This window comes from Allobosea sp. UC22_33 (genome assembly GCF_042700715.1).
Lineage (GTDB): Bacteria > Pseudomonadota > Alphaproteobacteria > Rhizobiales > Beijerinckiaceae > Allobosea.
The window spans coordinates 3251951-3689883 of the sequence record NZ_CP170556.1 but is presented as its reverse complement, the minus strand read 5'-3'; the positions used below and the strand labels follow the sequence as shown (position 1 = coordinate 3689883).

Below are 437933 nucleotides of genomic sequence, written 5' to 3'. Positions count from 1 at the left end.
CACGATGGCGATGATCCAGGCGCTGGCCTCCCAGACCTTGCGCAGCGCCGGCACGCTGGAGGCGGCGCGCGAGACCTTCAGCGCCCGGCTCGCGGCGCTGGCCCGCGCGCATGACCTGCTGGTGGACGGCCGGCGGGCCGATGCCACGGTCCAGGATATCGCACAGAGCATCATCGCGCTCCAGGGCGATGCGGGGCGCTTCCGGATTCAGGGCGAGACGGTCGTGCTGGGGCCGAAGACCGCGTTGGCGCTGACCCTCATCCTGCACGAGCTCACCACGAATGCCGTGAAATACGGCGCGCTCTCCAACGATGCGGGCGTCGTCTCGCTGAGCTGGAGTGTCGGCGAGATCGAGGGCGTCCAGCAATTCCGATTGCGCTGGCGCGAGAGCGGCGGGCCGCCGGTCCAGCCGCCGACGCGGAAGGGTTTCGGCTCGCGCCTGATCGAGCGTTCCTTCCCGGCGGCGCGCACCGGCACGGCGAGCGCCTATCTTCCCGAAGGGCTCGTCTTCACGCTGGACGCGCCCTTCGATGCACTGGCCGGCGCCTGAGTCCAGGCGCCGCGAGCCGGTCAGCCGGCGAGATGGGCGTTCTGCGGGAACAGGAATTTGCGGGCTTCGGCGTCGAAATCCGTCTTGAAGGCGAACTGGTCCTTGAGGGCGACGGCGCGCTGCGCGGCCGGGCGGGCCGAGATCTCGTCGAGATGGCGCTTCACATGCGGGAACATCTCGGGCCAGGTCTCGCCGACGGCGAAGGAGAGCCGCGTCGCCCAGCCCCAGATCGACATGTCGACCAGGGTGTAGCGATCGCCGAGCATGTAGCGTCGCTTGGCGAGCAGGTCGTTGACGATGCCCCAGTGCCGCTCCGCCTCGCGGGCATAGCGGTTGATGGCATAAGGGATCTTCTCCGGCGCGAAGCGGCTGAAATGCACGGCCTGGCCGCAATAGGGGCCGATGCCGGTCGCGACGAACATCAGCCAGGACAGCATCTCGCCGCGGGCCTTCGGCGTGTCTTCGGGCAGGAACTTCCCGGTCTTCTCGGCGAGGTAGAGCAGGATCGCGTTGGAATCGAAGACGGTGACGTCGCCATCGGTCAGGGCCGGGGTCTTGGCGTTGGGATTGATGGCGAGGAATTCCGGCTTGAACTGCTCGCCCTTGCGGGTGTCGACCGGCACCATCTCGTAGGGCAGGCCGGCTTCCTCCAGGAAGAGCGCGATCTTCGCCGGGTTGGGCGAGGGGTGGTAGTAGAGCTTGATCATCGGGGTCTCCACGCGAGGCGCGTCAGGCCTGTCTCAGTCCGGCGACATAGGAGACGAGATCGGTCAGCGCGGCAATGGTCGCATCGGCCTGGAAGCCGAGCTGCTCCGGCTGCATCCTGAGCGCCTTGAACATCAAGGCGGGGTCGATCGTCGCGGCCGCGGCAAGCTCGTTGCGCAGCTTGCCGGAGGATACGCGCTCGATGCGGGCGACATGGAAGCCGTGCGCCTTGGCGCCGGCGATGTCGAAGCCGTTGGAGGAGACGAAGAGGATTTCGGCGCGCGCAAGACCGAGCCGCTTCTCGACATGGGCATAGCCGCGCGGATCGGGCTTGTAGACGCCTATCTCGTCGACGCTGATCACGGTTTCCATGAGGTCGGTGATCCCGGCATTGGCGACGAGCCGCTTCAGCATGTCCGGGCTGCCGTTGGAGAAGATGGCGAGGCGATGGGAGGCGAGGCCTTCGAGCGCCGTGCGGGCCTCGGGGTAGAGCAGCAGGGCGTCATAGGCGGCTGCGATCCGGGCGACGAGCTCGGGCGAGGAGGCGAGGCCGAGCGTCCTGAGCGTGAAATCCAGGGAGTCGCGGGTGACCGTCCAGAAATCCTCGTAGCGATCCATCAGGGCGCGCAGCCAGGTGTATTCGAGCTGCTTCAGCCGCCATATCTGCGTGATCGTCGCGCCATGGCCGGGAAAGGCGGCGTCGGTGACGGCGGCGACCGACTGGACGTCGAAAAGCGTGCCATAGGCATCGAAAACCAGCGCCTTGATCGACATATGTCTCCTCCGTAGCGGCTGCGTCGGAACCTTAGCCCTCATCCTGAGGAGCCGCGATAGCGGCGTCTCGAAGGATGCTCCAGATGGTTCCGGAACCTCCTGAAACATCCTTCGAGACGCGCCTGAAGGCGCTCCTCAGGATGAGGGCTCGAATTTCAGAGTAGACTCTTAACACTCGCATCGACGGCGTGACGCATGGTATCCGCACAAGCAGATTTCACCCTTGCCGACAGGTCAAGCCGATGCCGCCTCGCCCCGTGATGCTGATGATCCTCGATGGCTGGGGCTGGCGCGAGGAGAGCGAGAACAACGCCGTCAAGCTGGCGAATACCCCGCATTTCGACCGGCTCTGGGCCGCGAACCCGCATGCCTTCCTGCACACCTCCGGTCTCGATGTCGGCCTGCCGCCGGGGCAGATGGGCAATTCCGAGGTGGGCCATCTCAATCTCGGCGCGGGCCGGGTGGTGATGCAGGACCTGCCGCGCATCAACCAGGCGATCGCCGACGGCTCGATCGCGCAATCCCTCGAAGCGAGCGGCCTCGTCGCCGGGCTGAAGGCAAGCGGCGGCGCCTGCCATCTCATTGGCCTCGTTTCGCCGGGCGGCGTCCATGCCCATCAGGACCATGCGGTGGCACTCGCCCGCGTCCTGACCGCGCAGGGCATCACAGTGCATGTCCATGTCTTCACGGACGGGCGCGATACGCCGCCGCAATCGGCCGCCGACTACGTGAAAACCTTCGCGGCGGCGCTGCCGGTGGGCGCTTCCATCGCCAGCGTTTCCGGGCGCTATTACGCTATGGACCGCGACAATCGCTGGGAGCGGGTCGAGAAGGCCTGGCGCGCGATGGTGCTGGGGGAGGGCGGGCGCTTCCCGGATGCCCAGGCCGCAATCGCCGCGGCTTACGCGAAGAACGTCACCGACGAGTTCATCCTGCCGGCCGCGATCGGCGCCTATGCCGGGATGAAGGACGGCGACGGGCTGCTCAGCTTCAATTTCCGCTCGGACCGCATTCGCGAGATTTTGGCCGCCGTGCTGGAGCCGGATTTCGCCGGCTTCGTCCGGCTGCGCACGCCGGTGCTGGTCAAGGCGGTCAGCATGACCTCCTACAGCGCCGAGCTCGACAAGGTCATGCCGACGCTGTTCGCACCGCAGACGCTGGCCAATGGGCTCGGCGAGACCGTCGCCAAGGCCGGGTTGAAGCAGGTGCGCATGGCGGAGACCGAAAAGTATCCGCACGTCACCTATTTCTTCAATGGCGGCGAGGAGACGCCCTATCCGGGCGAGGACCGGATCATGGTGCCCTCGCCGAAGGTGGCGACCTACGACCTGCAGCCGGAGATGTCGGCGCCGGAACTGGCCGCCAAGGCAGTCGAGGCGATCGATTCCGGGCGCTACGATCTCGTCGCGCTCAACTTCGCCAACCCCGACATGGTCGGCCATACCGGCGTGCTCGCCGCCGCGATCAAGGCTGTCGAGACGGTGGATGCGGGGCTTGGCGCCATTGCCGACGCGATCGGGCGGCAGGGCGGGGCGCTGCTGGTCACCGCCGACCATGGCAATGCCGAGCTGATGGTCGATTCGGTGACGGGCAAGCCGCATACGGCCCACACCACTAATCCGGTGCCGCTGATGCTGGTCGGCGGGCAGGGCAAGGGTCTCGCCGACGGGCGCCTCGCCGATATCGCGCCGACGCTGCTCGCGCTGATGGGGCTGGAGCAGCCGGCCGAGATGACCGGGCAGTCGCTGCTGCGCTGACAAAGCAAAACGGCGCGGAGTGATCCGCGCCGTTTGGTGTTTCGATCCGCTGGGGATCAGTACTTGCGCACCACCGGCGGCGGGGCGTAGGCGACCGGCTCGCGCTCGACCGGGCCGCAGCAGTTCGGATCGCCGAAGTTCCAGCGCATGCCGATGCGGAAATCGTGGCTCTCGATGTCCTTCGCCTTGAGCGGGGCGTAGACTTGGCTGAATGCGGTGTTGTTGATGCGGCCGGACTGCGCGTCGCCGAGATTGAGGTAGCGATAGCCCGCTTCAATCGTCAGGTTCTTGTTCACCTCGTAACCGACGCCGGCCATCAGAGCCCATGCGACCCCGGATTTGGTGCTGGTGCTGGCGATGCCCAAAGTCGAGGCCGGGCCAACGATACCCTCGTCGGTGAAGCCGGAGATTCGGTTCGAGGCGTAGCCGATGCCGGCTCCGAGGTAAGGCGTGAGGCAGTTCCAGGTGCCGAGATCGATATAGCCGTTGAACAGAGCGACCATTGATGTCAGGTCGCCCTTGTAGGTGTTGTTCTGGTAGACGCCGGCGAACGGATTGAAGACGGTGTCCGTCACCTGGATCGTGCCCGCGCCGCGGTACTCAAATGTGCCGTCCAGTCGGAACCAGTTGTTGATACGATAACCGATGCCGACGCCGCCGAAATAGGCATTATCCGCCTTCTTTCCAGCGAACGTACCGCCGAACTGTGCGACGTCGTCCTGATGGTATTTTCCGACGTTCTGGATGCCGACGCCGATATCGCCGCGCAGATAGATGCCGCTTGAGATCGTGCCCTTGAGGCCGAGAGGCTCTGGCGGAGGAGGCGGTGCGTAGGCGAGATCGGCGGCTTGCGCTGCGGCGGATGCGCCGAGGACCAGGCTGCCCGCCAGCGCAAGAGTTTTCAGGCTGCCCATGGCAGTGTCCTTCGCATTTGCGCGGCGCAAAGAACGCAGCCCGCGCGAGTTACCCACGACAGGACCATGGCAGTTATTTCTTAAACGACACTTAACCCTAAAAGCTAACCTTACCGGGGACTGAACGGCGGCGGAAAGATAGGCGGAGCTCTAGCGGATGCTTAGGGGCTGGCCGTCATAGGGCAGATTCTTACGCAGGTGATTTTTCGGGAGGCGACGCCGCGAGCTTGCGGGCCTTGGCCGCCAATGCCTCGAACTCGTTGCGAATGGCCTCCAGCTTGTCCTCGTCCAGCTCCTCGAGATCGAGCAGCTCCTCGCGGGCGCCCTCCAGCTTGCAGATCAATTCGTCGAGCTTGATCTGCATCGCGGCCGTGTCGCGGTTCTGGCTGTTCTGGATGATGAAGACCATCAGGAAGGTGACGATGGTCGTCGAGGTGTTCACCACAAGCTGCCAGGTGTCGTTATAGCCGAAGAACGGGCCCGAGAGCGCCCAGATGACGATCAGCGCCGCCGCGCCCATGAAGGTCTGCGGCCTGCCGGCCCAATGCGCTACGGCTTGCGACAGGCGGGTGAAGAGCGAGCGGTCGCTCTGCGGCATGCGGCGCTTGGCCATGGAACGTTCCCCCGAGGCCGGTTGAGGCTTTGTGCTCAACGCGGCCGGGGAGGCGGGCGTTCCCGCGCTGGGAGCATTACGCCATCAGGCGCTCGGCATGCCAGGCGATGTGCTGGGCCATGAAGGTCGAGATGAAGTTGTAGGAATGGTCGTAGCCGTCGCGCATCGTGAGCTGTAGCGGGATGCCGGCGGCGGCGCAGGCGATGTCGAGAAGCTGCGGGCGCAGGCCTTCCTCCAGGAAACCGTCGGCCGTGCCCTGATCGATGAGGAGGTCGCGGACGCGATGGCCGTCGGCGATCAGCAGGGTCGAGTCATAGGCGCGCCATTTGGTCTCGTCCGGCCCCAGATATTTCTCGAAGGCCGGGCGCGACCAGCCGGCGGTCGAGGGCTGGGCGATCGGCGCGAAGGCCGAGACCGAGCGGTAGCGGTCGGGGTTCTTGAGGGCGAGCGTGATCGCGCCATGGCCGCCCATGGAATGGCCGAAGATGCCCTGCCGGTTCATGTCTACGGGGAAATGCCGCCCAATCAGCTCCGGCAGCTCGTCGCGGATATAGGTCTCCATGCGGTAGTTCTTCGCATAGGGCTCTTGCGTCGCGTCGAGATAGAAGCCGGCGCCGGAGCCGAACTGCCAGTTATCCGGCTCGTCCGGCACGCCTTCGCCGCGCGGGCTGGTATCCGGGCAGACGATCGCGATGCCGTTGGCGGCGGCCGCGGCGCGGTACTCGCCCTTGTCCATGACGTTCTGGTGCGTGCAGGTCAGGCCCGAGAGATACCAGAGCAGCGGAACCGGACCGTCCTCGATCTGATGCGGCAGGTAGATCGCGAAGCTCATTGGGCAGGCGCAGGCGGCGCTGTCATGCCGGTAGACGCGCTGCGAGCCGCCGAAGGCCTTGGAGGAGGAGATCAGTTCCATGGGGCGGTTCCTTCAAAGTCTTGGCACAACGCTTGTCATTCCGGGGCGGCCAGAGGCCGAATCCGGAACCTACGACCGGGCGAGCCCTTGCCCGGTCGGCTTATTCAAGCGTCGTACCCGGTCGTGGGTTCCGGGTGCAGCACTTCGCGCTGCCCCGGAATGACAAAGAGGTGGTGCTTCAGTGCCTGCCGAATGAGGCGGTGGAACGGCTGCTCAATAGACCACCACGCTGCGGATCGACTTGCCCTCATGCATCAGGTCGAAGCCGGTATTGATCTCGTCGAGCGTGAGCTTGTGGGTGATCAGGTCGTCGATGTTGATCTTGCCCTCCATGTACCAGTCGACGATCTTCGGCACGTCGGTGCGCCCGCGCGCGCCGCCGAAGGCGGTGCCCTTCCAGACGCGGCCGGTGACGAGCTGGAACGGACGGGTCGCGATCTCCTTGCCGGCCTCGGCCACGCCGATGACGATCGATTCACCCCAGCCGCGATGGCAGCATTCCAGAGCCTGGCGCATCACGTTGGTGTTGCCGGTGGCGTCGAAGGAGAAATCGGCGCCGCCGCCGGTCAGGTCGACGACCGCCTGCACAACCTTGTCGTTGCCGATCTCGGCGGGGTTGATGAAGTCGGTCATGCCGAACTTGCGCGCCATCTCCTGCTTGGCCGGATTGATGTCGACGCCGATGATCTTGTCGGCCCCGACCATGCGGGCACCCTGGATGACGTTGAGGCCGATGCCGCCGAGGCCGAAGACCACGACGTTCGCGCCCGGCCAGACCTTGGCCGTGTAGATGACGGCGCCGATGCCGGTGGTCACGCCGCAGCCGATATAGCAGATCTTGTCGAAGGGAGCGTCCTCGCGGACCTTGGCGAGCGCGATCTCGGGCAGCACCGTGAAGTTCGCGAAGGTCGAGCAGCCCATGTAGTGGAACACTTCGCCGCCATCGCAGGAGAAGCGCGAGGTGCCGTCCGGCATCACGCCCTGGCCTTGGGTGGCGCGGATCGAGGTGCAGAGATTGGTCCGGCGGGACAGGCAGGACTTACAGCTGCGGCATTCCGGCGTGTAGAGCGGGATGACGTGGTCGCCGGGCTTCAGCGAGGTCACGCCGGCGCCGACCTCACGCACGATGCCGGCGCCCTCATGGCCGAGGATCGCGGGGAACTTGCCCTCCGAATCCAGCCCGGAGAGCGTGTAGGCATCGGTGTGGCAGATGCCGGTCGCCATAACCTCGACGAGGACCTCGCCGGCCTTGGGGCCGCCGATCTCGATTGTCTCGATGGTGAGGGGCTTGCCGGCTTCCCAGGCGACGGCGGCGCGGGTCTTCATCGGGTGTTTCCTTCCTTGCGGATGTTCATTTCAGATAGGGGCGGATGACCCGCATGATCGCGGCGATCTCGTCATTGTCTTCGGCTTGTGCCTGCGTTGCCTCGACCGGGCGGGCCATGGTCTCGCGCAGATGGCTTTCGAGCACTTCGGCCATCAGCCCGGTCGCGGCACCGCGCAACGCTGCGAGCTGCTGCAGGAGGGCGCCACATTCCTCGCCGCGCTCGACAGCGGTAATCAGGGCGTCGGTCTGCCCCTTGATGCGGCGCAGCCGCGTGACCGCGCGCTTCTTCTCTTCGGGCGTGTGAGGCATGGGCACGGAGGCTCCGGTTGCCGCGACGCTATGGTACTGAGGGGGAGTATGTCAACGCGCAAGGCGAACTAAAACGAAAAGAGCGGCAGCGTCGCCGCTGCCGCTCTTTCATCGATGTGTTGTCAGGATTGGTTCAGAAGCTGTAGCCGAGCTTCACCTTGACGAGATGCTGGCTGAAATTGGTGAGGTCGAGATTGCCCGGCTCGCCCTTGGCCTTGCCGGAGACCTGGACGTTGTAGGCGGCGGACAACGCGAGCTGCTTCGTCGCCTGCCAAAACACGCCCGGGCCAACGAAGGTGGCGTAGCCCGCTTCGTTGCCGAAACCGAGCTCGTTATGGGCGCGCATGTGGCGCACCTCGCCACTGAGATAGAGGCCGTCCCGCACCTGCCAGGCGAGCGCGCCGCCGACGGTGAACGTGGACGAGCGCTGATACGGCGAGGGGCCGGTCCAGGTCAGGTCGTGCGAGATGTTCAAACCGGCATAGAGCGTGTTCGGGATCAGCGTCTTGTCGGCGAAGATGCGGATGCCGGTATTATAGGTGGTGAAGCGGCCGGCGCCGTCCGGATCGGCGCGGTTCAGGCTGGGGTCGATGACCAGTGTGAGGCCGAGCCCATGCATGTCACGGCCGAGCAGCTTGTACTTCATCTCGACGCCGGCGCCGAAGGCGCGCGAAGTCGGCGCTGACGCCGCCGGCCGAGGCGCTGGTGATGTTGCCCAGGACGTAAGGGCCGATCTCGAAGCAGGGGAAGAGGCCGTAGGAGCCCTGCAGGGTCAGGCCGTGGCTGTTCGAGCTGCCGCCACGCGTGCCGAAGCCGCCGCCATAGGTCAGGCTGGTCCCGAAGGAGCCGGTATCGGCGACATCGGAGCCGGTGGTGAAGCCGAAGGCGTCGGTCGGGATGCCCTCGCTCTCCGTACAGGCGAATGCGGCGGGAGGCGGGGCGGAGGCCGCCTTGCGGGACGAGAGATCGGCGGCGATGGCGGGGGCCGAGAGGGCCGCGGCGATCAGGGCGAGAGCGATGGCTTTCGAAGACATAGGGGGGCTCCGGGGAGGTCTCGGATTGATACGCTAATGCAAATCAATTGCAATAACTATTTCATCCTCAACTGAACCATGTCGGGAGCCTGATCCCGTCGCGATAAAAGAGCCATAGTCGTTTCCGCAATCCGTGCCGCTGTTGTTGCGTTGCAACAGTCAGGGTTTCGGCAGGTTGGACAACCGTTCCAGAGCGCGCGGTGCGATCCCGGCCAGTGCGCCGATCGGCTTCCAGGCGGCGGCATGGACCTCCTCGACCTGCGCGACGAGCGGCAGGGCCGGGTCGGCGAGGAAGAGATACTGCAGGTCGTGATGGATATGGGCGGGCTCGCCGCGGGACGGCTTGCCGGGCACGTCGTGGCTGTCGATCGTAAAGGGCAGGTCGCCGCCTTGATGCCAGGGATGCAGGACAAGGCCCTGCACGCCGGTTTCCTCGACCGCCTCGCGCGCGGCCGAGAGATGGAATTGCTCGGCCTCCTCCCAATGGCCGCCGGGCTGGAGCCAGCGGCCGATCACGACATGGTCGATCAGCAGCACCTGCGCATGGTCGGGCGAGAGCACGAAGGCACTGGTCGTGAGGTGGCCGGGGAAGGTGTCGCGCCGGTCGAGCGCGTGGCCCTCGGCCATCTGCCAGCGCAGCAAGGCGAGGTGCTCGTAGGGATCGGCGACCTCGGCGCGATAGCGTTCGACGGCGCGGGAGAGATCGTTGCGGAAATTCATGGGTCAGCGAGGCTCGATCGGCAGGCGATAGGATTCGAAATGACCGTTCTTCGGACCGTCATAGCCGATGAGGACCGCGAGGCCCTTGCTGTCCGGCGCGAGCACGGTCAGGGATTCCGCCTTGTCGCCGCCACGACCGGGCAGATCGCCAAGCGGCGTTGCCGCGCCGGGCTTGGCGGGGTCGACCAGCAGCAGGGAATAGGGCAGGGCCTGTTCCTGCGCCGGGCCGAGCAGGGCGAGCAGGCGGCCGTCAGGCAGGGGCGCGAGGTCGCGGATGCCGCGATTGCTGCCGGCCGGCAGTTCGAAGACCCGCGGCGTCTCCGTCGCGGGCGCATGGCCCGGCGCGAACAGGGCCTTGAGCGAGGCGCCGACGAGGAAGGCGCGATTGCCGAGCGAAGGCGCGCGCAGGCCGGCCCAAAGCGTGTCGCCGGTGACCGCGATGCCCTCGATGTTCAGGCCGTTATCGTCCATCAGGCCCCGGCCGAAGAAGGGGGCTGCGGGGCCGGCGGCGCGCAGCATGTCGCTGAGGCGATAGGTGAGCTCGACCTTGCCGGTGGCGGTGCCTTCGGCATCGACCTTGATCCGGGCGAGGTGGAAGGCCGAGAGGCGAAACTCGCCCTTCTTGCGCGAGCAGCCATGCGAGCCTGAGACGTAGAAGGCGCCGTCGGCATAGGCCACGGCCTCGCCGTCGAGCTCGGCGAAGCGGCCGGGCATCTTGCAGATGCCCTGTGGCGGCTGGCCCAGCGTATCGGAAGAGGCCTCTCCGCCGATGATCGGCAGCGTTGCATCCGGGGTGATGCGGTTCTCGGCGATGCGGGCGAATTGGGCGAAGGAGCCCTCGTCATTGATCAGCAGGCAGCGCTGTACGCCGTTTGCGGCGGGCATGCAGGCGAGCCCGCTGACATCCCGCGCCGGCTTGCCCGCCTTCTTGCCGGAGAAATCCGCGAGCGTTCTGAAGCGCTGTTCCGGTGCCAGCGTCGCTGCCTCAGTGAAAGCGGTCCCGAGAAGGCTGGCTGCGACGAGCGTGGCGAGGAGGCGGTAGCGCATCGGGCGAATCCGGAGGAAGGGGCGCGGATTGAGCGCGTCCGGCTGGCGGATGTCAAAGCACGGCGGGTGCGACCCCTATGGGATCTTGATGACACTGCCCATCGCCTCGTCTCGAACCCCTATGGCGGCGTCCCTAGCTTGTCGGGGCGGCCCTTGGAGGCCGTTCGGGAAACAGGATGATGTTCAGTATCCCTCGTAGATCCTTCGGCGGCCCGCTCCAGTTCCTGGTCGGGCGCGACGCGGAAGGCCACTGGCTCGCCGTCGAGACGCATGGGCGCGGCGGCGGCATCTTCTGCGATCGAAGCGCCGCGCTCCGCTATGCCGTGTTCGAGACCGGGCATCGGGCGCGTGCGGTCCGGGTGACCGCCAAGACGCTCTCGCTGCTCTGAGGCCAAGTCATGAACCACTGGCTTCACGGCATGTTCACCGCACTGGTCACGCCCTTCGATGACGATGCGATCGATTACGGCGCGCTGGAACGGCTGATTCTCTGGCAGATCGCGCAGGGCGCCGACGGCATCGTCGTCGGCACCGCCACGGGCGAGAGCCCGACGCTGAGCGGAGCCGAGCGGGAGGCGCTCTGCGCCGCCGCCCGCCGCATCGCCCGCCGGCATTACCCGGTGATCGCCGCCGTCGGCAGCTATTCGACGGCCGGAACCGTTGCGGAAATCGTCGCAGCCGAGAAGGCCGGCGCCTCGGCCCTGCTGTTGCGCATGCCCTATTACAACCGGCCGACGCAGGCGGGGCTCGCGGCCCATGCGCTGGCGGCGGCGCAGGCGACCGGGCTCGAGATCATCCTCGACAACGATCCGGATCGCTGCGGCGTCGAGATCGCGCTGGAGACGCTGCAGATGCTGGAAGGGGCGCCGAACATCGTCGGCATCCTGGAGCGGCGGGGCGATCTCGTCCGCTGCGACCGGATCGTCCGCGCGCGCGACCGCCGTTTCATGCGCCTGACCGGCGCGGCCGAGACGATTCCGTCCTATCTGCTCGCCGGCGGCTGCGGCGCGATCACCAGCGTCGGCAATCTCGCGCCGCATTGGCTGGCGCGGCTGGACAGCGCGGCGCGCTCCGAATTCTACGGGCAGGCGCAGATCCTGCAGCGGCGGCTCGTTCCGTTGCTCGATCTGCTCGCGCGCGAGCCTGATCCGGTCCTGATCAAGCTCGCGCTATCGATGCTGCATCCGGAGGTCGGCGCGGCCTGCCGTGCGCCGCTCGCACCGCCGCGCCCGGAATGCGTGCCCCTGCTTTGCGACGCCATAGAGGACCTGCCGCATCCGCTTGTCGGCATGGCGACGAAGCCGGCGGGCAACGGCATGGCGGCAGCCCGCAGACTTTGAATCCACAGCGGGCGCCGCAGCGCACGCCGCGAACCGGATGGAGGTTTTCATGACCGCAATCGGAACCTATCGCCGCCGCCGGGAGGCGATCTATCGCTCCGTTCCGCGGACATCGGCCGGCGGCTGGAAGGCCGACCTGCTGCACCTGTTCGGCTCGGTCGTCCTGCTCGCCATTCTCATCGGCGCGCGGGTCTGGTGGCATCTGCACTGAGCCGTGCAAATGAAAAGGGCGCCGCGATGCCGCGGCGCCCTTCGAAACATCGATCCAACCTGGATCAGTTCAGCTTGGCGTAGGCGGGAACGGTGAGGAAGTCCTCGAAATTGGGCGCGAGCGAGAGCGTCTCGAACAGCGCGATCGCCTCGGGGAAGCGGCCCTTGGCATAGTTCTCCGCGCCGAGTTCGCCCTTCACGCGCTCCATCTCTTCCGGCAGGCAGCGCTTGAACAGCGCGGCATCGGCCTTGATGCCGCCTTCGAGTTCGACGCCGTACTGGCAGAACTGCCAGATCTGAGCGCGGCTGATCTCGGCTGTCGCCGCATCCTCCATCATGTTGTAGATCGGCACCGCGCCGCGGCCGCGCAGCCAGGCCTCGATATACTGGACGCCGACGCGGATGTTCTCGCGGAAGCCTTCCTCGGTGCGCGTGCCCTGGTGGACCTCCAGCAGGTCCTTGGCGCCGATCGAGACGTCGTCGCGCTTCTTGCCGAGCTGGTTGGCCTGCGGCATCAGCCGGTCGAACACCTCCATCGCGACCGGGACGAGGTCGGGATGCGCGACCCAGGTGCCGTCATGGCCGTCACCGGCCTCGCGCTCCTTGTCGGCCTTGACCTTGGCGAAGGCGGCGGCATTGGCCTCGGGGTTGTTCTTGACCGGAATCTGCGCCGCCATGCCGCCCATCGCGAAGGCGCCGCGCTTGTGGCAGGTCTTGATCAGCAGCAGCGAATAGGCGCGCAGGAAGGCCTTCGACATCACGACCTGCGAACGATCCGGCAGGACATAGGCCTTGTTGCGGGCGAGCTTCTTGATGAAGGAGAAGATGTAGTCCCAGCGGCCGCAATTGAGGCCGGCCATGTGCTCGCGCAGTTCGTAGAGGATCTCGTCCATCTCGAAGGCGGCGGGCAGGGTCTCGATCAGGACGGTCGCCTTGATCGTGCCGTTCTTCAGGCCGAGCGCCGACTGGGCGGCGACGAAGACGTCGTTCCAGAGCCGCGCCTCGAGATGGCTCTCCAGCTTCGGCAGGTAGAAATACGGGCCGGAGCCGGCGGCCAGAGCCGCCTTGGCGTTGTGGAAGACATAGAGACCGAAATCCACCAGCGATCCCGAGGCTTCGTCGCCGTCGATCTCGATATGGCGCTCCGGCAGATGCCAGCCGCGCGGGCGGATGATCAGGACGGCCGGCTCGGCCTTGAGCTTGTAATCCTTGCCGTTGGTGGGATCGGTGAAGTCGATCTTGTTCGCCCAGCGGTCCCGGAGGTTGATCTGGCCTTCGATCATGTTGGCCCAGACCGGCGAGGAGGCGTCCTCGAAATCGGCCATGAAGACCTTCGCCCCGGAGTTCAGCGCGTTGACGATCATCTTGCGATCGACCGGGCCGGTGATCTCGACGCGGCGGTCTGTGAGGTCGGCCGGGATCGGCGCGACGGTCCAGTCGCCTTCGCGGATATGTCTGGTCTCGGCCAGGAAGTCCGGCGTCTCGCCGGCGTCGAAGCGCTTCTGGCGCTCGGCCCGGAGCGCGAGCAGGCGCTTGCGGGTCTCGTTGAAGCGGCGGTGCAGGTCGGCGACGAAGCCGAGCGCCTCGCGGGTCAGGATCTGCTCGAAGCCGGGCTGCAGGGCGCCCTTCACGGTGACGCCGGCCGGCAGGGCGAGGGTGGGGGTGTCCGACATGGATGGTCCTCCGATCACGTTGCAGCCATCATTCCGCGAAAGCGCGCTTTGCAAAATCCGGAAAAAATGACGATCACTTGTTCAATATCGGAAACATTCCCTTTTTCGGGCGGGACGTCAGGTTTACAATCAATGGTTGTATCGTCCGCGATGATAAAACGCAGGATGACGCAACGGCAGAGTCTTTCGATTCAAAATGTGCAGATAGGCCAGACTTCCGCAAATCGGTTTCAGCAATTCGTAAGCTCCGGCCGCCAACGCTTCCAGGGTCGAATGCGGCAATCTGGCCCTGGACGAGGCACATGATGAAGATCGGTTCCCTGCCTGAGATGATCCGGCGCTTTCGTCGCGATGAGGGCGGCAACTTCCTGATGCTGTTCGGGCTCGTGCTCGTCCCGCTGATCGGCGTCGCGGGAATCGCGATCGACTATTCCCGCGCCAGCAATACCCGGCAAGCGCTCAACTCGGCGATCGATTCCGCGGCGCTGATGGCGGCGCGCGACGCCCAGAAGCTGACCGACGGGCAGATCAGGAGCCGCATCGACGCCTGGATCCGCGACAACCTGCCTGCCAATGTGAAGAGCGAGTTCAGCAATGCCGAGATAACGATCGACCGTACGGCGCGGACGATCAAGATCGATGCGAAGGCCACTGTGCCGACGACGGTTTCTGCCGTGCTCGGCATGAGCCAGATCCCCGTGGCCACCAACAGTCAGTCGACCTGGGGAACCAACAAGATCGAGCTCGCGCTCGTGCTCGATAACACCGGGTCGATGTCCCAAGACAGCAAGATGACGAATCTGAAGACGGCTTCGAAAAGCCTGCTGAAGATCATGAAGGAGGCTGCGATCGACGCCGATCAAATTCGCGTTTCGATTGTGCCGTTCAACACTCAGGTGCGTATCAACCGGGCTTTGAAGGACGAGCCGTGGATTCGCTACGGCATGACCCGTTCGGTGACGATGACTTGCGATAGAAACGGAAAGAACTGCACGGCGCCCAGTGGTGCGGCTCAGTCAGATGCGACGATCTCGGGCTGCAGCACCAATAATAAGGGTGTGATGACGTGCACCGAGACCCTGACCAAGGCGAACTGGGCCAAGAGCGAAGGCTGTATCGCCGACAGGGATCAGAATTACGACGTGGCCGACGGTACGTCCTATACCGCCAATGCCCAAATGTACCCGGCGACGTGGTGCGGCCAAAGCTCTCTCGTCGAAGCGATGGGATTGACATCTGACTGGACCGCTTTGTCGACCAAGATCGACACGATGACGCCGGTCGGCAACACCAATGTCACGATTGGGGCGGCATGGGGTTGGGCGACGCTTTCGCCGAGTGCGCCTTTCACCGAAGCGAAGCCGTCAACCGAGCCGCAACTCAAGAAGTACATGATCCTGCTGACGGACGGCGACAACACCCAGAACAGGTTCACGACTACTCAGTCAGCGATCGATGCCCGGACGGCGCTTGCTTGCACGGGGGTCAAGAATGCCGGCATAAGTCTCTACACGATCCGTGTCATCGACGGTAATGCGACGCTTCTGCGCAACTGCGCTTCCAACACGAACATGTATTATGAGGTGTCGGCGGCTTCGCAGCTGGACCCGATCTTCAAGGCGATCGCCAAAGAGATCAGCGCGGTGCGCCTGACGCAGTGAGGCCGAGCGCGGTGAAGCGCGCTAGGAAGCGCGCCTGCGCCGCCTCGGTGTCGAGCGGATCGAGCCAGGCCAGGACTTCGACCGGCAGGGCCTGCGGCCGGCCGAAGAATTTCAGGGCCTCCTCGCGGCCGAAGCCGGCCAGCCGCGTCGCCTCGAAGAATGCGGCAATGGTGTCGGCTTCCTTGATCTTCCGCTTCAGGGCGGCCGGCGTCGCGGCCGGCAGGCCGAAGCGCAGATGGATCGCCGCCAGCAGGCGCAGCTCCACGCTCTTGTAGGCGTCGCCCATCACCACCTTGAACGGCGAGATCATGTCGCCGATGACGTATTCCGGCGCATCGTGGAGCAGTGCCATCAGGCGCCAGTTCTCGCTCCAGTCCGGATTGAGATGGGCGGCGATCGCCTCGACCAGCAGCGAATGCTGCGCCACCGAGAAGGAATGGGCGCCGCGCGTCTGTCCGTTCCAGCGGGCGACGCGGGCGAGACCATGAGCGATGTCCTCTATCTCGATATCGAGCGGGGAGGGATCGAGCAGGTCGAGCCTTCGGCCCGAGAGCATGCGCTGCCAGGCGCGCGGCGGTTCGGGCTTGCGGGCCATCAGGCGGCGGGGCGCGAGTCGCGCGCCAGCGCGGCGCATTCGCTCCAGCGGAAGCAGCCGGTCAGGTGGTCGTTGACCAGTCCGCAGGCCTCCATGAAGGCGTAGACGATGGTCGGGCCGCAGAAGGTGAAGCCGGCCTTCTTCAGCTCCTTGGAGATCGTCTCCGACAGCTTGGTCTGGGTCGGCACATCGCCTTGCGTCCGGTAGCTGTTCTGCAGCACGCGGCCGTCGAGATGCTTCCAGAGGAAATCGGCGAAGGGCTCGCGCTCGCTGATCCTGAGATAGGCCTGCGCGCTCCTGATCGTGCCCTCGATCTTGCCACGATGGCGGATGATGCCGGGATCGGCGAGCAGGCGCTGGACATCGGCCTCGGTGAAGCGGGCGACCGTTTCCGGCTCGAAACCGGCGAAGCCGGCGCGGAAGGCGTCGCGCTTCCTGAGGATGGTGATCCAGGACAGGCCGGCCTGGAAGCCGTCGAGGATCAGCTTTTCCCAGAGGGCGCGGGAGTCGTATTCCGGCACGCCCCATTCGGTGTCGTGATAGGCGAGGTAAAGCGGTTCGGTGCCCGGCCAGCGGCAGCGGAACTTGCCGTCCGCCCCCCGGATCGCGATGCGTTCTTCGCTGACGATGACGGCGTCGCTCATAGGGCAGCTCCTGCGGCGGCGCCGAAGCCCGCTTCGCCGGGGAAGGGAAAGCGGATGAAGCCGGGCTTCTCCGCGAGATGGAAGGGCATCCCGCCGCCGAGCGGAGGCGTGCCTGCAGCAAGCGCATCGGCCAGCCGGTCGAGCCGGAGCATGGCAAGTGCCCGGCCGTTGGCGCCAGAGCCGATGCTGCCGAGCGGCTTGCCGCCGGCCGTCGCATCCGCGCCGGTTTCGGCCGCGATGCCCTCGTCGAAGACGATCGGTACGACGCGGGTGCGCGCCGTGCCGCGATGCTGCATGCGGGAGACAACCTCCTGCCCGATATAGCAGCCCTTCTTGAAGGAGACGCCGCCGAGCTGGTCGAGCAGCGCCTCATGCGGGAAGGTGTCGCCATAGGCGAAGTCGCGCCCGCCAGCGGGCACGCCGAGCGCGATGCGGCGGGCGTGATAGGCCTCCGGCTCTGCGGTGACGAGCGCCTCGATGCCTTCGATATCGGCGATGGCGCGCTGGCCGAGCGCCGGCAGGCGCGGGTCGTCATAGACCAAGCCGGTATCCGCGGGCAGCGGCGCGCCATCCGCCGAGGCCATGACGGCGCTCTTCTCGGTGAGGTCTTCAAGCGCCACCTTGGCGCGCAGCTTGTAGAGCTTCAGGCGTTTCATCAGGTCGGCGGTCTGGAGCAGGGGCGAGTCGATGAGGAAGCCGCCGCCATCCTCCGGCGCCAGCGCGAGGATGAAGAAATCGCAGATCATCTTGCCTTGCGGCGTCAGCAGCGCGCCGTAGCCGGCCTGTCCGGGCAGGACCGGATCGAGATCGTTGGTCACGAGGTTCTGCAGGAAGTCGCGCGCGTCGTCGCCGCTGATGCGGATGACGCCGCGATCGATCAATCGTGTGGCGGGCATGGGCAGCCGTTCCAGTTCTGATGTCGGGCCGAGGCTCGTCAGCCGAATGGGGATGATGGCGCCACCCGAAAACTGTTTGGGCTTCCGGGACGGCGCGTTGGCCGATAGGTAGGCTGCATCCAGTCTTTGCTCAACCTCCCGGAGACACGCCATGCCCCAGACCTACGACGTCATCCTCAAGGGCGGCACGGTGGTGAACCAGGATGGCCGCGTCGCGCGCGATGTCGGCGTGACCGGCGGCAAGATCATGGCGCTCGGCGATCTCTCGCAGGCTTCGGCCGGCGAGGTGGTCGATTGCACCGGCCTGCATATCCTGCCCGGCGTGATCGACAGCCAGGTGCATTTCCGCGAGCCGGGGCTCGACCATAAGGAAGATCTGGAGAGCGGCTCGCGCTCGGCCGCGCTCGGCGGCGTGACGTGCGTCTTCGAGATGCCGAACACGATCCCGCAGACGACGACGCCGGAGGCTTTGGCCGACAAGATCAGGCGCGGGCGCCATCGCATGCATTGCGACTTCGCCTTCTGGGTCGGCGGCACGCATGAGAACGCCAACGACGTGCCGGAGCTGGAGCGGCTGCCGGGCGCGGCCGGCATCAAGGTGTTCATGGGTTCCTCGACCGGCGACCTGCTGGTCGAGGATGACAAGGGCGTCGCCGAAATCCTGAAGCGCACGCGCCGGCGCGCCGCCTTCCATTCCGAAGACGAGATGATGCTGCGCGAGCGCATGCCGCTGCGCGTCGAGGGCGATCCGTCGAGCCATCCGGTCTGGCGCTCGCCTGAGGTGGCGCTGACCTGCACGAAGCGATTGGTGCGGATCGCGCGCGAGACCGGCGCGCGCGTCCATATCCTGCATATCTCTACGGCTGAGGAGATGGTCTTCCTGAAAGACCACAAGGATGTCGCGACGGTGGAGGTTCTCCCGAACCACCTGACGCTGGTGGCGCCGGATTGCTACGAGCGCCTCGGCACCTATGCCCAGATGAACCCGCCGATCCGCGACGACAGCCATCGCCAGCGCATCTGGTGGGGCGTCGAACAGGGCATCGTCGACGTGCTCGGCTCCGACCATGCGCCCCATACCCATGAGGAAAAGCACCATGCCTATCCGGCGAGCCATTCCGGCATGCCGGGCGTGCAGACGCTGGTGCCGATCATGCTCGACCATGTGAATGCCGGCCGGCTGACGCTGGAGCGCTTCGTCGATCTCTCTAGCGCCGGCCCGCAACGCATCTTCGGGCTGGAAGGCAAGGGCCGGATCGCGGTCGGCTACGATGCGGATTTCACCATCGTCGACCTGAAGCGCCGCGAGACGATCACCAAGGAGTGGAGCGCCTCGAAATGCGGCTGGACGCCCTATGACGGCGTCACCGTCACCGGCTGGCCGGTCGGCACCTTCGTGCGCGGCCTCAAGGTGATGTGGGAGGGCGAATTGACGACGCCGTCGCAGGGCGAGCCGGCCCGCTTCCTGGAGGCGCTCCCGCGCAGCGCCTGAAACGGATCGGCGCCGCCCGCGTTTGGCTCCAGATAAGCGCGCGGGCGGCTCCGCAAAAAAAAATCGAAAAAAGATTCCCGGCGCTGTCGATTCCCGCCGCGCCCGTTCGACGTGCAGTCAGAGAACGGGTTTCGGCGGTTCGCGCCGAAGCCGCCCGGTTCTCCCAAACCCGAGGAGAAGACCGATGCGTGTGATGGTTCTGGTCAAGGCGAGCAAGGACAGCGAAGCCGGCGTGATGCCGGATCCGGAGGTCTTCGCGAAGATGGGCGTCTACAACGAGGAACTGATCAAGGCCGGCATCCTGCTCGCTGCGGAAGGCCTGCAGCCGACCTCCAAGGGGCTGCGCATGCGTTTCTCGGGCAGCGAGCGGGCGATCACCGACGGCCCCTTCGCCGAGACCAAGGAACTGCTGGCCGGTTTCTGGCTCTGGCAGGTGAAGTCCTTCGACGAGGCGGTCGAGTGGCTGAAGCGCGCGCCCTTCGACGGCGGCACCGAGATCGAGCTCAGGCCCGTCTTCGAGATGGAGGATTTCGGAGACATGGTGACGCCGGAGCGCAGCGAACGGAAGGAAAACCTGCGCGCCGCATTCGAGAAGCGCCCCGGCTGAGCCGGCCCGGTTTCCCAGATCCAACTCAACGGACGGTGCAGCCGATGCCTCCGTCCCTCCAAAGGAGAAAACCGATGCGTTTCATGGTGATGGTCAAGGCGACGAAGGACAGCGAAGCCGGCGCTCCGCCGAGCCAGGAGCTGCTCGAGGCGATGATGGCCTATAACGAAGAGCTGGTGAAAGCCGGCATCATGAGGGGCGGCGACGGCCTGCAGCCCAGCTCGAAGGGGGCCCGCGTCCAGTTCGACGGCACCAAGCGCACCGTCGTCGACGGGCCCTTCGCCGAGACCAAGGAACTGGTCGCCGGCTATTGGCTGTGGGAATGCGCCTCGCTCGACGAGGCGATCGCCTGGGTCAAGCGCTGCCCCAATCCGATGCCCGGCCCGTCCGAGATCGAGATCCGCCCGCTGTTCGAGCTGGCCGATTTCGGCGAGATCGTCACGCCGGAGACGGCGGCGCAGTGGGACCGGCTCAAGGCCGAGTCCGAGAGCCAGGGCTGATCGACCGACGCCTTGCCTGCGCCCCTTGCCAGCCGACGGGCTGATGGTGTGTATCGCTTCCCATGTCAGGCAGCGATGCACACCGCACCATCGAGACGGTCTGGCGCATGGAAGCGCCCCGGCTGATCGCCGGGCTCGCGCGGCTGACCCGCGATGTCGGCCGGGCCGAGGAGCTGGCGCAGGACGCGCTGGTCGCGGCGCTCAGGCAATGGCCCGAAGAGGGCGTGCCGCGCAATCCGGCGGCCTGGCTGATGCAGGTCGCCAAGCACCGCGCGCTCGACACTGCCCGCCACGAAATCATGGCCCGGCGCAAGCAGGACGAGATCGGCCGCGATATCGACAATGAAGGGCCGGCGATGCCGGATATCGACGAGGCGCTCGACGACGAGGTCGGTGACGACCTGCTGCGCCTGATCTTCACCGCCTGTCATCCGGTTTTGCCGAAGGAGGCGCGGATTGCGCTGACGCTGCGCCTCCTGGGCGGCCTGACGACGGAGGAGATCGCGCGGGCCTTCCTCGTGCCGGAGCCGACGATGGCGCAGCGCATCGTGCGGGCGAAGAAGACGCTGAGCGAGGCGAAGGTGCCTTACGAAGTGCCGGCCGGCGCCGAGCTCGGCGAGCGCCTCGCCTCGGTGCTTGAGGTCGTCTACCTGATCTTCAACGAGGGCTATTCGGCCACGGCCGGCGAGGACTGGATCAGGCCTGGCCTGTGCGAGGAGGCGCTGCGGCTCGGGCGCATCCTGGCGGCGCGGGCGCCTGACGAGCCCGAGGTCCATGGCCTTGTGGCGCTGATGGAACTGCAGGCCTCGCGGCTCCGGGCTCGCGTCGGCGCCGATGGGGAGCCGATCCTGCTGCTCGACCAGAACCGCGCCCGCTGGGATCGATTGCTGATCGGGCGTGGGCTTGCCGGGCTGGAGCAGGCGCAACGGCTCGCCGGCACGGCGCCAGGGCCTTACCTGTTGCAGGCAGCGCTCGCCGCCTGCCATGCCCGCGCCCGCACGGCCGAGGAGACCGACTGGCAGCGGATCGTCGCGCTCTACACCGTGCTCGGGCAGGTGACGCCGTCGCCGATCGTCGAGCTCAACCGCGCGGTGGCGGTCAGCATGGCGGATGGGCCGGAGGCCGGGCTCGCCCTGGTCGAGGCGCTGGCCGGCGAGCCGGCTCTCAAGCGCTATCACCTGCTGCCGGGCGTGCGCGGCGATCTGCTCGCCAAGCTCGGCCGCCATCGGGAGGCGGCTGATGCCTTCGACAGCGCCGTGGCACTGACGCAGAACGCGAGGGAGCGGGCTTTGATGCAGGACAGGGCCGCCAAGGAACGCGCAGCCGGCGCGTGATCTGCGCCCAGTGCCGCGTCCCTGTCGCATTCCGTTGCAACTCTGTTCATGCCGGCGTCTATAAGGGATGTCGCATCCTGACTTGCCTGGAATGAGAGCCTACATGAGCGATACCGTGAGTCCCCTGGCCGGCAAGCGGCTCGAGCCCGGCCAACTCGTCGACGTGGCGGCCCTCACCAAGGCCTATTACGAGCAGCCCGATCCCTCCCAGCGTTCGCAGCAGGTCGCCTTCGGCACCTCCGGCCATCGCGGCTCGGCGCTGCTGCGCTCGTTCAACGAGGCGCATATCCTGGCGATCGCGCAGGCGCTCTGCCTCTATCGCCGCGAGCAGGGGATCGACGGGCCGCTCTTCCTCGGCATCGACACGCATGCGCTCTCGCGCAATGCCTTCGAGACGGTGCTGGAGGTCTTCGCGGCCAATGGCGTCGCGACGATCATCGACGAGAAGCTCGGCTTCACGCCGACCCCGGTGATCTCGCACGCGATCATCACGCATAATCGCGGCCGGACCGCCGGGCTCGCCGACGGCGTCGTGATCTCGCCCTCGCATAACCCGCCGGCCGATGGCGGCCTGAAATACAATCCCCCGCATGGCGGGCCGGCCGATACCGACGCCACAGGCTGGATCGAGAAGCGCGCCAACGCTCTCCTCACTGATAAGCTCGCCGGCATCCTGCGCATGCCCTACGACAAGGCGCTGAAGAGCGAGCATGTCCACCGGCACGACTACATCACCGGTTATGTCTCGGACCTCGCCAGCGTCGTCGACATGGAGGCGATCCGGCAGGCCGGTGTCGTGATCGGCATCGATCCGTTGGGCGGCGCCGGGCTCGACTACTACCAGCCGATCATCGATCGCTACGGGTTGAACGCGACGATCGTCAGCCAGGAGGTCGATCCGGCCTTCGGCTTCATGACGGCCGACTGGGACGGCAAGATCCGGATGGACTGCTCGTCGCCCTATGCGATGGCGAGCCTGATCGGCATGCGCGACCGCTTCGACGTCGCCTTCGCCAACGACACCGATGCCGACCGGCACGGCATCGTGACGCGCAGCAGCGGGCTGATGAACCCGAACCATTATCTCGCGGCGGCGAGCGCCTATCTCTTCGCCAACCGGCCGGGCTGGCGCGCGGATGCGGCGATCGGCAAGACGGCGGTGTCGAGCGCGATCATCGACCGCGTCGCGGCGAAGCTCGGGCGCAAGCTCGTCGAGGTTCCCGTCGGCTTCAAATGGTTTGTCGACGGGCTGATCTCGGGCAGCTTCGGCTTCGCCGGCGAGGAGAGCGCCGGAGCCTCCTTCCTGCGCATGGACGGCTCGGCCTGGACCACTGACAAGGACGGCATCATCCTCGGCCTGCTCGCCGCCGAGATCACCGCCAAGACCGGCAACGACCCGGGCGTGCTCTATGGCAAGCTGACGGCGGAACTCGGCGAACCCCGCTACGCCCGCGTCGATGCGCCGGCGAGTGCGAGCCAGAAGGCCGTGCTCAAGAACCTGTCGGCCGAACAGATCGCGACGAAGGAGCTGGCCGGGCAGCCGATCACGGCGATCCTGAGCAAGGCGCCGGGCAACGACGCGCCGATCGGCGGCGTCAAGGTTACGGCGGCGGATGGTTGGTTCGCGGCGCGTCCGTCGGGCACCGAGGAGGTCTACAAGATCTATGCCGAAAGCTTCCGGGACGAGGCGCATCTCGCTGCTATCCAGGAGGATGCGCGGCGCATCGTCGGGCAGGCCTTCGCGGCGGCCGGGGCGTCCTGACTATCAGCGGGCCGGCGCGGGGATGACCGCCGCCGGCCTGTCGCGCCGGTGCGCGTGGCGGATGTGCCGCCTATCCCCAACTCTCCAGGAAGCTCTAGTTGTCGATGGCCGGAGCGCGCTCGACCAGCTCAAGAAAGATGGCGGCGCAAGCCAGCCAGACGATCATCGACCAATACAGCATAACCCCTCCCAAAGCTTTGCTTTACTCCAGCATAGCTGAGGATTCGAGCGTGGCAAGCGCGTCGATTCTGCATCATATTCAATATGTTGAGCGAATCCAGGGCGTTGAACTGGGACGTTCCCGACGCTCGGAGGCGCCGGCCTGATTCGCGCTTCCACCCTTCGGGTCGGCTCGCGGGCTGAGCCTCAGGCGGGAAGCGGCCTGCGAGCACCGCCATCGAGCAAGCCCGCTCGTCGGCGGGCTTGCTGTACCATGTGAATTCAGCAGCGCGCCGCTTCGGCGGTGTGGGTATGGTCAGGCCTCGATGGCGCAACCGAGCCGCGTCAGCGTCGCGTCGATCCAGCCGCGATCGTCCCGGCCTTCCAGGATCGCCTGCATCTTCTTCTCTTCCATCGCATGCTTTTTGTGCGCGGCGGCATAGATCGTCTCGACCTGGTCGAAGGGCACGCAGAGGATGCCGTCATCGTCGCCGATGACGAGATCGCCGGGCTCGATCACCATGCCCTCGATCGCGATCGGGACGTTGATCTCGCCGGGACCGTCCTTGTAGGGGCCGCGATGGCTGATGCCGGCGGCATAGATCGGCAGGTCGATCTCGCGGATCCAGGCTGAATCGCGCACGGCGCCATGGAGCACGATGCCGGCGATGCCGCGCGTGCGGGCATGGGCGATCATCAATTCGCCGATCAGGGCATTGGTGAGGTCGCCGCCGCCATCGACGACGACGACGTCGCCGGGGGCTGCGAGGTCGAGCGCCTTGTGGATCATCAGGTTATCGCCCGGCCGCGTCTTCACGGTGAGGGCCGGGCCGGCCATCACGCCGCCGCGATGCAGCGGGCGCAGCGAGGCGCCGCCGGCGGTCATGCGCGACATCGAATCGCTGACATTGGCGACCGGTACCGTGCGGAAGCGCTCGACGAGGCCGGCATCGACCTGGCGGCGGCGCTTGAGGATGCGAAATCCGATCATGGGACGTCCTTGGTTGTCATGGCTGGCCGGCGCGGCGAACCGGGCGGCGCAGCGGCTGGGAGAGAGGGGGTCGGCGAAGGGGCGGAGCGTGCCGGCGCGCTCAGGTCGCGCCGGCCTCCTCCTCCTGATCGACACGGGCCTTGCCGCGGCGGATGGCAGGCAGGGCCATGCTGACCAGGAGCAGCAGCGAGAGCGAGAGGAAGGTCAGGCTGATCGGGCTCTTCACGAAGATCGAGAGATCGCCTTCCGACAGCAGCAGCGCCCGGCGGATGTTCTCTTCCATCATCGGGCCGAGCACATAGCCGAGCACCAGCGGCGCCGGCGGGCATTTCAGCTTGGCCAAGACATAGCCGAGCACGCCGATCGCCGCGCAGAGATAGACGTCGATCGCGCTGTTGTTGAGGCTGTAATTGCCGAGCGCGCAGAACATCACGATCGCCGGGAACAGCCAGCGATAGGGGATGCTGAGCAGGCGCACCCAGAGGCCGACTAGCGGCAGGTTCAGCGCGACGAGCAGGGCGTTGCCGATGAACATGCTGGCGATGACGCCCCAGAACAGTTCGGGATTGCGCGCCATCACGGTCGGGCCGGGCTGGACACCGTTCATGATCAGCGCGCCGAGGATCAGCGCCATGGTCGCGCTGCCGGGGATGCCGAGCGTCAGCGTCGGGATGAAGGCGGTCTGCGCGGCTGCGTTGTTGGCCGCTTCCGGCGCGGCGACGCCCTCGATCGCACCCTGGCCGAAGCGGGACGGGTCCTTCGCCAGCTTCTTCTCGAGCATGTAGGCGGAGAAGGAGGAGATCGACGGGCCGGTGCCGGGCAGGATGCCGAAGAAGGAGCCGATGGCCGTGCCGCGCAAGGTCGGCAGGAACGAGGCCTTCAAGTCCTCCCAGCGCGGCATCAGGCCGCCGACATTCTTCGTGAAGACCTCGCGGGCCTCCTTCTGCTCCAGGTTGATGACGACCTCTGAGATCGCAAACATGCCGACGGCGAGCACGGTGAAGCCGATGCCGTCGGCGAGTTCCGGCAGGCCGAAGGTGTAGCGCTCGACGCCCGAGTTCACGTCGGTGCCGACAAGCCCGATCAGCAGACCGACCACGACCATGGCGAGCGCCTTGACCATGTCGCCATGGCTGAGCACCGAGGCCGCGACGAGGCCGAGCACCATCAGGGCGAAATAGTCCTCGGCGCCGAAGCGCAGCGCCCAGGAGGCGAGCGGCACGCCGAGCGCGACGATCAAGAGCGTGCCGATGCAGCCGGCGACGAAGGAGGAGAGGGCGGCGATCGCAAGTGCGGCGCCGGCCCGGCCGCGGCGGGCCATCTGGTAGCCGTCGAGGCAGGTGACGGCCGACGAGGTCTCGCCGGGCAGGTTGACCAGGATCGCCGTGGTCGAGCCGCCATATTGCGCGCCGTAATAGATGCCCGAGAGCATGATGACGGCCGAGACCGGTGGCAGCCCGAAGGTGATCGGCAGCAGCATCGAGATCGTCACCAGCGGGCCTACGCCCGGCAGCACGCCGATCAGGGTGCCGAGCAGCACGCCGAGGAAGCAATAGGCCAGGTTCTGCAGCGACAGGGCGACGCCGAAACCGAGCACGAAGTGATCGATGATCTCCATGTCTCAGAAATTCCAGGCGAAGAGGGCGTAGGGCAGCTTCAGGCCCCAGACGAAGACGGCGGCGGCGAAGACCGACATCACCGCTGTCAGGACGAGCACCTCCAGCGCCTTGAATTCGTGGCCGGCACGGGCCGAGACGAAGAACAGGGCGGCGAGCGCCGGCACGAGGCCCAGGCGTTCGAGGAGGAAGCCGAAAAGCAGGAGCGCGGCGCTCAGCAGGAAGAGCGGCAGCCAGGCCCAGCCGCCCTCGACCGGCATGCAATGGCGCAGCCCCTTGAGGAAGGTGACGATGCCGAAGCCGATCAGGACGAGGCTGAGGATGCGCGGGAAATAGCCCGGTCCCATGTCGATCGTGGTGCCGAACTTGTAGCCGAGCGCGATCGCGAAGCCGAGCGCGCCGAGCCCGATGAACAGCAGGCCGGCGAGGGCGTCCTGGTTCTTGAAGATGCTGGTTTTCATGGCCGATATCCGACGTGATGCCGGGCGGCGCAGCTCGGGCGCCGCCGGGACTCAGGCTTTCAGGATGGGCATGCGCCGTACCGGGAAACCGCCGCCCGACGGCGCGGCTTCCCGGCCCGCGTCAACGGCTCAGTCGGCGACCTTCACGTCGGCCGCCTTGATGACCGCCGTCCATTTCGGCACGTCGGACTTGATCAGCGCGCCGAATTCCTCGCTGCTGCCGCCGAGCGCCTCGGCACCGGCCGAGCGCAGCTTGGCCTGCGTGTCGGGCTGCTTCAGCACCTTGCCGAGCTCGGTATTGATGCGGGCGACGATCGGAGCCGGCACGCCCGCGGGCGCCGCCAGGCCCCACCAGGTCACGGCCTCGGAGTTCTTCAGGCCCTTCTCCTCGAAGGTCGGGACATCCGGCAGGTCTGCATCGCGCTTGGTCGCGAAGACCGCGATCGGGCGCAGCACGCCTTCCTTGATCTGCACCATCGCGGAGGGAACCGAGGAGATGTAGATCTCGACGCGCCCGCCGAGCAGGTCCGGCAGGGCCTGGGCCGAGCCCTTGTAGGGAACGTGGCGGAACTTGACGCCGGCGATCTGCTGGATGAGCTCGCCAGCCAGATGCGAGCTGGTGCCGACGCCCGGAGAGGCGAAGGTCAGCTTGCCGTCCTTGGCCTTGGCGGCGGCCAGCAGGTCCTCGACCGTCTTGATCGGCGAATCCTTGGCGACGACGAGGACCTGCGGCGCCGAGGCGACGAGGCCGATCGGCGCGAAATCCTTGATCGGGTCGTAATTGGCCTTGCCGAGGATCGGGTTGATGACGAGGTTGGCGTTCTGCGCGAGGACGATGGTGTAGCCGTCCGGAGCGGCCTTGCCGGCGAGGCTCAGGCCGACGCTGCCGCCGCTGCCGGGCTTGTTGTCGGCCACCAGCGTCCAGCCCGTGCTCTCGCCGAGTTTCTGGGCGATGACGCGCGCGACGACGTCGGTGCCGCCGCCGGGCGGGAACGGAATGACCAGCCGGATCGGCTTCTCAGGATATTGCTGCGCCGAGGCCGTGGTCGCGAGCGCGGACAGGGCTAGCGCGGCGAGTGCCTTGTAGACGATCTTCATGGTCTTCCTCCCGTTGGTTTATGGTCGTCCGGTATCTGGTCCGGATCTTAGGCAGCGAGTTCGGTCAACCTCGCGAGGCTGGCCGCATCCGGCTCTTCGCCGTCGAGCACGGCGATGACGTGCCGGGCGGCGATCTCGGCCATGGTCTTGGCCGATCCCGCGGTCACGCCGGCGATATGCGGGGTGGCGATCAGGTTGGGCAGGGCCCAGAGCGGGCTGTCCGGAGCCGGGGGCTCGACCGCGAAGCTGTCGAGCCCCGCGCCGGCGATCCGGCCCTCCAGCAGCGCGGCACAAAGGGCGGCCTCGTTGATCAGGGCGCCGCGCGCCGTGTTCACGACGAGCGAGGTCGGCTTCATCAGCCCGAAGCGGCGGGTATCCAGCAGATCGCGCGTGGCATTCGTCAGCGGGCAATGCAGGCTGACGATGTCGGCCTCCGCGACAAGGCTGTCCAGATCGCGTTCGCAATCCCCACCGAACTGCGCGATCGCCGCGCGGGCATGGGGATCGTGCAGCAGGACGGTCATGCCGAGCCCCTGCGCCATCCGGGCGACATGCTGGCCGATCGAGCCGAAGCCGACGAGGCCGATCACGGTACCGATGATATCGCGCCCAATGAAGCTCGGCTTCGGCCAGGTGCCGGCCTTCACGGCTGCGTCCAGGCGCGGGATGTCCTTCAACAGGGTCAGGGCGAGCGCGATGGTGTGCTCGGCGACGGCGCGCGAGTTCGAGCCCATGGCGCGGATGACCGGGATGTCGCGCGAAGCGGCCGCCTGCAGGTCGATATTGTCGACGCCGACGCCGTGCTTGGCGATGACCTTCAGGCGCGGGGAGGCGGCGATGATCGCCTCGTCGACGCGGCCCTGGCGGACGATCAGGGCATCGATCTGCAATTCGGCCGCACGCTGGGCGACCTGCTCGCTCGGCGCATAGGCCGGCGAGAAGAAGACGTCGACGTCATGCGCGTTGAGAAGCTCGATGGCGTTCTCGGCCAAACGGTCATGCGTGACGAGCACGCGCCTGCCGCGAGTGCGGGCACTGGTATCGGTCATCTCTGCGCTTCCTCACGGCTGCCTCGCATCCCGCATCGCAGCGGTTGGGCGCCTTTCGGGAACACTATTGACCAAGGCGGCTATGCTCGTATGCTGAAATAATGACATATATCAATGATCTTTTGTCATGAAACATCCGATCGACGGCATCGAGGCCTTCATCCAGATCGCGGAGCTCGGAAGCTTCAACAAGGCGGCCGAGAAGCTGCATGTCACGCAGACCGGCCTGACGCGGCGCATTCAGCGGCTGGAGGCCCATGTCGGGCTCAAGCTGATCGACCGGACGACACGAACCGTCGCGCTGACGAGCATCGGCCGCGAGTTCCTGCCGGAAGCCCAGCGCATGCTCGATGCTGTCGATCGCTCGTTCGAGCGGCTGAAGACAATGTCGCGCTTCTCGACCGGCGACATCACGATCGCCTCGGTGCCGTCGCTGATGTATGGCCGCTTGCCGCGCATCCTGCGCAAATACGCCACGCGCCATCCCAATAACCGCGTCGAAATCCTCGACCGGACCAGCACGCTCGTGATCGAGGCGGTGCGGCGGCGCCAGGCCGAGTTCGGCCTGCATGTCCAGCCGCCGAACCAGCAGGACCTGCACAACGAGATCCTCGTCCGCGACCCCTTCGTCGTCTATTGCCGCAACGACCATCCGCTCGCCGGGCGCGAGACCATCGCCTGGGCAGACCTCGCTGGCCAGGACCTGATCACGCTCGGCGGCAGCAGCGGCAACCGTCTGCTGATGGAAGCGCAGCTCTCGCGCTCCGGCATCGAGGTGAAGACCAAATTCGTGGTCGAGTATTTCTCCAGTGCGATCGGGCTGGCTTCGGAAGGGCTGGGCATCGCCATCCTGGTGGAGTCGCTGGTCGAGAACCTGCGCCCCGATCTCGCGCAGATTCCGCTGGTCGATCCGATCGTCGACCGGCCGGTCTCGCTGATCCGGCGGCGCGGGGAGACGCTGACCCCGGCCGCCCAGGCGCTCTACAACCTGATCGTGCGCGATCTCGGGCCGCTCTAGGCTGCCGTCGCGGCTGATCTCTCGCGCAGCTCAGCCGCTGGTCAGTTGCCGAGCGCTTCCCGATGGGCTCTGGCGAGATCGGCCATGCTGTTGAAGCGGAAATCGTATCTCGGCATGTCGCCCGGATGCATGGTTGCGCCGAAGCCGTCCTTGTCGTGGCGGCGATAGATCCAGCAGGAAGCCAGGCCGTGCCGGTTCGCCGGGCCATGGTCGTGGAACATGCTCTCGGCGGTGTGCAGGATCTCGCCCTTGCGGATGCCGAGTGTCTCCAGGTTCTGCAGCATGTAATCGAAATTGCGATCCGACGGCTTGTAGGAGCCGATATCCTCGGCCGTGTAGATCGCGTCGAAAGCAACCTTGAGCTTCGCATTGCTGGCGGCGAAGCTCTCGTTGTCGACATTCGACAGGATCACGAGCTTGTAGTGGCGCTTGAGATACTGGAGCGCTTCGGCGGAATCCGGAAAGGCCGGCCAGTTCTTGACGGATTGCCCATAGGCCACGCACTCATCCCAGGTGACGGGCAGGCGCCATTCCTCGGCGAGGCGCTTGTAGACGATCGCCAGCAGGTCCCGGTAGAGCCGCGCCGGCGTCTGCAATTGCTGCGCCGATTCATGGCGCGCATGCGCTTCCAGAACCTGATCGCGCGTCGGCGGCGTGGCGAGCCGGCCGGTGAGCGGCTTCAGCCCCTCGAACATGCCGGTCTCCCAGTCGATCAGCGTGCCGTAGCAGTCGAAGGTCAGGGCTTTGAAATCGGTGAGTTTCATCGGTCTGTTCCTGTCTTCGGGAGAAGCTAGGCGAACTCAACGCCTAATCCTATAGGTATCGGACACTTAAGTGTTCGGGTGGGCGGTGGGCGGGGGAGATTGCCGATGGATGTGGATTACCGACTGGCTTTCGAGAATGCCCCGGTCGGGCTCGTCATCGGCCGCAGCCGCATCCTCCTCGCCTGCAACCACGTCTTCGCCAGGATGTTTCGCGGAGCGATGGGTGATCTGGTCGGCCATTCGTTCGAGCGGCTCTACCCGACGCAATCCGATTACGAGGAGACCGGGAAGCGGGTCGGCATGCGCCTGGCCGCCGAGCGCAGCTATACCGACGACCGCGTGATGCGACGTCTCGACGGCGACCTGTTCTGGGTTCGGGTCAGCGGGTTCACCTATACGCCCGACGATGCCCATGAGCACACGCTCTGGGTGTTCTCCGAACTCGGAAAGGCCGAGGCCGACGGCCAATCGCTGCGGACGTCGCTGACCCCGCGCGAACGCGACGTCGCCGCGTTGCTGATCGACGGCAAGACGGGCAAGGAGGTCGCAAAAGCCCTGAACATCAGCCCGCGCACCGTCGATATCTATCGCGCCCGGCTGCTGCGGAAATACGACGTCAACAGCACCAAGCGATTGATCGAGCTGCTGCTGAGCGGCTGATCCTGCGAACTCGGCCGGCAGGTCCTATCGCAGCAGGAAGCCGTGCCGCAGCGGGTCGTCGCGGTCGATGAACCAGGTCGCCTGGCCGCAGAGATGCGCGCTGCCGGAGACTTCCGGGATGATCGCGTCGATCGCTCCGAGCTTCGTCTCGTGCAGCACTCGCCCGGTCATGATCGAACCGACGATGGACTCGTTGACCAGAAGCTCGCCGGGCTTCAGCAACCCCTTGGCGTGGAGCAGGGCGGTCCGTCCCGCCGTACCGGAGCCGGTCGGCGAGCGGTCGAGCTGCCGGTCGGCGAAGATGCAGCAATTGGCCTGCGTCGCCTTGGGGTCGAGCGGGTCGCCGTCAATGATCGTGCCGTAGATATGGTTCAGCTCCGGGATATCCGGGTGCGCGACCGGGAAGGCCTTGTTGGCGGCGATCTTCACCTCGGCGCCGAAACGGATCAGCGCCTCGGCATTCTCGCGCCGGATCGCGAGGCCGAAGGGGCGGCCATCGGTGTAGAAATAGAAGGCGCCGCCGAAGGCGATGTCGCCGGTGACGCGCCCATAGGTCGGCGTTTCCACGCTGACGTCGCGATGGACGAGATAGGAGGGCACGTTGACGAAGCGCACGCTCGCGGCGCGCTTCCCGTCCCAGGTCACGAAGGCCTCGATGAAGCCGCAGGGCGCGTCGATGCCGACGCGCGTTTCCGGCTCCGTGCGCTTGACCCAGCCCAGTTCGACGGCAGCGGTGGCCAGCGCGATGACGCCATGGCCGCAATGGTCGCTATAGCCCTCGTTATGCACGAAGATCACGCCGAAATCGGCATGGGCTGAGACCGGCTCGGTCAGATAGCCCGCATACATGTCGGCATGGCCGCGCGGCTCGAAGATCAATGCCTGCCGGATCTCGTCGATATTCTTCTTTACCCAGTCGCGCCGCTGGACGATCGTCTTGCCGGGCAGGCGCGGCAAACCGCTGGTCACGATTCGGAACGGCTCGCCGCCGGTATGGGTTTCGACGGTCTGGATGACGCGATCGGCCTGCATCGTTCCCCCTGATGCTGTGTTTCGGCAAAGCCTTGAGCAGGTTCAGGCGCCGTCCGCAAGGCAGCGCCTGAACGAGCGTTCTTCGCCTCAGCCGATCGTCATCAGGCTGGCATTGCCGCCGGCCGCCGTGGTGTTGATCGAGGTCGAGACCTCCTCCAGCAGCCAGTTCAGGCAATAGGCGTCGGGATCGCGCTTCAGCTCCTCCGTGCTCGCCGCCTGGACCAGCACGAGCGGGCCGGACAACCCCGCGATGCGGCGGTTCACCTCGCCGATCCGCTTGGTGTCGCCCTCGACCAGCGCCCCGGAGAACGGGCCGTCGGCTTCCCAGTCGGAGGTCCAGCCGACGCGGGCTTCGACCGCAGCCGGCAGGCCCGACAGCGCGTCCTTCAGATCGGAGGCCGCATCGATGACGAGCTGGTTGCCCGTCGCCAGCGCCGCCGCGACCTGTCGGTAGAGGCCCGCTTCCGTCTGCGGCGCGAGGAGGATGCGGCCGCGCGGATGCAGCGCGTAGAGATTGCGCTCGCCGACCGGCCCGGCGAGCTCGACATGGAGACCGAGCGCCGAATGGCCGCCGATCTCGCGGGCGGTGTTCGCTTCAGTGTTCAGCCCCTTGCCGGAGAGCCAGGCGGCATATTCGAGCAGCGCCGGATCGGTATGGATCGAGCTGTGCTGCGGCGGGATCGGCGCCTTGCGCACGAGCCGGCCGATATAGAGCGGCCCGCCCGCCTTCGGCCCGGTGCCGGACAACCCGCGCCCGCCGAAGGGCTGCACCCCGACCACCGCGCCGATGATGTTGCGGTTCACGTAGAGATTGCCCGCCTTGATGCGGCTGGTGACATGGGCGATCGTCTCGTCGAGCCGCGTATGCAGGCCGAAGGTCAGGCCGTAGCCGGAGCCGTTGACCTCGTCGATCAGCTTGTCGAGATCGTCGCGCTGATAGCGGATGACGTGGAGCACGGGGCCGAAGACCTCGCGCTTCAGATCGGTGAGGCTCTTCAATTCGACGATGGTCGGCGGCACGAAGGTGCCCTTCGCCGCGGCCTCCGGCAGCGGGAGCTGCTCGACCTTGCGGCCGAGGCCGCGCATGCGTGCGACATGGTCGTCGATCTCAGCTTTAGCGCCCTCACTGATCACCGGGCCGATATCGACATTGAGCCTGTCGGTCCGGCCGATCGTCAGTTCCTTCAGCGCGCCCTGCAGCATGTGCAGCGTGCGATCGGCGATGTCCTGCTGCAGGCAGAGCACGCGCAAGGCCGAGCAGCGCTGGCCGGCGCTGTCGAAGGCTGAGGCGATGACGTCGGCGACGACCTGTTCGGCCAGCGCCGAGGAATCGACGATCATGCCGTTCTGGCCACCGGTTTCTGCGATCAGCGGGATCGGTTTGCCCTCGGCCGAGAGACGCTCCACCAACTGGGCCTGGATGCCGCGCGCGACCTCGGTCGAGCCGGTGAACATCACGCCGGCCGTCTCGGCCGCGCCGACCAGCGCCGCGCCGAGGCGCCCGCTGCCGGGCGTGAACTGCAGCGCGCCACGCGGGACGCCGGCCTCGAGCAGGATCTTTACGCTCTCATGGGCGATGATCGGCGTGACGCCGGCGGGCTTGGCCATCACCGCATTGCCGGCGACGAGCGCCGCAGCGACTTGGCCCGTGAAGATCGCCAGCGGGAAGTTCCACGGGCTGATGCAAACGATCGGCCCGAGCGGCGCATGCGCCGGCCCGAGTGTCTTGCGCGCCTGGTCGGCATAGTAGCGCAGGAAGTCGATGGCCTCGCGCACCTCGCTGATCGCATTGGCGGCCGACTTGCCGGCCTCGCGCATGGCGATGCCCATCAGCGTCTCGATACGGGCCTGCATGATGTCGGCGGCACGATCGAGACAGGCGGCGCGCTCGGCCGGGGGCACGGCGGCCCAGGCCTTGCCGCCCTCGGCAGCGAGACGCGCGATCTTGGCGGCGTCCTCGACCGCAAGCTCGGTGACCTGTCCGACCACGTCCGAATGATCGGCCGGGTTCAGGATCGGGCGCGTCGTGCCCGAGATGGAGTTGTCGGCTAGCAGCGGCACGGCATGCCAGCTCTGACCGACCGTCGCCGCGAGATTGCCGGCAAGCTCGGCCAGAGCCGCCTCGTTGGAGAGGTCGATGCCCTTCGAATTGGCGCGGTCGGCGCCATAGAGGTCGGCCGGCAGCGCGATCTGGTCGTGCAGCATGCCGATGACCGGCATCGCCTCGACGACATCGACGGGATCGGCCACGAGCGAGTCGATCGTCACCTTCGGATCGGAGATGCGGTTCACGAAGGAGGAATTCGCACCGTTCTCGAGCAGGCGCCGTACGAGGTAGGCGAGCAGCGTCTCATGCGTGCCGACCGGCGCATAGATGCGGCAGGGCCGGTCGAGATTGTCTTGGCCGACGACCTCGTCATAAAGCGGCTCGCCCATGCCGTGCAGGCACTGGAACTCATATTTCCCGACGGCGAAGTCGTTGCCGGCGAGATGATAGATCGTCGCCAGCGTCTGGGCGTTATGCGTGGCGAATTGCGGGAAGATCGCGTCGGGTGCCGCCAGCAATTTGCGAGCGCAAGCGACATAGGCGACGTCGGTATGGACCTTGCGGGTATAGACCGGGAAATCCGCGAGCCCGTCGACCTGGGCGCGCTTGATCTCGGCATCCCAATAAGCGCCCTTGACCAGGCGCACCATCATGCGCCGGCCGGTGCGGCGAGCGAGATCGATGATCCAGTCGAGCACGAAGGGGCAGCGCTTGCCATAGGCCTGCACCACGAAGCCGAGACCGTTCCAGCCTTGCAGCGCATTGTCGAAGCTCAACGCCTCCAGCAGGTCGAGCGAGAGCTCCAGCCGGTCTGCTTCCTCGGCGTCGATATTGAGGCCGATATCGTAGGATTTAGCGATCAGCGCGAGCTCGCGCACCTGCGGCAGCAGCTCGCTCATGACGCGGCCGGCCTGCGCGCGGCTATAGCGCGGATGCAGCGCCGAAAGCTTGATCGAGATGCCCGGACCTTCATAGACACCGCGCCCGTTCGCGGCCCGGCCGATGGCGTGGATCGCGTTCTCGTAATCGCGGTAGTAGCGGGCGGCATCTGCAGCGGTCGTCGCGGCCTCGCCGAGCATGTCGTAGGAATAGCGAAAGCCCCGCGCCTCCAGCGGCCGGGCGCGCTTCAGCGCCTCGTCGATCGTCTCGCCGGTGACGAACTGCTCGCCCATCATCCGCATCGCCATGTCGACGCCGCGGCGGATCACCGGCTCGCCGGCGCGCGCGATCAGGCGGGTCAGGGCAGCGGCGAGGCTGCGGTCATTGACGGTGGAGGTCAGCTTGCCGGTGACGACGAGGCCCCAGGTCGCGGCATTGACGAAGAGCGACTTGCCGCCGCCGACATGGGACTTCCAGTCGCCATCCGCGATCTTGTCGCGGATCAGCGCATCGCGCGTCGCCGTATCCGGGATGCGCAGCAGCGCCTCGGCAAGGCACATCAGCGCGACGCCCTCCTGGCTGGAGAGCGAGTATTCCTGAACCAGGCCTTCGACGCCGGTGCCCTTGTGCTTGGCCCGCAGCGCCTCGATCAACTTGCGTCCCGTGCGCGCGATGTCCTGCTTGCTTGCCGGAGCCAGCTTCGCGGCGGCCAGCAAGGGCGGCAGGCATTCGGTTTCCGGCCGGCGATAGGCAGCGGTGATCGCCTGACGCAGCGCTGACTGCTCACGGATCGGCGGCGCGAAGCCCTCGAAGGGCGCCGGGCTGGTGGCGGTCTCGAGTGCGGCAGCGGTGGCTTGGCTCATGGCGGTTCCCGGCGGGTTCGAACTGGACGGGCCGGGGGCGAGAACCCTCTCCCGTTCTTTGCGCGGGAGCTTATCACGGGCGCGATTCTCACGCGGTCCAAATTTTGCTATCCTGCAGTCCATTCGGACTTCAGATGCGAGATTAATAAATGAAAAAGGCCAAGGAAATGCCAATCGAAGGCGATCTGGACGCGCTTGATCGCAAGATCCTCGACGTCCTCAGGGAGGACGGCCGGATCTCGATCGCCGAACTCGGGGCGCGGATCGGCCTGTCGAAGACCCCGTGCCAGATCCGGTTCCGCCGGCTGGTCGACGACGGCTATATCGAAGGCTTCCGGGCGACGCTGAATCCGGCCAAGCTCAAGCTCGATCACATCGCCTTCGCCGAGGTGAAGCTGTCCGACACCACGGAAAAGGCGCTGATGAAATTCAACGAAGAGGTCAAGAAGATCAGGGAGGTGGAGGAGTGCCACATGATCGCCGGGCGTTTCGACTATCTCCTGAAGATCCGCACACCGGACATCCGGCGCTACCGGGCCGTGCTGGGCGAGAAGATCTCAAACCTGCCCCATGTCGCGAACACCTCGACCAATGTCGCCATGGAGACGGTCAAGGAAACCTGGTGAGGCCCCGTTCTCCCGGAGGGGCCGGCGCCGGCCTGTCGTTCAGGCCTCCAGCCCGGCCTTGCGGCTTTCAAGCGCCGAGATCACGCGGAAGCCGATCGAGCGGAAGGGCTCGGGCGCGATCCAGCTTGCCTCGCCCATGATCGCCTCGACTTCGCCGGCATTGCCGACACCGCGGATCAGCTCGGCGAGCCGGCGGCCGAGCATCGTGCCCTTGGCGAGGCCGCTGCCATTGCAGCCGCCGGAGGCATAGAGCCCGTCCTCGAGCTTGCCCCACCAGGGCGCGCCATTCATGGTGAAGGCGGTCGTTCCGCCCCAGACATACTCGAAATCGACATGCTGCAGCGCCGGCCAGCGGCGCTGGAAGCGGTCGCGCAATTCGCTGATGGCGGTGGCCTGCGCGATCTCGGCGTCATGGGCGTAGAGCGAGCGGACCATCAGCCGGTCGCGGCCGATGCGGCGCAAGGTGGTGCCCAGCCGGTGCGAGGGCAGCAGGCCCCAGGCCGGGGACTGGCCGAGATGCTCGATATCGGCGCCCTTCACCGCTTCGGTGACCGCGGCATAGGTGAAGATCGTCGCCATGCGCGACTTCAGGTAGCCGAGCCGGGGGATGAAGCCGTTATTGGCCAGCACGACCGTCCGGCAGCGAACGCTGCCGCCCTCGGTGGCGAGCCGCCAGCCGGGGCCCTCCCGCCGCATCTCGCGGACCGGGCTCTGCTCGTAGAGCGTGATGTTCGCGGGGAGCGCGTCAATGAGGCCGCGGATCAGGGCCGCCGGCTGCAACAGCCAGGTGTCGTGCATGTGGAGGCCGTAGCGGTAGTAGTCGGCGCCGATGCGCTCGCGGATGCCGGCACGGTCGAGGATCGTATGCTGGAGGTTGTTAGCCTTGGCGACCTCCGCGACCTTGCGCAAGGTGGCCTCGCCCTCTTCGGTCGCGGCGGCGCGGATCGAGCCGACCTTCTGCATGTCGCAGGCGATGTCGTTGTCGCGGATGATACCGGTGAGCCAGTTGAAAGCTTCGGTGAAGAGCCGCGTCTGGTTGCGGGCCTTCTCGGCCATTTCCATCGAGGCGGTGCGCGGCAGCACGTCGGGTGTGGTGAAGCCGGAATTGCGCGCCGAGGAGCCTTCGCCGACCGTCGTCGCCTCGATCAGGGCGATGCGCGCCTGCGGATCGAGCTCGTGCAGGCGCCGGGCGGCGGCGACGCCGGTATAGCCCGCGCCGATGACGGCATAGTCGACGGTGACATCTTCGCTCAGCGCGGCGCGCGGCGTGCGCTCCGGAAGCATCGCGTTCCAGCCGCAGAGATTGGCGTATTTCGGATAGGTCAGCTTGGACATGGCTTTGTCTGGGATGGAGGAGGGCCGCGCCCCAAAGGGCGCGGCCGGAAGGTGGTTTCAGTCGACGAAATGGGTCTGCTCAGTGACGAGCGGCCCGAGCGACATCGAGCCCTTGAGGTCGAAACCCCAGTTGAGCTTCTCGCGGCGGGCCCAGACCTGCCCGGTCTCGGTGATCGGGATGACGCAGACATGGGTGATGATCAGCTTCTGCGCCTCCTGCCAGAGCGCGATCTGCTTCTTGGCGTCGGTCTCGCCGCGGGCGGCTTCGATCTGCTTGTCGGCGACGTCGCAATGGCTGAAATTCACGACTTGGCCGGGTTGGCCGATGGCGCTCTTCGAATGGTAGAACTGCGTCAGGTAATTGTCGGCGATCGGGAAGCGCGCGGCGCCGTACATGACGAGCGGGCTCAGGTCCTTGCGGATCATCTGGTGCCAGGTAGCGTGCTCGACCGGCTGAAGGTTGAGCGTGATGCCGGCTTCGGCGGCCTGGCCCTGGATGATCTGCGCCGTCGATTCCAGGCTCGGCAACTGGCTGGAGAGCATGGTCACGGTCAGCCCGTTGGGGAAGCCGGCTTCCGCCAAGAGCTTCTTGGCCTTGACCGGGTCCGGCGGCAGCACGCCCGCATTCTCGTCGAAGCCGAGATTGTTCGAGGGGATCGCCGACTTGCCGGCACGCGTGAAGCGCGGGCCGCGATACTGGGCGATCTTGCCCGCGTCTATCGCGTGGGCGAGGGCCTGGCGCACCTTGATATTGTCGAAGGGCGGCTTGGTGACATTGATGCTTAGCGTCGTCAGCTCGGCCGGATCGAAGCTGTCGACGACGACGCCGGGATTGGCGAGCGTGCGCTGCAGCCAGCGCTGGTCGGCGAGACCTGTCGCGGTATCGACCTCGCCGGCAACGAAGGCGAGGTCGCGCGCGGCGTTGTTGTTGAGGAAGCGATAGGTGATCTTGGTGAGCTTGGGCTTGCCGCGGAAATAGGCGTCGTTCGCCTTGAAGGTCACGGCCTGGCCGGGTGTGATCGCGTCGAGCGCGAACGGCCCGAAGCCGACCGGGCTGCGCCGGAAGTTCTCGCCGCGCTCCTCGAAGGCCTTCTTGGAGATGATGAAGCCGCCGGCATAGTTGGTGAGGAGGCCGAGAAGGCTGGGCACGCGGCTGGACAGCGTGATGCGGACCGTCCCGGAATCGACCGCCTCGACCTTCTGGAAGGCGGCATAGTCGCTGGCGAAGGCCGAGCGCTTCGGGTCGCGCGCCTTGTCGAGGCTGAACACCACGTCCTCGGCGGTAACGTCGCCATAGCCTTGCTGCCATTTCACGCCGGGGCGCAGCTGGAAGGTCCAGACGAGGCGGTCGTCGCTCGCCTGCCAGCTCTCGGCGAGATCGGCCTCGATCGTGGCCGGATCGGTCGAGCCAGGGGCGAAGCGGACGAGCCCGCCGAAGATCCAGGCCGAGAGAATGCGGTCCGAGGTGCTGCTGGCATAATGCGGATCGAGCGTCCCGACATCGACGGCGGCGGCGCCCAAGGTCAGTTCGGTCTTCGCGGCGAAGGCCGGCATGGATGCCAGGAGGCCGAAGCCGAGAACGCCGGCGAGAAGTCCGGCTTTGGTCGAAGCGGTGCTTTTCATTGTTAGCCTTCCCCTGTTGAAACCAGTCGCAGCCGCGCCGGCTGCGTGCCGAGCGCGGCGAAAAGTGGCCGGAAGCCGGCCTGTGTCAGCCCATCGAGCGCGGTCAGGATCGTGTCCTGCCAGTCGGGCGCGACGCTCGCCGCGCCGATGCGCCGGAATTTCTCGGTGACCTGCGCGCGGTTCATCGGATTGGCGACATCGCCGAGCGGGTAGGGCACCGTCAGGCTGCGCGGGCCCTCGCCCTGGTCGAGGATGACACGGCAGGGCGTACTCTTCGGGAAGGCGGCGGCGAAATCGTCATGGGCTGAGAGCTCGATCCGGCCGGCGAGTTCGAGCACCTGCGGATCGTGGAGATGGGCGGGATCGACCGGCTGCAGGGCGGCAGCGCCATGGATCGCTGCGAGCGCGCAACTGAAATAATAGCTGTACTGGCCGCCTTCGAGCGTCTGCGGCGCGCGCTCGTTGGCTAGGCCGAGCCCGCGCGGGAAGGTCTCGATGCGCAGCGAGACGATCGGCTTGCCCGGCTCGCGCAGCGCCAGGATGGCATCGATCGCGGCATGCATGTACCGGCAGCAGGCATAGGGCTTGAGGTAGCAATCCTCCAGCCACCAGCGCGCGCCGAGCCCGCCGGTCAGGACGCTGCGGGTGAAGCGGTCGTCGCGGTCGAGCAGGTCGCGCGGGCCGGTGGCGTCGGCGCGGGCCCGGTAGGCGCCGGTCAGGCCGGCAACGACGGCCGGCGGGATGACCTCCTTCACCGTGCTGCCCTGGTATTTCGAGGAGCCCATCGGAAAGCTGATCGGCCCCTCGGCTCCGGCGATCGCCATGGCGTGGGCGAGTGCCGGTGCGTCGAGCCCGAGCAGGCGCCCGGCTGCGGCGGCGACGCCGTAATTGACCCAGCGGCCGCTGCTATAGGTCTCGATCGTCGGCGTCGGCCGCGATGTCCCGACCCTGAGCGCGACATCGTAGCCGAGTGCGATCGCGTCGAAGATGCGTTCGTCGGAGGCGTCGAGCGCCTGGCCGACGGCGAAGGCTGCCGGGATGATGCCGGCCCCGGCATGGCCGGCCGCGCCGCGATGGCCGTCATCGATATCGAGCGCGCTTGCCGCCGCCGCATTCGCCATGGCGGCGCCGGCAACGCCGAGCTTGGTGCCGGTCAGCCAGATGCCGGCCGGGCCGGAGCCGTAGAGTTGTTCGGCCGCGGTGCGGGCAGCGCTGGCGAGCCGCGAGTCCAGACCGGCTGCGGTGGCCCCGATCAGGTCGGCGACCAGGAGCGAGGCGCTCTCCCGCGCCTCTGCCGGCAGGGCGCCCTCAGGGTGGTCAGCGACGAAGGCGGCGAGTTCCTCGATGGCGTGCATGGTTCGCGTTCCGGCTCCTGAGTGATTAGCTCGCCCGGCGGATGAAATGGCCATCGGCCATCATCTCCCAGCGCGGCGGCGGCGGGCGGTAGCCGACGGGTTTCATCGGGCTGCGCGGCGGCGTGGCGTCGACACGCTGCGGCGGCCGGCTGCTGCGCTGGTCCGGATGGGTGATCGGGATCGCCGACAGGAGCCGCTGCGTATAGCCGTGGCCGGGCCGGCCGATGACGTCGTCGCGCGCACCGATCTCGACGATCTCGCCGAAATACATCACCGCGACGCGGTCGCAGATCCGTTCGATCGCCGCCATGTCGTGGCTGATGAAGAGATAGGAGACCTCGAATTCCTTCTGCAGGTCGATCATCAGGTCGATGATCTGCGCCTTGATCGCGACGTCGAGCGCCGAGACCGCCTCGTCGGCGATGAGCAGCTTGGGTGTCATCGCGAGCGCCCGGGCGATGCAGATGCGCTGGCGCTGCCCGCCGGAGAATTCATGCGGCAGGCTAGTGGCGCGGGCCGGATCGAGACCGACGCGCTCCAGGAGCCATTCCATCCTGGAGCGGGCTTCCTTGCCGGAGGCGATGCCATGGACCTGCATCGGCTCGATGATTGCCGAGCCGATGCTCTGGCGGGTGTCGAGCGAGCCGAACGGGTCCTGGAAGATCATCTGCACGTCGCGGCGCAAGGTGGCGAGGCTGCGCGGATCGGCATAGTCGATGCCGCGGCCGGCGACGGTGATCTCACCGGAATGGCGTGGGGCCAGATCGATGATCGCCTTGCCGATGGTCGACTTGCCCGAGCCGGATTCACCGACGAGGCCGAGCGTCTCGCCCTTGCCGATGGCGAAGGAGACCTGCTCGACCGCATGGACCTCGCCCTTGAGCCGCCCGAACAGGCCGCCGCGCGAGGGGAAGCGGACCGAGAGGTCGCGCACTTCCAGAACGGGCACGTCGCCGCGGAAGGTGAGCGGTACGCCTTCGACGCCGCGCGCGGGAATAGTGCCGTCCGCGAGCTTGCCGACGAGGCTCGGTGCCGCCGCGATCAGGCTGCGGGTATAGGCGTCGCGCGGGTTGGAGAAGACCTCGTGGACCGTGCCCTGCTCGATGGCGCGGCCACGGCGCATGACGAGGACGTGGTCGGCGATCTCCGCGACCACGCCCATGTCATGGGTGATGAACAGGATCGCCGTGCCGGTCTCGCGCTGGAGGTCCTTGAGCAGTGCCAGCGTCTGCGCCTGCACGGTGACGTCGAGCGCGGTGGTCGGTTCGTCGGCGATGATCAGTGCCGGGTTGCAGGCCAGCGCCATCGCGATCATGACGCGCTGGCGCATGCCGCCGGAGAAGGTGTGCGGGTAGTTGTCGATGCGCTCCTCGGGATCGGGGATACGCACCTTGCGCAGCATCTCCAGCACCGCCTCGCGCAGCGCGGCGCCCTTGAGGCCGCGGTGGATGCGGATCGCTTCGCCGATTTGGTCGCCGATGCGCTGGACCGGGTTCAGCGAGGTCATCGGCTCCTGGAAGATCATGCTGACCTGGCCGCCGCGCACCCCGCGCATCTCGGACTCACTGAGGGTCAGCAATTCGCGGTCGCCGAGTTTGACCGAGCCGCTTGCCCGCCCGATCCGCTCGGGCAGGAGGCCCATGATGGCAAGCGAGGTCACGCTCTTGCCCGAGCCGGATTCGCCAACCACGGCAAGCGTTTCACCGGCAGCGATCTCGAAGCCGAGATCGTGCACGACGGTGGTCGAGCCGAAGGCGATCGTCAGGCCGCTGACCGACAGGACAGGCTTGTCGCTCGTGTTCTTGCCGACCATCACGAGGCGTCCTTGAGGCGGGGATCGATCGCGTCGCGCAGGCCGTCGCCGATCAGGTTGAAGGCGAGCACGAGGATCAGGATCGCGAGGCTCGGGAAGAGCGCGAGATGGAACGAGCTCAGGATGTTCTCGAAGCCCTCGCGCACCATGCCGCCCCAGGTCGGCGTCGGCGGCGCGAGGCCAAGCCCGATGAAGGCAAGCGAGGCTTCGGTGCGCACGGCGGTCGCCATCCAGAGCGAGGTCATCACCATCACCTCCGGCAGGATCGCCGGCAGGATATGGCGGAACAGGATGCGCCCTCCCGAGAAGCCCATGGCGCGGCAGGCCTGGACATATTCGCGGTCGCGCTGGGCGATGACGGCGGCGCGGGCGATCCGGGCGAAGGCGGGCGTCGCGGTGAAGGCGATGGCGATGACGATGTTGGTCATCGTCGCGCCCATCAGCGCGACGAGCGCGAGGCCGAGGATCAGCGAGGGAAAGGCGAGGATGACGTCCATCACCTGCATGAGCAGGATGTCGGTTCGCCCGCCGCGATAGCCCGCTGTCATCCCGATCAGCGAGCCGATCACCAGCGCCGTCAGGATCGCGAAAAGGCCGATGGTGAGGGAGTAGCGCGCGCCGAAGAGCAGCCTCGACCAGATGTCGCGGCCGAACTGGTCGGCGCCGAGCAGGTACGCGCCGCCGGGAGGCGCGAGTTGCTCCATGATGTTCTGCTTCGCCGGCGGATGGGTCGCGAGCCAGGGGGCGAAGATCGCGGCGAGCACCAGCAGCACGACGATGGCGACGCCGATCCAGGTCGTGAGGTTGAGCCGGCCGAGCACGCCGCGAAAGGCGCTCTGGCGGGCGACGGGACGGGCGGCTTCCGAGGCGATCTCGCTCATTTGTACTGCACCCTCGGATCGAGAAAGCCGTAGGTCAGGTCGGTCAGCAGGTTCACGACGACGACCATCAGCGTGTAGACCACGATCATCCCCTGCAGCAGCGTGTAGTCGCGCTGGCTGAGCGCGGTCAGGATCAGCTTGCCGAGGCCGGGGCGCGAGAACACGATCTCGGTCAGCACCGAATTGCCGATCAGGATGCCGAGATAGAGCCCGATGACGGTGGTGATCGGGATCAGGCAGTTGCCGAGCGCATGCGACCAGATCACCGCCGAGGCGGAGGCGCCCTTGGCCCGCGCCGTACGGACGAAATCCTGGCTGAGCACCTCCAGCATCGCCGAACGCGTCACGCGGGTGATGTAGGCCATCATGATCAGCGCCAGCGCCAGCGTCGGCAGCGCCATCTGCCGCAGGCGCTCGGTCAGTGTGTCGGCGCCGCCGGCGCTTATCACCGGGAACCAGCGGAACTGGATGGCGAAGACCATCAGCAGGATGATCGCCGCGACGAAGGCCGGCAGCGACAGGCCGATGAGCGAGAGCAGGCGCAGCACATAGTCGGGAAGGCGATTACGCCGGACCGCGGCCCAGACGCCGGCGGGGATGCCGAGCGCGGCGCCCAGGATCAGGGCCGCGATGGTCAGTTCGAGCGTATAGGGCAGGACCGCGAGGATCTCCTGCGTCACCGGCCGGCCGGAGATCATCGAGGTGCCGAGGTCGCCGCGCAGGGCCTGGAGCAGGAAGTGCCCGTACTGGACGGGGAGCGACTGGTCGAGGCCGAGGCGCTGGCGCAGCGCGATGACGCTGGCCGGGCTCGCCTGGTCGCCGAGGATCACCAGGACGGGATCGCCCGGCAGGATCCGGACAATCAGGAAGACCAGCGTCAGGACGCTGAACAATGTGACGACGGCGAAGCCCAGACGCCTCGCCAGGAATGACACCATCCGGTTCGCCCCCGCATTGTCCGACCAGCGATGGGGCTGGTGCGGCTGCCTTTGGCTGCCGGACGGCGAGGCGCTCCTAGACGTCTCGACGCTCCGGCAGCAGCCCTAGCGGAACGGAGAAGCCGGCCCTTGTCAACAAATTCCTGTATTCGGTATGATATGCTGTGATTTGTTCTGATAATCGGAATTATAGCTGTGACGAAGCCCCTCAGTTCCTCGTCCAATGCCGAGCGCGCCCTGGATATCGTCCTGGCGCTCGGCGAGGTCGGGCCTGAAGGATTGAGCCTGGCGGAGATCGCCGAGCGCATGGGCTGCGCCAAGTCGGTGGCGCATCGCAGCCTTGTCGCCCTCTTGCAGAAGGGCTTTGCCGAGCCGACGGGGCGCTATGGCCATTACCGGCTCGGTTCGGCCGTGCCGATGCTGGCGCGGCGGCAGGAGCGGCTCGAGCCGCAGGTCGAGAAGGTCCGCCCCGGCATGACCGAGTTCGCGCGCCTGACCGGTTTCACCGTCTACCTGATCGTGCAGTCCGGGGTCGATGCGGTCTGCGCCGAGATGATCAGCCGCTCGACGCGGCGCCAGTTCTCGATGGGGGTGGGCTACCGCGTGCCGATGGGCGTGGGTGCCGGCAGCCTCGCGCTGATGTCGCTCCTACCGGAGGCCGCGATCCGGCAGATCCTCGCGGCGAATGCCGAGCGCTACCTGAAGCATCCCTCGGGGCGCCATGTCGACGGCGATGTCATTCTCGGGCAGGTCACCGATGCCCAGCGCCGCGGTTATGCGCTCAACATGGGGTATTATTTCCCGGGACAGGGCGGCATCGGCCTGCCCCGTCCGAGCCAGGCCCCGCACGACGTCAACATGGCGGTCTCATTCAATGCGCCGCTGGAGATGATGACGGACGAGTGGGTCGAGGACCAGATCCGGATCTTGCGGGACTGCCTGGCTTGAGCGGGAGGCACCGCTGCCACGCAATGAAGCAAAGAGAAATGACCTAGCGATCGCGCTCCCTGCCCGGTGCACCCGGCCGGCAGGCCCCTTTGCAGATCGCCATCGGAGGCTACTACCGCCGGAGCAGCCATCAGCGCTGCCAGAGTGACCAGAGCGGTGCGAGCGAGGCAGACGCGCCGCGCGCGCCCGCCTCCTTCAGCCATCGTCACTTGGCGGGCTGGAGCTTGGTGACGGTGAGCTGGCCGTTGACGCGGTCGGCGTCGAACTTGACCTTGGTTCCGGCCTTCAGCCCCTTGAGCATGGCCGGGTCGCCGGCGCGGAACACCATGGTCATGGCGTCCATGTCGAGGTTCTTGATCGGGCCGTGATTGATGGTGAGCTTGCCCTGGGCCTCGTCGATCTTGGTGACGGTGCCGTTGACCGACTGGGCGGCGGCCGGCAGCGCGGCGACGAGGAAGGCGAGGGCAGCGGCGGTCTTCAGCATGGCAGGTTCCTTTCGGCTGAGAGTGTTCACTTGACGATGATCCTGCCGGTCATGCCGGCTTCCCGGTGACCGGGGATCAGGCAGGAGAAATCGAACTCGCCCGCCTTGGTGAAGGCCCAGACGATCTCGCCGGTCTTCTTCGGCGCGAGCCGCTTTGCGTTCGGGTCGTCATGCTCCATGTCGGGGTTCTTCTGCATCTCGACGGCGTGCTTGAGGTTCTCCGCCAGCGTCGCCAGCACGAGCTCATGGTCGAGCTCGCCGTTGTTGCGGAGCTGGAAGCGGATCTGCTCGCCGCGGCGGATTTCGATCCGGTCCGGGATGAACGACATCTTGCCGTCCCGTTCGGCCATCACGACCTGGACGATCCGGGCCGGCTTCTTCGGGTCGCCGGCCTTGCCATAGGCGGTCTCGTCGCCATGGCCGTGTCCGGCGGCGCCGGGGCCCGCGAGCGCTACCCCGGCAGAGAGGAAGACCGCGATCGCGGCGAGCTTGAATGCTGCTGTGCTCATGAGATTCTCCTGATCCCGGAACGGCATGTCAGTGGTTGGAATGCGGTTTCTTGGTCGCGGGGCGGGGCTTGCCGTCCGGCCCGAGGTTCGGCTTGCGCGGGTCCTTAGCGCGCCATTCGGCTGCCTTGACGCCGCTCTCGGGCGGTGCCGCGCGCGGCGCTTCGCCGAGTTTCGTGCCCTTGAGCTCGTAGGCGACGGTTCCCTCTGGATGCTTGAACCAGCCGGGGTCCTTGTAGTCAGTCTTCGCCAGGCCATCGCGGACCTTCACCACTGAGAACATGCCGCCCATCTCGACCGGGCCGAACTGGGCGAAGCCGGTCATCATCGGCAGGGTATTGTCCGGGAGCGGCATCTCCATCGCGCCCATCTCGCCCATGCCGTTCGAGCCCATCGGCATGTAGCCGGGCGCGATCCTGGCGATGCGCTTGGCCAGGTCCTTCTTGTCGACGCCGATGTAGTTTTTCACCGAGTGGCCCATGGCATTCATGGTGTGGTGCGACTTGTGGCAGTGGATCGCCCAGTCGCCCGGCTCGTCGGCGACGAAGTCGAAGGCGCGCATCTGGCCGACGGCGACGTCGACCGAGACCTCGTCCCAGGCCGCCGCCGGGTCGACCCAGCCGCCATCGGTGCAGGAGACCTTGAATTCGTAGCCGTGCATGTGGATCGGGTGATTGGTCATGGTCAGGTTGCCGAAGCGGATCCGGACCTTGTCGTTCAGGCCGACGACGAAGGGGTCGATGCCCGGAAACACGCGGCTGTTCCAGCACCACATGTTGAACTCGGTCATCTCGGCGACGCGCGGCACATAGGAGCCGGGCTCGATATCGAAGGCGTTGAGCAGGAAGACGAAGTCGCGGTCGACGCGGCGGAAGGCCGGGTCCTTCGGGTGGACCACGAAGAAGCCCATCATGCCCATCGCCATCTGGACCATCTCGTCCGAATGCGGATGGTACATGAAGGTGCCGGAGCGCCGCAGCAGGAACTCGTAGACGAAGGTCTTGCCGGAGGGGATATGCGGCTGCGTCAGCCCCCCGACGCCGTCCATGCCGTTGGGCAGGCGCTGGCCGTGCCAGTGCACGGCCGTGCTCTCGGGCAGCTTGTTGGTGACATAGATGCGAACCTTGTCGCCCTCGACCGCCTCGATCGTCGGCCCCGGCGACTGGCCGTTATAGCCCCAGAGATAGGCCTTCATGCCGGGCGCCAGCTCGCGCACCACCGGCTCGGCGACGAGATGGAACTCCTTCCAGTCGCCGTTCATCCGCCAGGGCAGCGACCAGCCGTTGAGCGTGGCGACCGGCTGGTAGTCCGGCCCCGTGGTCGGCACGAGCGGGGCCTGCGTTGCAGCCTCGGTCATGGTCGGCGCCTCCGGCACGGCGGCGAAGGCGGTGCGGCCCGAGACCGCCGCGGCGCCGGCCAGAGCCAGCCCGGACGAGCCGATGAAGCCTCTGCGGGAAAGGGATGTCATATCCGTCAGCTCCTTCAGTGGCCGGCGCCGCCGGCTTCGCCGCCGCCGCCCGCAGCCACGGTGGCCGACCCGTCACCTCCGCTGCCGCCGCCGATCAGCGCGTGCTTGAAATCGGTATGGGCGATCCAGAAATCGCGGCGGGCATTGATCGCGGCCACGTTGGAGAGGATGCGGCCGCGGGCATCCGCGATCAGGTCGGTCACGTCGTTGAGCATGCCGCTGTACTGCAGCAGCGACTGCTCCTGGATGATCTTGCGCAGCGGCAGGACGTTGGTCTGGTACTGGCGCGTGATGTCGTAATGGGCGCGGTAGGCGGTATAGGCCTCGCGGGCTTCCGAGCGGATGTTGACCGCCTTCTCCGCCAGCCTGTTGGCGGCCTGCATGTAGGTCTGCTCGGCGAGCGCGACCTTGGACTGGCCGAAATCGTAGATCGGGATGTCGATCTCGAGTTCCAGCGTCCGGCTGCGGCTGGCTTCGCGCTCGACATGGCCGTGGTCGTTGATGCTGCGGCTGCGGTCATAGGTGCGCCGGCCGAGCAGGTCGATGTCGTTGACGAAGCGCGTCGCCTGGGTGAGGCCGAGCGATTTGGCGAGCGTGTCGAGTTCGGCCCGCGCGATCCGGAGATCGACGCGCTTGCGCAAGGCCTCGGCCTCGATCGCCTTGACCGATTGCAGGCGCGGCAAGGGCGGGAGGCTGCCGACGCGGAATGTCAGGTCGTCGCCCCAGAGGCCGAGCTGGCGAATGAGCCGCTCGCGCTCCTGGCGCTGCTGCTGGCGGGCCTGCGCGAGCTGCACGGTGAGTTCGGCCTCGAAGGCGAATTCGCGGGCCTGGTCGATCTTGTTGACGCCGCCGGATTCGCCGAGCCGCTTGAGCAGTTCGGATGCCGCATCGGCGGAGCTTTTGGCCTCCTGATAGAACGCGACCTGCGCGTTGGCGGCGGCTGCGCGATAGTACTGGCGGCGGGTATCGGCCGCGAGCTTCAGCACCGCCTCGGCTGTCCGCATCTGCGCCGTCTGGAAGCGGTCGCGGGCAATCGCGGCCCGTGCCGGCAGGGTCGCGAGCGCCAGCAGGCTGCCGACGATCTGGCGCTCGATCTCGGCCTCGAAGCGGCCGGAGAGCTTGGAGATGCCGAGGCGCGGATTGGGCGGCAGGCTCGCCGCAACCATCTGCGCCTCCGCCATGCCAAGCTCGTTGAAGGCGGCCTGCAAACCGCGATTGTTGAGCAGCGCGACCTGCACCGCCGCATCCGCGGTCAACGGCTTGCGCAGGAGCTGGTCGACGCGCGCCTTGGCGGTCAGAGCCGTCTGGTCGTCACCGATCTTGGTCACGTCCTTGCCGATATCGGCATAGGTTGCGTTCTGGATCGCGCCCATGCCGGCATCAGTGGAGAACCCGGCGCAGCCACCCAGCAATGCGGTGGCGCCGGCAAGAAGCCAGAGGCGCAGAAATCGGCCGGTGCGGCTCATGGTGGGAGCAGTCGAAGCCGGTCTTTCAAGAGAGGCAGGCAAGGGCGAGGCAGGGCGATGGAATGGCTTGGTCATGATTTCGGCCCGACCCGGCGGTTGAGTTCGCGCCAGTCCTTGGGCTCAGCCGGACGGTAGGTGGCGGCGCCGGCCGTGACGCTGCCATAGGTGACGGCAGGGACACGGGCATTCGGATCAGCCGGCCGGGCCAGATGGTCTGGAAGGGCGGAGACCGTGCAGGCACCGAGTGCCAGACCGATCGCCCCCAGGAACGGCAGCTTCACCAAGCTCACGACTCACGGCTCCCCTGTTGCGGTGGAGCAGGGGTAGCAACGCCGATCCGCGGGCGTCCGTTACAAATTGTTTCAAAGCGATGCGGGCCGCCGGGTCGCGGGCGCGCTATGGTTCGGTTCGCACAGAAGAGGAGAGCCGGCGCTCGCACGGCATCATGATGTCAGGGAACGCAGCACACGAGACGGATCAGGCGCCTGTCGCGCCGACCAACGACGATCACGGCCATATCCTGGTGGTGGATGACGATCCGCAGATCAGGCTTCTGGTCGCGCGCTTCCTGCAGCGGCACGGCTATCAGGTGACCGGCGCGCCGGATGGCCGGGCCATGATGGAGGCGCTGGCGCATAGCGCCATCGACCTGATCGTCCTCGACCTGATGCTGCCCGGCCGCTCGGGCGTCGAGCTCTGCCGCGATCTGCGCGCGACCTCCCATGTTCCGATCGTGATGCTGACCGCGCGCAGCGAGGAGAGCGACCGTATCGTCGGTCTCGAAGGCGGGGCGGACGACTATGTCACCAAGCCGTTCAGCCCGCGCGAATTGCTCGCACGCATCCGGGCCCTGCTGCGTCGGGCGCGGGCGGGGCAGGGCGCGGTGGTCTCGCAGGCGAGCGCGCTCGTAACCTTCGACGGCTGGCGCATGGACCTCAGGCGCCGGGAGTTGCAATCGCCGGCCGGGACCTTGATCGATCTCTCGACCGGTGAGTTCGACCTGCTCGTCGCCTTCGTCGAGCATGCCAACCGGGTATTGTCGCGTGAGGCGCTGATGCAGTTCGCCAAGGCGCGGATGAGCGACGATCCGTTCGACCGGACGATCGACGTCCAGATCAGCCGCCTGCGCCGCAAGCTCGAGGCCGATGCCAGCGGCGGCCAATTGATCAAGACGGTGCGGGGCGCGGGCTACCTGTTCGCTTCCACGGTCGGACATCACGAAGGACTGACCGCTTGACGAGGCTGCCCGGACGCTTCTGGCCCGATACGGTGGCAAGTCGCGCGATCCTGATCCTGGTCGCGGCGCTGCTCGCCTTCCATCTGCTCGGCTACTGGGCCTTCCGCGTCGGCGTGGAAAGCTTCGCTTCGGCCGGGCGCGACGGCAGCCTCGCCGAGCGCATCGTCTCGATCAAGCGCGCCATCGCCAGCATCCCGGACGGGACGGAGCGGGACCGCGTCGCGCATGACCTGTCGAGCGCGAGCCTCGAAGTCCACTGGAGCAAGGTCAGCCTCATCCTCGGCAACGTGCCGGCGACGGAGCGGACGCGCCAGATGGAAGCGCACTTGCAGCAATTCGCGCCCGATCTCGCGGCCGAGTCCTTTCGCGTCGGGCTCGCCGATGACGGCGGGGCCGCAACCGACCGGCACCTGCTGCTGGTCTCGATCCGGCTCGAGGATGGCAGCTGGGTCAATTTCTCGTCGTCGGCACTCGGCGCCGCCCAGCATCTCGACTGGAACCTGACCGCGATCATGATCTGCTTCGCCGTCGGGATCGTCGTCGTCGCGCTGCTGCTGCTGCGTTGGGCGACCCGGCCGCTGCGCGACCTCGCACTCGCCGCGGAGCGCTTCAGCCTCGATCAGGTGCCACAGCCCCTGCCGGAAGATGGCCCGGCCGAGGTCCGCCGTGCCGCGCGGGCCTTCAACACCATGCGCGAGCGCATCCAGCGCCTCGTCGCCGAGCGCATGCAGGCGATGGCCGCGGTGTCGCATGATCTGCGCACGCCGATCACCCGCCTGCGATTGCGCTCCGAACTGCTCGACGACGACGCGACGCGGCGCCTGATCGATGCCGATCTCGGCGAGATGGAGGAGATGATCGATTCGACGCTGGAATATCTGCGCGGCGGCGTCTCGAGCGAGGCGGTTCGGCCAATCGATCTCGCCTCGGTCGTCGAGACCATCGTCGACGAGCATCTCGACCAGGGGCACAAGGTCAACCTGTCGGGCCTGAATTCGGCCCCGATCCTCGGCCGCGTCCTGCCGCTGAAGCGGGCCTTCTCGAACGTCATCGGCAATGCGGTGAAATACGGGGGATCGGCCGCGGTCGGCATCGCCGCGGTCGATGGTCAGGTCGTGGTGACGATCGAGGACGAGGGACCGGGAATAGCGCCGGACGACAGGGAGCGCGTCTTCCTCCCCTTCGTGCGGCTGGAGGAATCGCGCGGCCGCGAGACCGGGGGCTCCGGGCTCGGCCTCACCATCGCCCGGGCCGTCGTCAGGTCGCATGAGGGCAGCGTCACGCTGGAGAACCGGGCAGAAGGCGGGCTTCGCGTCACGATCTCCCTGCCGCGGCTCGATCGACCGGCGGCGGAAAGAAGTGCTGGCGGGGAGGGCTGATCCGCTATTGGATCATCTCATCGGCCGGCGACCCGGCACCGACCATCGCGAGAACTCCGATCGATGAAGATCCGGCAGATCGAAATCTTCCGTGCCGTCATGGGCGGCGGTTCCACCACCGCCGGCGCCGTCACGCTCGGCCTGTCGCAATCGGCGGTCAGCCGGCAGCTGACGCAGCTTGAGGAGGAGCTCGGTTTCGAGCTGTTCGAGCGCAGCAATGGCCGCCTGCTGCCGCGGCCGGAAGCCTTCGCGCTGATGGACGAGGTCGGAGAGCTCGCCTCGCTCGTCGCGCGATTGAAACGCTACACCGAGGACCTGCGGGCCGGGACCGTCGGCCAGCGTTTCCTCAAGGTGGCCGTGCCGCATTCCTTCATCGCGACGGTGATGCCGGAAGTGATCGAGACCTATCTGGCGGAGCGCCATGACGCCTCGGTCGAGCTGATCGGGGGGCATTACGACGCGATCGAGCAGATGGTGCTGGCGCGCGTCGCCGATCTCGGCTTCGTCAGCCTGCCGCCGCGCAACAAGGGTTTCGAGGCCCGCGAGATCGTGCGCTCGGAGTCGGTCTGCATCATGCCGGCCGGCCATCCGCTGGCTGACCGGCCCAATCTCGTACCGCGCGACCTGTCGGGACATCAGCTGATCATGCTGGGTCGCCAGCGGCCGGCGCGCCTCGCCTTCGAGCGGCAGCTGCGGCGGGCGGGCGTCTTCCCGATCGTGCGCATCGAGGTCCATTCGGTCGAGGCCACCTGCGGGCTCGTCGCCCGCGGTCTTGGCGTCGCCGTGGTGCCCGAGCTCATCGCCGGGCTCTACCGGCACCTGCCAATCGCGCAGCGCCCGTTCAGCCCCTGCATCCACGGCGCCTACGGCATCGTCACGCTCAAGGGCGCGCCGATGTCGCGCTCGGCGGAAGCCTTCACCGAGATCCTGAAGACCCGGCTGGAGGCGCAGGCCAGCACATAGCCCGATGCGCTTTGCGCATAAGGTTGCGGAGGCTTCCGGTGCCGCTCATGGTCGGCATGACAGGTGAACGGCGATCACGCCGCCCTGCCAATGCCGGGAGCCATCGATGACCGTCTTCGTCATTCGACGATTGATGCAGAGCCTGCTGGTGCTGGCGGCGACCGCCGTCATCGTCTTCGTCGGGGTCTATGCCATCGGCGACCCCGCGGAGATGCTGATCGCGCCCGACGCCACCCCGGCCGAACGGGCGCAGGTCGAAGCCTCGCTCGGCCTCGACAAGCCGTTGCCGGTGCAGTTCCTCGCCTTCCTCGGGAATGCGCTCAAGGGCGATCTCGGCCGCTCCTTCGTCTTCAACCAGCCCTCGATCTCGCTGATCCTGGAGCGCCTGCCGGCGACGCTGGAACTCGCGCTGGTCGCGATCCTGATCTCGCTCGTCATCGGCATCCCGCTCGGCCTGATCGCCGGCCTGAAGCCGCGCTCCGTTGTGGACGAGACCATCATGACCGGCTCGATCCTGGGCTTCAGCCTGCCGAATTTCTGGCAGGGCATGATGCTGGTGATGATCTTCTCGGTCTGGCTCGGCTGGCTGCCCTCCAGCGGGCGCGGGCCGACCGGGCAGATCTTCGGCATCGAGACCAGCTTCGCCTCCTGGGAGGGCATCCGCCACCTGATCCTCCCGGCGACCAACCTCGCTTTGTTCAAGCTCTCGCTCGTCATCCGGCTGACGCGGACCGGCGTGCGCGAGACCATGCCGCTCGATTTCGTCAGGTTCGCCCGCGCCAAGGGCTTGACCGAGCGCCGGGTCGTGCTGGTGCATGTGCTGAAGACGATCATGATCCCGCTCGTCACCGTGATCGGCATGGAGATCGGCTCGCTGATCGCCTTCGGCGTCGTTACCGAAACGATCTTCGCCTGGCCCGGCATCGGCAAGCTCCTGATCGACTCGATCATGCGGCTCGACCGGCCGGTGGTGGTCGCCTACCTGCTCGTCGTCGTCAGCCTGTTCATCGTGCTCAACTTCGCGGTCGACGTGCTCTACTCGATCCTCGATCCACGCATCCGGCTGGGGCGCAACTGATGGCTCTCGCGAAACCAGCCTTGTTCGCGGCCTTGCGCCCCGATGCCGACAGCCTGCTGGCGCGCTCGCTCGCCGGCATCCTGAAGAGCCCGAAGGCGACGATCGCCGCCGTCGTCTGCATCCTGCTCATCCTGACCGCGATGTTCGGCCCGGCGCTGGCTCCGCAGGACCCTTACGACCTCTCGACGCTCGACATCATGGACTCCAAGCTGCCGCCGGGCGCGGAGAGCATGAGCGGCGCCCGCTACTGGTTCGGCACCGACGTGCAGGGCCGCGACATGCTCTCGGCCATGATCTACGGCCTCAGGACCTCGCTCTTCGTCGGCGTCCTCGCCGGCCTCGTCGCGCTCGTCGTCGGCACCGTGCTCGGCCTCTCGGCTGCCTATTTCGGCGGGCGCGTCGACAGCGTGATCATGCGGCTGGTCGACCTGATGCTGGGTTTCCCGACCCTGCTCGTCGCCTTGATGCTGCTCGCCATCCTCGGGCAGGGCGTCGGCAAGGTCATCTTCGCGCTGGTGCTGGTGCAATGGGCGATGTTCGCCCGCGCCGTCCGCGCCGCAGCCCTGGTCGAGAAGGGCAAGGACTATATCGAGGCGGCCAGGATGCTCGGCCTGTCGCGACCGCGCATGCTCTTCGGCCATCTCCTGCCGAACTGCCTCTCGCCCTTGATCGTCATCGGCACGCTCCAGGTCGCGAACGCGATCTCGGCCGAGGCGACGCTGTCCTTCCTCGGCATCGGCCTGCCGATCACCCAGCCCTCGCTCGGCCTGCTGATCGCCAATGGCTATCAGGTCCTGCTCGCCGGCCAGTACTGGATCAGCGTCTATCCCGGACTCCTGCTGCTCACCCTCGTCTTCAGCATCAACATCGTCGGCGACCGGCTGCGCGAAGTGCTGAACCCCCGTCTCGCGGAGCGCTGAGCCATGGCCCCGGTGCTCTCCGTCGAGAATCTCGAAACCCAGTTCGCCAGTTCCGCGGGCCTCGTCCGCGCCGTGGACGGTGTCTCCTTCAGCGTCGACCGCGGCGAAATCCTCGGGCTTGTCGGCGAGTCCGGCTCGGGCAAATCGATCACCGGCTTCTCGATCCTGGGGCTGATCGAGCCGCCCGGACGGGTCGCGGGCGGGCGCATCCTGTTCCAGGGCGAGGACCTCGTCGGGCTCCCGACCGAGCGGCTCAGGCGCCTGCGCGGCAAGAAGATCGCGATGATCTTCCAGGACCCGATGATGACGCTCAATCCGGTGCTCTCGATCGAGACGCAGATGGTCGAGGCCGTGCTCGCCCATGACGCGGTCTCGCGGGAGGAGGCGCGCAAGCGCTCCCGCGACGCGCTCGGTCTCGTCGGCATTCCCTCGCCGGAGGAGCGTCTCAAGGCCTATCCGCACCAGTTCTCGGGCGGCATGCGCCAGCGCGTCGCCATCGCGATCGCGCTGCTGCACCGGCCCGACCTGATCATCGCCGACGAGCCGACGACCGCGCTCGACGTCACCATCCAGGGGCAGATCCTGTTCGAGGTGCGGCGGCTGGCGAGCGAGTTCGGCATGGCGCTGATCTGGATCAGCCATGATCTCGGCGTCGTCGCGAGCCTCGCCGACCGGATCGCCGTGATGTATGCCGGCCGCATCGTCGAGACCGGCGCCACCGATGACGTGCTCGACCGGCCGGCCCATCCCTATACGCGCGGCCTGATGGAGGCGCTGCCCGCCAATGCGGCGCGCGGCGAGCGGCTGCATCCGATCCCCGGCCTCTCGCCTTCGCCCTTGGCACGGCCCGCCGGATGCGCCTTCCGGACGCGCTGCTTCGCGGCGAGCGAAATCTGCCGGGAGGAGCCCGTCCTTCAGGGCGCGAGTCACAGCTTCCGCTGCCACCACCCCCTTCTGCCCGGAGTCGCAGCATGACCGGAGCCCTGATCGAAGGACGCGGCCTGGTCCGACGCTTTTCCCGCGGGCTCGATGCCGCGGAGAAACTCGCCCGCGCGCTTGGCGCGAACATCTCCGAGGAAACCGTCCATGCCGTCGAAGGCGTCGACATCGCCATCCGGCAGGGCGAGGTGCTTGGCCTCGTCGGCGAATCCGGCTGCGGCAAGTCCACGCTCGGCCGGCTGCTCGCGGGTTTGCTGCCGCTGACGGAGGGCACCTTGCTTTGGCAGGGCAAGGATGTCGCCTCGCTCTCGCGTAGCGAGGCGCTGGAGATGCGCCTTGCCGTGCAGGTGATCTTCCAGGACCCGATGTCCTCGCTCAATCCGCGCAAGCGCGTCGTCGATCTCGTCGGCGAGGCGCCGCGGGTGCATGGCCTCGTCCGGGCCGGGGAGGTCGACGACTATGTGGCGGAATTGCTCGAGAAGGTCGGGCTCGATCCCTCCTATCGCAAGCGCTACCCGCATCAGTTCTCCGGGGGCCAGCGCCAGCGCATCGGCATCGCCCGGGCGCTCGCGGTCAAGCCGCGATTGATCGTCTGCGACGAGTCGGTCTCGGCGTTGGACGTCTCGATCCAGGCTCAGGTCATCAACCTGTTCATGGATCTGCGCGAGGAGCTCGGCCTGACCTATCTCTTCATCAGCCACGATCTCAGCGTGGTGAAGCATATCAGCGACCGGGTCGCGATCATGTATCTCGGCCGCGTGGTCGAGACCGCGCCGGCCGATGCCTTCTTCGCCGCGCCGAACCACCCCTATACCGCGGCCCTGCTGCGCGAATTGCCCTCGGTGAAGGAGCGCCGGCGCGCCTTCACGCCGATCCGCGGCGAAATTCCCTCGCCGCTGCATCCGCCCTCCGGCTGCGCCTTCCATCCGCGCTGCCCGCGCATCTTCACGCCCTGCGCCCAGGCACGGCCAGTTCTCGAACCGATCGCTGAGGGGCATCTCAGCGCCTGCCACCTGAACCAGAATGCCGCCGTGCCGCTCCCGGTCGGCACGAGCGCCTGAAGAGGAGACATCGCATGACCTCCAAGCTTCGCACGACCGCCAAGCCCCGCCTCACCGCGCTCCTGCCCCTGCTCGCCAGCGTCACCTGGCTCGGCAGCGCGGGCTTCGCCCAGGCCGCCGATCTCATCATCGGCACGGCGAGCGAGCCCTCGGCGATGGACCCGCTGTTCTCCCGCACCGGGCCGAACCAGAACATCGCCATGCAGATCTTCGACCGGCTGGTCGAGACCGACGCGCATCTGCGCATGCAGCCCGCCCTCGCCGAGAGCTGGTCGGCGGTCGAGCCGACGACATGGCGGATCAACCTGCGCAAGGATGCCCGTTTCCAGAACGGCAAGCCGGTCACCGCCGACGATGTCGCCTTCTCGCTGGAGCGCGCCCGCAACGTTCCGAACAGCCCGGCGCCGTTCTCCAACAACGTCTCGGGCGTGACCTCGGCGAAGGCGATCGACGCGACGACGCTGGAGGTGAAGACCGAGGTGCCGACGCCCGACCTGATGGAGCGGGTCGGCTTCGTCTACATCCTCGAGCGCGCCTCCGCCGAGGGCAAGTCGCTGCAGGACTACAACAAGGGCGACGGGCTCGTCGGCTCCGGCCCCTACAAGTTCAAGGAATGGGTGCCGGGCGACCGCGTCATCCTCACGCGCAACGAGGGCTATTGGGGGCCGAAGCCCGCCTTCGAGACGGTGACGATCCGCTTCATCGCTAATGACGCCGCCCGCGTCGCGGCGCTGCGCTCGGGCGCGGTCGACCTGATCGACGGCGTGCCGCCGGCCGACCTGCCGGTGCTGGAGAAGACGGCGGGGCTCAAGGTCCATGTCATCCCTTCGGCCCGGCTGATCTATCTCGCGCTCGACACGGCACGCGAGGAGAGCCCCTTCGTCACCGACAAGGACGGCAAGCCGCTGAAGCCCAATCCGCTGCAGGACCTGCGGGTGCGGCAGGCGCTGGCCAAGCTGATCAACGTGCCGGCGATCGTCGAGCGGCTGCTCAACGGTGCCGGCGTGCCGGCCGGCCAGCTCGTGCCCGAGGGCGTCGCCGGCTTCGATCCCTCGCTGAAGCCCGTCGCCAACGATCTCGCCGGCGCCAAGGCCCTGCTGCAGCAGGCCGGGCTGAAGGACGGTTTCGGCATCACCATCCATTCCTCGAACGACCGTTTCGCCGGCGACAAGGATATCGCGCAGGCGATCGGCCAGATGTTCTCGCGCGGCGGCATCAAGGTGAACGGCGTGATGACGCAGCCCTATAACGTCTATGCCAGCGCCGCGAGCCGGCAGAGCTTCTCCGCCTTCATCTTCTCGCTGGGCACGACGACGCCGACCGCGGGGCCGGGCATGCGCAACCTGTTCATGACCGCCGATTCCAAGGCCGGCACCGGCGGCTTTAACCGTGCGCGCTATTCCAACCCGGCCTTCGACAAGGCGCTGGCCGAGGCGCTGACGCAGTTCGACGAGGCCAAGCGCATCGCCGGCATCCAGGCGGCGTCGAAGATGGTCTTCGGCGACCTGCCGGTGATCCCGCTCTACTGGCAGAAGATCGCCTGGGCCTCGAAGGCCAACATCACCTACGAGGCGAACATGGCCGAGGACACCACGGCGGCGCGGGCGGGGCTGGCCAAGTGAACGCGCCATCGATGAAGACCACTGCCCCGGAGGGCAGCGATGACGTCGTCACGCTGAAGGACGTCATGGTGACGATGCGCGACGGCGTGCGGCTCGCCACGGATATCTATCTGCCCGCACGGGACGGGCAGGCCCTTCCCGGTCCCTTCCCCGTCGTGATGGAGCGCACGCCCTATGGCAAGGCGGAGCTCTCTCGCTCCGAGATCGGCCGCGGCGAGGCCAAGCCGATGGCCCGCACCCAGGTCGCGGCTCATTTCGTTCGGGCCGGCTATGCCGTGGTGTATCAGGATTGCCGCGGCCGCTACGGCTCGGAGGGCGAATTCGTCAAATACGTCTCCGATGCCGAGGATGGCTACGACACCTGCGCCTGGATCGTCGCGCAGCCCTGGTGCAACGGCCGGATCGGCACGATGGGCCTGTCCTATGCCGCCCATACCCAGGCGGCGCTGGCCTCGCTGACGCCGCCCGGCCTCGCCTGCATGATCCTCGATTCCGGCGGCTTCTCGAACGCCTTCTCGTGCGGCATCCGTCAGGGCGGTGCCTTCGAGCTCAAGCAGGCGACCTGGGCCTATAACCGGGCGCAGGAAAGCCCGGATGCTGTCGCCGACCCCGTCGTCGCGGCCGGGCTCGCCGCGGAGGACCTGCATGCTTGGTTCCGCGTCATGCCGTGGAGCGAGGGACGCTCGCCGGTGCGCTGGGTGCCGGAATACGAGACCTATCTGCTCGACCAGTGGCGCGCCGGCACCTTCGGCCCGGAATGGAAACGGCCGGGCCTGTGGCTGGAGGGCTTCTACGACGCCGTGCCGGACATCCCGATCCTGTTGATGTCGAGCTGGTACGACGTCTACGTGAAGACGACCTTCGACAATTTCGCAGGACTCGGCGCTTCGGGCCGGCGGCATCTCAACGTCATCATGGGGGCCGGCCTGCACGGCAACCGCCAGTCAACCTTCGCCGGCGACACGTCCTTCGGCGAGGCCGCGCCCTTCGACGGCAATGTCGGCACGAGCTGGCTCGATTTCCGCAAGCGCTGGTTCGATCGCTGGCTCAGGGACGAGCCCAACGGGCTTGAAGCCGATCCGACTCTGCGCCTGTTCCTGATGGGCGGCGGCTCGGGCGAGAAGGATGCCGATGGGCGCCTCGTCCAGGGCGGACGCTGGATCGAGACCTCGCACTGGCCGCTGCCCGGCACGGATCAGCAAGCCTGGTATATTCACGCCAATGGTCGGCTCTCGCGCGATGCGCCGGCTCCCGACGCTGCGCCGCTGACCTATGATTTCGACCCGGCCGACCCGGTGCCCACCATCGGCGGCGCGCTGACCAGCGGCCAGCCGATTTTCGAGGGCGGCGGCTTCGACCAGCGCGAGGGACCGCGCTTCTTCGGTTCGCGCGATGCCGGCATGCCCCTGATCGCGCGGCGCGACGTGCTCGCCTTCGAAAGCCTGCCGCTGGAAGAGGACATGGCGGTGATCGGGCCGATCACGGTCGAGCTCTGGGTCGCCTCCGATGCGCCCGACACGGATTTCACCGCCAAGCTGGTCGACATGCATCCTCCGTCCGCGGACTATCCCACGGGCTTCGCGCTCAACCTGACGGATGGCATCTTCCGCTGCCGCTATCGCAAGTCCTGGGAGAAGCCGGAGCCGATCGAGCCGGAGGTGCCGTTCCGGATCACGATCGAGCCCTTCGCGACGGCGACGCTGTTCAAGGCCGGGCACCGGATCAGGCTCGACATCTCGTCGTCGAACTTTCCGAAATTCGACGTGAACCCCAATACGTTCGATCCGGAAGGGCAGGGGCGTACGCGGCAGGTCGCGCGCAACACGGTGTTCTGCGACGGCGCGCGCGCGTCCCGGATCGTCATTCCGGTCGTGCCGCTGGCTTCGCTGTCGGGTTTGGCAAGCTGCGCGGGCTGACCCGGTCCCGCCCCTCCTCCTGCATCTCAATGGCCCGCCGCGTCGCCGAACCGGCGGGCCATTTGCACTCTGTCAGAGGCGGCAGAACGGAGCGGGTCGATGATCCGCAAGAGTGGCCGCGGTCCGCGAATGCGTCTGCGGCGCCAGCGAGCGCCGCAGGCAATGCGTCTCACACGATCTGGGGCGTGCAATGATCCGCCGTGGCGAAGAACTTGCGGCCTTCGGCCAGCAATTGCGGGTCGGTGACCTCCGCCAGGGTCTCGACTCCTGCGACGCGTGAGAAGACGCCCGGCGCGTGCTCTTTCAGATAGGCCACGAATTCAGCCTTGGCGGTAGAAGGGCCGGTGAGCAGGATGACCGTCGCCCCTTCGCATGCCTTCGCGACGTCACGATAGAATGCCGGGTCTGTCCGGATATGCGTTCCTGACGCGCTGCCGGCCTTCACGTGGAGGTGGCGCGGTCCGTGATCGGGATGAACCGTCTTCGTCTCCGCTTCCATGCTGTTGAAGTGGATGATGCGCGCCTGCGCATGATCGAGCCAGACGACGGCATGATAATGGGATGTCATGGTTTGGTCCTCTTGGTCGGCGGGGAGTTCAGACCGAGATCCTCGCTCCCCTCCGGTCGAATGCGTTTCGGCTCTTTGGCGTGTCAGTGCGACAGCAGAGCGCAGCATTCCGGGTGGTGAAGCAGGGTGCGCGTAACGCCGCCGAAAGCCCATTCCCGGACACGGCTGTGACCATAAGCGCCTGCCACCAGCACGCCGGCGCCCTTGTCTCGGACGATATCGCCCAGGCGCGTCGCATCGTCTTCTTTCGTCGCTTCGGCAAGGGCCGCGGCCGTGATGCCGTGCCGCTCGAGCCAACGGGTAACCTCGGCGAGGCGGTCGCGCGCCGTCGGCAGATCAGCCGTTGCAGCCAATTCGACGACGGTGACGCGGCCTGCCTTCTTCAATAGCGGAAGGGCATCGCTGATGGCGCGCCGCGATTCCCGTGTATCCTTCCAGCCGACCACCACATGGTCCAAATTGATGCCGACGACGGAGGCGGGAACGACCAGGACCGGTCGCCCCGCCGACATGACGAGATCGGCGATGCTGACCTGGCGCGATCCGTCGAGCATCGAGCCGGCCTGCTCGGGTGCTGTGATGATCAGGTCCGCTGCGCGCGATTGCTCTGCGATATAATCGGCGGGCCAGGCGAACCCGACGGACGAACGCCAGGTCAGATGCGGTGCGCGTCCTTCCAGGGTTTTGCGGAATTCCGCCTCCGCGTCCGTCGTCTCCTGTTCCAGTTCATCGCGGCACTCTTGGATCAGCGCGCCTGACGTGTAGCCGTCGCCATATGGGATCGTCGCCGGCTCGCAGGCACTGACGCCGACAACATCGGCTTTGAACAGCTCGGCGAAGTCGGCCGCAGCCTTCAGGAGAGCCGCGTTCGAGACGCCGACCTGCAGATGAAGCAGCATGGTTGAGTAGGTCATGAGCGGTCCTCGTAAGCGAGAGGGTCTTTGCGGAGCGATGGCCGAGCATCATCGCAGCGTTGACGGATGCGTGGGCTAAGCCGGAGGGAATGCCAGTCAGCAGCCCCAGACGTCGCAGCCGCCTCGTAGATAAGGCGGCGGGCTGCCATAAAAGCCCGTGTCATAGGGGGAGCCCCGGGGCGCGTAGTACCCGGACCCGCCATAGTATCCGCGCTGGTCATAGCGGGCGGACCCCTCATCGGCGACGATCGCGGCGCCTACCAGTCCTGCGGTCGCGGCGGCCAGCGCGGGCGATGGAGGCCCGCAGAATAGCGCTGCCTGCGCCGAGTGGTTGTGATCCAGGGCAGAAGCCAAGCTAGCTCCGCACGACGTCGCGCCGTCAGGGGTGGATTCTACCTAATCGCGCGTGAAACCTCTGACGCCTTGCGCCTTGTGCCGTGCGCCAGACGATGGACGCGGCTCTCCGAAAATGCGGTTGCGATTGTATCACGACCGGACTGATCTCAATCGCCAGTACACAGATACCCTAAAAGCCGCTGGAGCTGCCGGTAATTGCAGAGACAGATTTCCAGAGTAGCTCTGCAGCGTTTCCATAATTCAATTCCGGGCCAACTATGGAAGCGTAAGCAGTCGTGGATCAATCAGGACCGCCAAGCGCCGACGGCGAGCTAGCGCCAGAAGCAGAAGTTGCGACCCTGCCCGGAGGCGGACATTCTCGATCGAGGCTTGGCTCGCGCGCTATCGGCCCCTAGCCGACGTCGGCCAGTTGAGAGGCTGGGCCAAGCCGATAATCGCATTGGTTGAGTAACGGGAGGCGGGAGGAATCACTGGCGCCGGTTCTTGGCGTAGAAGTTGCCGTAAGATAGAGTCTTGCCATGCTCCGGCCCTTCTACCTCGACCACCCGGATATGCTTCATATCGAGGCAATTGTGCTTGACGCGCAGCCTGGTGCTGTCCTCATCAAACGCTCACCGGTGTTTCCTGGCGGTGGTGGCCAGCTTGCCGATCGCGCCATGCTGACGTGGTCGGGCGGCACGGCGCCCATCCTCGGCACGTCCTCCGGTCCAACTGGCGTGTGGCATCGCTTCGATGGGGACGCCGCGCCGTACGGCCTTATCCGGATCGATGTCGACCGGTCGTTCCGCAACCTCATGTGCGAACTGCACACGCTCGCGCATATGCTCAATGCTCTCGTCTACACCCGCTTTGGTGGTGCGCTCCTGACGGGCGCACAGCTCAGCGCCGACGGCTCGTTCCGCGTCGACTTTGACCTGCCCGGTGCTGATAGCGAGAGGCTGCGGGCGCTTGAAGGAGCCCTAAACGACGTCATCGCTTCAGATCTCCCGGTGATGGCCGGCTTCATGCTCTATGAGAAGGCCAAGGAGATCGATGGCATGTTTCGCAGCAAGAGCGTTGCACCGCCTCCGAGCGAGGATGGCACCGTGCGCATCGTTGAGATTGCTGGCCTCGATCGGCAGGCTTGTGGTGGAACGCATCTCGCTTCGACTGGCCAGGCGCGCCCTGCGCGTATCGTCAAGATAGACAACAAGGGACGCCAGAACCGACGCATCAAGGTGGCCGTGTGACCCCACCGAGGCCGAAGCGGCTCCTGGCCTTACGGTTTGTGTGGACAGGGTCATTCACGTGCCGACACTGCATCACGGCTTCGGCGTCGCCACCGTCATCGGCAACTCAAGCAAGCTCTCGGCGGTGTGGGCCAGAAGCGCCATGAGCCGACATTCAGGCCTTGACGAAAACCGGACATTCGTCGGGCTTTGTTGGCTACGCTCCCTTCACCGCCGGTTTGTCCTGGCCGCCCACTGTAATGCCAATGAGCACGTCAAAGGCACCTAGAACGGCGACAGCAGTCAACCAGGAGCCCCTGGTGGCGGACGCGGCGACCGCGGTAGTAGGGGCGCTATCGAACGACATCGGCTAGGTAGCCATGAATCTGGGCTACCACTGCTGCTCCCTCTCCGACGGCGGCGGCGACGCGCTTAGTCGATCCTGCCCTCACGTCGCCGATTGCAAAGACACCAGCCTTGTCGGTTTCCAGCGTTCGCAGGACTTCTCCGGCTATCGCGGTATCCCGAGTCAGGCCCGTTCCCGTCTTCACGAAGCCACCATGATCGACGCCGACGCAGTTCGCCAGCCAGTCGGTGTTTGGTTCGGCCCCAATGAACAAGAATAGGTGTCGCAGCGTGCGATGATGTGTGGCTTGAGTCGTGCGGTTACCGAATGTGGCGCCCGTCAGACCAAGCTGTTTGCTTCCCTCGAGAGAAAGCACTTCCGTCTCCGGGTGGATCTCGACATTTGGTAACGCTGCAATCCGATCGATCAGATACCGCGACATTGTCGCTTCGAGATCGCGACGGCGGATCACCAGGTGAAGGCGTTTCACCTTGGGGGCCAAGTATACCACCGCCTGCCCGGCAGAGTTCCCACCGCCGACCAACGCAACCTCTTCACCTTCGCAAAGGCGCGCTTCGACAGGCGAGGCCCAGTAGGAGACGCCATTTCCTTCGAACGCGTCGAGGTTTGCGATGTCCGGCCGGCGATACCTCGCGCCCGCAGCTATCACAACTGTCCTGGCCTGGATGCCAATGCCGTTCGAGAGGGACAGTCGTTTGATCTCGCTGTCGTGGCAATCGAGCTCGGTTACGGCCAGGGGAATAGCGATCTCGGCGCCAAATTTCTGAGCTTGATTATAGGCACGTCCGGCAAGGGCCTGGCCTGATATGCCGGTCGGAAAGCCTAGGTAGTTCTCGATCCGTGCCGAGGCGCCAGCTTGGCCCCCAAAGGCGCGCTGATCGAGCACTAGAACGCTCAAGCCCTCCGATGCCGCATAGACGGCCGCGGCCAACCCGGCCGGCCCGGCCCCGACGATGGCAGTGTCGTAGATCTTGGTCGGATCGAGCTCGGGCGTCATTCCGAGGCAGACCCCGGCTTCCGCATTGCTGGGGTGCTTCAAGACAGTGCCGATGGGGCAGATCATCAGGGGAAGATCGTCTGAATGCAGCCCCAGCCGCTCTACGATGACGTGCCTGTCGCCGCCGTCTTCCGCGTCGATCGTGGTGTAGGGATAGCCGTTGCGGGACAGGAACCCCTGCAAGCGCACGAGCTCGCTCTCCCCCGTTCGTCCGATCAGCACCGATCCGGCCGAACCCCCTTCGATCAGCCCAACCCGGCGCAGGATGAGCGCGCGCATGACGATTTCGCCGAGATCGGCCGAACCGATGATCAGAGCCCGTAGGTGCGCCGCATCCAGTGGCAGCGCCAGACACCCCTCTGCCCCCGCCTTGCCTGCGGCCAATGAGCCACGCCCCGCAAGCTGGCTGACTTCACCCGTAAATTGTCCGATGCCGTGAACAGTGATGGGATTCTCGCGCCCGAGGCCATTGCGGCGCACGACTTCGATCGCGCCGTCCAGAACCATCCATACCGGTGCATGGTGGTCGCCGACGTCAAAGATCAATTCGTACGGTTGAAACCGGCGCGCGGGCCCGCTGGCAAACCTCCTGAACGTTGCAATCTGTTCCGCAACGAGCACCGGGAACATCTGGTGGCCGCGTGTCTCGATCAGGCTCATCTTAAATTCCGATCGATCATGTGAGGAATGCAGGCCGGCGTCGACATGTAGGCCGACAAGACTTGCGCTCAGTGTGGGATGGAACCAGACAGTATGAAGCGCGCCCGATGCGGAAGCGTCATTGCAACATCACGAGGCAAACCGAGATTCGTTGCAAGCACGTCAACCGGGTTGGCGGCGAGCCAGGCTGAGAGGTCGTTCGCCTTATAATGCCCATTGTTGAACCCTACGAGGACGCGCAACACAGTCGATCCGGTGTTGCGGATGTAATGCCCGGCGCCCATTGGAGCATAGCCAATGTCGCCAGCCTCGAACTGCTCGGTCACGACCTGTCCTTCGGCGAGGAAGACCGCCATCTCGGCGTTGCCCTCAAGGTAATACTGCCATTCGTCCGCGTTCGGATGCCAGTGCAGCTCCCGCATCGCGCCCGGCTCGATCTCGAGGATGGAGCCGGCCATGCCCTTCGAGATCGGAAACTCCTCGACGGTGACGGTGCGCTGCGTCCCGCCGCCCGGCACGCGCCTTGGTTGCTGGGCCAGCAGCGGGTAGCGATGCGGCGTCGTCAAAGCAGCCGTCGCGCGCGGCTCGGCGTCGGTCGAACGGTCGTCGGGCACGGGTCCTTGGGCAAAATAGGCCTCGCCGGCCGGGAGCTGGGCGATCTGTTCGCGGCTCAGACCGAGATTCTGCGCCAGCACCTCCGGCGATGTGCGGGAAAGCCAGTCGGTGACGCTGAAGGTATGATCCTCGGAGAAGTCGCCATTGTCGAAGATCAGAATGAAATGGCATTCGCCGGGACCGAGACCCTGGATGGAGTGGCCCCAGCCGCGTGGAAAATACCAGACGTCGCCGGGGCCGAACGTGTCGGTCGCCGACGAGCCGTCCGGGTGCAAGACCGTGGTGCGGCATTGGCCGGATACGACATAGGCCCATTCGGCGGCATTGGCATGCCAGTGCAGTTCGCGCATCGAGCCCGGTGCGAGCCTCATCGAAACGCCTGCGATGCCGACGCTGGCCGGGAACTGCTTCACGGAGGCGCCGCGCGTGATGCCGCCTGAGCCGGTGCGGGGTGTGGCCTGTTCGAGCCGGTAGCGGAAGGACATCGTGGAATCGGTCATGGTCGTCTCCATTGGCCGGGTGGCAAGGGGGCTTAGCGATGCGTTGCGGCGCGCGGGCGGATGGCGTCCCGGGCGGCTTGCTTCAGGGCGGAGACGAGGCTGTCGACATCGCGCTCGCCATCGTACCGAAGCCCGTTGATGAACAGGCTAGGCGTCCCGTTCACGCCGCTGCGAATGCCGCCCGTGAAATCCTCCTTGACCTTCCGGTCGAAGCGGCCATCGAGGCCTTGCGTGACGACGTCGGTATCGAGACCGAGGCGAAGGCCATAGGCGTAGAGGTCGGCGTCGCGCAAAGCGGTCTGGTTCTCGTAGAGCATGTCATGTGCCTGCCAGAACTTGCCGAGCCCGGCGGCGGTCTCCGCGAATTCGGCGGCGCGCAGTGCATGGGGATGCATTTCGGCGAGCGGGAAGTTGCGGAAGACGAAGCGCAGCTGGTCGCCCATGGCGCGCTGCACCGCCTTGAGGATCGGATAGGCCTCGCCGCAATAGGGGCATTCGTAGTCGCCATATTCGACGAGGGTGACGACGGCCTGCGCCTGGCCCTGGACATGGTCCTGGCTGCCGACGGGGATCGCGAGACGGGTCATGACGCAGTTCCTTCGGAGGGCGCCGCGGCGCCGAGATTGTCGAGTGCCTCGAGGATGCCGTCGGCGCCGGGGTTGATGCCGAGCGGCGAGACGAAGCTCCAGCGGATGATGCCCGCCCCGTCGATGACGAAGAGGGCGCGCTCGCTGATGCCCTCCTTGTCGCGGTAGACGCCGAAGCTGCGGGCGACCGCACCCTTCGGCTCGAAATCGGAGAGCAGCGGAAAGTGCAGCTTGCGCTCGCCGGCAAAGGCCGCGTGGCACCACACGCCGTCCACCGAGACGCCGACGAGTTGGGCGCCGGCCTTGTGGAATTCGGGCAGGATCTCGTTGTAGAGCGCCATCTGGTCGCCGCAGACCGGGCTCCAGTCGGCCGGGTAGAAGGCGAGGATCACCGGCTTGCCGCGCAGGTCATCGAGCGAGACCGTCTGGTCAGGCGTCGCCGGCAGCGTGAAGGCCGGGGCGGCCCTGCCCGCAGGCAGGGCCGTCGGCGAATGCGTTTCGGACATGGTCATTCTCCTCCGATCGGAACAGGTTTGAGCGCGCTCAGCGCTCTTGCCGTGTCGTTTCGTAGAGAAACCAGCTCCGCCGCTCGGCATCATCGATCCAGACCTCGATCAGGCTGGTCGAGGCGACGTCGTTATGGGCCTCGCAGACACCGTGAGCCGCGCGCAGGAAGCCGGTCAGGCTGCGGTTGTCGTCGGCAAGCTCCGCCAGCATGTCCTGGGGGGTGACATAGTCCGCGTCATTGTCGAGCAAACGCTGGATTCGGCCGATATGGCCGATCGAGCGGAGCGTCGAGCCGCCGACCTTGCGGACGCGCTCGGCCAGCGCATCGGTGGTAGCGAAGATCTGATCGCCCTGCTCGTCGAGCATCAGGTGATAGTCGCGGAAATGCGGGCCGGACATGTGCCAGTGGAAGTTCTTGGTCTTGAGATAGAGCGCGAACATGTCGGCGAGAACGCCGGTCAGCGCGGCAGCGATGTCGGTCGTGGCGTTCGCGCCGAGATCGGTCGGGGTGCGCAAGGCGGCGTCGCGCTTGGCATGGATGGACAGGTCGTTCATGGCAGCTCTCCGGGTTGGCTTCGAGGAGCCTGTCTCCCCGATGTCCTGACCCTAGGTCGCCGCCGCCCCCGCCTGAATCGGACGAAGGCATGTCGGGCTCATACCTAGGTTTATGTGCGCCAGCGAAGGCCGCGCCCAGCGGACCTAAACCCCTGTATGATTTCATCGCCGGCCGCTTTCGCGAAAGTGATGCCGCGGATCGAGGCATCCGCACCGATCGCGGGGGACGAGGCAGATGAGCTATGCTAGCGCGTTGTCAGCTCTCGCGACCGGAATCGGCTGCCTCTCATGTCCTCCCGCTTCTCCGCCGCTCGGCACAGCGCCTCTCGATCCGCCCCGCCGGACACCGCTCTCCCCCAGCGCTCCTTCTTCTCTCCGGCCATGAACACGACGGCACTTCGCATCGCCGCGGGTCTGCTCGCGCTCTGCATCTTCCTGTTCGATACGCTCTCGCCGCTGGAGGGCGCGGTGGCTGTGCTCTACGTTCTGGTTGTCTTGCTCGAAGCGGGCACCGGACGGCGGGGCGACATCCTCGTGGCGGCGGTGACAAGCCTGATCCTGACCGTCGTGGCTTATGTCGATACACATGGCCTGAGCCTGGCCGGCGCTCCGACTTTGCGCGCGCTGGTCAGCGTGGCGGCGATCACGATCGCGACGTTGCTCTCCCTGAAGAACCAGGCGGCCACGGCGACGCTTGCGGCCCAAGCCCGGCTGCTCAATCTGTCGCACGACATGATCTTCGTGCGAGACACTTTCGGACAGATCACATTCTGGAATCGCGCCTCGGAAGAGACCTATGGCTGGTCTGCCGCCGAGGCGACGGGCCGGATCGCCGACGAGTTGCTGGAGACGCGATATGCGCTGCCGCGCGACGCAGCCGACCGCGTGCTTCACGACACGGGACGGTGGGACGGCACGCTGGAGCACCGAACCAAGGCCGGCGCGCGGATCACCGTGGAAAGTCGCTGGGCCCTCCAACACGATGCCAGGGGACGCATCGTCGGCGTGTTCGAGACGAATACGGATGTCACCGAACGCGAGGCGGCCCACGCAGCGCTGGTTCAGAGCGAGAGACGCTACCGGCGCATGTTCGACGCGACCCGGGTCGGCGTCGTCCAGGAGGACTGGAGCGCGGCGCGTCGCGAACTTGCTGCGCTCGGTCTTGCGGATGGCGAGTCACTGGCCGCTCATCTGACAGCACATCCGGAGCTTGTCGCGCGCCTGCGCAGGCTGACGAAGATCGTCGACGTCAATCCGGCCTTTCTCGCCATGATCGGAGCTGAGAGTAATTCTCATCTCCATCAGACGGTCGACGATGTGCTGAGCGAGAGCGATCCGACCTTCGGGCCGGCGCTGGCGGCTTTTGCTCGCGGCGACGGCTTCCATGAAGGCGAGACGGAAATCGTCAGGGCAGATGGCAGTCGCGTGCCGGTGATCTTCGCCATTACCTTTCCGACAGTCGATGACGGCGATGGCAACGTGTTGGTCTTCGTCGTCGACATCACCGAACGCCGGCAGGCGCAGGACGCGGTGCTGCACGCGCAAGCGGAGCTCGCCCATGCCGCCCGCGTGGCGACATTGGGTGAGCTCACCGCTTCGATCGCCCATGAAGTCAACCAGCCTTTGATGGCGGTCGTGACCAACGGCGAGGCGGCGCTGCGCTGGCTGCGCCGTGACAAGCCTGACCTGCAGGAGGTCGACAGCGCCATCGGGCGCGTCGTTTCCGAAGGGCGGCGCGCCAGCGAGATCGTCAAGCGGATCCGGGCCTTCCTGACCAAGACGCCAACCCGCTCGCATGCGCTGGATGTCGCGGCGCTGATCGAGGAGGCCGCTCAGCTCGTGCAGCGGGAACTCGCGCGCGCCGAGGTCGAATTGCGCGTCGAAGTGCCGGCAGACTTGCCGCCTGTCATCGGCGACCGGATCCAGCTCCAGCAAGTCCTGGTCAACCTGATGGTCAATGCCGGGCAGGCCATGGCGGAGCATGACGGCCGGCGCCTGCTGACGATCACCGCCGATCAGGCCCACTGCCAAGTGGAAGGCGGTCGTATCGAGATCGCTCTACGCGACACTGGTCCCGGCATCTCGCCCGAGAACGTCGAGCGCCTGTTCGATCCCTTCTTCACGACCAAGCCGGAGGGGATGGGCATGGGTCTTGCGATCTGCCGCACGACCGCCGAAGCTCACGGCGGAAAGCTTTCGGTCGAGAACCCTCCAGACGGCGGAGCGACATTCCGCCTGACGCTTCCTATTTCCCAATATGGTACCGCGGTATGATCAGGCAGTCGTCCGTCAAGCCGGCCCCGGCTTCACCGAGCCCGCCACTTGTCGTGATCGTCGACGACGATCCGGCGGTGCGTGAATCCCTCGACAGCCTGATCCGGTCGGTCGGACTGGCGACACGGCTCTTCGGCGCGCCGGCGGAGCTGTTGCAGGGCGCCTTGCCCGACGTGCTGGGCTGCATCATCCTCGACGTGCGCCTGCCCGGCATCAGCGGCCTCGATTTCCAGGACCAGCTCGCCCGGCAGGGGATCTCGCTGCCGATCGTCTTCATGACCGGACATGGGGACATACCCATGACTGTGCGGGCGATGAAGGCTGGCGCGGTCGATTTCCTATCGAAGCCTTTCCGCGATCAGGAAATGCTCGACGCGGTGACAGCCGCGATCGAGCGCGACCGGCAGCGCCGCAGCGCGGCCGCGGCGCTGGACGATCAGCGTTCAGCCTATGCGACGCTGACAGCCAGGGAGCGCGAGGTGATGACGCATGTCGTTGCCGGTCTGATGAACAAGCAGGTCGCCGGCGTGCTCGGCCTGAGCGAGATCACGGTGAAGATCCATCGTGGCAACGTCATGAGAAAGATGGGGGTGCGCACCTTGGCCGACCTCGTCCGGACGGCGGAGGCGCTGGGGGTTCACAAGCCGTGAGCCTGCGGGGTGCAAACCTGCGTATGATGGCCGCACGACGGATGATCCTTCATAACAAGGCCAGGCCGCGCACCGGAGTCCCCCTTTTGTGCGACCATCGGCACAAAGAAGCGTGGACATGCATCACATACCGACAGTCGCGATCGTCGATGACGACGACGGCGTTCGCAATTCGCTGGCCAGCCTGATCCGCTCACTGGGCTACGAAGCCCGCAGCTATGGCTCGGCACCGGAATTCCTCGCAGATTGCGAGACAGGCGATCCCGACTGCATGATCTCCGATATCCAGATGCCCGAAATGAGCGGGGACCAGCTCCAGGCCGAACTGCTGGCGACCGGACGGAGCTTCCCGATGATCTTCATGACGGCTTTTCCGACAGCCGCCACGCGCGAGCGCGTCATGGCCGCCGGCGCTTGCGCCTTCCTCGACAAGCCAGCCGAACCCGACACGATTGCGCATCATCTTGCCGCGGCGCTGGCGCATCGCCGCGGCTGAGCTGCACACCCCACACCTTCGTATGAGACGCTGATCCAAGCGTAGGATTCCGGCCCCGGCTGCCCCCGCCTAACCTGTCTTCGTCAGCTACCCAATGCGGAGACAAGGCCATGTCCGACGTCAGTTTCATCGTCACCCGGCGGGCCGCGATGGCCGGTATGGCCGCCGCTTCTGCAGCGAGCCTGATCCCTGCGGCAGCATCCGCACAACCGTCACGACCCATTCGGAACACGACAGGAGCCACGACCATGAGCAGCGGTTACGTCAAGACCAAGGACGGCATCGAGATCTTCTACAAGGATTGGGGGCCCAAAAGCGCCCAGCCGATCATGTTCCATCACGGCTGGCCGCTGTCCTCTGACGACTGGGACGCGCAGATGCTGTTCTTCCTCGCGAACGGCTACCGCGTCGTGGCCCATGACCGTCGCGGTCATGGCCGCTCTTCGCAGGCCGATACCGGCAACGACATGGATCACTACGCCGCTGACGCCTTCGCCGTGGTCGAGCATCTCGACCTCAAGAACGCCGTCCATATCGGCCACTCGACCGGCGGGGGCGAGGTCGCCCGCTATGTCGCGAAGTTCGGCCAGCCCCATGGCCGCGTCGCGAAGGCAGTGCTGGTCAGCGCCGTGCCGCCGCTGATGCTGAAGACCCCAAGCAATCCGGGCGGAACGCCGATCGAAGTCTTCGACGGCTTCCGCAAGGCGCTGGCCGCCAATCGCGCGCAGTTCTATCTCGATGTCGCCTCTGGCCCCTTCTACGGCTTCAACCGCGAAGGCGCGAAGGTTTCGCAAGGCGTGATCCAGAATTGGTGGCGCCAGGGCATGATCGGCGGAGCGCTGGCCCATTACGAGGGCATCAAGGCCTTCTCCGAGACCGACCAGACCGAGGACCTGAAGGCGATCACCGTGCCGACGCTGGCGATGCAGGGCGATGACGACCAGATCGTGCCCTACAAGGACGCGGCGCTTCTGCAAGCCAAGCTCTTGAAGCATGGCACGCTGAAGATCTACGAGGGCTTCCCCCACGGCATGCTGACCACCCATGCCGAGGTGATCAATCCGGATCTGCTGGCCTTCGTGAAGGGCTGACGCATAACCCACGCGCGACAATGACAAAGGGAGGGTGGATCATCTCCGCCCTCCCTTTCGTTTGGCCGCAGCCGGAGGCTGAAAACGCCGCGAGCCGATCAGTGGAAAGGCCGGAAGGATCGCGATCCCCGCGATAAGGTGCGGGAGCCGGGACCGCGAGGCGCCGGCTGGCGTCGTTCGATCGGCTCGGGTCAGCGCGGCAGCAGGTTCTGCTTGGCGAGGTCGAGCACCTCGTCGCCGCGCCCGCTCATCACGGCCCGCAGCATCCAAAGGCCGAAGCCCTTCGCCTGCTCCACAGCGATGGTCGGCGGCATCGAGAGTTCCTGCGTCGCGGTCACCACGTCGAGCACGGCTGGCCCGTCATGGCCAAGCACGTCTGCGACCGCGCCCGGAAGATCGCCGGGATCCTCGACCCTGACGCCATGAATGCCCATGGCGCGCGCCATCGCTGCGAAATCGGGATTCTCAAGATCGGTTCCGAGTTCCAGGAAGCCCGCAGCCTTCATTTCGAGAGCGACGAAGCCGAGCACGCCATTGTTGAAAATGACGATCTTCACCGGCAGCTTCTGCTGCTTGAGCGTGATCAGATCGCCCATCAGCATGGTGAAGCCGCCATCGCCGGAGAGCGAGATCACCTGCCGCCCGGGCTGCGCCGCCTGGATGCCGATGGCTTGCGGCATGGCGTTGGCCATCGAGCCATGCACCAGCGAACCGACCAACCGGCGCTTGCCGTTCATCTTGAGATAGCGTGCCGCCCAGATCGTCGGCGTGCCGACATCGAAGGTGAAGGCTGCGTCCTCCGCGGCGACGTCGCTCAGGACCTTCGCCAGATATTGCGGATGGATCGGCCTGCGGCCTGGCGTGCCGCGCGCCAGCGCGTCGAGCCCTTCCCGGGAGCGCCGGTAGCGGTCGAGGCTGTCGTCGAGATGCGTCCGGTCCTGTTTGGCCGCGAGACGGGGCAGTAGGGCCTCGATCGTCGCGCCGGCATCGCCGACGATGCCGAGATCGAGCTTGCAGCGGCGGCCGAGCTGCGATGCGCGGATGTCGACCTGCGCGATCGTGATGCCGCTCGGGAGGAACTGCTTGTAGGGAAAATCGGTGCCCAGCATCAGCAGCAGATCGCATGCGTGCATCGCCTCATAGCCTGAGGCGAAGCCGATGAAGCCGGTCATGCCGACATCATAGGGGTTGTCGTATTCGACATGCTCCTTGCCGCCGAGCGCGTGGACGATCGGGCTTTTCAGCATCTCGGCGAGTTTCATCAGCTGGGGATGCGCACCGGCACAGCCACGGCCGCAGAACAGCGTCACGCGTTGCGCTTCGTTGAGCAGGGCAGCGAGGGCCTCGACTTGCGCCTCGGCAGGCGTGACGACGGGCATCGGCGGCAACAACCCTGCGGCGGGGGCGACATCACGCGCCGGCGCCGGCTTCAGCGCCACGTCGCCGGGGACCACGATGACAGCGACACCGCGCTCTCCGACGGCAGCGCGGATCGCATTCTCCAGCACATAAGGCATCTGGCTGGGGTCGGAGACCATCTCGCAATAGACGCTGCATTCGCGAAACAAGTTCTGCGGATGCGTTTCCTGGAAATAGCCACCGCCGATCTCCGCCGACGGAATCTGCGCGGCGACGGCCAGCACGGGCGTGCGGCTGCGCTGGGCGTCGTAGAGGCCGTTGATGAGGTGCAGATTGCCCGGGCCGCAGGAGCCGGCACAGACTGCGAGCTTGCCCGTGATCTGGGATTCGCCTGCGGCGGCGAAGGCAGCCACCTCTTCATGCCGGACATGCACCCAGTCGATCTTGCCGGTCTGGCGCAGCGCCTCGGTCAGCCCGTTCAGGCTATCGCCGACGACGCCGTAGATGCGCTCGACTCCCGCACGATCCAGGGTTTCGACGATCAGATCGGCAACATTGCGTTTCGACATGAGCTTGGCCTCTCTCGCTGTCCTCGAAGGATTTCGGTGTCACATGGCCGGCTTGTCCGCCGGAGCTTACAGCGCGGTCGCACCAAGGCGTCGGCCCAGGGCTGCGATCTCGCGACCGACCGGCAGGCGCTCGCCTTGGTAGCGCGCGAGAGCCGTTTCCAGGTCAGCCTCCGCGGCCAGATGCTTGCGCAATGACATCACGTCGCCGGCCGCCTTGCCGACCCCCATGGCGGTGTGCGGCCTGACCACGAAGGCGGCATCGCCGATCAGAGCGATACGCCCTCCCACCATGGCGGGCGTCTCATAGTCGTAGATTCCCTGGATCGAGGGCGTCTCTTCCGCCGCGACGGCAAGCGAGAAGGGCGGCGGCAGGTGGATGCGGGCATCATGGCGCAGCGCGTCGCGCCGCTCCGATGACAGCCCGCCGCGCGGCAGCGAGATCGGATGGGTATGGCCATCGCGATCGGTGAAGATCGCCCGCAAATCATGCTCCGCCACCCGCCGGTACCAGACCCAGTTATAGCGCCGCTTGCCTGGCGCGGTCTCGCCGTTCGGGCCAGGTACGAGGTAGCCCAGCGCGTGGTCGCCCGGCGCGAGATAGAAGGCGAAGCGGTCCAACAGCAGCGAAGCCCTCGCAGGCAGCGCCGTCTCCGGGATCAATCCGCGCCAGGCGACATAGCCGGCATAGCGGTTTGCCGCGTGATCGGGAGAGAGTGCTTGGCGCACGACCGAGCCGATGCCGTCGGCGCCAATCACCAGATCGGCCTCGTCGCGCGAGCCGTCGGCGAAGCTGAGCGCCGCGGGACCATCGCCTTGAGCTTCGATCCGCACGAGCTGGCTGCCGAGCCGGTAATCGGCTGGCGCGATGCGTGCCGCGACCTGCTCGTAGAGCACGTCCCAGGAGAGCTGGGTCTGCGCTTCCCTGATCGTCTGCACGATCTCTCCAGCCTGATCGAGGAAGATGCGCTCCTGCGCGATCACGCCGATATCGGCGAGATGCTCGATGCCGATCGCCCGCAGGATCTGGAAAACCTCTCGTTGAGGGACCAGGCCGGCGCCACGACCCGCGAGGCCTTGGCGGGAGCGCTCATGGACCCTGACATCATGACCGTCGCGCTTCAGCAGGACGCCGGCGAACAGGCCTGCGAGAGATCCGCCGATGATGCTGATGCGAAGTGGTTTCATGGCGCGCCTCTCGCGGATACCGGAGGACCCTGAGCGTGTCCGTCACCGGGCCTGTTCCCTTCATTGAGACAACGCGGCGGCCCGATCCGGCAATCATACGCAGGTGTGTGCCGGACATCCGCAAGCGCTACAGAATGCGCCAGCGCCAGCGCGTAGATTCGAGGCCATCAGAGCCGGATCGACCGCTAACCCGGTCGCGCCGGCCGCTAGCGGAGCACAGACTATGGACAAGCCCGTCAGGCCGGATGCAATCCCGCCTCGCAGCGGCAGCATGTTGATTTATGCGATGTCAGCCGCAGCCGGCATCGCAGTCGCCAACATCTACTACAACCAGCCGATGCTCGGCCTGATCGAGGCGGAACTGCCCGGCTCGCTGTCAGGGCTGATTCCAACGGCGACGCAGCTCGGATACGCCGCAGGAACTCTTCCTGTTGGTGCCGCTCGGCGACATCGTCGAACGCAGGCGTCTCATCGTCATTCAGTTCGGGGTGCTGGCGGTGGCGCTTGTTCTGGCAGCTGTGGCGCCGGGCGCGGCCCTGCTGGTGCTCGCCTCGCTCCTCGTCGGCCTCGCTGCGACGGTCGCCCAGCAGATCGTGCCGCTGGCCGCCCATCTCTCGGCGCCGGAGCGGCGCGGCGCCACGGTCGGCACGATCCTCGCGGGAATCCTGACCGGCATCCTGCTCAGCCGCACGCTGGCCGGCTTCGTGGCGACGCATGGCGGCTGGCGCGAGATGTTCTGGCTCGGCGTGCCGATGGCGCTGGGAGCCGGGGCCCTGATGATGCTGACGCTCCCGCACAGCAGACCGGATTCCAAGCTCGGCTATGGTCGCCTGCTGCATTCGATGCTGCATCTGTGGCGCGAATTCCCAGCCCTGCGACTGGCGGCGCTGACGCAGGCTCTGCTCTTTGCGGCCTTCACGGCCTTCTGGACCGTCCTTGCGTTCCGCCTGCAGGCGCCACCCTTCGGCCTCGGCGCCGATATCGCGGGCCTGTTCGGGATCGTCGGCGCGGTCGGAATCCTCGCGGCGCCGCTCGCCGGCCGTGTCGCGGACTCCAAGGGGGCTGCTCCCGTGGTTGCGCTGGGCGCCGTCGTGACGTTGTCGTCCTGGCTGGTCTTCGGGTTATGGACGTCGATTGCCGGGCTCGTAGTCGGCGTCATGTTGCTTGATTTCGGCATGCAGTCCGCATTGGTCTCCAACCAGCACATCGTCTTTGCGCTGCGGCCGGAAGCGCGGGCGCGCCTGAACACCATCCTGATGGGTGCGATGTTCCTCGGCGGCGCCTTCGGGTCGGCGACTGCGAGCTATGCCTGGCAGGCTGCCGGCTGGCCCGGCGTGGTCGCGCTCGGGATCGTCTTGAGTGCCGCCGCCGTCGCCTTGCAGGGCGCTAACCAAGTCCGCGCGCGCCGTGTGCAGCGCGCCTCTGCACCCTCCGCAGATGCGCCGACGTCCTAAAGAAATTTCTTGCGGAGAGAATGTAAGCTGCGGTCTTCAACCGGAAGAACGTGGGCACGCATCGAGCCTCGAGCGCTGGGAACACCTATCCAGCATCTAGGCACCACCACCCTCATCCTCCGGATGAAATGCGCCCCAACCCGACATTAGCGCCTTGCCCGGAAGCGGACACTGGTGGCTTGGAGCAAGACGTCGACTCCTGCCCCACCACCGACCGTGTAGAATTTCCGGCGGCAGCCGCTATCTCTCCTCATAGGCCGAGAGATGCACGTGTTCGGCGTCAAATTTCGCCACTGGTTCGAATGCTTCCGGAAGGACAGTTCCTACGCTTCGACCAAGGAGAAGCTGACCCTCGATATCATCCGGCCACGCCGGCGAGCATGCGCCCACCGTTCCACCGACCGCGGCGATGGCCGAGGTCGCAAGGTTTGGAATGATGCTCCAAGCCACCGTGGCGCAGATTTCGATGAGGCGGAGAGCGGTACGGGTCGCAACTGCTGCACCGAGGCGGTTTTCCCGTAGCTTGGACCATGGAGCCGCAGCCTGAACATAGGCGTTCGCAGCCGACCAGAGCGCGCGGGTCTCCGCTGCTGCGTGTCGAAACTCCCTCGCCTCGTGATGGGCGCGGATCGCCGCCACACGCTCCTTGACTGTCGCGGCGAGCGCGCGCTCGGCCCCACCCAGCTCGCCACCTTCGGGTACGCGTCCGTCGAAGGCTTTCTGCGTGAAGCGCGTCACTCGCTGGACAAGGTTGCCGAACACATCGGCGAGGTCCTTGTTTACGTCCGCCGCGAACCGCGTCGCCCGGAAGTCGACATCTGCGCTTTCGGGCGCGTTCGCGATCAGCCACCAGCGCCATAAGTCGGAAGGAAGAGCGTTGAGCGCCGCCTCGCAGGACAGGCCGCGCCCTTGGCTCGTCGAGAATTTGCCGCCCTCATGCGTGAGCCAATGGAACCCCTTAACCACGTCGACCGTGCGCCAGGGCTCTCCGGAGCCGAGCAAGGTGCCCGGGAAACTGACGGTGTGGAACGGCACGTTGTCCTTGCCGAGGAACTGAATGTAGCGACTTGCGCATGCGGCATCACCCCACCACCATTCCCGCCAGTCGCGGCCTCGGGTGTCGGCCCAGTCCTGCGTGGCGGCAATGTATGCGATCGGTGCGTCGAACCAGACGTAAAAGACCTTGCCCTCGAAGCCCGGCCGCGGCACCGGGACGCCCCAGGCGAGATCGCGGGTGATACAGCGGTCCTTCAGGTCAGCGGTCAGCCAGCTTCGGGCGAGGGAAACGACGAAGGGCGGCCAGCCCGAACGCGTATCCAGCCAACCGTTCAGCCGATCGACGAGCGCCGACTGGCGCAAGAACAGATGGCGGCTCTCACGTAGCTCTAGCCGGGCGTCGCCGGAGAGGGCCGAGCGTGGCCCGATCAGGTCGACCGGGTCGAGTAAGGTGCCGCAGGTGTCACACTGATCGCCTCGAGCCTCGGCCGCGCCGCAGTGAGGACAGGTGCCCAGCACGTAGCGGTCGGGCAAGTAACGCCCGTCCGTGGGCGACCAGACTTGCGGCACGATCCGCTCGTCGATCAGCCCAGCCGCATCGAGCTGGCGGTAGAAATGCTGAGTGAGCGCATGGTTGCTGTGGGAAGACGAGCGGCCGAAATAGTCAAAGCTCAGCCCGAAACGGCGATATACGTCGGCCTGACGGTCGTGCTCGCGATCGCAGAAATCGCGGGGGCCGACACCGGCTCGGGCGGCTGCGATCTCGGTGGGGGGTACCGTGCTCGTCGGTCGCGCAGATGAAGAGCACCTCGCTGCCGATCTGGCGGTGGAAGCGAGCGTGAACGTCGGCAGGCAGGAGGGAGCCGATGAGATTGCCGAGGTGTTTGGCGCCGCTGACATAGGGCAGCGCACTGGTAATGAGGATGCGGCGTGACATGGGGAGCGTCCACTTCGAGAGGATGCACCGAACCCGCTAATGAAAAAGCCCTCCCGCGCGGCACGGAAGGGCTGGGTTCGGCGCTCTTGCCTCTATCGCGCTGACGCGCGTCACCCTCTCCGGCCGGACCTCGTGCGGTCGGGCCTGGTCATTCGCGGGATGTGGGCGAAAACCGGACGCATCAGGAATGATTATCGTGCTCGCTCCCAGCGATCAAGGGAGCTCCGCGTTCGCTAGAGGCCCTGTCCGCTTTCAGTCCCGTTGCGGAGTCCCCCTCATCTCGCTACGCCCTGAACCGAGCGGATGTTGCGACCGAGCGAACCAAATGCGGGCGGCGAACGTGATCGACCTCGACGGTGTCAAAGCGGTTGCGCAGCGGGCTGCGATCGATGCTGGCCGTGCAGTTGTAGGGCATTGGGGTTCTTATCGAACGGATGTGCGCGACAAGGGGGTATCCGATGTCGTCAGCGCTGCCGACCTTGCGTCAGATCGCATTATTTCGGCAACGATACGCGCCGCATTTCCCGATCACCGCATTCTTTCTGAAGAAGACGCCCAAACTGGCACCTGCGACTACTCTGGACCGCTATGGATCGTTGATCCAATCGACGGGACTGCAAATTACGTCAGGGGCCACCCTTATTTCGGCATCTCCGTTGCGTTTGCGCTTGATGGTGTCGTGATGGCGGGATGCGTACATGCGCCGGCATTGGCTGAAACCTTCGTGGCGACAAAGGACGGCGGCGCAACCCTAAATGGCGCGCCAATCAGGACGTCGGCGCCGAATGGTCTCATCCGGTCTGTGGTGAGCACGGGCTTTCCGCATGACACGTCCGACATCGAGAGGCCCTTGCGACGGATGAGGACTCTTTTGCAATGCTGCCAGGATGTTCGACGGTCCGCCTCGCCCGTGCTCGACATCGCCTATGTCGCCATGGGACGTCTCGATGCTCATACGGAAACGCTGTTTCCCTGGGACGTAGCGGCAGCGGGCCTCATCGCGAAAGAAGCCGGAGCTCAACGGGGCAACCTTGAGGTCGTTCCGACCACCATTCCCCCCGATCTCTTTGGCGGTGAAGTCATGTTCAGCGCCCCTTCGATCTTTCGAGAGCTTATGGCCGTATTGGCGTGAACGTCATCGGGTGCGAGGCCAGCGTCAGCCCGACCTCGTCCTTCCATCACGGCGTGCAGCATCATCTCGCCCGGTACTCGCCGACGGAGCAATTTCGCCACATCGGCACCGATGGCAGCTACGAGACCAGTAAGCCTGCTCCAGATCTCTATTTGCTGACGTCAGAACGGCTGACACTTGCGTCGAAACATTGCCTTGCATTGAAACGCGGCCAAAAGGGCGCCCGTTCGGCGGCGGCTGGAATGATGGCGATCATGATTCCGGATATCTCGCCGCTGCCGAGCGCGAGCACGAGCGCGTCTATCGCGCCTATGTGAAGGGCCTGATCGAGGAGGACGCGCTTGAGCGCGAGCTGCCGCCTCTGAAAGCCGAGCGCGACCGGCTGCGCGCCGAGCTTGCGGCCGCCGAACAGCCGCCGCAGATCGTGACGCTGCACCCGGCGACGGTGAGGCACTACCTCGCGTCGATCGAGCGCCTCGAGGTGGCTGTCGCGGCAGGCGAGGAGCAGGGCGGCGAAGCCAAGGCCGCGCTGCGCGACCTGATCAGGACCGTAACGATCCAGCCCGCGCCGACTGGCGAAGCGCCGCAGATCGATGTGCTTGGCGAATTGTCGGCACTCATCGGAGGTGCCCACTTCCCGACGAAACGGTCGGGGGGGCGATGGTAGCGGGAGAGGGACTTTGAAATTTGGCATAAGTAGCTGAAATAAAAGCGGTGTCCTTTGATGTTTTCCATTCGAGGCCATCAGAAAGGCCAACTTTTCTCGCGCCTGCCCGTGAACGCTACTGAACGATCCTGCGGCGATATGGACAGATTGTCGCAGCTACAGCAATTCGTTGATAGCGTCGGCGTCGGCCTCCTCGCGCAGCCCTTTGAAGGAAGCGTGCCGCAACTTGCCGTCCTCGGTCCAGACGCGAAACACGACCTCGGCCACCAGAGGGGGCTTGATCCATCCGGCCTCTTTGCGGCTCGGTAGCGCCCGCTGAAAAAATCGGCCTATGCCGCTTCGATCAAAACGGGAATGCCTTTGCGGAGCGAGTTGCTGACCATGCAGCTTTCCTTCGCCTTTTCGATGAGCAGGCGAGGATCGGTTCCGTCAGTCAGCTCGCAAGCTACCGACATTGACGCGGAAGTCGTGAGCAGGGGCGCGCCCTCCAGGGACACCGTCACCGAGACAGCTAGGCTGCGAATGCTGACGCCCAACTCCTGAGCCACATATCGCAGGTCATTGCAGAAGCACCCCCCGAGGGCGAGCGCAAGCATCTGCGCACCGTTGAAGCCGAAACCCATGCCACCGGCCTTTCCCTCTGGCCGATCTATTATGACGGTGTGGTTGCCGGCCCAGCCCAGCGCAGCCTCAGTCCCCGCGACGTTGCGAAGTTCAACGGTGACGGTTCCCATCGTCCGAAAACCTCTAGCGACAGTCGTAAAGGAGGGATGCGCTATGAAACCCGGAATACCAAGGCCGCGTCCGCATCTTCCGCAGTCCCTGGAACGAAGCATGCCGCAGTTTGCTGGCTGTCCCAAGTGGGAGCGTTGGGCTTTACACCCAACCCTCATCGTCGTCGTGCCGGGCTTCCCACTTTTCGATAGCTTCGATGAGGCTGATCATCTCGATCTCCTCAGGTGAGCCCGCTGCTGGGATGCCGAGTTCAGTCACACGCTGGGCTGCTCTCTCATAGTCGTCGACGCATCGAACGATGGCGCGCCGGGGATCCGCGTCGGTTGCACGGCTGGGCGAGAGGAATGAAAACACCAGTCCCTCCTATTTTTCGACAGGCGCGGTCAGACTCGTTTCGTAGGCCACCATTGCAGCGGATATATCGAGGAAGGCGGCTTTGTCGCGTTCGTCGTCAGGCACATCGGCGAGCGACTTCAACCGCGCGACAGCTTGCTGATACCGGTCCTCATCCTCGATCATCATGAAATGCTCCATTTTTCGGATCGAACGCTTCCGCTAAAGCAGCATTCCGCTGGAACGAGCGGCGGTTTCAAACGCCGACCGTGCGGCAGCAGTTGACCCTTGCCCCTTCATCGCGGCCATGCACGAGAGCACCGCGCTTTGCCACGCGTGATCCCCGCCATGACCTTTCCACGACAAGAGAAATTCCGCCGCTCGCTCGACGTTGAACACGGCGAAGCATTCGCCGGCCTTCGGCGTGGCGACATAGACCGGCGATGAGAACCAATGCAGCGGCATAATGCCAATACGCCGCAGGCTGCAGAATCGTTCCGACTGAAGTTCAAAGCGCAAACTATCGGAAACCTTTTGCGGACGATGGGCGTTCTCGCTCCGCCGAGCGCGGAGCCTTTCATGTTCCATACTTCCCCTGACTTTTCGGTCGTCACCACGAACTGGCGCACGCGTCCACCTACAGGGCCTGAGCTGCAGAGAGCGCTGGCCAGGCTCCTGCCGCATGGCGATTTCCAAGACATGCTCTCTCACGAAATGAATCGCTCTGCGACTTATGTGGAGTGGTGCTTGAAAAGCGAAGCTATCGTGCCAGCATGCCTGCTCGCGGCGGCCCTTCGCCTCATCAACCATCGACAAGCGCAGCCTGTGGATCGCTCAATGCGAAGGGCAGCAGGGCTTATATAACGCCCTCGATCAGGCCTAGTTTTTGAGCCTCGTTTGCTTCGATATACCAATTTTCAGGTGCTAACCGCAGCACCTGTTCCATAGTGACGGACGAGCCCGCGATGAGGTTCTGAAAGCCCTCGTTCTGGATCTGAATGGAGTGCTCGATCTCGTTCAGTTTCGCTTTGAGATTCGCGATGCACATGGTTAGCGGTCCGTCTAGGAGGACATTGGCCTGCAACTTGCGCTCGTGGATCATGAGGCGGGTGCCCCGTGTTAGGTAGCGGTTTGGTCGAGCGAAAAAGCTCATGAAGGTCGCGCCGGCAGAGTAGATCGCCGCCTTGCCGAGGAAGACGAAACGACGGTTCGGCTCTTGCTCGCTGTGGAACCGAATGTCCTCTCCCATCATGCGCGCGACTTCGGGGTCGCCGCCGAGAGTACTGAGCTCGATTACGACGATGCCTTCCAGTGGAGCCGTCATCAGTCGATCGCGGAAGAACGCATACATGACGTTATCCACGGTGCCCGCCAGCAGGATCGGCGGGTTCATGAAATCATGGGGCTGCAATGGCCGGAAGAGATGGGACTGAGCTTCGTTCGAGTTCGATGGCAGGCTCATAGAGGGACCTTAAATGCTTAGGGTGCCTGGAAACTCGATTGCTCGTGCGTCTGTTCCGCTGGGTGGGTTGAGCAGCGCCAGCGGGACTAGCGGCTAACACGGAACACTCGAAAGGCAGCGTTCGCTTCGATCCCATGGTCGGGCGGCCGGCAGGCCGCCTGCCGCAGACAACTGGGAGCCTGCCATTGAACAGTGAGAAGCTCCGTTAGACAATTATTGATGAGCGCGATGCTCAGCGTTTCGTTTCCGAGTTTCCGCTGCCTTCTTCGCGGATGCGGAGCGCTCAACTGCCGTCCTGGACCCGGACGCCTCACCGCCCTTTTCTCCACCCTTATGCGCTGCTGGATGGCCCGTGCTCTTACCTCGGCCAGAGCCGCCGGCCTTCTTGCCTCCGCCATCGTCCTTGTTGACCGTAGCCCAAGCGCGCCGCTCAGCCTCCTTTTCTGAGACGCCCCGCTTTTCGTAGCCCTCGGCGATATGGTCCGCCTTGCGCTCTTGCTTGTCGGTATATTTCGATTTGTCACCGCGAGGCATTGGATAACTCCTTTCATTCACCCAGCCGGCCTAAGCGCATAAGCCCGAAACCTCGATCTGCTCGCTGAGTTCCTCGGCTACCAGCAGCGTATGCCCGAGCAGGCTGGCCGGTCAGAAGCCGGGCGGCAAAAATCAGGCGGAACTGACAGCCAAGCACCCCGTTCAACCAAACGGGGGCAGCAATGGAGGTTCCGATGCGTGATGGACAGGGCAATAAGCTTTCCCCCGAAGAGCAGCAGAAGGTTCGATCAATCCAAGGTGCGCCCGATCAGGATTCGTTAAGCGGCGTCTCGATCGACCCCAACGCCGGTAAGGACACTGGTGACGCTGACAAGTCGCCGCCGCCAGTGAAGCCGGGTGAGAAGCCCGCTGCGGGGCCCGGCGAATGACAAGGAGGCTCCCTTGAGCATTGCCAGCGATAATTAGTATCAAGCCGCCGTCCATCGGGCAGCCGCACCTGAGCGACGCTCTAACCTATTCTGAGCGAGGAACATCAGCGCCTAGTCGGCGAAATCAGAGAATGGGATGAGACGGCTCATAGCCGATGATGGCGAAGCTCTCCGACTGGATGCATTTGATCTTGAGCCAGTCGCCGCCCCGGCCTGATCGGTGGGAGTCGATCGGCGCTTGGCGATGATGCCTTCCACTCCTAGCTCGCAGGCGTGCTTCAGAAACGCGGAGCCCTCGGCGTCGATCTCCTCGCTCAGGCAGATCGACGCATGCGGTTGCACCGCCAGCACAACGCAACTCCACAACGCAACACTTTGCGAACGGATGGGGGGCTAGAGGGTTCCGAGAACGTTTTCGATCGACTCCGGGCCACCGCATCCGAAGCCATCGCGATTTCAGGCAGGAAGGGAAATGTACGAGCTTCTCGCGAAATCAGAAATTGTGCTGATAGAGGCCCTGAATGCCGCTTGCACGGCCGCCCGCGAGCGCTGGAGAGCGGACCCGTCGGAAGACAACTTGCGGAAGTATCGACGGACACTTGCAAGCCTGACGGACTTTATGAAGCGCACGAAGCGTATCGCCTGAGCGCAGCTACCGGTTAAAACCGACGACGCGGCAGCTCCAGCCGGCAAAGGCTAATCGAATGCGATGCCGATAGAAGTGTCGTCGCGCCATTTCACCTGCGCAGGCACTTGGTGGCCAATAATTTTCGCACTGACCAGCACGCGGCCACAAATTTCCGCGCCTGCCGGAACTCGCAACATAGCGCCACCTTGGGAGACGTCTCGGATTATGCAGCTATAGACAGCACCGGCTTCTGTGGTCAGCTTGGCCATTTCGACCATCCGTTGACGACTATGGGCACGTGACCATGGGTTCAATATAAGCCAATCTATCTCAGGTTAGCGCACGGCAATCCGATACAGCTCTATTGGTGCGGTAGGAGGGTTAGGCCATGCCTGCGCGCGAAGATTTGTGTATTTGGCTCTTCCTTATTGGGATGGTCGCCATGGTGGTGTTTATCACTCTCATATCGCCAGCCGGTAATAGCCCCGTGCTGCGCTCATCCCAGCGCGTCTCAACGGTCGAAAAACCGGTGAAGCAACCGTTCCGCTAGCGGATCGTCCGCCCCCTCGCGGAAGGCAAGCCACAGGGCATTATATACGAGCCTAGCGTGTTCCGATGGCTGTTCATCCGGCGCGATCAGCCGAGCCACCCGTCCCCAAACATAGTCAACCGCAGCCTGCAGCTCGGCTCGAACATTAGAATCTGAGAGAAGCGAGATAGGCATAGCGATTGAGACGCCTTCTCGGGCCAATCCTCTGTAAAAAAGGTGAACCAGAAGCATTCATTTTTAGCTTCCGCTCGCTTTGGGGATAACTAGGCGATGTTGCGGGGGGGCGTCGGCGGGGTCTTCGAAGCAAAGGTCCACCATACTTCGGTTGCCGGCTTGCCCGTCAGGTCAACCCACGCAACGAAACGAGTCGCCAACGGACTGTGGCCGGAATCGTTCCGCCAAGCCCGGTTGAGGGATGCTGGTTTAGCTGCGAGGCTGCACCGCCTGCGAACGGAGGGAAAGATGCGGATCGATCTAGCGACCATCTCTGAAGTGATAGTTCGGGAGGATGTCGGCGGCGGTCTGGTCATTGGCCAAACGCGGCGGGGGGAGGAGTTCGAGATTTTCCTGGGCGAGAGCGCGCTAGAGGAGCTGGAGAGCTTGTTGGCTGCCGTAAGGATGCCATCAGGCTGCCCCTCAAGGACCAACTAGGTAGGGCAGGAACCGCGAGTGCTCTCGGGCAGTTGGCTGCGAATTAAGGGAGACGCAGCCATGCCATTCGAACACGTTACGACGCCTCTGAAGCCGCGCGGCTCGCGGGAACGAAGTGCCTATCGTATCGCCACGCTTGACGAGTACGACGCAGCGACCGAGCGCGTTCGTGAGCTGGCGGATTATCCCGAGGGAACACCACAAGCCGATGAACTGGCGAGGCTCGTCCGGGCCATCATGGAGTGGGACGAGGCTCACGATGACGCTACCTCATGGCAATAGCGCTAGGGAGGCCGACATGCCCTTGTATCGCTTTATCACCAGCAACACCGGTGACCATGCCGTCGAGATTGAATGCCCTGATGACAAGGCCGCGCGGCAGGAAGCGAGAAAAGCCTTAGCAGAAGCCGCCCACGATGCGCTGGTGGATGCGGATGCATCTGAGATGTCGATGACCGTGGAAACGGAGGGTCGGGTTATTTACCAGGCCAGATTTTCATTTGCTGCAAGCGAAGTGAACTGAAACCTCCGCCGCCACGTATGGGGCGACGGAGGCCGGAAGGCTTTACTGCAGGCGTTGATGGCATGGCACTAAAAGTCGGACACCCCAACGAGCATATAGCGCCCTGGCGCGGTTTTCTGCCGTCTCGCTGAGGAGACGCAATGGCACAGATCTTGACGGTTGGTAGGATCGGTTCCGGATGGGGCTTTCGTGATGTCACAGGCGCGGAATATGCTCATTCAGAAGACATCGTTTTCGTTGTAGAAGCAGCCGAACGGATGGGCCGCCGTCTCGGCGGGCGCGTCTCACTCACGCCCGAGGCCGAGAAACATTATAAGTTAGCGAAGGCAACGCAGGCCGCTCAGGCAGACATGCAACGTCCGCCGCAGTTTGGCTTTCGGGGGCTAGCTTGGCGCCTTGCTCGATGGCGGAAGCGCTAGTGGAAAGCAAGATGGGCGCGCGGGGACTACGCGCCTTGCTGCTCGCAACGCCATCCGTCAAATGCTGACGCGCTGACAGTCAGCCTGTCGCTAAATCTCGGAGCTTCTGTATCGAGCAACAGCGCGTCGGGTCAGGTCGTCTTCGTCTTCCGCGACGGCGACGAGGGGCGCGATGATATAGGCAAGCCGCGCACGGGCTTGTTCCGGATCGCAATCCGGTAGTGTCGACTTGATTTCCGTCCAAGCCGCATCCAACGCAGCCTGTGCCCGCGCAAGCTCAACGGGGTCCGTGAGCGATGAGAATGGCATATCGCCCTCCTTTGAGCGCCAAAAACCGCCTAAAATCTAAGCGATCCGCTCGAAGTGACAAGAGCAGCGGGAAAACAAAAAGGCCCCACCAACCGGAGCTGACGGGCCAAGTATTCCGTGTTTGCCGGAGGAGTAACGCGACGGTTCGACAGCGTTTCCCTTCCGTAGGGGGGCGGCGCGACCGCGCATCTTGCACCGGCTTAGATAGGGCTGATATTGTCTAAGAACCCTCTATCAATGCGATTAAGGACGCATGCCGACCGACGACCGAGGCGAACGCCTTCAGATAATGCTCTCCCAAGATGAGCTGCGCGCAATTGAGAACTGGCGTTTCGCCAAACGCATGCCAAGTCGCGCGGCTGCCGTGCGGGAACTCCTGCGGCGGGGGTTGACGGCCGAGGGCTTCGACCTCGCGGGAGAGGGGGTCCAATCCAGGCAGTTCGGCATCGTCGACACAGGCGGCTCTGACGCCTCGTCCGACGAAAGCCTGCTTAAAGGGTGACGGTTTCGACGCTTGCGGTCCGAGAACGAAGGTCTGCTACCTGTTCACGCCTAGTGCGTTTCGATGCGCTGCCAGCGGGACAATCAAGGCGCCGACGACAGTCGCCCACTGCGGCACGTACAGATCGTGGGCCGGAATGTCAGCTATAGACTGTTGCCGACATTCTAGCGAGACGAAAAAGCCCGCCAGCCTAGGCTGACGGGGCAGGCTGAGGATTTCTGTTTGGCAAGAATGGCCAATGGAACGCGCATACTTTTTAGCGGTTCCCCGGTCTTCGTCCTGCCTAGTGTCCCGAAGCGGGAGGATCGCCACCACAGGAGCTGAATGGGTCGTCAGCGCTTAACTCCACAACTGAACGAGTCCCGCACGGGCCGTGTCCAGAATCGTTCCGGCTTCATTCGAACTGATGAATGGGAGCCAAGCGGAACAACCTAAGCTCAAGGTCGTTCGAGATTCGAAGTGGAACTCCATAAAATGACGCAAGTGCTCACCGTGCACCAGGCCGGAAAGGAATGGGTCGCACGCGATGTGACCGGTGCAGGCTACGGTCAATCAACAGACTTGTTCGACACAATCGAGGCCGCCGAGCGCATGGCGCGGAAATTAGGCGCTACCGTCAACTTGAGCCGCGAAGCGCAAAATCATCTATTCATCCTTGGAGCCCGAAAATCCCCATCCCCCTGAGCCAAAAGTGAGAAGGGCCCAACCCCGATCGCGCTCAGCGTTGCTGAACCCTTCCGGGGCTGTGACAAGACCGATCGTGCGCCCTCTGCAACGGCCCGTCTCAGTGCATGAGGTCGAGGAGACGTGCGCTGCCCTACCTGCCACCCAATTCCTGCCGCGATCACCATTCCCGTGCTGACGAAGGCGCAGAGAAGAACAAATTCCACAGGGAGGCTCCGGCAAGGCATCGTGGATCTCCAACGCCTGCGACTGAGCTTGGTTCTGATGGAACGCTGTTCTTTGCACACGGTTGAATGCTCAGTGAGTGCGTAGCGTGAGGTGTCGCCATGGTTGCGATCTGGAGAGCCCCCCAGCCCGCTCGGAGGCCAAGACCCGTTAAGCGGGCCCTCTACACCGAGAAATGTCAGGACGAGGACGGCAATCTCGTGAATATCATAGTCTGGCGGGATTGGCCGGGGTCATCGCTTACATCGTATACGCTGGAAGACGGCTCGCCGGTCCATTACGAGGACGAGTGCCACTTCGCCACGACCAGCGGGAAGATGCTGACGCGGTTCGAGGAATAACCGGAACCCAGAGGCCTGCTGACAATTAAGGCGGCCGACGTTCCCTCGGCCCTGTTGCTCGGGCTCTCAGGGCGGTAGCGGTGCATTCGTAGATTATGCTTCGGACTGCAAGCCTGCGCCTCTCTTGCGGTTGCGCCGCTCGATAGAGGCGGTTCCAAACTGAATCGATCTTATCGACGTAGCAGTCGCAAAATTCTTTCGGAGGAACTTCCGGTTGAAGCAATGGCATTGCCTCACACTGAGAGGCGGTCTTAGTGCGGCTTTGCCCTTGCAGCACCAGCCAGCTGCCAATCGACCCCGCGCCCGCGAGCAGGATCACCGCCAACATTTTGAGTATCCAATGCACAGCCTAACCCGGATGATCGCCTGCAGATCAGATTGTAGACATCCAAACGTTGCAACCTAGCGTACGTTCCCGAACAAGTCGCGCAATATGGGACCGGAAGCAGAGCTTCACCGCTGCCAATAGCGCTCTAGCCTTTCTCGATCAGATCCTCCTCGTTGAGCGCTCGAGCTGCTGGTCACACTCTTGGACCAGTGCTCAATGCTTCGCCAGCTCATTTGGAACGACGAAGGCGACATAATGGGCTCGGCACCCCGACCGTAGGCGCAATGAAAAAAGCCCCGCCAGCGGCGCTGACGGGGCTATCTGCGAAGGCGGGCTACTGAATAACCTGTACGATGCGCCTGGTGGTGGGCTCGACGACCACGGGCGTTCCATTAACGACCGTGTACCGATACGTCCCCGCCCCGAACTCGGTCGGGACTGCCCGATATGTGACGCCGCTTTCGGGCAAGATAGCGCCGACGCGAGCGCTCTCGCCGTAGGTGTAGGACGGGACCTCGTTCGTCATAACATAGGTGCGGAAACGCGGCATCATCTCCGCGGAGATGGCGCTTGCATCGCCGCCGCCGCTGGATACCGACGTTCCTCCGTCGCTGGCAGCCGGCCCTCCGCTACCGGAAGAGCCGCCGACGGCTCCACCCGCCGAGCTACCGGCGGCCCCGCCGGCCGCTCCGCCCCCAGCACCGCCGGATCCTGAACCACCCGCACCTTGCGCATAGGCGAGGGCCGGAAGCATCGCGACGGCAGCAACAAGAATGATCTTACGCATCGGTCGATCTCCTGATTGACCCCAGTTGAGAGTAAAACTGAAGCGAGCCGAGCAGTGTTCCTTCGAATGCCGGAGTGGGCGGCAGGCTTCAGTCGCCGGCTTAACGTCGCCGGACTACCAGCACAGGCACGATGAGAGTTTCCGTCTGGCACATTCGGCCGCATTGATGCGACGCTGTCAGTAACCCAAACCCGCACAGATTTTATCCGCGACGCCGTTGAGCGGGAACTAAAACGTCGGGAGCGCCTCGCCAGTGCGAGGGCGAAGCTCAACAGTAGTCGATACTCAGAAGGTCTAACTCAGCCTCCGGAGGCTCGCTCCGGTCGCCCTGACGGGCCGCGGATGGAGGGGGAACGAAAAGCCCCGCTAGCTCAGGCCAATGGGGCAGTCCGAGGACTTCTGTCTGGCAAGACAGGCCGATGAAACTACCGGTATCGAACAACGTTTCAGGTACTAAATCTGGGATGGATCGATCCGCAGGTTCTCGTCGCGATGCTCGCCGCCGAGCGTTGCCGCCCAAGCCGCCGCAGCCGCTCCCACTAGCAGTGCAGCCGCGGTCAGGAAGGCGGTCAGGACTGCTATCTTGCGTGCACGCTCGGCCGCCTGCTTGGCGGTTTCCTTGGCCTGCGAGAGGCGGGCATAAGCGTCGTCGATACGCTTCTGCGCATCCTGTTCGCTGATGCCGGACCGCGCGGCGAGCCGGGAGGCCAGATAATCCCGGTCGGTCTGCTCGATCTTACCATTCTTTAACGCGCTAACGAAGATCCGGGAGGCTTCGTCACGCTCCTGGGCGGTTGGCGGCTGCTGACCGCTGGCGCGCATGACATTGTCGAGCGCCATCGCGAGCGGATCGACATTCTGCGAAACGAGCGAGGCCACGCCCGAGCTTGCATTGGCGACGCCGCTGACCGCGGTCTTGGCTGCGCCGAACAGCGACGATGTCGCGACGACGGTGATCAGAAGTGCCCCGGTCGCCCATACGAGCAAGCCATGGGTAGCGTCGCGCACCTTGCGCTCCTCGCCATTCGCATCGAAGCTCGGCTGGCGCATCCGCCCAGCGAGATAGCCGCCGGCCATGGTCGCCGAGGCCATGACCCAGAGCGCCCAAAGCCCAGCGGAGACGGCCAACGCCGTTGCGCTGGAGCTCTTCTCGAAATCGGCGGAGACCATGGACAGGCCGATCGCCGAGCCGAAGACCGTCATGATGGTCGAGATGGCCGTCGCGATGACCGCGCCGCCGAGGATTGGGCCCCAATGCACATAGGAGCGGTTCTCCTTGTTGACAGTCACGGGAGCGACGACGACGTCTGTTCCAGACATGGACATGGCGAATTCCTATCGAAGACCGAGGAACGACAGGATGGCCAGGACCACCACGATTAAGCCGACGATATAAATGACACCGTTCATGGTCGCCTCCTTGATACAGCTCTGTTGCAACTGTCTGTCGCGGACAGTTTCCGGGTCCGTCATGATACAAAATGCTCCGCCGATCCCCGGCGGCGGAGCGGTCGATCACCAGCGATGGTGGCGATATCGGCGATGCCGGCGGCGATAGTAACCGGGCGGAGGCCCGCGCCGGTGACGCCAATAGTGTCTAGGGCCTCGCCCGTGGGCATGTGGCGGCGGGCCGCGGCGCACCGGCCTGTGACCATGGTATTGCGAGAATTCAGCGTCAGCTGAATCGATCACCTCGACGACATCCGGCGCCAGCGTCGCAGAGCTTGCGGGCTGAATGGCGAGAGCGCTGCCGCTAGCGGCAGCAATGGACGCTCCGAATAACGTCAGAATGAATGATCTGCGATCCATAATTCAATCCTTTGGCGAGAGGCAGCGCCTAGCGCGGCACCTTTGCCTAAATAAAGAAGCCGGGGCTGAGCCCGGCTTCGATTGCGTCGATCACTCGATGATCTGAATGATCTTCCGGCTGGAAGGCTCGACCAGCACGACGTGGTTGTCGGTATAGACGTAGCTGTATTTGCTGACGCTCGTGCCCCAATCGGCGGGTGCCGTACGAAGCTCAACGTCGGCGGGAAGGGTAGCGCCGACCGTGACCTTCTCCTTGATCATGACCGGCTTCACCTTTTCCTTGACCACGTATTCCCTAATCTTGGTTCGTTCGGGCTGGCTGATCGTGACGGTCGTGCTCTGAGCAAACGCAGCCGAGCTCGCGACGAGAGCGGACGCAGCGACCATTCCGAGAATAGTACGGTTCATGTTGGTTCCTCCGCTTGCGCACACGATTGTGCGATGAGTCTGAAACTCATCCGCCGAGGTGCCTGTTCCAAATTCTTCTAATTAAAGGAAGCGCTGTATTCCAGCGGCTATAGCGTTGAAAGGATTCGCGTAATTTGCGGGAACTGCTACGCTTTTAGAAGCTTTCTAATATCTGAGGCATGGCACCGCCTTAGCGTCGCTCAGAATGGGCCGGCTCGATCGAAACTCGCACTTCGGTCGAGCCATTTTTTTGAGATGGCGCAGCCCAGGGATTGTGCCTGTCGTCAGCTCATCGGCCGTTTGGCGCGCTTGCCCCGATATGGCACCTCATGTCGGTCTTCAAATGGTGGCTGTGACATTAGCTACGCTGCGATTTCAGCGGCGGATTTGCCGTTCCTGAAAGCGACGGATCGCTCTATGCGCGAGTTCGGTCGGGTCGCCCGATCGCTCAATTGCAAGCGACACGACCACATACACCATCCGCCTGCGTTGCCGTTCTCGCTCCGCAGAGGGAATGCCGCCTTCGACGTAACTCCAGGCAATTTCCGTCGCCCTCTCTGCTCGTGCAATTTCCTTCGGGTCCTCAAGGATGGCAAACGGGTTGGGTTTGGTCATCGTTCGCCCTTCGGTTCGCAGAACTCGCGCATTCTGGACGCGCTGCAACAGCAAGGTTCCCGTCCGCAGAAATGGGGGCCGCGCGCGACTAGCAGGTCGGCAACAAGTCCTAACAGGCTCGTGCCGCAATAAAATATGACTGGTTGGGCATTGCGTTGTGGGCTGGATCGGCCTGCTGGAACTCGGTCACTCCGAGACGGTTTGACGGCCATCACCAACTGGAGGATGTGCAATGGTCGCACAAGAAAAGACGCTCGATGATCTGTTCCTGGATACGCTGAAGGACATTTACTACGCAGAGAAGCAGATCCTCAGGACCCTGCCGAAGATGGCCAAGGCGGCCCAGTCGCCCGAGCTCAAAAAGGCCTTCGAGACGCATCGCGACGAGACCGAAGGTCATGTGGAGCGTCTCACAGAGGTCTTCGAACTCATCGGCAAGGCGCCGCGCGGGAAAACCTGCGACGCAATCCTGGGCATCATCGAAGAAGGCAAGGGCATCATCGAGGAGTTCGAGGGCAGCCCGGCGCTCGATGCCGGCCTTGTCGCCGCAGCGCAGGCTGTCGAGCATTACGAGATGGCGCGCTACGGCACGCTTAAGGCTTGGGCACAGCAGCTCGGCCATCAAGAAGCAGTGGCGCTGCTGGATCAGACGCTCGGCGAGGAAACCAAAACCGACAAGCTGCTTTCGCAGCTCGGCCTCACTGCGACCAACAAGAAGGCGGCCTGACTATCACTTGGCGTCGCGCGAGAGCGTGGCGCCATACCGCTGAAGAAAGCAGTCATAGCTATGAGTTACGAGCACATCGTTCATAAAGGCAGCAAGGCGTCCCTGTTCACACGAATGGCGCAGGCGGTATCGACCTGGACGGGCAAGCCGGTCACCTTCGTCGCGGCCGTAGCGCTAATTCTTCTTTGGGGCGTCTCCGGTCCGATTTTCGCGTTCAATGACACGTGGCAGCTGGTCATCAACACGTCGACCACGATCATCACTTTTTTGATGGTCTTCATTATCCAGAATAGCCAGAACCGCGATACGGCTGCGATGCAAATCAAGCTCGACGAGCTGATCACTAAGGTGGATGGTGCTCGGCAAGAGCTTCTGGATCTGGAGGAGTTGGACGAGAGCCAGCTCGAAAAGATTCGGGAGGAGTTTTGCGCACGCGCATCAAAGGCGCGGGGCAACCCTCCTGAGTGCTCCTGATCTGGCGTTGATCTACGGCGGATCATCGATATGTCAGATAACACCAGCATCGATCGGCTAAATCTGGCTCAGCTCGAACGTGCCCAGGTACTGGCCGAGCGCTTGGTCTCGATCTGCCTCGCACGGCAGGAGCGCATCGTTACGGCCGAGTCGTGCACTGCGGGGTTGCTGGGGCAAACACTATCGTGCTGCTTCGGAGCCGCTAGGGCCTTCGAAGGCGGCTTTCTGACTTACACGAAGCAAGCCAAATCGAAGATGTTAGGTGTTTCGGCTGATCTCTTGAGGACCCATACCGCCGTTCATCGCCGAGTGGCCCAGGCTATGGCAGAAGGCGCCTTAGAGCGAGTTCCAGGCACCATTTCACTCGCGGTTACCGGCGTGACCGGCGATGCTGCGGATGAAGACAGGAACCCAATTGGCCGCGTGATTATGGCCTGTTCGACCAAACTAGGGTCACGCACGCTGCACTGCGAGTTTGGGCGCCTGCCCCCTCCAACGCTGGATCAGTTAGCAGTGTCGGTAACGCTCGCCTTGGCGCTGCAGCAGTTGGGCGACGAAAGCGCCGGAAGGCTGTTCGGAGATTAGGTCCTGTCTCAGTGGGCATTACTTGCAGCAAAATGGCCTCGGTTTCCCGAGGCCATAATGTATTAGTGGGGGTCAAACGACCGGCGGACGATAAGGCCCCGCGTTCTCGTCAAATCGACTCCAACCCTCAGCACGATACTCAGCCTCCCGCGCGGTACGATCGACCGGCGTTGCTCCATCGAGGATGGCCTGAACCGTCGCCTCATGCTCAGGCGCGCTGCGGACGGACACGACCGATCCGCCTCGGCGAACCGTCTCGGCATAGTAGTGGGCCTCGTCTTCGTCGTGGCCTTCCTTCACGAAGGAGCCTACAAGTCCCCCGGCGGCCGCACCGGCAATGGCGCCAGCGGCGGTCGAGGCGAGCCAGCCTGCGGCGACGACCGGACCGATTCCTGGGATGGCGAGCAAGCCAATTCCGGCGAGCAGGCCGGCGGCGCCGCCGATACCAGCGCCAATTCCGGCACCTTCACCCGCGTTGGTCTCGCCGGTCTCGCCGTCACGGCCGACGACGCTTATGTCGTTGCTCGACACGCCTGCCGCTTCAAGCTGCTCCACGACGGAGCGGGCGGTTGCATAGCTGTCGTAGGAACGGGTGATGGTGCGGGTCATTTCGTTCTCCATTTTTCGAGGCGCAAGCGGCCCGGTTCAGTTGCGTGTGATGTTGCCGCGGTAATCCACGGATACGTTGACCTGTTTGCCCGAGTGCGTGGCCTTGCCCTTCCAGACGCCATTGTCGTCCTTCGCCAGGGCGCTAACGTTCGAATAGCCATTTTCTTCGAGGCGGCTCTTGGCCTGGCCTTCGGTGAAGCTGTTGGCACCGGGGAGCGGGGCATTCTTGTCAGCGTCAGCCTTGGGAGCCGGAATCGGCGAGGTCGTGCTCGTCTGAGCGAGAGCGCCGAAGGACATCGAAGCCGCAATTAGCGAAACGAGAATTGTTTTTTTCATTATCCGACACTCCTGATTAGGTGCGGCGTGAGCCGCGAAGTAGGTGTCGAACTTGGAAGAGTACGATCTGTTCCGATTGAGCTCGCTCACCCTTGGAACGCTCTCGTGCCGCAGTCGTTTTGTCAGTCTCGGCCGTTTTGTCAGTCTCGGCCGCGGAGGGACGATGGAACCGGAACGCGTTGACAAGATTGGATCTGGCGACCTTGATCGTGCAGAGATCGAGCTAGTGGACCGCTTGCTCGAAATCATTGCCGCTGAAGGGCTTGTCAAACCGGAGCTTTTAGAGCCTCACGCTACGGTCGATGATATCGGCTTCACGATCGATGACCTCACGCTGATCGGTAATGCAATCGAGCGTGAATACGATTGTGACATGATGCCGGACGAGGCGATGCAGCGCTGCAAAACCGTCCGTGAACTTGTTGAGCTCATGGGCCGCCGAATACAGGGCGCAGCCTCAGGCGAGTGACGCCAATGGGAACCCAAAGCTTTCCGGCCGATTGTATCGCCGCGAAGGAGGCTACCATGGCAGACGACAAGACGAACCGGGGCGCCCAGGACCGCTCGCGCATCAATCTCAGCGAAGACTACGAGGTCCGCTATTGGGCCGACAAGTTCGGGGTTTCGAAAGCGCAGCTCGAAGAGGCCGTTCGCGAGGGTGGCACGTCGGTCGATTCCATGGAAGCCGAGCTTCGGCGCGAAACGCTAAGCAGCGGCGACAAAGGATGAGCGCCGTGCGGATCGAGAGTTTCGAAGACCTTGCTTCGGCACTCAAACGTTTCGAGGAGCTTTTTGGCTCGCTGGACGGCTCAAAGGAAGCGCAGGAATTCCACGAGTTGGCCGAAACCCTGCGAACATTCGAAGACAGGGTGGCGGCCAACCTCAGGGCTCAGCGCTTGAATGCGCGAGGCCTGCTGCCTTTTTTCCCGGTGACATGTCCACAGCCCGCAAACCTGGCATAGCAAAGTGAGTGTGGCGCTAAGGAGACTGCCGGCGTCACGCCTCTTTCTTTAATCTAGCTATCAGCTCGTCCAGCAGTACAACCATAATTTCGAATCGCTCAGCGACCGCTTCCGAGCGGAGCGTTTCTAATTTAGCGATGAGCTGTTCGACCTGGCTGTGTACCCTTGGCTTGTCGGTTGCGCTCATCAATCGCTGTCTCAATGGCTTAGAACAACGGAACATCAGGTGCTCGGTGCAGTTCTCCGAGTCTGCGGCTGGGGTCCCCTCAAATCTGGAGGCTCCCAATGGGATGGTTCACCAAAGACATCGAAACGATGGACGATCTGTTCGTTCACACGCTTCAGGATATATATTACGCGGAAAATCAGATCCGGAAATCGCTGCCCGACATGATCGAGAAGGCGACCGACCCTCAACTCAAAAGCGGGTTTGAGGAGCATCTTCGTCAGACGGAAGGTCATATCCAGCGCCTGAAGCAAGTTTTCAAGCAGCATGGCGCGGAGGAGAAGGGCGTCACCTGCCCCGCGATCGACGGCATTCTTTCTGAAGCAAGTGATATTGCCGGCGACGTAGCCGACAAAAAGGTGCTGGATGCAGCGCTCATCGCTGCCGCACAGGCCGTCGAGCACTATGAGATAACGCGCTATGGGACGCTTGTTGCATGGGCGAAGCAGCTTGGGCGTGAAGACTGCGCTGCGCTCCTGAAGCAGAACCTCGATGAGGAGGCTGCTACGGACGAAAAGCTTACCAAGCTCGCCACCACCGTCATCAACCGCAAAGCGGCTTGAATAGCTTTCGCTACCCGAGCGCTCATTCTCCAGGAGATCAGCAATGGCCATCACCACTCACGCGGATTATCGCGCTGCCGTGGAACGGGCAGCAGCTATAAGCGATGCAGCAGAGCGCTCGGACGAAGCACGTGAGCGGGATCGGTTAGTTTTTGAGATTCGGCAGTGGGACGAAGCTCATAAGGGCGAAAACGCTAACGGGCCTGAGGAGGACCAGAGCCTTCTCAGGCCGGATGATCTTCCGTTTTCAGGACTTCCGGGAAACCTTGGAAAGCTTCACCAGGACTGAATCGGCCAGCGAGGCATATTATGAACCCGGCAGAACCCATGATAACAGGCCGAGAACTTGCCCTCCGCATGAACGCCGCTTTCCCAGGCCTAGACTGGGTGGCGATGCTCATGGAGCAGTCAGGAAGTGCGAGGGATTTTGTCGAGTGGCATCTACAAGAGGAAATGGTGCCGCCAGAAGCGGTGCTCGCGGCCGCTGGGAAGCTGCTCTCCGAAGCCAGCGCACAGCATCGCTAGAGGCTCACCACAATCCAAACGTATGAGGAGCTCGTCCTAGAGGTTATCCGGCCGTCATGAGATGTCGGGCCAGCCTCGCCCCGTCTCGCTTCGCCTGCGCCGCTCCATCGGCGTAGGAAGCGCCGGCCGGCAGGTCGAGCGCCACGCAGGTTCCCACCGGCATTTCGACTTGATCTTCGTTGAGAGCGAGGCAAAGGCGATTTAGCGCTACGATCAGCATTCCCGGAGAAGCCGTTTTGAACGTCGCGTGAGGGTTGACCAAGGCGCGAAAGCCTTCGCGCATCGCTTCTCGATCATTGGCCGCGATGGCGTTAGTGATGTCTCTGAACTTCATTCGCAAACCTGCCATCCATATTGCGTGCCGCTAAGCTGCTCGGCCCGCCCGTCCTCATCGCCTAGCCCGTTGTCGTCGCGCTCGCCCTCGTCCTCGCACTGGGCTCCCTCGTCCTCGCAGACGGCTTCCTGATCGGCGCCGTTTTCAAGGTCGCAATCGCCATCCAGCGCGTCGAGCACAGCAACTAGAGCCTCCACTACAGCGCCAAGCCGGCGCCGCATGCTCAGCATCGCCTGCGTCCGCTCGGCCAGGGTCTGCGCAACCTGCGTCAGGATCGAACTGACTTCATCGCGCTCGGCAGCCGAAAGGTCGAATGGCTCCGGGCCAAATGGCCCATCGAATGCCATATGGCAATCAATTGCCTTCATTCCAACAGTTTGGCATGCAGCGGCAATGACGAAATGGCGCAGGTCTACAACGTTCATCGCATGCCCCCCAACATCCGCTTGGCATGGCTGAAAATGGCAATCATGCCGCGTTCTGCGTCATCCATATCCCTCGGCTCATCGGGTTCGATAAGGTCGAGATGGTCCCCGTCCGCCTCAAGCATGACAGCCATGATGGCCAGCAGCCCGGCCGGGGTGGTCGGTTCCGTTCGATAGACATCTCCCAGTGCGGTCATGGCCGGGAGATAGACCAGATCGACGGCGGCGTCGGACGCCTCGCCATCCTCAATATCGCAGGCTGCCAGGTAGGCATCCCACAGCGGGCGCCAACGCTCGATCGCGGCGAAGACAGGATCGGGGTGCGTCATCATCGGCGCGGCTCCAGCGGAATCGCGCAGCGCCTGATGACCAATTCACCGTCCACATAGACGACCGGCAGATGGCCATAGAACGAGAAGGGAGGGAGGCTGACGGGCTTCACGCCATACGAGCGCTTCGGCTTGCCCTTGCCGCGCTGGCGGTTGATGCGGATCGGGCTCATTGGCTAGCTCTCCTCAGATATCGGATGCAGGCTTCGTTGATGGATTCGAGCGCGTAGAGGTCGGGTTCGTCCTTCGCGAGAAGCAGCGCAGCGAGGACGCCCGCCGGGCTGTTTGGCTCGGGCGTGTGATGCCAGAGCAGGTCCAAGGGCGGCCCGTAGGTCTCCGCCGTCAGAGCCGTCCAGTCCTCGTGAGGCGCGCGCTTCGTAAACTCCACGTTCTGGCGGCGGTACTCTGCAATCAGTTCGGCAAGCGGGTCTGCCGCTGCGCTCTCTTTTTGAGGCTCGGGCATGCGAGAGCACTCCTCTAAGAAGGGAGGGGTTTCGGGTTCAGCGAATGGCAGGGGCGTGGCGTTCGGCAGCGGAAGCTTCGGCCGCAAGAACGGCGATGTCCGAAAGGGATTCGGACAGGTAGGCGGCATGGGACACGATCAGCCAACCGCGCCAGTTGGCCTCGGTGCGGTTTGCCGGGTGGCGCGTCTCGGCCGCATCTCGTGCATCGCGGGCGAGTGAAACCAGCGTTCCGGTGATTTCGCCCAGCAAGCCGGAGTATCGGCTGTAAGCCATCAGGTCGGCGGCGGCGCGGAGAATGGCCGCAATCTCGAAAAGCTCTGAATGGCTCCTCAGGGCCAAATCGCCCTTGGTCAGTAGATGCTCGGAAAGGTCGATTTCGGGCAAGCCTTCGGCGTTTGCCTGAGCGGTGGCGCTCGACATTGGATCTTCTCCAGCGATGTTGAAGGCGATGGGGTTAGGCGGCTTTCGCGATGCCGAAGACGCCTTCCGAAAGACGTTCGGCAAAGTCGCGAGCAAGGATGGCCAGCGCGTCGATGCGTTGGGTTGAAGCTACTTGCTGGGCCGTCATCCCGGCTCGGTCCAGGTTGCAACCTTCCTCGACGATGATGGCCAGCAACTCGGCCACGGTGGCGGCGTCGCGGTCTGCGTCGTGGCCGCTACCATCATAGCGGTTGGGCTTAGCTCCCTTCGTCATAGGTCATTCCTTCCCAGCGTCGATAAGCTCTAACGCTTGCTCGGCCGCGTCCATGTCCTCGGTATCGAAGAGGGTCGCTTCATCCTGTAAAAGCAGGTGCAAGCGCTGGCGGCGCTCGTCCTCACACTTCGTCGGCGTGAGCCTGACATGACGGGCAATTTGATCGCCCAGCACGCCCATATCGCGGGCAAACTGAAAGAGGGCGCCGCCGGCAGTGGTGTGGTTGCTGCCTTCCATGAACCAAGGCTGAAAGGCTAAGCCGTCGATGACGGCGGTGGCGACGCGCAGCGCGTTGAATAGCAAGCGCAGGTCTTCATGCGGCACTGCCGCCAAGTGCCTGTGCCGTTCCGAGAATACGGGCTCAGCCATGGGCCTTCACCGCCCTCGACTGCCTCAGCAACTCGCTGATGCAGCGGTGCATGTCGCGCAGCCGATCAGCTACGGCGTCTATGGCGGTTCCGAGCGCGTTCCGATGGGCATCGCACTCGATGGCATGCGTCGCCATCGATGCGGCCTCGGCCCGGAAGATGGTTTCGTGAAGGTGGTTCGTTGCTTCGAGCAGCGTGGAGGGAAGGCGGGACATCTTGGGTTCCCTGTTGATATTAAAATTTACTAGTTAACTATGATCCATGATGGGCCTTGCCGTCAATAGCCTTCTATGAAAAAATCCTAGCGTACTGGAAAAGAGGATGGCTATGCTCACAACGGGCAATCAGTTGCGCGCCGCTCGATCACTGGTCGACATGGGGCAAGGCGCCCTGGCGGAGGCGGCAGGCGTGAATATCAACACCATCAGCAGCATGGAGAAGCGCGGTGCCAACACGCTCTCTAGCGGGTTGGATGTCATCCGTAAGGTTCAGGCTGCTCTAGAGGCGGCCGGCGTAGAGTTCCTGAACCATGGCCAGCCAGGCGTCAGGCTGGCGAAGCCGGCCGACACCTCGCGCGCGATGCGCGATCAGATCGAGGCCAGCGCTACCGAAGCGCGCTCACAAGCGGCCAGTGCCGCCGACGAAGCCATGAGCGATATGGACGCGACCAAGCAGGAAAAGGCTGATCGCCGCGGCGCGCTGACAGGCGAACCGGCAATGGTGGAGAAGGCGCGCGACAAAGGACGCCCCCGAAAGTGAACCAGCTTCTCATGAGGATTGAATGAGCAACGATCGAACTACCCGCCGCCCAACCAGCGCGCGCGACAAGGCGGAAGCTCTGTTCAAAGCGAAAGCGCCGACAGTGGCAGCGCCAGCGGAGAAGCGGACGGTTCTGCCTGGCGCTAAGGAGATGGTGACGCTCCGGATCGACAGCGAAGCTCTCGCTTACTTCCAGGACGGTGGCCCTGGCTGGCAGGACCGTACCAACGCTGCTCTCCGCAAGGCATTGCCTGCCCCAGTAGATAAGGGTCTCAGGCCTGACAAACTCAATTCGTCGAACGACGGTTGAACGATATCGTCGGGCACGGCCTATGGTCATAAGCCGGCCATCGAACGGCCGGCCGCGAAACGCAAGCGACGCCGCGCTTGAGAATGGGGAGCGAATTGAGCGAAGCCGCAAAATTCGCGGTTGGCAGCTCACCAAAAGGCGCCGCTAGCGCTGCACGCTCGAAGGCCAAGTACAACATTTAGATGAGAATAAAGAAGCAGCGAACGCCCGCGAACGTCAGTGAACAGTTCTACTAACTATCTGATTTTATTGTATTTTACGTCTGTTGCGGTATGATATTCGGCATGTCGAGGCGCCGCGCCTCGCGGAGCCGAAGCCATGTTCCCAGAGTATGTAGCTTTAAAAACTGAGAAAGGTTTGCCCGAGGCTATCGCCCAGGCAGCGGAAAGCCAGCGCACGACCGCAAGTGAGTTCATGCGGCAAGCAATCCGCAAGGCCATCGTGGCAAACGGCATCAGCCTTCCGCCTTACCCCGATCAGCGCATCGGCCGGAAGACACGCTGATGGCGACGGGCAACATCATCAGCGGGCCGGAGGTGGTCGAGTTCGTCTCTGCTCGGACGGGGGTTGCCCATCCCTATCCGCTTTCGTCTCTCGGCTTTGAGCGCGACGGCAAGCTGACGGCGGGGTTCGTCTTCTCGTTCTTCACCGGCCCCGATGTCCATGTCTCGGTGGCGGCCAATGGGGAATTGCCGCGGTCCCTAATGCGAGTGGCGGGACAATATGTCTTCAACCAGCTCGGCTGCATCCGCGTCACCTTCAAGACGGAACAGCCTCGCGTAGTCGCGATGGCGAAGCGGCTTGGCGGTCAGCTTGAAGCCCGCTGCCGCAACCTCTTTGGCGAGGGCCGCGACGGCTACGTTATCGGCATCCTGAAAGACGAGTGGAAGCACCCCGCGCCCGCTCAGGAAGGCAAGGGGGAATAGTCCATGGTCTCCAGCCCGAAAACTCCGCCGCCGCCCGATCCAGTCGCTACCGCCGCCGCTCAAGGCGGCGCGAACCGCGACACGGCCATCACCCAGCAGGCGATGAACTTCGTCAATCAGGTCGGTCCCGATGGGAGCCTGACCTATGACAAGATCGGGGAAGACACCTTCACGGACAGCTTGACCGGGAAGGCTTATACAATCCCTCGGTATCAATCGACGCAAACGCTCTCGGAGAGTGGACAGCGCCTCAAGGGCATCAACGATCAGACGCAGGAAAACATCGCGACGATTGGGCGCGACCAGTCCTCGCGCATCGGAACGCTGCTCAGCAACCCCGTCAACCTGAACAATGATGCGGTCGAAGGTCGGCTCAATGAGCTAGCGTCCAAGCGCCTCGATCCTCAGTTCGCGAGGGACGAGGAGGCCTTGCGGACGCGCTTGGCTAATCAGGGCATCGGCATTGGATCGGCCGCCTACAATAGCGAGATGGAGCGCCTCTCGCAGGCGAGGACTGATGCTCGCAACCAACTCTTGCTGAGCGGCCGGGGGCAGGCGATCCAGGAAATCCTCACGGAGCGAAACCAGCCCCTGAACGAGATAACCGCGCTCCTTTCGGGTTCGCAGGTTTCGCAGCCGAACTTCGTCAACACGCCCCAGACGCAGCTTGCCGGCACGGATTACCAGGGCGCGGTCTATAACTCGTACCAAGGCGCGCTCAAGTCTGCCGAGATGAAGCAGCAAAGCCAGAACGCGATGCTCGGGGGGCTTTTCGGCCTCGCTGGCACGCTCGGCGGTTCCTACCTCCGCGGACCTTTCTCGCAGTCGGATAGGCGCTCGAAAACGGATATCGAGCCGGTCGACAGGCTGGATAACGGCCTCACGGTCTATCGCTACCGTTTCAAGATCGGCGGCCCATTCCAGATCGGCCTCATGGCGGATGAAGTTGAGGAGGTTAAGCCCCACGCGGTCGCGACCTTGCCCAACGGATTCGATGGCGTCGACTATCTGGAGGCGACCCGATGAGCGTCGAGCCGGTTATGTCGGATCAGGCGTTTTACGAGATGCCTGGGCACATCGCGGATGAGGTTGCCGCCCAGCCGTGGGTGCAGGGCCGGGAGCTTCGCTTCTACAGCAAGGGCGATACTGAATTTGTCCGGCGTGTTCTCCGCGAGGAATACGGGGTTCCGGTCTATGAGCAGGTGTTCCGGTTCATTCACCGGCTCGACAATACGCGGGCTGGTTGGATCGCCTTGCAGAATGTCACTCCGACCGGAGAAGCCGAACTAGTCGCGCTGATGGATCGCGGCCTTTGGCATCGCTCGCTGGTGATGTTCATCGCGCACTGGATCTTCTGTGACCTGAAGGTGCGCCGGCTCGTGCTCCGCATTCCAGAGCATGACGGCAAGTCTCAAGATTACGCCCGGCGCCTGGGCTTTCGATACGAAGGCCGCGCTCGCGAGTATTTCCCCAACGGCCAGGACGCTTCGGTGTGGATCATGTTCGCACGCGATTGCCGTTGGCTGCCCCATGGAGGGCCGAACTGATGGCCGAGATCACCCAGCCTTTCTTTGTTGGGGCGAATGGCGAGCGCCTTTCGGAAGACGCGATCAAACAGCGCCGCCGGATGGCTGAAGCGCTGATGAAGTCGGGCTCGGATTACAGTCCCGTCCAACATTGGGCGCAGGGCCTAGCTCGCGTCGCTGACGCGCTTGTCGGTGGCTATGAGATGGGCCAGCTCGACAAGGCCGATCGAGCAGGGCGGGTTGAGCAGACCGGGCGCAATGCCATCCTCATGGGCGGCGATATCGCCAGCCCCACGACCACGCCCGCGCCAGGCGCCATCCTCGGGACGGCTTCCCCGAATGCGGACACAGGAAGCGCCCTTCCGACCTCCCTCAATGCGACGGAGAGCGGCGGCAACTGGCAGGCCCAGAATGACGCGGTTGGTGCAGGCGGTGCGGTCGGTCACTTCGGCCGCGCTCAATTTGGACAAGCTCGCTTGCAGGAAGCCGCCAACGCAGGCGCGATCCCGCAGGGGACGACGCCGCAGATGTTCATGAAATCTCCAGAGCTGCAAAAGGCCGCGGAGAACTGGCACTTCGGGGATATTGACCAGACCATTCGCGCCAACGGCTTTGACAAGATGATAGGGCAGCCCATCAACGGTGTGCCGATCACGCTGGGCGGCATGCGAGCGGTGGCGCACCTGGGCGGCAATCGCGGCCTTCAGCGCTTCATCGAGACGGGCGGCCGATACAATCCGGCTGATCGCAACGGCACGTCGCTGATGGACTATTTCACCACACACGGCGGCAACATGCGGACGGCCCAGGCGGACATGCCGGCACCGGGCGCGGTCCCCGTCGAGCTTGCAACCGGACAGGCCGGCTTCGCTATCCCGCCAGGGGGCGAAGACCCGGCCAGCCTTCGCGCGCAGGCCCGCGATCTGCAAATGTCGGATTGGGCGGGAGCCAAGCGCCTCATGGATCGCGCGGCGGCGCTGGAGGCTTCGCCGCCGTCGAGCGTCCCCTTCGCCGCCAATGAGGCGGAGGTTCAGCGCCTAGAGGCACAGATGCAGCCGCGGGTTGATGCCCAAGTGGCTGCACAGAACCCGGTTGATCTCCCGACAGGGGCAGAGGTCCAGCCACTGGCCCCGGTCTTCCAATCGGAAGGCGCGAGCCAGCCTTGGATGGGCTCGGCTTTGCCTCCGTCTGCTTCACCTCGCGAAGCCATCTCTCGCGCCCTTGCGAAGACGCAGACGCTCCCGCCTGCTCGTCCGACTGATCTTGCGATGCCACAAGCGGACCTGCCCGCTCCCGGCGCCGTCCAGGCTATGGGGCAGTCGCCGCAGGCTTATCCGCTCGCTAACACCGCAGACCCGACCTTGGACAATGCCGGCATCCTCTCTGGCCTTGTTGCCAGCGAGGAGCATCGGAAAGGCCTGCCGAGTGGCGCCGGCATCATGAACCCATTTTCCGCCATCGCTTCGGCTCTGATGGCAAATGGCGGCACGGTTGCGCCGGCCGCGAGCCCAGGCGTCCAGAACGTTGCCCGAGCGCTGACGCAGAGCCGGGCGCCCGCTGCATCGGAAGCGGTCGCGCAGGCCGCCAGCGCACCGGGCAATGTCCCTACAGGCGCCCCCGCTGCCGTCGCGCCGCAGGCGGTTGCCCAGCAGGGGATGAGCCCGCGTCTCCAGGCTGCCTATGCAACGATGAACTCGCCATATGCGAGCCAGGGCGAAAAGACGATTGCGAGCATCGTCATTCAGCAGTCCGTGAAAGGGACGGACTTCGAAACCGTCACCCGGCCTGATGGCTCGGTCTATCGCGTGCCGAAGACGGGCAGCGGCGCGCCGACGCAGGTTTTCGGGCCGCAGTCCAAGCCGGAGGAGCGAACCGGCAACGCCAAGGAATATGACATCTACACGCGCCAGGAGGAGGCGGCCGGCCGCAAGCCGGACACGTTCACGAATTGGGAGCGCGCGAACAAGCGGGCCGGCGCAGCCTCGGTCAACGTGGGTGGCGGGTCGGATAAGCAAATCTTCGACACGTTCTCTTACAACACGAAGGAAGCTCGCGCAGCCGCAGACGGTCTGGCGGCCATTCGCGAGGCACGCGGCGCGCTGAACGGGGTTGGCGGCGCCATCACCGGAGCAGGCGCGGAGGCCAAGCTTGGCCTTCAGAAGATCGGCGCAGCCCTGGGCGTCGCCAACTCGGAATCCATCGTCAACACGGAGACCTTCCGAGCTGCAATCCAGCCGCAGGTTGCCGCGGTGCTGAAGGCGACAGTCGGGAGCGCCAATATCTCGAACTCGGATCGCGAGTTCGCGGAAAGGGCTTCGGGCGGGTCCATCACGCTCGATGAAAAGTCCATCCGGCGCTTGCTCGATATCATGGAGCGCGCTGGCGAAGCCCGAGTGCAGCTCCACCAGGAACAGTTGGATTCAGTCTACCCGGATGCTGAGCAGCACCGGAAAGAGCGGGCGCTGTTCGGCGTGAAGATGCCGCCTCGCGCAGCCGCTCCGCAGGCTCAGCCGGGCCAGCCCGCGAAGCCGGCCAGCAAGGCGGACTTTGACGCCCTACCTTCCGGGACTCGCTTCATCGACCCGAACGGCCATCCGAGGATCAAGCCATGAGCGATAAGTGGTGGGAAGCCGCCCCGCTGGCCTCACAGGCGCCCGAGCAGTCGGGCGGAGGAGACTGGTGGAGCGCCGCGCCGCTCGCTGACGCGCCGGCCACGGAAGCCCAACCGCAGGCGGTCGCACAAGCGCCGGTCGCGATGGTTCCCGAGTATGACGCCATGGGAAACCCGACTGGCGGCATGGTCGCGGCGCCGTCCCCCGTCACGATGGCCTATGGCGAGCAGATGGGGAAGATTGGCAGCATTGTGGACAAAGGTGTCCGAATGGCAGCCAACGGCCTCACGTTGGGCATGGCCGATCGGTTCGCGGGTGGCATGGACGCTCTAACCGGGCAGGCGCCCAGTTACAGCGCAGGCGTAGATGCGCAGAACGCGCGCACCCAAGCCGTGCGACAGGAGGCGCCAATCCTCGCTGGCGTCGCGGAAGCGGCTGGCGGGCTGGCCGGCGGCGTCGGGCTCATCAAGAACGGCGTCACGTTGGCGGGGCGCGCGGCGAACGCCGGGCTGCTTCCTCGCATCGGTCTCTTCGGGCTGGAAGGCGGCCTCTACGGTGCGGCATCCGGGGCGGGCAATACTTACACCGGAAATGCCAAGGACTACGCTATCAACGCCTTACATGGGGCAGAGCTGGGCGGCGCTATCGGGGCGGGCTTACCCATGGTGGGAACCGCTTCGTCGGGCATCTACAAGGTCGCTCGGGCGCTGATGGGCGACAATGTCGAAGGGGTGGGGCGAGCCGGCTCGGCCGCTTTAAGGGCTGCCGCACAAGCGGATGAAGCCGGCTTGCGCAATTTGCCGAACCTAGGGCCGGAAGCGATGCTGCCCGATGCCGGACCTTCAATGTTAGGCCTTGCGCAGGGCGCCGCAACTGGCAACGGGCCAGGCAAGTCCGCCCTCGTCAATGCGCTCCGTGATCGTGACGCTGACACAAGCCGAAGGTTGGCGACCACAATCGACGGTGCCCTCGGGCCAGCGCCAGTTCCTTCGCAAGTCGAAGCGACAATTGCGGCGCGGAAGGCGGCGCTGTCGCCTGAGTATGAAATCCATCTCACGAACGGCATGGCCGTTGATACGCGCCGCGTGGCCGATCGGTTGGATGAAATGGCGATCAATTTGCGGGGCGACGCGCAGAAGAACGCCTTACGTATCCGCGGCATGCTCAACGTCCATGGCACGCAAGAGCTGGACCCTAATCCGCGAACACTGCTCGAAGTCCGCAAGGCCATCGATGACATGTTCACGGACAACCTCGGCCTCAATGCAAAGCGCGCACTTACTGAGATCCGGCAAGGCGTGAATGATGCGTTGACGCGTAGCGTGCCGGGCATCGGCCATGTCGACGACAGGTTCGCTGAACTGGCGAGACAGTCCGATGCACTGACACGGGGAGGGCAGGTTCTGGATAGCGGCAAGACGGCAATTCGCCCGATCGAGCTAGCACAGGAACTCGAGGGGATGTCGCCCGGTCAGCGCTCGCGCCTGCAACAGGGTACTCGCGCGGAGATCGATCGTCTCCAAGGCGTGCACGTCAACGACTTGAATGCGCTGGAGAAGACGCTAGCGACGCCACGCGATTGGAATAACCAGAAAGCCCGCATCGTCTTCGGAGATGCGGCGGTCGAGAAAGTTATGGAGGCCCTCGCTACGAACCGCACCTTCCGCAACACCATGCAGAAAGTCGTCGAAGGCTCCCGCACCGCTCCGACATCAGCGGCAGCCAAATCCCTGGAGGCCAGCGACGGACCCGGCCTCGAGGTCACGATGACTGGCTTGGCAACTTCGGGGCTCAGGGCCGTAGCCAAGGCGCTTATAGGCGCGGGATCAGAAGCGACGAAGGAACAGGTCACACGGCTGATGGCAAACCCTGCCTATGAGCGGATTGCGACGGCCTTGATAGACGGGGCGCAGCGCACCAACCAAGGCGCCTCGGCGCTCAGTCGAGCAATCGGTCAGCCCGCATATCTCGGCGCTTCCGCGCCTGCCAGCGGTCGTAGATGAAGCCGTAGGCCAGACAGACGGCAATCCAGATCGCGAAAGCGACATGGCGGTTTTCAAATAGGCCGAACCACAGATGAACCAGCCAGGTCGTCACCAAGCCAAGCACCGTGACGGCGACGAATTGAAGGAATGGGCTCATGACGGAGGAATCTGCGGCGAAACGGCTCCAGCGTCAATGTGACTTGACGTGCATGGCTATGAGCTCCGCCGCCGTTGCGTGGGCAATGAGACAAAGGTTGGTTGGATGACTGTCACTGAAAATGCAGTGCCGAAGCAGCGAGGTGCGCCGTTCAAGCCTGGGCAGTCGGGCAACCCGGCCGGCAAACCCAAGGGGGCGCGCAACAAGACCACGCTCGCCATGGAGGCCATCTTGGAAGCCGACGCCGAAGGGCTGACGAGGAAGCTGCTCGCGCTCGCCAATGGTGGCGACATGACCGCGATGCGCATCTGCATGGATAGGCTCTATCCGGCGCGCCGCGACCGTGCCGTGACCTTTGCCCTTCCGAAGATCGACAAAGCGGAAGACCTGACGAAGGCCACTCAGGCAATCATGGAAGCCGTTTCGACCGGAGAGCTAACGCCGTTGGAGGCTGACGCGGTGAGCCGCACGGTCGAAGCTCATGTGAAGGCGATCGAGGTGACGGACCTCGTGCGCCGGATCGAGGCATTGGAAGTAAAGCCATGAGCATTTTGGCGGGGGGATTAAAACCGACTTCGCCCGCATTTCCATGGGCTTGCTGATACAGTACGAAGGGGCGGGAACATGAACCTGCGGACACGCATCGCAAAGCTGGAAAGCGCGTTCCGTCATTCCTGGCAACCGATCATCGCCTTTGCCTCATCGCAAGAGGAAGCCCAACAGATCGTTGACGAGGAGCGGAGGCGGCGGGGGCTTTCGGGCGCCCAGCTTGTCCCAACCATCTGCGTGACAGGGAGCATCAGCCGATGAGCATCGCCGCACGACTTGCAAAGCTTGAGCAGCGATTCAGCCCCGCCCGCAGTCATGTCCTGTTCGGGCATAGCCGGGACGAAGTGCATGCCCAGCGGAAAGCCATGATCGATGCGGGCAAGGCATCGGAGCACGATGACTTCGTGATGTTCGTCACCATCCTAGAGGCGCGTCCGCAATGAGCACCGCAGGAATCCGCCAGCGCGTCGCAAAGCTGGAGAGCATGAAGGATGCCGGCGCGGCCCGTCAGCATGTCATCGAGGCCCGATCCGAGGATGAGGCGGATCGCAAGCAGGCGGAGCTGATCGCATCTGGCACAGCGCGTCCGAATGACCTCTTTGTGGTGATCCGCCGCTTCGCCCTTACGGACCTCGCAGCATGAAGCACCGCGACCTCACGAGACGCATTGAAGCGTTGGAGGAAAAGGCTGCGGCCAAGGCGCCTTACCGCCAGCCGGAAACGCACGTCATCCACGGCGACTCGCGACAGGATCGAGAGCTTGCGGCTCAACGCATGATCGATCGTGGCGAGGCCCATCCGGGCGATATCTTCTTCATGGTGATTTCTAGCGGGGAAAAGCTCTCCTAAACGCAAAAGTTGGTTGTATTGTTGGGCTTGTCTCGACAAGGCGATTGGCCTGGGCCGAACTCATAGGACTGCGCGCTCGATACCGCAGGGCAGAACAGGAGAACGGCTGCGCCAAAAAGGAAATTTCGAGAACTGTTCAGAGGGGCAACCGCTGCGGTCGTTATCTAGCTCCGCTTGGAATGACTACGGGGGGGCGCGCTCTTTAACTTGCGGAAGTCCAGATAGCGGCCTTTTACAACCTGAGCCGTAAAAAATGCGCTCGCCAGATCAATAGGCAATGGCGCGCTCCTCGGCGCCGGGACGGGTGCTGAGACTTCTCGCTTTTGGTATTTTGTCGGGTCGTTTTTGATCTTGCTCATCAGTTTGATTTGAGAGTTCCCTCAATCTCCCGTCTCGTCATCCGAGCCTTACATAGGTCGCGCTTTCGCCGAGCCGCGCCGCCCAGCGCCGTAGTTGTAAACTCGGTAGAGCCGTCAGAGTTCACAACGAAGCGTTTCTCCGTTCCGTTTTCGTTCTTTATCCAAATCTTGTTAACAGGGTCTTCAACCGGCCGCCAGTCCAAACATTCGTCAATCGCCGCGAGGGCGTTAGCTACCGCAAGAGCCGATGGATAACGATCAAGCGGGTTCGGCTCCAGACACTTTGCCACCACCCGGCGCAGCTTGACCTGAACGTGCTCGCCAAAGGCTTGCCGATCGGGAAAGGCCCCAGCAGTGATTGCTGCCGCTAGCGCGGGCCGGTCTATGTTTCCGAGGGCGTCATAGAAAGGAGCAAACTGCCGATAGAACTCGTCATTTCCATTGATCATGCGATATAGCGTCAGGCCGATTTGGTAAATGTCGAACCGCAAATCATACGGCGGCCCGCCAACGGCCTCTGGGGGTGCCATCTTCAGATAGAAGCCATTAGGTTGAGCAAAGCCGAGCTGCATTTGTTTCGCTAGCCCGAAATCAGAAAGCAGAGCCTCGCTCCGCTTAGAAAGTAATACATTGTCCGGTTTTATATCGAAATGTATCAGCCCTTTCGAATGTATATTATGAACACCGCAAAGCAATTGGCATCCGAGTCTGATGATTTCCCGCACGGTTAGTCTGCTGGCCGCCATCAGCCCCTTGACCGACCCGCGAATGTAAAATGGCATGGCGATATATACGCTGTCGGCATCCTCGCAGGCGTAATGTATTTGTACCACGTTTTGATGAGCCGTCGCGTAGAGATGCTTGGCCTCGTCAAAGAATTCTGCAGGATCGATAAGATCGGCTTTTGCGATTGTCTTCATGACAATCTCGGCACCCAGTTGGGCGTCGCGAACCAGATGAGTTTTCGAATTTCTGCCGTCGGCGCCTATCTCTCGAATCTCAGCAAAATTTAGCTCCGCCCTTTTGTACGGCCTAAGCATTAACTGCTCCCTTTGCGCACAAAACAGCCTCCCGCTGTTCTTTATTCATCCGGTCCCAGTTTTCTATGCCGGGATCGCTCTCCCCATCAATCATTGGCTTGAGTGCGGCTCGGTCGATACCGAGACGCGATGCGATCGATGAGATATGACCTACATAAAAGGCTTCGAGGTCGCTACTTGCAAAAGCCTCCTTCAGTACGCCTTCTATTTCTATGCGTGGGATAGAAGGATTTTGCGCCGAAGGTTCCGTAGCGCGGATGCCTGCACGAGTGACTTTGTACTCCCTGAGTACGTCAAGCAGGTTGCTCCTAATGTATTTAAGCGCGTCGGGAGTTTCGAATGCCGCTGGTATGACTATCTGCTCGACGTTCACAACGGCCTGAGCCGCGGCGTCATACACAGCAAACGTCACGGCGCTGGGCGCCACTCTGATACCAATTGTTCGCATGATCCCCCCGAAGCACCAATTGATGCTCGCCTCATTGGTACAAAGGATCAAGGCGCAATCTGTGGCTGACGGGATTTTGGAGGGGGACCTACGAAGCGCCGAGAGGTCTGCACTGCCGGCGACTGCCTCAAACCGTCGAACTTCCCCCATGAACCAGAACTTCACCTGGCAGATCTCGGCCATCCCGGATCAAGCGTGACGGACGCGCCATCGGGAGCGTACACCGTGATCCCATTTTGGCCGCCGAAGAACCGCAGGCCGCCGCGGCTACGCTGTGAGCGATGCCGTCGGCGGTGCCATACTCACCCTCGGGACGGAGCCAGAAACTGAAGGCGAGCGATGCCTTGCTGTTGCACTCGATGCGCTTGACCTTCGCCAGTGCTGCCGTACCCCACATGAGGCCGAGCATGGATCTCATTCGGGAGTGAACTGGACGTCAAAGCGCAGGTGGCGTTTTCAGAGTCGTGGGCCGCATTCGTGCGGGCTCGGCTACCACCCCCAATCGTGGCCTCATCAGGGCCAGCCAGCGCCAGCCACTGAGTCATGGCGGGGCTATCTATTCTCCGGAGTGGGCTTCCTGCGCGTAGCCGCAGCCAGAAATTCATCGGAGGATTCCAGCGCGGCCTCAACGATGGGCCGAACGAAGGCGCGCAAATCACGCCGCCACTCCTCCGACGATTGCTCCCAGGTGAACTGGCGCTTTTCACGAGCGCTCTCATGCATGGCCTTGGCTCCTGCCTCGATTGCCAGGTCGATACGCGTTTCTGCCATTGGTGTCCTCCTCTCCGGCTTCCATAGTGTCGGAAATGTCGCGATAGACGCTGGGGGGCGAGCTTGCCACAGACGTGCACCCGAAGAGAGCTCTACGACCTGGTGTGGGCCGAACCGCTTTGGAAGCTGTGCGAGCGGTTCGGCATTTCAGACGTTGCCTTGAAGAAGGCATGCAAGAAATTCGATGTGCCGACGCCACCGCAGGGACATTGGAACAAGGTGCAGGCCGGGAAGAGGACCGTAAAAATTGCGCTGCCCCAAAGAGACCTGGGAAAACCGGAAGTCCTTGTCATCGGCGACTATCAATGGCGGCTGTGGAATGACGAGCCCGACGATTTCGTTCCCGAACTTCCAGATTTCGACGAGGACGAGACCGCCGTGCGCAACCGGGCGCACGCGCTCGTGGGAACAGTCAATATTCCGGATCGCATCACGAGAGCTCATGCCCAAATCGCGACGCTGATTTCTGAAGAACAGAAATTGGTGGAGCAGCAACGGGCGACCGGATTCTCCTGGCCGCGCCCGCGCTTTCAAAGTCCTCTCGACCGAAGGCGCCTGAGAATCGCAAACGGGCTCTTGCTGGCGGGGGAGAGGGCTGGTGCGAAATGGCGCCGCGGCGACAAAGACAAACTGGAATTTGAGGCCACTGTCGGTGAAAAGCGGATCGGGCTCTCGGTACGCAAGGTCACCAAACACTCTTACAAGACGATATCCGGTCGACGCGAGCGAGAGGAGCGCGAAGAGGTCGAGGTCGTGCTTGGGCCATTTCGAGATGAGCGAGAATCGGGCGGTCGGGTCTGGTCCGACACCGAGAGCGGCAAGCTGGAAGCATCGGCCGCGGAAATCCTTACGGAGCTATTTCTTGATGCAGAACTCAGTTACCGCCAAGGGTTGGCAGATCTAAGGGACTGGCGCATCCAACGGCGGGACCTCGCGATAGAGCGAGACCGTCAAGAGCGAGAGCGTATCGAGCGCGAAACCACGGAGCAGCAAGTGGCTCTGGAGCAAGCGCGGGTCAAACGGCTGCTCGATGACGCAGACAATCTCCGAAAGGCATCTGCTATTCGGTCCTATGTTGATCGAGCGGTGCGTGAGTGGGAAAAGCAGCCCGGTAATATCGCTCGCGAGAAGCTGGATGAATGGCGAAGGTGGGCAATTTCCCAGGCTGATCGCATTGATCCGGTCGCCAACGGAAGCTTCGTCCTTTTCGACGAAGACGGTTCCAAATGATGGGGCCGGGCGTGACGCACAAAAACTGCGGTATTGAGCCGAATTTTCGTGCGTCACATTTGCGGTATTGAGCCCCTAAAACGGGGTGCACAAAAACTGAGGTATTGAGCCTATTTTCCGACACCGCCGCTGCTCAAGATGGACACTGGGCTTGGAGCTTCTTCCGCCAGGTGGACACAGTCTGCGGGCTCACTCCGGCGGGCCGCCCGATCTCCCGGTCTGACAAATGCGGGGCCTCGTTCAGCAGTGAAATGACGTCGTGCTGCTTATCGGCGTTGGTGCGCCGATTGGTGCTCGTCGATTTGGCGCAGGCCTCATCCTGTCCATTTTGAGCGGGGGCCTCGTAACGTCGGCGGAGCATCTCGAAATCGCGGCGAAGAGTCATCACGAGCCCGTCTTCCTTCTCCTCGGTCGGGTCGATCCACTGCCGCTCGAACTTATGCTTCTCCCAAGCGAAGCGGGATTCCACGTCGTCCCAAGATTCTGCAGGGCGATTGTGCAGGTCGCGCTCCAGCAGCTCCATTCGCGCGAAGACTTCGAGGTGGTGACGATACTCGCCCTCGACAAACGCGCTTCGGTCATCGTGCAGCTTGTCCCACATCAACGCCTCGGCAAGCAGGCCGGGCAATGTCTGCGGCATCGGCCAGCCCTCGCGAATTGCAGCAACCGCCGCGGGGTCAGCCTTGCTGAGAAAATCCAGCTCGCCAGCGCCCCCCAAATTGCAGGTGAACGCGAACTTCTGCGTACCGCACCAGTCCATGTTGATTTTGCGCTTTGCAAACGGCGCGGCGGCGACGAACAACGCCCGCTCGATTTCCGTCAAAGCGAAAACGGCTGACACATTCCCAAATCGCTCCAGAAGCGCACGACGCCGGTCGGCCCGCCGTTCCTCGCGGGCGGTATTCTTCTCCGCCTGGCTCGCTTGGTAGCCTGGGTGCTTCTCCTCCATCCAATCGTCCATACCGCGAAAAATATCGCGCCAGTCGGACGATGCTGCCGCGGCTGGTTGCGGCTTCGGGGCGCTGTCCATCTTGGACAGAGCTTGGTTGAGCGTCATCCCGGCGCGCTGGGCAATAGCCTCAGCACGAGCGCGGGCGGCAGTCCTCTCGCCCTCGGTTGCACCCGCCGTTATCAGGCGGTGGACCTTGGCGAATTTGTCCATATCCAATTTGGACGCCTGTGCGTGAATCGTCATCGTGCGTCCTCTCAGGCCGAGCGGCGGTTATTGTTGGCGGCGGATGTTTCCTGGCCCTGAGCACGGTAGCTCCCAGCCTGAGCATCGAAACGGCGGGAATCCGTCATGAACCAGAACTTCACTTGGCCCGGATGCCCACAGATCGGCTGCCGCCTGATCTTCTTGGCGATGACCATCGTGCAGCGCTCTTCGAAATCGCGATAAACGACGATTCCGGCATCGGACTTGTTGCGCCAATGAGCCGAGCCCGAAATGTCATAGAGGCCTGGCACAGGCTCTTTGCCGCCGGCCGGATTTGAAATCTTCGTCGGGTGCGCGACCATGAACACGGTGACGCCGTACACCTTCGCGAAGCGCTTGCACTTGCTGATGAGCTGCGAGACGAACTCGGTTTCGGTCATGCCAGCGGGCCGGCCTGCCTCCAGTTCGTTGTAGGGGTCCACGATCAGGCCATTGATGCCCTTGCGCAGGACGGCGGCCTTCGCGCGCTCCAGCACCCAATCAATCGAGGGCGTATGCTCGCCCGAGTCGATGAACACGAATCGGTCGTTAATCCAGCGCATCGCCGTGTGAAGCTGTTCCTCGTCCATGCGGAAGGTCGGACCGTCATGGAAAGGCAGTCCCGTCTTGATCTCGCACAGGTCGATGATGTGGCTTTCGCTTCCGGTCTCCGGGGAGAACACGGCCCAGCGCCAGCCGTGCAGGTCCGACATGGTCGCGGCAGCCTGATCCAACCACCGACTCTTGCCGTGGTTCGGAATGCCGGTCACGACCACGAACTGGCCGGGCAACACCTTAAAGGCCTGATCCAAGTCCCGGCCCATCCCGAGCGAGAAGGGCTTAGGCCCGTCGCCGCGGTAGGTGGCCAACACTTCATCTGAAAAGGTATCGGCGCCATACAGGCCATCAATCGGCCAGGCCTCGGCATTCTCCACGCGAGCCCGGAGCACCTTGGCGCCGTGCGCCATCAGGCATTCGTTGGCGTCCTTCGTCTGCGTCGTCTCATCGGCAGGGAAGGTGACGCGCCAGCATCGATCCTTGCCCAGCCGGCGGGCCAGCTCTTGCGCGAGCAGTTCGCCGGGGCCGTCCATGTCGGTAGCAATCAGGATGCGTCCAGCAGCCTCCAGTTCGGCCGCGTGCGTCGCCAGCGGATCATAGCGCTTGTCCGAGTGCTCGGGCCGGTCGGGAGCGCCGTTCGGGAGGCTGACCACATTGGACAGCCCTGCCTCGATCAAGGCGAGTACGTCCATCTCGCCCTCGACGAAAATCAGATCCTCGCCGGGCTTGATCGCATCGGCGTTGTAAAGCACCGGCTCCGGGTTCTTCTCCTGGCGAAAGTGTTTCTCGTTGTCCCGGTACTTCACATTCCGAAGCGCGCCGGCCCATTCGTATGGGAAGGCGATGCAGGTAGCTTCCGCCTCAATCTGCGGAAACCACTGGCGGGTGAGATAGACGCCCATACGCTCAACGGTCGCGGCGGAGATACCGCGACCAGCGAACCACGCCAGCATCTTGTCGGGGCGTTCGGGGTTCTCGATCCGAACAGGACGATTGAACATGCGGACCTCGCGGACGGGATTGCGCCTGAAGTCGTCGCCCCCGGCGCCGCCGGTCCAGCCGCAGTGGTGGCACTGCCAGCGGACGCGATCAGCGAACACGGTGACGGACAGGCAAGGGTCGGTTTTCTTTTTGCGGAGATGCGAGCAGCGGGGGCAGGTGGCCTTGTGGTTGCCCTGCGCCCATGAGCGGAGCCGGATACCTTCGGCCTTGGCGGTTTCGAGGAAGTCCATGCTCAGCCCCTCCCCATGGTGAACTGGAGGGAATCCGAGCGCTGGGCCGGACGAGCCTTCAGAGCGGCCTCGATCCAGGCGACAGGTTCGGCCGCGTTCTGCTCCTGCGCGTCCTCGATCGTACGCAGCACCTTGCGGGCGTCATCCTTGGCGTCACGCAGCCACTTGCCGATCAGCGTCCGCGCCGGACCAATCGGCTTGCCGGTCATCTCCGTCACGGAAGCGAGCCCTTGCCGGAAGAGCCTCTCCCGCCAATCGGGGAGGGCAGTAACTGCCGTAGGCGAAGCCGGGGCGCTTGCGCCTCTACCGTTAGGTAGAGACTCTTCCGTCTCCGTCTCCGTCTCCGTCTCCGTCTCCATCTGAGAGCGACTTCCCGAACGTGTTTCTACCCTGTTCGGGACACGTTCGGGCTCTGCCCCGGAAATGCCTTCTTCTGCGTCAAAGCGCTTACGGCCGGTCGTCGCATCAGGGCGGCTGCCGTCCTCATTAAAACCGGCATAGCTGCGAAGCTCATCCGGCAGAGGATGGTATTCGCGAGGCCGCTTAGGGCGCTGGTGCCGCACGAAGTTGCGGATGACCCCGTAGGGTCGTCCATCTATGTCGAAGCGGCGAACGCAGTTAGCTGCGGCCAGCTCTTCGAGGAGGCCTGCAACATCCTCCTTTGCCGTTGGCGTGAGGCGCATGTGCAGGCTTAGGGGCTTCCAGCCGAAGACGCCCTGATCGTCCGCCTCGCACCACAGTCCGATCCAGAGCAGCCGGGCGGGATGGCCAAGAGTGACGAATGTTTCATCCGTGAAGATAGCCGGGTGGATTGAGCGGATGCGAGCCATTAGCGCCGCGCCTCCTCAATCATCTCGTCGGTCACGTTTTCCGCGCACCACGAGCACCATTCCGCATGCACAATTAGCGGCACGTCATAGCGGTTGATGGTCATGGTGGTGCCGCGGAACGGCCCCGCCACTTCCTCTGCCCGGCGCTCGATCAGCCCGCGCGAAACCAACGTTTCGAGGATGCGGGGGTGATGGCCGGCAAGGTCGTTGCCAATGGCAATTTGTTCGAAGACCTCAAGGGCGCGCTTACTCAATCTTGCGCACGGATGAGGCTGGCGAGCAGCTTTGGTGCTGGTCATAGTCCTGCCTCGCTGGAGATGAAGCGCAGCCCATCACGCTCGGCCATTTGGCGGGCAAGAGCGGCGGCGGCTTCGGCTGTGTTCGGGGTGGCGGAGTGGCGCCTGACAAGGCGCCCTCCCTGGCTGGTCGCGGCGCACCAGAGGCCCATATCCATGACGACCTCGACGGCGTCGGGAACGCGCTTAGGGGCTCGCACGGCGCGACGGGGAAAGGGAACCACGCTAGTCATCGTGGCTGCCCTCGTCGTCGAGCTGGCGCATCGCCTCGGGCAAGGTGTCCAGCGCCGCCTTGGCAAAGGCCGCGAACTTCCTGACAGAGCGCATCAGGGCCGGCGCGTCACCCATGACGAGATGGTCGCACGCATGATCGAGATGCAGACTGGCATAGGCCAGCGCACCGCCCATGAAGGCGCGGGGGTTGGTCGCGCTATTGATGTCCGCGACTGGAGGAGGCGGCAGGGGGGTGATGCTCGCGCTCATGCCGCCCTCCGCTCGATCACGGTGACAGGCACGCTCAGGACGTAGCGGGCATGGGTTCCGGCATATGGGCCGGCGTGCTCCTCATCGTGGGTTACGACGCCAACACCGCCGCGGCGGAGCTTGAAAACGTAGTGGCTCCAGCGTGGCCCCGGATGGTCGATCGGCGTGCAGCCTTTCGTTCCGGCATTGATGAGGTTGTCCAAGGCCCAGGCGTCGCGCCCCTTGAAAGTCTTGGGCGTGGGATCGCCTTCGATGGCGACGGTGATGCTTTTCAGGTTTGCCATTAGCGTCGGCCCTCCTGCGGCCCGATCGAGGCGAGGCGGAGAACCGTGGCGGCGTGCAGCTCGGAAATGCCGAAACGACGCTGGAGACGATTGACGAGAATTTCGGGGATGGTATCTTCGGAAGGCATTCCGGCCAGGAATGAAGCCTTCGCGAGCCCGGCGCTTCCCCCGCGCCGGGTTTTGCTTTCTAGCTGCATCGATTCACGCCGCCTCCCTCTCGGGGAACTCGTGGCCCGGCAGGGCGTTGATCCAGGCTTGCAGCTCCGTGACCGGAACCAGCGTGCGGCGGCCGAAGCGCTTGGCCTTGATCTTGCCGGCGGCCATCTCAGCGTAAAGCTTGGTTACGCCGATGCCGAGAACCTGCGCGGCCTGCCGGGGGTGGTAGGCTACAGGAACTAGGTGTTTCGGTTGCTCTGGCATTTCATCCTCAGCGGTGATGTTCAGGAGCGGTCACCCGAACGGTGCTGAGAGATTGCCGACGCCGTACGCTGGTCGCACGGCCACTAAATCGCTGAATTAGTGGGCGCTTACTTTTTGGCGTCTCGTTTTTCTAATCTCGCGGCTATCTTCTTGGCCAAGTCGCTGATGATCTCGCGTTCGGCCTCGTCGCGGTGCCGGTTGACAAGCTTCCGCAGAACATCGGTGTCAATGCCATCCTTGCCGGCCAGCTTTACAACGAGAGGGTCAGCCGCCACCTCGTCCCACGTCTTGGCGGCAGACTGGAGCGCGGCCTTTACGAGCGCCATATTTCGTTCGTTCTGTGGTCCGCTTTTCGGCCTGCCGCGCTGTCTGGTCAGACCGAACGCGCCATCAAGGCTTGGGCTTTCCCCCGAAAGAAAGGCTCCCATAGCTTGCGACAGGAATGAAGCGTCTGTCTCGGTGAGATAAACGAACCCACGATCAACATCGCTAAGCCCGTCCTCCAGGCGTTGCGCGATATCGGCCAGCATTTGGCGCGGGGCTTCATTCATCAGGCGGTCTTCGCCTTGATCGGCAGAACAATGGCGCCGCTGCGAAGCACGTCGAGCCGATCGGCCCACCACTGCGCCATTTGCACGCGCTCATCCCAATGCTTGCCGCGGGCATAGGCGCGGCGCACGGCGTCTTGGTCCTGATGGGCTAGCGCGCGCTCGATCGCATCGGATGACCACAGGCCCGATTCGTTCAACAGGGTGGAAGCGCTGGCGCGAAAGCCATGAGGCGTCATCTCGTCTTTGGCATAGCCGATGCGGCGCAGCGCCGCGTTCATCGTGACCTCGGACATCGGCCGGGAGGCCGAGCGAAGGGAAGGGAACAGAAGCGGGCTTCGATCCTGAAATTCTCGCAGCTCTTTGATAATGGCGACGGCCTGCGTCGGTAGCGGCACATGATGTTCGCGCCGCATCTTCATCCGCTTGGCCGGGATGATCCAGACGGCTTCCTCCAGGTCAAACTCGGTCCATTCCGCAAAGCGCAGTTCTCCTGGCCGCTGGAACAGGAGCGCCATGAGCTGGAGCGCGGCGCGCGTGCCGGGCTGGCCCTCGTATGCGTCGATCGCGCGGAGCAGTCCGCCAAGCGCCTTCGCGTCGGTGATGGCGGCTCGGCTTGTTGGCTTAGGAGCAGCAAGGGCGCCGCGCAGGGCCAACGTGGGATCGTTCGCGACCTTGCCGGCGGCAATGGCATATCGAAAGACTTGGCCGATCACAGAGCGGAGCCGCTTCGCCGTTTCGAGGCGGCCCCGCTTTTCGACCTTGCGGAGAACAGCGAGGATTTCGGCAGCGGATATTTCACCGATAGGGCGTCTGCCCAGGTCGTCATTGGCGAAGCCTAGCAGCCAGTCGAATTTTTCCAGTGTGCCATCCGCTTTGCCCTCGCGCGCTTTCTTCTCCCGCAGTTCGGTCGCCAAACTGGCGAAGGTCGCAGCGCGGCTCTCCTGCTTCGCGACCTTGTCGAGGCGCTTCTGTTCGGATGGATCTCGACTGGAGCGTAGATGTTCCTTGGCGGCCTCGCGTGCAGCGCGGGCGGCTTTCAGGTCGACGCCAGGATAAGGCCCGATCGCCAGCTTCTTTTGCTTCCCGTCGAAGCGATAGGCCATGCGCCAGAGCTTGGCGCCGTTCGGCATGATCCACAGTTGCAGGCCGCCGCCGTCCGAAAGCTTCGCCACTTTCGCCTGGGCTTTCGCGTTCTTAATCGCCGTGTCTGTCAGCGGCATGTTGGCCTCGCATCTGATGGCCTCGGGCTCAGGCCAACAGGGAGGCCAACAAATCGGCCGGCTGTCAATGAACGCTGGTGAACGCTACTGACGCCTAAAGACAGCAAAACCGGCCTTTGCGGGGCCGGTCTCGGTCGTCAGTGAACGTCTATGAAAGGGAGTTTGGTAGCGGGAGAGGGACTTGAACCCCCGACACGCGGATTATGATTCCGCTGCTCTAACCAGCTGAGCTACCCCGCCACAGGGTCGAAGCCGGCAAGCCGGCTCGTCTTCGAGGCGCGATATAGGCGTCGTGGCAGGGGTGCGTCAAGCCTTGGATTGCGCGTTATCGGCAGAAGCGTGCTTGCGCAGGCGAACGACCTTGAAATAGCCGCGCCCGACATGGACCGTCTCGTAGCGGTCCGTCGCCTTCGCCCAGTCGGTCAGGCGGCTGACCTTGAAGTCGGAGCTCCAGCCGACTGCCTTCGAGAGCGGCGCGACCGCGCTCCAGAACCGCGCCAGCAGGCCGCCATCGTCGACGAGGCGGCTGGAGATGATGATCTCGCCGCCGGGCTTCAGGACGCGGTCCATCTCGGCCAGGGCCTGCTCTGGATTCGGCACCAGGGTGATGACGAATTGCGCGGTGACGGCGTCGAAGCGCTCATTGCCGAAGCCGAGCCGACAGGCATCCATCACCATCAGCCCGCGGACATGGTCGAGATTCTGGCTCACGACCTTGCGATGAGCGACCTTGAGCATGTCGAGCGAGAGGTCTGCCCCAAGCACGCGCGAGTCCGGCGTGAAATAGGGCAGGGTGAGCCCGGTGCCGACGCCGATCTCGAGGATGTCCGGCCCGCAGGCGCAGGCCGCTTCGACCGCCTCGCGCTGCGGGCGGGCCAGCATGCGCTGATAGATCCGGTCGTAGAATTTAGCCCAGGTCGCGTAGACGCGCTTCTGGCCGTCGAGGTCGTAGGTCACCGGCATGGTCTGGGGTCCGAGCGGAAGAGCGGGCCTGAGCGATCAGGACAGGGCGAGGGCGGCCGGCGCAGGCGCGGCCGGCAGGGCGAGCGGGCGCCGCAGGATGGTGCCGCCGCCGAGAACGCGGGAGCCGGGGCCGGCATCGGCATAGATCACGCAGGCCTGGCCGGGCGAGACGCCCTCCTCGTCGCTGGCGAGCTCGATGCGCAGGCCGTCGGCGTCGCGGAAGAGCCGGGCCTCGCGCGGCGCGCGGGTCGAGCGGACGCGAACGGCGACGTCGAGGCCCTCCGGCGGCAGGGCATCGAGCGAGATCTCGCCGATCCAGTTGAGATCGCGCAGGCGGACCTCGCCCACGCTCAGGGCTTCGCGCGGGCCGACGATGACGCGGGCGTCGTCGGCGTCGAGGCGCAGCACATAGAGCGGCTCGCTTGCGCTGATGCCCAGCCCCTTGCGCTGGCCGACGGTGTAATGGAGCACGCCGTCATGATGGCCGAGGATGCGGCCGTCGAGATGGACGATGTCGCCGGGGCGGGCGGCGCCGGGCTTCAGGCGCTCGATGACATCGGCATAGCGGCCGTTCGGCACGAAGCAGATATCCTGGCTGTCGGGCTTGTCGGCGATGGCGAGGCCGAGCTCGGCTGCGAGCGCGCGGGTCTGCGCCTTGTCGATATGGCCGAGCGGGAAGCGCAGCAGGTCGAGCTGCTCCTGCGTCGTCGCATAGAGGAAATAGCTCTGGTCGCGGCTGGCGTCGGCGGCGCGGAACAGGCCGCGATGACCGTTGCCGAGATCGCGGCTGAGCACGTAATGGCCGGTCGCCAGCGCATCGGCGCCGAGCTCCTTGGCGAGATCGAGCAGGTCGCGGAACTTCACGGTCCTGTTGCACTCGACGCACGGGATCGGCGTCTCGCCGGCAAGGTAGCTCTCGGCGAAGCGCTCGATCACCGCGTCGCGGAAGCGGCTCTCGTAGTCGAGCACGTAATGGGGAATGCCGATCGTCTCGGCGACGCGGCGGGCGTCATGGATGTCCTGCCCGGCGCAGCAGGCGCCGGCGCGGTGAACGGCGGCGCCGTGATCGTAGAGCTGGAGCGTGACGCCGATGACGTCATAGCCCTCGCGCTTGAGCAGGGCCGCGACCACCGAGGAATCGACGCCGCCGGACATCGCCGCGACGACGCGCGTGGCCGCGGGCGGCTTGGCGATGTCGAGGGAATTGCGGAAGGGCGCGGTCATTCTCGGCTGTGTCGTGGCTGGCTCGGGAGGTTCGAAAGGCGGCGTCGGCGCGTCTGCCGGCTCTATACCGGCTTTGCTCCGATGCCGCCAGCCGGATCGGCAAATCCTGCCGGCTTGGGCTTGTGGAGCCGGGCTCGATATTGCCCTCTCCCCGATTGAAGTGGTGCTAAGGCCTTGATTCAGCAAGGGCCGTTTCTGGCTCGCAACTTGCTGGACCGGGTCGGGCGCGTTGTTGCCCGCGTCACGGGACCGTTCATGCCGATCCAGTCTGCGTTCACAAGTCAGGCCACTGCCGAAGCGCCGGTTACCCGGTCGCGCGCCGGTCAAACCGAGCCGCGCGAGGGCGGCGAAGTCTTTGCGTTGCCCGAGACAAAGGCGGCTGCCGCCGGAGAGGCGAAGGCCGGCACGGCAGGGAAGACGGCAGCCTCCTCGGAAGCCGCTGCGGCCAAGGATGCGACGGGCGCGGAGCAGGTCGTCGATCCGGCCAAGGCGAAGGCGCAGCTGGATGTTGCGAAGACAGTGGTCTCGCCGGCTGTGCCGACCTCTTCACCTGTCCAGTCCGGTGCGGCCATGCCGCAGGAACCAAAGACCGACGCGAGCGGGATCGCATTCCTGATCGCGATGGCTGCCGCCCAGACGGGCGCGCAGGCCAAGCCTGCCGGCGAAGGCGAGGCGACTGAAATCGGTGAAGCTGTCGGCGAGACGCAGGACGGTTCGAAGAAGGAGAGCAAGACCGCAGGGGAAGGCGAGGCTGCGGTCGCGGCTCCCGTTCCTGTAGCGGCAACCCAGACCCCAGCTGTGTCGGTCCCGGTCGCGGTTCTGCCTGCGCTGCTGCCGCAGGGCCCGCTCCTGGCTGTCGATGCCGCGGAGGGCGAGGCCGTCGAGTCGATGTCGACCGAGGGGGGCGCGAAGAAGGATATCACACGGGCGCAACTCGCTGCCGCAGCCTCGGGATTGCCTGTCGTCGCCATGCCCGCGACGGAACAGGCGTCGGCCGCAGGCGTCGTCGCCCAGGACGGCAAGACCGCGCCGGGCGTGCATGCGGCCGGAACGGCCGGGCAGGGCGTGAAAGAGCTTGCGGACATCCTGGCCAAGGCCGACCAGCCTGTGGCCGCGAATGGCGCGCCGGCACCCGCCGAGGCCAAGGCACTCGATTCTCTTCAGCAGCAACCGGCAACGCCTTTCGATTTCTCGACCCTGTTGCAGCAGGCGTCCGGAAAAGCCGGGCATGACCGCCTTGTTCAGCCGTTCGATCCCAATGCGGCGTCGGGCACGGCGCCCGGAGCGCCGGGGCAGGGCACGGCGAGCGGCCAGCCGACGCCGATCCATGTCGTGCCGATCGAGATCGGCCTGCGCGCGATGTCGGGCGCGCGGCAGTTCGATATCCGGCTCGATCCCGACGAACTCGGTCGCGTCGACGTCAACCTCTCGATCTCCGACAAGGGCGAGGTCAGCGCGAAGCTGGTCGTCGACCGGGTCGAGACTCTTCACCTCCTGCAGCGCGATGCGCGCACGCTGGAACGCGCCTTCGAGCAGGCGGGCCTGAAGCCGTCCGATGGCGGTGTCGACATCAGCCTGCGCGACCCGTCCGACCAGTCGGCCTTCCGCCAGAACCGCCAGCAGGACGAGGCGCCGCAGCGCCCGCGGCAACCAGGCGGCACTGATCTGGCCGAGGACGCCCCCCTTTCGATCGATCCCGCCCCGCAGCGCCGGCTCATCCGGCTCGGCGGCGTCGATCTCAGCATCTGAACGAGGAATAGCGCCATGGCGGTCTCCGGCACATCAGGCACTTCCGGCTCATCGGGCACCAGCAACAGCACGGTGACCGGCTCCACGAGCGGCATCGCCAACAACTTCGACCAGTTCCTGACGCTGCTGACGACGCAGCTCAAGAACCAGTCGCCGCTGGACCCGCTCGACACCAACCAGTTCACGGCCCAGCTTGTGCAGTTCGCCGGCGTCGAACAGCAGCTCAGGACCAACGAGACACTCGCCTCCCTGCTCAGCCTCAGCGCAGCGGGAACGGCGACGAACGCGGTCGGCTTCATCGGGTCCACGGTGACAGCGGACGGTGCCACGGCACGGCTGCTCGACAGCAAGGCCGATTGGAAGGTCACCATGCCCGCCGCCGGCACGGCGACGATCACGGTCAAGGATTCCAAGGGAAGCGTGGTCCAGACGGAAACCAGGTCGTTCAACGCCGGCGACCAGACCTATAGCTGGAACGGCACGACCTCCACGGGCAGCAAGGCCGCGGATGGCGAATACACCATCACCATCGATGCCAAGAGCGTGGCTGGCGATGCCATCACCGCCAAGACGCAGATCAGCGGCGTGGTCGACGGCGTTGATTTCACCTCGTCGATCCCGATGCTCAAGATCGGGGGGATCAGCATCCCGATCGACAAGGTCAAGAGCGTGGTCCGCGGCGAGTGAGCGGCGGCGAATCAGTCGTGGACATCCGAGGCGATCGTTTTAGCCAATTCTTAAAGCCGCCCGCCTATGCTGCCCTCAGTAGCTCTGTTGAGTTGTGTGAGAGTACCATGACCGAGCCATTGCGACCGCGGGTGAAATACGTGATCGGACCGGACGGAAGTCCGCTGACGATCGCGGATCTCCCGCCGATGAATACCAGGCGCTGGGTCATCCGGCGGAAGGCCGAGGTGGTGGCCGCCGTGCGCGGCGGGCTGCTCAGCCTCGAAGAGGCGTGCCAGCGCTATACGCTGACCGTCGACGAGTTCCTGAGCTGGCAGATGTCGATCGATCAGCATGGCCTCGCCGGCCTGCGGACGACCCGCATCCAGCACTACCGCCAGTAAGAAGCAGAATTTCCGTTTCTTTACAAAGGCGTCGGCCCGAAAGGGCCGGCGCCTTTCGTATTTGCACGGTTCGACTATCCGGAAAGTTTAACGACCCGCTTCCAAAAATTAACCGCCCGCTAACCATGCACTGGGAAAAACTTGCCTAGTGGGTCGGAGCAGGTGCGCCGTCCCTGCGATTCTGTGGGACGGATGACGGCGTGAGCGGCCTGATCGAGCAGTTTGCCAAATTCGGCGCGGCGCGCCTGGCGGCCATGCTGGCCGTCACGCTGGTGCTCGTCGGCTTTTTCGGCTTCGTCATGCTCAAGATGTCCCAGCCGACGATGAGCGTACTGTTCTCGGAACTGGGGAGCCAGGACGTCAGCGCCATCCTCAAGGACCTCGACGCGCGCGGCATCAAGTACGAACTGCGCGGCGACGGCCAGACCGTGCTGGTGCCCAAGGCCGACGTGCCGCGCCTGCGCCTCGACCTTGCCAGCAAGGGCATCCCGGCCGGCGGCGGCGTCGGCTACGAGATCTTCGACAAGGGCGACGCCTTCTCCTCGACCAGCTTCGTCCAGAACATCAACCACCTTCGCGCGCTCGAAGGCGAACTCTCCCGCACCATCCGTTCGATCGGCCGCGTGCAGGCGGCGCGCGTCCATCTCGTCATCCCGGAGCGCCGCCTGTTCGAGCGCGACCGCGAGCCGCCGCGCGCCTCGATCGCGCTCAAGCTCGCGGGCGATCTCGACGCCGCGCAGGTCCGGGCCGTGCGCCATCTCGTCGCCTCGGCCGTCGACGGCCTGAAGCCGGAGCGCGTCTCGATCGTCGACGAGCGCGGCCGGCTGCTCGCCGACGGCGCCCAGACCGACCAGGGCCTGATCGGGCTCGGCATCGAGGAGCGCCAGACCGCGATCGAGAAGCGCATCAAGGGCCAGGTCGAGGATATCGTCGCCAGCGTCGTCGGCCACGGCCGGGCGCGGGTGCAGGTCTCGGCCGCGCTCGACGCCAACCGGGTCGAGAGCCGTTCCGAGAGCTACGATCCGGAAAGCCGGGTGCTGCGCTCCAGCCAGAACCGCACCGAGGCTTCGACCACGACCGAGGGCGGCAACGGCGCGGTCACTGTCGGCAATGAATTGCCGGGCGCGCAGCAGACGCAAGGCGCGCAGCAGAACCAGCGCGAGAATTCCTCGAAGAACGAGGAAGTCGCCAATTACGAGATCTCGCGCACGACCCGCACCGAGGTGCTGGAGGGCGGGCGGGTCAAGAAGCTCTCGGTCGCCGTCCTCGTCGACGGCAACTACACGCGCAGCCCGGCGGGGGAGATGTCCTACCAGCCGCGCAACAACGAGGAGCTGGAACGCATCGGCGAGCTGGTGCGCACCGCCGTCGGCTTCGACCAGGGCCGCGGCGACAAGGTCGAGGTCGTCAACCTGCGCTTCGCCGAGGCTCCGCCGCCCCCGTCCGACCTCACCGAGCAGACGCTGATGCAGCAGCTCACCTCCTTCACCAAGGAGGACCTGATCCGCTTCGCCGAGCTTGCCGTCATCTCGCTGCTCACCGTGATCGTGCTGATGACGGTGGTGCGCCCGCTGCTGAAGCAGGTGCTGGCCGCCGACAACAGCAATGTCCGGGCTATTCCTTCCTTCATGCGCAATGGGGGCATGGCGCTCGCCGGCGCGACCGGCGACCCGGCCGGAAGCGGACGGGCTGTGACGGTCGGTCCCGACGGCGATGCGCTCGCCGGGGACATGGAGCCGGCCCCCTCGGAGCGGATGCTGGCGATCGCCCAGGTCAAGGGGCAGCTCAAGGCGCAGTCCGTGGAAAAGATCGGGGCTCTGGTCTCGCAGAATCCGGCCGACTCGGTCGCGGTGCTGCGGAGCTGGATCCACGAGAAGTCTGCAGCGTGACGGGGCGCTGAGACATGGCCGAGACCCGATCCCTCGCAACGCGGAATACTGGCCTCCAAGACGCCGTCGAAGGCGGCGGCTTCGGTGTGACGACCATTGCCGAGATGACGGGCCCGCAGCGCGCCGCGGTCATTCTGCTGGTGCTGGGCGAGGAGCACGGTCGCGCGATCTGGCAGGAATTCGACGACGACGAGATCCGCATCATCACCCGCGCCATGGCTGAGCTCGGCACGGTCGACGCGGACGAGGTCGAACGACTGATGCTCGATTTCGTCGGCAAGCTTTCCAGCGCCGGCGCGGTGACGGGCTCCTTCGATCGGACGATCTCGCTCTTGGAGAAGATCCTTCCGACCGATCAGGTGGCGCTGATCATGGAGGAGATCCGCGGTCCGGCCGGCCGCAACATGTGGCAGAAGCTCGGCAACATCGATGCGGTGGTGCTCGCGAACTTCCTCAAGAACGAATATCCGCAGACCATCGCGGTGATCCTGTCGAAAATCCGGGCGGAGCATTCCGCAAACGTGCTGCGCAACCTGCCGAACGATCTCTCGATCGAAGTCGTCGGCCGCATGCTGCGGCTGGAATCGATCCAGAAGGAAGCGCTCGACCACATCGAGAACACGCTGCGCACCGAATTCGTCTCAACCCTGACGCAGACCCGCCGCCGCGATCCGCACGAGATGATGGCCGAGATCTTCAACGGCTTCGACCGGCAGACCGAGCTGCGCTTCCTCTCGGCACTGGACGCCTCGAACCAGGAAGCGGCCGAGCGCATCCGCGCCCTGATGTTCACCTTCGATGACCTCGCCAAGCTCGATCCCGCCGGATTGCAGACGCTGGTGAGCCAGGCGGACAAGAGCGTACTGTCGCGCGCGCTCAAGGGCGCCAGCCAGCCGATGCGCGACTTCTTCTTCGGCGCGATGTCGCAGCGTGCCGCCAAGAACATGCAGGACGACATGGCGAGCCTGGGCCCCTTGCGTCTCAAGGAGGTCGACGAGGCTCAGACGACGCTCGTCCAGATGACCAAGGAACTCGCCGAAAAGGGCGAGATCGTGCTGTCCAAGGGCGGTTCCGACGACGAGCTGGTGTATTGAGATGAGTTCCGCGAAGAAATTCATGTTCGGCACGGATTTTCGCGAAGGCAGCCGCAAGGCTGCCGGCGAGGCCGAGCTTGCGGCTGCCCGCGCCGAAGGCTTCCATGCCGGGCAGGAGCAGGCACACCGCGAGGCGCAGTCGCAGATCGCCGGCCTGACGGGGCAGTTCGCGCGCTCGGCCGAACGGCTTTTCGCGCAGGAGGCGGCACGTACCGCCGCAATCGAGGAGCATGCGGCCCATGTCGCGATCGTGACGGCCAAGGCGCTGGCCGGGGCGGCGTTGGCGGAAAAGCCGCTGGCCTCGCTGGCGGGAGCCATCCGCGAATGTCTGAGCCATGCCCGCACGGCGCCGCATCTCGTGCTGCGCGTGCATGAGAGCGTGGTCGAGGCGGCCGAGGAACTGGTTCGCAAGCTCGCAGCCGAACATGGCTTCGCCGGCAAGCTGATCGTGCTCGGGCAATCCGACATCATGCCCGGCGACGGGCGCATCGAATGGGCTGAGGGCGGCTTCGTCCTCGACAGCCAGCAACTCACGGCTCTGGTCGAGCAGGCGGTCGCCCGCGTGTTCGATCCTGGCCATGCCGAACCATGAAGGTCTGAGCTATGAGCACGGAGAACGATCTCAACCTGCCGCCGCTGAACCAGGCCGACCTGTCCTTTGATCAGGGCGAGATGTCGGTCGCGCGTTCGGGCCCGGTTCCGGTCAAGACGGCGGAGGATCTCGAACAGGTCTTCGACGTGCCGGTCACGGTGTCCGCCGTGCTCGGCTCCTCGAAGGTTGCGGTCGGCGACCTGCTCCAGATCGTGCCGGGCGCCGTGATCGAACTCGACCGACGCGTCGGCGAAGCCATCGACATCTTCGTCAACGAGCGGCTCGTCGCGCGCGGGGAGGTCGTCGTGGTCGAGGACCGGCTCGGCGTGACCATGACGGAAATCATCAAGGCGGACCGGTGAGAGCCGGCCCCGCCATCGCGACAAAGAACAGAAGGACCTGAGCCATGCGCCTCATTATCGCCGGCGGTCTCAAGGGACAGATCATCGCAGCCGCCAAGATCGCCATGTCCCGCGGCGCGGCCGTGACGCATACCGAAAGCCTGGACCAGACGCTCGCCGTGCTGCGGGCCAAGGGCGCCGATCTCCTCATGATCGATGTCGTCCAGCCGATCGCGGCCTATGTCGCGGCGCTGGAGGCCGAGCGCATCCGCACGCCGATCGTCGCCTGCGGCACCTCGACCGATACGCGCGCCGCCGTCGCCGCGATCCAGGCCGGTGCCAGGGAATATGTGCCGCTGCCGCCCGACCCGGATCTGATCGCAGCGGTGCTCGAGGCGGTCGCCGCCGACCAGTCCAACCTGATCTGGCGCGACCCGGCGATGGAGCGCGTCGTGCAGCTCGCCACGCAGATCGCGCGTTCCGAAGCTCCGGTGCTGGTCACCGGCGAGAGCGGCACCGGCAAGGAGGTGATCGCGCGGCATCTGCACCAGAAATCCGGCCGCAAGGATCGTCCCTTCGTCGCGGTGAATTGCGCGGCGATCCCCGACAACCTGCTCGAATCCGAGTTGTTCGGCCATGAGAAGGGCGCCTTCACCGGCGCCATCGCGCGGCGCATCGGCAAGTTCGAGGAGGCCAATGGCGGCACGCTGCTGCTCGACGAAATCTCGGAGATGGATGTCCGCCTGCAGGCGAAGCTCCTGCGCGCGCTGCAGGAGCGCATGATCGACCGCGTCGGCGGCACGCAGCCGGTCAAGGTCGATATCCGCATCATCGCGACCTCGAACCGCAACCTCACCGAGGCCGTGCGCGAGGGCTCTTTCCGCGAAGACCTGTTCTATCGGCTCAATGTCGTGCATCTGCGCCTGCCGGCGCTGCGCGAGCGGCCAGCCGACATCCTGGTGCTGGCCGATCATTTCGCCAGGAAATATGCGGATTTGAACGGGTTGCCGCCGCGGCCGATCGCGGCCGATGCGCGCAAGCTGCTGCTCGCCAACGCCTGGCGCGGCAATGTCCGCGAACTGGAAAACACGATGCACCGGGCGGTGCTGCTGGCAAGCGGGCCGGAGATCGCCGCCACGGCGGTGCTCAGCCCGGAAGGCGAGGCACTATCACCCGCGCCCTCGCGCGACCCCGCGGCACGGGCGGCCCAGACCGCCGAGGCGATGACGCGTTCGCTGGTCGGGCACACGGTCGCCGATGTCGAGCGTGAGCTGATCCTCGATACGCTCGATCACTGCCTCGGCAACCGGACGCATGCGGCCAAGATTCTGGGAATCTCGATCCGCACGCTGCGCAACAAGCTCAGCGAGTACACCTCGTCCGGCATCACCGTGGCCGAGCCGGGTCAGACCCGCATCAGCGCGGCCTGACCCCCGCACCCGTCAATAATAGCGCCTGCGGTAGTAGCGCGGGCGGGCGTAATAGCGCGGCCGGTAGTAGTAGCGCGGACGCGCATAATAGCGGGGGCGCGCATAGTAGCGCGGCCGGCGGTAGTAATAGTACTGGCTGAATTCGGCGTCGGTCTTGTCCAGCGCCTCCTTCATCTCGGCGGTCACGGCTTCCTCGCCCTTGTTGGGCTCGGCGTCCGGCACCGGTACCAGCTTGGGCTGGGCCGCTTCGGCGGCGGCGATGCCGCCCATGCCGGCAGCGGCAAAACCACCGACCAGTGTCATCAGGAATGAGCGTCTGTCCACGACGGCCTCCAGGCTGTTGTCACCACATCTCCGACGGCATTCCTAGGCGAGGAATGCCAGCATGGAATAATGCATTTAGATGATGCTTTGTTCCATCCGGGCGGATTTCGCGCGCTATGGTTACGCGCGCCTCCCGTTCAATCGACCGCGTTGAGCGGCCGTGCCACGCTTTCCAACGGCTGACGCTCGGAGCGGATCGCGAAACGTGCCGCGATGATCGCAGCCGCCAGCATCAGGAATGCCCCCAGCACGTAGCCGCCGAAGACGCTGCCGCGCGAGCCGGTGTCGATCAGGATACCGAAGAGCCAGGGGCCGGCAATGCCGCCCGCGCCGGTGCCGACCGCGTAGAACATCGCGATGGCGAGCGCCCGCATCTCGACCGGAAAGGTTTCGGAGACGGTGAGATAGGCCGAGCTCGCCGCGGCCGAGGCGAAGAAGAACACGACGCTCCAGCACAAGGTGAGCTGCGAGGCGGTGAGCCAGTCCTTCCAGAAGAGATAGCCGGTCCCGGTCAGCAGCAGGCCCGACAGGGCATAGGTCGCGGCGATCATGACGCGCCGGCCGAGCGTATCGAACAACCGGCCGATCAGGAGGGGCCCGAGGAAATTGCCGGCGGCGAAGGGCAGGATGAACCAGCCGATGTTCTGCGAGGGCACGGCGTAGAAATCGGTCAGGATCAGCGCGTAGGTGAAGAAGATCGCGTTGTAGAAGAAGGCCTGCGACAGCATCAGCGCCAAGCCCACCAGCGCGCGCTCGCGATGGGCGACGAAGAGCACGTGGAAGACCTCGCCGAGCGGCGTCGCGGCGCGCGGCCGCAGGCGGGTCACGGGCAGGACCTCGTCGGCCGGCGGGACGAAACCGGCGCGGCGCTCGATATCGGCGACGATGGCGGCGGCGCGCTCGGGCTGGCCGTGGCTGATCAGCCAGCGCGGGCTCTCCGGAATCCATTGCCGCATGAACAGGATGATCGGTCCGAGCGCGGCGCCGATGAAGAAGGCGAGGCGCCAGCCGTATTCCGGATCGATTCGGGCGGGATCGAGCAGGACGATCGAGCCGAGCGCGCCGAGCGCCGCGCCGATCCAGAACGAGCCGTTGATGACGAGATCGGTCCAGCCGCGCACGCGGGCCGGGACGAGTTCCTGGATGGTCGAATTGATCGCGGTGTATTCGCCGCCGATGCCCATGCCCGTGAGGAAGCGGAAGAGGATGAAACTCGCAACGTTCCAGGAGAAGGCGGTGGCGGCCGCGGCGGTGAGATAGACGAGCACCGTGATCGTGAAGAGCTTCTTGCGCCCGAGCCGATCGGTGAGCCAGCCGAAGAAGACCGCGCCCAGCACCGCGCCGGCGATATAGGCCGCACCCGCGAGTCCGATTTCGGTATTGGTGAATTTGAGGGCCGGGCTTTGCTTGAGGGCGCCCGAGACGGAGCCGGCAAGCGTGACCTCCAGCCCGTCGAGAATCCAGGTGATGCCGAGCGCGACGACCACGAGCGTGTGGAAGCGCGACCAGGGCAGGCGGTCGAGCCGGGCGGGCACGTCGGTTTCGATCGTGCCGTTCTGCTGGTTGCCCGGCGCTGTCATGCCGGAGGTCCCCCGATTGCGGATGGCGAATGAAAAGGCCGGCACCGCGAGGTGCCGGCCCGGAACAGGTCAGCGGACCCAGTAGACCCGGCCGTTGCGGACCACGCGCCGCGGGCGGCGATGATAGACGCGCGGCGGGGGCGGACGGCGGTGGCGCGGGTGGCCGCGGTAGTACTGGGTAAATTCGGCATTGGTTTCGTCGAGGCCGGCCTTGAGCGCGGGATCGATGTCCCCCGTCTTGGGTTCGACAGGCACAGGGGCCGTTTCGATCAGGCTCTTGGCCATGGCGGCGCCGCCGATTCCGGCAACCGCGAGGCCGCCGACAAGGCTCGTCAGGAAGGAACGTCGATTCAAGATGACCTCCAATATCGTCGGGATCCGGCCAAATTCAGCCATCCCTGTGCCGAGTGAGGCCGCCGAATGCGGCCATAACGCGGCGTTTTGACAACCAGCCGTTCATCGGATGGTTCCGGGAGGGTATTAATCCGCTTCTTAACAATTCGTTCACCATACGCCCGGCAAGAATTGCCGAGCTGCGCCCTAGTTCGGGGCGCGCAGGCGTGGGGCGGAACGGTCGATGACCGATGTAACGGCAGGGCAGGGCAAAGGGTTCGCCATCCCCGATCGCGGGGCGCTCGGAAAGCTGCTCAACCGTCCGGACCTGTTCCTCGCCATCGGCGTCATGGGCATCCTTGTGGTGCTCGTCTTCCCGATGCCGGCGATCCTGCTCGACCTGTTGCTGGCGCTGTCGATCATCGTATCGGTGCTGGTGCTGATGACCGCGCTCTTCATCGAGGAGCCGTTGGAATTCTCGGCCTTCCCGACCGTGCTGCTGATCGTCACCATGTTCCGGCTGGCGCTGAACCTCGCCTCGACGCGCCTGATCCTCGCCCATGGCCATGAGGGCACCGCGGCGGCCGGCCATGTCATCGAGGCCTTCGCCGGCTTCGTAATGAGCGGCAATTTCGTGATCGGCGTGATCGTCTTCACGATCCTGATCATCGTGAACTTCGTCGTCATCACAAAGGGCTCGGGCCGTATCGCCGAAGTGGCGGCACGCTTCAGCCTCGATGCCATGCCGGGCAAGCAGATGGCGATCGACGCCGACCTGTCCGCCGGCCTGATCGACCAGGAGACCGCCAAGGTCCGCCGCAGGGCGTTGGAGGACGAGTCCTCCTTCTTCGGTTCGATGGACGGTGCCTCGAAATTCGTGCGCGGCGACGCCATCGCGGGCCTGCTGATCACCTTCATCAACGTGCTCGGCGGCATCGTCATCGGCGTTGCGCAGCAGGGCTTGAGCTTCGGCCAGGCGGCGACGAACTACACGCTGCTCACCGTGGGCGACGGCCTCGTCAGCCAGGTTCCGGCGCTGATCGTCTCGACCGCGGCCGGCCTGCTCGTCTCGAAATCCGGCGTGCGCGGCGCGGCTGACAAGGCGCTCGGCCAGCAGCTCTCGGGCTATCCCAAGGCGCTCGGCATGTCGGCGGCGGTGATGCTGCTGATCGCGCTGCTGCCGGGCATCCCGATGCTGCCCTTCCTGCTGCTGGCAGGCGGCGCCGGCTACCTCGCCTATCGTTTCGGCAAGGCTGCCAAGGCCCGTGAGGCTGAAGCGGGTGCGCTCGATCCGGCGCAGGCGGGCGGCGCGCTCTCGGCGGACGGCACGCCGCGCGAGGAGACGCTGAACGACCTCCTCAAGATGGACGAGCTCAAGATCGAGATCGGTTACGGACTCTTGCCGCTGGTCAATGCGCCGAGCGGCCAGGATCGCCTGACCGACCAGGTCCGGGCGCTGCGCCGCCAGCTCGCGGCCGAGCTCGGCTTCGTGATGCCGGCGGTGCGCATCGTCGACAACGTCCAGCTCGAGGCGAACCACTATTTCATCAAGATCAAGGAGATCGATGCCGGGCAGGGCATCGTCTATGCCGGCCAGTACATGGCGATGGACCCGATGGGCGGGGCGGTCAACCTGCCGGGCCACAACGTGCTGGAGCCGACCTTCGGCCTGCCGGCGACCTGGATCGACGCGGCGCTGCAGGACGAGGCGCAGCTGCGCGGCTACACCGTGGTCGATGCCGCGACCGTGATCTCGACGCATCTCACCGAGGTGCTGAAATCGAACATGCCGGAGTTGCTCTCGCATTCCGAGGTGCAGAAGCTGTTGCGCGAACTGCCGAAGGACCATGCCGATCTCGTCAAGGAGATCGTGCCGAGCCAGATCTCGACCACCGGCATCCAGCGCGTGCTGCAGCTCCTGCTCTCCGAGCGCATCTCGATCCGCGACCTGCCGACGATCATCGAAGGGATCGCCGAGGTCTCGGCGAGCGTGCGCAGCCCGCGCGAGATCGCCGAGCATGTCCGCGCCCGGCTCGCCCGCCAGATCTGCGCGCAGTTCTCGAACATGCAGGGCGTGCTGCCGATCATTACGCTGTCGCCGGCCTGGGAGAGCGTCTTCGCCGAGTCGATCATCGGCCAGGGCGAGGACCGCCACCTCGCCATGCAGCCCTCGCGGCTGCAGGAATTCGTGCATCACGTCCGCGACAAGTTCGAGGATGCGGCGCGCATCGGCGAGATGCCGGCGCTGGTCACCTCGGCGATGGCGCGGCCCTTCGCCCGCCAGATCATCGAACGCTTCCGCCGGGAGACACCGGTGCTGTCGCAGGCGGAGATCCATCCGCGCGTGCGCCTCAAGACGGTGGGAAGCGTCTGAGGCCGCCTTGCCTCCGGTTTCCACGGGGGCGCGATGCCTGCGGCGCAATGGTCAGCGTCACAGGCTGCGGCTAAGCCGACATCATGTCGCGCAATGCCGCCCTCTTCGCCGTGATGTGCCTCGCCTGGGGCCTGACCTGGATGCCGATGAAAATCGGCTCGATGCATGTGCCGCCGGTCTTCCTGGCGGCGGCGCGTTTCTCGATCGCCGGCGTGCTGATGCTGCTCTGGGCCGGGCGCGACGTGTTCAAGGTGCCGAGCGGGGCCTGGCCGCGCCTGATCGGCACGGCGCTTCTGCTCAATACCGCCAATTACACGCTGCTGTTCTGGGGCACGGCGCATGCGCCGACCGGCCTGGCGGCCATCGTCAATTTCGCGACGATTCCGATCTACACGCTGTTGGCAAGCCGGGCGATCGAGGGCGTGCGCATCGACGGACGCAAGCTCGTGGCGATTGCGCTGGGCACCGTGGGCCTGGGTTTCCTGTTCGCGACGCGGGCTATGGGAGGGCTCTCGGCTGCGCAAGGCGACCCGATGGAGATGGCTGGGCTCGCGGCGGTGGCGGCCGGTACGCTGTTCTACTGCGTCGGCGCGGTGCTTTCCCGGCCGATCGCGGGGACAATGCCGACGCTGGCGCTGGCCGGCTGGCAGACGCTGATCGGCGGCATTGGATTGACGGTCGTATCGCTTGCGCTGGAGCCGGTCGGCTTGGCCGATCTCCGCAAGCTGGCGAGCTGGCCGGTGCTGCCGGCGGTGGCGTTCCTGATCGTCGGCGGCTCGCTGATGGGCTTCACCATCTATATGCGGCTGCTGCGCGACTGGGGCGCGTTCCGGGCAGGGCTCTATGCTTTCGTCAGCCCGGCCATCGCGGTCACGGTCGGCGTCGTCGCGCTCAGTGAGCCCTTCGGCTGGTCGGAAGCCATCGGCGCGCTGCTGATGTTCGGCGCGGCGGCGATCGCGCTCAAGCGTTAGCGCGTTATTGCCGAGCTGACCCGGGAATTTCGATCAGGATGGAGCGCCGGAGCCTCTCTCGTCATGAGATGCTCGGGGCAAGCCCGAACATGACGAAGCGTTCCTACGGCGGCGGGGCGATGCGGGTGCTGCGCTTGAGCTGCGCCCGCTCGAAGGCGAGCACGATCGGCAGCGAGAAGACCAGCGGCAGGATGAGATAGAACATCCGCCAGACCAGCAGCGCGGCGAAGACCGCCGGCGCCGGAACGCCCGGCATCACCGCGAGGAAGACAGCCTCCATCACGCCGACGCCGCCCGGGACCTGGCTGAGCAGACCGGCTGAGAACGAGAGCAGGAAGGCGCCGAGCACGATCAGGAAGCCCGGATTGCCCTGGTCCGGCAGCGCGAAATAGATGATGCCGGCCGCGCCCGCGAGCTCCAGCGGCGCCGCGAGATACTGCCTGATGACGATCGGCAGCCGCGGATAGATGATCTCGAACTTGCCGATCTTGAGGGGCTTGAAGCGCAGCCACGAGCCGATCGTGTAGAGCGCCACGAAGGCGAGCATGCCCACGCCGATCCAGCGGGCGGTGCTGTCGGTGATCGCGAACCATTTCGACATCCGCTCGAGCGGATGCAGGATCTGCGGCTCGTAGATGAGCACGAGCCCCATCAGGAAGATCGTGCCGAAGGCGAAGGTGAAGGAGCAGAGCGCGACGAGGACCGCGACCTCGGCCGCTGTCAAACCCTTCGCCGTATAGGCCCGGTAGCGCACCATGCCGCCAGAGAAGACCGAGGCGCCGATATTATGGGAGAGCGCATAGGTCACGAAGGAGCAAAGCGAGATGTAGAGCCAGGAAATGCCCTTCTGCTTGCCGAGATGGATCAGCGCGATGCGGTCGTACCAGGCGAGCGCGGCATAGGCGACCAGCGTCGCGAGCGCTGCATGGAAGAAGGCCTCGGGCGGGATCACCGCGATCTTGTGGCCGATGCGGTGGGCGATGATCTTGATGCTCTGCCAGAGCCCGGCATCGGCGAGCAGCGCCTCGATCGTAGCGTCCGAGCCGGCCTCGGCCTTGAGCTTGTCCCAGAGCAGTTCGACGGACCAGATGACCGCGACGAGCCCGATGATCGGCCAGAGATAGTCGAGATAGCGTTTCATGAAAGGCCGCGGGCTCGAAACAAGATGGTGACGGTCGGGGGCCCACGTCGTCACCGCTGCGGCGCGAACCTTTCCCCTCTGTGCCAGTGGGGACGGGCGAGGGCAAGCGCCTGAGCTTGCTCGCCCTCGCCCAAGGTCAGGGGCGTGAAGTGGCGGTCACTTGCCGTTCTTCTTCAGCCAGTCCCGCATCATCGCGACTTCCTTCTCCTGGTCGCGGATGACGTCCTCGGCGAGCTTGCGGATTTCCGGGTCCTTGCCGTGGGCGAGGACGATTCTGGCCATGTCGATCGCGCCCTGATGGTGCGGGATCATGCCACGGACGAAATCGGCATCGGCATCGCCGGAATAGGGGATGTCCATGTCCTTGTGCATCTTCGTATTGGCGTCGCGATAGGCCTTGGTCGAGGCGCTGTCGCCGGGCTTGGCGGCTGCAGCGGCACCGTGGCCGGCATGACCGCCATGGGATTGCTGAGCCTGGGCCGCGCCGGCAAGCAGGCCGGCGGCGAGAAGGGTCGCCAGGGCGATGGCGGTGCGTTTCATGTCGTCTCGTCCTCGATCGGGCGTGAAGGCGGATCGCGCCTGCGCCGGCGCTTCGATCCATCGTGATGTCCGGCCGGGGAGGCGGGACGGGGCGCGATGCCGTGACGCCGGGCATGCATCGGCATGCGGTGATCTTTCGACCCCGATCATGTCATGATCGCGGCAGATTCCCCACGAGCCGCCGAACAGCCCTTCATGACCCAGAGCCTGACCATCACCCTGACCGGAACGACCGACCTGCCGCCCGGCAAGATCGCGACGATCGTGACCTCGCTGGAGATGTTCGAACGGCCGCCGGAGCGGCCCGACACGGCCGGGACCGAAGGCTTCTCGCTCGACGCGATCGGCCGCTCCGATGTCGAGCGCTATCTTGCCGTCTACCGGCTGCTCGGCGAGCGCTGGATGTGGTTCAGCCGCCTGATCAAGCCGCGGGCCGAAATCGAGGCGATCCTCGCGAACCCGGCGGTGGATTTCTACGCGGTTCGCTTCGACGGGCGCGATGTCGGCCTGCTCGAACTGGATTTCCGCGTGACGGGCGAAGGCGAGCTCGCCTTCTTCGGGCTGGACGAGGCCGTGGTCGGGAAGGGCGCCGGCCGCTGGCTGATGAACCGGGCGCTTGCGCTCGCCTGGGCCAAGCCGATCGCGCGCTTCTGGGTGCATACCTGCACGCTCGACCACCCCGCCGCGCTCGCCTTCTACCAGCGCTCGGGCTTCACGGTGTTCAAGCGCGGGGTCGAGGTCGATGACGATCCGCGCCTCACCGGCAAGCTGCGGCGCGACTCCGTCGAGCACCATCCCGTCATCGCATGAAAAAGGGCGGCGCCCTGAGGACGCCGCCCTTTTGTCTGAACTCTTGAAACCGGCTCAGGCGCGCGAGCGCAGCCCGATCGCGTCCATGGTGGCCTGGTCGCGGGCGGCTTCCGCCGCGCGCTCCGATGCACGCTCGCGATCGTCGAGAATCTCGACCTTCTTCATGTCCTCGAAGGCTTCCTGCAATTCGGCCTTGGCCTCGTCGAGCTGGCCCTTTAGGTTGTCGGCCGACTGGCGCAGGTTGTCGCGGCGGCCGAGCGCGGCCTTGGCATAGGTCGGATAGGCGAAATGGGCGGGGTCCGCGATGCCGGCACGGGATTCCTCGGCCTGGATCTCGCGATCGAGATCTCCAGCCATCCGGTGAAAATCGGCGATCATCATCTCGATCTGGCTTACCCGGCGACGCTTTTCGTCAACCTGGAAGCGCTTGAGCCGAAGAAGCGTCTCTCGCGACTTCATGTCGTTTTCAACTCCTGATTACGCATCGGCGCTGCCGACCCCTCGGCGCGCGCCAGAACTCCATCCGCGAGACGAGGAGCAACATGGCGCAAGGAGGTTGACCTTTCCTTACCGGGACGGGCTGCCTTTGACGCATGATCCGCCCGCGTCACGGCTGCTGCCATCGGCTGTCGGGATGATCTAGTGAGTGAGGGTGCACGGCCGTTTGGCCGATTTGCCCCTGCGGATGTCCTGTCTTGGCTGCCTCTTCTCGTTTCGGCGGGCACGGCCCCCTGCTTTGCGGCCTTGCGCTGACCCGCATCATCGGCTGGGGCTCGACCTTCTATTCGCCTTCGGTGCTGGTCGGTGCGCTCGACCGCGAGATCGGGCTCAATGCCGAGATCGTCTTCGGCGGCATCACCATCCTGCTGATCACAGGCGCGCTGGTCGCCCCCGCGATCGGGCGCATCCTCGACCGCGAGGGCACGCGCCGTTCGATGTGCATCGGCGCAGTGATCTGTGCGCTCGGGCTCGGCGTGCTGTCGCTGGCGCAGGGGCCGGTGAGCTATCTCGCGAGCTGGTTCGTGATCGGGCTCGGCCACGCGATGTCGCTGGCCAATACCGGCAATGTCACGATCTCGCAGTTGATGGGCGAGCGGACGCGGCGCGTGATCGGCCTGATGATGCTTGTCACGGGGCTCGCCTCCAGCGTGTTCTGGCCCCTGACCGCGGTGTTGATGAACGCCTTCGGCTGGCGGGCGACATTGCTCGTCTTCGCGGCGATGCAGCTCGTCATCGTGCTGCCGATCTATGCGGCGATCCCGCGCTACCGCCGCGCTGCCGCGCCGGCGGCCGCTTCGGCGACCGTTCAGGGGGCTGCATCAGCAGGCGAGCATGGCAGCGTGCCGGTGCAGGCGCGGCGGGCGGCGTTCTGGCTGGTGGCGCTTGCCTTCTCAGCCAGCGGACTCGTCTCCTGGGGATTGCCGCTGCATCTGATCAGCCTGTTCCAGGAGGCCGGACTGACACAGGCCCAGGCGGTCTGGATCGCGACGCTGAGCGGCCCGGCGACGCTCGCGGCGCGCGCCATCGACGCGACGCTCGGCGAGCGCCTGCCGGCCGAGAAGGTCGCGCTGTTCGGCCTGCTGCTGGGGCCGGTCCTGTGCCTGGCGCTGCCCTTCGTCACGATGACGGTCACGGCGGCGGCGATCTTCATCGTGCTGTTCAGCGCGGCGCTCGGCGTGATCTCGATCGCGCGGGCGACGCTGCCGCTGGCGCTCTTCGGGCGCAATGGCTTCGCGACCATGCTCGGCAAGCTCACCGTGCCGCAGAACATGACCTTCGCCGCCGCGCCGCTGCTCTTCGCGGTGATGGTCGAGCGGCTCGGCGCCAGCCCGACGCTGATGATCTCGGCTGCGATTCAGGCGATCGGCTTCGCGGCGATGTTCGCGCTGGTGCGGATGGTGGCGCGGGGCTGAGACCCGTCAGATCCGGGCGAGCAGCGCCGCGATGGCGAGCGCGGCGGGCAGGGCCTGGATATAGAGAAATCTTGCCGGCTGGCCGTCGCCGCGCCAAAGAGTCCGGCGACGAGGACGCAAGCCAGGAAGAACAGCTTGATCGCGAAGCCGCCCTCGCCAAGCCAGAGCCCCCAGGCGAGGCCCGCGACGAGGAAGCCGTTATAGAGCCCCTGATTGGCGGCGAGCACCTTCGAACGCGCGGCGAATTCCGGCGTGAGCCCGAAGGCCTTGTGGCCGCGCGGGGTGTCCCACCAGACCATCTCCAGAATGACGATGTAGACGTGGATGAGGGCGACGAGGCCGATCAGGAGTGCTGCGATCATCGGTCGGACATCCTGCGGTGCGAGGTATCGGCGAACATCAGACGGTCCCGCTCATGATGGCGGCCAGGCGCGCGTAGCATTCATGGAGCGGCGTCGCGTCGTCCTTGGCCTGCTTGAGGAAGGCTTCGAGCGCGGGATGGAGACGGATCGCCTCGTCGACCTCGGCCGAGGCGCCTTGGCGATAGGCGCCGAGCCGAATCAATTCCTCCATGTCGGCATAGGTCGCCAGCGTCGAGCGCGCCTTCTGCACCACCGGGTAATAGGCCGGGTCGCAGGAGCGCGGCATGGTTCGCGAAACCGATTTCAGGATGTTGACGGCGGGATAGCGCCCGCGTTCGGCGATCGAGCGCTCCATCACGATATGGCCGTCGAGGATGCCGCGCACCGCGTCGGCGACGGGCTCGTCATGGTCGCCGCCATCGACCAGCACGGTGAAGAGGCCGGTGATCGCGCCGTCGCCGGTGCCGGGGCCGGCGCGTTCGAGCAGGCGCGGCAGTTCGGCGAAGACAGTCGGGGTGTAGCCCTTGGTGGTCGGCGGCTCGCCGGCGGCGAGCCCGATCTCGCGCATCGCCATGGCGAAGCGGGTCACCGAATCCATCAGGCACATCACCTGCAGGCCGCGATCGCGGAAATATTCGGCTAGCGTCAGCGTGGTCAGCGCCGCCTGCTTGCGCATCAGCGCCGGCTCGTCGGAGGTCGCGACGACGACGATCGAGCGGGCGAGACCCTGCGGCCCGAGGTCTTCCTGGAGAAACTCCTGCACCTCGCGGCCGCGCTCGCCGACGAGGCCGATGATGTTGACGTCGGCCTGCGCATAGCGGGCCAGCATCGAGAGCAGCACGGACTTGCCGACGCCGGAGCCGGCGAAGATGCCCATGCGCTGGCCGATGCAGCAGGTCAGGAACGTATTCAGCGCGCGCACGCCGAGATCGAGCGGTCGGCCGACGCGGCGGCGCTTGTGGGCGTTTGGGGGATCGTTGCGATAGGCGAAGAGCGTGTCGCCCTGCGGCAAGGGCGGGCCGCCATCGACGGGGCGGCCGAGCGCATCGACGACGCGGCCGAGCCAGGCCGGCGTGGGGCGCAGGCCCGGCTGGGCCCGGTCGACATGGACGGGGCAGCCCCGGCGGACGCCGTCCAGTCCGCCGAAGGGCATGACCAGCGCCTTGTCGCCGGAGAAGCCGACGACCTCGCAGGGAACGCGTGTGCCGGGCGCGATCTCGATGCCGACGCGCCCGCCCAGGCTCATCGTGCCGATCGGCCCGGCGACCTCGACGAGCAGGCCGCGCACGCCGATGACGCGGCCATAGATCGTCACGCCCTCGATATGCTCGATGGCGGTCGCCAAAGCGGAAAGGCGGTCATGGCCGTGGGAGGGGGAATTCATCGCGATGATTCAACTTCGCCGGCGGCATGAGGGCAACCGAATTCGCGGCCGGCCGGACCTGTGGATGATTTGGTAAGGGTTCCTAACAAATTGCGCTCATTTACCAGCTGTTAAGCTCTGTGATTAACACTACGGATTGAGGCTGCCGCGTGTCGCAGAGCCATTACGGCTCTGTTTCCCGATGCAAGCCTTCGCGAAAGGCGCTTTCGCGGCCGAGAAGTTCATCGATCCGTGTCAAATTCGACTCACCTCGACAAGGATCGTTCACTTTCTCCGAGGAAGCGCTTGCGCTCGGGAATCACGGTTTGTTAACCAGTTTCCTCGTAGCGTGTCGCGTGGCGTTTCATTGGGCAAGTGCGTCGTCGTCCGGGGCCGAACGGTCCGGGCGGAAACAACGGTCAAACCTGCCCTGCGGGCGAAATTGGGGACGTGGACATGCGGGTTCTGCTGATCGAGGACGATAGCGCGACCGCTCAAAGCATCGAGCTCATGCTCAAATCGGAGAGCTTCAACGTCTATACGACGGACCTCGGCGAAGAGGGCGTCGATCTCGGCAAGCTCTACGATTACGACATCATCCTGCTCGACCTGAACCTCCCCGACATGTCGGGTTACGAGGTTCTGCGCTCACTGCGCGTCGCCAAGGTCAAGACGCCGATCCTGATCCTCTCCGGCCTCGCCGGCATCGAGGACAAGGTGAAGGGCCTCGGCTTCGGCGCCGACGATTATCTCACCAAGCCGTTCCACAAGGACGAGCTGGTCGCCCGCATCCATGCGATCGTGCGTCGCTCGAAGGGCCACGCCCAGTCGGTCATCACCACCGGCGACCTCGTCGTCAATCTCGATACCAAGACGGTCGAGGTCGATGCCGCCCGCGTGCACCTGACCGGCAAGGAATACCAGATGCTGGAGCTGCTCTCGCTCCGCAAGGGCACGACGCTCACCAAGGAGATGTTCCTCAACCATCTCTATGGCGGCATGGATGAACCCGAGCTCAAGATCATCGACGTCTTCATCTGCAAGCTGCGCAAGAAGCTCGCCAATGCGTCGGACGGCAAGAACTACATCGAGACCGTCTGGGGCCGCGGCTATGTGCTGCGCGAGCCGTCCGATGTCGAGGAACGCATCCCGGCCTGACGCATTTCCGTCGCCCGCCCGTCATCGGGCGGTCATGAAGCGACGCCATACCAGTTCTTGACCTGATCGTCGGATGTACACGACAGGTCGACGGGGACCCCGCCGAGAGGTGGGGTTTTTGTTTGTGCGTTGATCTTTGCCGACGGCCGGGCCGCGGGCGTTGCGTCGAAGCGGGGCCGGATCAGCCCCGCATCCCCGCGGCGATGCCGGGGCGCGGCCGGAGGCCGGACGCAGGGGAGGCGGTGAGCGGGGCCGCCATCGCGGCGTGTCGGTAGAGGCCGCGGTGCTGCGGATCGCAGATCAGCTTCGTCGCCAGTCCGAGCACCGTTTCAGCGGCGCCGAGCACGAAGGCGCCGTCGGGCACCAGGCGCGGCGTCAGCAGGTCCAACACTTTCACCTTGGTCGGCACGTCGAAATAAATCAGGACGTTGCGGCAGAAGATCACGTCGAAGCGGCTGAACTGATCGTTGCGCTCCAGCAGGTTGTGCTGCTTGAACGTGACCATCGAGCGGATGCGCTGCGAGACCTGCCACTTGTCGCCGACCTGCTGGAAATGCTTCAGCAGCATCTGGATCGGCAGGCCGCGCTGGATTTCGAACTGGCTGTAGATGCCGGCGCGGGCCTTCTCCAGGATTTCCGCGGAGATGTCGGTTCCCAGGATCTCGATCTTCCAGCCGGCGAGCCGCTCGCCGAGTTCATCGAGCAGCATGGCAAGCGAATAGGCTTCCTGGCCGCTGGAGACGGCTGCGCACCAGATCCGCAGCGAGCGGCTGCCGGCGTTGGCGGCGAGCCGCTCGGGCAGGATGACGTCGCGGAACAGGTTGAACGGCGTCTGGTCGCGGAAGAACAGCGTCTCGTTGGTGGTCATGGCATCGACCACGGCGTTTTCCAGGGCCGCGTCGCGGGAGAGCCTGAGCTGGCGGACGAGCGCTTCGAGATCGGCGATGCCGCGCCGGCGGCAGAGGATGCCGAGCCGGCTTTCGGCGAGATAGCGCTTATCGGCGGTCAGCGACAGGCCGGAACGCTGCTGCAGCAGCAGGCGCAGGAAGGAGAAATCGGCCTCGGTCATGCCGTTTGCACCCCGCGCACGAGGCAGCGGATCGAGGCGCCGATCTCGTCGAGCGCGATGACGGTGCTGGCATTGCGCGCGCGCACGACCGAGCCGGGCATGCCCCAGATCGTGCTGCTCGGCTCGTCCTGGGCGATGACCGCGGCGCCGGCCTTGCGCAGGGCGCCTGCGCCATCGGTGCCGTCGCTGCCCATGCCGGTGAGGACGAGGCCGATCGCGGCCGCACCGAGATGGCGGGCGGCATCGCCGAACAGCACGTCGACGGCCGGGCGGCAGAAATTGACCGGGGGCTCGTCGCCGATGCGCGCGACGATATGACCGAGCCGGCGGTCGATGCCGAGATGGCGGCCGCCGGGCGCGATATAGACGGTGCCACGCATCAGGCGCTCGCCGTCGAAGGGCTCGCGTGCGGGAACACCGATATGGTTGGCGACCTGCTCGGCGAAGGAGGCGGTGAAAAGCGGCGGCATGTGCTGGACGACGATCGTCGTGAGGTCGTTGAGGCCCTCGCCGATGTCGAACAGCACCTTGGCGACGGCGCGGGGCCCGCCGGTCGAGGCGCCGATCACGAGATAGCGCGGCATCACCGAGACGAGCGGGCGCAGGTTCGCCGGCCCGGCATGCGGCAGGTCGGTGTCGATCTCGGGCGGCAGCGCGCCGGGCTTGACCGGCGTCTGGACGATATTGCCGAGCTTGAGCAGGAATTCGCTGCGGAAATCGAGCGACAGGGTCATGCCGCTGCGGCTGTCCGGCTTGGAGACCACGTCCATCGCGCCGCGCGTCATGCATTCCAGCGCGATGCGGGTATTGCGCTCGTTCAGGGTCGCGGCGAGCAGGACGCCCGTGTTCGGGCTTTCCCTGAGAATCTGGGGCAGGGCGGCGGCGCCATCCACGCCGGGCATGTCGAGGTCGAGCACCATCACGTCGGGCTTGAAGCGCGTGGCGTGGGCGACCGCGGTCTCGCCGTCGCCGGCGACCGCGACCACGTGGAAATTGCCGGCCTCGCCGAGCCAGCGCGCGAAGAGCCCGCGCACGACGACGGAATCATCGGCGATCACCACGGTCTTGTGCCGCGCTGCGGAGCTTGCGGGAATCGCGCGAGGAGACAACATCGGTCTGTTTCTCACTGGGCCGGCGGTAGGGGTGAAGGCACCCCGAAAAAGAGTCCTCCGATGCGCAGACGCACCGGAGGGCACGCGCTCAGAGCAGTCCGACCTGATGGAATTTCGAAGCCACGATCTCCTTGTCGAAGGGCTTCATGATGTATTCGTCGGCGCCGGCATGCATGGCGCGCGCGATATGGGCGATGTCGTTCTCGGTGGTGCAGAACACGACCTTCGGGCGCTTGCCGCCCGGCATCTGGCGCAGCGTGCGCAGGAATTCGTAGCCGTCCATGATCGGCATGTTCCAGTCGAGCAGGACGGCGTCCGGCATCTCGCCCTTGCAGGCGTCGATGGCGCGCGCGCCGTCCTCGGCCTCGGCGATGCGGAACTGCAATCCTTCGAGGATGCGGCGGGCGACCTTGCGGATCACCGCTGAGTCGTCGACGACGAGGCAGTATTTCATGACTTTGTCTCCAGAACTGTGGCGCCGCCGTCAGGCCGCGCTGCGAAGGTCGAGATCGAGAACGGCGTCGAGGTCGAGGACGACGAGCAATTCGTCGGCCAGGCGGTGGATGCCCGTCGCCAAGGCCGTCCAGACGCGATCGAGATGGACAGGAAGCGGCTCGAAGGTGGAGCGGTCGAGCCGGATCACCTCGCCGACCGCGTCGACGATGAGCGCATAGGCCTCGCCGTCATGGTCGATGCCGATCGCCGTCAATTCCTGGCGGCCCTGGCCGTCGAGCTTGAATTCGACCGGGCGCCCGAGCCGCTTGCGCAGGCAGATCGCGGTGACGATGCGGCCGCGCAGGTTGATCAGCCCGACGATCTCGTCGGGCGCGCGCGGGACGACGGTGATGCGGTTGGTGATGAACACGTCCTGGACGCGGCCGATCGGCAGGCCGAGGAGCTGCTCGCCGACGCGGATGGTCACATAGTCGAGCGAGTCGCCGAAACCGGGCGCGGCGGGGACCTGTGGTTCGCTCGATGTCATGCCGCATGCCTCAGATCGGCGCCAGCCGCGTTGAGCTCGCTCAGCAGGGCGCGGCGGTCGAATTTCGCGATGACGTCGTCGAGACCGGCCTGGACCGCCCGCATGTGCAGGTCGGGCGTGGCGCAGGTGGTGAGGCCGAGGATGCGCAGGCGCTCGCCCTTGGCGCGCTCGCGCAGCAGGGCGGCAAAGGCGAAGGCAGCGTCGCTGTCGCGGTCAAGGTCGAGCAACGCCGTCAGGATCGGCTCGCCGGCGGCGGCCAGCGCCGCCTCGCTGAAATCGGCAATCGGAGCGATGATCCGGCCGGACGCCCTCAGCACCGGGCTCAGCATGTCGCGCAGGAAGTCGGACGGCTCGACCAGCAGGACCCGGCCGGGAAGCGCGGCATTGCGGCCGGCCGCGAACCAGCCGGGCTCGTTCAGCGGCAGGTAATGCGCGAGGTCGAGGACATCGGTGGCGCGGCCGCGGATCATGGCCGAGCCGATGATGCCGCGCGCGTCGGCTGCCGCCATCTCGAGCTCGAAGGTCTCCTCGACGATGTCGACGATCGCCTCCACGGCGAGCGCCACGGTGAGATCGCCGTTCGAGACGATGACGAGCGGCTGGATGCCCTCGGAGCGCAATTGCGTGCCGGCGACCGGCGTCACCGGCACGAGGCGGCCGCGGTAATGCAGCAGCGTGCGGCCGCCGCTGCGCTGGAACTCGCCGGCCTCGATCTCCTCCAACCGCGTCACCAGCGACAGGGGCAGGGCCTGCAGGCTCCCGGCGCCGGCCCTGAAGACGAGCATGGTCGTGCGTTCGCCCCGGTGCACCTGGGCTGCGGCCTCGCGCGGTTGCTCCTCGGCGTCCTCGGACGTCGTCGCGCCGACCAGACGGGCGACGCCGTTGGGATCGACGATAAGGACGACGGTGCCGTCGCCCAGGATGGTGTTGCCGGAAAACAGGTGGATGTGACGAAGCTTGCTCGACATCGGCTTCACCACGATTTCCTCGGTGTGGAAGACGCTGTCGACGAGGATGCCGAACTGCCGCTCGCCGATCTGGGTGACGACGATGAAGCCCTCGCCATCCGCCCGCCGGGCGGTTTCCCGGCCCGGGCTGGCCATGAGCCCCGGCAGCGAGACGATCGGCAGGAGGCGCCCGCGCAGCCGCAGCACCGGGGCGCCGTTGATCTCTTCGATGCGGTTGTCGTCGCCGGCCTTGGCCCGGACGAGCTCGCGCACCGCGATCTGGGGGATGGCGTAGCGATCCTCGCCGGCGACCACGATCAGTGCCGAGATGATCGCCAGCGTGAGGGGGATCTTGATGGTGATGGTCGTGCCGAGGCCGGGGCGGCTGGCGACATCGACCGTGCCGCCGATCGAATCGACATTGGCCTTGACGACATCCATGCCGACGCCGCGGCCGGAGACAGCGGTGACGCTGTCGGCGGTCGAGAAGCCGGGATGGAAGATGAAGCGGCTGATCTGCGCATCGCTGAGCTTGTCGAGCTCGGCTTCGGTGGCGAGGCCCTTGGCGATGGCCTTGCCGCGGATGCGCTCGATATCGAGGCCGCGGCCGTCATCGGCGATCGAGATGGTGACCGAGCCGCCTTCGTGATAGGCGGCGAGCCGGATCGTGCCGTGCTCGGGCTTGCCGGCCTCGCGCCGGTCTGCCGGCAATTCGATCGCATGGTCGGCGCAATTGCGGACCATGTGAATCAGCGGATCCTTGATCAGGTCGAGGATCTGCCGGTCGAGTTCCGTCTCGGCGCCGTCCGTCAGCAACTCGATGCGCTTGCCGAGTTCGGCGCTGAGATCGCGCACGATGCGCGGCAGCTTCGACCAGGCGTTGCCGATCGGTTGCATCCGCGTCTTCATCACGCCGTCCTGGAGTTCGGCGGTGATCAGCGACAGGCGCTGGAGCGGAGCCTTGAGCCCGGCATCCTCCTGCCGGCGGGCGACTTCGAGGAGCTGGTTGCGGGTCAGCACGAGCTCCGAGACCATCGTCATCAGATGCTCGATCGTGTCGACATTGACCCGCAAGGTAACCGGACCGCCGCCGCGGGACGGATTTTGGGAATCCTCAGTGGGGACGACGGCTTCGCGGGCTTCGATGCGGCCATCGCGCCCGCGCTGCGGACCGGGCGCACTGCGGAAGACGATATCCTCGGCGCTTGCGGGGGCCGGGGCGGGCTGGCCGTGGCGGGCGAGATAGGCCGCGACGGGGTCGAGCGACGCGTCCGTCGGAGCCTGCTGCTTCAGTTCGCCCTTGGCGTGCTCGGCAAGGGCGAACAGCTCCCCGATCAGGGTCTCGTCATTGCCCTCAGGCTCCTGCCCCTTCTCGGCGAGCTCGGCCAGGATGTCCTTGATCCGGTCGATGGTTTCCAGGATCGCGGTGACGGCGATGGAATTGACGGTGGCACCGTCGCGGAACTGCCCGATCACCGACTCCGCGGCATGGGTCAGCGCTTCCAGCCGTGGCAGGCCGATGAAGCCGCAGGTGCCCTTGACGGTGTGAACCAGCCGAAAAATGTTCCGCAGGATGTCGCGGTCGTTGGGGTCCTGCTCGAAGCGAACGAGTTCCCGATCGACCGTGTCGAGATTCTCGCCGGTCTCCGTCAGGAACTCTTGCAGCAACTCGTCCATGCAGGAACTTCACTCAACGCGGAATGCTGCAGGAACTAAAGCAGGAGAACGGTTTATGATCGGTTGAGATCGTGCCTCGACCGATAACGATCGTTCAGGCTGCCTTGGTGGCCTTGATCGTCACCGTATCGCCGTCGATCGCGAAGGTGATGCCCATCCCGGCGGCGCGCGCGACCATGCCGGTATAAAGCGGCTGGACGGCATGGGCGTCGATCGTACCGGTCTCCGAGCGCCCGGCGAGAAGCTCCTCGACATGCGCGGGGATACGGGCATGCGAGCCGGTCGCCGTAATGTCGAACGTGCCCTGCTCGCCCTCGACCGTGGCGCGGGAGACGAGCTTGCCGCCACGCGGCACGGCCTGCGTCGCGATGACCAGGAGGTTGAGCAGCAGCTTGACCTGGTTCTTCGGCAGCAGCGCGCGCGGCGCGTCCCAGTCGAGCGAGAGCTTCTCGTCGTTGAGGAAGCCGTTGGCGACGTTGCCGGCATCGCCGAGATCGATCATCGCGCCGGCCGAACCGGCCGCACCGAAGGCGAGGCGAGCGAATTGCAACCGGGCCGAAGCGGCCCGTGCGCTCTTCTTGATCAGCTCCAGCGCGAAATCGCGCATCGACGGATCGTCCTCCTCCAGAACCTCGAGAGCGTTGACAATCGCACCGACCGGGCTGATCACGTCGTGGCAGACGCGGCTGCAGAGAAGCGCAGCCAGATCGAGCGGCTCGAGCGAGATGGCGGTCATGGGGGTGAGGTCCTGATAACGGAGAAGCGCCGGATTGAGGCGTCGTTATCGCTTGATATGCTGCTATCTTGGTTTTCATGTGGTTAATCGCCATATCGGGGGCGATTACGGGAAGGATGGGCCGCGATGATCGGCCATGACGATCCCCGCCTGCGCGATCGCGACGGGCTGGGGCGCAAACTGGCGGAAGCTGCCGGCTTGAGTGCCGCCGTCCTGCTGGCGAAGCGGGCGGCGCGCGACGTGACGCTCAAGAGCGACGGTTCGCCGGTCTGCTCTGCCGACCTTGCAGCCGACCACGCCGCCAAGGAGGCGCTGGCGCGCCTCTTGCCCGGCTTTCCGATCGTCAGCGAGGAGACCGCGCAGAACGCTGCGCCGGGCGCCATCTTCATCCTGCTCGACCCGCTCGACGGCACGCGCGAGTTCCTCGCGGGCGGTGACAGCTATTGCGTCGCGATCGCGGTGGTGAGCGATGGCCGGCCGATCGCTGGCGCGATTGCGGCCCCCGCGACCGGGCGGCTCTGGTTCTCCGGCACCCAGGCTTATGTGCAGGATTTCGGCCCCGACGGCGTCCTTCAGGGCGAGGCACGGCGAACGAGCGTCCGCGCCGTTCCAGGTGAGGGGCCGGTCGCACTGGTCAGCCGCTTCCATGGCGATGGCCGCAGCGACGGCATCGCGGCGGCGATGTGCTGCAGCAAGGGCATTCCGGTCTCGTCGGCGGTGAAGTTCGGCATGATCGCGTCGGGCGAGGCGGATATCCACGTCCGCTGCGGGCAGACGATGGAATGGGACATCGCGGCGGGGGATGCCATCCTCTCTGCGGCCGGCGGGATCGTTCTGACGCTCGACGGCTCCTTGCCGGATTACGGCCGTAGCGAGCGGCAGTTCCGCAATCCGCCCTTCGTCGCGGCCTCGAGCGAAGCGTTGGCACGGCAGGCCATCGCCGGCGATTGCGGCGGCTAGACCGCAATCCGGCTCAGCGGGCGACGAAGCGCAGCACTGCGTTCCAGCGGCTTTCGGCCTGGGCCAGCAAGCCGCTGTCCCGGAGGAAGCGCTGCCGATTATCGGCCGAGCGGAACAGGAACAGCCGCGACCCGATCACCGCGAACTGGCTTGGATCGCTGTCGACGGCAACGCCATTGGCGACCCCGGTCGGGTCGAATCCGCCGAACGCGGGCATGTAGATCTCGGGCGCGTCGCGGAAGGCTTCGAGATTGGCCTGCGAGGCGAAGCGCCAGACGAAGCGATCCAGGATCAGTTCGTATTCGGCCCGTCCTGCCAGGGGCCGCGCGCCAAGCCGATAGGAAACCGGGTCGAAGCCGTTGATCGCGAGACCGGTACTGAGGTTCCGCTGCATCACCTCGCCGAGCGATGGCAGGTCGGGCAGGCCCGATGGCAGGGTCGTGGAGAGAGCGGGCGCGGCTGCATCCGCCGCGGCGGGCGGGGTGCTCGCCACGGCCACCTGTCCGATCAGGGGAACCAGGACGAAGCCCGCGGCAAGCGAGATCCAGCGCTGCCTTGTTGCGGCCTTCATCGCGTCAAATCCTCAGGTAGCTCCCATCCCGGGCCGAGCGGCTCTCCGGAATCTTCACGCCTTGGATAGATTTGCGGCGTATCAAATCCGTTACCGAATTGATTCGCATTCGCCGGACGTCACGCTTCGACGTTCGGTCGGGCGGCGGATGGCCCAGGATCGGCCCGCCCCCCGGCCCGTATCGCATCCGTTCCGAGCCGGCTGCCGTGCAGCCGCCGCCGGTGCCGAGCGGACGGACGATCGAACCGCCCCGGCGCTCTGCCCTGTCTGGCGCCCTGCCTGGAGATGTCGCTGATGACCCAGACCCGCCGCAACCTGATCACGGGCGGTCTCGCCGTGGCCGGCGCGAGCCTGAGCGGAATGCCGCTTCCGGCGCTCGCCCAGAAATACGATGAGCAGCAGTCGTTCAGCCAGAACGAACTCGTCGGTTCCGGGCACAAGTTCTTCGGAAACGTGTCGCGCGGTCTCGCGCTGACCATCGAGGAGGCCGTGAAACGCTGGGGCGAGCCGAACGGCTACGTCCTCGGGCAGGAAGCTTCCGGCGCTTTCGTCGGCGGCCTGCGCTATGGCGAGGGCCAGCTCTACACCCGCAATGCCGGTGACCGCCGCGTCTTCTGGCAGGGGCCGTCGATCGGCTTCGATTTCGGCGGCGAGGGCGCCCGCACGATGATGCTGGTCTACAATCTGCCGAGGGTCGATGCGCTCTACCAGCGCTTTGCCGGCGTGGATGGCTCGGCCTATTTCATCGGCGGCTTCGGTTTCACCGCGCTCACCGCCGAGGGCATCACGGTGGTGCCGATCCGCACCGGCGTCGGCTGGCGCCTCGGCGTCAATCTCGGCTATCTCAAGTTCACGCCGCAGGCGACCTGGAACCCGTTCTAGTCTCGACCGCCGGATGACCGGAGAACCGTCGCCGTCACGTTCGGTCGATGGTCTCTGGCCATGACGCCGCTGCCATGGCAGATTCGACTTCAGCCCTCGGCCGGGAGTCCTGAGACTTGATCGAAGCCGCCATGCTGTTCGCGCTCGGCTTCCTCTGCGCCGCCTTGCTGGCCCTGGCGGCCGTGCCGGCGCTGGCGCGGCGGGCCGACAGGCTGGCGCGAAAACGGGCCGAGGCCGCGTTTCCGCTTTCGCTCGCCGAAATCGCCGCCGATCGCGACCATCTGCGCGCCGAGCTGGCCTTGCGCATGCGCTCGGCCGAGCAGGATGCCGAGCGCGGCTTTGCCGCCAAGGCCGGGGCGATGCAGGAACTCGGCCGGCGCGACATGATGATCGGCCGGCTGGAGCGTGAGCTTGGCGAGCGTGACAGCCGCATCGGCGGGCTCGATGCCGATCTGGCGACGACACGCGCCGAACTGGCCGATACGCAGGCGGCGCTTGCGAGCGAGCGCACCGGCCATGGCGAAACGGCCGCGACGCTGGAGAAGCGCGTTGCCGATCTCGCCAGCCTCGAACGCAATCTCGAAGAGACGCGCGCAGCCCTGACCGGCACGGGCGCCGATCTGGCCGCGCGCAACGGCGAACTGGAACGCGAGCGCGAGACCGTCGGGCGGATCGAGGCGCTGTTGGCCGAGCGCGAACGGGAGCTGGCCGAGAGCCGCAGTAGCGCCGAGAAGCTGCGCGTCGCACAGGTCGAGGACAGGACGCTCATCCTGGTGCTGCAGGCCAAGGGCGACGAGCTTGCCGACAAGCTCGCCGCGACCGAGAAACGCCTCGTCCAGAGCGAGGCGGCGCTGCGCGCCATGACCGGCGAGCGCGACGGCGACCGGGTGCGGGCTGACGCCTTCGATGCGCGGGCGGCGCAGGCCGAGGCGGGGCTAGCGGCGGCCGATGCCCGCGCCAGCGCGGCGGGCGTGGCGGCGCAGCAGCTTGAGACACAGCTACGGCAGGAACAGATCGACCATGCCGCGACCAGGGACATGCGCGCAGCACTGGACCTGGCGCTGGCCGCCGCGAAGAATGACCATGAGGCGGCCAAGCGGCGAAACCGGGAGGAGATCGCGACCTTGCAGGACGCTCAGAACGAACGCGAAAGCCAGATCGAGATGCTGCGGGCGGAACTCCAGACGCTGCAGGGCGCTTTGACCCAGGCGAGGGCCGACCGGACACACCTGATGGACGAGATATCGGCCTTGCGCAGGGCTGGAGGTGCGGGGGCCAACGACGCGGCTTTGCGCCAGGAGATCGTCAAGCTGGCCGACCGGCTGATGGATGCCGCACCCAAGCGCGAAGCGGCGGAATAGGGGCAGCCATCGGTTGTCGCCAGGGACGGTTGCCGATTTTCCACTGACCCACGGCGTCATACCGGGCTTGACCCGGGATCCATTCCGGAGCGTTTCCGATTGAGGCTCAGGCATGGATCTCGGATCTCCGCTTCGCTTCGTCCGGGATGACCTGCGTTTCGCCGAAATGCGTGATGTCGGCCCTGTCGCGGCTTCCAGTTTGGCATTCGATGCAGAGCTTTGATCTTGCATCGGCTTTCCCGAAAACCGCATTCCACTTTTCGGACCGATGCTCTCAGGAAGGCTGCGTTCCCCGGTGTTCCGCGCCATCTGAATGGTTTGAAACGTGACCGACAGCCGCTTCGATCTCCTTTGCCTCGGCGAACCGCTCGGCGAGTTCAACGCGACCCGCGCCGAGAGCGGCGCCTTCCTGTTCGGCCATGGCGGCGACACCTCGAACTGCGCGGTCGCGGCCGCGCGCCAGGGCATGTCGGTCGGCTATCTAGGCGCGCTGGGCGATGACAGCGCCGGCCATTCGATCCGCGGGCTGTGGAAGCGCGAAGGCGTCGACGACAGCCATGTCGCGACCCATCCGAGCGCGCCGACGGGCCTCTATTTCGTCGATCACGGCCCTTCCGGCCATGTCTTCTCCTATCTGCGCGCCGGCTCGGCCGCGAGCCTCTACGGCCCGCGCGACCTGCCGCGCGACCTGATCCGCTCCGCCCGGATCATCCAGGCCTCCGGCATCAGCCAGGCGATCTCGGCCAGCGCCTGCGACGCCGTGTTCGAGGCTTTCGATACCGCGCGCAAGGCCGGCGTACTCACCGCCTACGATACCAATCTGCGCCTGAAACTCTGGCCGCTGACCCGGGCCAAGGCGATCATCCACGCCGCCTGCGCCATGGCGGACATCATCCTGCCCGGCCTCGACGACGCAACGCAGCTCACCGGCCTGAACAATCCCGATGCCATCGTCGATTTCTATCTCGGACTCGGGGCGCGCGTGGTCGCGCTGACGCTCGGCCATGAGGGCTCGCTGGTGGCGACGCCGGTCCGGCGCGAGCGCTTCCGGCCGATCAAGGTCGATGCGATCGACGCGACCGGCGCGGGCGATTGCTATGACGGCGCCTTCCTCGCCGAATACCTGCGCACGGGGGATGCCTTCACTGCGGGCGCCTATGCCAATGTCGCGGCGGCCCTGTCGACGCTGGGCTATGGCGCGGTGGCGCCGCTGCCGCGCCGCGCCGATGTCGAGGCTCGCATCGCCGCGGAGGCGCGTTCCTGATGAGCGTTCCCGTTCTGAAGCGCGCGGGCGATCTCCTCGCCCGCTACGATGTGCTGATCAGCGATGTCTGGGGCGTCGTGCATGACGGGCTCTGGGCGCTGGAGCCGGCCTGCGATGCGCTGATGGCCTATCGCGAGCGCGGCGGCACAGTGGTGCTGCTCTCGAATGCGCCGGGGCCGTCGCAGCAGGTCGCCGGGCTACTCGATGCCAAGCGGGTGCCACGCGAAGCCTGGGACCGGCTCGTCACCTCCGGCGACGTCACGCGCGCCCTGATCGCGCAGAGTCACCAGAAGCGCGCCTTCCATATCGGCTGGCAGAGCGACCGGGCCGTGTTCGACGGGCTCGATGTCACGCTGGTCGACGAGGACAAGGCCGATATCGTCGTGGCGACCGAGCTCAACGACTACCGCACCGAGACGCCGGAGCAGTATCGGCCGCTGCTGGAGCGCTTCGCCCGGCGCGGTTTGCCCTTCATCTGCGGCAATCCCGATCTCGTCGTGCATGTCGGCGAGGACCTGCTGCCTTGCGCCGGGGCGCTGGCGACGATCTACGAGGAACTCGGCGGCTCCGTCGCCTGGGCCGGCAAGCCCTATCGGCCGGCCTATGACCTCGCGCTGGCGGCGGCGGCCGATGCCCGCGGCGGCCGTTCGGTCGAGCCCGGCAAGGTGCTGGTGATCGGCGATGCGGTGCGTACCGACCTCGCAGGCGCGCGCCTGATGGGCTTCGACAGCCTGTTCATCGCCGGCGGCATCCATCGCGACGAGACGATGCGGGGTGGCGAGGTCGATGCGGCCGGCCTCGCGAGGGTGCTGGACAGGCTTCCCGTCCAGCCGATCGCGGCGATGGGCGCGCTGGCCTGAAGGTCAGTGCGCGTCGCCGGTGCGGGCGTCGCGCAGGGTCGTCAGCGTGATGACGATGCAGAGCAGCATGCCGATGATCGACAGGATCGCGGCTGCGCGGAAGCCGACCATGAAGGCCTCGCTGGCGCGCGCCAGCATCGGCCCGGCCTGATCGGGCGAGAGCCCCGTTGCCAGCGCCAGCGCGCCGCCGAGGGTCGAGCGGGCGGGAGCGAGCGCATCCGGGCTGACGCCGGACACGGCGATATCCGCCATGCGGCTGCGATAGAGCGCGGCGCCGAGGCTGCCGAGCACGGCGATGCCGAGCGCGCCGCCGAGTTCGGCCGAGGTTTCCGACATGGCCGAGGCCGCGCCGGTGCGCTCGGGCGGCGCGGAACCCACGACGATGCCGGTCGTCAGCGTGATCACCGGCGTGAAGCCGATCGAGAATACGACGGAGGCCGCGACGATCTGGATCAGGCTCGGCGCGAAGACGAGCCAGGTGAAGCCGAGCGCCGAGAGCGCCATGCCGCCCGCCATCAAGCTCGCCGGCTTGTAGCGCCCGACCAGCGCCGGCGTGACGAAGGAGGCGAGCGTGAAGGCGACCGCCGAGGGCAATGACCAGAGCCCGGCCTGCAATGGCGTCAATCCGGCGACGAGCTGGAAATACTGCGCCAGGAAGATGAAGCTGCCGAACATGAAGAGGATGCCGGCGAGATTGATCGCGAGCGCCGCCCGGAAGGCGGGAATCTGGAACATGGCGAGATCGACCATCGGGTCGGTGAGCCGCTTCTGGCGGCGGATGAAGATCAGGACGAAGGCGATGCCGACGAGGATCGCGGCGGCGGCCAGCCAATCGAAGCCCTCGGCCGCCCAGTGCTTGATGCCGTAGACGAGGCTCAGCACGGCGGCGAGCGAAAGCAGCGCGCTGAATACATCGAGGCTGCCGGCATTCGGGGCGCGGTATTCGGGCAGCAGGATGGGGCCGATCGCGAGCAGCAACAGCATCGGCGGCACCGCGATCAGGAAGACCGAGCCCCACCAGAAATACTCGATCAGGAAGCCGCCCGCGACCGGGCCGATGATGGCGCCGGCCGAGAAGCTGGCGATCCACATCGAGATCGCGAAGGTGCGCTCCTTCTCGTCGGTGAACATCACGGTGATCAGCGAGAGGGTCGAGGGCGCCAGCGTCGCGCCGGCGATGCCGAGCACGGCGCGCATCGCGATCAGCATCTCGGCGCTGTTCGAGGAGGCGGCGACGGTCGAGGCCACGCCGAAGAAGGCGGCGCCGATCATCAGCAGCTTGCGGCGGCCGATGCGGTCCCCCAGCGTGCCCATGGTCATCAGGAAGCCGGCGACCATGAAGCCGTAGATGTCGATGATCCAGAGGAGCTGGCTGGCGCTCGGCTTCAATTCGCGCGTCAGCGTCGGCACCGCGAGGTTCAGCACCGTCAGATCCATCGAATAGATCATGCAGGGCAGGGCGATCGCGATCAGGCCGAGCCATTCGCGCCGCGTCGCCTTCTCGCCCCGGATCGAAGCGGGTGCCGCTGTCATGGTTGTCTCGCAAGTCTGGTTGTCAGGCGGGCTCTCTGCCACGATCGCGCGGCCGAAACTGGCAGGAGAGGTGATTTTCGCCCTCCCACCTCGGAGGGCCGCTATCCGGGCTGCGTTGCCGGAGGCTTGCGCAGATAGGCGCCGATGTCGTGCCAGAGCCCCTGCAGCGGGCGGAAGACGAAACGCACCGTCGACTTGCCGGGCGGCACGACGACGGCTCGGAACAAGACGTTTGCGCGCAGCAATTCGGCGGGCTGGCCGTCGATCTCGACCTGCCACCAGTGGTGCCAGACATCGTTGAGCACGAGATAGCCGCCGCGCGCCATCTCGGCCGCGAGTGTCACGGTCGTGGTGCCGTAGTCGCGGATCGCGACGCTGTCGGGGCCGAGCGGGCCGGTGGGCAAGGGCGGCGGATCGCGGTCGAGCAGCACGGTGCGGCGCGGGTCGAACCCTTGGGGCCATTCGCCGGTCTTCAGGATCGCGTCGAAATCCGCTTTCCGGGCGTCGGTCACCAGCAGCACGCGCGGCAGGGCGCGGGGGTTCTCGTAGACGAAGGCGTCCTGGGTCCGCGCGATCTGCCTGAGGTCACCGGGTTTCAGGCGCTTGTCGATCTGCTCGACGGGCACGCCGGTCGCGATGAAACGCAGGCCCAGCATGTCGGCTAGCAGAGAGCTGTAGCCCGGCATCAGGGGCGAGAAGGTGCGCTGGTCGGGCAGGGCGACATGGTCTCCTGCCCCGGTCGCCTTGGTGTAGAGGCCAAGCCGCAGCGGGTTATAGCCCAGCGTGTTGTCGAGATCATGGACGAGGCTGGCATTCGGCCAGTGGAAGCCGATGCCCGCGAGCTCGATGCGGTCGCGCCGGTCGGGAGCGGCGGTGCGGGCGGTCTCGCGTTTCAGCAGCGCGATGGTGTCGTTGCTGCTGTCCTTGCGCAGGACGTCGTAGGTCTGCGCCGGCAGGGCGGTGGATTCGCTCGGGCCATTATTCACCGAGAGGTCCATGGTCAGCGTCGCGGCGAGCACCAGGGTGGCTGCGAGGGCCGAGCCGCGCCCCGCGAGTCCGCGCGCGGCGATGAGGCCGCCGAGCGAGAGAATGCCGCACAGCGCCGCGACGACCAGCGGCATGGTCGCGACCGGGATGCGTCCGACCGTCCAGGCCAGCCAGAGCGCGAGCGCGAGTGCGCCTGCAAAGATCAACGCTTCGAGGCCGACCTGCCAAGGCCGCGCTTTCGGGGCTGTGCCGGTCATCACGAGATGGGTCAGATAGCCGCCGAGCAGGGCCAGCAGGGCGCCGAGGATGAAGAGCGCATCGGCCGGGCGGCGATAGAAGCTGATGCCCGGCAGTTCGAACAGCACGCGGAAGGCCGGCGTGTAGCGGCCGAGCGCGAAGAGCAGGACGATGATCGCCGCGACGGTGAGTGGAGCGATCTCGCGCCGCCAGAGCGCGCCGCGGACGAGGCCGACCGTGAGGATCAGACCCATCGGCAGCAGGCCGAGATAGAGCTGGCTCATATTGCGGGCAAGGAAGAGGCTGAGCGGGCCGAAGCGCGCTTCCCAGGCCGGGCTCGGCGCGCCCCAGAAATTATCGAGCGGGCCGGCGGCGCCGTAGAGATTGGCGAAGAGCCCGGTCAACAGCGCGGCCGGATGGAGCGAGCCCTTGCCAGCCTCGACGAAGTCGATGACGGGTCGGTTCGATTCCTGCGCGATGAAGGCGGTCAGCAGGATCGGGATCGTCGCGACCAGAATGGCGCCGAGCGTGCCGGCGATCAGCGGCGGCAGGCTGGCACGGAAGGCGCGCCACGGGCTCCGGGCCATCAGGATCGCGGCGATGGTGAGGCCGGCGAGGACATAGACGCCGAGCAAGGCAACCTGATCGCGGCCCAGCACCATGAAGCCGGAGACGATGCCGGCGGCGAGGCCATAGGCGATCGAGCCGCGTTCCAGCGCGCGCGAGAGCAGGAAGAGCGTGATCGCGAAATAGCCGAGGCTCAGCACCTGCCCGACATGCTGGATGCGCCAGGCGGCGGCGGCCCCGAAGGCAAAGGAGAGGGCGGTGACCACGGCGCCGGCCGGGTGCCAGCCGCGATCGCGGAAGATGACGACGATCGCGAGCGCTCCCAGCAGCAAGGTGCCGAGCAGGGCGCCGTCGCTCCAGCGGAAATCGGGAGCCGGGTTCAGCGCCGCGATCAGGGCGAAGGTGGGCGAGAAGATCAGGGATTGCGGATCGGCGACCTGCGGCGAGCCGGAGAAGACATAGGGCGTCCAGAAGGGCGAGAGACCCTTGTGCCAGGCATCGGCGAGGAACTGAAGCTGCGGGTGGAAATGCGCCTTGGCGTCCCAGGGGATGGTGACGCTGCCGGAGAGCCAGGGCCAGGACAGGGCCAGCCAGGCGATGAACAAGATCGCGCAGACGCTGGCGAGCGGCCAGCGTCCGGGACTGTCGGGCAGGGTATTATCGGGCTCGGGCATCAGCCTGGCCTGATCGCAAACGAGACCGGGGTCAATCCGTCGGGGCGGCGCGCGCCATCAGCGCGTCCATGTCGATGAAATGGCCGGCGCGGTCTCGCTTGGAGGCGAGATAGCGGACGTTGTGCGCGTTCGGACGCCCGAGCACGCGCTGGGTGGCGGCGACCTCGAGCCCGGCAGCCTCGATCGCACCGATCTTCTGCGGGTTGTTGGTGAGCGCCACAACGCTGGAGATGCCGAGCTGCTTCAGCATCGTCGCCGCAAAGTCGAAATGGCGCTGGTCGAGATCGAAGCCGAGCACCTCGTCGGCGTCATAGGTGTCCCAGCCCTGGCTCTGCAGCTTGTAGGCGCGCATCTTGTTGGAGATGCCGTTGCCGCGGCCTTCCTGGTCGAGATAGAGCAGGATGCCGCCCTCGTTCTCGGCCATCCACTGCACGGTATCGCGGAGCTGATCGCCGCAATCGCATTTCAGCGAGCCGAACAGGTCGCCGGTCAGGCAGGCCGAATGCAGGCGCACCGGCACGGCAGACGAAAGATCCGGCTTGCCGACAATGATGGCGACCTGATCGCGCAGGCCCTCGCCGCCGCGGAAGACGACAAATTCGGTATCCGGCGCGCCTTCGAGCGGCACCGGCGCGCGGCCGACGATCTTCAGCGTCGCTGCCTGCTCGGCGCGGTAGCCGTCGACGGCGGCAATCTCGACCTCGACGAGCGGCTCGTTGGCAATCGCCTCGGCGCTGACCGGCACGAGGATCACGGCCGGCAGCACGAGCGACAGGCGAGCGAGTTCGAGCGCGGCTTCATCGAGTGCCGAAGCAGGGGCGACGGGCGCATCCATGCGGGCGTCGATCTTGAGCGCGAGCGTCTCGATGCGGCCGGTATCGATGGTCGGCAAGGCGAAGATGCCGGTTTCCAGGCGACCCTTTGCGCCGAGGCGGCGCAGTCGTGCGGCGCTCAGCACGAGATGGCCGCGGCCCTGCGCCAGGCTATCGAAGCGGCGCGCGAGTTCGGCGTCGGCGAGTTCGGCGGATAGCGCGAGCGCGAGCCGCGCGCCGTCTCGGAGCAGGACGGGGCGGGCGGCGCGAAACTCGGCGATCGCCCGCTCGACCTTCACGAGATCCGTCTGGAGGGATGGGCCGAAGAGCGTACGCGACTCAGGCATCGAAAAGTCCGTCAGATTGGGCCGGCGACCGGCCGAGGGGGCATCCAGGGCACCATCGGGTATCGATATAGGGCCTTGCAGTGCGCTCTGCCAGCAACGTGGCGGACGGGGCGCGGGTTCCATGATCAAAACCGCGTCAGGTGGGATTTGCCGGCGGGTGAAAGCGGGAACCTTTCCAGCGTATCGCCGTCCTATGGGCGCATGCGCTTGAACGTGAGATGAATAGCGTTCCAGCAGCAGGTCAGGAGGCCTTCCGATGCAAGGCGAGATGCCGGCAGCCCGCGTCTACAGCCCGATCGCCCGCACGCTGCACTGGGTCACGGTCGCCGCGGTCCTGGCGATGATCCCGGTCGGACTCATCATGAGCTATCGCGGCAATGTCCTGAACATCTGGGACGGGCTGACCAACGGCCTCTACAGCGCCCATAAGCTCACCGGCTTCCTGCTGCTGTGGCTGATGGCCGGCCGGCTGGCCTATCGCCTGCTGCACGGCGCGCCGCCGGACGAGCCGACGCTAACCTGGTGGCAGAAGGCGGCATCGCATCTGGTGCACTGGCTGCTTTACGGCCTGCTGATCGTCGTACCGCTGCTCGGCTGGATCGGGGTCTCGCTGTTTCCGGCCCTGACGATCTTCGACCTGTTCGACCTGCCGGCATTGGCGAAACCCAACGAGGAGGCTGCCAAGCGCGTGCTCGACATCCATGGCAAGCTCGCGCTCGCGACCGGGGCGCTCGCGCTGATGCATATCGGCGCCGCGCTGCATCACTACCTGATCCTCAAGGACGGCGTGATGCGGCGCATGCTGCCTTGGTTGAAGTAGCGATCCCCTAGATCGGCCGGGCCCAGAGGTCCTGATGTCCGATCGTGGCTGACTCGGCCTTGCAGCGGGCCTTGAGCCAATCCGTGATCGTTTTCGGGTCGAGGCGGCCGGTTTCGCCGACCGCTGTGGCGATGCCTTCCGCCAAGGCCTCCTGCACGGGCCGGCGCTTCGCATCGAGCAGCCAGTTGCTGTCGCCGCTGGAGATGGCGAAGCCCGACTTTCGGAAGGCTTCGGCCATGATCTCGGTAGCCTCCGGGCCGGCGGCGGGGCCAAAGCCCTTGTCGCGGTGCTGATGGTCGACGAAGGCGGCATGGATGCCGGCATCGGCCGGATGCTCCGGCAGCCAGGTCTCGCGGCCGTCATGGGTCAGCACGGCGTAGAGCGGCAGATGCTGGCTGGCGAGAGCCGCGACGAAGCGCTCGATCCAGCGCTTCGAGGCGAGGTCGAAGAGGGCGGCGGCGGTGACGAGGTCGGGCTGCCAGCCCAGAACCCATTCGAGATCGGTGTTCAGGTCGACCTTGCGGGTATCGACGGTGATCGTCTTGCCGTCCTTGGCGAGAACGAGTTCCTCGCCCTGCTCGCGCGCCTCGTCGGCCCAGTCGGTCAGGCGTTCGCGGGCGAAGGCGAGGAGCTCGGCATCGTGATCGACCAGCGTCCAGTGCTGGCGATCGGGCAGGGCGGCATAGGTCGCGCGCAGGTTGGAGCCCGCGCCGCAGCCGAGATCGAGCACGGATAGCGAGGCCTTGTCGGCGAAATAGCCACCGACCGCTGCAAGCACTTGCGGATTGCGCGCCGCGTGATCGGCCGGCTCGCGCAATGCGAGCCATTCCGGAGAGAAACCAGCCATTACCCCACCTTTCGGCCGCGAGAGAAGCGGACTGAATATCGCATTCAGTCCTGTTCTCTTGCTCTTTGATCTTGCATCGGCTTTTCCCGAAAGCCGCGTGCCGCGTTTCGGGCCGATGCTCTATCGCGCAGGCAGGCCTCCGCGACGATGCGCGCGGTCTCGCTCCAGCGCGGCAGATCGCCGGCTGCGGCCCACGCGGCATCGGCACGCTGCCGACGTTCTGCCGGCGCATCAATCAGTCTTGCAAGGGCCTTGGCAAGTGCCGCAGCGTCTCCGGGAGGGACCTTGAGGGCGGCCGCGTCGGGCAGGGCCTCGGCCCCGGCGCCGCTCAGCGTGGTGACGATCGGCAGGCCGCGCGCCAGCGCCTCGGTCAGAACCATGCCGTAGCCCTCGTAGAGGGAGGGCATCACGAAAAGGTCCGCTTCGTCATAGAGTTGCGCCAGCTTGTCGGGGCCTACAGCGCCGGCCAGCACGATCCGGTCCGCAAGCCCGTCTCGGGCGATGACGCTCCGCAATTGCGCCGCCGTCTCGGGTGCGTGATCAGGCGAGCCGGCGATTGTCAGCGTCCAGGCCCGGTCGGCGATCGCCGCCGCGGCTTCGACGAGGTCGCCATAGCCCTTGCGGGGAATGAGCGAGCCGACCGCGAGCAGGCGGAGCGGGGCGCCACCACGCGATCCCGAAGCGCGGGGCGCCGGATCGCAACCGGGAGCCGCGACCACAATCTCGCTCGCCGGAACGCCGAACTCCGTCTCCAGCGTTGCCCGCGTCGTCGGGCTCGATGCGACGATGGTGCGCGCCCGGGCCAGCGCCAGCCTTTCGCTTCGCCGCAGCGTATCCGCCGCCTCCGGCTTCAGACCCGTCTCCATCGCCAGCGGGTGGTGCACCAGCGCGACGAGCCGATCCGCGAACCGGGCGGCGAGGGCCTCGGGGAAGGCGCCGAAGGCCAGGCCGTCGACGAGCAGGACGTCGTCGGGGGCGGTTGCGGCAAGAAGCCGTTCCGTCGTCGCCAGATCGGCTTCCGTCGGAAAGGGGAAGGAGCCGGGCAGGGCGATATGGCGTGCTTCGATGCCCGCCTCGTGCCATTCGCGCAGGAGGCGCCGGTCATAGCCGTAGCCGCCGGTGGGCGCGTCGATGTCGCCGGGGATGGCGAAGACGATGCCGCTCACGCCAGCGCGCCCTCGTAGCTGGCGCGGGCGAGATCGGTCTCGTGGAGGGTGACGCGAATCCTGTTCAGCCCCGCACCGTCGGCGCCGAGAGCGCCGGACTTCGCCGCCGCCGCCATGGCATCGAAGATGTGCTTGCAGAGGAATTCGGTGGTGGTCAGCACACCCGCGAATTGCGGGAGGGCGTCGAGGTTCTGGTATTTCAGCGGCTTCAGGGTTTCGGCGAGGGTCTCGAGCGCCGCGCCGATATCGACGACGACGTTCTGCCGGTTCAGCGTCTCCCGGAAGAAGGCGACATCGACCACGAAGGTGGCGCCGTGCATGTTCTGCGCCGGACCGAAGAAGGGATCGGGCAGGGAATGGCCGATCATGATGCGGTCGCGGACTTCGACGGAAAACATGCGATCTCCCGGGGACAGGTTGGCGGTGCGGGTTGGTCAGGGCCGCGTTTCATAGCAAATTGCGGCGGTCAGGCCAGCGGCGCCCGGCGCGAGCAGGCGGGGCAGGCGTTCGGCCAGGTCGCGGAAGGCGATCTCGTCGGTGATCAGTACATCGAGCCTGTCATCGGCGAGCAGGGCCATCGCTGCCTCGGCCCGGCGGGCATAGGTCCAGCGCGCACGCCGCGAGGCCGAGACCAGCCCGACCTGCGAGGAGATGAGCTGGAGCCGCCGCGCGTGGAAGGCGCCGCCGAGCGCGGCGGGCACGGCGCCTTCGCCGTACCAGCTCAACTCGACGATCCGCGCCTCGGTGCCTGCTGCCGCGATGGCGGTGGCGAGGCCGGCCGCCGTGGCGCTGGCATGGAAGACAATATCGGCGTCGCGCGGTGCGGCATCGGGCAGCGCGAAGCTGAAGCCCAGTTCGGCGGCAAGCGTCGCACGGCTCGGTTCGACATCGACAAGCGTGACCGCCGCTCCCGGCAGGCGCGCGGCCAGCCAGGCGACGAGCAGGCCGAGGACGCCGCCGCCGACGATCACGATCCTGTCAGCGGGGCCGGAACCGGCATCCCAATGGGCGTTCAGGGCCGTTTCCATGTTGGCGGCGAGGATCGCGCGCCGGGCCGGAACCGCATCGGGCACCGGGAGAAGGCTGGCGCGCGGCGCGACGAAACGGTCCTGATGCGGGTGCAGGCAGAAGGCGGTGCGGCCGAGCAGGTCAGGCGGGCCGGCGTCGACGCGGCCGACGGCGCAATAGCCGTATTTGACCGGGAACGGGAAATCGCCCTGCTGGAACGGGGCCCGCATGCGTTCATGCTCGGAGCAAGGCACGCGGCCCTCGCAGACCAGCCGCTCGGTGCCGCGGCTGACGCCGCTCCAGAGCGTCGTCAGCAGGCAGTCATCCGGCCCGAGATCCGGCAGGGCGACCTCGTTCAGGTTGCATTCACGGGGGGCTGTATACCAAAGCGCAAGAGCCTTTGCCCTTGCGTTAGTCGATTTTGCAGGCTTTAGCTCCCGCGCCATTCGCGTCCGCCCCGTCTGTCCGAGCCTGTCTGCCTACCATGACAGAGACCGCCATGAACCAGCGTCCCGCTCCGACCACGTTCCGGCGGGTGACGCAAGAGGCCGGGCCGAACGGTCTGACGCCGGCCGGGCTGCAGGCGGAAACGGCGCTGCGCCGCCGGCGGTTCCTTGTCCTCGCCTTGAATCTCGTCACGCTCGCCCTGCTGCTTGCCGGGCTCGCCCGCGTGCTCGGGGCAGGCGGCTGGAGCGTCGCTGATATCGCGATCTTCGTCGCCTTCCTGTTCGGGCGCCCTGGACCGTGCTCGGTTTCTGGAATGCCGCGATCGGACTCTGGCTGTTGCACGGCAAGGCGGATGGGCTTGCCGCGGTCGCGCCCTTCGCCGCCGCCAATGAAGAGGCGACGCCGCTGGCCCTGCGCACCGCCGTGCTGATGACCTTGCGCAACGAGGACCCGGCACGCGCTTTCCGCCGGCTCAAGGTGGTCAAGGACAGCCTCGATGCGACCGGCGAGGGGGACTGGTTCGACTATTTCGTGCTGTCGGACACCCATGATCCCGTTGTTGCCGCTGCCGAGGAGAAACTGGCCGAGGCCTGGACGCGCGAGCTCGGTGACGCGGCGCGGGTGACCTATCGCCGTCGCAGCGACAACGCCGGTTTCAAGGCCGGCAATCTCCGCGATTTCTGCGAGCGCTGGGGCGAGCGCTATGAATTGATGCTGCCGCTCGATGCCGACAGCGTGATGGCGGGCGAGACGATCCTCGGCATGGCCCGAATGATGCAGGCGCATCCGAAGCTCGGAATCCTGCAAAGTCTCGTGGTCGGCATGCCCAGCCGTTCGGCCTTCGCCCGCATCTTTCAGTTCGGCATGCGCCATGGCATGCGCCCCTACACCATGGGCTCGGCCTGGTGGGGTGGCGATTGCGGGCCGTTCTGGGGGCATAACGCGCTGGTGCGGATCGCGCCGTTCCGCGATCATTGCCATCTGCCGGTGCTGCCGGGCGGGGCGCCTCTGGGCGGGGCGGTGATGAGCCATGACCAGGTCGAGGCGACCTTGATGCGCCGCGCCGGCTACGAGGTCCGCGTCCTGCCGGTCGAGGGCGGAAGCTGGGAAGAAAACCCGCCGACCATGCTGGAATTCGCCAAGCGCGACCTGCGCTGGTGCCTCGGCAATCTGCAATATCTCAAGCTGCTGGATCTGCCCGGCCTCAAGCCGATGAGCCGCTTCCAGCTGGTCTGGGCGATCCTGATGTTCCTCGGCCTGCCGGCCTGGACATTGATGATCGCGCTCCTGCCGCTCAAGGTGTTCGAGGATCGGGCGATCGCCGATTATCCGGCTGGGCTCGCAGCCGGGCTCTATCTGCTGTTCCTGGCGATGTATCTCTCGCCGAAGCTTGCCGGTTTCGCCGACATCCTGCTGACATCGGGCGGCGTCGCGCGCTATGGCGGCAAGGCGCGCTTCCTGGTTTCAGCGGCGATCGAACTCGCCTTCTCCTTCCTGCAAGGCGCGGTTTCGAGCTTCCGTACGACGCTGTTCATGATCGGGCTCGCCTTCGGTCAGGCGAAGATCGGCTGGAATGGGCAGGCGCGCGATGCCCATGCGCTCTCCTTCGGAACGGCCTTCGCGGGCTTGTGGCCGCATCTGCTGTTCGGGGCCTATCTCTTCGTCACGCTCGGCATCATGGCGCCGGCCGTGCTGATCTGGTCGCTGCCCTTGACTGCGGGCTATGTGCTGGCGATCCCCTTCGCCATGCTGACGGCGGCGCCGGCTTGCGGCGCATGGCTGGCGCGGCGCGGGCTCTGCGGCATACCCGAGGATTTCGACCTGCCGCCGGTGCTCGCCGCGATCCACGACCGGGAGGCGGCATGAACGCCGTCACCTACCCGAAGGGCACGGTGAAGGCTCTGTCGCGCTCGCTGCGTGTCTATCATGGCGACAAGGAGCGCAACGCGGCGATGGACCGGCTTTACGGGTCCTTCCTGGCGCCGGGCGATCTTGCCTTCGATATCGGCGCCCATGTCGGCGACCGGATCTCCTCCTTCCGGCGACTGGGCGCGCGCGTCGTGGCGCTGGAACCGCAGCCCGGTCCCGCCCGCGTCATCCGCCTGATCCATCGACGCGATCCGCTGGTGACACTGGTGGAGGCTGCCTGCGGCGACCATGAGGGCTCGATCGCGCTCAGGATCAACAGCCGGAACCCGACCGTCTCGACCGTCTCGGCGGCCTTCATCGGGGCAGCCGATGGCGCCGGCGGTTGGGAAGGGCAAATCTGGGACCATGAGATCATGGTGCCCTGCACGACGCTCGATCGCCTGATCAAGCGCTACGGCCTGCCGAAGCTGCTCAAGATCGATGTCGAGGGCTTCGAGGCCCATGTGCTGGCCGGCCTGACCAAGGCGGTGCCGGTCATCTCCTTCGAGTTCACGACGATCCAGCGGGAGGTCGCCGAGGCGTGTCTCGCCCTGCTGGAGACGCTCGGCCCCTATCGCTTCAATGTCGCGATCGGCGAGAGCCAGAGACTCGAACTTGGCGAGCCCGCGAGCGCCGAGGCGATGGGCGATTACCTGCGCGGCCTGCCGCACGAGTCCAATTCGGGCGATGTCTACGCCATCCTGCCGGGCTGAGGCGCAGGCACAGGGGGCTCTTCGCGAGAGCCCGCTCTCACGCGTTGCTTCAGCGATCATGGCAATGCGTGGGTTGGAACGATGTCGCGGCAGGGCCGTTGACGGTGCCGGAACCCATCGGGCGCGTGTCTGTCGCGCTCTCGCCGCGTTCCTGCCGCAGCCTTGGTCAGCCGGCGTTCATCTCGCCGTGATCAGTTTGTTCCCGAACTCTCGTCAAGGATCGCCATGATCAGCCTTCCTCGCCCGCTCGCGGTTTCGCTCGCTCTCCTCGCCTCGCTGACGGTCGCGCGGGCAGCAGGCGAGGTTGCCGTCGAGGTGAAGAACGAATCCGAGCCGGTGCTCTGCGCGGAGAAGGACAACGTCACGATCAAGGTGGTCTCGCCCGAGGTCCGGCGCTTCCAGATCGAAGCGGCGCATCCGGCCTATGTCGCCGGGCTCGTGCGCGACAACTGGGATGCCGACTGGGCGAATTGCGACATGAAGGGCGACCCGTCCTTCGCGCCGCCGACGCCGCCGCGCCGCGTCACCTTCTACGAATCGATCGACTATTGGCTGGTCGGCTACACCTTCCCGAGCTTCTGGCGTCCGGCCGAGGCGACCTTCCGCGTCGGCGACCGCGTCGAGAAGAACCTGCATCTCGTCCAGCTCTGGAAGCTCGGCAAGGACAAGTCGCACGAGGTCCTCGTCGTCTATCCGCAGGACGGCAACTGGCGCGCCCGGCCGCTGCCGCCGGAGCATCTCGGCTTTTCCTCCTACGGCTCCTCCTTCCTGTTCGGGCCGATCGAGCAGGAAGGACGCCCCGTCGTGAACATCAAGGAGATCGAATTCGAGCCGAAGACGCTGACCTTCAAGCTCAACTTCAAGGACGGCTCGTCCGGCAGCCTCAAGCTCGACAGCGTCGACGAGAACCGGATGGTGCTCGATGCCGTGCTCGACAAGCCGGTGACCGGCGGCAAGGGCTTCCTGGCGCTGCGCTCGATGTATGTCACCGAGTTCAACAACGACGTCGCCCGCATCGCGCTGCGCGAGCCCGGCGCCAAGGGCTGGCGCGAGGAGGCGCTGATGTCCTATCCCGGCGGCAAGGCGACCGATATCTGGATGGGGCGCACGACGCATTCGCGCCACAACACCTCCTCGCCCGACATGGTGTTCCGGCGCTTCTCGACCGATCCGAACCCGCCGCCCAAGCCTTAAGCGCCGTCATTCTCGGGCTTGACCCGAGAATCTCATGACCAGAGGACGCTGGTTTCCGCGATGCTCGGGTCAAGCCCGAGCATGACGCGGGCCCTATCCATAACGGAACGCATTGCCTGCCTGTCGCGTTTGGCCATGACGCGGCGGGCGCATCGGTTTAGCCTGCGGCGACCGATACCGCCCAGCCTGCAGAGAGACCCATGCCGCGTTTTGCCGCCAACCTGTCGATGATGTTCACCGAATGGGAATTCCTCGATCGCTTCAAGGCGGCAGCCGAGGCGGGCTTCGAGGCGGTGGAGTTCCTGTTTCCCTACGAGCATACGCCCGAGCAGGTCGGGCTCGCGCTGGCGGGGGGCGAACTCACCCAAGCGCTCTACAACCTGCCGCCCGGCGACTTTGCCAACGGCGAGCGCGGCATTGCCTCACTCGCGGGCCGCGAGGACGAGTTCAAGGCCTCGGTCGATACTGCGCTGTCCTATGCGCACGAGACCGGGGTCAAGCGCCTGCACATGATGGCGGGGCTGGCCGACCCGAACGACCCCGTCGCGCAGAAGACCTATCGCGCCTCGCTGGCCTATGCCGCCGACAAGCTCGGCGAGCAGGGCATCGACCTCCTGCTGGAGCCGATCAACGGCAAGGACATGCCGGGCTATTTCCTCAATGATTTCGACCAAGCTGCGGCCTATATCCGCGAATCCGGCCGCCCGAACGTTCGGCTGCAATTCGACATGTATCATTGCGAGCTGATCCATGGCGATGTCTCGGCCAAGCTGAAGGCGCTCTATCCGCTCGTCGGCCATGTCCAGATCGCCCGCGCCAATGGCCGTCATGAGCCCGATGCTTCCGGCCCGGACTATCCGACGCTCTTCGCCGAGCTCGACGGCCTCGGCTATGACGGCTTCGTCGGCTGCGAGTACCGGCCCGAGGCCGGCACGCTCGAAGGGCTTGGCTGGTTCGCGCCCTGGCGGAAGCCGCTCTGATGCGTCCGCCCTCGATCTCCTATCCGGTGCTGATCGCCGATATAGGCGGCACGAATTGCCGGTTGTCGCTGGTCACCGATGCGGACTGTGCCCACAGGCCATTGGCGCGGATCGGGACCGGCACTCATCCGACGGCGGAGGCCGCATTCGCCGCCGTCCTGGCGGATCTACCGGAGAAGCCGCGCTCGGCCGTGCTGGCCGTCGCCGGCCCGCTCGAGGGCCGGCAGGCGCAGTTGACCAACGCCGTCTGGCAGCTCGACGGGCCGCAGATCGCGGCCGCGCTGGGCCTGACCCAAGGACTGATGGTCAATGATTTCGAGGCGCTCTCGGCCTCGCTCGCGGTTCTGAAGCCGGGCGACCTTTCGACCCTGGTCGAAGGCGATCCGGAGCCGGAAGGTGTGAAGCTGGTGCTCGGGCCCGGCACCGGTTTCGGCGCGGCAGCGCTCTTGATGCGCGGCGAGCGTGGCGTGCTGATCCCCACTGAATCCGGCCATATCGGCATCGGCCCCGAGGACCAGACCGAGCAGCGGCTCTGGCCTGCGCTGAGCGAGGGCATCCCGCGCCTGACGGTCGAGCATCTCCTGAGCGGCGACGGGCTCGTGCGCCTGCACAAGGCGGTGGCCCGGACATCCGGCATGCTGGAGGCCGAGGTCAGCGCGGCCGATGTCTCGCGCCTTGCGCATGACGGCGATCCGGCGGCGCTGATGGCCGTGGTCTGCTTCTGGCGTCTGCTGGCGCGCGTTGCCGGCGATCTCGCGCTCGTCTTCAAGGCGACGGGCGGCGTCTTCATCGCCGGCGGCATCGCGCCGCATCTGCTGCCGCTCGCCGATAAGGCGGCGATTCGCGCAACCTTCGCCGGCAAGCCGCCGATGGAAGACCTGGCGGAGCGCTTTGCCCTGCATGTCATCACCGCGACGGATGCGGCCGAGCAGGGATTGGCGGCGATCGCCGCCAATCTGCATCGCTTCGGGCTCGACGATCCCAAGCGGCTGTGGTTTGGCTGAGCGGCCTTTCCGCCCGTCATTCTTTCAGGTTCGCGTGCAGCCCATCCATTCGATCCAGGTCCTGCGCGCGCTCGCGGCCTTCATGGTCGCGATCCACCATGTCCAGCCGGATGCGGCCGTCATCGCCGCCCGCGCGGGCCTGAGCTTCACGCGCAGCGATCTTCTGCCCTGGATGGCGGGCGTCGACATCTTCTTCGTCGTCTCCGGCTTCATCATGGTCCATGCCTCGCAGGACCTGTTCGGGCGGGACGGCGCGGCGCGCCTGTTCCTGAAGCGCCGGCTGGCGCGGATCGTCCCGCTCTACTGGGCGGTGACGACGCTGTTCCTGCTCGTCGGGCTCGTCGTTCCGGCCCTGCTCAACTCGGGCGTGCCGAACCTCCCGCAGGTGCTCGGCTCCTACCTCTTCTGGCCGGTGGTCTCGACGCAAGGGCTGGTCCAGCCGGTCTATTCATTGGGCTGGACGCTGAACTACGAGATGCTGTTCTACGCTCTGTTCAGCGCCGGGCTGATGCTGCCGCGGCGCTGGACCTTGCCGGCGGTCGCTCTCCTGTTGGCGCTGCTGGTCGGGGCGGAAAGCCTGAGCGGCCCGCTGGCGCTGCCCTTCGGCTTCTGGGGCCAGCCGATCGTGCTGGAATTCGCAGCGGGGATGGGGATCGCTGTCCTCAGGCACAAGGGCCTGCGCTTGCACGGGGCACTGCGGATCGCCGTAGCCTTGGCCGGTGCCGCTCTGCTGGTCGCTGCTGCCCATGTTCCGGGCACGGATGGGCCCTGGAGCAGCGTGTTGTGGCGCGGCAGCGCGGCTGTCCTGCTGATGCTGGCCGCCGGCTGCGGCCGCGAGGGGATCGTGCCGCTCCCGCCGGTGAAGGCCCTGGCGGCGGTAGGGGATGCTTCCTATGCGCTCTACCTCGTCCACCCCTTCGTCATCCGGGGGATGCGCGAGGTGGTGCTGCGGCTTGGGCTGTACTCGCCGGCCCTCTATATCGCGCTGGCGCTTGTCGGTTCAGTGGTCGCGGCGCTGCTGCTCTACCGCTTCTTCGAGAAGCCGGCGACGCGATTGGTGCGGCGCTGGCTTGGGGGATGATCCCGCATCATGCTGGGCCTGACCCGAGCATCTCTGCTGGGGTCTTCGCTGCTCTTCGCCCCAGAATGACGGTGCCGCTCAACTCAGCTTCATGCCCTTGAGCGACTGGCCGACCATGCCGCCATCCTTGCGGCGCTGGGCGCGCTTCGACTTGATCGTCTCGACATGCTCGGGCTGCGGGTAATAGCCGCGCTCCATGATCTCCAGCGAATATTCCTCATAGGTGAGGCCGAGCGCCGAGGCGTTCTCCTCGCGCCTCAGTGCGATCTCGCGCGGCTTCTTCCAGGCCTTGCGATGGGCGAAGCGCCAGTCGAAATAGCGGCCGATCGTGCCCGAGCCGGTGGCAGCGCGGCGCTTGCGCTCCTTCAGCGGCGGACCGCCATTATGGCCGATCCCGATCGGGCGTTCGCTGGGCATCGCTCTTGGACTCATCAGGTCTCGATCCGATCACGATAAGGGGCGGGAGAAAGCTGGCAAGGGCTGTGCCATGGCTTGCGGACGTGACAGCGGCGCAGTGGCGGTCTATCCCGCAGGCCGAACACAGGACGGATCATGGCCCCCTTGCTGCATCTGCGCGACGTCGCGCTCACTTTCGGCGGACAGCCGTTGCTCGAAGCCGCCGAGATCGCGGTCTCGGCCGGCGAGCGCGTCTGCCTTGTCGGCCGCAACGGCTCGGGCAAGTCGACGCTGCTGAAGATCGCGGCGGGCATCGTCGAGCCGGATCATGCCGAGCGCTTCGTCCAGCCGGGCTCGACCATCCGCTATCTGCCGCAGGAGCCGGATTTCACCGGCTTCGACACGGCGCTCGCCTATGTCGAGGCGGGGCTCGGACCGGGAGACGACGCCTATCGCGCGCAGTACCTGCTGACCGAGCTCGGCCTGACCGGGCTGGAGAACCCGGCCTCGATGTCGGGCGGCGAGGGGCGCCGCGCGGCATTGGCGCGGGTGCTGGCGCCAGAGCCGGACATCCTGCTGCTGGACGAGCCGACCAACCATCTCGACCTGCCCGTCATCGAATGGCTGGAGCAGGAACTGAAATCGCTGCGCTCGGCCATGGTGCTGATCAGCCACGACAGGCGCTTCCTGACCTCGCTGTCGCGCGCCACGATCTGGCTCGACCGCGGTGTGACCAAGCGGGCCGAAAGGGGTTTTGGCGAGTTCGAGGCCTGGCGCGACGAAGTCCTGGCGCAGGAGGAACTCGACCGCCACAAGCTCGACCGCAAGATCGCCCGCGAGGAGGATTGGCTGCGTTATGGCGTCAGCGCCCGGCGCACCCGGAACCAGCGCCGGCTCGGCGAGCTCCATGCGCTGCGCGACCAGCGTCGCACGGCCCGCGCCGCGCAAGGCAATGTCCGGCTGGAGGCGAGCGAGGCGCAGGCTTCCGGGAAGCTCGTCATCGAGGCGATCGATGTCAGCAAGGCCTATGGCGACAATGTCATCGTCAAGAACCTGTCGCTGCGCGTCGCGCGCGGCGACCGGATCGGCATCGTCGGGCCGAATGGTGCGGGCAAGACCACGCTGATCAACCTGCTGACCGGCGCGCTCAAGCCTGATAGCGGCAAGGTGAAGCTCGGCACGGCGCTGGAAATGATGACGCTCGACCAGCGCCGCGAAAGCCTCAACCCGGAAACGCCGCTCGGCGACGTCCTGACCGGTGGCGGTTCGGATCAGGTCATGGTCGGCGGCCAGCCGCGCCATGTCGTCTCCTACATGAAGGACTTCCTGTTCCAGCCGATCCAGCGCGGCACGCCGGTTGGCGCGCTCTCCGGCGGCGAGCGCGGGCGTTTGATGCTGGCGCGCGCGCTGGCCAAGCCCTCCAACCTGCTGGTGCTGGACGAGCCGACCAACGATCTCGACCTTGAGACGCTCGACCTGTTGCAGGAGCTGCTCGCCGACTACCAGGGCACGGTGCTGCTGGTCAGCCATGACCGCGACTTTATCGACCGCGTGGTTTCCTCCGTGCTGATTTCGGATGGCGATGGCGTCTGGACCGAGTTCGCCGGCGGCTATTCCGACATGCTGGCGCAGCGCGGGCGCGGTGTCGGAGCCAAGGCGCGGCCGGTCGAGAAGGCCACGCCTGCCGCTCCCAAGGCTGTCGCATCGGCGCCGGCCGCTTCCGCCTCCAAGCGCAAGCTCTCCTTCAACGAGAAACATGCGCTGGAAACTCTGCCGAAGAAGATCGAGACGCTGCAGGCCGAGGCTGCGAAGCTCAACACGGCGGTGGCCGGCGATCTCTATACGCGCGATCCGAAGCTCTTCGCCAAGGCGACGGCGCGATTGGAAGAGGTCGCGCGGGAGATCGGCGAGGCCGAGGAGCGCTGGCTGGAGCTGGAGATGCTGCGCGAGGAGATCGGGGCGTAAGGCTCACCGTCATGCTCGGGCTTGACCCGAGCATCTCGGAAAGCAGCGCCCTCTGGTCATGAGATTCTCGGGTCTGCGCTTCGCTTCGCCCGAGAATGACGGCTTGGCCATCCAATTTTCGCACCCGCCTGCGCAAGAAAGCGCATTTACCGCAGGGCTCAATCGTTTCAAACATCGTGGCATCAAGGCCACGAGGAACGAGCATGAGACTGAAGGGCAAGACGGCGCTGGTGACCGGCGCAGCGCAGGGGTTCGGCTTCGGCATCGCCGAGACCTTCGTGCGGGAGGGCGCGCGCGTCGCGGTGCTCGACATCAACGGCGACAAGGCCAAGGAAGCCGCCAAGGCCATCGGCCGCAAGGCCTTCGCCGTGACCTGTGATGTCGGCAAGGCCAAGAGCGTCGACAAGGCGGTCGAGAAGATCCTCGCCAAGGTCGGCCGACTCGACATCGTCGTGAACAATGCCGGCACCACCCATCGCAACAAGCCGATGACCGAGGTGACCGAGGAGGAGTTCGACCGGATCTTCGCGGTGAACGTGAAGTCGATCTATCTGATGGCGCGCGCGACGGTGCCGCATTTCCGGCAGCATGGCGGTGGCGTCATCCTCAATATCGGCTCGACGGCCGGCGTGCGCCCGCGCCCGGGCCTGACCTGGTACAACGGCTCGAAGGGCGCCGCGAACCTGATCTCGCAATCGATGGCGGTCGAGCTCGCGCCGGACAAGATCCGCGTCAACGCGATTGCGCCGGTCGCCGGCGAGACGCCGCTGCTCGCCACCTTCATGGGCGAGGACACGCCGGAGCGGCGCGCGCAGTTCACCGCCTCGATCCCGTGGGGGCGGTTCTCGACGCCGCAGGATATCGCCAATGCGGCGCTGTTCCTGTGCTCCGACGAGGCCGACATGGTGACGGGTTCTGTGCTGGCCGTCGACGGCGGCCGCTGCGTCTGAGCCGAGACGGATTACTTGACGCCGCGCCGGCCGAACTGGGTGCGCTGGGGCGGCGGCGGAGGACGCCGGACCGACCCGAGGAAGCCCTGGGGCTGGTTTGGCATCGGCGCGGCCGGAAGCGGCCTTTCGCCGGCGATTGCCTGTTCCATGGCGAGCGAGAGCTGCGATAGGGCAGGGGTCGCATTGGCCTCAGCAAAGCGGCCGCGGCTTGGCGATGGTGCGCTGTCGACCTGCGCCACCCCCGGCGCCTCGAACAGCAAATAGAGCCAGACGCCGGTCAAGGCGAGATAAAGCAGGGCGGCATAGGCCAGGCCGTTCAGCGGGCTGTCATTGGTCCGGACGACCAGAGCCTGAACCTGCAGGACGAGCGCCGCACAGAGGCCGATGGCATAGAGGCCGGGCAGAAGATCGCCGCCGCCCGCATGGCGATTGCGCCGGATGGCGAAGCCGATGCGCTGGAAGCAGAAGAAGCCGCTCACCAGGAACACGGTGGCGGCGAGCTGATAGCGTGCCTGCCCGGGCGGACCGAGGAAGGCCCGGTATTGCAGGGCGATGCAGATGAGCAGGACCACCGTCTCGGCGATGCCGACGATGCATGACCTGACGAAGAACTGGCTCCTGCCGAGCGTTCCAGCGAACATGACGGGTTCCTTCCGCTAGGGAATCCTAGGTTCCGCGCGTGAAAGACCCGTAAACGGGTTTGCCGAAACTCGGCGGCAAACAGCGTCACATCGGCTTTGCGTGCAGCGCGATCTCCTGGCGAAGGATGACGGTGCCGTCCGGCTCGAAGCTGCGTTGCTCCAGCGTGATCCGGGGCTCAGTGGCATCGCCTTCGATGCGGAACAGATGCCAGGTGCCGAGTTCGCCATGGCCAAGCGGACCGATCGAGGCAGAGGGCACGCCGACGATCGGCACGTCGCGGCGCAGGCCCGGCCGCCAGGCCAGCGAGAAGCTGTGATTATGGCCGTGCAGGACGAGATCGGCGCCCTTGCGCTTCAGCATGGCCTCGAAGGCTGAGGCATCGACGAGTTCACGGCCACGCTTGGCGCCGCCGACATAGGGCGGATGATGGATCAGCACGACACGGATCAGGCCTTCGTCGCGGGCACGGTCCAGCAGGGCCTCGGTGCGGGCGATCTGCTCGCTGCCGACGCGGCCGGTCGCCATCAAGGGGAGGGTGGGTACACCGCTGTTGACGCCGATCAGCGCGACCGGGCCGCGGCGGCGATACCAGGGATAGCCGGCCTTGCCCTCGTCATCGGCGATCCAGGGCGCGAGCAGGCCGGCCAGCGGCTTCAGCGAGGAGCGCGCATAGGCATCGTGATTGCCCGGCACGAAGCTGACCCTCTCGCGCGGGCCGAGCTCGTCGAGGAAGGCAATGGCGGTCTTGAATTCGTCGGGCAGGCCGATATGGGCGACGTCGCCGGTGCAGGCGACATGGTCGGGCTCATGCGCGTGGATGTCGGCGACGATCCGCGCCAGGATATCCATGTCATGGGCGTGCCGGCGCTTGCGACGCCAGTTGACATAGCCGGTCGCGCGCTTGCCAAAGAGCTGATGCAGCGAAAACCCGGCGAGCGGGCCGAGATGCGGGTCGGACAGATGCGCGAGCTTGAACACGCTCTAGCGCTTGCCCCCGCAGGAGGCCGTCAGTCAAGCGCGCCGATGACGCGCCTGGACTGCGGAAGGGTCCGAAGACCTTAGTTGGCGGCGCCGGTCAGTTCCGACACGATGCGGGAATCGGTCAGGGTGAGGGCGGGCTTCCAGACATAGGCCGGCTTGGCCTTGAAGCGAGCGATGATGAAAGAGAGAAGCATGGTTTTCGTGTCCTGATGTTGCGGTGCGATATCTGCCTCATTTGGGGCGCGTTTGTGGCAGAACAACTGAGGTGCTTGACGGTCCGTCATGCGTTTTTTGCATAGACAATTAACCCGCCCTTGAGAATCGATCGGATGCAATCAGCGACGCCCCCGTCAGCCGCTATCGATCCGGAGAAGCCGCGTTCATTCGCGCAGCGCGCGCTGACGCGGCTGCTGCATGTCTATTTCCGCTTCGCGCGAGGCATGACCTTTGGCGTGCGCGCCGTCGTGCTGAACGAGCGTGGCGAGGTCTTCCTGATCCGCCATACCTATGTGCCCGGCTGGCACTTTCCCGGTGGCGGGGTTGAGGTCGGCGAGACGGCGGAATTGTCGCTGGAGCGCGAATTGTCGGAGGAGGCGGGCATCGCTCCGACCGCGCGGCCTGTCCTGCATGGGCTGTTCTTCAACCGCAGGATCTCGCGGCGCGACCATGTCGCCGTCTATATCCTTCGCGAGTTCCGGGTCGAGCACGTCAAGCAGCCTGACCGCGAGATCGCGGAGGCCGGCTTCTTCCCGCTGGACAATTTGCCGCAAGGCACGACGCCGGCGACGCGGCGGCGGCTCGCGGAGATCATGTCGGGACAGCCGCCTGCCAAGGAGTGGTGACGGCGGCTGCTCGGCTGGTCAGTTCGCGCTCTTCGCCAGCGTGCCGAAATCGGCGTCGAGCTTCGCCAGGCCAGACGTGATCTTCGCGCGCCGATCCCTGATCCAGGCATCCTGACGGTCGAGGCGCTGCTTCGCTTCGGCCAGCATCCGGTCCATCTCGGCCGGCTGCGGGCCGCCGGCCGTCGCGCGGTTTTTGATGATCGCGACGGGGTCGAGCGTCGAACGGAATTCGGCCTCGCTCATCGGCAGATCGGCAGCGGCGAGGCCCATCTCGGGCGCGGCCTTGCGGTAGATCGCCTGCGCCTGCGCATAGGGAAACTCGGTCGGCTTGATGTTGTTGAGCTTGGCGTAGTCGACGACCTCCGACGCGAAATGGTGACCGGCGCGGAAGGGCAGCTTGTATTTGCGCATCAGCACGTCGGCGAGCTCCTGCGACGCCGTCCAGTCGCTGTTCAGCTCTTCCAGCGCGCGCTCGGGATCGATGGCCAGCGCCTTCAGGATGCGGTCGAGCCCCTGCAGCGCCTTGGTCGCGCTGTCGGTCATGGCGCTGTTGGTCTTGGCGTCCTTGGCGTCGGGCATGCCGGGCGGGATGTTATGCCCCCTGAAGACCGGCCCCATCGCCAGCGAGAGCGCGGTCGAAGCGTCTTCGCGCGTGCCGTTCAGCAGGCCCGGATTGCGCTTCTGCGGCATGGCGCTGGAGACATAGGTGTTGCCGCCGCCCTCGCGCAGGATGATCCAGGGACGCGACTGCGCATATTGCGTCATCACGTCCTCGATGAAGCCGCCGACATGCAGGGCGATGCCCGTGACGATGCCGCCGACCTCGACGGGGAGATCGGCCGCGGCGATCTGCGAGGCGTCATAGGCGTTCTCGACGAGGCCGGCGAAGCCGAGATAATCCGCCATGCGCTGGCGATCGAGCGGCCAGCTCGTGCCGTTCAGCACCGTCGTGCCCATCGGCGAGCGATCGACGCGGGCATAGGTCTCGCGGATGCGCTGGGCATCGCGATCAAGCCCGGCGACGAGGCCGAGCAGATAATGGCCGTAGCTGTTGGGCTGGGCGGCGACGCCGTTGGTGTAGTTGGGCACGATCGTGTCGCGATGCGCAGCGGCCAGATCCACCATCGTCCGTGTCGCGCGGTTGAGCTCACCGGCAAGCGTCAGCAGCCGGTCGCGCATGATCGCGGCGCGATAGGTCGCGTGCATGTCCTGGCTGGAGCGGCCGGCATGGATCAGCGTGACCTCGACGCCGGCTTCCTTGATCATCAGGGGCTCGAAGCTGATGACGGTCGAAGGCCGCCTGGCGCCCGGCTGGTTGCCGGCCTCGATCACCTTGGCGATGCCTTGCGCCAGCTTCGGCGCCAGCGCCCGGTCGAGCAGGCCCTGCTCGGCATTGATGACGGTGCTCGCCTTGTTGATCTCGCCGAGCCAGAAGAACTCGTCGCGGACGGGCTCTTTCGGCGGGGCCGGTTGCTGGGCCAGCGCCGGCAGGCAGATGGCCGCCAGAAGAAGGGCAGGGGCGAGAGGCTTGAATCCGGGCATCGGTTTCCTCCGTTCCGACAGGCGAGATCGCCTTCGGCTTCCGTGGCTTGTTCCCCCGCTGGAGAGCGGAGTTGAGACCAATCCGGCGAGGCCGGCAAGTCTCCGCCGGAGATCGATGCAGCCCGGATGATGCCGCTCAAGTGCCATTCGGCGTCGCCTCAGATTTTTCCGAAAAGTGGATTCCACTTTTCGGCCTGATGCTGTAGAGGCGCTGTCATGATGATCCGGCTGAGCCTGCGAGACCTGCGACGACCGGCGCGCTGAATGCGCCCTCCCGGTCATGCGCCCGCACGCGCCTGCCGTCGCTCTGCCGATCCGCCTCCCGCTTAAGCGTCGATCATCATGACATCCCTGCCTCTGACCATCCGCCACGAACTCCCCGTGGACGCCGCCGCGATCGAGCGCCTGCATGAGCGCGCCTTCGGCCCCGGCCGCTTCGCGCGCACGGCCTTCCGCCTGCGCGAGGGCGTACCGCCGGATCACGCCCTGTCCTTCGCCGCCCATGTCGGCACCTTCCTGGTCGGGTCGGTGAAGGTGACGGCGGTTCTGGCCGGCGGCCACAAGGCGCTGATGCTCGGGCCGCTGACGGTCGATCCCGCCTTCGAGGGCCGGGGCATCGGGGCTGCCCTGATGAACCGTTCGATCGAGTCCGCGCGCGAAGCCGGGCATGACCTGATCATGCTGATCGGGGACGCGCCCTATTACGCCCGCTTCGGCTTCAAGGTGCTGCCGCTGGGCCAGCTCGTGCTGCCCGGGCCCGCCGATCCGGCGCGTTTTCTCGCGCTCGAACTTGTCGAGGGCGTGCTGAAGCAGCGCAGCGGGGCGGTGACCTCGATGCGCTTCAGCTCTGACGCCTGAGGCGCCTGCCGCTCTCGCCGAGCCAGCCGGCGACGAGGGCGCCGAACAGCACCGCAAGCCCGAGCAATCCGATGAAGAGCGGCGAGATGCGCACGCCGCGCACGATGCCGGAATCGCTGATCCTGAGGCCGATCCAGTCATTGCCGGCGAACTGGCTGCCGGAGCGCACCGGCACGATGCGCGGCACGTTGACGGCCGAGCCGCTCTCGCGGCCGATGCGGCGGGACGAGCCGCCGGTCGCCTGCGCCAATTGCTGGAGCGCTCCGGGATCACTGACCACTTCCATCAGCTCACGCGGGTTCTCCGGCCCGACGCTGGCGAAGGCGGTGAGATTGTCCGCGGTCAGGCGGTAGAGGCCGAGATCGCTGGTCGGGATGCGGGCAGTGAACAGGCCGGGGCGGCCGGGCTCCAGCGTGACCGTGCGCGACTGGCCGTCCGGACCGGTGATGGTGATGGGGCCGGGATTGTCGCGCAGCGTCTGGCGCTCGACCTCGACGGTCGCACCGCGCACGGTCGCGCGCAGCGCCTCCTCCTCCAGCTCCGGCTCCTTCATCAGCCAGTGGCTGAGGCGGCGCAGCAGGTCGAGATAGGGGCCGCCGTCGCGGAAGCCCCGCGCCCAGAGCCAGGCATGGTCGGAGAGGAAGAGCGCGACGCGGCCCTTCTGCTCGCGCGCCAGCATCAGGAGCGGCCGGTCGCCCGGGCCGGTCATGACGGGCGCGCCGCCGGCCCGCGCCTGGGCGCCGACCATGCGCAGCCATTCGCCCCAGCGCGGCGGCGACACTTCCGAGCCCGGCAGGTCGCGGGTGACGGGGTGGCGCTTGCCGGGCTCGCTGACCGTGGCCCGATAGGCCTCGTCGATGACGCTGCCATCGGGCAGGGCCGGCAGGATCTGGCCGAGCGGGGTGCGGGCCAGCGTCTGCGAGCCCGCGTATTCGGGGCCTGCGGCGACGAGCAGCGCGCCGCCATCGCGAACATAGCGCACGATGTTCTCGAAATAGAGCAGCGGCAGGATCGACTGGTTGGCGTAGCGGTCGAAGATGATCAGGTCGAATTCCTTGATCTTGACCTGGAACAGCTCGCGCGTCGGGAAGGCGATCAGCGAGAGCTCGTTGATCGGCGTGCCGTCCTGCTTCTCCGGCGGGCGCAGGATGGTGAAATGCACGAGGTCGACATTGGCGTCGGCCTTGAGCAAGTTGCGCCAGGTGCGCTCGCCCGGATGTGGCTCGCCCGAGACCAGGAGCACGCGCAGCTTGTCGCGCACGCCCTCGATGGTGATGACGGCGCGGTTGTTCGCCAGCGTCAGCTCGTTGTCGAGCGGAGAAGCCTCGATCTCGACGACGTTCGGGCCGCCGCGGTCGATGCGGACCGGGACGTGCACGGTCTGGCCGGTTGCGACTTCGCGGCGGGCGATGATCTCGCCGTCGCGGCGGATGGTGAGGCCGGCGCGGCCCGGGCCGCCCTTGTCGACGACGCGCAGGCGAATGATCTGGTCCTTGCCGACAATGCCGAACCGCGGCGAATCGACCAGCACGATGCGCCGGTCGATCTCGGCATTGCGGCCGGTGGTCAGGATATGCAGCGGCGCGCGCAGGCCGAGCGCCTCGGCATTGGGCGGGGCGTCATGGGCGAGGCCGTCGGTGATCGCGATGGCACCGGCGACGCGCTCGGAGGGCACGTCGGCGAGGCTCGACGACAGGGCTTCGAACAGGCGTGTGCCGTCATTCGTCCCTTGCGCGTCGCGCAACTCGACGATCCGTGGCTCGACATTGGGGATGCCGCGCAACTGCCGTTCGATCTCGGCGACGGCCGCATCGGTCTGGGCCGTGCGGTCGGCAAGGCGGTTCGAGGCGGAGCGGTCGACCACGACCGAGACGACGTCCTTGACCGGCTCGCGATCTTCGAAGACGAGCGAAGGGTCGGCCAGGGCCGCCGTCAGCACGACGAGCGCCAGCGCGCGCAGGATGGCGCTGCGGCCGGCCAGCACGATCGCGGCGCCGGCGGCCAGAGCCGCGAGCACGGCGAGGCCGATCAGCAGCGGCAGCGGCACCATCGGGGCGAGGGAGACGCTCCACATGGCTATTGTCCCAACCGCTCGAGCAGGGCCGGGACATGGACCTGATCAGCCTTGTAGTTGCCGGTGAGCGCATACATCACGAGGTTGACGCCGGCGCGCAGCGCCATCTCGCGCTGGCGCGGATCGCCGCCGGAGAGCGGCACCAGCCCTTCGCCACGGCGATCGATCGCCCAGGCGGCCGCAAGGTCGTTGGCGGTGATGATGATCGGCGAAACATTGTCGCCGGCGCGGGCCGGGCGGCGCCCGTCGCTGTCGGCCGGCGGCAGGGTCTCGACCCAGGTCGTGCCGGTGTCGTAGCGGCCGACGAGCTCGTCGAGGATGTAGAAGGTCTTGGTCAGGACGTGGTCGCGCGGCAGCGGCTCCAGCTCGGGAATGTCGAGCGTCTGCAGCATGCGCTTGAGCTGGTCGCCTTCGGGCGTGGTGCCGCCGCCCGGCCGCGCGCTCATCGCGTCGCGGGTGTCGAAGATCACGAGTCCGCCGCCCTTCATATAGGCTTCGAGCTTGCGCAGCGTCTCGGCCGAGGGCAGCGGCCGGCCGGCGACGATCGGCCAATAGAGCACCGGGAAGAAGGCGAGCTCGTCGCGCTCGACGCTGACGCCCACGGGTTCGCCCGGCTCGAGTGCCGTGCGGGCGCCGAGCACCGTGTTGAGACCGAGGAGCCCGGCCTTGGACATGTCGTCGACGGGCTTGTCGCCGGTTACGACATAGGCGAGCCGTGTCTGCGCGCCATTCGCGAGCAGGGAGCGTGGGATCGGCGGACGAGTGTCGGCCTGTGGGGCTGGTGCCGGCTGCTGCGCGCGGACGTAATCGGGCTTCAGCGCGAATGAGGCTCCGAGCGCGATCAGGATCGCGGCCGGCGCGGCAGCCCTGCGTAGACGGGCGACATTCAAGCGCCCGCCGAGCCAGAGCGTCGCCAAGGTGTCGATGACGAGCAGGAGCAGCGCGAGGACGAGAAGCAGCGGGCGGATGTCGCGCGCCACCGGCTCATCGATAGGCAGCACGGCGACGCCGAGGCTCGCGAGGTCGAGCGCCGCGAGCGTGTCGGTCGGCGTCAGAGCGTTGACGGCGAGCGAGCCGTCGATCGGGCCGTAGAGGCCGGGCGGATGGGCGAGCGTCGCGCGGCCGGCATAGTTGCGGGCCACCGGCTGGGCCGTGGCCGGCGCCGAGCGGAACTGACCGATGCCGTCGAGGACGCGGGCCGGCGATAGGGTCTCGACCTTCGTCTCCTCGCCCTGTGTTTCAGCGGCAACGGGGCCATTGCCGGCGAGATTGACGATCTTGCGGAGCATGTCGACGAAAAGGCCCGAGAGCGGGAGATTCGACCAGGTGGTGTCGGCGGTGACATGGACCATGGCGATGAGGCCGTCGCCGCGCCGCTCGGCCGTGACGACCGGCGTCCCATCCTCCAGCGCGGCCCAGGTCTTGCGCGAGAGGTTCGGTTCCGGTTCGGCCAGGATCTGGCGGCTGACGCGGATGTCGTCGCCGATGGTCAGGCCGAAGAAGGGGCTCTCGCGGGTGAAGGGCGCGAGCTTGCGCGGGCTCTCCCAGGACAGGCCGCCGCCGAGCGTGCGGCCGCCGCGGCGCAGGCGCACCGGCGTCAGGTCGTCAGAGGCTGCGGCGAGACGGGCGCCGGCGAAGCGCAGCAGCACGCCGCCGCGCTCGACGAAGCTCGTGACCTTCTCGGCCGTCTCGCGATCGAGCGCGCCGATATCGGCGAGGACCAGGACCGAGAGATTCTGCGCCAGCATGTCGCCGATCGGGTCGGTCGAGCCCTGCCGCGGCTCGCGGATTTCGGCGAAGGGCTGGAGGGCGCGGGAGAGGTAATAGGTCGGCGACAGCAAGGGCTGCGCGGTGTCGGCGGTCGCGCCGGAGACGAGGCCGATGCGGCGGCGCTTGGCCCGGTCGTCGAGCAGCGCCACGGCGCCGGCGCTGCGCTCGCCGGCGATCTCCAGCCGCGAGACGGCGTTGCGCACCTCGATCGGCAAGGTCAGGCGCGCGGTGGTTTCGAGGTTGCTGCCCTCGAAGATGAAGGGTGCATTGCCCAGCGGCAGGCCCTTGAGATCGAGCGCGCGGACCTGGCCCGTCGCGGGCGCGCTCGCCGTCGGGCGCAGCACCTTGACGGTCAGGGCGCCCGCCAGGTTTTCGGGGGCGGAGAGGGCGAGCTGTGCTACCGGCGTGGCATGAACAGCAAGGCGGCGTGCCTCCGCATCCTGCTTCAGGCGCGCGAGGAAGCTGCCGTCGTCGGAGACGGCGAGCCCATCGGCGACCCAGACGATCTCGGCGGCGGGAGAACCCTGCAGGAACGCTTCGATGCGCGGGAGATGGGCGGCGCGGTCCGGCGCATGCGGCTGGAGCGGGAGCGCGCGCAAACGATCGAGCGCGATGCGCGGCTCGGCCAACGCGATCGCGGCCGGGGCTTCGGCGAGCCCGACCACGGCGACCGGGCGGCCTTCGCGGGTCGCGGCAGCGATGCGCGATTCGGCGACCGCGATGCGTTCGGACCAGTCGGGTGCCGCGCCGAAGCCATTGTCGATCAGGAGCAGGACGGGGCCGCGCGAGGGCGCGGCATCGCGGACGGGATTCCAGACCGGGCCGGCGACGGCGAGGATGGCGAGCGCGGCCACCGCCATGCGTATCGCCAGCAGCCACCACGGCGTATGGGCCGGCGTCTCGCGCTTGGCGATCAGGTCCGCCATGATCTTCAGCGGTGGGAAATCGATGCGGCGCGGGCGCGGCGGCGTGACGCGCAGGATCAGCCAGAGCGCCGGCAGCAAGGCGAGCGCAGCGAGCGCGAGCGGGGCGGAGAAGCTGAAGGGCAGGGCGCTGAGCATCGGCGTTTCCCCTCAGAAGCCCGAGGCGCTGCGCGAGGCGGCGACGAGGCTCGCGATGCGCAGCACCGCTTCGCTGGCCGGCCGGTCGGTGCGATGCAGCGTCAGGGTCCAGCCGGCCTTGCGGCAGGCTTCCGCGATGGCCTCGCGATGAGCGGCGAGGCGCTGGCGATACTCATCGCCCCAGGCGCCGGCATCGCCGACGCGCAGGGTCAGCCCGTCCTCCAGGTCGAAAAGCTCGGCCTGCCCGCTGAAGGGGAAGGTCTCCTCGATCGGATCGGCGATCAGCAGGACATGGCCGCGCGCGCCCGACGAGGCCAGCGTGGCGATGCGCTGGGCGAGAGCGGAAGCGGGCGAGAGCCCGTCGGTGATGATGATGGCGTCTGCCAAGCGCGGCAGCGGGGCTTCGGGCGGCAGGTCGGAGGCGGCGTTGCGTTCGTCCGCGAGGATCGCCTGCGCAAGCATCTCAACGATGCGGCGCGAGGCCAGCGCCCGCGTCAGGCCGAGATGGCCGACGCGCTCGCCGCCTTCGACCATCGTCTCGGCCAGCGCGAAGCCGGCGACCAATGCGCGGTCGAGCTTCGAGGCCATGGCCAGCGAGGAGGCGAAGCCCATCGAAGGCGAGCGGTCGATCCAGAGCCAGATCGAGTGCGAGGCTTCCCATTCGCGCTCGCGGACGAAGAGATGGCCGTCGCGGGCGGAGCGGCGCCAATCGATGCGCGAGGCCGATTCGCCGGCGACCAGCGGGCGGTACTGCCAGAAGGTCTCGCCCGGTCCGGAGCGGCGGCGGCCGTGAATGCCGTGAATGCTCGCCGAGACGCGGCGCGCCTCCAGGATCAGGCGCGGCAGGCGCGCGGCGAGGTCGAGCGACTCGGTGAGGACCGGCCGCGATGGCCGCCTTTCGCTCGGACCCAAGACGCGCGTGCGCAGCATCGGCCTATCCCAGCCGTTCCACGAGCTTGCCGATCAGGCCCTCGACCGTCTCGCCATCGGCGCGGGCGGCGAAAGTCAGGGCGACGCGGTGCTTCAGGACGGGGATGGCGAGCGCCGCGACGTCGTCGACAGAGGGGGCGAGCCGGCCTTCGACCAGGGCTCGCGCACGCACGGCCAGCGTCAGCGATTGGCTGGCGCGCGGGCCTGGACCCCAGGAGAGCTTGTCGGTGACCGAGGCCTCGCCCTCGCCCGGACGGGCGGAGCGGACGAGATCGAGGATCGCCTCGACCACGGCGTCGCCGACCGGCAGCCGCCGGACGAGGCGCTGGATCGACATCAGCGTTTCCGAAGTCATCGCCGCTGACGGCTTGTATTCGGCGGCGCCGGTCGTCTCGAGCAGGATGCGGCGCTCGGCCTCGCGGTCGGGATAGCCGACGTCGATCTCGAGCAGGAAGCGGTCGAGCTGGGCTTCCGGCAGGGGGTAGGTGCCTTCCTGCTCGATCGGATTCTGGGTCGCCAGCACATGGAAGGGGGCGGGCAGGTCGTAGCGTTCGCCGGCGACCGTGACATGGTGCTCCTGCATCGCCTGAAGCAGGGCCGACTGGGTGCGCGGCGAGGCGCGGTTGATCTCGTCCGCCATCAGCAGCTGGGCGAAGACCGGGCCCTTGATGAAGCGGAAATGCCGCTTGCCGTCGCTCGATTCGTCGAGAACCTCGGAGCCGAGGATGTCCGACGGCATCAGGTCCGGCGTGAACTGAACGCGCCGCGCCGCGAGGCCGAGCACGGTGCCCATCGCCTCGACGAGCTTGGTCTTGGCGAGGCCGGGCACGCCGACGAGCAGGCCGTGGCCGCCCGAAAGCAGCGTCACCAGCGAGAGATCGACGACCTTCTGCTGGCCGAAGATGACCTGGCCGATCTCCTTGCGCGCCGCGCCGATGGCACTGAGCGCGGCCTCGGCCGCCTCGACGATGCCTGTGTCGAGGTCGATCGGCGAAGTGCTCTCGTTTGCCCGGGCTTGCGCCGCCATGTCGGTCTCCTTCACTGTCACGGGCCGTTGCGCCGTCCTGCGAACCGTCGATGCGTTCGGCCGTTCAGTGTGGACGGGCCATCACGGCGGCTCAAGCGCCGAATGGAATGGTACACATCAACTCGGCTTCACGATTATGTGGAGTTCAAGGCGGAAACGCGATGCAAGCAGAATGCCGCAGCCGGTGGCCGGGGAGGGCGAGATGACGGGACCGGGCCAGGCGATGGAGCGATTGATGGCTTCGCTCGGCGGCGGCAAGGCGCGCGGGCTGCCGCCCGTGGAGCGCTGGAACCCGCCCTTTTGCGGCGATCTCGACATGCGCATCGCCACTGACGGCACCTGGTTCTACATGGGGACGCCAATCGGCCGGCCGGCGCTGGTGAAGCTGTTCTCCTCGGTGCTGAAGCGCGAGGGCGACGATTACTTTCTCGTGACCCCGGTCGAGAAGGTCGGGATCACCGTCGATGATGCGCCGTTCCAGGCGGTCGAGATGCAGGTCGACGGCGAAGGCGGCAGCCGAACGATCGCGTTCCGGACTCAGGTCGACGATCTCGTCTGCGTCGGGCCGGACCACGCCTTGCGTTTCGCGCGGGCTGCGCAGGACGGGCTGACGCCTTATGTCCACGTCCGGCGCGGCCTTTGGGCCCGGCTGACGCGAGCGCTGACCTACGACCTGCTGGCGCTCGGCGAAGTGCAGGATGTCGAAGGCGAGGCGATGTTCGGGGTTGCGGCCGCAGGACAGTTCTATCCGGCTCTGCCGGCGAGCGAGATCGAGGGCACCTAGCGTTGATGAGATCGGAAACCGCCCTCAATCTGAGCAGCGAGGGTTTTGCGGCGCTGGCGCGTGAACGGTTGCGGGCCGAGCCGCCCATGCTGGGCGATGTCATCAGCCGGCCGCGCGGCGATCATGAGCATCAGTCGGCATCCGTGCCGATCCCCGATGAGAAGCGCGCCGTGCCGGCGGCTGTTCTGATCGGCATCGTGCCGCGTCCGCAGGGGCCGACCGTGCTGCTGACGCAGCGCGCCGCGGCGCTCCGCAACCATTCGGCGCAGGTTGCCTTTCCGGGCGGGCGGGTCGATGCGGTCGATGGTTCGCCGGTGGTCACGGCGCTGCGCGAGACCGAGGAAGAGATCGGCCTGTCGCGGTCGCATATCCGTACGCTCGGCTTCCTCGACGCCTATCTCACCGGCACCGGCTACCGGATCGTGCCGGTGGTGGCGCTGATCGAGCCGCCCTTCTCGCTGACGATCAACCCCAACGAGGTCGACGAGGCCTTCGAGACGCCGCTTTCCTTCCTGCTCGATCCCGCCAACCACAAGCGCGAGGGCATCGAGTGGAAGGGGCATTTCCGCACCTACTATGCGATGCCGTTCGAGGGTCGCTATATCTGGGGCGCAACCGCCGGCATGATCCGCAATCTCTACGAGCGGCTGGCGGGCTAGAGCATCGGACCGAAACGTGGAATGCACTTTTCGGACGAATCCGATGCGGCGATGTAAACTGAGTCTGCGCGGACCCCGCGCCCGGGAATAACGAAGCGATGCTGCGCGCGATCATCGAAGAGGTTCTGCTCTTCGTCCTGCCCTTCTGCATCTTCGCAGCCTATCTCGTCATCAACAGGCGCAATCCCTTCGATGTCGAGCACTGGAGCCCGCATATCTTCCGCCTGGCGGTCGTGGGGTTCGTGCTGGCCATCGCCGTGCTGATCTATGGCGGCTTCATCGCGCCCCGCAGCAAGGGCGCCTACGATCCTCCGCATATGGAGAACGGGGTGCTGGTGCCTGGCCGCTTCAAATGATCGTGGAACGCGCCGGCGAGATCGCGCGCTTCCTGGCTCAGCCGGTTCTGGCGCGGCTGTTGCACGCTCTCGACGGTGACGGCGAGGAAACGCGTGTCGTCGGGGGAGCGGTACGCAATCTCCTTATCGGGGAGCCCGCGAGCGATGTCGATCTCGCCACGACTGCGCTCCCGGAGGAGACGATCCGGCGCGGGCGGGCGGCCGGGTTCAAGGCCGTGCCGACCGGAATCGAGCACGGCACGGTGACGCTCGTAGCCGAGGGGACGAGCTTCGAGGTGACGACGCTCCGGCGGGACGTCGAGACGGATGGGCGCCGCGCCAAGGTCGTATTCGGCCGCGATTTCGTGGCCGACGCGCTGCGGCGCGACTTTACCATCAATGCGCTCGGGCTTGGCCGTGACGGCACGCTGCATGATTACTGCGGCGGACTCGACGACTTGGCGCAGCGGCGCGTGCGCTTCATCGGCGACGCCGCCGCGCGCATCCGCGAGGATTATCTGCGCATCCTCCGCTTCTTCCGCTTCCATGCCCGCTATGGAAACGGCGCGCCCGATGCCGAGGGCTTGAGCGCCTGTATCGCCGGCCGCGAGGGGCTCGCTGGATTATCGCGCGAGCGGGTCCGGGCGGAATTGCTGAAGCTTCTCGTTGCGCCCCGCGTCGCGGCCACGATCAGCGCAATGGCCGGCGCCGGGCTCATCATGCCGGTGATCGGCGGCGTGCCGCATCTCTCGCGCTTCGCCGCGATCGCAGGAGATGACGGCGTGGGCGTCCATCCGGCTTTCCGGTTGGCGGCGCTGGCGGTTTCAGTGGGCGAGGATGCATTGCGCCTGCGCGAAGGCTTGCGGCTTTCGAACGAGGAGTTCGACCGGATCGATCGGATCGCACAGGTGCTCGAAGCCTTGGGCGGGCGGGCTGGCCTGCCTGCCATCGCGGCGCTGCGTCACGTTGCCTATGGCGTCGGGAACGAGGCGGCGGCTGCGGGGCTCATCCTGCTCAACGCGTCGGCTGGAAGCGAAGACAGGAGCGAGGTGCAGCGCCTCATCGCCGAACTCGGCAAAACGCCGCCCTTCCTGCCGACGGGGAAGGATGTCATCGGGCGCGGTATCGCGCCCGGACCGAGCGTGGGGCAGGCACTTACGGCGGCCCGGCGGAGCTGGATCGAAGCCGGTTGCCCGGCTTTGGCTGAAGCCCAGTTCGCGTTGCTCGACGCTGCGATCAAGCAAGTAGAGGCCTAGGGCCAGCGCACCGTCGGCGGCATCGAGGACAGGATGGAATCGACATTGCCGCCGGTCTTCAGGCCGAAGATCGTGCCGCGGTCGTAGAACAGGTTGAACTCGACATAGCGGCCGCGGCGGACCTGCTGCTCGTGCCGCTCGGCCTCGCTCCAGGGCTTGCCGAGATTGCGGCGCAGGATCTCGGGATAGCTGCCGAGGAAGGCCTCGCCGACGGCCTGGGTGAAGGCGAAATCGGCTTCGACATCGCCGGTCCAGATGTAGTCGTAGAAGATGCCGCCGATGCCGCGCGGCTCGTTGCGGTGCTTCAGGAAGAAATACTCGTCGCACCAGGTCTTGAAGCGCGGGTAATCCGCCACGGCCGGGAAATTGTCGCAGGGCGCGCGCATTGCGGCGTGGAAAGCCTGCGCATCCGGATCATCCTGGCTTCGGCGCGCGTTCAGAACCGGTGTCAGGTCGGCGCCGCCGCCGAACCACGGCTTGGTCGTGACGACGAGCCGCGTGTTCATGTGCACGGTCGGGGCGTGCGGGTTCCAGGGATGGGCGATCAACGAGATGCCGGTGGCGTGGAAGCGCGGATCCTGCGCCGAGCCGGGAATCTGCCCCGCGAAATCCGGGTGGAAGGTGCCATGCACCGTCGAGACGTGGACGCCGACCTTCTCGAAGACGCGGCCCTTCATGATCGACATGACGCCGCCGCCACCGGGCGCGCCGTCATGGTTGGTGCGCTGCCAGGGCGTGCGGACGAAGCGCCCGGGCTCGTTCGTTTCAGGCGGGAATGGGCCGGCAGCCTCGTCCTCGACCGCCTCGAAGGCAGCGCAGATGCGGTCGCGCAGGCTCTCGAACCAGGCGGCGGCGCGGGGTTTCAGCGCTTCGACGACGGCGGGATCGGCGGGCGGGGCTTCAGCGGGTTTCGAGGTGGTCATCGTCTGTTCCATCGCGGCCCGGAAAGCCGCCTGTCTGTCGCAATGCCTCGCCCATTACCATCGCAGCCGCCAGCGCGACATTGAGCGAGCGCAAATTCGGGCGCATCGGAATATGGAGGCTGGTCTCGGCGGCGGCGTGCACCTCGGCGGTCACGCCGGCCGATTCCCGCCCGACCAGGATGATGTCGCCGGGCTGAAAAACGAAATCGGGCAGGGGTATGGCGCCGTCGGTCTCGGCCAGGATCAGGCGATGGCCTTCTGCCTTGCGCCAACCGTCGAAGGCGGCGAAGGAATCATGGCGCCGGACAGCGGCGCGCTCAAGATAATCCATGCCGGAGCGGCGGAAATGCCGGTCCGAGACGTCGAAGGCGGCGGGTTCGACGATGTCGACGGCGATGCCGAGGCAGGCCGCCATGCGGATCATCGTGCCCGCGTTCTGAGGGATGTCCGGCTGGAAAAGTGCGAGGCGAAGCATGAACCGGTGATGGCGGGTCGGGTCGGGATGCGTCAAGCCTCGGATTTGGCTGCGGCATTGCTTCCTTCGAACGCCAGCCGCGTTGAACCGGGAGAGGCCTTCGGCGGTCGCCGCAGCACCCTCCCGGTTCGTTTGCGCGGATCCTTGCAGGCTCAGTTGATGCCGACGCCGACTCCGACGCCGCCCGAGCCATTGCCGACACCGGCGCCGACGCCGAGGCCGTCTCCGTTGAGGCCAGCACCGACCGCCGCACCAAGCCCGCCGGCGGCACTACCGAGCCCGGCGCCGAGGCCGGCTCCAATGCCGCCGCTGCCAGCGCCGACTCCGGCCGCTGCTCCGACGCCGCCCGACGAGTTGCCGAGACCGGCGCCGGCTCCGGCGCCTATGCCGCCATTGCCGACATTCGCTCCTGCCGCGGCGCCGAGGCCGCCATTTGCGTTGCCGGCACCGGCACCCAACCCGGCACCGATGCCGCCGCCTCCGGCGCCGACGCCGGCCCCTGCGCCAACCCCGCCGTTACCAGCGCCGACATTGGCCCCGGCTCCTGCCGCGAGCCCACCGTTGCCGACTCCGGCGCCTGCACCGGCATTGGCCCCGATGCCGCCTGCATTGGCGCCCAAGCCGAGGGCGAGGCCCAGGAGGCCGCCCGGGCTATTGCCGCCGGGACCTCCAGGATTGCCGGGATTGTTCGGGTTGCCTGGGGTCCCGGGGTTCCCCGGATTTCCTGGGTTTCCCGGGTTTCCCGGGTTTCCCGGATTCCCGGGATTGTTGCTCGCGACATTACGCGAGCCGTTCGCACCGCGGTTGCTCACCGTGGGGCTGTAGGTTGCCGCGAGCTTCAGGCACTTGCTCTTGGCGCTGCCGCGCAGGCCGTCACATCCATCGAATGCGGTATATTCAGCAGCGCTGTTGCAAGCAGCGAGAAGTGTGCAGGCGCTCAACGCGCCGAGTATTTGTAGCCGCATGGCTCTCTCCTTGGCGGGTTAGTCTATGTTGCCGAGAACAGAGTCTGTTGCTTGCGGGTTCCTCTGGAATGACTGCGAAGGATATCAACCGCTATACGACGCCGCGATGATTTTATGATTATTCTATCTTTGTCCCTCGCTCCCGCTCTCAAGCGAGCGGACACTTGGCCTCTGCCCTAATGCCGCCACCGGAGGCGCCTAGCTGCGTCTGCGGTGACACCTGCCCGGCTGCTCCTGACAAGGGGTGGCATGGAGAAAGCCGGTATCCCGAATTGTCGTTTGTTCCGTCCCCTCATTCCCGCTAGCGAAGCAGGCATGTTCGCTCCGCTCTTCCGTTGGCTCGAAAGCCGAATCGACGTCTTTGCTCCCTTCGACGAGCAGGAGACGCCGCCGCGCGGCGTCTGGCCTTTCATGTGGCACCACATCAGGGGTGTGAAGGGCTGGATGGCCCTGATCATGCTGACGGGTCTTGGCTTCAGCGGCATCGAAGCGGCGATGTACCTGATGGTCGGCTGGTTCGTGGATCTGCTCTCGACGCAGTCGCCGGAGACGATCTTCCGCGATCATGGCTGGCTGCTGGCAGGTGCCGCCTTCCTGCTCGTGGTCGTCCGGCCGCTGATCTATTTCGCCAACCACGCCATCGTCGACCAGGTCGTGGTGCCGCAGATCACCAACCAGATCCGCTGGCGCAACCATGTCTACACGCTCGGCCATGCGCTAGGCTATTTCCAGAACGATTTCGCCGGACGCCTGTCGGCTCGCGTCCTCCAGGCCGGGCAATCGATTCGTGGCGCGACGATCGAGGTCATCGACGATCTCTGGTACGCGCTGATCTTCGCGACCGTGGCGATCGGTTTCTTCGGCAAGACGAGCCCTTGGCTAGCGCTGCCGGTGATCCTCTGGCTCGGAGCCTATGTCGCGCTGCTGATCTATTTCGTGCCGCGGGCGAAGCAGCGCTCGGAGGCGAATTCGCTGGGGCGCTCGACCACGACCGGGCGCATCGTCGATTCCTATACGAACATCCTGACGGTGAAGCTGTTCGCGCGGGCCGATGCGGAGCGCTCGGCGGTGCGCGACTCGTTGTCGCGCTGGAACGCTTCCTTCCTCAACCTGTCGCGCCTGATCACGGGCGTCAGCGTCATCCTGCAGACGATGAACAGCCTGCTCGTCGTCGCCACGGCCTGGCTCGCGCTGCTGCTCTGGAGCCAGGGCGAGATGACGCCGGGCGCGGTCGCCGCCGCGATCGGGCTCGTGCTGCGACTGGTGCAGATGTCGGGCTGGCTGATCCATCTGGTGCGCGGCATCTTCGAGAATATCGGCTCGGTGCAGGAGAGCATGGAGACGATCGCCAAGCCGCACGACCTGCCCGATGCGCCAGGCGCGGTGCCGCTCGTCGTCGACAAGGGCGCGATCAGCTTCGAAAAGATCCGCTTCAATTACGGCCGGACGCAGGGCTTGTTCGAAGGGCTCAATCTCCAGATCAAGCCCGGCGAGCGGATCGGGCTGGTCGGTCCGTCGGGGGCCGGCAAGTCGACCCTGGTGAACCTGCTGCTGCGGCTCTATCCGCTCGAAAGCGGGCGCATCCTGATCGACGGGCAGGACATCGCCCATGTCACGCAGGACAGCCTGCGGGCGCAGATCGGCATGGTGACTCAGGACAATTCGCTGCTGCACCGCTCGATCGGCGACAATATCGCCTATGGCCGGATGGGTGCCAGCCAGGCCGAGATCGCGCGCGCGGCCGAGCAGGCCGAGGCGCATGGCTTCATCCTCGGTCTCGGCGATCAGGACGGGCGCCAGGGCTTCGATTCGCGTGTCGGCGAGCGCGGCGTGAAGCTGTCGGGTGGGCAGCGCCAGCGCATCGCCATCGCCCGCGTGCTGCTCAAGGACGCGCCGATCCTGATCCTCGACGAGGCGACGTCGGCGCTCGATTCGGAGGTCGAGGCGGCGATCCAGCAGCAGCTCGCGGCGTTGATGCAGGGCAAGACCGTGATCGCGATCGCGCACCGGCTCTCGACCATCGCCGCGCTCGATCGATTGATTGTGCTCGACCAGGGCCGGATCGCGGATATCGGCAGCCATGACGAGCTGATCGCGCGGGGCGGGCTCTACGCCCGGCTCTGGGCGCGCCAATCGGGCGGTTTCCTCGCCGCCGCCGATCCGGAAAAGCTCGCGGTCTGACGTCGTCGCCGACGGACTGTGCGCCATGCATGGCCGGGGCGTTCGCGACAGTAGACTTCGTCCAATCTGCATGTCAAAGAGCCGAAGGTGACGCACCGCCGCATTGCGGGGGCCGCGGCGCGCCCCTATGAGGGCGACAGGCGACAATTTCGAGCTGTTCCAGCTCGCAAGACGTGTAAGAGGATTGGATCGTGGCGCACGCGACCGATACATCGACCGGAACTACCCGCCGCGATTTCATGATGCTCGCCACCGGCGCATTCGGCGCCGTCGGCGTCGGCGCGCTCGTCGTTCCGCTGATCAGCCAGCTCGCGCCCGACGCGCAGACGGTCGCAGCCGGCGCGCCTGTCGACGTCGACCTCGCGCCCATCGCCGAGGGTCAGGCGATCAAGCTGTTCTGGCGCGGCAAGCCGATCTTCGTGCGCCATCGCACCAAGAAGGAAATCGACGAGGCGCTTGCCGTCGACGTCGCCACCTTGCGCGACCCGCAGACCGACCAGCAGCGCACCAAGGCCGGGCACGAGCAGTTCCTCGTCGTCTTCGGCAACTGCACCCATCTCGGCTGCATTCCGCTGGGCACCGCGCCCGGCGAATCGAAGGGCGATTTCGACGGCTGGTTCTGCCCCTGCCACGGCTCGCACTACGATTCCTCCGGCCGCATCCGCAAGGGCCCGGCGCCGCTCAACCTGCCGGTGCCGCCCTACGCCTTCAACGGCGACACCAAGATCAAGATCGGCTGAGCATGCGCTCGACGCTTTCCTGCCAAGATGAGACAGCCTTGAGGCATTCTTCATGAGTGGTCACAGTTCCTACGTCCCGAAGACCGGCATCGAACGCTGGCTCGACGCGCGCCTGCCGATCATCCGGCTTGCCCATGACTCGGCGGTCTCCTATCCGGTGCCGCGCAACCTGAACTACCTGTGGACCTTCGGTGGCATCCTCGTGTTCATGCTGGTGGCGCAGATCGTCACCGGCATCATCCTGGCGATGCACTACACGGCCAACTCGATGCTCGCCTTCAACTCGGTCGAGCACATCATGCGCGACGTGAACTACGGCTGGCTGTTGCGCTACCTGCACTCCAACGGCGCCTCGATGTTCTTCATCGCCGTCTACGTGCACATCTTCCGCGGGCTTTATTATGGCTCGTACAAGGCGCCGCGCGAGGTGCTCTGGATCCTCGGCGTCGTCATCTTCCTGCTGATGATGGCGACGGCGTTCATGGGCTACGTGCTGCCCTGGGGCCAGATGTCCTTCTGGGGCGCGACCGTCATCACCAACCTGTTCTCGGCGCTGCCGGTGATCGGCGAGACGATCGTCACCTTCCTGTGGGGCGGCTACTCGGTCGACAACCCGACGCTGAACCGCTTCTTCTCGCTGCACTACCTGCTGCCGTTCATGATCTTCGGCGTCGTCGCGCTGCATATCTGGGCGCTGCATGTCGTCGGCCAGAACAACCCGACCGGCGTCGAGGTGAAGAACGTCGCCAAGGACACCGTGCCGTTCACGCCCTACGCGACCGTGAAGGACATCTTCGGCATGGTCGTGTTCATGATCCTGTTCGCCTGGTTCGTGTTCTACCAGCCGAACTTCATGGGCCATGCCGACAACTACATCCCGGCGAACCCGGCCTCGACCCCTGCCCACATCGTTCCGGAATGGTACTTCCTGCCGTTCTACGCGATCCTGCGCGCCATTCCCGACAAGCTCGGCGGCGTCATGGCGATGGGCGCGGCCATCGTGGTGCTGGCCTTCCTGCCCTGGATCGATACCTCCAAGGTCAAGTCGATGAGCTACCGTCCGATCGGGCGCCAGCTGTTCTGGGCCTTCGTCGTGGTCTGCATCGGCCTGGGCTATCTCGGCGCGATGCCGGCGGAGGGCGGCTACGTCATCGCCTCGCAGATCTTCACCGTGCTGTATTTCGGCTTCTTCGTCGCGCTCTTCGTCGTCGGCCTGTTCGAGCGGCCGAAGGCGCTGCCGACCTCGATCGCCGATGCGGTGCTCGCTTCCAAGGGCGGATCGGCGGCGCGTGTCGCGACTGCCGCCGCTGCCGAACCGAACGTCAAGGGCTGACGGAACCATGAGCAGAACCTCGTTTCGTCTCGCCCTGACCGGGCTCACGGCTGCCCTTTCGCTGGTGTTGTTCCAGCCGGCCGCGCAGGCCGCCGAAGCCGGCCCCAAGCCGCCGGCTCTGGACTGGTCCTTCTCCGGCTGGAACGGCAAGTTCGACCGGGCCCAGCTCCAGCGCGGCTTCAAGGTCTACAAGGAAGTCTGCGCGAGCTGCCATGGCGCCAGCCTGGTCTCCTTCCGCAACCTGTCGCAGCCCGGCGGTCCCGAGTTCACGCCCGGACAGGTCGCCGCGCTCGCCGCGACCTATCAGATCAAGGACGGCCCGAACGAGGCCGGCGAGATGTTCGAGCGGCCCGGCCGCCCGGCCGACCGCTTCCCGTCGCCGTTCCCGAACGAGCAGGCGGCCCGTGCGGCCCAGGGCGGCGCCTATCCGCCGGACTTCTCGGTCCTGGCCAAGGCGCGCACCTATACCCGTGGCTTCCCGACCTTCGTGTTCGATATCTTCACGCAGTACCAGGAGCAGGGGCCGGACTACATCCACGCCCTGCTCGTGGGCTACAAGGAGCCGCCGGCAGGCTTCCCCGCGCTGCTGCCCGGGCAGAACTATAACGAGTACATGCCCGGCCATCTGATCGCGATGCCGAAGCCGATTTCGGATGGTCAGGTCGAATATCCGAAGGGTCCGGACGGCAAGTCGCCGGTGCCCGAGACCGTCGACCAGTATGCCCGCGATATCGCCGCCTTCATGGTCTGGATGGCGGAGCCGCATCTCGAGGCGCGCAAGCGCCTGGGCATGCAAGTGATGGCGTTCCTCACCATCTTCGCCTTCCTGCTCTACTACACCAAGAAGAAGGTGTGGTCGCGCATGCCGGACGGCTCGCCGGCCCACTGAGGCAGGCTGGTATCGTTATGGAAAAGGCCCCGGTGACGGGGCCTTTTTCGTTATGAGGCGGTGGTGGCGGGCGTGACCGTCACACGGTTCCCCGCGCTGTCCGCACGTCTTTCGGCCGGGCTTTCACGATCGCATCGTATTGCGACCGTCATCGAAAGATGGTCCTTTCCGCGCCCGTATGTGTTGTCGCATCGAATCCGTCCGAAAAGTGGCTTCCGCTTTTCGGTTCGATGCTCGAAGGAATCGACCATGAGCGAAGCCGTTCTCGGAATCATCGGCGGATCGGGCATCTACGATCTGCCGGGCCTGACCGACCTGCGCGAGGAGCGCATCGACAGCCCCTGGGGCGAGCCTTCGGACGTCTTGCGGATCGGCCGGATCGGCCAGACGAAGATCGTGTTCCTGCCGCGCCACGGGCGAGGCCATTCGATTCCGCCTTCCGAGATCAACTACCGCGCCAATATCGACGTGATGAAGCGGGCGGGGGTAACCGATCTCGTCTCGCTCTCGGCCTGCGGCTCCTACAAGGCCGAGCTCTATCCCGGCCTGTTCGTGCTGGTCGACCAGTTCGTCGACCGGACCAGCCGGCGCGAGAATTCCTTCTTCGGCCGCGGCTGCGTCGCCCATGTCTCCGTCGCCCATCCGGTCGGCCCCGCCCTGCAGGCGCGGATCGCGGCGGCGGCGCAGGCCGAGGAACTGCCCTTCGTGCGCGGCGGAACGCTCGTCACGATGGAGGGCCCGCAATTTTCGACCTATGCGGAATCGATGACCTATCGCGGTCTCGGCTACGACCTGATCGGCATGACGGCGATGCCCGAGGCCAAGCTCGCCCGCGAGGCCGAGATCACCTATGCGACCGTCGCGATGGTGACCGACTACGACTGTTGGCATGAGCTGCATGGCGCGGTCGATGTCGCCTCGGTCATCGCGGTGCTCCACGAGAATGCGGACAAGGCGCGGCGCCTCGTGGCGCGGCTCGCCGCCGATTTCCCGGCGGAGCGCGAGCCATGCCCGGCCGGCTCGCACAATGCGCTCGACAACGCCATCGTGACGGCGCCGGCCTTCCGCGATCCGGCCCTGCTGGCAAAGCTCGACGCCGTCGCCGGGCGCGTGCTCAAGGCGGCGTGATGACGGCGCCCTTGACGAAGCCGGCTCGGCGTCCGACCAAGGCGTCCGCCCTGGCTTCCGAGACTGCGCCCATGAACCTTGCCGACAGCATCCGCGCCATTCCCGACTATCCCCGGCCCGGCATCGTCTTTCGCGACATCACCACGCTGCTCGGCGATGCCAGGGCTTTCCGCCGGGCCGTCGACGAGCTGGTGCAGCCCTTCGCGGGCCTGAAGATCGCCAAGATCGCGGGAATCGAGGCGCGCGGCTTCATCCTGGGCGGGGCTGTCGCGCACCAGCTTTCGGCCGGCTTCGTTCCGGTTCGCAAGAAGGGCAAGCTGCCGCTGGAGACGCTGCGCGCGACCTATGCGCTCGAATACGGCACGGACGAGATCGAGATCCATCGCGACGCGGTGCAGCCGGGCGAGCGCGTCCTGCTGGTCGACGACCTGATCGCCACCGGCGGCACGGCGGAGGCGGCGGTCAACCTGCTCGCAGGGCTCGGGGCCGAGGTCGTGGCGGCCTGTTTCATCGTCGACCTGCCGGAGCTCGGTGGCGCGGACAAGATTCGGCGGCTGGGCGTGCCGGTGCGCACGCTGGTCTCGTTCGGCGGGCATTGAACGGCGAATGAAGATCAGCGGGCAGCACTACCGGACGATCTGGCTTGCGCAGGATGGCTGGCGCGTCGTCGTGATCGACCAGACGCGCCTTCCTTTCCGCTTCGAGACGGTGGCGCTGGGCTCGGCCGAGCAGGCGGCCGATGCGATCCGCAGCATGGTCGTGCGCGGGGCTCCCCTGATCGGTGCAACCGCTGCCTATGGCGTGGCGCTGGCGATGCGGGTGGATGCATCGGATGCGGCCTTGCAGGCGGCGCTCACCCTTCTCGGCGCCACGCGGCCGACCGCCGTCAATCTGCATTGGGCGCTGGAGCGGATGCGTCGTGTCCTTGCTGCGTTACCTCCGGGGGTGCGTGCCGAAACCGCCTATGCGGAAGCTGCGGCGATCTGCGACGAGGATGTCGACTTGTGCCGTGCGATCGGCGAGCACGGCCTGCCGCTGGTTGCGGAGATCGCAGCACGAAAGCCCGCCGGCGCGCCGGTCAACATCCTCACCCATTGCAATGCCGGCTGGCTCGCCACGGTGGATTGGGGCACGGCGCTGGCGCCGATCTACCTCGCGCATGACGCCGGCATTCCCGTCCATGTCTGGGTCGACGAGACCCGGCCCCGCAACCAGGGCGCGGCGCTGACGGCCTATGAGCTCGGCTCCCATGGCGTGCCGCATACGGTGATCACGGACAATGCCGGCGGCCACCTGATGCAGCACGGGCAGGTCGACATGGCGATCGTCGGCACCGACCGGACGACGGCGACCGGCGACGTCGCCAACAAGATCGGGACCTATCTCAAGGCGCTCGCCGCCCATGACAACGGCGTGCCCTTCTACGTCGCGCTGCCGTCGCCGACGATCGACTGGAGCATCCGCGACGGCCTCGCCGATATCCCGATCGAGGAGCGTGCGGCGCGCGAGGTGACGCATCTTTCCGGGCTCGCCGATGACGGCGAGGTCAGGTCCGTGCGCGTCGTCGCGCCGGGCAGCGGCGCGGCGAATCCGGCCTTCGACGTGACGCCGGCGCGGCTGGTCACGGGGCTCATCACCGAGCGCGGCGTCTGCGCGGCCAGCGCCGAGGGCCTCGCGCAACTCTTTCCCGATCTGGCGAACAAGAGCACGACATGACCGAAACGGGGCTGCGGCAAGAGATCGTCTCGGTCGCGCAGGCGATCGACCGGGCGGGATTCTGCCCCTCGAAATCGGGCAATGTCTCGGCGCGTTTCGGCGACGGCCTGCTGATCACGCCGTCGGGCCTGCCCTATGCGCAGACGAAGCCCGAAGACCTGATCCATCTCGGGCTCGATGGCACCGCGCTCGGCGGCAGCCGCAAGCCGTCCTCGGAATGGCCCTTCCATGTCGCGATCTACAAGGCGCGGCCGGATGCGCAGGCGATCGTTCACACCCATTCGCCGCGCGCGACCGCGCTGTCCTGCACGCGGCGCGGCATTCCGGCCTTCCATTACATGATCGCGCTCTGCGGCGGCGGCGATGTGCGCTGCGCCGAATACGCCACCTTCGGTACTCCGGAGCTCGCCGAGAATGCCGTGAAGGCGCTCGACGGGCGCAAGGCGGTGCTGCTGGCCAATCACGGCGTGATCGCGCTCGGCCAGACCCTCGCCGGCGCCCATACCATCGTCGCGGAGGTTGAAAATCTCGCGGGCCAGTATCTCGACATCCTCGCGGCGGGGATCGAGCCGGTGATCCTCGACGCGGCCGAAATGGAGCGCGTCGGCGCCAAATTCGCGGGCTACGGCAAGGTCGGTTGATCTGACCGGTTCGGTCTTACGCACCGTTAAGCACTGCCACCCTAGGGTGGCGCATGATCGTTTCGCGCTACCTGCACGAGTCATTCGATGTGCTGTCGGTCGGCGTCTGCGAGTACGATGCGGAGCATCGTGCCGTCGGCTGGAACCGCACGTTCCTGCATTTCTTCCCCGAAGACGACGGGCTGATCTATCCCGGCGAGCCTTATGTCGACAATCTCCGGCGCTTCTACACGCTGCGGCTCGCGCCCGAGGAGATTCACGACATCGACCGCTACATCGCCGAGGGCATGGCGCGTCACGAGAACCAGACGCAAGCCTTCGAATTCCTGCATAACGGCCGCCGGTTGCGCGCGACCTCGCTGCTGGCGCCCTGTGGGGGCCGTGTCAGGATGTGGCAGATGCTGGAAGCGCCGCGACGCGCCGGTGGGATGGCCGAGGCCATGCTGCCGGCCTTCGAGGCGCTGCGCTTCATTCCGGACGGCGCGATGCTGCTCGATGGCGAGGACCGGATCATCGCCACCAACGACGCCTTCCGCGATCTCTACGACATCCCGGCGGACACGCTGCTCGTCGGCTTGAAGTTCGATGAGATCGTTGCCGAGTGCTGGCGCGGCGTCTCGGCCGTCGCGGGCCTGCGCGCCAGCATCCTGAACGGCCTGCGCTATGACGGGGCGCCCTTCGAGATCGAACTGCCCGGCCAGCGCTGGCGGCGCGTCGTCGCCCGGCACACGCTCGAGGGGCTGAGCTGCTTCATCCATGCCGACACCACGGCGGCGAAGCGCCAGCAGGCGGCGCTGCTCAGCGCACAGGACGCGCTCCGCCAGGCCAATGCCGAGCTGGTGAAGCTCGCGCAGACCGACGGGCTGACCGGGCTAGCCAATCGCCGCCGCTTCATCGAATGCCTCGCCGGCGAGGCAGCACGTACGCAGTCGCTCGCGCTGCTGATCGTCGATGTCGATCATTTCAAGGCGATCAACGACCAGTTCGGCCATGTCGCCGGCGATACCTGCCTGCGTCTGGTGGCACAGGTCATCGACGGTCCGCCGACCGGCGCGGCGCGGCTTGTCGCGCGGCTCGGCGGCGAGGAATTCGGCGTGCTGATCGCGGATGCGACGCCGGGCGAAGCATTGGCCGTCGCCGAGGCGATCCGGCAGGCCTTGGCGCAGGCGCCCTGGCGGGCGGTCGATGCGCAATTGCAGGCTGCCACGGTCTCCATCGGACTATGCTGCGGCCACGGGCCGCTCGACGGCGATGCGCTCTACGCCCATGCCGATGCGGCGCTCTATGCGGCGAAGCGCAATGGACGCGACCGGATCGAGACCGTGCATTTGCCGGCGGCGGCAGGCCTGAAAGCGGGCTGAGTTCAGCCCGGCTTGCGCTCGACGAACACGCAGCCGTCGAAGCTGAAGATCTCTTCGCCGTGCTGGTTCACCCCGGTGTTGCGGTGGAAGAACAGGCCCCATTGCGGGCGCGAGGCGCTCTCGCGCTTGTCCACCACCTGCGAATGATAGGTGATGCGGTCCCCAGCGAAGACCGGCTTCGTCCAGCGCAGGTTCTTGAAACCGGGGGAGGGGCCGAGGCGTGCGACGCGGTCCGGCGCCGCTGCGAGCTGGCTCTTGCGGTGCTGGACCATGCAGGCCATCCAGACGGCCGCGGTGTGCCAGCCGGAGGCGGCAAGGCGGCCGAAGGAGCTGTCCCGCGCCGCTGCCTCGTCCATGTGGAAGGGCTGCGGATCGAAGCTGCGGGCGAAGGCGACGATCTCTTCGGGAGTGAAGACGAAGCTGCCGAGCTCGTGGCTGTCGCCGATCGACAGCTCTTCAAAAAAGCGCGTCGGTCCCGGCGGCTCGGCGGGCCCTTCCAGCGCGCTCTCGACGGCCGGGCGCTCGTAGATCGGCGCATGGTCGAGCCAGGGACCGGCCGGGTGGGTGCCGACGCCGGAGCCCCTGCGGCCGAACATGATCCAGTTGGTCTGCTCGAGAATGGGCTCGTCGCGCTGGTTCAGGAGTTCGAGCCTGAAGCGGACGAGACCCATCTCCGGACGCGAGCGCGAGGCCTTGCTCTCTAGCACGGTGCGGCGGGCGCTGACGCTGTCGCCGGGGAGGAGGGGGCGCAGCCACTTCACCTCCTCGATGCCCGGCGCGCCCATGCTGGCGGCATCGAGCAGGAAATCCTCGGCCATCAGGCGCATCAGCAGCGCGCAGCTGTGCCAGCCCGAGCCGATCAGGCGGCCGACGAAGCTCGTCTTGGCGGCTTCAGGGTCGACATGGAAATCCTGCGCGTCATAGCGCGAGGCGAAGGCGATGATGTCGTCCTGCGAGACGTCGAGGCTGCGCGAACGTGCGCTCTGGCCCGGGACGAAATCCTCGAAATACGACATCGCCGGCTTTCTCAGTTCGCGAAGCGGAAATGCAGCACGTCGCCGTCGGCGACGACGTATTCCTTGCCCTCAAGCCGGAACTTGCCGGCCTCGCGCGCGCCGGCCTCGCCCTTGTTGGCGATGTAGTCCTCGTAGGCGATGGTCTCGGCGCGGATATAGCCCTTCTCGAAATCGGTATGGATCACGCCGGCGGCCTGCGGCCCCTTGGTGCCCTTCTCGATCGTCCAGGCGCGAGCCTCCTTCGGGCCGACGGTGAAATAGGTGACGAGATGGAGCAGCGCGTAGCCGGCGCGGATCACGCGGTTCAGGCCGGGCTCGTCGAGGCCGACGGCCTCCAGATAATCCTTCTGGTCGGCGGCCGGGAGCACGGCGATCTCGCTCTCGATCTTTGCCGAGACCACGACGGCGACAGCATTCTCTTCCGCCGCGCGGGCCTTCACCTGTTCGGAGAAGGCGTTGCCCTTATCGGCGGCGGCTTCCTCGACATTGCAGACATAGAGTACGGGCTTGGATGAGAGCAGGCCCAGCGTCTCGAAGGCCTTGCGATCGTCGGCGGCGACCTGGACGAGGCGAGCAGGCTTGCCCTCGCGCAGCAGGGCGAGGCAGCGGTTCATCAGATCCGCGAGTTCCTTGGCCTCCTTGTCACCGGTCTTGGCCTTCTTCTCAAGCGGCAGGACGCGCTTCTCGAGGCTTTCGAGATCGGCCAGCATCAGCTCCGTCTCGATGATCTCGATGTCGTTGATCGGGGCGACCTTGCCCTCGACATGGGTGATGTCGCCATCCTCGAAGCAGCGCACGACATGGGCGATGGCGTCGCATTCGCGGATATTGGCGAGGAACTGGTTGCCCAGCCCTTCGCCGCGCGAGGCGCCGCGCACCAGGCCGGCAATGTCGACGAAGGTCAGCCGCGTCGGGATGATCTCCTTGGAGCCGGCGATCGCCGCGAGCTTCTCCAGCCGCTCGTCGGGCACCGCGACGTCACCGACATTCGGCTCGATCGTGCAGAACGGGTAGTTCGCGGCTTGCGCCGCGGCCGTCTGCGTCAGCGCGTTGAAGAGGGTCGACTTGCCGACATTCGGCAGCCCGACGATACCGCATTTGAAGCCCATGATCGTCCGTTCCGTTGCCCGTGGCGGATTGTTGCCGCCGGGCGTGAAGCTTTGAAAGTTGCGGCCTTATTCGGGGGGGCTTGCGCGATAAAGACAAGTGCCGCGCGCCTTATGCCGGCCGTGTCCCTCACGCGAACGTGCATGGCGGTGCAGCGGATGAGGGTGCTGGATTTCCCGTATCGCCTGCCCGCATCGTTCGGAGCCTCGTCATGAATCGTTTTCGCCTCGCGCTCGCCCTGTCGGTCTTTGCTCTTGCCGGCGGCGCGGCCATCGCCCAGGCGCCAGGTACACGCCTGCGCGGCGAGGTCGAGGCGGTGAACGGAACCACGATGATGCTCAAGGCCGCGGACGGGCGGGAGATCAAGGTCGCGCTCGCGCCGGGCTTCTCGGTCGGCGGCATGGCCGCGGCGAAGGTCTCCGATATTGCCAAGGGTAGCTTCATCGGCGTTGGCGCCAAGCCTCAAGCCGACGGCACGCTGCTCGCCGTGCAGGTGGTGATCTTCCCGGAAACGATGCGCGGCACGGGCGAGGGGCATCGGCCCTGGGGCGTGCTGCCGGATGCGACCATGACCAATGCGACGGTGGCCGAGACGGTCTCCAAGGTCGACGGCGCCAATCTGGTGCTGAGCTATCCCGGGGGCGAGCAGAAGGTCGCGATCACGCCGGAGGCGACGATCCTGATGGCGGCGCCGGCCGAGGCGAGCGAGCTCAAGCCCGGTGCGCAGGTCGCGATGACGGCGAGCCGCCAGGCCGATGGCAGCTACAGCACGAGCCGCGTCACAGTGGCGAAGGCGGGCGCGAAACTGCCGTTATAGGTGAGGCGCCGTCCGCTTTTTCGTCATGCCGGACAAGCCGCTTCAGCGGCGCCGATCCGGGATCCATGCTGAGCCGTTCCGGAATCGATCCCGGGTCTCCCTTCGGTCGCCCGGGATGACGGCGCGTTTTATCAATGATCCATGGCAGCGAAATCAGCCGTCGCTCTTCTCGCCGAGGCGCTTCACGGCGGCGTGCCCGCGCGCGTCCATGAAGAGATGCACCTTGTTCTGGAAGCCCGTGTCGTCATGGGCCGCGAGCAGGGCGGCATGATCGGCGCAGGCCGTGCAGAGATCCTCGACCCAGGGCTGCTCGGGCTTGCCGAAATCGTTGAGCACATAGGCGTGGACCAGTGCCTTGTCGCCGGGATGGCCGATACCCATGCGGACGCGGCGATAGTCGTTGCCGATCGCCGCCGTGGTCGAGCGCAGGCCGTTATGCCCGGCATTGCCGCCACCGAGCTTCACGCGCAGCTTGGCCGGCGCGAGATCGAGCTCGTCATGGAAGACGACGACATCGGCGGGCGCGACCTTGAAGAAACGGGCGGCCTCGCCGATCGAACGGCCGGATTCGTTCATATAGGTCTGCGGCTTGAGCAGGATGACCTTCTCGCCGCCGATCGTCGCCTCGCAGGCCTCGGCCTGGAAACGGGCACGCCAGGGCGAGGCACGGTGCAGGCGCGCGATCTCGTCCACGGCCATGAAGCCGATATTGTGCCGGTTGCGGGCATAGCGCGCGCCGGGATTGCCGAGGCCGGCGAAGATCAGCATGGCGGGACTCCGGCAGGCTTGTCAGTTCAGCATCGGATTGGTCCGAAAACCGGAAACCACTTTTCGGTCCGATGCCATAGCAAAACGGCCGGGGCTGGCCCGGCCGTCTCGTGATCGTTCCGGATGGAAGCGGCGCCGGCTGGCGCCGTTTCATCAGGCCTTGGCTTCGGTCGAAGCTTCGGCGGTCTCGGCGGCCTCAGGCTCGGCCTCGACGGTCGGGGCGGAAACCGCGACGATCGTGGCGTCAGCGCCGATGGAGAGCTTGGCGCCGGCCGGGAGCTTGATCGCGTCGGCATGGACGGAGTCGCCGATGTTCAGGCCGGCGACGGACACGTCGATCGACTCCGGAATGCTATCGGGCTCGACGGTGACTTCGAGGGCGTGCTCGATGATCTGGACGAGGCCGCCGCTCTTGACGCCGGGGCTCTGCTCCTGACCGACGACGTGAACGGGAACCTGGACCGTGACGGTCTGGCCCTTGGCGACGCGCAGGAAGTCGACATGGATCGGGAAATCCTTGACCGGGTCGAGCTGGTAATCGCGCGGAATGACGCGCTGCTTCTTACCGGCGACGCTGATCTCGAAGATCGTGGTCAGGAAGTGGCCGCCGAAAATCAGCTGGCGGGTCTTGTTGGCGTCGAGCGCGATGGCTTCGGGAGCAGCGCCCCCGCCATAGATCACGGCAGGCGTCTGGCCCTGGCGGCGAACAGCACGGGCGGCCCCCTTGCCGACCTGTGCGCGCGCCGAAGCCTCGATTTGCTTCACGGCGGTCATGTTGGATGTCCTTGACTTGTAAAATGACAAGGCCGCCTGGTGGCGGCCATCGGATTGCGCGTTCAGAGCCTCCAAGGGTGTCAGCCGAACGCTGGGGTGCTCATAGGCGAAAACCGCCGCGATCTCAAGCCCGGCTCAGGCGGCGTTCGCGACGAGGCCGGGAGCGGGGGCTGCCACGGATACCGGCTGCGCGAAGCGCTGCAGCCAATCGCGGATGACCGAAGCCGGAACCGGCGGGGAATAGAGATAGCCCTGGCCGAGGCGACAGCCCATTTCAGACAAGCGCTCGGCCTGTCCTTGTGTCTCGATGCCTTCCGCGACGATCTTCATGCCAAGGCGGCGGGTCATCGTCAGCAGCGCCTCGATGATGATCTCGCTGCGGGCGCCGCTGCCGAGCGAGCCGACGAAGGAACGGTCGATCTTGATGATGTCGATCGGGAAATCGAGCAGATGGGTGAGCGAGGCGAAGCCCGTGCCGAAATCGTCGAGCGCCACTGGCGAGCCGCAGGCGCGCAGTGCCTCCATGGTCCGCGCGACGCCATCCTTGCGGCCGCCCATGAAGACCTGCTCGGTGACCTCGATCACGAGCTGCTGCATCGGCACGCCGGCCTTTTCCAGGATGCGGCTGGCGCGCTGCACCAGATCGCCCTTCTGAAAATCCGCCGAGGTGACGTTGACCGCGACATGCTGGAAATTGAGGCCGCCGGCCCGCCACTCCGCCATGTCGGCTGCGACCGCCGTCAGCATCTGGGTCGTGGTGCGATGGGCGATCTTCGGATCGCGCAGCGCGTCCTGGAATTCGCCGGCGGTGACGATGCGGCCATCGTCGAGCCGCATCCGGGCCAGGGCCTCGACGCCGACGACCTCGGTCGTGTCGAGGCGGATGACCGGCTGGTAATAGGGGATGATGCGTCCGTCGCCGAGGGCGCCGTCGACATCGCGGCGAACGCGGATGCGCTGCATCATCGCGCTGCGCAATTGCCGGCGGAATCGGACGTAGCGGCCGCGCCGGGTCTCCTTGGCATGATAGAGCGCGAGATCGGCGTTCTGCCTGAGTGTGACGCTGTCCTGACCATCCTCGCCGGCAAGCGCCCCGCCGATGGTGATGCCCGGCACGATGCTGTGGCCGTCATGGTCGAGCGGGACCGCGAGCGCGGCAAGGGCGGCCGAGGCGAGGGTGCGCATCCGCGCCGGCCCCTCGCAATCGCGAATGAGGACGGCGAACTCGTCGCCGCCGATCCGGCAGGTCAGGCAACCGGCCAGGGCGGTGTCGAGCCGCGCGCCGACCTCGGCGATCAGGGCATCGCCGGCAGCGTGGCCGAGCGTGTCGTTGACCAGCTTGAGATGGTCGATATCGATCAGCATCAGCCCGAAGCGGCCGCCGGCAGCGCTCATCTCGGCGATGGCGCTGTTGAACTGGCTGCGGTTCGGCAGTCTGGTCAGCGTATCGAAATAGGCGAGGCGGTGATTGCGGGTGCGAACCTCGTCATGCTCGATGGCGATGGCGCAGAGATGGACGCAGGTCGCGACGATCTGGCGCTCGAGTTCGCGGGCACGACGTGGCCTGGTGAAATAGAAGGCGAAGGCGCCGACGACGCGGCCGTCGCGGGCCTTGATCGGTGTCGACCAGCAGGCGCGCAGGCCGAGCGGCAGGGCAAGATCGGTATAGGGCGCCCAGAGCGGATCGGTGGCGATATCGGTGACTTCGACGGGTTCGCCGCGAAAGACCGCGGTTCCGCAGGAGCCGACATTGGGGCCAGCCGGCAACCCCTTGATCGCACTGACATACTGCGCCGGCAGGCTGGGCGAGGCGAGGGGTTGGAGGCGGAGCTGGTCGTCGACGGTCACGACCGAGCAGATCACGCCGGGCGAAATCGCCTCGGCGCGATGGCACAGGCGTTCCATGCACGCGATCAGGGTTTCGCCCCGCGCGATATCTTCAAGAATATCGTTCTGCAGGGCTTGCAGGCGGCCCGAAGGTCTGGTCACGGCATGTCCGACAGGGTTCGTCGAAGACACGTTCCCTAGAGCAAATGCCTTAAAGGCAGGTTGCGCCGCCGTCTCAAACTTTACGCGGGGTTGTAGCGCGGTCAGGCCGCGACCAGGCCGAGCCGTTCGTCGCGGCGACGCAGGAGATGCATCAGCGGCAGGGCGAGCAGCACCATCCAGGCCTTGCCGATGATCTGGCCGGCGAGGAAATCGAGGCTGCCGAAGGCGAGATACAGGAAGACGAAGCTGTCGACGACGAGACCGATCACGCTGGAGGCGAAGACGGCCGTGACGAAGCGCCGGCGCTGCAGCGGCGTATACACCGCAAAATCGGCCAGTTCGGAGAGAAGGAAGGCCGCTACCGAGGCCAGCACGATGGCCGGCGGGGCGAGCATCGCCGAGATCAGCGTGCCGACCGCGATGGCGCCCAAGCCCGCGAGCGGGCCGAGGCGTCGCTGGACGATGTCGCGCAGGACGAGCGCGAGCCCGACCATCAGGACGCCGCTCGGCGCCATGATCCCCGGCCAGACCGGGACGAGGCAGGGACCATTGGGCACGCAGACCGCGCCGGCATTGCCGATCAGCCAGTTGGCGGCGGGAATGGTCAGGCCGAACAGGACGAGGGCGATGGCGCCTTCCGTCAGGCGCTGGCGGTCACGGGTCATAGGTCAAGTCCGCTGTCGTCGGGGGCTGCGAGATAGGCCGCGAAGCCTTTTGATCGCAAATCGCATGCCGGGCAATGGCCACAGCCGTAACCCCAGTCATGCCGGGTCGTCCTGTCGCCGAGATAGCAGCTATGGCTGTCCTCGATCACGAGGTCGAGCAGGGCTTCACCGCCGATGGCGCGGGCCAGCGCGAAGGTCTGCGCCTTGTCGCGCCACATCAGGGGCGTGTGCAGGACGAGCCGGCGATCGAGGCCGAGACCAAGCGCGACCTGCATCGCCTTGATCGTGTCGTCGCGGCAATCGGGATAGCCGGAATAATCGGTCTCGCAGACGCCGAGCACGATGTGCTTGAGGTCGCGGCGATAGGCCAAGGCCGCGGCGAAGGTCAGGAAGATCAGGTTGCGGCCCGGCACGAAGGTCGTCGGCAGGCCGGTCTCGGCAAAAGCGATCTCGGTCTCGCGGGTGAGAGCCGTCTCGGAGATCGCGCCCAGTGCCTTGAGATCGACGACATGATCGGGGCCGAGCCGCTCGGCATAGCGGGCGGAGAGCGCCGGCAGCTTCGCGCGGATCGTCTCGCGGCATTCCATCTCGATGCGATGGCGCTGGCCGTAGTCGAAGCCGATCGTCTCGACCGCGTCGAAGCGGTCGAGCGCCCAGGCGAGCGTCGTGGTGGAGTCCTGGCCGCCGGAGAACAGGACGAGGGCGCGGGAGTTGCCCAAGCCGAACCTCTCAGTCGAACAGGCTCGAGACACTGGTCTCGCTCGCCGTGCGTTCGATCGCCTCGCCCATCAGGCCGGCGATCGAGATGACGCGGATGTTGCGGGCGACCTTCACGGCCTCGGTCGGCATGATCGAGTCGGTGATGACCAGCTCCTTGAGCTTGGAGCCGGCGATGCGGGCGACCGCGCCGCCGGAGAGCACGCCATGGGTGATATAGGCGAAGACCTCCTTGGCGCCCTGCTCGAGCAGCGCGTCGGCCGCGTTCACCAGCGTGCCGCCGGAATCGACGATGTCGTCGATCAGGATGCAGGAGCGGCCCTCGACTGAACCGATGATGTTCATCACTTCCGACTCGCCCGGCCGGTCACGGCGCTTGTCGACGATGGCGAGCGGGGCGTCGATGCGCTTGGCGAGCGCGCGCGCCCGGACGACGCCGCCGACGTCCGGCGAGACGACCATGGCGTTCCTCCATTCCAGCCGGTCCTTGATGTCGCGCGCCATCAGCGGGGCGCCGAACAGGTTGTCGGTCGGAATGTCGAAGAAGCCCTGGATCTGGCCGGCATGGAGATCGAGCGTCAGCACGCGGTCGACGCCGGCATGGGTGATCAGGTTGGAGACGAGCTTGGCCGAGATCGGCGTGCGGCCCGAGGCGCGCCGGTCCTGACGGGCATAGCCGAAATAGGGGATCACCGCCGTGATGCGCTTGGCCGAGGAGCGGCGCAGGGCATCCGTGATGATCAGCAGTTCCATCAGGTGGTCGTTGGTCGGGAACGAGGTCGACTGGATGATGAAGACATCCTGGCCGCGCACGTTCTCCTGGATCTCGACGAAGACCTCCATGTCGGCGAAGCGCCGGACGGAGGCCTTGGCGAGAGGAATGCTGAGATGGTTGCAGATCGCCTCGGCCAGCGGGCGATTGGAATTGCCGGCGACGACTTTGAAGTGAGAGGCCATGCCGTAGCGCACCGTTGCAGTCAGGCTGAGCAGGGAGGGCCGGCATTGCCGGCTCAATTCGAACGGCTCTTAACAGCGCGGTCGGACGGAGTCGACCGCTGCAGTGCAATATCGACGGCCAAAAAGCGCAGGGCGCCGCGCCGTGACCCGGAAACCACTGCCGCAGCGTCGCCGCGGCGGCGGCGTCAGCTCTTCTTCTTCTCGTCGGTCGCGGCCATGCGCGTGCCCGGCCTGGCGGGTTTCGCGGGCTTGTCCTCGACCTTGAGCGTCTCGATGCCCGGCGTGGTCACGAGGAAGCCGGCGATCGCGTCCATCGAGTCGGACGCGGCCTTGGCGACGATCGTCTGGTCGATGCCGGCCCAGGGATCGGAACTGCCGCTGCGCTTGCCGATGCTCTCGCCCTGCACGCGCTGGGCACGCTGCTTGGTCGAATCATAGACATCCCAGACGAAGGCGAGCGCGGTCTGGCCGTCCTCGGTCGGCTGGGCCGTGAGATAGCCCTTGACGCGGAAGCGCGCCGGCTTGTTGCCGGGGACGATCTCCATCTTGCGCTCGGCGGCGGCCTCGCCGAGCAGGCCGGCGAAGCTGGTGGTGACGTTTTCCGGCGCGCCGGAGATGCTCTGCACCGAGACCGGGACGCCCGGCGCATCGACGCGCGGTCGGGCCGCGGTCTGGGTGGTTTCCTGGCAACCGGCGACAGCCAATGCCAGAACCGGCCCCAGAACGAGGCCGCTCAAACGGTTGATCATGACGCCTCCCGCCCTTTGGGCTGTGGACTGCTTCGAGATTCCCTGCGCGCTTCTTCTAGGCTCAACGGATGACGAGGTCCAGATCGGGCAGGTTGAGTGCCTCGGCGCCACCTTCTCCGACCAGATAGGTCCGGCCCAGGCACATCGCGGTTTCGCTGGCGGAATCCATCAGGATCATATGGGCGAACATCACCATGCCCGGCACGATCGGCCAGTCGTTTGCTTCGTAGAACATCGGCCAGTCCATCCAGGACGGCGTGAACTTGGCGCCCAGCGAATAGCCGCAGGCATTGAGCCGGTGCTGCGAGAGCCCGTGCTCGTCGAAGATGCGGGCATGGGCGGCGAAGACGTCCCCGGCGGTGCGCCCGGGCTTGAGCTCGGCCTCGCAGGCGAGCAGCGCGTCGCGGGCGGCTGCGTGATAGGGGCGGTGCAGCGGGCGCGGCTCGCCGACGACGACCGTGCGCATCGCGGCGACATGGTAGTGCCGGTCGGTGCCGGCAAATTCGAGCGTGATCTGGTCGGTCGCATCGAGCCTGCGCCGGCCGGACTTGTAGCGGCAGAGCAGGGCGTCGCGGCCCGAGCCGATGATGAACTCGTTGGCGGGATAGTCGCCGCCGCCCGCGAAGATCGCATTGTGCTGGGCTGCGAGAATCTCGCCCTCGTCGGCGCCGGCCCGGATCGAATCGAGCGCCGCGCGGTCGGCGGCATCGGCGAGCAGCGCAGCGCGCCTGACATAGACGATCTCCTCCGCCGATTTCATGGCGCGCAGGCGGGTGACGATCAGCGAGGCGTCGACGAACTCGGCCTGTCCGGCGAAGCGGGCTTCGAGCTTGCGATAGTTCGAGGCGACGAGGCCGTAGGATTCGAATTCGACGCCGATGCGCTTGCCGGAAAGCCCGAGATCGCGGGTCAGCGCTAGCAGATCTGCCGTCGGGTCGGCGTCGCGGCCGTCCTTCCAGATGCGGATATCGGAGAGGTTCGAGGTCTGTTGCGCCTGCCGGAGATCGGCGGAGCGGGTCAGCAGTGCCATGGTGCCGTCGGCCCTGACGACGAGGCACTGGAAGAAGCAGAAGCCGAAAGTGTCGTAGCCGGTCAGCCAGAACATCGATTCCTGCTGGAACAGGAAGAGCGCGTCGAGGCGGTCCTTCTGCATCGCGGCCAGCAGGGCTTCGCGGCGGCGGGCGAATTCGGCGGGCGTGAAATGCAGGGCCATGGCGCTTGTCCTCCGGCAGGTCGCGCATGTGATCGTGCCGGGAGCTTACGGGCAAGCCCGACAACCGGTCGCAATTGCGGCACCCGCGTGGGCTGCCTATAGGCTTTGGTCAGAGAGTTTCGCGCCTCTGGAGCATCGGGCTGAATATCGTATTCGGTCCGATGCTCCAGATATTTGAATTTGCATCGGCTTTTTCCGAAAACCGCATCACACTTTTCGGGCCGATGCTCCAAGGGAGAGAGCCATGGTCAACCCCGGCAACCGCATCCTCGACGATATCGCCCGTCTCGCCACCGATGCCGCCGGCGCGGCGCAGGGCGTGCGGCGCGAGGTCGAGACCGTCGTGAAGACCCAGATCGAGCGCCTGCTGCGCGATCTCGACGTCGTCACCCGCGAGGAATTCGAGGCGGTGCGCGAGATGGCGCTGATCGCCCGCGAGGAGAACGACAAGCTCGCCGCGCGGCTGAAGGCGCTGGAGGGGAAGCTCGGCAAGGCCTGATTGCCCTCAGGTTATGTCCACAGCCATGTGCTGTGGACAGCCCCTTTGGGGGATTGAGCCCGCCGGCCGAATCCGCGGAGCTTGGCGCCGTGTTGGGAGCGTCACAGCGCCTGCGCTATCGTCGGTGGAAAGAATTGATTCGTCGGGCGGATTCGTCCTGCCGCGCCGGATGGGAGCATCTCTTTCGAGAGGCTCCGGAGGTGTGTTGCGTTCCTTCGGCTTTCCAGTCGCCGTGTTCCTCTTCTCGAACGCGCCGGATGCGCCAGCATCCGGATGGTGGACCCTAGGGCATGATGGACCTCGATATGGATGCCGAGCTGGATCGGCCTTCCAACCCGCTCGACCTGTTCGAACGCCTCGCCGCTCTCAACGACTGGTCCTTCGATCGCGACAGCGAGGACGAGCTCTCGGTCTCCGTAACCGGCGGCTGGTCTGAATACCATGTTGCGATCACCTGGCTCGCCGAGGTGGAGGCGCTGCATATCGCCTGTGCCTTCGACCTCAAGGTGCCGGAACGGCGGCGCGGCGAGGTGCTGCAGCTCGTGAGCCTCGTCAACGAGCAGCTCTGGCTTGGCCATTTCGACCTGTGGAGCAGCGAGAGCGTGGTGATGTACCGCCATGCCCTGCTGCTCTCCGGCGGGGCCGAGCCGACCGAGGAGCAGGCAATCGCGCTGGTCAAGGCCGCAGTCGAGGCCTGCGAGCGCTACTACCAGGCCTTCCAGTTCGTCGTCTGGGCCGGCAAGACCGCCAAGGAAGGCATGGAAGGCGCGATCCTGGAGACGGTCGGCGAGGCCTGATCGGCTGATTTCGCACGGACGGGCTTGACCGGGCGGCTGCGGGACGGGAAGGCTCTCGGCCGTGAGCGTCCGGGCAGGGGCCCGCGGCGCGCCAAGCCTATGAGGCCGCCATGTCGAACTCCCTTCCGCAATCGCTCGTGCTGATCGGCGCCGGCAAGATGGGCGGCGCGATGCTGGAGGGCTGGCTGCGTATCGGCATCGACCCGAAGGGCATCAGCCTGATCGATCCCAAGCCGTCGGACGAGATGGTCGCGCTCGCCCAGGAGAAGGGCATGCGGGTCAATCCCTCCGCCAGGGACATCCCCCCCGCGGACGTCGTCGTGCTCGCGACCAAGCCGCAAATGCTCGACACGGCCGCGCCGGCCGTGCAGGCCTTTATCCACCCCAGGACGCTGCTGATCTCGATCCTCGCCGGCAAGACGCTGGGCGACCTCGCGGCGCGCCTGCCGAACGCGAATGCGGTCATCCGCGCCATGCCGAACCTGCCGGCCGCCGTGCAGCGTGGCGCAACTGCTGCGGCTCCGGGCAAGGGCGTCAGCGCGGCCCAGCGCGCCACCGCCGACGCGCTGCTCGGCAGCATCGGCAAGGTCGAATGGCTCGACGACGAGGGGCTGATCGACGCGGTCACCGCCGTATCGGGCTCCGGCCCGGCCTATGTCTTCCATCTCGTCGAATGCCTTGCCGCCGCCGGCAAGGATGCCGGCCTGCCGGCCGATGTCGCCGAGCGGCTCGCGCGGGCGACGGTCGAGGGCGCGGGCGAATTGCTGTTCCAGTCGCCGCTGCCTCCGGGAACGCTGCGCCAGAACGTGACCTCGCCCGGCGGGACCACCGCGGCCGCGCTCGAGGTGCTGATGGCCGATGACGGCATGAAGCCGCTGATGCGCAAGGCGGTGGCTGCTGCCAAACGTCGCGCCGGCGAGCTTTCCGGCTGATCCGCCTTCCACCCGCCACGATAGCGGCCTAACCTCCTCTCATTGCGAAGCGAGAGGAGCTGTCCCATGGCCCGCAAACCCGTTTCCACACAGACTGAGGCCGCGCCCGCGGTCGATCCGCGCCGTCGCGCGGTCGATGCCTTGATGAAGCTCGCCACCGAGCGGCACTGGGATCAGATCGAGCTGCCGGATATCGCGACCGAGGCGGGGCTGACGCTGGCGCAGTTGCGTGGACTGTTCCCGTCCAAGCTCGCGATGCTGGGCGGGGTGACCCGCATCGTCGACGATGCGGTTCTCGCCGATACCTCCAACGATCTAGCGGGCGAGCCGGTCAAGGAACGGCTCTTCGACCTTGTGATGCGCCGACTCGACGCGATGGCACCCTACAAGGCGGCCCTGCGCAAGATCGCGCCGGTCATTCGCCGCGACCCGCTGGCACTGGCGGCGCTCAATCGCGGTGCCGTCAATTCCTGGCGCTACATGCTCGCTTCGGCCGGCATCCCGACCGAGGACGCGCTGGGGCATCTGCGGGTGCAGGGCGCGGTTCTGCTGATGGCGCGGGTCTCCGAGGTCTGGCTCGACGATGACGAGCCGGAGCTGTCGAAGACCATGGCGCGGCTCGACCGCGAGCTGAAGACGGCCGGGCGCATCATGGCCCGCGTCGAGGACGTGCACCGGCTGACGGCGCCGTTCCGCGGGCTGGCGCGGGCGCTCTGCTCGGGCCGGCCGCTCAGGGGGCGGCGGCGCGAGCGCGCTTCCGAGCGCGGCGAGGACAACGAGGATTACGCCCCCGCAATCTGAGTGCCCGGCGGGTTCCGCGGTGCCTGCGGCAAAATGTGGCGAAACTGCGCCAACGTTAAGCGCCCCTTAGCCAATTCTGCGCGAATTAGGGGAATCTCCCATCGCGCAGGATACGCGAATGTCGTTCACCCGGAAGCTTGCGACCCTCTCGATCAGCCGCTCCTTCGGCCTGATCGCTGCCTTGGCCGTGCTGATCGCCGTCGGCAGCGTCGGCTACACGCTGAATGCCGCCCGCAACGAGATGATCACGCTCAAGCGGGCCGAGATGAAGAACGCCGTCGAGGCCGCGGCCACGATCGTCAAGGGCTATCTGGCCCGGGTCCAGAGCGGTGAACTCAAGGAAGAAGAGGCCAGAAAGCTGGCGATGGACGCGCTCGACGGCGCGCGCTTCGACAGCGGGAACTACTACTTCCTGATCAATTACGACGGCATCAGCGTCCTGCACGCGAACAAGAAGATCCAGTCGACGGACATGAAGCCGCTCAAGGACGCGGACGGCAAGTTCTTCGTCCAGGAGATGGTTTCGCTCGCCAAGGCGAAGACCGAGGGCTTCGTCGACTATGGCTGGCTCAAGGCCGGCGACAAGGAACCCTCGCTCAAGATCTCCTACATCATCGGCATTCCGCAATGGCAGTGGGTGGTCGGTTCCGGCCTGCATGTCCAGGACGTCGACGCGGCCTTCATGGGCATGGTCGGAGGCGTCGCCAAGGTGCTGGTGCCGCTCGGCCTGATCATGCTTGGCCTCGTGATCGTGCTCAGCCGACGCGCCTCCGGCATGCTGCACTCGGTGCGCGGGTCGATGGAAGGTCTGGCCGCCGGCCAGCTCGACACCCCGATCGCGCATCAGGAGCGGCCCGACGAGATCGGCGCGATGGCGCGCACGCTCGTCGTCTTCCGCGACGCCGCCCTCGCCAAGGAGGCGATGGAGGCCGACAAGATCCGCATGGAGGAGGAGGCCTCCGGTCACCGCCACGCCGCCGATGGCGAGCGCCGGCGCAACGAGGCCGACCGTGCTGAACAATCCCGCGTGCAGGCCGATGTGGTCCATGCGCTGGGCCAGGGTCTCGAGCGCCTCTCGGATGGCGACCTGACCTACCGGATCGAAGAGGCCTTCTCGGCCGAGTACGTCAAGCTGAAGGACGATTTCAACGGCGCCATCGCCAAGCTCCAGGACGCGATGCGCCAGATCGCGACCAATACCGAGAGCATGAAGGCGGGCTCCACCGAGATCAGCCAGGCAGCCGACGACCTCGCAGGCCGTACCGAGCAGCAGGCTTCCTCCGTCGAGGAGACCGCGACCGCGCTCGACGAGCTGACCGCGACGGTCCGCCAGACCGCCGAGAGCGCGCGTCTCGCCAACCAGGCGACGGAGCAGGTCAAGACCGAGGCTGAGCAGTCGACCAGCATCGTCCGCGATGCGGTAACGGCGATGGGCGGGATCGAGAAGTCGGCCCAGGAAATCTCGCAGATCGTCGGCGTGATCGACGAGATCGCCTTCCAGACCAACCTGCTGGCGCTCAATGCCTCGGTCGAGGCGGCGCGGGCCGGCGATGCCGGCAAGGGCTTCGCGGTCGTGGCCTCCGAGGTGCGGGCGCTGGCGCAGCGCTCCGCTTCCGCGGCCAAGGAGATCAAGACCTTGATCGACGCCTCGACCATCGAGGTCGAGAAGGGCGTCTCGCTGGTCGGCCAGACCGGCGGCGCGCTGCAGCGCATGGCCTCCGAGATCACGCGCGTCACCACGCTGGTCGCCGAGATCGCGGGCGCCGCGCAGGAGCAGGCCTCGGGCCTCCAAGAGGTCAACTCCGCCGTCGGCGAGATGGACCAGGCGACCCAGCAGAACGCCGCGATGGCCGAGCAGTCGACCGCCGCCGCGCATTCGCTCTCGCAGGAAGCTGACCGGCTCTCCTCGCTGGTCGCGCGCTTCCAGCTTGGCGGCGACGTCGCCCGGCTCAAGGCGATCTCGCAGACCATGCGGGCGGCCGTCTCCTCGGCGCCGCGTCCGGCGGCTCCGCGGGCGAAGGCCGCTGGCGGCGCTCCTGCGGCGCCCAAGGCCGGTGCACGCGACGACGGCTGGGCCGAGTTTTGAGCGAGCCTTCCGCCCCGGCCGCCCAGATCGGCTTCGACGATTTCCTGAAGGTCGACATCCGTGTCGGCACGATCGTCGAGGCCGAGCCTTATCCGGAGGCGCGCAAGCCCTCGATCAAGCTCGTCATCGACTTCGGCGGCACGATCGGCCGCAAGAAATCCTCGGCGCAGATCACGAAGCACTACCGGCCGGAGGATCTCCCCGGCCGGCAGGTCCTCGCGGTAGTGAATTTCCCGCCGCGCCAGATCGGCAAGTTCATGTCGGAGGTGCTGACGCTGGGCATCCCCGACGCCGAGGGCGAGGTCGTCCTGATCGGGCCGGGGCAGGCCGTGCCCGAGGGCGGACGGCTCTTCTAGGCAGCCGCCGACCACAGGCCGGTCTGCAAGGTGGTCGGCGCGAATTCCGGCGCTGACCAGCGCAGGCGGAGCGCGTGAGGCCTGCGCCAGCCGCGCCGGACATGGAAGCGCCACAGGCGCTCGGCGCCATCGAGCCGCGCCAGCTCCGGCCCCTGCCAGACGATCTCCGCCTCGCCCTGCAATTGCAGCAGCGTGCCCGTCGCGAAATCGACGAAGAGCAGCGCGGCACGCGGCTCCTGCAGCAGGTTCCCGAAGGTGTTGAAGTAGTTGTTGCCGGTGAAGTCCGGGATTGTGAGCATGTCGCCGTCGATGCGGACGAAACCGGGACGGCCGCCGCGATGCGAGATGTCGACGCCGCCGAGTCCACTGTTAAGTGCGGCGGCGCTGGCGATGAACAGCGTGTCAGCTCGGGCGATCAGCGCACGCGCCTGCGCATCGAGCCCCGAGAATTCAGCGGATGATGCGGCGGGTTCCCGGCCATCCTGAACCCGGTTGCGGACCTGGATGTATTTCGCGCAATTGCCGAAGCTCTGCGTGACCGAAACCGCGAAGCCACCCGCGCCGACGGCCTCGATCCGGCCATTCGCCCGGTTGCGGCGGCGGGTTTCGAATTCGAGACCGAGCAGGCCGATGGGGCCGCCTGGCCGGAACGCTTCGAAAGCCGGATCATCGCGGCCGGGCAGGGCTGCGATCGACAGCGTGGTCGGGGTAGGGCTTTTCACGAAGCCGCGTTCGGCCGCCAGCGCCGTTGCCAAGGGCCAGCCGTCCCGGTCGAGCACGCCGGCGAAGAGCCAGGGCAACTGACCGAAGAAGACGCGGTGCTGATCCGGCATGAAGGTCCGGATGCCGGCGCCGCGCGAGGCGACGCCGGCCAAAGCCTGTGCGGCCAATTCGCCGGCGTGGAAGGGGCCGTCAGGCAGCATCGTCGTCGAGCTCCGGCGGCAGGGGCGAAGGCGGGATCGGCTTGAAGAAGGGCAGGGCCTCGATGCGGGCAAGCCAGCGCCGCACGGCCGGGTATGGCTTCAGCGAGATGCCGCCTTCGGGCGCATGGGCGACGTAGGAATAGCAGGCGAGATCGGCGATCGTTGCGTGAGCAGCGGCGAGGTAGTCGCGTGTGGCGAGATGCTCTTCCATGAAGGTCAGGAGCCGGGCGGCGATCCGCTTGGCGCGGGTCTTGTCGTCGTTCAGGCCGAACTGGGTGATCAGGCGCGCGATCGACGGGCCGTGCATGACCTCGCCCGCTGCGATCGACAGCCAGCGCTGCACCTGGGCGGCCCCGACGGGGTCGAGCGGCAGCCAGGCGCTGTCCGGGGCATAGCGCCGGACCAGATAGACCATGATCGCGTTGCTGTCGGCGAAAGTCAGATCGCCGTCCTGCAGCACGGGAATCTGGCCGAGCGGGTTGAGCGTGCGGAAGGCGGCTCCGCGCCGGACATCGGCCGGAGCCTCCTCGGTGCGATAGGGCAGACCGAGCGCAAGCAGCAGCAACTCGACACGATGGGCATGGCCGGAAAGGGGCGTTCCGTGGAGGATGATCTCTGGCGAGGGCATGGGGTTCTCCTGCTTCTGCCGGAGATCATGATCGTTTCGCAGAACTGTCGAAATCTGCTATCTGTTGAACTCAGAATTTTAATTATCGGAACGATCAGATGGACCGGATCGAGGAGCTGGCGATCTTCGTCGGGATCGTCGATGCCGGTAGCCTCGCCGGCGCGGCGCGGCGGCTGCGCAAGTCGCGCCCGGCGGTGACGCGCGCGCTGGCCGGGCTGGAGGAGCGGGTCGGGACGCAATTGATCGCGCGGACGACGCGGCGCCTGACACCGAACGATGCCGGCCGGGAGCTTGCGGCGACGGCCCGGCGGCTCCTCGCCGATTACGAGGCGGCGCTGGGCGTTGCGGCGGCCGAGCCGGTCAGCGGCCTCCTGCGCATCACGGCACCGCTTTCCTTCGGCCGGCGACATGTCACGCCGTTGGTGAGCGAGTTTCTCGATCGCTATCCGCAGGTGCAGGTCGAGCTCGTGCTGGCGGACCGCAATCTCGACCTGATCGAGGAGGACCTGCAGCTCGCCATCCGGATCGGGCCCTTGCCGAATTCCGGCCTGTTGATGCGCAAGGTCGGGGAGGTCCGACGCATTCTCGTCGCCGCGCCGGCCTATCTCGCAAGCTGCCCGCCCCTGCGGCGCCCGGCCGATATCGCGGCGCATGAGACGATCGCGAGCGTCGCTGCCAACCAGACGCTGACCTGGCGCTTCGGCGGGGCGCGTTCAGGCAGCTCTGTCGTGCTGACACCGCGCCTGATCGTCAACGAGGTCGAATCGGCGCTGATCGCGGCGCGGGCCGGGCGGGGCCTGGCGCGCGTGCTGTCCTATCAGGCGGCGGACGATCTCGCTGCCGGCACGCTGGTGCGCCTGCTGCCGGAATTCGAGCCGCCGCCGCTGCCGGTGCAGCTCGTGGTGCCGGGCGGCCGGCAGCCGGCGCCGCGCGTGCGCGCCTTCATGGACCATGCGGTGGCGCGCCTGCCCGCGCTCGCGCCGATAGGTATCGGCTGAGGCCGATCCTAGACCGGCAGGCGGACGGTCGCGCGCAGGCCTCCGAGCGGCGAATCGGCGAGCATGATGTCGCCGCCATGGGCGCGGGCGATGTCGCGGGCGATGGCGAGGCCGAGGCCAGTGCCGCCGCCATCGACATTGCGGGCTTCGTCGAGCCGGAAGAAGGGGCGGAACACGTCCTCGCGCTGGTCGGGTGGGATGCCCGGGCCGTCATCATCGACCATGACGATCAGATAGCGCGCGTCATGGGTCGCCCGGATCGCGATGCGGTCGCCGTAGCGGGCGGCATTGGAGACGAGATTGGTGAGCAGGCGGCGGAAGGCGTCCTGACGGATCACGACAAGAGGGTCGCCCTCCACCGTCAATTCGGTCTGATGGCCCTGCCGCTCCGCGTCGGATTTCAGTTCCTCGAGCAGGGCACGGATATCGGCCTCGACCGCCGCCTCGCCGGCATCGCCACGGGCGAAAGCGAGATAATCCTCGAGCATGCGGCTCATCTCGTCGACATCCTTCTCCAGCGCCTCGATCTCCCAGGAGCGCTCCATCAGGGCGAGCGAGAGCTTGAAGCGGGTGAGGATGGTGCGCAGGTCGTGGCTGACGCCGTTCAGCATCGTCGTGCGCTCGCCGATCGAGCGTTCGACGCGCCGCTTCATCTCGATGAAGGCGTTGCCGGCACGGCGGACCTCGCGGGCGCCGCGCGGCCGGAAATCGGCGTCGCGGCCCTTGCCGAAGGCTTCCGCCGCATCGGCGAGCTTCAGGATCGGGCGGATCTGGTTGCGCAGGAACAGCACGGCGATGGTCAGGAGGATCAGCGACGTCCCGATCATCCAGAGCAGGAAGATATGGCTGTTCGAGGCATAGGCCGCGTTGCGTCTTGTCAGGATGCGCATCACGTCCTTGCCGAGCTTGATGCGGATCTCGATCAGGCTGGAGCGGCCGACCGTATCGAGCCAGAACGGGCGGGCGACCTGCTGGGAGAGTTCCGTCGAAAGCGCGTTGTCGAGCAGCGAGAAGAACGGGCGGGGGCCCGGCGCCGGCAGATCGGAATCGGGGATGATGTCGAGATCCATGCCGAGCCGCTCGGCTGCGATGCGCGACAATGTCGAGGTGTCGGCATCCTGCGGATAGCTCTCGTAGACGTCGATCAGCATGGAGATGTCGGCAGAGACGGCCGAGGAGAGCCGCTGCGTCACCGTCTGCCAGTGCCGCTCCATGAAGACATAGGCGATGACCGATTGCAGCAGCACGACCGGCGCGATGACGATGACCAATGCGCGCGGATAGAGCCCCTTGGGCATGTAGCGCGCGACGATCTGCAGGGGGCGGCCGATCCGCTTGACCGTCGGCCGTACGGCTTTGCCGAGGCTCTCCAGCGCATGCTCCAGCACGGCGTAGGCGCGGGCCAACATGCGCGCGGCGAAGCGCAGCACGGTCGGGCCTTTCCTGCCGGGCTGCAGCGGCGTCACGTCCGGTCCGTCACCAGCCTGTAGCCGACGCCGCGTACGGTCTGGAGATAGAGCGGGTCGGTCTGGTCACGCTCGACCTTGCGGCGCAGGCGGTTCATCTGGACGTCGACGGTGCGGTCATTGGCGGCAGAGCCCTGCGCCGCCAGCTCCTCGCGCGGCACGACCTCTCCGGCCCGCTCCGCCAGCGCGGTCAGTATCTCGCGCTCGCGCTCGGTGAGGCGAATCGTCTCCTCGCCCTTGCGCAGTTCGCCGCGCGCCAGCCCGTAGATGAATGGGCCGAAGCGGACGAAATCCGGCCGCGTGCCGGATTGGCCCGCTTCGACGACAAGCGTGCGCTTGAGGATATTGCCGAGCCTGAGCAGCAGTTCACGAGGCTCGAACGGCTTGGAGAGATAGTCCTCGACGCCGATTTCGAGGCCGTTGATCCGGTCCTTGCCGTCGGCGCGGGCGGTCAGCATCAGGATCGGCACGGAGGAGCTGCCACGGAAGCGGCGGGCGAAGTCGAAGCCGTTCTCGCCGGGCATCATCACGTCGAGCACGATCGCATCGAAGACGAGATTGCCCAGCCGCGTATCCGCCTCGGCCGCATTGGCCGCCGTGGTCACCCGGTAGCCGTTATCGCCGAGGAAGCGGCCGAGCAGTTCGCGCAGACGGCGGTCGTCGTCGACGACGAGGACATGCGGGGCCTCGTCGGGCAGGGGCTTGCGTGCCGGCTTCGCCAGGGTCTCGGTTGCGATCATCTCGCGCCTTTCTCCTGCGCCGGCTGAGGCCGGCGCGCCGCGGTGCTGGGCTCCCATAGCATAACGCGCCGAGCCGGTCGCCGCTAAGAGAGCCTATGGCTTGTCGAGAAGGCGCTCCACCTTCGGCCGCTCGCCGGGATCGATCAGGGCGGCGAGATAGCGCGCGGCGATGGCCGCGGTCTCGGGGTTGGCGCCTTCGAGCGCGCGGTTGATGCGCTTCGCCTGGAGGCGGACGAGGCGCAGCGCCAGGTCCTGGCCCGAGGGCGTGGTGTGGAGATGGCGCTGGCGCTTGTCCTGCCGGCCGGTGCGCTGCTCGATATAGCCCTTCTCGACCAGCTCCTTGAGCACGCGGTTCAGGCTCTGCTTGGTGATCTGGAGGATGTCGAGCAGTTCGGCGATGGTCAGGCCCGGCCGGCGCTGGACGAAATGCAGCACGCGGTGATGCGCCCGGCCGAAACCGTAATCGGCGAGGATGCGGTCGGGGTCGCCGACGAAGTCGCGATAGGCGAAGAAGAGCAATTCGATCAGGTCGTGCGGCACCGCCTCGGAGGAGGGCCTGAGCGGCAGGTCGTCAGCGTCGGAAGGGGATGGGGCCAAAACGCGCGTCCAAAAATTTGGGTCAGCCTTATTGACATATCTCAGACGCAAGATTACCGGTCAAGGGCGTTGAGCGAACGATTATTTCAAAGCGTGCCGCTGCAACGCAGCTTTAGACCCGCGCTTGCGTTCCGAAAACGGCTGTGCCCGAGTTCCGGAAACAAGCACCCAGGAGAAGGTCCATGTCAGTCATTCCTTTCGACCAGCGCGATGGCGTCATCTGGTTCGACGGCAAGCTCGTGCCGTGGAAGGACGCCAAGATTCACGTACTGACCCATGGACTGCACTATGGCTCGTGCATCTTCGAGGGCGAGCGCTCCTATGACGGCGTGATCTACAAGAGTACCGAGCATTCGCAGCGCTTCCACAAGTCGGCCGAGATCATGGATTTCACGATCCCCTATTCGGTCGCCGAGCTCGACGCCGCCAAGTATCTCTGCCTGAAGGAGAACGGCCTGAAGGACGCCTATCTGCGCCCGGTCGCCTGGCGCGGCTCGGAGATGATGGCGGTTTCCGGCATGAACAACACGATCCACACCGCGATCGCCGTGTGGGAATGGCCGAGCATGTTCGACATGGCTGCGAAGCTGAAGGGCATCCGTCTCGACGTCGCCGATTACCGCCGGCCGGACCCGGCCTGCGCGCCGGTTCATGCCAAGGCGGCGGGCCTCTACATGATCTGCTCGCTGTCCAAGCACAAGGCCGAGCGCGCCGGCTATGCCGATGCGATGATGCTCGACTGGGAAGGCAATGTCGCCGAATGCACCGGCGCCAACATCTTCTTCATCAAGGATGGCGTCATCCACACCCCGCTGGCCGATCGCTTCCTGAACGGCATCACCCGCCAGTCGGTGATCGACCTGTGCCGCCAGCGCGGCTTCGAGGTGGTCGAGCGGCGCATCCGGCCGGAGGAGCTGGAGAGCTTCAACGAGTGCTTCATCACCGGCTCGGCTGCCGAGGTGACGCTGGTCTCCGAGATCGGCCCGTACAACTTCATCACCGGCAACATGGGCAAGGTGGTGATGGAAGACTACTCGGCCGCGGTGCGCTCGCAGTCAAAGGCGGCGTGATCATTTCACCTCGCCCTTCGCCGTCATCCCGGGCGTAACGAAGTGAAGACCCGGGATCCATGCCGGAACGGTTCAGGCATGGATCCCGGATCGGCGCCGCTATCGCGGCTTGTCCGGGATGACCCGCGTTTCCTGAAGCGGGAACGCTTTTATTTCCCCTTGCTGCGATACAGCGTGATCCAGTCCTCGGACGCGATGCCGCGACATTCGCCCATCATGCTGAACTCCGTCTGGACGAAGGCTGTGCCGGTCCAGGCATAGCCGCCGGTCGCGCCGCAATCGCCGATGCCGCGCCCCTTGTCGAAGAAGGCGATATGGCCGGTGCGTGGATCGAAGCTTGCATTGGTCAGATCGTTGCCGCCGCCGGCAAAGCCGAGCGGGGTCGCCTTGGTGGGTTCGTTCTCCGGCATGATGAAGAACGAGGACGACAGATTGTAGGCCCCGCGCGAGCAGGCGAGCGCGACCAGCATGCGCTTGTTCCCGAGCGCCCAGGCTTCATCCTGCTGCAGCAGGTCCGCATCGTCCTCGCAGGAATCGGGAGCTTTCTTTTTCAGCTCGGCCCGCAGGCTTGCGGCCTGCTGCTTGCCAGCCTTCATGTCGAGCATGGGAGGGGCCGGGACCGCTGCGATCACCGGAAGGGGCGCTGCGGACGGTACGGCCGTGTTCGGGCCCTTGCGGATGAGCGCCGTGGTCGTGCCGAGCCGCCCCTGCTGCTCGTCGATCCAGAGCATTGCCGCGACCGAGCCGGCGAGCGAGACGCTGCCGGTGAGGCCGGGCGCGGTGACGGTCAGCTTCGTCGCCTTGCGGGCGGCCTCGATCAGTGCGGCCATGTCCTCGGCCGAGAAGGTCAGCGTCGCCAGATCGGCATCGGCCGTGACGGGGAGCGGCTTGCCGCTTGACGGGAAAGCCGCGCCGTCGAGCTTGAGCTGGACCGTGCGCGGCGGCGTCTTCCAGTCGCCGCGCAGCCTGAGCACGAGGGTTGCCGCCCCGTCCGGCCCGGCAGGACGTTCGAGGCGCAGATAGGCGACCGGGTCGGCGGCTTCGGCTGGGAGCGAGAGGGCCGTACAGGTCTTGATGTTGTCGCAGCCGGCCATCCAGTCGCGAAAGCTCTTCGGCTCCGGCGCGGCGGCAAGGGCGAACGCGGGCAGCAGTGCCAGACCCGTGCCGAGCGTGGCACCCGTCAGGCCGTCAAGGAGCCTGTTCCCAGCGTTTCGCCGCATCGTCGTCATCCGCCTTGGCTTCGATCCAGCCGCCGAGCGTGCCGTCGGCGCGGTGCTCGCGTTTCCAGAACGGGGCGCGGGTCTTGAGGTAGTCCATCATGAAATCGGCGGCCTCGAAGGCGGCGCGGCGATGGGCCGAGGCCGCCAGCACGAGCACGATCTGCTCGCCCGGCTTGACCAGCCCGTAACGATGGATCGCGACGAGGCCGAACAGCGGCCAGCGTGTGGTTGCTTCAGCGGCGACGCGAGCGATCTCGGCCTCGGCCATGCCGGGATAGTGCTCGAGCTCGAGCGCCGCGAGCGTGCCGGCTTCGTCGCGGCAGAGCCCGGTGAAGGAGACGACGGCGCCGATATCGGCGCGGCCTGCCGTCAGCGCATCGATTTCGTCCTGGAGCGAGAAATCTTCCCGCTGGATACGGATGAGGGGGGAGATCACGGCCTCAGCCGCCGGTCATCGGCGGGAAGAAGGCTATCTCGCGGGCTTGGCCTAGCCGCGCCTGCGGCTTGGCGTGGACATGGTCGAGCGCGGCCCGCACGATTTTCTCATCGGCGAAGGCGGCCTCGTAGCCCTCGCCGCGTGCCTTCAGCCAGCGCACGAGGTCGGCGATGGTGCCGAGCTCGGCGGGGATGTCGAGCGTCTCCTCGGGCAGGCCGACGCGCTCGCGGACCCAGGCGAAATAGACGATACGGACCGGGCGTGTGCCCGCCGCGGTCATAGGAGATGCGGTGCTCATGGCGCGCGCTCGTCTTCCGCGACGAGATGGCGGATGCCGGCGTTGAAATAATCCCAGCCGGTATAGATCGTCAGGCCGGCGGCGGCCCAGAGCAGGACGATGCCGATCGTGGTGTTGCCGGGCAGGACCTTGTCGCCGGCCGGGCCGACGACGAGGAAGCCGAGCGCGAAGAGCTGCGCCGTCGTCTTCCACTTGGCGACCTTGCTGACGGGGACGCTGACCTTCAGGTCGGCCAGGAACTCGCGCAGGCCCGAGACCAGGATTTCGCGGCAGAGGATCACGATCGCGGCCCAGAGTGTCCAGCCCTCGATCTGGCCGGTATAGACCAGCATCAGCAGCAGGGCGGCGACGAGCAGCTTGTCGGCGATCGGGTCGAGCATGCGGCCGATCGCGGATTGCTGGCTCCAAGCGCGGGCGATGTAGCCGTCGAGATAATCGGTGATGGCGGCGACGGTGTAGATGCCCAGTGCGAGCCAGCGCATCCAGTCGTCGCGCGGCCAGAACAGGATCGCCACCAGGGCCGGGATCGCCAGGATCCGCCCGTAAGTGAGGAGGTTGGGCAGCGACCAGGGGCCGCGCCGCCTGATGGCGTCTGGAAGAATCGTCACGGGATGCACCAAAGCAAGGCGGCAGCAGCAGCGTCAACACGCAACAGCGTGAATGTGGCAGAACTTCGCGGCCACGTCGCCTTCGGACGCAGGCGTCCGAAGGCGAAAAACGGGCTCGCTGTCGACAAAAGGGAGCATTGCTGCTGCGAAAAACCGGTTCCCACTTTTTCGCGCCATGCTCTACGCATCGTGAAAGAAATCATGCACGGCTTTCGCGGTTGCCGCATTGACGCCCGGCGTGCGCATGAGATCGTCGAGCTTGGCGCGCTGGATCGCCTTCACCGTGCCGAAATGCAGCAGCAGCGCCCGCTTGCGTGACGGGCCGATGCCGGGGATCTCGTCGAGCGGATTCTTCATCGTCTCGCGCTTGCGCTTGGCGCGGTGCGTGCCGATGGCGAAGCGGTGCGCCTCGTCGCGCAGGCGCTGGATGAAGTAGAGCGCGGGGTCGCGCGGCTGCAGCTTGAATGGCTCGCGGCCCTCCATGTGGAAGGTCTCGCGCATGGCATTGCGATCCTCCCCCTTGGCGATGGCGACGAGCGGGATATCGGCCGCGCCGAGATCCTTCATGATCTTGAGCGCGGCGCTGAACTGGCCCTTGCCGCCGTCGACGATGACGAGGTCGGGGCGGGAAGGAAAGCCATCTTCATCCTTGCGCGGCTTTGGCGCTTTTCGGCTTTTCCCACGCGAGCCCTCATCCTGAGAAGCGCCTTCAGGCACGTCTCGAAGGATGGTCGTCGCGGCTCCGTCGCCTTCTGGAGCATCCTTCGAGACGGCCGCATCGGCGGCCTCCTCAGGATGAGGGCCGAGGATGATGCCTTCCTCCTTCGCCAGCTTCGCGAACCTTCGCGTCAGCACCTCGCGCATCATGCCGAAATCGTCGCCGGCGATGGTGTCGGTCGAGATGTTGAAGGTGCGGTACTGGTTCTTCACGAAGCCGTCCGACCCCGCCACGATCATGCCGCCGACGGCGTTGGTGCCCATGATGTGGGAGTTGTCGTAGACCTCGACCCGGCGCGGCGCGGTCTCCATGCCGAAGGCGGCACCGAGCGCGGCGAGCAGGGCGCTCTGGCCGGCATTGTCGGCGAGCTTGCGCGAGAGCGCTTCGCGGGCGTTCTTGACGGCGTGGGCCATCAGGTCGGCGCGCTCGCCGCGCTTGGGATGGGCGACCTCGACCTTGCGGCCGGCCCTCGCCGAGAGCGCCTGGCCGATCAATTCGATCTCCTCGACCGGATGCGAGAGCAGGACGAGGCGCGGCGGCGGCTTGTCGTCGTAGAACTGCGCGACGACGGAAGCGAGCACCTCCGCCGGCGTCAGGGAGCGGTCGGCGCGCGGGAAGAGGGCGCGGTTGCCCCAGTTCTGGTGATTGCGGAAGAAGAAGATCTCGACGCAGAACTGCCCGGCCTGCTCGTCGATGGCGAAAACGTCGGCCTCCTCGACGCCCTGCGTGTTGATGTCCTGCCCGGCCTGCACCGCCGAGAGCGCGGCGAGACGGTCGCGATAGCGCGCCGCCTTCTCGAATTCGAGTTCCTCTGCGGCGACCTGCATCCGGGCGGAGAGGAGCTGCTTCACGGCCGAGGAGCGGCCGGAGAGGAAGTCGCGGGCCTGGTCGGCGAGCGCCTGGTATTCGGGGATCGAGACCTCGCCGGTGCAGGGGCCGGCACAGCGCTTGATCTGGAAGAGCAGGCAGGGGCGGGTGCGGTTCTCGTAGAAGGAATCCGCGCAGGTGCGGATCAGGAAGGCCTTCTGCAGCGCGTCGATGGTGCGCGTCACCGCCCAGACCGAGGCGAAGGGGCCGAAATAGTCGCCCTTGCGCTGGCGCGAGCCGCGATGCTTGAGGATCGCGGGCGCATCGTGGTCGCCGGTCAGCAGGATATAGGGGAACGACTTGTCGTCGCGCAGCAGCACGTTGTAGCGCGGGCGGAGCTGCTTGATCAGGTTCGATTCGAGCAGCAGCGCCTCGGTCTCGGTGCCGGTGGTGACGAACTCCATGTTCGCCGTCTCGGCGATCATCCGGGCGACGGCGTTGGTATGCGCCATGCCGCGGGCATAGGAGGTCACGCGGTTCTTCAGGCTCTTTGCCTTGCCGACATAGAGCACCTCGCCGGCCCGATCGAACATCCGGTAAACGCCCGGCCGGTTCGGCAGGTGCTTGGCGAATTGCTGGATGACTTCGATGCCGGCCTTGAGCGCGCCGGGCGCGGCTTCCGCGGGGGCGAGCGCGGGTTCGGCTCCGGGAAGGGTGTCTTCCTCGTCCTCGAACTCGTCCTGGGGCAGATCGTCCTGGCGTTCGCGACTCATGCGCTTGCGTACTCTCGGGCTCCGTTTTCTCGGGCTCCATGTAGGATGCCGGAGCGGCTTCGTCATGTCAGGAGAGGTATCGTTTCGACCGTGCCGAGACAGCTGGGTAGCTCGCGACGACGCCGATGTCCCGCAAATTGCGACGATCGGTTTTCATCGTTGTTTTTCGCCCGCCATGCCGCCTATTTTCGTTGTCTGGCGATGGTCTCTCCGTTCTCGGTTTGACATCGGGGCAGTCATGGCGTATTTCTTAATTTCGATTTAGGCCCGATGACTTGGCCATTCGTCGCTTTCGAGCGCGACACGCTGATGATTTTCTTCCTTTGATCGAATTCGCCGCCGCATGTTTTCCATGGGGCTTGGATAAACATGTTTGCGGGAGGCATCTATGGCTTCTGGTTCGGTTAAGTGGTTCAACGCCACCAAGGGTTTCGGTTTCATTCAGCCTGACGACGGCGGCCAGGACGTTTTCGTCCATATCAGCGCTGTCGAGCGCGCCGGTCTGCGCGATCTGCGCGACGGCCAGAAGATCTCCTACGAGATCGTTCAGGACAAGCGCTCGGGCAAGAGCTCGGCCGACAACCTGCGGGCCGAGTAACACCGCGGGAGCGGAGCAACGACGCTTTGAGGCGGCCGCGGATGTACCGGCGCCACGACACGATGTTTCGCACCAACGGTTGATGGAGGGTCGGGACCAACAAGCCCGGCCCTTTGTGCTTTCTGGAAAGGATGACCATGCAAGTTCTCGTTCGGGACAACAATGTCGAGCAGGCGCTCCGCGTCCTGAAGAAGAAGCTGCAGCGCGAAGGCGTGTTCCGCGAGATGAAGCAGCGTCGCGAGTACGAAAAGCCGTCCGAGCGCCGTGCGCGCGAAAAGGGCGAGGCCGTCCGCCGCGCCAAGAAGGCAGCCCGCAAGCAGGCACAGCGCGAGGGTCTTCTGCCCGCGCCGAAGCGTAAACTGCCCGTCGGCAAGGGTCGTCCTGGGGCCGGCCCCGGCCCCGGCGCCGGAGCCGCAGTGCCGCGTCCGGCCGTCGTCTGAGCGGTAACGGCCGAACTGCGCCAATCGAGTAGGAGTTTGGCATGTCGAGCCGCAACATGAAGCTGGACGAGATCAAGGCCCGTGCGCAGGCGGCCTTCGAAACGACCGAGCAGCGTCGGAAAGATGCTCTCGAAGCCTGGCAGGCGGTTGAAGATCAGGCCAGCGCGGCCCGCCTCAAGACCGAAAAGCTGCGTGCGCAGCGCCTTGCCAGGGATGCCGAGGAGACTGCGGCCAAGGCGGCAGCCCCGGTCAGCAAGGCGGCCGCGAAACGCCCGAGCCGGGCGGCCGCGAAGCCTCTGTGAAGCTTCGCTGACGATGACGCGGGCTGTGCGTAGCCCTGCCTTTGCTCGCCGACGCGATCATGCATCGCGCCCTCGAGGCGGCGCCGTGCCGATGAGCGCCAAACCTGACGTGTCGGGTGCGATCGCCCGGTTAGCGGTCAGGCTGCGGCTTCTTCCTCGACCCAATCCTGAACGATGGCCGTGTTGGCGTGGATGCAGATGAGCCCCAGCCGCCCAGCGCCGATATTGACGAATTTGTGAGGAATTCCGGCTGGGCCGACCACGATCGCCCCCGCGCCGGCCCGCAACTTTTCCCGGCCGACTGTGAATTCCGCCTCGCCTGATCGGATCACCCAGGTTTCCGAATACGGGTGAACATGCAGGCCCGGCCCCTGGCCCGGCTCGTTGTCGACGAGGAAGAACGAGACCTGCGAACCATGGTCGCCGCCCTCGAACTTCGCCGTCCGGCTCGTGCCGCTGCGCAGGATGTGGCTGTCGATCGCCGTCGTCATGATCATCTCCTCCGAATTATCTTTGTGCTAAGATAATTCCCAAGAGATACCTTCTTGTCAAGATATCTCTTGGCGCGAGCGCCGCGCTGGGGCAGAGGAGACTGGAAGGGCGGGGCGGACGATGACCAAGATGGACCATGTCGAGCGGGTCAGGGCGCAATGGGCCCGCGAATTGCCGGATCTCGATACGACGCCGACCGCGATCCTGGGGCGGGCCTACCGGCTGTCCAATCTCGTGCGTCCGAGCATCGAGGAAACCTTCGCGGGGTTCGGGCTCGACCGCGGCGAGTTCGACGTCATCAGCACCTTGCGTCGCAGCGGGCCGCCCTACCGGCTGACGCCGACGGCGCTCTACCGCTCGCTGATGATCACCTCCGGCGGCCTGACGCACCGCCTGGGGCGGCTGGAGAAAGCCGGGCTGATCAGCCGCGAGAAAGCGGCGGGGGATGGGCGCAGCCTGCTCGTCGTCCTGACCGAACTGGGCTTCCAGCGCGCCGAGGACGCGCTGCGCGCAGACATGGCCAGCGAGGCCCAGTTCCTCGCAAGCCTCGATCCGGCCAAGCGAGCGGCCCTGGCGGAACTCCTGAGGGAGCTTCTGGCGACGCTCGAAAGTGAAGCAAGATCGGAGCGGGACGAATGATTCCCGCCAGGCCCGGTTGCATCATCCTGCTCAACGGCGCGTCGAGCAGCGGCAAGTCCTCTCTGGCACGCGCCATCCAGGCGCGGATCGACACGCCGTTCTGGCATATCTCGATCGACCACCTGCGCGATTCCGGCATGCTGCCGACAGCCCGGATCAAGAGCGGGGAATTCGACTGGCGGGCGATGCGCGAGGCGTTCTTCCTCGGCTTCGAGCGCTCGCTGCTGGCCTATGTCGAAGCCGGCAACGCCCTCATCGTCGAACACATCATGGAAAGCGAGGCCTGGCTGCTGCGGCTCGCGGACACGCTCGCCGGCCATGACGTCTTCTTTGTCGGCGTGCATTGCGCGCTGGAAGAACTCGAACGGCGCGAGCGCGAGCGTGGCGACAGGCCGGTCGGCGACGCCCGGCGCGATTTCCACCGCATCCATTCGTACTGCGTCTACGATATCGAGGTGGATGCGATGCAGGATCGCGACGCCAATGCCGATTCGGTCATCGCTGCATGGCAATCGCGGATGCGGCCTACAGCCTTCGAACAGCTGCGCGAACGCCGCGACCGGGCCTGAGGGCCATCGCCCGAAACCTCTGCCATGTCGCCGGTGCGTCGACACCGCCTTCAAACGCAGAGCGAGGGGACTGCCGCAGGCGCCAGGCCAAGCCAATATGACAGGCATAGGCTTGCGCCATTCATCACCCGAGGATCGAAACCCATGTCCCAGTCCGACAGCGTTCGCATCGTTCTCGCCTCCCGTCCCGAGGGGCGCCCGAGCCCGCAGAACTTCCGGCTGGAACATGCCGCCATCCCTACCGTCGGCGAAGGGCAGGTGCTGCTCAAGATCCTCTATCTCTCGCTCGACCCCTATATGCGCGGCCGGATGAGCGCGGCGAAATCCTATGCCGCAGCAACCGAGATCGGGCAGCCCATGGAGGGCGGCACCGTCGGCGAGGTGATCGAGAGCCGCGATCCGGCCTTCAAGCCCGGCGACATCGTGCTCTCGCATTCCGGCTGGCAGTCGCATGCCGTGGCCAATGCCGCACAGCTACGCAAGCTCGACCCGAAAGCTGCGCCGCTGACGACGGCGCTGGGCGTGCTCGGCATGCCCGGCTTCACCGCCTATGCGGGGCTGCTCACCATCGGCCAGCCCAAGCCGGGCGAGACGGTCGTGGTCGCGGCGGCGAGCGGGCCGGTCGGCTCGGCAGTGGGGCAGATCGCCCGGATCAAGGGCGCGCGGGCGGTCGGCATCGCCGGCGGGCCTGAGAAATGCGCCTTCGTGCGGGATACATTCGGCTTCGACGCGGTGATCGACCATCGCGATCCCGACATGGCGGCGAAGCTTGCGGCTGCATGTCCCAACGGTATCGACGTCTATTTCGAGAATGTCGGCGGTCATGTCTGGGATGCCGTCTTCCCGCTGCTCAACAGCTTCGCGCGCATCCCGGTCTGCGGCCTTGTCGCGCAATACAACGCGAGCGGACAGTTTCCGGGGCCGGACAGGCTGCCGGGGATGATGCGCGACGTTCTCTCGAAGAGCCTGACGATCCGCGGTTTCATCCAGCGCGAATTCGCTGCCGCGCAAGCGCCGACCTTCCGCGAGGAAATGGCGCGCTGGATCGCCGAGGGTGCGGTCAAATACAAGGAAGACATCGTCACCGGGCTGGAGAACGCGCCCGAGGCCTTCATCGGCCTGCTGGAGGGCCGGAATTTCGGGAAGCTGGTCGTCAAGCTCTGAGCGAGGGGCGCCACGCGCCAGCCTTTTTCCTTGACCATTGAGCGGGCGCGCGGCCATCTCGCCGCGCCCGCCACCGGACTTCGCCATGCCCGTCTTCGCCATTCCCTTCCCGATGATCGACCCCGTCGCGGTGCAACTCGGGCCGCTCTCGATCAAATGGTACGGGCTCGCCTATGTCGTCGGGCTGCTCGGTGGCTGGTGGTATGCGCGCAGGCTCGTCGCCTCGGACGGGCTGTGGGGCGGGCGGGCGCGGCCTCAACCGGTCGAACTTGACGACATGCTGCTCTTCGTCGCCTTCGGCGTCGTGCTCGGCGGGCGCATCGGTTTCGTGCTGTTCTACGATCTCGCGCGCTATCTCGAACGCCCGCAGGATATCCTGGCGATCTGGCAGGGCGGCATGTCCTTCCATGGCGGGCTGGTCGGCGCGACGTTGGGCCTGTGGCTCTTCGCGAAGCGGCGCGGCTATCCGGCCCTGTCGGTGTTCGATCTCGCCGCCGCCGTGGTGCCGATCGGGCTCCTGCTCGGGCGCATCGCCAATTTCATCAATGGCGAGCTCTGGGGCCGGCCGGCGCCCGACTTTCCCTACGCCATGGTCTTCCCGCATGGCGGGCCGCTGCCGCGCCATCCGAGCCAGCTCTATGAAGCTTTCACCGAGGGGCTACTGCTCTTCGTGCTGGTCAATCTGCTGGTGCGAGCCGGCGGTTTCAGGAAACCGGGCTTCGTCGCGGGCGTCTTCGGCATGGGCTATGCTGTCGCACGCATCGTCTGCGAATTCTTCCGCGAGCCCGATCCGCAGCTCGGCTTCCTGTTCGGAGCTTCAGTCGATGCCCTTTCGGGCGGCATCACCATGGGCATGCTGCTCTCGCTGCCGGTGTTCTTCGCCGGCCTGTGGCTGGTGCTGCGCAGCCGGCGCGAGGGGCCGGGCGAGGCGCGGGCGTGACCACCCTCAAGGCCGAGATCGTCGATTTGATCCGGCAGGAGGGGCCGATCGGCATCGGCCGCTACATGGCGCTGGCGCTGGGTCATCCCCACCACGGCTATTACATGACGCGCGATCCCTTGGGGGCCGAGGGTGACTTCACCACGGCGCCCGAGATCAGCCAGATGTTCGGCGAGCTGATCGGGCTCTGGGCGGCCCATGCCTGGCAAGCGATGGGGGCGCCGGCGCGCTTCCGGCTCGTTGAGCTCGGCCCCGGCCGCGGTACGCTGATGGCGGACATGCTGCGGGCGACGCGGATCGTGCCGGGTTTCCACGCGGCTCTCTCGGTGCACCTGGTTGAGACCAGCCCGGTGCTGCGTGCCCGGCAGGGCGCGGCGCTCGCGGGGTTCGAGCCGGTCTGGCACGATACCGTTGGCGGCGCGCTGGACGGTCCGGTCATCGCGGTCGCCAACGAGTTCCTCGACGCGCTGCCGCTCGACCAGTTCGTCATGACGCCGGAGGGGTGGCGCGAGCGGCTCATCGGGCTTGGCGATGATGGCGATCTCGCTTTCGGCCTTGCTGCGGCCAGCGAAGAGACGCTGCGCATCGCGGCCCCGGCCGGCTCCGTGTTCGAGCAACCCGCCATCGCGCTCGATAGCGTCGCGCAGATTGCCGGCCATCTCGCATCGGCGCGCGGGGCGGCGTTGTTCATCGATTACGGCTCGGCGCGCTCGGGCTTCGGCGACACGCTGCAGGCCATGCGGCGGCATGAGTTCGTCGATCCGCTCGCGGAACCCGGGGAGGCGGATCTCACCGTCCATGTCGATTTCGAGCGGATGGGGCAGGCGGCGCTGAAGGCGGGGGGAGCCTTGCACGGGCCGGCGACGCAGCGCGATTTCCTGCTGGCGCTCGGGCTGCCACAACGGGCGCAGGCGCTGTCGCTCAAGGCGGACGCCACCCAGCGGGCCGCGATTTCCGCCGCCTTCGACCGTTTGATCGCGACGGGCGAGACCGGCATGGGGGAATTGTTCAAGGTTCTCGCGCTATCGCAGCGGAACCTGCCGACTCTGCCCGGATTTGACCTTCATCGGCTGCCAGAACGTGGTTGAATTCAGCGGGGCCGTTCACGCCTTGCGCCACTGTTGTTTCATCGCATTTTCTTTACGCGAACCGGTATCCACTTCGCTCGAAAATGCTCTAGTCGGACGACGCCCATGTTCATCACCGCCCGCGAACTCGCCGGAGAAGCCGGTATCCGCCACGCCTTCTTTACCCGTGAGGGTGGTGCTTCGAAGGGCATCTACGCTTCGTTGAACGGGGGGCTCGGCTCCTCCGACGATCCGGCGGCGATCACCGAGAACCGGGCGCGGATGGCGCGCCATCTCGCTGTCGTGCCCGAGAACCTGATCAGCCTCTACCAGGTTCATTCCGCCGATGTGGAAGTGGTGACAGGCCCCTGGCCGGGCGAGCGCCCCAAGGCCGACGCGATGGTGACCACCGCCTCGCATGTCGCGCTCGGCGTCTCCACCGCCGATTGCGGGCCGATTCTCTTCGCCGATGGCGAGGCGCGCGTGATCGGCGCCGCCCATTCCGGCTGGAAAGGCGCCTTCACCGGCATCGTCGGCGCAACGGTGACGGCGATGGAGAAACTCGGTGCCCGGCGCGAGCGCATCACCGCCGTGCTCGGCCCGACGATCAGCGCCAAGGCCTATGAGGTCGGACCGGAATTCATCGAGCGCTTCAAGGCGGAGAATCGGACCTATTCGCGCTTTTTCACGCAGTCCGAGCGCGCGGCCCATGCGATGTTCGACCTGCCGGCCTTCATCGGGCTCAAGGCGCAGGAAGCGGGAATCGGCCGCTTCGTCGACACGGGCTTGTGCACCTATGGCGACGAGCAGCGCTTCTTCAGCTATCGGCGCACGACCCATCGCGGCGAGCCCGATTACGGCCGCCTGATCGCTGCGATCGTGCTCGACTAAGCAGATTGCGGTTGACGGCGTGGCGCGGCGGCTTGTCGCACCGTGCCGGCCGGGGCATCGTTCCCTCCGACCGGGGGAACGCATCGCTTCCCTCAGGCCTATACCCTTCGGGCGGTGCATCGAGGCGGGGCCGAGATGGAACAGATCCTGATGAACCTGATCGCCGGTGCGATCGGTGGCAATGCGGCCGGCAAGGCCAGTCCGAGCTTCGATCTCGGGACGATCGGCAATACGATCTCCGGTCTCGTCGGCGGCGGCGTGCTCGGGCAATTGATCCCGATCCTGCTGCCGGCGATCAGCGCAGCGGCGCAGGGCGGCAATCTCAGCGTCGGCGGCATCCTGACCAACCTGATCGCGGGCGGCGCCGGCGGGGCAGTCCTGACTGCGATCATCGGTGCGCTGAAGAACAAGGCGGCCTGAGCCAGCTTTCTGCATGGTGGCCTGAAGACCCGGCCCCTGCGGGGCCGGGTTGTGCGGGATGCACGACCGGAGCCTTGCGCAATGGTTCGCGCGGTGGCGATGCTGGCGATGTCAGAAAAAGCCCGAGAGGCAGCCTTGTCCCGTTCGATCACCTATTACTTCTCGCTGCATTCGCCCTGGACCTATCTCGGCAATGCGGCCTTTCACGAGATCGCCCGCCGCCACGGCTGCGGGATCGACTACCGGCCGATGCCGTTGCGCTCGGTCTTCGACGAGACGGGCGGCCTGCCGCTGCCGAAGCGCCACCCGGTGAGGCAGCGTTACCGGCTGCTCGATCTCCAACGTTGGCGGGCGGCACGCGGCCTGGCGCTCGTGCTGCAGCCGAAGCACTTTCCTTTCGATCCGTCGCTTGCCGATCGCATGACGATCGCGATCCTGGCCCGGGGCGGCGACCCCTTCGCCTTCATCAGCGACGTGATGGCCGGCTTGTGGGCACGCGACGAGGACATGAGCCGGCCGGAGGCGCTGCTGGCCTGCGCGGCACGAGCGGGCCTCGACGGGGCCGCGTTGATGGATGCGGCCGAAGGTTCTTCGGCCCGGCTCCGCTATGAGGAGGCGCTTGGCGAGGCCGTGAAGGCCGGCGTCTTCGGGGCGCCGAGCTATGTGCTCGATGGCGAGGTGTTCTGGGGGCAGGATCGGCTCGACCTGCTGGACGCGGCGCTTGCCAGCGGCCGTGGGCCCTATCGCGCCGAAGGCGCGGTCTGACGATCAGCCGACGATGTCGGGCGTGCGCCAGCCGAGGTGCTGGCCGGCATCGACGGCGATCATCTGACCGGTCACAGAACTGGCGCGCGCCAGATAAAGCACGGCTTCTGCGATCTCGTCCGGCACGACCCGGTGGCCGAGCAGGGTGCCCGCGGCTTCCTGCTCCAGCCGGTCAGCGCCGTCATAGGCGTTCGGGAAGGTTGGGCCGGGCCCGACGGCGTTGACGCGGATGCGCGGGGCAAGCGCCTGCGCCAGCGTTTGGGTCGCGGTGAGCAAGGCGGCCTTGGTCAAGGTGTAGGAGTAATATTGCGGCGTCAGCTTCCAGACGCGCTGGTCGACGATGTTGACCACGGCGCCCTTGGCATCGGCGGGCAGGCGTTCCGCCATGATCCCGACCAGCTGGGAGGGCGCGCGCAGGTTGATCGAGAACTGGCGGTTCCAGGTCGCGATGTCGAGCGAACGGACATCGTCCGCGATGAAGCTCGCGGCGTTGTTGACCAGGAGCGTGACCGGGCCGAGTGCCGCTTCCGCCGCCGGAATCAAGGTCGCGACCTCCGCGGGGTCGACAAGATCGGCACCAAGCACGCAGGTTCTTGCGCCGGCCGCTTCGAGTTTCCGCGCCAGGGCTTCGGCATCCTCGAGGCTGCCGCCGTGATGGATCGCGACCGCATAGCCGGCTTCGCCAAGCTTTTCGACGATGGCGCGACCGATTCGGCGGGCGCCGCCCGTGACCAGAGCGACCTCAGCCATCGCGGCCATCGCGATTCGCGGGGGGCGGAGCGGCCTCGGTCCAGGCGCGCCGTTGCAGGCGGCGCTCCCAATGCTTGGCGACGCGCAGATAACGATAGAAAGCGTAATTCATCGCGGTCATAAAGCCGTAGATGCCGCGCAGCGCGTGGCGGCGCCCGATATAGGCTTTCAGGAAATTGGCGGGAAATTCGGCGACGAGCCGGAAGACCGAGAGAGTGCCGCCGCGTGCGTCGAGGTCGTCGGCCTGCGCATCGCTATAGGCGTTGAGCTTGTCCATCTGCTCGCCGAGGGAGCGGACGGAGAAATGGTGCACCGTCCCGCGCAGGCGCCCGACGCGGGCATCCGGCGCGAGATCGACACGGTCATGCACCGGGGAGGCCGAATAGCGGCCCTTGCTCTTGCGATAGAGGCGCACGGGCGCGAGCGCATAGGCGAATCGGTGCGGCGCGCCTTCTCCCGGAAAGATCTCGGCGATTCGCAGCTTGTAGGCGTCCTTCGAGGGCAAGCCGCCAGCGAAGAGCGCAGTGATCTCCGCGGCAAGATCAGGGGGGACGACCTCGTCAGCGTCGAGATTCAGCAGCCAGTCATGGCGGCATTGCTCCTCGGCGAAGCGTTTCTGCCGGCCGTAACCCGGCCAGGCGTTGACGATCACGCGCGCACCCAGTGCTTCCGCCAACGCCTGGGTGCCGTCGGTCGAGCCGGAATCGACGACCACGATGTCGTCGCTCAGTGCTTTCGCCGCTTCGATCGTGCGGCCAATCCGGTCCGCTTCGTTCTGGGCGATGATGAAAATCGAGAGAGGCGGCACGGTCTTCTTCGGTGGTTCCTGTTGCCTGAAGGCTTAAGCATGTGCAGGCCGGAGCGGCAAGACAGGCTGAAAAAGCGACGCGCGCGCGTGGAACCTTGGGAAAGCCGCCGCGTTTGTAGGCCGGACCATGTGCCCAGACCGGTGGCTAATCGAGCTTATGTTAGTATTCGATTTACCATACGGGCTAGTCGCTGGTTGGTTAACTTGGTTTTACCTATTTGCGCTCAGTTATCGCATTCGTGCCGCATTTCTGCCGCGGTCTGCAAGGCAGATGTGCTTCCGATGCAACAGACAAAGCCGGCTCCCCGTCTTATAAGGGATCCATCGAAATCAACCGCCGGGTTTTCCGGCGTCAGCGACGACTAAGGAGTTTGTCATGAAGAAGTATCTGCTTGCGAGCGTTGCCGCGCTCGGCCTCGTCGCCGCTGGCGCCGCCTCCGCTGCCGACCTGCCGTCGCGCAAGGGCCCGGTTGCGGCTCCCGTCTACATGCCGCCGGCGTTCTCCTGGACCGGTTTCTATGTCGGTGGTAACGCCGGCTACGGCTGGGGCAACGTGAACGCCAACGGCTTCGCCAATGTCGGCGATCTCGACGGCTTCGTCGGTGGCGGCCAGATCGGCTACAACTACCAGATGGGCCAGTTCGTTCTCGGCCTCGAAGCTGACCTGCAGTTCGCTGACCTCAGCTCCGGCAACAACCTCGGCCTGCTGAACGTCAAGACCGACTACTTCGGCACGGTCCGTGCTCGCGCCGGTGTCGCCTTCGACCGGTTCATGCCCTACATCACCGGTGGTTGGGCCTATGGCAACGTGAAGTCCTCGATCCCGGCGATCGGCTTCTCCTCGGATCGCAGCCACACCGGCGGCTTCGCCGTCGGCGCCGGTCTCGAGTACGCCGTCACCAACAACATCATCGCTGGCGTCGAGTACCTCTACGTCGACCTCGGCGAGAAGAACATCGCTGGCGCCGGCACCAAGGTTGGCACCGACTTCTCGGTCGTCCGCGCCCGCCTCAGCTACAAGTTCTGATCCTCTCCCTCCGGAGACAGAACGGACCCGGTGGCCTCGGCCACCGGGTTTTTTGTTGCCTGGATGCCGGCGCTTCCACAGAATCAGGCGCGAAAAAAGCCGGCGACCAGGGCCGCCGGCTTCGGAATGGTTGCGACTGATCGCAGCGTGAAGCGCGCTGCTCGGGTCAGCCCTTGAAGCGGGTCGCCTCGAAGGCGGGAACGCGGGCGGCGAAATCGTCGAGCCAGGCGACGAGCTTGGGGTGATTCGCGCGCCACGTTCCTTCGAAGCGCAGGTCGAGATAGCCCAGTGCGCAGGCGAATGCGATTTCGCCGATACGGGGGCGGTCCGCGAAGGTGGGCGGCAGGACTTCGAGTGCTTGCAGGCCGCGCGCGACCTTGCCGTCCTGATGCGCGACCCAGTTGGCGTTGCGGCCTTTCTCCGGGCGGAAGCGCCCTTCATAGACCTTGAGCAGCGCCGCATCGCAGATGCCATCGGCCAAAGCCTGCAACCGCAGCTGGGCGAAGCGCGCTTCGCCGGCCGGGATGAGCTTTCCGCCGCTGAGATGGTCGAGATAGTCGACGATGACGCGGGAATCGAACAGCGTCGTGCCGTCCTCCAGCACCAGCGTCGGGATCTTGCCGAGCGGGTTCTGCTGGCGCAAAGCCTCCGCCGGATCGTTCGTGTCGGCCGGGACGATCTCGATCCGGTCCATCAGCCCGAGTTCGATGGCAGCCATCTTGACCTTGCGGCCGAACGGGGAGGCGGGGGAGGAGCGCAGGACGAGCATCGGCGGAATCCTTGATGCGTGGCGGAAAGGGTCGATCAGCCGTCGGGCCGGATCGCCTCGCAGTGATAGCGCGGCCGGGGGCCCTGTGCGAGCCGCTCGGTCAGCGCCGGCAGCAGCGTTTCCGCCTCCTCGGCCAATCGCCAGGGCGGGTTGACGACCAGAAGGCCGGTGGCGCTGAGGCCGCCGGCAGCTTCCGGGCGGTCGACATCCATTTCGAGGCGCAGGAGCCGGCCGATCCCGGCATCGAGCACCGCCTCCATCAGCGATTCGACGCCGTGGCTGCCCTTGATCGGGTACCAGAGCGCGTAGATCCCGGTCGGCCATTTGCGGTGCGCCGCGATGAACTGGTCGGCGAGCGTTGCAAACTCGTCCTTCGCCTCGAAAGGCGGATCGATCAGGACGAGGCCGCGACGTTCCTTCGGCGGAACATTGGCTCGCAGCGCCGTCCAGCCGTCGATGGCGAGCGGTATGCAGCGCTTGTCGCGGCCGATGGCCTCCGAGAGCTTCTTGTAGGTCGGAGGGTGGAGCTCGGCCGCAACCAGCCGGTCATCGGGCCGCATCGCATGGCGACAGAGCCAGGGCGAGCCGGGATAAGCGCCCGGTCCATAGAGCGTACGAGCGCCTTCCAGGGCGGCGCGATAGGGGGCGAGCAGGGCCTCGACCGCGGGAGACAGCGGCGAGCGGTCGATCCGCGCGATGCCGTCCTTCCATTCATGCGTCCGCAGCGCCTCTTCCGAATCGAGATCGTAGCGGCCGCTTCCGGCATGGCTGTCGATGATGCGGTAGGGCGCCGGCTTGGCGTTGAGATGCAGCAGGATGCGCGTGAGCACGGCGTGCTTCAGCACATCGGCGAAGTTTCCGGCGTGGAAGCCATGGCGATAGTTCATGCTGCCGTTGGTAGAGGAACCGGCTCGCGACCGGAAGCGGCAAAGCCCTGCCGTGCTCGGCTTTCAGCGCGGCGCGACGACCGTGAACTCGCGGGCGCGGCAGCCGGAGCGGTCGACCTGCTGGCAGGAGCGGAAGTCACGAAGATCTTTCGAGAAGCAGATCTTGACCTCCTGCAGCACGCCGCGCTTGCAGGCGACCGACATCATGTCCGGGCGCAGGCCCGGATTGGCGGCGGCGAAGGCGCGTTCGAGATCGATCGCGGTCCAGGTCTGGTCGCGCTCCGCCTTGGCGAGCGTCGGCGGGATGACCACCTTCTCGCGGGCGCGACGGACATCGCGGAAATAATCGCTCGGGCTGGAGCCCGTGCAGGTGCCGTGCTTGCGCCACTGGTAGCGGGCGAGGCCCTCGCTCGGGAACAGGCCTTCGGCCTGCTCCATCGCGATCCGCGACGGGGAACGTCCGGCCGGGCCGCATTCGCTGGGAGAGCCACGCTCGTACTGAGGCCAGAGGCCGTGCACGACGAAGCGCAGGCCGGCGCCTTCGCCGCATTGCTCGCGATTGCGCGAGCGGTCGCCGTCGAGCTCGCAGAAGCCCGGCGACCAGGAGAGCGCAAGGACGTAGAAATCGAAATCGCCGGGTGCGCCGCCGCGCTGGCCGAAGCCCTGCGCATGGCTGGCCCCGGCGAAGCCGAACAGTGCCAGAGCTGCAATCGCCAGCGATTTGATCATCGGGCGACCTGCGGTCAGGGCCGAGCCATCTTGCAGTTCGGCGCATAAGTGCGCTGCCGATCGAGACCGTTCACGCACCAGTTGACGTTCCAGGTCAGACCGAACAGGCCGAGATTCTCGCGCACGGAATAGTCGACGCGGCGGAATTTGCCGTCGTTCAGCAGCACGCGGCCGCTGCAGAAGCGCCGCGGGATGAAGTCCGCCCCCCAGCTCCGGTAGCCGATCTGCGCGATGCGATCATAGGACAACGCCTGGAGCGGCCCCCAATAGGTGCCTTCGCGTGAATTGAAGCGGCTGGTGACTTCGCCCAGCACGGCCGGATCGTCGCAGCCGGGGAGATTGCCGTACATCGCGAAGGTGCGGTTCTCCGCCCGGTCCGCAGGATGGACGAAGCGGCCGTTCGCGGCGCCGGCGGCGAAGGCCGTCAGGCAGGCGAAGGAAACAAGGGCGGTTCGCAGCAGGGCGCGGCGCATCGAATCAGGCCTCGTAAGGGAGGGCGGAGTTGCCGCGCACGATGGCGATGTGCCGGTCACGGGTCAAGGCGCATGCGCGGAGGGCGGCGCCATGCGGAGAAAGGCTGTCCGGCAGAAGCCGCCCGCGCTGGCGCGGAGAGCCGCGATCGGACAGATTGACCAGAGAAACAGGGGAAACACGATGACGGATTGCTTCGACGACCCGGCGGCACGCATCGCGGATGCGGATGCCCTGCGCGGCCATATCGGCCCGGTCTCGCCGCTGGCGGCCAGCAAGATGCTGCGCCGGCTGGACCATTTCTGCCGGGACTTCATCGCGCTGTCGCCTTTCCTGGTGCTGGCGAGCTGCGATGCTGAGGGCAATGCTGATGCGAGCCCCCGCGGCGACGGGCCGGGTTTCGTGCGCGTGCTCGACGACAAGACCCTGCTGATCCCCGATCGGCGCGGCAACAACCTGATCGATTCCTTCCGCAATATCGTCTCGTCGCCGGGCGTCGGGCTCGTCTTCATGGTGCCGGGTATCCCGGAAACCCTGCGCGTCAACGGCAAGGCGCATGCGACGCGCGATCCCGCGCTGCTGGCGCCCTCCATCATGCAGGAGCGCGTACCGGTGACCGGGCTCATCGTCACGGTCGAGGAAGCCTATTTCCACTGCGGCAAGGCGCTGATCCGCTCGAAGCTATGGGACCCGGCCTCGCAGGTGCCGCGCCATTCCTTCCCGACGCTCGGCCGCATCATCGCGGACCAGACCAAGGCGGTCGATGGCGACGAGGCCGACCGCAATCTCGAGGAAGCCTATCGCCTGCGCCTCTATTGAGGCCGGCCGGGAGCGGCTTATGGAGCGCCGGCTCCGGTCGCTTCGAGCACTGATTGGGTCGGGGCGGCACGCCGCTCCAGCACGAGCAGGACGAGCCCCGCCGCGACGATCAGGGCCGCGCCGCAGAGCATGGCCGGCGTCGGCCAGTCGCCGAAGATGAACCAGCCGAAGACCAGCGCCCAGACGATCAGCGTATACTGGTAGGGCACGACCACCGAGGCCTCCGCCAGCTTGAGCGAGCGGGTGACGCAGATATGCGCGCCCATCGCGACGATGCCGAGCAGTGCGAGAAGGGCCGTGTCCTTCAGGGTGGGCGTCACCCAGCCGAAGGGCAGGAGCGCGAGCCCCATCAGGAGCGCGCCGAGCGTCTGCCAGGCGACCAGCGTGACGTCGGGCGTGCCGCGCAACTGGCGGCCGGCGATCATCATCGCGGCGAAGAGGAAGCTGCCGAGCACGGCGATAAGCGCCGGCATCGACAGGCTGGCACCGGTCGGATTGAGCGAGACCGCGACGCCGGCGAATCCGAGCGCGATCGCGAGCCAGCGCCGGCCGTCGATGCGCTCGCCGAGGAGCAATGCCGCGAGGATCACCACCCAGACCGGTGCTGCCAGCCAGATCGTCATCGCGTCGGCGAGCGGCAGATAGGTCACGGCGAGATAGAACAGCGCGACCTCGCCCGACGAGAACAGCACCCGCAGCGCCTGCAAGCCCGGGCGCTCCGGCCGCAATGTCCGCTGCACGCCCTGCTTGAAGACGAAGGGCAGGATGACGACGAGCGCCGCGAGGCTGCGCACCACGAGGAGCTGGCCGACCGTGTAGGTGGCGACCAGCCATTTGCCCATCACGTCGTTGAGCGAAAACAGCAGGATGCCGATCAGCATCATGGCGATGCCGGTGAGAGAGGCGTTGCGGGTTGTCATGTCGGGCGGAGGGTTCCAAAGGCGCGCTTCCACTGGCCGAGTTCGCCGCGCGTGGCAATCCGCACGGCCGCATGCCCGCATGATCCCCTGATATTAAGCATTGACTTAATTAAGTGAGTGGCGAAATTATTGGTCATGGATCGCTTTGCCGCCCTTGCCGACCCGACACGCCGCAGCATCGTCGAGATGCTGGGTGAACGAGCCTTGTCGGCAGGCGAGATCGGCGCTCGCTTCAGCGCCAGCGCGCCGGCGATCTCGCAGCATCTCAAGGTGCTCAGAGAGGCCGGGCTGGTGACGGTGGAGGTCCGGGGCCAGCAGCGGATCTATCGGCTCGATCCGGCGGGGCTCGCAGCGTTCGATGCCTGGCTCGGCAAGGTCCGGCGCTTCTGGGGGCGCCATCTCGATATCCTCGAACAGGAACTCGCAAAGCCCGAACCGGGCGAGGGAGATAACCGATGAACGAATATGGCGTCGTGCTGGAAAGCGGTGCGGTGCGCTTCGAGCGCCTGCTGCCGGGGCCCATCGAGCGGGTCTGGTCCTATCTTACCGAGTCGGAGAAGCGCGGGCTGTGGCTGGCCTCGGGCGTGTTCGACCTGCGCGTGGGCGGCCAGACGGAAATGCTGTTCAAGCATTCTGACATCACCGACGAGACGCCGCCGGAGGCCTATCGCGAGGTGCATGAGAACGGTGTGCGCTCGACCGGCACGATCACCCGTTATGAGCCGCCGCGGCTCATCGCCTTCACCTGGGGCGGAGGCGGCGAGCCGGAATCCGAAGTCGAGTTCGAGCTCGTGCCGAAGGGCGAGAAGGTCCTGCTCGTGCTGACGCATCGCAAGCTGGCCAACAAGGCGGAGATGACCAGCGTCTCCGGCGGCTGGCACATGCATCTTGGTCTGCTCGAAGACCTGCTCACGGGCGCGCCGCGGCGCGGGTTCTGGTCGCGGTTCAAGGCGCTCGATGCGGAATATGCCGCCCGCTATGCGGATTTGCCCGAGCCGGGGCAGGGCTGATCAGAGGCTCGCCGCAGCGCGTGCTGCCTGGTCGTACTGGCCCGAGAGCGAGCGCATCGCGGCGGCGATCTCGGAGAGGCGGGCCGGGTCGGCGCCGGTGGCGCGGACCGACTTGACCAGGAGTTGCTCCCGGATCTGGGCATAGCGCCGGCAGGCTTCCTCGCCGGCCGGCGTGACCTCGACGGTCTTCTCCTTGCCCTTGCGGCCGCCCTTGAGCAGCTTGAGGCGCTCGAGCTTCTTCAGCGAGTAGTTCACCAGATGCGTGTCCTCGATATTGAGCACGAGGCAGATATCGGCGAGCCGCTTGGCCTTGCCGCGATGATTGACGTTGTGCAGCACGAGCACGTCGAGCGGCGAGAGATCGGGCATGCCGGCCGCCGCCATGCCGCGCACGATCCAGCGGTGGAAGGCGTGCACCGTCATGCTCAGCGCGAACTCGAACTCCGAGAGCGCCGGCAGGGCTCCGGAGGCGAGATGCCCGGAGGAGACGATCGGGCCGAGGTCGTCGGGGGATGGAGAGGTCATCGGGCTCGATCGTCCTGAATAATAATGCGAGGTCATCCCGGACAAGCCGCGTGAGCGGCGCCGATCCGGGATCCATGCCTGAACCGTTCCGGCATGGATCCCGGGTCTCCCTTCGGTCGCCCGGGATGACCGCGCTCTTGATAGAAGCGTGGCGGAGCCGCTCGCCTCACATCTTCTTGTAGGCGTCGACGATGGCCTGGCCCTCGGCGCCGGCCTTCTTCAGCCAGTCGGCGGTGAGCTGGTCGCCGGCCTTCTTGAAGCCCGCGGCCAGCGCCGGCGAGGGGGCCTGCACCTTCATGCCCTTGGCCTTGAGCTGCTCGATGTACCAGCCGGCCTTCTCCTGCCACATCTTCCAGCCGCGCTCCTCGGCCGTCGCCGCGGCCTTCAGGATCGCGTCCTGCGTCGCCTTGTCGAGGCTGTTGAAGGCCGCCTTGTTGACGAAGGTCGCGTCCTTCGGAATCCAGGCCTGCGTGTCGTAGAAATGGGTCAGCGATTCCCAGACCTTGGAATCGTAGCCGGTGCCGCCCGACGACATGAAGGAATTGACCACGCCGGTCGCCAGGGCCTGCGGCAGCTCCGCCGCCTGGATCGTGACCGCCTGCATGCCGAGCAACTCGCCGAGGCGGGCGGTGCCGACGTTATAGGCGCGCCATTTCAGGCCCTTCATGTCCTCGATCGTGTTGATGTCCTTCTTGGTGTAGACGCCCTGCGGCGCCCAGGGGACCATGAAGAGGAGCTTGATGCCCTGCGCGTCGAGCTTCTTCTCGATCGCGGCCTTGGAGGCCGTGTAGAGCTTGCGCGAGTCGGCGAAGGAGGTCGCCAGGAAGGGGACGACGTCGATGCCGAAGATCGGGTCCTCATTCTCGTGGTTCGACATCAGGATCTCGCCCATCTGGGCCTGGCCGGTCTGGACCGCGCGCTTGATCTCCGGCGCCTTGAACAGGGCCGCGTTGGCATGGACCGTAATCTGGAGCTTGCCCGATGTCGCCGCCTCGACGTCCTTGGCGAAGAGGACGAGGTTCTCGGTATGCGGGTTATCCGATGGATAGGCGTTCGGCAGGTTCCACTTGGTCTGGGCCGAGGCCGAGCCGGCGCCGAGCGCCAGGGCTGTGGCGGCAACGCCGGCGACGAGAAGGCCCTTGATGAAGTCCTTGCGATACATGGTCTTGGCTCCGTTCCCTTGGTTTTGATGCGGTATCATTGAGGCGGAAAGGCCATTTGAGGCAAGACCATCACGATCCACGGGAAGACCGTGATGATCGCGACGGCTGCGACCAGCAGGAAGAAGAACGGCAGCGCCGCCAGCGCGACCGTGTTCGAGTCCTTGCCGGACATCGTCTGCAGCACGAAGAGGTTGAAGCCGACGGGCGGCGAGACCTCGGCCATCTCGACGATCAGCACGAGGAAGATGCCGAACCAGACGAGGTCGAAGCCGGCCGCCTTGATCATCGGGATGACGATGGCGGTGGTCAGCACGATCATCGAGATGCCGTCGAGGGCTGCGCCGAGGATGATGTACATCACGGTCAACGCCGCGATCAGCGCATAGGGCGAGAGGTGCAGCGAGTCGACCCAGGCCGCCAGCGCCGCCGGGATGCCGGTATAGGCCATCGAGGTCGACATGAAGGAAGCGCCGGCCAGGATCAGCATGATCATGCAGGTGATCCGGGTTGTGCCCATCACGCTCTGCCAGAACGCTTCCCTGGTCAGCGAGCCCGACCACCAGGCGATGCCGAAGGAGCCGAGCACGCCCCAGGCGGCGCACTCGGTCGCCGTCGCCCAGCCGAGCAGGAGCGAGAGGAAGACCAGCAGGATCAGCAGCATGCAGGGAATGAGCTGCGCCGATTCCTTCAATTTCTCGCGCAGCGGCATCGTCGGCTCGCGCGGCGGCGACTGCTCGGGATGCAACAGGTGCCAGACGATGATGTAGCCGGAATAGAGCGCCATCACGAGCAGGCCGGGCAGGAAGCCGGCCAGGAAGATCTGGATGATCGAGACGTTCGCCGCCACCGCATAGACCACCATGGTGATCGAGGGCGGGATCAGGATGCCGAGCGTGCCGGCGCCGGCCAATGAGCCGAGCGCGAGCTTCTCGTTGTAGCCGCGCTTCTTCAGCTCCGGCAGGGCGATCTTGGCGACGGTGGCGCAGGTCGCGGCCGACGAGCCGGAAACCGAGCCGAAGATGCCGCAGGCCAGCACGTTGACGTGCATCAGGCGACCGGGCAGCCAGTTGAGCCAGGGCGCGAGGCCGCGGAACATCTCCTCGGAGAGCTTCGTACGGTACAGGATCTCGCCCATCCAGATGAAGAGCGGCAGCGCGGCCAGCGTCCAGGAGGCGCTGTTGCCCCAGATGGTGGTCGCCAGCACGGAGCCGGCGGGGATGCCGCCGCCGACGAACTGCATCGCCACCCAGCCGCAGGCCATCAGCGAGATGGCGATCCAGACGCCACCCGCGAGAAAAACGGCGAGAAGCAGGAGCAGCAGCCCCGAAATTTCGATCATTGCCATCGGATCAGACCCCGCTCGCCATGGCGCGCTCGACGATTTCCTCGTCCGATTTCGCGGGGGGCTTCTCGTAGCGCGGCTCCTGGCCGCGGATCACGACATGGACGAACTCGTCGAGCATCGCGATGAACAGGATGATCAGGCCGCCGGAATAGCCGAGCTGCGGAATCCAGAGCGGCATCGGCACGACGCCGCCAGCGACGTCGTTGAACTGCCAGGACTGCCAGGTCATGATCGCGGCGTGCCAGGCGAAGAAGCCGGAGAAGCCGAGGCCGAGGACCAGCGAGAAGACCTCGAAGACCCAGCGGCTGCGGCCCTTGAAACGGTCGATCAGCAGGCCGACGCGGATCATATCGCCCGATTTGAACGTATGGGCGAGGCCGAGGAAGGCCATCGCGGCCATGCACCATGAGGTGAAATCGTCGCCGGCCGGGATGTTGAGGCCGATCTCGCGGCCAACCGACATCACCATCATCAGCACAAAGATCGCGACGAGGAAAATGCCGGCTGCGTAGCCGGCCCAGAGATAGAGCGCATCGAGCGTTCGACGGATCATGGGATCATGTGCTCCCACAAGATGGGAGCGCATGCACGCCCGGTTGCCAGGATTGCTCGCATCATCGCATCCTCCGCGTTCGCGCCGGCCCGGCCCCTCAGCCATGTTCCAGCCACAATTGGGATCGTAGCCGGCAGAATCGCCTTGTCAACAACTCATCGACGATTTATCGATGATTTGTCATCGTCGGGCGATCCCGACTTGTCCAAGGGGGAGAGGGTCTATGTCGGCGGCTCATTGGGACTTCTGGATCGATCGCGGCGGCACCTTCACCGACGTGATCGGCCGCGACCCGGCTGGCAATCTCCATGCCAGGAAGATGCTCTCGGAAAATCCCGGTGCTTATCGCGATGCGGCCGTGCAGGGCATCCGCGAGCATCTCGGGTTGAAGGCGGGCGAGCCGATCCCGACCGGGATCATCGGCGAGGTGCGCATGGGCACGACCGTTGCCACCAACGCGTTGCTGGAGCGCAAGGGCGACCGCACGCTGCTGGTCACCACCAAGGGGTTCCGCGACGCGCTGCGCATCGGCTACCAGGCCCGGCCCGACATCTTCGCCAAGCAGATCATCCTGCCCGAGGCATTGTACGAAGCGGTCGAGGAGATCGACGAGCGCGCCCTGGCCGACGGCACGGTGGAGCGTGCGCCCGACGAAGCGGCGATCCGCAGCGCCTTGCAGGCGCAATACGATGCCGGTTTCCGCGCGGTCGCGATCGTCTTCATGCACGGCTATCGCTACACCGCGCATGAGCAGGTCGCGGCCCGGATCGCGCGCGCCATCGGCTTTCCGCAGGTCTCGGTCAGCCACGAGGTCTCGCCCTTGGTGAAGCTGGTCGGGCGCGGCGATACCGCCGTGGTCGATGCCTATCTCTCGCCCATCCTGCGCCGCTATGTGCAGCAGGTTTCCGAGGAGCTCGACGTTGCCCGCACCGGCGCGCGGCTGATGTTCATGATGTCCTCGGGCGGCCTCACCGCGGCCGATCTGTTCCAGGGCAAGGATGCGATCCTGTCCGGCCCGGCCGGCGGCGTGGTCGGCCTCGCCGAGACCGGCCGCTCGGCCGGGTTCGACAAGGTGATCGGCTTCGACATGGGCGGCACCTCGACCGACGTCGCGCATTTCGACGGCGAGTATGAGCGCGCCTTCGAGACCGAGGTCGCGGGCGTGCGCATGCGCGCGCCGATGATGCTGATCCACACGGTCGCGGCCGGCGGCGGCTCGATCCTGCATTTCGACGGGCGGCGCTTCCGCGTCGGGCCGGATTCGGCCGGTGCCAATCCCGGCCCCGCCGCCTATCGCCGCGGTGGGCCGCTCGCGGTGACCGATGCGAATGTCATGGTCGGCAAGCTGATCCCGTCCTATTTCCCGGCGATCTTCGGGCCGCAGCAGGACGAGCCGCTCGATGTCGGCATCGTCCGCAACAAGTTCGCGGTGCTGGCTGCCGAAGTGGGCGACGGGCGCAGCCCTGAGGAGGTCGCCGACGGCTTCATCCAGATCGCCGTCGCCAACATGGCCGAGGCGATCAAGAAGATCTCGGTGCAGCGCGGCTACGACATCACCCGCTATGCGCTGAACTCCTTCGGTGGCGCCGGCGGCCAGCATGCCTGCCTCGTGGCCGATGCGCTCGGCATCAAGACCGTGCTGCTGCATCCGTTCTCCGGCCTGCTCTCGGCCTATGGCATGGGGCTCGCCGAAATCCGCTCGACCCGGACATCGGCGCTGGACGTCGCGCTCGACGGCGAGGCCAAGGCCGCGATCGAGGCGGTGGCGGCGAAGCTTGCCACTGACGCGAAGGCGGAGGTCGCCGGTCAGGGCGTGACTGAGAGCGATATCGCGATCCATACGCGCGCTCATATCCGCTATGCCGGCACCGATACCGCGATCGCCGTGACGGCCGGCACGCGCGCCGCGATGCAGGACGCCTTCCAGACCGCGCACAAGGCGCGCTTCGGCTTCATGGACGAGACCAAGGCGCTGGTCGTCGAGGCGGTCGAGGTCGAGGCCGTCGGCGGTGGTGCGAAATTCGAGGAAGCCGCATCCGGTGAGCAGGCCGGCGAGCCGGTCGCCGCCGAGCGCACGCGCTTCTTCGCCAAGGGGCAGTGGCACGATGCGGCGATCGTCCGCCGCGAGGCGATGAAGCCCGGTCAGAGCGTCGCTGGCCCCGCCATCATCATCGAGCCGAACCAGACCGTCGTCGTCGAGGAGGGCTGGAGCGCCAAGCTCACCGCCAAGGATCATCTCGTGCTCGTCCGCGTCAAGGCGCTGATTCAGCAGGCGGCGATCGGCACCAAGGCCGATCCGGTCATGCTCGAGATCTTCAACAACCTGTTCATGTCGATCGCCGAGCAGATGGGCGTGACGCTGCAGAACACCGCCTATTCCGTGAACATCAAGGAACGTCTCGACTTCTCCTGCGCGGTCTTCGACCAGACCGGCGCGCTCGTCGCCAATGCCCCGCATATGCCGGTGCATCTGGGCTCGATGGACCGTTCGGTCGAGACGGTGATCGCCAACAATCCGGTGATCAAGCCCGGCGACGTCTACTGCCTGAACGCGCCCTATAACGGCGGCACGCACCTGCCGGATATCACGGTCTGCACCCCGGTCTTCGACCCCGAGGACAAGGAGATCCTGTTCTGGGTGGCGAGCCGCGGCCACCACGCCGATGTCGGCGGCACGGCGCCGGGCTCGATGTCGCCGCTGGCGACCAATATCGAGGAAGAGGGCGTCTATATCGACAATTTCAAGATCGTCGATCAGGGCCGCTTCTGCGAGGAGGAGCTGGTCAAGCGCCTGACCGGCGCGCGCTATCCGGTCCGCAACGTCGTACAGAACGTCAACGACCTGAAGGCGCAGATCGCCGCCAACGAGAAGGGCCTGGCCGAGCTTAAGAAGATGATCGGCTCCTTCGGGCTCGATGTCGTGCAGGCCTATATGGGCCATGTCCAGGACAACGCGGCCGAGAGCGTGGCGCGGCTCCTGACCAAGCTGCACGATTCCGAGTTCAGCTATCCGATGGACCAGGGCTGCGCGATCAAGGTGAAGATCACCATCGATCGCGAAAAGCGCGAGGCGACGGTCGATTTCACCGGTACGTCCGAGCAGAGGCCGGACAACTTCGATGCCCCGGCGCCCGTCACCCGCGCCGCCGTGCTCTATGTCTTCCGCGTCATGGTCGATGACGCGATCCCGATGAATGCGGGCTGCCTGCGTCCGATCAGGATCATCGTGCCGGAGGGGTCGATGCTGGCGCCGCGCTATCCGGCCGCGGTGGTCGCCGGCAATGTCGAGGTTAGCCAAGCGGTGACGAACACGCTGTTCGGTGCGCTGAAGGCGATGTCCTGCTCGCAGGGCACGATGAACAACCTGACCTTCGGCAACGACCAGTATCAGTATTACGAGACGATCTGCTCGGGCTCGCCCGCCGGTCCAGGCTTCGACGGCACGTCGGGCGTGCATGTCCACATGACCAATTCGCGCCTGACCGATCCGGAGATCCTGGAGACGCGTTTCCCGGTCGTGCTGGAGGATTTCCACATCCGGAAGGGCTCGGGCGGCAAGGGCGAATGGACGGCCGGCGACGGCACCTCACGCACCATCCGCTTCCGCGAGACGATGGATTGCGCGATCCTGGCCTCGCATCGGCGGGTCCGGCCCTTCGGCGTCGATGGCGGCGAGGCGGGCGAACTCGGCAAGACGCTGGTGCGCCGGCTCTCCGGCGCGGTCGAGGAACTGAAGCCCTCCGACCAGACCCTGCTCCAGGCCGGCGAGGCGGTGACGGTGATCACGCCGACGGCGGGCGGATACGGCAAGGCGAAGGGCTGAGGCGCATTGCCGTCGTGGTCGGGCTTGTCCCGACCATCCACGTCTTTGCTGGTCGAAGGCCGTGTTCAAGACGTGGATGCTCGCCACAAGGGCGAGCATGACGCGTAAGCGTTCGTGCCTCTGGTCAGAATGCGCGGATCGTCCTTAGCTCCGTCCCCTGACCATGGAGACGGACATGCCCCAGACCTGGATGATCACCGGCGCCAATCGCGGTATCGGACTTGCCATCACCATCGAATTGCTGCGCCGGGGCGACCGCGTGATCGCGGCGGCGCGCAATCCCTGGGGCGGGGCGCTCGCCGAGCTTGCGGCCGAGCATCCGGCGGCGCTGATTCCGCTTGAGCTCGACGTCACCTCCGATGCCAGCGTCGCCGGGGCGAAGGAAGCTCTCGCGGGGCAGCCGATCGACGTGCTCCTGAACAATGCCGGTCTCTACGGCCCGCGCGACCGGCAGAGCGGGCTCGACGTCGATTTCAACGAATGGCGCGAGGTCTTCGAGGTCAATGTCTACGCGCCGATCCGCGTGGCGCAGGCCTTTCTGCCGAATGTCGAAGCCGGGCAGGGCCGCAAGATCGCGACGATCTCCAGCCGCATGGGCTCCATCGCAGCCAATCCCGGCAATGCGCTGATCTACCGTTCGTCCAAGTCGGCTGTGAACATGACCATGGTCGTGTTCGGCAACAGCGTGCGTTCGCGCGATGTCAGCGTGATGCTGTTCCATCCCGGCTGGGTCCAGACCGACATGGGCGGCAGCGGCGCCGACATCACGCCGGCCGAGAGCGCCAACGGGCTGATCCGCACCATCGACGCCTCCGGCATGGCGCAGACCAACAGCTTCCGCGATTACACCGGCGAAGCGATCGCCTGGTGAGCGCCTGAGGGGCGCGCTCCTAGCACTGGGCGATGACGAAGTTGCGGATCGCCTGCAAGGCGCCTTCCCGGTCGTCGGCGACGATACCGTGGCCACAACCAGCGAAGCGCCGGAAGCTGACCAATTCGGGCGGGAGGCTTGCCGCGATCTGTTCGCTGAAGGCGATCGGCGTGATCGGGTCCTTGTCCCCGGCCATGACGAGGACCGGACAGGAAACGCGCGCAAGCGCGTCCCGGAAGTCAAAGCGGCCGTGCTCGTTGCCCGGGCCGTTGAAGTGGATGCCGGTTTCGTTGCGCGAGATGGCGCGGGCAACCCATGCCCCGTCATCCGCCTGGTTGCGCGGCGCGTAGAGCGGAACGCAGACCGTCCGGTAAACCGCCCGGGTCGCATCTGAGGGAGCCGACCAATAGCCCCGGGCCGCCCTTTCCGCTTCCGTGCCTCCGAGGCGCTCGAAAGCCGCATAGACCTGCTCAAAATCGAACTTTGCAGCCGTGCTGACCAGGATCAGCTTCGCGGCATGGCCGGGATGGCGGGTCGCATAGGCTTGTGCGACGAAGCCGCCGAAGGAGGTTCCGAGCACGATCGGCTTCTCGATGCCGAGCGTATCGCAGAGGGACCTGACATCGTCGCCCCATTGATCGAGCGTCCAGCGTTCCGTCGGGCCGTTCTCGCTGCGGCCGCAGCCGCGATGGTCGTAATAGACGATCTGGCAGATGTCGCTCAAAGCCGAGAAGGCGGGCTTGTACATGCTGTGATCGAACCCCGGCCCGCCATGGAGCAGGACGAGCGTCGGCTTCGCGCGCATCCGCGGCCCGTCGGGGACCAGTCCGGCTCCCTCGATATCGACGTAGAGGCGAACGCCGTTGACCGTGACGTGCATGGTTCTCGTATCCCGGAGTTCAGTTCTTCAGCCCGTTCAAAAAGGCGGTCAGCCGGTCGAGTGCCAGCCTGCCCTCCGGGCGATCGAGATCGAACTGGTATTCATGCGGCAGCTTCGGCTCTGTCTCCGGCGGGAAGAACAGGGTGTCGGCCCTGACGCCCCGGTCGCGCAGGGCCTGCGCCATCACCACCGATTGCGGCGCCAGCGGGTCGCCGTTGCCGACCGAGATGAAGCTGGGCGGGAAGGCTTCCGTGACATAGCGCGGCACGGCCGCCTCCGTGATCTGCTCGCTGTCGAGCGGGTTCGACGTGCCGAAATAGGCCAGGAGCACGGAGCGAATGAAGCCGCCGAAGGGGCCGGTCAACTCGAAGGCCGTCGGATCGAAGGCGCCGCAGAACAGGACGGTGCCGCGCAGGACCTCGGGCGTAATGGCCGGCGTCAAGCCGAGCCGTCCGGCATAGTCGGTACCGGTGAGGCCGGCGGCGAGCTGGGCCGCGATATGGGCGCCGGCCGAATCTCCGGCAAGCACGACGCGAGCGGGATCGAGGCCGAGGCGCTGTCCTTCGCGTTGCAGGAAGCCGAGTGCGGCGTTCGCCTGCAGTACGGGAGCGGGATAGCGGGCCGCGGGTGCGCGGGTATAGCCGATGGCGACCGTGGCGAAGCCGCGCCCGGCCAGAATCCTGAGATAGGGCGCGACATCCTGACGGTCGCCGGCGACGAAGGCGCCGCCATGAATCCAGATGATGGTCGGCCGGCCGGGTTCGATGCGCCCGCCGGGCGGGAGATAGATATCGAGCTTCTCGTCTTCCGCGCTGCCATAGCGGATGTCGCGCTGCTCGCGAATGCCGAAGGGGGCGTGTCCGGCAAGGGCCGCCGTCGTCTTCGCCGCGCCATAACCGAAGGCGAGGCGCGTCAGCAGCGCCGAAGGCCAGGGCGACAGGACGAAGGCAGCGTAGCCCACGAAGGCGAGGGCGAGGCAGAGCAGGAGGATTCGTTTGGCGCGGCGTCTCATGACGCGAAGCTAGGCCGGCCTGCGATCACGGGCAATCGGGTCGGAGTTCGCCCCGCAAGGTCGCGGCACAGGTAATTGAATAACCGGCTAAGATATTGATATCGTTACGTCATATTGCCCCGCGTTAACCTGATGTTCGTTTGCCCCTGCCACATGGAGGGCAGCTACGAGACTGAGGCGGCGATGCGGCGACTGGGACTGACGGCGAAGATCATGATTTTCTTCGCCCTGCTGGCTCTCGCCGGGGCGCTGGGGCTCGCCAGCGCGTTGCGCGGTTTCGATGAAGCCCGGCGCATCGATGCCGCCGCCTTCTCGGATATCCGCCTCGCCGGCAGCGCCTCGCTCCTGTCCAGCCGGATCGCGGCCGCGGCGCTGCTCAGCCGGGTCGACACGGACAGCTCCCCGCAGGAGATCGAGGCGATGATCGGCAAGCTGGATGCCGCCATCGAGCTGGTCGATGCGGCGCGGGCGCACCTGACGTCCGCTCTGCCGGCGAGTTTGCGCGAGGCCAATCCGACGCTCGATGCGCGGATCAGGACCTTCATCGCCTTCCAGCACGGCATCGTCGATATCGGCCAGCGCGTTTCGGCCAAGGCGGCCCTGCTCGAGGCGGGCGCGGCCGAAGCGCGCACCAATGTCGATGAGATCGTCGCGACGACGGCCGCGCTGCGCGACGAACTCGCCAAGCGGGCAGGGGAAGCATCCATTCGTGCCGGTGCACGGGCGGAAACCGTTCGCATGCGCACGATTCTGTTCGCGGTTTTCCTGCCGCTGGGAGGCGCGTTTCTGGCGCTGCTGATGCTGCGCAGCCAGCTGACGCGTCCCTTGCGCAATCTGATGGAGGCGATCCGGCAGGCAGTGGCGTCCGACCGGATCATCGACGTGCCGCATCGCGACCGCGCCGACGAGATCGGCCAGCTCGCCCGCGTCGTGCGCCAGCTCAGCGAGATCAGGGCGACGCTGGTGACGCGCGAGAGCGAGGCCGACGATGCGCGGCGCCTCGAACAGCTCCGCAATGCCGAGCTTGCAGGCATCGCCGACGAGTTCGAGGCGCGGCTCGGCGTCCTGCTCGGCGAGATCGGCCGGTCGAGCGAAGTCCTGCGCATGGCGTTGCAGGACGCAGCCGTCCGCGTGCACCAGATCTCCCGAAGCACCGAGACGGCGGCTGCGTCAGTCGATGGCGCGGGGATCGATGCGCGCCGCTCCAGCGAAGCGGCGCAGCGGCTGGATTTCGTCGTCGGCCAGATCAATCGCGAGGTGAGGCGGGTTTCGGAAATGGCGACCGAGGCGACCCGCGAGGCCGCCGGGACCCATGCGCTGGTGAGCCGCCTCACGGAGAACGCAGGCCAGATCCGCGATGTCGTGGGCATCATCGATGCGGTCGCGCGCCAGACCAACCTGCTCGCCCTCAACGCGACGATCGAGGCCGCGCGTGCCGGGGCTCATGGTCGCGGCTTCGCGGTGGTCGCAGCCGAAGTGAAGACGCTCGCCAACCAGGCGTCGGACGCGGCCGGGCGGATCGTCCGCCGGATCGCGCAGGCCGACGAGGCCTTGTCCCATGCCGCCGAAGCGGTGTCCGCGATCGGCGCCAGCGTCGCCGCGGTCGAGCAGACTGGCACCGAGATCGCGACCATGGTCGGGTCGCATGTCGAGTTGCTCGGCTCGCTCGGCGAGACCGTGGCGCGGATTTCGGATGTGACGGGCACGGCCGCAATGGCGATGGGCGAGATCGCAGCCGCCAATCTCCAGACCGTCGGCCAGGCGGACACGGGAGCTGCGAGCGCGCGGGAACTCGACCAACGGATCAATGCCCTGCAGGCCGAGGCCGAGGCTTTCGTCAGGCGATTGCGCGCCGCCTGAGCGCTTTCGATACAGCCGGGCTTGCCTCGCGGCCCGACTCGGCCCCATCTGCGCCATGCCTTTTTCGACGATGGTTCCGCGATGAGCTGGTCGCCCCAGCAGGATATGGCTTTGACCGCCGTGGCGCGCTGGCTGCAATCCGGCGAGCCGCAGCTCTTTCGCATGTTCGGCTATGCCGGCACCGGCAAGACGACGCTCGCGCGCCATATCGCCGAGGCCGTCGACGGCGATGTCGTCTTCGCCGCCTATACCGGCAAGGCCGCGCTCGTGCTGCGCAACAAGGGCTGCCACGGCGCGCAGACGATCCATTCGCTGATCTATCGTTCGCGCGGCGTCGACGAGGAGAGCCCGATCTTCGCGCTCAACCGCGACAGCGCAGCCGCCAAGGCGAAGCTGATCATCATCGACGAGTGCTCGATGGTCGACGAGGAATTGGGCCGGGACCTGCTCTCCTTCGGCACGCCGGTGCTGGTGCTGGGCGATCCGGCCCAGTTGCCGCCGGTGAAGGGCGGCGGCTTCTTCACCGAGCAGGAGCCGGACATCATGCTGACCGAGGTCCACCGGCAGGCGGCGGACAACCCCATCGTGCGGATGTCGATGATCGTGCGCGAGGGCGGGCAGCTCGAACTCGGCGAATACGGCCCGAGCCGGGTGATCCGGCGCGGCGAGATCAATCCGGAGATCGTCATGGGGGCCGATCAGGTTCTGGTCGGCATGAACAAGACGCGGCGCAACTACAATGCCCGCATCCGCCAGTTGATGGGCCGCACCGACAACAGCCCCGTCGCCGGAGAGAAGCTGGTCTGCCTGCGCAACGACAAGAGCAAGGGGCTGCTCAATGGCGGCTCCTGGATCGTGCAGGAGATCAAGACCTCGAAGAAGGGGCTGGTCACCATGCGGGTGACGCCGGAGGACGATGCCGGCGCCAAGGCGGTGAAGGTCTCGGTGATGCCGAATTTCTTCGACGGCACCGAGGAGGAGATACCGTGGGAGCTGCGCAAGCATACCGACGAGTTCACCTTCGGCTATGCGCTGACAGTGCATAAGTCGCAGGGCTCGCAATGGGACGATGTCGTGCTCTTCGACGAGAGCTTCGCCTTCCGCGAGCACCGGGCGCGCTGGCTCTATACCGGCCTGACGCGCGCGGCCGAGGCGATCACGGTGGTGGTCTAGACGCTGGAGTGAGGGAACGGTCATGGCGAAGGACGAGGTTCAGGACCAGGCCGCTTCCGAGCTCATCGACGCGAAGATCGGGTCGCTCATGGACTGGCGCGGCGCAACGCTGGCACGGATGCGCGCGCTGATCCGCGAGGCCGATCCCGACGTGGTCGAGGAGGTGAAGTGGCGCGGCGTGCCGGTCTGGTCGCATGGCGGCATCATCTGCACCGGCGAGACCTACAAGAGCGTGGTCAAGACCTTCATGAAGGGCGCTTCGCTGGTCGATCCCGCCGGCCTGTTCAATTCCAGTCTTGAGGGCAATGCCCGCCGCGCCATCGATATCCGCGAGGGCGAGATGATCGACGAGAGCGCCTTCAAGGCTCTCATCGGTGAGGCCGTCGCCCTCAACATGTCTCGCAAGACAGCCCGCTGAGCCCTCACCGGATTGGCTAGGATTCGAGCAAAATGCTTGAATTCGCTTCAGATTCGATCTGCGATCCGGCGAACATTGCCGATTTGTCATGAAAGCCGCCGGCTTTTCGCCATAGTCCCTATCGATCCTCGCAGGACGACCAGCGGAGGCCTCGCGGATGGCGGAAACGGGCGAGCTGAAGGCGGGGGCGATTGCACTGCAGCGGTTCGGCCTGGGGCCGAAGCCAGGGCAGGGCGAAGCGGCGCGGGCGCAAATCCGCGAGAAGCTGCTGGCCGAGATCGCGGCGGGGAGCGTCGCGCAGCCGCAGGGCGTGGCCTTTTCCGGTGCGGCCGAGGTCGGCAAGGCGCTCTATGATTTCGAGGATCAGGAGAAGCGGGAGCGCGAGGCGCGCCGCGTTGCCGTCGCGCCATCGATTCCAGGCGCACAGCAGGGCATGGAGGCCGCGAGCGCCGCGCCGCAAGGCCCGCCCGCTGGATCGCAGAACCAGATGGCTCCCGCGTCGAAGCCTGCGAACGAGCCGGCTTTGCCCTACCGGACCTATCGCGACGAGGTGAAGGCGCGCGTCGACCTCGCGCTCGCGGCCGAGACCGGCTTTGGCGAACGATTGGTGATGTTCTGGTCGAACCATTTCTGCATCGGTGCGACCAAGAGCAACATGTGCCGGATCATGGCCGGCGCCTATGAGCGCGAGGCGATCCGCCCGCATGTCTTCGGCCGCTTCGAGGACATGCTGATCGCGGCGGAAAGCCATCCGGCGATGCTCGACTTTCTCGACAATCGCCAGTCGGTCGGGCCGAACTCGCCGGCGGGGCGCCGTCGCGGCCGCGGCCTCAATGAAAACCTCGCCCGCGAGATCATGGAGCTGCACACGCTCGGCGTCTCCGGCGGCTATGCCCAGGCCGACGTGACCAATCTCGCCCGGATCATCACGGGCTGGACCGTGGTGGGGCGCGAGGGCGTGCTCGGCTTTCCCGGCTCCTTCGCCTTCAATGCCGGCCTGCACGAGCCGGGCGTGACGCCCTTGCTCGGGCGCCGCTATGACCAGCCGGGCAAGGCGCAAGGCATCGCCGCGCTGACCGACCTCGCGCGCCATCCGGCAACGGCGCAATTCATCGCGACCAAGCTCGTCCGCCATTTCGTCGCCGATGCGCCACCGCGCGCATTGGTCGAGAAGCTGGCCCTGACATTCCGGCAGAGCGGCGGCGACCTGCCGAGCGTCTACCGTGCCCTGATCGAGGACGATGCCGCCTGGCGGGCGCCGACCAGCAAAATCCGCTCGCCGCAGGAGTTCCTGCTCGCGTCCTACCGCGCGCTCGGCCGCAAGCCCGATTTCGGCCAGATCATCGGCCCGGTCGGCGTGATGGGGCAGCCGTTCTGGCAGCCCTCCGGCCCCAATGGCTATGCCGACGACAATGCCGCTTGGGCATCGGCCGAGGGCCTCAAGACGCGTGTCGATGTTGCCGCCGGATGGGGGCGGCAGGCGGCCGGCTCGGTCGCCGATCCCCGCGTGCTGACCGAGGATGTCCTTGGGCCGCTGCTCTCGCCCGAGACGAAGCAGGCGGTGGCGCGGGCCGAGAGCAAGCCGCAGGCGATCGCGCTGCTGCTGATGTCGCCCGAATTCCAGCGGAGGTGACGCCGATGGTCGATCACGACGACGACGATTGCGAACGGATGACGCCGTCACGCCGCGCCATCCTTGGTGCGGCCGGCGCTCTCTTCGCCTGGTCCTTCGTGCCGAAATTCGCCTATGCGGCGGCAGGCTCGCGCGATCCGCGCTTCCTGCTGGTCATCCTGCGCGGCGCGCTCGATGGGCTCTCGGCCGTGCCGCCGATCGGCGATCCCGATTATGCCGGCCTGCGCGAAGGCATCGCGCTCGCCAAGGACGGGCCGGAGGCGGCGTTGCCGCTCGATGGCTTCTTCTACCTGCATCCGGCGATGCCCAACCTCGCGCGGCTCTACAAGCAGGGGCAGGCGACGGTCGTCCATGCCGCGGCGACCGGCTATCGCGAGCGCTCGCATTTCGACGGCCAGGACGTGCTGGAAAGCGGCCAGCCCGGGGCGGGCGCGACCCAGAGCGGCTGGCTCAACCGACTGATTGCCAACCTGCCGGCCGGCGAAGGCATCTCGCGCAAGGGCGTGCTCGGCGTCGGCGTCGTGCCGCCGCTGGTGGTGCGGGGCGATGCGCCGGTGCTGGGCTGGGCGCCGCCGCGCATGGCACGCGCCGGCAGCGACCTGACGATGCGGCTCGCCGATCTCTACGGCCAGCGCGATCCCGGATTGGCGCGAGCGTTGGCGCAGGCGATCGAGACCGAAGGGCTGGCGCAAAGGCGCGGCATGGCCGGCGAGCAGAAGGGCGGCGGTGGGCCGGATTCAGCCGAGGGCATGCGGCGCATCGCGGAAGGAGCCGCGGCGCTGGTCGGCGCCGATGACGGGCCGCGCATCGCGGCGCTCGCTTTCGAGGGTTGGGATACCCATGCGAACGAGGGCGGTGCCAAGGGCAGGCTGGCCAATCTGCTCGGCGGGCTCGACGGTGCCTTCGCCGCCTTCGAGCAAGGGCTCGGGCCGGTCTGGAAGGATACGGTGGTGATGGTCGCGACCGAGTTCGGGCGCACCGCGGCCGTCAACGGTACGACCGGGACCGACCATGGCACCGGCACGGTCGCCTTCCTCGTCGGCGGTGGGGTGAAGGGCGGGCGCGTCGTCGCCGACTGGCCGGGCCTGAAGTCCGAGCAGCTCTACCAGAGCCGCGACCTGAAGCCGACGACGGATATCCGGGCGGTCGCCAAGGGCGTGGTCTCGGAGCTCTTCGGGTTGTCCGGTCCCGTTCTGGCGGAGAAGGTGTTTCCGGAGACAGGGGATCTCAAGCCCGTGCAGGGGCTTGTGGTGTGAATCCTTCTCCCCTCGGGGGAGAAGGTGTCTGCGTAGCAGACGGATGAGGGCAGAACGGCCGGATTATAGGAAGAGGGCGCTTAGCGCCTCTTCCCTTATCCGTCAGCACTTTGTGCTGCCACATTCTCCGCCGAGGGGAGAAGGAAAGCTCAGGCCCAGGCGCGCTGCTTCAGCTTTTCCTCATAGGCGTCGATCTTCGTGCCCTTCTCCATGGTCAGGCCGATATCGTCGAGGCCGTTGAGCAGGCAGTGCTTGCGGAACGGGTCGATCTCGAAGGTGATCTCGCCGCCGTCGGGGCCCTTGATCGTCTGGCTCGCGAGGTCGATCGTCAGCGTCGCGTTGGAGCCGCGCTCGGCGTCGTCGAACAGCATGTCGAGCTGCTGGGGCGTGACCTTGATCGGCAGGATGCCGTTCTTGAAGCAGTTATTGTAGAAGATGTCGGCGAAGCTGGTGGAGATCACGCAGCGGATGCCGAAATCGAGCAGCGCCCAGGGCGCATGCTCGCGCGACGAGCCGCAGCCGAAATTATCGCCGGCGACAAGGATCTCGGCCTTGCGGTAGGCCGGCTGGTTCAGCACGAAATCGGGGTTCTCCGAGCCGTCGTCCTTGTAGCGCATCTCCGAGAACAGCGCGGTGCCGAGGCCGGTGCGCTTGATCGTCTTCAGGTACTGCTTGGGGATGATCATGTCGGTATCGACATTGACCACCTTCATGGGGGCGGGCGTTGAGGTCAGGGTGGTGAAGGGCTGCATGGCGGAAGCTCCGATGGGCCTTTTGGCGATGTTCTTGCTGATATGGCGGTGAAGTGTCTCAGAGCTGCGAGGTCAGCAGCTTGAAGCTGGCGAAGGTGAAGAAGGCGGCGAGGCAGGCCTCGGCCTTGCGGCGAATGCGGCGGTAGCCCGCGATCATCGATGCCGTCGAGAACAGCACGGCATAGAACTGGTTGATCGCGAGCGAGATCAGCATGCAGCCGCCGATGATGGCGTAGAGCACGACCGGCGGGGTGTCGGGCCGCAGGGCGAGCGCGATGATCGCCGTCCAGCTCAGGATCGCCTTGGGGTTGGTGATGTGCATGAGGTAGCCGCGCAGGAAGGTGCGGCGACCGGAGGCGGCAGCCTTGACCGGCGGCATCTCGGCCCGCATCGCCGAGCGCGCGGAACGCCAGGCGAGGAAGAGCAGGTAGAGGCCGCCGACGATCTTGATGGCGTAGAGCGCACCCGGATGGGCCACGATGATGCCGGTGACGCCGATCGCAGCCAGGATGCCCCATGTCAGGGAGCCCGCGGTGACGCCGAGCGCCAGGGTGGAGCCGGCGCTGCGTCCGCGCTCCATCGAGGTCGCCATGATCTGGAGATTGCTCGGACCGGGGCTTGCGACCGCCAGGAAGAAGGCCGAGTAGACGAGCATCAGGCCGGGCAGATTACGGATCAGTTCGTCCAGCATGGCCTAGCGCTCCGCCGCGGCTTCGATGGCTTCCATGTCATCGTCGGAGAAGCCGAAATGGTGGCCGATCTCGTGGATCATGACATGGCTGACGATCGCGCCGAGGCTCTCGTCATGTTCCGCCCAGTAATCGAGGATCGGGCGGCGGTAGAGATGGATGGTGTTGGGCATCTGGCCGGTCTGCGGCGCATAGCCCTGCTGCGGCAGGCCGACGCCGCTGAACAGGCCGAGCAGGTCGAACGGGCTCTCCGCCTCCAGCTCCTTCAGCACGTCGTCCTCGGGAAACTCGGTGACGTTGAAGATCACGTCCGAGCAGAGCGCGCGGAATTCCTCCGGCAGGCGGTCGAAGGCGGCTTGCGCCAAGACCTCGAACGCATCCCGCGACGGCGCCTTGACGCCGTCCCAGTCGATCTCGGTTGTTTTCGCGACCCTGGCGTCCACGCCCTTGCCCATCACCAGAATTTCAGTTGGTGGCCGAGCCACCAGGCCAGCACGATGACGCCGAGGAGCGAGAGGGAACGGCCGATACGCCGGCCCCAGAGCTCGACCTTGTCGCCCTCGGGCGCGTCGGCGCCCGAGAAATGATCGGCCGCCCGGCCCATCGAGGAGCCGAGCAGGCTTTCGCTGTCGCGCTTGACCCGGTCCAGCGCCGCCTTGGATTCGGCGGCGCGGCCGGCTTCGCGGGGATCGTTCGACATGGTGAGCTCCCCGCCTGCTTGCGTCAGCCCAGCGTACGGACGTCGATGAAGCGGCCGGTGAGGGCCGCCGCCGCCGCCATCGCCGGCGAGACGAGATGCGTGCGGCCGCGATAGCCCTGGCGACCCTCGAAATTGCGGTTCGAGGTCGAGGCTGCGCGCTGGCCGGGCTTGAGCTGGTCCGGGTTCATGCCCAGGCACATCGAGCAGCCGGGCTCGCGCCATTCGAAGCCGGCGGCGATGAAGATCTTGTCGAGACCCTCGGCCTCGGCCTGTTCCTTCACCAGGCCGGAGCCGGGAACGATCATGCCGTAGTCGAGGCTCTCATGGAGCTTCTTGCCCTCGACGATCTTCGCGACGGTGCGCAGGTCCTCGATGCGGCCATTGGTGCAGGAGCCGATCCAGATCACGTCGAGCGGGATGTCGGTGATCTTTGTGCCGGCGGTCAGGCCCATGTACTCGAGCGCACGCTTCTTCGAGGCGCGCTTGACCTCGTCCGCGATCAGCTCCGGGTCCGGAACCGCGCCGGTGACCGAGATGACGTCCTCAGGCGAGGTGCCCCAGGAGACGATCGGCGGCAGGTTGCCGGCGTCGAGACGGACGACGCGATCGAAATGCGCGCCCTCGTCGGTGCGCAGCGTTTCCCAGTAGCGCACGGCGGCATCCCAGGCGTCGCCTTGCGGCGCCTTCGGGCGGCCCTTGAGGTAGCTGAAAGCCTTCTCGTCCGGCGCGACCATGCCAGCGCGGGCGCCGCCCTCGATCGACATGTTGCAGACCGTCATGCGGCCTTCCATGGTCAGGCCGCGGATGGCCTCCCCGGCATATTCGATCACCGAGCCGGTGCCGCCGGCGGTGCCGATCTCGCCGATGATGGCGAGCGTGATGTCCTTGGCGCCGACGCCGGGCGCAGGCGTGCCGTCCACCTGGACGAGCATGTTCATCGCCTTCTTCTGGATCAGCGTCTGGGTGGCGAGCACATGCTCGACCTCCGAGGTGCCGATGCCGTGGGCCAGCGCACCGAAGGCGCCATGCGTCGAGGTGTGGCTGTCGCCGCAGACGATCGTGGTGCCGGGCAGAGTGAAGCCCTGCTCGGGGCCGACGATGTGGACGATGCCCTGGCGCTTGTCGAGCTCGTTGAAATACTCGACGCCGAAGTCGCGGGCGTTCCTGGCGAGCGCCTCGACCTGGATGCGGCTTTCCTCTTCGGCGATGCCCTTGGTGCGGTCGGTCGTCGGGATGTTGTGGTCGACGACGGCGAGCGTTTTCTCGGGCGCGCGGACCTTGCGGCCGGTCATGCGCAGGCCCTCGAAGGCCTGCGGCTCGTCACCTCATGGACGAGGTGGCGGTCGATATAGAGCAGGCAGGTGCCGTCATCCTGCCGGTCGACGACATGGTCGTCGAAGATCTTGTCGTAGAGCGTCTGGGGGCCCTTGGTCGCAGTCATGGCTTGGTCTCGGTTTTCTGAAATCTGTTTGGGAGATGATGCACCGGCTCGCTTTGGGCCGGCACGCAAAACGGTTCGCCTGTCGCCGGCCGCGCGGAAGCGGCCGGTCTCAGGCGCCGGTAAGGCCTGCGGCAATGGAGGCGGTAAAGCGGCCGAAAAAGCGCCAGGGCAGCCGGGCATGGTCATGCAGCGCGACAAAGTCCTGCGTCGTCGGCAGGGGGGGCAGATGGCCCTCTCCCTGGACGGCGCAGAAGCGCTGCATAGGATGCTCACACGGCGACATGGCTACTGTTTAGCAGTTCCAATCAAGACGGACAATCCGATGCCGTTGCAGCCGCGCCATCAGCGTGACGCAGAGGTATCGACGCTGACGACCACGGACATGCCGGGCGCCAGCCGCTCGGCGAGGGGCTGGCCGGGGTCGACGGCGATGCGCACCGGCACGCGCTGCGCGATCTTGATGAAGTTGCCGGTGGCGTTGTCGGGCCGGATGACGCTGAATTCGGAGCCGGCCGCCGGCGAGAAGCGCTCGATCGTCCCGGTCAGGCGGGCATGGCGCAGCGCATCGACGGTGAAGCTCACCGGCTGGCCGGTGCGCATGCCGGCAAGCTGCGTCTCCTTGAAATTGGCGATGACCCAGACCTGGTTCGGCACCAGCGCCATCAATTGCGTGCCGGCCGAGACATATTGGCCGAGCCGGGCCTGGACCTCGCCCAGCCGGCCGTCCTGCGGGGCGGTGATGCGGGTGTTGCTCAGGTCGATCTCGGCGAGATGGACCGCGGCCTCCGCGCCTTCCACGGCGGCGACCAGCGACTGGCGGTTGACGATCGCGGTCTGGACGTCCTGGCGGGCGACATCGACGGCGGCATTGGTCGCGGTGATCGCGGCGCGCGCCTGGTCGAGCGCCTGCTGGCTCTGGTCGGTCGAGGTCTGGCTGACGACGCCGCGCTCGCGCAGCGGCTCGATGCGGCCCCAGTTCGCCTCGGCGGTGCGGAGCGCCGCCTCGGCGCTGGCGACATTGGCGACGGCGGCGCGCAGGCGCGCTTCGGCGGCTGCGCGCGACTGGTCGGAGTTGGCGAGTGCGGCGCGCTGGGCGGCGAGGCCGGCGCGCGCCTGCTCCAGCTTCTGGGCGAAGATGCGGTCATCGATGCGCAGGAGTAGGTCGCCGCGCTTCACGGCGGCGAAATCCTGCACCGGAACGTCCGCGACATAGCCGGCGAGCTGCGGCGCGATCACGGTGACCTGACCGCGGACATAGGCGTTCTCGGTCACCTCGACGGCGCTGGCGAAGGGCGGCAGCCGCCAGGCGTAGAGGATCACCGCGAGGCCGATGAGGCCGATGGCGAGCGCGACATAGGTCGAGACGGAGCGGAGGATGCGGGTCATGGCGGGGCTGGACGGTCAGGAAGCTGGTTGAGCGGTGGGAGAGGCGGCCCGCTTGCGCAGTTGCAGATAAGCGAGGTGGGCGAGGAGGCCGAGCAGCGCGAGGCCGGCGATGGCCGAGATAAGCATGAAGGCGTCGTTATAGGCGAGGACGATGGCCTCCTGAGAGGCCCGCTGCGTGAGCAGCGTCACGCCTTCCGCCCGCAGCAGCGTGGGGTCGGTCAGGACATGGCTATAGATGCCGCCAAACTGGTTGACGCGCTGGGCGAAGAACGGGTCGGACAGGACGAAATGCTCGGCCAGCACGTTGAAGTGGAACGTGGTGCGCAGCGTGATGAAACTGCCGAAGACGGCCGAGCCGAGCAGGCCGCCGATGCTCTGCGTGAACAGGAAGACGGTGATGAAGCTGAGGATGTAGATGGGGCCGCGGGCGATCGCGCCGCCCATGCCTTGCGCCATCGCAGCCGGCAGGAAGAGCCCGGAACCATAGGCGACCAGCGCCTGGCTGAACCAGATGTCGTGTGGCCGGGTCTGGCTGGTGGCGCCACTGTCGAGCCAGGCGCCGAGCGCGACGCAGGCGAGCGCCGTGCCGTAGAACCAGTTCTCGCGGCCGGGCCGCAGCAGCAGCGCGCAGGTGACGCCGCCGGCCAGGATCGCGCAGAGGATCACGCCGTAGAGCGACAGGGTCTGCTCGTTCTGGATGCCGAGCGCCTGGAAGAAATTGGAGGCGCCGACGGTCTGCTCCGCGAGCACGACGCGCATCAGCAGCAGCGCGCCGGCGAAGTGCAGCGTCGTCGGGCTGGTCAGCCAGCGGATATCGATGAGCGGGCTGTCGCGGTGCAACTCGATGATCACGGCCAGCGTCAGGCAGAGGACGGCGGCGGCGAAGAGCCAGCCCAGCCAGGGCGCCTCGAACCACCAGTAGATCCGGCCGAGGCTGAGCGCGACCGCGATCGCGCCGAAGCCGATCGCAATCAGGATGTAGCTGGCGATATCGCGCGGGCCGATGCATTTGACGCGCGGCGGCGTGGTCAGCGGCAAGGCGAAGACGAAGCCGAAGGCGACCATGGCGAGGCCCATCTCGAACAGGGTCAGGCCATGGAAGCCGCCGAGATCGAGCAGCCAGGGCGAGATCAGGCGCGTCACGGGGATGCCGAGCGTTGTGTTGGTCAGTGCCAGCGACAGGCCGACGGTGAGCTTCTTCTGCGGCGGCAGCGGCTCGATCATGTAGAAGAAGGCGAGCGAGGACATCGGCGCCGCCGCCATGCCGCTCATGAAGCGCACGATCACGGCCGAGGGCAGGTCGTGGACGAAGGTGAGGTTCAGGAAGGCGGCGAGCACGAAGCCGGCGAGACTCATCTCGGCGAAGTTGCGCAGGCCGTACTGCATCCGGATCTTGATCAGGGCGATCGAGAGCGAGACGTTCGGCGCCATATAGGCGGCGATCAGCCAGTTGGTCTCGGCGAGCGTGGCGCCGAGTTCGCCCTGGATCTGGTAGACGTTGGTGTTGACCAGATTTGCGCCGATCTGCTGGGTCATCGCGAGCGTGACCGAAGCCAGCATGTAGGCCAGCGCACGGGCAGGCGGCATCGTCAGCCCGGTTGGGGCCGGCGGCGGTGCCACAGGCGTGGCGGAGGTTTCCGACGTGCTCACGGGGTGGCGCTCCGGCCTGCCGCGATATTGCGCGAGGTGCGGCGCAGGACGTCAAGTGCCGCTTCCAGCTCCTCGGGCGTAATGCCCTGCAGGATGCCGGCGCGCAGCTCGGCCAGAAAATCCAGAATATCCTGAGCCTGAGCGCGGGCCGCCTCGGTCAGGAAGACGCGGCGCGCGCGCCGGTCGCCTTCGACGGCACGGCGCTCGATCATGCCGTTGCGCTCCAGCCCGTCGAGGAGCCGGACCAGCGTTGGCTGCTCGATGTCGAGCAGGCCGGCGAGATCGGACTGGATCGGACCGTCTGCCTTGGCGAGTTCCATCAGCAGGCGAGCCCGCGACAGCGTCAGGCCCATGTTGCGGGCCCGGTCATCGACGAGCGCTTTCAGCTTGCGGTTGACGGCGGCAAGCTCGCCGGTGAACGCGGCCTGAAGCTGGGGAAGATCCATCGTGTCAACATAGATAGTATGCTAATGATTGTCATGCTTATATGCGCGTCAGATGCATGGCAAGGCAAATATCGTTATTTCGATATGCGTTTTATGAATGGCTGCGGCTGGCCATGAGCAACAAAAAAACGCGGCCCCGAAGGACCGCGTTCTGATCTCTTGCGCTGAGGCGTTCGGCTTACTTGCCGGCGCCCTTCTGGCCCTTGGCGGGCTTGGCATCGACGCGCTCGGCGATGCGGGCCGACTTGCCGCGACGATCACGCAGGTAATACAGCTTGGCGCGACGCACCTTGCCCTTGCGGATGACCTTGATCGAGTCGAGGTTCGGCGAGAACAGCGGGAAGACGCGCTCGACGCCCTCGCCATAGGAAATCTTGCGGACGGTGAAGCTCTGGTTGAGGCCGCCGCCGTTGCGGGCGATCACGACGCCTTCATAGGCCTGGACGCGGCTACGCTCGCCTTCCTTGACCTTGACGTTGACCTGCACGGTGTCGCCGGGCTGGAAGGCGGGAATGGCCTTGCCTTCGCTCAGCTTGGCAATCTGCTCGGCGTCGAGCTGTTCGATGATGTTCATGGTTCTCTCCATGGCCGTTGTCGCGTGTGTTCACGCGGGCGTTACGGCGCGCTGTTTTCAGTTGAGTGCGGGGCCATACAGGAGCTGGTGGCGTTTGTCGAGCGGCAAACCCGGCTTGTTGGCCACGCTGCCGGCATGCATAGCCTGTACGGAAGCGACATGCCACCGGACGAGATGCCATGACCGACCCCGTTATCAAGACCGCCCTCGTGACCGGCGCCGCGCGCGGCATCGGCCTCGCCACCGCCAAGCGCTTCCTCGCCGAAGGCTGGCAGGTCGGCCTGCTCGACATCGACGGGGCAGGGCTCCAGCGCGCGGCGGCCGAGATCGCCACACCCGAGCGGGTGCTGGTGCTGACCTGCGACGTGGCGATGCCGGGGCAGCTCGAATCGGCCTTCGCCGGCATGGCCAAGCGCTTCGGGCGGCTCGATGCCCTCGTCAACAATGCAGGCACGGCCGTGTTCAAGCCGCTGCTGGAGACCACCCATGACGAATGGCAACGGGTGATGGCGGTGAATCTCACCGGCCCGTTCCTGGCGACGCAGCTCGCCGCCCGGGCGATGGCCGACAATGGCGGCGGCGCCGTCGTCAACATCACCTCGATCTCGGGCCTGCGCGCCTCGACGCTGCGCGTCGCCTACGGCACCTCGAAAGCCGCGCTCGCCCATCTCACCAAACAGCAGGCGGTCGAGCTCGCAGGGCTCGGCATCCGCGTCAACGCGGTCGCGCCGGGGCCGGTCGAGACGGCGATGGCCAAGGCGGTGCACAGCCCGGAGATCCGGGCGGATTATCGCGATGCGGTCCCGCTTGGCCGCTACGGGCTGGAGGAAGAACTGGCCGAGGCGATTTTCTTCCTCTGCTCGGACCGGTCGACCTACATCACCGGGCAGGTCCTGGCCGTCGATGGCGGTTTCGACGCGGCTGGCATCGGGCTCGCCACGCTGCGCGGCGAGCGGCGCAATCTTTAAACGCCGCCGTCATTCCGGGGCAGGCCGCAGGCCTGAGCCCGGAATCCAGAGCCAATGCCGTTTTGAACCGAAGCGGAGACCTAACCGCGCTTTTCCGGAAGCGGTATCGGTTCTGGGTTCCGGGCTCTTCGCTGACGCGAAGCCCCGGAATGACGGTGCGGTTCTGTCTAGGGCAACCGTTCCTGGAAGGTGGTCGCTAACCCATAGCCTCGCGCTTTTTCAGCAGTTCGTTGAGCATATCCTGCTGCTCGTTCAGCCGGTTCGCGAGCGCCTCTTCGACCGCGGCGCCGGAGGCTCCCGTCGCCTGCTCCATCAGTTCGGAAATATTGCGCCTGAGGAGGGCGATGCGTTCGTCCAGCTCCATCTGCGAGGCATTCTCGGACATCGGCTGTCTCCATGCTCCATCTCGGCCGCAGCGGCGGCCCGCCCATAGAATGTCCGGCGATCCTCCAAGTTCCCCGGCTTTGGAGAGGCAGGGAGCGTGAACGGGCCGGCCTTGCTTCTCGTGCGCGGCAGCCAGGCGGAAACCCGATGAAACCACAGCTTCCGGCGGCGGGATAGCCGTACCGGCAACGCTGCCGGCGGCAATGGTAGGGCCGGTTTCGCGCCGCTGTTCCGCCTACGCCGACAAAGCGCTTGCGTCCGCCGCGGATCGGCGCGAACCTCCGCCCAACTGCCTCTCCGACGGCCGCCCGACCCTGTCGGGCCCGAGCGACCGCCGCCCATCCGGCGTGAGCGCATTCGCTGTTCCCGCCGGCTTCCACCGCGCCGGAGCCGGGGCCGCTCGAACCTCTCCTCCATCGCGGCCAGCCCCGAAGGAGGAAGCCATGCCCGCATCGGCCCAGAACGGAGTCTCCGCAAACGGCACCCGACGCGCGGGGCCGCGATGCATCGCGATCGTCGGCCCCTTCCAGAGCGGCAAGACCACGCTGCTTGAGAGCATCCTGATGCGATGCGGGGCGCTCTCCCGCACCGGTACGGTCAAGGGCGGCAACACGGTGGGCGACGCGGCGCCGGAAGCCCGTGCCCACCAGATGAGCACCGAGCCGACGGTCGCGACCGTCGATTTCCTCGGCGATACCTTCCATTTCATCGACTGCCCCGGCTCGGTCGAGTTCCTGCACGAGATGCGCCATGTGCTGCCGGCGGTGGATGCCGCTGTCGTCGTCTGCGAGGCGGATGACCGCAAGGCGCCGGCACTGGAGCTCGTCCTGCGCGAGCTGGAGGAGGCGGATATCCCGCGCTTCCTGTTCCTCAACAAGATCGACACGGCCTCGCGCCGGGTGCGCGAGACGCTCGGCATCCTGCAGCGGGCGTCGCGGACGCCGCTGTTGCTGCGCCAGATCCCGATCTGGCAGAAGGGCATCGCGGTCGGTTTCATCGACCTCGCCCTGGAACGGGCCTTCATCTACCGCGAGCATGCGCCGAGCGAGATCGTCCCGCTGGCGGTCGACGAGACCGGCCGCGAGAAGGAAGCACGCTTCTCGATGCTGGAGCGGCTCGCCGATTACGACGACGAGCTGATGGAGGAGCTGCTGGGCGACATGGAGCCGCCGCGCGACCGCGTCTTCGACGATCTCGCCCGCGAGTTGCAGCATCGCCATGTCGTGCCGGTGCTGATCGGCGCCGCCGAGCGCGGTAACGGCGTGACCCGTCTGCTCAAGGCGCTCCGGCACGAGGCGCCCGGCCTCGCGGAGACGCGTGGACGGGCCGGCATTCTCCCCGAAGGCCCGCCGCTCGCCCAGGTGATGAAGACCTGGCATTCGAGCCAGGGCGGCAAGGTCTCGCTGGCCCGGGTGATGCGCGGGCGGCTGGCAGAGGGCGATGTCGTGACCTCGTCCAGCGGTACCGAAGCCCGTATCGCCGGGGTACTGACGCTGAAGGGGGCAGAGCAGAGCCGCAAGCCGGCGGCGGAGGAAGGTGAGGTCGCCGGCTTCGCCAAGCTCGACGGCATCGCGACGGGCGAAGCCTTCATGCTCGGCAAGATGCGGGCGAGCGTGGTCAGCGCGGTCGCGCCGCCCGAGGCTGTTCACGCCTTCGCCATCGCGGTGAAGGACCGCAAGGACGATGTCAGGCTGGCGGCGGCGCTGCAGCGCCTGACCGAGGAGGATACGGCGCTTGCGGTGACGCAGGTGCCGGAGCTCGGCGAGACCCGTCTGTCCGGCCAGGGCGAGATGCATCTGCGCGTCGCGCTCGAGAAGCTCGCCGGCCGCTACGGCGTGACGGTGACGAACAGGACGCCGCAGGTCGGCTATCGCGAGACGATCCGCGGACAGGCCGGGGCCCGCGGCCGGCATCGCAAACAGAGCGGCGGGCACGGCCAGTATGGCGACGTGGTGATCGAGGTCGGGCCGCTGGGGCGCGGGGAGGGCATCCAGTTCATCGACAAGATCACGGGCGGCGTCGTGCCGCGCCAGTATATCGGCTCGGTCGAGGCCGGCATGCGCGACTTCTGCGAGAAGGGGCCGCTCGGCTTCCCGATCGTCGACGTGGCGGTGGCGCTGACGGACGGCTCCTATCACACCGTCGATTCCTCGGACATGGCGTTCCGGCAGGCGGCGCGGCTGGCGATGAGTGAGGCGATGCCGCAGGCGAAGCCGGTGCTGCTCGAACCGATCCTCTCCGTCGATGTGGTCATCCCCTCCGAGGCGATGTCGCGAGCCTCGGCCCTGATCTCAGCCCGGCGCGGGCAGATTCTCGGCTACGACACCCGCCCCGGCTGGCGCGGCTGGGACCAGATCAAGGCGCTGGTACCGGAAGCCGAGATGACCGGGCTGATCGTCGAATTGCGCTCGGCCACATCGGGCGTCGGTTCGTTCAGCGCGCGCTTCGACCATCTGGCGGAACTTGCCGGCAAGCCGGCCGAGGCCGTGGTATCCGCCCAGGCGCTTGCCCTCGCGCAGGCGCGCTGAGCCATCCTGCAAGCCTCCCTTCCCCGCCGGGAGCCGTCATTCGGCTCCCGGTTCGGGCTTGATTTCGTGCTGCGCCAACTGTTTAGATGTGAACATTCTACGGTTGACGGCGGCTGGCGCTTGCGCTGCGAGCCGCTGTTCCGCACTGTACGATCATGAAAATGCACCGGAACCCGCTTTCCAGAGCGGCCAACCGGGCGAGAGGGAGGGAAGAATGACCGCAACCGGCGCCACGCAGGCCAGGAACACCTCTCGCCCCTGGCTTGCGCATTATCCGCCGGCCGTTCCGCCGGAGCTCGACGAGGCGAAGATCGGGACGCTTGCCGACCTGATCGGCTCGGCTTGCTCGACCTATGCCAACCGTCCGGCCTTCGAGAGCTTCGGCAAGACCATCACCTTCGCCGAGACGCGCCAGGCCGCGGAGGCCTTCGCCGGCTGGCTGCAGGCCAAGGGCTTGAAGAAGGGCGATCGCGTCGCCCTGATGATGCCGAACATCCTGGCCTATCCGGCTGCGATCTTTGGCGTGCTGCTCGGCGGCTTCACCGTCGTCAACGTCAATCCGCTCTATACGGCGCGCGAGCTGACGCATCAGATCAACGATGCCGGGGCGCGCGTGCTCGTGGTGATCGAGAATTTCGCCCATGTCGTCGAGGAGGCGAAGCCGAACCTGAAGCTCGACGCCATCGTCGTCGCCACGGCCGGCGACCTGATGGGCTTCAAGGGCAAGATCGTCAATTTCGTCGCGCGCCGCATCAAGAAGGTGGTGAAACCCTACAACCTGCCGGGTTCCGTGGCCTTCCAGCAGGTTCTGCTGGGCGGCGCCCGGATGGCGCCGGTGACGGTCGCGCCGGAGGACGTCGCCTTCCTGCAGTATACCGGCGGGACGACGGGCGTCGCCAAGGGCGCGACGCTGACGCATCGCAACGTCGCCGCCAATGTCCAGCAGGCCGGCTTCTGGCTGGAATGGGTGCTGGAGCCGCCGCTCGGCCGCAGCGACTACCAGCATGTCATGGTGACGGCGCTGCCGCTCTACCACATCTTCGCGCTGACCTGCTGCTGCATGTTCATGCTGCGCATCGGCGCCAAGAGCCTGCTGATCGCCAATCCCCGCGACATTCCCGGCTTCATCAAGACGCTGAAGGCGAGCCGCTTCACGCTCTTCTCCGGGGTCAACACGCTTTATAACGCGCTCGCCAACCATCCCGAGATCAGGCAAGTCGACTTCTCCGAGATGCGCTTCGCGGTGGCCGGCGGCATGGCGACGCAGGCCGCGGTCGCCAAGCAGTGGAAGGCGGTGACCGGGCGCCCGATCATCGAGGGCTACGGCCTGTCGGAGACCTCGCCGATCGCCACGATCAACCGGCCCGACATGACCGAGTTCAGCGGCACGATCGGCTATCCGATTCCCTCGACCGAGATCGCGATCCGCGACGCCGAGGGCAACGACATGCCGCTCGGCGAGGCCGGCGAGATCTGCATCCGCGGGCCGCAGGTGATGGCCGGCTACTGGAACCGCCCGGACGAGACCGCCAAGGCGATGACATCGGACGGTTATTTCCGCAGCGGCGATGTCGGCGTCATGCTGCCGGACGGGCAGGTCAAGGTCGTCGACCGGATGAAGGACATGGTCCTGGTCTCCGGCTTCAACGTCTATCCGAACGAGGTGGAGGACGTGCTGGCCTCGCATCCCGGCGTGCTGGAATCGGCGGTGATCGGTCTGCCGGACGAGCATTCGGGCGAGGCGGTCACCGCCTTCGTCGTGCGCAAGGACCCGACCCTGACGACGGATGCGCTGCGGGCCTACTGCAAGGAGAACCTGACCGGCTACAAGGTGCCCAGGCAGATCTTCTTCCGCGAGAGCCTGCCGAAGACCAATGTCGGCAAGGTGTTGCGCCGGGCGCTGCGCGAGGAGGTCGTCGCCAAGCGCTGACTGCCTCAAGAACTCCGGAGCCCTCATCCTGAGGAGCCGCGTTAGCGGCGTCTCGAAGGATGCTCCAGATGGTTCCGAAGCCTCCTGAAGCATCCTTCGAGACGCCATTCTCAAGGGAATGGCTCCTCAGGATGAGGGCTGGAGGAGCAAGTTATCTGCTGGGGCGACGGTCGACAGGCGGGCGGGCATCGTGTCATCTCTTGTCGGCTTTCGCAGGGACGGGTGACCGCCCCCGCGCCGCCGGAGATCATCGCTGCTTGCCCCACCGCCTCGTCGAACTGCCGCTGCTGCGCCGCTTGAAACCCGGCCTCCATGTCCATGAGGAGGAGGCGCTGAATGCCGAGCCGGCGCTCGCGCTGCTGGGCGAGCCGATCACGCCGGTCGATTCCTTCTTCATCCGCAATAACGGCCATCTGCCGGAGATCGACGACGACAGCGCCTGGACGCTGACGATCGATGGCGAGGTCGAGCGCCCGGCCGTCTGGACCGTCGAAGGACTGCGCCAGCGCTTCGAGACCGTCACCCTCACCGCCGTCCTGGAATGCGCCGGCAATGGCCGCTCGTGCTTCTCGCCGGCGACGGACGGCCTGCAATGGCGGCTCGGCGCCGTCGGCTGCGCGCGCTGGACCGGGGTCAGGCTGGCGGATGTGCTGGAGCATGCCGGCCCGAGGCCGAGCGCGATCTATACCGCGCATTACGCGCCGGACCGTCAGATCGGCAAGCCGGAGAAGGCGGCGCTCTCGCGCGGCTTGCCGATGGCCAAGGCGGTGGCGCCGGAAACCCTGATCGCCTTCGCCATGAATGGCGAGCCCTTGCCGCGCCTGCATGGCGGGCCCTTGCGTATCGTCGCGCCGGGCTATCCCGGCTCGGCCTGGCAGAAATGGCTCGACCGGATCAGCCTGCGCACTGTCGAACATGACGGCGAGAAGATGCGCGGGACGGATTATCGGATGCCGATCCGACCGGTGCGCCCTGGCGAGTCGCTCGATCCATCGAATTTCGCTGTGATCACCGACATGCCGGTGAAATCGTTGATCACGGCACCGCTCGACGGCTTCGTGGTGCAGCAGGGCGAGCGATTGACGGTCGCGGGCTTTGCCTGGAGTGGCGCCGTTCCGCTGGAATCGGTCGCAGTTTCCGGGGATGGCGGCGAGAGCTGGAGCGATGTCGAGTTGCAGGCCGGTGAGGGGCGCTTCGCCTGGCAGCGCTTCGAGACGGAGATCGTCGTCGGACAGCCCGGACCGTTCGTCGTCATGGCACGGGCGCGCGATGCCGAGGGCGGCATTCAACCGTTGGAGCCGGTCTGGAACCCGCGCGGATACTGCAACAATCAGGTCCAGCGCGTGCGTGGCTCGGTCGTCGCGTGACGCTTTGAACCTTTTGGCGGGTTGCTGCGTCTAAGAAGTGGGTCTGCCATTCCGGGCATGGCTCTGCCGCCTCGGTCACTCCTCCTCCCATCGGCGACCGAGGCGGCTATTCTCTCCAGATGACGCGCTCAGGCCGCGAGAAGCGCCTTGCCGTCGGCGGCGTGGCCCGTCACCGGCACGATCTCGCCCGGCGCGACGTCTCTCGCGAAGCGAACCAGCGTGAAATCCTCGGCGCGGCCGGTATTACCGCGTTCGGTCAGCACGCTGAGCGGACGGCCGATGCGTTCCGTGAGATGGCGGGCCTGCGCGGCGCTTGCCGCTGCGCGCAGCCGCGCGGCACGCTCGGAGACGATCTCTCCCGAAAGCTGCGGCATCCGCGCGGCCGGCGTGCCGGGGCGGGCCGAATAGGGGAAGACGTGGACGAAGCTCAGGCCGCAGGCTTCGACGAGATCGAGTGAGCGGGCGAACATCGCCTCGTCTTCGGTCGGAAAGCCGGCGATGAGATCGGCACCGAAGACGATGTCCGGGCGCAATTCGCGTATTTCCGCGCAGAAGCGGATGGCGTCGTCGCGTGTATGCCGGCGCTTCATGCGCTTGAGGATGAGATCGTCGCCGGCCTGCAGCGAGAGATGCAGATGCGGCATCAGGCGGGTCTCGGTCGCGAGCAGGTCGCGCAAACTGTCGTCGACCTCGACCGCGTCGATCGAGGAGAGGCGCAGGCGCGGCAGATCGGGCAAGGCATACAGGATCGCTCCGGTGAGCGCGCCCAGCGTCGGCTCCTCGGGCAGGTCGCGGCCATAGCTGGTGAGGTCGACGCCGGTCAGCACGATCTCGCGGGCGCCGGCTTCCAGCAGGGTACGGCATTGCGCGACGACATCGGCGATGGCGAGCGAGCGCGAATTGCCGCGCCCGAACGGGATGACGCAGAAGGTGCAGCGATGGTCGCAGCCGTTCTGGACCTGGACGAAACCGCGCGTATGGCCAGCGAAGCGGCCGGTGACCGGCGCGCGCATGGCGGTGCGGACCATGATGTCGCCGACATCGAGCTTGTCGGTGGTAGTCGTGTCGGGATGGCCGAGGCTGTTGGAGCGTGCGAGCGCAGCCCAGTTCTCGCGCCGCAGCTTCTCGTCATTGCCGAGGACGCGGTCGACTTCGGGCATAGCGGCGAAACGGGCGGGCTCGATCTGCGCGGCGCAACCGGTGACGATCACGGGCCGGTTCGGCTGCTCGCGCTTGAGGCGGCGCACGGCCTGGCGCGCCTGCCGGGTCGCCTCGGCGGTGACGGCGCAGGAATTGACGATCGCGACTTCCTTCAGCCCGGCGGCTTCCGCCTGGAGCCTCAGCGCCTCGCTCTCGACGATGTTGAGGCGGCAGCCGAAGATGACGACTTCCAGCGTCATAAGGTCTGGCCCTCAGGCCGCGCTCGAAAACAACGCCGGGTCGAGCGTGCCTTCCCATTCGAATTCGACCGGGCCGGTCATCAGGACATGGCCGTCGCGCTCGCGCCATTCGATGGCGAGGTCGCCGCCGGGCAGGCTGACGGTTGCCTTGCGGGCGGTGAGCTCGCGGCGCACGCCCGCGACCAGCGCCGCGCAGGCACCGGAGCCGCAGGCCTGGGTGATGCCGGCGCCGCGCTCCCAGACACGCAGCACGATATGATCGGGCGCCTTCACCGCGGCGAGCTCGATATTGGCGCGATCGGGGAAGATCGGGTGGTTCTCAAGCAGAGGGCCGATCTGCTCGAGATTGTAGGCATAGGGGTCGGTGACGAAGAAGACCGCGTGCGGATTGCCCATGTTGACGGCGCAGGGCGTGTGCAGGATCGGGTTGTCGATCGGCCCGATCTGGAGCTCGAAGCGGCTGGTGTCCTCGAAGGGCTCGGCCAGGGGAATCTGGTCCCAGGCGAGACGCGGCGCACCCATGTCGACGGTGAAGAGCGTGTCGCCCTCGCGCACCGCCGGCAGCAGCCCGGCCTTGGTCTGGAGCGTAAGGCGGGTCTTGGCGGCATCGCCCATCTGCGGATCGGCGATCATCGCCCAGGCGACGCAGCGCGTGCCGTTGCCGCAGGCGCCGGCTTCCGACCCGTCGGTGTTGTAGATGCGCACGAAGGCGTCGGTGCCGGGCGTCGCCGCATCGTGAAGGACCATGAGCTGGTCGAAGCGGGCGCGCGGCTCGGATGCGATGGCGCGGGCCTCGTTCTCGCTGACGACATGCTTGCTGCCGCGCAGGTCCAGCACCGTGATCTGGTTGCCGAGCCCGTTCATCTTCAGGAACCGGCGATTGGCCAGAGCGTTCATTTGGTCACACGTCCCATGAATAAGGGGTCTATGACGGAGGCGACGTGAAAAAGCCACCCTCGTCCCCGTTCCCTAGGAGAAGGTGGACATTCTATGTTGCGCCGCAAGGGCGCGAATCGCGTGAAACTCGAAGGCCGTGACGATGCGTGATTCTCGGCAGTATTCCCTGATCTATATTCTGGCGCTCCTGGCGAGCCTGCCGAACGGAATGGCCTTCGCACAGACGCGCGTGGCGCCTCCGCCCGCGGTCGAATCCGCACCTCTCGCACCACCGCCCGGCGCCAGTCCCGCACAGATGCCCTCGGCACCGGCGCAGACGCCGCCCGTGCCCGTGCCGGATTCTCAGTCGGGGCCGCAGCCGGTTCAGCCGGCGCCGCCACCGCCGAATCCGGTGGTGCCGCAGCCTGTGCAACCCGCGCCAACCCTGCCGGGACCGGCCGAGCCGCAGCCGGTGCAGCCGCCGCCGACCCTGCCGCCTCCGGGACAGCCCTTGCCCGCGCCACCCGCCCAGCAGCAGACCGGCGTGCCCGATCCCAATGCGACGCTCGCCGGCAAGCGCGGGGATTCCAGCGATATCGACGAGGTTGCGCTGGTCGCCAAGCCCGTTCTCGCGCTGTCGGGGCAGGCGACCTGGGACCAGGGTTTCCAGAAGCTCTCGGAAAGCTTCAACATCCTGCGCGCGGAAGCGCAGAAGGCGGGCCTGCCGGTCGCGGGCCGGCCCCTGTCGCTCTTCGTCGAGACGACGGATGACGGTTTCCGCTTCGAAGCCATGTTGCCGGTTGCGCCATCGGCCGGGGGGCAGGTTCCTGCCTTCGGTCCGGGCATCCGGCTTGGCGCCTCACCGGCGGGGCGGGCGCTGCGTTTCCTGCACGTTGCGCCCTACGATGATATCGATTCCACTTACGAGACGATCACGGCCTATCTCGAAGCCAAGAGCATCGCCGTGAAGGACGCCTTCCTCGAGGAATACGTCAGCGACCTCCGGGACCCCGGCGATCCGAACCTCGAGATCAACGTCTACGTTCAGCCGAAGTAGCGAGCGTCATGCTCGGGCCTGACCCGAGCATCTCATGACGATCGAGGCTCCCTGCGCCTCGCTTTAAAGAGATTCTCGGGTCTGCGCTTAGCTTCGCCCGAGAATGACGGTTGCGGATTTCGCTCACACGCTCCAGCTCAAGCCCGGCCGCATCGGCCTGAAGCGCTCTTCCGGCAGGCCGACTTCGGCGAGCGCCACCTTCAGCGCTTCGGGCGGGCGCTCGACGCCCTCGTCGGTGAGCTGGAACGTGCCCCAGTGATGGCCGATCGCCTGCTGCGCGCGCAGCGCCAGCATGACCTTCACCGCCTCGTCCGGGTTCATGTGGTTGTCCGACATGAACCAGCGCGGCTCGTAGGCGCCGATCGGCAGCACGGCGAGATCGAAGGGCCCGTGCCTGCTGCCGAGCTCGGCATAGAGCGAGCCGTCATGGTAGCCGGTATCGCCGATATGGAAGATCTTCGCGGCCGGCGTTTCCAGGATGTAGGAGCACCAAAGCGCCATGCGGCGGTCGAAGGCGCCGCGCGCCGACCAGTGATAGCTCGGCACCAGCGTCACCGCGACCGTGTCCGAGAGCGTGAGCCGGTCGTTCCAGTCATGCGCCTCGGCGCGGGCATCGGGGATGCGGGCGCGGACGATCGCGTCATTGCCGAGCGGCATGATCATGCGCGGCCGATCTCGCTCGTGCAGCAGCGCCAGCGTCTCGATGTCGAGATGGTCGTAATGGTTATGCGTGACCAGCACCGCGTCGATCTTCGGCAGATCGGCGAAGGCGACGCCCGGCGCGTTCACGCGCCTGGGGCCGATGAAGGAGAAGGGGCTCGCGCGTTCGGAATAGACCGGGTCGATAAGCAGGTTGAGGCCAGCCACCTGATAGAGGAATGAGGCATGGCCGAGATGGACGACCCGGGCGCCCTCGACGCGGGCCGGGGGCTTGTCCTGCGGCGGCGCGGGATAGGCGAGCGGGAAGGCCTCGCGCTCGCGCTTGCCGGTCTGCCAGCGCAGCACGTCGGCGAGTCCCTTGGTCACCGGGCGGCCGTCGCTGAAGACGAGCCCATTGAAATGGTCGCTGACGGGTCCCTGGTAATAGGGATTGCGCGAGCGGGTGATCGCGGCCCAGGCGGCGCCGGTCGAAGCCAGCAATGCACCGAGGCCGACGAAGGAGAGAAGCTTGCGGCGGGTCATGGTGCAGAAAAGGTAGGCCGCCGCGGCGTTTGGTCAAGGCTTCGGCGATCTGATCGCCAGGGCGTGAAGCCAGCGCGTCGGCTGGCGGTCGTAACCGGAGCCGGTGTCTTCCTCGATCGTCAGAGACTGCCAGCGCTTGTCCGAACCGAAGGCCGCGCGCAGTTCTGCGGCGGAGAGATAGTTGAAATAGCGGCCGAGGCCGTCGCGTCCCTCGGCCTCGCCGGCCTTGAAGCTGGCATAGAGCACGCCGCCCGGCCGCAGCGCCCGATGGATTCGGTCGATGATGCCGGGCAGGGCCGGGCGCGGCGCATGCAGCAGGCAGGCATGCGCCCAGACGCCGTCATAGGCCGAGACGTCTTCCAGGTCTTCGAAGAGCAGGACGCCGACCGGACGGCCGAGCCGCAGCTCGGCCTGTTGGGCCAACTCCGGGGAGCCGTCCGTCGGCACGACGTCGAAGCCGCGCCGCAGCATCTCCTCGCTGTCCTGCCCGCCGCCGCAGCCGAGTTCGAGAATCCGCGCGCCCGGCTTGAGCCCGGCCACGAAGGGATCGATGCGGCTGTGCTCTGCCAGCCGGTCGCGGCCGGCATAGGCGCTGGCTTCCTCGGCATAGAAGCCGAGCGTCCGGGCGTCCTTGCTCGACATGGCGGGCGTCAGTTGCTGCCGGAGCGGATGGCGACGGTCGCGACGCCGGCGCCGATCAGCAGCGTGCCGCCGGCCTTGTTGAACAGCCCGATCGCACGGGGATTGCCGACCACCGCGCGGGCGCGGGAGGCGATCAGCGCGTAGCCCATGGCATTGGCGAAGGCGAGGGTGATGAAGGTCACCTCGAAGATCAGCATCTGCGTCCAGAAATCGCCCTTGGTGTCGAGGAACTGGGGCAGGAAGGCGACGAAGAAGGTGATGCTCTTCGGATTGAGCGCCGTCACCAGCCAGGCATGGCCGAGCATCTTCCAGCCGGGAGCGGCATCCTCGCGCGGCTTGGCGTCGAGCGTGCCGCCGGCGCGGAAGAGCTTGATGCCGAGCCAGACCAGATAAGCCGCGCCGATCCATTTCAGCGCGGTGAAGACCAGGGCGGAGGTGGCGAGCAGGGCGCCGACGCCGAGCATGGAAAGCGTCATCGCCGTGAAATCGCCGAGCGCGACGCCGACCGCGATCGGGAAGGCGGTGCGCCAGCCCTGGCCGAGCGCATAGGAGATGACCAGGAGGATCGTCGGTCCGGGGATGACCAGAAGGACGGCAGTGGCGGCGGTGAAGGCGATCCAGGCTTCGAAGGTCATGGTGGTGATGGCTCCGTTAAAGACGAGAGCCATCACCAGAAGCCGGTGTTTGTAAAGAGCCGAATTGAGGTCGGCTCAGACCCGTTCAGAGGGCGTTGCGGAGGAAATCACAGAGCGCTGAGCGAACGGCAGCTTCGGGAGCCACCTGGCCGGGCTGCACGGTGAAGGCGATGTCGATGCGGGTGCCCGTGGGTTGCTTGCGGGTGGTCACCTTCAGGAGCTGCGGACGCCCGGAGCCGGTGACTTCCTGGACGGCGGTGATCGTGCCGCTCGCCTTGTCGGATCGGATATCCATGAAATCGCCGTCGGCCTGGATCGCCCTGGTGATGATAGGCAGCACGGCGGCGGGGGATTTCTTGGTCAGCTCCCAGGTCTTGTAGGTAATCTGCGAGACCATCGGCACGCCGGCGGAGCTGAAATTCGTCACGCAAGGTTGTGCCTGCCCCTGGGTCATGCCAGCGACCAGCAACGGAGCGGCTAGGGCGAATGCTATTCCTGAAAATTTGGCCATTGCAGTCCGTATCCTCAATGAAAGATCACAATTGCTAGCTGCAAGGACCAGTTCCTGTCATCTTGGAATTTCCGTTCATCAACGCCTTTGGGTCGATGCGAGCGGGCCGGCATCGAGCGTCACGTGCGGCTCGGGGTCGGCTGCGACGACCAGCGCCCACCAGACGCGATAGCTGGTGCGCGGGTCCTTGGAGAGCGCGATGCCGTAGCGGGTCGCTTCCTTCATCCGCAGGTTGGTGTCGTGGCCCGGCGACTTGCGCCAGCCCTCGAAGGCCTCCTCGACCGAGAAATAGCCGCCGCCGAGATTTTCCGCTGCCCGGGCGCTGTCGATGCCGGCGGCATGGATACGGGCGGTGAAGTTGCCGCCGGCATCATGCGAGAGCGAATTTGCCTTGACCATCGCATCGGCCTGACGCTGCGCCATCGCCATCAGGCGCGGATCGGGCCGAACGGGGCCGAGGCCGTTGCTGGCGCGGTAGGCGTTGAGGATGCGCCCGGCCTGAGCCGGATCGAGCGAGACGGCGGCGACCTTCTCGACCATGCGCTGATCGAGCGGGCCTTCACGCCTTGGATCGCCGGCACAGGCGGCGAGGAAGAGGGTGAGGGCCAGCAGGGGAAGGGCGGTCGCAATCTTCATGAAACATCGCTGTCGAATCGGGGGAGCGCAGCGATGCCGCCAGATCAGGGCCGTTCTGCGGCCAAGGCTCACAATTTCGTGTGGCGGTTGAATCGCATGCGGTGGAAGGACGCCGCTCCGGAACGCGACAGGGCGTCATTCTCGGGCTTGACCCGAGAATCTCTTAACGGTCAGGCATGGGAGCCTCTTTCGGCCGGAGATGCTCGGGTCGGGCCCGAGCATGACGGCCAAGAGGCGGCTCTGCCGGCTCGCAAATCGCCGTCAAACTTGACTTTCGCCACAGTCTTCCGCTTTAAGACGCCCATCCGTTTCGCCGACATCGCCGAAACCACATCCGCCGACCGGGCCGCGCAAGCCGCTTTCATGAGCCCGGAGGTCAACGCCCGACAGCGCGATTGCGCCCTCGGGCGCGAAACCGCTTGGCGATGAGGCTCTGGCGCTGAAGGCTTCCTGAGGCAAGCAGGCAGGTCCGCATGTTCGGCACGCTGAGCGACAGGCTCTCCGGCATCCTTTCGGGGCTGACCCGCAGGGGTTCGCTGACCGAGGAGGACGTCAACGCGGCTCTCCGCGAGGTTCGCCGCGCACTGCTCGAGGCGGACGTCGCGCTCGAGGTCGTCCGCAGCTTCACCGAGAAGGTGCGCGAGCGCGCCGTCGGCGCCGAGGTGCTGAAGTCGGTCACGCCCGGTCAGCAGGTCATCAAGATCGTCAACGACGTCCTGATCGAGACGCTGGGCGGCGAGGGAGAGGGCATCAATTTCGATGCCGTGCCGCCGGTGCCGGTCCTGATGGTGGGTCTGCAGGGTTCGGGTAAGACCACCTCCACGGCCAAGATCGCCAAGCGCCTGACCGAGCGCCACAAGAAGAAGGTGCTGATGGCGTCGCTGGATACGCGACGCCCGGCCGCCATGGAACAGCTCGCCATCCTGGGTACCCAGGTCGGCGTGCAGACGCTGCCGATCGTCGCCGGCCAGTCGGCCGTGCAGATCGCCAAGCGCGCGGTCGAGGCCGCCCGTCTCGGTGGCTACGACGTCGTGATGCTCGACACCGCCGGCCGCGTGACGCTCGACGACACGCTGATGGCCGAGGTCGCCGAGGTGAAGGCCGCGACGAACCCGCATGAAGTGCTGCTCGTCGCCGATGCGCTGACCGGCCAGGACGCGGTCAACACGGCGCGCGCCTTCGATGCCCGCGTCGGCCTCACCGGCATCGTGCTGACCCGCATGGACGGCGACTCGCGCGGCGGCGCGGCGCTCTCGATGCGCGCCGTCACCGGCAAGCCGATCAAGCTCGTCGGTATCGGCGAAAAGGTCGACGAGCTCGACGAATTCCACCCCTCGCGCGTCGCCAACCGCATCCTCGGCATGGGCGACATCGTCTCGCTGGTCGAGAAGGCGGCGCAGACGATCGATGCCGTGCAGGCGCAGGCCACCGCGCAGCGCATGGCCAAGGGCCAGTTCGACCTCTCCGACATGCGTGCTCAGCTCCAGCAGATGGAGAAGATGGGCGGCATCGGCGGCGTGATGGGCATGCTGCCCGGCATGAAGCAGGCGCAGTCCCAGCTCGCCAATGCCGGCGTCGGCGACAAGATGTTCAAGAGCATGATCGCCGCGATCGATTCGATGACGCCGGCCGAGCGCAAGAACCCGGACCTGCTCAAGAACAGCCGCAAGAAGCGCATCGCGGCCGGCTCCGGCACCACGGCCGAGCAGATCAACAAGCTGCTCAAGATGCATCGCGGCATGGCCGACGCCATGAAGATGATGAGCAAGCAGAAGGGCGGCATGCTCGGCAAGCTCGGCTCGATGTTCGGGATGGGCGGCGGTCTGCCGGCCGGCATGCCCGATCCCTCGAAGATGGACCCGGCGCAGCTTGCGGAACTGCAGAAGCAGCTCGGCGCGGGCGGCGGCCTGCCTTCGATGCCGCCGGGCGGCTTCCCCGGCCTGCCGAAGGGCGTGACCCCGCCGGCCGGCATGATGCCGAAGCTGCCGGGCCTCGGCAGCGGCCTGCCCGGCTTGGGTAATCCGTTCGGGGGCAAGAAGAAGTGATTCCCGTTCTGGAAACAGAGCGGTTGCGGCTGCGCGGCTGGACGGCCGCCGATTTCGACGTGCTCGCGCAGTTCTTCGGCAACGAGGAACTCACGCGCTATGTCGGCGGCGCCAGCAACCGCGAGGATTCGTGGCGCCGTCTGTCCAGCATGGCCGGCCATTGGTCCTTGCGCGGCCACGGCCTCTGGGCGGTGGAAGCGAAGGATGACCGCCGCCTCGTCGGCTGGTGCGGCCTGCTCTCGCCGGAAGGCTGGCCCGAGCCGGAGATCGGCTGGAGCCTGTTCGCAGGCGAGCATGGCCGCGGCTACGCGACCGAGGCCGCGCTGCGCGCCCGTGACTATGCCTATCGTGACTTGGGATGGACCACGCTGATGAGCCTGGTCCATCCCGACAACCGACCCTCGATCCGTGTCGCCGAGCGTCTCGGCGCGCGCTTCGAGAAACCCTTCGTGATCCGTGGCACCGAGGTCGGCATCTACCGGCACCCGGCCGCCACGCCTGCGAAACACTGAACCAAAACCAAACCTGACCGGAGAAGACCCATGTCCCTCAAGATTCGCCTGACCCGCGGCGGCGCCAAGAAGCGCCCCTACTACCGCATCGTCGTCGCCGACTCGCGCTCGCCGCGCGATGGCCGCTTCATCGAGAAGATCGGCTCCTATGATCCGATGAAGGCCAAGGACGCCGCCGACCGCGTCGTGCTCGACCTCGAGAAGGTCCAGGCCTGGCTCGCCAAGGGCGCTCAGCCGACCGACCGCGTGCTGCGCTTCCTCGACGCCGCCGGCCTGGTCAAGCGCGCTGCCCGCAACAACCCGAACAAGGCTGTTCCCGGCGAGAAGGCCAAGGAGCGCGCCGAGAAGCGGGCCGAGAAGGCCACTGCTCCGGCTGCCGAAGAAGCCGCCGAGGCGTGAGCCTGATCGTCCGCACGTCGGTCTCGGGCGAGGCACTGCTTCGGCCCGGGTGTTTTCTCAAGGAGGTGCCCGGCTCAAGGCCGGGCATGACGTGCTGACATGAGCGACCTTGTCCTGCTCGGTGTCGTCGGCGCGCCGCATGGCGTGCGCGGCGAGGTCAGGATCAAGACCTTTACCGGCGATCCCCTCGGGATCGCCGGTTACGGCCCGCTGACCGACGGCAAGGGCCGCAGCTTCGAGATCACCGATATCCGCCCGGCCAAGGAAGTGGTCGTCGCCCGGCTCAAGGACGTGACGACGCGCGAGCATGCCGAGGCGCTGAACGGGACCGAACTCTTCGTCGCCCGCGACAAGCTTTCGGCGGACGCGGATGAAGACGAATTTCTGCATGCCGACCTGATCGGCTGCAGCGTGGTCGGGCTGGATGGCGCGGTGCTCGGCACCGTCACCATGGTCGAGAATTACGGGGCCGGCGACCTGCTCGATATCAAGACGCCGGACGGGCGCTACGTCCTGATGCCTTTCACCAAGGCCTTCGCGCCGCGCATCGACATCGCCGCGCGCCGGATCGAGGCCGAGCCCCCCTTGGGATTGTTCGAGCCCGACGATGACAAGCCATAAGCCTGCCCGCGCCCTGATCTTCGACATGGACGGCACCATCGTCGACAATATGCGCTTCCATGACGATGCCTGGGAGAGCTGGCACGTCAGCAACAAGCTGCCCTTCGACCGCAGCACTTTCGCGGCGCGCACGGCCGGCATGGCCGGCAACGAGATCATCTCCTCCTATTTCCCGGAAGCCGCCGTGGCCGAGCTCGACGCGATGAGCGACGCGAAGGAAGCGCTCTACCGGGAGGCCTATCTGCCGCATGTCGCCGCGACCCCCGGCTTTCTCGACCTCATCGCGCGGGCCGAGGCGGCCGGCGTGCCGATGGCCGTCGGGACGGCGGCGCCGCCGGCCAATATCGAGGTCGTGCTGGATACGCTCGGCCTGCGCCAGCGCTTCGCGACGATCGTCTCGCCGAGCCAGGGTTTTCGCGGCAAGCCGCATCCCGACATGTTCCTCGCCGCGGCCGAGCGGATGAAGGTCGATCCCGCCGATTGCATCGTCTTCGAGGATGCGCCGCTCGGCGTCGAGGCGGCGCGCCGCGCCGGCATGCGGGCCGTGGCGCTGCTCACCATGCTCGGCCCCGAGGGCTTCGCGGGCTACGACAACCTGATCGCTTCGGCTCCGGATTTCACGGGGCTGGACGGGCTGCCTGCGCTGCGCTTCAGTTAGTTCGCCTTTTCACCCGCGGGTCATCCCGGACAAGCCGCGAAGCGGCGCCGATCCGGGATCCATGCCTGAACCGTTCCGGCATGGATCCCGGGTCTCCCCTTCGGTCGCCCGGGATGACCGACCGGGAGCAATTGCCTGACGCCAAGGTTGTCCATGTCCTTCCGCGCCTCGATCCTGACGCTCTATCCGGAGATGTTTCCCGGGCCGCTCGGCATCTCGCTGGCCGGTGAGGGGCTGCGCAAGGAACTGTGGTCGCTCGATACCCATCAGATCCGCGAGCACGGCATCGGCCGCCATCGCAATGTCGACGACAATCCGGCCGGTGGCGGCGCCGGCATGGTGCTGCGCTGCGACGTGCTGGCGGCGGCGATCGATGCGGCCGTGCCAGCGGATGACGCGCGTCCGCGCCTGCTGATGTCGCCGCGCGGACGCTCGCTCAAGCAGGAGCAGGTCCGCGACTGGGCTGAGGGGCCCGGCCTCGTCATCGTCTGCGGGCGCTTCGAGGGTGTCGACGAGCGGGTGATCGAGGGGCGCAACCTGATCGAGGTCTCGATCGGCGACTATATCCTCTCCGGTGGCGAGATGGCGGCGCTGACGCTGCTCGATGCCTGCGTGCGCCTCATCCCCGGCGTGATGGGCAAGGTCGCGTCCGGCGAGGACGAGAGCTTCGAGAACGGCTTGCTCGAATATCCGCATTATACCCGCCCGCGCGAATGGGAGGGCAGGGGGCTGCCCGAGGCGCTGCTCTCCGGCGACCATGCTCGCATCGCGAAATGGCGGCGGGCGGAGGCGGAGCGGATTACGCGAGAGAGAAGGCCGGACCTGCTGAAGGGGCGCGGCGAGGACTGAGACCTGCCGCCATTCTCGGGCGGAGCGCAGCGCAGACCCGAGAATCTCTTCCCGAAGAAGGCGCCTCTTTCTGCATGAGATGCTCGGGTCAAGCCCGAGCATGACGGCGGTGGTTACGGATAGGCCGTCACCGGCAGCTTCTCGGCCAGCCAGCCGCCGGGTCCGAGCATGCCGCCGCGCACGGCCGCTAGATCGCGCCAGCCACGTCCGGCGAGCTTCTGTACGACGGCGACCGCTTGCGCGCCTGTCCGGTCGATCAGGGCGATGCGCTTGCCGGGATTGTCGAGGCGCAAGCCGGCGATCCTGACCTCGAAGGCCGGCGCGTCGAAGTCCAATGCGAGAGCGCCCTGCGGCAGGCCGGTATCGGCCGATTCCTGTGCTCCGCGGATATCGACGAGCAGGATGCGCTTGGCTTGCGCCGCCTCATAGGTTTCGCGCGGAGAAAGCACCGGCGCCGATTGCCCGAAAACGAAAGAGGCCGGGAGCATGAAGCCCCCGGCCAGAACGATCCGGCGCGTTGCGGCGCCTTTGGTCATCGTGCTCAGCGCAGCTCGGCGCAGAAGCGCTGGATGCGGCGGCAGGCCTCTTCCAGCTTCTCGTCCGAGGTGGCGTAGGAGATGCGGAAGTTCGGGCCGAGGCCGAAGGACGAGCCATGCACGGCCGCGACGGCTTCCGTCTCCAGCAGGCCCATGACGAGGTCTTCGTCGGTCTCGATCTTCTTGCCGTTCGGCAGGGTCTTGCCGATCAGGGCCGAGCAGTCGGGATAGACGTAGAACGCGCCTTCCGGCACCGGGCATTTCAGGCCGCGGGTCTGGTTCAGCATGGAGACGACGAGGTCGCGGCGACGCTCGAAGGCCTTCTTGAAGACCGGGATATGCTCCTGCGTGCCGTCGAGCGCCTCGACCGCGGCCCATTGCGAGATCGCCGAGGTGCCCGAGGTCTGCTGGCCCTGGACCAGGTCCATGGCGTTGATGAGCTGCTGCGGACCGGCGGCGTAGCCGATGCGCCAACCGGTCATGGCGTAGGACTTGGAGACGCCGTTCATGGTCAGCGTGCGCTCGTAGAGGGCGGGCTCGACCTGCGCCGGGGTGACGAAGGTGAAGTCGCCATAGACGAGGTGCTCGTACATGTCGTCGGTGAGGATCCAGACATGCGGATGGCGCATCAGCACATCCGTGAGCTTCTTCATCTCGGCATGGCTATAGGCCGCGCCCGAGGGATTCGACGGCGAGTTCAGGATCACCCACTTGGTCTTCGGGGTGATCGCCTTCTCGAGATCCTCAGGCTGCAGCTTGAAGTCGTTCTTGAGATAGGTCTCGGCGAAGGTCGGGGTGCCGCCGCAAAGCGCGACCATCTCGGGATAGGAAACCCAGTAGGGCGAGACGCAGATGACCTCATCGCCGGGGTTCAGCGTGGCGAGCAGCGCGTTGTAGATGACGTGCTTGCCGCCGGTCGAGACGATGGTCTGGCTCGCCTTGTAGTCGAGGCCGTTCTCGCGCTTGAACTTGCGGGCGACGGCCTCGCGCAGCTGCGGGATTCCGGAAACCGGGGTGTACTTGGTCTCGCCGCGCTTGATCGCGGCGATCGCCGCTTCCTTGATATTGTCCGGCGTGTCGAAATCGGGCTCGCCGACGGAGAGCGAGATCACGTCCTTGCCCTGGGCTTTCAGGTCGCGGGCCTTCTGCGTGATCGTGATGGTCGCGGACGGCTTCACGCGCTTCAGGGCATCGGCAAGAAAGGCCATGGGACTGATCTCCGGGGAGGCGGACGGGTGAGCGCCGGAAAAAGGCGCGGGCGAGGTTTATGACTCGCGCGCCATGATCGCAAGCGCAACTGATTGATGTCTGGCAGAAACGTCATGAATTCAGGGCGGTTTGCCCTTGCGCTCCGGGCATGCGAAGGCCGGTCCATGACGAACCCAACCGGCCCCATCGCTGTTTATGTTGACGCCGACGCCTGCCCGGTGAAGGACGAGATCTATCGCGTCGCCGGCCGGCACGGCTTGCATGTCTTCGTCGTCGCCAACAGCTTCCTCAACGTGCCGCGCGAGCCCTGGATCGAGCGCGTGACGGTGCTCGGCAATTTCGACGCCGCCGACGACTGGATCGCCGAGCGGGTCGGGCGCGGGTCCATCGTGATCACCGCCGACATCCCGCTGGCCGATCGCTGCATCAAGGCCGGCGCCGACGTGATCGGACCGACCGGCAAGCCCTTCACCGAAGCCTCGATCGGCATGGCGCTGGCGACGCGCGACATGATGGAGGACCTGCGCGCGATGGGCGCGGCCAGCGGCGGGCCGAAACCGTTCTCGCAGAAGGACCGCTCGGCCTTCCTGCAGGCGCTCGACCTCGCGATCCAGCGATTGAAGCGGGCGGGCTTCGGCGGGTAGCTTTCGGCGGAACCGCGCCAGCCACGCATTGGCCGCTATGACTTTGGCATTGCTGGACGCATGGCGCCTTTGCCCGTAAATCTCGCCGCAAAGTAGGCTCGCCAATTCAGGCGGGTGTCCGGGAGGAAATCCATGTCGTTGACCCGCCGCTCCACGCTCGGCCTGATGGCCGGCGCTGTCTTCGCTCCGTCGATCGTCCGGGCCCAGAGCTTCCCGAGCAAGGTCGTCACGCTGGTCGTGCCCTATCCGGCGGGCGGACCGACCGACGCGATCGCGCGGTTCGTGGCGCAGGATCTCACGGTCGCCTTCGGGCATAACGTCGTGGTCGACAACCGGGCCGGGGCCTCGGGCGCGGTCGGCACGCGCGCCGTCGCCCATGGGCCGGCCGACGGCTACACCATCGTCTTTGGCAACAACCAGACGCATGGCAACAACATGTTCCTGCTGAAGGAGCCGGGCTACGACGCGGTCAAGGATTTCGCGCCGCTCGCCGGCGTCGGCGCCTTCGAGCACGCCTTTGTCGTGCGCAACGGCCTGCCGGCAAAGAACATCCAGGAGCTGATCGCGCTCGCCAAGGCCGATCCGGGCAAGCTCAATTACGGCTCGACCGGCGTCGGCTCCGGCTCGCATCTGGCGATGGAGCTGTTCATGCAGCGCACCGGCATCAAGATGACGCACGTGCCCTTCAGGGGAGCGGCGCCGCTGGTGCAGGAGATCATCGCCGACCGCATCGACATCGCCAATTCGACGCTGCCGAGCGTGCTGGAGCAGATCAATGCCGGCACGCTGCGTGCGCTCGCGCTGGCGAGCCCGGAGCGCAACCCGCGCGCCAAGGACATCCCGACGCTGCGCGAACAGGGCGTCAACAATGCCGACGCCGATTCCTGGGCGGCCTTCTTCGCCCCGGTCAAGACGCCCGATGCGGTGCTCGACACGCTCTCCAAGGCGGTCCTCGCCTCGCTGAACAAGCCGGAAACGCGCGAGGCGATCCTGAAGCTCGGCTTCACGCTCAAGGTGCGCGATCCCGCAGCGTTCAAGCCCTACCACGCCCAGGAAATCGCGACCTGGAAGCAGATCATCGCGGATGCCGGCGTGAAGGCAGAATAAGCGACATCGCCTCAACCCATCCCGACTGGTGCATCGCTTCGGCCGGAATGATCCTGCCGATCGTTTCACTTCGTCGTGAACTCGCCGTAACGGCTTGGTGATCGGCGGCGTGCCCCTCTATCTCCGGTGAGGAGCCGGATGGAACGAGGAGAGCGTGATGCTGCGATTGGGTCTGGTGGGGTTGCTCGGAACGGTGCTGGCGCTCGCCAGCCCGGCGCTGCCGGCCTCGGCCCAGAAGCGCTACCCCTCCAGCGCCGGCGAGCTGACGGTCGAGACCGTCGCCAGCGGGCTCGAAAATCCCTGGGGCCTCGCCTTCCTGCGGGACGGGCGCATGCTGGTCACCGAGCGGCCGGGCCGGCTCCGGCTGGTCGAGACCGACGGCAAGCTGTCGCGGCCGATCAACGGGGTGCCCAGCGTGGTGGCGCGCGGGCAGGGGGGCCTGCTCGGCATCGCGCTCGATCCCGGTTTCGCGCAGAACCGCCTCGTCTATCTCTCGTTCTCCGAGCCGCGCCCAGGCGGCAACGGCACCAGCGTGGCGCGGGGCCGCCTCAACGAGCAGGGCACGGCACTGACCGCCGTTGCGGTGATCTTCCGGCAGATGCCGGCGATCAACTCGAACCTGCATTTCGGCTCACGCCTCGTCTTCGACCGGACGGGCGCGCTCTTCGTCACGGTGGGGGACCGCTACAGCCAGCGCGACCAGGCGCAGAACCCCGCCAATCATCTCGGCAAGGTCATTCGTATCCGGCCGGACGGCGCGACGCCCACCGACAACCCGAAGAAGGACGGTTGGGCGCCGGAGATCTGGTCGATCGGCCATCGGAATGTCCAGGGCGCGGCGCTGCATCCCGATACCGGACAGCTCTGGACCGCCGAGCATGCCGCGCGCGGCGGCGACGAGGTCAACACGCCCAAGGCCGGGCTGAACTATGGCTGGCCGGTCATCACCTATGGCGTCGACTATTCCGGCGCGAAGATCGGCGAAGGTACGGCGAAGCCCGGCATGGAGCAGCCGCTGTTCTACTGGGACCCGTCGATCGCACCTTCGGGCGCCGCTTTCTATACCGGACCGGTCTGGCCGGCCTGGAAGAACTCGCTCTTCGTCGGGGCGCTGGCCGGGCATATGCTGGTCAGGCTCTCGACCGAGGGGGAGAAGGTGACGGGCGAGGAGCGGCTTCTGACCGATATCGGCGAGCGCATCCGCGACGTCGTCCAGGGGCCGGACGGGTTCCTCTACCTGCTCGGCGACGATGCCAACGGGAAGGTGTTGCGGGTACGGCCGGCGCGCTAGCTGCCTGTCAGGGACCGCAATCCCACTCGCGCTCGATGACGAAGACCTTGCGCGTGGCGAGGCTGCCATTGGGATCGTAGAGGTCGCCGACATAATACTCGGTGCCGGCGGCGTCATGGGCGCTGCGCTCGACCTGGAGCGACCAGCCATAACCCACCTGCTTGCCGCCTTGCCAGGCGCGATGGACGGCGCCTGCCGAGGGGCCGGAAAGGATGCGCGCCTTGTCGTCGCTGGGGCTGCAGGTCGGGCCGGCGAGGGCAGCGGTGGGGGCGAGCATGAGGCCGCAGAGAAGCAGTGCCGTCTTTTGCAAGGCAGTCGGTCCTGTCGAAACGAAATTGAAGCGCGGGCTCAGGCCTTGGCGTGAAAGATGAAGAAGGCGCCCGCCGCGATCAGGGCGAAGCCGATCGCATGGCTCCAGGTCAGCGATTCCTTGAGCCAGAACACCGAGAAGCCGGCGAAGACGAGGAGGGTGATCACCTCCTGCATCGTCTTGAGCTCGGCGGCCGAATAGACGGCGGAGCCAATGCGGTTGGCGGGCACGGCCAGCATGTATTCGGGCAAGGCGATCATCCAGCTTGCGAGGATGGCGAGCCAGATCGCGGTGCTCTTGTAGCTGAGATGCCCGTACCAGGCGAAGGTCATGAAGATGTTCGAGCCGAACAGCATCACGATCGGCAGGAGATGGGCCATGGAGAGCGAGGGCATGCCGGGGAGCCTTCTTGGCGGGGCGGGGACAGGTTCAGCTCGGTCCGGCTCAGCCGAAACGCAGCTTCATGGCGATGATGGCAAGGACGAGCAGCAGAGTCAGGGCATTCGCCGCGATGACCGGCCAGGACAGGATCTGGACGCCGTAGCTCAGCCACAAGGCCGTGCCCGCAGCGAACAATCCTTGCGTCCACAGCGAGATCGCGCGGGTGTCGCGGGTGCGGATGGTTCGCCAGAACTGCGGCAACCAGCACAGGCTGGTCAGCGTGGCAGCGGCGAAGCCGAGGAGCTCGATGGCGGCTGGCGACATGGCGGGCGAATCGCGGGAGGGATGCTGGCTCTCCCATAGCCGGATTCGCTTCTTCGTGCCGCCATTCTCGATGGTTAACCTCCCTTAACCACAGCGCCCTAGTTTTGCGTGAATTCTGCGATTCGGTGGAGACCATGCGCGCAATCACACTGGCCTTGCCACTCATCCTTCTCGCTTCCGCCGCCTCGGCACAGGGCAGCTTCCAGTCCTGCCTCGCCGGGCTGAAATCCGCCGCAGCGGCCAAGGGCGTCTCGGGCGCGACCTTCGACCGGGCCATGGCCGGCGTCGAGCCGGACATGAAGGTTATCGAGGCCATGAACAACCAGCCGGAGTTCAAGACTCCGATCTGGGACTATCTCGGCACGCTGGTCGACGAGGAGAAGGTGGCGGAGGGGCGCGCGATGATGCGCCAGCACGCCTCGACCCTTGCGACGGCGGAGCAGCGCTTCGGCGTCGACCGCCACACCATCGCCGCCGTCTGGGGCGTCGAGAGCGATTTCGGCAAGGCGCGGGGCAAGATGCCGCTGGTGCAGGCGCTTTCGACCGGCGCCTGCCTTGCGCCGCGCCGCAACGCCTTCTTCCGGGGCGAGTTGATCGCGACGCTGCAGATCATCCAGCGCGGCGACGTGCGGCCCGAGCGGCTGTTCGGCTCCTGGGCCGGCGCCTTCGGCCACACCCAGTTCATCCCCTCGACCTATCTGCGCCTCGCGGTCGACGGCGATGGCGACGGGCGGCGCGACCTCGTCGATTCGATCCCCGACGCGCTGCATTCCACCGCGAATTTCATGGCCAAGGCCGGCTGGGTCACCGGCGCGACCTGGGGCTACGAGGTCCGTGTTCCCGGTGGCTATTCCGGCCCGACCGGGCGCAACCCGAAGCAGCCGGTTTCGAGCTGGGCTGCGCGGGGCATCGTCAAATACGACGGCTCGGCGCTGACCGGCTCGGGCAATGCGGGGCTCCTGATGCCGGCGGGGCGTAACGGCCCGGCCTTCCTCGTCTTCAAGAACTACGACGCCGCCTATAGCTATAACGGCGCCGACTCGTACGCCCTGGCGATCTCGCTCCTGTCCGACCGTCTGCGCGGGAAGCCCGGCGTGCAGGGCGATTGGCCGACCGACGACCTGCCGCTGTCGCGCGAGCAGCGCCGCGAGCTGCAGCGCCTGCTGACCGCGCGCGGCTACAATGTCGGCGAGCCGGACGGCGCCGTCGGTTCGCTGACACGCGCTGCGATCAAGGAGATCGAGGCGAAGATCGGCATGCCTCAGACCGGGCGGCCGGGCGAGAAGGTGCTGCGCGCGCTCAAGGGCGGACGGGTCTAGGCGCGAGCGATCGATTCTGCACCAAGGCGCCTCCCTCTTGTCATTCCGGGGCTTCGCGAAGCGAAGAACCCGGAATCCACGATAGGGCGCGGCACCTGGAACTGTTCCTTCGAGACGACGGCTGAGCGGCCTCGCCCGGTCGTGGGTTCCGGGTTCAGGCCTGCGGCCTGCCCCGGAATGACAAAGCGCATCGCCTCGCAGAAAACGGGTGGCCTCGCGCCACCTTGTCGTATGAAACGCTCGGTCATCCCGGACAAGCCGCGCGAGCGGCGCCGATCCGGGATCCATGCCTGAACCTCTATCGTCCGCGTTCCGGCATGGATCCCGGGTCTCCCTTCGGTCGCCCGGGATGACCGGTGTTTCATTCGGAGAAACCATGCGCCGCCTGCTTTCCACCGGCTCGCCCTTCGAGCGCAATTTCGGCTATTCGCGCGCCGTGATCGACGGCGATCTCGTCTTCGTCTCCGGCACGACCGGATACGACTACGCGACCATGATCCTGCCCGAAGACCCGGCCGCGCAGGCGCGGAACATCTTCCGCACGATCAGTGCCGTGCTGGAAGAGGCGGGGTCGTCGCTGTCGCAGGCCGTTCGGGCGCAGTATTTCGTCACCGACCGCAGCTATTGCGAGCCGGTGCTGGGCGTCTGCGGCGAGTTCTTCCGCGAGATCAGGCCGGCCGCTGGCATCTATGTCGTCGCCGGGCTGCTCAAGCCGGAGATGAAGGTCGAGATCGAGGTGACGGCGCGCTTGCCGCGCGCCTGACGGCAAGTTGTCGACAAGCTGCCGACACTTGGTATATCCCTTGCTTGGGCGTGCCCCTTGGGCATTTGCCTAACAATGAGGGAGATCTGCCATGTCGATCCGCCGTCGCACGGTCCTCAAAGGCGCTGGAGCGCTTGCCGCAACAGCCTTCATGGGCAACCGGGCCTTTTCTCAGGGGGCGGCGGCGACGCTGCGCTTCAACCCTTCCACGCCTTTGCCCTCGCTGGATCCGATCACGGCCACCAGCTACGTCATCCGCAATCACGGCTACCTGATCTACGACACGCTCTTCGCCACCGATGCGAACTTCCAGATCAAGCCGCAGATGGTCGAGGCGTGGGAGACCGCGCCGGACGGACTGAGCTGGACCTTCCGCCTCCGCGACGGGCTCGCCTTCCATGACGAGACGCCGGTCCGCGCGCAGGATTGCATCGCCTCGATCGCCCGCTGGTCGAAGCGCGATGCCTTCGGCCAGACCTTCGCCACCTTCGTCGACGGTTACGATGTCGTCGACCAGCGCAGCTTCCGCATCCGCCTGAAGAAGCCGTTCCCGATGATGACGGCCGCGCTCGGCAAGCTGTCGTCGAACGTGCCCTTCATCATGCCGGAGCGCATCGCGCAGACCGACCACATGAAGAACATCACGGAGGCGGTCGGCTCCGGCCCGTGGCGCTTCATGGACAAGCAGTGGGTGCCCGGCCAGAACGCGATCTACGAGCGCTTCGCCAAATACAAGCCGCGCGAGGAGGCGCCGTCCTGGGCCGCCGGCGGCAAGGTCGCCCGGATCGACCGCATCGAGTGGCTCGCCCTGACCGAGGCCGCGGCCGCGGCCGGCGCCCTGATGCAAGGAGAGCTCGACTGGTACGAGCAGCCGCCCGTCGACCTGATCCCGATGCTGAAGGGCAACAAGGACGTCGTCATCGAGAACGTGCCGCTCGGGCTGTTCCTGCTGATGCGGTTCAACCAGTTGCAGCCGCCCTTCAACAATCCGGCGATCCGCCGGGCCGTGATGGCCGCGGTCAACCAGACCGACTACATGGAGGCCGTCGTCGGCGACAAGGCGTTCTACAGCGGCGCCAAGACCTTCTTCACGCCGGGCTCGCCGATGTCGTCGGGAGCGGGCGGGGCGGCCGCCATGCCGGGCAATCTCGACAAGGCCAAGGCCATGCTCAAGGAGGCCGGCTACAAGGGCGAGAAGGTCGTCCTGCTCGCGCCGGCAGACCAGCCGATCGCCTATCAGCAGTGCATGGTCACCGAGGACCTGTTCAAGAAGCTCGGCTTCAATACGGAACTCGTCGCGACCGACTGGGCGAGCTTCATCGGCCGGCGTGCCAATCGCGGCCTGCCTGACCAGGGCGGCTGGTCGGTGTTCCACACGCTGTGGTCCTGCGCCGACACGCTCAATCCGGCGCTGCATCCGCTGATGCGGGCCAATGGCGGCTCGGCCTGGTTCGGCTGGCCCGAGGACGCCCGGATCGAAGAGCTCCGGGACGCCTGGATCGCGACGCCGGAAGAGGCCAAGCAGAAGGAACTCGCGGCGAAGATCGAGGAGCGCGGCTTCGAGGTCGTTCCTTACGTTCCCTGCGGCCTCGTCCAGCAGCCGATGGCCTTCCGCCGGAACCTGAGCGGCATGGTGCTCGCGCCGGCGCAGTTCTTCTGGAACATGGAGAAGAAGGCCTGAGCGGCCTCACGGCGCCGGTGCATGGCCTGCCATGCGCCGGCTTCGCAGGCCCGCCGCTTGCGTCGTCGGGGCTGCCACCTTAAGCACCCCGCGAGGCCGGAAAACGGCCGAGCTGACGACATCTAGCGCGCGAGGCGACGACCATGGCGACCCACAAGCTCCTGCTGCTCCCCGGCGACGGCATCGGCCCCGAGGTGATGGCCCAGGTCGAGCAGATCGTCTCCTGGTTCGGCAAGCAGGGTCTCGGTTCCTTCGAGATCGAGAAGGGCCTCGTCGGCGGCGCGGCCTATGACGCGCATAAGCAGGCGATCTCCGAAGGCGACATGAAGCTGGCCGAGGCAGCCGACGCCGTGCTGTTCGGCGCGGTCGGCGGCCCCAAATGGGCGGATGTGCCCTATCAGCACCGTCCGGAAGCGGGCCTGCTGCGCCTGCGCAAGGATCTCGGCCTGTTCGCCAACCTGCGCCCCGCGATCTGCTACCCGGCGCTGGCCTCGGCCTCCTCGCTGAAGCCCGAGGTCGTCGAGGGTCTCGACATCCTGATCGTGCGCGAGCTCACCGGCGGCGTCTATTTCGGCGAGCCGAAGGAGATCGTCACGCTGGAGGACGGCCAGAAGCGCGGCATCGATACCCAGCTCTACACGACCGGCGAGATCGAGCGCATCTGCCGCGTCGCCTTCGAGCTGGCGCGCACCCGCCGCAACAAGGTCTCCTCGGCCGAGAAGCACAATGTCATGAAGACCGGCGTGCTCTGGAAGCAGACGGTCACCGCGCTGCATGCGGCGGAGTACAAGGACGTCGAACTCGAGCACGTGCTGGCCGACAACTGCGCCATGCAGCTCGTGCGCTGGCCGAAGCAGTACGACGTCATCGTCTGCGACAACCTGTTCGGCGATATCCTGTCGGACGTCGCGGCGATGCTGACCGGCTCGCTCGGCATGCTGCCCTCCGCTTCGCTCGGCGCCGAGGACCCGGCGACTGGCAAGCGCAAGGCGCTCTACGAGCCCGTCCACGGCTCGGCGCCGGATATCGCCGGCAAGGGCCTCGCCAATCCGATCGCGATGATAGGCTCGTTTGCCATGGCGCTGCGCTACTCGTTCGGCGCGGGCGAGGCGGCGGACCGTCTCGAAGGCGCGATCGCGGACGTGCTGGGCTCCGGCACCCGCACCAAGGATATCGCGGCCCCCGGCGCCAACGCGGTCTCGACCAGCGAGATGGGCGCGGCGATCATTGGGGCGTTGGAAGCGCGGGGCTGATCGTCAACCGTCATGGCCGGGCTTGACCCGGCCATCTCGGAAACCAGCTCAGTTCGGAAAGAGATGCTCGGGTCAAGCCCGAGCATGACGGTCGAAGAATATCTCTCTCCCTCGTGAATTGCCGTGACCCCGCTTTCGTGGCCTAACAACCGCCAACGAAACGGAGTATGTCCGTCATGCTGATCAAGCGCCTTGCCGGCTGGGAAATGCCGGAAAGCCAGGCCACGCCCGAGAGCGTGTTCCTCAATCGCCGCCAGTTGATGGCCGCGGGTGCCGGGTTGATCGCAGGCGCTGCGCTACCCGGCATCGCGACGGCGCAGGGCGCCGATCCAACGCTCGATCTCTATCCCGCCAAGCGCAACGCGGCCTATGTGCTGGGCGTGCCGCAGACGGCGGAAGAGGACGCGGCGAACTACAACAATTTCTACGAGTTCGGCATGTCGAAGGACATCGTCGATGCCTCGAAGCGTCTCGCCACGCGGCCCTGGACCATCCAGGTCGAGGGTCTCGTCGAGAAGCCTTTCGAGATCGGCTTCGATGACCTCATCCGCAAGCTGCCGATCGAGGAGCGGCTCTATCGCTTCCGCTGCGTCGAGGCCTGGGCGATGGCCGTGCCGTGGACGGGCATCCCGCTCGCCTCCTTCGTCGCGCTGGCGAAGCCGCTCTCGGGCGCGAAATACATCCGCTTCGAGACTTTCATGAACCCGCGCGTCGCGCCGGGGCAGAGCCAGCGCTGGTATCCCTGGCCCTATACGGAAGGGCTGACCATCGCCGAGGCGACGAACGAGCTCCCCTTGCTCGTCACCGGCATCTACGGCAAGCCGCTGCCGACGCAGCACGGCGCGCCGATCCGCCTGATCACGCCGTGGAAATACGGCTTCAAGTCGGTGAAATCGATCCGCAAGATCAGCTTCGTCGCCGAGCGGCCGAAGACCTTCTGGGAGGGCCTGCAGGCCTCGGAATACGGCTTCTGGGCCAATGTGAACCCGGCCGTGCCGCATCCGCGCTGGAGCCAGGCGAGCGAGCAGGTCCTGGGCTCGCGCGATCGGCGCCCGACGCTGATCTATAACGGCTATGGCGAGCAGGTCGCCGGGCTCTACAAGGGGCTGGAGAGCGAGAAGCTCTTCATGTGAGGCAGGGCGAGGCAGGTTTCGGGTGCCGTCTCCTGCCGCTGCCGTGCTAGACCTCATGTCATCCCAAGCCGGAACGACACGGGTCGAGCATGGCCAACCAGCATTTCCATCTGTTCGAGACCACCATCGGCCCCTGCGCCGTGGTCTGGGAAGGCGAGCGCTTCATCGGCGCGCAACTGCCCGAGCGCGACGAGGCCGCAGCCCGCAAGCGCCTGGAGCGGCGATTTCCCGAGGCCGATGAGACGGAGGCCGAAGGCTTCGTCGCTGAGGCGGTGACCGGCATTCGCGCGCTGTTCGACGGCGAGAAGCGCGACCTGTCGCATCTGCCGGTGGCGCTGGAGAGCGTCTCCGCGTTCAATCGCAAGGTCTACGAGGTCGCGCTTGCCATCCCGCATGGCGAGACCCTGACCTATGGCGAGGTTGCCCAGCGCATCGGCGATCCCGGCGCGGCGCGGGCGGTCGGCGTCGCGCTCGGCCAGAACCCCTGGCCGATCATCGTGCCCTGCCATCGCGTGCTGGCGGCCGGCGGCAAGACCGGCGGCTTCTCGGCCGAGGGCGGCGTCGAGATCAAGCTTCGCATCCTGACTATCGAGAAGGCGCGTACCAGCGCCGAGCCCAGCCTGTTCGACGCCCTGCCGCTGGCGGCGCGGCCCGGGCGGCACTGAGCGGTTGCTAACCCGCCGCGTAGCTTGAAATCGCGCAATGTCGCTCTTGCAGCGCGGCGGCTTGCGCGGCGTGAGGCACGGCCTCTACTGTGCCGGCCTTTCCACCCTCACTGGGGAATACCATGGCCAAACTGAAGCTCGCCGTCATCGTGGGCAGCAACCGCCGCGAATCGATCAACCGCAAGTTGGCCCAGGCGCTGGTGAAGCTGGGCGAGGGCGCCTTCGACGCCAGTTTCGTCCAGATCGACGACCTGCCGATGTTCAACCAGGATCTGGAGCCGAACCGGCCCGAGTCGACGCTGCGCCTGAAGCGCGAGATCGAGGCGGCCGACGCGATCCTGATCGTCACGCCCGAGCATAACCGCTCGATCCCGGCCGTGCTCAAGAACGCGATCGACTGGGCTTCGCGCCCCTACGGCAAGAATTCCTGGGCCGGCAAGACCGTCGCCGTCACCGGCACCAGCGGCGGCGCCGTCGGCACGGCCGTCTCGCAGAACGAATTGCGCATGATCCTGACCAATCTCGCCGGCGTCGTCGTCGGCGGCCAGGTCTTCGTCACCTTCAAGGACGATCTGGTCGATGCCCAGAACAACGTCACCAACGAGGCGACGCGCGGCTTCCTGCAGGGCTTCGTCGACAATTTCGCGAAGATCGCCGGCAAGCTCGCCGCCTGATCGAAGCGGCCTCTGCGCTTGCATCAAGGCGTCGCCTCCGGGCGGCGCCTTTTTTCGTTTCGCATGCCGGCAGCGGGAGCGGTCAGGCAAAAAAAGAGCCGGCGTCCCCGAGGGGAGCCGGCTTTGAAAGTTTGAAACATCTGGCGAAACGCCAAACATCTCAGAGGGGAACGGCTGAAACGAACTCAACGCCGGGAGGAGATTGCGGAGCCCGTCTCGAACAACCGTGAGTTCAATATCGGGCATGATCTGCCGTTTTGCAATGCAACATATCTTGGGTCCGCCATGCATCAATTGCATGAACCAAGGGCATATGACGTGAATTTGAGCCTAAATGATTGAGAAATATGCATTCATTGCAGGGTGAGGGCTGCGCGGAGAGGTTGCAGGGTCTGCGGAAACCGGAATTTTGTCCGCTGCTGAACAGTTTTCAGGCGAACGATCCGATTTTGGCGCATGCGAGATGCCGGGTTGGTCACAAAACCGCCAGAATCAAAAGGGCGCCGTGAGGCGCCCGATTCTTCATGCCGTGCCTGGTGCCCTCAGTAGGTCCAGCGCTGGGCCTTCTGGATGAGGAAGTCGCGGAAGACCTGGACGCGGGCGACCGATTTCATTTCCTCGGGATAGACCAGATAGCTTTCGAGCTGCGGCATCTCGGTCTCGCGCATCAGCTGCACGAGCGGGGAGCCGGTCTCGATCAGGTAATCCGGCAGCACGGCGATGCCGGCGCCCGAATCCACCGCCCGCTTCATCGCGGTGATGTTGTTGACCGTCAGATGGATCGGCCGCGGGTTGCGTTGGTCGCGCCCCATCGTGCCGAGCCAGTGCACCGCCGTCAGATAGGACGGCGAGGTGCCGCCGAAGGACAGGATGCGGTGGTTGTCGAGATCGTCGTAGCTCTTGGGCTCGCCGAAGCGCTTCACATAGGCCGGCGAGGCGTAGACGTGGAAGTGCACGGTGAAGAGCTTGCGCTGGATCAGGTCCGGCTGCTGCGGCTGGCGCAGGCGGATGGCGATATCGGCCTCGCGCATCGACAGATCGAGTTCCTCGTCGGTGAGGATGAGCTCGACCCGGATGTCGGGGTAGAGATCCATGAACTCGGAGAGGCGCGGCGTCAGCCAGTGGCCGCCCAAGCCGCGGGTCGCCGTGACCTTGAGCTCGCCCGATGGATGCTCGCGCGTCTCGGAGAGCTGCGAGCGGGTGCGCTCCAGCCGCTGCGTCATCTCGCGGGCGGCGCGCCACAGCAATTCGCCTTGCTCGGTCAGGATCAGGCCGCGCGTATGGCGGTGGAACAGCGGCGCGCGCAGCTCCCGCTCAAGCGCGCCGATCTGGCGGCTGACGGCCGATTGACTCAAGCCGAGAACATCGCCAGCTTTCGTAAAGCTGCCTGACTCCGCGACCGTATAAAAGATTCTAATGCGGTCCCAATCCACCGCGCATCTCCCCGTTATGCGTTTTTTGCATGATGGGGGATAAAGGCGTTGTGCGTCAACGCCTGTGTGGCAGGGAGTCCCTGTTATTCGTCGTGAATCTGGTGACGCAACCCATCAGAGTCAGTGATGGGTTGCGTCGAAGCCTTCATTCCGCTGCTTCGCGGCGGTCCAGCGCGTTGGCGGCGAGCCAGCGCTCGGCATCGAGGGCGGCCATGCAGCCCAGGCCGGCGGCCGTCACGGCCTGGCGATAATGCTCGTCGGTGACGTCGCCGGCGGCGAAGACGCCCGCGACATTGGTCCGGGTCGTGCCGGCTTCGACATCGAGATAGCCGGATTCGTTCATGGCGAGCTGGCCGACGAAGAGTTCCGTCGCCGGCTTGTGGCCGATGGCGATGAAGACGCCGTCGGTCTTCAACTCGCTCTCGACGCCGGTCTTGAGGTTCTTCAGGCTGAGATGCGTGACGCTGGGGGGCGTGGTGCCGCCGCAGATCTTGGCGATCTCGCTGTCCCAGATCACCTCGATCTTCGGGTGCTTGAACAGGCGCTCCTGCATCACGCGTTCGGCCCGCAGGCTGTCGCGACGATGGATCAGGGTGACCTTGCTGGCGAGATTGGCGAGATAGAGCGCTTCTTCCACCGCCGTGTTGCCGCCGCCGACGACCGCGACCTCCTTGTTGCGGAAGAAGAAGCCGTCGCAGGTGGCGCAGGCCGAGACGCCGAAGCCCTGGAAAGCCTGCTCGGACGGCAGGCCCAGCCACTTGGCCTGGGCGCCGGTCGCGATGATCAGCGCATCGCAGGAATAGGTCTCGCCGCCATCGCCCCAGAGCCGGAACGGGCGCTGCGAGAGGTCGACGCGGGCGATATGGTCGGAGACCATCTTCGTGCCCATGTGCTCGGCCTGGGCGCGCATCTGCTCCATCAACCAGGGGCCCTGGATGACGTCGGCGAAGCCGGGATAGTTCTCGACATCGGTGGTGATCATCAACTGGCCGCCGGCCTGCATGCCGGAGATCAACACCGGTTCCATCATGGCGCGGGCGGCGTAGATCGCGGCGGTGTAGCCGGCCGGGCCGGAGCCGACGATCATGACGCGGGCATGGGTGTGGGCCATCGTCTCAGTTCCTCTCCTGCGGGCTTGGAGCCGCAGCCTCGATCCGTCAGATACGCCGGCGCGGCGCCGAAACAAGGGTCGCCGGGTTCAGGAGCGCGTGAACCCAAGGGCAGCCCGGTGGCGCAGCCAGCCTTGCCGTATCGCATCGGCTATGATCGGCGTTGAGTCTATCGGTTCGTAAGGCTGGCCTTCAAGGCGTCCACAGAAGCGATGCACAACGCCTTCGCGTTCCAGCGCCGCGACCAGCGCCGCGATCTTGGGATGGCCGCCCGTGGGCTCGAAGACCAGTGCGGGAACGCCCGCCGCCGCAGCCTCGCCGATCATGTTGGTGGAGTCGGCGGTGACCACCACCGCATCCGCGTTCGCGAGGAGTGCGAGGAAGGGATTTTCGCCTGTGCCGTCCCACCACCAGCCACCATGCCGGCCGAAGACGGCGGCGACGGCGGCAGCAAGCGCGGGCGAGGTCCGCCGCGACGGCGAGCCCATCAGGCTCGCGCCTGATTGTGCGAGTTCATCGAGTTGTCGGGCAAGGCGCTCGATATCGGCCTGTGTGAAGCGGTGATGCCGGCTGTCGCCGCCGACGAGCACCGCAACACGGGGGCTGCGCAAATTTGCAATGGCCGCAGGCGGTGCGGCACGGGCGGTGGCGAGCTTTTCCGGCGTCAGGCGATGCGGCGAGGTCGTGCTGACCAGGACATTGTCGCCACGCAGCCTGTCATGGCCGGAGACCCAGATCAGGTCGGCGCTGCCGGGGCCGGTGCGCGGGTCCTTGAGGAAAACGGTAAAGGTCGCGCCGTTAGAGGCCTGCTTCAGCGCCCGCAGATAGGCGACGGCGCGCCGGCCCGAGGCGATGGCGATGTCGGGGAAAGGGGGCCTCAGCGGGCTGTCCGGCCTGTCCGGTCCCTCGCGCGGGTCGATCGGTCCGCGCGGCATCAGCCAGGCCCAGGGTCGGCGGGGCTTCACCCGGCGGATTTCGGGGATGACGCCCAGTCGCTCGGCGACGCCGAGGCATTGCAATTCGTCGCCGGCCTTGCCGTCGGTCAGGACCCAGACGGTCGGCTCCGGATTGTCGTGCATGGCTATCTGGGCTCGTGGCATGCGCCTTGTATCGCTTGGCCGCGCCGTCTACACCAGCGCGACCTTCACGCGAGGACACTCGTTGCGCGCCAAACTCGACGATATCGACCTGCGCATCCTGCGCGAACTCCAGGCCGATGGGCGCATGACCAATGTCGAACTCGCCAGCCGAGTCGGCATCTCGCCGCCGCCCTGCCTGCGGCGCGTCCGCGCGCTGGAGGAGGCCGGCCTGATCCGCGGCTACCATGCCGATCTCGACGAGCGTAAGCTTGGCTTCGAAGTGGTCTGCTTCGCCTTCGTGCATCTGGCGAGCCAGGCCGAGGCCGATCTCGTCGCCTTCCAGGAGCGCATGAGGGGCTGGCCGACCGTGCGCGAATGCTGGACGCTCTCGGGCGATATCGACTTCGCCCTGAAATGCGTCGCGCCGGATCTGAAGGCCTTTCAGGACTTCGTCGCGGAGCTCACCGCCATGCCGAATGTCCGCAACGTCAGGACCGCGCTCGCCCTCGACCGGGTCAAGGACGAGCCGATCGTTCCCTTCGGCTGAACCGGGCGCTCAGCCCGCGATATAGCGCCTGATCCACCAGGCATTGTTGCGGGCCAGCGCCTTCAGGCGAAACTGGTCGGCTTCCGGCAGGCGCAGGAGACCGGCGCCGCTCGCGGATTCGGTGGAGCGGATCGGATAACTGGCAAGCTGCCGGCCGCTGCGGTCATAGAGCGTGGCCGTGCTTTCGAGATAATCCTCGTTGGCCCCGGCCCAGCCGGTCCCCCGCGTGCTGCTGGAGAGCCAGACGCGTCCGATGGTGACGACGAGCCTCGTCCCGGCGCCGCGCTGCAGCGATGGCCCGAGAATCTCGACCAGGGTCCGCTCCAGTTCGGTCTTCACCAGCGGCAGATTGTCCCCCCAGGCCTCCACGACCGAGGGCAAGGCCTCGACCCGGACCGTGCCGACGGCCGGTCCTTGCGCGAAAGCGGGGAATGCCGCCGGCGCCAGGGCCAGAGCGGTGGCGCCGAGCGCGAATGCCTGTCGACGGGTGATCATGGGCGGATCTCCGAAAGCCTTGTCTCTTCAATGTAGGTGCAGACCGGGGATAGTCCATGGCTGGCGTTCATGCGCGATCATCTGCGGGCGATGGTTGCCAAGCGGTGTCGAAATCCGGCCTATCGGGCAGGGGAGTCTCGCGATCGTCGGGCGCGACCAGAGGGGGATTGTTGTGGATCGCTGGCTGACCGAGTTCGTGAAGCTCTGGGTCGTGATCGACCCGATCGGGACCTTGCCGGTCTTCCTGGCGGTGACGGCGGGCCTGAGCGCCGCCGCGGCACGGCGCATCGCGCTTCACGGTTCGCTCGTCGCCTTCCTCGTGCTGCTGTTCTTCGTTCTGCTCGGGCAGGTGCTGCTGACGGCGATGGATATCGAGCTGAGCTCGTTCCAGATCGCCGGGAACATCGTGCTGTTCCTGTTCGCGTTGACGATGATCTTCGGCGAATCGAAGCTGGAGGAGGACCAGAAGCTCCTGCGCTCCTCCGACCTGGAAAAGGCGGTCTATCCGCTGGCGATCCCGAGCATCGCCAGCCCGGGCGCGATGCTGACGGTGATGACGGTCACCGACAATTCGAAGTTCAGCCTCGCCGAGCAGGCCGAGACCATCGTTCAGATCGCGATCATCTTCGCGGTCATGCTCGTGCTGCTGTTCAGCGCCTCGCGGATCATCGCGGTGATCGGCAATGCGGGAGCAAGCATCATCAGCCGCGTGATGGGGCTGATCCTGGCGAGCGTCGCCGTGGACGGCATCATCAAGGCGATGCGGGTCGTGCTGGCGGGGTAGGTGGGCGAGGACCCGCCGTCATGGTCGGGCTTGTCCCGACCATCCACGTCTTTGCTGGTCGAAGGCTGTGTTCAAGCCGCGGATGCTCGCCACAGGGGCGAGCATGACGGGTGTACGAAAGGTCGTCTCAGCGGAAGACGACGCTGACGACCTCGTAGGACTTGCCGCCGCCGGGCGTGTTCACCTGCACGGAATCACCGACCTTCTTGCCGATCAGCGCGCGCGCGATCGGCGAGCCGATCGAGACCTTGCCGGACTTCACGTCCGATTCCGGCTCGCCGACGATCTGGTAGCTCTTCTCTTCCTCGGTATCGTCGTCGATCAGCTTGACGGTGGCGCCGAACTTGATCGTGTCGCCGCCGAGCTTGGAGACGTCGATGATGTCGGCGCGGCCGATCAGCGATTCGAGCTCCATGATCCGGCCCTCGTTGAGCGACTGGGCTTCCTTCGCCGCGTGATACTCGGCGTTCTCGGAGAGGTCACCGAGTGCGCGCGCTTCGGAAATCGCGGTGATGATGCGCTGACGCTCGACCTGCTGGCGGTGCTTCAGCTCCACCTCCAGGGCGGCGAATCCGCCCGCGGTCATCGGAACCTTTTCCATTCTCTTCGTCCCATAAGCTCCGAAAGCGCGGCTCGCCGGCGGCAAATCGACCGCCGGCTCCCGCGCTTCCGCTCAATCTGTGAATTCGCGACGTGCGGCCGGTCAGGCCGCGCGTTCGAAATACGACTGCAAGGATCGTACTTCGAGATCGCCGCTGCAATAGGCCTTTATGCCCTCCGCCGCTGCGATCGCTCCGGCCAAGGTGGTATAATAGGGCACCTTGTGCAAGAGGGCCGTGCGCCGGAGCGGGCGGGAGTCCGCAAGAGCCTGCGGCCCCTCGGTGGTGTTGAACACGAGCTGGATCTCGCCGTTCTTGAGCGCATCGACGACATGCGGGCGGCCTTCGAGGACCTTGTTGATCTTCGAGGCCTTGATGCCCTGCTCCTGCAGGTGGCGCAGCGTGCCGCCGGTCGCCAGGATGCGGAAGCCGAGATCGGCGAGGATGCGGACCGCCGGCAGGATGCGCGGCTTGTCCTCGTCACGCACCGAGACGAAGACCGTGCCCTTGACCGGCACCTTGGAACCGGCGCCGAGCTGGCTCTTGGCGAAGGCCGTGTCGAAGGAGCGGTCGAGGCCGATGACCTCGCCCGTCGAGCGCATTTCCGGCCCGAGCAGGACGTCGACGCCGGGGAAGCGCGCGAAGGGGAAGACCGCTTCCTTGACGCCGACATGGTCGAGCTTCGACGGCTTCAGGCCGAAGCTGGCCAGCGCCTCGCCGCCCATGATTCGGGCCGCGATCTTGGCGATCGGCTGGCCGATCACCTTGGCGACGAAGGGCACCGTGCGCGAAGCGCGCGGATTGACTTCGAGCACGTAGATATCGCCGTCCTTGATGGCGTACTGGACGTTCATCAGGCCGCCGACATCGAGCGCGAGCGCCATCGCCTTGGTCTGGCGCTCCAGCTCGGCGATCGTCTCGGGCGAGAGCGAGCGCGGCGGCAGCGAGCAGGCCGAATCGCCGGAATGGATGCCGGCTTCCTCGATATGCTCCATGATGCCCGCGACGAAGACGTCCTTGCCGTCGCAGAGGCAGTCGACATCGACCTCGATCGCGTCCGACAGGTAGCGGTCGAACAGCAGCGGGTTCTTGCCCAGCACCGTGTTGATCTGGCCGGTCTTGTCGTTCGGATACTTGGCCTTGACCTCGGAAGGGATCAGCGAGGGCAGGGTGCCGAGCAGGTAATCCTCGAACTGCACCTCGTCGCGGATGATCGCCATGGCGCGGCCGCCGAGCACATAGGAGGGGCGCACGACGAAGGGCAGGCCGAGCTCGGAGACGATGATGCGGGCCTGCTCCACCGAGTAGGCGATGCCGTTCTTCGGCTGCTTCAGGTGCAGCTTGTCGAGCAGGCGCTTGAAGCGGTCGCGGTCCTCGGCGAGGTCGATCATGTCGGGCGACGTGCCGAGGATCGGGATGCCCGCTTCCTCCAGCGCGTTGGCCAGCTTCAGCGGGGTCTGCCCGCCGAACTGGACGATGACGCCGAGCAGCGTGCCGTTCTGCTTCTCGGTCTCGAGGATCTCGAGCACGTCTTCCGCCGTCAGCGGCTCGAAATAGAGCCGGTCGGAGGTGTCGTAGTCGGTCGAGACCGTCTCCGGGTTGCAGTTGACCATGATGGTCTCGTAGCCGGCGTCGCGCAGCGCGTAGCAGGCATGGCAGCAGCAATAGTCGAACTCGATGCCCTGGCCGATGCGGTTCGGCCCGCCGCCGAGGATCACGACCTTCTTGCGGTCGGACGGGTTGGCCTCGTCCGCCATCCTGCCGGCGAAGGGCATGGCGTAGGTCGAGTACATATAGGCGGTCGGCGAGGCGAACTCGGCTGCGCAGGTGTCGATGCGCTTGTAGACCGGGCGGACCTCCAGCGCGCGGCGGAGCGTGCGGACCTCGGCCTCGGTCTTGCCGGAGACCGCGGCGAGGCGCTTGTCGGAGAAGCCCATCGCCTTGATCTGGCGGAAGGCGCCCGGCGTGGTGGGCAGGCCGATGGCGCGGATCTTCTCCTCGGTCTCGACCAGCTCGCGCATCTGGGCGAGGAACCACGGGTCTATCTTGCAGCTCTCGTGGATTTCCTCGTCGCTGAAGCCGGCACGCATGGCCTGCGCGACCTGGAGGATGCGGTCGGGCGTCGGCGTCGAGATCGCCGCCTTGATGGCGTTGCGGTCGTCGCCCTTGCCGTAGCCCTCGATCTCGATCTCGTCGAGGCCGTCGAGGCCGGTCTCAAGGGAGCGCAGCGCCTTCTGCAGCGATTCCTGGAAGGTGCGGCCGATCGCCATGGCCTCGCCGACCGACTTCATCGCGGTGGTCAGCGTCGGCTCGGAGCCCGGGAACTTCTCGAAGGCGAAGCGCGGGATCTTGGTGACGACATAGTCGATCGTCGGCTCGAAGGAGGCGGGCGTCGCGCCGCCGGTGATGTCGTTCTCGATCTCGTCGAGCGTGTAGCCGACGGCAAGCCGCGCCGCGACCTTGGCGATCGGGAAGCCCGTGGCTTTGGACGCCAAGGCTGAAGACCTCGACACACGCGGGTTCATCTCGATGACGATCATCCGCCCCGTGGCCGGGTCGATCGCGAACTGTACGTTCGAGCCGCCGGTCTCGACGCCGATCTCGCGCAGCACCGCCAGCGAGGCGTCGCGCATGATCTGGTATTCCTTGTCGGTCAGCGTCAGCGCCGGGGCGACGGTGATCGAATCACCGGTATGGACGCCCATCGGATCGAAATTCTCGATCGAGCAGACGATGATGCAGTTGTCCTTCTTATCGCGGACGACCTCCATCTCGTATTCCTTCCAGCCCAGCACGCTCTCCTCGATGAGGACCTCGCTGGTCGGGGAGGCGTCGATGCCGCGCTCGACGATGTCGATGAACTCGCCCTTGTTGTAGGCGATGCCGCCGCCAGTGCCGCCCATGGTGAAGGACGGGCGGATGATCGCCGGCAGGCCGATATCCTCCAGCGCGTCGAGCGCCTGGCCGAGCGTCTTGATGTGGTGCGAGCGCGGGGTGTCGAGGCCGATCTTGGTCATCGCCTCGCGGAAGAGCTCGCGGTCCTCGGCCTTGTCGATGGCCTCGGCGGTGGCGCCGATCATCTCGACGCCGAACTTCTCGAGCACGCTGATCTTGCTGCCATCGGGCTGGACGATCGACTTCTTGTTGAGCGAGAGCGCGCAGTTCAGCGCGGTCTGGCCGCCCATCGTCGGCAGGAGGGCGTCGGGGCGCTCCTTCTCGATGACCTTGGCGACGATCTCGGGCGTGATCGGCTCGACATAGGTCGCATCGGCCAGGTCCGGATCGGTCATGATCGTCGCCGGGTTCGAGTTGACCAGGATGATGCGGTAGCCCTCGGCCTTCAGCGTCTTGCAGGCCTGGGTGCCGGAATAGTCGAACTCGCAGGCCTGGCCGATGATGATGGGGCCGGCGCCGATGATCAGGATGGACTTGATGTCTGTGCGCTTGGGCATGATCTCGACCGGTCTTGGGCAGGCGCGCGCAAAGCCGGTCCGATCGGGCGAGCGGAGGCCTGGCGAGCGTCTGAATGAATGCTAGGCGCTCGCTATAGACGGCGAAGGCCGCGGGGGAAAGCTAAAAGGAGCGGCACGGCCAGATGTGCACGGCTTCGTCATGCCGCTTGCCAGACACGCACTCCATATGAAATGTTATATTATAACATTTCATATGGAGTGCTGCCTCATGCGTCGCCTGCCCGTCACCGTCCTGTCCGGCTTCCTGGGAGCCGGCAAGACGACCCTGCTCAACCACATCCTCAACAACCGCGAGGGCCGCAAGGTCGCGGTCATCGTCAACGACATGAGCGAGGTGAATATCGATGCCGATCTGGTGCGGGAGGGCGGCGGCAAGCTCTCGCGCACCGACGAGAAGCTGGTCGAGATGAGCAATGGCTGCATCTGCTGCACGCTGCGCGACGATCTGCTGGCCGAGGTGCGCCGTCTCGCGGAGGAGGGACGGTTCGATTACCTGCTGATCGAGGGGACGGGCATCGCCGAGCCGCTACCGATCGCCGCGACCTTCGAGTTCCGCGACGAGGAGGGGCTTTCGCTGTCGGATGTCGCCCGCCTCGACACGATGGTCACGGTGGTCGATGCGGTGAGCCTGCTGAAGGACTACGGCTCACGCGATTTCCTGCGCGAGCGCGGCGAGACGGCGGGGGAGGGCGACGAGCGCACGCTGGTCGACCTCCTGGTGGAGCAGATCGAGTTCGCCGACGTGGTCGTGCTGAACAAGATCTCGGATGCTTCGCCGGAGCAGCGCGAGGCCGTCAGCAAGATCGTGTGCGCGCTCAATCCGGATGCGCGGCAGGTCGAGGTGGATTTCGGCAAGGTGCCGCTTGATGCCGTGCTCGACACCGGGCTGTTCGACCATGAGAAGGCGCAGGAACATCCGCTCTGGCACAAGGAGCTCTACGGCTTCAAAGACCATGTGCCGGAGACGGAAGAATACGGCATTTCCTCCTTCGTCTATCGGGCAAGGCGTCCGTTCCATCCCGAGACGTTCAACGCCTTCATCGGCCGGACATGGCCGGGGCTGATCCGCGCCAAGGGACATTTCTGGCTGGCGACCCGGCCGGACTGGGTCGGTGAGATGTCGCTTGCCGGCAGCATCTGCCGGACCGAGGCGATGGGCTTCTGGTGGGCGGCGGTGCCGCGCTCGCGCTGGCCTGATCATCCAGAGTGGAAGGCGATCCTGAACCGCCACTGGCATTCGGTCTGGGGCGATCGCCGGCAGGAGCTGGTCTTCATCGGCACCGAGCTCGACGAGGCGGCGATTCGCGCCGCGCTCGACCTCTGCCTCGTCGGCGATGCATTGCCACTGCGGTTCAACCCCGAGCGATATCGCGACCTGCCGGACCCGTTCCCGGCCTGGCGGCGGGCGGAAGCGGCCTGATCCGGGCCGCGCCGTTTCAACTGCGGGCCGGCGCTGCCGTCTCACACAGGGCCGGCACGCGCCTGGCGGCGCGCTTGCGATAGAGTGTGAATGCCAGCACCGCGAGCGCTGCGACCTCGCAGGCGGCGCCGACGAAGCCGAGCGGCCAGGTGCCGGCATGGCGCATGACCTGCTGGCCGAGCGCCGCGCCAGCCGCGATGCCGAAATAGAGCGCGGAGGCATTGAGCGAGAGCGCGACCACCGTCGCGTCCGGCGCCATCGCCGCCAATCGCGACATCTGCGAGGGATGGCCGGCCCAGCCCGCCGCGCTCCAGACGAAGAGCACGAAGGGGATCGGCCAGATCGCCAAAGCCGGCGGCAGGCTGATCGCGATCAGCGAGGCGGTGAACAGAGCCGCCGCGAGGATCGACAGCACCACTGTCAGCGAGCGCTCGGGGCCGAAGCGGTCGCTGGCGATGCCGCCGAGCTGGTTGCCGATGGCCGAGCCGAGCCCGGAGACGACAAGCGTCGCGGCGAGCCAGGGGCCGGTGATGCCGGCATGGTTGGTCAGGAAGGGCGCGATATAGGTGTAGAGAACGAAGGCGCCGGTGGTCCACAGCATGGTCGTGGCGAGCGCCAGCAGCACGTCGCCGCGGCCCGCAACCTGAAGCCGCTCGCGCAGGGTGTTGGTGCTGTGCGGCAGGCCCTTGGGCAGCTTGACCAGAAGGCCCGCCAGCGAGAGTGCGCTCAGGGCCGCGACGATCAGGAAGGCAAGGTGCCAGCCGCCGAAGCCGACGACCGCCGTGCCGATCGGGATGCCGAGGATCAGCGAGACGGTCATGCCGCCGGTGACGAGCGCGATGGCGCGGCCGCGCCGCTCGGGGGCGGAGACCGCGACGGCGACGGCATTGGCGGCGGGCATGAAGACGCCGGCCGACAGGGCCATCACGATGCGGGCGGCCATCACCACCCAGAAGTCGGTGGCGAAGGCGGCACCGAGATTGGCGAGGCCGAAGACGGTCATCGCGCCGACGAGAACCGCCTTGCGGTCGGCATCGCCGAGCACGGTCGAGAGGATCGGCGAGCCGACGGCATAGGCCAGCGCGAAGATCGAGATGAGCAGGCCGGCTGTGTCGACCGAGACGGAGAGGCCGGAGGCGAGATGGGGCAGGATGCCGGTGACGATCAGGCTGCCCGTGCCGATGGCGAAGGCGCCGCCGGCGAGCGAGAGAAGGCGCGTATCCATGGGAGTGATCCTTGCGGATGATCGCTGTTTCGAAAGCTGGGTTCGAAATTCAATGATCGTTGAAATAAACCCCTGCCGCAATGACCGCAAGGGTAATTTCAATGAATGTTGAATATTGTCAGGAGCGGCGGCATCGCCTATCTCGGAGGCCATGAAGCCGGTTTTTCACCCTGATATCGAGGATGTCGCGCCTGCCGACGTGTTTGGCGCGCTGGCCGATCCGATCCGGCTCGGCATCCTCGTGGCGCTCTCCGAGGTCAACGAGGTCGATAAGGCGCGCTGCAGCCATTTCACCGCCTTCGCCTCGCCCTCGCTGCTGTCCTACCATTTCGCCAAGCTGCGCGAGGCCGGCATCACCCGCATGCGGGTGGAGGGAACCTCGCGCTATCTCAGCATCCGGCGCGAGGAGCTGAACCAGCGCTTTCCGGGGCTGATCGACAGCGTCATCGAGACGGCGCGGCGCGATCCCAACCTGCCGCGGCTGGGATCGGAATGGCTCGCGGGTGCCGAGCAGGCTCAGGGTCAGACTTCGTCACGTTGACAGGCCCTCGTACGGGTCTAGCGTCCTTGCTTCCGCGATGGCGTCGAGCCGGATCGCGACACGGCACCGGCCACGCCCGAACCCGAGCAGCATGGCCATGCGTGCTGCCGACCCTTAGAAACTCGATGCCCTGGTGGGACGTCTCGTCGGCGATGTCGGTGCCTCCGTCACCGGCGCCCTGATCGTACTGGGCGACCAGCTCGGCCTCTACAAGGCGATGGCTGACGGCAAGCCCGTCACCTCCCTACAACTGGCGGAGAAGACCGGCCTCAAGGAGCGCTATCTGCGCGAATGGCTCGCGGGCCAGGCCTCGGCCGGCTATGTCGATTACGACGATGGCAGCGACAGCTTCAGCCTTTCGCCCGAGCAGGCCATGGCCTTCGCCGAGGAGGACAGCCCGGCCTTCTTCGCCGGCGCCTTCGAGATCGTGCAGTCGATGTTGTTCACCGGAGGCGCGGAAGCCGGTTGAGTCCGTGAGGTGATGATGTAATGTTATAGTATTGCATATTGCCTCGGAGCTTTCCCGTGCCTTCCTTCCGCCTTGCCGCTGCCTGCTTCGCCGGCTGCCTGCTCGCCTCCGCGGCGCTCGCCCATGATCATGCCCCGCTGCGCGGGCGCCTCGTCTTCGCCGATCACGAGAAACCGGTCGTCCGCATTCTCGATCTCGACAGCGGCGAGGTTACGCACAGCTTCGACGTGCCGAAGGCCAATCCCGGCTTCGCCGGCGTTTCCGGCGGGCGCTATGTCGTGGTGAAGACCGGGGACGAGGCGGGTACCCTGCGCATTCTCGACACCGGGCTGATCGCTGAATCCCATGGCGACCACATCGATCTCGACAAGGCCACGCCGAAGCTGCTCGACTTTGCCGCGAAAGGCGACCGGCCGGCGCATGTGCTCTCCGGCCATGGGCAACTCGCGCTGTTCTTCGACGGTCTGCGCCCCTGGGAGGGCAAGAGCGAGCCGAAGGCCGTGCTGGTCGCGATCGGCGACCTCGCCAAGGACAAGCCCACTGTTACGATCTGGCCGAGCCCGGCGCCGCAGCATGGTATCGCCGTGCCGCTCGGCAACCGGCAATGGCTGATGTCGATCCCGAACCCGGCCTATGCCAAGGGCGACGATCGCAGCGCCTCGTCGCGCCCGAACGGCTTCGAGGTTCTCGAGCAGGGCAAGGACTGGAAGCGCGTCGCGCTGTTCGACGATGCCGCAAAGCCCGACGCCTCCTGCAAGCTCTTCCACGGCTCGGCCGAAGCACGCGGGCGTCATGTCTTCGGTTGCGCCGAGGGCGAGGGCGGCGGATTGCTGATCCTGTCCAAGCCCGGCAAGGGGGCCGGCGCGAGCTGGAGCGGGCGCAAGCTCGGCTATCCCGACGAGCGCCGCGTCAGCGCGCTGAAGTCGCGCGACAGCGGGCGCCATCTCGTCGGCAATTACGGCTTGAAGGCGCCCTATGACGCGCTGCTGCGGATCGATCCGGAGGTGAAGGCGCTGATGATCGAGGATGTGCTGGCGGTGCCGGGCGGGCAGGCCGCCTGCCAGTTCGAGCTCGGCGGCAATGGCAGCCGGCTCGCCAATCTGACACCGGACGGCAAGCTGCGCATCTACGAGATCGCGCCGGCCTGGAAGGAGCTCGCGGCCTTCGATGCCGTGCCCGCCTTCGATTGCGCTTATGGCGCGAAGACGCCGACGCCGAGCCTCGCCGTGATCGGCGGCAACGCCTTCGTCAGCGACCCGACCAATGGCCGCATCCGCGAGTACCATCTCGATACGCTGAAGCAGGGGCTCGACATGCCCGTCGGCGGCATGCCGGCCAATCTGGCCGGCAGCGACGCCGGCTGATGGGCTTCCGCGAACCCACGGCATCCTCTAGGAAGCGCGGATGCCGCTTCGCCGTTATCCGCGCCAGTTCCGACAGCTCGCCGCCTATGTCCTGGCCGGCGGGCTGACCGCGGTCGCGCATTACGGCGTGCTGATCGGGCTGGTCGAGATCGGTCGCATCGACCCGGTGCCGGCGACGCTTGCCGGCTTCATCGTCGGCGCGCTGGTTTCCTATGCGCTCAACCGCTGGATGACGTTCGACGCGACCCGCAGCCATGCCCAGGCCGGCTGGCGCTTCGCCCTGATCGCGTCCGGCGGTTTCGTGCTCACCGGCATCCTGATGCATCTCTTCGTGGCGCGGGCGGGCCTGCCCTATCTGCCGATGCAACTGGTCACCACGGGCGTGGTGATGGTGTTCTCGTTCCTCGGCCACAAGTTCTTCAGCTTCGCGGACAGGGCGGCGTGACGCGCCAGGCGCCCGCCGCCTGTAGCCGTCTCAAGGCGTCGGGGCGACGGTCAGCGTGATCTGCCTGCGGCCGATGCGGCCTTCCTTGTCGGTGGCCTCGATCTCGATGATGTGGCTGCCGCTCGGCACGACGACGGAGGGCGCGTCGATGCCGCCCGGCGTGATGTACTGCTTGATGCGCTGGGTGATGTCGACCGGCGGGTCGCGCCGGTAGAAGACGCGCACGGTCGCCGGATCGACCGGCACGCCGTTTGCCGGCATGAAGCGCACGTTGAGGCGGAAGGGCTTGCCGTCGACGCCCTTGTCAGGGGTCGGCAACGTGTCGATGCCGGGGCCGCGGGTCAGATTGCGCGTGCTGGCCGGGACCTTGGGCCCGGCCGGCAACCCCGCTTCTTCGCGGGTGATGAGAGGGATCGGGTCGGCGGCTTGTGCCACCGACAGCATGGCGGCGGTGGCGAGAACGGCAGGCAGAATGTGCCTAATGAGCACAGACGTCATCATCGTCCTATTTCACTCCAAGGATTGCGGCGATCAGGCCGGCGATTGCCGAAATGGCGGTGCCGGCCATCAGGATGGTGGTTTCGATGGTCTTCAGCGTTTCCATCGGCACCTTGCCGTGGACGGCCTGAAGCCCCTTCCGCAGTTCCGGCAGCGAGACGAGGCCGCGCGCGGCGAGCGCAGCCTGCGTCACGCGCAGCAACATCCCCGAGAACATCGAGGCGGCGATGCTCAACGCGTAGAACGAGGTCTCGCGCCAGGCCACCGCCCCCTGCGGAAGGAGCGGTATGTTGTCGTGCCAGCCCAGCAACGCGTTCATGGTCGCGACGGAAAAAATCGCGAAGGCGACGGCGACGCCGATATCGAAGACGATCAGGCGCGGGCGGATGCCGAAATAGATCAGGCCGGTGAAGAACGGGATCGCGATCGAGGCGAGGCGCAGCGTCCACAGCGGCAGATCGAGCCAGAGGATGACCGCGCAATAGGCGAGCAGCAGCAGCACGAGACCGAATGGCAGCACCCAGAAGCGCCGGCGCGCGACCGAGAAGGCGACCGGTGCCGCTTCCCGCTGGGGTTCCACCAGGTCGGCAAAGGTGACAGGCGCAGGCTCGGGCACCCGTGCGCTGGCGGGCGCGGGACGCCTTTCCTCCGGCTGCTTCTCGAGGGCGGCGAGCCGCTCTTCCAGTGCATCCAGGCGGCGCAGCAACGGCAGAACGGGCGTGAGGTCCCGGCCGCAGCTACGGCAGGACAGCACGCCCTTGTTGAGCGCAGCTTCGCAATAGGGACAGGTGAACTGGTCCTGCACGGCAATCTCGCGAGGGCAAGTCGCGGTCAAAGCCATATCCGAAGCGTCAAATCAAGGCATATGACGAACTTCCGTAAGGGAAGATCGATGCAGAGGCGTCGGATTATCGGTCTGGATTCTACTTTCGTCTATGCCGCCGCCTTGATGGCCTTGAAGGTCATGCGGTGCGGGTTGTGGCCGAAATTCCCCGGCCGCTGCACATCGGCGAAGCCGGCTTCGCGGATCAGGGCGGTGATCGCCTCTGCCGTATAGGTCGAAAGGCCGTACTGCGCCCGCAGCTTGCGGTAGTCCGAGAAGGCGGTGCGGACGAGGCCGCCGAGCGCCGCCATGAGGAAGCCGCCGCGCCAGGCGAAGGCGAGCAGCTGGGAGGCATCGGTCAGTGGACTGACGTCGGGCGGGATAACGTCGGCGAGGATGAGCGCGCCGCCGGGCTTCAAACGGTCTCGCCAGGTTTCCAGCAGCGCCTTCAGTTCGTCGCGCGAGAGATACTGGAGCAGGGAATTGGCGACGACGAGATCGAGCGAGGCCGGCGGCAGGGCCTCGACCTCTTCCGGCGAGACCACGACGATCGTGTCCTTGCGGCCGAACTGGGCGCGCAGCTTGTCGCGCACGGTCGGCGCCGCCTCGCAGAGATAGAGCTTGCCGCAGGAACCGGCGACGCGGGCGGCGTCGAGCGCTTCGCCGCAGCCGTGGTCGAGCACGACCGCTTCGGCTGAGGGGATATGGCCGATCAGGTCGGTCGCGATGGCGCGGTAATGCAGGGCCTTGTGGCGCGGCGAGACATAGATCGAATGCTCGCCGTTCCAGAAATCGCGCCAGGACATGTGTTCGGTCGACCCTCGGATTGCGCCCACTATTTCCGATGACTACGCACAAGCCGGCTGGCTCTGCAACAGCCGGGGGTTTCGACGCCGCGGCGTTTCCGCTTTAGTTGGCGAATCGAGATGGGGGGTGTCCATGCTGCTGCTGCCGCGATTGCTCAAGCGGTTCATCCGCCACGGACGGCTGACGGTCATCACGCCGGACGGCAAGCGGCATGTCTTCGGATCGGGGCCGGCGGAGCTGCTTTTCGCCGGCGTCACCAAGACGGCGCCGGCCGTCACCGTGCGCTTCCGCGACAACCGCGTCGAACGCGAGCTCTTCCTCAATCCCGAGCTCGCTTTGGCCGAAGGCTATATGGACGGGCGGATCGATTTCGAGGACGGCACGATCCACGACCTGCTGGCGCTGTTTTGGCTGCAGCGCCGAGAGATGCGCAAGGACCCTTTGCAGCAGGCGATCCGCAAGGTGCGCTTCAAGCTCCGCCGCTGGCGGATGCATAACCCGCTCGGCGCCGCCGGGAAGAAGGTCAAGCACCACTACGACATTCCGACCGATTTCTATCGGCTCTGGCTCGACGAGACGATGACCTATTCCTGTGCCTACTGGCACAGTCCTGAGGTCGGGCTGGAGGCCGCGCAGAAGGCGAAGCTCCGCCACCTCGCCGCCAAGCTGAAGATCGAGCCCGGCATGAGCGTGCTCGATATCGGCTCGGGCTGGGGGGAGCTTGCGATCTATCTCGCCAAGGCCTGCGGCGCGAGGGTGACCGGGCTCAACGTCTCGCCCGACCAGATGGCGGCGGCGCAGAAGCGGGCCGAGGCGGCCGGCGTCGGCGATGCCGTGACGTTCATCAACAAGGATTATCGCGAGCTCGGCGGCACGTTCGACCGCGTCGTCTCGGTCGGCATGATGGAGCATGTCGGCGTCGCGCATTACGGCGAATACTTCGAGAAGATTCGTGATCTGCTGACCCCGGACGGGATCGCGCTGGTCCATTGCATCGGCCGCGTCGGGCCGCCCGGCTTCACCGGCCCGTTCTTCGACAAGTACATCTTCCCCGGCGGCTATGCGCCGGCGCTGTCAGAGGTCTTCGCGGCGCAGGAGCAGACGGGCCTGTGGGCTTCCGACTGCGAGTTCTGGCGCCGGCACTATCACTGGACGCTGGAGGCCTGGCGCGAGCGCTTCATGGCGAGGCGCGACGAGGTCGTCGCCATGATGGGCGAGCGCTTCGCGCGGATGTGGGAATTCTATCTCTGCGCCTGCTCGATCTCCTTCGATATCGGCGGCGACATGGTGTTCCAGCTCCTGCTCGGGCAGCACAAGAGCGCCGTCCCGATCATCCGCGACTACATCGCGGATGACGAGAAGGCGCTGGATGCGAGGGGGTTTTGAGGGGGAAGGGTTGGGTATCCAGGCGCCTCGACAAATCCTGGCTCGTCTTCGACAGCGTCGAGAATGATGAGCATGATCGCTGTGTCGATCTGTTCTCCCGCCCCGATGGAACGTTCGGCTTCGAGGAGTTCCGGCGCGATGTCGAGGATGCCGGCGTATGGACGCCGGTCCATTACTACTCGGGGATCATCTATGCCGCCCAGCGGGACGCCCTCGATGCAGCCACGCGCGCGGTCGCGTGGCTGTCGGATGCTCTGCAACGGCGGGCCGGATAGCCGCCCGCCGCGCTGCGCTTTCAGCGCTTGAGGTTGACCACGACCACCCCGGCCAGCGCCATGACGCCGCCGATCAGGCCGAAGATCGTCGGCACCTCGCCGAGCCAGAAGAAGCCGATCAGCATCGCCATTGGCGGCACGGCATACTGGAAGTTCGAGGCGCGGGCAGCCGGGAGCCGCGAGAGGGTGATCGCCCAGGTGCCGTAGGCGATCAGGCTCGGCACCACCGCGAGATAGACCACGGACCAGAAGGAGACGCTTGGCGCGGCTTTAGCCTGCTCGATGGCCGAAGGCAGGAAGGGCAGCAGCACGAAGCCGCCGATCGCCATGTTCCAGGCCGCGACATGGAGCGGCTTGTAGCGGGCGAATAGCGGCTTCTGCAGCACGGTGGTGATGGCGTTGCAGAAGGCGGCGCCGAGGATCAGCAGCACGCTGATGCCGATCTCGACATCGAGCCCCTTGCCGAGCGCGATCACGCCGATGCCGGCGAAGGACAAGGCCGTACCGAGCCAGGCCGTGAGGCTGAAGCGCTCGCCCAGGATCATCATGGCGAGCACGGCCGTCATGATCGGGTTGGTGTTGATGATGAAGGCGGCGGGGCCTGCCGGCACGACGCGCTGGCCGAAATTCAGCAGCAGGGCGTAGCCCGCGATGAAGATCACGCCGCCGACGAGGAAGCGCCAGATATCGCCGAGTTCGGGCAGCTTCGCCCGCGTCAGGATGAGGAAGAGCGCGGCCGGGGCGCCGGCGAGAGCGAAGCGCAGCGCGGCCATCTCGGCCGGGCCGAAGCCGGCGAGTCCGGCGCGGATCGCCGGGAAGGAGGAGGCCCAGGCCATGACCGTGAAGGTCACGGTGAAGACCAGCGTCGGATCGAGGCGCTGGGAGCCGGAGGCGGCGAGGGCGGGGGAAGCGCAGCTTGAGGAGGACATGGCGTCGGTCCGTCGATGACGAGAGGTTGCTCCCGATAAGCGCCTCGGCGAGCTGATTGACAAACGAACAATTCGCGCATGAGCTGTGAGAATGGATCACAGCTCGAACCTGCCGCCGCTCGATACCCTGCGCGCCTTCGAGGCGGCCGCGCGCACCGGTAGCTTCTCCTCGGCAGCGGAGGCGCTGAACCTGACCCATGGTGCCGTCAGCCGGCAGATCGCCAAGCTCGAGCATTGGCTGGGCCTGCGCGTCTTCCTGCGGCAGGCGCGCGGCGTTTCGCTGACGCCGGAGGGCCAGCGCCTGCTCCAGCGCACGCAGGAGGCGTTTGCGCTGATCGCCGACACGTCCGAGCGCTGGCGCGAGGCGCGCGGCGCCTCGGTGGTTCGGGTCAGCGCGCCGCCTTCGGTCTGCGCGCTCTGGCTGATGCCGCGACTGGCCGTGCTGGAAGCGGGGACGCCGTCGCTGCGGATCGTGCTGCAGGTCGAGCATCGCAAGGTGGACTTCGAGGAGGAGGGCGTCGACCTCGGCATTCGCTGCGGGCGCGGCGGCGCGCCGGACCGGCTCTCGCTCAAGCTGTTCGAGGAATGGTGCTTCCCGATCGCTTCGCCCGCGCTCGCCGATGCTATCGGGGAGGGAGCACCGGAGCGCCTGCTCGCCCAGCCCCTGATCCACGACTCGGATGCCGCCGGCTGGAAAGCCTGGTTCGCGGCGCAGGGGCTGGATTATCGCCCGCGTCCGCAGGATCGGCGTTTCGAGGACTATAATCTGGTGCTCGACGCTGCCGCGCATGGGCTGGGTATTGCGCTGGCCCGTCCGCCGCTGGCGCGCGAGCAACTGGCGGCCGGGCGGATCGTCAGGGTCGACGCGCGCGAGGCGCTGAACCCGGTCTCCTACTGGCTCGACCGCCCATTGGGCGTGCTCCGGCCTTCGGCTGCGGCGCTGGCCGAGCGGATCGCGCGGGAAGCGGGAGCCGATCGGGGAGAGATCGCGACCTTTCTCAGCCGGGAAGCCAGGGCGGCTTGAGAAAGCCTTGCGTCATGCTCGCCCTTGTGGCGAGCATCCACGTCTTGAACACGGCCTTCGACCAGCGAAGGCGTGGATGGTCGGGACAAGCCCGACCATGACGGAAGGGCCGTTTTTACCGCAGACTATGCCGCGGCGCTGCGAACTCGCCGCGCTGGCTGGCGCGGGCCATCTCGAAGCTGTCGGCGATGCGGCGCGCCCGGACGATGAAGGCCTGCGCGATCTCGGGCGGGCAGACCTCGTGGGCGGTGATCTCGAACAGGTCGAGCCAGCGGTCGAAATGTTGGCCCTCCAGCGGCAGGATCAGATGCGGGCGCATCGGACGGCCGTCGTAGCGGCCGGTGCGCAGCATCACGCCGCTCCAGAAATCCGTGATCTTGCCGATATGGTGGTCCCAGTCCTCGACGGCGGCCGCGAAGACCGGACCGATCAGCTTGTCCTCCCGAGCCCGCGCATAGAAGGCGCGGACGAGCTCCGCGATCATCGGCTCGCGCAGGTCGGGATGGGCGGCGCCCGGGTGGAGCAGGGGATTGTCGGTCATCGTCGTGCGGTCGGGAATGTCTGCACCGGATATGGCGAATGCGGGGCTGGATGGATAGGTCCGCCAGCGTCGCAGGTCCCGTGCAAGCCTTTACGCGGGTCATCCCGGACGACCGTAGGGAGACCCGGGATCCATGCCGGAGCCTGTCCGAAAAAGGTTCCGGCATGGATCCCGGGTCTCCCTACGGTCGCCGGGATGACCCGCGTTGTGATTAGACAGTCAGAAGCTGGCTATCGGTTGGCGTCGCGGCCAATCCGGTTTGCCGGCCATCGCCATGCTCCAGGAACAGCCGCATCTCCTCGGCCAGCGCGAAGAAGCGGTCGCGCACCGCCTTGGCGTGCGGGTTGGCGCGCTCGATCGCCATGAAGACGTTGGGCGCGTCGTAGCGAACCATCTCGGTCGCCTGCATCAGGAGGTCGAAGCTCGCCGTGGTCATCGTCCGGGGCAGAGGCTCCATGCGGACCAGGATCTTGGCGATGAGATGGGTCAGGCCCTGCACCATCGCGACCTCGCGGTCATGGGCGTCGGCCGTCGTCACGATGACCTTCAGCTTGAGGACGCGACGCAGGAAGGCGGCGATGCGCGGCGTGCTGCGGCCCCGGATCGGGCAAAGCGCGATCTTGAGGCCGGCGAGCCCGTTGCGCGCGCTCTGCGGGCCAAAGAGCGGATGCGTGCCGATGATCTCGACATCGTCGGGCAGTGCCGCCTGCATGGCGCGGGCCGGGCCGATCTTGACCGAGCCGACATCGAGCACGATGGCGCCGGCCTTGAGATGGGGCCGCAAGGCCGCGATCGCTTCGGGGATCGCCGGGACAGGCACGGCGAGGATGACGAGATCGCAGGCGGCGACTTCGGCGGCGGTCGCCGGCTGCAAGCCTTTGCCAGCCGCATCGGCCGCGGGCGCGTTGGCGGGATCGCAGACGCGCAGCGCGAAATGCGGCTGAAGATGACGAGCCATCAACTGCCCGAAGGCGCCGAAGCCCATGATGCCGATGGTGGAGATCGTTCTGATTTTCGAAGACATCGCTCTGGTCCGGTGGGAGCCGCGATGCCGGGTGATCTGCCTGAATTCAACCGCCAGCGCGGCGGTTGAACATGGGAATGCCACCGCCTTTATGAGGACGGGGCGTAATAGCTGCGCTGGAGGGCCATCAGGCTGGTCATGCGCTGCTTAAACCGCGCCTCCCGGGCGCGGTCAATCGGAAAACCAGCCTGCAGGAAAATTCAGGCCGCCTTCTTCGCCTTCTCGGCCGCCATCAGCTCGGTGAAGCGGGTGAAGAGGTAATGGCTGTCCTGCGGGCCGGGCGAGGCTTCCGGATGGTGCTGGACGCTGAAGGCCGGGCGGTCGGTCAGCGCGATGCCGCTGTTCGAGCCGTCGAAGAGCGAGACATGGGTCTCGACCGCGTTCGCCGGCAGGCTCGCGGGATCGACCGCGAAACCGTGGTTCATCGAGACGATCTCGACCTTGCCGGTGGTCTTGTCCTGCACCGGATGGTTGGCGCCGTGATGGCCCTGCTTCATCTTCATGGTCTGGCCGCCGATGGCGAGCGCCATCATCTGGTGCCCCAGGCAGATGCCGAAGGTCGGGACCTTCTTCTCGAGCAGCTCCTTGATCACCGGCACGGCATATTCGCCGGTCGCGGCCGGGTCGCCCGGGCCGTTGGAGAGGAAGATGCCGTCCGGATTGAGCGACAGGATGTCGGCGGCCGTCGCCGTCGAGGGCACGACGGTGACGTCGCAGCCGGCCTTGGCGAGCAGGCGCAGGATGTTGCGCTTCACGCCGTAGTCGATGGCGACGACCTTGAACTGGCTGCTGTCGCGCTTGCCGTAGCCGGCCGGCCAGATCCAGGGCGTCTCGTCCCAGTCGTAGCGCTGCGCGGCGGTGACGAGCGGGACGAGGTCGAGCCCGGCCATGGAAGGCAGCCCGGCCGCCTGCTTCTTCAGGCGCTCGATATCGAAGACGCCGTCCGGGCTATGGGCGAGGATGGCGTTCGGCATGCCGTTGTCGCGGATCAGCGCGGTCAGGGCGCGGGTGTCGACGCCGCAGATGCCGACGATGTTGCGGGCCTTGAGCCAGGCGTCGAAATGCCGGTTGGCACGCCAGTTCGAGGGCTCGGTAATGGCGGCATGGAGCACGCAGCCGCGCACACCGGAGGACGCCGCGGCGTTGACGGTTTCCGTGTCCTCCTCGTTCACGCCGACATTGCCGACATGCGGGAAGGTGAAGGTGATGATCTGCCCGGCATAGGACGGGTCGGTCAGGATTTCCTGATAGCCGGTCATCGCCGTGTTGAAGCAGACCTCGCCCGGCGCCTCCCCTACGGCGCCGAGGCCGAAACCTTCCAGCACCGTGCCATCGGCCAATACGAGGAGCGCGGTCGCGCGCGGTTCGGTCCAGCCGCTGGCGGCGGGGTTTCCTTCGGGAGCGGTCATGTCTATGTCTCGATCCAGGCCGCGCGAGCGGCAAAATGCGGGGGCGGGGCTGCAGCAATCCACTCCGCCGGTCTGGAACGCGAGCCTTAAAGAGCCGGGCGCTGCCCGTCAATCAAGCTTGGTGCAGGCCGCACAGGACAAAGAAGCAAGAGAAAAGGACGATGACGATGACCAGCCTGCGCGAACGCTTCACGGCCGACATGAAGGAAGCGATGAAGGCCGGCGAGAAGGCCAAGGTCGCGGCCATCCGCCTGATCAGCGCCGCGCTCAAGGAAAAGGACATCGAGGCGCGCGGCGCCGGCAAGGGCGAGGCCACGGCCGACGAGATCCTCGGCGTGCTCCAGAAGATGATCAAGCAGCGCCAGGAATCGATCGCGATCTACGACGCCAACAACCGCCCGGAACTGGCCGAGGGCGAGCGTGTCGAGGTCGCGGTGATCTCGTCCTATCTGCCCAAGCAGATGTCGGACGAGGAGGTGAAGGCCGCGATCGACAAGGCCGTGACCGATACCGGCGCGACCGCCGTCAAGGACATGGGCAAGGTCATCGCCAGCTTGCGCGCGGCTTATGCCGGCCAGATGGATTTCGGCAAGGTCAGCCCGATGGTCAAGGCCGCGCTCGGCGGCTGAGCCGGCGGCAGCGGGCGGGCCTCAGGCCCGCTCGATATCTGTCTCGGAGAAATCGTCGCCTTTGTAGAGCAGCGGCCAGCCACGCGCTTTCGCCAGCGCGTAGGCGGCGCAATCGCCCATGTTGAGGCGGGCCGGGTGGCGGCCCTTGCCGTAGCGGCCATAGGCCTCGAAGGCGAGATCGGAGAGCGGCTCGTCGAAGGGGATGATGTCGACGCCATAATCGGCGATGAAATCATCCACCACCGTGCTGGGCAGTCCCTTCGTGAAAGTCAGGACGAGGCGAGCTTCAAGGAGGTTGACGGCCGTCATTTGCCTCTGCCGCGAGGTCTGTATGAGATCGACAAAGGCGAGACGCTCAGCCTCACCCGTCAAGCATGCGACCACTGCCGACGTATCGATGACGAGGTTCACCAGAACCCGTTCTCGTCATAGCCGATCGCGTCGTCCATCTCCTGCTTCGTCATCGACTTATCCGTCGGTTTGATATCGTATTTCTTGTAGAGCGCATCGAGCTTGCGCCTGCCTTCAGCTACCCGCCGGGCCCTTTCCTCCTCGGGCAATTCGTCCTTGCCGAGTTCGCTCCTGACGGCCTGGCGCACGGCTTCCGTCAAACTCAGGCCACGACGACGCGCGAGCAGGCGCACAGCCTCCTCGGTTTCGCGGTCCTTGATGTTGAGGGCCATGGCTTTCTTCCTTTTCGACGATTTTCTTTACCAGATGGGGGGTGCTGTGGATATGGTCCATAAGCTCGGGCCGGGGCGTCTTGGCTGTTGGCAAGCGGCTTCGCAGGGTCCAGACAGAGCCCCATGAAATTCCCGCCCTCCGTCCTTGAGGAGATCAAGGCGCGGCTGCCTGTCTCGGCGGTCGTGGGCAAGCGCGTGCGCCTGCAAAAGGCGGGGCGCGAGTGGAAGGGGCTGTCGCCCTTCAATGCCGAGAAGACCGCCTCCTTCTTCGTCAACGACCAGAAGGCGTCCTTCTTCGATTTCTCGTCGGGCAAGAACGGCGACATCTTCAAGTTCGTGATGGAGACCGAGGGGCTCTCCTTCCCGGAGGCCGTCGAGAAGCTCGCGGCCGAGGCCGGCGTCATCCTGCCGAAGATCACGGCGGAAGCGCAGATCCAGGAGGAGAAGCGCAAGGGGCTGCACGAGGTCGTGGAACTCGCGGCGCAGTTCTTCGAGGCCGAATTGATGGGCGATCGCGGCGGCGGAGCGAGGCGCTATCTCGCGACGCGCGGGCTCGACGGCGAGGCGCGCACGCGCTTCCGGCTGGGATACGGCCCGGCCGATCGCTTCGCCTTGCGCGACCATCTGGCGGGCAAGGGCGTCCCGGCCGAACTGATGATGGAGGCGGGACTACTCGTGCATGGCGACGAGATTGCCGTGCCCTATGACCGTTTCCGCGACCGGGTGATGTTCCCGATCCATGATTCCCGCGGGCGGGTCATCGCCTTCGGCGGGCGGGCGATGAGCTCGGAGGTCGCGGCGAAATACCTGAACTCGCCGGAAACGCCGCTTTTCCATAAGGGCTCGCTGCTGTTCAATCACCACAATGCCCGCAAGGCTGCGCATGACACGAGCCAGGTCGTGGTGGTCGAGGGCTATGTCGACGTCATCGCCATGTCGCTCTCCGGTTTCCCGCAGACGGTGGCGCCGCTCGGCACCGCGCTGACCGAGGACCAGCTCGGGCTGCTCTGGCGCATGGCCGACGAGCCGGTGATCTGCCTCGACGGCGACAAGGCCGGCCGCAAGGCCGCGAGCCGGGCGATCGACATTGCATTGCCGATGCTGGAGCCGGGCAAGTCGCTCTCCTTCGCGCTGCTGCCGGACGGGCAGGATCCCGACGATCTCGCCCGCTCGGGCGGGCGGCAGGCGATTGCGGAGGTGGTCGCGGCCGCGCGCCCGCTGGTCGACATGCTCTGGCAGCGCGAGGTCGAGGCCGGGCCGCTCGATACGCCGGAGCGGCGCGCGGCGTTCGAGCGCCGCCTGAAGGAGCCGCTCGGGCAGATCCGCGACGAAACCACGCGAAAGCATTATCGCCGCGAGATGGACGAGCGGCTGGCGCAGCTCTTCGCCAGCGCCGCGCCGGCGCGGCCTGAGCGCGGCGGCGGAGGCGGCAACTTCCAGCGCGGCCGAGGCGGGCCGTCCCAACGCGGCGGGTTCGGCCGGCAAGTGCCGCCCTGGCTCGCCGGGCCGCTCAAGGCGTCGAGTGCGGTGACCCAGTCGCGCATGATGGCGAAGCTGCGCGGCGAGGACCAGCGCGAGGCCTTCATCCTGCTGGCGCTTGCGAGCCACCCCGACCTTCTCCTGCGCTGTGCCGACGAGATCGCGGAGCTGTCGCTGGACGGGCCGGCGGCCGAGCGTTTCCGGCAGGCGCTGCTCGATGCCGTCGAGGACACGCTCGACCGCGAGACGCTGGCGAATCGGCTGGCTCAGCCGCGCGTCCGGGAGGCGCGGGGCCATCTCATGGCCGTCACGGGGCCGGCCGAGCGGCTGAAACTGGCGCAAGATGCTGATCCTGAATCGGTTTTTGACTCGATTCATCAGGCTCTCGTCTTGCATCATCGCGCGCGGACGCTAAATAGCGAGTTGAGAGCAGCCGAGCGCGCCTTGGCTGACGATGCGACCGAAGCCAATTTCGCCTGGATCAAGGACGTCAAGGCCCGCCTCGAGACAATCGAAGGCACCGAGGCCATGTCCGAGGATTGATTACCCAGCGAAGGGTGGACGCGGGTCTAAGTGCGCGCAAGCTGTCGGGTGGTTCACGATTCGTCAACGACGTCTGGTGCCATCTGCAAGTGGATTTGGGTGGGTGAGCGCGCCGGACCTGCGGTCGCGCCGCCCTTTTATGCGTCGGTATATGGCTTTCTCGGCCAGAGCCGGCGCGAGTGCGGAGCGCTGATTGATGGCGACTAAAGCGAGCGAACGGGAAAAGACCGATCAGGTCGCGCCGGATGCCCCCCCGACTACCGACGGCCCGTTGCTCGACCTGACCGATCAGGCCGTAAGGCGGATGATCAAGCTCGCGAAGAAGCGCGGCTATGTCACTTATGACGAACTGAACGAAGTGCTGCCTTCCGAGGAATTCTCCTCGGAGCAGATCGAGGACGTGCTCGGCCAGCTCAGCGAGCAGGGCATCAACGTCGTCGACAACGAGGACCCGGAGGCGGCCGGCGAGGAGCGCGCGGCCCGCAAGGACGGCGGCGGCGACGAGGAAGAGCCCGAGGGCGGCGACATGGTCGACGCCTCGCGCCAGACCCTGCCGGTCGAGACCAAGCGCAACCTGGAGCCGACCGAGCGTACGGACGATCCCGTCCGCATGTATCTGCGTGAGATGGGCTCGGTCGAGCTGCTCTCCCGCGAGGGCGAGATCGCGATCGCCAAGCGCATCGAGGCTGGCCGCGAGGCGATGATCGCCGGGCTCTGCGAGAGCCCGCTGACCTTCCAGGCCATCATCATCTGGCGCGATGAACTGGTCGACGGCAAGGTGCTGCTGCGCGACATCATCGATCTCGAAGCGACCTATGCCGGCCCCGACGGCAAGAACCCCGCCGTCGCCGGCGAGGAAGAGGCCGAGGAAGCCGAGCCTGCCGAGACTCCGGAGGGCGAGACCCCGCCGGACATGGACGACGACGACATGGAGAACAACGTGTCGCTCTCGGCCATGGAGGCCGAGCTCAAGCCGCGCGTGCTCGAGACCTTCAACGCGATCGCCGACGACTACAAGAAGCTGCGCCGCCTGCAGGATCAGGATATCGCCAACCGGCTGGAGAACACCAAGCTCTCGCCGTCGCAGGACCGCAAGTACAAGAAGCTCAAGGACGACATCATCACCGCGGTGAAGTCGCTCTCGCTGAACAACAACCGCATCGAGGCGCTGGTCGAGCAGCTCTACGACATCAACAAGCGCCTGATCGGCCATGAGACCCGCCTGCTGCGCCTGGCCGAGAGCTATGGCGTCGGCCGCGAGGACTTCCTCAAGCAGCATGTCGGCGGCGAGCTCGACCCGAAATGGGTCCTGCGCGTCTCCAAGCTCGGCTCGCGCGGCTGGAAGGAGTTCGTCGCGGCGGAGCTGGAGCGGATCAAGCAGCTGCGCGAGGAGGTGCACACGCTCGCCTCCGAGACCGGCCTGGAGATCCAGGAATTCCGCAAGATCGTGCTGATGGTCCAGAAGGGCGAGCGCGAGGCTCGGCAGGCGAAGAAGGAGATGATCGAGGCGAATTTGCGCCTCGTGATCTCGATCGCCAAGAAGTACACGAACCGCGGCCTGCAGTTCCTCGACCTGATCCAGGAAGGCAATATCGGCCTGATGAAGGCGGTCGACAAGTTCGAGTACCGCCGGGGCTACAAGTTCTCGACCTATGCGACCTGGTGGATCCGGCAGGCGATCACCCGCTCGATCGCCGACCAGGCCCGGACGATCCGCATCCCCGTCCACATGATCGAGACGATCAACAAGATCGTGCGGACCTCGCGCCAGATGCTGCACGAGATCGGCCGCGAGCCGACCCCGGAGGAGCTGGCGGAGAAGCTGGCCATGCCGCTGGAGAAGGTCCGCAAGGTCCTGAAGATCGCCAAGGAGCCGATCTCGCTGGAGACCCCGATCGGCGACGAGGAAGATTCGCATCTCGGTGACTTCATCGAGGACAAGAACGCGATCCTGCCGATCGACGCCGCGATCCAGTCGAACCTGCGCGAGACGACGACCCGCGTGCTGGCCTCGCTGACCCCGCGCGAGGAGCGCGTGCTGCGCATGCGCTTCGGCATCGGCATGAACACCGACCACACGCTCGAAGAGGTCGGCCAGCAGTTCAGCGTCACCCGCGAGCGCATCCGCCAGATCGAGGCGAAGGCGCTGCGCAAGCTGAAGCACCCGAGCCGCTCGCGGAAGCTCAGGAGCTTCCTCGACAACTGATCGCCTGAGATTGGCAATGGCCGATCGAGACAGGGCCCGCTTCCGCGCTGCGGAGGCGGGCTTTTTCCTGAGCGCTTCCCGAACCGACGCTCGCATGGTTCTCATGTGAACGAAGGATGCCGGGACATCGACGGCTGGCCAGTCTGCCGCCGCTGCCTTGTGGCCCAGGAGATTGCCCATGCTCCCCTTCGCCTACGACGCGCTTGCCGAGCGCTTCGCCACGATCCGCCCCTGGGCGAAGAACGCGATTGGTGACGCTACCAACCGCTGCGCCATCTGTATGGGTTACACGATGCGGATCACCCCGTCCGGGGACGATGCGACCATCGAGACCATCATGACGACCGAACTTGGGACGTCCTTCCAGGGGGCGCCGTCGCTGGCGGGCGGGCCGCGTCCCGGGGTCGTGCCTGGCTCAGGACAGCCTCTCCGAGGGCTGAGCCAGCTCCTCTTCATCCGGGCTTCGGAACTGCTCCCGCGCATCCAGCGTGCCTATGGCCCAGCCGATATCGCGGGTGTCTGCAAGGACGTTACCCCCAAGGTGCTGGGCCGGAAGGGCGTGCTCTATCTGGAGAACTGCTACCAGACGACCGGCGACAAGAAACATTCCTTCCTGTTCTTTCAATGGACGAGCGGCGACCACTGGGACCTGTTCGACGGCAGCAACATCGTCGCCCAGGAGCAGAAGCTGGCCGGCAACCGCCATTCCGGCCAGCTCTATTTCTGGCAGGCGCGCTGATGCCATCGGTGTCGCACAGGCCGGCCCGGCCTTGATCTTCCTGCTGGAAGAAGGCCTCCTGCGCATCCCGTTTTTGGAGGCACTCATGTCCCCCGAATTTCTGCTGACCTCGCTGATCATCGTCGCCTCGCCGGGAACGGGCGCGATCTACACCATCGCGGCCGGCCTGACGCGCGGCTCGCGGGCGAGCGTGCTCGCGGCCTTCGCCTGCACCATCGGCATCGTGCCGCATCTGATCGCCGCGATGATGGGGATCGCGGCGCTGTTGCATGCCAGCGCGCTCGCCTTCGCCATCGTGAAATATGCCGGCGTCGCGTATCTGCTCTACATGGCCTGGCAGACGCTCCGGGAGCATGGCGCGCTCAAGGTCGAGACCAAGGCTGATGCGCGCTCGGCCTGGCGGGTGCTGCGCGACGGGCTCGCGCTCAACCTGCTCAACCCCAAGCTCTCGATCTTCTTCGTCGCCTTCCTGCCGCAGTTCATCGCGGCCGACGAGGCTAACCCGGGCGCGCGCATGCTGGAGCTCTCCGGCGTGTTCATGGCGATGACCTTCATCGTCTTCGCGCTCTATGGGCTCTTCGCCGCGGCGATGCGCGACAAGGTCATCAGCCGCCCGGCCGTGATGGCCTGGCTCCGGCGCAGCTTCGCCGCCGCCTTCGTCGCGCTCGGCGCCAAGCTCGCGCTGACCGAGCGTTGACGGCGCGGCAGACGATCCTGAGTGTCAAGACGCGCGGGCCGGGGCTCTACGAGTTCACCGACCGCGTCATCTCTTTCGTGAGGGACTGCGGCGAGGCGAGCGGGTTGCTGACGCTGTTCGTGCGCCACACCTCCTGCTCGCTCCTGATCCAGGAGAATGCCGACCCGGATGTGCGTCGCGATCTCGACGCGTTTTTTCGTCGCTTGGTGCCATCCGCAGACGATCCGGCGATGGCCTATCTCGTCCATCGTGACGAGGGGCCGGATGACATGCCGGCCCATATCAAGGCGGCGCTGACGCCGGTCTCGCTGTCGATTCCGGTGATGGGCGGGCGCCTCGCGCTCGGCACCTGGCAGGGCATCTATCTGTTCGAGCACCGCCGGATGCCGCATCGGCGCGAGGTCGCCCTCCATCTCTCTGCGTGAGAGATCAGGCCGGCGGCGCCACCACGAGCGTGACGAGGCGCCGGACGACCGGCAGGACGACGAGCAATGTCGGGAAGGCGACGAGCCAGGACAGGGCCCAGGCGCCGGGCCAGGTCTGGAGGAACTCTGCGGTTGGGCCGAGCGCCTTCAAGGTTGAGATGCCGGAGACGACGAAGGTCATCAGGATGGACAGGAAGAACGGCATCACCACGCCGGCATAGCGGGCGGGGAGGCGAGGGTAGGTCGAACGGGTCATGGGACAGGCTTTCGCAAGGGACAGGCCGTTCGGACGCATCCGATACGGCACTGAGCCGGTTGGATGCGTTGCCTGACGTGAGACGCTTACGAACGGGACCGAAGCCCGATCGCGGCTGCATACGGAAAGGCGCCGACGCTGCCAAGCGGTTTCTGGCGTGTTCTCCGGTTGGCAGCGGGGCCTGTCGAGGCTACTTGTCCGGCATAGCCCTGACGCCCGGTTCGAGGAGCGCCCGCCATGTCCTTCCTGAAATCGCTGTTCGGCGGCCGCAAGCCGGCCGAGGACAAGCCCGCCGGCCCGGTCAAGAGCATCGAGCATAACGGCTTCACCATCCATGCCACGCCCTATCAGGAAGGCGGGCAGTACCAGCTCTGCGGCGTGATCGAGAAGGTCGTGGATGGCGAGACGAAGAGCCATCGCTTCATCCGGGCCGACCGTTTTCCGGGGCAGGCCGAAGCCGCCGATTTCACCCTGGTGAAGGGCCAGCAGATCGTCGACATGGAAGGTGACCGCATCTTCCGCTGAGCGACAGCCTGCGGTTTTTCGGGAACGGTTCTGCCGTCCGAGGGTTTCCTGATCACATCCCCAACGATCAGGAGAACGCCATGGCCGATCTCACCGGAAAGAAGATTCTCATCCTCGCGACGCATGGCTTCGAGCAATCCGAGCTCGACGTGCCGCATGCCGCTCTGCAGAAGGCCGGTGCCACCGTCGACATCGTTTCGCCAGAGGCCGGCGAGATCAAGGGTTGGCAGAACAAGGACTGGGGCCGGCCCGTCGCGGTCGATCGCACGCTCGATCAGGTCAGCGCCAACGACTACGATGCGATCGTGCTGCCCGGCGGGCAGATGAACCCCGACACGCTGCGCGGGAACGACAAGGCGCTCAGCCTGATCAAGAGCTTCTACGATCAGGGCAAGGTCGTCGCCGCCGTCTGCCATGGTCCGTGGCTGCTGATCGACACCGGCATCGCCAAGGGCCGCAAAGTCACCTCCTACAAGACGATCAAGCAGGACCTGATCAATGCCGGGGCGAGCTGGGAGGACAGCGAGGTCGTCACCGACAAGGGCGTCGTGACCTCGCGCAAGCCCGACGACCTGCCGGCCTTCGTCGCCAAGATCATCGAGGAGGTGAAGGAAGGCCGCCACGAGCGCCGGGCTGCCTGACGGCAACTCTCTCTTACGCCACCTCGAGACAAGGCATCCGCGGTCCATCGGCCGCGGATGTCTCTTCTTGTCGGCCCGCCGCGATCGCGCGGCTGCCCTGCCTCCGGCGCGCTTGCCCGGCAGGTTCCATGCGCTAAAGCTGCCCGGAGAAGAGCCATCTCCAAGATATGGCCGCCGAGGAAGCATGTCCCAGGACGCCGACCGCTACCAACCCGATTCGTCCTATGCCTGGCTCCGGCTCGCCGTCGCGCTGCTGGTCGGCACGATCGCCTGCGTCGGCTCCTGGTCGGTCGTCGTCGTGCTGCCGGCAATGCAGGGCGAGTTCGGGACGCTGCGGGCCGGGGCCTCGCTGCCCTATACCTTCGCCATGCTCGGCTTCGGCGCCGGCAACATCATCATGGGCCGGGTCGCCGATCGCTACGGCATCATGGTGCCGATCGTGATGGGCGCCTTCCTGCTCGCGGCCGGCTATTCGGCCGCGGCGCTATCGCAATCGCTCTGGCAGTTCGCGCTCGCGCATGGGCTGCTGATCGGCATGGGCAGCGCCGCCGGCTTCTCGCCGCTGATCTCGGACCTGTCGCACTGGTTCCGCAAGCACCGTGGCCTCGCGGTGGTCTGCGGCGCCTCGGGCAGCTATCTCGCCGGCGTGTTCTGGCCGCAGGTCATCACCTGGGGCATGGCCAACCATGGCTGGCGCGCCACGCATTTCGGCATCGCCATCGTCACGCTGGTGGTCCTGCTGCCGCTCGCGCCGTTCTTCCGGCGCCAGCCGACCGCCGCGACCATGGCCGCGGCAGAGGCGAGCAGCGCCGGCGCGCGCGGCGATCTCGGCCTCAGCGCCGGCCAGCTCCAGCTTCTGCTCTGCGTCGCCGGCTTTGCCTGCTGCGTCGCCATGGCGATGCCGCAGGTCCATATCGTCGCCTATTGCGGCGACCTCGGTTATGGCGTCGCGCGCGGCGCCGAGATGCTCTCGCTGATGATGCTGCTCGGCATCGTCAGCCGCATCGGCTCGGGCTTCGTCTCGGACCGGATCGGCGGCGCGGCGACATTGGCGCTGGGCTCGCTGATGCAGGGCGTGGCGCTCTTCCTCTATCTCTGGTTCGACGGCCTGCAGTCGCTCTATGTCGTCAGCGGCATCTTCGGCCTGTTCCAGGGCGGCATCGTGCCGATGTATGCGGTCGTCATCCGCGAATATCTCCCGGCCAAGCAGGCGGGCGTGCGCATCGGGCTGGTGATGTCGGTGACCGTGCTCGGCATGGCCTTCGGCGGCTATCTCTCCGGTGTGATCTTCGACTATTTCAGCTCGTACCGGATGGCCTTCCTCAACGGGCTTGCCTGGAACCTGGTCAATCTCAGCATCGTCTGCTGGCTGATGATGCGGGCGCGGCAGCGGCCTGCTCCGCCGCTTCAGGTTGCTGGCTGAGCGGGCCGATAGGTGCCGAAGCACCAGACATGCCCCTCCGGGTCCATGCAGATGAAGTCGCGGCTGCCATAGGGCTGGTCGGTCGGCTCCATGCAGATCTCGGCGCCGGCCTTGCGGGCGCGCTCGCAGCGTGCGTCGATGTCGTCGGTGGCGATATAGGGCGAGGCGGTGGTGCCGCCGAGTTCGGCGGGCCGTGAGACCAGCTTGCCGAATGCGTTGCCCTCGGACGAGCCGAGCATGACGAAGCTCGAACCCATCTTGAGCTCGCCGTGGAGGAGCGTCTTGCCGTCTTCGGAATAATAGGCAGCGTGCTTCTCGAAGCCGAAGGCCTCGATCAGCCAGTCATACATCCGCGGCGCATCGGCATAGCGCAGCGAGATGATGATCATCGGCTCGGGCTTGGGCGTGCTGGCGCTGGACATGGCATGGATCCCTGTTCGCGTGGCCTGCCGGAATTGTCGGCGACATCGCCGGTCAATGCAAAGCGTAGCCGCTTGCGCGCCCGCCGGAGCGTCAGCATCATCGGCCGAGTGGATTCTCCGCCTGCCTGAAGGACGCCCATGAGCCCTGCCATCGACGGACCCGACGAAGCCCCGCGCGGGACATTGACCGTGCGCACGATCGCCATGCCGGGCGATACCAACGCCAATGGCGACATCTTCGGCGGCTGGGTGATGTCGCGGATGGACCAGGCCGGCGGCATCGCGGGCGTCGACCGGGCGCAGGGCCGCGTCGTCACCATCGCGGTCGATGCGATGACCTTCATCCGGCCAGTCAAGGTCGGCGACGTGCTCTCGGTCTATACCGAGATCGAGTCCGTCGGGCGGACCTCGATGAAGATCCATGTCGAGGCCTGGGCCAAGCGCTTCCGCACCACGCTGCACGAGAAGGTCACGGATGCCACCTTCACCTTCGTCGCGATCGACGAGGAGGGGCGGCCCCGGCCGGTGCCGAAGCTTGAAGGTTAAAGGGATTTAACCTCCTCTAACGTCAGGTGAATCTCTCCCGCGCACGAGTGATTCAAAAGAATCCACCTTAAGCGTTCTTTAAGCGCACTTGGACGATGCTGCGCTCCAGACCGGGGGGATACGCCCCGGCCAGGGGACTTCCATGGTCTTTCGATGCCGCATGCGGATCCTGCCGCCTGGCCTGCACGCCGGGGGAGGGAGGGGATTCCCATGTCTGTCGCACGATCGCACCGGCTCGGGCCTGGCCCGGGCGGGCGGCTCTTCCTGTTCCGAGCCCCTCTCCAGCGTTGCGTGAATTCCGGAGTACGACTTGATGACGAAAGCCAAGCCCGTGCGTGAGGGCAAGCCGTTGCGGATCGGTATCGCGCCTCGGATCTACGCCGCACTGGGCGTGATGACGGCCCTGACCATCGTCTCGTCCTCGGTCGCCTGGTTCTCCTATAACAGCGTCGACCAGACGGTGGACGACCTCGTCGGGCAGAAGATGCCCGTGGTCGAGCTCGCACTCGAGCTCTCGCAGGCGGCGACGCAGTCGACTGCGCTGGCGGCCCGCTTCAGCGAGGTCTCGACCCTGCAGCAGCGCGCGACCCTGACCGGCGAGCTCGACACCGTCGAGGCGCGCCAGCTTGAGCTGCTGCGGCGCATCGCCGAGCAGGGCAAGGTCGACAAGTCCAAGCCGCAATCGGCGATCGACGACCTCGCCCGCCAGATCAACGACATCAACGACCTGACCGGAGAGCGGCTGCGCAATGCCGCCGATACCGCCACGGCGCTGACCGCCCTGTCGAAGGCCCGCGACGGCTTCAGCGCCATGGCCGATTTCGAGACGGCTGACGCCCAGTTCAACGTCAAGATGAACATCACCAGCGCGGCCCAGCTCACCGGCGCCGAATTCGACGCCGCTCTGTCCAAGGTGCTGGACCAGGATCTCTCCTCGCTCCAGACCGCCCAGTCGCTCCAGCTCCAGATCAGCGAGACGGTCGGCCTGCTGCGCGAGATTTCCCAGGTCGACAGCACCGAGAAGCTGGAACATGCCAAGTCGCGCCTCAAGGCGCAGCTCGGCCAGGTCCGCGGCCTCCTGACGGCGGCGGACATGCTCCAGGCCAATCCGGCGCGCGGGCAGGCGGTCAGCGCCGTGACCGATCTCGGCGAAGGCGCCGGGGGCTTGGTTGCCATTCGCGAGCGCGATCTCGCGACGCAGGCCGCGATCGTCGCCGGGTTGAAGAATCTCGACCAGGCGGCCGAGAAGGTTCGCCGCGAGGTCGGCGAGCTGGTGACGACAGCTCGCGGCGGCGCGATTGCCGGGCGGGATTCCACCCAGGCTCTGATCGAGAGGAGCGAATACACGCTTGCCGCGATCGGCATCGCTTCGCTGCTGGTTGCGCTCGCCCTGTCCTTCTTCTTCGTCCGTCCGATGATCGTCGGCCGCCTCAACCGGCTCTGGGCCGCGACGCGGGCGATCGCCGACGGCGCGCTGGAGACGGTGGTGGACACCAAGGGCAATGACGAGATCTCGGATATCTCGAAGAGCGTCTTGCTGTTCCGCGACAACGCGGTGGCGCTGCGCGCCGCCGAGCTCGCCAAGGTCGAGGACGAAGCGCGGGCTCAGGAGCAGCGCCGCGAGATGATGCGCGAGCTGGGCGAGGCCTTCGGCGTCGTCGTCGCGGCCGCTGCGGCCGGCGACTTCAGCCAGCGTGTCGCGGCGCAGTTCGCCGACCCTGAGCTCAATGCGCTCGCCGGCTCGGTCAACACGCTGCTGGAGACGGTCCAGGCCGGCCTGTCCGAGACCTGCGACGTGCTGGCCGAGCTGTCGGCCGGCCATCTCTCGACCCGGATCGAGGGGATGTATCAGGGCGCCTTCGCCGAACTCAAGGACGGCACCAACGCGCTGGCCGAGGAGTTCGAGAGCACGCTCGCTCGCCTGGCCGAGACGGTCTCGGCCGTCCGCAGCGCGACCAGCGAGATTCTCGACGGCGTCACCGACCTCGCCGAGCGCACCAGCGAGGAGAGCAACGCCGTCTCGATGGCGACCAACCAGCTCGGCGCCTTCGCCGGGACGGTGAAGAAGACCGCGAGCGAGGCCGCCCAGGCGACCGGCATGGCGCAGGGCGCCGAAGAGCGCGCGCAGCAGGGCGAGAAGGTCGTGGCCTCGGCGCTGGAAGCGATGCAGCGCATCCGCCAGTCCTCCAGCAAGATTTCCGAGGTCATCGCGATGATCGACGAGATCGCCTTCCAGACCAACCTGCTGGCACTCAACGCCGCGGTCGAGGCCGCTCGCGCCGGCGATGCCGGCAAGGGCTTCGCGGTGGTCGCGACCGAAGTGCGCAGCCTCGCCAAGCGCTCTGCCGATGCCTCGAACGACGTCAAGAAGCTGGTCGAGGCGGCGCATGGCGACGTCAAGGTCGGCGTCGGGCTGGTCGAGGAGACCTCGGCGATGTTCGGCGCGATCGTCTCCTCGGTGAACGAGCTGACCGGGCTGATGAACGGTATCTCCCAGACCGCCCGCAACCAGGCGAGCGACGTCTCGGCGATCAATACCGAGATCGACGGCATCGGCACGATGGCGCATCAGAACGCTGCGCTGGTCGAAGAGACCAATGCAGCGCTCGCGCTGACCGACGAGCAGACCCGGGCGCTGACCGAGCATATCGGCCGCTTCACCTTCCGGCAGGGCCATGCGGCTGAGGAGCAAGGCGAGCGCAGGCACGCCGCGGCGGCCTGAGGCAAGCCCCGGAGTCGTCAGCCTCCGCAAACGGAACAGGGCCTCCCGGCATGCCGGGAGGCCCTTTCGATTCCGGGTGGGTGTGCCTTTGCTTCCCGGGTGGCGGCGATCTAGCTCCTTGTTTGGCATCGGATTTTCCGAAAGTGGCTTCCACTTTCCGGTCCAATGCTCTAGGCGAGGAGCGGGCCGGTAGCTCAATGGTTAGAGCTCGCTGCTCATAACAGCGCCGGTGCCGGTTCGAGTCCGGCCCGGCCCACCATTTCCGATCAGAACTGCGAACCGGGCCGCACCCAGCGGCGAGGCTTCGCACAGCTTCTTGAAATCGTTGCATGCCGAGGCGCGAACACGGTCCGCGCCTCCGGCTTTTCTCGGCGTCGATCAGCGGATCAGCGCCCTGACGCGGGACGAGATCAGGTCCGCCACCAGCACCATCGCCAGGATCACGAGGATGCAGGTCGCGGTGTCCTGGTACTTGAACAGCTTCATCGAGGAGACGAGCTCGAAGCCGATGCCGCCGGCGCCGACCATGCCGAGCACCGTGGATTGCCGGACATTGGTCTCCAGTCGGTAGAAGATCGTCCCGAGCCAGGTTGGCAGGACCTGCGGCAGCACGCCGAAGAAGAAGGTCTTGAACGGGCCGACGCCGGCCGAGCGGAAGGCCTCCAGCGGCCCCTCGTCGATATCCTCCATCGCTTCGGCGAAGAACTTGCCGAGCATGCCGGCGCCGTGGATCGCGAGCGCCAATACGCCCGCGAAGGGGCCCAGCCCGATGGCCGCGACGAAGATCAGCGCCAGGATGATCTCGTTGATGCCGCGCATGCAGTTGAGCAATTGCCGCGTCGCATGGAAGATGGTCGGGCTCGGGCTCAGGTTGCGCGCCGCGAAGAAGCAGATCGGCAGGGCAATGACGACGCCCAGCAGGGTACCCCAGACCGCGACCTGCAGGCTCTCCAGTGCCGGCTTCCACAGCCGCTCGATGAATTCGGGATTGGGCGGCACCATCCGGACGAGGAAATCCCACATATAGGGGATGCCGTTCCAGAGGTTGCTGGCATTGATCTGGGAGCCGAGCGCCGCCCACCACAGGAAGACGAGAATGGCGAGCGCGATCGCACCGACGCCCCACCAGCCGAAGCGATTCTGCGGCGGACGGATGACGAGTTGCAGCGTTCCGAAGGACATGGCTTTTCCTCCCGTCAGGCGATGGCTGTGGCGATCATCGGGGCCAGCGCGGGCTGGCTCACTGGCCGGGGCTTGAGCACGCGGCTGATGCCGGGTCCTCGAGGCCGGGATAGATCTGGTGGACGATCTCCGAGGTCAGGTGATCGGGGGTGTCGTCGAAGACCACCCGGCCGCCGCTCAATCCGACGATGCGCTCGCCGAATTCGACGGCGTAGTCGACCTGGTGGAGGTTGCAGATCACCGCGATGCCCTCCGCCTTGCAGATCGCCTTGAGGTAGCCCAGCACGATGCGCGAGGTCTTCGGATCGAGGCTCGCCACCGGCTCGTCGCAGAGGATGACCGCCGGCTGCTGCGCCAGCGCGCGGGCGATGCCGACGCGCTGCTGCTCGCCGCCGGAGAGCTGGTCGCCGCGCGAATTCGCCTTGTGGGCGAGCTCGACCCGCGCCAGGCAGTCCATGGCGATGGCGACGTCCTCCCGCGGGAAGAGCTGGAGCATGCTGAGTACAGAGGACAGGCCGGCCATCCGGCCGACCAGCACGTTCTTCAGCACCGAGAGGCGCTTCACCAGATTGTGGTGCTGGAAGATCATCGCGACCGGCCGCTTGCCGGCCGGCGCGCGCTTGGTGTCGAACACGGTGCCGTCGATGACGGTGCGCCCGGCATCGGGCCGGGCCAGCCCGTTGATGCAGCGCAGCAGGGTCGACTTGCCGGCGCCGCTGGGGCCGAGCACGACGAGAAACTCGCCGGCTTTGACGCTGAGGTCGATGCCCTGCAGGACCGGACGGCCCGCATAGGATTTCTTCAGGCCTTCGATCTTGATCATGTCGCTTTCTCCGCCGGTCGCGTCCGCGACTACTTCATCTTGGTGAGATCGAGCTTCAGCACCTTCGCCGTCTCGCGAATGATGTCGTAGGCCTGGTCGTTGGTCTCGACGAAGCGGTTGAGCTTGCCCTGATCGGCCCAGGTGATGTCCCGGATGTTCAGGAAGGCCGACTTGATCTGCTTCTTCAGGTCGTCGGGCAGGTTCTTGCGCCAGCAGGTCGGCGATTCCGGGATCGGATCGGACTCCCAGACGACGTGGATGTCGGCGCGATCGACCAGCTTCTTCTGCACGGCTGCATCGAAAATCCGATCGGCGATCGTTGCGGCGTCGACGCGCTTGTTGGCGACGGCGAGCGCATTGGCGTCATGCGAGCCGGTGAAGAGGACGCGGCCGAAATCCTTCTCGGGGTCGAAGCCGAGCTTCAACAGCCCGGCCTTCGGGAAGAGGTGGCCCGAGGTCGAGGACGGGTCGACGAAGGCGAAGGTCCGCCCTTTCAGGTCCTTCCAATCGCGGATGCCGCTATCCTTCCGCGCGATGATCTGGCTGCGATAGAAGCTGCGGCTCGACTTGGCCGTCTCCGCCGTCGCGAAGGCCTCGATCGGGGCAACGGTCGTGCCGAGCACATAGGAGAACGGGCCGAGATAGGCGACGTCGATATGGCTCGAGCGCATCGCCTCGATCACGCCGTTATAGTCCGAGGCGACGAAGCCCTGGACCTTGATGCCCAAGTTCTTCTCCAGCGCATCGAGGAGCTGCTGGCTCGATTCCAGCATCGCCCGCGAGTCCTCGGACGGGATCAGCCCGACGCGGACCTGTTTCGGCTGGGCCTTCACCAGCGCCGGCATCGCCAGCACCGGCCCCGCGACAAGCGCGCTCTTCAGAATCGTCCGACGCGTGATGGTCATGTCATCCTCCCAAGATGATCCGGCGATCTTTTGATCTGCCGGTGAACCGTTGCGGGCGTCGTTGCCCGTTGCTTGCTCTCAGGCGGCCATGGCCGCCCGCCTTCCGATGAAGTTGCGGCCGCGCTCGCCTTCGAGCGCCTTGCCGACGAGGCGGTTCCACTCGAGCGCGGAGACGCCGTAGGCGGTCGGATCGGTCGCGACGCCGAGATTGCGCAGGAAGGCGTCGAGCCGCTCGGCGCCGGCTTCGAGATCGGTGCCGAAGATACGACGCAGGGCCGCATCGCATTGCGGCTCGGCGCCCATCGCCCAGCGCATCACGAGCGGCAGCGAGAAGGAGCAGGCGATGCCGTGGATCGTGCCGCTCTTCAGGGTGATGTCGTAGGAAATGTTATGGGCAAGCGCGGTCTTGGTGTTGGAGAAGGCCATGCCGGCCAGCAGGCTGGCGCGCATCTGCCTGGCCCGGAGCTCGACATCGTCGAGGCGCTCCAGCAGGCGGGGCAAGGTGTCGATGATCTCGCGGGCAGCCTCGACGGCGTAATTCGCGGAGACCGGATTGCCGTTGACGTTCCAGATGCTCTCCAGCGCATGGGACAGGGCATCGAGCCCGGTCGCCAGCGTGAGGCCGCGCGGCGCGCCGACCGTCAGGGCAGGGTCCAGCACGGCGGTCTCGGGATAGAGCCTGGGATGAGCGAGCGAGTATTTGCTGCCATTGGCTGAGTCCCAAACGGTGGCCCAGGAGGTGACCTCGCTGCCGGTGCCGGCCGTCGTCGGCACGGCGATGATCGGGATGATCGCGGCCTCGTCGAGCGGCTTCTTCTCGACGAGATGGCGGCGCACCGTCTCGAAATCGCCGCCGCTGGCGGCCAGCACCTTCGCGGCATCGATCATCGAGCCGCCGCCGAGGGCGACGATGACCTCTGCCGGCTCGGCCGCGCCGAACTGGCGGCAGGACAAGGCGAGATCGGCGCAATCCGGATTGGTCTCGATATTGGTGATCGATACGACCGGCGCGCCGGCAACGGCCGTCAACCTGACGGAAAGCTCGCGGAAGATCGGCTGGTCATAGGTGACGAGCGCCCAGCGGCGTTTGCCGATCAGCCCCGCGACCTCGTCGAGCAGGCCGGAGCCGAAGCGGATCCTGACGGGATTCCAATACGCCCAGTTCATGCGGTTCATCCTCGCAATGCGCCTTGCCGGCTTCGTTGCGAGGATGCTCACAGAACCTTATCCCCATAACAAATTGATTTTTTGATCCCTATTGATCGAATTATTCTATGTGTTTCGAGGGCAGATCGTGCTGTTGCCCGGACGGAGCGATGCCGCCACCGAACCCGTGGCTGCGGCTGGCGACGGCGAGGCAGGCCGCGTTTCCGCCCGAGTGGTTCTTCCGCCGCAGTCGCGCGGCTGGGGATCATGTTCAAAGTGAATGCCGACTATCTGGATATTTAATTTCATGAAGAATGGCGGCGGGCCTAACCTCGCTGAGACGCGCCGGCTGGCCTCTGACCAGGGTTGAGGCGATCCGACATCGCCGCCGATCTGTCGCGGCGGTGCGATGGCGAAGGCCGCAAAGGAGCGGGACTGAAGCATGCGGACGCCGGATCGGCAGGACGGCGAGGGCGGGCGCTGGGATGCGACTGCGCGCCCGGCCAATCCGGCCGGCTTGGGCGGCAGGATCGCCTCGTCCCTGATCCGCTTTCCGAATTACCGGCGGCTGTGGATCTCCAACCTGTTCTTCTTTGCCGGGCTGTGGACGCAGACGCTGGTCCTGGGCTGGCTTGTCTTCGACATCACCCGCTCGGAGCTCTCGGTCGCGCTGTTCACGGCGGCGCGCCTGACGCCGTTGATGCTAGGCCCGCTGAGCGGCGTCATTTCGGACCGGTTCGACCGTGTCCGCCTGCTGCTGATCGCTGCCGGCTGGGCCTTCTGCACGATGTCCGTGATCGCGACGCTCGTCTCGCTCGGGGTGATCACCTATTGGGGGCTGGTGGTCGGCGGCTTCTGCATCGGCATGGCGCAATCGCCGTCGCAGCCGGCCCGCTATGCGCTCGTCTCCGAACTGGTCGAGCGCGACAGCCTCAGCAACGCCAATGCACTCAATTCCATCGTCATGAACATGACGCAGATCATCGGCCCGGCGCTGGGCGGGGCGATGATCGCGGCCTTCGGCCCGGCCGTGGCGCTCTGGGTCTCGGCCTTCTGGTACCTGTTCTCGTTCCTGGCGCTCTGGCGGCTGCGGGGCATCGGCCGGGCGAGCGCGCGCCATGCCGACGAAACCCTCCTGGCTTCGCTGACCGGCGGCATGAAGGCCGTCTTCTCCAGCCGGCTCGCCAGCGCGGTGCTGCTGACAACCCTCCTGTCGAACATCCTGATCTGGCCGATCCAGGCGGCCTTCATGCCGGTCTTCGCCAAGGTCCATCTCGGGCTCGATGCCGAAGGTCTCGGCTGGCTCCTGACCTCGACGGGCATCGGCGGGCTGATCGGATCGCTGACCATCGCCGCGCTTGGCGATTTCCGCTTCAAGGGCGGTATCTTCCTCGTCGGCACGGCATGCTGCGGTTTGCTCTGGGCGGCCTTCGCGCTCTCGACCTGGCTGCCGCTCTCCTTCGTGATCATCGCGGTCATGGGGATGTGCTCGGCGCCTTTCGTGGTGATGCAGACCACGCTCCTGCTGATGATGACCGAGCCGCGGGTCCAGGGGCGGGTGATGGGGCTGCAGGAGCTCACCATCGGCATCATGCCGCTGGCGACCATCATCCTCGGCGCGGCCGCCCAACGTTACGGCGTCGCCATGGTCGCGCTCGTCGATGGGGTCCTGCTCGCGGCCCTCATCGTCATCCTGGCGATCCGGGTGCCGGAACTGCTGCGCTATAGCGGCCGGCCGGCCTAGATGAGCACGAGTCGGCAGGCCTCGGTTCTGCCAGCCGCGCTCTCATCCTCGCTGACGGACCATCGCCTCTAGGAAAACGACTTGCCATCGCTGTCACCGATAGATGGCCGCGACTTGACGCGCACCGCCGCGAGGCAGCCGGCGATCTCCTCGACGAGCCGCTCCGAGACGATCCGGCTGACGCGCGAGAGCGGCCTGCGGGCATCGATCGCGACGCTGACCGATTGCGGCTCGACGGCGGTGTCGCGGATCGGCAGGAAGACGAGCGAGCCGTTCATCAGCTCGGGAGCGGTGTCGAGCTCCGAGGTGAAGGCGAGATATTCGCCTTCGAGCGCGAGCTGCTTCACCAGCTGGAGCGAGTTGGTCACCACGGCCCGGCGCGGGTCCGAAAACAGCCAGCCATGGTGCATGTCGAGATAGCGCCGGATCGTCAGGGCGCGGCTCTGCAGGGCGATGCGATGGGTGGCGGCCTCCTGGAAGCTGACCGAGCCGGCGCCGGCGAGCGGATGCGTCGGGGCGATGACGCAGCCGACCGGCAGCGCGGCGCTCCAGAGCACATGGATCTCGCGGCGAGGCACGAGGTTGAAGACGGCGGCGATGTCGGCGGCGTCGCCGACCAGCGCGGTCAGGGCCGCGTCGGGGCTTGCGACCTCGACATCGAGCGAGATCGCCGGGTGCTCGGCATTGAGGCCCCGGATCAGTCGCGGCAGGAAGCCGTTGACATGGCTGTCCATGACGACCAGCCGGGTATGGCCCTGGTCGACGCCCTGGAGCTGGCGCAGGTCGGCGGCGGCGCGGCGCTCGTCGGCGAGCCAGTTCCGCGCGAGCGCGATGATGACGTCGCCCGCCGCGGTGGGGCGCATGCCGCGCGGGAGCCGTTCGAACAGCTCCATGTTGAAGTCCCGTTCCAGCAGCAGGATGTGACGGTCGATCGCCGAGGCTGCGACATGGAGCTCGCGCGCCGCCTTCTGGATCGAGCCCGACCGGGCGACCTGCTCGACATAACGGAGAGCGGCGGGGACGAGGGAGGCACGCATCAGGCCATCCTAATTTTGAGAATGGAGAGTTCCAAATTCTGAGCTAGACGGCAACGATCCAAGCGCCGATCCTTCCCTACGTCAACGGGCTCATAGCCCTCATGGCGCAGGGGGAGCGTGCATGACCGACGCCGGACGCATCAGGCAGCCCAACCCGCGCCGCAACGGGCCAGGCGCCGTGCATCGGCCGACGGTCGGGGTGGTGCTGCCATCCTCCAACCGGACGGTGGAGCGCGTCGCCCATGCCATTCGGCAGGACCGTCCCGAGCTCGATATCTGCATGACCCGCGTGCCCTATGACGGGCATCCGAACGACGGCTACGAGCTCGAGGGCTTCCGCCAGGCGACGCGGCTGCTCTCGGATTCGCGGCCCGACGTCATTCTCTGGAACGCGACGCGCGGCGCGATGCTCGGCTTCGAGCCCGACCGGGCGCTATGCCGGATGATCGAGGAGATCGCCGGCGTCCCGGCCACGACGACGGCGTTGGCGACGCTCCGGGTCCTCAAGGCCAGCGGCATCCGCCGCATCGCGCTGATCGCGCAAGGCGGCCGCGAGGATTGCGAGCGGCTGGCCGGCACCTTCGGCGACGAAGGCATCGCGGTGATCGCCTCGGTAGCGCTCGGCATCTCCGACAATTTCGATGCGGCGGCGGTGACCGATGACGACCTGATCGCCGCGGCGGCCGATCTCTGCGCCGGTGCGGAGGCGGATGGCCTGCTGATCTGGAGCACGAACCTGGGCGGCCATGCGCTGTCGCGCCGCTGCGCCGGCCTCGGCGTGCCGGTCTTCGATTCCACCACCGTCGGCTTCGACGTCGCGCTCGCCCTCCTCGACGACCCGCCCCGGAACAAGCCTCCCGACGCGGCGCTAAGTCCAGCCTCTCCCCGATAACAACAAGGGCCCGTCAGCGGCCTGCTCAGAGGACGAACGGTCATGGTCACAACCCTTACACGCAGGCATTTCGGCAAGCTCGCGGCGGCCTCCGCGCTCGCTTGCCCCGCCGTGGTCCGGGCGCAGCCCGCCTGGCCCACGAAGCCGGTGCGAATCCTGATCTCCTTCCCGCCCGGCGGCTCCAGCGACTATGTCGCCCGGGTGATCGCGCCGGCTCTGTCGGAGCATTTCGGCCAGCAATTCGTGGTCGACAATCGCCCCGGCGCCGGGGGAACGGTCGCGGGCGACATCCTGCGGCGCGAGCAGCCGGATGGATACACCTTCCTGCTCTCGAACAACGCGCCCTTCACCATCGCGCCGACGATGTTCAAGAAGATCCCCTATAGCGTCGTCAAGGACTTCACCCATGTCTGCTATCTCGGCGCGACCTATGGCGGGCTGGTGGCGCATGCCAATGTCGGCGTGAAAACCGTCGCCGAGCTGATCGCCAAGGCGAAGGCCAATCCCGGCCAGCTGAGCTTCGGTTCGAGCGGCGTCGGCTCGATCGGCCATATCACCGGCAACACCTTCTGCCGGGCGGCGGGAATCGACATCCTGCATGTGCCCTATCGCGGCGCCGGGCCGCTCCGGATCGACCTCACGGCCGGGATCATCGGCCTGCAGTTCGAGGGCATCGTCACCAGCGTGCCGCAGATCGAGGCCGGCGAATTCTTCGGTCTGGGCGTCACTTCAGACAAGCGCCTGCCGGCGGTGCCGAACATCCCGACCTTCAAGGAGATGGGCTTCGACGTCTCGGTCAAGAACTGGCACGGCATCAGCGCCCCCGCCAACCTGCCGCCGGCGATCGCGGAGAAGATGAGCGCCGCGCTCGCCGATATCTGCCGGCGCCAGACCATTACCGACCAGTTCGCCAAGATCGGCAACTACTACGACCCGATGACCACGGCGGAATTCTCCACCTTCGTCGCCGACCAGATCGAGCAGTGGCGGCCGATGATCATCGCCGCCGGAGCCGCCGGACAATGAGCGAACCGAGCCTCTCCCCCGTCCGGCCGGGCCGGGCCGAACTCGCCTCCGGGGTGCTGGTTACGGCACTCGGGCTGCTCGGCCTCGCCGCGTCCTGGGACCTCGAACGCGGCGTGCTGCGCCAGATGGGGCCGGGATATCTGCCGGCCACCGTGTCCTGGCTGATCATCGCGGGTGGCGCCGTGATGATCGCCGCAGCCCTGCTCAAACCGGGCAAGCCGCTACCGGATTTCCAGATCAGGCCTCTGGCCGTGATCTCGCTCGCGCTCGCGCTGTTCGGGCTGACGATCGACAGCCTCGGCATCATCATCGCCATCGTCATCCTGATCATGGTCTGCAGCTTCGCGAGCCCGATCACCCGCTTCTGGGAAATGGCCGTGCTCGCGGTCTGCCTCGCGCTAGCCTCCGCCTTCATCTTCGTCCAGCTCCTCGGGCTGGCGATTCCGATCCTGCCGAGGTGATCGCGCCATGGATTTGCTCGGCAACCTTGCCCTCGGTTTCTCCGTCGCGGCCTCCGCGACCAATCTCGGCTTCTGCCTGCTCGGCGTCTTCGTCGGCACGCTGATCGGCGTGCTGCCCGGTATCGGCCCGGTCGCGACCATGGCGATGCTGCTGCCCGCCACCTTCCATGTTCAGCCGGTCTCGGCGCTGATCATGCTGGCGGGCATCTATTACGGCGCGCAATATGGCGGCTCGACCACCGCGATCCTGGCCCGCGTGCCGGGCGAGGCCTCGTCGCTGGTGACGGCGCTCGACGGCTACAAGATGGCGCTCAAGGGACGGGCGGGGGCTGCGCTCGCCATCGCCGCGATCGGCTCCTTCTTCGCCGGCACGGTCTCGACCCTGCTGGTCGCGATGTTCGGGCCGGCCCTGTCGAAGGTGGCGCTCCAGTTCGGGCCATCCGACTATTTCGCGCTGATGGTGCTCGGCCTCATCGCCGCGATCGTGCTGGCCAGCGGCTCGCTGCTCAAGGCGGTGATGATGATCCTGGTCGGCATCCTGCTCGGCCTCGTCGGCACCGACCCGAACAGTCCGCTGCCGCGCATGAGCTTCGACGTGCCGGCGCTGGCGGAGGGCATCAACTTCGTCTGCCTCGCCGTCGGCCTCTTCGGGCTGTCGGAGATCATCTTCAATCTCGAGAAGGAGATCATCCGCCCGCAGGCGATCCCGTTCCGCGACCTGATGCCGACCCGCGAGGAGATGAAGGCGGCGACGCCGGCGATCCTGCGGGGATCGCTGATCGGCTCGGCGCTGGGCATCCTGCCGGGCAGCGGCGCGCTGCTCGCCTCCTTCTCCGCCTATGCGGTCGAGAAGAGGATATCGAAGACGCCGGAACGCTTCGGCGAGGGCGCGATCGAGGGCGTCGCGGCGCCGGAGGCCGCGAACAATGCCGGCGCGCAGACCTCCTTCATCCCGCTCCTCACGTTGGGCGTGCCGTCCAACGCGGTGATGGCGGTGATGGCGGGCGCGATGGCGATCCAGGGTATCACGCCCGGCCCGCAGGTCATGGTCAAGCATGCCGAATTGTTCTGGGGCATGATCGCCAGCATGTGGATCGGCAACCTGATGCTGGTGATCCTCAACCTGCCGATGATCGGGCTGTGGGTGAAGCTGCTGCAGGTGCCTTACCGGCTGCTCTATGCCGCGATCATCCTGTTCTGCTGCATCGGCGTCTATTCGATCAACAGCGCGGTCTTCGACGTCTATCTGACGGTCGCCTTCGGCATCCTCGGCTACATCCTGATCAAGCTCGAATTCGAGCCGGCGCCGCTGCTGCTCGGCGTGATCCTCGGGCCGCTGATGGAGGAGAACCTCCGGCGGGCGATGCTTCTGTCGCGCGGCAGCCTCTCGGTGTTCTGGGAGCGGCCGCTCAGCCTGGGACTGCTGCTGGCGGCGGCCGCGCTGCTCATGGTCGTATTGCTGCCGAGCCTCCGGCAGGCGCGCGACACGCTCAAGGAAGAATGACGGGGTCTCCACTGGGCCGCGGAGCGCACGCGCATGACTACGGTGCTCCGCGGCCACTTTTTCCCCGTGAACAAGGCCATCCGCGATGAAACGCTTCAAGATGCTTCTCAATGCCAATTTCAGCGGGCCGCAGGCCTGGCTGCTGCTGGCGATCCGGCGCGGCTATGTCGCCGAGGCCGGCGTCGAACTGGAGTTCACGCCGGGCACGGGCGCCTATAACGCCGCGCCCGGGCTCGTCGCCCGCGATTTCGATCTCGCCTATGGCGACCTGAACTCGCTGATCGAGGTCGCGGCGGCGGAGCCCGAGCGCGCACCGACCTGCGTCTATGCGCTGTTCAATGCCTCGGCGGCGGCGGTCGCGGTGCCCGCCGGCAGCACGATCGCGACGCCGGCCGATCTCAAGGGCAAGCATATGATCGGGCATGCGTCCGATGTGGGCCTGCGCACCTTCCGGGCCTTCGCCGAGGCGACCGGGCTCGATCCCGATGCCGTCAAGGTCGAGACCGCCGACGGGGCCATGGCCGAGCTCGTGGCGCGGCTCGATTCCGAGCGGGGCCCGCACGGCCTGTTCGGCTATGTCAGCACCATCACCGCGGCATTGGCGGCGCAGGGCAAGGACGCGGCGGCGCAACTGCGCTGGCTGCGCTACGACCATTACGCCCCGTTCTTCTATGGCAGCGGTTTCATGGCCTCGCCGCGCGTCATCGCGGAGGAGCCGGAGGCGCTGACCAGGCTGGTCGCGGCGATCAATCGCGGCGTCGCCGAGGCGCTGGCCGACGAGGAAGCCGCGCTCGATGCCGTGCTGAGCTTCGCGCCGGAAGCCGACCGGGAGGTCGAGCGCATCCGCTGGAGGACCACGATCGCGGTCGAGCTTGCCCATCCCGACGGCGAGCGGCTCGGCCTCGGCATGATCGACACGGCGCGCTTCGGCGAGAGCGTCCGCCGCCATGCCAGCGCGATCAAGCTGCCGCAGGTGCCCGCGACTGAGCGCCTGTTCACCGCCCGATTCCTGCCGCCGGCCGCCGCGCTGGCCCGCACCCGCCAGACCCAAGGAGCCGACGCTTGAAACGCCTGCGCATCCTCCTGAACGGCCCCTTCGCCGGCCCTCATGCCGGCTTCGCCCTCGCCGAACGCCGCGGCTACCTGGCCGCTGCCGGGATCTCTATCGACTGGCAGGCCGGGAAGGGCGCTTCCGCCGTCATCCCCGAACTGCTCGGAGGCGCTTATGACGCGGCCTATGGCGACCTCAACGCCCTGGCGCTTGCGCTCGGCGGGTTGCCGCCGGAGAGCGGGCCGAAGGCGATCTACGCCGCCTTCAACCAGACGCCGTTGACCATCGCCGTCCGGACGGGCGAGGGCATCGCGACGCCGCGCGACCTGGAAGGGCGCACGGTGCTCGGCCATACCTATGACGCGGCCTTGCAGATGTTCCCGGCGCTCGTGGTGGCGGCAGGCGTCGATGCCTCCCGCGTCAAGCTGGTCTTCGCCGAGGATTCGCTCGGGTTGATGGTGCGGCGCATGGTCGAGACGCGCGATTGCGACGGCGTCTTCGGTTTCGTGAACACGATCAAGGCCTCGCTCTCGGAGGAGGGCCTCTCGATCGAGGACAAGGTCGGCTTCATCGAGTACCGCGACTGGCTGCCGTCCTTCTACGGCAATTCCCTGCTGGCCTCGCCGGCCTTGCTGGCCGATGCCGGCCTGGCGCGAGCGCTGGTCGAGGCAGTCGCCAAGGGCTTCGCTGACCTGCGCGCCGATCCGGAAGCCGGGATCGATGCCGTGATGGAGATGCGGCCCCAGCTCGACCGTGCGATCAACCTGCGTCGCCTCAAGGGCACGCTTGCGATCGAGATGAACCATGCCGAGCGGCCGGGCGTGCGCGACGGCGATGTCGATCCGGCGCGCCTGCAGGAGGCCCTCGACCTGCTGGCACGGGCCTTCCCGGAGACGCGGCCGCTCAAGGCGCAGGAGGTTTTCGCGCAGCTTCGCCCGGCTTGAGAGCCTGACCGATCAGCCCTCCCGGAGGATGCGGACCAGTTCCGCCTCGACCTCCGGGGGATGACCGAGTTTCTGAAGCTTCGCGACCGTCGTTTCGATCGGATAGTCGTAATTGCGAAGCTCGAAGACGCCGTCCTGCCAGATCGCATAGCTCGGCCGAGGCTTGCCCCGGCGCGGCTGGCCGATGCTGCCGGGATTGACCACGGTCTTGTTGCCGATCCGGCGAATGAAGGGCGTATGCGTATGCCCGACCAGCAGCACGTCGGCATCGACGCTGTCGAGCTCCGCCGCCCAGCCATCGGTATCGGCCAGCAGATAGCCGTAATGCGGATCAGACGGCGTCGCATGCACGAGCTGGAAGCGCGTGCCTCCGCGCTCGACCTGTACGGTCAGAGGCAAGTCGCGCAGATAAAGCTTCTGCTCGTCGCTGAGTTCCGCGGAGGTGTGGCGGCGCGTCGCCTCGGCCATGGCGCGGAAGGCGGGCGTCCAGTGGCTGTCATCGTCGAAGCCGACGGCATGGTCGTGATTGCCCTGGATCGCGATGTCGGCGCGCTCGCGGAGGATTTCCAGGACCTCGCGCGGCTGCGGGCCGAAATTGACCTGATCGCCCAGCACCCAGAGTTCGTCGAAATTCTCGGGGAGCACCTGGCTCTCGAAAAACACCTGAAGAGCGTCGAGATTGCCGTGGATGTCGGAGATGATCGCGATCTTCATGAGTAGGTTCGCCAAGGCTGTCGCGGCTGATCCATGCCTGCATGGACCAGCCGTCATCCCTGCTTAGGCTGGGCGCGTCGCGAAGGCGAGCCCAGCCGGCCTCATACCGGGATCATGGTCGCAACATGGCGATCCATCGGCCGCTCGTTTTCGGCGAGGCCGGCGGCGACGCCGGCGCGGTCGGCCGGGCTGCGGTTCTGGCTGAGCTTGCGCTTGCCTTCGAGCGTCGCGATCGGCATGCGCAGGCCGACGATGCCGCGCAACTGCGCCTGGACGAACTCGGCCGGCGCATCGGAGACGGCCCAGGGCGCGGCGCGCTCGCCCTCGTGCAGGTTGGTGAGGCGGGTGACGACGTCGAGCAGCCGGGCGGCGTCGTCGAAGAACTCGACCGGGCCGGAGGCATGGACCGTCACGTAGTTCCAGGTCGGCACGACCTTGCCGGTCTCCTGCTTCAGTGCATACCAGCTCGGCGTCACATAGGCGTCCGGCCCGGCGAAGATGGCGAGGCCATTGCCGATCGCGGGCGCGCGCCATTGCGGGTTCGCCCTGGCGAGATGGCCATAGAGCACGCCATGCTCGCCCTCGCTCTCGTCCATGAAGAGCGGCAGCGGCGTCGCCAGCGGACCTTCTGCCGTCGCGGTGATGAAGGTGGCGAGCCGCGCGGCGCGGATCGTCGCCAGCAGGCTCGCCCTGTCCTCGTCGCGAAAGGCTGGTGGGGTGTACATGCGGGAACTCCTTGTGCCGCCGCCGTCATGCCTGCAATCTGGACCTTCGGGAATATCCAGTTCCCAAGGTTTTCCATGGTCCAGTTGGAAGAGCACGGCGTTGCCCGGCGGATCATCGCCGCGATCAAGCAGCGCATCCATGGCGGGGAATACCGCCCCGGCGACCGCCTGCCGTCGAGCCGGGCACTCGCGGCCGAATGGGGCGTGTCGCGCACCACGGTCACGGCCGCCTATGGGCAGTTGATCGCGGAGGGCTATCTGCTCAATCGTCCCGGTGCGCGGGCCGTGGTGGCGCGCGGGGTCTCGGCGGCGCCTGTGCCGGAGGTTGCCGCGCCTGTGAGCGCGCGGGTCTTGTCCGATTTTGCGGAGCGCCTGCTTGCCCTGCCTGTGCCGGCCCGGTTCCGGACCTATCGCGTCGCCGATCTCCGTTATGGCGACCTGAACGGGGCGGATTTCCCGATGCTGGCCTGGCGCCGGGCGCTCAACCGGGCGAGCCTGCACCGGGTCGAGCGTTTGCGCTACAGTAATCCGCAGGGTTCGTCGCCGCTTCGCGAGGCTTTGCAGAGCTATCTGTGGCGGTCCCGCGGGATCAGTTGCACGCCGGAGCAGATCATCGTCGTCAACGGCTCGCAGCAGGGGCTCGATCTCTGCGCCCGGCTCCTCCTCAATCCCGGCGACCGCTTCGTCATGGAAGACCCCGGCTATGTGCTGGCGCGGCATGCCTTCGCGGCTTCGGGCGGCGTGGCGGTGTCTGTTGCCGTCGATCGCGAGGGCATCCGGACGGAAGGCTTGCCGGCGGCGCGGCTGGCTTACGTCACGCCGTCGCATCAATATCCGCTGGGCAGCGTGCTCTCGGCGGCAAGGCGAAGGGCCTTGCTCGACTGGGCTGCTGAGGCGGGGGCCATGGTCGTCGAGGACGATTACGATGGCGAGTACCGGCATGGCGTCGCGCCGATTCCGACCTTGCAGACTTCCGCACCCGACAGGGTCATCTATCTCGGCACCGTCTCGAAGACGCTCTCGCCGACGCTGCGGCTCGGCTATCTGGTCGTACCGCCCGATCTCTGCCGCGCCTTCGCGGAGGCCAAGCGCCTGACCGACCGGCATACGCCCTTGCTGGAGCAGGAGGCGCTGGCGGAGTTCCTTTCAAGCGGCGGCTACGAGCGTCATATCCGGAGCATCCGCCGGCGGAATGCGGAACGCCGGGCGACGCTGTTGCAGACTCTCGCCGAGGAATGCGGCACGCGGCTGACCGTGACCGGCGCGGATACCGGCCTGCATGTGGTGGCGTGGCTCAACGGCGTCCCGGCGGAGCGCGAGGCGGCGGTCGTCGAAGCGGCTCGTGAGGCAGGGATCGGCCTCTATCCGATCGGGCCGCTCTATGCTTCCGGCGCGGAGCGGCCAGCCGAGGCGGGTTTCGTCATCGGCTACGCGGCGCATGAGGTTGGGGTGATCCGGCGCGGCGTCGCCGGGCTGGCCAAGGTGTTCGCGGCGATCGGCTGACAGTCAGCTTCGCAGGCCGCCGAGCATCAGGTCGCAATAGTCCTGAGCGAAGGACGCCGCGCGGCGGCCCTTGCCGGGCTTGAACCAGCGCACCATCCAGTTGAGCATCGAAAGGACGGCGCGGCTCGTCGTGTCGATATCGACCAGGCGGAATACGCCCTTGGCGATACCTTCGGCGATGATCTGCCTCAGGGCCTGTTCGTGCTCGTCGCGCAGCTTCTGCGCCTCCGCGAGCATCACCACATTCTCCATGCCGCCATAGCCGACGAGCATGGTGAGGAAGCCGTCATAGTGCTCCTCGAAGAAATCGGCATGGGCGGTCATGAAGCGGGCCAGCGCCTCGTCCGGGCCGGAGACCTGCGCTGTCGCCTGCGAGACGTGATGGCGCAGGCCCCCAAGCGTGCGCACGATGATCGCCTCGTAGATCTCCTGCTTGTTGGGGAAGTAGTGATAGATCGCCGCCTTGGTGATGCCGACGGAGGCTGCGAGTTCGCCGAGCGAGGTCCCGTCATAGCCGTCGCGCGCGAAGAGCCGGGCGGCATCATCGAGGATGCGGTCACGTGCGTTCGCAATCGTCGGCGGGCGGCCCTGGCGCCTGGGTTTCGCTGCGGTGCTCGGTTCCGGCATGGCTCACCTCAGCCAATCGCGCCGGCAGCACGCAGGCGCTCGATCTGCTCGGGTTCAAGGCCGAGATGCTCTGCCAGGACCGCGTCGGTATGCTCTCCGAGCGAGGGCGGCGGTGTCGGCTCGCGCAAGGGGCTCGCAGACATGCGCAAGGGGCTGCGGACCGAGCGGAATGTTCCGATCGTCGATGCCGGCACCGAGACGACGCTCTGGCGCAATTCCGCGATGTCGCTGCTCAGGGCCTGCCCGACGCTGCGGACATCGCCTGCGGGCACGCCGGCCGCGCGCAGGTCGGCGAGCACTTCGGTGAGGTTCAGGCCGGCGAAATGCTGTTCGAGCAGGGGCAGCAGCGTGTCGCGATGCTCGGTGCGCTTGCGGTTGGTCGCGTAGCGCGGGTCGTCGGATAGCTGGGGCATGCCGAGCGCCCGGCAGAAGCGGCGGAACTGCTCGTCATTGCCGACGGCAATGGCGATCCGCCCACCGATGCAGGCGAAGATCTGGTAGGGCACGATGCTGGGATGGGCGTTGCCGTAGCGGCCGGGGTCCCTGCCGGTGTTGAGATGGCCCGAGGCGATATTCGCCAGGAAGAACAGGGCGCTGTCGTTGAGCCCGATATCGAGCCATTGCCCCTCGCCGGTGCGCTCGCGCATGTAGAGCGCGGCGAGCACGGCCTGCACCGCGTTCATGCCGGTGACGAGATCGATGAAGGCGACGCCCAGCCGCATCGGTTCGCCGTCGCGCTCGCCGGTGATCGCCATGAAGCCGGATTCGGCCTGGATGATGAAGTCGTAGCCGGGCCGATCCTCCTGCGCATGGCCGCGGCCATAGCCGGAGATCGAGCAGAAGATCAGGCGCGGGTTGATCGCCTTGAGGTCGTCATAGGTCAGCTTGAACTTGCGCAGCGAGGCCGGCCGGAAATTCTCGACGAGGATATCGGCCTGCTTGGCGAGCGCGATGATGATCTCGCGGCCCTCAGTGGTGCCCATGTCCACGGCGAGGCTCTTCTTGTTGCGGTTGGCGCCGAGATAATAGGTCGAGATGCCCTCCACCGAGGGCGGCATCCAGCCGCGCGTGTCGTCGCCGGCGCCGGGCTGCTCGATCTTCCAGATTTCCGCACCGAGATCGCCGAGCGTCATGGTCGCCCAGGGACCGGCGAGGACGCGGGTGAGATCGAGAACCTTGATGCCGTCCAGTACCGCGCCCATCGCCACCCGCCTCGTGTTCTCGATATTTACTTACCGGCTGGAAGGTATTTAACTGCCCCGCCTTGTCAAGGAAGCCCGAGGCGCTGGGCGAGGGCAGGCAAGGGAGACGGCGATGGCCTTGGACAGCGAGACGATGCAGGGGTTGCTGGAGAGCGTGGCGCGCTTCGTCCGCGAGCGCCTGCGGCCGCTGGAGCATCAGGTCGCGCAGGAGGATCGCATCCCCGCCGAGATTCGCCGGGAGATCGCCGATATGGGCCTGTTCGGCCTGTCGATCCCGGAGGACTACGGCGGCCTCGGCCTGACGATGGAGGAGGAGGTCCGGGTCGCCTTCGAGCTAGGCCGGACCTCGCCGGCCTTCCGCTCCCTGATCGGGACCAATAACGGCATCGGCTCCCAAGGGCTGATCATGGACGGCAGCGAGGAGCAGAAGCGGCGCTACCTGCCGCGGCTGGCCTCGGGCGAATTGATCAGCTCGTTTGCGCTGACGGAGCCGGAAGCCGGGTCGGATGCCGCTTCGCTGAAGACTTCGGCCCGAAAAGTCGAGGGCGGCTATGTCCTCAACGGCACCAAGCGCTTCATCACCAATGCCCCGCATGCCGGGCTGTTCACGGTGTTCGCGCGCACCGACGCCTCGCAGCCCGGCGCCAAGGGCGTTTCGGCCTTTCTCGTCGAAGCGGGCACGCCGGGGCTGTCGCTCGGGCCTATCGACAGGAAGATGGGCCAGAGCGGCTCGCATACCTCGGACGTCATCTTCGAAGATTGCTGCGTGCCGGCCGATGCCCTGCTCGGCGGGCGCGAGGGACAGGGTTTTCGCACGGCGATGAAGGTGCTCGATCGCGGGCGCCTGCACATCTCGGCGGTCTGCGTCGCGATGGCCGAGCGCGTGATCGATGACAGCCTGCGCTATGCCGTGGAGCGCAAGCAGTTCGGCCAGCCGATCGCCGAGTTCCAGCTGGTGCAGGCGATGCTCGCCGACAGCCGGACGGAGGCCTATGCGGCGCGCTGCATGGTGCTGGAGACGGCGCGCGCCAAGGATCAGGCTGAGGATGTCGCGACCGATGCGGCCTGCTGCAAGCTCTTCGCCAGCGAGATGGTCGGCCGGGTAGTGGACCGGGCCGTGCAGATCCATGGCGGGGCCGGCTACATCGCCGATCACGGCATCGAGCGCTTCTACCGGGATGCGCGTCTGTTCCGGATCTACGAGGGCACCTCGCAGATCCAGCAGATCGTCATCGCCCGCAACATGGTGAAGGCGCTGGGCTAACGCCGTTCGTCGAGCGCGTCGCGGACGCCGTCGCCGAGCAGGTTGACCGCCAGGATCAGCAGGCAGAGCCCGGCGCCGGGCAAGGCGATCAGCCAGGGGTCGAACAGGATGTGCTCGCGCCCCTCGGCGATCATCAGGCCCCAGGAGGGCGTCGGCGGCTGGGCGCCGAGACCGAGGAAGGAGAGCGCGGCTTCGAGCAAGATGACGTTTGCGATCTCCAGCGTCGCGACCACGATCAGCGTGTTGCGCAGGTTCGGCAGGATACCGTGCAGCATGATATAGAGATGCGAGGCGCCGAAGGACTGGGTCGCCTGGACGAATTCGCGGCTGCGCAGGCTCTGCGCCGCGGTCCGCACGACCACAGCGAAACGATCCCAGAGCAGCAGGCTCAGCACGATCGCGAGCGTCTTCAGCGAGGCGCCGCCGAGCGCCACCGCGGCCAGCGCGACCAGCACGATCGGTAGCGACAGGCGGGTCGTCACGATGAAGCTGATCGCCATGTCGACGCGGCCGCCGAAATAGCCGGCGGCGAGGCCGAGCATCGTGCCGATGAACCCGGCGCAGAGCGTGACGCCGAGCCCGATCAGCAGCGAGACGCGGGCGCCATAGAGCAGGCGGGCCAGGTAGTCGCGGCCGAGATGGTCGGTGCCGAGCCAGTGTGCCGGGTCCGAGCCCGGATACCAGAAGGGCGGGATCATGCGCTTGCCGAGATCCTGCGCGATCGGATCATGGCTGGAAAGCCAGGGCGCGAAGAGCGCGACGAAGACGATGACGGCGAGCAGGCCGCCGCCGATGCGGATGGCGCTGCTGGCGCTCAGGCCCTTGAAGAGCTTGCGCCGGCGCATAGTGGGGCTGTCGGCGATCGACATCAGGCGCTCCTCAGGCGGGGATCGAGCCAGGCATTGATCAGGTCGGCCACGGTCGTCAGCGTCACGTAGATCAGCGAGAGGATCAGGATGATCGCCTGCACCACCGGCAGGTCGCTGCGCAGCAGCGATTCCCAGGCGAGGCGGCCGAGTCCGTTGATGGCGAAGACGCTCTCGATGACGATCGAGCCCGAGAGCATCAGGCCGAACTGGACGGCGGCAAGCGAGACCAGCGGCAGCACGGCGTTGCGCAGGGCATGGACCAGCAGCACGCGCGGCTGCGAGGCGCCCTTGGCGCGGGCGGTGCGGATGTAATCGGCGGTGAGCACGTCGATCATGCCGGCCCGCGTCAGGCGCATCAGGGCGGGCATGGCGTAGTAGCTGAGCACCACGACCGGCAGGATATAGCCCTGCCAGCTCTCGGTGCCGGAGATCGGCACGAGCCCGTACCAGACGCCGAAGACGACGATCAGGATCAGGCCGAGCCAGAAGCTCGGGATCGCCTGGCCGAGCACGGCGAGCATCAGGGCGATGCGGTCGAGCGTGCCGCCGGGCTTGAGCGAGGCGAGGATGCCGAGCGGGACGGCGACGACGAGCGCGAGCAGGAAGGCGGCCGAGCCCAGCACGAGCGTAACCGAGAGCCGCTCGGTGATGATCGGCGCAACCGGCAGGTTGAAATAGAGGCTCGTGCCGAAATTGCCGGCGAAGGCATTGCCGATCCAGCTCAGGAACTGCAACGGAATCGGCCGGTCGAGGCCATAGGCATGGCGGATCAGCTCGACATCCTGCGCCCGGCCGGCCTGTCCGGCGAGGACGACGGCGGGATCGCCGGAGACGAACATCAATCCGAAGGCGACGGCCGAGACGGCGAGCGCCACGAGGGCGGCGACGATCAGGCGGCGCGCGAGAAAGGGCAGCATGACGGCTCCGGGGATAGCGGGTCGGCCTGCCTGGCAGGGGAGGCGCCACTACCAGCAGGACTGGTAGCGGCGCGGCGATGCGGAGAGGGCTGTTACTTCCAGCTCGACAGCCACCAGCGGGCGAACTCGTCCGGATGGGGCTTGAAGGTCAGGTCCTTTGACAGGCCGTAATTGATGTTGAAGTCGTACATCGGCAGCCAATAGGCCTGATCGGCGATCTTCTTCAGCGCCTTGGCATAGTTCGCCTCGCGTAGGGCACGGTCCTGCGAGGTGTCGGCCGCGTTGACCAGCTCGATCACCTCCTTGTCCTGGACGAGGTCGTCGGCGCCGCCGCCGAAGAAGTTGGAGATGATGAAGGCGACGTCGCCGGTGCCGTAGCTGCCCCAGTTGGTGAAGAAGGTCGGCAATTCGCCCGCGCGCCATTTCTGCACGCCGGCGGCGTATTGCTGCTCGTTCAGCGTGACGCGGATGCCGGCCTTGCCGAGATCGCTGGCGATCGCCTCGGCGACCGGGCGCGGCATGGCGGCGAAGACCATCTCGATATCGACGCCGTTGGCGAAGCCGGCTTCCGTCAGCAGCGCCTTGGCCTTGGCCGGGTCATAGGCGTATTTCGTCACGTCCTGCGCACAGCCGAACTGCTTGGGATTGCAGGCGGCATTGAGGACCTGTGAGGCACCGCCGGCGAAGGCCTTGACGATGGCCTCGCGGTTGACGGCGTGGTTGATCGCCTGCCGAACCTTCAGGTTCTTGGTCGGGTAGTCCTTGCCCTTACCCGTCACGGTCATGCCGACATAGGAGATGCGCATGATCGGGCCGTTGACGATCTGGACGCGGCTGGCGAGGCGCGCGGCCTGGTCCGGCGGGATGCGCCAGGTCCAGTCGAGCTTGCCGGCCATCAGTTCGGCGAACTGGGTGTTCAGCTCGGGAATGGTGCGCACCACGATCTTGCCGATCGCGGGCTTGCCCTTCGGGCTGCCGGCATAATGGCCGTCGAAGCGCTCGAAGGCGTAGCGGATGCCGGGCGTCATCTCGGTGAGCTTGTAGGGGCCAGTGCCGACGGGCTTGGCCGCCATGCCGGCCGAGCCGACCTCCTTGAAATAGGCGGCCGGGTAAATCGGCAGCGCATCGGCCAGCATCTCGACGGCGCCGGCGAAGGGCTTGGCCATCTTGATGCGGACCTGGAAGTCCGAGACCTTCTCGACCTTGTCGATCCAGTCCACGGCGATGCGGAAGCGCGTGCCGTAGGCGGGGTCGAGCACCGTGGTCAGGGTGTAGACCACGTCGTCGGCGGTGAACTTGGCGCCGTTATGGAAGGTCACGCCCTCGCGCAGGTCGAACTCCATCGTGGTCGGGTCGACGAAGCGCCAGGCCTTGGCGAGCGCCGGCTTGATCTCGCCGGTGTCGAGATCCTTGTAGAGCAGGCCGTCATAGATGTGCCGGGCGAGGATCAGGCCCTCGCGGCCGGCGATCTTGTAGGTGTCGAGCGCTTCCGGCTCGAGCGCGAAGGCGGCGTTCAGCGTGTCGTCGGCCTTGCCGGCTAGGGCCGGCACTGGCGCCAGCGCGAAGGAGGCGGCCAAGAGCGCGCCGGCCAGCGCGGTCGTTCCCAAAATCTTCATCGGTGTGTTCCCCTGTGTTTTCTGGATGATCCATCCGGCCGGAGCGCGCCTCTATGGGCGATTCTGCGGCTGGAGTCTGTTAGCGGCTCTTGGAGTCCTGCAGCTTTTCCCAGAGCGTCCGTGCGCCGTTGATCTCGTCGATGCGTTCGCCCTTGAGGACGCGGGCGATGACATCGGGTTCGGCCGCCTGCATGGCGGCGCAGGTCCGCGCCAGCGCTTCGGCCTCGGCGGGATCGATGACGCAGACCCCGTTCTCGTCGGCGAGGACGAGGTCGCCGGGGCGCACCGTCGCGCCACCGCAGTTCACGGTCTCGCTGATCGTGCCGCCCTTGCCGAGCAGTTTCGTGGTGAGGGGCGAGCGGCCGCGGCACCAGACCGGCAGGCCCGAGGCGCGGATCGCCGCGACATCGGTGACGAAGCCGTCGATGACGACGCCGACGATGCCCGCGGCCTGCGCGGCGGCCGTCATCACCGCGCCCCAGCAGGCATGGCGGTCGTCGCCCTGGCGGTCGATGACGAGGATGTCGCCGGGCTTCGCCAGGGTCAGGGCGCAAGAGATCACGACGCCGTCATCGGGCAGGACGCTGACGGTGAGGGCCGGACCGCAGACGCGCGGGCCCTCGATGACGCACTGGATCGCCGGGACCATGAAACCCTCGGTCAGGATATGGCCGAGCGTCGCGGTCTCGATCCCGCGGAAGAGCGCGGCGCGCTGTGCGATCGAGGCTTCGGCCGATGATCCGGTCGCTGTCATGGTCGCCCTTGCGCTGGAGAATGTCCGTTCTGCCGAACCTACGGAAGCACCGAAACCGGGTCCAATAGACAGTTCCTATGCTAAGCATAGGCTTGCCACGGCAGCGGGTTTGCATAAGGGGCAGGGGTCACGAACGGAAGAGAGATACGCGCTTGAGCGGAACGAAGCCGAAGCTGCACCATCTCAACTGGAACCTGCTGCACACCTTCCTCGTCATCGTCGAGGAGCGCAGCATCACGCGAGCCGCCGACCGTCTGCTCGTGCGCCAGCCGACGGTCAGCGCGGCCCTTCAACGCCTGGAGGAGACGCTGGGCGGCCAGCTCATCCAGCGCGACAGCCGCCGCTTCGTCCTGACCAAGCGCGGCGAGCTGCTCTACAAGGAATGCGTCGACATCTACCGCAGCGTCGCGCGCATCGGCGACCGCCTCTCGGAGGATCATGACGACCTGACGGGCCTCGTGCGATTGCTCGTCGTGACCCATGTCGTGCTGCCGCCGCTCGACCGGACGCTGACGCTGCTCAACCGCAAGCATCCCGGCGTCAGCGTGCGGATCGACGTCGCCAACAGTCAGGACATCGTCCGCGCGGTCTCGCAGAAGCTCAGCCCCTTCGGCTTCTGCCTGCTGTCGAAGCCCTTGGCCGGGCTCGATTGCCGGCCGCTCCTGCGCGAGGAATTCGGCATCCTGTGCGGGCGCGGGCACCCGCTGTTCGGGCTCGCGGACGTGCCGCTGGCGGAACTGCGCGACGAGCCTTTCGTCGCGCTCGCCTGCGGGCAGGACGGCGCGCTGGAGCCGATGGTCTCGGTCAGGGAAGGGGCGGGCCTCGGCAGCCGGGTCGTCGGCTCAAGCCCCAATCTCGAAGAGGTCACGCGGATGATCGCCGCAGGCCTCGGCATCGGCATCCTGCCGCTGGCCTCGGTCGCCGAGGCGCTGGAGAGCCGCTCGCTGTGGAACCTCGCGCGGTCCGAGGACCTGCTCGGTGCCGATCTCTATTTCGTCTCCAACCCGGCCATGCAGCTCAGCGCCGCGGAAGAGGCCTTCCTGCGGCTGTTCGAGCAGCGGCTGAGCGCGACCGAGGAGGAGCCGGCGGCGGAGGCCGCCGAGGCTCTGCTCAGCGATCCGCCCGTGCCATGACGGTGTGAAGCAGCACGTTGAGGCCCGGTTCCAGGTCTTCCTTCGTGCAGAGCTCGGCGTTGTTATGGGTGATGCCGCCCTTGCACGGAGCGAAGATCATCGTCGTGGGCGCATGGCGCGCGACGAAATAGGCATCGTGGCCGGCCTGGCTGAGGATGTCCTGGGTGCGATAGCCCAGCGCGAGCGAGGTCTGGCGCACGCTGTCGATCAGCTCCTGCGCGAAGATCTTGCCGCCCCATTTCCAGACATCGAGGATTTCGGCTGTGCAGCCGGCGCGGGCGGCGGATTCGCCGACGGCGCGGCGGACGCGCTCGGCCATGACCTCGGAGGTCTCGGGATCGGGATGGCGGACGTCGCAGACGGCCTGCGCCCAGTCCGAGAGGATGCCCGGCTTGTTCGGCCAGGCGGCGAGGCGGGCTGCCGTCGCCTTGCCGCCGCCGGCGGCATAGGCCCAGCCGATCTCGTCGGTTTCGACCAGCAGGCGGGCGCCGGCCAGAAGGGCGTTGCGGCGGCGTTCCATCGGCCAGGGGCCGGTATGGGCGGTCTCGCCCTTGAACTCGACGAGCATGCCGGTGCTCGGGAAGCCGCCGGTGACGACGCCGACCTGCATGCCGTCGCGGTCGAGATAATAGCCCTGCTCGATATGGAACTCGACATAGGCATCGAAGGCGTGGGGGGCGGCTTCCATCGCGCCGCGATAGCCGATCCGCTCCAGCTCCTGGCCGATCGTGCGGCCGTCCTCGTCGGTGCGCCCCTGCGCGAAGTCGAGCGTATAGGCGCCGACGAAGCAGCCGGAGCCGACCATCGGCGGCGAGAAGCGCGCCCCTTCCTCGTTGGTCCAGTTGACGATCTCGATCGGCCGGCGCGTGCGATGGCCGAGGGCATCGAGCGTGCGGCAGACCTCGAGCCCGCCGAGCACGCCGGCGATGCCGTCGAAGCGGCCGCCATTGATCTGCGTGTCGAGATGGCTGCCCATCACCACGGGCGGCAGGCTGTCATCGGTGCCGGCGCGGCGGGCGAAGATGTTGCCGATGCCGTCGACGCGGACGGTGAGCCCGGCCTCGCGGCACCAGCCGACGAAGGTGTCGCGGATGTCCTTGTCGGCATCGGACAGGGCGAGGCGCGAGAGGCCGCCCGGACGGCCCGGGCCGATCTCGGCAGAGCGCTCGATCGTGGTCCAGAAGCGCTCGATGTCGATACGGGCCGTGTCGAGGCTGGGCATGACGGTCTCCTCTCCGCCGGGCCGGGCGGGAGCTGCTGCGGGGCGATGACGCGACGGGGTCGCGCCGCGAGTGCGGGCGAACCGTCCAGCTCAGGATTTCAGGCGAGGGGCGGCGCAGGCAAATAGATATTGCCTATGCTTGCCATCGGGTGCCTGCGTCAGCGCCGGCTTCCGGCCTGCTCGGCCTGCTCGGCCTGCTCGGCCGCGCGCTGCCGCGGCCGGACGATCGCCCAGGAGCCGATCAGCACGATGAGCTCGGAGAGCGCGCCGCCGAGCAGCGCCCAGGATGGCGGGACTGTCAGCAGCAGGACGAAGACGAGCAGCAGGCCCGCCGCGGCGGCGATGGCCGAAAGGATGGCGATCGAGCGAAAATCCTGCACGATCTCCAGCCAGATGCGCGGCATGACATAGAGCATCGGCAGGCTGCTCATCACCCAGGCCAGGATCGAGATCTTCAGGAAGCGCGAGCCTTCGAGGCTGTTAGGCTCGATGAAGGGCAGGGCGATCAGGACGACGATGCCGTAGAGGATGCCGAGGCAGGCCAGCGGCAGGGGCCAGCGCCGCAGCCGCTCCCCGACCTTGGCGAAGTCGCGATGCGCCATGAGCTTGGAGAGCTCGGGGTGCATCATGTTGGCGAAGGCGGTTGAGACGATGCGCAGGGGCACGAAATTGACCAGCGCCGCTGCGATCGGCGCATAGGCCGCGGGGCCGGCCATGGCCGCGACCATCAGCGCCATGCCCTGGCCCTGCAGATTGGTGATCGTCACGCTCAGCACCGACCATTTCAGGTCGCGCCAGAGCCGCCGGTAGCGCCGCCAGAGATGTGGGCCGAAGCTGACCCGGATGGGGCGGCGGCGCCCGAAGATCAGCATCACCGCGATGCCGAACGCATTCGCCGCCATCATCACCACGAAGGTATGCTGGAGGATATGGGTGCCGTCCCAGATCACCCAGGCCGTTCCCGCAGCGCCGCTCAGCGTGAAGGTGAGGTCGCTCATGCTCACCAGCATCTGGCGGTGGCGGGCGAAGAAGACGGTACGGATATGCGCCCGCATCGCCCACAGGCCGACGAAGGCGCCGCCGAATGGGGCGCCCTCGTCGAGCCAGGCGCTGAGGACGACGGTGACGACGAGGCCGAGCAGCAGCGACAGCAGCATCGCAGCCGAGCCGAAGCTGACCTCATAGGCGCCGGCCGTGTCGGGGCGGCGGCTCTGGGCGATCGCGATGCTGGCAGGCAGCGCCGTGAAGGCGCGGATATAGGTCAGGCCGAGGCCGCCGACGACCATCACCAGGGCAAAGATGCCGTAGTCGCGGGCCGAAATGGCATGCAGCAGCGCAATGTTGAGGCCGAGATGGAAGGCGCTCTGCATCGCCTCGCCGCCGACCATGACGACGAGCCGCAGGATGATCTGGCGGATGGCCTGGAGGTTCATCGCCGGCGGGCCGGACTCTGGCGCAGCATGTCGTCGGCGACGGCGGCGATGGCTTGCGCCACGGCCTGTTCGCTGAACAGGGCGTTGAAGCGCTCACGGCCGGCGAGGGCCATCGGCGCTAGCAGGCCCGGGTTGCCGACGATCCCGGCGAGCGCCTGGGCGAGCGCATCGGCATCACCCGGCGGCAGCAGGCGGCCGGTGATGCCGTCCGCGACGACCTCGCGCAGCCCCCCTATGGCGGAGGCGAGCGGTGGGCGGCCGAAGGCCATCGCCTCTATCGCTACGCGGCCGAGCGATTCGGGCCGGCGCGACGGCACGGCGACCACATCGGCCCAGCGATAGAGCGGGGTCGGGTCGTCGAGGAAGGGCTCGACGCTGACATGGGACGCGAGGCCGGCGCTGATCACGGCGTCTCGCAATGCCATTTCGAGGCCGGGATCCTCGAAGGCGCTGCCGACGATGCGGGTCTCGACCCGGTCGCGGATATCGGGGGGCAGGGCGGCAAGCGCGGCGAGCAGGATTTCCTGCCCCTTGATGCGGTTGATCCGGCCGAGCATCAGCACGCGTAAGGAGCGCTTGCCGTCATAGTCGGTCGGTGCCCAGTCGGCTGGGCCGGCGACGCCGTTATAGATGACATCGGCAGCGTGACCGGGTGGGGCGTCGAAGGCGTCGCGTGTCGCTCGCGAGTTGAAGATCAGCCGGGCGCGGCCCCAGAGGATGAGCCGGCGCAGCAGCGCGCGCGTCGTGCCTTCGGGAATCTCGTGGATGTGCTGGAGCGCCTTGCCCGGAAAGAACCGGGCCGCGAGCACGTGATCGACGATGACCGAGGTGTTGACATATACCAGATCGCATCGCCTGAGACGCCGTGCGGCCCGGAGCACGGCGAGGGGCAGGACCACCGGCGCGGTCGCGACCAGCCGGGGCAGGTCCTTGCGCCTCAGCACCCAGAGCGGCTCGATCACGATCCTGCTGGCATTGGCTTCGAGCAGTCCGCGGATCGGTCCCTCGCGCGGCAGGACGACCTCGATCTCGGCTGAGGGATAGGCCTGGCGCAACGCGGCGACGCTTTCGGCGAAGCTCCTGTCCGAGCCGTAGAGCTCGTAGCCCTGGTGAATGCAGGCGATGCGCAGCGTCACGATCCATGTCCGTTCAGGGTCGTCCTGGTCCCGGCCGAACGAGTCCCGGAATGCGGGAAAGCAGGTCCTAACCATTCCGGATGAAAGGAGGATAAATCATGGAAATTCAAGGCATAATGAAACTGCGACGCTTCGCTCGCGACGATGTGCGAGCCGGTTTGGACAGTTTGAAAATGGCGACCCCTCCCACCCTGCTGATCCTCGGAACGCGAGGGATTCCGGCAGCGCATGGCGGTTTCGAGACCTTTGCGGAGAAGTTGGCGCTCTTTCTCGTCGAGCGCGGCTGGCGCGTCGGCGTCTATTGCCAGGACGAGGTGGCGACCGTCACGCAGCGCTTTCGCAGCGAGATGTGGCGCGGCATCGAGCTGATCCGCACGCAAGTGGCGTCGGAGGGGCCGAAGGCAACGCTCGAATTCGACTGGCACTGCGTGCGGGACGCAGCGCGGCGCGAGGCTGTCAGCCTCGTGCTGGGCTATAACGGGGCCGTCTTCCTGCCCTGGCTGCGCCTCTCCGGGCGGAAGATCCTGACCAATATGGATGGGATTGAATGGCGCCGGCCGAAATGGCCTTTCCCGGTCCGTGCCTGGTTCTGGATCAATGAATGGATCGCGGCCTGGTCGTCGCATCGGCTCGTGGCCGACCATCCGATCATCGCCGATCACCTGGCGACCCGACGGCCGCGTTCCGCGACAGTGATGATCCCCTATGGCGGCGTGCCGATCGCGTCGGCGCCGACGGGCCCGCTTACCCGGCTCGGCCTCGAAAGCGGGCGCTATCTCGTCTCGATCGCCCGGATCGAGCCGGACAACTCGATCCTGACGCTGGTCGAGGCGTTCTCGCGCAAGCGGCGCGGCATGAAGCTCGTGGTCCTCGGGACGCTCTCGGACGAGATCGAATACCATCGCCGGATCATGGCCGCGGCCGGGCCGGAGGTGCTGACGCCGGGCGCGATCTACGACGCAGGCATCGTGCAGGCCCTGCGCTTCCATGCCCGCGCCTATATGCACGGCCATACGGTCGGCGGCACCAATCCGTCGCTTGTCGAGGCGCTCTGGGCCGGCAATCCTGTCATCGCGCATGACAATGCCTATAATCGCTGGACGGCTGGCGATGCCGGCTTGTTCTTCAGCGACGAAGCCAGCTGTTCCGAGGCGATCGAGCGGCTGATCGCCGACGATGCCCTGGCCGCGCGCCTGAAGATCGCGGCGCTGGCGCGGGCGCAGGAGGGTTTCCAGTGGCAAGCCGTCCTCGAACAATACGAGCGCGAGGCGCTGGCCCTGATGGATCGGGCTGTCGTGCCGGAGCTGACCTCCGCCAAGCTGGCCGACAAGGGCTCCGGATGAGCTTCACGCGCCGCGCCGTTCTGGCGGGAGCCGCCGGGGCGGCGCTCCTCGGCTCGGGACAGGTGCGTGCGGCCGGGCCGCTCATCCTGCGGCGCGGGATCAACCTGTGGCCCTGGTTCTCGCTGACGCGAGAGCACCCGGCGCCGCGGACCGATTACGACTGGCCGCCGTTCCAGCTTGACCGGCAGGTTCCGACGGTGCGCGATCTCGGACAGCTGCGACGGGCGGGTTTCGATTTCGTGCGTATCCCGGTCGATCCCGGCCCGATCGTCGCCGCGGCGCCGCGCGAGCGGGCGATCCTGCTCGATCAGGTCATGGCGGCGGTTGCGCTGGCGCTCGGCCAGGATTTCACCGTCGTCCTCAATCTCCACGCCAACGCGGCGACGCATCACTGGACGCCGGCCTACCTCTTCGGCAGCGAGGCCGCACCCGGCTTTCCGGCCTATCTCACGCTGATTGCGGAACTGGCGCGGCGGCTCGCCCGGTTGGGGGCCGACCGCGTCGTGCTCGAACCCGTCAACGAACCGTTCCAGGCTTGCGGCGACGCCGAATGGGAGCGGGTCCAGAAGCGCATGCTGGCCGCTGCGCGCAGCGCGGCCCCTGGCCTCACCCTGGTCGCGACGGGGGCCTGCGGCAGCATGATCGCCGGGCTGGAGCCGCTGAAGGCCCAGTCGCTCGCGGCCTTCGAGCCGCTGCTCTTCACCTTCCATTTCTACGAGCCCTACCTGTTCTCGCATCAGGGCGCGAAATGGATGAGCGAGCCGTTCTATCCCGCGCTGAACGCGGTGCCCTGGCCGGCCTCGCGCGGAACGCTGGAGACGACGCTGACCGCCGTCCGTGCCCGCATGGCCGAACTCGGCCAGCCGGCAGCGGGGGGCGGTGCAGCCGTCTATCGGGAGACCGAGCGGGTGCTGAAGGAGTATTTCGACGCCCAGCCGGACCGCCCCTTCATCGAGGGCTATCTGCGCCAGGTCCGCGGCTGGGCGCAGCGCGAGGGTGTCGCGCCCGGCCGCATCCTGATGGGCGAATTCGGCGCCGTCCGGACCGGGGCCGGCATCGCCGCATCCGCGCCGGCCGACCGGGCGCGCTATGTCCGCGATGTCCGGATGAGTGCCGAGGCGCTCGGCTTTCCCTGGGCGTTATGGAATCTGTTCGACAGCCTGGGGCTGCTGGTCGACGACGTCAGCCGGCAGCTCGACCCGGCCATGATCGAGGCGCTCGGGCTGCGGACGCCTGGCTGAGCGGCGCGGCCTCGATCGAACGCTCGGGCCGATACAGGCAGAACACCACGATTGCGAATTTGGCGGGCAGGTTCGTCTTCGTCGCGATGCTCTCCGAGCCGTTCAGCAGGATGATCCAGACGACCATCGGCAGCCAGACGCCGCCGGCCCGCCCGATCCGCGCGAACTCGTACATGAACAGGCCGAAGGCCACGGTCACCAGCGCGGTGACGATCGCGCCCTGGTAGAGGACCATGCGGATGAAGGGGTTCTCGATGCCCCATTCCAGGCCGTTGACGCGCCGGAGCGTGTCGACGAGGTCGTTGTCCGGGCCAAAGACGAGATCGCCCAGCGAGAACATGCCGAGCAGGTCGAGCATCTCCTTGCGCGCATTGGCGCTGCCGCCGTCGGAGACGAAGCGTGTCGCCAGATCGTCGAAGAAGCCGAGCGCCGCCAGCCCGCCGATCGCGACCGGCAGCAAGGCCGCCAGAACGCAGGCGATCGCAGCGCCGACCAGCGGGATCCGCCCGCCGCGCAGCGCGGAAAACAGCATGGCGATGCCGTAGCAGAGGCCGAGCGCCAGCGAGACCAGCAAGGCTGTCCGGCCGCCGAAGACGACGAGGGCTGCGCTCTGCAAGGCGATCAGCGTGCCGCGGACAGCCGGCGACAGGGGGCGGGCTCCGCTGATCAGCGCCATCAGATAGCAGGCGGTGATCATGGCATTGGCCAGCGGATGGCCGTGCAGCGCGGCGGAGCGCGTATCGGTCTCGAAGGCGATGCCGTCGAAGCGGTAGGGGAAGAAGCGGATCTGGACGACGAATTCGGCGAGCGCGAGCAAGGCGTTCAGCGTCATCACGACATGCAGCAGCATGGTCAGGGTCGCCATGGTCTCGTCATCGGCATCGGCGAGCAGGAAGACCAGCAGGCAGGAGGCGACATAGGTATCGACCATGCCGCCGATGCCGGCGCCGCCGCGCAGGATGGTCACGACGATGATGGCGATGGTGACGACCAGCATCAGCAATGTGGCCGGCCGGACGGAGGCGAGATGGATGCTGCGGCTGACCGGATCTCCGCTGGCGATCACGCTCCAGCAGAAGGTCAGCACGATCAGGTAGGTCGAGGGATGGATCTTGCTCGCGGCCGAGCCGGTGAGACCGTCATAGTTGTAGCCGACGAGCCAGAGCATGCCGCCGGAGACGCAGAACAGCACCAGCACCGCGGCGATGAGGCCGATGCGGCTCAGGCCGTCGAGCCGGGCCCAACCCGGTGCCGCCCGCAGCTCGGCGGCGGGGCTCATGAGATGATTTTGCTGCATTTTCTTCACGCGAACCGGTGTCCACTTCGCTTGAAAATGCTCTAGCCGCGCCCGCTGCCGTCGACGAGGATCGTCGCCGTGATCGAGCGGCCCATGATGCGCGCGGCCTCCATGGCCTGGACGATATCCTGCTGGCGCGTCCCGTAAAGCCGCGTGACCAGCACGATCTCCTCGGCCATGCCGACGAGCGGCGCGATCCCGACATTGCGGCCGAGCGAGCCGCCATCCATCACCACAAGGTCGAAATGCCGGCTGGCATCGGCGAGCATCCGCGCCGCGAAGGTCCGGCCGACGCCCTTCTGCGGCGGAGCCTTGCGGCGCCCGCCCGACATCATCGCGACATCCTTGCTGGCGCCGAAATGGATCGCCGCCTCGAGGCTGCTTTCGCCACGGAGCAGATCCATCAGGCCGGGGCCGGTTTCCTCCGGCTCCTTCTCGAGATCGGCGTCGATCAGCAGGACGCGCTCGCCCTGCTGGACCGCGGCTTCCGCGAGCAGATCGGTGACGCGCTCGCGATCGCCGGCGTCGCCCTCGACCGAGGTCAGGAGCAGGCTGCGGGCGGCCGTGGCTGCCGTTTCCGATGTGTTGAACAGGCGCAGCAGCGCGAAGCCGGCCTCGCTTCTGGCTTCGGCCGGCGCCGGAGGCGTCTTCCGCAGGCGCCAGCGCCGCTTCGCCGCCGGCTTGCCGGGGCGCAGCACGGCGATGACGGGCGCACCGACCAGCGCCTCGGCCTGGGCACGGGAGATGAGGTGGGGGGCGGCATATTCGCTGATCAGCGCGATGCCGGCGCCGAGGCCTAAGCCCAGCATCCCGGCGGCGGCGATGAGCGGCAGGGTCGGGGGCCAACTCGCCTGCTGCGGCGGCTGCGCCCGGCTGATGACGCGGGCATTGGTGGTATCGAGATTGGCCTGCTCGCGGGTTTCCTGAGCGCGCAGCAGGAAATTGGCATAGACGGTGCGGGCCGCTTCGAGGTCGCGCTGGAGATCGCGCAGCCGGACGGAGGCCTGGTCGGCGCCTTGCGTCTGCCGGGTCAGGGCTTCCAGCTTGCCGGCGAGGAGCTTCTCGTTGCCCTGCGCGCGCTCGTAATCGGTGCGCACGGACTGTTCGATGCGGGCGATCTCGGTCGCGATCATCCGGCGGATCTGGACGAGCTGGCTCTGGGCCGCGCCGATCGAGGGATGGCGCGGGCCGAGCTGGCTCTGCAGGTCGGCTTCGCGCTGGACCAGCGTCGCTTCCTGCTCGCGCAGCTTGGCGACGACCGGCGACTGGATCGCCTCGGTCGAGTTGCCGGCGAGGCTGCCGCCGCGGCGCTGCTGGGCGATCTGCTCGACCTGCGACTTGAGCGCGGCGGTGCGCGCCTGGGCAGCGGACAATTGGTTGCTGATCTCGCCGAGCTGCTGGTCGCTGATCAGGCGGCCGGAGGAGGCAACGAGGTTGTTCTGGGCACGGTAGCGCTCGACGGCGTTCTCGGCCTTCTCGACGCGCTTGCGCTGTTCGTCGAGCCGGGCGGTCAAGGCGTCGGACGCCTCGGTCGCCGCCTTGCTGCGGGCGTCGGCCTGGTCGGCGAGATAGGCTTCCGCGATGGCATTGGCGAGTTTCGCGGATTTCTCCGCATCCTTCGTCGTCACGACGACGTCGACGACGAAGACCTTGTCGGCGCGCCGCACCGAGAACTTGCGGCGCAGATTGGCCAGCGCGCGCGCTTCTGCCGGTGTCAGGCTGCCATCGGCGTTCGGCGTGTCGTTCGCGACCCGGCCGAGCAGGCGCGAGAGCAGGCCCAGGCCGTTGAATTCGCTGTCCTCGGTGAGATGGGTCGAACGGATGGCGCGCATCAGCACGCTGGTGGACTGGATGACGCTGGCCTGGCTCTCGACCTGCGCCAGCCCGCCATCCGGCGAGACGGAGCTGGGATTGACGTCGTTGCTGACGACGTTGCGGTCACGCGGGTCGATCAGGAGCTGGGCCGAGGCGGTGTAGAGCGGCGCTGTGACGACGCCATAGGCCAGCGCAAGGCCAGCCAGCAGGCCGGCGATGGCCAGAATCATGACGCGGCGATGCCAGAGGATGCGCCAGAGCTCGGAGATCTCGACGGCACCATCCTGACGCCGGCGATAGCTCTCCCGAGGAGCCGGCTGCACCGCTTCCTCCTGCCGATGATCGCTTGCAGCCAGGCTGGCCATGCCTCTACTCTACCAACGCAACAACGCTGGCGCTGCGGTTTTTCAAAGCCGCAACACCTCGGCGACCATGCCATGGACTCCTTAACAAGCCGCGCTCGCCGGCATCGGGGCTGCGGCGGCAGGGCTAACGAAATCGAAATCCTGATATGGCAGGTTGCGGCCCGCTCGCGGATCGCCTGATACGCGCAGCGGCGTTAGGTGGGGCATGCGACTGACGTTGAACATCGATGCGTCGCCGCTGCGGCGATGGCATCTCCTGCTGATCGAGCGCCTGGAGACGATTTCGGGTCTCGACCTGTCGATCTCGCTGCCGGAAACGGATCTTCCCGACCAGAGCGGGCTCGGCCCATTGTTCCGCGTCGAAGGCCTTCTCCATAACCTGCGCTCCGATGGCCTGTTCGCCAGGGCATCCCGGGCGGAGGTGACGGTTGCGACCGATCGGCCCATGGACGAATCCGATCTGGTTCTCGACCTCGGAGACGGGCGCGCGTCCGTGCCGGGCCGCCGCTGGACCCTACATGTCGACGGCGACGCCGGGGAGGGCGCGCTCGTTGCGGCCCTGCTCGCCGGGCGGATGCCCCTGGTCGAGCTGAAGGAGGGCGGCGCGCTGATCGCCGCCGGCCGGCCGGGAACCGAATATGGCCGCATCCTTCTGGCGACGCTGGACGATGTTCTCAGCCGCGTGGTGACGCTGATCGTCTCTGCCGTGTCGGGCGGGCGGTTGCGCGTTCCCACCCTGCCGCCGACCGAGGCCGAGCAGGCGGCGGCCGTGCCGCAGGCCGGCATCGCGCAAACCGTCGTCAAGGCCGGGTTCTCGAAGGCGATCGAGCTGGTCTATCGGAGCTGCTTCCATGCGCCGCATTGGCGCGTCGGCTGGCGCAGGCTCGACGGCCCCGACCTGTTTGCGTTGAAACGGCATCCCGACAGCGGCTGGACCGACCTGCCGGATGACGGCACCCGCTTCTACGCCGATCCGTTTCCGATCCTGCACGAGGGCAAGCTCACGCTCTTCGTCGAGGATTTCGTCCATGCGACCGGCAAGGGCATCATCTCGGCGGTCGAGTTCGGGCCGGACGGTCCCTTGGGTGCGCCCGAGCCCGTCTTCGAGCAGCCGGGCCATCTCTCCTATCCCTTCGTCTTCGCGCGGGATGGCGAGGTCTGGATGATCCCGGAGAGCTGCAGTGCGGGCCGGGTCGACCTGTTCCGGGCGACGGCCTTCCCGGGCGGCTGGGTGAAGGAGGCGACCCTGATCGAGGGCGTCACCGCGAGCGACGCCACCCTTGTCGAGCGTGACGGGCTCTGGTGGCTGTTCGCAACGGTGCGCGATGGCGGCGGCTCGTTCTCCGACGCGCTGCATCTGTGGTCGGCGCCGGATTTCCGCGGACCGTGGACAGCGCATCCGCGCAACCCCGTGCTGATCGATATCGCCTCGGCGCGCCCTGCCGGGCAGATGGTCATACGCGATGGCGAATTGCTGCGCCCGGTGCAGGATTGCCGCCAGGGCTACGGCAAGGCGCTCGGCATCGCCCGCGTCACGCGGCTCGACGGCGAGGGCTTCGCGCAGGAGGTCGAGACCATCATCGAGGCCGGAGGACCGCTCTGGCCGGGCCGGCGCCTGCACAGCCTGAACAGCGCCGGCGGGTTCGAGTTCATCGATGGCTCGGCGATGGTTCGGCGGAATCCGCTGGCGCGCCGGAAGCCGGCGGCCGTGCTCGCCAGTTCCTGAGGGCGTGGCCGCCCCGGTCGGCGAACACGGCGAGCCGGCCGACCAGCGTGCGTGCGCCGGTGACCGAGTCCAGTGTCTCGGATTGCGTGGCGAAGCGCCGCTTGAAGTCCTCGCCACCGCACATGAAGTCGACCATCTCCAGCCCCTGGTCGATCGACCACTGGATATAGTCCATCATCAGGACCATGCCGGGCGAGGCGCGCTCGAATTCCGGGTCGTAGGTGGTGATGAAGGCCATCATCCGGCGGCGCTGGACGACATTGATCGAGACGGCGACAACGGTGCCGGCCAGTTCCAGCACGAAGACATGCAGGATGCCGAGGCGTTTCATCACGTCGACGAGTGCGGCCAGCGCGGGCGCGCCCTCGTCGAACAGGTCGGAGGCGCGGCCATGCCGCTCCAGCCATTTGCGCTTGAGCGCGGCGACGCGGGTCAGCACCGGCTCCAGCGGTTCGTCCGGTGTCATCAGGCGGAAGCGGAGTTCGCCGCCTTCCTCCATGAATTTCCGACCGCGCCGGTAGTTCTGCCGGGTCTTCTTCGACTGCGCCTCGAACCAGTCCGTGCCGCGCGGCCAGGGACCGGCCACGCGATAGCTGACCTCGCTGCGATGGTTGGGGCGCAAGGTGCCGGCGGTTACGTCCGGGGCGATGATGCTCCGCATCGCGGCATCGGGCAGGAGCCGGTTGAGGTAGAGCATGTCGAAGCGGCCGGTCGCGGCGATCTCCCACCACAGGGCGCTGACGGCATCGCGGTTCCGGTCCGGGGCGAGGAGCGCGTCGCCATAGTCGCTATGCTCCTTGGCGGCCCATTCGAGCACGGTGACGCCGCGGCGGCGGATCGTGGCGAAAGGCAGCACGGCTTCGAGTTCGGCGCCGTTCCAGACCAGGCCGATCACGAGGTCGCGGTCGTCGCGGCGCGTCGCGGTGCGCCACCAGGCATCGATCCAGGCATGGCTCTGGAAGACGAGGCCGTCGGCGCGCTGCCAAAGCGCATCCCAGGCCGGCGCGAGCGCGGCGAACTTCTGATAGGAGGTGATGGTCTCGATGTGCCGGCCGCCTGCCGCAGCGAGCCGCTTCTGCCCGCTCACGACCCGGTTTCCTCGATCTCCGGAGTGTCCTTCCGGCTGGCGCGCGGACGCAGGCGCAGCCTGATCTGGTGCCACATCCGCCGGAGCGGCATGAGATAGAGGCCGGAGAGCGACTGGTAGTCGCGGACGCCGCGCTCCATCAGTCCGAACTTGAAGTCCTCGTCGGGCTTCGGCACGCAGAGCGTCCCGAAGAAGCGATCCCAGAACGAGAAGAGTAGGCCGAAGTTCTTGTCGTAATGACGCGGGTCGACGCTGTGGTGCAACTGATGCCAGTGCGGGCACAGGACGACATTGTTGAGCGATCCGAACGAGATCTTGAAATGGGTGTGCCTGACGAAGTCCATCATCAGGATGTTGCGCATCACATAGACATTGATGCCGAAGACGGTGAGCTCGACCAGGTTGAGCGAGACCAGCGACCAGATGCCGAAGCAGATGCCGGGGATGACGCCGTCCCAGGCGCGGTTCATCAATTCGTCGAGCGGGTGGACGCGATCCTTGGTGATGCCGACCATCACCTCGGCCGAATGATGGACCTTGTGCAGTTCCCACAGGATCGGGAAGCGGTGCTGCGCGACATGGTAGAAGTAATAGGAGATGTCGTAGGCGAGCAGCATCGTCACGGTGAAGATCACCGTGGTGACCGGGCCGGCCGGGCCGGGGATCAAGGGCGGGTCGATCTGGAGGAGCGTCGCCAGCACCCGGTTGGTGGCGTAGCCGACCGCCACGACGAAGGTGACCCCCGCCGGCAGCATCAGGAAAGGCATGAGCGCCTTGCGCGTGACCCAGAACAGCAGGTCGGCCTTCGCGGACGGGTGCGTGATGATCTCGTGGGGAAATACGAAGTCGAAGAACTCGCGGAAGCTGCGCTCCTTGGTCGTCCTGAGATAGGCGACCAGCGCGCTGACGAGCGCCGTCAGCAGGAGCAACCCGGTCGTCACGAGGCTCGTCGCCGAAATCTTGTCCAGGATCTTGCCGACGAAGTCGGTCATCTCAGCAAACATCGGCATCTCGATCTTCGATGCGGAATCTCATCTCCGGCACGCAGGTGATTAAACCTTCGGCCGGCGCGATGATAGGCCGATGCCCGGGCCGAAGCGATTTCTGGTTAAGCCCGGACGACCGCATTCGCAGAATCCCGGAGGCGGCGGGGCGGGCGATCGGCCGCTCTTCCGCCCGCGCTAGGCTGCCCCGGCGCCGGTCAGCGGTCGGGCGACAGCTCCGCATAGACCAGACGGTTGCGCCCCTCGTTCTTGGCGCGGAACAGGGCGAGGTCGGCGGCATTGACCAGCCTCGCGGGGTCGCCCTCGGTGTCAGGCCAGGCGGTCGCCACGCCGGCGCTGATCGTCACGCGGTCGGCGCCGTGAGCGATGTTGAGGTCGCGCACGCCCTGCACCAGCCGCTCGGCGACATAGCTGGCGCCTTCCTGCGGCACGCCGGTCAGGATGACCACGAACTCCTCGCCGCCGAAACGCGCGGCGAGATCGGTCGAGCGGGTCGAGCCGTCCTGGATCACGCGCGCGACCTGCTTCAGCACGTCGTCGCCGGCGAGATGGCCATAGGCGTCGTTGTAGCGCTTGAAATGGTCGACATCGATCATCAGCACCGAGAGCGGGCTCTGGGTGCGCTGGCAGCGCTTCCATTCGGCCGTGAGGTACTCGTCGAAATAGCGGCGGTTGCCGAGACCGGTGAGGCCGTCGATCCGGGTCAGGCGCTCCAGCTCGAGATTGGCCCGCATCAACTCGCGCTGGCTTTCGCGCAGCGCGCGATAGGCCTCGTCGCGCTGGAGATGATCGAGATAGGCGCGGGTGTGGTAGCGCACACGGGCGATCAGCTCGATCTTGTCGGGAAGCTTGACGAGATAGTCGTTGGCGCCGGCCTGGAACGCCTCGCTCTTGGTCGCCGGGTCCTCCTTGGTGGAGAGCACGATGACCGGCACGGCATGCAGCGCCGGATGCTTGCGGTACTGGCGGACGAGGTCGAGCCCGTCGACGCCGGGCATGACCAGATCCTGCAGGATCACCGTGGGCTTCACCCGCTGTGCGACCGCGATCGCCTCGAGCGGGTCGGTGCAGTAGTGGAAATCGACATCGCCGTGATGGGCGAGCGCGCGCCGGACCGCTTCGCAGACCATGACCTGGTCGTCGACGAGCAGGACCATGGACAGGTAGCTGTCGGCCGGCGGCGGGACATCGGTCTGGAAGGATTTCGTTTCGCCTGTCATGGGGCAACCTTCATCAGGACGTAGCACACGCCTCGGTCAGGCGAGGGGCGATCGCGGCCAATGGTAGAATTTCGGCGGCCGCCCCGATGGCGGCTGCAGCCTTGGGCATCCCGTAGACCGCGCTTGTGGCTTTGTCTTGCGCGATCGTCAAACAGTGCCTGTCGCGCAGGAGTTTCAGGCCGCGGGCGCCATCGCGGCCCATGCCCGTCAGCAGCACGCCGACCGGGTCCCCCTGCCAGCTTTCCGCAACGCTTTCGAAGAACACGTCGACCGACGGACGATAGGGATAGTCGCGCGGTTCCGCCCGGTAGCCGAGCTCTCCGCCCGGCTTGAGAACGAGGTGGTCGGCGCTCGCGGCGATCAGGACAGCTCCGCGCTCCGGCCTGTCCCCTTCACGGGCCGGGCGGACGGGCAGGCGGCAATGCTGGCTGAGCCAGCTCGCGAAGCCCGGCACGAACTGCTCGTCGAGATGCTGGACCAGGATGATCGCTGCCGGGAATTCGGGCGCCAGCCCGCCGAGCAGGGTCGCCACCGCCGCCGGGCCGCCGGCCGAGGCGCCGATGGCGACGAGGCGCTGGGAGGGAGAGGCCGGAGCCGGCGGCCGGCGCTGGCTGCGGGGCGCCGGCGGCAGGCCGCGCGAGAGCCGGCCGATCGTCGCGATGCGCGCGAGCAGCGCCGTGGTCTGCGTCGAGGAATGGCCGTTCAGGCCGACGCTGGGAATGTCGACCGCGTCGAGCGCACCATGGCCCATCGCATCGTAGACGCCGGAGACATTGGCGTCGATGCTGGCGGTGACGAGCAGGATCGGACAGGGCGTCTCGGCCATGATCCGCCGGGTCGCCTCGACGCCGTCCATCTTCGGCATGTTGAGGTCCATCAGGATCAGGTCGGGCCGGTCGTGCCGGCAGGCCTTCACCGCCTCGCAGCCGTTCATGGCGATCCAGGCGACTTCGTGCTCCGCCGTCGAAGCGATGACGCGTCGCAACAACTCGACCGCCATCGGCAGGTCGTTGACCAGCCCGACTCTCATGAAACGCCCCCACAGCGCATGCCCGGATTCATGGTTCGCCGATCAGGTCGACCACGGCATGAATCAAAGTTTCGTCGTGGAAGCTCCCTTTGGTCAAATAGTAATCCGCACCGGCATCGAGGCCGCGGCGGCGATCCTCCTCGCGATCCTTGTAGGAGACGATCATCACCGGCAGGTTGCGCAGGCCGGGATCGCGCTTGATCAGGGTGACGAGCTCGATTCCGTCCATGCGCGGCATGTCGACATCGGTGACGACGAGGTCGAACGGATCGGAGCGGACTGCGTTCCAGCCGTCCATGCCGTCGACGGCGACCTCGACCTCGTAGCCGTGATGGTCGAGCAGCTTGCGCTCCAGCTCGCGCACCGTCAGCGAATCGTCGACGACGAGGACGCGCTTGCGCCGCTTCTGGCCGGCGCGGGCCACGCTGCGTTCGAGTGTCCGGAGGCGCCCGCCCGAGACCAGCTTCTCCATCGAGCGGATCAGGTCCTCGATATCGAGGATGAGGACCGGCGAGCCATCGTCCATCAGGGCGGCGGCGCTGACATCCTTGACCTTGGCGAGACGCGGGTCGAGCGGCCGGACCACGAGTTCGCGCTCGCCGAGGAAACGATCGACGACCAGAGCATAGAGATCGTCGCCCTCACCGACGACGACCGTCGGCAGCTCTGTTTCCCCGAGCGCCGCTTCGCCCCGGCCCAGGATCTCATGGGCCGTGACGAGGCCGACCTGCTGTTCGCCATGGCGGAAATGCGGGCGGCCTTCGAGGAGCTCGATCTTGTCACGCGGCAGCCGCAAGGCGCGCGCGATCGCGGTCAGCGGCAAGGCATAGGGCTCGCCGTCGATCTCGACGAGCAGCGCACGGATGACGGACAGCGTCAGCGGGAGCTGGAGCTGGAAGCGGGTGCCGATGCCGGGCTCGGACGTGACGGTGACCTGGCCGCGCACCTGCCTCACCATGGCCTGCACGGCATCGAGGCCGACGCCGCGGCCCGAGATGTCGCTCACCGTCGCCTTCATCGAGAAGCCGGGCAGGAAGAGGAATTCGAGCAGTTCCTCCTCGCTGAGGTCCCAGACCGTCTCGGTCGTGGTCAGCCCGCGGGCGAGCGTCGCCTGCCGGAGCGCCTCGATATCGATGCCGCCGCCATCGTCCGAGACGATGATCTGGAGCAGGCCGGCATTGTGCCGGGCTTCCAAACGGATCAGGCCCTCGGCCGGTTTGCCGGCGGCGCGGCGCTGTTCGGGCGTCTCGATGCCGTGATCGACGGCATTGCGCAGGAGATGGCCGAGCGGAGCATCGAGCTGGTCGAGGATGTCGCGGTCGATGCTGGTCGCGCCCCCGACGATGTCAAGGCGCACGGTCTTGCCGAGCGACCGGCCGATGTCGCGCACGTTGCGCTGGAAATGCCGGACCCCATCCTCGAAGGGGCGCATCCGGCTCGCCAGCGTCTCGTCATAGAGCCGGTTGGCGAGATCGGTTGCGCGCCGGTCGACCGTATCCATCTCGTCGAGGCGCTGGGCGAGGAGCGCCTGGCCCTCCGCCAGCTTGAGCTGCGCGGTTGCCAGGGCCTGCGCCGCGCGGCCATCGCCATCTGCTGGCATCGCGGCCTGCAGATCCCCAAAGCTCTTGGCGAGCTCGGCCTGGACGCGTCGCAGCCGCAGCAACCCGTCATTGAAGGGCCGCAGCCGGCGCGCCGACATCAGCGATTCACCGGCGAGGCCGAGCAGGCGGTTCAGGCTGTCGGCGGTGACCCTGACCATGCGCTCGCCTGCCGTGCCATCGCCGGTCTGCGCAGAGGCTTCAGCAGGCGCAGCGGGCGGTGGAGGTGGCTCTGCGCCGGGGGGCGGGCCCACCGGGCTGGCTTCCTGGTTGGCTTCCGGGCTGGGTGAGTCCGGCGAGGGAACGTCGATTGTCTCGCCGGCTTGGCGTAGACTTTGCGCGAAAGCCTCGATCCGCGTCTTCGCATCTGCTTCCGGCTCGCCCGATCCGGACGCGATCTCGCCGAGCAGATCGATGCCGGCGAGAAGCGCGTCGATATGCCTGCGGTTCAGCCGGATCGTGTCGTGCTGGGCAGCGACGAGGCATTCCTCCATCTCGTGCGCAACCTGCACGGCCGGCGTGAGATCGATGATGCGAGCCGCCCCCTTCAGGGAATGGGCCGCGCGCATGCAGGCTTCGAGATGGACGGCGCTGGCCGGATCGCGCTCGAGGGCGAGCAGGCCGGCCGTGAAGGCCTGCGACTGTGCCGCGAGCTCCGCCCGGAACAGTTCGAGCATGGAGAGGTCGCTGAGGTCCTCGCCGCTCATGCGATGCTCCGGTCGATCAGGTCGAGCAGGCGCCCGGCATCGAGGCAGCCGACCGCGCGGCCGTTCCACGGGATCATCGTCGCCACGACGCTGGCCGCCGAGCGGCCGACCGTCGCCGGAACCGCGCCGCGCTCATGGGCTCGATAGGCGTGGAGGCCGTGGACCTCGTCGACCTCGAAGGCGACGTGCCTCGAGTCCTCGCCGGTGACGACAAGGCGGGGGAAGATCGCGATCCGCTCGGCGCTGCGGGACGCGGATGCCCCGCCGATGCCGAGCAAGGCGGGCAGCGAGATGCAGATCAGCAACTCGCCGCGGACATTGACGATGCCGCGGACGGCCTCGCTGCGGCGATGCGGCAGGGAATGGACCGGGCGCGGCTCGGCGATCTCGCGGCAGATCGCGGCCGGCAGGCCGAGCCATTCCTCACCGATGCGGAAGATCAGGACGCTGTCGATCTCCTCGCCCTCGGGCGCCTTCTCGTCGCGCCCCGCGAAATGCTGCGTCCACTCGTCGCGATAGCCAGGCGGCAAGGGGCGGTCGAGCAGCTTGCGGGCGATCTGCGCATGGGTCGGGCAATTGCGGCAGTGGAGGTGATCGTCGAGTTTCGGGCAGGAGCGATCGCCGCTGACACCGATCTCGCGCCAGCACTCCTCGATGTCGTCAGGTGTCATCGAATCGGTCTCGGCGGACATCAGGTGCCGCTCCGCTTCGCCAGCCGGTCGAGCCGGTCGGCCAAGGCCTTGGCACCGCTATGGTCGCCCAGGCGCTGCTGGAGCAGCCGGAGCTGGGCGAGCGCTGGCTGGTGATCGGGCGCGAGGTAGAGCGCCTTGCGATAGTTCCGCATCGCATCCTCGACCGCATCGGCCGCGTCATGGGCGAGCCCCAGCCAGTAAAACGCATCGGGCGAGGGGCCGAATTCGGCGATATGCCGCTCGGCGGCGGCCGGCACCTCGGCGAGGAGCCCGGCATCGGCGGCGCGCTCGATTCCGGCCAGGCTGGCGGCTGCCCGGTCCGGCGTAGGCGCGGATGGTTGGGCGGGGGGCGCTTTCTGCGTGAAGGGACGTGGCGTCGATCGTGGCGCGGTCGCCTTGGCCTGGAGCGAGGGGGCAGATTTCGGCGGAACCGGCCGTGGCTTTCGCGCAGCCGGCGGCTCGGCGGGTTTCACACGCGCCGCCTCTGCCTTCACGAACGCGAATGCCCGCGGAAAGCGCACCGATGCGAAGCCGAGCAGGGGCGGGAGACCGGATTCGGCCGGGCCGACCAGCAGGATCCCATCATCGGCGAGCATCTGCCTGAGACGCGTCAGCGCCGTTCCCTGCGTCTCCCGGTCGAAATAGATCAGCAGATTCCGGCAGAAGGCGACGTCATACGTCTCCTGCCCGGGCTGCGGCGCCGTCGTGAGCACGTTGCCGAGGCGGAAGCGGACCTGCCGGCGGACGCTGTCATGCGGCCTGAAACCGCCCTCGCAGGCCTCGAAATAGCGGTCGCGGAAGGCGATGTCGGCGCCGCGGAAGGAGTTTTTCCCGTAGATGGCGCGCTCGGCATGGGCGAGGTTGCGGGTGCTGATGTCGATCGCGTCGATCTGGAAGCTGCCATCCGGGAAGCCGGCATCGAACAGCGCCATCGCGATGGAATAGGGCTCCTCGCCGGTCGAGCAGGGCAGGCTGAGGAGTTCTCAGCGGACGGCTCGCGGCGCGGTTCTCGCGGAGATGCCGGACCATCGCGCCGAAAGCCTCGCGGTCGCGGAAGAACCAGGTCTCGGGAACGATGACGGCATCGACCAGTTCCTGCCGTTCGGCCGGATTACCGGTGACGAAAGCCCAGTAGGCGTGAAGATCCGATATCGCGCAGGCCGTCATCCGCCGTTTCAGGGCATGGCGGATCACGGAGGCGCCGACCGTCTCCATGCTCAGGCCGATGGTCTCCCTGAGCAGCTTCTCGAAATCCCTGATCGGAACGGTGTCGTCCATCACGGTTCCGCCTGGCGCTGGCGGAACAGGATATCGCGGATCTCGGGCGTCAGCAGGGCTTCGCCCCGGATCCACTGGATCAGCCCGCGCTCGTCGCTGGCGACGGGGCCGAGATAGGCTGGCATGCCGGCCTCGACGCCCGACGACGTGAAATCCGCTTTGGCGCGTTCGATCGTCTCGACGGCCTGTTCGACCAGCAGGCCGAGAAGGTCGTCGCTGCCGGGACCGGATGGATAGCGCAGCAGGATGATGCGGGTGCTCAGGCGCGGCTCGGCCGGGCGCCCGAGCGCCAGCAGCGCGAGATCGACCACGGGCACCGGCCGGCCGCGATAGCTGATCGCTCCGGCGACGCCCGCAGGTGCGCCCGGCAGTTGCTTGGCTGCGAGCAGGGGCAGCACGGCCTCGACCTGCCCTGTATCGAGCACGTAGCGATCCCGCCCCAGCTGGAACATCAGAAACAGCATCGTGCGGTTCCGCTCCGCCTTTCCGTGTCAGGCGCGCAGCTTGAAGCGCGAGATCGAGCTGCGCAGCCCGTTCGAGACCTGGTTGAGTTCGTCGATCGCGAGCGTCGACTGCTGCAGGGATTCCACGGTCTGCTGGGCGGCCTCGCTGAGCTGGGACAGGGCCTCGCTGATCTGGCCCGCGCCGGTCGCTTGCGCCTGCATGCCCTCGTTGGCGCCCTCGAAGCGCGGCACCAGCCCCTGGACCTGCTCGATGATCTCCGAGAGCTGGCCGCCGACCTGCTGCACCTCCTGCATGCCGCGGCGGACCTCCTCGGAGAACTTGTCCATGCCCATCACGCCGGCTGCGACGGCCGACTGGATGTCCTTGACCATCTGTTCGATATCATAGGTCGAGACCGCCGTCTGGTCGGCGAGCCGGCGGATCTCGGTCGCGACCACGGCGAAGCCGCGGCCGTATTGCCCGGCCTTCTCGGCCTCGATCGCGGCGTTGAGCGAGAGCAGGTTGGTCTGGTCGGCGACCTTGGTGATGGTGGTGACGACCTGATTGATGTTGCCCGCCTTCTCGCTGAGGATCGCGAGCTTGGCATTGATGGCGCCGGCGGCCTCCATCACCTGCCGCATCGTGCTCTCCATGCGCGCGAGCCCGGCCTGCCCGCCATTGGCGAGCGTCGCCGTCTGCTCGGCGACGGCCGAGACCTCGTCCATCGTGTGGGCGAGCTCGTTGGAGGTGGCGGAAATCTCCTTGGCGGTCGCGCCGATCTCGGTCGTGGTGGCGGCGATCTCGTTGGCCGTCGCCTGCTGCTCTTTCGAAGTCGCAGCGACCTCGGTGATCGAGGTGTTGACCTGGATGCTCGATTTCTGGATCTGGCCGATCAGCCCGGCGAGATCATCGGCCATTCCGTTGACGCCGTCGGCGACCGTGCTGAATTCGTCGCGCCGCTCCAGCGTCAGGCGCTCGCTGAAATCGCCGCGCCGCATCAGGTCGACGATGCCGAGCAGCTTGCCGAGCGGCAGGGTCACCGCCCTAAACAGCAGGACGCCGCAGAGGATCGCGAGCACGAGCGCAATCGCGAAGCATATGATCAGCCCGAGCTCCGCGGAGCGGATGATGGTGACGATCTTGCGGGTCGAGACATCGGCCTCGTCCTTGTTGAAATCGACCATCTCGCGCAGCGCGCCGCGCATCTTCGTCGCGATCGGGTCGAGATCGCTGCGGACGACGGCGGACTGATCGGAAGCCTGCCCGTTCGCGATGGCCTGCCGCCCGGTGGCCATGATGGCATCCTCGGCCGCGGCGAACTGATCGACGAGTTGCGCGGCCGCGGCGTGGTTGCGCCGGTCGGTTTCGCTGTTGATCGTGCCTTCATAGGATTTGAGCAGTTCGCGCACCCGCGCCCGATTGGCGAGGGCAGCCTCGCTCGCCTGGTTCCTGGCTGCGGCATTGTCCGCCCGCGCCATATCCCGGGAAAGCCGGGTGCTATCGGCCCAGACCACCATCAGCTGCGCGCTGTAATAAAGGCCGGGAACGGTCTTGGTCTCGACCTCGATCACCTCCCGCTCGGTCTGCAGGAACCAGAAATAGCTGGCGCCCGCCATGGCGGTCATCACCGCGAGGATCGCGGCGAAGCTGATCAGGATGCGGCGGCGTATCGTCAGGCTCTTCATCGCTCAATCCATCGTCGCGGCGTGCTGCCGGCGGTCGCCGGGCCGGCTGCCGCCGTGGTCACGGTCGAAGCGTGCGCAGATCATCGTTAGCGCAGAGTTATTGCGTCTCCGTTGCGGAAACGCGTCGCAATGAGGGCTGTGGACGGATGCCGCCGCTGCCGGTCGGGTCAGGCCATGCGGACCTGAGGCAGGAAACGTTCGGCTGCGAAGGGGACGGGGTCGCACAGCGTCGGCGCGCCGGTCATCATCTCCGCGAGCAGGCGGCCGGTCGCGGGGCCGAGCGTGAAGCCGTGATGGGCATGGCCGAAGGCGAACCAGAGGCCGTGATGCCGAGGCGCCGCGCCGATGATCGGCAGCATGTCGGGCAGGCAGGGGCGGGCGCCGCGCCAGGGCTCGGCATCGAGCCTGCGGCCCAGCGGCACGATCTGCCGCGCGATGCGCTCGGCCCGGTCGAGCTGCCAGGAGTCGGAGGGCTCGTCACGGCCGGCCAGTTCTATCCCCGTGGTCAGGCGAACGCCGCGCTGCATCGACGTCAGCACGAAGCCGGCCTGGGCGTCGCAGAGCGGATGCTGCGGAGCTGTTTCGGCGGCGCTTTCGTAATGCATGTGGTAGCCGCGCTTGAAGCCGATAGGGAAGCGATAGCCGAAACGTTCGACGAGGTCGTTCGACCAGGGACCGAGCGCGACGACCGCTTCCGGTGCCTGCCATGCCTCGCCATCGGCGGAGAGGCGCCATGCTGCGTTGTCTTGCTGCAGGCTGGTGGCATCTGCCGGTTTCAGCAGGCCGCCGCGCGCGACGAAGAGCGCGGCATAGGCGCGTGTCACCGCGCCGGGGTCGCTGACCGTGACGGGGTCACGCCAATGCACCGCGCCGGCGACGCTGCCGGTGATCAGGCCGGGTTCGAGGCGACGCAGGGCGTCGTCGCCGAGCAGGTCATAGCTGAGGCCGTAGGCAGCGAGTTCGGCCGCCCCGCGGGTCGCCGCATCGAGGCCTCGCTGCGTGCGATAGAGCTCGATCCAGCCTTCGCCGCGCATCAGAGCCTGGGTGCCGGCGGCTTTCGTCCAGCGCCGGTGTTCCTCGATGCAGCGCTCGATCAACGGCAGGATGGCGCGGCCCAGCTTGTCGAGCCGGTCGGGTGCGGAGTTCCACCAGTAGCGGGCGAGCCAGGGGGCCATGCGCAGCAAGGCCGCCGGCCGATAGCGCACGGCGATGGAGCGGTTCGAGGCGAGGCTGGCGAGCGTCGCGATATCGCGCGGGAAGGCATAGGGCACGACGGAGGAGCGCTCGATCAGCCCGGCATTGCCATGGCTGGTCTCGGCGCCCGGCTCGCCGCGATCGACCAGCAGGACGCGCCGGCCGCGCTCCTGCAGGTGCAGCGCCACGCTGACGCCGACAATGCCCGCTCCGAGCACAATCACATCGGCCTGTCCCGCTGCGGTCGCCATCGTCCGTCGAATCCGTCCCATCTGCCCTGATCGGACATAGCCGAACCGAGCCTCAATCGGACCAGTTTTGCAAGAAAATAAAAATCATTTGACAGTTTGAAAGAAAAATAACTTCATCTCCCGGAGCGCGGGAGTGCCGATGTCGCAGACGCTTCGCCAGAGATTGCAGGCTTGCCTCGCCAACGGCTCCAGAGCCGACAAGGCGCTGGCGAGCTATATGCTGGCGCAGATGCCGAGCCTGCCCTTCGAGACGGCGGCGAGCCTGGCCGAGAAGGTCTCGCTCAGCGAGCCGACGGTGGGGCGCTTCTGCCGGACGCTCGGCTACAGGAGCCTGAAGGACCTCAAGGCCAGCCTCGCCGAAGAGATCGGCGACAGGCCCTGGCTGATCAGCGACCGCCTGCGCGATTTCCAGCAGCGCAGCCGCGCCGGCGACGATCAACTGGCGCGCAGTCTGCAACTGGAGATCGCCGGCCTCGTGCGCATCTACGAGCTCGCCCAGAGCGAGGAGTGGAAGCGCGTCGCGCGCCGGTTGGCGTCGGCATCCTCCGTCTATGTCACGGGTTTCCAGACCGAGCGCGGCTTGGCGCAGTACCTCGCCAACCAGCTCCAGTACCTGCGCGACGGCGTGCATCTCGCCGATCTCGCGGCCGGGAATTTCTCGGACCTGCTGCTGTCTGCCGAGAAGGAGCGCTGCCTCGTGATTTTCGAGGCGCGGCGCTATTCGCGCATGGCCAAGGTGCTGGCCGAGCAGGCGAAGGCGGCGGGCATCAGGACCACGCTGATCACCGATTCCTTCTGCGACTGGGGGCAGGGGCTCGTCGACGAGATGCTGGTCGTCTCGACCGAGTTCAACCTGTTCTGGGACTCGACCGCCCAGATGGCGAGCCTCAGCAACCTGCTGATCAACGCGGTCTTCGTCGAGCTCGGCCCGCAGGTCGAGGCGCGGCTGAACCGCATGGCCGAGCTCTACGGCCGCTTCACCGGCCATGTCGGGGACAGTTCCGGCCCGCTCGGCTGACGGCCGCGATCAAAGCCTTTCGCAACATCTCAAAACAAAAGGGGAAGCGGGATGAAGACGATGATGAAGGGGAGCCTGCTGGCGTTGGGCCTGTCGGCGCTCGCCGCCTCCACGGCACTGGCGCAGGAAGCCACGTTCGTGATGACCGCGCGCCTCGTCGGCGCGCCGACCTACAACCCGATCAAGGCGACGAAGCTCAACACCGCGACGACGCTGATCTTCGACCGGCTGGTGGTGCAGGATGCCGACCAGAGCTTCCACGGCCAGCTCGCGACCTCGTGGGAGTCGAGCCCGGACGGCATGCTCTGGACCTTCAAGCTGAAGCCCGGCGTGAAGTTCCACAATGGCGAGCCGTTCAACGCCAAGACGATCGAATGGTGGGTGCCGCAGTTCAAGGGCACGGAGAACGCCTTCACCGTCGAGGCCATCGAGAAGGTCGAGGTGGTCGACGACCTGACCGTGCGCTTCCACATGAAGCATCCCGACCCGAACCTGCTGTTCAACCTCGCCAGCTCGTTCATGTGCGTGCCCGAGCCGAAATCCTACGAGGCGCTGGGCGACAAGTTCGGCGTGACCGAGGCGATCGGCACCGGCCCCTACAAAATGCAGCAGTTCACGGTCGGCCAGCAGACCGTGCTCGTGCGCAATGACGATTACAAATCGGCCTCCGCCCTGTCGAAGAACCAGGGGCCGGCCAAGTTCAAGAAGCTGACCTTTCGCGAGATCGGCGAGGAATCGACCGCCTATCTCGAACTCAAGACCGGCGGCGCCGACGTGCTCGTCAATGTCCCCACCGACTTCCTGCCGCGCATCCAGGCCGACAAGGCGGTGAAGCTCGTGACCATCCCCGGCAACGAGGTGGTCTACATGCCGATCAACACCAGCGTCGAGCCGTTCACCGACATCAAGGTGCGCGAGGCGACCGCCTTCGCCGTCAACCAGAAGGAAATCCTGACCAGCCTCTATGGCGGCAACGGCGCGGTGGCCGACACCTTCCTGATCTCCTCGCTGAAGGAGTCGCAAGTCGATCCCAAATACAAGATCGCCTACGATCCCGAGCGTTCGAAAAAGGTGTTCGACGCGGCCGGCTGGAAGCCCGGCGCCGACGGCATCCGCGTCAAGGACGGCAAGCGCCTCGAGGTGAAGCTCTGGGCGCAGAACGGCACCGAGTTCAAGCGCCTCGCCGAGATCGTCCAGGCGCAGCTCAAGGCCGTCGGCATGCAAGCCGATATCAGCATCGTCGATGCCGGCTCGATCAATGCGCAGTACCGCAAGAAGACCGAGCACCAGCTCGCGGTGCGCGCCTATCAGTGGACCAATGCCGATATCGTCGACTGGTTCTTCGCTGCCAAGCGGGCGGGCTATCCCAATGTCTCGATGTTCAACGATCCCGAGGCGGAGAAGCTCAACGACATCGCGATGAACAAGTCGAAGACCTGGGACGAGCGCGTCGCGAACTTCACGAAGTACCATGAGTATGTGCTCTCGCAGTACCCGTTCGCGCCGATCTACCAGCCGGTGCAGAGCCTGGCCTATGGCAAGCGCGTCGTGATGCCCGAGACGATCCGCGGCATCGGCTTCTCCAGCCAGTCGATGATCGACATCGCCCCGGCCAACTGAGCCGGGACGAACTCACGCGGGAGATCGATCCTTGCTGCGCTTCGCGATCCGGCGCCTCGCCATGCTGGTGCCGGTCTTCCTCGCCGTCTCGCTGGTGATCTTCATGATCATCCATCTCGTGCCCGGCGACCCGCTGGAGCATCTGATCCAGGTCGGCTCGTCGCCGGAGCAGCGAGCGCAGATGATCGCGCGCTACGGCCTGGACCAGCCGCTGCTGGTCCAGTACGGGCGCTGGCTCGCCAAGGTCGTCACCGGCGATTTCGGCGACGCCATCGTGATGCGACAGCCGGTTTCGCAGCTCATCGCCGAGAACATGCCGCATAGCCTCGCGCTCGGCGGGACGGCGCTCATCTTCTCGACGGTGGTCGGGATCGTCACCGGCGTGCTCGCCGCCTCCTTCCGCGACAGCCTGTTCGACCGGGCGGTGATGGGCTTCATCCTGCTGGGCTCGACGCTTCCGAGCTTCTGGCTGGCGCTGTTGATGATCCTGATGTTCGCCGTGCAGTTCGAATGGTTCCCGGTCTCGGGCGCAAGGACATGGGACGCGCTGGTGCTGCCGGCGCTGACCATCGGCATCGGCGGCACGGCGCTGATCGCCCGCGTCACCCGCGCCGCGATGGTCGAGATCGCGAGCCGCGATTTCGTGCGGGTGCTGCAGGCCAAGGGGGTGCCGTTCTGGCGCATCCAGCTCCGCCATATCCTGCAGCAGGCGATGCTGCCGGTGATGACCATTCTGGGTCTGCGCATCGGCTGGATTCTCGGTGGCGCGGTCACGGTCGAATACGTCTTTGCCCGGCCGGGGCTCGGCTCGCTGCTGATTACTGGCTTGGGTCAGCGCGACTATCCGCTGGTGCAGGGCTGCCTGCTGATGCTGGCGATCGCGGTGATGCTCGGCACGCTGATCGGCGATCTCGCCCAGGCGGCGCTCGATCCGCGCCTGCGTGAAGCGATGGGTGCACGATGAGCCGAAAATCCCTCGCCGGTCGCATCCTCCGGTCGCCGCGCGGCGCCATCTGCGCGCTGTTCCTGCTCGCGCTCGTGCTCTGCGCGATCTTCGCGCCCTGGATCGCGCCCTATGACTATGCCGCGCAGAAGCTCTCCATCGCCAACACGCCGCCGTCATTCGCGCATTGGCTCGGCACCGACGAGTTCGGGCGCGACCTGCTCTCGCGCATCATCCAGGGTGCGCGGACCTCGCTCAGCGTCAGCGTGCTCTCGATCGCGCTGTCGGTGCTGATGGGTGCGACGCTTGGCGCCGCCGCCGGCTATTTCGGCGGCATCTTCGACAAGATCGTTACGATCTTTGTCGATCTGACCTGGTCCTTTCCGGAAATTTTGCTGGCGCTGATCCTGATCGCGATCCTCGGGCCGGGGCTGCATTCGACGGCCATCGCCATCGCGATCGCCTATCTCGCGCAATTCACCCGCCTGACGCGGGCGCAGGTGATGGCACTCAAGGGCGAGCTCTTCGTCGATGCCGCGGTGACGGCCGGCGCAAGACCCGCGCGCGTGCTGTTCATGCATCTCCTGCCCAACGCGATGACGCCGGTCATTGTCGCCGGCATGCTGGCGACGGGCGATGCGATCGTGCTCGAAGCCACGCTCGGCTTCTTCGGGCTGGGCGCACAGCCGCCGGTTCCGAGCTGGGGGGCGATGATGAGCTCCGGCACCGCGCAGATCTTCATTGCGCCCTGGATCATCATCTTCCCCGGCCTCGTCATCGCCACGGCCGTCATCGCCATCAACCTGTTCGGCGATGCGCTGATCGAGGCGCTCGATATCCGCCGCCCGCTTCGGGACGGCTGACACGATAAGAAACGCGCGAAACAGCCAGAGGAACGCCATGAGCTTCACCGTCCTGACCGCCGAGTTCTCGCATGAGAGCAACACCTTCAGCCGCTGCCCGGCCGATTACGCCGCCTTCACCGATCGCGGCATCAAGCTGGGCGACGACGCCATCGCCGCGCGGGCCGAGGCCAATACGCCGATCGCCGGCTTCCTCGATATCGGTCGCCCCGCCGGCTGGACGGTCGTCCATGCGATCAGCGCCGCCGCCCAGCCCTCCGGCCCGGTGACGCGCGACGCCTTCGACCGGATCGCGGGCGTCATCGTCGAGACCGCGAAGGCCCATGCCGGCAAGATCGACGGCGTGCTGCTCGGCCTGCACGGCGCGATGGTCACGGAGTTCTGCGAGGACGGGGAGGGCGAACTGCTGGAGCGGGTCCGCGCCGTACTGGGACCGGACGTGCCGATCGGCGTCACGCTCGATCCCCACGCCAATGTCACCCACAAGATGACCGAGCTCGCCGATATCGTCGTCTCCTACAAGACCTATCCGCATGTCGACATGCGCGAGATCGGCAAGCTCGCCGCCGGCATCCTGCAGCGGACGATGAAGGGCGAGATCAGGCCGGTGACGCTGCGCGCCGAGCGGCCGATGCTGGAGGAGGTCAATGGCGGGCGCACCGATATCGGCCCGATGGTCGAGCGCATCGCCAAGGCCAAGGCTTATGAGACGGAAGCGGGCGTCTTCGCCGTCAGCGTCAATGGCGGTTTCGGCAATGCCGATATCCGCGAGGTCGGCCCGACCGTGCTCGTCACCTGCGAGGGCGAGCGCGAGAAGCATCAGGCCTTCGCAGAAGCAATGGTCGAGGACATGTGGCAGCGCCGCTTCGACGTGGTGACGCCGTTCCTCTCGGTCGAGGACGCAGTCGCCGAGGCCAAGTCCTATGTCGCGACGAAGGGGCCGCTGATCATCGCGGATTATGCCGATAATCCCGGCGGCGGCGGCTATGGCGACGCGACCGGCCTGCTCAAGGGCATGATCGCAGCCGATCTCGGGGATTCCTGCTTCGGGCCGATGGTCGATCCTGAGGTCGCGGCCGAATTGCGCAAGGGCAAGCCGGGTTCGACGGTTTCGGTCAGACTCGGCGGCAAGGTCGATCCCGAGATCGGCGGCGGCCCGCTCGAACTCACCGGCACGCTCGTCAGCGTCAGCGACGGCGACTATGTCGGCGACGGCCCGATGATGGGCGGGTTGAGCGCGAGCTGGGGGCCATGCGCGGTGCTGCGCGTCGGCGATATCGAGATCCTGGTCACGACGAGCCGCGCCCAGATGAACGACCTGCAGCAGTTCCGCGCCTTCGGCATCGACCCGGCAGCGAAGCGCGTCGTCGGGTTGAAGTCGATGCAGCATTTCCGGGCCGCCTTCGAGCCGATTGCCGGAAAGGTCATCGTCTGCGACAGCGGGGCGCTTTGCACGCCCGATCTCAGCAAGCTGCCCTATCGCCGGGTGCGCCGGCCGCTCTATCCGCTCGACAAGGTGGCGTGAGAGATGCCGCGCGCCGGCTCAGGCCGGGGCGACCGCCGCCTTGCGGGCGATGACCTGCCTGAACAGCACGGGCGCCCCGATGATGAGCCCGGCCACGATCGAATAGGGCGTGGCCAGGATCATCGGCAGGGCTGCGAGCCCGATGACGAAGCGCTCCCACATTGCCAGCGGCGCCAATAGCCAGCCGGAGAAGGCGGCCGAGAGCAGGGTGATGCTGGCGATGCAGGCCGCGGTCGAGCCGACGAACTCCGTCCAGGTGAAGCCCGGCGCCATGATCAGCATGGAGGGCGAGAACACGAAGACGAAGGGCACCAGCACCTTGCCGAGCGCGAGCCGGAAGGCGGTGTTGCCGGTCTTGAACGGGTCGGCGCCGGCCATGCTCGCCCCGGCATAGGCGGCGATCGCCACCGGTGGCGTGATGTCGGCGAGGACGCCGTAATAGAACACGAAGAAATGCGCCACGAGCGGGTTGACGCCGAGCATGCCGAGCGCCGGCGCAGCCACCGTCACCATGATGATGTAGTTCGCCGTGGTCGGCACACCGCAGCCGAGCAGGATGCAGACCATGCCGGTCAGCAGCAGCGTGAAGAACAGCGTCGCGCTCTTGATGTCGAAGGGCAGGAAGGGGACGAGGTCGATCAGGCCCTTGGCCCATTGATCGGCGAGCGAGGTCACGATCCAGGAGATCTTGAAGCCGACGCCGGTCAGCGTGACCACGCCGACGATGATGCCGACCGTCGCTGCCGCAGCACCCACGCCGATCGCGTATTTCGCGCCGAGGACGAAGGCGTCGACCATGTCGTTGACGCGCTTGCGGCCTTCCGTCGAGCGCAGCAGCACGCCATGCGCCATGACCGCGAAGGCGGCGGTCACCAGCGCCGCGTTGACGCCCGGCACGCGCAGGAGCTCGGTCGGTGCGGCGACGCCGATGGCGAGCGCCAGCGCCAGCGCTGCGCCTGCCCGGTAGTGCGCAAGGCCGACCAGCATGCAGCCGGTGATGCCCCAGAAAGCGGCGAGATAAGGCGTGTAGCCGGTGAAAAGCACCACGATCAGCGCGAAGAGCGGGGCGATGGTCGGCCAGTCGCGGGCGAAGACCTCCCGGAGCTTCGGCGCATCCGCATCGGTCATGCCGCCCATGCCGGTGCGGCGCGCCTCGAAATGCACCTGCATCAGCACGCCGAAGAAATGCATGAAGGCCGGCACGATCGCGGCGATGACGATCGTGGCATAGGGCAGGTTGAGGAACTCGACCATCAGGAAGGCGGCGGCGCCCATGATCGGCGGGGTGATCTGGCCGCCGGTCGCGGCGGTCGATTCCACCGCCGCCGCGAAATGGCGCTGGTAGCCGAGGCGGATCATCATCGGGATGGTGAGCGAGCCGACCGTGACCGTGTTCGCGACGGAGGAGCCGGAGATCATCCCGAACAGGGCCGAGCCGAAGATCGAGACCTTGGCCGGGCCGCCGGCAAAGCGGCCGGCGACCGCCGCGGCTACGCCGAGGAAGAGGCGGCCGAGGCCGATGCGCGTCGCCAGCACGCCGAACAGCACGAAATGGAAGACATAGGTCGCGACCACGCCCAGCGCGACGCCATAGACGCCCTGGCTGGTCAGGTAGAGGTGGTTGACGAGGTTCGACCAGGTTGAACCCGGATGCAGGAAGATGCCGGGAAACCAGTTTCCGAAGAGCGCGTAGACGATGGCGAAGAGTGCGATCAGCGGCAGGCCCCAGCCGATGGCGCGGCGCGTCGCCTCGATCATCAGGACGATGGTGATCGTGCCCATCGCGACGTCGAGCGGCGAGGGATTGCCGACGCGGAAGACGAGGTCCTCGAAGATCCAGGGCACGTAAAGGCTGGCGACGGCGACCGCGACCGCGCAGACCCAGTCATAGAGCGGTACGCCGCCGGGGCGGAAGACGGTCGAGGGATAGACGGTGCCGGCCTCGCTCTTGCGGGCGGCGAAGACGAGGAAGATCAGCCCGAGCACGAAGGCGAGATGGATGCCGCGATGCGTGGTCTCGCGCAGCAGGCCGAAGCCGGCGGTGTAGTAATGGAAGGCCGAGAGCGCGAGCAGCAGGCCGCCGATCAGCAGTGCGGTGCCATGCGGCACCTTGCGGAACTGCATTTCCGGATCGAGTTCTTCCTCGAGCCTGGCGAGTTCGGCGGCGGAGGGCTGATTGGCCATGCGGGTCTGCCTGTGGCTATGAGCTTGCAGCGATCAGCGAAACGACAGAGGAGCGCGTCATTCCGGGCGAAGCGAAGCGGAGACCCGGAATCCATCGTAGAGCGCTGAGCTTTACGATTGATTCCGGATCGGCGCCGCTTCGCGGCTTGTCCGGAATGACGCGGGGCCTGCTGGCGAAGTCGGCTTACTTCAGCAGGCCGGCTTCCTTGTAGAACTTCTCGGCGCCCGGATGCAGCGGCACGCCCTGCAGGCCCGACAGCGCGGTCTCCTTGCGGATCACCTTGCCCTTGGCGTGGCCGGAATCGAGCGCGGCGCGGGCCTTGTCGCTCCACAGGCCCTTGGTGACGGCATAGACCGTGTCGGCCGAGATCTTGGAGGAGGTGACCCAGTGGGCGCCGACCGCCACGGTCTTCACCGCGCCGACATCCTTGTAGGTGCCGGCCGGGATCTCGTCGGCGGCGAAGAAGGGCGAGTCCTTGGCGAGCTTCTCGGCCGGGGCGCCGGTGATCGGCAGGATGTCGATGCCCGAGCCGGTCGAGGCGAGCTCCGAGATCGCCGCCGCCGGATAGCCGCCGGTGAAGAAGAAGGCATCGACCGAGCCGTCCTTCATCTTCTCGGCCGCCTGGTTCGGCTTGAGATACTCGGCGGTGATGTCCTTCTCGGTGACGCCGAAGGCGGCGAGGATTGCCTTGGCGTTGAGCAGGGTGCCGGAGCCGGGCTCGTCGAGCGAGACCTTCTTGCCCTTGAGATCGGCGACGCTCTTCACGTTCGAGGCCTTGCGGACGACGAGATGGACGCTCTCGGGATAGAGGTTGGCGATCGAGCGCAGCTCCTCCACCTTCGGCTTGCCCTCGTAGACGCCGGTGCCGGAATAAGCCCAGAAAGCGACGTCAGCCTGCACGAAGCCGGACTCGGCTGCGCCGCCGACGATGGCGTTGACATTGGCGACCGAGCCATTGCTGGCGACGGCGGTCGCGACGAGCTGCGGCGGTGCGGAGATCGCGTTCGCGATCAGGCCGCCGATCGGATAATAGGTGCCGGCGGTGCCGCCGGTCCCGATGCGGAAGAAGGCCGGAGCCTGGGCAACGGCGATGCCGGCCGCCAAAGCGACGGCGCCAAGGGCGAGGCCGGCGGCGGTAAACTTCGAACGAAGACGCAGAGACATTCAGTCAACCTCCCATGAAAGCGGCAATCTCGGCAGGATCGGGCGCGGGATCAATCGGCAATTCGGCGCAGTCGGGGAGATCAACAGCGATCTGGCCGGATTTTACGGTCTTCGGAGCGTGAAAGCGTGGCCAGGCATGCAGTGAGGGCATTGCCGTGGTGCCGGCTCATGAAATTGTGCGGGAGGCGTCGATCCTCTAGAGCCTTCGACCGCGTCACGAGGCGGGAATCGGCCTGCCGGAGACGCTGCGGGACCAAGCCCAGATGACCGCCAGCGCGCCGACCGCCTCCCTGCCGCAACGGGCCATGATGCCGGTGCTGATCGCGCTGAGCTTCACGCATCTGCTCAACGACATGATCCAGTCGCTGATCCCGGCGATCTATCCGATCATCAAGGAGGCCTACCGGCTCGATTTCGGCCAGATCGGCCTGATCACGCTGACCTTCCAGGTCTCGGCCTCGCTGCTGCAGCCGGCGGTCGGGCTCTATACCGACAAGCACCCGATGCCGTACTCCATGGTGGTCGGCATGGGCTTCACGCTTTCGGGGCTGATCGGGCTCGCCTATGCCGGCAGCTACGGCTTCCTGCTGCTCTCGGCGGCCTGCGTGGGCATCGGCTCCTCGATCTTCCATCCCGAGGCGACCCGCATGGCGCGCAATGCCTCCGGCGGGCAGCATGGGCTGGCGCAGGGCATCTTCCAGGTCGGCGGGCAGACGGGCGGGGCGCTCGGGCCGCTGCTCGCGGCGTTCATCATCGTGCCGCGCGGGCAGGGCAGCCTCGCCTGGTTCTCGGTCGCGGCGCTGGTCGCGATGATGCTGATGGTCTGGACGGCGGCGAGCTATGCGCGGCTCGACAAGGCGCGGCCGCCGAAGGCAGCCGTGGCGAGCGCGGCGCCGGCGCGGCCGGGCAAGCGCTCGGTCGCCTTCGCGATCACCATCCTGATCATTCTGCTGTTCTCGAAGAACGCCTATTCGGCGAGCTTCTCGTCGTTCTACACCTTCTACCTGATGGGCAAGTTCGGCATCTCGATCCAGAACTCGCAGGTGATGCTGTTCCTGTTCCTCGCCTCCTCGGCGGTGGGGGCGCTGGCCGGCGGCATGCTGGGCGACCGGATCGGGCGCAACAAGATCATCTGGTTCTCGATCCTGGGCGCGCTGCCCTTCACGCTGATCCTGCCCTATGCCGACCTGTTCTGGACCGGCGTGCTGACAATCGTGATCAACCTGATCATGTCGAGCGCGTTTGCGGCGATCCTGATCTATGCGCTGGAGCTCTTGCCCGGCCGCGTCGGGCTGGTCGGCGGCTTCTTCTACGGGCTGTCCTTCGGGCTCGGCGGGCTTGCGGCTGCCCTGCTCGGCGAGTTCGCCGACCATCTCGGCATCGAGATGGTCTACAAGATCTGCTCGTTCATCCCGCTGATGGGGCTGCTCGCCTGGTTCCTGCCGCGGCTGAGCGAGGGCACGCGCGCGGCGAAGGTCGGGCATTAGGCCCGACAACGCTCTCATCACAACCGCGCGGTCATCCCGGGCTTGACCCGGGATCCATTCGGGAACGCTTCCGAGGAAGGTTCAGGCATGGATCCCGGATCTCCGCTTCGCTGCGTCCCGGATGACCGGCGTTTCCTGGAGACAGGTTTCGGAGGGGTTCAGAGCGCGAGCTTGCCCGCCTTGGCGGCGGCGTAGCGCTCGTTGACCTTTTTCCAGTCGACCACGTTCCACCAGCCCTTGAGGTAGTCGGCGCGGCGGTTCTGGTACTTCAGGTAATAGGCGTGCTCCCAGACGTCGTTGCCGAGCAGGACCATCTGCTTGTCCATGATCGGGCTGTCCTGGTTCGGCTTGCCGAGCAAGGCGAGCTTGCCGGCCTTGTCGACGGTGACGAAGACCCAGCCCGAGCCGAAGACGCGCAGGCCCGCCGCCTCGAAATCGGCCTTGAACTTGTCGAAGCCGCCGAGATCGCGCGTGATCGCCTCGGCAACCTCGCCGGTCGGCGCGCCGCCAGCGCCCGGCGCCATGATCTCCCAGAACATGCTGTGGTTGGCATGGCCGCCGCCATTGTTGCGGACGAGGGTCCGGATACTCTCCGGCACCTGGTTCAGATCGGCGATCAGCTCGCCGACCGAGGCCTTGGCGATGACGCCGTTGTCCTTGGCGGCATTGTTCAGCGCGGTGACATAGGCCGCGTGGTGGCGGTTGTAATGGATGTCCATCGTGGCCGCGTCGATATGCGGCTCCAGCGCATTGGCCTCATAGGCGCGCTTCGGCAGCGAGAACGGGCCGGCCGGCGCCGCTGGCGCTGCCGCCTGTGCCCAGACCTTCGGCGCAGCGACGACAGCGAATGCGGCGGCGCCCAGGCCGATCAGGCCACGGCGGGAGACGGCGGAAACTGCGGTCATGGGAATCCTCCGGAAAGCGTTCTGGCGTGATGGCTACCTGCTCAACGCGCGTGTCCCGTTGCGGGTCCGCCGTCGATCGCCGCAGCTATAGCATGGCCGTGCCCGGCAGTTGACCCTAGCGCAATATCACAATCCCGGCGTGCATATCGAAAGTGGTAAACCGCACGATCGAGCTCTTAACCGGCGATTTACCGCGTTTCTCTACGGTTCCGAGAGAAATCCTCCCGGGTGGAAGGGGCGTCCCGCCATGCATGCTCTGGCTCGCAAGCTCGATCTGCCCGTTCGCGAGGTGATGCCGGACCGCGCCGACGAGCCGGCAGCGGCTGGCGCCGAGCGTGCCGTGCGCGAGATTGCCGCCCGCTTCGGCAAGCTCAGCGCCGAGATCACCGATATCGCCGGCCGTGTCGGCGACTTGACGCAACAATTCGACAAGCAGACCGCGGGCCTGCGCCGCGTGGTCGGCGCCGTCGAGCAGGTGTCGCAGGCCAATAACGCGATCCGGCAGGCGGCCGAGGGCGCGCAGGCCGCTGCTTCCGGCGTTCGCAATGGGCTCGAACGCGTGACGAAATCAGTCCGGCTTGGGCTCAATGCCGCGCAGGCGGATATCGAGACCCTGTCGCAGGAAGCGCAATCGATGTCGCAGGTGCTGGCGCAGGCCGTCGGCGACGCGCACAAGGCGCGGGCATCGAGCGATGCGATCCAGTCGATCACCCGCGAGATCCAGCTCCTGTCGATCAATGCCGGCGTCGAGGCGGCGCGCAGCGGCGAGGCCGGCAAGGGTTTCGCGGTCATCGCCGCGGCCGTGAAGACCCTGGCGGAACAGACCCGCGAGGCGACGGCGGCGAGTGCCGCCCAGCTCGATCTTCTGGTCAAGGCGGTCGATGCCGTCGCCCGCCGCAGCCAGGAGAACGCACAGACCGCCCAGCGTGCGCGGGCGGGGAGCCAGACCATTTCGCAGCAGATCGGCGAGTTCGACAGCTTCGGGCGCTCCGTCGTCGAGCTGATAGGCGAGATCGAGGCCGTGTCGCGGCCGACGCGGGATAATGCCGAGGCCTGCGCCAAGGCCGGGCAGGATCTCGCGGGGCTGGTGAGCGGGGTCGACGCCTCGACCGACAATCTCCAGCAGGCGGGGCAGCGCACCGAAGCGCTGGTGGCGATCAGCGAGGGCATTCTCGGCTCGATCGCGGCATCCGGCGTGCGGACGGCTCAGTCCGAACTGATCGCGACCGCCATGGAGACGGCGAGCACGATCAGCGGGCTGTTCGAGGCAGCGCTGGCGCGCGGGGAGATCGGGCTCGCGGACCTGTTCGACGAGGCCTACCGGCCGATTCCGGGCTCGGACCCGATCCAGCACATGACCCGCTTCGTCGCCCTGACCGACCGGCTGCTGCCGCCGCTCCAGGAGGAGCTGCTGACCTCGAACGGGCGGATCGTGTTCTGCGCGGCGGTGGATCGCAACGGCTTCCTGCCGACGCATAACCGCAAATATGCGCAAGCCCAGGGCAGCGACCCGGTCTGGAACAACGCCAATTGCCGCAACCGGCGCATCTTCGACGACCGGACCGGGCTTGCCGCCGCGCGCAACCGCAAGCCGTTCCTGCTGCAAAGCTACCGGCGCGACATGGGCGGCGGGCAGTTCCTCGTCATGGAGGACCTGTCGGCGCCGATCATGGTCAAGGGCCGGCACTGGGGCGCCTTCCGCTTCGGGCTCAAGGTCTAGTCGTCTGCCGTGCGTAACCTGTCGAGTTGAGTGAGCGAGTTTCCGAGCCAGCGCCATGCATATAGCGCCTTCCTTTCCCAACCTGTCAGTGCTGCTCATCGACCCGAGCCCGCATTACCGCCGGATCGTGCGCACGATGCTGTATCAGGCGCAGCTCAACCGCATCTTCGAGGCGTCGGACCTGTCCTCGGCCGCCTCGACCTTCATCCAGAAGCAGCCGAATATCGTGATCCTCGACTGGGACATGCCGGAGGGCAACAGCGTCAAGTGCCTGGCGGCGATCCGCTCCTTCAAGACCTCGCCCTTCGCCAAGGCGCCGGTGCTGGTGATGATGGAGCGACCGGACCGGCGCTCCGTCGTCCAGGCGGCGAAGCTCGGCGCGCATGAGATCGTCACCAAGCCGATCTCGCCGAACAATCTCTGGCTTCACCTGTCGGGCGTGATCAACATGCCTCGCAAGTACAGGGAAGCGGAGGGCAAGATCACGCTGGTGCCGCGCGCGATCAGCAACGCCATCTTCTGATCCTTGCCCGGAGGTTCCCCGAACGGAACGTGACGGCCTTGTTCGACTCCGGGCGGCGGCGCGGCGTCCTTGCGCGTTCACTCGGGCTCGTCACATCGCCGCCATGACCAGCGACAACCCAAGGTAGGCCGCTCTTGCCGCGAAAACGCCAAGAGTATTGATGCGGCTGAACATATTTAGCGAAGTTTTTACCAGTTTGACGCGATGCTCCAGGCGCAATCCTGGGTCGCCCTTCATGGTCATCACCGTCTCGCTTCCTCCTTTCCTCGGCCGGTCCGAGGCCGCGACGTTCCGCAACCAGCTGCTGGTGGCGCTGGAACAGCGGGAAAGCATCGCTGTCGAATGCGCCGAGGCCGGCGCTTTGCCCAGCCTGTGGATCCAGCTTCTTCACTCCGCAGCCACCAGCGCCGCCGCGCGGGGGCTTTCGGTCACGCTCAAGGCGGCTTCCGAGGAATGCCGCGAATCCTTGCGGGCGATCGGCTTCGATGCCGCTCACAGCGCTCTCGTTCTGGAGTGATCAGGTATGAAAATCCTGGCGATCGACGATACCAAGACCCTGCTCAGCCTGCTCAGCCTGACGCTCCGCAATGCCGGCCATGAGGTGGCCGAGGCCGAGAACGGCGAGGACGGCCTCAACAAGTTCGACCAGTTCCGCCCCGATCTGGTGATCACCGATCTCAACATGCCGATCATGGATGGCATCGAGTTCACGCGCGCCTGCCGCTCGCGCCCGGCCGGGCAGAACACGCCGATCATCGTGCTGACCACGGAGAACGGCGCCGAGATCAAGGCCGAGGGCCGGCGCGCCGGCGCCAGCGCCTGGATGGTCAAGCCCTTCGAACCCAACACGCTGCTCGGCCTCGTCGCGCGCTACCAGAACTGAAGGCTGGCCGATGGATCCGTTGGCAGAACTCAAGCAGACCTTCTTCCAGGAATGCGAGGAGCTCCTCGGCGCGCTGGAGCAGAAGCTCCAGGCTCTCGACGAGGGTTCCACCGATTCCGAGGACGTCAATGCCGCATTCCGCGCCATTCACTCGATCAAGGGTGGTGCGGGTGCCTTCGGCTGCACGGAGCTCGTCGGCTTCGCGCATGTCTTCGAGGCTTCGCTCGACCATCTGAGGTCAGGCCGCGTCGCCATCGAGGACGCGCCGTTCGCGCTGTTCCTGCGCTGCGCCGATGCCGTCGCCGATCTGGTCTCGGCCGCCCGCAACGACGAGCCCGCGACCGAGCGCCCGGACCTGCTGGCCGCGCTCGAGCAGGTCGGCAAGGAGCCGCAGGCCCCGGTCGCCGCGCCGCCGCCGGCTCCCGTCGCGCCCGCCCCGGCACCGGCCGCTCCCGCCGCCAGCAACGATGCGCCCATCGGCATCGCCGCGCTCGGCAACCTGCTCGCCATGGTCGAGGCGAAGACGGCGGCTCCGGCTGCCGCCGCCGCTGCCGATGACGGCTGGGACGACGAGCCGGCCGCAGCGCCAGCGCCTGCCGCCGGCAAGCCCGGCCGCGACGTGCACCTGCGCATCATGCCGGAGCCGGACCTGTTCCGCCGCGTCATCGAGCCGCGTGTCGTGCTGGGTTCCCTGCCGGCCGACGACATCGTCTCGATCCGCTGCGACCTGAGCCAGGTGCCGCCGCTCGAAAGCATCGATGTCAGCGATTGCTGGCTGCGTTTCGACGTCGACCTGCGCACCGAACTCTCGGTCGAGGACCTGCACGGCCGCTTCGATTTCAGCCTCGCGAACGAGGAGTTCGAGATCAGCTTCCCCGAGCCGGAAGCCGTGGCCGAAGCACCGCTGGCCGTCGAGGCACCGGCTGCCGAGCCGGAAGTGTCCAGCGCGGTCGCCGCCGATCTCTCGGCCATCCTCGCCAAGCTCGGCGCGGCGCCGGAAGCGGCGAGCGAGCCCGATATCCAGCCCGCGCCGGCCCCGGTTGCGGTCGCCGCTCCGGTCGTCGCAGCCGAGCCGGCCGCTGCTCGCGCCGCGCCGCGTGCCCCGGCTGCGCCCGATAACTCGGCGCGCCAGCGCCAGGCGGTCAGCGTCCGCGTCGATCTCGATCGCATCGACAAGCTGATGAACCTCGTCGGCGAGATCGTCATCACCCAGTCGATGCTGGTCGAATGCGTCCGCTCGCTGCCCTATGACGTTCACGCCAAGACGGCCGAAGGCATGCTGACGCTGTCGCGCCAGACCCGCGAGTTGCAGGACCATGTCATGGCCGTGCGCGCGCAGCCGGTGAAGGCCGTGTTCCAGCGCATGCCTCGCCTGGTGCGCGAGCTTGCCCAGACGCTCGGCAAGGAAGTGCGCCTCGTGCTCGAAGGCGAGAACACCGAGGTCGACAAGACGATCATCGAGGAACTGGCCGATCCGCTGACCCATATGATCCGCAACTCGATGGATCACGGGCTGGAGACGCCGGACGAGCGTGTCGAGGCCGGCAAGCCGCGCGAGGGCACGATCAAGCTGGTCGCCGAGCATCGCGCCGGCCGCATCGTCATCTCCGTCACCGATGACGGGCGCGGCATCGGCCGCGACCGGCTTCTGGCCAAGGCCCGCTCGCGCGGTCTCGTCGGGGCTGACGAGCGCTTGCAGCCGGAGGAGATCGATCAGCTCATCTTCGCCGCCGGCCTGTCGACCGCCGAGGTCGTCAGCGACGTCTCCGGCCGCGGCGTCGGCATGGATGTCGTGCGCCGCAATGTCGAATCGCTCGGCGGGCGCATCAGCGTCGATTCCGAGCCGGGCCGCGGCTGCAAGTTCACGCTCGCCCTGCCGCTGACGCTTGCGGTGCTCGAGGGCATGGTGATCCGCTGCGGCGACGACCGCTACGTCATCCCGATCGCGTCTGTGATCGAGACCCAGCACCTGGCTTCGACCCCAATTGAGCGCCTGCCCTTCGGCCAGGAAGTCCTGCGCTGGCGCGGCGAGGTCACCCCGCTCTACCGGCTGGGCGACGTGATGGGTTCGATGGGCACGACCAACGAGAACATCGTCATCATCGCCGAGACCGAGCGCGGCAACAATGTCGGCATCGCCGTCGACGAGATCGTCGGCCAGCAGCAGGTCGTCGTGAAGAGCCTCGAGGCGAATTACGGCGCGGTCAACGGTGCCTCGGCGGCGACGATCCTCGGCGACGGTCTCGTCGCCCTGATCCTGGATATCGACTCGATGCTGCGGCTCGCCGCCTCCGGCAGCCGTCCCCCCCAATCTGACCTCAAGATGGCTGGATGACCATGACCCTCCAACTCGGCGAAAAGCATTTCTCGTCGGCGCAGCCTGAATCGGCTGCGCGCCGGATCGTGACCTTCAAGGTCGGCGATCGCACCTTCGGCATCGATGTCGGCATGGTCCGCGAGATCAAGGGCTGGCAGGCGACGACGCCGCTGCCGCACGCGGCCCCGCATGTGCGCGGCGTGCTCAACCTGCGCGGCGTCATCCTGGCTGTCTACGACCTGCGCACCGCGATCGGGCTCGGCGCCACCGAGGCGACCGCGACCCATGTCATCGTCGTCGTCGATGTCGAGGACAAGACCGCGGGCCTGCTGGTCGACTCGGTCTCGGACATCGTGGATGTCCCGGTTTCCGCGGTTCGCCCGGCTCCCGACCTGGAGCGCGACGAGCACGGCCTGATCGAGGGCCTCGTCCTGCTCGACACCGACATCGTCGCGCTGCTCGACCTTGCGGCCGTGATCCGCGACGGCGGCGCCGAGGCCCAGATCAAGACCAGCCGGGCCGCCTGACCTTTTCGAGACCAGCCCGAGCGTAGCGTTCAACAAGCGGGCGAGAACAAGAAACGATTGAACCATATGGGCAGCGCGCTCGGCCCCTTCTCACGTCTCTCGGTCAGCCAGCCGCTGCTCGCCGCCGGTTCGGCGGCGCTCGCCGGCAGCCTCGCTTCCTATGCCGCCATCGCTGGTGCGCCCGGCCTGGGCGCTGCCGCGGTGACGGCCGTTGCGCTGTTCGGCGGCCTGGCTGCCTGGGGTGCGACCCGCCCGCTCGCGCGCAGTGCCGCGGCCGCCGCGCGCCTGGCCGAAGGCGGCGAGGTCGCGCTTCCCAGCACGTCGGGTTCGGGTGAGGGCGCGGAGTTGTCGCGCGCACTTGCATCCATCCACGAGCAGGCCCAGGAAACCGAACGGCTGCGCGCTGCGCTCGACCATGGCCGCGCCAGCATCATGCTCTGCGATACCGATGGCCGCGTCGTCTATGCGAGCAAGGCGCTGCTGCGCTTCTTCGGCGAGGCGCAGGAGGATTTTCGCGCCGCCTTTCCGGGTTGCTCCGCCAAGGACATGCTGGGCCGCGTCATGGAGCGCGTCCAGGGCGAGCACCAGCCGCTCGGCGGCCAGCCGGTGCGCCTGACGCTCGGCCGCCGGACGGTCTGCCTGACCTTGACCGCCATGGTGCGCGCGGATGGCCGCAGCCTCGGCACGGCCGTGGAATGGCGGGAGATGACCGGCGATCTCAAGCTCGCCGCCGAGATCGTGGCGCTGGTCGAGGCGGCCGAGGCCGGAGACTTTTCCCGCCGCCTGTCGTCGGAAGGGCAGCCGCTGCCGCTCGGCTATGCGGTCAAGGGCCTGAACCGGATCAACGCGCTGTTCGAGGGGACCTTCGACCAGATGGCCGATGCCGTCTCCGGGATGGCGGAGGGCGATCTGAACCGACGCGTTCCCGTGACTCACCAGGGCAGCCTCGGGCAGCTTCAGGACAGCCTCAACGAGACGCTCGAACGATTCGGGGCGACATTCGAAACGATCCGGGCGACCGCCGGGCGGGTTTCGCAGGCTGCGGCCGAGGTCGATGCCGCGACCACCGAGCTTGCAGCCGGCGCCGGGCGGGCTGCGGCCGATCTCGGCGAGGCTTCCGCCGCTGCCGAGCAGGTCAAGGCTTCGGTCGGGCGCAGCAGCATCCGCACCCGCGAGGCCGGCGATATCGCGGGCGAGACGATGAGCGTCGCCAGGCAGGGCCAGGGCGTCGTCACCCGCGCGATCGGCGCGATCGAGCGGATCGAAAGCTCGTCGCTGAAGATTTCCGAGATCGTCGGCGTTATCGACGAGATCGCGTTCCAGACCAATCTTCTCGCGCTCAATGCCGCCGTCGAGGCGGCCCGTGCCGGCGATGCCGGCAAGGGTTTCGCCGTGGTCGCGTCCGAGGTGCGCTCGCTGGCACAGCGCTCGGCGCAGGCCGCGAAGGACATCAAGGGGCTGATCGCCTCGTCGAACGGGCAGGTCGCCGAGGGCGTCGGCTTCGTCCGCGAGACCGGCACGGCGCTGGAGCGCATCGTCGCGGCGGCCGGCAAGGTCTCCGCGACGGTTTCCGAGATCGCCACCGCCACGGCCGAGCAGGCTGAAGGCGCCGGCGAGATGGGCCGCAGCGTCGCGAAGATGGACAAGGGCGTCAGGCAGAACGCCGATCTGGCCGGGCGGAGCGCCGAGGCCGCGGCCGAGCTCGCCGATCAGGCGGCTGCACTGCACGCCCATATCGAGGCGCTCGGCGGCCAACATCATTCGCATGGCGTGCCTGTTCCGGCCCGGCGCAGCGTCGCGCCGGCGGGCGCTGCAGCGCAGCCCCGCCCTGTGCAGCAGACACAGCATCGTCGCGTCGCCGCGGGCGGCCGGATGGGGATTTGAGAGATGAACAGACCTGCCTCGTCCAATCCCTTCGCGCTGGCGCAGCCCGCCATGGCCGATGTCACGCTGACCCGCGACGACATGAAGTTCATCGCGACGCTGGTCTATGAGCAGGCCGGCATCGTCATCCGCGAACACAAGGAAGCGATGACACGCGGGCGCCTGGCGCGGCGCGTCAAGGCGCTCGGCATGAACTCGGTCGCGGAATACTGCGCCTTCCTGAAGACGCCGCAGGCGGCGGGCGAATTGCCCGAGCTGATCAATGCGGTGACCACGAACCACACCGCCTTCTTCCGCGAGCGCCACCATTTCGACCATCTGCGCAAGGACGTGATGCCGCGCCTCATGCAGGAGCGGTCCGGCCGGCGCGGCCGCATCCGCATCTGGTCGGCGGCCTGCTCGTCCGGCGAGGAGCCCTATTCGATCGCGGCGTCCTGCCGCGACGTGGTGGGGCCGCGCAGCGATCTCGATTTCAAGATCCTGGCGACCGATATCGACACCGATATCCTGACGCGGGCCGAGGCGGGCATCTATCCGGCCGAGCTGTTCGAGCGCCTGCCGGCCGACGTGAAGCCGATGCTCAAGCTCGAAGGCGGGGCGGGGCGGGGCGAGGCCCGGATCAGCGAGGAGCTGCGCCGGATGATCGCCTTCAAGCGCCTGAACCTGATCGAGAAATGGCCGATGAGCGGCCCGTTCGACGTGATCTTCTGCCGCAACGTCTTCATCTATTTCGACACGCAGACCAAGGCCTCGATCCTCGACCGTTTCGTGGCGCTGCTGGCGCCGGGCGGCTTCCTCTATCTCGGGCATTCGGAATCGCTGCCGCAACCGCATCCGAAGCTGCGCCTGATCGGCCGCACCATCTACGAGAGGACTGCATGAGCGTTTCCCGGTCCTCCCGCCGCTATTTCGACCCGCGTTTCCAGGCGACGATCATCACCGTCGCGCCGGGCGAGCACGAGATCACCTCCGCCAAGGATGAGATCGTCGCGACCGTGCTCGGCTCCTGCGTCTCGGTCTGCATGCGCGACCCCGTCGCCGGCGTCGGCGGCCTGAACCATTTCCTGCTGCCGAAGAACAATGGCGGCTCGGATGCCAGCGCCGGCGAGCGCTATGGCGACACGGCCATGGAGGTGCTGATCAACGACCTGTTGAAGCGCGGCGCCAAGAGGAGCAATTTCGAGGCGAAGGTCTTCGGTGGGGCGCGCGTGCTCTCGGGCGCGACGATGCTGGCGATCGGTGACGGCAATATCGCCTTCGTCAACGAGTTCCTGAAGGTCGAGGGCATTCCGGTGGTCTCGCGCGATGTCGGCGGCACGCGCTCGCGGCGCATCCATTACCAGCCCGCGACCGGCCGGGCCTGGGTACAGCATGTCCAGCCGACGTCGCGCGACAGCGGCCACGAGCAGGAAATCGCCTATCTCAACCGGCTCAAGACGCAGCCTGTGGCTGGTGAAGTGGAGGTCTGGTGATGACGCCGCTATCCTCCGGAAATCCGGTCAAGGTCCTCGTCGTCGACGATTCCGTGCTGATGCAGAAGCTGATGACGCAGATCATCAACTCTGCGCCGGGCTTCGAGGTGATCGGCATCGCCGGCAGCGCCGAGGAGGGCTGGGACGCCATCCAGGAGCTCAGGCCCGATGTCGTGACGCTCGATCTCGAACTGCCGGGCCGGCACGGCCTGAAGCTGCTGGCGCGGGTGCTCAAGCAGGACCCGCTGCCGGTGCTGATCGTCTCGGCCTTCGGCGGGCCGGGCGCCGACAACACCATCCAGGCGCTGGAACTGGGCGCGATTGATTTCATCGAGAAGCCCGACGGCACGACCCATACGCTCGACGGCTTCATGAAGCACCTCGTCGCGGCGCTGCAGCGCGCTGCGGGCAGCCGCAAGATGCTTGCAGCCGCCCGGCAGGTGGCGCAGGTGGCTGCCGCCGTGCCCGCCCGCCCGGCTGCGGCTCTGTCGCGGGAGCCGGCGCGCAGCGGCAAGACCTCGCTGATCGCCATCGGCGCCTCGACCGGCGGCGTGCCGGCGGTGCAGACGGTGATGCGGGACCTCGCCCATCTCAGGCTGCCGATCGTCGTCGTGCAGCACATGCCGCCGGGCTATACGGCGAAGTTCGCGGCGCGGCTTGCGACCGCGACGGGCCTCGATGTGCGCGAGGCCGCTGACGGTGATAAGCTGCGTCCCGGCATGGCCGTGGTGGCACCGGGTGGGCCGCGCCATCTCGAGATCGAGGAGCGCCGCGGCGAGTTCGTCTGCGTGCTCCGCGAGGGGCCGCTGGTCAGCGGTCATTCGCCGTCCGTCGACGTGATGTTCCATTCCGTGGCACGCAGCGTCGGCAGCCATGCGGTCGGCATCCTGCTCACCGGCATGGGGCGCGACGGCGCTGACGGATTGTTAGCCATGCGCAAAGCCGGCGCCGAGACGTTAATCCAAAGCGGGGAAACCTGCGTGGTAAACGGGATGCCGAAAGCGGCCTACGAGTTGGGAGCGACCGAGAGGGTCGTTCCATTGACCCAGATTGGTACCGCGGTCAGCCAGCTGATCGGCGAGAGGCCGAACCTGCGCACCGCGTAAGGAGATTGTTATGTCAAAGGCCAGAAGCGAATACCGCATCCTGGTGGTCGACGACCAGAAGAGCATGCGCGGCCTGGCGACCTATTTCCTCAAGCAGATCGAGTTCCAGGACATCGACGAGGCGGAGAACGCCCGCGAGGCCCTGATGAAGATGCAGACCAAGCGCTACGACCTGCTGCTGCTCGACTGGAACATGGACGGCATGAGCGGCATCGACCTGCTGCGCGCCATCCGCTCTGTGCCGGAGCTCAACCAGATCAAGATCATCATGGCGACCTCGGAGCGCTCGGTCGACAAGATGGACGAGGCGACCAGCAACGGCGCCGACCATTACGTCGTGAAGCCCTACGAGCTGCGCGACCTCGAAGTGCGCGTGAAGAAGGTCCTCGCCTGCTGAGGGTTGCCTGCCGGGGCCTTGCGGTCTCGCCATCGTGAAGCGAAGCCCCGCGCCGGCCGGCTGCGGGGCTTTTTGCTTTCGGGCATGATGACGCCCGTTCGGCCGTCGAACCGGAGAGAAGCCATGTCGCCCACGCGCCGCCAGATCGTCGCCGAGATCGCCGGAGTTGCCGCGACGGGGCTCGCCTCGCGCGTGGCCGTTGCGCAGGCCCTGACGGGCGCCCATGCCTTCGGCTTCGACAGGCCGGATGGCGGGCGTATGCCGCTCGCCGATTATCGCGGCCGGCCGATCCTCGTGGTCAACACGGCGACGCGCTGCGGCTATGCCGGGCAGATGGCGACGCTGGAGCAGCTCTGGCAGCGCTACCAGACGCGCGGGCTGATGCTCGTCGCGGTGCCGAGCAATGATTTCGGCGGGCAGGAGCCGCTCGACGGCGCGGCAATCGCCGAAGCCGCGCGGCAGAGCCATGGCGCGACCTATACCTTCGTCGAGAAGACCGTCGTGCGCGGGCCGGAGGCGCATCCGTTCTACCGCTGGGCTGCGAGCGAGCGACCGGCGGATACGCCGCGCTGGAACTTCCACAAGTACCTGATCGGCCGCGACGGCGCGCTGCTCGGTGGCTTTCCGGCGGGGACCGACCCACTCTCGCCGCAGCTCGTGCAGGCGATCGGGCGGGAGCTGGCGGCTGGGTGACTTCCTCATTCTGAGGTAAAACGCGCGGGTCATCCCGGGCGACCGCAGGGAGACCCGGGATCCATGCCGGAGCGCTCCCGATTGAGGCTCCGGCATGGATCCCGGATCTTCGCTTCGCTCCGTCCGGGATGACCCGCGTCTCTTACTCTGACGGGAGTTTTTTCACTTCTTCGGCCGGAACGCCGCGATCACCGCTGGATCGGTTTCGAGCCAGGGCCCTTCGATCAGGTCGATGCAATAGGGGATCGCCGGCATCACCGCGTCCAGGCATTCGGCGATGGCGCGGGGGCGGCCGGGCAGGTTGACGATCAGCGACTTGCCCCGGATGCCCGCCGTCTGCCGCGAGAGGATCGCGGTCGGCACCTTGGCGAGGCTGACCTGACGCATCAATTCGCCGAAGCCGGGCATCGGCTTCTCGACGACGTCCTCGGTCGCCTCCGGTGTGACGTCGCGCGGAGCCGGGCCGGTGCCGCCGGTGGTGACGATCAGGCAGCAACCCTCCTTGTCGGCGAGCTCGCGCAGCGTCTCGGCGATCACGGCGCGATCGTCGGGGATGACACGCGCGACGGCTTCCCAGGGCGAGGTCAGGACCTTCCGGAAATAGGCCTCGATGGCCGGCCCGCCTTCATCGGCATAGACGCCGGCCGAGGCGCGGTCGGAGACCGTGACGATTCCAATCCGGGCGGTCGCGGTCATCGGCTCTCTCCTGCGGGCAAGCCTGCTCTATCGGCGGGGGGCGATGGACGGTCAAGCGGGCTCGCCAGCATTCGGTCGATCTGCTAGCGCAACGCCATGCGCTCCGCCGCCTTGTCTCCGTCCAACCCTGCCAGGGGATTTGCCGCCAGTTTCGCGGCGACGGTGGTGCTCGTGGTGGGGCTTTTGACCGTTCTCACCCTTTGGCGCGATCCGTACTGGGTGTTTCGCGACAACCCGCCCTGGACCCGCGACGGGACGGGCGTGAGCCGCCTGCTCGATGTCGAGATGCGCCTGATCAAGCCGCTGCAGATCGCAAGGCTGAAGCCGCAGACGCTGCTGATCGGCTCGTCGGTGGTCTATCGCGGCCTCGATCCAAGCGACGCCTCCGCTGCGGCAGGCGAGGTCTACAATGCCGGCTTCTCAGCCCTGATGGCGCGGGAGCTGCCGACGCTCGCGGCACTGGCCGTCGATGTCGGCAGCGTCAGGCGGGTCGTGATCGCGCTCGACTATTTCATGTTCACGGCTTGGCCGCCTCCGCCGCCGATCGACCGGAAGCTCGCGACGGCATCCGGGCGCCGCGAGGCGCTGGTCTCGGTCGTGCTCAACCCGAAGGTGATCGACAACCTGCGCGGACCGCGCGCCCTGCGCACGGAGCCCGGCCTCTGGCACGCGGACGGCTACAAGGCGACGCCGGATTTCGATGCGGAGCTGGTGGGCAAGATCACGCGCGAGCAGAATGTCGCGGCCATGGTCTATCGGCCCGAGGATCTCGCTCATCTCGAACAGGCGCTCGACCTGCTGAGGGGGCGGGAGATCATCATCGTCCTGTCGCCGATGAGCGCGGCGCAGCGGCAGCTCGTCGAAACCGGCGGCCGTGGAGCGGAACTGGCGTCCTGGCGCCGCGACGTTGCAGCTCTGGCGGCACGCCGCAGCCTGCCGTTCCATGACCTCGTCTCAGATCATCCCTTCGAGGATTTCGACCCCGGCAAGGCATCATCGCGCTACTGGCTCGATACCCTGCACTTCAAGCCTGAGGTCGGCCGCTGGCTCTTCTCGCGGATCGGGCTTGGACGAAATCCCGCAGGCGCCGCAGCCACATCCGGCTGAAGGCTGCCATCTGCGTGGCGCCGGCCCGCCCCGGGCCGACGCGGATGATCGCATTGGCCATTTCGCGGCGTTCGCCCCAGACATAGGTGCCGGCATCGACGCCCTCGCCGGCGCCGCTGTCGAAGAAGGCGGGCGGCGTGCCGTTGAAATCCGCCTGCAGCATGGCGATCGCCAGGGTCCGCCCGGGCGAGTGGCGTCCTTGCGTTTCGTCATAGGCGATCTTGAGGAAATGCCGGCGGTTGCCGCTCTCGACCAGCAGGCCCATGGCGATGGCGCGGCCGTCATGCAGCAAGGTGTCGATCAGCAAGGTATCGTCGGCGGCGCAAAGCTCCGCCAGGCGGCGGATATAGGCGGTATCAGTCGGCAGGCAGGCGATGGCCGTGCCTTCCGCACCCTTCCAGCCCGAGGCTTCCAGCGCAAGGAAGGCGTCGAGCGCTTCCAGCGCGCCGCGGCCGCGATTGCGCCGGAAGGTGAGGGTGCCTTGCTTCCCCACCTGCCGGAACTGCTGCATGCGCTTCTTGTAGGACGAGCCGAGCGCGCGCCTGAGATAGGCTTCGAAATTGTCCTCCGGGCGCGGAATCATCACCGGCCGGACCCAGCGCTCATAGGTCGAGATCGCGCTGCCGGTCTGGCGGCAGGCTTCGGCGAGGACGGCATAGCAGGGGCCGTCGAGCGGCAGCAGCGGCAGCAGCAGGCGATGCGGCAGGTCGTGCGAGGCGAGGAGATAGCGCATCAGGGCCCGCGCCGCTTCCGAGGCATGGTCGCGGTCGAGCACCGGCAGCGAGGAGACCTCGTAAAGCGGCACCAGCGGCGCGGCGAGGGCGGCGGAAAAACCGCTGCGCCAACCTTTCGTGCGCCGGAAGGCCCAGATTCCGACGAGCTGCTCGAAATCGAGCGCCTCACTGTACCAGGCGCAGAGGATGACGATCTCCTCTTCCGGCACGAGCAAGGTCGCAGCCGAGACGGCGGAGGGCGCCATATGCGGATTGGGCTCCAGCGCGTGGCGCGCGAGCTCCGCGAAAACCGGCCCCAGTTCCGCGTAAGCGGCGGAGCCGAGGCGCCTGACGACGATACCCGTGCTCAAGACCGATGGCCGTCCCGGTTCGGCCGGCTCAACTCGCCGCGCAGAGAGAGGACGAAGGCGATGACCTGCGCCGTGGCGCGGTAGAGCTCCTCCGGGATCTGGTCGTCGAGCTCGACCGCCGAGAGGGCCTGGGCGAGGATCGCGTTCTGTTCGACCGCGACATCGTGCTCGCGCGCCGTCTCGACGATGCGCTCCGCCAATTCGCCGCGGCCCTTGGCGGTGACGCGCGGCGCGCCGTGCCCGTCATATTCCAGTGCGACGGCGATCCGGGGAGGCTGCGGCGCGCTCATGAAAGGCGGTCCAGGAACTGGCCGGCGGTCGGCTGCATCACACGCGGCTGGCCGGTCTGGATGTCGATGGCGCCGCTGGCGAAATCGGCATCGAGCAGGGCACCTTCGAGGCCGGGCGCGGCGCCGCGCAGGAGCTGGCTGGTCTCTTCGCGCTCGGCCCAGATCGAGACGCCGACATCGCGGCCCTGCAAGGTGACGACGCCCTGGAGCGGACCCATCGGCTCGACATCGAGCGCGAAGCGGATGCGCCAGATCGGCAGGCTTGCGCCCTGCGCATCGCGGCGGGGCGGGTCGCGCTCGACCTGGAGCGGCAGCATCGAGATGCCCTGCTGGAAGGCAAGCGGGATTTCGGCGAGCCAGCGTTGCGCTGCTTGCGTGCCGTCCTGCCGGGCGGGCTCCAGCGGCAGCGAGGCGTATTGCGTCAGCTTGATCCGGTCGAGCGCGGCCTCGGTCTGGTCGAGCAATGTCTCGGCGATGGCGAGCGGCTTCTCGCCCGGCGACAGCGAGGGTTCGACGGAGGGCTGCGGCGCGAGCGGGCCGTCGCGGCGCGGCGGGGCGAGGCGGGCGGATTGGTCGGTGGAGCCGGCCTGTTGGTCCGCGGCCGGCTCGCTGCCATGCTCATGACGGCTCGCCTTCGGATCCGGCGACAGGGCGTCGATGATCGGCAGCAAGGTTTCGCGCAGCGCCTGGAGGCCGGCCTTGAGATCGCCCTGCCGCGGCGCGGGCAGCGCGGCGGCAAGGCGCGCGTCGAGGAAGAGTCCGGACGCCTGGAAGGCTTCCTTCAGTTTCACCGCTGTCGGGCTCTGCCGTTCGGCGGGAATGGCTTGCGCCAGCACCTGTTGGATCGCGGGCGGCAGAGTCTTCGGCAGGGCGAGCGAGATCGAACCCTGCGCTAAGGCGCGCAGATTGGCGAAGAGCGGGGCGAGCCCGCCCTGCTGTTGCAGCATCGGTCCGAGCAGTGGCCCGGCGATGGCGCGCGCGGTCGCGGCCGAGATGACGGGAGCAGCGGGAGACGCAGCGGCTGGCGGCGAGGCGGGATTGGCGGCGGTCGGGTTGGCGGATGTGGCGCCTGTCGCGACCGGGGGCGCCGCGGCAGGCTGCGCGGCCGGCAGGCCCAGCGTTTTCAGCGCTTGCTGCAGGAAGGCTTGCTGCATCGCAACCGGCGAGGGCGGATGTGCGGCCTGTGCCGAAGTCGTGGCCGGCTGTGGCGCGGGAGCGGGGACCGCGGCCGGGGCTGGACGGGCTGGAGCCGCTGCCGAAGCCGGCGGAGTGGCCGGCTGTGCAGGTTGGGGCGCCGGGGTCGGTAGGGGCTGGCCTTGCCCGGGTGCCGCTGCCGCTGGCGGGCGCACTTCCACCAGGGTGGCGCGCAGGTCGCCGCCGGGCTGCTCGGGCGCGTCGAGCCGCAGCAGCAGCGTGGCGCCCGGCAGCAGGGCGGCCTGACGCGCCTGCGGGCCGGCGAGGACGAGCGCGACCTTGCTGTCGCCGATCATCGCGGTCGCGGTGCCGTCCGGCTCCAGCGAGGCGAGCCTGGCCTGCACCGTCCGGCCAGCCGTCAGCTCTCCGCCGGCGTCGAGCGCTTGCAGCAGGGTGGCGAGGGTCTGGCTCTTGACGAGCTGGGCGAGATTCATCGCGTGGCCTTGTGACGACGCATCACCCTGTCACGAAAGATTAAGCATTTCCTTGCCGGCCGGCCGCGCCATGCAGGACGCGCCTGCGCGTCGGGCGCTGGTCTCGGGCGCTGCGCTGCGGCAGGGTTGGCTACCCCGTTCGAGGATATCTGCCATGGATTACCGCCGTCTCGGCCGCTCCGGCCTCAAGGTCTCGCCGCTCTGCCTGGGCACGATGATGTTCGGTGGCCCGACTGAGGAGGCGACGTCGCGGCGGATCATCGACAGCGCGCGCGAAGCCGGGATCAATTTCATCGATACGGCCGATGCCTATAACGAGGGCCAGTCCGAGGAAGTGACGGGCCGCGCCATTGCGGCTCATCGCTATGACTGGGTGCTGGCGACGAAAGTTGCCAATCCGATGGGGCAGGGGCCGATGCATGGCGGGCTGTCGCGGCGCTGGGTCCTGCGCGCCTGCGAGGACAGCCTGCGCCGGCTCGGCACCGAGACCATCGACATCTATTACCTCCACAAGGAGGACCATACGACGCCGCTGGAGGAGACCGTGCACGCGGTCGCCGATCTCGTGCGCCAGGGCAAGATCCGGCATTTCGGCGTCTCGAACTACCGCGCCTGGCGACTGGCCGAGATCTGCCGGCTCTGCGACGAAATCGGCATCGACCGCCCCGTCGTCAGCCAGCCCTATTACAACGCGATGAACCGCATGCCCGAGGTCGAGCACCTGCCGGCCTGCGGCTATTTCGGGCTGGGCGTGGCGTCCTATTCGCCGCTGGCGCGCGGCGTTCTCACCGCGAAATACGCGCCGGGCCAGGCGCCAGCGGAGGGCACGCGCGCGGGACGCGGTGATCGGCGGATGATGCAGGCGGAATGGCGCGAGGAGAGCCTGATCATCGCCCAGACGATCAAGGATCACGCGGCGCGAAAAGGCCTGACGCCGATCCAGTTCGCGGTGCGCTGGGTGCTGAACAACGCCTTCGTCACGGCGGCGATCGCCGGCCCGCGCACCTTCGAGCAGTGGGAGGCCTATCTCGCGGCGCTCGATGCCGGTTTCGACGCCGAGGACGAGGCGCTGGTCGACCGGCTGGTCCCTGCGGGACATCCCTCGACGCCGGGGTACAGCGACCCGGCCTATCCGCTGGAAGGGCGCGTCAGCCGCGCCTGAGGGACCGGCCCTCAGTTCATCATGCAGAAGCCGTTGACCACGACATCCGTCTGGCACCAGGGCTTCCTGGCTTCGCCATTCGCCGAGAGGCGCAACGGCAGAGGCTCCTCGCGCTGCGCCGTCGCCGTGGGGAAGGGCACGCGCTCGGGCTGGTCGGTCGCGGCTTGCGCGCGGCGCGCTCCCGCGGCGATGCCGGGTACGACGACGATGTTGCGGCTGGTCGTGGCCGACGACCCGGAGCTGCGGCCTCCGAAACGGAACTTGGCCGCCTCGGCCTGGACAGGCAGCAAGGTGGCGGTCGCGAGCAGGCAGGCGAGGGCGGCGATACGGCGCATGAGGGCGGTCTCCCGGTTGCCGACAGGATGCCGCGATCTGCCGCAACGGCAAGGAAAGCCTGAAATCAGCCTCAGCGAGGCGTTAACGCCGGCCCTCACGCGGCCGCGTGTGACCTGGTGAGACTGTCCCAGGCCGCCATCGCACCCTGCGCGATTGTTTCCAGGGTTTGCCGCGAGGCGCCGTCTCGCGCCTGGATCGACATGCCCTGCTGGACGGTGACGTAGTAGCTCGCGATCGGATGCGGATCGAGCGAGGTCGGCAGCTCGCCCTCGGTGACGGCCCGCCGCAGCCGCTCCTCGATCATGGTCACACTGCCGGCCCGCATCTCGCGCAGGATGCGGCTGGTCTCGTCGCCGACGCCGACGGCATTCACGGCCGAAAGCACGACCATGCAGCCGGGCGGCCGGCCGGGCCGGGTGAAGGTTTTCGCGCTCGCCATGAGATAGCCTTCGAGCGCGGCCCGCGCGGTGGGCTCGTTCTGAAGGGGCGCAAGGATGTCGTCGCTCTCGGTCGCCGCGAAATGGTGGATGGCCTCGCGATACAGTTCCTCCTTGCTGCCGAAGGTGGCGTAGAGGCTCGGCGAGTTGATGCCCATCGCCTCGGTGAGGTCGCTCATCGCGGCTGCCTGGTAGCCGCGCTCCCAGAACACCTCCATGGCGCGCTCCAGCGCGGCCTGCCGGTCGAAACTGCGTGGACGGCCCCGTTCGGCCATGCGGCTCGCCTCCCCGAATTTATTCTGTATCGTTCGTTATATATTTCGCTTGACGGCTGAGGGCAAGCGCGCCAGTTATTATGTATCGATCGTTATAGAAATGGAGTTTGCCATGTCACGCCTGGCCGGAAAGCGCGCCCTAGTCACCGGCGGCAGCCGCGGAATCGGTGCCGCCATCGCCCGCAGGCTCGCAGCCGAGGGCGCCGATGTCGCGCTGACCTATGAGCGCTCCGCCGACAAGGCGGGCAAGGTCGTGAAGGAGATCGAGACGCTCGGCCGCAAGGGTTTCGCCATCGTCGCCGACAGCGCCGATCCTGCCGCCGTGACGCGCGCGGTCGACGAAGCCGCCAAGGTGCTCGGCGGGCTCGACGTCCTCGTCAACAATGCCGGGATCTGGCGCGGCGGTCCGGTCTCCGACTGGAGCCTCGCCGATATCGACGCGACGCTTGCCGTCAATGTCCGCGCGGTGGTGCTGGCCTCGCAGGCGGCTGCGGCGCATCTCGGCGAGGGCGGGCGGATCATCTCGACCGGCTCCTGCCTTGCCGACCGGGTCGTCGAGCCGGGTGCCACGCTCTATGCGATGAGCAAGGCGGCGCTCATCGGTTTCACCAAGGGGCTGGCGCGCGATCTCGGGCCGCGCGGCATCACCGTCAACATCGTCCATCCTGGCTCGACCGATACCGACATGAATCCTGCCGGTGGCCCGGGCGCCGATGCCCAGCGGGCGCGCATGGCGATCCCGCGCTATGGCCAGCCGGAGGATATCGCCGGGCTCGTCGCCTATCTCGCCAGCGAGGAGGCGCGCTTCATCACTGGTGCGGGCTTCGCCATCGATGGCGGCGTGAACACCTGACGCTGATGGCCTAGTGCCCCGGCAGGACGATCATGGTGGGCTTGGCCGGCAGCGTCGCCTTGCCCAGCGTGATCGTCGCCTGCTCGCGGCGCTCGACCGGCCAGATGTCCTGCGTGCGGGCGAGGAAGCGGGCGAGCGTGCCGCCGCCGAAGAAATGCATGGGGATCATCACCCGCGCCTGGATCGATTTCAGCACGTCGAGCATGCCGGTCTGGTCGAGCGTGTAGCTGCCGTCGACTGGAAAAAGCACGATGTCGACCCGCCCGAGCGCGCGCAGATGGCCGGGCTCCAGCGGATGATGCAGATGGCCGAGATGGGCGATGCAGAGCTCGCCGATCTCGAAGATGAAGATCGAGTTGCCGTCGTAATCCGTGCCGCCCTCGTAGGTGCGGATATTGGTCGGCACGTTGCGGACGCGGACATCACCGAGCGTCAGATCGTGCTGTGCCGCGCCCCGGCCGGACAGGTCCCAGCCGGGCAGGACATGCTTGATCGCCGGGTCGGGATTGCGCGAGTTATGCGTCGAATGCGCCTTGTTCATCGTGGCGATGTCGGGCGTCACCGGCGGGCGGACATAGTCGTTGTAATCGGTCGCGATCTTCACGCCGCCGGGCGTCTCGATCAGGAAGGTGGCGTGGCCGACGAAGGTCAGCCGCGCCTCGTCCTTCGCCAGCTGCACCCGGTGGATCGGCAGGCCGAGGCTCGCCATTTCCGGCCGGCAGCCGGGCTCGTTCGACTGGGCGCGGGCATGGGCCGTCGCCAGCAGCGCGAAAGCGAGGCTCGGGAGGACACGCAACAGGACGGCGGGCAGGCGCATCAGCGGGCTCCGGCATCGTTCAGGCCTGAGAGCTTCCGGCAAAAGCCGTGCCGGGGGAAGGGTGCCTGGATCGCTCTACCGCTTTTGTGAAAGGCACCGGCTCCAATCGCAGGCGGTTGCGGGCGGCGCGCCCGGTCGCTACATAGCGGCCAGATTTCCCGACATCCCGTGTCGCAGCCCGAAAGCGGAGCCCGCTCGCCCCATGTCCCGTCAGTTCATCTACCATATGCGCGGCCTGTCCAAGACCTATCCGGGCGGCAAGCAGGTGCTGAAGGACATCCACCTGTCCTTCTATCCGGACGCCAAGATCGGCGTGCTCGGCGTCAACGGCGCCGGCAAGTCGACCCTGCTCAAGATCATGGCGGGGTTCGACAAGGAATGGACCGGCGAGGCCTGGGTCGCGGAAGGCGCGCGCGTCGGCTACCTGCCGCAGGAGCCGAAGCTGGCGGAGGAATTGACCGTCCGCGAGAACGTCATGCTTGGCGTCGCGCCCCAGAAGGCGATCCTCGACCGCTACAACGAGCTTGCCATGAACTATTCGGACGAGACCGCCGACGAGATGACCAATCTCCAGGACGAGATCGAGGCCAAGGGCCTGTGGGATCTCGATTCCAAGGTCGACCAGGCGATGGACGCGCTGCGCTGCCCGCCGGACGACTGGGCCGTCGACAAGCTCTCGGGCGGCGAGCGCCGCCGCGTCGCGATGTGCAAGCTTCTGCTGGAGCAGCCCGAACTGCTGCTGCTCGACGAGCCGACCAACCATCTCGATGCCGAGACCACGGCCTGGCTCGAAGGCCACCTGCGGACCTATCCGGGCGCGATCCTGATCGTCACCCACGATCGCTACTTCCTCGACAACGTCACCAGCTGGATCCTCGAGCTCGACCGCGGCCAGGGCATTCCCTACGAGGGCAACTACTCGGCCTGGTCGGTGCAGAAGCAGAAGCGCCTGGCCCAGGAAGGCCGCGAGGACGTCTCGCGCCAGAAGACGCTGGAGCGCGAGGCGCAGTGGATGGCCGCTTCGCCCAAGGCCCGCCAGGCCAAGAGCAAGGCCCGCATCCAGCGCTATGACGAGCTCGTCCAGAAGGCCAACAACAAGGGGCCGGACACCGCCCAGATCATCATCCCGATCGCCGAGCGGCTGGGCAACAACGTCGTCGATTTCGAGGACCTGTCGAAGGGCTTCCAGGACAAGCTCCTGATCGACGGGCTCTCCTTCAAGCTGCCGCCGGGCGGCATCGTCGGCGTGATCGGCCCCAACGGCGCCGGCAAGACGACGCTGTTCAAGATGATCACCGGCGTCGAGAAGCCGGATTCCGGCACGATCAAGGTCGGCGAGAGCGTCCAGCTCGGCTATGTCGACCAGAGCCGCGACTCGCTCGACGACAAGAAAAACGTCTGGGAGGAAATCTCCGGCGGTAACGACATCCTCTATCTCGGCAAGCGCGAGATCAATTCCCGCGCCTATTGCTCGGCCTTCAACTTCAAGGGCGGCGACCAGCAGAAGAAGGTCGGTTCGCTCTCGGGCGGTGAGCGCAACCGCGTCCATCTCGCCAAGATGCTGAAGTCCGGCGCCAACCTGCTGCTGCTCGACGAGCCGACCAACGATCTCGACGTCGACACGCTGCGCGCGCTCGAAGAGGCGCTGGAGGATTATGCCGGCTGCGCCGTGATCATCAGCCACGATCGCTGGTTCCTCGACCGCATCGCGACCCATATCCTCGCCTTCGAGGGCGACAGCCATGTCGAGTGGTTCGAGGGCAATTTCGCGGAGTACGAGGAGGACAAGAAGCGCCGCCTCGGCATCGACTCGACCATTCCGAAGCGCATCCAGTACAAGAAGTTCACGCGCTGAGTGCTTGATATCTGAATCAAAAAGCCCCGCGGTGCCGCAAGGTCTGCGGGGCTTTTTTGTTGCGTTTTCAGTGGAAGCTCAAATTTCCTTCTGAAGGCAGACAACCGACGTGTCTCGATATCCGAGGCGCTGATAAAACTCGATGACCTTGAGATTGTCGGCGCGCACGAGAAGGTTGAGTTTCCAGATTCCCCGCGCCCGTAGCCAGTCTTCGGCTGCCTGCATGATGCGCCGGCCCATTCCCGAACCCTGCAATTCAGGCTGAACGGCAACGTAATAGACCCAACCTCTATGGCCGTCTTCGCCCACCTGGACGGTCGTAACGATAGCGCCCGCGTTCAGGCCAACCAGGATGGTTGAATGGCTGCCTTTGCGGCAGAACTCGATATCACGCCGAGGATCATTCCACGGTCGCGTTACGCCCGCCTCGGTCCAAAGCCGAATGACGGAATCGATATCTGCGTCTTCAATGGGTCTTACGGTGAACGACATGGCGGCCTCTGCATCAGACGATGCTGATCTGCGTATGGCTGTCTGGTTGAGGCAAATTCGAATACCTCATGGCCGACATCACCGAAGCCAATTGAACTTCGGTAGCTTGCGGGCGCGCAAGCTGCGACCTAAAGGTCCCGGCCATCGCCGCGCATAAAGACCACCTGAAGCCATGAGCCAGACGGCCTCGCACCCCCGCCCCGATCCGTCGCTCGGGAGCTATGCGACGATGCTGCTCCTCGCCTTGCTGTGGGGCGTGTCGATCCCGATCACCAAGCTTGGCCTCATCACCCTGCCGCCGCTGACGCTGACGGCGCTGCGCTTCATCATCGCCGTGCCCCTGATGTTCCTCCTCGTCATCGGCAAGCAGCGTCTGCCCTGGCGGGAGCTGCCGCGGCTGGCGGCGCTCGGCATCCTCGGCATCGGCATCGGGCAGGTCGCGCAGACCTTCGGCGTCGCCGGCACCTCGGCCTCGGTCGGCACCATCATTTCCGCGACGATCCCGATCTTCGTGGTGATCTTCGCGACGATGCGGCTCAGGCAATCGGTGTTGCGGCTTCAGGCGCTCGGGCTCGTCGCCGCCTTCGCCGGTATCGCGGTCGTGGCGTCCGGGCGGGGCGATGCGGCTTCCGCCGCGACGCAGACCACGCTCACTGGTGCGATGCTGGTGCTCCTCTCGGCCGTGACCATCGCGTTCTACTATGTCTGGAGCGTCGAACTCTCCGAGCGCTGGGGCACCGCGACGGTGGCGGCCTGGAGCACGCTGTTCGGCTTCCTCGCGCTGCTGCCCTGGGCCGGGTGGGAGATGTGGCATGTGCCGCTCACGATCACCGCGACGGGGCTCGCCGCCGCGGCCTATCTCGGCGTCGTGGTGACGGTGCTCGGGCTGTTCATGTGGCTCGCCATCCTGCGCACGGTGCCGGCCCGGATCGCGGCCGCCATCCAGTACCTCCAGCCGGTCGTCGGCGTCGCGGCGGCGGCCGTGATGTTCGGCGACGAGCTCGGGCTGATGTTCGCGCTCGGCGTCGTCCTCGTGCTTGGCGGGCTGGCGCTGACCGTCACCAACCGGCGCGGCGAGGGCGGACTGACGGTTCCGGGACGGGTGGACAGCACTGCCGTTCGAGCCTCAAGTGACGGGCATGCTGACACTCGACCATCTCACCGTGATCGCCCCGACGCTTGCCGAAGGCGTCGCGCATGTTCGCGAATGCCTTGATCTCGACGTGCCCTTCGGCCAGCGGCACGTCTATATGGGCACCCATAATCACCTGCTTCAGCTCGGCGACACGATCTATCTGGAGATTGTCGCGCTCGATCCCGAAGGGGTAAATCCCGGTCGCGCCCGCTGGTTCGGACTCGACGATCGGAAGCAGGTCCGGCGGGATTGGGATGCCGGCCGCCGGCTGCGCGGATGGGTCGCGCGAGCCGATCCGATCGACGATGTCCTGAAGGACCGTGAGGCGATCTTCGGTCGCAAGGTGGGCTTGCCGATGGATGCTCCGGCCTTCGATTTCGCCGTTCCCGATGACGGGTCGCTGCCTTGGGGCGGAGCGGCTCCCTCGCTCATCGACCGGCGCGGCAAGGCGCGTTCAATGGCGTCGATTGCCGATCTCGGCGCACGCTTGCGCGGGTTCTCGCTGGAGCATCCGGAAGCCGACGCAATCGCGGCGCTGTTGCTGGAGCTTGGGGCCGAGCGAGCGCCTGTCATCACCTACGGGCCAGAGCTGCGCTACCGGGCGCAGCTCGATACGCCCGCCGGGCTCAAGGAATTGTCCTGATCGCTGTGCCCGAACAGTGCGGCGCCTACATCCGTTCGCCGGGCATCTGGCTGGCCTGCCTGATCCAGTCCGAGAATTGCGCTTCGTCGAGGGCGTTGTTCTCGTGGAGGTCGAGATAGCGCACCTCCTTCTGCCTGGACGGGCCGGGCGGTACGGGGTCCAGGGCTGCGCCCTTGAAGAAGGAGACCTTCACATAGCGCGTGAAGCAGTGGAGGCCGAGGAACCAAGTCTGGTTGCCCATGCCGTAGAGCGGCGAGTTCCATTTCACTGCCTTCTGCACATCCGGCACGGCCTGCACGATCAGTTCGTCGATGCGGCGGCCGAATGCACTCTTCCAGCCGGGCATGGCGGCGATATAGGCCTGTACCGGCGCGTCGCCGTCGCCTTTCGGGATCTGCGGATTGCCGCCGGATAGAAGGCGCGGCTTGTCGTCTGCACTCATGCGATGGTTCCTACCGAATGTGTCCCTGAGCGGCCATGCTACGGAAGCCGGCAGGTGGCCGGCAATCGCGGATTCCGGCGTCGCGAGCGTTGGCTGCGACGCTATGACGTCAATCCGTTCAGCCGGTCCCGCAGCGTTTTTCCCTTGGGAATCAAGGTAATTTAGCCGGGGCTACGAGTGGCAGGCGGGTCCGGTATGCGGTTTCCGTCTGACAACTTAAGTTATGATTAAGGCAGCGGCTCCTAGGAGCAGAGTCGCGTCCACGGCTATTCTACGCCCTGGACCTGATAAATCCGATCTGGAACTGGTCAAGTTATTGATCGTGTTCTTGCTGCCATGACGTGAAGGTTGATTATGACTAGCCAGTATATCCAGGGTATGGTGCGGGATGTGAAGGAAGGCGGCCTGTCGCGGCGCTCCTTCATCCAGAAGATGGCGGCGCTGGGCATCACCGCGCCGATCGCGACCCAGATCCTCTCCTGGAACGATGTCGCGATGGCCAATGCCACGCTCGAATACAAGCCGACCAAGGCCGGCGGCGGCGGACCGCTCAAGATGCTGCTCTGGCAGGCCCCGACGCTGCTGAACCCGCATTTCGCCTCGGGCACCAAGGACCAGATCGCGTCCCGCGTGTTCTACGAGCCGCTCGCCGGCTGGGACAAGGAAGGCAACCTGATCCCGCAGCTCGCGGCTGAGGTCCCCACCAAGGCCAATGGCGGCCTGTCCGAGGACGGCACCACCGTCACCTGGAAGCTGAAGAAGGACGTGAAGTGGCATGACGGCAAGCCGTTCACGGCCGACGACGTCGTCTTCACCTGGGAATATGCCGCCGATCCGGCGACCGCCGCCTATACCACCGGCGCCTACAAGGACATCAAGGTCGAGAAGGTCGACGATCTCACCGTCAAGGTGATCTTCGCCAAGCCGACGCCGTTCTGGGCCGACCCCTTCGTCGGCGTCGCCGGCATGATCATCCCGAAGCATCATTTCGGCGAGTACAAGGGCGCCAAGTCGCGCGAGGCTCCGGCCAACCTGAAGCCCGTCGGAACCGGTCCCTACAAGTTCGCCGATTTCAAGCCGGGCGATATCCTGTCGGGCACCCGCAACGAGAGCTATCACGTTGCCAACCGTCCGCATTTCGACACGTTCGAGATCAAGGGCGGCGGTGACGCGGTTTCGGCGGCGCGCGCCGTGCTCCAGACCGGCGAATACGACTATGCCTGGGATACGCTGGTCGAGGACGAAGTCCTCAAGCGCATGGAGATGGGCGGTCGCGGCAAGATCAGCGCCGCTGCTGCCGGCGACATCGAGTTCGTCACGCTGAACACGACCGACCCGTGGACCGAGGTCGACGGCGAGCGTTCGAGCGTCAAGACCAAGCACCCGACCCTGTCGGATCCGGCCGTGCGCCAGGCGATCAACCTGCTGATCGACCGCGACTCGATCCAGAAGTTCATCTATGGCCGCGCCGGCGCGGCCACGGCGAGCTTCGTGAACGAGCCCAAGCAATTCAAGTCGGAGAAGCTCAAGTACGAGTTCAACATCGAGAAGGCCAACAAGATCCTCGACGATGCCGGCTGGAAGAAGGGCTCCGACGGCATCCGCGAGAAGGATGGCAAGAAGCTCAAATACGTCTTCCAGACCTCGATCAATGCTCCGCGCCAGAAGGTGCAGGCCATCATCAAGCAGGCCTGCCAGCGCGCCGGCATCGATATCGAGCTGAAGTCGGTGACCGCTTCGGTGTTCTTCTCGTCGGACGTTGCCAACCCCGACACCTACACCAAGCTCTACGTGGACATCGAGATGTACACGACCACGCAGCCGCAGCCCGATCCGGAGCGCTTCCTCAACCAGTTCGTCTCCTGGGAAGTCGCCAACAAGGAGAACAAGTGGCTGGGCCGCAACGTCTCGCGCTACACGGACCCGGCTGCCGACGAGGCCTACAAGGCCGCCCAGAAGGAGCTCGATCCGGCCAAGCGCGCTGCGTACCTGATCAAGGTCAACGAGATCTTCTGCGAGGCCAACGTCATCCTGCCGATCCTGTCGCGCAAGAAGGTGGTCGCCGCGTCGAACACCCTCTCGCATGATCATTCGGGCTGGGATGTCGACACCTGGAACCTCGCGTCCTGGTCTCGCGCCTGAGCATGAGCTGCCCGCCTCGCGCGTTCTCGCGGGGCGGAATCCTCTCCGGAAACAAAGAAGGCCCGGCGGATGCGATCCGCCGGGCCTTCTGTCGTCTAGATCAATTCCGCGCTTCCTTGAATCGCGGAATTTATCTAAGTCCTTGTTTTATCGCATTTTCTTCACGCGAACCGGTGTCCACTTCGCTCGAAAATGCTTCAGCGGCGCGCTCTGGCTGGAGCCATCTATTTCGCGCCCTCGGCGAGGGTATGGGCCACAATGGCGTTGGCGTGCCCATGGCCCATGCCGTGCTCCGTCTTGAGCATCGCCACGAGGTCCATATGCTTCGCAGGAAGGCGGGCGCGCACCATCGCCTTCCATTCGGCAATTGGGCGGCCGTATTTCTTCTCGATAGACGGGAAGTACGATGCGGGTCCTTTGAGCGACTGCTCTGACATCTCGGACTCCCTGCGGGGTGAAATTCAGGCCGCCGCCAGCCGCTTGATCGCCCCGGCGCGGCCGCCGACGAGGATGCGCTCGTCGACATCCTTGATGTCGCGCAGGCCGCAGAGCGCCATGGTGGTGTCGAGCTCCTTGCGGATGATGTCGAGCGCAGCGGTGACGCCCTGCTCGCCCATGGCGCCGAGCCCGTAAAGGAAGGCGCGGCCGATGAAGGTGCCCTTCGCGCCAAGCGCGACCGCCTTCAGCACGTCCTGGCCCGAGCGGATGCCGCCGTCGAACAGCACCTCGATGCGGTTGCCGACCTGCTCGACGATGCCGGGCAGGGCCTCGATCGAGGAGAGGGCGCCGTCGAGCTGGCGGCCGCCATGGTTCGAGACGATCAGGGCGTCGGCGCCGCTCTTGGCGGCCATCTCGGCGTCTTCGGCGTCGAGGATGCCTTTCAGGATCAGCTTGCCGCCCCACTGGTCCTTGATCCACTGCACATCGTCCCAGTTCAGCTGCGGGTCGAACTGGCTGGCGGTCCAGGAGGAGAGCGAGGACATGTCGGCGACGCCGGTGACATGGCCGACGATATTGCCGAACTGCCGGCGCGGCGTGTCCAGCATCTTCAGGCACCAGCGCGGCTTGAAGGCGAGGTTGATCAGGTTGGCCAGCGTCGGCTTCGGCGGGGCGGAAAGGCCGTTGCGGATGTCCTTGTGGCGCTGCCCGAGGATCTGCAGGTCGAGCGTCAGCACCAGCGCCGAGCAGCCGGCCGCCTTGGCGCGCTGGATCAGGCGCGAGATGAACTCGCGGTCCTTCATTACATAGAGCTGGAACCAGAACGGCGCGCTGGTGTGGTTCGCGACATCCTCGATCGAGCAGATGCTCATGGTCGAGAGCGTGAAGGGCACGCCAGCCTTGGCGGCTGCCTTGGCGGCCAGGATCTCGCCATCGGCGTGCTGCATGCCGGTGAGGCCGGTGGGGGCGAGCGCGACCGGCATCGTGACCGGCTGGCCGATCATCTCGCTGGCCAGCGAGCGGTTGGTCATGTCGACGGCGACGCGCTGGCGCAGCTTCACCTTGGCGAAGTCGGTCTCGTTGGCGCGGTAGGTGCCCTCGGTCCAGGCGCCGGAATCGGCGTAGTCGTAGAACATGCGCGGCACCCGGCGCTTGGCCAGAAGGCGCAGGTCTTCGATGGTCAGGGGCTGGGCCATGTCTCGTCTCGCCGTTGGCGTCCCGTCTTGTCTGATCGGTTTGCTCGCATGCTGGCGGGCAGGGCGCAACCGTCCGGCGCGCAAACGGGCCTGCGTCAGGAGACCGCCATGTAGCGGCCGGGCTTGTGATTCATGCCGAGGATGGCGTTGAGCACGAGCGTGCCGAGCAGCGAGAGCGCGACCTTGTCTGGCGGCAGCACGAAGAGCGCGGCGGCGAAGATCGCGGCGTCGATGCCGAGCTGGACCCAGCCCGCGCGCAGGCCGCGACGTTCCTGCAGGTAGAGCGCGAGGATGTTGACGCCGCCGATCGCGGTGCGGTGACGCGCCAGCGCCAGCAGGCCGAGACCCATCGCGACGCCGCCGGCGATAGCGGCATAGAGCGGCGCCACCGCCTCGATGCGGAACCAGCCCGGCGTCGCCCAGACGAAGACCGAGACGAGGCCGACGGCGGCGAAAGTCCGCAGCGTGAAAGGCAGCCCCATCCGCCGGAAGGCCAGCCAGTAGAAGGGCAGGTTGAGGACGAAGAAGAGCAGGCTGAAATCCGCTCCCGTGGCGAATTGCAGCAGGAGGGCGAGCCCGGCCGCGCCGCCGGTCAGCAGCGTCGCCTTGGCGAAGAGGACGATGCCGAAGCTGATCATCAGCGTGCCCAGCGGCAGGGCGAGGAGGTCTTCGTAGAAGCGGTGCTGGTGCGGCATGGCGGGGGCGGCGGTCTGGGACATGGCGAGGCCTTATCGGCTGGCGGCTTCCGGCGCCAGAGGGCCAGCAAGGATCGCGCCTGATCGGGAGCGCATCTGCGCGGTATCGGTCCTGGTTGCGCGGCGGGGCGGACGGGGGTGTCGCTCTCTAGGCACCATACGGAGCGAAGCTGTCCTTAAGGCTGCGGAATTTGGAGCGTTTTGCCAAGGTGATACGCGGAGCTGGCGAGATGAGGAGCATTCGCTCCGGGCCGGAAGCGTCGAAGCTCGGCACGCATGACGAGCGAGACGCTACGTCGCCGATGCCGGGGAGGCCGAAATCTATCTCGGCGGCTCTTATCGCGCCGGTGACAAGACACGGGCCACGTTGACAAAATCTTGAAAGGCGCAGACGCCGCCTGCCTGTCCTTTCATCTCGACAAGGACCGGTTTTCGGTCAATCCTTCCCTTGCCGGCATAGGAGCCATGCGTTCCGCGCCGGTATGAGACGCTTTGGCTTCGAGGGATGTGGCGATGGCGACCGGAACCGTGAAGTGGTTCAATACTGAGAAGGGCTTCGGCTTCATTCAGCCGGCGGATGGCGGCAAGGATGTGTTCGTGCACATCACCGCCGTGAAAGAGGCCGGCATGATGACGCTGACGGAGGGGCAGAAGGTTTCGTTCGAGCTGAAGACCGAACGCGGCAAGACGGCCGCGGGCGATCTGAAAGTGCTCTGAGACCATTCTGTTGCCGTGAGGCTCGCCTCCCGCGGACGGCGGGGCATTGGCGAGCGCGCGCCGAAAAAGACAACCGGATCGGCGTTCTCGCCGCATGTCCGGCGCGCTGTTCCTTGACGTGACATGATGCACCGAAAGCCCCGTCCAGGCCTGGCCTGCGGGGTTTTCGGGCGTGAGCATCCGGGGATGCGCGGAGCCTGGCGGCGTTCGCAGCTGACGGCTGCGTGCCGATGCCTGGTCGATGGCCATGGTGTCGAACAGCGACGACTTCGCGCTGCCTGGCTCCGCGCGCGGGTCTCTGGGGGGCTGCTTCGCTTGGACGCCGCCTGGATTGCCGCGCGTCTACCGACGTGCGGAAATGCGGTTTCTTGTTCCGGCATCGGATTTGTCCGCAAAGTGCAGAGGCCTGCCTGTTCGCCCTGTGCGAAGTCGGCACCTCCGCGCCTGACGAGCCCGCAACGGCCCGGGGCGCGAAGCCCGCAATCCCCTCCGGCCGACGATGCCTGGCAAGCTACCCGGTCGGATGGGACGCGCGCAGGGCGGCGGGCGGGCTCGATCGGAATGATCGGGACGTCCGGTCAGCGCCCGTAACCGGTCGGAAGCAGGCCGCCCCTAGCCGGGCGTCGCGAACACGAAAGGGGTGATGGCGAGGATCGCTGCAAACTGAGTGGCGTTATAGGCCATGGCGCGCCAGTGCAGTGCGTGCAATCGGCCGATCGCCTGTCCATCGCCGGCTGCCCGTGCAGAGAGTTGGGCATCCATGTTCCGGAGCAGCCATCTCCGCATGGCGATCGCCATGCCGCCGATGACGACAGGGCAGAGGGCGAATATCGGGCGGGCGGCAATGACAAAGGCTACCGCCCCGATGAACGAACCGATGCAAATCAGCCGGAAGTGAACGCTGAACAAGCCTCGCAGCAGCCAGGTGACGACGGGGTCTTCGAACTTGGCCAGAAGGAAGGTCGGCGAGGCGATCAGGAAATATAAGGTCGGAAGCAAAACCGCGACGATGGCAGCCACAGCATAAGCATCGTTGGACATGGCACAGTCCTCACGCCCGATGGCTGATCCGACTATATGGATTCCGGGTCTCGCGGCAATGAAACTTAGGTAGATGACTCCGGCCAGCCTTGATGGCACACGCGCGGCAGGAGGCGTGCCGGGCGGTTTGCCAGACCTCATCGCATGCAGAAGGCCTGGGTCATGACGTGTGCAATCGCGCACGCATCCGTCCCGGCTTCACCGGGCCACCGTCTTCCCAAGCGACGGAACCAGCTCCGTCCTATCTTCCGCACGACAATCCGCTTGCACGAACGGTGCGTTCGATATAAAGATATCTTTATATCTTTTTCCTTGTCGACAGGGGACGCCAGCGCGTGCGGCAGCCGACGACATTGTCTTCCGATGTGCTTCTCGCGGGCCTCAGGGCCGCCGGCGAGGAGACGCGGCTGCGCATTCTCGCGCTGCTCTCGGAGGGGGAACTTTCGGTGTCCGATCTCACCGACATCCTCGGCCAGTCGCAGCCGCGCATCTCGCGCCATCTCAAGCTCTTGGCCGAGGCCGGGCTGGTGCGGCGCTCGCGCGAGGGCGCCTGGGCCTTCTTCCGGCTCGACGAGACCGGGCCGGGCGGGGCCTTCGCCGCATCGCTCGCCGCCTGGCTCGACCTCAGCGACCCGGTGCTCGCCGCCGATCGCGAGCGGCTCGCTGCGGTTCGCGCGACTCGGGCCGAGGCGGCGCAGAGCTATTTCGCCAGTGTCGCGCGCGACTGGGACCGGTTGCGCGGCCTGCATGTGCCCGACCATGCCGTCGAGGCTGCGGTCGAGGACGCCGTCGGCGAAGGCACGCCCGGCGCCATGCTCGATCTCGGCACCGGCACGGGGCGGATGCTGGAGCGGATCGCGCCGAAATTCGGCCGTGCCGTCGGCGTCGATGCCAACCATGCCATGCTGGCGGTGGCGCGGGCCAATCTGGAGCAGGCGGGGCTTTCGCGGGTCGAACTCAGGCAGGGCGACATCTACGCGCTGCCCTTCGCGCGCGGCTCCTTCGATCTCGTCGTGATCCATCAGGTGCTGCATTTCCTCGACGATCCCGGCCGGGCAGTGCGCGAGGCCGCCGCGATGCTGGCGCCCGGCGGGCGCCTGATCGTCGTCGATTTCGCGCCGCATGAGATGGAGTTCCTGCGGACCGAGCATGCCCATCGCCGGCTCGGCTTCTCCCGCCAGCAGATCGCGGCCTGGTTCAGCGAAGCCGGCCTGTCCTGCGATCTCTCCCGCGAAGTCACCCTTGCCGATGGCGGCTCGGGCCAGCTGCCGGTCATGCTCTGGCGTGGCCGCGACCGGCGCGTCCAGGCCGATCCGCCGGTCCGCACGATCAATCTCGAGGTTGCGTGATGAATGCTTTCCGCCCCAGCCGCCACGGTTCGCGCCGTCCGCGCGTCTCCTTCGAGTTCTTCCCGCCGAAATCCGAGGAGATGGAGGTCGCGCTGTGGGACAGCGTGCGCCGGCTCGAGCCGCTCGGCCCGAGCTTCGTCTCTGTCACTTATGGTGCCGGCGGCTCCACCCGCGAGCGCACCCACGCCACCGTCAAGCGCATGGTCGAGGAGACCGGGCTGAAGCCGGCTGCGCATCTCACCTGCGTCTCGGCCTCGAAGGCCGAAATCGACGAGGTGATCCGCTCCTATTGGGATGCGGGCGTGCGCCATGTCGTGGCCCTGCGCGGCGATCCGGCCGGCGGACTCGGTACGACCTATGAGCCGCATCCTGAGGGCTATCACCAGACCTCGGACCTCGTCGCCGGCCTGAAGCGGATCGGCGATTTCGAGGTGACCGTCTCCGCCTATCCGGAGAAGCACCCGGAAGCCGCCTCGCTCGATGCCGATATCGATGCGCTCAAGAAGAAGGTCGATGCCGGCGCGACGCGGGCGATCACCCAGTTCTTCTTCGATAACGACGTCTATTTCCGCTATCTCGACAAGGTGCGCGCGGCGGGCATCGAGATTCCGATCCTGCCCGGCATCGTTCCCGTCCAGAACTTCAAGCAGACCGCGAACTTTGCGCGCAAGACCGGCGCCAGCGTGCCGCAATGGTTGGCCGACCGCTTCGAGGGGCTGGAGGACGACGTCGCGACGCGCCGTCTCGTCGCGGCTGCCGTCTGCGCCGAGCAGGTTCTGGACCTGATCGACCGCGGCGCCACCGATCTGCATTTCTACACAATGAACAAGGCCGACCTCGTCTATGCCATCTGCCATCTCGTCGGCCTGAAGCCCGAGAAGCCGGCGGCGCAGGCCGTGGCGGCGGAGTAAGCCTATGTCCGACTTCATTCCCGCTCCCGTCGACGGCGCCGAGATCGAGCGCTCGCTGCGTAAGGCCGCGCAAGAGCGCATCCTCGTGCTCGACGGCGCGATGGGCACGCAGATCCAGGACCTGAAGCTCTCGGAGGCCGATTTCCGCGGCGAACGCTTCAAGGGGTTCAATCACGACCTCAAGGGCAATAACGACATCATCGCCCTGACGCAGCCCGAGGCGCTGCGCGACATCCATCTCGCCTATTTCCGGGCGGGGGCCGATATCGTCGAGACCAACACCTTCTCGGGCACCTCGATCGCCCAGGCCGATTACGGCATGGAGGCGATCGTCTATGAGCTGAACGTGGAGTGCTCGCGGCTCGCCCGCGAGGCGGCGATGATCGCGCAGAAGGAAGACGGGCGCCGCCGTTTCGTCGCCGGGGCGATCGGCCCGACCAACCGCACGCTCTCGATCTCGCCAGACGTCAACAATCCCGGCTTCCGCGCCGTGAGCTTCGACCAGGTCCGCGATTCCTATGCCGAGCAGGTGAGGGGCCTGATCGACGGCGGCTCGGAACTGCTGCTGATCGAGACGATCTTCGACACGCTCAACGCCAAGGCCGCGATCGTCGCGATCGAGCAGGTCTATCGCGAAAAGGGCATCCGCCTGCCGGTGATGATCTCCGGCACGATCACCGATCTTTCGGGCCGCACGCTGTCGGGCCAGACCGTCGAGGCCTTCTGGAACGCGGTGCGCCATGCCGCGCCCCTGACCATCGGCCTCAACTGCGCACTCGGCGCGCGCGAGATGCGGGCGCATATCAAGGACATGTCGCGCATCGCCGGCACGCTGGTCTGCGCTTATCCGAATGCCGGCCTGCCCAACGAATTCGGCCTCTATGACGAACGGCCGGAGGCGACCGCCCAGATGCTGGCGGAGTTCGCCGATGCGGGCTTCGTCAACATGGTCGGCGGCTGCTGCGGTACCACGCCCGGCCATATCAAGGCGATCGCTGAAGCCGTCGCCGGCAAGGCGCCGCGCCAGATTCCCGAGCCCAAGCCCTATCTCAGGCTGGCAGGGCTGGAGCCGTTCACGCTCGATGAGACCATTCCCTTCGTGAACGTGGGCGAGCGCACCAACGTCACCGGCTCGGCCAAGTTCAGGAAGCTGATCACGGCCGGCGATTATGCGGCCGCGCTCGACGTCGCGCGCGACCAGGTCGCCAATGGCGCGCAGGTCATCGACATCAACATGGACGAGGGCCTGCTCGATTCGGAGAAGGCGATGACCGAGTTCTGCAACCTGATCGCCTCGGAGCCGGATATCTCGCGCGTTCCGATCATGGTCGACTCGTCGAAATTCCCGGTGATCGAGGCCGGTCTCAAGACCATCCAGGGCAAGCCGATCGTCAACTCGATCTCGATGAAGGAGGGCGAGGAAGCCTTTCTCGAGCAGGCGCGCATCTGCCGGCAATATGGCGCGGCCGTCGTCGTCATGGCCTTCGACGAGGTCGGCCAGGCCGATACCTTCCAGCGCAAGATCGAGATCTGCACGCGCGCCTACAAGCTGCTGACCGAGACGATCGGCTTCCCGCCTGAGGACATCATCTTCGACCCGAACATCTTCGCGGTGGCGACGGGCATCGAGGAGCACGACAACTACGGCAACGACTTCATCAATGCGACGCGGGCGATCCGCGAGACCCTGCCGCATGCCCATATCTCGGGCGGCGTCTCGAACCTGTCCTTCTCCTTCCGTGGCAACGAGAAGGTGCGCGAGGCGATGCATTCGGTCTTCCTGTACCATTGCATCAAGGCCGGCATGGATATGGGCATCGTCAATGCCGGCCAGCTCGGCAGCTATGACGATCTCGATCCTGAACTGCGCGAGCTCTGCGAGGATGTCGTCCTCAACCGCCGCAAGGATTCGACCGAGCGGCTGCTGGAAGCCGCACCCCGCTTCAAGGGCGACGGTTCGGTCGCGGCCTCGGGCAAGGACCTGGCCTGGCGCGAATTGCCGGTCGAGAAGCGGCTGGAGCATGCGCTGGTCGCCGGGATCACCGAGTTCATCGACGTCGATACCGAAGAAGCGCGCCTGAACGCAGCCAAGCCGCTGCACGTCATCGAAGGGCCGCTGATGGCCGGGATGAACGTGGTGGGAGACCTGTTCGGAGCGGGCAAGATGTTCCTGCCGCAGGTGGTGAAGTCCGCCCGCGTGATGAAGCAGGCCGTCGCCTATCTCATGCCCTATATGGAGGAGGAGAAGCGCCTGAATGGCGGCTCCGAGCGCTCGGCCGCCGGCAAGGTGCTGATGGCGACGGTGAAGGGCGATGTCCACGACATCGGCAAGAACATCGTCGGCGTCGTGCTCCAGTGCAATAATTACGAGGTGATCGATCTCGGCGTGATGGTGCCGACCCAGAAGATCCTGGAGACGGCGCGCCGGGAGAAGGTCGATATCATCGGCCTTTCCGGACTGATCACGCCTTCGCTCGACGAGATGGTGACGGTCGCCTCCGAGATGGAGCGCGAGGGCTTCGACATCCCCTTGCTGATCGGCGGGGCGACGACGAGTCGCGTCCATACGGCGGTGAAGATCCATCCGGCCTATGAGAAGGGCCAGGCAGTGCATGTGAACGACGCCTCGCGCGCCGTCGGCGTGGTGTCGAGCCTGCTCTCGTCGGAGCAGAAGCCGGGTTACGTCGCCGGCGTGCAGGCCGAATACGCCAAGGTCGCCGAGGCGCATCGCCGCTCCGAGGCCGACAAGCAGCGCCTGCCGCTGGCCAGGGCGCGCGCCAATCCCTTCAAGACGGACTGGGCTGCCTATCAGCCGCCGAAGCCGA

Annotated in this window: 452 protein-coding genes, 2 tRNA genes and 5 pseudogenes (2 of these 459 running past the window's edge); 219 read left to right on the top strand and 240 right to left on the bottom strand. The window is 66.5% G+C overall.

The window, feature by feature from the left end; genetic code table 11:
• Nucleotides 1-550 carry the final stretch of a sensor histidine kinase gene (locus ACFJGT_RS18000; RefSeq protein ID WP_377840456.1) on the top strand. 914 nt of this gene lie to the left of the window's left edge, so only the last 550 of its 1464 coding nucleotides appear in the window; its start codon lies beyond the left edge, outside the window; the stop codon is at nucleotides 548-550.
• A gap of 20 nt (nucleotides 551-570) precedes the next feature.
• On the opposite strand, the gene ACFJGT_RS17995 is transcribed toward ACFJGT_RS18000, so the two are convergent.
• Both ACFJGT_RS17995 and ACFJGT_RS17990 read right to left on the bottom strand, forming a co-directional pair.
• Nucleotides 571-1257 carry a glutathione S-transferase family protein gene (locus ACFJGT_RS17995; RefSeq protein ID WP_377840453.1) on the bottom strand — a complete coding sequence of 229 codons (687 nt, stop codon included), beginning with the start codon at nucleotides 1255-1257 and terminating at the stop codon, nucleotides 571-573.
• A 22-nt stretch (nucleotides 1258-1279) separates the two neighbouring features.
• Complete coding sequence (locus ACFJGT_RS17990) at nucleotides 1280-2029, bottom strand: haloacid dehalogenase type II (RefSeq protein WP_377840450.1); 750 nt, start codon at nucleotides 2027-2029, stop codon at nucleotides 1280-1282.
• Nucleotides 2030-2271: 242 nt separating this feature from the next.
• Here ACFJGT_RS17990 and gpmI point away from each other — a divergent pair, with 242 nt between their 5' ends.
• Complete coding sequence (gpmI, locus tag ACFJGT_RS17985) at nucleotides 2272-3786, top strand: 2,3-bisphosphoglycerate-independent phosphoglycerate mutase (RefSeq protein WP_377840447.1); 1515 nt, start codon at nucleotides 2272-2274, stop codon at nucleotides 3784-3786.
• Between the two features lie 56 nt (nucleotides 3787-3842).
• Here gpmI and ACFJGT_RS17980 read toward each other — a convergent pair whose 3' ends face one another.
• From ACFJGT_RS17980 to ACFJGT_RS17940, 9 genes are all read right to left on the bottom strand, one after another.
• The gene (locus ACFJGT_RS17980; protein WP_377840444.1) at nucleotides 3843-4700 is read right to left on the bottom strand and encodes an outer membrane protein; all 858 of its coding nucleotides are present in this window, start codon (nucleotides 4698-4700) and stop codon (nucleotides 3843-3845) included.
• Between the two features lie 190 nt (nucleotides 4701-4890).
• The gene (locus tag ACFJGT_RS17975; RefSeq protein ID WP_377840442.1) at nucleotides 4891-5313 is read right to left on the bottom strand and encodes a low affinity iron permease family protein; all 423 of its coding nucleotides are present in this window, start codon (nucleotides 5311-5313) and stop codon (nucleotides 4891-4893) included.
• A 76-nt stretch (nucleotides 5314-5389) separates the two neighbouring features.
• The gene (gene fghA, locus ACFJGT_RS17970; protein ID WP_377840439.1) at nucleotides 5390-6226 is read right to left on the bottom strand and encodes an S-formylglutathione hydrolase; all 837 of its coding nucleotides are present in this window, start codon (nucleotides 6224-6226) and stop codon (nucleotides 5390-5392) included.
• 213 nt (nucleotides 6227-6439) lie between these two features.
• Nucleotides 6440-7552: an S-(hydroxymethyl)glutathione dehydrogenase/class III alcohol dehydrogenase gene (locus ACFJGT_RS17965; RefSeq protein WP_377840435.1), complete on the bottom strand. Its 1113-nt coding sequence runs from the start codon at nucleotides 7550-7552 to the stop codon at nucleotides 6440-6442.
• Nucleotides 7553-7577: 25 nt separating this feature from the next.
• Nucleotides 7578-7862, bottom strand: a complete 285-nt coding sequence (locus ACFJGT_RS17960) for a metal/formaldehyde-sensitive transcriptional repressor (RefSeq protein ID WP_377840432.1) — start codon at nucleotides 7860-7862, stop codon at nucleotides 7578-7580.
• Nucleotides 7863-7995: 133 nt separating this feature from the next.
• Nucleotides 7996-8508 (bottom strand): hypothetical protein, encoded by a 513-nt coding sequence (locus tag ACFJGT_RS17955; protein ID WP_377840430.1) that lies wholly within the window; start codon nucleotides 8506-8508, stop codon nucleotides 7996-7998.
• Nucleotides 8483-8896: a hypothetical protein gene (locus ACFJGT_RS17950; protein ID WP_377840427.1), complete on the bottom strand. Its 414-nt coding sequence runs from the start codon at nucleotides 8894-8896 to the stop codon at nucleotides 8483-8485. The genes ACFJGT_RS17955 and ACFJGT_RS17950 overlap by 26 nt, the downstream gene beginning before the upstream one ends.
• 159 nt (nucleotides 8897-9055) lie before the next feature.
• Nucleotides 9056-9616, bottom strand: a complete 561-nt coding sequence (locus ACFJGT_RS17945; RefSeq protein WP_377840424.1) for an NUDIX hydrolase — start codon at nucleotides 9614-9616, stop codon at nucleotides 9056-9058.
• Between the two features lie 3 nt (nucleotides 9617-9619).
• Nucleotides 9620-10663, bottom strand: a complete 1044-nt coding sequence (locus ACFJGT_RS17940; protein WP_377840421.1) for a DUF3616 domain-containing protein — start codon at nucleotides 10661-10663, stop codon at nucleotides 9620-9622.
• 176 nt (nucleotides 10664-10839) lie between these two features.
• On the opposite strand from ACFJGT_RS17940, the gene ACFJGT_RS17935 reads away from it, so the two are divergent.
• Genes ACFJGT_RS17935 through ACFJGT_RS17925 form a run of 3 tightly spaced genes read left to right on the top strand, consistent with a single transcriptional unit; the run spans nucleotide 10840 to nucleotide 12214 of the window.
• Nucleotides 10840-11052 carry a hypothetical protein gene (locus tag ACFJGT_RS17935; RefSeq protein WP_377840419.1) on the top strand — a complete coding sequence of 71 codons (213 nt, stop codon included), beginning with the start codon at nucleotides 10840-10842 and terminating at the stop codon, nucleotides 11050-11052.
• Between the two features lie 9 nt (nucleotides 11053-11061).
• Nucleotides 11062-12003 (top strand): dihydrodipicolinate synthase family protein, encoded by a 942-nt coding sequence (locus ACFJGT_RS17930; protein ID WP_377840417.1) that lies wholly within the window; start codon nucleotides 11062-11064, stop codon nucleotides 12001-12003.
• A 49-nt stretch (nucleotides 12004-12052) separates the two neighbouring features.
• Nucleotides 12053-12214, top strand: coding sequence for a hypothetical protein (locus ACFJGT_RS17925; RefSeq protein WP_377840414.1), 162 nt, complete (start codon nucleotides 12053-12055; stop codon nucleotides 12212-12214).
• A 64-nt stretch (nucleotides 12215-12278) separates the two neighbouring features.
• Here ACFJGT_RS17925 and aceB read toward each other — a convergent pair whose 3' ends face one another.
• On the bottom strand, nucleotides 12279-13886 hold the full coding sequence (aceB, locus tag ACFJGT_RS17920) for a malate synthase A (RefSeq protein WP_377840412.1): 1608 nt from the start codon (nucleotides 13884-13886) through the stop codon (nucleotides 12279-12281).
• 302 nt (nucleotides 13887-14188) lie between these two features.
• Here aceB and ACFJGT_RS17915 point away from each other — a divergent pair, with 302 nt between their 5' ends.
• On the top strand, nucleotides 14189-15547 hold the full coding sequence (locus tag ACFJGT_RS17915) for a pilus assembly protein TadG-related protein (RefSeq protein ID WP_377840409.1): 1359 nt from the start codon (nucleotides 14189-14191) through the stop codon (nucleotides 15545-15547).
• Here ACFJGT_RS17915 and ACFJGT_RS17910 read toward each other — a convergent pair.
• From ACFJGT_RS17910 to ACFJGT_RS17900, 3 genes are read right to left on the bottom strand one after another with little or no spacing between them, the layout of a single operon-like run.
• Nucleotides 15522-16181 (bottom strand): YfbR-like 5'-deoxynucleotidase, encoded by a 660-nt coding sequence (locus ACFJGT_RS17910; protein ID WP_377840405.1) that lies wholly within the window; start codon nucleotides 16179-16181, stop codon nucleotides 15522-15524. The genes ACFJGT_RS17915 and ACFJGT_RS17910 overlap by 26 nt on opposite strands.
• A complete protein-coding gene (locus tag ACFJGT_RS17905) occupies nucleotides 16142-16786 on the bottom strand; it encodes a DNA-3-methyladenine glycosylase I (RefSeq protein WP_377840401.1) in 645 nt (214 codons plus the stop codon). Before ACFJGT_RS17905 ends, ACFJGT_RS17910 begins: the two co-directional genes overlap by 40 nt.
• The gene (locus ACFJGT_RS17900) at nucleotides 16783-17682 is read right to left on the bottom strand and encodes a YgfZ/GcvT domain-containing protein (RefSeq protein WP_377840399.1); all 900 of its coding nucleotides are present in this window, start codon (nucleotides 17680-17682) and stop codon (nucleotides 16783-16785) included. Before ACFJGT_RS17900 ends, ACFJGT_RS17905 begins: the two co-directional genes overlap by 4 nt.
• A gap of 151 nt (nucleotides 17683-17833) precedes the next feature.
• Here ACFJGT_RS17900 and ACFJGT_RS17895 point away from each other — a divergent pair, with 151 nt between their 5' ends.
• The 6 genes from ACFJGT_RS17895 (at nucleotide 17834) to ACFJGT_RS17870 (ending at nucleotide 23703) form a co-directional block, all read left to right on the top strand.
• Nucleotides 17834-19174 carry a dihydroorotase gene (locus ACFJGT_RS17895; RefSeq protein ID WP_377840397.1) on the top strand — a complete coding sequence of 447 codons (1341 nt, stop codon included), beginning with the start codon at nucleotides 17834-17836 and terminating at the stop codon, nucleotides 19172-19174.
• A gap of 184 nt (nucleotides 19175-19358) precedes the next feature.
• Nucleotides 19359-19781: a YciI family protein gene (locus tag ACFJGT_RS17890; RefSeq protein WP_377840394.1), complete on the top strand. Its 423-nt coding sequence runs from the start codon at nucleotides 19359-19361 to the stop codon at nucleotides 19779-19781.
• Between the two features lie 74 nt (nucleotides 19782-19855).
• Nucleotides 19856-20281 carry a YciI family protein gene (locus ACFJGT_RS17885; RefSeq protein ID WP_377840391.1) on the top strand — a complete coding sequence of 142 codons (426 nt, stop codon included), beginning with the start codon at nucleotides 19856-19858 and terminating at the stop codon, nucleotides 20279-20281.
• Nucleotides 20282-20343: 62 nt separating this feature from the next.
• Nucleotides 20344-21615 (top strand): RNA polymerase sigma factor, encoded by a 1272-nt coding sequence (locus tag ACFJGT_RS17880; protein ID WP_377840389.1) that lies wholly within the window; start codon nucleotides 20344-20346, stop codon nucleotides 21613-21615.
• 103 nt (nucleotides 21616-21718) lie between these two features.
• A complete protein-coding gene (gene pgm, locus ACFJGT_RS17875; RefSeq protein ID WP_377840386.1) occupies nucleotides 21719-23377 on the top strand; it encodes a phosphoglucomutase (alpha-D-glucose-1,6-bisphosphate-dependent) in 1659 nt (552 codons plus the stop codon).
• A gap of 98 nt (nucleotides 23378-23475) precedes the next feature.
• Nucleotides 23476-23703 (top strand): hypothetical protein, encoded by a 228-nt coding sequence (locus tag ACFJGT_RS17870; RefSeq protein WP_377840382.1) that lies wholly within the window; start codon nucleotides 23476-23478, stop codon nucleotides 23701-23703.
• A 149-nt stretch (nucleotides 23704-23852) separates the two neighbouring features.
• On the opposite strand, the gene ACFJGT_RS17865 is transcribed toward ACFJGT_RS17870, so the two are convergent.
• The 5 genes from ACFJGT_RS17865 to ACFJGT_RS17845 all read right to left on the bottom strand — a co-directional run bounded on the left by ACFJGT_RS17865 (nucleotide 23853) and on the right by ACFJGT_RS17845 (nucleotide 28751).
• On the bottom strand, nucleotides 23853-24527 hold the full coding sequence (locus ACFJGT_RS17865; RefSeq protein WP_377840379.1) for an RraA family protein: 675 nt from the start codon (nucleotides 24525-24527) through the stop codon (nucleotides 23853-23855).
• 100 nt (nucleotides 24528-24627) lie between these two features.
• On the bottom strand, nucleotides 24628-26145 hold the full coding sequence (locus ACFJGT_RS17860) for a tripartite tricarboxylate transporter permease (RefSeq protein WP_377840377.1): 1518 nt from the start codon (nucleotides 26143-26145) through the stop codon (nucleotides 24628-24630).
• 3 nt (nucleotides 26146-26148) lie between these two features.
• On the bottom strand, nucleotides 26149-26604 hold the full coding sequence (locus tag ACFJGT_RS17855) for a tripartite tricarboxylate transporter TctB family protein (protein WP_377840374.1): 456 nt from the start codon (nucleotides 26602-26604) through the stop codon (nucleotides 26149-26151).
• Between the two features lie 129 nt (nucleotides 26605-26733).
• A complete protein-coding gene (locus ACFJGT_RS17850; RefSeq protein WP_377840371.1) occupies nucleotides 26734-27702 on the bottom strand; it encodes a Bug family tripartite tricarboxylate transporter substrate binding protein in 969 nt (322 codons plus the stop codon).
• A gap of 47 nt (nucleotides 27703-27749) precedes the next feature.
• Entirely contained in the window at nucleotides 27750-28751 is a 1002-nt protein-coding gene (locus tag ACFJGT_RS17845) for a hydroxyacid dehydrogenase (protein WP_377840368.1), read from the bottom strand.
• 127 nt (nucleotides 28752-28878) lie between these two features.
• Here ACFJGT_RS17845 and ACFJGT_RS17840 point away from each other — a divergent pair, with 127 nt between their 5' ends.
• Entirely contained in the window at nucleotides 28879-29769 is an 891-nt protein-coding gene (locus ACFJGT_RS17840; protein ID WP_377840365.1) for a LysR family transcriptional regulator, read from the top strand.
• Between the two features lie 41 nt (nucleotides 29770-29810).
• On the opposite strand, the gene ACFJGT_RS17835 is transcribed toward ACFJGT_RS17840, so the two are convergent.
• Nucleotides 29811-30533, bottom strand: a complete 723-nt coding sequence (locus ACFJGT_RS17835) for a haloacid dehalogenase type II (RefSeq protein ID WP_377840362.1) — start codon at nucleotides 30531-30533, stop codon at nucleotides 29811-29813.
• Between the two features lie 105 nt (nucleotides 30534-30638).
• Here ACFJGT_RS17835 and ACFJGT_RS17830 point away from each other — a divergent pair, with 105 nt between their 5' ends.
• A complete protein-coding gene (locus ACFJGT_RS17830; protein WP_377840359.1) occupies nucleotides 30639-31193 on the top strand; it encodes a LuxR C-terminal-related transcriptional regulator in 555 nt (184 codons plus the stop codon).
• Between the two features lie 24 nt (nucleotides 31194-31217).
• On the opposite strand, the gene lhpH is transcribed toward ACFJGT_RS17830, so the two are convergent.
• Nucleotides 31218-32225: a trans-3-hydroxy-L-proline dehydratase gene (gene lhpH, locus ACFJGT_RS17825; protein ID WP_377840354.1), complete on the bottom strand. Its 1008-nt coding sequence runs from the start codon at nucleotides 32223-32225 to the stop codon at nucleotides 31218-31220.
• Nucleotides 32226-32312: 87 nt separating this feature from the next.
• The gene (gene putA / locus ACFJGT_RS17820; protein WP_377840350.1) at nucleotides 32313-36137 is read right to left on the bottom strand and encodes a trifunctional transcriptional regulator/proline dehydrogenase/L-glutamate gamma-semialdehyde dehydrogenase; all 3825 of its coding nucleotides are present in this window, start codon (nucleotides 36135-36137) and stop codon (nucleotides 32313-32315) included.
• A 26-nt stretch (nucleotides 36138-36163) separates the two neighbouring features.
• Between putA and ACFJGT_RS17815 the strand changes: the two genes are divergently transcribed.
• A complete protein-coding gene (locus ACFJGT_RS17815; RefSeq protein WP_377840347.1) occupies nucleotides 36164-36640 on the top strand; it encodes an Lrp/AsnC family transcriptional regulator in 477 nt (158 codons plus the stop codon).
• A gap of 39 nt (nucleotides 36641-36679) precedes the next feature.
• On the opposite strand, the gene ACFJGT_RS17810 is transcribed toward ACFJGT_RS17815, so the two are convergent.
• From ACFJGT_RS17810 to ACFJGT_RS17785, 6 genes are read right to left on the bottom strand one after another with little or no spacing between them, the layout of a single operon-like run.
• Nucleotides 36680-37975, bottom strand: coding sequence for an NAD(P)/FAD-dependent oxidoreductase (locus ACFJGT_RS17810; RefSeq protein ID WP_377840344.1), 1296 nt, complete (start codon nucleotides 37973-37975; stop codon nucleotides 36680-36682).
• Between the two features lie 57 nt (nucleotides 37976-38032).
• Nucleotides 38033-39598: an ABC transporter substrate-binding protein gene (locus ACFJGT_RS17805; RefSeq protein ID WP_377840341.1), complete on the bottom strand. Its 1566-nt coding sequence runs from the start codon at nucleotides 39596-39598 to the stop codon at nucleotides 38033-38035.
• Nucleotides 39599-39600: 2 nt separating this feature from the next.
• Nucleotides 39601-40953: an MmgE/PrpD family protein gene (locus tag ACFJGT_RS17800; RefSeq protein ID WP_377840339.1), complete on the bottom strand. Its 1353-nt coding sequence runs from the start codon at nucleotides 40951-40953 to the stop codon at nucleotides 39601-39603.
• Between the two features lie 25 nt (nucleotides 40954-40978).
• The gene (locus tag ACFJGT_RS17795) at nucleotides 40979-42766 is read right to left on the bottom strand and encodes a dipeptide ABC transporter ATP-binding protein (protein ID WP_377840336.1); all 1788 of its coding nucleotides are present in this window, start codon (nucleotides 42764-42766) and stop codon (nucleotides 40979-40981) included.
• Nucleotides 42766-43647, bottom strand: coding sequence for an ABC transporter permease (locus ACFJGT_RS17790; protein WP_377840334.1), 882 nt, complete (start codon nucleotides 43645-43647; stop codon nucleotides 42766-42768). The genes ACFJGT_RS17795 and ACFJGT_RS17790 overlap by 1 nt, the downstream gene beginning before the upstream one ends.
• A complete protein-coding gene (locus ACFJGT_RS17785) occupies nucleotides 43644-44585 on the bottom strand; it encodes an ABC transporter permease (RefSeq protein ID WP_377840331.1) in 942 nt (313 codons plus the stop codon). The genes ACFJGT_RS17790 and ACFJGT_RS17785 overlap by 4 nt, the downstream gene beginning before the upstream one ends.
• Nucleotides 44586-44780: 195 nt before the next feature.
• Here ACFJGT_RS17785 and ACFJGT_RS17780 point away from each other — a divergent pair, with 195 nt between their 5' ends.
• The gene (locus tag ACFJGT_RS17780) at nucleotides 44781-45533 is read left to right on the top strand and encodes an IclR family transcriptional regulator (RefSeq protein ID WP_377840327.1); all 753 of its coding nucleotides are present in this window, start codon (nucleotides 44781-44783) and stop codon (nucleotides 45531-45533) included.
• Nucleotides 45534-45738: 205 nt separating this feature from the next.
• Here the strand turns inward: ACFJGT_RS17780 and ACFJGT_RS17775 are convergent, their stop codons facing one another.
• The 5 genes from ACFJGT_RS17775 to ACFJGT_RS17755 form a co-directional block, all read right to left on the bottom strand.
• Complete coding sequence (locus ACFJGT_RS17775; protein ID WP_377840324.1) at nucleotides 45739-46017, bottom strand: copper-binding protein; 279 nt, start codon at nucleotides 46015-46017, stop codon at nucleotides 45739-45741.
• 26 nt (nucleotides 46018-46043) lie between these two features.
• Nucleotides 46044-46526 (bottom strand): plastocyanin/azurin family copper-binding protein, encoded by a 483-nt coding sequence (locus ACFJGT_RS17770; RefSeq protein WP_377840321.1) that lies wholly within the window; start codon nucleotides 46524-46526, stop codon nucleotides 46044-46046.
• 28 nt (nucleotides 46527-46554) lie between these two features.
• Nucleotides 46555-47991: a multicopper oxidase family protein gene (locus tag ACFJGT_RS17765; protein ID WP_377840319.1), complete on the bottom strand. Its 1437-nt coding sequence runs from the start codon at nucleotides 47989-47991 to the stop codon at nucleotides 46555-46557.
• A 14-nt stretch (nucleotides 47992-48005) separates the two neighbouring features.
• Complete coding sequence (locus tag ACFJGT_RS17760; RefSeq protein WP_377840316.1) at nucleotides 48006-49457, bottom strand: TolC family protein; 1452 nt, start codon at nucleotides 49455-49457, stop codon at nucleotides 48006-48008.
• A 71-nt stretch (nucleotides 49458-49528) separates the two neighbouring features.
• Nucleotides 49529-49747 carry a hypothetical protein gene (locus ACFJGT_RS17755; RefSeq protein WP_377840313.1) on the bottom strand — a complete coding sequence of 73 codons (219 nt, stop codon included), beginning with the start codon at nucleotides 49745-49747 and terminating at the stop codon, nucleotides 49529-49531.
• 155 nt (nucleotides 49748-49902) lie between these two features.
• On the opposite strand from ACFJGT_RS17755, the gene ACFJGT_RS17750 reads away from it, so the two are divergent.
• The 9 genes from ACFJGT_RS17750 (at nucleotide 49903) to ACFJGT_RS17710 (ending at nucleotide 60572) form a co-directional block, all read left to right on the top strand.
• Nucleotides 49903-50694 carry a response regulator gene (locus ACFJGT_RS17750; protein ID WP_377840310.1) on the top strand — a complete coding sequence of 264 codons (792 nt, stop codon included), beginning with the start codon at nucleotides 49903-49905 and terminating at the stop codon, nucleotides 50692-50694.
• Entirely contained in the window at nucleotides 50691-52073 is a 1383-nt protein-coding gene (locus ACFJGT_RS17745; RefSeq protein ID WP_377840308.1) for an ATP-binding protein, read from the top strand. Before ACFJGT_RS17750 ends, ACFJGT_RS17745 begins: the two co-directional genes overlap by 4 nt.
• Before the next feature lie 63 nt (nucleotides 52074-52136).
• On the top strand, nucleotides 52137-53036 hold the full coding sequence (locus tag ACFJGT_RS17740) for a LysR substrate-binding domain-containing protein (protein ID WP_377840306.1): 900 nt from the start codon (nucleotides 52137-52139) through the stop codon (nucleotides 53034-53036).
• A gap of 106 nt (nucleotides 53037-53142) precedes the next feature.
• Nucleotides 53143-54114 carry an ABC transporter permease gene (locus tag ACFJGT_RS17735; protein WP_377840304.1) on the top strand — a complete coding sequence of 324 codons (972 nt, stop codon included), beginning with the start codon at nucleotides 53143-53145 and terminating at the stop codon, nucleotides 54112-54114.
• Nucleotides 54114-55034, top strand: a complete 921-nt coding sequence (locus ACFJGT_RS17730) for an ABC transporter permease (protein WP_377840301.1) — start codon at nucleotides 54114-54116, stop codon at nucleotides 55032-55034. The genes ACFJGT_RS17735 and ACFJGT_RS17730 overlap by 1 nt, the downstream gene beginning before the upstream one ends.
• Nucleotides 55035-55037: 3 nt before the next feature.
• Entirely contained in the window at nucleotides 55038-56009 is a 972-nt protein-coding gene (locus tag ACFJGT_RS17725; RefSeq protein ID WP_377840298.1) for an ABC transporter ATP-binding protein, read from the top strand.
• Complete coding sequence (locus tag ACFJGT_RS17720; RefSeq protein WP_377840295.1) at nucleotides 56006-57034, top strand: ABC transporter ATP-binding protein; 1029 nt, start codon at nucleotides 56006-56008, stop codon at nucleotides 57032-57034. The genes ACFJGT_RS17725 and ACFJGT_RS17720 overlap by 4 nt, the downstream gene beginning before the upstream one ends.
• Nucleotides 57035-57048: 14 nt before the next feature.
• Nucleotides 57049-58656 (top strand): ABC transporter substrate-binding protein, encoded by a 1608-nt coding sequence (locus tag ACFJGT_RS17715; protein WP_377840293.1) that lies wholly within the window; start codon nucleotides 57049-57051, stop codon nucleotides 58654-58656.
• 11 nt (nucleotides 58657-58667) lie between these two features.
• Nucleotides 58668-60572, top strand: a complete 1905-nt coding sequence (locus tag ACFJGT_RS17710; protein WP_377840289.1) for a CocE/NonD family hydrolase — start codon at nucleotides 58668-58670, stop codon at nucleotides 60570-60572.
• A 169-nt stretch (nucleotides 60573-60741) separates the two neighbouring features.
• Here the strand turns inward: ACFJGT_RS17710 and ACFJGT_RS17705 are convergent, their stop codons facing one another.
• Both ACFJGT_RS17705 and ACFJGT_RS17700 read right to left on the bottom strand, forming a co-directional pair.
• Nucleotides 60742-61248 carry a translational machinery protein gene (locus tag ACFJGT_RS17705; protein ID WP_377840287.1) on the bottom strand — a complete coding sequence of 169 codons (507 nt, stop codon included), beginning with the start codon at nucleotides 61246-61248 and terminating at the stop codon, nucleotides 60742-60744.
• Nucleotides 61224-62054: a universal stress protein gene (locus ACFJGT_RS17700; RefSeq protein ID WP_377840285.1), complete on the bottom strand. Its 831-nt coding sequence runs from the start codon at nucleotides 62052-62054 to the stop codon at nucleotides 61224-61226. The genes ACFJGT_RS17705 and ACFJGT_RS17700 overlap by 25 nt, the downstream gene beginning before the upstream one ends.
• 875 nt (nucleotides 62055-62929) lie before the next feature.
• Here ACFJGT_RS17700 and ACFJGT_RS17695 point away from each other — a divergent pair.
• Complete coding sequence (locus ACFJGT_RS17695) at nucleotides 62930-63640, top strand: alanyl-tRNA editing protein (RefSeq protein ID WP_377840281.1); 711 nt, start codon at nucleotides 62930-62932, stop codon at nucleotides 63638-63640.
• A gap of 332 nt (nucleotides 63641-63972) precedes the next feature.
• On the opposite strand, the gene ACFJGT_RS17690 is transcribed toward ACFJGT_RS17695, so the two are convergent.
• From ACFJGT_RS17690 to ACFJGT_RS17670, 5 genes are all read right to left on the bottom strand, one after another.
• The gene (locus tag ACFJGT_RS17690) at nucleotides 63973-65643 is read right to left on the bottom strand and encodes an FAD-dependent oxidoreductase (protein ID WP_377840279.1); all 1671 of its coding nucleotides are present in this window, start codon (nucleotides 65641-65643) and stop codon (nucleotides 63973-63975) included.
• Nucleotides 65644-65711: 68 nt separating this feature from the next.
• Complete coding sequence (locus ACFJGT_RS17685) at nucleotides 65712-66758, bottom strand: cupin domain-containing protein (protein ID WP_377840275.1); 1047 nt, start codon at nucleotides 66756-66758, stop codon at nucleotides 65712-65714.
• A 32-nt stretch (nucleotides 66759-66790) separates the two neighbouring features.
• Nucleotides 66791-67345 (bottom strand): DsbA family protein, encoded by a 555-nt coding sequence (locus tag ACFJGT_RS17680; protein ID WP_377840273.1) that lies wholly within the window; start codon nucleotides 67343-67345, stop codon nucleotides 66791-66793.
• The gene (locus ACFJGT_RS17675) at nucleotides 67342-67851 is read right to left on the bottom strand and encodes a peroxiredoxin (RefSeq protein ID WP_377840269.1); all 510 of its coding nucleotides are present in this window, start codon (nucleotides 67849-67851) and stop codon (nucleotides 67342-67344) included. The genes ACFJGT_RS17680 and ACFJGT_RS17675 overlap by 4 nt, the downstream gene beginning before the upstream one ends.
• A 37-nt stretch (nucleotides 67852-67888) precedes the next feature.
• Nucleotides 67889-68407, bottom strand: a complete 519-nt coding sequence (locus tag ACFJGT_RS17670; protein ID WP_377840266.1) for a Dps family protein — start codon at nucleotides 68405-68407, stop codon at nucleotides 67889-67891.
• Between the two features lie 288 nt (nucleotides 68408-68695).
• On the opposite strand from ACFJGT_RS17670, the gene ACFJGT_RS17665 reads away from it, so the two are divergent.
• From ACFJGT_RS17665 to ACFJGT_RS17650, 4 genes are all read left to right on the top strand, one after another.
• The gene (locus ACFJGT_RS17665; protein WP_377840263.1) at nucleotides 68696-70681 is read left to right on the top strand and encodes an ATP-binding protein; all 1986 of its coding nucleotides are present in this window, start codon (nucleotides 68696-68698) and stop codon (nucleotides 70679-70681) included.
• Nucleotides 70678-71331, top strand: coding sequence for a response regulator transcription factor (locus tag ACFJGT_RS17660; protein ID WP_377840260.1), 654 nt, complete (start codon nucleotides 70678-70680; stop codon nucleotides 71329-71331). The genes ACFJGT_RS17665 and ACFJGT_RS17660 overlap by 4 nt, the downstream gene beginning before the upstream one ends.
• Nucleotides 71332-71449: 118 nt before the next feature.
• Entirely contained in the window at nucleotides 71450-71827 is a 378-nt protein-coding gene (locus tag ACFJGT_RS17655; RefSeq protein ID WP_377840258.1) for a response regulator transcription factor, read from the top strand.
• A gap of 149 nt (nucleotides 71828-71976) precedes the next feature.
• Complete coding sequence (locus tag ACFJGT_RS17650) at nucleotides 71977-72918, top strand: alpha/beta fold hydrolase (protein WP_377849010.1); 942 nt, start codon at nucleotides 71977-71979, stop codon at nucleotides 72916-72918.
• A 191-nt stretch (nucleotides 72919-73109) separates the two neighbouring features.
• Here the strand turns inward: ACFJGT_RS17650 and poxB are convergent, their stop codons facing one another.
• Nucleotides 73110-74846, bottom strand: coding sequence for a ubiquinone-dependent pyruvate dehydrogenase (poxB, locus tag ACFJGT_RS17645; protein WP_377840256.1), 1737 nt, complete (start codon nucleotides 74844-74846; stop codon nucleotides 73110-73112).
• Nucleotides 74847-74912: 66 nt separating this feature from the next.
• Nucleotides 74913-76031, bottom strand: coding sequence for an FAD binding domain-containing protein (locus ACFJGT_RS17640; RefSeq protein ID WP_377840254.1), 1119 nt, complete (start codon nucleotides 76029-76031; stop codon nucleotides 74913-74915).
• A 223-nt stretch (nucleotides 76032-76254) separates the two neighbouring features.
• On the opposite strand from ACFJGT_RS17640, the pseudogene ACFJGT_RS17635 reads away from it, so the two are divergent.
• Nucleotides 76255-77485 (top strand): annotated as a pseudogene (locus ACFJGT_RS17635) (MFS transporter).
• Between the two features lie 240 nt (nucleotides 77486-77725).
• Here ACFJGT_RS17635 and metG read toward each other — a convergent pair.
• Both metG and ACFJGT_RS17625 read right to left on the bottom strand, forming a co-directional pair.
• Nucleotides 77726-79243 (bottom strand): methionine--tRNA ligase, encoded by a 1518-nt coding sequence (metG, locus tag ACFJGT_RS17630; RefSeq protein ID WP_377849009.1) that lies wholly within the window; start codon nucleotides 79241-79243, stop codon nucleotides 77726-77728.
• A complete protein-coding gene (locus ACFJGT_RS17625; protein WP_377840252.1) occupies nucleotides 79146-79418 on the bottom strand; it encodes a class I tRNA ligase family protein in 273 nt (90 codons plus the stop codon). The genes metG and ACFJGT_RS17625 overlap by 98 nt, the downstream gene beginning before the upstream one ends.
• A gap of 340 nt (nucleotides 79419-79758) precedes the next feature.
• On the opposite strand from ACFJGT_RS17625, the gene ACFJGT_RS17620 reads away from it, so the two are divergent.
• From ACFJGT_RS17620 to ACFJGT_RS17610, 3 genes are read left to right on the top strand one after another with little or no spacing between them, the layout of a single operon-like run.
• On the top strand, nucleotides 79759-80550 hold the full coding sequence (locus ACFJGT_RS17620) for an inositol monophosphatase family protein (RefSeq protein WP_377840250.1): 792 nt from the start codon (nucleotides 79759-79761) through the stop codon (nucleotides 80548-80550).
• On the top strand, nucleotides 80547-80867 hold the full coding sequence (locus ACFJGT_RS17615; RefSeq protein WP_377840247.1) for a hypothetical protein: 321 nt from the start codon (nucleotides 80547-80549) through the stop codon (nucleotides 80865-80867). The genes ACFJGT_RS17620 and ACFJGT_RS17615 overlap by 4 nt, the downstream gene beginning before the upstream one ends.
• The gene (locus ACFJGT_RS17610; RefSeq protein ID WP_377840245.1) at nucleotides 80864-81217 is read left to right on the top strand and encodes a hypothetical protein; all 354 of its coding nucleotides are present in this window, start codon (nucleotides 80864-80866) and stop codon (nucleotides 81215-81217) included. The genes ACFJGT_RS17615 and ACFJGT_RS17610 overlap by 4 nt, the downstream gene beginning before the upstream one ends.
• Before the next feature lie 156 nt (nucleotides 81218-81373).
• On the opposite strand, the gene ACFJGT_RS17605 is transcribed toward ACFJGT_RS17610, so the two are convergent.
• The 7 genes from ACFJGT_RS17605 to ACFJGT_RS17575 all read right to left on the bottom strand — a co-directional run bounded on the left by ACFJGT_RS17605 (nucleotide 81374) and on the right by ACFJGT_RS17575 (nucleotide 84281).
• Nucleotides 81374-81550 (bottom strand): hypothetical protein, encoded by a 177-nt coding sequence (locus tag ACFJGT_RS17605; RefSeq protein ID WP_377849007.1) that lies wholly within the window; start codon nucleotides 81548-81550, stop codon nucleotides 81374-81376.
• Nucleotides 81547-81951, bottom strand: a complete 405-nt coding sequence (locus ACFJGT_RS17600; RefSeq protein WP_377840243.1) for an OsmC family protein — start codon at nucleotides 81949-81951, stop codon at nucleotides 81547-81549. The genes ACFJGT_RS17605 and ACFJGT_RS17600 overlap by 4 nt, the downstream gene beginning before the upstream one ends.
• Before the next feature lie 142 nt (nucleotides 81952-82093).
• Nucleotides 82094-82306 carry a hypothetical protein gene (locus ACFJGT_RS17595; RefSeq protein WP_377840240.1) on the bottom strand — a complete coding sequence of 71 codons (213 nt, stop codon included), beginning with the start codon at nucleotides 82304-82306 and terminating at the stop codon, nucleotides 82094-82096.
• Nucleotides 82307-82315: 9 nt separating this feature from the next.
• Nucleotides 82316-82474: a hypothetical protein gene (locus ACFJGT_RS17590; protein ID WP_377840238.1), complete on the bottom strand. Its 159-nt coding sequence runs from the start codon at nucleotides 82472-82474 to the stop codon at nucleotides 82316-82318.
• A gap of 33 nt (nucleotides 82475-82507) precedes the next feature.
• Nucleotides 82508-82873: a DUF982 domain-containing protein gene (locus tag ACFJGT_RS17585; RefSeq protein ID WP_377840236.1), complete on the bottom strand. Its 366-nt coding sequence runs from the start codon at nucleotides 82871-82873 to the stop codon at nucleotides 82508-82510.
• A gap of 268 nt (nucleotides 82874-83141) precedes the next feature.
• Nucleotides 83142-83747, bottom strand: a complete 606-nt coding sequence (locus tag ACFJGT_RS17580; RefSeq protein ID WP_377840234.1) for a peptidase S14 — start codon at nucleotides 83745-83747, stop codon at nucleotides 83142-83144.
• Between the two features lie 213 nt (nucleotides 83748-83960).
• Nucleotides 83961-84281, bottom strand: a complete 321-nt coding sequence (locus ACFJGT_RS17575; RefSeq protein WP_377840232.1) for a plasmid stabilization protein — start codon at nucleotides 84279-84281, stop codon at nucleotides 83961-83963.
• 194 nt (nucleotides 84282-84475) lie between these two features.
• On the opposite strand from ACFJGT_RS17575, the gene ACFJGT_RS17570 reads away from it, so the two are divergent.
• On the top strand, nucleotides 84476-84670 hold the full coding sequence (locus ACFJGT_RS17570; protein ID WP_377840230.1) for a hypothetical protein: 195 nt from the start codon (nucleotides 84476-84478) through the stop codon (nucleotides 84668-84670).
• Between the two features lie 139 nt (nucleotides 84671-84809).
• On the opposite strand, the pseudogene ACFJGT_RS17565 reads toward ACFJGT_RS17570, so the two are convergent.
• Nucleotides 84810-84997: pseudogene (locus ACFJGT_RS17565) on the bottom strand (ATP-dependent DNA ligase); the annotation flags it as partial.
• A 145-nt stretch (nucleotides 84998-85142) separates the two neighbouring features.
• Between ACFJGT_RS17565 and ACFJGT_RS17560 the strand changes: the two are divergent.
• Nucleotides 85143-85316, top strand: a complete 174-nt coding sequence (locus tag ACFJGT_RS17560) for a hypothetical protein (RefSeq protein WP_377840228.1) — start codon at nucleotides 85143-85145, stop codon at nucleotides 85314-85316.
• A 50-nt stretch (nucleotides 85317-85366) separates the two neighbouring features.
• Here the strand turns inward: ACFJGT_RS17560 and ACFJGT_RS17555 are convergent, their stop codons facing one another.
• Nucleotides 85367-85612, bottom strand: a complete 246-nt coding sequence (locus ACFJGT_RS17555) for a PilZ domain-containing protein (RefSeq protein WP_377840226.1) — start codon at nucleotides 85610-85612, stop codon at nucleotides 85367-85369.
• Nucleotides 85613-86559: 947 nt separating this feature from the next.
• On the opposite strand from ACFJGT_RS17555, the gene ACFJGT_RS17550 reads away from it, so the two are divergent.
• From ACFJGT_RS17550 to ACFJGT_RS17535, 4 genes are all read left to right on the top strand, one after another.
• Entirely contained in the window at nucleotides 86560-86781 is a 222-nt protein-coding gene (locus ACFJGT_RS17550; RefSeq protein ID WP_377840223.1) for a hypothetical protein, read from the top strand.
• A 16-nt stretch (nucleotides 86782-86797) separates the two neighbouring features.
• The gene (locus ACFJGT_RS17545) at nucleotides 86798-87022 is read left to right on the top strand and encodes a DUF6894 family protein (RefSeq protein WP_377840221.1); all 225 of its coding nucleotides are present in this window, start codon (nucleotides 86798-86800) and stop codon (nucleotides 87020-87022) included.
• Nucleotides 87023-88003: 981 nt separating this feature from the next.
• The gene (locus tag ACFJGT_RS17540) at nucleotides 88004-88252 is read left to right on the top strand and encodes a hypothetical protein (protein ID WP_377840212.1); all 249 of its coding nucleotides are present in this window, start codon (nucleotides 88004-88006) and stop codon (nucleotides 88250-88252) included.
• A gap of 474 nt (nucleotides 88253-88726) precedes the next feature.
• Nucleotides 88727-88936, top strand: a complete 210-nt coding sequence (locus tag ACFJGT_RS17535) for a hypothetical protein (RefSeq protein ID WP_377840207.1) — start codon at nucleotides 88727-88729, stop codon at nucleotides 88934-88936.
• Nucleotides 88937-90164: 1228 nt separating this feature from the next.
• Here the strand turns inward: ACFJGT_RS17535 and ACFJGT_RS17530 are convergent.
• From ACFJGT_RS17530 to ACFJGT_RS17510, 5 genes are all read right to left on the bottom strand, one after another.
• Nucleotides 90165-90617: a DUF1236 domain-containing protein gene (locus tag ACFJGT_RS17530; protein ID WP_377840205.1), complete on the bottom strand. Its 453-nt coding sequence runs from the start codon at nucleotides 90615-90617 to the stop codon at nucleotides 90165-90167.
• 453 nt (nucleotides 90618-91070) lie between these two features.
• The gene (locus ACFJGT_RS17525) at nucleotides 91071-91943 is read right to left on the bottom strand and encodes a hypothetical protein (RefSeq protein ID WP_377840203.1); all 873 of its coding nucleotides are present in this window, start codon (nucleotides 91941-91943) and stop codon (nucleotides 91071-91073) included.
• Nucleotides 91944-91952: 9 nt separating this feature from the next.
• Nucleotides 91953-92090: a hypothetical protein gene (locus tag ACFJGT_RS17520; protein WP_377840199.1), complete on the bottom strand. Its 138-nt coding sequence runs from the start codon at nucleotides 92088-92090 to the stop codon at nucleotides 91953-91955.
• A 426-nt stretch (nucleotides 92091-92516) separates the two neighbouring features.
• Complete coding sequence (locus ACFJGT_RS17515) at nucleotides 92517-92834, bottom strand: DUF1236 domain-containing protein (protein WP_377840197.1); 318 nt, start codon at nucleotides 92832-92834, stop codon at nucleotides 92517-92519.
• A 375-nt stretch (nucleotides 92835-93209) separates the two neighbouring features.
• The gene (locus ACFJGT_RS17510) at nucleotides 93210-93449 is read right to left on the bottom strand and encodes a hypothetical protein (RefSeq protein ID WP_377840194.1); all 240 of its coding nucleotides are present in this window, start codon (nucleotides 93447-93449) and stop codon (nucleotides 93210-93212) included.
• A 232-nt stretch (nucleotides 93450-93681) separates the two neighbouring features.
• Between ACFJGT_RS17510 and ACFJGT_RS17505 the strand changes: the two genes are divergently transcribed.
• The 3 genes from ACFJGT_RS17505 to ACFJGT_RS17495 are packed head-to-tail and all read left to right on the top strand — an operon-like array spanning nucleotide 93682 to nucleotide 95235.
• Complete coding sequence (locus ACFJGT_RS17505; protein WP_377840191.1) at nucleotides 93682-94176, top strand: ferritin-like domain-containing protein; 495 nt, start codon at nucleotides 93682-93684, stop codon at nucleotides 94174-94176.
• Between the two features lie 60 nt (nucleotides 94177-94236).
• Entirely contained in the window at nucleotides 94237-94650 is a 414-nt protein-coding gene (locus ACFJGT_RS17500) for a low affinity iron permease family protein (RefSeq protein WP_377840189.1), read from the top strand.
• Between the two features lie 30 nt (nucleotides 94651-94680).
• The gene (locus tag ACFJGT_RS17495; RefSeq protein WP_377840186.1) at nucleotides 94681-95235 is read left to right on the top strand and encodes a CinA family protein; all 555 of its coding nucleotides are present in this window, start codon (nucleotides 94681-94683) and stop codon (nucleotides 95233-95235) included.
• Nucleotides 95236-95307: 72 nt separating this feature from the next.
• On the opposite strand, the gene ACFJGT_RS17490 is transcribed toward ACFJGT_RS17495, so the two are convergent.
• The gene (locus tag ACFJGT_RS17490; RefSeq protein WP_377840183.1) at nucleotides 95308-95844 is read right to left on the bottom strand and encodes a general stress protein; all 537 of its coding nucleotides are present in this window, start codon (nucleotides 95842-95844) and stop codon (nucleotides 95308-95310) included.
• A gap of 36 nt (nucleotides 95845-95880) precedes the next feature.
• Nucleotides 95881-96180: a PepSY domain-containing protein gene (locus tag ACFJGT_RS17485; RefSeq protein ID WP_377840181.1), complete on the bottom strand. Its 300-nt coding sequence runs from the start codon at nucleotides 96178-96180 to the stop codon at nucleotides 95881-95883.
• A gap of 52 nt (nucleotides 96181-96232) precedes the next feature.
• Between ACFJGT_RS17485 and ACFJGT_RS17480 the strand changes: the two genes are divergently transcribed.
• Genes ACFJGT_RS17480 through ACFJGT_RS17470 form a run of 3 tightly spaced genes read left to right on the top strand, consistent with a single transcriptional unit; the run spans nucleotide 96233 to nucleotide 97142 of the window.
• Nucleotides 96233-96649 carry an acyl carrier protein gene (locus tag ACFJGT_RS17480; protein ID WP_377840178.1) on the top strand — a complete coding sequence of 139 codons (417 nt, stop codon included), beginning with the start codon at nucleotides 96233-96235 and terminating at the stop codon, nucleotides 96647-96649.
• A 56-nt stretch (nucleotides 96650-96705) separates the two neighbouring features.
• Nucleotides 96706-96909: a DUF3606 domain-containing protein gene (locus ACFJGT_RS17475; protein WP_377840176.1), complete on the top strand. Its 204-nt coding sequence runs from the start codon at nucleotides 96706-96708 to the stop codon at nucleotides 96907-96909.
• The gene (locus ACFJGT_RS17470; RefSeq protein ID WP_377840173.1) at nucleotides 96906-97142 is read left to right on the top strand and encodes a hypothetical protein; all 237 of its coding nucleotides are present in this window, start codon (nucleotides 96906-96908) and stop codon (nucleotides 97140-97142) included. Before ACFJGT_RS17475 ends, ACFJGT_RS17470 begins: the two co-directional genes overlap by 4 nt.
• A gap of 34 nt (nucleotides 97143-97176) precedes the next feature.
• Here the strand turns inward: ACFJGT_RS17470 and ACFJGT_RS17465 are convergent, their stop codons facing one another.
• Nucleotides 97177-97329, bottom strand: coding sequence for a hypothetical protein (locus ACFJGT_RS17465; RefSeq protein ID WP_377840169.1), 153 nt, complete (start codon nucleotides 97327-97329; stop codon nucleotides 97177-97179).
• A 98-nt stretch (nucleotides 97330-97427) separates the two neighbouring features.
• Between ACFJGT_RS17465 and ACFJGT_RS17460 the strand changes: the two genes are divergently transcribed.
• Both ACFJGT_RS17460 and ACFJGT_RS17455 read left to right on the top strand, forming a co-directional pair.
• On the top strand, nucleotides 97428-97931 hold the full coding sequence (locus tag ACFJGT_RS17460; RefSeq protein WP_377840167.1) for a ferritin-like domain-containing protein: 504 nt from the start codon (nucleotides 97428-97430) through the stop codon (nucleotides 97929-97931).
• A gap of 43 nt (nucleotides 97932-97974) precedes the next feature.
• Nucleotides 97975-98220: a hypothetical protein gene (locus tag ACFJGT_RS17455; RefSeq protein ID WP_377840163.1), complete on the top strand. Its 246-nt coding sequence runs from the start codon at nucleotides 97975-97977 to the stop codon at nucleotides 98218-98220.
• A 279-nt stretch (nucleotides 98221-98499) separates the two neighbouring features.
• Here ACFJGT_RS17455 and ACFJGT_RS17450 read toward each other — a convergent pair whose 3' ends face one another.
• Genes ACFJGT_RS17450 through ACFJGT_RS17410 form a run of 9 tightly spaced genes read right to left on the bottom strand, consistent with a single transcriptional unit; the run spans nucleotide 98500 to nucleotide 101285 of the window.
• The gene (locus ACFJGT_RS17450; RefSeq protein WP_377840161.1) at nucleotides 98500-98790 is read right to left on the bottom strand and encodes a hypothetical protein; all 291 of its coding nucleotides are present in this window, start codon (nucleotides 98788-98790) and stop codon (nucleotides 98500-98502) included.
• Nucleotides 98787-99215, bottom strand: coding sequence for a hypothetical protein (locus ACFJGT_RS17445; protein ID WP_377840159.1), 429 nt, complete (start codon nucleotides 99213-99215; stop codon nucleotides 98787-98789). The genes ACFJGT_RS17450 and ACFJGT_RS17445 overlap by 4 nt, the downstream gene beginning before the upstream one ends.
• The gene (locus ACFJGT_RS17440) at nucleotides 99212-99547 is read right to left on the bottom strand and encodes a hypothetical protein (RefSeq protein ID WP_377840157.1); all 336 of its coding nucleotides are present in this window, start codon (nucleotides 99545-99547) and stop codon (nucleotides 99212-99214) included. Before ACFJGT_RS17440 ends, ACFJGT_RS17445 begins: the two co-directional genes overlap by 4 nt.
• Nucleotides 99544-99717 (bottom strand): hypothetical protein, encoded by a 174-nt coding sequence (locus ACFJGT_RS17435; RefSeq protein WP_377840155.1) that lies wholly within the window; start codon nucleotides 99715-99717, stop codon nucleotides 99544-99546. The genes ACFJGT_RS17440 and ACFJGT_RS17435 overlap by 4 nt, the downstream gene beginning before the upstream one ends.
• Nucleotides 99714-100007: a hypothetical protein gene (locus tag ACFJGT_RS17430; protein ID WP_377840152.1), complete on the bottom strand. Its 294-nt coding sequence runs from the start codon at nucleotides 100005-100007 to the stop codon at nucleotides 99714-99716. Before ACFJGT_RS17430 ends, ACFJGT_RS17435 begins: the two co-directional genes overlap by 4 nt.
• 37 nt (nucleotides 100008-100044) lie before the next feature.
• On the bottom strand, nucleotides 100045-100428 hold the full coding sequence (locus ACFJGT_RS17425; protein WP_377840150.1) for a hypothetical protein: 384 nt from the start codon (nucleotides 100426-100428) through the stop codon (nucleotides 100045-100047).
• A gap of 34 nt (nucleotides 100429-100462) precedes the next feature.
• Entirely contained in the window at nucleotides 100463-100702 is a 240-nt protein-coding gene (locus tag ACFJGT_RS17420) for a hypothetical protein (RefSeq protein WP_377840147.1), read from the bottom strand.
• 3 nt (nucleotides 100703-100705) lie between these two features.
• Nucleotides 100706-101071: a hypothetical protein gene (locus ACFJGT_RS17415; RefSeq protein WP_377840145.1), complete on the bottom strand. Its 366-nt coding sequence runs from the start codon at nucleotides 101069-101071 to the stop codon at nucleotides 100706-100708.
• The gene (locus tag ACFJGT_RS17410; protein WP_377840142.1) at nucleotides 101064-101285 is read right to left on the bottom strand and encodes a hypothetical protein; all 222 of its coding nucleotides are present in this window, start codon (nucleotides 101283-101285) and stop codon (nucleotides 101064-101066) included. Before ACFJGT_RS17410 ends, ACFJGT_RS17415 begins: the two co-directional genes overlap by 8 nt.
• 106 nt (nucleotides 101286-101391) lie before the next feature.
• Between ACFJGT_RS17410 and ACFJGT_RS17405 the strand changes: the two genes are divergently transcribed.
• The 12 genes from ACFJGT_RS17405 (at nucleotide 101392) to ACFJGT_RS17350 (ending at nucleotide 110743) form a co-directional block, all read left to right on the top strand.
• A complete protein-coding gene (locus ACFJGT_RS17405; RefSeq protein ID WP_377840138.1) occupies nucleotides 101392-101829 on the top strand; it encodes a hypothetical protein in 438 nt (145 codons plus the stop codon).
• A 22-nt stretch (nucleotides 101830-101851) separates the two neighbouring features.
• A complete protein-coding gene (locus tag ACFJGT_RS17400) occupies nucleotides 101852-102139 on the top strand; it encodes a BrnA antitoxin family protein (protein WP_377840136.1) in 288 nt (95 codons plus the stop codon).
• 318 nt (nucleotides 102140-102457) lie between these two features.
• The gene (locus tag ACFJGT_RS17395; protein WP_377840133.1) at nucleotides 102458-102643 is read left to right on the top strand and encodes a hypothetical protein; all 186 of its coding nucleotides are present in this window, start codon (nucleotides 102458-102460) and stop codon (nucleotides 102641-102643) included.
• Nucleotides 102643-103065, top strand: coding sequence for an N-acetyltransferase (locus ACFJGT_RS17390; RefSeq protein ID WP_377840131.1), 423 nt, complete (start codon nucleotides 102643-102645; stop codon nucleotides 103063-103065). Before ACFJGT_RS17395 ends, ACFJGT_RS17390 begins: the two co-directional genes overlap by 1 nt.
• A gap of 3 nt (nucleotides 103066-103068) precedes the next feature.
• Complete coding sequence (locus ACFJGT_RS17385; RefSeq protein WP_377840128.1) at nucleotides 103069-104091, top strand: tail fiber domain-containing protein; 1023 nt, start codon at nucleotides 103069-103071, stop codon at nucleotides 104089-104091.
• Complete coding sequence (locus tag ACFJGT_RS17380) at nucleotides 104088-104612, top strand: GNAT family N-acetyltransferase (RefSeq protein ID WP_377840125.1); 525 nt, start codon at nucleotides 104088-104090, stop codon at nucleotides 104610-104612. The genes ACFJGT_RS17385 and ACFJGT_RS17380 overlap by 4 nt, the downstream gene beginning before the upstream one ends.
• Nucleotides 104612-107203 (top strand): hypothetical protein, encoded by a 2592-nt coding sequence (locus ACFJGT_RS17375; RefSeq protein WP_377840121.1) that lies wholly within the window; start codon nucleotides 104612-104614, stop codon nucleotides 107201-107203. The genes ACFJGT_RS17380 and ACFJGT_RS17375 overlap by 1 nt, the downstream gene beginning before the upstream one ends.
• Nucleotides 107200-109206 carry a hypothetical protein gene (locus ACFJGT_RS17370; protein ID WP_377840118.1) on the top strand — a complete coding sequence of 669 codons (2007 nt, stop codon included), beginning with the start codon at nucleotides 107200-107202 and terminating at the stop codon, nucleotides 109204-109206. Before ACFJGT_RS17375 ends, ACFJGT_RS17370 begins: the two co-directional genes overlap by 4 nt.
• Before the next feature lie 244 nt (nucleotides 109207-109450).
• Entirely contained in the window at nucleotides 109451-109891 is a 441-nt protein-coding gene (locus ACFJGT_RS17365) for a DUF5681 domain-containing protein (protein ID WP_377840116.1), read from the top strand.
• A gap of 260 nt (nucleotides 109892-110151) precedes the next feature.
• Nucleotides 110152-110337 (top strand): hypothetical protein, encoded by a 186-nt coding sequence (locus tag ACFJGT_RS17360; protein WP_377840113.1) that lies wholly within the window; start codon nucleotides 110152-110154, stop codon nucleotides 110335-110337.
• A gap of 41 nt (nucleotides 110338-110378) precedes the next feature.
• Nucleotides 110379-110537, top strand: a complete 159-nt coding sequence (locus ACFJGT_RS17355) for a hypothetical protein (protein ID WP_377840110.1) — start codon at nucleotides 110379-110381, stop codon at nucleotides 110535-110537.
• Nucleotides 110534-110743 (top strand): hypothetical protein, encoded by a 210-nt coding sequence (locus ACFJGT_RS17350; protein ID WP_377840107.1) that lies wholly within the window; start codon nucleotides 110534-110536, stop codon nucleotides 110741-110743. The genes ACFJGT_RS17355 and ACFJGT_RS17350 overlap by 4 nt, the downstream gene beginning before the upstream one ends.
• A gap of 358 nt (nucleotides 110744-111101) precedes the next feature.
• Here ACFJGT_RS17350 and ACFJGT_RS17345 read toward each other — a convergent pair whose 3' ends face one another.
• The 3 genes from ACFJGT_RS17345 to ACFJGT_RS17335 form a co-directional block, all read right to left on the bottom strand.
• Nucleotides 111102-112142, bottom strand: coding sequence for a serine/threonine-protein kinase (locus tag ACFJGT_RS17345; RefSeq protein ID WP_377840105.1), 1041 nt, complete (start codon nucleotides 112140-112142; stop codon nucleotides 111102-111104).
• Entirely contained in the window at nucleotides 112135-112773 is a 639-nt protein-coding gene (locus tag ACFJGT_RS17340; protein WP_377840101.1) for a hypothetical protein, read from the bottom strand. Before ACFJGT_RS17340 ends, ACFJGT_RS17345 begins: the two co-directional genes overlap by 8 nt.
• A gap of 369 nt (nucleotides 112774-113142) precedes the next feature.
• On the bottom strand, nucleotides 113143-113361 hold the full coding sequence (locus ACFJGT_RS17335) for a hypothetical protein (protein ID WP_291656804.1): 219 nt from the start codon (nucleotides 113359-113361) through the stop codon (nucleotides 113143-113145).
• 102 nt (nucleotides 113362-113463) lie between these two features.
• Here ACFJGT_RS17335 and ACFJGT_RS17330 point away from each other — a divergent pair, with 102 nt between their 5' ends.
• Complete coding sequence (locus ACFJGT_RS17330) at nucleotides 113464-114591, top strand: hypothetical protein (RefSeq protein ID WP_377840098.1); 1128 nt, start codon at nucleotides 113464-113466, stop codon at nucleotides 114589-114591.
• Between the two features lie 133 nt (nucleotides 114592-114724).
• Here the strand turns inward: ACFJGT_RS17330 and ACFJGT_RS17325 are convergent, their stop codons facing one another.
• From ACFJGT_RS17325 to mnmA, 13 genes are all read right to left on the bottom strand, one after another.
• Entirely contained in the window at nucleotides 114725-115786 is a 1062-nt protein-coding gene (locus tag ACFJGT_RS17325; RefSeq protein WP_377840096.1) for a winged helix-turn-helix domain-containing protein, read from the bottom strand.
• Nucleotides 115787-115797: 11 nt separating this feature from the next.
• Nucleotides 115798-117576 carry an AAA family ATPase gene (locus ACFJGT_RS17320; RefSeq protein WP_377840094.1) on the bottom strand — a complete coding sequence of 593 codons (1779 nt, stop codon included), beginning with the start codon at nucleotides 117574-117576 and terminating at the stop codon, nucleotides 115798-115800.
• A gap of 2 nt (nucleotides 117577-117578) precedes the next feature.
• The gene (locus ACFJGT_RS17315) at nucleotides 117579-118406 is read right to left on the bottom strand and encodes a hypothetical protein (RefSeq protein WP_377840091.1); all 828 of its coding nucleotides are present in this window, start codon (nucleotides 118404-118406) and stop codon (nucleotides 117579-117581) included.
• The gene (locus tag ACFJGT_RS17310; RefSeq protein WP_377840089.1) at nucleotides 118406-118705 is read right to left on the bottom strand and encodes a hypothetical protein; all 300 of its coding nucleotides are present in this window, start codon (nucleotides 118703-118705) and stop codon (nucleotides 118406-118408) included. The genes ACFJGT_RS17315 and ACFJGT_RS17310 overlap by 1 nt, the downstream gene beginning before the upstream one ends.
• A gap of 222 nt (nucleotides 118706-118927) precedes the next feature.
• Nucleotides 118928-119185, bottom strand: a complete 258-nt coding sequence (locus ACFJGT_RS17305) for a hypothetical protein (RefSeq protein WP_377840086.1) — start codon at nucleotides 119183-119185, stop codon at nucleotides 118928-118930.
• Nucleotides 119182-119469, bottom strand: a complete 288-nt coding sequence (locus ACFJGT_RS17300; protein WP_377840084.1) for a hypothetical protein — start codon at nucleotides 119467-119469, stop codon at nucleotides 119182-119184. The genes ACFJGT_RS17305 and ACFJGT_RS17300 overlap by 4 nt, the downstream gene beginning before the upstream one ends.
• Nucleotides 119469-119666, bottom strand: a complete 198-nt coding sequence (locus ACFJGT_RS17295; protein ID WP_377840082.1) for a hypothetical protein — start codon at nucleotides 119664-119666, stop codon at nucleotides 119469-119471. Before ACFJGT_RS17295 ends, ACFJGT_RS17300 begins: the two co-directional genes overlap by 1 nt.
• Nucleotides 119667-119670: 4 nt before the next feature.
• Nucleotides 119671-119889: a helix-turn-helix domain-containing protein gene (locus tag ACFJGT_RS17290; protein ID WP_377840077.1), complete on the bottom strand. Its 219-nt coding sequence runs from the start codon at nucleotides 119887-119889 to the stop codon at nucleotides 119671-119673.
• 107 nt (nucleotides 119890-119996) lie between these two features.
• Complete coding sequence (locus ACFJGT_RS17285) at nucleotides 119997-120440, bottom strand: hypothetical protein (protein WP_377840074.1); 444 nt, start codon at nucleotides 120438-120440, stop codon at nucleotides 119997-119999.
• Nucleotides 120440-121660, bottom strand: a complete 1221-nt coding sequence (locus ACFJGT_RS17280; RefSeq protein ID WP_377840071.1) for a tyrosine-type recombinase/integrase — start codon at nucleotides 121658-121660, stop codon at nucleotides 120440-120442. The genes ACFJGT_RS17285 and ACFJGT_RS17280 overlap by 1 nt, the downstream gene beginning before the upstream one ends.
• A 163-nt stretch (nucleotides 121661-121823) precedes the next feature.
• A tRNA-Met gene (locus tag ACFJGT_RS17275) sits at nucleotides 121824-121900 on the bottom strand.
• A gap of 66 nt (nucleotides 121901-121966) precedes the next feature.
• A complete protein-coding gene (locus ACFJGT_RS17270) occupies nucleotides 121967-122623 on the bottom strand; it encodes a methyltransferase domain-containing protein (RefSeq protein ID WP_377840066.1) in 657 nt (218 codons plus the stop codon).
• Between the two features lie 36 nt (nucleotides 122624-122659).
• Nucleotides 122660-123847, bottom strand: a complete 1188-nt coding sequence (mnmA, locus tag ACFJGT_RS17265) for a tRNA 2-thiouridine(34) synthase MnmA (protein WP_377840063.1) — start codon at nucleotides 123845-123847, stop codon at nucleotides 122660-122662.
• A 360-nt stretch (nucleotides 123848-124207) separates the two neighbouring features.
• Here mnmA and ACFJGT_RS17260 point away from each other — a divergent pair, with 360 nt between their 5' ends.
• From ACFJGT_RS17260 to ACFJGT_RS17225, 8 genes are all read left to right on the top strand, one after another.
• The gene (locus tag ACFJGT_RS17260; RefSeq protein WP_377840060.1) at nucleotides 124208-125596 is read left to right on the top strand and encodes a flagellar hook-length control protein FliK; all 1389 of its coding nucleotides are present in this window, start codon (nucleotides 124208-124210) and stop codon (nucleotides 125594-125596) included.
• Between the two features lie 15 nt (nucleotides 125597-125611).
• Nucleotides 125612-126283 (top strand): flagellar hook assembly protein FlgD, encoded by a 672-nt coding sequence (locus ACFJGT_RS17255; RefSeq protein ID WP_377840057.1) that lies wholly within the window; start codon nucleotides 125612-125614, stop codon nucleotides 126281-126283.
• A gap of 107 nt (nucleotides 126284-126390) precedes the next feature.
• Complete coding sequence (locus ACFJGT_RS17250; RefSeq protein WP_038359348.1) at nucleotides 126391-126666, top strand: DUF1153 domain-containing protein; 276 nt, start codon at nucleotides 126391-126393, stop codon at nucleotides 126664-126666.
• 200 nt (nucleotides 126667-126866) lie between these two features.
• On the top strand, nucleotides 126867-128555 hold the full coding sequence (gene fliF, locus ACFJGT_RS17245; protein ID WP_377840054.1) for a flagellar basal-body MS-ring/collar protein FliF: 1689 nt from the start codon (nucleotides 126867-126869) through the stop codon (nucleotides 128553-128555).
• 104 nt (nucleotides 128556-128659) lie between these two features.
• Entirely contained in the window at nucleotides 128660-129649 is a 990-nt protein-coding gene (fliG, locus tag ACFJGT_RS17240; protein ID WP_377849005.1) for a flagellar motor switch protein FliG, read from the top strand.
• 1 nt (nucleotide 129650) lies between these two features.
• Nucleotides 129651-130241, top strand: a complete 591-nt coding sequence (locus ACFJGT_RS17235) for a flagellar assembly protein FliH (protein ID WP_377840052.1) — start codon at nucleotides 129651-129653, stop codon at nucleotides 130239-130241.
• 11 nt (nucleotides 130242-130252) lie between these two features.
• Nucleotides 130253-130603 carry a flagellar motor switch protein FliN gene (gene fliN, locus ACFJGT_RS17230; protein WP_377840050.1) on the top strand — a complete coding sequence of 117 codons (351 nt, stop codon included), beginning with the start codon at nucleotides 130253-130255 and terminating at the stop codon, nucleotides 130601-130603.
• 44 nt (nucleotides 130604-130647) lie between these two features.
• On the top strand, nucleotides 130648-132012 hold the full coding sequence (locus ACFJGT_RS17225; RefSeq protein ID WP_377840048.1) for a sigma-54 interaction domain-containing protein: 1365 nt from the start codon (nucleotides 130648-130650) through the stop codon (nucleotides 132010-132012).
• Between the two features lie 12 nt (nucleotides 132013-132024).
• Here the strand turns inward: ACFJGT_RS17225 and ACFJGT_RS17220 are convergent, their stop codons facing one another.
• The 3 genes from ACFJGT_RS17220 to ACFJGT_RS17210 form a co-directional block, all read right to left on the bottom strand.
• On the bottom strand, nucleotides 132025-132336 hold the full coding sequence (locus ACFJGT_RS17220) for a hypothetical protein (RefSeq protein ID WP_377840045.1): 312 nt from the start codon (nucleotides 132334-132336) through the stop codon (nucleotides 132025-132027).
• A gap of 137 nt (nucleotides 132337-132473) precedes the next feature.
• Nucleotides 132474-133916, bottom strand: a complete 1443-nt coding sequence (locus ACFJGT_RS17215) for an MFS transporter (RefSeq protein ID WP_377840043.1) — start codon at nucleotides 133914-133916, stop codon at nucleotides 132474-132476.
• A gap of 69 nt (nucleotides 133917-133985) precedes the next feature.
• Nucleotides 133986-134270, bottom strand: coding sequence for a hypothetical protein (locus tag ACFJGT_RS17210; RefSeq protein WP_377840040.1), 285 nt, complete (start codon nucleotides 134268-134270; stop codon nucleotides 133986-133988).
• 223 nt (nucleotides 134271-134493) lie between these two features.
• On the opposite strand from ACFJGT_RS17210, the gene flhA reads away from it, so the two are divergent.
• Together flhA and ACFJGT_RS17200 are read left to right on the top strand one after the other, a co-directional pair.
• Nucleotides 134494-136623, top strand: a complete 2130-nt coding sequence (flhA, locus tag ACFJGT_RS17205) for a flagellar biosynthesis protein FlhA (protein ID WP_377840038.1) — start codon at nucleotides 134494-134496, stop codon at nucleotides 136621-136623.
• 83 nt (nucleotides 136624-136706) lie between these two features.
• On the top strand, nucleotides 136707-137594 hold the full coding sequence (locus tag ACFJGT_RS17200) for a DMT family transporter (RefSeq protein ID WP_377840036.1): 888 nt from the start codon (nucleotides 136707-136709) through the stop codon (nucleotides 137592-137594).
• A gap of 103 nt (nucleotides 137595-137697) precedes the next feature.
• Here the strand turns inward: ACFJGT_RS17200 and ACFJGT_RS17195 are convergent, their stop codons facing one another.
• A complete protein-coding gene (locus ACFJGT_RS17195; protein ID WP_377840032.1) occupies nucleotides 137698-138735 on the bottom strand; it encodes a YbhN family protein in 1038 nt (345 codons plus the stop codon).
• Nucleotides 138736-138891: 156 nt separating this feature from the next.
• A complete protein-coding gene (locus ACFJGT_RS17190; protein WP_377840030.1) occupies nucleotides 138892-139275 on the bottom strand; it encodes a DUF305 domain-containing protein in 384 nt (127 codons plus the stop codon).
• 195 nt (nucleotides 139276-139470) lie between these two features.
• On the opposite strand from ACFJGT_RS17190, the gene ACFJGT_RS17185 reads away from it, so the two are divergent.
• A complete protein-coding gene (locus ACFJGT_RS17185) occupies nucleotides 139471-140085 on the top strand; it encodes a GNAT family N-acetyltransferase (protein ID WP_377840027.1) in 615 nt (204 codons plus the stop codon).
• Nucleotides 140086-140139: 54 nt separating this feature from the next.
• Here ACFJGT_RS17185 and fliJ read toward each other — a convergent pair whose 3' ends face one another.
• Nucleotides 140140-140544, bottom strand: a complete 405-nt coding sequence (fliJ, locus tag ACFJGT_RS17180) for a flagellar export protein FliJ (RefSeq protein ID WP_061969585.1) — start codon at nucleotides 140542-140544, stop codon at nucleotides 140140-140142.
• A 236-nt stretch (nucleotides 140545-140780) separates the two neighbouring features.
• On the opposite strand from fliJ, the gene ACFJGT_RS17175 reads away from it, so the two are divergent.
• Nucleotides 140781-141998: an MFS transporter gene (locus ACFJGT_RS17175; protein ID WP_377840021.1), complete on the top strand. Its 1218-nt coding sequence runs from the start codon at nucleotides 140781-140783 to the stop codon at nucleotides 141996-141998.
• A 6-nt stretch (nucleotides 141999-142004) separates the two neighbouring features.
• On the opposite strand, the pseudogene ACFJGT_RS17170 reads toward ACFJGT_RS17175, so the two are convergent.
• Together ACFJGT_RS17170 and fliI are read right to left on the bottom strand one after the other, a co-directional pair.
• A pseudogene (locus ACFJGT_RS17170) lies at nucleotides 142005-142360 on the bottom strand (DUF1304 domain-containing protein).
• A 37-nt stretch (nucleotides 142361-142397) separates the two neighbouring features.
• Nucleotides 142398-143744, bottom strand: a complete 1347-nt coding sequence (gene fliI / locus ACFJGT_RS17165; RefSeq protein ID WP_377840018.1) for a flagellar protein export ATPase FliI — start codon at nucleotides 143742-143744, stop codon at nucleotides 142398-142400.
• A 435-nt stretch (nucleotides 143745-144179) separates the two neighbouring features.
• Between fliI and ctrA the strand changes: the two genes are divergently transcribed.
• Nucleotides 144180-144881, top strand: coding sequence for a response regulator transcription factor CtrA (gene ctrA / locus ACFJGT_RS17160; protein WP_038359314.1), 702 nt, complete (start codon nucleotides 144180-144182; stop codon nucleotides 144879-144881).
• A 181-nt stretch (nucleotides 144882-145062) separates the two neighbouring features.
• On the opposite strand, the gene ACFJGT_RS17155 is transcribed toward ctrA, so the two are convergent.
• The 6 genes from ACFJGT_RS17155 to chpT form a co-directional block, all read right to left on the bottom strand.
• A complete protein-coding gene (locus ACFJGT_RS17155) occupies nucleotides 145063-145950 on the bottom strand; it encodes a CheR family methyltransferase (RefSeq protein WP_377840014.1) in 888 nt (295 codons plus the stop codon).
• A complete protein-coding gene (gene cheB, locus ACFJGT_RS17150; RefSeq protein ID WP_377840012.1) occupies nucleotides 145947-147062 on the bottom strand; it encodes a chemotaxis-specific protein-glutamate methyltransferase CheB in 1116 nt (371 codons plus the stop codon). Before cheB (ACFJGT_RS17150) ends, ACFJGT_RS17155 begins: the two co-directional genes overlap by 4 nt.
• A gap of 88 nt (nucleotides 147063-147150) precedes the next feature.
• Complete coding sequence (locus ACFJGT_RS17145) at nucleotides 147151-147516, bottom strand: PleD family two-component system response regulator (protein WP_038359309.1); 366 nt, start codon at nucleotides 147514-147516, stop codon at nucleotides 147151-147153.
• Between the two features lie 30 nt (nucleotides 147517-147546).
• Nucleotides 147547-148044, bottom strand: coding sequence for a chemotaxis protein CheW (locus ACFJGT_RS17140; RefSeq protein ID WP_377840009.1), 498 nt, complete (start codon nucleotides 148042-148044; stop codon nucleotides 147547-147549).
• Nucleotides 148041-150668 (bottom strand): chemotaxis protein CheW, encoded by a 2628-nt coding sequence (locus tag ACFJGT_RS17135; protein ID WP_377840007.1) that lies wholly within the window; start codon nucleotides 150666-150668, stop codon nucleotides 148041-148043. The genes ACFJGT_RS17140 and ACFJGT_RS17135 overlap by 4 nt, the downstream gene beginning before the upstream one ends.
• Nucleotides 150669-150762: 94 nt before the next feature.
• Nucleotides 150763-151404, bottom strand: coding sequence for a histidine phosphotransferase ChpT (gene chpT, locus ACFJGT_RS17130; RefSeq protein ID WP_377840004.1), 642 nt, complete (start codon nucleotides 151402-151404; stop codon nucleotides 150763-150765).
• 126 nt (nucleotides 151405-151530) lie between these two features.
• On the opposite strand from chpT, the gene ACFJGT_RS17125 reads away from it, so the two are divergent.
• Entirely contained in the window at nucleotides 151531-152364 is an 834-nt protein-coding gene (locus ACFJGT_RS17125) for a 3'(2'),5'-bisphosphate nucleotidase CysQ (RefSeq protein WP_377840001.1), read from the top strand.
• Between the two features lie 13 nt (nucleotides 152365-152377).
• On the opposite strand, the gene ACFJGT_RS17120 is transcribed toward ACFJGT_RS17125, so the two are convergent.
• Entirely contained in the window at nucleotides 152378-152863 is a 486-nt protein-coding gene (locus ACFJGT_RS17120; protein WP_377839999.1) for a YHS domain-containing (seleno)protein, read from the bottom strand.
• Between the two features lie 432 nt (nucleotides 152864-153295).
• Here ACFJGT_RS17120 and ACFJGT_RS17115 point away from each other — a divergent pair, with 432 nt between their 5' ends.
• The 4 genes from ACFJGT_RS17115 (at nucleotide 153296) to ACFJGT_RS17100 (ending at nucleotide 157302) form a co-directional block, all read left to right on the top strand.
• Complete coding sequence (locus tag ACFJGT_RS17115) at nucleotides 153296-153817, top strand: DUF1134 domain-containing protein (protein ID WP_377849004.1); 522 nt, start codon at nucleotides 153296-153298, stop codon at nucleotides 153815-153817.
• Between the two features lie 116 nt (nucleotides 153818-153933).
• Nucleotides 153934-155178 (top strand): hypothetical protein, encoded by a 1245-nt coding sequence (locus ACFJGT_RS17110; RefSeq protein ID WP_377839996.1) that lies wholly within the window; start codon nucleotides 153934-153936, stop codon nucleotides 155176-155178.
• 325 nt (nucleotides 155179-155503) lie between these two features.
• A complete protein-coding gene (locus ACFJGT_RS17105) occupies nucleotides 155504-156442 on the top strand; it encodes a sugar kinase (RefSeq protein ID WP_377839994.1) in 939 nt (312 codons plus the stop codon).
• Complete coding sequence (locus ACFJGT_RS17100; protein WP_377839991.1) at nucleotides 156442-157302, top strand: TIGR01459 family HAD-type hydrolase; 861 nt, start codon at nucleotides 156442-156444, stop codon at nucleotides 157300-157302. Before ACFJGT_RS17105 ends, ACFJGT_RS17100 begins: the two co-directional genes overlap by 1 nt.
• Before the next feature lie 3 nt (nucleotides 157303-157305).
• Here ACFJGT_RS17100 and ACFJGT_RS17095 read toward each other — a convergent pair whose 3' ends face one another.
• The 3 genes from ACFJGT_RS17095 to ribA form a co-directional block, all read right to left on the bottom strand.
• Nucleotides 157306-158835: an MFS transporter gene (locus tag ACFJGT_RS17095; protein WP_377839989.1), complete on the bottom strand. Its 1530-nt coding sequence runs from the start codon at nucleotides 158833-158835 to the stop codon at nucleotides 157306-157308.
• 101 nt (nucleotides 158836-158936) lie between these two features.
• Nucleotides 158937-161300, bottom strand: coding sequence for a hypothetical protein (locus ACFJGT_RS17090; protein ID WP_377839983.1), 2364 nt, complete (start codon nucleotides 161298-161300; stop codon nucleotides 158937-158939).
• 31 nt (nucleotides 161301-161331) lie between these two features.
• Nucleotides 161332-162582 (bottom strand): GTP cyclohydrolase II RibA, encoded by a 1251-nt coding sequence (ribA, locus tag ACFJGT_RS17085; RefSeq protein ID WP_377839979.1) that lies wholly within the window; start codon nucleotides 162580-162582, stop codon nucleotides 161332-161334.
• 133 nt (nucleotides 162583-162715) lie between these two features.
• Between ribA and ACFJGT_RS17080 the strand changes: the two genes are divergently transcribed.
• Nucleotides 162716-163279, top strand: a complete 564-nt coding sequence (locus tag ACFJGT_RS17080) for a cytochrome b (RefSeq protein ID WP_377839976.1) — start codon at nucleotides 162716-162718, stop codon at nucleotides 163277-163279.
• A 7-nt stretch (nucleotides 163280-163286) separates the two neighbouring features.
• Here ACFJGT_RS17080 and ACFJGT_RS17075 read toward each other — a convergent pair whose 3' ends face one another.
• From ACFJGT_RS17075 to ACFJGT_RS17060, 4 genes are read right to left on the bottom strand one after another with little or no spacing between them, the layout of a single operon-like run.
• Nucleotides 163287-164126 carry an SAM-dependent methyltransferase gene (locus tag ACFJGT_RS17075; RefSeq protein ID WP_377839973.1) on the bottom strand — a complete coding sequence of 280 codons (840 nt, stop codon included), beginning with the start codon at nucleotides 164124-164126 and terminating at the stop codon, nucleotides 163287-163289.
• A 44-nt stretch (nucleotides 164127-164170) separates the two neighbouring features.
• The gene (locus ACFJGT_RS17070) at nucleotides 164171-165292 is read right to left on the bottom strand and encodes a glycosyltransferase family 4 protein (RefSeq protein WP_377839971.1); all 1122 of its coding nucleotides are present in this window, start codon (nucleotides 165290-165292) and stop codon (nucleotides 164171-164173) included.
• The gene (locus ACFJGT_RS17065) at nucleotides 165289-165690 is read right to left on the bottom strand and encodes a 6-pyruvoyl tetrahydropterin synthase family protein (protein WP_377839967.1); all 402 of its coding nucleotides are present in this window, start codon (nucleotides 165688-165690) and stop codon (nucleotides 165289-165291) included. Before ACFJGT_RS17065 ends, ACFJGT_RS17070 begins: the two co-directional genes overlap by 4 nt.
• Before the next feature lie 36 nt (nucleotides 165691-165726).
• Entirely contained in the window at nucleotides 165727-166530 is an 804-nt protein-coding gene (locus ACFJGT_RS17060) for a zinc-binding alcohol dehydrogenase (protein WP_377839965.1), read from the bottom strand.
• Nucleotides 166531-167044: 514 nt separating this feature from the next.
• Between ACFJGT_RS17060 and mdoH the strand changes: the two genes are divergently transcribed.
• The 6 genes from mdoH to ACFJGT_RS17030 all read left to right on the top strand — a co-directional run bounded on the left by mdoH (nucleotide 167045) and on the right by ACFJGT_RS17030 (nucleotide 173627).
• Nucleotides 167045-168613 (top strand): glucans biosynthesis glucosyltransferase MdoH, encoded by a 1569-nt coding sequence (gene mdoH, locus ACFJGT_RS17055; RefSeq protein ID WP_377839962.1) that lies wholly within the window; start codon nucleotides 167045-167047, stop codon nucleotides 168611-168613.
• Nucleotides 168610-169368 (top strand): FkbM family methyltransferase, encoded by a 759-nt coding sequence (locus tag ACFJGT_RS17050; RefSeq protein ID WP_377839959.1) that lies wholly within the window; start codon nucleotides 168610-168612, stop codon nucleotides 169366-169368. The genes mdoH and ACFJGT_RS17050 overlap by 4 nt, the downstream gene beginning before the upstream one ends.
• A 225-nt stretch (nucleotides 169369-169593) precedes the next feature.
• Entirely contained in the window at nucleotides 169594-170562 is a 969-nt protein-coding gene (locus ACFJGT_RS17045; RefSeq protein WP_377839957.1) for a hypothetical protein, read from the top strand.
• Between the two features lie 200 nt (nucleotides 170563-170762).
• Nucleotides 170763-171542 (top strand): 2-oxo-tetronate isomerase, encoded by a 780-nt coding sequence (gene otnI / locus ACFJGT_RS17040; protein WP_377839955.1) that lies wholly within the window; start codon nucleotides 170763-170765, stop codon nucleotides 171540-171542.
• Nucleotides 171542-172546 (top strand): glucokinase, encoded by a 1005-nt coding sequence (locus ACFJGT_RS17035; protein WP_377839951.1) that lies wholly within the window; start codon nucleotides 171542-171544, stop codon nucleotides 172544-172546. Before otnI ends, ACFJGT_RS17035 begins: the two co-directional genes overlap by 1 nt.
• Before the next feature lie 34 nt (nucleotides 172547-172580).
• Nucleotides 172581-173627 carry an acyltransferase family protein gene (locus tag ACFJGT_RS17030; RefSeq protein ID WP_377839947.1) on the top strand — a complete coding sequence of 349 codons (1047 nt, stop codon included), beginning with the start codon at nucleotides 172581-172583 and terminating at the stop codon, nucleotides 173625-173627.
• A 78-nt stretch (nucleotides 173628-173705) separates the two neighbouring features.
• Here ACFJGT_RS17030 and ACFJGT_RS17025 read toward each other — a convergent pair whose 3' ends face one another.
• Nucleotides 173706-174044, bottom strand: a complete 339-nt coding sequence (locus ACFJGT_RS17025) for a hypothetical protein (protein WP_377839944.1) — start codon at nucleotides 174042-174044, stop codon at nucleotides 173706-173708.
• Between the two features lie 132 nt (nucleotides 174045-174176).
• Here ACFJGT_RS17025 and ACFJGT_RS17020 point away from each other — a divergent pair, with 132 nt between their 5' ends.
• On the top strand, nucleotides 174177-175988 hold the full coding sequence (locus ACFJGT_RS17020; RefSeq protein WP_377849003.1) for an ATP-binding cassette domain-containing protein: 1812 nt from the start codon (nucleotides 174177-174179) through the stop codon (nucleotides 175986-175988).
• A 203-nt stretch (nucleotides 175989-176191) separates the two neighbouring features.
• The gene (locus tag ACFJGT_RS17015) at nucleotides 176192-176938 is read left to right on the top strand and encodes a glucose 1-dehydrogenase (RefSeq protein ID WP_133562802.1); all 747 of its coding nucleotides are present in this window, start codon (nucleotides 176192-176194) and stop codon (nucleotides 176936-176938) included.
• Nucleotides 176939-176949: 11 nt separating this feature from the next.
• On the opposite strand, the gene ACFJGT_RS17010 is transcribed toward ACFJGT_RS17015, so the two are convergent.
• Nucleotides 176950-177579 carry a hypothetical protein gene (locus tag ACFJGT_RS17010; protein WP_377839940.1) on the bottom strand — a complete coding sequence of 210 codons (630 nt, stop codon included), beginning with the start codon at nucleotides 177577-177579 and terminating at the stop codon, nucleotides 176950-176952.
• Between the two features lie 85 nt (nucleotides 177580-177664).
• Nucleotides 177665-178558 (bottom strand): metallophosphoesterase family protein, encoded by an 894-nt coding sequence (locus ACFJGT_RS17005; protein ID WP_377839937.1) that lies wholly within the window; start codon nucleotides 178556-178558, stop codon nucleotides 177665-177667.
• Nucleotides 178559-178890: 332 nt separating this feature from the next.
• Between ACFJGT_RS17005 and ACFJGT_RS17000 the strand changes: the two genes are divergently transcribed.
• On the top strand, nucleotides 178891-179403 hold the full coding sequence (locus ACFJGT_RS17000) for an NUDIX domain-containing protein (RefSeq protein ID WP_377839935.1): 513 nt from the start codon (nucleotides 178891-178893) through the stop codon (nucleotides 179401-179403).
• A gap of 18 nt (nucleotides 179404-179421) precedes the next feature.
• On the opposite strand, the gene ACFJGT_RS16995 is transcribed toward ACFJGT_RS17000, so the two are convergent.
• Nucleotides 179422-180945: an argininosuccinate lyase gene (locus tag ACFJGT_RS16995; protein WP_377839931.1), complete on the bottom strand. Its 1524-nt coding sequence runs from the start codon at nucleotides 180943-180945 to the stop codon at nucleotides 179422-179424.
• Nucleotides 180946-181287: 342 nt separating this feature from the next.
• Here ACFJGT_RS16995 and ACFJGT_RS16990 point away from each other — a divergent pair, with 342 nt between their 5' ends.
• Nucleotides 181288-181803, top strand: coding sequence for a GNAT family N-acetyltransferase (locus ACFJGT_RS16990; protein ID WP_377839927.1), 516 nt, complete (start codon nucleotides 181288-181290; stop codon nucleotides 181801-181803).
• Here ACFJGT_RS16990 and ACFJGT_RS16985 read toward each other — a convergent pair.
• Genes ACFJGT_RS16985 through ACFJGT_RS16970 form a run of 4 tightly spaced genes read right to left on the bottom strand, consistent with a single transcriptional unit; the run spans nucleotide 181787 to nucleotide 188665 of the window.
• The gene (locus ACFJGT_RS16985; RefSeq protein WP_377839904.1) at nucleotides 181787-183877 is read right to left on the bottom strand and encodes a hypothetical protein; all 2091 of its coding nucleotides are present in this window, start codon (nucleotides 183875-183877) and stop codon (nucleotides 181787-181789) included. The genes ACFJGT_RS16990 and ACFJGT_RS16985 overlap by 17 nt on opposite strands.
• Nucleotides 183878-183879: 2 nt before the next feature.
• A complete protein-coding gene (locus ACFJGT_RS16980; protein ID WP_377839900.1) occupies nucleotides 183880-186708 on the bottom strand; it encodes a DUF4159 domain-containing protein in 2829 nt (942 codons plus the stop codon).
• A gap of 12 nt (nucleotides 186709-186720) precedes the next feature.
• Entirely contained in the window at nucleotides 186721-187638 is a 918-nt protein-coding gene (locus ACFJGT_RS16975; protein ID WP_377839897.1) for a DUF58 domain-containing protein, read from the bottom strand.
• A gap of 4 nt (nucleotides 187639-187642) precedes the next feature.
• Nucleotides 187643-188665 carry an AAA family ATPase gene (locus tag ACFJGT_RS16970; RefSeq protein WP_377839892.1) on the bottom strand — a complete coding sequence of 341 codons (1023 nt, stop codon included), beginning with the start codon at nucleotides 188663-188665 and terminating at the stop codon, nucleotides 187643-187645.
• A gap of 202 nt (nucleotides 188666-188867) precedes the next feature.
• Here ACFJGT_RS16970 and ACFJGT_RS16965 point away from each other — a divergent pair, with 202 nt between their 5' ends.
• From ACFJGT_RS16965 to ACFJGT_RS16950, 4 genes are all read left to right on the top strand, one after another.
• The gene (locus ACFJGT_RS16965) at nucleotides 188868-189449 is read left to right on the top strand and encodes a DUF1285 domain-containing protein (RefSeq protein ID WP_377839887.1); all 582 of its coding nucleotides are present in this window, start codon (nucleotides 188868-188870) and stop codon (nucleotides 189447-189449) included.
• Between the two features lie 5 nt (nucleotides 189450-189454).
• Nucleotides 189455-190108: a CoA pyrophosphatase gene (locus ACFJGT_RS16960; RefSeq protein ID WP_377839880.1), complete on the top strand. Its 654-nt coding sequence runs from the start codon at nucleotides 189455-189457 to the stop codon at nucleotides 190106-190108.
• 98 nt (nucleotides 190109-190206) lie between these two features.
• Nucleotides 190207-190464 (top strand): DUF6111 family protein, encoded by a 258-nt coding sequence (locus tag ACFJGT_RS16955; protein ID WP_377839876.1) that lies wholly within the window; start codon nucleotides 190207-190209, stop codon nucleotides 190462-190464.
• Nucleotides 190461-191699 (top strand): CCA tRNA nucleotidyltransferase, encoded by a 1239-nt coding sequence (locus ACFJGT_RS16950; RefSeq protein WP_377839873.1) that lies wholly within the window; start codon nucleotides 190461-190463, stop codon nucleotides 191697-191699. The genes ACFJGT_RS16955 and ACFJGT_RS16950 overlap by 4 nt, the downstream gene beginning before the upstream one ends.
• Here ACFJGT_RS16950 and hemF read toward each other — a convergent pair.
• The 3 genes from hemF to ACFJGT_RS16935 all read right to left on the bottom strand — a co-directional run bounded on the left by hemF (nucleotide 191696) and on the right by ACFJGT_RS16935 (nucleotide 193717).
• Nucleotides 191696-192622 (bottom strand): oxygen-dependent coproporphyrinogen oxidase, encoded by a 927-nt coding sequence (gene hemF / locus ACFJGT_RS16945; protein ID WP_377839867.1) that lies wholly within the window; start codon nucleotides 192620-192622, stop codon nucleotides 191696-191698. The genes ACFJGT_RS16950 and hemF overlap by 4 nt on opposite strands.
• Nucleotides 192600-193097 carry a tRNA (cytidine(34)-2'-O)-methyltransferase gene (locus ACFJGT_RS16940; protein ID WP_377839864.1) on the bottom strand — a complete coding sequence of 166 codons (498 nt, stop codon included), beginning with the start codon at nucleotides 193095-193097 and terminating at the stop codon, nucleotides 192600-192602. The genes hemF and ACFJGT_RS16940 overlap by 23 nt, the downstream gene beginning before the upstream one ends.
• Nucleotides 193098-193249: 152 nt before the next feature.
• Nucleotides 193250-193717, bottom strand: a complete 468-nt coding sequence (locus ACFJGT_RS16935; protein WP_377839861.1) for a hypothetical protein — start codon at nucleotides 193715-193717, stop codon at nucleotides 193250-193252.
• Between the two features lie 660 nt (nucleotides 193718-194377).
• Between ACFJGT_RS16935 and ACFJGT_RS16930 the strand changes: the two genes are divergently transcribed.
• From ACFJGT_RS16930 to ACFJGT_RS16890, 9 genes are all read left to right on the top strand, one after another.
• Entirely contained in the window at nucleotides 194378-196243 is a 1866-nt protein-coding gene (locus ACFJGT_RS16930; RefSeq protein ID WP_377839857.1) for an ABC transporter ATP-binding protein, read from the top strand.
• A 191-nt stretch (nucleotides 196244-196434) separates the two neighbouring features.
• Nucleotides 196435-196983: a ubiquinol-cytochrome c reductase iron-sulfur subunit gene (gene petA / locus ACFJGT_RS16925; protein WP_377839853.1), complete on the top strand. Its 549-nt coding sequence runs from the start codon at nucleotides 196435-196437 to the stop codon at nucleotides 196981-196983.
• A gap of 52 nt (nucleotides 196984-197035) precedes the next feature.
• On the top strand, nucleotides 197036-198316 hold the full coding sequence (locus ACFJGT_RS16920; protein ID WP_377839850.1) for a cytochrome bc complex cytochrome b subunit: 1281 nt from the start codon (nucleotides 197036-197038) through the stop codon (nucleotides 198314-198316).
• Nucleotides 198317-198323: 7 nt separating this feature from the next.
• Nucleotides 198324-199205: a cytochrome c1 gene (locus tag ACFJGT_RS16915; protein ID WP_377839847.1), complete on the top strand. Its 882-nt coding sequence runs from the start codon at nucleotides 198324-198326 to the stop codon at nucleotides 199203-199205.
• Between the two features lie 249 nt (nucleotides 199206-199454).
• Nucleotides 199455-200333, top strand: a complete 879-nt coding sequence (locus tag ACFJGT_RS16910) for an S-methyl-5'-thioadenosine phosphorylase (protein WP_377839843.1) — start codon at nucleotides 199455-199457, stop codon at nucleotides 200331-200333.
• Nucleotides 200334-200404: 71 nt separating this feature from the next.
• Nucleotides 200405-200932 (top strand): adenine phosphoribosyltransferase, encoded by a 528-nt coding sequence (locus ACFJGT_RS16905; protein WP_061970256.1) that lies wholly within the window; start codon nucleotides 200405-200407, stop codon nucleotides 200930-200932.
• A gap of 7 nt (nucleotides 200933-200939) precedes the next feature.
• Nucleotides 200940-202049 carry an S-methyl-5-thioribose-1-phosphate isomerase gene (gene mtnA / locus ACFJGT_RS16900; protein ID WP_377839838.1) on the top strand — a complete coding sequence of 370 codons (1110 nt, stop codon included), beginning with the start codon at nucleotides 200940-200942 and terminating at the stop codon, nucleotides 202047-202049.
• Nucleotides 202046-202690, top strand: a complete 645-nt coding sequence (locus ACFJGT_RS16895) for a class II aldolase/adducin family protein (RefSeq protein WP_377839835.1) — start codon at nucleotides 202046-202048, stop codon at nucleotides 202688-202690. The genes mtnA and ACFJGT_RS16895 overlap by 4 nt, the downstream gene beginning before the upstream one ends.
• 53 nt (nucleotides 202691-202743) lie before the next feature.
• Nucleotides 202744-204051 carry a diguanylate cyclase gene (locus ACFJGT_RS16890; protein ID WP_377839834.1) on the top strand — a complete coding sequence of 436 codons (1308 nt, stop codon included), beginning with the start codon at nucleotides 202744-202746 and terminating at the stop codon, nucleotides 204049-204051.
• A gap of 2 nt (nucleotides 204052-204053) precedes the next feature.
• Here ACFJGT_RS16890 and ACFJGT_RS16885 read toward each other — a convergent pair whose 3' ends face one another.
• Both ACFJGT_RS16885 and ychF read right to left on the bottom strand, forming a co-directional pair.
• Nucleotides 204054-205067 (bottom strand): MaoC family dehydratase, encoded by a 1014-nt coding sequence (locus ACFJGT_RS16885; protein WP_377839831.1) that lies wholly within the window; start codon nucleotides 205065-205067, stop codon nucleotides 204054-204056.
• A gap of 11 nt (nucleotides 205068-205078) precedes the next feature.
• Nucleotides 205079-206176, bottom strand: a complete 1098-nt coding sequence (gene ychF / locus ACFJGT_RS16880; RefSeq protein WP_377839828.1) for a redox-regulated ATPase YchF — start codon at nucleotides 206174-206176, stop codon at nucleotides 205079-205081.
• 209 nt (nucleotides 206177-206385) lie between these two features.
• Between ychF and ACFJGT_RS16875 the strand changes: the two genes are divergently transcribed.
• Nucleotides 206386-206991 (top strand): DUF5666 domain-containing protein, encoded by a 606-nt coding sequence (locus ACFJGT_RS16875; RefSeq protein ID WP_377839824.1) that lies wholly within the window; start codon nucleotides 206386-206388, stop codon nucleotides 206989-206991.
• Between the two features lie 153 nt (nucleotides 206992-207144).
• Here ACFJGT_RS16875 and pth read toward each other — a convergent pair whose 3' ends face one another.
• The 8 genes from pth to ACFJGT_RS16835 form a co-directional block, all read right to left on the bottom strand.
• Entirely contained in the window at nucleotides 207145-207759 is a 615-nt protein-coding gene (gene pth, locus ACFJGT_RS16870; protein ID WP_377839821.1) for an aminoacyl-tRNA hydrolase, read from the bottom strand.
• A gap of 153 nt (nucleotides 207760-207912) precedes the next feature.
• Complete coding sequence (locus tag ACFJGT_RS16865) at nucleotides 207913-208533, bottom strand: 50S ribosomal protein L25/general stress protein Ctc (protein WP_377839816.1); 621 nt, start codon at nucleotides 208531-208533, stop codon at nucleotides 207913-207915.
• Between the two features lie 135 nt (nucleotides 208534-208668).
• Entirely contained in the window at nucleotides 208669-210522 is a 1854-nt protein-coding gene (locus ACFJGT_RS16860; RefSeq protein ID WP_377839812.1) for a putative bifunctional diguanylate cyclase/phosphodiesterase, read from the bottom strand.
• Between the two features lie 101 nt (nucleotides 210523-210623).
• Nucleotides 210624-211187, bottom strand: a complete 564-nt coding sequence (locus ACFJGT_RS16855; protein WP_377839809.1) for a VUT family protein — start codon at nucleotides 211185-211187, stop codon at nucleotides 210624-210626.
• Nucleotides 211184-211906: a 7-cyano-7-deazaguanine synthase QueC gene (gene queC / locus ACFJGT_RS16850; protein ID WP_377839804.1), complete on the bottom strand. Its 723-nt coding sequence runs from the start codon at nucleotides 211904-211906 to the stop codon at nucleotides 211184-211186. The genes ACFJGT_RS16855 and queC overlap by 4 nt, the downstream gene beginning before the upstream one ends.
• Before the next feature lie 10 nt (nucleotides 211907-211916).
• Nucleotides 211917-212861, bottom strand: a complete 945-nt coding sequence (locus tag ACFJGT_RS16845) for a ribose-phosphate pyrophosphokinase (protein WP_377839798.1) — start codon at nucleotides 212859-212861, stop codon at nucleotides 211917-211919.
• Between the two features lie 185 nt (nucleotides 212862-213046).
• Nucleotides 213047-213610: a hypothetical protein gene (locus tag ACFJGT_RS16840; RefSeq protein ID WP_377839794.1), complete on the bottom strand. Its 564-nt coding sequence runs from the start codon at nucleotides 213608-213610 to the stop codon at nucleotides 213047-213049.
• Nucleotides 213611-213671: 61 nt separating this feature from the next.
• The gene (locus ACFJGT_RS16835) at nucleotides 213672-214823 is read right to left on the bottom strand and encodes a M24 family metallopeptidase (protein WP_377839791.1); all 1152 of its coding nucleotides are present in this window, start codon (nucleotides 214821-214823) and stop codon (nucleotides 213672-213674) included.
• 244 nt (nucleotides 214824-215067) lie between these two features.
• On the opposite strand from ACFJGT_RS16835, the gene ACFJGT_RS16830 reads away from it, so the two are divergent.
• The 6 genes from ACFJGT_RS16830 (at nucleotide 215068) to ACFJGT_RS16805 (ending at nucleotide 220294) form a co-directional block, all read left to right on the top strand.
• Nucleotides 215068-215322 carry an accessory factor UbiK family protein gene (locus tag ACFJGT_RS16830; RefSeq protein WP_377839787.1) on the top strand — a complete coding sequence of 85 codons (255 nt, stop codon included), beginning with the start codon at nucleotides 215068-215070 and terminating at the stop codon, nucleotides 215320-215322.
• A 290-nt stretch (nucleotides 215323-215612) separates the two neighbouring features.
• On the top strand, nucleotides 215613-216119 hold the full coding sequence (locus ACFJGT_RS16825; protein ID WP_061969490.1) for a YbjN domain-containing protein: 507 nt from the start codon (nucleotides 215613-215615) through the stop codon (nucleotides 216117-216119).
• A 110-nt stretch (nucleotides 216120-216229) separates the two neighbouring features.
• The gene (gene proC / locus ACFJGT_RS16820; protein ID WP_377839782.1) at nucleotides 216230-217051 is read left to right on the top strand and encodes a pyrroline-5-carboxylate reductase; all 822 of its coding nucleotides are present in this window, start codon (nucleotides 216230-216232) and stop codon (nucleotides 217049-217051) included.
• Between the two features lie 66 nt (nucleotides 217052-217117).
• Nucleotides 217118-217852, top strand: coding sequence for a TetR/AcrR family transcriptional regulator (locus tag ACFJGT_RS16815; RefSeq protein ID WP_377839779.1), 735 nt, complete (start codon nucleotides 217118-217120; stop codon nucleotides 217850-217852).
• 118 nt (nucleotides 217853-217970) lie between these two features.
• Nucleotides 217971-219938 carry a methyl-accepting chemotaxis protein gene (locus ACFJGT_RS16810; protein WP_377839776.1) on the top strand — a complete coding sequence of 656 codons (1968 nt, stop codon included), beginning with the start codon at nucleotides 217971-217973 and terminating at the stop codon, nucleotides 219936-219938.
• Nucleotides 219935-220294, top strand: a complete 360-nt coding sequence (locus ACFJGT_RS16805; protein WP_377839773.1) for a tRNA-binding protein — start codon at nucleotides 219935-219937, stop codon at nucleotides 220292-220294. Before ACFJGT_RS16810 ends, ACFJGT_RS16805 begins: the two co-directional genes overlap by 4 nt.
• Here the strand turns inward: ACFJGT_RS16805 and ACFJGT_RS16800 are convergent.
• Together ACFJGT_RS16800 and ACFJGT_RS16795 are read right to left on the bottom strand one after the other, a co-directional pair.
• Entirely contained in the window at nucleotides 220291-221217 is a 927-nt protein-coding gene (locus ACFJGT_RS16800; RefSeq protein ID WP_377839769.1) for a pyridoxamine 5'-phosphate oxidase family protein, read from the bottom strand. The two genes, ACFJGT_RS16805 and ACFJGT_RS16800, sit on opposite strands and share 4 nt — an antisense overlap.
• A complete protein-coding gene (locus ACFJGT_RS16795) occupies nucleotides 221207-221845 on the bottom strand; it encodes a glutathione S-transferase (protein WP_377839764.1) in 639 nt (212 codons plus the stop codon). The genes ACFJGT_RS16800 and ACFJGT_RS16795 overlap by 11 nt, the downstream gene beginning before the upstream one ends.
• A 98-nt stretch (nucleotides 221846-221943) precedes the next feature.
• Between ACFJGT_RS16795 and ACFJGT_RS16790 the strand changes: the two genes are divergently transcribed.
• Nucleotides 221944-222843, top strand: a complete 900-nt coding sequence (locus ACFJGT_RS16790; protein WP_377839760.1) for a LysR family transcriptional regulator — start codon at nucleotides 221944-221946, stop codon at nucleotides 222841-222843.
• 8 nt (nucleotides 222844-222851) lie between these two features.
• On the opposite strand, the gene ACFJGT_RS16785 is transcribed toward ACFJGT_RS16790, so the two are convergent.
• From ACFJGT_RS16785 to ACFJGT_RS16775, 3 genes are all read right to left on the bottom strand, one after another.
• On the bottom strand, nucleotides 222852-224252 hold the full coding sequence (locus ACFJGT_RS16785) for an ATP-binding protein (RefSeq protein ID WP_377849002.1): 1401 nt from the start codon (nucleotides 224250-224252) through the stop codon (nucleotides 222852-222854).
• Nucleotides 224253-224305: 53 nt separating this feature from the next.
• Nucleotides 224306-225049: a response regulator gene (locus tag ACFJGT_RS16780; protein WP_377839757.1), complete on the bottom strand. Its 744-nt coding sequence runs from the start codon at nucleotides 225047-225049 to the stop codon at nucleotides 224306-224308.
• A 93-nt stretch (nucleotides 225050-225142) separates the two neighbouring features.
• Nucleotides 225143-225646, bottom strand: a complete 504-nt coding sequence (locus tag ACFJGT_RS16775) for a MarR family winged helix-turn-helix transcriptional regulator (RefSeq protein WP_377839754.1) — start codon at nucleotides 225644-225646, stop codon at nucleotides 225143-225145.
• Between the two features lie 182 nt (nucleotides 225647-225828).
• Between ACFJGT_RS16775 and ACFJGT_RS16770 the strand changes: the two genes are divergently transcribed.
• Nucleotides 225829-226716: a branched-chain amino acid aminotransferase gene (locus ACFJGT_RS16770; protein ID WP_377839750.1), complete on the top strand. Its 888-nt coding sequence runs from the start codon at nucleotides 225829-225831 to the stop codon at nucleotides 226714-226716.
• Between the two features lie 149 nt (nucleotides 226717-226865).
• Here ACFJGT_RS16770 and ACFJGT_RS16765 read toward each other — a convergent pair whose 3' ends face one another.
• The 5 genes from ACFJGT_RS16765 to uvrC form a co-directional block, all read right to left on the bottom strand.
• Nucleotides 226866-227936, bottom strand: a complete 1071-nt coding sequence (locus ACFJGT_RS16765; RefSeq protein WP_377839747.1) for a DUF1176 domain-containing protein — start codon at nucleotides 227934-227936, stop codon at nucleotides 226866-226868.
• Nucleotides 227905-228372 (bottom strand): molybdenum cofactor biosynthesis protein MoaE, encoded by a 468-nt coding sequence (locus ACFJGT_RS16760; protein WP_377839743.1) that lies wholly within the window; start codon nucleotides 228370-228372, stop codon nucleotides 227905-227907. The genes ACFJGT_RS16765 and ACFJGT_RS16760 overlap by 32 nt, the downstream gene beginning before the upstream one ends.
• Before the next feature lie 4 nt (nucleotides 228373-228376).
• A complete protein-coding gene (moaD, locus tag ACFJGT_RS16755) occupies nucleotides 228377-228670 on the bottom strand; it encodes a molybdopterin converting factor subunit 1 (protein WP_377839741.1) in 294 nt (97 codons plus the stop codon).
• Nucleotides 228667-229278 carry a CDP-diacylglycerol--glycerol-3-phosphate 3-phosphatidyltransferase gene (gene pgsA / locus ACFJGT_RS16750; protein WP_377839738.1) on the bottom strand — a complete coding sequence of 204 codons (612 nt, stop codon included), beginning with the start codon at nucleotides 229276-229278 and terminating at the stop codon, nucleotides 228667-228669. The genes moaD and pgsA overlap by 4 nt, the downstream gene beginning before the upstream one ends.
• Before the next feature lie 180 nt (nucleotides 229279-229458).
• Nucleotides 229459-231576, bottom strand: coding sequence for an excinuclease ABC subunit UvrC (gene uvrC / locus ACFJGT_RS16745; RefSeq protein WP_377839735.1), 2118 nt, complete (start codon nucleotides 231574-231576; stop codon nucleotides 229459-229461).
• Nucleotides 231577-231964: 388 nt separating this feature from the next.
• On the opposite strand from uvrC, the gene ACFJGT_RS16740 reads away from it, so the two are divergent.
• From ACFJGT_RS16740 to ACFJGT_RS16730, 3 genes are all read left to right on the top strand, one after another.
• The gene (locus tag ACFJGT_RS16740; RefSeq protein ID WP_293806237.1) at nucleotides 231965-232174 is read left to right on the top strand and encodes a cold-shock protein; all 210 of its coding nucleotides are present in this window, start codon (nucleotides 231965-231967) and stop codon (nucleotides 232172-232174) included.
• A gap of 137 nt (nucleotides 232175-232311) precedes the next feature.
• Nucleotides 232312-232614, top strand: a complete 303-nt coding sequence (rpsU, locus tag ACFJGT_RS16735; protein WP_377839728.1) for a 30S ribosomal protein S21 — start codon at nucleotides 232312-232314, stop codon at nucleotides 232612-232614.
• 41 nt (nucleotides 232615-232655) lie between these two features.
• Nucleotides 232656-232916 (top strand): hypothetical protein, encoded by a 261-nt coding sequence (locus ACFJGT_RS16730; RefSeq protein WP_377839725.1) that lies wholly within the window; start codon nucleotides 232656-232658, stop codon nucleotides 232914-232916.
• 137 nt (nucleotides 232917-233053) lie between these two features.
• Here the strand turns inward: ACFJGT_RS16730 and ACFJGT_RS16725 are convergent, their stop codons facing one another.
• Nucleotides 233054-233407 (bottom strand): cupin domain-containing protein, encoded by a 354-nt coding sequence (locus ACFJGT_RS16725; RefSeq protein WP_377839721.1) that lies wholly within the window; start codon nucleotides 233405-233407, stop codon nucleotides 233054-233056.
• A gap of 121 nt (nucleotides 233408-233528) precedes the next feature.
• Here ACFJGT_RS16725 and ACFJGT_RS16720 point away from each other — a divergent pair, with 121 nt between their 5' ends.
• The 8 genes from ACFJGT_RS16720 (at nucleotide 233529) to ACFJGT_RS16685 (ending at nucleotide 239863) form a co-directional block, all read left to right on the top strand.
• Nucleotides 233529-234047 carry a MarR family winged helix-turn-helix transcriptional regulator gene (locus ACFJGT_RS16720; protein ID WP_377839717.1) on the top strand — a complete coding sequence of 173 codons (519 nt, stop codon included), beginning with the start codon at nucleotides 233529-233531 and terminating at the stop codon, nucleotides 234045-234047.
• Nucleotides 234044-234616 carry a chloramphenicol phosphotransferase CPT family protein gene (locus ACFJGT_RS16715; RefSeq protein WP_377839714.1) on the top strand — a complete coding sequence of 191 codons (573 nt, stop codon included), beginning with the start codon at nucleotides 234044-234046 and terminating at the stop codon, nucleotides 234614-234616. Before ACFJGT_RS16720 ends, ACFJGT_RS16715 begins: the two co-directional genes overlap by 4 nt.
• Before the next feature lie 144 nt (nucleotides 234617-234760).
• On the top strand, nucleotides 234761-235780 hold the full coding sequence (locus tag ACFJGT_RS16710; RefSeq protein ID WP_377839711.1) for an NADP-dependent oxidoreductase: 1020 nt from the start codon (nucleotides 234761-234763) through the stop codon (nucleotides 235778-235780).
• Between the two features lie 85 nt (nucleotides 235781-235865).
• Nucleotides 235866-236720, top strand: a complete 855-nt coding sequence (lgt, locus tag ACFJGT_RS16705; protein WP_377839708.1) for a prolipoprotein diacylglyceryl transferase — start codon at nucleotides 235866-235868, stop codon at nucleotides 236718-236720.
• Nucleotides 236717-237808 carry a class I SAM-dependent methyltransferase gene (locus ACFJGT_RS16700; RefSeq protein ID WP_377839705.1) on the top strand — a complete coding sequence of 364 codons (1092 nt, stop codon included), beginning with the start codon at nucleotides 236717-236719 and terminating at the stop codon, nucleotides 237806-237808. Before lgt ends, ACFJGT_RS16700 begins: the two co-directional genes overlap by 4 nt.
• 105 nt (nucleotides 237809-237913) lie before the next feature.
• Entirely contained in the window at nucleotides 237914-238678 is a 765-nt protein-coding gene (gene pgeF / locus ACFJGT_RS16695) for a peptidoglycan editing factor PgeF (protein ID WP_377839703.1), read from the top strand.
• A gap of 135 nt (nucleotides 238679-238813) precedes the next feature.
• On the top strand, nucleotides 238814-239098 hold the full coding sequence (locus ACFJGT_RS16690; RefSeq protein WP_377839699.1) for a hypothetical protein: 285 nt from the start codon (nucleotides 238814-238816) through the stop codon (nucleotides 239096-239098).
• A 135-nt stretch (nucleotides 239099-239233) separates the two neighbouring features.
• Complete coding sequence (locus ACFJGT_RS16685) at nucleotides 239234-239863, top strand: 2-hydroxychromene-2-carboxylate isomerase (RefSeq protein ID WP_377839697.1); 630 nt, start codon at nucleotides 239234-239236, stop codon at nucleotides 239861-239863.
• Between the two features lie 3 nt (nucleotides 239864-239866).
• On the opposite strand, the gene ACFJGT_RS16680 is transcribed toward ACFJGT_RS16685, so the two are convergent.
• Together ACFJGT_RS16680 and ACFJGT_RS16675 are read right to left on the bottom strand one after the other, a co-directional pair.
• Nucleotides 239867-240613 (bottom strand): SDR family oxidoreductase, encoded by a 747-nt coding sequence (locus ACFJGT_RS16680; RefSeq protein WP_377839695.1) that lies wholly within the window; start codon nucleotides 240611-240613, stop codon nucleotides 239867-239869.
• Nucleotides 240606-241421: a glycosyltransferase family 2 protein gene (locus ACFJGT_RS16675; protein WP_377839693.1), complete on the bottom strand. Its 816-nt coding sequence runs from the start codon at nucleotides 241419-241421 to the stop codon at nucleotides 240606-240608. Before ACFJGT_RS16675 ends, ACFJGT_RS16680 begins: the two co-directional genes overlap by 8 nt.
• 376 nt (nucleotides 241422-241797) lie before the next feature.
• Here ACFJGT_RS16675 and ACFJGT_RS16670 point away from each other — a divergent pair, with 376 nt between their 5' ends.
• Nucleotides 241798-242448, top strand: coding sequence for an outer membrane protein (locus ACFJGT_RS16670; RefSeq protein ID WP_377839690.1), 651 nt, complete (start codon nucleotides 241798-241800; stop codon nucleotides 242446-242448).
• Nucleotides 242449-242614: 166 nt separating this feature from the next.
• On the opposite strand, the gene ACFJGT_RS16665 is transcribed toward ACFJGT_RS16670, so the two are convergent.
• From ACFJGT_RS16665 to ACFJGT_RS16650, 4 genes are all read right to left on the bottom strand, one after another.
• Nucleotides 242615-243217, bottom strand: coding sequence for a glutathione S-transferase (locus tag ACFJGT_RS16665; RefSeq protein ID WP_377839687.1), 603 nt, complete (start codon nucleotides 243215-243217; stop codon nucleotides 242615-242617).
• A gap of 35 nt (nucleotides 243218-243252) precedes the next feature.
• The gene (locus ACFJGT_RS16660; RefSeq protein ID WP_377839684.1) at nucleotides 243253-244104 is read right to left on the bottom strand and encodes a 23S rRNA (adenine(2030)-N(6))-methyltransferase RlmJ; all 852 of its coding nucleotides are present in this window, start codon (nucleotides 244102-244104) and stop codon (nucleotides 243253-243255) included.
• 63 nt (nucleotides 244105-244167) lie between these two features.
• Nucleotides 244168-244833 (bottom strand): ribonuclease T, encoded by a 666-nt coding sequence (locus ACFJGT_RS16655; RefSeq protein WP_377839681.1) that lies wholly within the window; start codon nucleotides 244831-244833, stop codon nucleotides 244168-244170.
• Nucleotides 244834-244847: 14 nt separating this feature from the next.
• The gene (locus ACFJGT_RS16650) at nucleotides 244848-245306 is read right to left on the bottom strand and encodes a hypothetical protein (RefSeq protein ID WP_377839679.1); all 459 of its coding nucleotides are present in this window, start codon (nucleotides 245304-245306) and stop codon (nucleotides 244848-244850) included.
• Nucleotides 245307-245487: 181 nt separating this feature from the next.
• On the opposite strand from ACFJGT_RS16650, the gene ACFJGT_RS16645 reads away from it, so the two are divergent.
• Nucleotides 245488-246123: a pyridoxamine 5'-phosphate oxidase family protein gene (locus tag ACFJGT_RS16645; RefSeq protein ID WP_377839675.1), complete on the top strand. Its 636-nt coding sequence runs from the start codon at nucleotides 245488-245490 to the stop codon at nucleotides 246121-246123.
• A gap of 17 nt (nucleotides 246124-246140) precedes the next feature.
• Here the strand turns inward: ACFJGT_RS16645 and ACFJGT_RS16640 are convergent, their stop codons facing one another.
• Nucleotides 246141-247043 (bottom strand): DMT family transporter, encoded by a 903-nt coding sequence (locus ACFJGT_RS16640; RefSeq protein ID WP_377839672.1) that lies wholly within the window; start codon nucleotides 247041-247043, stop codon nucleotides 246141-246143.
• A gap of 135 nt (nucleotides 247044-247178) precedes the next feature.
• Here ACFJGT_RS16640 and ACFJGT_RS16635 point away from each other — a divergent pair, with 135 nt between their 5' ends.
• Nucleotides 247179-247502, top strand: coding sequence for a metalloregulator ArsR/SmtB family transcription factor (locus tag ACFJGT_RS16635; protein ID WP_377839667.1), 324 nt, complete (start codon nucleotides 247179-247181; stop codon nucleotides 247500-247502).
• Entirely contained in the window at nucleotides 247499-248053 is a 555-nt protein-coding gene (locus ACFJGT_RS16630) for an SRPBCC family protein (protein WP_377839664.1), read from the top strand. The genes ACFJGT_RS16635 and ACFJGT_RS16630 overlap by 4 nt, the downstream gene beginning before the upstream one ends.
• Here ACFJGT_RS16630 and ACFJGT_RS16625 read toward each other — a convergent pair whose 3' ends face one another.
• The 4 genes from ACFJGT_RS16625 to ACFJGT_RS16610 form a co-directional block, all read right to left on the bottom strand.
• Nucleotides 248054-248578, bottom strand: coding sequence for a winged helix DNA-binding protein (locus ACFJGT_RS16625; protein WP_377839660.1), 525 nt, complete (start codon nucleotides 248576-248578; stop codon nucleotides 248054-248056).
• 166 nt (nucleotides 248579-248744) lie between these two features.
• Nucleotides 248745-249740 (bottom strand): TRAP transporter substrate-binding protein, encoded by a 996-nt coding sequence (locus ACFJGT_RS16620; RefSeq protein WP_377839658.1) that lies wholly within the window; start codon nucleotides 249738-249740, stop codon nucleotides 248745-248747.
• Nucleotides 249741-249775: 35 nt separating this feature from the next.
• On the bottom strand, nucleotides 249776-251086 hold the full coding sequence (locus tag ACFJGT_RS16615; RefSeq protein WP_377839653.1) for a TRAP transporter large permease: 1311 nt from the start codon (nucleotides 251084-251086) through the stop codon (nucleotides 249776-249778).
• Nucleotides 251087-251090: 4 nt separating this feature from the next.
• The gene (locus ACFJGT_RS16610) at nucleotides 251091-251639 is read right to left on the bottom strand and encodes a TRAP transporter small permease (protein ID WP_377839649.1); all 549 of its coding nucleotides are present in this window, start codon (nucleotides 251637-251639) and stop codon (nucleotides 251091-251093) included.
• A 223-nt stretch (nucleotides 251640-251862) separates the two neighbouring features.
• Between ACFJGT_RS16610 and ACFJGT_RS16605 the strand changes: the two genes are divergently transcribed.
• Both ACFJGT_RS16605 and ACFJGT_RS16600 read left to right on the top strand, forming a co-directional pair.
• Nucleotides 251863-255462: a hydantoinase B/oxoprolinase family protein gene (locus tag ACFJGT_RS16605; protein ID WP_377839647.1), complete on the top strand. Its 3600-nt coding sequence runs from the start codon at nucleotides 251863-251865 to the stop codon at nucleotides 255460-255462.
• 175 nt (nucleotides 255463-255637) lie between these two features.
• Nucleotides 255638-256333 carry an SDR family oxidoreductase gene (locus tag ACFJGT_RS16600; protein WP_377839646.1) on the top strand — a complete coding sequence of 232 codons (696 nt, stop codon included), beginning with the start codon at nucleotides 255638-255640 and terminating at the stop codon, nucleotides 256331-256333.
• A gap of 19 nt (nucleotides 256334-256352) precedes the next feature.
• Here the strand turns inward: ACFJGT_RS16600 and ACFJGT_RS16595 are convergent, their stop codons facing one another.
• A complete protein-coding gene (locus ACFJGT_RS16595; protein WP_377839637.1) occupies nucleotides 256353-257213 on the bottom strand; it encodes an alpha/beta fold hydrolase in 861 nt (286 codons plus the stop codon).
• 19 nt (nucleotides 257214-257232) lie between these two features.
• Nucleotides 257233-258225 (bottom strand): alpha/beta hydrolase, encoded by a 993-nt coding sequence (locus tag ACFJGT_RS16590; RefSeq protein ID WP_377839633.1) that lies wholly within the window; start codon nucleotides 258223-258225, stop codon nucleotides 257233-257235.
• A gap of 132 nt (nucleotides 258226-258357) precedes the next feature.
• Between ACFJGT_RS16590 and ACFJGT_RS16585 the strand changes: the two genes are divergently transcribed.
• The 5 genes from ACFJGT_RS16585 (at nucleotide 258358) to ACFJGT_RS16565 (ending at nucleotide 264565) form a co-directional block, all read left to right on the top strand.
• Nucleotides 258358-260085, top strand: coding sequence for a methyl-accepting chemotaxis protein (locus ACFJGT_RS16585; RefSeq protein WP_377839630.1), 1728 nt, complete (start codon nucleotides 258358-258360; stop codon nucleotides 260083-260085).
• Between the two features lie 81 nt (nucleotides 260086-260166).
• A complete protein-coding gene (locus ACFJGT_RS16580; RefSeq protein ID WP_377839626.1) occupies nucleotides 260167-261258 on the top strand; it encodes an ATP-dependent RecD-like DNA helicase in 1092 nt (363 codons plus the stop codon).
• A 22-nt stretch (nucleotides 261259-261280) separates the two neighbouring features.
• Nucleotides 261281-261676: a DUF1801 domain-containing protein gene (locus ACFJGT_RS16575; protein ID WP_377839623.1), complete on the top strand. Its 396-nt coding sequence runs from the start codon at nucleotides 261281-261283 to the stop codon at nucleotides 261674-261676.
• A 157-nt stretch (nucleotides 261677-261833) separates the two neighbouring features.
• Nucleotides 261834-263309, top strand: coding sequence for a DUF1800 family protein (locus ACFJGT_RS16570; protein ID WP_377839621.1), 1476 nt, complete (start codon nucleotides 261834-261836; stop codon nucleotides 263307-263309).
• 5 nt (nucleotides 263310-263314) lie between these two features.
• Entirely contained in the window at nucleotides 263315-264565 is a 1251-nt protein-coding gene (locus ACFJGT_RS16565; protein ID WP_377839616.1) for a DUF1501 domain-containing protein, read from the top strand.
• A 149-nt stretch (nucleotides 264566-264714) separates the two neighbouring features.
• Here ACFJGT_RS16565 and leuD read toward each other — a convergent pair whose 3' ends face one another.
• From leuD to rplS, 10 genes and pseudogenes are all read right to left on the bottom strand, one after another.
• A complete protein-coding gene (gene leuD / locus ACFJGT_RS16560) occupies nucleotides 264715-265317 on the bottom strand; it encodes a 3-isopropylmalate dehydratase small subunit (protein WP_377839614.1) in 603 nt (200 codons plus the stop codon).
• Nucleotides 265318-265375: 58 nt separating this feature from the next.
• On the bottom strand, nucleotides 265376-266008 hold the full coding sequence (locus ACFJGT_RS16555; protein WP_377839610.1) for a LysE family translocator: 633 nt from the start codon (nucleotides 266006-266008) through the stop codon (nucleotides 265376-265378).
• 3 nt (nucleotides 266009-266011) lie between these two features.
• Nucleotides 266012-266461: a metallopeptidase family protein gene (locus ACFJGT_RS16550; RefSeq protein ID WP_377839606.1), complete on the bottom strand. Its 450-nt coding sequence runs from the start codon at nucleotides 266459-266461 to the stop codon at nucleotides 266012-266014.
• A complete protein-coding gene (locus tag ACFJGT_RS16545; RefSeq protein WP_377839604.1) occupies nucleotides 266461-266706 on the bottom strand; it encodes a hypothetical protein in 246 nt (81 codons plus the stop codon). The genes ACFJGT_RS16550 and ACFJGT_RS16545 overlap by 1 nt, the downstream gene beginning before the upstream one ends.
• A 23-nt stretch (nucleotides 266707-266729) precedes the next feature.
• A pseudogene (leuC, locus tag ACFJGT_RS16540) lies at nucleotides 266730-268147 on the bottom strand (3-isopropylmalate dehydratase large subunit).
• Between the two features lie 109 nt (nucleotides 268148-268256).
• Nucleotides 268257-268409 carry a hypothetical protein gene (locus ACFJGT_RS16535; RefSeq protein WP_377839601.1) on the bottom strand — a complete coding sequence of 51 codons (153 nt, stop codon included), beginning with the start codon at nucleotides 268407-268409 and terminating at the stop codon, nucleotides 268257-268259.
• A gap of 80 nt (nucleotides 268410-268489) precedes the next feature.
• Complete coding sequence (locus ACFJGT_RS16530; protein WP_377839598.1) at nucleotides 268490-269533, bottom strand: HlyD family secretion protein; 1044 nt, start codon at nucleotides 269531-269533, stop codon at nucleotides 268490-268492.
• A 15-nt stretch (nucleotides 269534-269548) separates the two neighbouring features.
• Nucleotides 269549-271120, bottom strand: a complete 1572-nt coding sequence (locus ACFJGT_RS16525) for an MFS transporter (protein WP_377849001.1) — start codon at nucleotides 271118-271120, stop codon at nucleotides 269549-269551.
• Between the two features lie 59 nt (nucleotides 271121-271179).
• On the bottom strand, nucleotides 271180-271629 hold the full coding sequence (locus tag ACFJGT_RS16520) for a MarR family winged helix-turn-helix transcriptional regulator (protein WP_377839596.1): 450 nt from the start codon (nucleotides 271627-271629) through the stop codon (nucleotides 271180-271182).
• Nucleotides 271630-271807: 178 nt separating this feature from the next.
• On the bottom strand, nucleotides 271808-272203 hold the full coding sequence (gene rplS, locus ACFJGT_RS16515; protein WP_047575147.1) for a 50S ribosomal protein L19: 396 nt from the start codon (nucleotides 272201-272203) through the stop codon (nucleotides 271808-271810).
• A 179-nt stretch (nucleotides 272204-272382) separates the two neighbouring features.
• Between rplS and ACFJGT_RS16510 the strand changes: the two genes are divergently transcribed.
• On the top strand, nucleotides 272383-273171 hold the full coding sequence (locus ACFJGT_RS16510) for an SDR family NAD(P)-dependent oxidoreductase (protein WP_377839590.1): 789 nt from the start codon (nucleotides 272383-272385) through the stop codon (nucleotides 273169-273171).
• A 196-nt stretch (nucleotides 273172-273367) separates the two neighbouring features.
• On the opposite strand, the gene ACFJGT_RS16505 is transcribed toward ACFJGT_RS16510, so the two are convergent.
• Nucleotides 273368-273556, bottom strand: coding sequence for a hypothetical protein (locus ACFJGT_RS16505; RefSeq protein WP_377839586.1), 189 nt, complete (start codon nucleotides 273554-273556; stop codon nucleotides 273368-273370).
• Nucleotides 273557-273998: 442 nt separating this feature from the next.
• Between ACFJGT_RS16505 and ACFJGT_RS16500 the strand changes: the two genes are divergently transcribed.
• The 3 genes from ACFJGT_RS16500 (at nucleotide 273999) to ACFJGT_RS16490 (ending at nucleotide 279380) form a co-directional block, all read left to right on the top strand.
• On the top strand, nucleotides 273999-276083 hold the full coding sequence (locus ACFJGT_RS16500) for an elongation factor G (RefSeq protein ID WP_377839584.1): 2085 nt from the start codon (nucleotides 273999-274001) through the stop codon (nucleotides 276081-276083).
• Between the two features lie 214 nt (nucleotides 276084-276297).
• Nucleotides 276298-278013: an AMP-binding protein gene (locus ACFJGT_RS16495; RefSeq protein WP_377839582.1), complete on the top strand. Its 1716-nt coding sequence runs from the start codon at nucleotides 276298-276300 to the stop codon at nucleotides 278011-278013.
• 257 nt (nucleotides 278014-278270) lie between these two features.
• A complete protein-coding gene (locus ACFJGT_RS16490; RefSeq protein ID WP_377839580.1) occupies nucleotides 278271-279380 on the top strand; it encodes a sulfite oxidase in 1110 nt (369 codons plus the stop codon).
• Nucleotides 279381-279508: 128 nt separating this feature from the next.
• Here ACFJGT_RS16490 and mtaB read toward each other — a convergent pair whose 3' ends face one another.
• Both mtaB and dapF read right to left on the bottom strand, forming a co-directional pair.
• Complete coding sequence (gene mtaB / locus ACFJGT_RS16485) at nucleotides 279509-280780, bottom strand: tRNA (N(6)-L-threonylcarbamoyladenosine(37)-C(2))-methylthiotransferase MtaB (protein ID WP_377839579.1); 1272 nt, start codon at nucleotides 280778-280780, stop codon at nucleotides 279509-279511.
• 12 nt (nucleotides 280781-280792) lie between these two features.
• Nucleotides 280793-281677, bottom strand: coding sequence for a diaminopimelate epimerase (dapF, locus tag ACFJGT_RS16480; RefSeq protein WP_377839574.1), 885 nt, complete (start codon nucleotides 281675-281677; stop codon nucleotides 280793-280795).
• Nucleotides 281678-281819: 142 nt separating this feature from the next.
• On the opposite strand from dapF, the gene ACFJGT_RS16475 reads away from it, so the two are divergent.
• On the top strand, nucleotides 281820-282713 hold the full coding sequence (locus ACFJGT_RS16475) for a GyrI-like domain-containing protein (RefSeq protein ID WP_377839570.1): 894 nt from the start codon (nucleotides 281820-281822) through the stop codon (nucleotides 282711-282713).
• A 123-nt stretch (nucleotides 282714-282836) separates the two neighbouring features.
• Here ACFJGT_RS16475 and ACFJGT_RS16470 read toward each other — a convergent pair whose 3' ends face one another.
• The 5 genes from ACFJGT_RS16470 to ACFJGT_RS16450 form a co-directional block, all read right to left on the bottom strand.
• Complete coding sequence (locus ACFJGT_RS16470) at nucleotides 282837-283895, bottom strand: MBL fold metallo-hydrolase (RefSeq protein WP_377839565.1); 1059 nt, start codon at nucleotides 283893-283895, stop codon at nucleotides 282837-282839.
• 33 nt (nucleotides 283896-283928) lie between these two features.
• Nucleotides 283929-284537 carry a class I SAM-dependent methyltransferase gene (locus ACFJGT_RS16465; protein ID WP_377839561.1) on the bottom strand — a complete coding sequence of 203 codons (609 nt, stop codon included), beginning with the start codon at nucleotides 284535-284537 and terminating at the stop codon, nucleotides 283929-283931.
• 8 nt (nucleotides 284538-284545) lie between these two features.
• Nucleotides 284546-285172, bottom strand: a complete 627-nt coding sequence (locus tag ACFJGT_RS16460) for a LysE family translocator (RefSeq protein WP_377839557.1) — start codon at nucleotides 285170-285172, stop codon at nucleotides 284546-284548.
• An 85-nt stretch (nucleotides 285173-285257) separates the two neighbouring features.
• Nucleotides 285258-285626: a hypothetical protein gene (locus tag ACFJGT_RS16455; RefSeq protein WP_377839553.1), complete on the bottom strand. Its 369-nt coding sequence runs from the start codon at nucleotides 285624-285626 to the stop codon at nucleotides 285258-285260.
• Nucleotides 285627-285761: 135 nt separating this feature from the next.
• Nucleotides 285762-286319: a CAP domain-containing protein gene (locus ACFJGT_RS16450; RefSeq protein ID WP_377839551.1), complete on the bottom strand. Its 558-nt coding sequence runs from the start codon at nucleotides 286317-286319 to the stop codon at nucleotides 285762-285764.
• 473 nt (nucleotides 286320-286792) lie between these two features.
• On the opposite strand from ACFJGT_RS16450, the gene ffh reads away from it, so the two are divergent.
• The 6 genes from ffh to trmD all read left to right on the top strand — a co-directional run bounded on the left by ffh (nucleotide 286793) and on the right by trmD (nucleotide 291403).
• Complete coding sequence (gene ffh / locus ACFJGT_RS16445; protein ID WP_377839549.1) at nucleotides 286793-288364, top strand: signal recognition particle protein; 1572 nt, start codon at nucleotides 286793-286795, stop codon at nucleotides 288362-288364.
• Nucleotides 288361-288876 (top strand): GNAT family N-acetyltransferase, encoded by a 516-nt coding sequence (locus ACFJGT_RS16440; protein WP_377839544.1) that lies wholly within the window; start codon nucleotides 288361-288363, stop codon nucleotides 288874-288876. Before ffh ends, ACFJGT_RS16440 begins: the two co-directional genes overlap by 4 nt.
• Nucleotides 288877-288906: 30 nt before the next feature.
• Nucleotides 288907-289275, top strand: coding sequence for a 30S ribosomal protein S16 (gene rpsP / locus ACFJGT_RS16435; RefSeq protein WP_377839539.1), 369 nt, complete (start codon nucleotides 288907-288909; stop codon nucleotides 289273-289275).
• A 99-nt stretch (nucleotides 289276-289374) separates the two neighbouring features.
• Nucleotides 289375-289896 (top strand): ribosome maturation factor RimM, encoded by a 522-nt coding sequence (gene rimM, locus ACFJGT_RS16430; RefSeq protein ID WP_377839536.1) that lies wholly within the window; start codon nucleotides 289375-289377, stop codon nucleotides 289894-289896.
• Nucleotides 289883-290554, top strand: coding sequence for an HAD family hydrolase (locus tag ACFJGT_RS16425; protein WP_377839533.1), 672 nt, complete (start codon nucleotides 289883-289885; stop codon nucleotides 290552-290554). The genes rimM and ACFJGT_RS16425 overlap by 14 nt, the downstream gene beginning before the upstream one ends.
• Nucleotides 290555-290707: 153 nt before the next feature.
• Nucleotides 290708-291403, top strand: coding sequence for a tRNA (guanosine(37)-N1)-methyltransferase TrmD (gene trmD, locus ACFJGT_RS16420; protein WP_377839529.1), 696 nt, complete (start codon nucleotides 290708-290710; stop codon nucleotides 291401-291403).
• 113 nt (nucleotides 291404-291516) lie between these two features.
• Here trmD and ACFJGT_RS16415 read toward each other — a convergent pair whose 3' ends face one another.
• Nucleotides 291517-291891: a rhodanese-like domain-containing protein gene (locus ACFJGT_RS16415; protein WP_377839524.1), complete on the bottom strand. Its 375-nt coding sequence runs from the start codon at nucleotides 291889-291891 to the stop codon at nucleotides 291517-291519.
• A gap of 53 nt (nucleotides 291892-291944) precedes the next feature.
• Nucleotides 291945-293147, bottom strand: a complete 1203-nt coding sequence (locus tag ACFJGT_RS16410) for a pyridoxal phosphate-dependent aminotransferase (protein WP_293800625.1) — start codon at nucleotides 293145-293147, stop codon at nucleotides 291945-291947.
• A gap of 165 nt (nucleotides 293148-293312) precedes the next feature.
• Between ACFJGT_RS16410 and ACFJGT_RS16405 the strand changes: the two genes are divergently transcribed.
• The 3 genes from ACFJGT_RS16405 (at nucleotide 293313) to ACFJGT_RS16395 (ending at nucleotide 296190) form a co-directional block, all read left to right on the top strand.
• Nucleotides 293313-293792, top strand: coding sequence for a YaiI/YqxD family protein (locus ACFJGT_RS16405; RefSeq protein WP_377839519.1), 480 nt, complete (start codon nucleotides 293313-293315; stop codon nucleotides 293790-293792).
• A 132-nt stretch (nucleotides 293793-293924) separates the two neighbouring features.
• Entirely contained in the window at nucleotides 293925-294899 is a 975-nt protein-coding gene (locus ACFJGT_RS16400) for a Bug family tripartite tricarboxylate transporter substrate binding protein (RefSeq protein WP_377839516.1), read from the top strand.
• Nucleotides 294900-295056: 157 nt separating this feature from the next.
• Nucleotides 295057-296190 carry a PQQ-dependent sugar dehydrogenase gene (locus ACFJGT_RS16395; RefSeq protein ID WP_377839514.1) on the top strand — a complete coding sequence of 378 codons (1134 nt, stop codon included), beginning with the start codon at nucleotides 295057-295059 and terminating at the stop codon, nucleotides 296188-296190.
• Nucleotides 296191-296197: 7 nt separating this feature from the next.
• Here ACFJGT_RS16395 and ACFJGT_RS16390 read toward each other — a convergent pair whose 3' ends face one another.
• The 3 genes from ACFJGT_RS16390 to ACFJGT_RS16380 are packed head-to-tail and all read right to left on the bottom strand — an operon-like array spanning nucleotide 296198 to nucleotide 297205.
• A complete protein-coding gene (locus tag ACFJGT_RS16390; RefSeq protein ID WP_377839511.1) occupies nucleotides 296198-296500 on the bottom strand; it encodes a hypothetical protein in 303 nt (100 codons plus the stop codon).
• A gap of 38 nt (nucleotides 296501-296538) precedes the next feature.
• Nucleotides 296539-296895: a DMT family protein gene (locus ACFJGT_RS16385; RefSeq protein WP_377839508.1), complete on the bottom strand. Its 357-nt coding sequence runs from the start codon at nucleotides 296893-296895 to the stop codon at nucleotides 296539-296541.
• A 49-nt stretch (nucleotides 296896-296944) separates the two neighbouring features.
• Nucleotides 296945-297205 (bottom strand): SemiSWEET family sugar transporter, encoded by a 261-nt coding sequence (locus tag ACFJGT_RS16380; RefSeq protein ID WP_377839505.1) that lies wholly within the window; start codon nucleotides 297203-297205, stop codon nucleotides 296945-296947.
• Between the two features lie 134 nt (nucleotides 297206-297339).
• Between ACFJGT_RS16380 and ACFJGT_RS16375 the strand changes: the two genes are divergently transcribed.
• The 7 genes from ACFJGT_RS16375 to ACFJGT_RS16345 all read left to right on the top strand — a co-directional run bounded on the left by ACFJGT_RS16375 (nucleotide 297340) and on the right by ACFJGT_RS16345 (nucleotide 304693).
• On the top strand, nucleotides 297340-298524 hold the full coding sequence (locus ACFJGT_RS16375) for a lytic murein transglycosylase (protein WP_377839502.1): 1185 nt from the start codon (nucleotides 297340-297342) through the stop codon (nucleotides 298522-298524).
• Between the two features lie 376 nt (nucleotides 298525-298900).
• The gene (locus ACFJGT_RS16370; protein WP_377839499.1) at nucleotides 298901-299287 is read left to right on the top strand and encodes a RidA family protein; all 387 of its coding nucleotides are present in this window, start codon (nucleotides 298901-298903) and stop codon (nucleotides 299285-299287) included.
• 91 nt (nucleotides 299288-299378) lie between these two features.
• Nucleotides 299379-300968, top strand: a complete 1590-nt coding sequence (locus ACFJGT_RS16365) for an ABC transporter substrate-binding protein (RefSeq protein WP_377839497.1) — start codon at nucleotides 299379-299381, stop codon at nucleotides 300966-300968.
• A gap of 143 nt (nucleotides 300969-301111) precedes the next feature.
• On the top strand, nucleotides 301112-302221 hold the full coding sequence (gene leuB, locus ACFJGT_RS16360) for a 3-isopropylmalate dehydrogenase (RefSeq protein WP_377839494.1): 1110 nt from the start codon (nucleotides 301112-301114) through the stop codon (nucleotides 302219-302221).
• 176 nt (nucleotides 302222-302397) lie between these two features.
• A complete protein-coding gene (gene msrP, locus ACFJGT_RS16355) occupies nucleotides 302398-303354 on the top strand; it encodes a protein-methionine-sulfoxide reductase catalytic subunit MsrP (protein ID WP_377839487.1) in 957 nt (318 codons plus the stop codon).
• A gap of 89 nt (nucleotides 303355-303443) precedes the next feature.
• Entirely contained in the window at nucleotides 303444-304019 is a 576-nt protein-coding gene (locus ACFJGT_RS16350) for a methylated-DNA--[protein]-cysteine S-methyltransferase (protein WP_199085664.1), read from the top strand.
• Between the two features lie 122 nt (nucleotides 304020-304141).
• Complete coding sequence (locus ACFJGT_RS16345; protein ID WP_377839476.1) at nucleotides 304142-304693, top strand: NADPH-dependent FMN reductase; 552 nt, start codon at nucleotides 304142-304144, stop codon at nucleotides 304691-304693.
• Nucleotides 304694-305235: 542 nt separating this feature from the next.
• Here ACFJGT_RS16345 and ACFJGT_RS16340 read toward each other — a convergent pair.
• The 3 genes from ACFJGT_RS16340 to ACFJGT_RS16330 form a co-directional block, all read right to left on the bottom strand.
• A complete protein-coding gene (locus tag ACFJGT_RS16340) occupies nucleotides 305236-306126 on the bottom strand; it encodes a LysR family transcriptional regulator (protein WP_079591033.1) in 891 nt (296 codons plus the stop codon).
• Between the two features lie 145 nt (nucleotides 306127-306271).
• Entirely contained in the window at nucleotides 306272-307237 is a 966-nt protein-coding gene (gene trxB / locus ACFJGT_RS16335) for a thioredoxin-disulfide reductase (RefSeq protein ID WP_377839460.1), read from the bottom strand.
• Nucleotides 307238-307324: 87 nt separating this feature from the next.
• On the bottom strand, nucleotides 307325-308314 hold the full coding sequence (locus ACFJGT_RS16330; RefSeq protein WP_377839454.1) for a mitochondrial fission ELM1 family protein: 990 nt from the start codon (nucleotides 308312-308314) through the stop codon (nucleotides 307325-307327).
• A gap of 82 nt (nucleotides 308315-308396) precedes the next feature.
• On the opposite strand from ACFJGT_RS16330, the gene ACFJGT_RS16325 reads away from it, so the two are divergent.
• The gene (locus ACFJGT_RS16325) at nucleotides 308397-308861 is read left to right on the top strand and encodes an Lrp/AsnC family transcriptional regulator (protein ID WP_199085706.1); all 465 of its coding nucleotides are present in this window, start codon (nucleotides 308397-308399) and stop codon (nucleotides 308859-308861) included.
• Nucleotides 308862-308870: 9 nt separating this feature from the next.
• Here ACFJGT_RS16325 and ACFJGT_RS16320 read toward each other — a convergent pair whose 3' ends face one another.
• Complete coding sequence (locus ACFJGT_RS16320; RefSeq protein WP_377839451.1) at nucleotides 308871-309356, bottom strand: hypothetical protein; 486 nt, start codon at nucleotides 309354-309356, stop codon at nucleotides 308871-308873.
• A gap of 172 nt (nucleotides 309357-309528) precedes the next feature.
• Between ACFJGT_RS16320 and ACFJGT_RS16315 the strand changes: the two genes are divergently transcribed.
• Nucleotides 309529-310140 (top strand): MarC family protein, encoded by a 612-nt coding sequence (locus ACFJGT_RS16315; RefSeq protein WP_377839447.1) that lies wholly within the window; start codon nucleotides 309529-309531, stop codon nucleotides 310138-310140.
• 127 nt (nucleotides 310141-310267) lie between these two features.
• On the opposite strand, the gene greA is transcribed toward ACFJGT_RS16315, so the two are convergent.
• Nucleotides 310268-310741 (bottom strand): transcription elongation factor GreA, encoded by a 474-nt coding sequence (greA, locus tag ACFJGT_RS16310; RefSeq protein ID WP_377839444.1) that lies wholly within the window; start codon nucleotides 310739-310741, stop codon nucleotides 310268-310270.
• Between the two features lie 102 nt (nucleotides 310742-310843).
• Entirely contained in the window at nucleotides 310844-314191 is a 3348-nt protein-coding gene (gene carB, locus ACFJGT_RS16305; RefSeq protein ID WP_377839437.1) for a carbamoyl-phosphate synthase large subunit, read from the bottom strand.
• A gap of 229 nt (nucleotides 314192-314420) precedes the next feature.
• Here carB and zigA point away from each other — a divergent pair, with 229 nt between their 5' ends.
• Complete coding sequence (gene zigA, locus ACFJGT_RS16300) at nucleotides 314421-315632, top strand: zinc metallochaperone GTPase ZigA (protein ID WP_377839430.1); 1212 nt, start codon at nucleotides 314421-314423, stop codon at nucleotides 315630-315632.
• A 16-nt stretch (nucleotides 315633-315648) separates the two neighbouring features.
• On the opposite strand, the gene ACFJGT_RS16295 is transcribed toward zigA, so the two are convergent.
• Nucleotides 315649-316857 carry an MFS transporter gene (locus tag ACFJGT_RS16295; RefSeq protein WP_377839425.1) on the bottom strand — a complete coding sequence of 403 codons (1209 nt, stop codon included), beginning with the start codon at nucleotides 316855-316857 and terminating at the stop codon, nucleotides 315649-315651.
• Between the two features lie 151 nt (nucleotides 316858-317008).
• Here ACFJGT_RS16295 and ACFJGT_RS16290 point away from each other — a divergent pair, with 151 nt between their 5' ends.
• The 4 genes and pseudogenes from ACFJGT_RS16290 to ACFJGT_RS16275 all read left to right on the top strand — a co-directional run bounded on the left by ACFJGT_RS16290 (nucleotide 317009) and on the right by ACFJGT_RS16275 (nucleotide 319676).
• On the top strand, nucleotides 317009-317398 hold the full coding sequence (locus ACFJGT_RS16290; RefSeq protein ID WP_257731423.1) for a helix-turn-helix transcriptional regulator: 390 nt from the start codon (nucleotides 317009-317011) through the stop codon (nucleotides 317396-317398).
• A gap of 130 nt (nucleotides 317399-317528) precedes the next feature.
• Nucleotides 317529-317837 (top strand): annotated as a pseudogene (locus ACFJGT_RS16285) (SAM-dependent methyltransferase); the annotation flags it as partial.
• An 86-nt stretch (nucleotides 317838-317923) separates the two neighbouring features.
• Nucleotides 317924-319231, top strand: a complete 1308-nt coding sequence (locus ACFJGT_RS16280; RefSeq protein WP_377839416.1) for a hypothetical protein — start codon at nucleotides 317924-317926, stop codon at nucleotides 319229-319231.
• A 40-nt stretch (nucleotides 319232-319271) separates the two neighbouring features.
• Entirely contained in the window at nucleotides 319272-319676 is a 405-nt protein-coding gene (locus tag ACFJGT_RS16275; RefSeq protein WP_377839412.1) for a GtrA family protein, read from the top strand.
• A 30-nt stretch (nucleotides 319677-319706) separates the two neighbouring features.
• Here ACFJGT_RS16275 and ACFJGT_RS16270 read toward each other — a convergent pair whose 3' ends face one another.
• The 3 genes from ACFJGT_RS16270 to ACFJGT_RS16260 form a co-directional block, all read right to left on the bottom strand.
• Nucleotides 319707-320165: a hypothetical protein gene (locus tag ACFJGT_RS16270; protein ID WP_377839409.1), complete on the bottom strand. Its 459-nt coding sequence runs from the start codon at nucleotides 320163-320165 to the stop codon at nucleotides 319707-319709.
• A 16-nt stretch (nucleotides 320166-320181) separates the two neighbouring features.
• The gene (locus ACFJGT_RS16265; protein WP_377839406.1) at nucleotides 320182-321009 is read right to left on the bottom strand and encodes a hypothetical protein; all 828 of its coding nucleotides are present in this window, start codon (nucleotides 321007-321009) and stop codon (nucleotides 320182-320184) included.
• A 98-nt stretch (nucleotides 321010-321107) separates the two neighbouring features.
• A complete protein-coding gene (locus ACFJGT_RS16260; protein ID WP_377839401.1) occupies nucleotides 321108-321803 on the bottom strand; it encodes a class I SAM-dependent methyltransferase in 696 nt (231 codons plus the stop codon).
• Nucleotides 321804-321936: 133 nt separating this feature from the next.
• Between ACFJGT_RS16260 and ACFJGT_RS16255 the strand changes: the two genes are divergently transcribed.
• Complete coding sequence (locus ACFJGT_RS16255; protein WP_377849000.1) at nucleotides 321937-323190, top strand: class I SAM-dependent methyltransferase; 1254 nt, start codon at nucleotides 321937-321939, stop codon at nucleotides 323188-323190.
• Nucleotides 323187-323465, top strand: coding sequence for a hypothetical protein (locus tag ACFJGT_RS16250; RefSeq protein ID WP_377839397.1), 279 nt, complete (start codon nucleotides 323187-323189; stop codon nucleotides 323463-323465). The genes ACFJGT_RS16255 and ACFJGT_RS16250 overlap by 4 nt, the downstream gene beginning before the upstream one ends.
• Before the next feature lie 20 nt (nucleotides 323466-323485).
• Here the strand turns inward: ACFJGT_RS16250 and ACFJGT_RS16245 are convergent, their stop codons facing one another.
• Nucleotides 323486-324394, bottom strand: a complete 909-nt coding sequence (locus ACFJGT_RS16245) for a DMT family transporter (RefSeq protein ID WP_377839393.1) — start codon at nucleotides 324392-324394, stop codon at nucleotides 323486-323488.
• A gap of 91 nt (nucleotides 324395-324485) precedes the next feature.
• Between ACFJGT_RS16245 and ACFJGT_RS16240 the strand changes: the two genes are divergently transcribed.
• On the top strand, nucleotides 324486-325418 hold the full coding sequence (locus ACFJGT_RS16240; RefSeq protein ID WP_377839390.1) for a LysR family transcriptional regulator: 933 nt from the start codon (nucleotides 324486-324488) through the stop codon (nucleotides 325416-325418).
• Nucleotides 325419-325533: 115 nt separating this feature from the next.
• Here ACFJGT_RS16240 and ACFJGT_RS16235 read toward each other — a convergent pair whose 3' ends face one another.
• The 3 genes from ACFJGT_RS16235 to carA form a co-directional block, all read right to left on the bottom strand.
• Nucleotides 325534-325959 carry a group III truncated hemoglobin gene (locus ACFJGT_RS16235; protein WP_377839383.1) on the bottom strand — a complete coding sequence of 142 codons (426 nt, stop codon included), beginning with the start codon at nucleotides 325957-325959 and terminating at the stop codon, nucleotides 325534-325536.
• 211 nt (nucleotides 325960-326170) lie between these two features.
• Entirely contained in the window at nucleotides 326171-326983 is an 813-nt protein-coding gene (locus ACFJGT_RS16230) for a prephenate dehydrogenase/arogenate dehydrogenase family protein (RefSeq protein ID WP_377839379.1), read from the bottom strand.
• 200 nt (nucleotides 326984-327183) lie between these two features.
• A complete protein-coding gene (gene carA / locus ACFJGT_RS16225) occupies nucleotides 327184-328392 on the bottom strand; it encodes a glutamine-hydrolyzing carbamoyl-phosphate synthase small subunit (protein WP_377839375.1) in 1209 nt (402 codons plus the stop codon).
• 161 nt (nucleotides 328393-328553) lie between these two features.
• Here carA and ACFJGT_RS16220 point away from each other — a divergent pair, with 161 nt between their 5' ends.
• The gene (locus tag ACFJGT_RS16220; protein WP_248311427.1) at nucleotides 328554-329021 is read left to right on the top strand and encodes a GatB/YqeY domain-containing protein; all 468 of its coding nucleotides are present in this window, start codon (nucleotides 328554-328556) and stop codon (nucleotides 329019-329021) included.
• Nucleotides 329022-329042: 21 nt separating this feature from the next.
• Here ACFJGT_RS16220 and ACFJGT_RS16215 read toward each other — a convergent pair whose 3' ends face one another.
• Both ACFJGT_RS16215 and ACFJGT_RS16210 read right to left on the bottom strand, forming a co-directional pair.
• Complete coding sequence (locus tag ACFJGT_RS16215; RefSeq protein ID WP_377839368.1) at nucleotides 329043-329432, bottom strand: type II toxin-antitoxin system VapC family toxin; 390 nt, start codon at nucleotides 329430-329432, stop codon at nucleotides 329043-329045.
• Nucleotides 329429-329704, bottom strand: coding sequence for a type II toxin-antitoxin system VapB family antitoxin (locus tag ACFJGT_RS16210; protein WP_377839365.1), 276 nt, complete (start codon nucleotides 329702-329704; stop codon nucleotides 329429-329431). The genes ACFJGT_RS16215 and ACFJGT_RS16210 overlap by 4 nt, the downstream gene beginning before the upstream one ends.
• Nucleotides 329705-329827: 123 nt before the next feature.
• On the opposite strand from ACFJGT_RS16210, the gene dnaG reads away from it, so the two are divergent.
• From dnaG to ACFJGT_RS16185, 5 genes are all read left to right on the top strand, one after another.
• Nucleotides 329828-331726, top strand: a complete 1899-nt coding sequence (gene dnaG / locus ACFJGT_RS16205; RefSeq protein ID WP_377839362.1) for a DNA primase — start codon at nucleotides 329828-329830, stop codon at nucleotides 331724-331726.
• Nucleotides 331727-331922: 196 nt separating this feature from the next.
• Nucleotides 331923-333932, top strand: coding sequence for an RNA polymerase sigma factor RpoD (gene rpoD / locus ACFJGT_RS16200; protein WP_377839359.1), 2010 nt, complete (start codon nucleotides 331923-331925; stop codon nucleotides 333930-333932).
• A 178-nt stretch (nucleotides 333933-334110) separates the two neighbouring features.
• A complete protein-coding gene (locus ACFJGT_RS16195) occupies nucleotides 334111-334671 on the top strand; it encodes a hypothetical protein (RefSeq protein ID WP_377839357.1) in 561 nt (186 codons plus the stop codon).
• Nucleotides 334672-334756: 85 nt separating this feature from the next.
• Nucleotides 334757-335368 carry a LysE family translocator gene (locus ACFJGT_RS16190; protein WP_377839356.1) on the top strand — a complete coding sequence of 204 codons (612 nt, stop codon included), beginning with the start codon at nucleotides 334757-334759 and terminating at the stop codon, nucleotides 335366-335368.
• Nucleotides 335365-335793, top strand: a complete 429-nt coding sequence (locus ACFJGT_RS16185) for a secondary thiamine-phosphate synthase enzyme YjbQ (RefSeq protein ID WP_377839352.1) — start codon at nucleotides 335365-335367, stop codon at nucleotides 335791-335793. The genes ACFJGT_RS16190 and ACFJGT_RS16185 overlap by 4 nt, the downstream gene beginning before the upstream one ends.
• A 4-nt stretch (nucleotides 335794-335797) precedes the next feature.
• On the opposite strand, the gene ACFJGT_RS16180 is transcribed toward ACFJGT_RS16185, so the two are convergent.
• A complete protein-coding gene (locus tag ACFJGT_RS16180; protein WP_377839343.1) occupies nucleotides 335798-336049 on the bottom strand; it encodes a DUF2798 domain-containing protein in 252 nt (83 codons plus the stop codon).
• Between the two features lie 237 nt (nucleotides 336050-336286).
• Between ACFJGT_RS16180 and ACFJGT_RS16175 the strand changes: the two genes are divergently transcribed.
• The 3 genes from ACFJGT_RS16175 to ACFJGT_RS16165 all read left to right on the top strand — a co-directional run bounded on the left by ACFJGT_RS16175 (nucleotide 336287) and on the right by ACFJGT_RS16165 (nucleotide 338638).
• Nucleotides 336287-336574, top strand: a complete 288-nt coding sequence (locus ACFJGT_RS16175) for an HlyU family transcriptional regulator (RefSeq protein WP_377839339.1) — start codon at nucleotides 336287-336289, stop codon at nucleotides 336572-336574.
• Between the two features lie 80 nt (nucleotides 336575-336654).
• A complete protein-coding gene (locus tag ACFJGT_RS16170; protein ID WP_377839330.1) occupies nucleotides 336655-337215 on the top strand; it encodes a type 1 glutamine amidotransferase domain-containing protein in 561 nt (186 codons plus the stop codon).
• Nucleotides 337216-337399: 184 nt separating this feature from the next.
• Nucleotides 337400-338638 (top strand): MFS transporter, encoded by a 1239-nt coding sequence (locus ACFJGT_RS16165; RefSeq protein WP_377839323.1) that lies wholly within the window; start codon nucleotides 337400-337402, stop codon nucleotides 338636-338638.
• Here ACFJGT_RS16165 and ACFJGT_RS16160 read toward each other — a convergent pair.
• Complete coding sequence (locus ACFJGT_RS16160; RefSeq protein ID WP_377839318.1) at nucleotides 338623-339060, bottom strand: VOC family protein; 438 nt, start codon at nucleotides 339058-339060, stop codon at nucleotides 338623-338625. The genes ACFJGT_RS16165 and ACFJGT_RS16160 overlap by 16 nt on opposite strands.
• 138 nt (nucleotides 339061-339198) lie before the next feature.
• Between ACFJGT_RS16160 and ACFJGT_RS16155 the strand changes: the two genes are divergently transcribed.
• The 3 genes from ACFJGT_RS16155 (at nucleotide 339199) to ACFJGT_RS16145 (ending at nucleotide 342587) form a co-directional block, all read left to right on the top strand.
• A complete protein-coding gene (locus ACFJGT_RS16155) occupies nucleotides 339199-339606 on the top strand; it encodes an acyl-CoA thioesterase (protein WP_377839306.1) in 408 nt (135 codons plus the stop codon).
• Between the two features lie 313 nt (nucleotides 339607-339919).
• Nucleotides 339920-342328 carry a methyl-accepting chemotaxis protein gene (locus tag ACFJGT_RS16150; RefSeq protein ID WP_377839300.1) on the top strand — a complete coding sequence of 803 codons (2409 nt, stop codon included), beginning with the start codon at nucleotides 339920-339922 and terminating at the stop codon, nucleotides 342326-342328.
• A 183-nt stretch (nucleotides 342329-342511) separates the two neighbouring features.
• Nucleotides 342512-342587, top strand: a tRNA-Ile gene (locus tag ACFJGT_RS16145).
• 119 nt (nucleotides 342588-342706) lie between these two features.
• Here ACFJGT_RS16145 and phnE read toward each other — a convergent pair.
• The 4 genes from phnE to psrA form a co-directional block, all read right to left on the bottom strand.
• A complete protein-coding gene (gene phnE / locus ACFJGT_RS16140; RefSeq protein ID WP_377839295.1) occupies nucleotides 342707-343510 on the bottom strand; it encodes a phosphonate ABC transporter, permease protein PhnE in 804 nt (267 codons plus the stop codon).
• A gap of 58 nt (nucleotides 343511-343568) precedes the next feature.
• Nucleotides 343569-344333 carry a phosphonate ABC transporter ATP-binding protein gene (gene phnC / locus ACFJGT_RS16135; protein WP_377839290.1) on the bottom strand — a complete coding sequence of 255 codons (765 nt, stop codon included), beginning with the start codon at nucleotides 344331-344333 and terminating at the stop codon, nucleotides 343569-343571.
• A gap of 29 nt (nucleotides 344334-344362) precedes the next feature.
• Entirely contained in the window at nucleotides 344363-345238 is an 876-nt protein-coding gene (gene phnD / locus ACFJGT_RS16130; RefSeq protein WP_377839286.1) for a phosphonate ABC transporter substrate-binding protein, read from the bottom strand.
• Between the two features lie 78 nt (nucleotides 345239-345316).
• Nucleotides 345317-346405 carry an iron-containing alcohol dehydrogenase PsrA gene (gene psrA, locus ACFJGT_RS16125; RefSeq protein WP_377839279.1) on the bottom strand — a complete coding sequence of 363 codons (1089 nt, stop codon included), beginning with the start codon at nucleotides 346403-346405 and terminating at the stop codon, nucleotides 345317-345319.
• Between the two features lie 421 nt (nucleotides 346406-346826).
• Between psrA and ACFJGT_RS16120 the strand changes: the two genes are divergently transcribed.
• Nucleotides 346827-348128: an MFS transporter gene (locus ACFJGT_RS16120; protein WP_377839275.1), complete on the top strand. Its 1302-nt coding sequence runs from the start codon at nucleotides 346827-346829 to the stop codon at nucleotides 348126-348128.
• Nucleotides 348129-348196: 68 nt separating this feature from the next.
• Here ACFJGT_RS16120 and ACFJGT_RS16115 read toward each other — a convergent pair whose 3' ends face one another.
• On the bottom strand, nucleotides 348197-349165 hold the full coding sequence (locus ACFJGT_RS16115; protein ID WP_377839266.1) for a LysR family transcriptional regulator: 969 nt from the start codon (nucleotides 349163-349165) through the stop codon (nucleotides 348197-348199).
• A 121-nt stretch (nucleotides 349166-349286) separates the two neighbouring features.
• Here ACFJGT_RS16115 and ACFJGT_RS16110 point away from each other — a divergent pair, with 121 nt between their 5' ends.
• The 6 genes from ACFJGT_RS16110 to ACFJGT_RS16085 all read left to right on the top strand — a co-directional run bounded on the left by ACFJGT_RS16110 (nucleotide 349287) and on the right by ACFJGT_RS16085 (nucleotide 355043).
• Nucleotides 349287-350057, top strand: coding sequence for a hypothetical protein (locus ACFJGT_RS16110; protein ID WP_377839261.1), 771 nt, complete (start codon nucleotides 349287-349289; stop codon nucleotides 350055-350057).
• Between the two features lie 42 nt (nucleotides 350058-350099).
• Nucleotides 350100-351083, top strand: coding sequence for a Bug family tripartite tricarboxylate transporter substrate binding protein (locus ACFJGT_RS16105; protein ID WP_377839258.1), 984 nt, complete (start codon nucleotides 350100-350102; stop codon nucleotides 351081-351083).
• The gene (locus ACFJGT_RS16100; protein ID WP_377839253.1) at nucleotides 351080-351544 is read left to right on the top strand and encodes a tripartite tricarboxylate transporter TctB family protein; all 465 of its coding nucleotides are present in this window, start codon (nucleotides 351080-351082) and stop codon (nucleotides 351542-351544) included. The genes ACFJGT_RS16105 and ACFJGT_RS16100 overlap by 4 nt, the downstream gene beginning before the upstream one ends.
• Nucleotides 351545-351551: 7 nt before the next feature.
• Nucleotides 351552-353048 carry a tripartite tricarboxylate transporter permease gene (locus ACFJGT_RS16095; RefSeq protein WP_377839251.1) on the top strand — a complete coding sequence of 499 codons (1497 nt, stop codon included), beginning with the start codon at nucleotides 351552-351554 and terminating at the stop codon, nucleotides 353046-353048.
• 85 nt (nucleotides 353049-353133) lie between these two features.
• A complete protein-coding gene (locus tag ACFJGT_RS16090; protein ID WP_377839247.1) occupies nucleotides 353134-354114 on the top strand; it encodes an ABC transporter substrate-binding protein in 981 nt (326 codons plus the stop codon).
• Nucleotides 354111-355043 carry an ABC transporter substrate-binding protein gene (locus tag ACFJGT_RS16085; RefSeq protein ID WP_377839245.1) on the top strand — a complete coding sequence of 311 codons (933 nt, stop codon included), beginning with the start codon at nucleotides 354111-354113 and terminating at the stop codon, nucleotides 355041-355043. Before ACFJGT_RS16090 ends, ACFJGT_RS16085 begins: the two co-directional genes overlap by 4 nt.
• Nucleotides 355044-355055: 12 nt before the next feature.
• On the opposite strand, the gene ACFJGT_RS16080 is transcribed toward ACFJGT_RS16085, so the two are convergent.
• Both ACFJGT_RS16080 and ACFJGT_RS16075 read right to left on the bottom strand, forming a co-directional pair.
• The gene (locus ACFJGT_RS16080) at nucleotides 355056-355757 is read right to left on the bottom strand and encodes a metallophosphoesterase family protein (RefSeq protein WP_377839242.1); all 702 of its coding nucleotides are present in this window, start codon (nucleotides 355755-355757) and stop codon (nucleotides 355056-355058) included.
• Between the two features lie 101 nt (nucleotides 355758-355858).
• On the bottom strand, nucleotides 355859-356482 hold the full coding sequence (locus tag ACFJGT_RS16075; protein WP_377839239.1) for an FMN-binding negative transcriptional regulator: 624 nt from the start codon (nucleotides 356480-356482) through the stop codon (nucleotides 355859-355861).
• 75 nt (nucleotides 356483-356557) lie between these two features.
• On the opposite strand from ACFJGT_RS16075, the gene ACFJGT_RS16070 reads away from it, so the two are divergent.
• Complete coding sequence (locus tag ACFJGT_RS16070; RefSeq protein WP_377839237.1) at nucleotides 356558-357985, top strand: PLP-dependent aminotransferase family protein; 1428 nt, start codon at nucleotides 356558-356560, stop codon at nucleotides 357983-357985.
• Between the two features lie 3 nt (nucleotides 357986-357988).
• Here the strand turns inward: ACFJGT_RS16070 and ACFJGT_RS16065 are convergent, their stop codons facing one another.
• Both ACFJGT_RS16065 and ACFJGT_RS16060 read right to left on the bottom strand, forming a co-directional pair.
• Nucleotides 357989-358612, bottom strand: a complete 624-nt coding sequence (locus tag ACFJGT_RS16065; RefSeq protein WP_377839233.1) for a TetR/AcrR family transcriptional regulator — start codon at nucleotides 358610-358612, stop codon at nucleotides 357989-357991.
• Nucleotides 358613-358620: 8 nt separating this feature from the next.
• Nucleotides 358621-359814 carry a CaiB/BaiF CoA transferase family protein gene (locus ACFJGT_RS16060; protein WP_377839229.1) on the bottom strand — a complete coding sequence of 398 codons (1194 nt, stop codon included), beginning with the start codon at nucleotides 359812-359814 and terminating at the stop codon, nucleotides 358621-358623.
• Between the two features lie 112 nt (nucleotides 359815-359926).
• Between ACFJGT_RS16060 and ACFJGT_RS16055 the strand changes: the two genes are divergently transcribed.
• A complete protein-coding gene (locus tag ACFJGT_RS16055) occupies nucleotides 359927-361078 on the top strand; it encodes an acyl-CoA dehydrogenase family protein (RefSeq protein WP_377839226.1) in 1152 nt (383 codons plus the stop codon).
• Here ACFJGT_RS16055 and ACFJGT_RS16050 read toward each other — a convergent pair.
• The 4 genes from ACFJGT_RS16050 to ACFJGT_RS16035 form a co-directional block, all read right to left on the bottom strand.
• Nucleotides 361075-361947, bottom strand: coding sequence for an ABC transporter permease (locus tag ACFJGT_RS16050; protein ID WP_377839222.1), 873 nt, complete (start codon nucleotides 361945-361947; stop codon nucleotides 361075-361077). The genes ACFJGT_RS16055 and ACFJGT_RS16050 overlap by 4 nt on opposite strands.
• Nucleotides 361947-362864 (bottom strand): ABC transporter permease, encoded by a 918-nt coding sequence (locus ACFJGT_RS16045; RefSeq protein ID WP_377839218.1) that lies wholly within the window; start codon nucleotides 362862-362864, stop codon nucleotides 361947-361949. The genes ACFJGT_RS16050 and ACFJGT_RS16045 overlap by 1 nt, the downstream gene beginning before the upstream one ends.
• A gap of 92 nt (nucleotides 362865-362956) precedes the next feature.
• On the bottom strand, nucleotides 362957-364480 hold the full coding sequence (locus ACFJGT_RS16040) for an ABC transporter substrate-binding protein (protein WP_377839208.1): 1524 nt from the start codon (nucleotides 364478-364480) through the stop codon (nucleotides 362957-362959).
• Nucleotides 364481-364559: 79 nt separating this feature from the next.
• Entirely contained in the window at nucleotides 364560-365234 is a 675-nt protein-coding gene (locus tag ACFJGT_RS16035; protein ID WP_377839205.1) for an RraA family protein, read from the bottom strand.
• Nucleotides 365235-365386: 152 nt separating this feature from the next.
• Here ACFJGT_RS16035 and ACFJGT_RS16030 point away from each other — a divergent pair, with 152 nt between their 5' ends.
• On the top strand, nucleotides 365387-366367 hold the full coding sequence (locus ACFJGT_RS16030; protein WP_377839202.1) for a LysR family transcriptional regulator: 981 nt from the start codon (nucleotides 365387-365389) through the stop codon (nucleotides 366365-366367).
• Here ACFJGT_RS16030 and ACFJGT_RS16025 read toward each other — a convergent pair.
• From ACFJGT_RS16025 to ACFJGT_RS16015, 3 genes are all read right to left on the bottom strand, one after another.
• The gene (locus ACFJGT_RS16025; protein ID WP_377839195.1) at nucleotides 366345-367589 is read right to left on the bottom strand and encodes a Zn-dependent hydrolase; all 1245 of its coding nucleotides are present in this window, start codon (nucleotides 367587-367589) and stop codon (nucleotides 366345-366347) included. The two genes, ACFJGT_RS16030 and ACFJGT_RS16025, sit on opposite strands and share 23 nt — an antisense overlap.
• Before the next feature lie 158 nt (nucleotides 367590-367747).
• Nucleotides 367748-369022, bottom strand: coding sequence for a hypothetical protein (locus tag ACFJGT_RS16020; protein ID WP_377839192.1), 1275 nt, complete (start codon nucleotides 369020-369022; stop codon nucleotides 367748-367750).
• On the bottom strand, nucleotides 369019-370158 hold the full coding sequence (locus tag ACFJGT_RS16015) for a glycosyltransferase family 4 protein (protein WP_377839188.1): 1140 nt from the start codon (nucleotides 370156-370158) through the stop codon (nucleotides 369019-369021). The genes ACFJGT_RS16020 and ACFJGT_RS16015 overlap by 4 nt, the downstream gene beginning before the upstream one ends.
• Before the next feature lie 173 nt (nucleotides 370159-370331).
• Here ACFJGT_RS16015 and ACFJGT_RS16010 point away from each other — a divergent pair, with 173 nt between their 5' ends.
• Together ACFJGT_RS16010 and ACFJGT_RS16005 are read left to right on the top strand one after the other, a co-directional pair.
• The gene (locus tag ACFJGT_RS16010; protein ID WP_377839182.1) at nucleotides 370332-371501 is read left to right on the top strand and encodes a DUF1972 domain-containing protein; all 1170 of its coding nucleotides are present in this window, start codon (nucleotides 370332-370334) and stop codon (nucleotides 371499-371501) included.
• Nucleotides 371498-372742: a glycoside hydrolase family 5 protein gene (locus ACFJGT_RS16005; RefSeq protein WP_377839177.1), complete on the top strand. Its 1245-nt coding sequence runs from the start codon at nucleotides 371498-371500 to the stop codon at nucleotides 372740-372742. Before ACFJGT_RS16010 ends, ACFJGT_RS16005 begins: the two co-directional genes overlap by 4 nt.
• Here ACFJGT_RS16005 and ACFJGT_RS16000 read toward each other — a convergent pair.
• Both ACFJGT_RS16000 and ACFJGT_RS15995 read right to left on the bottom strand, forming a co-directional pair.
• The gene (locus ACFJGT_RS16000) at nucleotides 372684-374021 is read right to left on the bottom strand and encodes a VpsF family polysaccharide biosynthesis protein (RefSeq protein WP_377839173.1); all 1338 of its coding nucleotides are present in this window, start codon (nucleotides 374019-374021) and stop codon (nucleotides 372684-372686) included. The two genes, ACFJGT_RS16005 and ACFJGT_RS16000, sit on opposite strands and share 59 nt — an antisense overlap.
• Before the next feature lie 59 nt (nucleotides 374022-374080).
• Nucleotides 374081-376177, bottom strand: a complete 2097-nt coding sequence (locus ACFJGT_RS15995; RefSeq protein ID WP_377839169.1) for a GumC family protein — start codon at nucleotides 376175-376177, stop codon at nucleotides 374081-374083.
• Between the two features lie 196 nt (nucleotides 376178-376373).
• On the opposite strand from ACFJGT_RS15995, the gene ACFJGT_RS15990 reads away from it, so the two are divergent.
• Nucleotides 376374-377945, top strand: coding sequence for a formyl transferase (locus ACFJGT_RS15990; protein ID WP_377839165.1), 1572 nt, complete (start codon nucleotides 376374-376376; stop codon nucleotides 377943-377945).
• Here the strand turns inward: ACFJGT_RS15990 and ACFJGT_RS15985 are convergent.
• The 10 genes from ACFJGT_RS15985 to ACFJGT_RS15940 all read right to left on the bottom strand — a co-directional run bounded on the left by ACFJGT_RS15985 (nucleotide 377869) and on the right by ACFJGT_RS15940 (nucleotide 390135).
• Nucleotides 377869-379032 carry a GNAT family N-acetyltransferase gene (locus tag ACFJGT_RS15985; RefSeq protein WP_377839162.1) on the bottom strand — a complete coding sequence of 388 codons (1164 nt, stop codon included), beginning with the start codon at nucleotides 379030-379032 and terminating at the stop codon, nucleotides 377869-377871. The genes ACFJGT_RS15990 and ACFJGT_RS15985 overlap by 77 nt on opposite strands.
• Nucleotides 379029-380042, bottom strand: coding sequence for a sterol desaturase family protein (locus ACFJGT_RS15980; RefSeq protein WP_377839158.1), 1014 nt, complete (start codon nucleotides 380040-380042; stop codon nucleotides 379029-379031). The genes ACFJGT_RS15985 and ACFJGT_RS15980 overlap by 4 nt, the downstream gene beginning before the upstream one ends.
• A 191-nt stretch (nucleotides 380043-380233) precedes the next feature.
• A complete protein-coding gene (locus tag ACFJGT_RS15975) occupies nucleotides 380234-381256 on the bottom strand; it encodes a diguanylate cyclase (RefSeq protein ID WP_377839154.1) in 1023 nt (340 codons plus the stop codon).
• A 13-nt stretch (nucleotides 381257-381269) separates the two neighbouring features.
• Nucleotides 381270-382286: a chemotaxis response regulator protein-glutamate methylesterase gene (locus ACFJGT_RS15970; RefSeq protein ID WP_377839150.1), complete on the bottom strand. Its 1017-nt coding sequence runs from the start codon at nucleotides 382284-382286 to the stop codon at nucleotides 381270-381272.
• Between the two features lie 28 nt (nucleotides 382287-382314).
• Complete coding sequence (locus tag ACFJGT_RS15965) at nucleotides 382315-384591, bottom strand: hybrid sensor histidine kinase/response regulator (RefSeq protein ID WP_377839146.1); 2277 nt, start codon at nucleotides 384589-384591, stop codon at nucleotides 382315-382317.
• Nucleotides 384588-385283: a chemotaxis protein CheW gene (locus ACFJGT_RS15960; RefSeq protein ID WP_377839143.1), complete on the bottom strand. Its 696-nt coding sequence runs from the start codon at nucleotides 385281-385283 to the stop codon at nucleotides 384588-384590. The genes ACFJGT_RS15965 and ACFJGT_RS15960 overlap by 4 nt, the downstream gene beginning before the upstream one ends.
• Nucleotides 385283-386215, bottom strand: coding sequence for a CheR family methyltransferase (locus ACFJGT_RS15955; protein WP_377839140.1), 933 nt, complete (start codon nucleotides 386213-386215; stop codon nucleotides 385283-385285). The genes ACFJGT_RS15960 and ACFJGT_RS15955 overlap by 1 nt, the downstream gene beginning before the upstream one ends.
• A 345-nt stretch (nucleotides 386216-386560) precedes the next feature.
• The gene (locus ACFJGT_RS15950) at nucleotides 386561-387025 is read right to left on the bottom strand and encodes a chemotaxis protein CheW (protein ID WP_377839136.1); all 465 of its coding nucleotides are present in this window, start codon (nucleotides 387023-387025) and stop codon (nucleotides 386561-386563) included.
• A 27-nt stretch (nucleotides 387026-387052) separates the two neighbouring features.
• Nucleotides 387053-388690: a methyl-accepting chemotaxis protein gene (locus tag ACFJGT_RS15945; protein ID WP_377839132.1), complete on the bottom strand. Its 1638-nt coding sequence runs from the start codon at nucleotides 388688-388690 to the stop codon at nucleotides 387053-387055.
• Between the two features lie 167 nt (nucleotides 388691-388857).
• The gene (locus ACFJGT_RS15940) at nucleotides 388858-390135 is read right to left on the bottom strand and encodes an NAD(P)/FAD-dependent oxidoreductase (protein WP_377839128.1); all 1278 of its coding nucleotides are present in this window, start codon (nucleotides 390133-390135) and stop codon (nucleotides 388858-388860) included.
• A 139-nt stretch (nucleotides 390136-390274) separates the two neighbouring features.
• Between ACFJGT_RS15940 and ACFJGT_RS15935 the strand changes: the two genes are divergently transcribed.
• The 5 genes from ACFJGT_RS15935 to ACFJGT_RS15915 are packed head-to-tail and all read left to right on the top strand — an operon-like array spanning nucleotide 390275 to nucleotide 396104.
• Nucleotides 390275-391153 carry a MurR/RpiR family transcriptional regulator gene (locus ACFJGT_RS15935; RefSeq protein ID WP_377839124.1) on the top strand — a complete coding sequence of 293 codons (879 nt, stop codon included), beginning with the start codon at nucleotides 390275-390277 and terminating at the stop codon, nucleotides 391151-391153.
• Between the two features lie 60 nt (nucleotides 391154-391213).
• Entirely contained in the window at nucleotides 391214-392773 is a 1560-nt protein-coding gene (locus tag ACFJGT_RS15930) for an ABC transporter substrate-binding protein (protein ID WP_377839121.1), read from the top strand.
• Between the two features lie 31 nt (nucleotides 392774-392804).
• Entirely contained in the window at nucleotides 392805-393737 is a 933-nt protein-coding gene (locus ACFJGT_RS15925) for an ABC transporter permease (protein WP_257731506.1), read from the top strand.
• Complete coding sequence (locus ACFJGT_RS15920) at nucleotides 393734-394579, top strand: ABC transporter permease (protein WP_377839115.1); 846 nt, start codon at nucleotides 393734-393736, stop codon at nucleotides 394577-394579. The genes ACFJGT_RS15925 and ACFJGT_RS15920 overlap by 4 nt, the downstream gene beginning before the upstream one ends.
• Nucleotides 394580-394616: 37 nt before the next feature.
• Nucleotides 394617-396104, top strand: coding sequence for a M81 family metallopeptidase (locus tag ACFJGT_RS15915; protein WP_377839112.1), 1488 nt, complete (start codon nucleotides 394617-394619; stop codon nucleotides 396102-396104).
• An 18-nt stretch (nucleotides 396105-396122) separates the two neighbouring features.
• Here the strand turns inward: ACFJGT_RS15915 and ACFJGT_RS15910 are convergent, their stop codons facing one another.
• Together ACFJGT_RS15910 and ACFJGT_RS15905 are read right to left on the bottom strand one after the other, a co-directional pair.
• On the bottom strand, nucleotides 396123-398288 hold the full coding sequence (locus ACFJGT_RS15910; protein WP_377839109.1) for a TRAP transporter permease: 2166 nt from the start codon (nucleotides 398286-398288) through the stop codon (nucleotides 396123-396125).
• Between the two features lie 184 nt (nucleotides 398289-398472).
• Complete coding sequence (locus ACFJGT_RS15905; protein WP_377839106.1) at nucleotides 398473-399453, bottom strand: TAXI family TRAP transporter solute-binding subunit; 981 nt, start codon at nucleotides 399451-399453, stop codon at nucleotides 398473-398475.
• A gap of 263 nt (nucleotides 399454-399716) precedes the next feature.
• Between ACFJGT_RS15905 and ACFJGT_RS15900 the strand changes: the two genes are divergently transcribed.
• On the top strand, nucleotides 399717-400940 hold the full coding sequence (locus ACFJGT_RS15900) for an MFS transporter (RefSeq protein ID WP_377839103.1): 1224 nt from the start codon (nucleotides 399717-399719) through the stop codon (nucleotides 400938-400940).
• A gap of 158 nt (nucleotides 400941-401098) precedes the next feature.
• Here the strand turns inward: ACFJGT_RS15900 and ACFJGT_RS15895 are convergent, their stop codons facing one another.
• On the bottom strand, nucleotides 401099-401845 hold the full coding sequence (locus ACFJGT_RS15895) for a superoxide dismutase (RefSeq protein WP_377839099.1): 747 nt from the start codon (nucleotides 401843-401845) through the stop codon (nucleotides 401099-401101).
• Between the two features lie 247 nt (nucleotides 401846-402092).
• Here ACFJGT_RS15895 and ACFJGT_RS15890 point away from each other — a divergent pair, with 247 nt between their 5' ends.
• Both ACFJGT_RS15890 and ACFJGT_RS15885 read left to right on the top strand, forming a co-directional pair.
• Nucleotides 402093-403565, top strand: a complete 1473-nt coding sequence (locus ACFJGT_RS15890) for a methyl-accepting chemotaxis protein (protein WP_377839096.1) — start codon at nucleotides 402093-402095, stop codon at nucleotides 403563-403565.
• Nucleotides 403566-403620: 55 nt separating this feature from the next.
• The gene (locus tag ACFJGT_RS15885; RefSeq protein WP_293795954.1) at nucleotides 403621-404088 is read left to right on the top strand and encodes a PleD family two-component system response regulator; all 468 of its coding nucleotides are present in this window, start codon (nucleotides 403621-403623) and stop codon (nucleotides 404086-404088) included.
• Between the two features lie 90 nt (nucleotides 404089-404178).
• Here the strand turns inward: ACFJGT_RS15885 and ACFJGT_RS15880 are convergent, their stop codons facing one another.
• A complete protein-coding gene (locus ACFJGT_RS15880; protein WP_377839089.1) occupies nucleotides 404179-404331 on the bottom strand; it encodes a hypothetical protein in 153 nt (50 codons plus the stop codon).
• On the opposite strand from ACFJGT_RS15880, the gene ACFJGT_RS15875 reads away from it, so the two are divergent.
• From ACFJGT_RS15875 to ACFJGT_RS15830, 10 genes are all read left to right on the top strand, one after another.
• The gene (locus ACFJGT_RS15875) at nucleotides 404324-404605 is read left to right on the top strand and encodes an STAS domain-containing protein (RefSeq protein WP_291657428.1); all 282 of its coding nucleotides are present in this window, start codon (nucleotides 404324-404326) and stop codon (nucleotides 404603-404605) included. The genes ACFJGT_RS15880 and ACFJGT_RS15875 overlap by 8 nt on opposite strands.
• Nucleotides 404606-404611: 6 nt before the next feature.
• Complete coding sequence (locus ACFJGT_RS15870) at nucleotides 404612-404971, top strand: response regulator (RefSeq protein ID WP_047578672.1); 360 nt, start codon at nucleotides 404612-404614, stop codon at nucleotides 404969-404971.
• Nucleotides 404972-404981: 10 nt separating this feature from the next.
• Nucleotides 404982-407306, top strand: a complete 2325-nt coding sequence (locus ACFJGT_RS15865; protein WP_377839084.1) for a chemotaxis protein CheA — start codon at nucleotides 404982-404984, stop codon at nucleotides 407304-407306.
• Entirely contained in the window at nucleotides 407303-407815 is a 513-nt protein-coding gene (locus tag ACFJGT_RS15860; protein ID WP_199086446.1) for a chemotaxis protein CheW, read from the top strand. Before ACFJGT_RS15865 ends, ACFJGT_RS15860 begins: the two co-directional genes overlap by 4 nt.
• A 66-nt stretch (nucleotides 407816-407881) precedes the next feature.
• Nucleotides 407882-409699, top strand: coding sequence for a methyl-accepting chemotaxis protein (locus tag ACFJGT_RS15855; RefSeq protein ID WP_377839079.1), 1818 nt, complete (start codon nucleotides 407882-407884; stop codon nucleotides 409697-409699).
• A gap of 3 nt (nucleotides 409700-409702) precedes the next feature.
• On the top strand, nucleotides 409703-410581 hold the full coding sequence (locus ACFJGT_RS15850; RefSeq protein WP_377839074.1) for a CheR family methyltransferase: 879 nt from the start codon (nucleotides 409703-409705) through the stop codon (nucleotides 410579-410581).
• Nucleotides 410578-411171 carry a chemoreceptor glutamine deamidase CheD gene (locus tag ACFJGT_RS15845; protein WP_377839070.1) on the top strand — a complete coding sequence of 198 codons (594 nt, stop codon included), beginning with the start codon at nucleotides 410578-410580 and terminating at the stop codon, nucleotides 411169-411171. Before ACFJGT_RS15850 ends, ACFJGT_RS15845 begins: the two co-directional genes overlap by 4 nt.
• On the top strand, nucleotides 411171-412277 hold the full coding sequence (gene cheB, locus ACFJGT_RS15840; RefSeq protein WP_377839067.1) for a chemotaxis-specific protein-glutamate methyltransferase CheB: 1107 nt from the start codon (nucleotides 411171-411173) through the stop codon (nucleotides 412275-412277). The genes ACFJGT_RS15845 and cheB (ACFJGT_RS15840) overlap by 1 nt, the downstream gene beginning before the upstream one ends.
• Before the next feature lie 10 nt (nucleotides 412278-412287).
• Nucleotides 412288-412674, top strand: coding sequence for a response regulator (locus ACFJGT_RS15835; RefSeq protein ID WP_047578914.1), 387 nt, complete (start codon nucleotides 412288-412290; stop codon nucleotides 412672-412674).
• A 123-nt stretch (nucleotides 412675-412797) separates the two neighbouring features.
• A complete protein-coding gene (locus ACFJGT_RS15830) occupies nucleotides 412798-413367 on the top strand; it encodes a glutathione peroxidase (protein ID WP_377839061.1) in 570 nt (189 codons plus the stop codon).
• Nucleotides 413368-413529: 162 nt separating this feature from the next.
• Here ACFJGT_RS15830 and mog read toward each other — a convergent pair whose 3' ends face one another.
• Nucleotides 413530-414063, bottom strand: a complete 534-nt coding sequence (gene mog / locus ACFJGT_RS15825; protein ID WP_377839057.1) for a molybdopterin adenylyltransferase — start codon at nucleotides 414061-414063, stop codon at nucleotides 413530-413532.
• 96 nt (nucleotides 414064-414159) lie between these two features.
• Between mog and ACFJGT_RS15820 the strand changes: the two genes are divergently transcribed.
• On the top strand, nucleotides 414160-415170 hold the full coding sequence (locus ACFJGT_RS15820) for a hypothetical protein (protein ID WP_377839053.1): 1011 nt from the start codon (nucleotides 414160-414162) through the stop codon (nucleotides 415168-415170).
• Here the strand turns inward: ACFJGT_RS15820 and ACFJGT_RS15815 are convergent.
• The 3 genes from ACFJGT_RS15815 to ACFJGT_RS15805 are packed head-to-tail and all read right to left on the bottom strand — an operon-like array spanning nucleotide 415088 to nucleotide 418172.
• Nucleotides 415088-416254: a GNAT family N-acetyltransferase gene (locus ACFJGT_RS15815; protein ID WP_377839050.1), complete on the bottom strand. Its 1167-nt coding sequence runs from the start codon at nucleotides 416252-416254 to the stop codon at nucleotides 415088-415090. The two genes, ACFJGT_RS15820 and ACFJGT_RS15815, sit on opposite strands and share 83 nt — an antisense overlap.
• Nucleotides 416251-416544, bottom strand: a complete 294-nt coding sequence (locus ACFJGT_RS15810) for an EscU/YscU/HrcU family type III secretion system export apparatus switch protein (RefSeq protein ID WP_377839047.1) — start codon at nucleotides 416542-416544, stop codon at nucleotides 416251-416253. Before ACFJGT_RS15810 ends, ACFJGT_RS15815 begins: the two co-directional genes overlap by 4 nt.
• On the bottom strand, nucleotides 416541-418172 hold the full coding sequence (locus ACFJGT_RS15805; RefSeq protein ID WP_377839045.1) for a flagellar hook-length control protein FliK: 1632 nt from the start codon (nucleotides 418170-418172) through the stop codon (nucleotides 416541-416543). The genes ACFJGT_RS15810 and ACFJGT_RS15805 overlap by 4 nt, the downstream gene beginning before the upstream one ends.
• A gap of 154 nt (nucleotides 418173-418326) precedes the next feature.
• On the opposite strand from ACFJGT_RS15805, the gene ACFJGT_RS15800 reads away from it, so the two are divergent.
• Nucleotides 418327-419334 (top strand): aldo/keto reductase, encoded by a 1008-nt coding sequence (locus ACFJGT_RS15800; RefSeq protein WP_377839042.1) that lies wholly within the window; start codon nucleotides 418327-418329, stop codon nucleotides 419332-419334.
• Nucleotides 419335-419345: 11 nt separating this feature from the next.
• On the opposite strand, the gene ACFJGT_RS15795 is transcribed toward ACFJGT_RS15800, so the two are convergent.
• Nucleotides 419346-419669 carry a hypothetical protein gene (locus tag ACFJGT_RS15795; RefSeq protein WP_377839038.1) on the bottom strand — a complete coding sequence of 108 codons (324 nt, stop codon included), beginning with the start codon at nucleotides 419667-419669 and terminating at the stop codon, nucleotides 419346-419348.
• A 95-nt stretch (nucleotides 419670-419764) separates the two neighbouring features.
• Nucleotides 419765-420382, bottom strand: coding sequence for a TetR/AcrR family transcriptional regulator (locus ACFJGT_RS15790; RefSeq protein ID WP_377839035.1), 618 nt, complete (start codon nucleotides 420380-420382; stop codon nucleotides 419765-419767).
• Nucleotides 420383-420494: 112 nt separating this feature from the next.
• Between ACFJGT_RS15790 and ACFJGT_RS15785 the strand changes: the two genes are divergently transcribed.
• Nucleotides 420495-421235, top strand: a complete 741-nt coding sequence (locus ACFJGT_RS15785; RefSeq protein ID WP_377839032.1) for an SDR family NAD(P)-dependent oxidoreductase — start codon at nucleotides 420495-420497, stop codon at nucleotides 421233-421235.
• Nucleotides 421236-421245: 10 nt separating this feature from the next.
• Here the strand turns inward: ACFJGT_RS15785 and ACFJGT_RS15780 are convergent, their stop codons facing one another.
• Complete coding sequence (locus ACFJGT_RS15780; RefSeq protein WP_377839027.1) at nucleotides 421246-422052, bottom strand: MBL fold metallo-hydrolase; 807 nt, start codon at nucleotides 422050-422052, stop codon at nucleotides 421246-421248.
• A 202-nt stretch (nucleotides 422053-422254) separates the two neighbouring features.
• Here ACFJGT_RS15780 and ettA point away from each other — a divergent pair, with 202 nt between their 5' ends.
• Complete coding sequence (ettA, locus tag ACFJGT_RS15775; protein ID WP_377839024.1) at nucleotides 422255-423907, top strand: energy-dependent translational throttle protein EttA; 1653 nt, start codon at nucleotides 422255-422257, stop codon at nucleotides 423905-423907.
• Nucleotides 423908-423985: 78 nt separating this feature from the next.
• On the opposite strand, the gene ACFJGT_RS15770 is transcribed toward ettA, so the two are convergent.
• A complete protein-coding gene (locus tag ACFJGT_RS15770) occupies nucleotides 423986-424399 on the bottom strand; it encodes a GNAT family acetyltransferase (protein WP_377839020.1) in 414 nt (137 codons plus the stop codon).
• Nucleotides 424400-424571: 172 nt separating this feature from the next.
• Here ACFJGT_RS15770 and ACFJGT_RS15765 point away from each other — a divergent pair, with 172 nt between their 5' ends.
• Both ACFJGT_RS15765 and ACFJGT_RS15760 read left to right on the top strand, forming a co-directional pair.
• Nucleotides 424572-425615: a DMT family transporter gene (locus ACFJGT_RS15765; protein WP_377839017.1), complete on the top strand. Its 1044-nt coding sequence runs from the start codon at nucleotides 424572-424574 to the stop codon at nucleotides 425613-425615.
• Nucleotides 425539-426177 (top strand): VOC family protein, encoded by a 639-nt coding sequence (locus ACFJGT_RS15760; protein WP_377839014.1) that lies wholly within the window; start codon nucleotides 425539-425541, stop codon nucleotides 426175-426177. Before ACFJGT_RS15765 ends, ACFJGT_RS15760 begins: the two co-directional genes overlap by 77 nt.
• A 25-nt stretch (nucleotides 426178-426202) precedes the next feature.
• On the opposite strand, the gene ACFJGT_RS15755 is transcribed toward ACFJGT_RS15760, so the two are convergent.
• A complete protein-coding gene (locus ACFJGT_RS15755) occupies nucleotides 426203-426619 on the bottom strand; it encodes a DUF1801 domain-containing protein (protein WP_377839010.1) in 417 nt (138 codons plus the stop codon).
• Between the two features lie 354 nt (nucleotides 426620-426973).
• Here ACFJGT_RS15755 and ACFJGT_RS15750 point away from each other — a divergent pair, with 354 nt between their 5' ends.
• A complete protein-coding gene (locus ACFJGT_RS15750; RefSeq protein ID WP_377839007.1) occupies nucleotides 426974-428761 on the top strand; it encodes a peptide ABC transporter substrate-binding protein in 1788 nt (595 codons plus the stop codon).
• Nucleotides 428762-428985: 224 nt separating this feature from the next.
• On the opposite strand, the gene ACFJGT_RS15745 is transcribed toward ACFJGT_RS15750, so the two are convergent.
• The 3 genes from ACFJGT_RS15745 to ACFJGT_RS15735 form a co-directional block, all read right to left on the bottom strand.
• Nucleotides 428986-429198 carry a DUF4287 domain-containing protein gene (locus ACFJGT_RS15745; protein ID WP_377839003.1) on the bottom strand — a complete coding sequence of 71 codons (213 nt, stop codon included), beginning with the start codon at nucleotides 429196-429198 and terminating at the stop codon, nucleotides 428986-428988.
• Between the two features lie 24 nt (nucleotides 429199-429222).
• A complete protein-coding gene (locus tag ACFJGT_RS15740) occupies nucleotides 429223-430395 on the bottom strand; it encodes an L-lactate dehydrogenase (protein WP_377838999.1) in 1173 nt (390 codons plus the stop codon).
• Nucleotides 430396-430490: 95 nt separating this feature from the next.
• Nucleotides 430491-431114 carry a YitT family protein gene (locus ACFJGT_RS15735; RefSeq protein ID WP_377838995.1) on the bottom strand — a complete coding sequence of 208 codons (624 nt, stop codon included), beginning with the start codon at nucleotides 431112-431114 and terminating at the stop codon, nucleotides 430491-430493.
• Between the two features lie 489 nt (nucleotides 431115-431603).
• Here ACFJGT_RS15735 and ACFJGT_RS15730 point away from each other — a divergent pair, with 489 nt between their 5' ends.
• Nucleotides 431604-431807 carry a cold-shock protein gene (locus tag ACFJGT_RS15730; RefSeq protein WP_199091797.1) on the top strand — a complete coding sequence of 68 codons (204 nt, stop codon included), beginning with the start codon at nucleotides 431604-431606 and terminating at the stop codon, nucleotides 431805-431807.
• Nucleotides 431808-432419: 612 nt separating this feature from the next.
• Here ACFJGT_RS15730 and ACFJGT_RS15725 read toward each other — a convergent pair.
• Complete coding sequence (locus tag ACFJGT_RS15725) at nucleotides 432420-432848, bottom strand: hypothetical protein (protein WP_377838989.1); 429 nt, start codon at nucleotides 432846-432848, stop codon at nucleotides 432420-432422.
• A gap of 335 nt (nucleotides 432849-433183) precedes the next feature.
• Here ACFJGT_RS15725 and ACFJGT_RS15720 point away from each other — a divergent pair, with 335 nt between their 5' ends.
• The 3 genes in view from ACFJGT_RS15720 to metH are tightly spaced (at most 4 nt apart) and all read left to right on the top strand, a layout consistent with a single transcriptional unit that may run on beyond the window.
• Nucleotides 433184-434197: an ArsR/SmtB family transcription factor gene (locus tag ACFJGT_RS15720; protein ID WP_377838987.1), complete on the top strand. Its 1014-nt coding sequence runs from the start codon at nucleotides 433184-433186 to the stop codon at nucleotides 434195-434197.
• Nucleotides 434197-435108: a methylenetetrahydrofolate reductase [NAD(P)H] gene (gene metF, locus ACFJGT_RS15715; protein ID WP_377838985.1), complete on the top strand. Its 912-nt coding sequence runs from the start codon at nucleotides 434197-434199 to the stop codon at nucleotides 435106-435108. Before ACFJGT_RS15720 ends, metF begins: the two co-directional genes overlap by 1 nt.
• A 4-nt stretch (nucleotides 435109-435112) precedes the next feature.
• Nucleotides 435113-437933 carry the 5' portion of a methionine synthase gene (metH, locus tag ACFJGT_RS15710; protein ID WP_377838981.1) on the top strand. The gene runs 932 nt beyond the window's last position, so 2821 of the gene's 3753 nt are visible here — the first part of the coding sequence; it begins with the start codon at nucleotides 435113-435115; its stop codon lies off the right edge, out of view.

Coding starts and splice junctions, on each gene's coding strand:
- ACFJGT_RS17995 (WP_377840453.1), bottom strand. CDS start 1,257: ATGATCAAGCTCTACTACCACCCCTCGCCCAACCCGGCGAAGATCGCG.
- ACFJGT_RS17990 (WP_377840450.1), bottom strand. CDS start 2,029: ATGTCGATCAAGGCGCTGGTTTTCGATGCCTATGGCACGCTTTTCGAC.
- gpmI (WP_377840447.1), top strand. CDS start 2,272: ATGCCGCCTCGCCCCGTGATGCTGATGATCCTCGATGGCTGGGGCTGG.
- ACFJGT_RS17980 (WP_377840444.1), bottom strand. CDS start 4,700: ATGGGCAGCCTGAAAACTCTTGCGCTGGCGGGCAGCCTGGTCCTCGGC.
- ACFJGT_RS17975 (WP_377840442.1), bottom strand. CDS start 5,313: ATGGCCAAGCGCCGCATGCCGCAGAGCGACCGCTCGCTCTTCACCCGC.
- fghA (WP_377840439.1), bottom strand. CDS start 6,226: ATGGAACTGATCTCCTCCTCCAAGGCCTTCGGCGGCTCGCAGCGCGTC.
- ACFJGT_RS17965 (WP_377840435.1), bottom strand. CDS start 7,552: ATGAAGACCCGCGCCGCCGTCGCCTGGGAAGCCGGCAAGCCCCTCACC.
- ACFJGT_RS17960 (WP_377840432.1), bottom strand. CDS start 7,862: ATGCCTCACACGCCCGAAGAGAAGAAGCGCGCGGTCACGCGGCTGCGC.
- ACFJGT_RS17955 (WP_377840430.1), bottom strand. CDS start 8,508: ATGAAGTACAAGCTGCTCGGCCGTGACATGCATGGGCTCGGCCTCACA.
- ACFJGT_RS17950 (WP_377840427.1), bottom strand. CDS start 8,896: ATGTCTTCGAAAGCCATCGCTCTCGCCCTGATCGCCGCGGCCCTCTCG.
- ACFJGT_RS17945 (WP_377840424.1), bottom strand. CDS start 9,616: ATGAATTTCCGCAACGATCTCTCCCGCGCCGTCGAACGCTATCGCGCC.
- ACFJGT_RS17940 (WP_377840421.1), bottom strand. CDS start 10,663: ATGCGCTACCGCCTCCTCGCCACGCTCGTCGCAGCCAGCCTTCTCGGG.
- ACFJGT_RS17935 (WP_377840419.1), top strand. CDS start 10,840: ATGATGTTCAGTATCCCTCGTAGATCCTTCGGCGGCCCGCTCCAGTTC.
- ACFJGT_RS17930 (WP_377840417.1), top strand. CDS start 11,062: ATGAACCACTGGCTTCACGGCATGTTCACCGCACTGGTCACGCCCTTC.
- ACFJGT_RS17925 (WP_377840414.1), top strand. CDS start 12,053: ATGACCGCAATCGGAACCTATCGCCGCCGCCGGGAGGCGATCTATCGC.
- aceB (WP_377840412.1), bottom strand. CDS start 13,886: ATGTCGGACACCCCCACCCTCGCCCTGCCGGCCGGCGTCACCGTGAAG.
- ACFJGT_RS17915 (WP_377840409.1), top strand. CDS start 14,189: ATGATGAAGATCGGTTCCCTGCCTGAGATGATCCGGCGCTTTCGTCGC.
- ACFJGT_RS17910 (WP_377840405.1), bottom strand. CDS start 16,181: ATGCGCCGCGCTGGCGCGCGACTCGCGCCCCGCCGCCTGATGGCCCGC.
- ACFJGT_RS17905 (WP_377840401.1), bottom strand. CDS start 16,786: ATGAGCGACGCCGTCATCGTCAGCGAAGAACGCATCGCGATCCGGGGG.
- ACFJGT_RS17900 (WP_377840399.1), bottom strand. CDS start 17,682: ATGCCCGCCACACGATTGATCGATCGCGGCGTCATCCGCATCAGCGGC.
- ACFJGT_RS17895 (WP_377840397.1), top strand. CDS start 17,834: ATGCCCCAGACCTACGACGTCATCCTCAAGGGCGGCACGGTGGTGAAC.
- ACFJGT_RS17890 (WP_377840394.1), top strand. CDS start 19,359: ATGCGTGTGATGGTTCTGGTCAAGGCGAGCAAGGACAGCGAAGCCGGC.
- ACFJGT_RS17885 (WP_377840391.1), top strand. CDS start 19,856: ATGCGTTTCATGGTGATGGTCAAGGCGACGAAGGACAGCGAAGCCGGC.
- ACFJGT_RS17880 (WP_377840389.1), top strand. CDS start 20,344: ATGTCAGGCAGCGATGCACACCGCACCATCGAGACGGTCTGGCGCATG.
- pgm (WP_377840386.1), top strand. CDS start 21,719: ATGAGCGATACCGTGAGTCCCCTGGCCGGCAAGCGGCTCGAGCCCGGC.
- ACFJGT_RS17865 (WP_377840379.1), bottom strand. CDS start 24,527: ATGATCGGATTTCGCATCCTCAAGCGCCGCCGCCAGGTCGATGCCGGC.
- ACFJGT_RS17860 (WP_377840377.1), bottom strand. CDS start 26,145: ATGGAGATCATCGATCACTTCGTGCTCGGTTTCGGCGTCGCCCTGTCG.
- ACFJGT_RS17855 (WP_377840374.1), bottom strand. CDS start 26,604: ATGAAAACCAGCATCTTCAAGAACCAGGACGCCCTCGCCGGCCTGCTG.
- ACFJGT_RS17850 (WP_377840371.1), bottom strand. CDS start 27,702: ATGAAGATCGTCTACAAGGCACTCGCCGCGCTAGCCCTGTCCGCGCTC.
- ACFJGT_RS17845 (WP_377840368.1), bottom strand. CDS start 28,751: ATGACCGATACCAGTGCCCGCACTCGCGGCAGGCGCGTGCTCGTCACG.
- ACFJGT_RS17840 (WP_377840365.1), top strand. CDS start 28,879: ATGAAACATCCGATCGACGGCATCGAGGCCTTCATCCAGATCGCGGAG.
- ACFJGT_RS17835 (WP_377840362.1), bottom strand. CDS start 30,533: ATGAAACTCACCGATTTCAAAGCCCTGACCTTCGACTGCTACGGCACG.
- ACFJGT_RS17830 (WP_377840359.1), top strand. CDS start 30,639: ATGGATGTGGATTACCGACTGGCTTTCGAGAATGCCCCGGTCGGGCTC.
- lhpH (WP_377840354.1), bottom strand. CDS start 32,225: ATGCAGGCCGATCGCGTCATCCAGACCGTCGAAACCCATACCGGCGGC.
- putA (WP_377840350.1), bottom strand. CDS start 36,137: ATGGACTGCAGGATAGCAAAATTTGGACCGCGTGAGAATCGCGCCCGT.
- ACFJGT_RS17815 (WP_377840347.1), top strand. CDS start 36,164: ATGAAAAAGGCCAAGGAAATGCCAATCGAAGGCGATCTGGACGCGCTT.
- ACFJGT_RS17810 (WP_377840344.1), bottom strand. CDS start 37,975: ATGTCCAAGCTGACCTATCCGAAATACGCCAATCTCTGCGGCTGGAAC.
- ACFJGT_RS17805 (WP_377840341.1), bottom strand. CDS start 39,598: ATGAAAAGCACCGCTTCGACCAAAGCCGGACTTCTCGCCGGCGTTCTC.
- ACFJGT_RS17800 (WP_377840339.1), bottom strand. CDS start 40,953: ATGCACGCCATCGAGGAACTCGCCGCCTTCGTCGCTGACCACCCTGAG.
- ACFJGT_RS17795 (WP_377840336.1), bottom strand. CDS start 42,766: ATGGTCGGCAAGAACACGAGCGACAAGCCTGTCCTGTCGGTCAGCGGC.
- ACFJGT_RS17790 (WP_377840334.1), bottom strand. CDS start 43,647: ATGAGCGAGATCGCCTCGGAAGCCGCCCGTCCCGTCGCCCGCCAGAGC.
- ACFJGT_RS17785 (WP_377840331.1), bottom strand. CDS start 44,585: ATGGTGTCATTCCTGGCGAGGCGTCTGGGCTTCGCCGTCGTCACATTG.
- ACFJGT_RS17775 (WP_377840324.1), bottom strand. CDS start 46,017: ATGCTGAAGACCGCCGCTGCCCTCGCCTTCCTCGTCGCCGCGCTGCCG.
- ACFJGT_RS17770 (WP_377840321.1), bottom strand. CDS start 46,526: ATGAGCACAGCAGCATTCAAGCTCGCCGCGATCGCGGTCTTCCTCTCT.
- ACFJGT_RS17765 (WP_377840319.1), bottom strand. CDS start 47,991: ATGACATCCCTTTCCCGCAGAGGCTTCATCGGCTCGTCCGGGCTGGCT.
- ACFJGT_RS17760 (WP_377840316.1), bottom strand. CDS start 49,457: ATGAGCCGCACCGGCCGATTTCTGCGCCTCTGGCTTCTTGCCGGCGCC.
- ACFJGT_RS17750 (WP_377840310.1), top strand. CDS start 49,903: ATGATGTCAGGGAACGCAGCACACGAGACGGATCAGGCGCCTGTCGCG.
- ACFJGT_RS17740 (WP_377840306.1), top strand. CDS start 52,137: ATGAAGATCCGGCAGATCGAAATCTTCCGTGCCGTCATGGGCGGCGGT.
- ACFJGT_RS17735 (WP_377840304.1), top strand. CDS start 53,143: ATGACCGTCTTCGTCATTCGACGATTGATGCAGAGCCTGCTGGTGCTG.
- ACFJGT_RS17730 (WP_377840301.1), top strand. CDS start 54,114: ATGGCTCTCGCGAAACCAGCCTTGTTCGCGGCCTTGCGCCCCGATGCC.
- ACFJGT_RS17725 (WP_377840298.1), top strand. CDS start 55,038: ATGGCCCCGGTGCTCTCCGTCGAGAATCTCGAAACCCAGTTCGCCAGT.
- ACFJGT_RS17720 (WP_377840295.1), top strand. CDS start 56,006: ATGACCGGAGCCCTGATCGAAGGACGCGGCCTGGTCCGACGCTTTTCC.
- ACFJGT_RS17715 (WP_377840293.1), top strand. CDS start 57,049: ATGACCTCCAAGCTTCGCACGACCGCCAAGCCCCGCCTCACCGCGCTC.
- ACFJGT_RS17710 (WP_377840289.1), top strand. CDS start 58,668: ATGAAGACCACTGCCCCGGAGGGCAGCGATGACGTCGTCACGCTGAAG.
- ACFJGT_RS17705 (WP_377840287.1), bottom strand. CDS start 61,248: ATGCTGCGCTCTGCTGTCGCACTGACACGCCAAAGAGCCGAAACGCAT.
- ACFJGT_RS17700 (WP_377840285.1), bottom strand. CDS start 62,054: ATGACCTACTCAACCATGCTGCTTCATCTGCAGGTCGGCGTCTCGAAC.
- ACFJGT_RS17695 (WP_377840281.1), top strand. CDS start 62,930: ATGCTCCGGCCCTTCTACCTCGACCACCCGGATATGCTTCATATCGAG.
- ACFJGT_RS17690 (WP_377840279.1), bottom strand. CDS start 65,643: ATGAGCCTGATCGAGACACGCGGCCACCAGATGTTCCCGGTGCTCGTT.
- ACFJGT_RS17685 (WP_377840275.1), bottom strand. CDS start 66,758: ATGACCGATTCCACGATGTCCTTCCGCTACCGGCTCGAACAGGCCACA.
- ACFJGT_RS17680 (WP_377840273.1), bottom strand. CDS start 67,345: ATGACCCGTCTCGCGATCCCCGTCGGCAGCCAGGACCATGTCCAGGGC.
- ACFJGT_RS17675 (WP_377840269.1), bottom strand. CDS start 67,851: ATGTCCGAAACGCATTCGCCGACGGCCCTGCCTGCGGGCAGGGCCGCC.
- ACFJGT_RS17670 (WP_377840266.1), bottom strand. CDS start 68,407: ATGAACGACCTGTCCATCCATGCCAAGCGCGACGCCGCCTTGCGCACC.
- ACFJGT_RS17665 (WP_377840263.1), top strand. CDS start 68,696: ATGTCCTCCCGCTTCTCCGCCGCTCGGCACAGCGCCTCTCGATCCGCC.
- ACFJGT_RS17660 (WP_377840260.1), top strand. CDS start 70,678: ATGATCAGGCAGTCGTCCGTCAAGCCGGCCCCGGCTTCACCGAGCCCG.
- ACFJGT_RS17655 (WP_377840258.1), top strand. CDS start 71,450: ATGCATCACATACCGACAGTCGCGATCGTCGATGACGACGACGGCGTT.
- ACFJGT_RS17650 (WP_377849010.1), top strand. CDS start 71,977: ATGGCCGGTATGGCCGCCGCTTCTGCAGCGAGCCTGATCCCTGCGGCA.
- poxB (WP_377840256.1), bottom strand. CDS start 74,846: ATGTCGAAACGCAATGTTGCCGATCTGATCGTCGAAACCCTGGATCGT.
- ACFJGT_RS17640 (WP_377840254.1), bottom strand. CDS start 76,031: ATGAAACCACTTCGCATCAGCATCATCGGCGGATCTCTCGCAGGCCTG.
- ACFJGT_RS17625 (WP_377840252.1), bottom strand. CDS start 79,418: ATGTCACGCCGCATCCTCATTACCAGTGCGCTGCCCTATGTCAGCGGC.
- ACFJGT_RS17600 (WP_377840243.1), bottom strand. CDS start 81,951: ATGGGAACCGTCACCGTTGAACTTCGCAACGTCGCGGGGACTGAGGCT.
- ACFJGT_RS17590 (WP_377840238.1), bottom strand. CDS start 82,474: ATGATGATCGAGGATGAGGACCGGTATCAGCAAGCTGTCGCGCGGTTG.
- ACFJGT_RS17585 (WP_377840236.1), bottom strand. CDS start 82,873: ATGGAACATGAAAGGCTCCGCGCTCGGCGGAGCGAGAACGCCCATCGT.
- ACFJGT_RS17580 (WP_377840234.1), bottom strand. CDS start 83,747: ATGAGCCTGCCATCGAACTCGAACGAAGCTCAGTCCCATCTCTTCCGG.
- ACFJGT_RS17575 (WP_377840232.1), bottom strand. CDS start 84,281: ATGCCTCGCGGTGACAAATCGAAATATACCGACAAGCAAGAGCGCAAG.
- ACFJGT_RS17570 (WP_377840230.1), top strand. CDS start 84,476: ATGCGTGATGGACAGGGCAATAAGCTTTCCCCCGAAGAGCAGCAGAAG.
- ACFJGT_RS17560 (WP_377840228.1), top strand. CDS start 85,143: ATGTACGAGCTTCTCGCGAAATCAGAAATTGTGCTGATAGAGGCCCTG.
- ACFJGT_RS17550 (WP_377840223.1), top strand. CDS start 86,560: ATGCCATTCGAACACGTTACGACGCCTCTGAAGCCGCGCGGCTCGCGG.
- ACFJGT_RS17545 (WP_377840221.1), top strand. CDS start 86,798: ATGCCCTTGTATCGCTTTATCACCAGCAACACCGGTGACCATGCCGTC.
- ACFJGT_RS17540 (WP_377840212.1), top strand. CDS start 88,004: ATGCCGACCGACGACCGAGGCGAACGCCTTCAGATAATGCTCTCCCAA.
- ACFJGT_RS17535 (WP_377840207.1), top strand. CDS start 88,727: ATGACGCAAGTGCTCACCGTGCACCAGGCCGGAAAGGAATGGGTCGCA.
- ACFJGT_RS17530 (WP_377840205.1), bottom strand. CDS start 90,617: ATGCGTAAGATCATTCTTGTTGCTGCCGTCGCGATGCTTCCGGCCCTC.
- ACFJGT_RS17525 (WP_377840203.1), bottom strand. CDS start 91,943: ATGTCCATGTCTGGAACAGACGTCGTCGTCGCTCCCGTGACTGTCAAC.
- ACFJGT_RS17520 (WP_377840199.1), bottom strand. CDS start 92,090: ATGACGGACCCGGAAACTGTCCGCGACAGACAGTTGCAACAGAGCTGT.
- ACFJGT_RS17515 (WP_377840197.1), bottom strand. CDS start 92,834: ATGAACCGTACTATTCTCGGAATGGTCGCTGCGTCCGCTCTCGTCGCG.
- ACFJGT_RS17510 (WP_377840194.1), bottom strand. CDS start 93,449: ATGACCAAACCCAACCCGTTTGCCATCCTTGAGGACCCGAAGGAAATT.
- ACFJGT_RS17505 (WP_377840191.1), top strand. CDS start 93,682: ATGGTCGCACAAGAAAAGACGCTCGATGATCTGTTCCTGGATACGCTG.
- ACFJGT_RS17500 (WP_377840189.1), top strand. CDS start 94,237: ATGAGTTACGAGCACATCGTTCATAAAGGCAGCAAGGCGTCCCTGTTC.
- ACFJGT_RS17495 (WP_377840186.1), top strand. CDS start 94,681: ATGTCAGATAACACCAGCATCGATCGGCTAAATCTGGCTCAGCTCGAA.
- ACFJGT_RS17490 (WP_377840183.1), bottom strand. CDS start 95,844: ATGACCCGCACCATCACCCGTTCCTACGACAGCTATGCAACCGCCCGC.
- ACFJGT_RS17485 (WP_377840181.1), bottom strand. CDS start 96,180: ATGAAAAAAACAATTCTCGTTTCGCTAATTGCGGCTTCGATGTCCTTC.
- ACFJGT_RS17475 (WP_377840176.1), top strand. CDS start 96,706: ATGGCAGACGACAAGACGAACCGGGGCGCCCAGGACCGCTCGCGCATC.
- ACFJGT_RS17470 (WP_377840173.1), top strand. CDS start 96,906: ATGAGCGCCGTGCGGATCGAGAGTTTCGAAGACCTTGCTTCGGCACTC.
- ACFJGT_RS17465 (WP_377840169.1), bottom strand. CDS start 97,329: ATGAGCGCAACCGACAAGCCAAGGGTACACAGCCAGGTCGAACAGCTC.
- ACFJGT_RS17460 (WP_377840167.1), top strand. CDS start 97,428: ATGGGATGGTTCACCAAAGACATCGAAACGATGGACGATCTGTTCGTT.
- ACFJGT_RS17455 (WP_377840163.1), top strand. CDS start 97,975: ATGGCCATCACCACTCACGCGGATTATCGCGCTGCCGTGGAACGGGCA.
- ACFJGT_RS17450 (WP_377840161.1), bottom strand. CDS start 98,790: ATGAAGTTCAGAGACATCACTAACGCCATCGCGGCCAATGATCGAGAA.
- ACFJGT_RS17445 (WP_377840159.1), bottom strand. CDS start 99,215: ATGAACGTTGTAGACCTGCGCCATTTCGTCATTGCCGCTGCATGCCAA.
- ACFJGT_RS17440 (WP_377840157.1), bottom strand. CDS start 99,547: ATGATGACGCACCCCGATCCTGTCTTCGCCGCGATCGAGCGTTGGCGC.
- ACFJGT_RS17435 (WP_377840155.1), bottom strand. CDS start 99,717: ATGAGCCCGATCCGCATCAACCGCCAGCGCGGCAAGGGCAAGCCGAAG.
- ACFJGT_RS17430 (WP_377840152.1), bottom strand. CDS start 100,007: ATGCCCGAGCCTCAAAAAGAGAGCGCAGCGGCAGACCCGCTTGCCGAA.
- ACFJGT_RS17425 (WP_377840150.1), bottom strand. CDS start 100,428: ATGTCGAGCGCCACCGCTCAGGCAAACGCCGAAGGCTTGCCCGAAATC.
- ACFJGT_RS17420 (WP_377840147.1), bottom strand. CDS start 100,702: ATGACGAAGGGAGCTAAGCCCAACCGCTATGATGGTAGCGGCCACGAC.
- ACFJGT_RS17415 (WP_377840145.1), bottom strand. CDS start 101,071: ATGGCTGAGCCCGTATTCTCGGAACGGCACAGGCACTTGGCGGCAGTG.
- ACFJGT_RS17410 (WP_377840142.1), bottom strand. CDS start 101,285: ATGTCCCGCCTTCCCTCCACGCTGCTCGAAGCAACGAACCACCTTCAC.
- ACFJGT_RS17405 (WP_377840138.1), top strand. CDS start 101,392: ATGGCTATGCTCACAACGGGCAATCAGTTGCGCGCCGCTCGATCACTG.
- ACFJGT_RS17400 (WP_377840136.1), top strand. CDS start 101,852: ATGAGCAACGATCGAACTACCCGCCGCCCAACCAGCGCGCGCGACAAG.
- ACFJGT_RS17395 (WP_377840133.1), top strand. CDS start 102,458: ATGTTCCCAGAGTATGTAGCTTTAAAAACTGAGAAAGGTTTGCCCGAG.
- ACFJGT_RS17390 (WP_377840131.1), top strand. CDS start 102,643: ATGGCGACGGGCAACATCATCAGCGGGCCGGAGGTGGTCGAGTTCGTC.
- ACFJGT_RS17385 (WP_377840128.1), top strand. CDS start 103,069: ATGGTCTCCAGCCCGAAAACTCCGCCGCCGCCCGATCCAGTCGCTACC.
- ACFJGT_RS17380 (WP_377840125.1), top strand. CDS start 104,088: ATGAGCGTCGAGCCGGTTATGTCGGATCAGGCGTTTTACGAGATGCCT.
- ACFJGT_RS17375 (WP_377840121.1), top strand. CDS start 104,612: ATGGCCGAGATCACCCAGCCTTTCTTTGTTGGGGCGAATGGCGAGCGC.
- ACFJGT_RS17370 (WP_377840118.1), top strand. CDS start 107,200: ATGAGCGATAAGTGGTGGGAAGCCGCCCCGCTGGCCTCACAGGCGCCC.
- ACFJGT_RS17365 (WP_377840116.1), top strand. CDS start 109,451: ATGACTGTCACTGAAAATGCAGTGCCGAAGCAGCGAGGTGCGCCGTTC.
- ACFJGT_RS17360 (WP_377840113.1), top strand. CDS start 110,152: ATGAGCATCGCCGCACGACTTGCAAAGCTTGAGCAGCGATTCAGCCCC.
- ACFJGT_RS17355 (WP_377840110.1), top strand. CDS start 110,379: ATGAAGGATGCCGGCGCGGCCCGTCAGCATGTCATCGAGGCCCGATCC.
- ACFJGT_RS17350 (WP_377840107.1), top strand. CDS start 110,534: ATGAAGCACCGCGACCTCACGAGACGCATTGAAGCGTTGGAGGAAAAG.
- ACFJGT_RS17345 (WP_377840105.1), bottom strand. CDS start 112,142: ATGCTTAGGCCGTACAAAAGGGCGGAGCTAAATTTTGCTGAGATTCGA.
- ACFJGT_RS17340 (WP_377840101.1), bottom strand. CDS start 112,773: ATGGCCGAGATCTGCCAGGTGAAGTTCTGGTTCATGGGGGAAGTTCGA.
- ACFJGT_RS17335 (WP_291656804.1), bottom strand. CDS start 113,361: ATGGCAGAAACGCGTATCGACCTGGCAATCGAGGCAGGAGCCAAGGCC.
- ACFJGT_RS17325 (WP_377840096.1), bottom strand. CDS start 115,786: ATGACGATTCACGCACAGGCGTCCAAATTGGATATGGACAAATTCGCC.
- ACFJGT_RS17320 (WP_377840094.1), bottom strand. CDS start 117,576: ATGGACTTCCTCGAAACCGCCAAGGCCGAAGGTATCCGGCTCCGCTCA.
- ACFJGT_RS17315 (WP_377840091.1), bottom strand. CDS start 118,406: ATGGCTCGCATCCGCTCAATCCACCCGGCTATCTTCACGGATGAAACA.
- ACFJGT_RS17310 (WP_377840089.1), bottom strand. CDS start 118,705: ATGACCAGCACCAAAGCTGCTCGCCAGCCTCATCCGTGCGCAAGATTG.
- ACFJGT_RS17305 (WP_377840086.1), bottom strand. CDS start 119,185: ATGAGCGCGAGCATCACCCCCCTGCCGCCTCCTCCAGTCGCGGACATC.
- ACFJGT_RS17300 (WP_377840084.1), bottom strand. CDS start 119,469: ATGGCAAACCTGAAAAGCATCACCGTCGCCATCGAAGGCGATCCCACG.
- ACFJGT_RS17295 (WP_377840082.1), bottom strand. CDS start 119,666: ATGCAGCTAGAAAGCAAAACCCGGCGCGGGGGAAGCGCCGGGCTCGCG.
- ACFJGT_RS17290 (WP_377840077.1), bottom strand. CDS start 119,889: ATGCCAGAGCAACCGAAACACCTAGTTCCTGTAGCCTACCACCCCCGG.
- ACFJGT_RS17285 (WP_377840074.1), bottom strand. CDS start 120,440: ATGAATGAAGCCCCGCGCCAAATGCTGGCCGATATCGCGCAACGCCTG.
- ACFJGT_RS17280 (WP_377840071.1), bottom strand. CDS start 121,660: ATGCCGCTGACAGACACGGCGATTAAGAACGCGAAAGCCCAGGCGAAA.
- ACFJGT_RS17270 (WP_377840066.1), bottom strand. CDS start 122,623: ATGCCGGTGACCTACGACCTCGACGGCCAGAAGCGCGTCTACGCGACC.
- mnmA (WP_377840063.1), bottom strand. CDS start 123,847: ATGACCGCGCCCTTCCGCAATTCCCTCGACATCGCCAAGCCGCCCGCG.
- ACFJGT_RS17255 (WP_377840057.1), top strand. CDS start 125,612: ATGGCGGTCTCCGGCACATCAGGCACTTCCGGCTCATCGGGCACCAGC.
- ACFJGT_RS17250 (WP_038359348.1), top strand. CDS start 126,391: ATGACCGAGCCATTGCGACCGCGGGTGAAATACGTGATCGGACCGGAC.
- fliG (WP_377849005.1), top strand. CDS start 128,660: ATGACGGGCCCGCAGCGCGCCGCGGTCATTCTGCTGGTGCTGGGCGAG.
- ACFJGT_RS17235 (WP_377840052.1), top strand. CDS start 129,651: ATGAGTTCCGCGAAGAAATTCATGTTCGGCACGGATTTTCGCGAAGGC.
- fliN (WP_377840050.1), top strand. CDS start 130,253: ATGAGCACGGAGAACGATCTCAACCTGCCGCCGCTGAACCAGGCCGAC.
- ACFJGT_RS17225 (WP_377840048.1), top strand. CDS start 130,648: ATGCGCCTCATTATCGCCGGCGGTCTCAAGGGACAGATCATCGCAGCC.
- ACFJGT_RS17215 (WP_377840043.1), bottom strand. CDS start 133,916: ATGACAGCGCCGGGCAACCAGCAGAACGGCACGATCGAAACCGACGTG.
- flhA (WP_377840038.1), top strand. CDS start 134,494: ATGACCGATGTAACGGCAGGGCAGGGCAAAGGGTTCGCCATCCCCGAT.
- ACFJGT_RS17200 (WP_377840036.1), top strand. CDS start 136,707: ATGTCGCGCAATGCCGCCCTCTTCGCCGTGATGTGCCTCGCCTGGGGC.
- ACFJGT_RS17195 (WP_377840032.1), bottom strand. CDS start 138,735: ATGAAACGCTATCTCGACTATCTCTGGCCGATCATCGGGCTCGTCGCG.
- ACFJGT_RS17190 (WP_377840030.1), bottom strand. CDS start 139,275: ATGAAACGCACCGCCATCGCCCTGGCGACCCTTCTCGCCGCCGGCCTG.
- ACFJGT_RS17185 (WP_377840027.1), top strand. CDS start 139,471: ATGACCCAGAGCCTGACCATCACCCTGACCGGAACGACCGACCTGCCG.
- fliJ (WP_061969585.1), bottom strand. CDS start 140,544: ATGAAGTCGCGAGAGACGCTTCTTCGGCTCAAGCGCTTCCAGGTTGAC.
- fliI (WP_377840018.1), bottom strand. CDS start 143,744: ATGAATTCCCCCTCCCACGGCCATGACCGCCTTTCCGCTTTGGCGACC.
- ctrA (WP_038359314.1), top strand. CDS start 144,180: ATGCGGGTTCTGCTGATCGAGGACGATAGCGCGACCGCTCAAAGCATC.
- ACFJGT_RS17155 (WP_377840014.1), bottom strand. CDS start 145,950: ATGACCGAGGCCGATTTCTCCTTCCTGCGCCTGCTGCTGCAGCAGCGT.
- cheB (WP_377840012.1), bottom strand. CDS start 147,062: ATGTTGTCTCCTCGCGCGATTCCCGCAAGCTCCGCAGCGCGGCACAAG.
- ACFJGT_RS17145 (WP_038359309.1), bottom strand. CDS start 147,516: ATGAAATACTGCCTCGTCGTCGACGACTCAGCGGTGATCCGCAAGGTC.
- ACFJGT_RS17140 (WP_377840009.1), bottom strand. CDS start 148,044: ATGACATCGAGCGAACCACAGGTCCCCGCCGCGCCCGGTTTCGGCGAC.
- ACFJGT_RS17135 (WP_377840007.1), bottom strand. CDS start 150,668: ATGGACGAGTTGCTGCAAGAGTTCCTGACGGAGACCGGCGAGAATCTC.
- chpT (WP_377840004.1), bottom strand. CDS start 151,404: ATGACCGCCATCTCGCTCGAGCCGCTCGATCTGGCTGCGCTTCTCTGC.
- ACFJGT_RS17125 (WP_377840001.1), top strand. CDS start 151,531: ATGATCGGCCATGACGATCCCCGCCTGCGCGATCGCGACGGGCTGGGG.
- ACFJGT_RS17115 (WP_377849004.1), top strand. CDS start 153,296: ATGCCGCTTCCGGCGCTCGCCCAGAAATACGATGAGCAGCAGTCGTTC.
- ACFJGT_RS17100 (WP_377839991.1), top strand. CDS start 156,442: ATGAGCGTTCCCGTTCTGAAGCGCGCGGGCGATCTCCTCGCCCGCTAC.
- ACFJGT_RS17095 (WP_377839989.1), bottom strand. CDS start 158,835: ATGACAGCGGCACCCGCTTCGATCCGGGGCGAGAAGGCGACGCGGCGC.
- ACFJGT_RS17090 (WP_377839983.1), bottom strand. CDS start 161,300: ATGCCCGAGCCCGATAATACCCTGCCCGACAGTCCCGGACGCTGGCCG.
- ribA (WP_377839979.1), bottom strand. CDS start 162,582: ATGGAACCCGCGCCCCGTCCGCCACGTTGCTGGCAGAGCGCACTGCAA.
- ACFJGT_RS17080 (WP_377839976.1), top strand. CDS start 162,716: ATGCAAGGCGAGATGCCGGCAGCCCGCGTCTACAGCCCGATCGCCCGC.
- ACFJGT_RS17075 (WP_377839973.1), bottom strand. CDS start 164,126: ATGGCTGGTTTCTCTCCGGAATGGCTCGCATTGCGCGAGCCGGCCGAT.
- ACFJGT_RS17065 (WP_377839967.1), bottom strand. CDS start 165,690: ATGTTTTCCGTCGAAGTCCGCGACCGCATCATGATCGGCCATTCCCTG.
- ACFJGT_RS17060 (WP_377839965.1), bottom strand. CDS start 166,530: ATGCGGGCCCCGTTCCAGCAGGGCGATTTCCCGTTCCCGGTCAAATAC.
- ACFJGT_RS17050 (WP_377839959.1), top strand. CDS start 168,610: ATGAACGCCGTCACCTACCCGAAGGGCACGGTGAAGGCTCTGTCGCGC.
- ACFJGT_RS17045 (WP_377839957.1), top strand. CDS start 169,594: ATGATCAGCCTTCCTCGCCCGCTCGCGGTTTCGCTCGCTCTCCTCGCC.
- otnI (WP_377839955.1), top strand. CDS start 170,763: ATGCCGCGTTTTGCCGCCAACCTGTCGATGATGTTCACCGAATGGGAA.
- ACFJGT_RS17035 (WP_377839951.1), top strand. CDS start 171,542: ATGCGTCCGCCCTCGATCTCCTATCCGGTGCTGATCGCCGATATAGGC.
- ACFJGT_RS17025 (WP_377839944.1), bottom strand. CDS start 174,044: ATGCCCAGCGAACGCCCGATCGGGATCGGCCATAATGGCGGTCCGCCG.
- ACFJGT_RS17015 (WP_133562802.1), top strand. CDS start 176,192: ATGAGACTGAAGGGCAAGACGGCGCTGGTGACCGGCGCAGCGCAGGGG.
- ACFJGT_RS17010 (WP_377839940.1), bottom strand. CDS start 177,579: ATGTTCGCTGGAACGCTCGGCAGGAGCCAGTTCTTCGTCAGGTCATGC.
- ACFJGT_RS17000 (WP_377839935.1), top strand. CDS start 178,891: ATGCAATCAGCGACGCCCCCGTCAGCCGCTATCGATCCGGAGAAGCCG.
- ACFJGT_RS16995 (WP_377839931.1), bottom strand. CDS start 180,945: ATGCCCGGATTCAAGCCTCTCGCCCCTGCCCTTCTTCTGGCGGCCATC.
- ACFJGT_RS16990 (WP_377839927.1), top strand. CDS start 181,288: ATGACATCCCTGCCTCTGACCATCCGCCACGAACTCCCCGTGGACGCC.
- ACFJGT_RS16985 (WP_377839904.1), bottom strand. CDS start 183,877: ATGTGGAGCGTCTCCCTCGCCCCGATGGTGCCGCTGCCGCTGCTGATC.
- ACFJGT_RS16980 (WP_377839900.1), bottom strand. CDS start 186,708: ATGCTCAGCGCCCTGCCCTTCAGCTTCTCCGCCCCGCTCGCGCTCGCT.
- ACFJGT_RS16975 (WP_377839897.1), bottom strand. CDS start 187,638: ATGCTGCGCACGCGCGTCTTGGGTCCGAGCGAAAGGCGGCCATCGCGG.
- ACFJGT_RS16970 (WP_377839892.1), bottom strand. CDS start 188,665: ATGGCGGCGCAAGCCCGGGCAAACGAGAGCACTTCGCCGATCGACCTC.
- ACFJGT_RS16965 (WP_377839887.1), top strand. CDS start 188,868: ATGACGGGACCGGGCCAGGCGATGGAGCGATTGATGGCTTCGCTCGGC.
- ACFJGT_RS16960 (WP_377839880.1), top strand. CDS start 189,455: ATGAGATCGGAAACCGCCCTCAATCTGAGCAGCGAGGGTTTTGCGGCG.
- ACFJGT_RS16955 (WP_377839876.1), top strand. CDS start 190,207: ATGCTGCGCGCGATCATCGAAGAGGTTCTGCTCTTCGTCCTGCCCTTC.
- ACFJGT_RS16950 (WP_377839873.1), top strand. CDS start 190,461: ATGATCGTGGAACGCGCCGGCGAGATCGCGCGCTTCCTGGCTCAGCCG.
- hemF (WP_377839867.1), bottom strand. CDS start 192,622: ATGACCACCTCGAAACCCGCTGAAGCCCCGCCCGCCGATCCCGCCGTC.
- ACFJGT_RS16940 (WP_377839864.1), bottom strand. CDS start 193,097: ATGCTTCGCCTCGCACTTTTCCAGCCGGACATCCCTCAGAACGCGGGC.
- ACFJGT_RS16930 (WP_377839857.1), top strand. CDS start 194,378: ATGTTCGCTCCGCTCTTCCGTTGGCTCGAAAGCCGAATCGACGTCTTT.
- ACFJGT_RS16920 (WP_377839850.1), top strand. CDS start 197,036: ATGAGTGGTCACAGTTCCTACGTCCCGAAGACCGGCATCGAACGCTGG.
- ACFJGT_RS16915 (WP_377839847.1), top strand. CDS start 198,324: ATGAGCAGAACCTCGTTTCGTCTCGCCCTGACCGGGCTCACGGCTGCC.
- ACFJGT_RS16910 (WP_377839843.1), top strand. CDS start 199,455: ATGAGCGAAGCCGTTCTCGGAATCATCGGCGGATCGGGCATCTACGAT.
- ACFJGT_RS16905 (WP_061970256.1), top strand. CDS start 200,405: ATGAACCTTGCCGACAGCATCCGCGCCATTCCCGACTATCCCCGGCCC.
- mtnA (WP_377839838.1), top strand. CDS start 200,940: ATGAAGATCAGCGGGCAGCACTACCGGACGATCTGGCTTGCGCAGGAT.
- ACFJGT_RS16895 (WP_377839835.1), top strand. CDS start 202,046: ATGACCGAAACGGGGCTGCGGCAAGAGATCGTCTCGGTCGCGCAGGCG.
- ACFJGT_RS16890 (WP_377839834.1), top strand. CDS start 202,744: ATGATCGTTTCGCGCTACCTGCACGAGTCATTCGATGTGCTGTCGGTC.
- ACFJGT_RS16885 (WP_377839831.1), bottom strand. CDS start 205,067: ATGTCGTATTTCGAGGATTTCGTCCCGGGCCAGAGCGCACGTTCGCGC.
- ychF (WP_377839828.1), bottom strand. CDS start 206,176: ATGGGCTTCAAATGCGGTATCGTCGGGCTGCCGAATGTCGGCAAGTCG.
- ACFJGT_RS16875 (WP_377839824.1), top strand. CDS start 206,386: ATGAATCGTTTTCGCCTCGCGCTCGCCCTGTCGGTCTTTGCTCTTGCC.
- pth (WP_377839821.1), bottom strand. CDS start 207,759: ATGCTGATCTTCGCCGGCCTCGGCAATCCCGGCGCGCGCTATGCCCGC.
- ACFJGT_RS16865 (WP_377839816.1), bottom strand. CDS start 208,533: ATGACCGCCGTGAAGCAAATCGAGGCTTCGGCGCGCGCACAGGTCGGC.
- ACFJGT_RS16855 (WP_377839809.1), bottom strand. CDS start 211,187: ATGACCCGTGACCGCCAGCGCCTGACGGAAGGCGCCATCGCCCTCGTC.
- ACFJGT_RS16845 (WP_377839798.1), bottom strand. CDS start 212,861: ATGGCCTCTCACTTCAAAGTCGTCGCCGGCAATTCCAATCGCCCGCTG.
- ACFJGT_RS16840 (WP_377839794.1), bottom strand. CDS start 213,610: ATGATCAACCGTTTGAGCGGCCTCGTTCTGGGGCCGGTTCTGGCATTG.
- ACFJGT_RS16835 (WP_377839791.1), bottom strand. CDS start 214,823: ATGGCCCTGCATTTCACGCCCGCCGAATTCGCCCGCCGCCGCGAAGCC.
- ACFJGT_RS16830 (WP_377839787.1), top strand. CDS start 215,068: ATGGTCAACCCCGGCAACCGCATCCTCGACGATATCGCCCGTCTCGCC.
- ACFJGT_RS16825 (WP_061969490.1), top strand. CDS start 215,613: ATGATGGACCTCGATATGGATGCCGAGCTGGATCGGCCTTCCAACCCG.
- proC (WP_377839782.1), top strand. CDS start 216,230: ATGTCGAACTCCCTTCCGCAATCGCTCGTGCTGATCGGCGCCGGCAAG.
- ACFJGT_RS16815 (WP_377839779.1), top strand. CDS start 217,118: ATGGCCCGCAAACCCGTTTCCACACAGACTGAGGCCGCGCCCGCGGTC.
- ACFJGT_RS16810 (WP_377839776.1), top strand. CDS start 217,971: ATGTCGTTCACCCGGAAGCTTGCGACCCTCTCGATCAGCCGCTCCTTC.
- ACFJGT_RS16800 (WP_377839769.1), bottom strand. CDS start 221,217: ATGCTGCCTGACGGCCCCTTCCACGCCGGCGAATTGGCCGCACAGGCT.
- ACFJGT_RS16795 (WP_377839764.1), bottom strand. CDS start 221,845: ATGCCCTCGCCAGAGATCATCCTCCACGGAACGCCCCTTTCCGGCCAT.
- ACFJGT_RS16790 (WP_377839760.1), top strand. CDS start 221,944: ATGGACCGGATCGAGGAGCTGGCGATCTTCGTCGGGATCGTCGATGCC.
- ACFJGT_RS16785 (WP_377849002.1), bottom strand. CDS start 224,252: ATGTTGGCCCGCGCCTACGCCGTGCTGGAGCATGCGCTGGAGAGCCTC.
- ACFJGT_RS16780 (WP_377839757.1), bottom strand. CDS start 225,049: ATGATCGCAACCGAGACCCTGGCGAAGCCGGCACGCAAGCCCCTGCCC.
- ACFJGT_RS16770 (WP_377839750.1), top strand. CDS start 225,829: ATGTCAGTCATTCCTTTCGACCAGCGCGATGGCGTCATCTGGTTCGAC.
- ACFJGT_RS16765 (WP_377839747.1), bottom strand. CDS start 227,936: ATGCGGCGAAACGCTGGGAACAGGCTCCTTGACGGCCTGACGGGTGCC.
- moaD (WP_377839741.1), bottom strand. CDS start 228,670: ATGAGCACCGCATCTCCTATGACCGCGGCGGGCACACGCCCGGTCCGT.
- uvrC (WP_377839735.1), bottom strand. CDS start 231,576: ATGAGTCGCGAACGCCAGGACGATCTGCCCCAGGACGAGTTCGAGGAC.
- ACFJGT_RS16740 (WP_293806237.1), top strand. CDS start 231,965: ATGGCTTCTGGTTCGGTTAAGTGGTTCAACGCCACCAAGGGTTTCGGT.
- rpsU (WP_377839728.1), top strand. CDS start 232,312: ATGCAAGTTCTCGTTCGGGACAACAATGTCGAGCAGGCGCTCCGCGTC.
- ACFJGT_RS16730 (WP_377839725.1), top strand. CDS start 232,656: ATGTCGAGCCGCAACATGAAGCTGGACGAGATCAAGGCCCGTGCGCAG.
- ACFJGT_RS16725 (WP_377839721.1), bottom strand. CDS start 233,407: ATGACGACGGCGATCGACAGCCACATCCTGCGCAGCGGCACGAGCCGG.
- ACFJGT_RS16720 (WP_377839717.1), top strand. CDS start 233,529: ATGACCAAGATGGACCATGTCGAGCGGGTCAGGGCGCAATGGGCCCGC.
- ACFJGT_RS16715 (WP_377839714.1), top strand. CDS start 234,044: ATGATTCCCGCCAGGCCCGGTTGCATCATCCTGCTCAACGGCGCGTCG.
- ACFJGT_RS16710 (WP_377839711.1), top strand. CDS start 234,761: ATGTCCCAGTCCGACAGCGTTCGCATCGTTCTCGCCTCCCGTCCCGAG.
- lgt (WP_377839708.1), top strand. CDS start 235,866: ATGCCCGTCTTCGCCATTCCCTTCCCGATGATCGACCCCGTCGCGGTG.
- pgeF (WP_377839703.1), top strand. CDS start 237,914: ATGTTCATCACCGCCCGCGAACTCGCCGGAGAAGCCGGTATCCGCCAC.
- ACFJGT_RS16690 (WP_377839699.1), top strand. CDS start 238,814: ATGGAACAGATCCTGATGAACCTGATCGCCGGTGCGATCGGTGGCAAT.
- ACFJGT_RS16680 (WP_377839695.1), bottom strand. CDS start 240,613: ATGGCTGAGGTCGCTCTGGTCACGGGCGGCGCCCGCCGAATCGGTCGC.
- ACFJGT_RS16670 (WP_377839690.1), top strand. CDS start 241,798: ATGAAGAAGTATCTGCTTGCGAGCGTTGCCGCGCTCGGCCTCGTCGCC.
- ACFJGT_RS16665 (WP_377839687.1), bottom strand. CDS start 243,217: ATGCTCGTCCTGCGCTCCTCCCCCGCCTCCCCGTTCGGCCGCAAGGTC.
- ACFJGT_RS16660 (WP_377839684.1), bottom strand. CDS start 244,104: ATGAACTATCGCCATGGCTTCCACGCCGGAAACTTCGCCGATGTGCTG.
- ACFJGT_RS16655 (WP_377839681.1), bottom strand. CDS start 244,833: ATGATCAAATCGCTGGCGATTGCAGCTCTGGCACTGTTCGGCTTCGCC.
- ACFJGT_RS16650 (WP_377839679.1), bottom strand. CDS start 245,306: ATGCGCCGCGCCCTGCTGCGAACCGCCCTTGTTTCCTTCGCCTGCCTG.
- ACFJGT_RS16645 (WP_377839675.1), top strand. CDS start 245,488: ATGACGGATTGCTTCGACGACCCGGCGGCACGCATCGCGGATGCGGAT.
- ACFJGT_RS16640 (WP_377839672.1), bottom strand. CDS start 247,043: ATGACAACCCGCAACGCCTCTCTCACCGGCATCGCCATGATGCTGATC.
- ACFJGT_RS16635 (WP_377839667.1), top strand. CDS start 247,179: ATGGATCGCTTTGCCGCCCTTGCCGACCCGACACGCCGCAGCATCGTC.
- ACFJGT_RS16630 (WP_377839664.1), top strand. CDS start 247,499: ATGAACGAATATGGCGTCGTGCTGGAAAGCGGTGCGGTGCGCTTCGAG.
- ACFJGT_RS16625 (WP_377839660.1), bottom strand. CDS start 248,578: ATGACCTCTCCATCCCCCGACGACCTCGGCCCGATCGTCTCCTCCGGG.
- ACFJGT_RS16620 (WP_377839658.1), bottom strand. CDS start 249,740: ATGTATCGCAAGGACTTCATCAAGGGCCTTCTCGTCGCCGGCGTTGCC.
- ACFJGT_RS16615 (WP_377839653.1), bottom strand. CDS start 251,086: ATGGCAATGATCGAAATTTCGGGGCTGCTGCTCCTGCTTCTCGCCGTT.
- ACFJGT_RS16610 (WP_377839649.1), bottom strand. CDS start 251,639: ATGATCCGTCGAACGCTCGATGCGCTCTATCTCTGGGCCGGCTACGCA.
- ACFJGT_RS16605 (WP_377839647.1), top strand. CDS start 251,863: ATGTCGGCGGCTCATTGGGACTTCTGGATCGATCGCGGCGGCACCTTC.
- ACFJGT_RS16600 (WP_377839646.1), top strand. CDS start 255,638: ATGCCCCAGACCTGGATGATCACCGGCGCCAATCGCGGTATCGGACTT.
- ACFJGT_RS16595 (WP_377839637.1), bottom strand. CDS start 257,213: ATGCACGTCACGGTCAACGGCGTTCGCCTCTACGTCGATATCGAGGGA.
- ACFJGT_RS16590 (WP_377839633.1), bottom strand. CDS start 258,225: ATGAGACGCCGCGCCAAACGAATCCTCCTGCTCTGCCTCGCCCTCGCC.
- ACFJGT_RS16585 (WP_377839630.1), top strand. CDS start 258,358: ATGTTCGTTTGCCCCTGCCACATGGAGGGCAGCTACGAGACTGAGGCG.
- ACFJGT_RS16580 (WP_377839626.1), top strand. CDS start 260,167: ATGAGCTGGTCGCCCCAGCAGGATATGGCTTTGACCGCCGTGGCGCGC.
- ACFJGT_RS16575 (WP_377839623.1), top strand. CDS start 261,281: ATGGCGAAGGACGAGGTTCAGGACCAGGCCGCTTCCGAGCTCATCGAC.
- ACFJGT_RS16570 (WP_377839621.1), top strand. CDS start 261,834: ATGGCGGAAACGGGCGAGCTGAAGGCGGGGGCGATTGCACTGCAGCGG.
- ACFJGT_RS16565 (WP_377839616.1), top strand. CDS start 263,315: ATGGTCGATCACGACGACGACGATTGCGAACGGATGACGCCGTCACGC.
- leuD (WP_377839614.1), bottom strand. CDS start 265,317: ATGCAGCCCTTCACCACCCTGACCTCAACGCCCGCCCCCATGAAGGTG.
- ACFJGT_RS16555 (WP_377839610.1), bottom strand. CDS start 266,008: ATGCTGGACGAACTGATCCGTAATCTGCCCGGCCTGATGCTCGTCTAC.
- ACFJGT_RS16550 (WP_377839606.1), bottom strand. CDS start 266,461: ATGGGCAAGGGCGTGGACGCCAGGGTCGCGAAAACAACCGAGATCGAC.
- ACFJGT_RS16545 (WP_377839604.1), bottom strand. CDS start 266,706: ATGTCGAACGATCCCCGCGAAGCCGGCCGCGCCGCCGAATCCAAGGCG.
- ACFJGT_RS16535 (WP_377839601.1), bottom strand. CDS start 268,409: ATGCAGCGCTTCTGCGCCGTCCAGGGAGAGGGCCATCTGCCCCCCCTG.
- ACFJGT_RS16530 (WP_377839598.1), bottom strand. CDS start 269,533: ATGACCCGCATCCTCCGCTCCGTCTCGACCTATGTCGCGCTCGCCATC.
- ACFJGT_RS16525 (WP_377849001.1), bottom strand. CDS start 271,120: ATGCCGCCTGCCCGTGCGCTGGCCTACATGCTGGCTTCGGTCACGCTC.
- ACFJGT_RS16520 (WP_377839596.1), bottom strand. CDS start 271,629: ATGGATCTTCCCCAGCTTCAGGCCGCGTTCACCGGCGAGCTTGCCGCC.
- rplS (WP_047575147.1), bottom strand. CDS start 272,203: ATGAACATCATCGAACAGCTCGACGCCGAGCAGATTGCCAAGCTGAGC.
- ACFJGT_RS16510 (WP_377839590.1), top strand. CDS start 272,383: ATGACCGACCCCGTTATCAAGACCGCCCTCGTGACCGGCGCCGCGCGC.
- ACFJGT_RS16505 (WP_377839586.1), bottom strand. CDS start 273,556: ATGTCCGAGAATGCCTCGCAGATGGAGCTGGACGAACGCATCGCCCTC.
- ACFJGT_RS16500 (WP_377839584.1), top strand. CDS start 273,999: ATGCCCGCATCGGCCCAGAACGGAGTCTCCGCAAACGGCACCCGACGC.
- ACFJGT_RS16495 (WP_377839582.1), top strand. CDS start 276,298: ATGACCGCAACCGGCGCCACGCAGGCCAGGAACACCTCTCGCCCCTGG.
- mtaB (WP_377839579.1), bottom strand. CDS start 280,780: ATGACGCTGGAAGTCGTCATCTTCGGCTGCCGCCTCAACATCGTCGAG.
- dapF (WP_377839574.1), bottom strand. CDS start 281,677: ATGAACGCTCTGGCCAATCGCCGGTTCCTGAAGATGAACGGGCTCGGC.
- ACFJGT_RS16475 (WP_377839570.1), top strand. CDS start 281,820: ATGCGTGATTCTCGGCAGTATTCCCTGATCTATATTCTGGCGCTCCTG.
- ACFJGT_RS16470 (WP_377839565.1), bottom strand. CDS start 283,895: ATGACCCGCCGCAAGCTTCTCTCCTTCGTCGGCCTCGGTGCATTGCTG.
- ACFJGT_RS16465 (WP_377839561.1), bottom strand. CDS start 284,537: ATGTCGAGCAAGGACGCCCGGACGCTCGGCTTCTATGCCGAGGAAGCC.
- ACFJGT_RS16460 (WP_377839557.1), bottom strand. CDS start 285,172: ATGACCTTCGAAGCCTGGATCGCCTTCACCGCCGCCACTGCCGTCCTT.
- ACFJGT_RS16455 (WP_377839553.1), bottom strand. CDS start 285,626: ATGACCCAGGGGCAGGCACAACCTTGCGTGACGAATTTCAGCTCCGCC.
- ACFJGT_RS16450 (WP_377839551.1), bottom strand. CDS start 286,319: ATGAAGATTGCGACCGCCCTTCCCCTGCTGGCCCTCACCCTCTTCCTC.
- ffh (WP_377839549.1), top strand. CDS start 286,793: ATGTTCGGCACGCTGAGCGACAGGCTCTCCGGCATCCTTTCGGGGCTG.
- rpsP (WP_377839539.1), top strand. CDS start 288,907: ATGTCCCTCAAGATTCGCCTGACCCGCGGCGGCGCCAAGAAGCGCCCC.
- rimM (WP_377839536.1), top strand. CDS start 289,375: ATGAGCGACCTTGTCCTGCTCGGTGTCGTCGGCGCGCCGCATGGCGTG.
- ACFJGT_RS16425 (WP_377839533.1), top strand. CDS start 289,883: ATGACAAGCCATAAGCCTGCCCGCGCCCTGATCTTCGACATGGACGGC.
- trmD (WP_377839529.1), top strand. CDS start 290,708: ATGTCCTTCCGCGCCTCGATCCTGACGCTCTATCCGGAGATGTTTCCC.
- ACFJGT_RS16415 (WP_377839524.1), bottom strand. CDS start 291,891: ATGCTCCCGGCCTCTTTCGTTTTCGGGCAATCGGCGCCGGTGCTTTCT.
- ACFJGT_RS16410 (WP_293800625.1), bottom strand. CDS start 293,147: ATGGCCTTTCTTGCCGATGCCCTGAAGCGCGTGAAGCCGTCCGCGACC.
- ACFJGT_RS16405 (WP_377839519.1), top strand. CDS start 293,313: ATGACGAACCCAACCGGCCCCATCGCTGTTTATGTTGACGCCGACGCC.
- ACFJGT_RS16400 (WP_377839516.1), top strand. CDS start 293,925: ATGTCGTTGACCCGCCGCTCCACGCTCGGCCTGATGGCCGGCGCTGTC.
- ACFJGT_RS16395 (WP_377839514.1), top strand. CDS start 295,057: ATGCTGCGATTGGGTCTGGTGGGGTTGCTCGGAACGGTGCTGGCGCTC.
- ACFJGT_RS16385 (WP_377839508.1), bottom strand. CDS start 296,895: ATGCCCTCGCTCTCCATGGCCCATCTCCTGCCGATCGTGATGCTGTTC.
- ACFJGT_RS16380 (WP_377839505.1), bottom strand. CDS start 297,205: ATGTCGCCAGCCGCCATCGAGCTCCTCGGCTTCGCCGCTGCCACGCTG.
- ACFJGT_RS16375 (WP_377839502.1), top strand. CDS start 297,340: ATGCGCGCAATCACACTGGCCTTGCCACTCATCCTTCTCGCTTCCGCC.
- ACFJGT_RS16370 (WP_377839499.1), top strand. CDS start 298,901: ATGCGCCGCCTGCTTTCCACCGGCTCGCCCTTCGAGCGCAATTTCGGC.
- ACFJGT_RS16365 (WP_377839497.1), top strand. CDS start 299,379: ATGTCGATCCGCCGTCGCACGGTCCTCAAAGGCGCTGGAGCGCTTGCC.
- leuB (WP_377839494.1), top strand. CDS start 301,112: ATGGCGACCCACAAGCTCCTGCTGCTCCCCGGCGACGGCATCGGCCCC.
- msrP (WP_377839487.1), top strand. CDS start 302,398: ATGCTGATCAAGCGCCTTGCCGGCTGGGAAATGCCGGAAAGCCAGGCC.
- ACFJGT_RS16350 (WP_199085664.1), top strand. CDS start 303,444: ATGGCCAACCAGCATTTCCATCTGTTCGAGACCACCATCGGCCCCTGC.
- ACFJGT_RS16345 (WP_377839476.1), top strand. CDS start 304,142: ATGGCCAAACTGAAGCTCGCCGTCATCGTGGGCAGCAACCGCCGCGAA.
- trxB (WP_377839460.1), bottom strand. CDS start 307,237: ATGGCCCACACCCATGCCCGCGTCATGATCGTCGGCTCCGGCCCGGCC.
- ACFJGT_RS16330 (WP_377839454.1), bottom strand. CDS start 308,314: ATGCACGACAATCCGGAGCCGACCGTCTGGGTCCTGACCGACGGCAAG.
- ACFJGT_RS16320 (WP_377839451.1), bottom strand. CDS start 309,356: ATGATCACCCGTCGACAGGCATTCGCGCTCGGCGCCACCGCTCTGGCC.
- greA (WP_377839444.1), bottom strand. CDS start 310,741: ATGGAAAAGGTTCCGATGACCGCGGGCGGATTCGCCGCCCTGGAGGTG.
- carB (WP_377839437.1), bottom strand. CDS start 314,191: ATGCCCAAGCGCACAGACATCAAGTCCATCCTGATCATCGGCGCCGGC.
- zigA (WP_377839430.1), top strand. CDS start 314,421: ATGCGTCGCCTGCCCGTCACCGTCCTGTCCGGCTTCCTGGGAGCCGGC.
- ACFJGT_RS16295 (WP_377839425.1), bottom strand. CDS start 316,857: ATGGATACGCGCCTTCTCTCGCTCGCCGGCGGCGCCTTCGCCATCGGC.
- ACFJGT_RS16290 (WP_257731423.1), top strand. CDS start 317,009: ATGAAGCCGGTTTTTCACCCTGATATCGAGGATGTCGCGCCTGCCGAC.
- ACFJGT_RS16275 (WP_377839412.1), top strand. CDS start 319,272: ATGCCGCTTCGCCGTTATCCGCGCCAGTTCCGACAGCTCGCCGCCTAT.
- ACFJGT_RS16260 (WP_377839401.1), bottom strand. CDS start 321,803: ATGTCCTGGCGCGATTTCTGGAACGGCGAGCATTCGATCTATGTCTCG.
- ACFJGT_RS16255 (WP_377849000.1), top strand. CDS start 321,937: ATGCTGCTGCTGCCGCGATTGCTCAAGCGGTTCATCCGCCACGGACGG.
- ACFJGT_RS16245 (WP_377839393.1), bottom strand. CDS start 324,394: ATGTCCTCCTCAAGCTGCGCTTCCCCCGCCCTCGCCGCCTCCGGCTCC.
- ACFJGT_RS16240 (WP_377839390.1), top strand. CDS start 324,486: ATGGATCACAGCTCGAACCTGCCGCCGCTCGATACCCTGCGCGCCTTC.
- ACFJGT_RS16235 (WP_377839383.1), bottom strand. CDS start 325,959: ATGACCGACAATCCCCTGCTCCACCCGGGCGCCGCCCATCCCGACCTG.
- ACFJGT_RS16230 (WP_377839379.1), bottom strand. CDS start 326,983: ATGTCTTCGAAAATCAGAACGATCTCCACCATCGGCATCATGGGCTTC.
- carA (WP_377839375.1), bottom strand. CDS start 328,392: ATGACCGCTCCCGAAGGAAACCCCGCCGCCAGCGGCTGGACCGAACCG.
- ACFJGT_RS16220 (WP_248311427.1), top strand. CDS start 328,554: ATGACGATGACCAGCCTGCGCGAACGCTTCACGGCCGACATGAAGGAA.
- ACFJGT_RS16210 (WP_377839365.1), bottom strand. CDS start 329,704: ATGGCCCTCAACATCAAGGACCGCGAAACCGAGGAGGCTGTGCGCCTG.
- dnaG (WP_377839362.1), top strand. CDS start 329,828: ATGAAATTCCCGCCCTCCGTCCTTGAGGAGATCAAGGCGCGGCTGCCT.
- rpoD (WP_377839359.1), top strand. CDS start 331,923: ATGGCGACTAAAGCGAGCGAACGGGAAAAGACCGATCAGGTCGCGCCG.
- ACFJGT_RS16195 (WP_377839357.1), top strand. CDS start 334,111: ATGCTCCCCTTCGCCTACGACGCGCTTGCCGAGCGCTTCGCCACGATC.
- ACFJGT_RS16190 (WP_377839356.1), top strand. CDS start 334,757: ATGTCCCCCGAATTTCTGCTGACCTCGCTGATCATCGTCGCCTCGCCG.
- ACFJGT_RS16180 (WP_377839343.1), bottom strand. CDS start 336,049: ATGACCCGTTCGACCTACCCTCGCCTCCCCGCCCGCTATGCCGGCGTG.
- ACFJGT_RS16175 (WP_377839339.1), top strand. CDS start 336,287: ATGTCCTTCCTGAAATCGCTGTTCGGCGGCCGCAAGCCGGCCGAGGAC.
- ACFJGT_RS16170 (WP_377839330.1), top strand. CDS start 336,655: ATGGCCGATCTCACCGGAAAGAAGATTCTCATCCTCGCGACGCATGGC.
- ACFJGT_RS16165 (WP_377839323.1), top strand. CDS start 337,400: ATGTCCCAGGACGCCGACCGCTACCAACCCGATTCGTCCTATGCCTGG.
- ACFJGT_RS16160 (WP_377839318.1), bottom strand. CDS start 339,060: ATGTCCAGCGCCAGCACGCCCAAGCCCGAGCCGATGATCATCATCTCG.
- ACFJGT_RS16155 (WP_377839306.1), top strand. CDS start 339,199: ATGAGCCCTGCCATCGACGGACCCGACGAAGCCCCGCGCGGGACATTG.
- ACFJGT_RS16150 (WP_377839300.1), top strand. CDS start 339,920: ATGACGAAAGCCAAGCCCGTGCGTGAGGGCAAGCCGTTGCGGATCGGT.
- phnE (WP_377839295.1), bottom strand. CDS start 343,510: ATGTCCTTCGGAACGCTGCAACTCGTCATCCGTCCGCCGCAGAATCGC.
- phnC (WP_377839290.1), bottom strand. CDS start 344,333: ATGATCAAGATCGAAGGCCTGAAGAAATCCTATGCGGGCCGTCCGGTC.
- phnD (WP_377839286.1), bottom strand. CDS start 345,238: ATGACCATCACGCGTCGGACGATTCTGAAGAGCGCGCTTGTCGCGGGG.
- psrA (WP_377839279.1), bottom strand. CDS start 346,405: ATGAACTGGGCGTATTGGAATCCCGTCAGGATCCGCTTCGGCTCCGGC.
- ACFJGT_RS16120 (WP_377839275.1), top strand. CDS start 346,827: ATGCGGACGCCGGATCGGCAGGACGGCGAGGGCGGGCGCTGGGATGCG.
- ACFJGT_RS16115 (WP_377839266.1), bottom strand. CDS start 349,165: ATGCGTGCCTCCCTCGTCCCCGCCGCTCTCCGTTATGTCGAGCAGGTC.
- ACFJGT_RS16110 (WP_377839261.1), top strand. CDS start 349,287: ATGACCGACGCCGGACGCATCAGGCAGCCCAACCCGCGCCGCAACGGG.
- ACFJGT_RS16105 (WP_377839258.1), top strand. CDS start 350,100: ATGGTCACAACCCTTACACGCAGGCATTTCGGCAAGCTCGCGGCGGCC.
- ACFJGT_RS16100 (WP_377839253.1), top strand. CDS start 351,080: ATGAGCGAACCGAGCCTCTCCCCCGTCCGGCCGGGCCGGGCCGAACTC.
- ACFJGT_RS16095 (WP_377839251.1), top strand. CDS start 351,552: ATGGATTTGCTCGGCAACCTTGCCCTCGGTTTCTCCGTCGCGGCCTCC.
- ACFJGT_RS16090 (WP_377839247.1), top strand. CDS start 353,134: ATGAAACGCTTCAAGATGCTTCTCAATGCCAATTTCAGCGGGCCGCAG.
- ACFJGT_RS16080 (WP_377839242.1), bottom strand. CDS start 355,757: ATGAAGATCGCGATCATCTCCGACATCCACGGCAATCTCGACGCTCTT.
- ACFJGT_RS16075 (WP_377839239.1), bottom strand. CDS start 356,482: ATGTACACCCCACCAGCCTTTCGCGACGAGGACAGGGCGAGCCTGCTG.
- ACFJGT_RS16070 (WP_377839237.1), top strand. CDS start 356,558: ATGGTCCAGTTGGAAGAGCACGGCGTTGCCCGGCGGATCATCGCCGCG.
- ACFJGT_RS16065 (WP_377839233.1), bottom strand. CDS start 358,612: ATGCCGGAACCGAGCACCGCAGCGAAACCCAGGCGCCAGGGCCGCCCG.
- ACFJGT_RS16060 (WP_377839229.1), bottom strand. CDS start 359,814: ATGGGCGCGGTACTGGACGGCATCAAGGTTCTCGATCTCACCCGCGTC.
- ACFJGT_RS16055 (WP_377839226.1), top strand. CDS start 359,927: ATGGCCTTGGACAGCGAGACGATGCAGGGGTTGCTGGAGAGCGTGGCG.
- ACFJGT_RS16050 (WP_377839222.1), bottom strand. CDS start 361,947: ATGTCGATCGCCGACAGCCCCACTATGCGCCGGCGCAAGCTCTTCAAG.
- ACFJGT_RS16045 (WP_377839218.1), bottom strand. CDS start 362,864: ATGCTGCCCTTTCTCGCGCGCCGCCTGATCGTCGCCGCCCTCGTGGCG.
- ACFJGT_RS16040 (WP_377839208.1), bottom strand. CDS start 364,480: ATGAAGATTTTGGGAACGACCGCGCTGGCCGGCGCGCTCTTGGCCGCC.
- ACFJGT_RS16035 (WP_377839205.1), bottom strand. CDS start 365,234: ATGACAGCGACCGGATCATCGGCCGAAGCCTCGATCGCACAGCGCGCC.
- ACFJGT_RS16025 (WP_377839195.1), bottom strand. CDS start 367,589: ATGCCCAGCCTCGACACGGCCCGTATCGACATCGAGCGCTTCTGGACC.
- ACFJGT_RS16020 (WP_377839192.1), bottom strand. CDS start 369,022: ATGAACCTCCAGGCCATCCGCCAGATCATCCTGCGGCTCGTCGTCATG.
- ACFJGT_RS16010 (WP_377839182.1), top strand. CDS start 370,332: ATGGCGACCCCTCCCACCCTGCTGATCCTCGGAACGCGAGGGATTCCG.
- ACFJGT_RS16005 (WP_377839177.1), top strand. CDS start 371,498: ATGAGCTTCACGCGCCGCGCCGTTCTGGCGGGAGCCGCCGGGGCGGCG.
- ACFJGT_RS16000 (WP_377839173.1), bottom strand. CDS start 374,021: ATGAGCCCCGCCGCCGAGCTGCGGGCGGCACCGGGTTGGGCCCGGCTC.
- ACFJGT_RS15980 (WP_377839158.1), bottom strand. CDS start 380,042: ATGCCGATGTTTGCTGAGATGACCGACTTCGTCGGCAAGATCCTGGAC.
- ACFJGT_RS15975 (WP_377839154.1), bottom strand. CDS start 381,256: ATGACAGGCGAAACGAAATCCTTCCAGACCGATGTCCCGCCGCCGGCC.
- ACFJGT_RS15970 (WP_377839150.1), bottom strand. CDS start 382,286: ATGAGAGTCGGGCTGGTCAACGACCTGCCGATGGCGGTCGAGTTGTTG.
- ACFJGT_RS15965 (WP_377839146.1), bottom strand. CDS start 384,591: ATGAGCGGCGAGGACCTCAGCGACCTCTCCATGCTCGAACTGTTCCGG.
- ACFJGT_RS15960 (WP_377839143.1), bottom strand. CDS start 385,283: ATGTCCGCCGAGACCGATTCGATGACACCTGACGACATCGAGGAGTGC.
- ACFJGT_RS15955 (WP_377839140.1), bottom strand. CDS start 386,215: ATGGCGCTGTTCGATGCCGGCTTCCCGGATGGCAGCTTCCAGATCGAC.
- ACFJGT_RS15950 (WP_377839136.1), bottom strand. CDS start 387,025: ATGCTGTTTCTGATGTTCCAGCTGGGGCGGGATCGCTACGTGCTCGAT.
- ACFJGT_RS15945 (WP_377839132.1), bottom strand. CDS start 388,690: ATGAAGAGCCTGACGATACGCCGCCGCATCCTGATCAGCTTCGCCGCG.
- ACFJGT_RS15940 (WP_377839128.1), bottom strand. CDS start 390,135: ATGGCGACCGCAGCGGGACAGGCCGATGTGATTGTGCTCGGAGCGGGC.
- ACFJGT_RS15935 (WP_377839124.1), top strand. CDS start 390,275: ATGTCGCAGACGCTTCGCCAGAGATTGCAGGCTTGCCTCGCCAACGGC.
- ACFJGT_RS15930 (WP_377839121.1), top strand. CDS start 391,214: ATGATGAAGGGGAGCCTGCTGGCGTTGGGCCTGTCGGCGCTCGCCGCC.
- ACFJGT_RS15920 (WP_377839115.1), top strand. CDS start 393,734: ATGAGCCGAAAATCCCTCGCCGGTCGCATCCTCCGGTCGCCGCGCGGC.
- ACFJGT_RS15915 (WP_377839112.1), top strand. CDS start 394,617: ATGAGCTTCACCGTCCTGACCGCCGAGTTCTCGCATGAGAGCAACACC.
- ACFJGT_RS15910 (WP_377839109.1), bottom strand. CDS start 398,288: ATGGCCAATCAGCCCTCCGCCGCCGAACTCGCCAGGCTCGAGGAAGAA.
- ACFJGT_RS15905 (WP_377839106.1), bottom strand. CDS start 399,453: ATGTCTCTGCGTCTTCGTTCGAAGTTTACCGCCGCCGGCCTCGCCCTT.
- ACFJGT_RS15900 (WP_377839103.1), top strand. CDS start 399,717: ATGACCGCCAGCGCGCCGACCGCCTCCCTGCCGCAACGGGCCATGATG.
- ACFJGT_RS15895 (WP_377839099.1), bottom strand. CDS start 401,845: ATGACCGCAGTTTCCGCCGTCTCCCGCCGTGGCCTGATCGGCCTGGGC.
- ACFJGT_RS15890 (WP_377839096.1), top strand. CDS start 402,093: ATGCATGCTCTGGCTCGCAAGCTCGATCTGCCCGTTCGCGAGGTGATG.
- ACFJGT_RS15885 (WP_293795954.1), top strand. CDS start 403,621: ATGCATATAGCGCCTTCCTTTCCCAACCTGTCAGTGCTGCTCATCGAC.
- ACFJGT_RS15875 (WP_291657428.1), top strand. CDS start 404,324: ATGGTCATCACCGTCTCGCTTCCTCCTTTCCTCGGCCGGTCCGAGGCC.
- ACFJGT_RS15880 (WP_377839089.1), bottom strand. CDS start 404,331: ATGACCATGAAGGGCGACCCAGGATTGCGCCTGGAGCATCGCGTCAAA.
- ACFJGT_RS15870 (WP_047578672.1), top strand. CDS start 404,612: ATGAAAATCCTGGCGATCGACGATACCAAGACCCTGCTCAGCCTGCTC.
- ACFJGT_RS15865 (WP_377839084.1), top strand. CDS start 404,982: ATGGATCCGTTGGCAGAACTCAAGCAGACCTTCTTCCAGGAATGCGAG.
- ACFJGT_RS15860 (WP_199086446.1), top strand. CDS start 407,303: ATGACCATGACCCTCCAACTCGGCGAAAAGCATTTCTCGTCGGCGCAG.
- ACFJGT_RS15855 (WP_377839079.1), top strand. CDS start 407,882: ATGGGCAGCGCGCTCGGCCCCTTCTCACGTCTCTCGGTCAGCCAGCCG.
- ACFJGT_RS15850 (WP_377839074.1), top strand. CDS start 409,703: ATGAACAGACCTGCCTCGTCCAATCCCTTCGCGCTGGCGCAGCCCGCC.
- ACFJGT_RS15845 (WP_377839070.1), top strand. CDS start 410,578: ATGAGCGTTTCCCGGTCCTCCCGCCGCTATTTCGACCCGCGTTTCCAG.
- cheB (WP_377839067.1), top strand. CDS start 411,171: ATGACGCCGCTATCCTCCGGAAATCCGGTCAAGGTCCTCGTCGTCGAC.
- ACFJGT_RS15835 (WP_047578914.1), top strand. CDS start 412,288: ATGTCAAAGGCCAGAAGCGAATACCGCATCCTGGTGGTCGACGACCAG.
- ACFJGT_RS15830 (WP_377839061.1), top strand. CDS start 412,798: ATGTCGCCCACGCGCCGCCAGATCGTCGCCGAGATCGCCGGAGTTGCC.
- mog (WP_377839057.1), bottom strand. CDS start 414,063: ATGACCGCGACCGCCCGGATTGGAATCGTCACGGTCTCCGACCGCGCC.
- ACFJGT_RS15820 (WP_377839053.1), top strand. CDS start 414,160: ATGCGCTCCGCCGCCTTGTCTCCGTCCAACCCTGCCAGGGGATTTGCC.
- ACFJGT_RS15810 (WP_377839047.1), bottom strand. CDS start 416,544: ATGAGCGCGCCGCAGCCTCCCCGGATCGCCGTCGCACTGGAATATGAC.
- ACFJGT_RS15805 (WP_377839045.1), bottom strand. CDS start 418,172: ATGAATCTCGCCCAGCTCGTCAAGAGCCAGACCCTCGCCACCCTGCTG.
- ACFJGT_RS15800 (WP_377839042.1), top strand. CDS start 418,327: ATGGATTACCGCCGTCTCGGCCGCTCCGGCCTCAAGGTCTCGCCGCTC.
- ACFJGT_RS15795 (WP_377839038.1), bottom strand. CDS start 419,669: ATGCGCCGTATCGCCGCCCTCGCCTGCCTGCTCGCGACCGCCACCTTG.
- ACFJGT_RS15790 (WP_377839035.1), bottom strand. CDS start 420,382: ATGGCCGAACGGGGCCGTCCACGCAGTTTCGACCGGCAGGCCGCGCTG.
- ACFJGT_RS15785 (WP_377839032.1), top strand. CDS start 420,495: ATGTCACGCCTGGCCGGAAAGCGCGCCCTAGTCACCGGCGGCAGCCGC.
- ACFJGT_RS15780 (WP_377839027.1), bottom strand. CDS start 422,052: ATGCGCCTGCCCGCCGTCCTGTTGCGTGTCCTCCCGAGCCTCGCTTTC.
- ettA (WP_377839024.1), top strand. CDS start 422,255: ATGTCCCGTCAGTTCATCTACCATATGCGCGGCCTGTCCAAGACCTAT.
- ACFJGT_RS15770 (WP_377839020.1), bottom strand. CDS start 424,399: ATGTCGTTCACCGTAAGACCCATTGAAGACGCAGATATCGATTCCGTC.
- ACFJGT_RS15765 (WP_377839017.1), top strand. CDS start 424,572: ATGAGCCAGACGGCCTCGCACCCCCGCCCCGATCCGTCGCTCGGGAGC.
- ACFJGT_RS15760 (WP_377839014.1), top strand. CDS start 425,539: ATGCTGACACTCGACCATCTCACCGTGATCGCCCCGACGCTTGCCGAA.
- ACFJGT_RS15755 (WP_377839010.1), bottom strand. CDS start 426,619: ATGAGTGCAGACGACAAGCCGCGCCTTCTATCCGGCGGCAATCCGCAG.
- ACFJGT_RS15750 (WP_377839007.1), top strand. CDS start 426,974: ATGACTAGCCAGTATATCCAGGGTATGGTGCGGGATGTGAAGGAAGGC.
- ACFJGT_RS15745 (WP_377839003.1), bottom strand. CDS start 429,198: ATGTCAGAGCAGTCGCTCAAAGGACCCGCATCGTACTTCCCGTCTATC.
- ACFJGT_RS15740 (WP_377838999.1), bottom strand. CDS start 430,395: ATGGCCCAGCCCCTGACCATCGAAGACCTGCGCCTTCTGGCCAAGCGC.
- ACFJGT_RS15735 (WP_377838995.1), bottom strand. CDS start 431,114: ATGTCCCAGACCGCCGCCCCCGCCATGCCGCACCAGCACCGCTTCTAC.
- ACFJGT_RS15730 (WP_199091797.1), top strand. CDS start 431,604: ATGGCGACCGGAACCGTGAAGTGGTTCAATACTGAGAAGGGCTTCGGC.
- ACFJGT_RS15725 (WP_377838989.1), bottom strand. CDS start 432,848: ATGTCCAACGATGCTTATGCTGTGGCTGCCATCGTCGCGGTTTTGCTT.
- metF (WP_377838985.1), top strand. CDS start 434,197: ATGAATGCTTTCCGCCCCAGCCGCCACGGTTCGCGCCGTCCGCGCGTC.